This is a genomic window from Desulfovibrio mangrovi (assembly GCF_026230175.1).
Taxonomy (GTDB): Bacteria; Desulfobacterota; Desulfovibrionia; order Desulfovibrionales; family Desulfovibrionaceae; genus Halodesulfovibrio; species Halodesulfovibrio mangrovi.
On the sequence record NZ_CP104208.1, the window covers coordinates 2,354,812 to 2,816,184 of the forward strand.

At 58.0% G+C, this 461,373-nt stretch carries 374 protein-coding genes, 5 tRNA genes and 10 rRNA genes (2 of these 389 cut by a window edge); 197 read left to right on the forward strand and 192 right to left on the reverse strand.

Features of this window, described 5'->3' with window-relative positions; genetic code table 11:
* The 3 genes from N1030_RS10770 to N1030_RS10780 all read left to right on the forward strand — a co-directional run.
* On the forward strand, positions 1-922 hold the 3' portion of the coding sequence (locus tag N1030_RS10770) for a protein-tyrosine phosphatase family protein (RefSeq protein WP_265825487.1). It extends 320 nt beyond the left edge of the window; the window shows 922 of its 1,242 coding nt (coding positions 321-1,242); its start codon lies beyond the left edge, outside the window; its stop codon occupies positions 920-922.
* A 78-nt stretch (positions 923-1,000) separates the two neighbouring features.
* Positions 1,001-1,765 carry a DUF4197 domain-containing protein gene (locus N1030_RS10775; RefSeq protein WP_265825488.1) on the forward strand — a complete coding sequence of 255 codons (765 nt, stop codon included), beginning with the start codon at positions 1,001-1,003 and terminating at the stop codon, positions 1,763-1,765.
* Between the two features lie 173 nt (positions 1,766-1,938).
* Positions 1,939-4,668: a methyl-accepting chemotaxis protein gene (locus N1030_RS10780; RefSeq protein WP_265825489.1), complete on the forward strand. Its 2,730-nt coding sequence runs from the start codon at positions 1,939-1,941 to the stop codon at positions 4,666-4,668.
* Positions 4,669-4,778: 110 nt separating this feature from the next.
* Here N1030_RS10780 and N1030_RS10785 read toward each other — a convergent pair whose 3' ends face one another.
* Together N1030_RS10785 and N1030_RS10790 are read right to left on the reverse strand one after the other, a co-directional pair.
* Entirely contained in the window at positions 4,779-5,564 is a 786-nt protein-coding gene (locus N1030_RS10785; RefSeq protein ID WP_265825490.1) for a hypothetical protein, read from the reverse strand.
* Between the two features lie 225 nt (positions 5,565-5,789).
* The gene (locus N1030_RS10790; protein WP_265825491.1) at positions 5,790-6,806 is read right to left on the reverse strand and encodes an elongator complex protein 3; all 1,017 of its coding nucleotides are present in this window, start codon (positions 6,804-6,806) and stop codon (positions 5,790-5,792) included.
* A gap of 330 nt (positions 6,807-7,136) precedes the next feature.
* Between N1030_RS10790 and N1030_RS10795 the strand changes: the two genes are divergently transcribed.
* The 3 genes from N1030_RS10795 (at position 7,137) to ald (ending at position 9,653) form a co-directional block, all read left to right on the forward strand.
* Positions 7,137-7,565: an HIT family protein gene (locus tag N1030_RS10795; protein ID WP_265825492.1), complete on the forward strand. Its 429-nt coding sequence runs from the start codon at positions 7,137-7,139 to the stop codon at positions 7,563-7,565.
* 33 nt (positions 7,566-7,598) lie between these two features.
* Entirely contained in the window at positions 7,599-7,892 is a 294-nt protein-coding gene (locus tag N1030_RS10800) for an integration host factor subunit alpha (protein WP_265825493.1), read from the forward strand.
* A 654-nt stretch (positions 7,893-8,546) separates the two neighbouring features.
* On the forward strand, positions 8,547-9,653 hold the full coding sequence (gene ald, locus N1030_RS10805) for an alanine dehydrogenase (protein WP_265825494.1): 1,107 nt from the start codon (positions 8,547-8,549) through the stop codon (positions 9,651-9,653).
* 172 nt (positions 9,654-9,825) lie between these two features.
* On the opposite strand, the gene N1030_RS10810 is transcribed toward ald, so the two are convergent.
* Positions 9,826-10,278, reverse strand: a complete 453-nt coding sequence (locus tag N1030_RS10810; protein ID WP_265825495.1) for a PACE efflux transporter — start codon at positions 10,276-10,278, stop codon at positions 9,826-9,828.
* A 103-nt stretch (positions 10,279-10,381) separates the two neighbouring features.
* Here N1030_RS10810 and N1030_RS10815 point away from each other — a divergent pair, with 103 nt between their 5' ends.
* The 8 genes from N1030_RS10815 (at position 10,382) to N1030_RS10850 (ending at position 17,403) form a co-directional block, all read left to right on the forward strand.
* Entirely contained in the window at positions 10,382-11,266 is an 885-nt protein-coding gene (locus N1030_RS10815) for a LysR family transcriptional regulator (protein ID WP_265825496.1), read from the forward strand.
* A gap of 378 nt (positions 11,267-11,644) precedes the next feature.
* On the forward strand, positions 11,645-12,379 hold the full coding sequence (locus tag N1030_RS10820) for a transporter substrate-binding domain-containing protein (RefSeq protein ID WP_265825497.1): 735 nt from the start codon (positions 11,645-11,647) through the stop codon (positions 12,377-12,379).
* A gap of 115 nt (positions 12,380-12,494) precedes the next feature.
* On the forward strand, positions 12,495-13,166 hold the full coding sequence (locus N1030_RS10825) for an amino acid ABC transporter permease (protein WP_265825498.1): 672 nt from the start codon (positions 12,495-12,497) through the stop codon (positions 13,164-13,166).
* Positions 13,167-13,204: 38 nt separating this feature from the next.
* A complete protein-coding gene (locus tag N1030_RS10830; protein WP_265829051.1) occupies positions 13,205-13,933 on the forward strand; it encodes an amino acid ABC transporter ATP-binding protein in 729 nt (242 codons plus the stop codon).
* A gap of 104 nt (positions 13,934-14,037) precedes the next feature.
* Entirely contained in the window at positions 14,038-14,619 is a 582-nt protein-coding gene (locus N1030_RS10835) for a TetR/AcrR family transcriptional regulator (RefSeq protein ID WP_265825499.1), read from the forward strand.
* 84 nt (positions 14,620-14,703) lie between these two features.
* A complete protein-coding gene (locus N1030_RS10840; RefSeq protein WP_265825500.1) occupies positions 14,704-15,249 on the forward strand; it encodes a carboxymuconolactone decarboxylase family protein in 546 nt (181 codons plus the stop codon).
* Between the two features lie 306 nt (positions 15,250-15,555).
* Positions 15,556-16,266 (forward strand): FadR/GntR family transcriptional regulator, encoded by a 711-nt coding sequence (locus N1030_RS10845; RefSeq protein ID WP_265825501.1) that lies wholly within the window; start codon positions 15,556-15,558, stop codon positions 16,264-16,266.
* Between the two features lie 114 nt (positions 16,267-16,380).
* Positions 16,381-17,403 (forward strand): alpha-hydroxy-acid oxidizing protein, encoded by a 1,023-nt coding sequence (locus tag N1030_RS10850; protein WP_265825502.1) that lies wholly within the window; start codon positions 16,381-16,383, stop codon positions 17,401-17,403.
* 367 nt (positions 17,404-17,770) lie between these two features.
* Here N1030_RS10850 and N1030_RS10855 read toward each other — a convergent pair whose 3' ends face one another.
* From N1030_RS10855 to N1030_RS10865, 3 genes are all read right to left on the reverse strand, one after another.
* Positions 17,771-18,076 carry a hypothetical protein gene (locus N1030_RS10855; protein ID WP_265825503.1) on the reverse strand — a complete coding sequence of 102 codons (306 nt, stop codon included), beginning with the start codon at positions 18,074-18,076 and terminating at the stop codon, positions 17,771-17,773.
* 67 nt (positions 18,077-18,143) lie between these two features.
* Entirely contained in the window at positions 18,144-18,929 is a 786-nt protein-coding gene (locus N1030_RS10860; RefSeq protein ID WP_265825504.1) for an ABC transporter permease, read from the reverse strand.
* The gene (locus N1030_RS10865) at positions 18,926-19,606 is read right to left on the reverse strand and encodes an ABC transporter ATP-binding protein (protein ID WP_265825505.1); all 681 of its coding nucleotides are present in this window, start codon (positions 19,604-19,606) and stop codon (positions 18,926-18,928) included. The genes N1030_RS10860 and N1030_RS10865 overlap by 4 nt, the downstream gene beginning before the upstream one ends.
* A 67-nt stretch (positions 19,607-19,673) precedes the next feature.
* On the opposite strand from N1030_RS10865, the gene mutL reads away from it, so the two are divergent.
* Both mutL and N1030_RS10875 read left to right on the forward strand, forming a co-directional pair.
* Positions 19,674-21,863 (forward strand): DNA mismatch repair endonuclease MutL, encoded by a 2,190-nt coding sequence (mutL, locus tag N1030_RS10870; protein WP_265825506.1) that lies wholly within the window; start codon positions 19,674-19,676, stop codon positions 21,861-21,863.
* A 131-nt stretch (positions 21,864-21,994) separates the two neighbouring features.
* Entirely contained in the window at positions 21,995-23,467 is a 1,473-nt protein-coding gene (locus tag N1030_RS10875) for a response regulator (RefSeq protein ID WP_265825507.1), read from the forward strand.
* Between the two features lie 77 nt (positions 23,468-23,544).
* Here N1030_RS10875 and rfaD read toward each other — a convergent pair whose 3' ends face one another.
* From rfaD to N1030_RS10895, 4 genes are all read right to left on the reverse strand, one after another.
* Positions 23,545-24,516, reverse strand: coding sequence for an ADP-glyceromanno-heptose 6-epimerase (gene rfaD, locus N1030_RS10880; protein WP_265825508.1), 972 nt, complete (start codon positions 24,514-24,516; stop codon positions 23,545-23,547).
* 68 nt (positions 24,517-24,584) lie between these two features.
* A complete protein-coding gene (locus tag N1030_RS10885; protein WP_265825509.1) occupies positions 24,585-25,262 on the reverse strand; it encodes a YkgJ family cysteine cluster protein in 678 nt (225 codons plus the stop codon).
* A gap of 115 nt (positions 25,263-25,377) precedes the next feature.
* A complete protein-coding gene (locus tag N1030_RS10890; RefSeq protein WP_265825510.1) occupies positions 25,378-26,838 on the reverse strand; it encodes a protein kinase domain-containing protein in 1,461 nt (486 codons plus the stop codon).
* Between the two features lie 21 nt (positions 26,839-26,859).
* Positions 26,860-27,591 (reverse strand): metallophosphoesterase family protein, encoded by a 732-nt coding sequence (locus tag N1030_RS10895; protein ID WP_265825511.1) that lies wholly within the window; start codon positions 27,589-27,591, stop codon positions 26,860-26,862.
* Positions 27,592-27,867: 276 nt separating this feature from the next.
* Here N1030_RS10895 and gnd point away from each other — a divergent pair, with 276 nt between their 5' ends.
* From gnd to N1030_RS10945, 10 genes are all read left to right on the forward strand, one after another.
* On the forward strand, positions 27,868-28,767 hold the full coding sequence (gene gnd / locus N1030_RS10900; protein ID WP_265825512.1) for a phosphogluconate dehydrogenase (NAD(+)-dependent, decarboxylating): 900 nt from the start codon (positions 27,868-27,870) through the stop codon (positions 28,765-28,767).
* A 5-nt stretch (positions 28,768-28,772) separates the two neighbouring features.
* Positions 28,773-30,338, forward strand: a complete 1,566-nt coding sequence (gene zwf / locus N1030_RS10905; protein ID WP_265825513.1) for a glucose-6-phosphate dehydrogenase — start codon at positions 28,773-28,775, stop codon at positions 30,336-30,338.
* Between the two features lie 150 nt (positions 30,339-30,488).
* A complete protein-coding gene (locus tag N1030_RS10910; RefSeq protein ID WP_265825514.1) occupies positions 30,489-31,145 on the forward strand; it encodes a phosphatidylserine decarboxylase family protein in 657 nt (218 codons plus the stop codon).
* Between the two features lie 36 nt (positions 31,146-31,181).
* The gene (gene pssA / locus N1030_RS10915; protein ID WP_265825515.1) at positions 31,182-31,946 is read left to right on the forward strand and encodes a CDP-diacylglycerol--serine O-phosphatidyltransferase; all 765 of its coding nucleotides are present in this window, start codon (positions 31,182-31,184) and stop codon (positions 31,944-31,946) included.
* Positions 31,947-32,240: 294 nt separating this feature from the next.
* Positions 32,241-33,764, forward strand: a complete 1,524-nt coding sequence (locus tag N1030_RS10920; protein ID WP_265825516.1) for a 2-isopropylmalate synthase — start codon at positions 32,241-32,243, stop codon at positions 33,762-33,764.
* 1 nt (position 33,765) lies between these two features.
* Positions 33,766-35,022, forward strand: coding sequence for a 3-isopropylmalate dehydratase large subunit (gene leuC / locus N1030_RS10925; protein WP_265825517.1), 1,257 nt, complete (start codon positions 33,766-33,768; stop codon positions 35,020-35,022).
* Positions 35,023-35,126: 104 nt separating this feature from the next.
* On the forward strand, positions 35,127-35,621 hold the full coding sequence (locus N1030_RS10930; RefSeq protein WP_265825518.1) for a 3-isopropylmalate dehydratase small subunit: 495 nt from the start codon (positions 35,127-35,129) through the stop codon (positions 35,619-35,621).
* 246 nt (positions 35,622-35,867) lie between these two features.
* The gene (gene leuB, locus N1030_RS10935) at positions 35,868-36,941 is read left to right on the forward strand and encodes a 3-isopropylmalate dehydrogenase (protein ID WP_265825519.1); all 1,074 of its coding nucleotides are present in this window, start codon (positions 35,868-35,870) and stop codon (positions 36,939-36,941) included.
* 160 nt (positions 36,942-37,101) lie between these two features.
* The gene (locus tag N1030_RS10940) at positions 37,102-37,725 is read left to right on the forward strand and encodes a hypothetical protein (RefSeq protein WP_265825520.1); all 624 of its coding nucleotides are present in this window, start codon (positions 37,102-37,104) and stop codon (positions 37,723-37,725) included.
* Between the two features lie 116 nt (positions 37,726-37,841).
* Positions 37,842-38,669 carry a substrate-binding periplasmic protein gene (locus N1030_RS10945; protein ID WP_265825521.1) on the forward strand — a complete coding sequence of 276 codons (828 nt, stop codon included), beginning with the start codon at positions 37,842-37,844 and terminating at the stop codon, positions 38,667-38,669.
* Between the two features lie 139 nt (positions 38,670-38,808).
* Here N1030_RS10945 and pspC read toward each other — a convergent pair whose 3' ends face one another.
* From pspC to pspA, 3 genes are all read right to left on the reverse strand, one after another.
* Positions 38,809-39,339 carry an envelope stress response membrane protein PspC gene (gene pspC, locus N1030_RS10950; RefSeq protein ID WP_265825522.1) on the reverse strand — a complete coding sequence of 177 codons (531 nt, stop codon included), beginning with the start codon at positions 39,337-39,339 and terminating at the stop codon, positions 38,809-38,811.
* The gene (locus N1030_RS10955) at positions 39,332-39,553 is read right to left on the reverse strand and encodes a hypothetical protein (RefSeq protein WP_265825523.1); all 222 of its coding nucleotides are present in this window, start codon (positions 39,551-39,553) and stop codon (positions 39,332-39,334) included. Before N1030_RS10955 ends, pspC begins: the two co-directional genes overlap by 8 nt.
* Before the next feature lie 84 nt (positions 39,554-39,637).
* A complete protein-coding gene (gene pspA, locus N1030_RS10960) occupies positions 39,638-40,318 on the reverse strand; it encodes a phage shock protein PspA (RefSeq protein WP_265825524.1) in 681 nt (226 codons plus the stop codon).
* Between the two features lie 176 nt (positions 40,319-40,494).
* Here pspA and pspF point away from each other — a divergent pair, with 176 nt between their 5' ends.
* The 7 genes from pspF (at position 40,495) to N1030_RS10995 (ending at position 48,138) form a co-directional block, all read left to right on the forward strand.
* Complete coding sequence (pspF, locus tag N1030_RS10965; protein WP_265825525.1) at positions 40,495-41,547, forward strand: phage shock protein operon transcriptional activator; 1,053 nt, start codon at positions 40,495-40,497, stop codon at positions 41,545-41,547.
* Positions 41,548-41,657: 110 nt separating this feature from the next.
* Positions 41,658-43,604 carry a molybdopterin biosynthesis protein gene (locus N1030_RS10970; RefSeq protein ID WP_265825526.1) on the forward strand — a complete coding sequence of 649 codons (1,947 nt, stop codon included), beginning with the start codon at positions 41,658-41,660 and terminating at the stop codon, positions 43,602-43,604.
* 2 nt (positions 43,605-43,606) lie between these two features.
* Positions 43,607-44,062 (forward strand): YbhB/YbcL family Raf kinase inhibitor-like protein, encoded by a 456-nt coding sequence (locus N1030_RS10975; RefSeq protein WP_265825527.1) that lies wholly within the window; start codon positions 43,607-43,609, stop codon positions 44,060-44,062.
* A 241-nt stretch (positions 44,063-44,303) separates the two neighbouring features.
* Positions 44,304-44,918 (forward strand): winged helix-turn-helix transcriptional regulator, encoded by a 615-nt coding sequence (locus N1030_RS10980; RefSeq protein ID WP_265825528.1) that lies wholly within the window; start codon positions 44,304-44,306, stop codon positions 44,916-44,918.
* Positions 44,915-45,991, forward strand: a complete 1,077-nt coding sequence (locus N1030_RS10985; RefSeq protein ID WP_265825529.1) for an N-acetylneuraminate synthase family protein — start codon at positions 44,915-44,917, stop codon at positions 45,989-45,991. The genes N1030_RS10980 and N1030_RS10985 overlap by 4 nt, the downstream gene beginning before the upstream one ends.
* 12 nt (positions 45,992-46,003) lie before the next feature.
* Positions 46,004-47,179, forward strand: coding sequence for a glycosyltransferase (locus N1030_RS10990; RefSeq protein ID WP_265825530.1), 1,176 nt, complete (start codon positions 46,004-46,006; stop codon positions 47,177-47,179).
* A 2-nt stretch (positions 47,180-47,181) separates the two neighbouring features.
* Entirely contained in the window at positions 47,182-48,138 is a 957-nt protein-coding gene (locus N1030_RS10995) for a UDP-glucuronic acid decarboxylase family protein (protein WP_265825531.1), read from the forward strand.
* A 45-nt stretch (positions 48,139-48,183) separates the two neighbouring features.
* On the opposite strand, the gene N1030_RS11000 is transcribed toward N1030_RS10995, so the two are convergent.
* From N1030_RS11000 to N1030_RS11060, 13 genes are all read right to left on the reverse strand, one after another.
* Complete coding sequence (locus tag N1030_RS11000; protein WP_265825532.1) at positions 48,184-49,182, reverse strand: GDP-mannose 4,6-dehydratase; 999 nt, start codon at positions 49,180-49,182, stop codon at positions 48,184-48,186.
* Positions 49,179-50,366: a glycosyltransferase family 4 protein gene (locus N1030_RS11005; protein WP_265825533.1), complete on the reverse strand. Its 1,188-nt coding sequence runs from the start codon at positions 50,364-50,366 to the stop codon at positions 49,179-49,181. Before N1030_RS11005 ends, N1030_RS11000 begins: the two co-directional genes overlap by 4 nt.
* A gap of 2 nt (positions 50,367-50,368) precedes the next feature.
* Positions 50,369-51,355, reverse strand: a complete 987-nt coding sequence (locus N1030_RS11010) for a glycosyltransferase (protein ID WP_265825534.1) — start codon at positions 51,353-51,355, stop codon at positions 50,369-50,371.
* Positions 51,352-52,311, reverse strand: a complete 960-nt coding sequence (locus N1030_RS11015) for a radical SAM protein (protein ID WP_265825535.1) — start codon at positions 52,309-52,311, stop codon at positions 51,352-51,354. The genes N1030_RS11010 and N1030_RS11015 overlap by 4 nt, the downstream gene beginning before the upstream one ends.
* Positions 52,308-54,215, reverse strand: a complete 1,908-nt coding sequence (locus N1030_RS11020) for a glycosyltransferase (RefSeq protein ID WP_265825536.1) — start codon at positions 54,213-54,215, stop codon at positions 52,308-52,310. Before N1030_RS11020 ends, N1030_RS11015 begins: the two co-directional genes overlap by 4 nt.
* A gap of 11 nt (positions 54,216-54,226) precedes the next feature.
* A complete protein-coding gene (locus N1030_RS11025) occupies positions 54,227-55,267 on the reverse strand; it encodes a polysaccharide pyruvyl transferase family protein (protein WP_265825537.1) in 1,041 nt (346 codons plus the stop codon).
* Between the two features lie 13 nt (positions 55,268-55,280).
* The gene (locus N1030_RS11030; protein WP_265825538.1) at positions 55,281-56,633 is read right to left on the reverse strand and encodes a Coenzyme F420 hydrogenase/dehydrogenase, beta subunit C-terminal domain; all 1,353 of its coding nucleotides are present in this window, start codon (positions 56,631-56,633) and stop codon (positions 55,281-55,283) included.
* 11 nt (positions 56,634-56,644) lie between these two features.
* On the reverse strand, positions 56,645-57,508 hold the full coding sequence (locus N1030_RS11035; protein WP_265825539.1) for a methyltransferase domain-containing protein: 864 nt from the start codon (positions 57,506-57,508) through the stop codon (positions 56,645-56,647).
* Complete coding sequence (locus N1030_RS11040; protein WP_265825540.1) at positions 57,501-58,550, reverse strand: radical SAM/SPASM domain-containing protein; 1,050 nt, start codon at positions 58,548-58,550, stop codon at positions 57,501-57,503. Before N1030_RS11040 ends, N1030_RS11035 begins: the two co-directional genes overlap by 8 nt.
* A complete protein-coding gene (locus tag N1030_RS11045; RefSeq protein ID WP_265825541.1) occupies positions 58,537-59,217 on the reverse strand; it encodes an acyltransferase in 681 nt (226 codons plus the stop codon). Before N1030_RS11045 ends, N1030_RS11040 begins: the two co-directional genes overlap by 14 nt.
* Positions 59,208-60,962 (reverse strand): hypothetical protein, encoded by a 1,755-nt coding sequence (locus N1030_RS11050; protein WP_265825542.1) that lies wholly within the window; start codon positions 60,960-60,962, stop codon positions 59,208-59,210. The genes N1030_RS11045 and N1030_RS11050 overlap by 10 nt, the downstream gene beginning before the upstream one ends.
* Before the next feature lie 112 nt (positions 60,963-61,074).
* The gene (locus N1030_RS11055) at positions 61,075-61,884 is read right to left on the reverse strand and encodes a glycosyltransferase family 2 protein (RefSeq protein WP_265825543.1); all 810 of its coding nucleotides are present in this window, start codon (positions 61,882-61,884) and stop codon (positions 61,075-61,077) included.
* A 118-nt stretch (positions 61,885-62,002) separates the two neighbouring features.
* Positions 62,003-63,013 (reverse strand): NHL repeat-containing protein, encoded by a 1,011-nt coding sequence (locus N1030_RS11060; protein ID WP_265825544.1) that lies wholly within the window; start codon positions 63,011-63,013, stop codon positions 62,003-62,005.
* Here N1030_RS11060 and N1030_RS11065 point away from each other — a divergent pair, their 5' ends adjacent.
* Positions 63,014-63,268 carry a hypothetical protein gene (locus N1030_RS11065; protein WP_265825545.1) on the forward strand — a complete coding sequence of 85 codons (255 nt, stop codon included), beginning with the start codon at positions 63,014-63,016 and terminating at the stop codon, positions 63,266-63,268. It begins immediately after the preceding gene.
* Between the two features lie 270 nt (positions 63,269-63,538).
* Here the strand turns inward: N1030_RS11065 and N1030_RS11070 are convergent, their stop codons facing one another.
* The gene (locus tag N1030_RS11070) at positions 63,539-64,957 is read right to left on the reverse strand and encodes a glycosyltransferase family protein (RefSeq protein ID WP_265825546.1); all 1,419 of its coding nucleotides are present in this window, start codon (positions 64,955-64,957) and stop codon (positions 63,539-63,541) included.
* Entirely contained in the window at positions 64,954-65,661 is a 708-nt protein-coding gene (locus tag N1030_RS11075; protein ID WP_265825547.1) for an acylneuraminate cytidylyltransferase family protein, read from the reverse strand. The genes N1030_RS11070 and N1030_RS11075 overlap by 4 nt, the downstream gene beginning before the upstream one ends.
* Before the next feature lie 306 nt (positions 65,662-65,967).
* Here N1030_RS11075 and N1030_RS11080 point away from each other — a divergent pair, with 306 nt between their 5' ends.
* On the forward strand, positions 65,968-67,137 hold the full coding sequence (locus tag N1030_RS11080; RefSeq protein ID WP_265825548.1) for a class I SAM-dependent methyltransferase: 1,170 nt from the start codon (positions 65,968-65,970) through the stop codon (positions 67,135-67,137).
* A gap of 108 nt (positions 67,138-67,245) precedes the next feature.
* On the opposite strand, the gene icd is transcribed toward N1030_RS11080, so the two are convergent.
* Complete coding sequence (icd, locus tag N1030_RS11085) at positions 67,246-68,394, reverse strand: NADP-dependent isocitrate dehydrogenase (RefSeq protein WP_265825549.1); 1,149 nt, start codon at positions 68,392-68,394, stop codon at positions 67,246-67,248.
* A 438-nt stretch (positions 68,395-68,832) separates the two neighbouring features.
* Between icd and N1030_RS17650 the strand changes: the two genes are divergently transcribed.
* The 5 genes from N1030_RS17650 to N1030_RS11115 all read left to right on the forward strand — a co-directional run bounded on the left by N1030_RS17650 (position 68,833) and on the right by N1030_RS11115 (position 76,219).
* Positions 68,833-70,707 (forward strand): sugar transferase, encoded by a 1,875-nt coding sequence (locus tag N1030_RS17650; protein ID WP_276037987.1) that lies wholly within the window; start codon positions 68,833-68,835, stop codon positions 70,705-70,707.
* Positions 70,708-70,806: 99 nt separating this feature from the next.
* Complete coding sequence (locus tag N1030_RS11100) at positions 70,807-71,949, forward strand: DegT/DnrJ/EryC1/StrS family aminotransferase (RefSeq protein ID WP_276037988.1); 1,143 nt, start codon at positions 70,807-70,809, stop codon at positions 71,947-71,949.
* Complete coding sequence (locus N1030_RS11105) at positions 71,949-73,847, forward strand: polysaccharide biosynthesis protein (protein WP_265825550.1); 1,899 nt, start codon at positions 71,949-71,951, stop codon at positions 73,845-73,847. The genes N1030_RS11100 and N1030_RS11105 overlap by 1 nt, the downstream gene beginning before the upstream one ends.
* Positions 73,848-73,990: 143 nt before the next feature.
* Positions 73,991-74,557 (forward strand): cupin domain-containing protein, encoded by a 567-nt coding sequence (locus N1030_RS11110; protein ID WP_265825551.1) that lies wholly within the window; start codon positions 73,991-73,993, stop codon positions 74,555-74,557.
* A gap of 9 nt (positions 74,558-74,566) precedes the next feature.
* Complete coding sequence (locus tag N1030_RS11115) at positions 74,567-76,219, forward strand: AMP-binding protein (protein ID WP_265825552.1); 1,653 nt, start codon at positions 74,567-74,569, stop codon at positions 76,217-76,219.
* 87 nt (positions 76,220-76,306) lie between these two features.
* Here the strand turns inward: N1030_RS11115 and N1030_RS11120 are convergent, their stop codons facing one another.
* Entirely contained in the window at positions 76,307-78,574 is a 2,268-nt protein-coding gene (locus N1030_RS11120; protein WP_265825553.1) for a PAS domain-containing protein, read from the reverse strand.
* 357 nt (positions 78,575-78,931) lie between these two features.
* Here N1030_RS11120 and ftsY point away from each other — a divergent pair, with 357 nt between their 5' ends.
* On the forward strand, positions 78,932-80,410 hold the full coding sequence (gene ftsY / locus N1030_RS11125; protein WP_265825554.1) for a signal recognition particle-docking protein FtsY: 1,479 nt from the start codon (positions 78,932-78,934) through the stop codon (positions 80,408-80,410).
* 79 nt (positions 80,411-80,489) lie between these two features.
* On the opposite strand, the gene N1030_RS11130 is transcribed toward ftsY, so the two are convergent.
* The 3 genes from N1030_RS11130 to N1030_RS11140 form a co-directional block, all read right to left on the reverse strand.
* Positions 80,490-80,951 (reverse strand): DUF6790 family protein, encoded by a 462-nt coding sequence (locus tag N1030_RS11130; protein ID WP_265825555.1) that lies wholly within the window; start codon positions 80,949-80,951, stop codon positions 80,490-80,492.
* A 65-nt stretch (positions 80,952-81,016) separates the two neighbouring features.
* Positions 81,017-81,655 carry a hypothetical protein gene (locus tag N1030_RS11135; protein ID WP_265825556.1) on the reverse strand — a complete coding sequence of 213 codons (639 nt, stop codon included), beginning with the start codon at positions 81,653-81,655 and terminating at the stop codon, positions 81,017-81,019.
* A gap of 75 nt (positions 81,656-81,730) precedes the next feature.
* Entirely contained in the window at positions 81,731-82,618 is an 888-nt protein-coding gene (locus tag N1030_RS11140; protein WP_265825557.1) for a pirin family protein, read from the reverse strand.
* 272 nt (positions 82,619-82,890) lie between these two features.
* On the opposite strand from N1030_RS11140, the gene N1030_RS11145 reads away from it, so the two are divergent.
* Together N1030_RS11145 and N1030_RS11150 are read left to right on the forward strand one after the other, a co-directional pair.
* On the forward strand, positions 82,891-83,223 hold the full coding sequence (locus N1030_RS11145) for a TraR/DksA family transcriptional regulator (RefSeq protein WP_265825559.1): 333 nt from the start codon (positions 82,891-82,893) through the stop codon (positions 83,221-83,223).
* Positions 83,224-83,288: 65 nt separating this feature from the next.
* Positions 83,289-83,609: a DsrE family protein gene (locus N1030_RS11150; RefSeq protein ID WP_265825560.1), complete on the forward strand. Its 321-nt coding sequence runs from the start codon at positions 83,289-83,291 to the stop codon at positions 83,607-83,609.
* Positions 83,610-83,702: 93 nt separating this feature from the next.
* Here the strand turns inward: N1030_RS11150 and satP are convergent, their stop codons facing one another.
* Positions 83,703-84,257, reverse strand: coding sequence for an acetate uptake transporter (satP, locus tag N1030_RS11155; RefSeq protein WP_265825561.1), 555 nt, complete (start codon positions 84,255-84,257; stop codon positions 83,703-83,705).
* A gap of 860 nt (positions 84,258-85,117) precedes the next feature.
* On the reverse strand, positions 85,118-86,881 hold the full coding sequence (locus N1030_RS11160) for an AMP-binding protein (RefSeq protein WP_265825562.1): 1,764 nt from the start codon (positions 86,879-86,881) through the stop codon (positions 85,118-85,120).
* 382 nt (positions 86,882-87,263) lie between these two features.
* Between N1030_RS11160 and N1030_RS11165 the strand changes: the two genes are divergently transcribed.
* The 3 genes from N1030_RS11165 to N1030_RS11175 all read left to right on the forward strand — a co-directional run bounded on the left by N1030_RS11165 (position 87,264) and on the right by N1030_RS11175 (position 88,372).
* Positions 87,264-87,572, forward strand: coding sequence for a Dabb family protein (locus tag N1030_RS11165; protein WP_265825563.1), 309 nt, complete (start codon positions 87,264-87,266; stop codon positions 87,570-87,572).
* Positions 87,573-87,700: 128 nt separating this feature from the next.
* Positions 87,701-87,895 (forward strand): hypothetical protein, encoded by a 195-nt coding sequence (locus tag N1030_RS11170; protein WP_265825564.1) that lies wholly within the window; start codon positions 87,701-87,703, stop codon positions 87,893-87,895.
* Positions 87,896-87,922: 27 nt separating this feature from the next.
* Entirely contained in the window at positions 87,923-88,372 is a 450-nt protein-coding gene (locus N1030_RS11175; RefSeq protein ID WP_265825565.1) for a hypothetical protein, read from the forward strand.
* 96 nt (positions 88,373-88,468) lie between these two features.
* Here the strand turns inward: N1030_RS11175 and ahcY are convergent, their stop codons facing one another.
* Both ahcY and N1030_RS11185 read right to left on the reverse strand, forming a co-directional pair.
* Positions 88,469-89,908, reverse strand: a complete 1,440-nt coding sequence (gene ahcY, locus N1030_RS11180; RefSeq protein WP_265825566.1) for an adenosylhomocysteinase — start codon at positions 89,906-89,908, stop codon at positions 88,469-88,471.
* 18 nt (positions 89,909-89,926) lie between these two features.
* Positions 89,927-90,850, reverse strand: a complete 924-nt coding sequence (locus N1030_RS11185; RefSeq protein ID WP_265825567.1) for an ArsR/SmtB family transcription factor — start codon at positions 90,848-90,850, stop codon at positions 89,927-89,929.
* 220 nt (positions 90,851-91,070) lie between these two features.
* Here N1030_RS11185 and N1030_RS11190 point away from each other — a divergent pair, with 220 nt between their 5' ends.
* The 4 genes from N1030_RS11190 (at position 91,071) to N1030_RS11205 (ending at position 96,437) form a co-directional block, all read left to right on the forward strand.
* Entirely contained in the window at positions 91,071-92,660 is a 1,590-nt protein-coding gene (locus N1030_RS11190) for a response regulator (RefSeq protein WP_265825568.1), read from the forward strand.
* Positions 92,657-94,603, forward strand: coding sequence for a sensor histidine kinase (locus N1030_RS11195; RefSeq protein ID WP_265825569.1), 1,947 nt, complete (start codon positions 92,657-92,659; stop codon positions 94,601-94,603). The genes N1030_RS11190 and N1030_RS11195 overlap by 4 nt, the downstream gene beginning before the upstream one ends.
* Before the next feature lie 104 nt (positions 94,604-94,707).
* A complete protein-coding gene (locus N1030_RS11200) occupies positions 94,708-95,253 on the forward strand; it encodes an HDIG domain-containing metalloprotein (protein ID WP_265825570.1) in 546 nt (181 codons plus the stop codon).
* 2 nt (positions 95,254-95,255) lie between these two features.
* On the forward strand, positions 95,256-96,437 hold the full coding sequence (locus N1030_RS11205; protein ID WP_265825571.1) for an MFS transporter: 1,182 nt from the start codon (positions 95,256-95,258) through the stop codon (positions 96,435-96,437).
* 176 nt (positions 96,438-96,613) lie between these two features.
* On the opposite strand, the gene N1030_RS11210 is transcribed toward N1030_RS11205, so the two are convergent.
* Positions 96,614-97,906 carry a phenylacetate--CoA ligase gene (locus N1030_RS11210; RefSeq protein ID WP_265825572.1) on the reverse strand — a complete coding sequence of 431 codons (1,293 nt, stop codon included), beginning with the start codon at positions 97,904-97,906 and terminating at the stop codon, positions 96,614-96,616.
* A gap of 164 nt (positions 97,907-98,070) precedes the next feature.
* Between N1030_RS11210 and purD the strand changes: the two genes are divergently transcribed.
* Positions 98,071-99,339, forward strand: coding sequence for a phosphoribosylamine--glycine ligase (gene purD / locus N1030_RS11215; protein WP_265825573.1), 1,269 nt, complete (start codon positions 98,071-98,073; stop codon positions 99,337-99,339).
* A gap of 318 nt (positions 99,340-99,657) precedes the next feature.
* Positions 99,658-100,158 carry a 5-(carboxyamino)imidazole ribonucleotide mutase gene (gene purE, locus N1030_RS11220; protein ID WP_265825574.1) on the forward strand — a complete coding sequence of 167 codons (501 nt, stop codon included), beginning with the start codon at positions 99,658-99,660 and terminating at the stop codon, positions 100,156-100,158.
* 95 nt (positions 100,159-100,253) lie between these two features.
* Here purE and N1030_RS11225 read toward each other — a convergent pair whose 3' ends face one another.
* A complete protein-coding gene (locus tag N1030_RS11225; RefSeq protein WP_265825575.1) occupies positions 100,254-102,197 on the reverse strand; it encodes a CsgG/HfaB family protein in 1,944 nt (647 codons plus the stop codon).
* 271 nt (positions 102,198-102,468) lie between these two features.
* Here N1030_RS11225 and N1030_RS11230 point away from each other — a divergent pair, with 271 nt between their 5' ends.
* The 8 genes from N1030_RS11230 to N1030_RS11265 all read left to right on the forward strand — a co-directional run bounded on the left by N1030_RS11230 (position 102,469) and on the right by N1030_RS11265 (position 118,559).
* Complete coding sequence (locus N1030_RS11230; protein WP_265825576.1) at positions 102,469-104,478, forward strand: pyridoxal-dependent decarboxylase; 2,010 nt, start codon at positions 102,469-102,471, stop codon at positions 104,476-104,478.
* An 87-nt stretch (positions 104,479-104,565) separates the two neighbouring features.
* Positions 104,566-107,343 (forward strand): ATP-dependent DNA helicase, encoded by a 2,778-nt coding sequence (locus tag N1030_RS11235; protein ID WP_265825577.1) that lies wholly within the window; start codon positions 104,566-104,568, stop codon positions 107,341-107,343.
* A gap of 294 nt (positions 107,344-107,637) precedes the next feature.
* A complete protein-coding gene (locus tag N1030_RS11240; protein WP_265825578.1) occupies positions 107,638-109,092 on the forward strand; it encodes a TolC family protein in 1,455 nt (484 codons plus the stop codon).
* A 44-nt stretch (positions 109,093-109,136) separates the two neighbouring features.
* Complete coding sequence (locus tag N1030_RS11245; RefSeq protein WP_265825579.1) at positions 109,137-109,559, forward strand: hypothetical protein; 423 nt, start codon at positions 109,137-109,139, stop codon at positions 109,557-109,559.
* Between the two features lie 33 nt (positions 109,560-109,592).
* Positions 109,593-109,862, forward strand: a complete 270-nt coding sequence (locus N1030_RS11250) for a TRASH domain-containing protein (protein ID WP_265825580.1) — start codon at positions 109,593-109,595, stop codon at positions 109,860-109,862.
* A 105-nt stretch (positions 109,863-109,967) separates the two neighbouring features.
* The gene (locus tag N1030_RS11255; protein WP_265825581.1) at positions 109,968-112,184 is read left to right on the forward strand and encodes an efflux RND transporter periplasmic adaptor subunit; all 2,217 of its coding nucleotides are present in this window, start codon (positions 109,968-109,970) and stop codon (positions 112,182-112,184) included.
* Between the two features lie 72 nt (positions 112,185-112,256).
* On the forward strand, positions 112,257-116,189 hold the full coding sequence (locus N1030_RS11260) for an efflux RND transporter permease subunit (RefSeq protein WP_265829053.1): 3,933 nt from the start codon (positions 112,257-112,259) through the stop codon (positions 116,187-116,189).
* A 225-nt stretch (positions 116,190-116,414) separates the two neighbouring features.
* Entirely contained in the window at positions 116,415-118,559 is a 2,145-nt protein-coding gene (locus tag N1030_RS11265; RefSeq protein WP_265825582.1) for a diguanylate cyclase, read from the forward strand.
* A 9-nt stretch (positions 118,560-118,568) separates the two neighbouring features.
* Here N1030_RS11265 and N1030_RS11270 read toward each other — a convergent pair whose 3' ends face one another.
* Together N1030_RS11270 and N1030_RS11275 are read right to left on the reverse strand one after the other, a co-directional pair.
* The gene (locus tag N1030_RS11270; protein WP_265825583.1) at positions 118,569-119,846 is read right to left on the reverse strand and encodes a DUF401 family protein; all 1,278 of its coding nucleotides are present in this window, start codon (positions 119,844-119,846) and stop codon (positions 118,569-118,571) included.
* Between the two features lie 107 nt (positions 119,847-119,953).
* A complete protein-coding gene (locus N1030_RS11275) occupies positions 119,954-120,142 on the reverse strand; it encodes a hypothetical protein (RefSeq protein ID WP_265825584.1) in 189 nt (62 codons plus the stop codon).
* Positions 120,143-120,308: 166 nt separating this feature from the next.
* Here N1030_RS11275 and N1030_RS11280 point away from each other — a divergent pair, with 166 nt between their 5' ends.
* Positions 120,309-121,211 carry a LysR family transcriptional regulator gene (locus N1030_RS11280; protein ID WP_265825585.1) on the forward strand — a complete coding sequence of 301 codons (903 nt, stop codon included), beginning with the start codon at positions 120,309-120,311 and terminating at the stop codon, positions 121,209-121,211.
* A gap of 54 nt (positions 121,212-121,265) precedes the next feature.
* Here N1030_RS11280 and N1030_RS11285 read toward each other — a convergent pair whose 3' ends face one another.
* Positions 121,266-122,384 (reverse strand): glycosyltransferase family 2 protein, encoded by a 1,119-nt coding sequence (locus N1030_RS11285; protein WP_265825586.1) that lies wholly within the window; start codon positions 122,382-122,384, stop codon positions 121,266-121,268.
* 123 nt (positions 122,385-122,507) lie between these two features.
* Between N1030_RS11285 and fumC the strand changes: the two genes are divergently transcribed.
* Positions 122,508-123,929, forward strand: coding sequence for a class II fumarate hydratase (gene fumC / locus N1030_RS11290; RefSeq protein WP_265825587.1), 1,422 nt, complete (start codon positions 122,508-122,510; stop codon positions 123,927-123,929).
* Positions 123,930-123,998: 69 nt separating this feature from the next.
* Here fumC and N1030_RS11295 read toward each other — a convergent pair whose 3' ends face one another.
* The 6 genes from N1030_RS11295 to N1030_RS11320 form a co-directional block, all read right to left on the reverse strand.
* A complete protein-coding gene (locus N1030_RS11295) occupies positions 123,999-124,874 on the reverse strand; it encodes a septal ring lytic transglycosylase RlpA family protein (protein ID WP_265825588.1) in 876 nt (291 codons plus the stop codon).
* A 173-nt stretch (positions 124,875-125,047) separates the two neighbouring features.
* Positions 125,048-125,881, reverse strand: a complete 834-nt coding sequence (locus N1030_RS11300) for a Tim44 domain-containing protein (protein ID WP_265825589.1) — start codon at positions 125,879-125,881, stop codon at positions 125,048-125,050.
* A 247-nt stretch (positions 125,882-126,128) separates the two neighbouring features.
* Entirely contained in the window at positions 126,129-127,952 is a 1,824-nt protein-coding gene (locus tag N1030_RS11305) for a triose-phosphate isomerase (RefSeq protein ID WP_265825590.1), read from the reverse strand.
* Positions 127,949-128,737, reverse strand: coding sequence for a hypothetical protein (locus tag N1030_RS11310; protein ID WP_265825591.1), 789 nt, complete (start codon positions 128,735-128,737; stop codon positions 127,949-127,951). The genes N1030_RS11305 and N1030_RS11310 overlap by 4 nt, the downstream gene beginning before the upstream one ends.
* 229 nt (positions 128,738-128,966) lie before the next feature.
* Complete coding sequence (locus N1030_RS11315) at positions 128,967-129,554, reverse strand: type I restriction enzyme HsdR N-terminal domain-containing protein (protein WP_265825592.1); 588 nt, start codon at positions 129,552-129,554, stop codon at positions 128,967-128,969.
* Between the two features lie 209 nt (positions 129,555-129,763).
* Positions 129,764-130,021 carry a hypothetical protein gene (locus N1030_RS11320; protein ID WP_265825593.1) on the reverse strand — a complete coding sequence of 86 codons (258 nt, stop codon included), beginning with the start codon at positions 130,019-130,021 and terminating at the stop codon, positions 129,764-129,766.
* Between the two features lie 428 nt (positions 130,022-130,449).
* On the opposite strand from N1030_RS11320, the gene dsrA reads away from it, so the two are divergent.
* The 4 genes from dsrA (at position 130,450) to N1030_RS11340 (ending at position 134,882) form a co-directional block, all read left to right on the forward strand.
* Positions 130,450-131,763, forward strand: a complete 1,314-nt coding sequence (dsrA, locus tag N1030_RS11325) for a dissimilatory-type sulfite reductase subunit alpha (protein WP_265825594.1) — start codon at positions 130,450-130,452, stop codon at positions 131,761-131,763.
* Between the two features lie 21 nt (positions 131,764-131,784).
* Entirely contained in the window at positions 131,785-132,930 is a 1,146-nt protein-coding gene (gene dsrB, locus N1030_RS11330) for a dissimilatory-type sulfite reductase subunit beta (protein ID WP_265825595.1), read from the forward strand.
* A gap of 68 nt (positions 132,931-132,998) precedes the next feature.
* The gene (locus N1030_RS11335; protein WP_265825596.1) at positions 132,999-133,235 is read left to right on the forward strand and encodes a dissimilatory sulfite reductase D family protein; all 237 of its coding nucleotides are present in this window, start codon (positions 132,999-133,001) and stop codon (positions 133,233-133,235) included.
* A gap of 252 nt (positions 133,236-133,487) precedes the next feature.
* Entirely contained in the window at positions 133,488-134,882 is a 1,395-nt protein-coding gene (locus tag N1030_RS11340; protein WP_265825597.1) for a cobyrinic acid a,c-diamide synthase CobB, read from the forward strand.
* Positions 134,883-135,052: 170 nt separating this feature from the next.
* On the opposite strand, the gene N1030_RS11345 is transcribed toward N1030_RS11340, so the two are convergent.
* Both N1030_RS11345 and N1030_RS11350 read right to left on the reverse strand, forming a co-directional pair.
* Positions 135,053-135,922, reverse strand: coding sequence for a DMT family transporter (locus N1030_RS11345; protein WP_265825598.1), 870 nt, complete (start codon positions 135,920-135,922; stop codon positions 135,053-135,055).
* Complete coding sequence (locus N1030_RS11350) at positions 135,919-136,662, reverse strand: C-GCAxxG-C-C family protein (RefSeq protein ID WP_338033303.1); 744 nt, start codon at positions 136,660-136,662, stop codon at positions 135,919-135,921. The genes N1030_RS11345 and N1030_RS11350 overlap by 4 nt, the downstream gene beginning before the upstream one ends.
* A 176-nt stretch (positions 136,663-136,838) precedes the next feature.
* Here N1030_RS11350 and N1030_RS11355 point away from each other — a divergent pair, with 176 nt between their 5' ends.
* On the forward strand, positions 136,839-137,090 hold the full coding sequence (locus N1030_RS11355; RefSeq protein ID WP_265825600.1) for an SPOR domain-containing protein: 252 nt from the start codon (positions 136,839-136,841) through the stop codon (positions 137,088-137,090).
* 96 nt (positions 137,091-137,186) lie between these two features.
* On the opposite strand, the gene N1030_RS11360 is transcribed toward N1030_RS11355, so the two are convergent.
* Positions 137,187-138,179, reverse strand: coding sequence for an NAD(P)H-dependent glycerol-3-phosphate dehydrogenase (locus N1030_RS11360; protein ID WP_265825601.1), 993 nt, complete (start codon positions 138,177-138,179; stop codon positions 137,187-137,189).
* Between the two features lie 449 nt (positions 138,180-138,628).
* Between N1030_RS11360 and ahbB the strand changes: the two genes are divergently transcribed.
* The 7 genes from ahbB to N1030_RS11395 all read left to right on the forward strand — a co-directional run bounded on the left by ahbB (position 138,629) and on the right by N1030_RS11395 (position 145,614).
* Entirely contained in the window at positions 138,629-139,108 is a 480-nt protein-coding gene (gene ahbB / locus N1030_RS11365) for a siroheme decarboxylase subunit beta (RefSeq protein ID WP_265825602.1), read from the forward strand.
* Between the two features lie 49 nt (positions 139,109-139,157).
* The gene (gene hemL / locus N1030_RS11370) at positions 139,158-140,426 is read left to right on the forward strand and encodes a glutamate-1-semialdehyde 2,1-aminomutase (RefSeq protein ID WP_420842811.1); all 1,269 of its coding nucleotides are present in this window, start codon (positions 139,158-139,160) and stop codon (positions 140,424-140,426) included.
* Between the two features lie 230 nt (positions 140,427-140,656).
* Positions 140,657-141,712, forward strand: coding sequence for a cobalt-precorrin 5A hydrolase (locus N1030_RS11375; protein WP_265825603.1), 1,056 nt, complete (start codon positions 140,657-140,659; stop codon positions 141,710-141,712).
* Positions 141,709-142,464 (forward strand): precorrin-3B C(17)-methyltransferase, encoded by a 756-nt coding sequence (gene cobJ / locus N1030_RS11380; RefSeq protein WP_265825604.1) that lies wholly within the window; start codon positions 141,709-141,711, stop codon positions 142,462-142,464. The genes N1030_RS11375 and cobJ overlap by 4 nt, the downstream gene beginning before the upstream one ends.
* A 27-nt stretch (positions 142,465-142,491) precedes the next feature.
* Positions 142,492-142,899, forward strand: a complete 408-nt coding sequence (locus N1030_RS11385) for a cytochrome c3 family protein (RefSeq protein ID WP_265825605.1) — start codon at positions 142,492-142,494, stop codon at positions 142,897-142,899.
* A 166-nt stretch (positions 142,900-143,065) separates the two neighbouring features.
* Positions 143,066-143,455, forward strand: a complete 390-nt coding sequence (locus N1030_RS11390; protein ID WP_265825606.1) for a cytochrome c3 family protein — start codon at positions 143,066-143,068, stop codon at positions 143,453-143,455.
* A 203-nt stretch (positions 143,456-143,658) separates the two neighbouring features.
* The gene (locus N1030_RS11395) at positions 143,659-145,614 is read left to right on the forward strand and encodes a hypothetical protein (RefSeq protein WP_265825607.1); all 1,956 of its coding nucleotides are present in this window, start codon (positions 143,659-143,661) and stop codon (positions 145,612-145,614) included.
* Positions 145,615-145,763: 149 nt separating this feature from the next.
* Here N1030_RS11395 and fliQ read toward each other — a convergent pair whose 3' ends face one another.
* The 15 genes from fliQ to N1030_RS11470 form a co-directional block, all read right to left on the reverse strand.
* Positions 145,764-146,033 (reverse strand): flagellar biosynthesis protein FliQ, encoded by a 270-nt coding sequence (fliQ, locus tag N1030_RS11400; protein WP_265825608.1) that lies wholly within the window; start codon positions 146,031-146,033, stop codon positions 145,764-145,766.
* Positions 146,034-146,047: 14 nt separating this feature from the next.
* Positions 146,048-146,860 (reverse strand): flagellar type III secretion system pore protein FliP, encoded by an 813-nt coding sequence (gene fliP, locus N1030_RS11405; protein ID WP_265825609.1) that lies wholly within the window; start codon positions 146,858-146,860, stop codon positions 146,048-146,050.
* The gene (gene fliO, locus N1030_RS11410) at positions 146,781-147,443 is read right to left on the reverse strand and encodes a flagellar biosynthetic protein FliO (RefSeq protein ID WP_265825610.1); all 663 of its coding nucleotides are present in this window, start codon (positions 147,441-147,443) and stop codon (positions 146,781-146,783) included. The genes fliP and fliO overlap by 80 nt, the downstream gene beginning before the upstream one ends.
* Positions 147,436-148,008 (reverse strand): flagellar motor switch protein FliN, encoded by a 573-nt coding sequence (gene fliN, locus N1030_RS11415; protein ID WP_265825611.1) that lies wholly within the window; start codon positions 148,006-148,008, stop codon positions 147,436-147,438. Before fliN ends, fliO begins: the two co-directional genes overlap by 8 nt.
* A 41-nt stretch (positions 148,009-148,049) precedes the next feature.
* The gene (locus N1030_RS11420; protein WP_265825612.1) at positions 148,050-148,544 is read right to left on the reverse strand and encodes a flagellar basal body-associated FliL family protein; all 495 of its coding nucleotides are present in this window, start codon (positions 148,542-148,544) and stop codon (positions 148,050-148,052) included.
* Between the two features lie 51 nt (positions 148,545-148,595).
* Positions 148,596-149,327: an OmpA/MotB family protein gene (locus N1030_RS11425; RefSeq protein ID WP_265825613.1), complete on the reverse strand. Its 732-nt coding sequence runs from the start codon at positions 149,325-149,327 to the stop codon at positions 148,596-148,598.
* 2 nt (positions 149,328-149,329) lie between these two features.
* Entirely contained in the window at positions 149,330-150,175 is an 846-nt protein-coding gene (locus tag N1030_RS11430; protein ID WP_265825614.1) for an OmpA/MotB family protein, read from the reverse strand.
* Positions 150,176-150,248: 73 nt separating this feature from the next.
* Positions 150,249-151,010 carry a motility protein A gene (locus tag N1030_RS11435; RefSeq protein WP_265825615.1) on the reverse strand — a complete coding sequence of 254 codons (762 nt, stop codon included), beginning with the start codon at positions 151,008-151,010 and terminating at the stop codon, positions 150,249-150,251.
* Between the two features lie 30 nt (positions 151,011-151,040).
* A complete protein-coding gene (locus N1030_RS11440; protein ID WP_338033304.1) occupies positions 151,041-151,772 on the reverse strand; it encodes a YggS family pyridoxal phosphate-dependent enzyme in 732 nt (243 codons plus the stop codon).
* A 144-nt stretch (positions 151,773-151,916) separates the two neighbouring features.
* Complete coding sequence (gene era / locus N1030_RS11445) at positions 151,917-152,831, reverse strand: GTPase Era (RefSeq protein ID WP_265825616.1); 915 nt, start codon at positions 152,829-152,831, stop codon at positions 151,917-151,919.
* 385 nt (positions 152,832-153,216) lie between these two features.
* A complete protein-coding gene (locus N1030_RS11450; RefSeq protein ID WP_265825617.1) occupies positions 153,217-153,567 on the reverse strand; it encodes a hypothetical protein in 351 nt (116 codons plus the stop codon).
* A gap of 3 nt (positions 153,568-153,570) precedes the next feature.
* Positions 153,571-154,176: a DUF8043 domain-containing protein gene (locus N1030_RS11455; protein WP_265825618.1), complete on the reverse strand. Its 606-nt coding sequence runs from the start codon at positions 154,174-154,176 to the stop codon at positions 153,571-153,573.
* A 294-nt stretch (positions 154,177-154,470) separates the two neighbouring features.
* A complete protein-coding gene (locus tag N1030_RS11460; protein WP_265825619.1) occupies positions 154,471-156,156 on the reverse strand; it encodes a glycosyltransferase family 9 protein in 1,686 nt (561 codons plus the stop codon).
* A gap of 164 nt (positions 156,157-156,320) precedes the next feature.
* Positions 156,321-156,974 (reverse strand): potassium channel family protein, encoded by a 654-nt coding sequence (locus N1030_RS11465; RefSeq protein WP_265825620.1) that lies wholly within the window; start codon positions 156,972-156,974, stop codon positions 156,321-156,323.
* 120 nt (positions 156,975-157,094) lie between these two features.
* Complete coding sequence (locus N1030_RS11470; protein ID WP_265825621.1) at positions 157,095-158,435, reverse strand: TrkH family potassium uptake protein; 1,341 nt, start codon at positions 158,433-158,435, stop codon at positions 157,095-157,097.
* Positions 158,436-158,680: 245 nt separating this feature from the next.
* On the opposite strand from N1030_RS11470, the gene N1030_RS11475 reads away from it, so the two are divergent.
* Positions 158,681-160,198, forward strand: a complete 1,518-nt coding sequence (locus N1030_RS11475; RefSeq protein ID WP_265825622.1) for a leucyl aminopeptidase — start codon at positions 158,681-158,683, stop codon at positions 160,196-160,198.
* 96 nt (positions 160,199-160,294) lie between these two features.
* On the opposite strand, the gene N1030_RS11480 is transcribed toward N1030_RS11475, so the two are convergent.
* A complete protein-coding gene (locus tag N1030_RS11480) occupies positions 160,295-160,849 on the reverse strand; it encodes an acetate uptake transporter (protein WP_265825623.1) in 555 nt (184 codons plus the stop codon).
* A gap of 580 nt (positions 160,850-161,429) precedes the next feature.
* Between N1030_RS11480 and speA the strand changes: the two genes are divergently transcribed.
* The 3 genes from speA to nspC all read left to right on the forward strand — a co-directional run bounded on the left by speA (position 161,430) and on the right by nspC (position 166,232).
* Positions 161,430-163,349: a biosynthetic arginine decarboxylase gene (gene speA, locus N1030_RS11485; protein WP_265825624.1), complete on the forward strand. Its 1,920-nt coding sequence runs from the start codon at positions 161,430-161,432 to the stop codon at positions 163,347-163,349.
* A 165-nt stretch (positions 163,350-163,514) separates the two neighbouring features.
* The gene (locus tag N1030_RS11490) at positions 163,515-164,714 is read left to right on the forward strand and encodes a saccharopine dehydrogenase family protein (protein ID WP_265825625.1); all 1,200 of its coding nucleotides are present in this window, start codon (positions 163,515-163,517) and stop codon (positions 164,712-164,714) included.
* A 375-nt stretch (positions 164,715-165,089) separates the two neighbouring features.
* Positions 165,090-166,232 (forward strand): carboxynorspermidine decarboxylase, encoded by a 1,143-nt coding sequence (gene nspC, locus N1030_RS11495; protein ID WP_265825626.1) that lies wholly within the window; start codon positions 165,090-165,092, stop codon positions 166,230-166,232.
* Here nspC and cysC read toward each other — a convergent pair.
* Positions 166,229-166,897: an adenylyl-sulfate kinase gene (gene cysC / locus N1030_RS11500; RefSeq protein WP_265825627.1), complete on the reverse strand. Its 669-nt coding sequence runs from the start codon at positions 166,895-166,897 to the stop codon at positions 166,229-166,231. The genes nspC and cysC overlap by 4 nt on opposite strands.
* Positions 166,898-167,055: 158 nt before the next feature.
* Here cysC and speB point away from each other — a divergent pair, with 158 nt between their 5' ends.
* Complete coding sequence (gene speB, locus N1030_RS11505; protein WP_265825628.1) at positions 167,056-167,910, forward strand: agmatinase; 855 nt, start codon at positions 167,056-167,058, stop codon at positions 167,908-167,910.
* 94 nt (positions 167,911-168,004) lie between these two features.
* On the opposite strand, the gene N1030_RS11510 is transcribed toward speB, so the two are convergent.
* The gene (locus N1030_RS11510) at positions 168,005-168,265 is read right to left on the reverse strand and encodes a hypothetical protein (RefSeq protein ID WP_265825629.1); all 261 of its coding nucleotides are present in this window, start codon (positions 168,263-168,265) and stop codon (positions 168,005-168,007) included.
* A 1,001-nt stretch (positions 168,266-169,266) separates the two neighbouring features.
* The gene (locus tag N1030_RS11515) at positions 169,267-169,533 is read right to left on the reverse strand and encodes a SemiSWEET family sugar transporter (RefSeq protein WP_265825630.1); all 267 of its coding nucleotides are present in this window, start codon (positions 169,531-169,533) and stop codon (positions 169,267-169,269) included.
* Positions 169,534-169,685: 152 nt separating this feature from the next.
* Between N1030_RS11515 and N1030_RS11520 the strand changes: the two genes are divergently transcribed.
* From N1030_RS11520 to N1030_RS11530, 3 genes are all read left to right on the forward strand, one after another.
* Positions 169,686-171,254 carry an SDR family oxidoreductase gene (locus tag N1030_RS11520; protein ID WP_265825631.1) on the forward strand — a complete coding sequence of 523 codons (1,569 nt, stop codon included), beginning with the start codon at positions 169,686-169,688 and terminating at the stop codon, positions 171,252-171,254.
* A 174-nt stretch (positions 171,255-171,428) separates the two neighbouring features.
* Entirely contained in the window at positions 171,429-172,670 is a 1,242-nt protein-coding gene (locus tag N1030_RS11525; protein WP_265825632.1) for a hypothetical protein, read from the forward strand.
* A 124-nt stretch (positions 172,671-172,794) separates the two neighbouring features.
* Positions 172,795-173,070 (forward strand): rhodanese-like domain-containing protein, encoded by a 276-nt coding sequence (locus N1030_RS11530; protein WP_265825633.1) that lies wholly within the window; start codon positions 172,795-172,797, stop codon positions 173,068-173,070.
* A gap of 553 nt (positions 173,071-173,623) precedes the next feature.
* Here the strand turns inward: N1030_RS11530 and rrf (N1030_RS11535) are convergent.
* The 7 genes from rrf (N1030_RS11535) to trpB form a co-directional block, all read right to left on the reverse strand.
* Positions 173,624-173,738, reverse strand: a 5S ribosomal RNA gene (rrf, locus tag N1030_RS11535).
* 171 nt (positions 173,739-173,909) lie between these two features.
* Positions 173,910-174,024, reverse strand: a 5S ribosomal RNA gene (gene rrf / locus N1030_RS11540).
* Positions 174,025-174,139: 115 nt separating this feature from the next.
* Positions 174,140-177,066 (reverse strand): 23S ribosomal RNA (locus N1030_RS11545).
* A gap of 158 nt (positions 177,067-177,224) precedes the next feature.
* Positions 177,225-177,300 (reverse strand) — tRNA-Ala (locus N1030_RS11550).
* Between the two features lie 116 nt (positions 177,301-177,416).
* Positions 177,417-177,493: transfer RNA gene (locus N1030_RS11555), tRNA-Ile, on the reverse strand.
* A 67-nt stretch (positions 177,494-177,560) separates the two neighbouring features.
* A 16S ribosomal RNA gene (locus tag N1030_RS11560) occupies positions 177,561-179,102 on the reverse strand.
* The 16S, 23S and 5S rRNA genes sit together here with 2 tRNA genes alongside, the layout of an rRNA operon.
* Positions 179,103-179,533: 431 nt before the next feature.
* Positions 179,534-180,754, reverse strand: a complete 1,221-nt coding sequence (trpB, locus tag N1030_RS11565) for a tryptophan synthase subunit beta (protein ID WP_265825634.1) — start codon at positions 180,752-180,754, stop codon at positions 179,534-179,536.
* 496 nt (positions 180,755-181,250) lie between these two features.
* Between trpB and N1030_RS11570 the strand changes: the two genes are divergently transcribed.
* The 3 genes from N1030_RS11570 (at position 181,251) to N1030_RS11580 (ending at position 184,234) form a co-directional block, all read left to right on the forward strand.
* Positions 181,251-182,324 carry a DctP family TRAP transporter solute-binding subunit gene (locus N1030_RS11570; RefSeq protein WP_265825635.1) on the forward strand — a complete coding sequence of 358 codons (1,074 nt, stop codon included), beginning with the start codon at positions 181,251-181,253 and terminating at the stop codon, positions 182,322-182,324.
* A 120-nt stretch (positions 182,325-182,444) separates the two neighbouring features.
* The gene (locus tag N1030_RS11575; RefSeq protein ID WP_265825636.1) at positions 182,445-182,915 is read left to right on the forward strand and encodes a TRAP transporter small permease; all 471 of its coding nucleotides are present in this window, start codon (positions 182,445-182,447) and stop codon (positions 182,913-182,915) included.
* Between the two features lie 14 nt (positions 182,916-182,929).
* Positions 182,930-184,234, forward strand: a complete 1,305-nt coding sequence (locus tag N1030_RS11580; RefSeq protein ID WP_265825637.1) for a TRAP transporter large permease — start codon at positions 182,930-182,932, stop codon at positions 184,232-184,234.
* A gap of 314 nt (positions 184,235-184,548) precedes the next feature.
* Here N1030_RS11580 and N1030_RS11585 read toward each other — a convergent pair whose 3' ends face one another.
* From N1030_RS11585 to N1030_RS11600, 4 genes are all read right to left on the reverse strand, one after another.
* The gene (locus N1030_RS11585) at positions 184,549-185,460 is read right to left on the reverse strand and encodes a hypothetical protein (protein WP_265825638.1); all 912 of its coding nucleotides are present in this window, start codon (positions 185,458-185,460) and stop codon (positions 184,549-184,551) included.
* A gap of 153 nt (positions 185,461-185,613) precedes the next feature.
* Positions 185,614-186,897, reverse strand: a complete 1,284-nt coding sequence (locus N1030_RS11590) for a 3-deoxy-D-manno-octulosonic acid transferase (protein ID WP_265825639.1) — start codon at positions 186,895-186,897, stop codon at positions 185,614-185,616.
* Between the two features lie 10 nt (positions 186,898-186,907).
* Positions 186,908-187,828 (reverse strand): D-alanine--D-alanine ligase family protein, encoded by a 921-nt coding sequence (locus N1030_RS11595; RefSeq protein WP_265825640.1) that lies wholly within the window; start codon positions 187,826-187,828, stop codon positions 186,908-186,910.
* The gene (locus N1030_RS11600; RefSeq protein ID WP_265825641.1) at positions 187,785-188,429 is read right to left on the reverse strand and encodes an HD domain-containing protein; all 645 of its coding nucleotides are present in this window, start codon (positions 188,427-188,429) and stop codon (positions 187,785-187,787) included. Before N1030_RS11600 ends, N1030_RS11595 begins: the two co-directional genes overlap by 44 nt.
* 219 nt (positions 188,430-188,648) lie before the next feature.
* Between N1030_RS11600 and hypD the strand changes: the two genes are divergently transcribed.
* The 3 genes from hypD (at position 188,649) to N1030_RS11615 (ending at position 191,703) form a co-directional block, all read left to right on the forward strand.
* The gene (gene hypD, locus N1030_RS11605; protein WP_265825642.1) at positions 188,649-189,734 is read left to right on the forward strand and encodes a hydrogenase formation protein HypD; all 1,086 of its coding nucleotides are present in this window, start codon (positions 188,649-188,651) and stop codon (positions 189,732-189,734) included.
* Positions 189,735-189,752: 18 nt separating this feature from the next.
* Positions 189,753-190,790: a hydrogenase expression/formation protein HypE gene (gene hypE, locus N1030_RS11610; RefSeq protein ID WP_265825643.1), complete on the forward strand. Its 1,038-nt coding sequence runs from the start codon at positions 189,753-189,755 to the stop codon at positions 190,788-190,790.
* Between the two features lie 235 nt (positions 190,791-191,025).
* On the forward strand, positions 191,026-191,703 hold the full coding sequence (locus N1030_RS11615) for an HAD-IB family phosphatase (protein ID WP_265825644.1): 678 nt from the start codon (positions 191,026-191,028) through the stop codon (positions 191,701-191,703).
* A gap of 135 nt (positions 191,704-191,838) precedes the next feature.
* Here the strand turns inward: N1030_RS11615 and N1030_RS11620 are convergent, their stop codons facing one another.
* Genes N1030_RS11620 through N1030_RS11630 form a run of 3 tightly spaced genes read right to left on the reverse strand, consistent with a single transcriptional unit; the run spans position 191,839 to position 194,899 of the window.
* Complete coding sequence (locus N1030_RS11620; RefSeq protein WP_265825645.1) at positions 191,839-192,396, reverse strand: epoxyqueuosine reductase QueH; 558 nt, start codon at positions 192,394-192,396, stop codon at positions 191,839-191,841.
* A gap of 2 nt (positions 192,397-192,398) precedes the next feature.
* On the reverse strand, positions 192,399-193,868 hold the full coding sequence (locus tag N1030_RS11625; RefSeq protein WP_265825646.1) for an Rne/Rng family ribonuclease: 1,470 nt from the start codon (positions 193,866-193,868) through the stop codon (positions 192,399-192,401).
* Between the two features lie 47 nt (positions 193,869-193,915).
* Entirely contained in the window at positions 193,916-194,899 is a 984-nt protein-coding gene (locus tag N1030_RS11630; RefSeq protein ID WP_265825647.1) for a radical SAM protein, read from the reverse strand.
* 264 nt (positions 194,900-195,163) lie between these two features.
* Between N1030_RS11630 and N1030_RS11635 the strand changes: the two genes are divergently transcribed.
* A complete protein-coding gene (locus tag N1030_RS11635; RefSeq protein ID WP_265825648.1) occupies positions 195,164-196,096 on the forward strand; it encodes a tRNA (adenine-N1)-methyltransferase in 933 nt (310 codons plus the stop codon).
* Between the two features lie 184 nt (positions 196,097-196,280).
* Here N1030_RS11635 and N1030_RS11640 read toward each other — a convergent pair whose 3' ends face one another.
* Both N1030_RS11640 and N1030_RS11645 read right to left on the reverse strand, forming a co-directional pair.
* The gene (locus N1030_RS11640) at positions 196,281-196,781 is read right to left on the reverse strand and encodes a hypothetical protein (protein WP_265825649.1); all 501 of its coding nucleotides are present in this window, start codon (positions 196,779-196,781) and stop codon (positions 196,281-196,283) included.
* A gap of 122 nt (positions 196,782-196,903) precedes the next feature.
* On the reverse strand, positions 196,904-197,905 hold the full coding sequence (locus N1030_RS11645) for an ABC transporter ATP-binding protein (RefSeq protein WP_265825650.1): 1,002 nt from the start codon (positions 197,903-197,905) through the stop codon (positions 196,904-196,906).
* Between the two features lie 271 nt (positions 197,906-198,176).
* Between N1030_RS11645 and N1030_RS11650 the strand changes: the two genes are divergently transcribed.
* On the forward strand, positions 198,177-198,482 hold the full coding sequence (locus N1030_RS11650) for a DUF4911 domain-containing protein (RefSeq protein WP_265825651.1): 306 nt from the start codon (positions 198,177-198,179) through the stop codon (positions 198,480-198,482).
* Here N1030_RS11650 and N1030_RS11655 read toward each other — a convergent pair.
* The 4 genes from N1030_RS11655 to N1030_RS11670 all read right to left on the reverse strand — a co-directional run bounded on the left by N1030_RS11655 (position 198,479) and on the right by N1030_RS11670 (position 203,220).
* On the reverse strand, positions 198,479-199,825 hold the full coding sequence (locus N1030_RS11655; RefSeq protein ID WP_265825652.1) for a deoxyribodipyrimidine photo-lyase: 1,347 nt from the start codon (positions 199,823-199,825) through the stop codon (positions 198,479-198,481). The genes N1030_RS11650 and N1030_RS11655 overlap by 4 nt on opposite strands.
* A gap of 62 nt (positions 199,826-199,887) precedes the next feature.
* A complete protein-coding gene (locus tag N1030_RS11660; RefSeq protein WP_265825653.1) occupies positions 199,888-200,700 on the reverse strand; it encodes a response regulator in 813 nt (270 codons plus the stop codon).
* 284 nt (positions 200,701-200,984) lie between these two features.
* Entirely contained in the window at positions 200,985-201,923 is a 939-nt protein-coding gene (locus tag N1030_RS11665; protein WP_265825654.1) for a DNA polymerase III subunit delta', read from the reverse strand.
* Between the two features lie 16 nt (positions 201,924-201,939).
* Positions 201,940-203,220, reverse strand: coding sequence for an adenylosuccinate synthase (locus N1030_RS11670; protein WP_265825655.1), 1,281 nt, complete (start codon positions 203,218-203,220; stop codon positions 201,940-201,942).
* 355 nt (positions 203,221-203,575) lie between these two features.
* Here N1030_RS11670 and N1030_RS11675 point away from each other — a divergent pair, with 355 nt between their 5' ends.
* Positions 203,576-205,015 (forward strand): MltF family protein, encoded by a 1,440-nt coding sequence (locus N1030_RS11675; protein WP_265825656.1) that lies wholly within the window; start codon positions 203,576-203,578, stop codon positions 205,013-205,015.
* Here the strand turns inward: N1030_RS11675 and N1030_RS11680 are convergent.
* Positions 204,935-205,327, reverse strand: coding sequence for a hypothetical protein (locus tag N1030_RS11680; protein WP_265825657.1), 393 nt, complete (start codon positions 205,325-205,327; stop codon positions 204,935-204,937). The genes N1030_RS11675 and N1030_RS11680 overlap by 81 nt on opposite strands.
* A 416-nt stretch (positions 205,328-205,743) precedes the next feature.
* On the opposite strand from N1030_RS11680, the gene N1030_RS11685 reads away from it, so the two are divergent.
* The 6 genes from N1030_RS11685 (at position 205,744) to N1030_RS11710 (ending at position 213,115) form a co-directional block, all read left to right on the forward strand.
* Positions 205,744-207,018: an IMP cyclohydrolase gene (locus N1030_RS11685; protein ID WP_265825658.1), complete on the forward strand. Its 1,275-nt coding sequence runs from the start codon at positions 205,744-205,746 to the stop codon at positions 207,016-207,018.
* A gap of 349 nt (positions 207,019-207,367) precedes the next feature.
* Positions 207,368-209,443, forward strand: coding sequence for a ribonuclease catalytic domain-containing protein (locus tag N1030_RS11690; RefSeq protein ID WP_265825659.1), 2,076 nt, complete (start codon positions 207,368-207,370; stop codon positions 209,441-209,443).
* Positions 209,444-209,781: 338 nt separating this feature from the next.
* Positions 209,782-210,387, forward strand: a complete 606-nt coding sequence (gene plsY / locus N1030_RS11695; RefSeq protein WP_265825660.1) for a glycerol-3-phosphate 1-O-acyltransferase PlsY — start codon at positions 209,782-209,784, stop codon at positions 210,385-210,387.
* Positions 210,387-211,838 carry a threonine synthase gene (gene thrC, locus N1030_RS11700; protein WP_265825661.1) on the forward strand — a complete coding sequence of 484 codons (1,452 nt, stop codon included), beginning with the start codon at positions 210,387-210,389 and terminating at the stop codon, positions 211,836-211,838. The genes plsY and thrC overlap by 1 nt, the downstream gene beginning before the upstream one ends.
* 243 nt (positions 211,839-212,081) lie before the next feature.
* Complete coding sequence (locus N1030_RS11705) at positions 212,082-212,537, forward strand: mobile mystery protein A (protein WP_265825662.1); 456 nt, start codon at positions 212,082-212,084, stop codon at positions 212,535-212,537.
* Positions 212,534-213,115, forward strand: coding sequence for a mobile mystery protein B (locus N1030_RS11710; protein WP_265825663.1), 582 nt, complete (start codon positions 212,534-212,536; stop codon positions 213,113-213,115). The genes N1030_RS11705 and N1030_RS11710 overlap by 4 nt, the downstream gene beginning before the upstream one ends.
* Before the next feature lie 132 nt (positions 213,116-213,247).
* Here N1030_RS11710 and N1030_RS11715 read toward each other — a convergent pair whose 3' ends face one another.
* The 4 genes from N1030_RS11715 to N1030_RS11730 form a co-directional block, all read right to left on the reverse strand.
* The gene (locus N1030_RS11715) at positions 213,248-213,904 is read right to left on the reverse strand and encodes a flavodoxin family protein (protein WP_265825664.1); all 657 of its coding nucleotides are present in this window, start codon (positions 213,902-213,904) and stop codon (positions 213,248-213,250) included.
* 172 nt (positions 213,905-214,076) lie between these two features.
* Positions 214,077-215,663 carry a peptide chain release factor 3 gene (locus N1030_RS11720; RefSeq protein ID WP_265825665.1) on the reverse strand — a complete coding sequence of 529 codons (1,587 nt, stop codon included), beginning with the start codon at positions 215,661-215,663 and terminating at the stop codon, positions 214,077-214,079.
* Positions 215,664-215,796: 133 nt separating this feature from the next.
* On the reverse strand, positions 215,797-216,129 hold the full coding sequence (locus N1030_RS11725) for an AzlD domain-containing protein (protein ID WP_265825666.1): 333 nt from the start codon (positions 216,127-216,129) through the stop codon (positions 215,797-215,799).
* Positions 216,126-216,878 carry an AzlC family ABC transporter permease gene (locus N1030_RS11730; RefSeq protein WP_265825667.1) on the reverse strand — a complete coding sequence of 251 codons (753 nt, stop codon included), beginning with the start codon at positions 216,876-216,878 and terminating at the stop codon, positions 216,126-216,128. Before N1030_RS11730 ends, N1030_RS11725 begins: the two co-directional genes overlap by 4 nt.
* A gap of 214 nt (positions 216,879-217,092) precedes the next feature.
* On the opposite strand from N1030_RS11730, the gene N1030_RS11735 reads away from it, so the two are divergent.
* Entirely contained in the window at positions 217,093-218,562 is a 1,470-nt protein-coding gene (locus N1030_RS11735; RefSeq protein ID WP_265825668.1) for an aminotransferase-like domain-containing protein, read from the forward strand.
* A 164-nt stretch (positions 218,563-218,726) separates the two neighbouring features.
* On the opposite strand, the gene N1030_RS11740 is transcribed toward N1030_RS11735, so the two are convergent.
* The 4 genes from N1030_RS11740 to hemW form a co-directional block, all read right to left on the reverse strand.
* Complete coding sequence (locus N1030_RS11740) at positions 218,727-219,971, reverse strand: L-serine ammonia-lyase, iron-sulfur-dependent, subunit alpha (protein ID WP_265825669.1); 1,245 nt, start codon at positions 219,969-219,971, stop codon at positions 218,727-218,729.
* 113 nt (positions 219,972-220,084) lie between these two features.
* The gene (locus N1030_RS11745) at positions 220,085-221,206 is read right to left on the reverse strand and encodes an ATP-binding protein (RefSeq protein ID WP_265825670.1); all 1,122 of its coding nucleotides are present in this window, start codon (positions 221,204-221,206) and stop codon (positions 220,085-220,087) included.
* Positions 221,207-221,287: 81 nt separating this feature from the next.
* Positions 221,288-223,774: an ATP-binding protein gene (locus tag N1030_RS11750; RefSeq protein ID WP_265825671.1), complete on the reverse strand. Its 2,487-nt coding sequence runs from the start codon at positions 223,772-223,774 to the stop codon at positions 221,288-221,290.
* Positions 223,775-223,776: 2 nt separating this feature from the next.
* Positions 223,777-225,021, reverse strand: a complete 1,245-nt coding sequence (hemW, locus tag N1030_RS11755; protein WP_265825672.1) for a radical SAM family heme chaperone HemW — start codon at positions 225,019-225,021, stop codon at positions 223,777-223,779.
* A gap of 298 nt (positions 225,022-225,319) precedes the next feature.
* Here hemW and N1030_RS11760 point away from each other — a divergent pair, with 298 nt between their 5' ends.
* The gene (locus N1030_RS11760; RefSeq protein ID WP_265825673.1) at positions 225,320-226,987 is read left to right on the forward strand and encodes a glycosyltransferase family 2 protein; all 1,668 of its coding nucleotides are present in this window, start codon (positions 225,320-225,322) and stop codon (positions 226,985-226,987) included.
* A gap of 73 nt (positions 226,988-227,060) precedes the next feature.
* Here N1030_RS11760 and N1030_RS11765 read toward each other — a convergent pair whose 3' ends face one another.
* Positions 227,061-228,707, reverse strand: coding sequence for a methyl-accepting chemotaxis protein (locus N1030_RS11765; RefSeq protein WP_265825674.1), 1,647 nt, complete (start codon positions 228,705-228,707; stop codon positions 227,061-227,063).
* 193 nt (positions 228,708-228,900) lie between these two features.
* Complete coding sequence (locus N1030_RS11770; protein ID WP_265825675.1) at positions 228,901-231,045, reverse strand: EAL domain-containing response regulator; 2,145 nt, start codon at positions 231,043-231,045, stop codon at positions 228,901-228,903.
* 219 nt (positions 231,046-231,264) lie between these two features.
* Here N1030_RS11770 and N1030_RS11775 point away from each other — a divergent pair, with 219 nt between their 5' ends.
* The 3 genes from N1030_RS11775 (at position 231,265) to N1030_RS11785 (ending at position 235,370) form a co-directional block, all read left to right on the forward strand.
* A complete protein-coding gene (locus N1030_RS11775; RefSeq protein WP_265825676.1) occupies positions 231,265-231,915 on the forward strand; it encodes a DUF47 domain-containing protein in 651 nt (216 codons plus the stop codon).
* 12 nt (positions 231,916-231,927) lie between these two features.
* Entirely contained in the window at positions 231,928-233,409 is a 1,482-nt protein-coding gene (locus tag N1030_RS11780; protein WP_265825677.1) for an inorganic phosphate transporter, read from the forward strand.
* 296 nt (positions 233,410-233,705) lie between these two features.
* Complete coding sequence (locus N1030_RS11785; RefSeq protein ID WP_265825678.1) at positions 233,706-235,370, forward strand: FAD-dependent oxidoreductase; 1,665 nt, start codon at positions 233,706-233,708, stop codon at positions 235,368-235,370.
* 249 nt (positions 235,371-235,619) lie between these two features.
* On the opposite strand, the gene corA is transcribed toward N1030_RS11785, so the two are convergent.
* From corA to N1030_RS11800, 3 genes are all read right to left on the reverse strand, one after another.
* Positions 235,620-236,684 carry a magnesium/cobalt transporter CorA gene (gene corA / locus N1030_RS11790; RefSeq protein WP_265825679.1) on the reverse strand — a complete coding sequence of 355 codons (1,065 nt, stop codon included), beginning with the start codon at positions 236,682-236,684 and terminating at the stop codon, positions 235,620-235,622.
* On the reverse strand, positions 236,677-239,817 hold the full coding sequence (locus N1030_RS11795; RefSeq protein ID WP_265825680.1) for a PEP/pyruvate-binding domain-containing protein: 3,141 nt from the start codon (positions 239,815-239,817) through the stop codon (positions 236,677-236,679). The genes corA and N1030_RS11795 overlap by 8 nt, the downstream gene beginning before the upstream one ends.
* Positions 239,818-239,930: 113 nt before the next feature.
* Positions 239,931-241,382, reverse strand: coding sequence for a sensor domain-containing diguanylate cyclase (locus N1030_RS11800; protein WP_265825681.1), 1,452 nt, complete (start codon positions 241,380-241,382; stop codon positions 239,931-239,933).
* 222 nt (positions 241,383-241,604) lie between these two features.
* Here N1030_RS11800 and N1030_RS11805 point away from each other — a divergent pair, with 222 nt between their 5' ends.
* Complete coding sequence (locus N1030_RS11805) at positions 241,605-245,186, forward strand: FAD-binding and (Fe-S)-binding domain-containing protein (RefSeq protein WP_265825682.1); 3,582 nt, start codon at positions 241,605-241,607, stop codon at positions 245,184-245,186.
* 731 nt (positions 245,187-245,917) lie between these two features.
* Here the strand turns inward: N1030_RS11805 and rd are convergent.
* The 9 genes from rd to N1030_RS11850 all read right to left on the reverse strand — a co-directional run bounded on the left by rd (position 245,918) and on the right by N1030_RS11850 (position 254,986).
* Positions 245,918-246,076, reverse strand: a complete 159-nt coding sequence (gene rd / locus N1030_RS11810) for a rubredoxin (RefSeq protein ID WP_265825683.1) — start codon at positions 246,074-246,076, stop codon at positions 245,918-245,920.
* A 26-nt stretch (positions 246,077-246,102) separates the two neighbouring features.
* Positions 246,103-246,483 carry a desulfoferrodoxin gene (locus N1030_RS11815; RefSeq protein ID WP_265825684.1) on the reverse strand — a complete coding sequence of 127 codons (381 nt, stop codon included), beginning with the start codon at positions 246,481-246,483 and terminating at the stop codon, positions 246,103-246,105.
* 147 nt (positions 246,484-246,630) lie between these two features.
* Entirely contained in the window at positions 246,631-246,972 is a 342-nt protein-coding gene (locus N1030_RS11820) for a PilZ domain-containing protein (protein WP_265825685.1), read from the reverse strand.
* 145 nt (positions 246,973-247,117) lie between these two features.
* Positions 247,118-249,130 carry a methyl-accepting chemotaxis protein gene (locus tag N1030_RS11825; RefSeq protein WP_265825686.1) on the reverse strand — a complete coding sequence of 671 codons (2,013 nt, stop codon included), beginning with the start codon at positions 249,128-249,130 and terminating at the stop codon, positions 247,118-247,120.
* Positions 249,131-249,405: 275 nt separating this feature from the next.
* On the reverse strand, positions 249,406-250,437 hold the full coding sequence (mltG, locus tag N1030_RS11830) for an endolytic transglycosylase MltG (RefSeq protein WP_265825687.1): 1,032 nt from the start codon (positions 250,435-250,437) through the stop codon (positions 249,406-249,408).
* Positions 250,434-250,874, reverse strand: coding sequence for a Holliday junction resolvase RuvX (gene ruvX, locus N1030_RS11835; protein ID WP_265829058.1), 441 nt, complete (start codon positions 250,872-250,874; stop codon positions 250,434-250,436). Before ruvX ends, mltG begins: the two co-directional genes overlap by 4 nt.
* A 162-nt stretch (positions 250,875-251,036) precedes the next feature.
* Entirely contained in the window at positions 251,037-252,737 is a 1,701-nt protein-coding gene (locus tag N1030_RS11840) for a methyl-accepting chemotaxis protein (RefSeq protein ID WP_265825688.1), read from the reverse strand.
* A gap of 177 nt (positions 252,738-252,914) precedes the next feature.
* On the reverse strand, positions 252,915-253,706 hold the full coding sequence (locus N1030_RS11845; protein WP_265825689.1) for an acyl-CoA dehydratase activase: 792 nt from the start codon (positions 253,704-253,706) through the stop codon (positions 252,915-252,917).
* Between the two features lie 2 nt (positions 253,707-253,708).
* Positions 253,709-254,986 (reverse strand): double-cubane-cluster-containing anaerobic reductase, encoded by a 1,278-nt coding sequence (locus N1030_RS11850; protein WP_265825690.1) that lies wholly within the window; start codon positions 254,984-254,986, stop codon positions 253,709-253,711.
* Between the two features lie 420 nt (positions 254,987-255,406).
* Between N1030_RS11850 and N1030_RS11855 the strand changes: the two genes are divergently transcribed.
* Together N1030_RS11855 and N1030_RS11860 are read left to right on the forward strand one after the other, a co-directional pair.
* On the forward strand, positions 255,407-257,101 hold the full coding sequence (locus N1030_RS11855) for a hydantoinase/oxoprolinase N-terminal domain-containing protein (protein ID WP_265825691.1): 1,695 nt from the start codon (positions 255,407-255,409) through the stop codon (positions 257,099-257,101).
* A 94-nt stretch (positions 257,102-257,195) separates the two neighbouring features.
* Complete coding sequence (locus tag N1030_RS11860) at positions 257,196-257,537, forward strand: hypothetical protein (protein ID WP_265825692.1); 342 nt, start codon at positions 257,196-257,198, stop codon at positions 257,535-257,537.
* A 95-nt stretch (positions 257,538-257,632) separates the two neighbouring features.
* On the opposite strand, the gene N1030_RS11865 is transcribed toward N1030_RS11860, so the two are convergent.
* Together N1030_RS11865 and N1030_RS11870 are read right to left on the reverse strand one after the other, a co-directional pair.
* Complete coding sequence (locus N1030_RS11865; RefSeq protein ID WP_265825693.1) at positions 257,633-257,764, reverse strand: hypothetical protein; 132 nt, start codon at positions 257,762-257,764, stop codon at positions 257,633-257,635.
* A 41-nt stretch (positions 257,765-257,805) separates the two neighbouring features.
* A complete protein-coding gene (locus N1030_RS11870; RefSeq protein WP_265825694.1) occupies positions 257,806-258,468 on the reverse strand; it encodes a GntR family transcriptional regulator in 663 nt (220 codons plus the stop codon).
* 263 nt (positions 258,469-258,731) lie between these two features.
* Here N1030_RS11870 and N1030_RS11875 point away from each other — a divergent pair, with 263 nt between their 5' ends.
* The 8 genes from N1030_RS11875 (at position 258,732) to N1030_RS11910 (ending at position 268,394) form a co-directional block, all read left to right on the forward strand.
* Positions 258,732-260,399, forward strand: a complete 1,668-nt coding sequence (locus N1030_RS11875) for an FG-GAP repeat domain-containing protein (protein WP_265825695.1) — start codon at positions 258,732-258,734, stop codon at positions 260,397-260,399.
* Between the two features lie 179 nt (positions 260,400-260,578).
* Complete coding sequence (locus N1030_RS11880) at positions 260,579-261,772, forward strand: SO_0444 family Cu/Zn efflux transporter (RefSeq protein WP_265825696.1); 1,194 nt, start codon at positions 260,579-260,581, stop codon at positions 261,770-261,772.
* 282 nt (positions 261,773-262,054) lie between these two features.
* Positions 262,055-262,453 (forward strand): hypothetical protein, encoded by a 399-nt coding sequence (locus tag N1030_RS11885; RefSeq protein ID WP_265825697.1) that lies wholly within the window; start codon positions 262,055-262,057, stop codon positions 262,451-262,453.
* Positions 262,454-262,640: 187 nt separating this feature from the next.
* Positions 262,641-263,933 carry a serine--tRNA ligase gene (serS, locus tag N1030_RS11890; RefSeq protein WP_265825698.1) on the forward strand — a complete coding sequence of 431 codons (1,293 nt, stop codon included), beginning with the start codon at positions 262,641-262,643 and terminating at the stop codon, positions 263,931-263,933.
* Between the two features lie 71 nt (positions 263,934-264,004).
* Positions 264,005-264,080: transfer RNA gene (locus N1030_RS11895), tRNA-Lys, on the forward strand.
* A gap of 569 nt (positions 264,081-264,649) precedes the next feature.
* Positions 264,650-265,651 carry an extracellular solute-binding protein gene (locus N1030_RS11900; RefSeq protein ID WP_265825699.1) on the forward strand — a complete coding sequence of 334 codons (1,002 nt, stop codon included), beginning with the start codon at positions 264,650-264,652 and terminating at the stop codon, positions 265,649-265,651.
* A gap of 1 nt (position 265,652) precedes the next feature.
* Entirely contained in the window at positions 265,653-267,323 is a 1,671-nt protein-coding gene (locus tag N1030_RS11905; RefSeq protein WP_265825700.1) for an ABC transporter permease, read from the forward strand.
* Positions 267,324-267,326: 3 nt separating this feature from the next.
* Positions 267,327-268,394 carry an ABC transporter ATP-binding protein gene (locus tag N1030_RS11910; protein ID WP_265825701.1) on the forward strand — a complete coding sequence of 356 codons (1,068 nt, stop codon included), beginning with the start codon at positions 267,327-267,329 and terminating at the stop codon, positions 268,392-268,394.
* A gap of 126 nt (positions 268,395-268,520) precedes the next feature.
* Here the strand turns inward: N1030_RS11910 and N1030_RS11915 are convergent, their stop codons facing one another.
* The 6 genes from N1030_RS11915 to N1030_RS11940 all read right to left on the reverse strand — a co-directional run bounded on the left by N1030_RS11915 (position 268,521) and on the right by N1030_RS11940 (position 274,435).
* Positions 268,521-269,855 (reverse strand): RsmB/NOP family class I SAM-dependent RNA methyltransferase, encoded by a 1,335-nt coding sequence (locus tag N1030_RS11915; RefSeq protein WP_265825702.1) that lies wholly within the window; start codon positions 269,853-269,855, stop codon positions 268,521-268,523.
* 362 nt (positions 269,856-270,217) lie between these two features.
* Positions 270,218-270,553 carry a hypothetical protein gene (locus N1030_RS11920; protein ID WP_265825703.1) on the reverse strand — a complete coding sequence of 112 codons (336 nt, stop codon included), beginning with the start codon at positions 270,551-270,553 and terminating at the stop codon, positions 270,218-270,220.
* A gap of 52 nt (positions 270,554-270,605) precedes the next feature.
* A complete protein-coding gene (locus N1030_RS11925) occupies positions 270,606-271,058 on the reverse strand; it encodes an RHS repeat-associated core domain-containing protein (protein WP_338033337.1) in 453 nt (150 codons plus the stop codon).
* A 16-nt stretch (positions 271,059-271,074) separates the two neighbouring features.
* Positions 271,075-271,425 (reverse strand): hypothetical protein, encoded by a 351-nt coding sequence (locus N1030_RS11930; RefSeq protein WP_265825704.1) that lies wholly within the window; start codon positions 271,423-271,425, stop codon positions 271,075-271,077.
* Positions 271,426-271,482: 57 nt separating this feature from the next.
* Positions 271,483-273,585, reverse strand: a complete 2,103-nt coding sequence (locus N1030_RS11935) for an RHS repeat domain-containing protein (RefSeq protein WP_265825705.1) — start codon at positions 273,583-273,585, stop codon at positions 271,483-271,485.
* A 472-nt stretch (positions 273,586-274,057) separates the two neighbouring features.
* A complete protein-coding gene (locus tag N1030_RS11940; protein WP_265825706.1) occupies positions 274,058-274,435 on the reverse strand; it encodes a TraR/DksA family transcriptional regulator in 378 nt (125 codons plus the stop codon).
* 258 nt (positions 274,436-274,693) lie between these two features.
* On the opposite strand from N1030_RS11940, the gene N1030_RS11945 reads away from it, so the two are divergent.
* The 4 genes from N1030_RS11945 (at position 274,694) to N1030_RS11960 (ending at position 280,200) form a co-directional block, all read left to right on the forward strand.
* Positions 274,694-276,511: a lysophospholipid acyltransferase family protein gene (locus N1030_RS11945; protein WP_265825707.1), complete on the forward strand. Its 1,818-nt coding sequence runs from the start codon at positions 274,694-274,696 to the stop codon at positions 276,509-276,511.
* A gap of 179 nt (positions 276,512-276,690) precedes the next feature.
* Positions 276,691-277,179 carry an adenosine-specific kinase gene (locus tag N1030_RS11950; protein WP_265825708.1) on the forward strand — a complete coding sequence of 163 codons (489 nt, stop codon included), beginning with the start codon at positions 276,691-276,693 and terminating at the stop codon, positions 277,177-277,179.
* 27 nt (positions 277,180-277,206) lie between these two features.
* Positions 277,207-277,806, forward strand: coding sequence for a hypothetical protein (locus N1030_RS11955; RefSeq protein WP_265825709.1), 600 nt, complete (start codon positions 277,207-277,209; stop codon positions 277,804-277,806).
* A gap of 237 nt (positions 277,807-278,043) precedes the next feature.
* Positions 278,044-280,200: a methyl-accepting chemotaxis protein gene (locus tag N1030_RS11960; RefSeq protein WP_265825710.1), complete on the forward strand. Its 2,157-nt coding sequence runs from the start codon at positions 278,044-278,046 to the stop codon at positions 280,198-280,200.
* Positions 280,201-280,412: 212 nt separating this feature from the next.
* Here the strand turns inward: N1030_RS11960 and N1030_RS11965 are convergent, their stop codons facing one another.
* Positions 280,413-281,759 (reverse strand): glutamine synthetase family protein, encoded by a 1,347-nt coding sequence (locus N1030_RS11965; RefSeq protein WP_265825711.1) that lies wholly within the window; start codon positions 281,757-281,759, stop codon positions 280,413-280,415.
* Positions 281,760-282,276: 517 nt separating this feature from the next.
* Here N1030_RS11965 and N1030_RS11970 point away from each other — a divergent pair.
* Positions 282,277-283,074: a split-Soret cytochrome c gene (locus N1030_RS11970; RefSeq protein ID WP_265825712.1), complete on the forward strand. Its 798-nt coding sequence runs from the start codon at positions 282,277-282,279 to the stop codon at positions 283,072-283,074.
* 89 nt (positions 283,075-283,163) lie between these two features.
* On the opposite strand, the gene N1030_RS11975 is transcribed toward N1030_RS11970, so the two are convergent.
* Positions 283,164-284,084: a helix-turn-helix transcriptional regulator gene (locus N1030_RS11975; protein WP_265825713.1), complete on the reverse strand. Its 921-nt coding sequence runs from the start codon at positions 284,082-284,084 to the stop codon at positions 283,164-283,166.
* A 259-nt stretch (positions 284,085-284,343) separates the two neighbouring features.
* Between N1030_RS11975 and der the strand changes: the two genes are divergently transcribed.
* A complete protein-coding gene (gene der, locus N1030_RS11980) occupies positions 284,344-285,702 on the forward strand; it encodes a ribosome biogenesis GTPase Der (RefSeq protein ID WP_265825714.1) in 1,359 nt (452 codons plus the stop codon).
* A gap of 158 nt (positions 285,703-285,860) precedes the next feature.
* Here the strand turns inward: der and N1030_RS11985 are convergent, their stop codons facing one another.
* Positions 285,861-286,766 (reverse strand): SAM-dependent methyltransferase, encoded by a 906-nt coding sequence (locus N1030_RS11985; protein ID WP_265825715.1) that lies wholly within the window; start codon positions 286,764-286,766, stop codon positions 285,861-285,863.
* Positions 286,767-287,096: 330 nt separating this feature from the next.
* Here N1030_RS11985 and N1030_RS11990 point away from each other — a divergent pair, with 330 nt between their 5' ends.
* The 3 genes from N1030_RS11990 (at position 287,097) to N1030_RS12000 (ending at position 290,041) form a co-directional block, all read left to right on the forward strand.
* Positions 287,097-287,972, forward strand: coding sequence for a DMT family transporter (locus N1030_RS11990; protein ID WP_265825716.1), 876 nt, complete (start codon positions 287,097-287,099; stop codon positions 287,970-287,972).
* Positions 287,973-288,120: 148 nt separating this feature from the next.
* The gene (locus tag N1030_RS11995; protein WP_265825717.1) at positions 288,121-289,026 is read left to right on the forward strand and encodes an ADP-ribosylglycohydrolase family protein; all 906 of its coding nucleotides are present in this window, start codon (positions 288,121-288,123) and stop codon (positions 289,024-289,026) included.
* Between the two features lie 262 nt (positions 289,027-289,288).
* Positions 289,289-290,041: a class I SAM-dependent methyltransferase gene (locus N1030_RS12000; RefSeq protein WP_265825718.1), complete on the forward strand. Its 753-nt coding sequence runs from the start codon at positions 289,289-289,291 to the stop codon at positions 290,039-290,041.
* Positions 290,042-290,097: 56 nt separating this feature from the next.
* On the opposite strand, the gene N1030_RS12005 is transcribed toward N1030_RS12000, so the two are convergent.
* Complete coding sequence (locus tag N1030_RS12005) at positions 290,098-291,291, reverse strand: VgrG-related protein (RefSeq protein ID WP_265825719.1); 1,194 nt, start codon at positions 291,289-291,291, stop codon at positions 290,098-290,100.
* A 302-nt stretch (positions 291,292-291,593) separates the two neighbouring features.
* Between N1030_RS12005 and N1030_RS12010 the strand changes: the two genes are divergently transcribed.
* Positions 291,594-293,591: a HAMP domain-containing methyl-accepting chemotaxis protein gene (locus tag N1030_RS12010; RefSeq protein WP_265825720.1), complete on the forward strand. Its 1,998-nt coding sequence runs from the start codon at positions 291,594-291,596 to the stop codon at positions 293,589-293,591.
* 171 nt (positions 293,592-293,762) lie between these two features.
* Here N1030_RS12010 and dsdA read toward each other — a convergent pair whose 3' ends face one another.
* From dsdA to N1030_RS12050, 8 genes are all read right to left on the reverse strand, one after another.
* Positions 293,763-295,127 (reverse strand): D-serine ammonia-lyase, encoded by a 1,365-nt coding sequence (gene dsdA, locus N1030_RS12015; protein WP_276037989.1) that lies wholly within the window; start codon positions 295,125-295,127, stop codon positions 293,763-293,765.
* 550 nt (positions 295,128-295,677) lie between these two features.
* A 5S ribosomal RNA gene (gene rrf, locus N1030_RS12020) occupies positions 295,678-295,792 on the reverse strand.
* A gap of 115 nt (positions 295,793-295,907) precedes the next feature.
* Positions 295,908-298,834: ribosomal RNA gene (locus tag N1030_RS12025) — 23S ribosomal RNA — on the reverse strand.
* Positions 298,835-299,009: 175 nt separating this feature from the next.
* Positions 299,010-300,551 (reverse strand): 16S ribosomal RNA (locus tag N1030_RS12030).
* A gap of 1,876 nt (positions 300,552-302,427) precedes the next feature.
* Positions 302,428-302,542 (reverse strand): 5S ribosomal RNA (gene rrf / locus N1030_RS12035).
* Between the two features lie 115 nt (positions 302,543-302,657).
* Positions 302,658-305,584: ribosomal RNA gene (locus tag N1030_RS12040) — 23S ribosomal RNA — on the reverse strand.
* 175 nt (positions 305,585-305,759) lie between these two features.
* Positions 305,760-307,301, reverse strand: a 16S ribosomal RNA gene (locus tag N1030_RS12045).
* 702 nt (positions 307,302-308,003) lie between these two features.
* The gene (locus N1030_RS12050; protein ID WP_265825721.1) at positions 308,004-309,653 is read right to left on the reverse strand and encodes a LysM peptidoglycan-binding domain-containing protein; all 1,650 of its coding nucleotides are present in this window, start codon (positions 309,651-309,653) and stop codon (positions 308,004-308,006) included.
* A 166-nt stretch (positions 309,654-309,819) separates the two neighbouring features.
* Here N1030_RS12050 and rlmB point away from each other — a divergent pair, with 166 nt between their 5' ends.
* Positions 309,820-310,578, forward strand: a complete 759-nt coding sequence (gene rlmB / locus N1030_RS12055; protein WP_265825722.1) for a 23S rRNA (guanosine(2251)-2'-O)-methyltransferase RlmB — start codon at positions 309,820-309,822, stop codon at positions 310,576-310,578.
* Positions 310,579-310,671: 93 nt separating this feature from the next.
* Here rlmB and N1030_RS12060 read toward each other — a convergent pair whose 3' ends face one another.
* On the reverse strand, positions 310,672-312,123 hold the full coding sequence (locus N1030_RS12060) for a sigma-54-dependent transcriptional regulator (RefSeq protein ID WP_265825723.1): 1,452 nt from the start codon (positions 312,121-312,123) through the stop codon (positions 310,672-310,674).
* Positions 312,101-314,035, reverse strand: coding sequence for a cache domain-containing protein (locus tag N1030_RS12065; protein WP_265825724.1), 1,935 nt, complete (start codon positions 314,033-314,035; stop codon positions 312,101-312,103). The genes N1030_RS12060 and N1030_RS12065 overlap by 23 nt, the downstream gene beginning before the upstream one ends.
* 284 nt (positions 314,036-314,319) lie before the next feature.
* Here N1030_RS12065 and N1030_RS12070 point away from each other — a divergent pair, with 284 nt between their 5' ends.
* Positions 314,320-315,372: a class I fructose-bisphosphate aldolase gene (locus tag N1030_RS12070; protein WP_265825725.1), complete on the forward strand. Its 1,053-nt coding sequence runs from the start codon at positions 314,320-314,322 to the stop codon at positions 315,370-315,372.
* A gap of 88 nt (positions 315,373-315,460) precedes the next feature.
* Here the strand turns inward: N1030_RS12070 and N1030_RS12075 are convergent, their stop codons facing one another.
* Together N1030_RS12075 and cobT are read right to left on the reverse strand one after the other, a co-directional pair.
* Positions 315,461-316,144, reverse strand: coding sequence for a DUF3313 domain-containing protein (locus N1030_RS12075; protein ID WP_265825726.1), 684 nt, complete (start codon positions 316,142-316,144; stop codon positions 315,461-315,463).
* Between the two features lie 162 nt (positions 316,145-316,306).
* A complete protein-coding gene (gene cobT / locus N1030_RS12080; protein WP_265825727.1) occupies positions 316,307-317,386 on the reverse strand; it encodes a nicotinate-nucleotide--dimethylbenzimidazole phosphoribosyltransferase in 1,080 nt (359 codons plus the stop codon).
* 205 nt (positions 317,387-317,591) lie between these two features.
* Here cobT and N1030_RS12085 point away from each other — a divergent pair, with 205 nt between their 5' ends.
* The 5 genes from N1030_RS12085 to N1030_RS12105 all read left to right on the forward strand — a co-directional run bounded on the left by N1030_RS12085 (position 317,592) and on the right by N1030_RS12105 (position 321,411).
* Complete coding sequence (locus N1030_RS12085) at positions 317,592-318,971, forward strand: trypsin-like peptidase domain-containing protein (protein WP_265825728.1); 1,380 nt, start codon at positions 317,592-317,594, stop codon at positions 318,969-318,971.
* Positions 318,972-319,182: 211 nt separating this feature from the next.
* A complete protein-coding gene (locus tag N1030_RS12090; RefSeq protein WP_265825729.1) occupies positions 319,183-319,371 on the forward strand; it encodes a ferredoxin in 189 nt (62 codons plus the stop codon).
* A 363-nt stretch (positions 319,372-319,734) separates the two neighbouring features.
* On the forward strand, positions 319,735-320,409 hold the full coding sequence (locus tag N1030_RS12095) for a YkgJ family cysteine cluster protein (protein WP_265825730.1): 675 nt from the start codon (positions 319,735-319,737) through the stop codon (positions 320,407-320,409).
* Entirely contained in the window at positions 320,406-320,795 is a 390-nt protein-coding gene (locus N1030_RS12100) for a hypothetical protein (protein ID WP_265825731.1), read from the forward strand. Before N1030_RS12095 ends, N1030_RS12100 begins: the two co-directional genes overlap by 4 nt.
* The gene (locus N1030_RS12105) at positions 320,785-321,411 is read left to right on the forward strand and encodes a tetratricopeptide repeat protein (RefSeq protein ID WP_265825732.1); all 627 of its coding nucleotides are present in this window, start codon (positions 320,785-320,787) and stop codon (positions 321,409-321,411) included. Before N1030_RS12100 ends, N1030_RS12105 begins: the two co-directional genes overlap by 11 nt.
* 1,031 nt (positions 321,412-322,442) lie before the next feature.
* Here N1030_RS12105 and N1030_RS12110 read toward each other — a convergent pair.
* A complete protein-coding gene (locus tag N1030_RS12110) occupies positions 322,443-324,626 on the reverse strand; it encodes a glutamine synthetase III family protein (RefSeq protein ID WP_265825733.1) in 2,184 nt (727 codons plus the stop codon).
* A gap of 460 nt (positions 324,627-325,086) precedes the next feature.
* Between N1030_RS12110 and N1030_RS12115 the strand changes: the two genes are divergently transcribed.
* Entirely contained in the window at positions 325,087-325,884 is a 798-nt protein-coding gene (locus N1030_RS12115; RefSeq protein WP_265825734.1) for a hypothetical protein, read from the forward strand.
* A 118-nt stretch (positions 325,885-326,002) separates the two neighbouring features.
* On the opposite strand, the gene N1030_RS12120 is transcribed toward N1030_RS12115, so the two are convergent.
* Together N1030_RS12120 and N1030_RS12125 are read right to left on the reverse strand one after the other, a co-directional pair.
* Positions 326,003-327,361, reverse strand: a complete 1,359-nt coding sequence (locus tag N1030_RS12120; protein ID WP_265825735.1) for a sigma-54-dependent transcriptional regulator — start codon at positions 327,359-327,361, stop codon at positions 326,003-326,005.
* Between the two features lie 8 nt (positions 327,362-327,369).
* Complete coding sequence (locus N1030_RS12125) at positions 327,370-329,301, reverse strand: ATP-binding protein (protein ID WP_265825736.1); 1,932 nt, start codon at positions 329,299-329,301, stop codon at positions 327,370-327,372.
* A gap of 385 nt (positions 329,302-329,686) precedes the next feature.
* Here N1030_RS12125 and N1030_RS12130 point away from each other — a divergent pair, with 385 nt between their 5' ends.
* The 7 genes from N1030_RS12130 to N1030_RS12160 all read left to right on the forward strand — a co-directional run bounded on the left by N1030_RS12130 (position 329,687) and on the right by N1030_RS12160 (position 335,832).
* Positions 329,687-330,205, forward strand: coding sequence for a Spy/CpxP family protein refolding chaperone (locus N1030_RS12130; protein WP_265825737.1), 519 nt, complete (start codon positions 329,687-329,689; stop codon positions 330,203-330,205).
* A gap of 222 nt (positions 330,206-330,427) precedes the next feature.
* Positions 330,428-330,634 carry a hypothetical protein gene (locus N1030_RS12135; protein WP_265825738.1) on the forward strand — a complete coding sequence of 69 codons (207 nt, stop codon included), beginning with the start codon at positions 330,428-330,430 and terminating at the stop codon, positions 330,632-330,634.
* Between the two features lie 185 nt (positions 330,635-330,819).
* Positions 330,820-332,370, forward strand: a complete 1,551-nt coding sequence (locus N1030_RS12140) for a flagellar hook protein FlgE (protein ID WP_265825739.1) — start codon at positions 330,820-330,822, stop codon at positions 332,368-332,370.
* A gap of 164 nt (positions 332,371-332,534) precedes the next feature.
* On the forward strand, positions 332,535-332,762 hold the full coding sequence (locus tag N1030_RS12145; protein ID WP_265825740.1) for a hypothetical protein: 228 nt from the start codon (positions 332,535-332,537) through the stop codon (positions 332,760-332,762).
* A 269-nt stretch (positions 332,763-333,031) separates the two neighbouring features.
* Positions 333,032-333,838: a 3-deoxy-manno-octulosonate cytidylyltransferase gene (gene kdsB, locus N1030_RS12150; protein WP_265825741.1), complete on the forward strand. Its 807-nt coding sequence runs from the start codon at positions 333,032-333,034 to the stop codon at positions 333,836-333,838.
* Positions 333,835-334,959, forward strand: coding sequence for a glutamine-hydrolyzing carbamoyl-phosphate synthase small subunit (carA, locus tag N1030_RS12155; protein WP_265825742.1), 1,125 nt, complete (start codon positions 333,835-333,837; stop codon positions 334,957-334,959). The genes kdsB and carA overlap by 4 nt, the downstream gene beginning before the upstream one ends.
* A gap of 66 nt (positions 334,960-335,025) precedes the next feature.
* On the forward strand, positions 335,026-335,832 hold the full coding sequence (locus N1030_RS12160) for a tetratricopeptide repeat protein (protein WP_265825743.1): 807 nt from the start codon (positions 335,026-335,028) through the stop codon (positions 335,830-335,832).
* A 173-nt stretch (positions 335,833-336,005) separates the two neighbouring features.
* On the opposite strand, the gene N1030_RS12165 is transcribed toward N1030_RS12160, so the two are convergent.
* Positions 336,006-336,683: a DUF47 domain-containing protein gene (locus N1030_RS12165; protein ID WP_265825744.1), complete on the reverse strand. Its 678-nt coding sequence runs from the start codon at positions 336,681-336,683 to the stop codon at positions 336,006-336,008.
* Between the two features lie 55 nt (positions 336,684-336,738).
* Positions 336,739-337,974: an inorganic phosphate transporter gene (locus N1030_RS12170; protein WP_265825745.1), complete on the reverse strand. Its 1,236-nt coding sequence runs from the start codon at positions 337,972-337,974 to the stop codon at positions 336,739-336,741.
* A gap of 174 nt (positions 337,975-338,148) precedes the next feature.
* Here N1030_RS12170 and N1030_RS12175 point away from each other — a divergent pair, with 174 nt between their 5' ends.
* A complete protein-coding gene (locus N1030_RS12175) occupies positions 338,149-339,969 on the forward strand; it encodes a HAMP domain-containing sensor histidine kinase (protein WP_265825746.1) in 1,821 nt (606 codons plus the stop codon).
* Between the two features lie 273 nt (positions 339,970-340,242).
* A complete protein-coding gene (locus tag N1030_RS12180) occupies positions 340,243-342,276 on the forward strand; it encodes a methyl-accepting chemotaxis protein (RefSeq protein WP_265825747.1) in 2,034 nt (677 codons plus the stop codon).
* Between the two features lie 340 nt (positions 342,277-342,616).
* On the opposite strand, the gene N1030_RS12185 is transcribed toward N1030_RS12180, so the two are convergent.
* Together N1030_RS12185 and N1030_RS12190 are read right to left on the reverse strand one after the other, a co-directional pair.
* Entirely contained in the window at positions 342,617-344,662 is a 2,046-nt protein-coding gene (locus tag N1030_RS12185; RefSeq protein WP_265825748.1) for a ribonucleoside triphosphate reductase, read from the reverse strand.
* Positions 344,562-345,281: an anaerobic ribonucleoside-triphosphate reductase activating protein gene (locus N1030_RS12190; protein ID WP_265825749.1), complete on the reverse strand. Its 720-nt coding sequence runs from the start codon at positions 345,279-345,281 to the stop codon at positions 344,562-344,564. The genes N1030_RS12185 and N1030_RS12190 overlap by 101 nt, the downstream gene beginning before the upstream one ends.
* Before the next feature lie 724 nt (positions 345,282-346,005).
* Between N1030_RS12190 and N1030_RS12195 the strand changes: the two genes are divergently transcribed.
* The 4 genes from N1030_RS12195 (at position 346,006) to N1030_RS12210 (ending at position 349,567) form a co-directional block, all read left to right on the forward strand.
* The gene (locus tag N1030_RS12195; protein WP_265825750.1) at positions 346,006-347,019 is read left to right on the forward strand and encodes a glycosyltransferase family protein; all 1,014 of its coding nucleotides are present in this window, start codon (positions 346,006-346,008) and stop codon (positions 347,017-347,019) included.
* A 742-nt stretch (positions 347,020-347,761) separates the two neighbouring features.
* Positions 347,762-348,592 (forward strand): TatD family hydrolase, encoded by an 831-nt coding sequence (locus N1030_RS12200; protein ID WP_265825751.1) that lies wholly within the window; start codon positions 347,762-347,764, stop codon positions 348,590-348,592.
* Positions 348,593-348,621: 29 nt separating this feature from the next.
* On the forward strand, positions 348,622-349,056 hold the full coding sequence (locus tag N1030_RS12205) for a DUF309 domain-containing protein (RefSeq protein ID WP_265825752.1): 435 nt from the start codon (positions 348,622-348,624) through the stop codon (positions 349,054-349,056).
* Positions 349,057-349,183: 127 nt separating this feature from the next.
* Positions 349,184-349,567 carry a response regulator gene (locus tag N1030_RS12210; protein WP_265825753.1) on the forward strand — a complete coding sequence of 128 codons (384 nt, stop codon included), beginning with the start codon at positions 349,184-349,186 and terminating at the stop codon, positions 349,565-349,567.
* A gap of 11 nt (positions 349,568-349,578) precedes the next feature.
* Here N1030_RS12210 and N1030_RS12215 read toward each other — a convergent pair whose 3' ends face one another.
* Positions 349,579-350,838, reverse strand: coding sequence for a M48 family metallopeptidase (locus N1030_RS12215; protein WP_265825754.1), 1,260 nt, complete (start codon positions 350,836-350,838; stop codon positions 349,579-349,581).
* A 321-nt stretch (positions 350,839-351,159) separates the two neighbouring features.
* On the opposite strand from N1030_RS12215, the gene N1030_RS12220 reads away from it, so the two are divergent.
* Positions 351,160-352,365 carry an FprA family A-type flavoprotein gene (locus N1030_RS12220; RefSeq protein WP_265825755.1) on the forward strand — a complete coding sequence of 402 codons (1,206 nt, stop codon included), beginning with the start codon at positions 351,160-351,162 and terminating at the stop codon, positions 352,363-352,365.
* 218 nt (positions 352,366-352,583) lie between these two features.
* Here N1030_RS12220 and N1030_RS12225 read toward each other — a convergent pair whose 3' ends face one another.
* The 3 genes from N1030_RS12225 to N1030_RS12235 all read right to left on the reverse strand — a co-directional run bounded on the left by N1030_RS12225 (position 352,584) and on the right by N1030_RS12235 (position 354,755).
* Positions 352,584-353,183: a SagB/ThcOx family dehydrogenase gene (locus N1030_RS12225; protein ID WP_265825756.1), complete on the reverse strand. Its 600-nt coding sequence runs from the start codon at positions 353,181-353,183 to the stop codon at positions 352,584-352,586.
* 150 nt (positions 353,184-353,333) lie between these two features.
* Positions 353,334-353,834 carry an adenylyltransferase/cytidyltransferase family protein gene (locus tag N1030_RS12230; protein ID WP_265829062.1) on the reverse strand — a complete coding sequence of 167 codons (501 nt, stop codon included), beginning with the start codon at positions 353,832-353,834 and terminating at the stop codon, positions 353,334-353,336.
* Between the two features lie 36 nt (positions 353,835-353,870).
* Positions 353,871-354,755 (reverse strand): YkgJ family cysteine cluster protein, encoded by an 885-nt coding sequence (locus N1030_RS12235; RefSeq protein WP_338033305.1) that lies wholly within the window; start codon positions 354,753-354,755, stop codon positions 353,871-353,873.
* 342 nt (positions 354,756-355,097) lie between these two features.
* Here N1030_RS12235 and N1030_RS12240 point away from each other — a divergent pair, with 342 nt between their 5' ends.
* The gene (locus N1030_RS12240) at positions 355,098-356,615 is read left to right on the forward strand and encodes a nitrilase-related carbon-nitrogen hydrolase (protein WP_265825757.1); all 1,518 of its coding nucleotides are present in this window, start codon (positions 355,098-355,100) and stop codon (positions 356,613-356,615) included.
* 254 nt (positions 356,616-356,869) lie between these two features.
* The gene (locus tag N1030_RS12245; protein ID WP_265825758.1) at positions 356,870-357,211 is read left to right on the forward strand and encodes a DHCW motif cupin fold protein; all 342 of its coding nucleotides are present in this window, start codon (positions 356,870-356,872) and stop codon (positions 357,209-357,211) included.
* A 54-nt stretch (positions 357,212-357,265) separates the two neighbouring features.
* On the opposite strand, the gene N1030_RS12250 is transcribed toward N1030_RS12245, so the two are convergent.
* From N1030_RS12250 to N1030_RS12265, 4 genes are read right to left on the reverse strand one after another with little or no spacing between them, the layout of a single operon-like run.
* Positions 357,266-357,748, reverse strand: coding sequence for a YbaK/EbsC family protein (locus N1030_RS12250; protein ID WP_265825759.1), 483 nt, complete (start codon positions 357,746-357,748; stop codon positions 357,266-357,268).
* Between the two features lie 45 nt (positions 357,749-357,793).
* Positions 357,794-358,684 carry a hypothetical protein gene (locus N1030_RS12255; protein ID WP_265825760.1) on the reverse strand — a complete coding sequence of 297 codons (891 nt, stop codon included), beginning with the start codon at positions 358,682-358,684 and terminating at the stop codon, positions 357,794-357,796.
* On the reverse strand, positions 358,666-359,874 hold the full coding sequence (gene coaBC, locus N1030_RS12260) for a bifunctional phosphopantothenoylcysteine decarboxylase/phosphopantothenate--cysteine ligase CoaBC (protein ID WP_265825761.1): 1,209 nt from the start codon (positions 359,872-359,874) through the stop codon (positions 358,666-358,668). The genes N1030_RS12255 and coaBC overlap by 19 nt, the downstream gene beginning before the upstream one ends.
* Positions 359,874-360,440: a hypothetical protein gene (locus N1030_RS12265; protein WP_265825762.1), complete on the reverse strand. Its 567-nt coding sequence runs from the start codon at positions 360,438-360,440 to the stop codon at positions 359,874-359,876. The genes coaBC and N1030_RS12265 overlap by 1 nt, the downstream gene beginning before the upstream one ends.
* 152 nt (positions 360,441-360,592) lie before the next feature.
* Here N1030_RS12265 and queA point away from each other — a divergent pair, with 152 nt between their 5' ends.
* The 9 genes from queA to N1030_RS12310 all read left to right on the forward strand — a co-directional run bounded on the left by queA (position 360,593) and on the right by N1030_RS12310 (position 371,638).
* Positions 360,593-361,738 carry a tRNA preQ1(34) S-adenosylmethionine ribosyltransferase-isomerase QueA gene (gene queA / locus N1030_RS12270; RefSeq protein WP_265825763.1) on the forward strand — a complete coding sequence of 382 codons (1,146 nt, stop codon included), beginning with the start codon at positions 360,593-360,595 and terminating at the stop codon, positions 361,736-361,738.
* A 321-nt stretch (positions 361,739-362,059) separates the two neighbouring features.
* Positions 362,060-362,287, forward strand: coding sequence for a 4Fe-4S dicluster domain-containing protein (locus tag N1030_RS12275; RefSeq protein ID WP_265825764.1), 228 nt, complete (start codon positions 362,060-362,062; stop codon positions 362,285-362,287).
* Between the two features lie 2 nt (positions 362,288-362,289).
* On the forward strand, positions 362,290-363,351 hold the full coding sequence (locus N1030_RS12280) for a 3-methyl-2-oxobutanoate dehydrogenase subunit VorB (protein WP_265825765.1): 1,062 nt from the start codon (positions 362,290-362,292) through the stop codon (positions 363,349-363,351).
* 3 nt (positions 363,352-363,354) lie between these two features.
* The gene (locus tag N1030_RS12285) at positions 363,355-364,143 is read left to right on the forward strand and encodes a thiamine pyrophosphate-dependent enzyme (RefSeq protein WP_265825766.1); all 789 of its coding nucleotides are present in this window, start codon (positions 363,355-363,357) and stop codon (positions 364,141-364,143) included.
* Complete coding sequence (locus N1030_RS12290) at positions 364,143-364,697, forward strand: 2-oxoacid:acceptor oxidoreductase family protein (protein ID WP_265825767.1); 555 nt, start codon at positions 364,143-364,145, stop codon at positions 364,695-364,697. Before N1030_RS12285 ends, N1030_RS12290 begins: the two co-directional genes overlap by 1 nt.
* Positions 364,698-365,012: 315 nt before the next feature.
* Positions 365,013-369,161, forward strand: coding sequence for a response regulator (locus tag N1030_RS12295; RefSeq protein ID WP_265825768.1), 4,149 nt, complete (start codon positions 365,013-365,015; stop codon positions 369,159-369,161).
* 1 nt (position 369,162) lies between these two features.
* Entirely contained in the window at positions 369,163-369,999 is an 837-nt protein-coding gene (locus tag N1030_RS12300; RefSeq protein WP_265825769.1) for a CheR family methyltransferase, read from the forward strand.
* A gap of 14 nt (positions 370,000-370,013) precedes the next feature.
* Positions 370,014-370,598 carry a chemotaxis protein CheB gene (locus N1030_RS12305; protein ID WP_265825770.1) on the forward strand — a complete coding sequence of 195 codons (585 nt, stop codon included), beginning with the start codon at positions 370,014-370,016 and terminating at the stop codon, positions 370,596-370,598.
* Entirely contained in the window at positions 370,595-371,638 is a 1,044-nt protein-coding gene (locus N1030_RS12310) for a GGDEF domain-containing response regulator (protein ID WP_265825771.1), read from the forward strand. The genes N1030_RS12305 and N1030_RS12310 overlap by 4 nt, the downstream gene beginning before the upstream one ends.
* A 201-nt stretch (positions 371,639-371,839) precedes the next feature.
* Here the strand turns inward: N1030_RS12310 and N1030_RS12315 are convergent, their stop codons facing one another.
* A complete protein-coding gene (locus N1030_RS12315; RefSeq protein WP_265825772.1) occupies positions 371,840-372,475 on the reverse strand; it encodes a LysE family translocator in 636 nt (211 codons plus the stop codon).
* Positions 372,476-372,766: 291 nt separating this feature from the next.
* Between N1030_RS12315 and N1030_RS12320 the strand changes: the two genes are divergently transcribed.
* Positions 372,767-373,540 (forward strand): nucleoside deaminase, encoded by a 774-nt coding sequence (locus N1030_RS12320; protein WP_265825773.1) that lies wholly within the window; start codon positions 372,767-372,769, stop codon positions 373,538-373,540.
* A 1,159-nt stretch (positions 373,541-374,699) separates the two neighbouring features.
* On the opposite strand, the gene hisF is transcribed toward N1030_RS12320, so the two are convergent.
* The 3 genes from hisF to N1030_RS12335 form a co-directional block, all read right to left on the reverse strand.
* A complete protein-coding gene (gene hisF / locus N1030_RS12325; RefSeq protein ID WP_265825774.1) occupies positions 374,700-375,479 on the reverse strand; it encodes an imidazole glycerol phosphate synthase subunit HisF in 780 nt (259 codons plus the stop codon).
* Positions 375,469-376,110, reverse strand: a complete 642-nt coding sequence (gene hisH, locus N1030_RS12330; protein ID WP_265825775.1) for an imidazole glycerol phosphate synthase subunit HisH — start codon at positions 376,108-376,110, stop codon at positions 375,469-375,471. Before hisH ends, hisF begins: the two co-directional genes overlap by 11 nt.
* Positions 376,111-376,274: 164 nt before the next feature.
* A complete protein-coding gene (locus N1030_RS12335; protein ID WP_265825776.1) occupies positions 376,275-377,048 on the reverse strand; it encodes a prepilin peptidase in 774 nt (257 codons plus the stop codon).
* 340 nt (positions 377,049-377,388) lie between these two features.
* Between N1030_RS12335 and carB the strand changes: the two genes are divergently transcribed.
* From carB to N1030_RS12355, 4 genes are all read left to right on the forward strand, one after another.
* Positions 377,389-380,652, forward strand: coding sequence for a carbamoyl-phosphate synthase large subunit (carB, locus tag N1030_RS12340; RefSeq protein WP_265825777.1), 3,264 nt, complete (start codon positions 377,389-377,391; stop codon positions 380,650-380,652).
* A 2-nt stretch (positions 380,653-380,654) separates the two neighbouring features.
* On the forward strand, positions 380,655-382,046 hold the full coding sequence (gene purF, locus N1030_RS12345; protein WP_265825778.1) for an amidophosphoribosyltransferase: 1,392 nt from the start codon (positions 380,655-380,657) through the stop codon (positions 382,044-382,046).
* 328 nt (positions 382,047-382,374) lie between these two features.
* Complete coding sequence (locus N1030_RS12350; protein WP_265825779.1) at positions 382,375-384,486, forward strand: ATP-binding protein; 2,112 nt, start codon at positions 382,375-382,377, stop codon at positions 384,484-384,486.
* 226 nt (positions 384,487-384,712) lie between these two features.
* Complete coding sequence (locus N1030_RS12355) at positions 384,713-385,711, forward strand: KpsF/GutQ family sugar-phosphate isomerase (protein WP_265825780.1); 999 nt, start codon at positions 384,713-384,715, stop codon at positions 385,709-385,711.
* Between the two features lie 67 nt (positions 385,712-385,778).
* On the opposite strand, the gene N1030_RS12360 is transcribed toward N1030_RS12355, so the two are convergent.
* Positions 385,779-386,750 (reverse strand): proline dehydrogenase family protein, encoded by a 972-nt coding sequence (locus tag N1030_RS12360; RefSeq protein ID WP_265825781.1) that lies wholly within the window; start codon positions 386,748-386,750, stop codon positions 385,779-385,781.
* A gap of 83 nt (positions 386,751-386,833) precedes the next feature.
* Positions 386,834-387,904 carry a M24 family metallopeptidase gene (locus N1030_RS12365; protein ID WP_265825782.1) on the reverse strand — a complete coding sequence of 357 codons (1,071 nt, stop codon included), beginning with the start codon at positions 387,902-387,904 and terminating at the stop codon, positions 386,834-386,836.
* A 175-nt stretch (positions 387,905-388,079) separates the two neighbouring features.
* Here N1030_RS12365 and cls point away from each other — a divergent pair, with 175 nt between their 5' ends.
* Positions 388,080-389,525 carry a cardiolipin synthase gene (cls, locus tag N1030_RS12370; protein WP_265825783.1) on the forward strand — a complete coding sequence of 482 codons (1,446 nt, stop codon included), beginning with the start codon at positions 388,080-388,082 and terminating at the stop codon, positions 389,523-389,525.
* A gap of 222 nt (positions 389,526-389,747) precedes the next feature.
* Positions 389,748-390,701, forward strand: coding sequence for a zinc dependent phospholipase C family protein (locus N1030_RS12375; protein WP_265825784.1), 954 nt, complete (start codon positions 389,748-389,750; stop codon positions 390,699-390,701).
* A gap of 6 nt (positions 390,702-390,707) precedes the next feature.
* On the opposite strand, the gene N1030_RS12380 is transcribed toward N1030_RS12375, so the two are convergent.
* Positions 390,708-392,939: an ATP-binding protein gene (locus N1030_RS12380; protein ID WP_265825785.1), complete on the reverse strand. Its 2,232-nt coding sequence runs from the start codon at positions 392,937-392,939 to the stop codon at positions 390,708-390,710.
* A gap of 385 nt (positions 392,940-393,324) precedes the next feature.
* On the opposite strand from N1030_RS12380, the gene N1030_RS12385 reads away from it, so the two are divergent.
* The 4 genes from N1030_RS12385 (at position 393,325) to N1030_RS12400 (ending at position 397,347) form a co-directional block, all read left to right on the forward strand.
* Positions 393,325-394,341 carry a TRAP transporter substrate-binding protein gene (locus tag N1030_RS12385; RefSeq protein ID WP_265825786.1) on the forward strand — a complete coding sequence of 339 codons (1,017 nt, stop codon included), beginning with the start codon at positions 393,325-393,327 and terminating at the stop codon, positions 394,339-394,341.
* A gap of 129 nt (positions 394,342-394,470) precedes the next feature.
* Positions 394,471-394,971, forward strand: a complete 501-nt coding sequence (locus tag N1030_RS12390; RefSeq protein ID WP_265825787.1) for a TRAP transporter small permease — start codon at positions 394,471-394,473, stop codon at positions 394,969-394,971.
* 1 nt (position 394,972) lies between these two features.
* The gene (locus N1030_RS12395) at positions 394,973-396,274 is read left to right on the forward strand and encodes a TRAP transporter large permease (protein WP_265825788.1); all 1,302 of its coding nucleotides are present in this window, start codon (positions 394,973-394,975) and stop codon (positions 396,272-396,274) included.
* A gap of 623 nt (positions 396,275-396,897) precedes the next feature.
* Positions 396,898-397,347: a universal stress protein gene (locus N1030_RS12400; RefSeq protein ID WP_265825789.1), complete on the forward strand. Its 450-nt coding sequence runs from the start codon at positions 396,898-396,900 to the stop codon at positions 397,345-397,347.
* 114 nt (positions 397,348-397,461) lie between these two features.
* On the opposite strand, the gene N1030_RS12405 is transcribed toward N1030_RS12400, so the two are convergent.
* Entirely contained in the window at positions 397,462-398,157 is a 696-nt protein-coding gene (locus N1030_RS12405; RefSeq protein ID WP_265825790.1) for a hypothetical protein, read from the reverse strand.
* 176 nt (positions 398,158-398,333) lie between these two features.
* Positions 398,334-400,343, reverse strand: coding sequence for a peptidase U32 family protein (locus tag N1030_RS12410; RefSeq protein ID WP_265825791.1), 2,010 nt, complete (start codon positions 400,341-400,343; stop codon positions 398,334-398,336).
* A 388-nt stretch (positions 400,344-400,731) separates the two neighbouring features.
* Between N1030_RS12410 and N1030_RS12415 the strand changes: the two genes are divergently transcribed.
* The 4 genes from N1030_RS12415 to N1030_RS12430 all read left to right on the forward strand — a co-directional run bounded on the left by N1030_RS12415 (position 400,732) and on the right by N1030_RS12430 (position 404,488).
* Positions 400,732-401,550 (forward strand): dihydroorotate dehydrogenase electron transfer subunit, encoded by an 819-nt coding sequence (locus tag N1030_RS12415; RefSeq protein ID WP_265825792.1) that lies wholly within the window; start codon positions 400,732-400,734, stop codon positions 401,548-401,550.
* A 14-nt stretch (positions 401,551-401,564) separates the two neighbouring features.
* Positions 401,565-402,485, forward strand: a complete 921-nt coding sequence (locus N1030_RS12420; protein WP_265825793.1) for a dihydroorotate dehydrogenase — start codon at positions 401,565-401,567, stop codon at positions 402,483-402,485.
* A gap of 340 nt (positions 402,486-402,825) precedes the next feature.
* On the forward strand, positions 402,826-403,743 hold the full coding sequence (locus tag N1030_RS12425) for a LysR substrate-binding domain-containing protein (protein ID WP_265825794.1): 918 nt from the start codon (positions 402,826-402,828) through the stop codon (positions 403,741-403,743).
* 19 nt (positions 403,744-403,762) lie between these two features.
* Entirely contained in the window at positions 403,763-404,488 is a 726-nt protein-coding gene (locus N1030_RS12430) for a DNA alkylation repair protein (protein ID WP_265825795.1), read from the forward strand.
* A 7-nt stretch (positions 404,489-404,495) separates the two neighbouring features.
* On the opposite strand, the gene N1030_RS12435 is transcribed toward N1030_RS12430, so the two are convergent.
* The 9 genes from N1030_RS12435 to N1030_RS12475 form a co-directional block, all read right to left on the reverse strand.
* Positions 404,496-404,858 carry a substrate-binding periplasmic protein gene (locus N1030_RS12435; RefSeq protein WP_265825796.1) on the reverse strand — a complete coding sequence of 121 codons (363 nt, stop codon included), beginning with the start codon at positions 404,856-404,858 and terminating at the stop codon, positions 404,496-404,498.
* Positions 404,804-405,259, reverse strand: a complete 456-nt coding sequence (locus tag N1030_RS12440) for a substrate-binding periplasmic protein (RefSeq protein WP_265825797.1) — start codon at positions 405,257-405,259, stop codon at positions 404,804-404,806. Before N1030_RS12440 ends, N1030_RS12435 begins: the two co-directional genes overlap by 55 nt.
* Before the next feature lie 118 nt (positions 405,260-405,377).
* Positions 405,378-406,571, reverse strand: coding sequence for a M48 family metallopeptidase (locus N1030_RS12445; RefSeq protein WP_265825798.1), 1,194 nt, complete (start codon positions 406,569-406,571; stop codon positions 405,378-405,380).
* 8 nt (positions 406,572-406,579) lie between these two features.
* Positions 406,580-407,740 (reverse strand): YjgN family protein, encoded by a 1,161-nt coding sequence (locus N1030_RS12450; RefSeq protein ID WP_265825799.1) that lies wholly within the window; start codon positions 407,738-407,740, stop codon positions 406,580-406,582.
* Between the two features lie 114 nt (positions 407,741-407,854).
* Positions 407,855-408,679, reverse strand: coding sequence for a shikimate dehydrogenase (aroE, locus tag N1030_RS12455; RefSeq protein ID WP_265825800.1), 825 nt, complete (start codon positions 408,677-408,679; stop codon positions 407,855-407,857).
* A 139-nt stretch (positions 408,680-408,818) separates the two neighbouring features.
* Complete coding sequence (locus N1030_RS12460) at positions 408,819-409,214, reverse strand: DUF1987 domain-containing protein (protein ID WP_265825801.1); 396 nt, start codon at positions 409,212-409,214, stop codon at positions 408,819-408,821.
* Between the two features lie 10 nt (positions 409,215-409,224).
* Positions 409,225-409,761 (reverse strand): SiaB family protein kinase, encoded by a 537-nt coding sequence (locus N1030_RS12465; RefSeq protein ID WP_265825802.1) that lies wholly within the window; start codon positions 409,759-409,761, stop codon positions 409,225-409,227.
* 4 nt (positions 409,762-409,765) lie between these two features.
* Positions 409,766-410,998: a SpoIIE family protein phosphatase gene (locus N1030_RS12470; RefSeq protein WP_265825803.1), complete on the reverse strand. Its 1,233-nt coding sequence runs from the start codon at positions 410,996-410,998 to the stop codon at positions 409,766-409,768.
* Positions 410,999-411,005: 7 nt separating this feature from the next.
* The gene (locus N1030_RS12475; RefSeq protein ID WP_265825804.1) at positions 411,006-411,758 is read right to left on the reverse strand and encodes a GGDEF domain-containing protein; all 753 of its coding nucleotides are present in this window, start codon (positions 411,756-411,758) and stop codon (positions 411,006-411,008) included.
* A 419-nt stretch (positions 411,759-412,177) separates the two neighbouring features.
* Between N1030_RS12475 and N1030_RS12480 the strand changes: the two genes are divergently transcribed.
* A complete protein-coding gene (locus tag N1030_RS12480; RefSeq protein WP_265825805.1) occupies positions 412,178-412,306 on the forward strand; it encodes a hypothetical protein in 129 nt (42 codons plus the stop codon).
* 282 nt (positions 412,307-412,588) lie between these two features.
* Positions 412,589-413,485, forward strand: a complete 897-nt coding sequence (locus N1030_RS12485) for a hypothetical protein (RefSeq protein WP_265825806.1) — start codon at positions 412,589-412,591, stop codon at positions 413,483-413,485.
* A 62-nt stretch (positions 413,486-413,547) separates the two neighbouring features.
* On the opposite strand, the gene hisG is transcribed toward N1030_RS12485, so the two are convergent.
* The 4 genes from hisG to thiL all read right to left on the reverse strand — a co-directional run bounded on the left by hisG (position 413,548) and on the right by thiL (position 417,162).
* On the reverse strand, positions 413,548-414,441 hold the full coding sequence (gene hisG, locus N1030_RS12490; RefSeq protein WP_265825807.1) for an ATP phosphoribosyltransferase: 894 nt from the start codon (positions 414,439-414,441) through the stop codon (positions 413,548-413,550).
* Positions 414,441-414,857, reverse strand: coding sequence for a phosphoribosyl-AMP cyclohydrolase (gene hisI, locus N1030_RS12495; RefSeq protein ID WP_265825808.1), 417 nt, complete (start codon positions 414,855-414,857; stop codon positions 414,441-414,443). The genes hisG and hisI overlap by 1 nt, the downstream gene beginning before the upstream one ends.
* A 146-nt stretch (positions 414,858-415,003) precedes the next feature.
* Positions 415,004-416,011 carry a tRNA (N6-threonylcarbamoyladenosine(37)-N6)-methyltransferase TrmO gene (tsaA, locus tag N1030_RS12500; RefSeq protein WP_265825809.1) on the reverse strand — a complete coding sequence of 336 codons (1,008 nt, stop codon included), beginning with the start codon at positions 416,009-416,011 and terminating at the stop codon, positions 415,004-415,006.
* Positions 416,012-416,100: 89 nt separating this feature from the next.
* On the reverse strand, positions 416,101-417,162 hold the full coding sequence (gene thiL, locus N1030_RS12505) for a thiamine-phosphate kinase (RefSeq protein WP_265825810.1): 1,062 nt from the start codon (positions 417,160-417,162) through the stop codon (positions 416,101-416,103).
* A 212-nt stretch (positions 417,163-417,374) separates the two neighbouring features.
* On the opposite strand from thiL, the gene N1030_RS12510 reads away from it, so the two are divergent.
* The 3 genes from N1030_RS12510 to N1030_RS12520 all read left to right on the forward strand — a co-directional run bounded on the left by N1030_RS12510 (position 417,375) and on the right by N1030_RS12520 (position 419,921).
* A complete protein-coding gene (locus N1030_RS12510) occupies positions 417,375-417,827 on the forward strand; it encodes a MarR family winged helix-turn-helix transcriptional regulator (protein WP_265825811.1) in 453 nt (150 codons plus the stop codon).
* A 38-nt stretch (positions 417,828-417,865) separates the two neighbouring features.
* Positions 417,866-418,720 carry a DUF169 domain-containing protein gene (locus N1030_RS12515; protein WP_265825812.1) on the forward strand — a complete coding sequence of 285 codons (855 nt, stop codon included), beginning with the start codon at positions 417,866-417,868 and terminating at the stop codon, positions 418,718-418,720.
* 262 nt (positions 418,721-418,982) lie between these two features.
* Positions 418,983-419,921 (forward strand): universal stress protein, encoded by a 939-nt coding sequence (locus N1030_RS12520; protein ID WP_265825813.1) that lies wholly within the window; start codon positions 418,983-418,985, stop codon positions 419,919-419,921.
* 248 nt (positions 419,922-420,169) lie between these two features.
* Here the strand turns inward: N1030_RS12520 and cydB are convergent, their stop codons facing one another.
* Both cydB and N1030_RS12530 read right to left on the reverse strand, forming a co-directional pair.
* On the reverse strand, positions 420,170-421,198 hold the full coding sequence (cydB, locus tag N1030_RS12525; protein WP_265825814.1) for a cytochrome d ubiquinol oxidase subunit II: 1,029 nt from the start codon (positions 421,196-421,198) through the stop codon (positions 420,170-420,172).
* A gap of 39 nt (positions 421,199-421,237) precedes the next feature.
* On the reverse strand, positions 421,238-422,542 hold the full coding sequence (locus tag N1030_RS12530; RefSeq protein WP_265825815.1) for a cytochrome ubiquinol oxidase subunit I: 1,305 nt from the start codon (positions 422,540-422,542) through the stop codon (positions 421,238-421,240).
* A 545-nt stretch (positions 422,543-423,087) separates the two neighbouring features.
* On the opposite strand from N1030_RS12530, the gene N1030_RS12535 reads away from it, so the two are divergent.
* Together N1030_RS12535 and N1030_RS12540 are read left to right on the forward strand one after the other, a co-directional pair.
* The gene (locus N1030_RS12535; RefSeq protein ID WP_265825816.1) at positions 423,088-423,654 is read left to right on the forward strand and encodes a glycine cleavage system transcriptional repressor; all 567 of its coding nucleotides are present in this window, start codon (positions 423,088-423,090) and stop codon (positions 423,652-423,654) included.
* Between the two features lie 47 nt (positions 423,655-423,701).
* The gene (locus N1030_RS12540; RefSeq protein WP_265825817.1) at positions 423,702-425,072 is read left to right on the forward strand and encodes a PFL family protein; all 1,371 of its coding nucleotides are present in this window, start codon (positions 423,702-423,704) and stop codon (positions 425,070-425,072) included.
* Positions 425,073-425,270: 198 nt separating this feature from the next.
* Here the strand turns inward: N1030_RS12540 and infA are convergent, their stop codons facing one another.
* The 3 genes from infA to N1030_RS12555 all read right to left on the reverse strand — a co-directional run bounded on the left by infA (position 425,271) and on the right by N1030_RS12555 (position 426,465).
* Complete coding sequence (gene infA / locus N1030_RS12545) at positions 425,271-425,489, reverse strand: translation initiation factor IF-1 (RefSeq protein WP_265825818.1); 219 nt, start codon at positions 425,487-425,489, stop codon at positions 425,271-425,273.
* Between the two features lie 117 nt (positions 425,490-425,606).
* A tRNA-Met gene (locus tag N1030_RS12550) sits at positions 425,607-425,683 on the reverse strand.
* A 113-nt stretch (positions 425,684-425,796) separates the two neighbouring features.
* Positions 425,797-426,465, reverse strand: coding sequence for a metallophosphoesterase (locus N1030_RS12555; RefSeq protein WP_265825819.1), 669 nt, complete (start codon positions 426,463-426,465; stop codon positions 425,797-425,799).
* Positions 426,466-426,712: 247 nt separating this feature from the next.
* On the opposite strand from N1030_RS12555, the gene N1030_RS12560 reads away from it, so the two are divergent.
* Genes N1030_RS12560 through N1030_RS12585 form a run of 6 tightly spaced genes read left to right on the forward strand, consistent with a single transcriptional unit; the run spans position 426,713 to position 431,557 of the window.
* Positions 426,713-427,297 (forward strand): 5-formyltetrahydrofolate cyclo-ligase, encoded by a 585-nt coding sequence (locus N1030_RS12560; RefSeq protein WP_265825820.1) that lies wholly within the window; start codon positions 426,713-426,715, stop codon positions 427,295-427,297.
* Positions 427,288-428,037 (forward strand): purine nucleoside phosphorylase YfiH/LACC1 family protein, encoded by a 750-nt coding sequence (locus N1030_RS12565; RefSeq protein ID WP_265825821.1) that lies wholly within the window; start codon positions 427,288-427,290, stop codon positions 428,035-428,037. The genes N1030_RS12560 and N1030_RS12565 overlap by 10 nt, the downstream gene beginning before the upstream one ends.
* A gap of 3 nt (positions 428,038-428,040) precedes the next feature.
* On the forward strand, positions 428,041-428,607 hold the full coding sequence (locus tag N1030_RS12570; RefSeq protein WP_265825822.1) for an aminodeoxychorismate/anthranilate synthase component II: 567 nt from the start codon (positions 428,041-428,043) through the stop codon (positions 428,605-428,607).
* Complete coding sequence (locus tag N1030_RS12575; RefSeq protein WP_265825823.1) at positions 428,576-429,982, forward strand: chorismate-binding protein; 1,407 nt, start codon at positions 428,576-428,578, stop codon at positions 429,980-429,982. Before N1030_RS12570 ends, N1030_RS12575 begins: the two co-directional genes overlap by 32 nt.
* Complete coding sequence (locus N1030_RS12580; RefSeq protein ID WP_265825824.1) at positions 429,979-430,746, forward strand: aminotransferase class IV; 768 nt, start codon at positions 429,979-429,981, stop codon at positions 430,744-430,746. The genes N1030_RS12575 and N1030_RS12580 overlap by 4 nt, the downstream gene beginning before the upstream one ends.
* Positions 430,747-430,804: 58 nt before the next feature.
* Complete coding sequence (locus N1030_RS12585; protein WP_265825825.1) at positions 430,805-431,557, forward strand: substrate-binding periplasmic protein; 753 nt, start codon at positions 430,805-430,807, stop codon at positions 431,555-431,557.
* A gap of 5 nt (positions 431,558-431,562) precedes the next feature.
* On the opposite strand, the gene dinB is transcribed toward N1030_RS12585, so the two are convergent.
* Positions 431,563-432,747 carry a DNA polymerase IV gene (dinB, locus tag N1030_RS12590; protein WP_265829064.1) on the reverse strand — a complete coding sequence of 395 codons (1,185 nt, stop codon included), beginning with the start codon at positions 432,745-432,747 and terminating at the stop codon, positions 431,563-431,565.
* 114 nt (positions 432,748-432,861) lie between these two features.
* Positions 432,862-433,686: a substrate-binding periplasmic protein gene (locus N1030_RS12595; RefSeq protein ID WP_265825826.1), complete on the reverse strand. Its 825-nt coding sequence runs from the start codon at positions 433,684-433,686 to the stop codon at positions 432,862-432,864.
* 258 nt (positions 433,687-433,944) lie between these two features.
* On the opposite strand from N1030_RS12595, the gene N1030_RS12600 reads away from it, so the two are divergent.
* Positions 433,945-434,373: a 2-thiouracil desulfurase family protein gene (locus N1030_RS12600; RefSeq protein ID WP_265825827.1), complete on the forward strand. Its 429-nt coding sequence runs from the start codon at positions 433,945-433,947 to the stop codon at positions 434,371-434,373.
* A 946-nt stretch (positions 434,374-435,319) separates the two neighbouring features.
* Here the strand turns inward: N1030_RS12600 and N1030_RS12605 are convergent.
* A complete protein-coding gene (locus N1030_RS12605) occupies positions 435,320-435,808 on the reverse strand; it encodes a FlxA-like family protein (protein WP_265825828.1) in 489 nt (162 codons plus the stop codon).
* 156 nt (positions 435,809-435,964) lie between these two features.
* Between N1030_RS12605 and N1030_RS12610 the strand changes: the two genes are divergently transcribed.
* Positions 435,965-436,138, forward strand: coding sequence for a hypothetical protein (locus N1030_RS12610; protein ID WP_265829123.1), 174 nt, complete (start codon positions 435,965-435,967; stop codon positions 436,136-436,138).
* Between the two features lie 103 nt (positions 436,139-436,241).
* Here the strand turns inward: N1030_RS12610 and N1030_RS12615 are convergent, their stop codons facing one another.
* A complete protein-coding gene (locus N1030_RS12615; RefSeq protein ID WP_265825829.1) occupies positions 436,242-436,829 on the reverse strand; it encodes a flavodoxin family protein in 588 nt (195 codons plus the stop codon).
* Between the two features lie 204 nt (positions 436,830-437,033).
* Here N1030_RS12615 and N1030_RS12620 point away from each other — a divergent pair, with 204 nt between their 5' ends.
* Both N1030_RS12620 and N1030_RS12625 read left to right on the forward strand, forming a co-directional pair.
* Positions 437,034-438,743, forward strand: coding sequence for a Na+/H+ antiporter NhaC family protein (locus N1030_RS12620; RefSeq protein WP_265825830.1), 1,710 nt, complete (start codon positions 437,034-437,036; stop codon positions 438,741-438,743).
* A 182-nt stretch (positions 438,744-438,925) separates the two neighbouring features.
* On the forward strand, positions 438,926-440,860 hold the full coding sequence (locus N1030_RS12625) for a sensor domain-containing protein (protein WP_265825831.1): 1,935 nt from the start codon (positions 438,926-438,928) through the stop codon (positions 440,858-440,860).
* Between the two features lie 86 nt (positions 440,861-440,946).
* On the opposite strand, the gene trpS is transcribed toward N1030_RS12625, so the two are convergent.
* Entirely contained in the window at positions 440,947-441,939 is a 993-nt protein-coding gene (gene trpS, locus N1030_RS12630; RefSeq protein WP_265825832.1) for a tryptophan--tRNA ligase, read from the reverse strand.
* A gap of 28 nt (positions 441,940-441,967) precedes the next feature.
* Positions 441,968-442,630, reverse strand: a complete 663-nt coding sequence (locus tag N1030_RS12635) for a site-2 protease family protein (protein WP_265825833.1) — start codon at positions 442,628-442,630, stop codon at positions 441,968-441,970.
* A gap of 197 nt (positions 442,631-442,827) precedes the next feature.
* On the opposite strand from N1030_RS12635, the gene N1030_RS12640 reads away from it, so the two are divergent.
* Entirely contained in the window at positions 442,828-443,340 is a 513-nt protein-coding gene (locus N1030_RS12640) for an Lrp/AsnC family transcriptional regulator (protein ID WP_265825834.1), read from the forward strand.
* 83 nt (positions 443,341-443,423) lie between these two features.
* Here N1030_RS12640 and N1030_RS12645 read toward each other — a convergent pair whose 3' ends face one another.
* Together N1030_RS12645 and N1030_RS12650 are read right to left on the reverse strand one after the other, a co-directional pair.
* A complete protein-coding gene (locus N1030_RS12645) occupies positions 443,424-444,329 on the reverse strand; it encodes a M23 family metallopeptidase (RefSeq protein ID WP_265825835.1) in 906 nt (301 codons plus the stop codon).
* Positions 444,330-444,414: 85 nt separating this feature from the next.
* The gene (locus N1030_RS12650) at positions 444,415-445,167 is read right to left on the reverse strand and encodes a tRNA lysidine(34) synthetase (RefSeq protein ID WP_265825836.1); all 753 of its coding nucleotides are present in this window, start codon (positions 445,165-445,167) and stop codon (positions 444,415-444,417) included.
* Between the two features lie 503 nt (positions 445,168-445,670).
* Here N1030_RS12650 and N1030_RS12655 point away from each other — a divergent pair.
* The 6 genes from N1030_RS12655 (at position 445,671) to aspS (ending at position 452,279) form a co-directional block, all read left to right on the forward strand.
* A complete protein-coding gene (locus N1030_RS12655; RefSeq protein ID WP_265825837.1) occupies positions 445,671-447,008 on the forward strand; it encodes a DUF4340 domain-containing protein in 1,338 nt (445 codons plus the stop codon).
* Positions 447,009-447,066: 58 nt separating this feature from the next.
* The gene (rpoZ, locus tag N1030_RS12660; protein ID WP_265825838.1) at positions 447,067-447,291 is read left to right on the forward strand and encodes a DNA-directed RNA polymerase subunit omega; all 225 of its coding nucleotides are present in this window, start codon (positions 447,067-447,069) and stop codon (positions 447,289-447,291) included.
* A gap of 9 nt (positions 447,292-447,300) precedes the next feature.
* Positions 447,301-448,425: a molecular chaperone DnaJ gene (gene dnaJ, locus N1030_RS12665; RefSeq protein ID WP_265825839.1), complete on the forward strand. Its 1,125-nt coding sequence runs from the start codon at positions 447,301-447,303 to the stop codon at positions 448,423-448,425.
* 1 nt (position 448,426) lies between these two features.
* The gene (moaC, locus tag N1030_RS12670; RefSeq protein ID WP_265825840.1) at positions 448,427-448,909 is read left to right on the forward strand and encodes a cyclic pyranopterin monophosphate synthase MoaC; all 483 of its coding nucleotides are present in this window, start codon (positions 448,427-448,429) and stop codon (positions 448,907-448,909) included.
* Between the two features lie 248 nt (positions 448,910-449,157).
* Positions 449,158-450,396 (forward strand): histidine--tRNA ligase, encoded by a 1,239-nt coding sequence (hisS, locus tag N1030_RS12675; protein WP_265825841.1) that lies wholly within the window; start codon positions 449,158-449,160, stop codon positions 450,394-450,396.
* 62 nt (positions 450,397-450,458) lie between these two features.
* Positions 450,459-452,279, forward strand: coding sequence for an aspartate--tRNA ligase (aspS, locus tag N1030_RS12680; RefSeq protein WP_265825842.1), 1,821 nt, complete (start codon positions 450,459-450,461; stop codon positions 452,277-452,279).
* A gap of 198 nt (positions 452,280-452,477) precedes the next feature.
* Here aspS and N1030_RS12685 read toward each other — a convergent pair whose 3' ends face one another.
* Positions 452,478-453,383, reverse strand: a complete 906-nt coding sequence (locus N1030_RS12685; protein WP_265825843.1) for a PP-loop family protein — start codon at positions 453,381-453,383, stop codon at positions 452,478-452,480.
* A 65-nt stretch (positions 453,384-453,448) separates the two neighbouring features.
* On the reverse strand, positions 453,449-453,676 hold the full coding sequence (locus N1030_RS12690) for a ubiquitin family protein (RefSeq protein ID WP_265825844.1): 228 nt from the start codon (positions 453,674-453,676) through the stop codon (positions 453,449-453,451).
* Between the two features lie 472 nt (positions 453,677-454,148).
* Here N1030_RS12690 and N1030_RS12695 point away from each other — a divergent pair, with 472 nt between their 5' ends.
* A complete protein-coding gene (locus N1030_RS12695) occupies positions 454,149-454,520 on the forward strand; it encodes a response regulator (RefSeq protein WP_265825845.1) in 372 nt (123 codons plus the stop codon).
* A 159-nt stretch (positions 454,521-454,679) separates the two neighbouring features.
* On the opposite strand, the gene N1030_RS12700 is transcribed toward N1030_RS12695, so the two are convergent.
* Together N1030_RS12700 and murA are read right to left on the reverse strand one after the other, a co-directional pair.
* Entirely contained in the window at positions 454,680-457,496 is a 2,817-nt protein-coding gene (locus N1030_RS12700; protein WP_265825846.1) for a DNA internalization-related competence protein ComEC/Rec2, read from the reverse strand.
* Positions 457,497-457,508: 12 nt separating this feature from the next.
* Positions 457,509-458,768, reverse strand: coding sequence for a UDP-N-acetylglucosamine 1-carboxyvinyltransferase (murA, locus tag N1030_RS12705; RefSeq protein ID WP_265825847.1), 1,260 nt, complete (start codon positions 458,766-458,768; stop codon positions 457,509-457,511).
* Between the two features lie 174 nt (positions 458,769-458,942).
* On the opposite strand from murA, the gene N1030_RS12710 reads away from it, so the two are divergent.
* Positions 458,943-459,018: transfer RNA gene (locus tag N1030_RS12710), tRNA-His, on the forward strand.
* Positions 459,019-459,080: 62 nt separating this feature from the next.
* Here N1030_RS12710 and N1030_RS12715 read toward each other — a convergent pair.
* Positions 459,081-461,373: the 3' portion of a response regulator gene (locus N1030_RS12715; protein WP_265825848.1), read on the reverse strand. Its footprint extends 551 nt past the window's final position; only the last 2,293 of its 2,844 coding nucleotides appear in the window; the start codon falls outside the window, past its right edge; its stop codon occupies positions 459,081-459,083.

A 461,373-nucleotide genomic window follows, 5' to 3' on the forward strand; every position in this document is an offset into this window, starting at 1 on the left:
AGAAGCGCCGGAGCTTGAGGCGCTGGACCTTGCGCTGGAATGGATGGACGAAGCCCTGTTTCTGGGCAAAACGGTCTACGTGCACTGTCGTCACGGCATTGGCAGAACCGGCACTGTGCTGAACGCATACCTGCTCCGCAAAGGTATGGGACAGCAACTGGCAACCCGCACCCTCAAGCGGCTGCGATCCCAGCCCGCTAACTATGATCAGTGGCGCACGGTCAGACGATACGGCAAGCAGAACCCGCCGCTCATGGTGCGCGAGCCTTCTCTCGAATTCGGCAAGACCGTGGATCTGGCCCCCTTCATCGGCAATTATCTGGGGCTGGAAGCGCAGATGGAAAAGGAACTGGAAGCCCTGCCGCCCGTTCCCCGCTGCGGGCGTGACCACGGCCTCTGCTGCAGTTCTCCCGTTTCCCTCACGCTCATTGAGGCACTCGTACTCAGCAGCCGCATCAACACCCTCATTCCCGGTGCAGAACGGGCGGAAATCATCCGCCGCGCCGTGGAAGCATCGCGCAAGGAACGCGAAGCACGAAAGGGGCTGCAGGGAGACTACTGCCTCTCAGCCGCCGACACCCTCTGCCCCCTCAACAGGACAAATCCCGTCTGTGCTCCCGCTTCGGAAGCCGATCCCACCATCGTTTGCGAAGATTTGTGCATCCTCTACACCTACCGCCCGCTCAAATGCCGCCTATTCGGCCTGAGTGAGGAACAGAGCGGGGGCCTGTGGCAAGGTACCCTCATCGAGCCTCTCAAGGAACTCTCCGCACAGGTATTCCTTACCCTGTCCGGCTCCATGCCTCCGGATGACGCCCTGCGCTTTCCGCTGCCGGAGGTACTTTCCGGCAAATACGTACAGACCGTGTTCCGCCTCATGCTCGAAGCCTCTGCACCGACACCGGATTCCGCTGCCGATTGACCGTCGCCGCAATCCCCCTTCCGCCTCTGCCGAAATCTGCTATACTGTCCGCAATTCATGCATTCAGGAGGTATCCCAATGCAATTCGATCCCCGCAACTACCCGGCATTACTGGCCGCCATATTTCTTCTCGTGCTTTCCAGCGTCACCCCCATCCGGGCTGGCCTGCTGGATGCCGTAAAGGAACAGGTGCTCTCCGGCAGCACCAGCACAACCACGTCGTCCCCCCTTACGGACAGTGAGGTCATCAAGGGGCTCAAGGAGGCGTTACGTAAAACCGTGGACAATTCCGTGTCCATGCTGGGCAGGGACGGCGGCTTCCTGAACACGCCCTCCGTCCGCATTCCCATGCCGGACTCGCTCCGGACCGCAGAACAGGCGGCACGCGCTCTGGGGCAAAACCAGCTGGCCGACGAGTTCATAGCCACCATGAACCACGCTGCGGAACAGGCCACCAAGGAAACGGCCTCCATCTTCTTCAATGCCATCTCTACCATGAGCTTTGAAGATGCCCGGGCCATTCTCAACGGGCCTGACGATGCGGCAACGGCCTTCTTCCGCAAGACAAGCACCGGCGACCTCACTACGCGTATCCGCCCCATCGTGGAGAAAGCCACCGAAGCCACCAACGTAACCGCCTCATACAAAAAGTTCACGGGAACCGTTTCCCAGCTCAACCCTCTGCTCCGGACCGGCTCCGCCGACCTTGACGGCTACGTCACCGACAAGACCGTCGACGGCATCTTCACCATCATGGCACAGGAGGAAGCCGAGATCAGAGCGAATCCCGCAGCCCGGACAAGCGACATTCTGAAAAAGGTTTTCGGTAGCGTCGCAAGGTAAGCAGGCCCCGTGCCGCCCCGGTCCGACGCCCTTAAATGTAGCAATGGAAATCAACCTACATTTCTGTAGGTTATACCCCATTTTATTGACACGACACCTAACCTCATACAAAGTCTGCACTTCACATGCGGAATTTTGCAGGGGGCTGCATTGCACAGGCAGGATGGTGGCATATGACGCTGAAAAAACAGCTACTCGTCAGTTTTCTTTCGGTAATGGTCATTGGCATGACAGGCGTTGCAGCCATCATGTGGAGTATGGGGTCCGGCGGCATGTCCGACCTCGGCGAAACCAGTTCCAAGGCGCTCAGGCTGCGCGCTCAGGACCAGCTGGCCACATTACGCGGGGTCAAGTCCGTGCAGGTTCACGACCTGCTGGACAACATGGCCGACCAGCTGGCCACCTTCAGCCGAGGACGCACAGTCATTGATGCCTCGCTCGCCTTTGCCTACGACATGGAAATCGTCCGTCACGAATCCAACACCCCGCCGGAAGCCATTGAAGGCATGCGCAAGGAGCTTGCGAAGTTCCTTTCCGGCAGCGCCTTTCTGGATCAGCCGGATTTTGCCACCTATGCTGCCATCGCCTCCGGTTATGCCCAGGCAAAACCGATGCAGTACGTTCCCGCAGACCCCAATGCCGTGGTCCTGTGGAAGCATTTCCTGCAGGCGAAACCAGCCCCGTCCAGCCGGGCCGACATCGTTGAGCCGGAAGACCTCATAGTCGGCTACACAGACAACCACCTGCTGTACCACCCCGTCTTCAGGGATTACGCAACGCGCTTCGGCTATCGCGACATCTACCTCATCCGCCCCGAAACCGGACAGGTTCTGTATTCCGTCAACAAGGCTCCGGACTTCGCCACCAGCCTGCTTAACGGGCCATTCAAATCCTCTGGCCTTGCCAAGGCATACCGGCAGGCGGAAGAGGCAGGCAAAAAGGGCCAGCAGGGCGTCATCATCCAGACGGACTTTGCCCCCTATGAACCGACGGGCAACGCCCCTACGGCCTTCATGGCTACCCCCGTCTTCGACGGCGGCCAATACATTGCCACCCTTGCCTTTGCCCTGCCCGTGAAGAAACTAAACGACATGCTGCTGAACAGCGGCAAGTTCGACACCTTCGGCCTCGGGGAGAGCGGAGAGACCTATCTGGTAGGCCCGGACGGCAAACGCCGCACATCCTCCCGCTTCACGGACAACGATCTGGATGTGCTGGTTGAGCGCATCGACTCCGAGCCGGTCAAAGCCGCCCTCAACGGAGAAACCGGCGAAGGCTACACCACGGACTACCGCGGAGTGCCCACCCTTGCCGCATGGCAGCCCATTGAGATGCTCGGTGGCCGCTGGGCCCTTGTCGCCCAGATGGATACGGCCGAGGCCATGAAGGCCAGCGCGGAAGTGGAATCCATGGCGGATGCAACCCGCACGCAGATGGTCATGGCAGGCGGTCTGGCCTTTGCCGTGTTCATTCTTGTGGGCACCCTCATCGCCTACACCATCGTCGGCCGCATTGTCGGGCCGGTGACCCGTCTCGGAGCCTACGCCAAGGCAGTTGCCGACGGTGACTTCAAGGCCACCATCGACGGCACCTTCCCCATGGAACTGGACCTGCTCAAGGTTTCCATCCAGCACATGGTGCACGAACTGAAGGCCAAACTCGGCTTTGCACAGGGCATTCTTGATGCGATTTCAGACAGTTTCCCCTGCATGACCCTCAATACGGACAAGCGCATTACATTCATCGGAAACCGCCTGATGGAAGTAGCCGGCAAAAGCGGCAAGGCTGCCGATTACCACGGCCAGACCGTGGGCCGCTTCTTCTTCAACGATGACAACAGGAGAACCCGCTCCGATGAAGCGCTGGACTCCCGCAGCAAGACCGAAGGCGAAATGACCGTAACAGCTGGAGGCAGGGAATCCATTCTTCACGTGAATGCCACCCCCATATTCGATCTGGACAATCAGCAAATCGGCGCCTTTACCCTCTACTTCGACCTGACGACCATCCGTGCGCAGGAAGCGGAAATCCGCGCCAAAAACGAAAAAATTGCTTCCGTGGCCCAGCAGGCCATTGCCATTGCCGAGCACGTGGCCACGTCTGCCGGAGAGCTTTCCCGGCAGGTGGAGAATGCAGCCGACGGTGCGGACAGACAGTCAGCCCGCTCCTCCGAAACTGCAACGGCCATGGAGCAGATGAACGCCACCTCAATGGAAATGGCACACAATGCCGCCAGCGCCGCAGGGAATGCAGACCTTGCCCGCAAGCAGGCTCACGATGGTCAGACAGAGGTGGACAGCCTCATCAAGTCCATTGCCGTCATGCGCGAGCAGGCGCAGGAGCTGAAGGGCTTCATGGACCAGCTGGGAGCCCAGACCGCCGATGTGGGCAACGTCATCAATGTCATTCAGGATATCGCGGACCAGACCAACCTGCTTGCCCTGAACGCCGCCATTGAAGCCGCCCGTGCCGGAGAAGCCGGCAGAGGCTTTGCCGTTGTTGCAGACGAAGTCCGCAAACTTGCGGAAAAAACCATGCAGGCCACCGGCGAAGTGGGCAAAGCCATTTCCGCCATACAGGAAGGAGCCACCCAGTCCATTGCAGGTGTGGGCAGGGCAGCCAAGGCCGTGGAAACTTCAACGGAACAGGCCACAAACTCCGGCAGAACACTGCATGAGATTGTTTCCGCCGTGAACAACACGGCCGACCAGGTGCAGGCCATCGCAGCTGCGGCTGAAGAACAGTCCGCCACCAGCGAGGCTGTGAAGCGTGCGGTGGAGGATGTGACGGATATTGCCGCAAGCACGGCAGAAGGCATGAACGAGGCCAAGGAAGCCATTCAGGAACTGGCGGAAAAGGCAGAAGAGCTGCAGCAGCTCATCCGCATCATGCGTTCAGAATAGTACGCCCGACATCGCAGACTCTGGCTTAAAAACGAATCGCCCCGCCTTCTTTACCGAAGGCGGGGCGTTTTTTACTTCTCTGCGTTAACCGGCCAGCCGGAAAACAGCAGCTAGGTGGCAATCTTGAACTTGCTGTCCACAACCAGTCCCGGCTTCACCTGCTGCGAGGTGGCCTTCTTCTGGGCCAACATTTTCACCAGCTTGTCGCGAAACTGCTTTGCCACGGCAAGGTGCGGGTTGATCTTCAGACACAGTTCAAGATGCTGCAGGCATTCCTTGAGCTTGCGCATATCCCAGAGGGTTCTGGCAATATTGAAATGCAGGTGCTCATCTTTGCCGTAATATTTCTCCACCGAGGCATAACATTCAAGGGCGGCTTCAGGCTGACCTTCCTTGCGCAGTTCCACGGCCACACGGTTAAGAAGCTTTTTCTGCTTCTCGCACATGGGCACGTTGTGCGCCACGAGGAAATCAATGACGGTCTCAGCCTTGGCGCGCTGGTTTGTGGCGAGGTAAACCAGCACCAGAGGCAGGTAGGCCTTGATGAGCTCTTTGACGTTCTGGGGATATCCCTGCAGATCGCCCCGCGCCGCAAAGGTGGTCATGGCATCCTGAAAAAACAGCTCGGGTTCCGGCCAGTATTGCTCCAGAAATTTGGGGCGCTCAATCTTCTTGTTCATCCGCATGTTGGCAGGAGCCGGATAACCGGCGACCAGCGGAGAAATCTCTACAGCCCCGCCGTCCAGTGTACGCACTGCCCACAAAATCTGCCGCTGGTTAACGGACGATTTACTCTGGTGAGTTGTGGATTTGCCTGCACTAGAAAAAAAACCTGCCGGCCTGAAGCCTTTGAGCAGGGTGGCAAGAGTACTCTCCTGTACCTGATCCTCAGTCATCTCTCCTCCCGACGAGACCGAATGCGTGGAAGGCTCTGCACACCGCCTTCTTGCACATCATGTTCATGAAAAAGCACCGCATGTCCCCCGCGGTGCATTGTATTTCTGGCTCTTTTTGCGCCCAAGGTCAACAGGCGCAGGCGGCAGACCGGGCGCCCGGAGCGCTCCTTTGCGGCAAGCCTATTCAATGGCTTGGGATTTATTTTGTAAACGGAACCGGCACGATCAGAGAAGACAGAAGAAGGGGGCGTTCCACCACTGCACCTTGTCAGTGGTGAGGCCGGATGCAGCGTACAACGACTTGCATTCCCCCTTATACCCCCAGAATTCCCCCCTGACGGACTGAGGAGCCATGAGCAGCTTAGGTGCCCGCTTCAAGGCGTCCACCCTGCGCAGGATATACGGGACAAGCGCCCGCCCGCGCACCATGGACCCGAAAGCGGGATGCATCGGCCCTGCCAGAATCTGATCCGTCACTCCCACATCGTGGGCAATGCCCATCCGGATAACGCGGATGCCATGCTTCCATGTCTGGCGCAGGGCCTCCGCGCAGGCATCAACGGCTGCCCCCAAAGACCATGGCGTATATTCGCCACGCTCGTACAAGCGGGCCAGGCCTGTTCCCTTGAATACAACACAAGGGTACAGCCGCATGAAGGCCGGTTCCAGCGAGCAGGCCAGAGCCACATCGTCACGGAACATGGCGGTCGTGTGACCGGGCAGACCGGGCAACAGCTGGATACCCAACGTCATGCCTGCGTCCTGCACGATGCGGCAGCCCTCAATGGCAACGTCCTTGGCATAGCCCCGCAGGCTTTTCGATAATACGGCATCGTCAAAGGTCTGTATGCCCAGTTCCACGGTGTCCAGCCCCAGAGCCTTGAGCCGTTCCAGCAAAGGCAGGCTGACGGCATCCGGCCTTGTGGAGCAACGCACGCCGCAGACCATCCCCTGCTCCCTGTACCGTGCGGCCAACAGCAGAAAACGCTCAATCCACTGCTCCGGCAGCGCCGTGAACGTCCCCCCGTAAAAGCCGAGTTCTACGGGACTTCCGCCACCTGCAAAACGTTTCTCGAGGTCCCGCTCAAACTGCTCGAACACAATGCCGAGCCCCTGTTCTGCATGCCCAGTCTGGGCCTGCTGGGCGCAATAAAGACACCGGTTCGGACAACCGGCAAAGGGCGTGAATACGGGCAGGATGCGCGGAGAGACATCGTGCGGAAGCGGTGGGGAAAAAATCATTCCACTGGAGATTGCCATATCGTATTAAACCACTATCATAGATGTAAAGACATCAGCATGTTACGTCATGGAACAGCACCCTCTATGCAAAGAGGCAACTACACCCGACAGCAACCGTGCGCACTTCAAGAATATTCCTGACGCACACTCTTCATAACACAGATTGCAAAGTAGGTGAATGGATACCGTAACCCTAAAGAATGATACAAAAAAAACTTGAATAACAGCACAAAGTTGTGTATATAAACAGCATATGATCCGTAATGGCGCGCAGAAAGGTCATTTTTCCTGTAACAAGCCACAAATCTTGGAAAAGTCTAGAATTTGGGAATGAATCTCAACAGAAAAGACGACTGCATATTCTGCAGCATCGCTCAGGGTATTTCTCCCTGTGCAGAAGTGTATTCGGATGACCTGGTCATGGCCTTTCTGGACATCGCTCCAGTCCAGAAGGGACACACCCTCGTCATCCCCAAGGCCCATTACAACGACATTTTCGAAGTTCCGCCGGAACTGGGGGCAGCGCTGATACGAGCCCAGAAGGCAGTGGGCAGCGCCATACTGGAAGCAACCAAGGCCGAAGGCCTGAACATATATATGAATAACCTTGCTGCAGCAGGACAGGTCGTATTCCATGCCCACTGGCATCTTATACCTCGTTTTTCTCACGACACCCTGCGCCTGTGGCCGCAGCATGCGTATTCAAATGCCGACGAGATGCTTGAACTGGCATCCAACATCAGAAAGCGTTTCGCTTAACCGTGTTTTCACCGGATAACCGGGAGGGAAATTATGAATAGCAAGACTTTGACCAAAGCCGACATCGTGGATTCCATCTACGAACAGACCGACCGCAACCGTGCGGAAGTGAAGAACATTGTCGAATCCCTGCTCGACATCATGAAGGGCTCCATCAAAAAGGACCATGCCCTTCTCATCAGCGGTTTCGGCAAATTCGAAGCCTATGACAAGAAAGCCCGCAAGGGACGCAACCCGCAGACTGACGAAACCATCACCCTGCCCCCCCGCAAGGTTGTGGTCTTCCGCCTGTCCCGCAAGTTCCGTTCCGAACTGAACGAAGATTAATCCGGCAAGCACGGGATAACGGGGCTTCCATCAGGCCCCCAAATGCTCCCGCCTTTTTCCGGTCGGAACAGTCAAAAGGCATAGCAGTCAAAAGGCTCCGCATCTGCGGAGCCTTTTACGTTTTCAGATCTGTAACCCAGCAAACCTTCTGGCTTATTTTTCCCCTGCAAAACCCATCAGTGCGCATTTCCACACTCACCCCGCCTGCCCACCTATGCAAACACCTGCACCAGACTGAGTCACACAACACAATATTGCAACAGCACACCAATTTGTGCACGTATCATCATTAATAATCATTTTTTTGATTATATCTGCATACAATCCTGAAAACCGCCCATTCTGCACAGTTCCGCAAAATCAGCACCCACCCGAGAATCCGCACTGTGCGCCATTACAATCCTCTCTGCGGACACCTTCCCCACGGCCAAACAAGAGTGCCACCACATGCATATGCGTCAACCATCAAAATCATGGAAGCATTAGCGTCATTCAATTAAAATTCGCTCTTTTTACGGCAAAATCATTCTTTTTGCTTGTCGAATAAAGCCGGACCATGCTTATACTGGAACAAATTGGAGCGTTACACCGAGGTACGCAGGTGGTCCGCAAGGGGTGCGTCCCTCGCCAACACATACTTTGAAGGAGAGCCCTATGATTATCGGTGTCCCGAAAGAAATTAAGACTCTTGAAAACCGTGTTGCCGCCACTCCCGGCGCTGTAGCATCTCTTGTCCGCCGTGGTCACACCGTTCTGGTTGAGCAGAATGCCGGTGTCGGCAGCGGCTGCACCGATGAGGAATACACTGCCGCAGGTGCCCAGCTGGTAGACGCTGCGACCGCGTGGTCCGCAGAAATGGTCTACAAGGTCAAGGAACCCATTGCTCCCGAATACAAGTATCTGCGCTCCGACCTCATTCTCTTCACCTACCTGCACCTCGCTGCAGACAAGCCTCAGACCGACGCCCTGCTTGCAGGCGGCACCACCGGTATCGCATATGAAACCGTCCAGCTGCCCAACGGTGCCCTGCCCCTGCTGACCCCCATGTCCGAAGTGGCAGGCCGCATGGCCACGCAGGAAGGTGCAAAGTTCCTTGAAAAGCCCATGGGCGGCCGCGGCGTTCTGCTCGGCGGCGTACCCGGTGTTCCTCCGGCAGAAGTCGTTGTCCTCGGCGGCGGCGTAGTCGGCCTTAACGCTGCAAAGATGGCCATGGGCCTCGGCGCCAGTGTAACCCTGCTGGACATCAACCACGGTCGACTGCAGTACATCGACGACGTGTTCGGCGGCCGCATCAAGACCATCACCTCCACCGAACCCAACATCCGTGAATGGGTGAAGAAGGCAGACCTCGTCATCGGCGCAGTGCTGATTCCCGGTGCCAAGGCTCCCCACCTCGTCACCCGCGACATGCTCTCCACCATGAAGGAAGGCTCGGTCATCGTCGACGTTGCCGTTGACCAGGGCGGCTGCGTGGAAACCATCAAGCCCACCACCCATGACCACCCCACCTACGTGGTGGACGGCGTGGTGCATTACGCCGTTGCCAACATGCCCGGCGCAGTTCCGCGCACTTCCACCTTTGCGCTGTGCAACCAGACTCTGCCCTACGCCATCGCACTGGCCGACAAGGGCATCGATGCGCTGCGTCAGGACCGCGCCCTTGCGCTCGGCCTCAACACCTACAAGGGCAAGCTCACCTGCCCCGCAGTGGGCGAAGCCTTCGGCATGCCCTCCATCACCCCCGAGCAGGCTCTGGCCTAACCTCGACCCCACAGTATCCAACAACAAGGGAGGCCGCATATGCGGCCTCCCTTTTATATTGACACCTGCCGTCTGCCCGAAAAGACATAGTCTACAGAACAGCAGAGTGATATCCGATTGTCACTTCCTCAGGTGCAGCCCGCCCGACGTGCCGACAGCACCGCCCGCCAGCTCACCTGCCATCGCCGCTTCCAGCAAAGGCGACAGCTTCCACCGGCATGGGAAAGACCAGATCGTATGCCCAGTTATACAGGTAGGCATAGGCAAGATAGAAAGTAACCAGCCCCACTTCAGCCATGAGCGCTTCCATGAAGTTCATGTCCAGCATGACCATGGCAAAGGGAATGGCCACGAAAAACAGGCCCAATTCAAAAACTACCGCATGAAATGCCCGCAACCACATGCCACGCGGCTGCAAAGGCCTTCCCGCACGAAGAAGGGCAATATCGAAACACCAATTGTACAAGGCGTTCCACCCCATGGCGATAAGGCACATGCCCACGGCGAAGGCCGCGGTCTGATCCATGTCTTTTTCAAGCAAAGCCGAAGCTACCGGGGTAACCAGTACAAGCGCTATGATTTCGAACAATATGGCATGACGCAATCTATCCAATCCTGAACGCATATTCGTTTCCTTATCGAGAGAGTAATCTTGAAGCCGGGTATTACAGGACGACTGTAGATAGAAAAAGTTGCTTTCCATCTCATAATCAGATAGATCGCCCACCATGCGATACAGCCTTGATCAACTTGAAACACTTGTCACGGTCGTCGAATGCGGGTCTTTTTCTGCAGCCTCACGACGACTTGGACGTGCCCAATCCGCCGTCAGCACCGCCATTGCAAATCTTGAAATTGACCTTGGCGTGACCATTTTCGACCGTTCAGGACACAAACCCGCACTCACCCCGCAGGGTGAATCCATCGTGCAGGAAGCCCGCAACACCATTGAAGCCTGCGACCGCCTCGGCAAGCTGGCCGGACGTCTGGCAGAGGGAGTAGAAAGCCGCGTCACGCTGGCCGCTGACGATCTCATCCCTGAAGACGTGGCAACGGCCGTGCTGGGCCACTTCGGCAACCACTGGCCGGATGTAGAGCTGGAAGTGCTCATGGGCGCGCTGGGCGATGTGGGGGAAATGGTAAGCACAGGCCGCGCTGATCTTGGCTATGTGGTTCCGCTGCATGCGCTGCCGGTCACAGCACCGGCCCGCTTTGTGGGCAACGTACGCTTTCTTCCCGTGGCGGCCCCGTCGCATCCGCTTGCGGGAAGGGGCAGCCTGACCAAGGAGGAAGTCTCCCGCCACAGGCAGATCATTGTTTCAAGCCGCAGTGGAGAACGCGTGCTGGATGAACGTGTGGCGTTGCGCCCATGGTGGTGCGACGGCAACTCCGCCATTCAGACGCTGGTCCGCAACGGAACGGGCTGGGCCTTTCTGCCCGAACACGCGATGCGGGAGGATCTGGAGGACAGGCGGCTCGTACCGCTCGATTTTGCATTCCACCCCAAGCCGCACTCCGTGCCCGCCTATATCATGTGGACCACAGCCCGCCATCTGGGCCCCGCAGCCCGCTGGTTGTGCGACTCGTTTGCGCAGGCCCTCTCCTCACGATGACCGCAGGAGCAAATGCCGGGCTACAGGGATCAGGTTCAGATAGTCATACCCTGACAGCATCTCTGAAGAGAAGCTCAGGAACTTTCGAGCGAGAGAATTCCCTGCACATAACCTCATTCCACGACGCCCCATGCGCATGCATTTTTGAACAAGGATTGCTGTAAAAATGCGCTGTTCGCGATACCAAAAGCATCATTTTCCGACCGCTCCAGCGCTGCGGAATCACGTTGCCGACAGGGGATTTGATTTGCGTTTACACCACTTTTCTGGCAATAATCGATCGATTTGATCAAGTGTGGGTTTTCTCATTAACAACGGTTCTCACATAATCCGAACACAATATGGAACCTGTGCAGACCGTTCAGAGGAGGTATTACCGTGAAACGTTTTCTTGCTGTTCTGACCGTTCTTATCTCTCTGGCCATGGTTTCCACCGCTTTTGCGGGCAAGCTGGTCGTTGCTCACGACACCAACTTCAAGCCTTTCGAATACAAGGAAGGCAACGAGTATGTCGGCTTTGACATCGACCTGTGGAAGGAAATCGCCAAGCGCCTCAATCTGGACTATGAATTCCAGCCCATGGATTTCAACGGCATCATCCCCGGCCTGCAGGCCGGCACCATTGACGCCGCCGTTGCCGGTATCACCATCAAGCCCGAACGTCAGGAAGTTGTGGATTTCTCCGACGGCTACTATGACTCCGGTCTTTCCCTGCTCGTAAAGTCCGACAGCACTGCAAAGGACATCAACGACCTGAAGAGCGCCATCATTTCCACCAAGCTGGCCACCTCCAGCGTGGACTTCGCCTACACCTTCGCCAAGAAGGAAAACGTGAAGCTCTACCCCAACAACGACGGCATGTTCATGGAACTGATGACCGGCGGTGCTGACGCCGTTATCTTCGACATGCCCGTTGTCATGGACTTCGCCAAGAAGTACGAAGGCCAGGTAAAGGTTGTTGGCCCCATCTATCAGGGTCAGGCCTACGGCATCGGCTTCCCCAAGGGTTCCAAGCTGGTTCCCCAGGTCAACAAGGCGCTGGCCGACATGAAGGCCGACGGCACCTACGAAACCCTGTACGTTAAGTGGTTCGGCTACAAGCCCGCCAAGTAGCGTATCCTTAGATATTCGTTCCGACTATTCCGTGCGCGGGGGCAGGCTTGCTCCCGCGCTCGTTCTCCGCAGCGCGCTTTTCCTGCTCCATTTTCTGTAATAAAGGCATACTTTCATGGCGTTTCAATTCAAAAGCGAAGTCATGTGGGAGACGCTGCCCCTGCTCACAGAGGGCATTGAGCTCACCATATATCTGACCGTCGTGGGCCTGATCTTCGGGTTCATCATCGGTGTTACCAGCGGACTTGCGCGCATATCGCGCAATCCTTTTCTCCGTAGCGTTTCCCTCGTCTATATCGAAATCATTCGAGGAACACCCATGGTTGTCCAGGCGCTGTTCCTCTATTTCGGCGTCCCGCTCGCAGCGGGCATCCGCATCGCCCCCGTCACGGCGGGCATCATCACCATCGCGGTCAACTCCGGCGCGTATATCGCGGAAATCGTCCGTGGCGCCATTCAGTCCATCGACGTGGGACAGAGCGAAGCCGGCCGTTCCATCGGCCTGACCCGCATGCAGACCATGCTCTACATCATCTGGCCGCAGGCGTTCAAACGCATGATTCCGCCGCTCGGCAACCAGTTCATCATCAGCCTGAAGGACACCTCCCTGCTCACCGTCATCGGCGTGGCCGAACTGACCCGTCAGGGACAGGAAATCGTGGCCGTGAACTTTCGCTCCTTCGAGGTCTATCTCACCATCGCCGTGGTCTACCTGTGCATGACCCTGTCCATTGCCAAGGTCCTGCGCATGTATGAGCGCAAACTGTCCAACCGCAGCCGCAGATAGGGAGAAAGACCATGACAGCTACCAAGAATGGCACGCCCATGATCGAAATCCGCGGCCTGCACAAGAAATTCGGCGATGTTGAAGTCATCAAGGGCATCGACCTTTCCATCCGACAGGGCGAAGTGGTCGTTATCCTCGGCCCCTCAGGGTCCGGAAAATCCACGGTGCTGCGCTGCATCAACAGGCTGGAGGAACTGTCCTCCGGCACCGTCATCGTAGACGGCTACGATCTTTACGACGCCAAGACCGACATCAACTACGTGCGCTCCGAGGCGGGCATGGTGTTCCAGCAGTTCAACCTGTTCCCCCACCTTTCCGTGCTGCAGAACGTGACCATCGGCCTGACCAAGGTGCGCAAGAAATCCAAGGCGGAGGCAGAGTCCATCGCCCTGAAGCTGCTGGAAAAGGTAGGCCTGCCCGACAAGGCAAACAGCTACCCCGACCAGCTTTCCGGCGGCCAGAAGCAGCGTGTGGCCATTGCCCGCTCTCTGGCCATGTCGCCCAAGGTGATTCTCTTCGACGAACCCACTTCCGCCCTCGACCCCGAACTGGTCGGCGAAGTGCTCGACGTCATGAAGAAGCTGGCCAACGAAGGTATGACCATGGTGGTGGTGACCCACGAAATGGGCTTTGCCCGCGAAGTGGCCGACCGCGTCATCTTCATTGATCAGGGCGTCATTCAGGAAGAAGGTTCCCCGGACGATTTCTTCTCCGCCCCCAAGAACCCGCGCCTGCGCGACTTCCTCGGCAAGGTTGTGGGCCATTAGCTCCCTTGTTCACCTGAGAATGCATAAGGCCGTATCCTGCACGATACGGCCTTTTCTTTTTTCACGTTGACACCAACTAGACGACTGGTCTAATAGCCATCCCCATGAGCGAAGAAACACGGCAGAGAATCATAGAAGCAGGCGCAGACCTCATCAACCGGCAAGGCTTCAACGGCACCGGACTGAAAGAGATTCTGGACGCTGCGGGCGTGCCCAAGGGCTCGTTCTACCACTATTTCAAAAGCAAGGAAGCCTTCGGCCTTGCCGTGGTGGATTACTTCGCTGCCAGATTCGGGAACATGTTCAGAGAGGTGGTTGCCGACACCAGCCTCAGCCCCCTGAGCCGCTTGAACACAATTCTCGCCATCGTGGAAGAACGTTTCGAAAAGCAGGAATGCAGACAGGGCTGCCCCATCGGCAATCTTGCGCAGGAAATGGGCGGTCTCTCCGATCAGTTTCAGGTGCATCTGCGTCAGGTCATAGACCGCATGGCTGCCGCTTTCGGCGATCTCATCCGTCAGGGACAGGAACAGGGAGAGGTGCGCCCCGATCTTGACCCGGTTGAGACGGCCTACTTCATCGTATCCAGTTGGCATGGCGCGCTCATCCGCATGAAGGTAACCCGCTCACTTGAGCCGCTCAAATTGTGCCACCGTTTTTTTGACGACCTGCTCCGCATCAGATGACCACACCGCATGGCCGTTTTAAAGCCATGCGGTTTTTTCTTGTCCACCCACTAGACGACCAGTCTACTATAAAGGAGTCAGCACATGTACAAGATCGCGTATGTCACCCCAGCCCAGGCCGAAACCGCTCCCGAATCCGTTCGCAAGGTATACGATGCATTCAAAGGCAAGGAGATTCCGGAACCTCTGCAACTGCTTTCCGCCAGCCCCGGCCTGCTCACCAACAAGTTCGAAAACATTCATTACTACATGTCCCACGAAACACTGAGCTTTCCGATGCTGGCCGCCATTCGGTACGCCGTGGCCCGAAGCTACAGCTACGAGTGCTGCACCGACTTCAACGATGACCTGCTCAAACGTTGCGGCATGACGCCTTCGGACATTGAGACCCTGTATGCCTATGCTGAAGGCAGCCGCACAGAGACCATGGACAGCGGTCTGGAGGACAGGGAACAGAAACTTGTCCGTTTCGTTATCAGTGCCGTACAGGATCCTAAATCGGTAACCGAAGATCAGATCGCCGCCCTCCGTACTGAAGGCTGGTCCGACAAGGATATCTTCGACGCCCTCTGTCACGGAGCCAACATGGTTTCCGCCTCCATCATAGACTCGGCATTCCGCACCCGATAATGCCCAGCGGGCGGCAACGCCCCCCCTTGCCTCCCAAACGTTGCCGCCCGCCACACCACTCACTATTCCGCACCAAAACACCCACCTGAAACACTACCACTTGCAAAGACAACAGTGAGCCGCTTGCCCATTCGTATAAAACTGCGTAGGTCTGCTTAAAAACCACCTTGATAAGGCTGGTCAGAAAAACAGGAGTTGTGCATAATGTGGTCGGACCACTCCATGGCCCGCGGGAAGACACCCGTGAAAACGTGACAGGCGTTCATACGGGCAGGGCGGAGGGGTCCATAACGGGGGGAAATAATCATGCATCGCATGCAGACTCAATCTGAAGAAATGCAGCAGACAAAGATTTACGAACAGGTAGTGGCCCGCATACGTGACCTCATTGATTCCGGCCAGATACGACCGGGCGACAAGCTACCCTCAGAACGCAATCTGGCAGAGATTTTCAAGGTATCCAGAAGCTCCCTGCGCGAGGCAATTCGCGCCCTGCAGGAAAGCGGGGTACTGGAAAGCCGCAGGGGAGACGGCACCTACGTCTCGCTGCCCCCCGGCAGCGACCTTCTTGCGCCGTTTGCGGAAGTAATGACCCAGCAGCGGGTTCGGCTGTGGCAGCTGTTCCAATTCCGGCTTGCCATTGAGCCGCAGATTGCCCGCCTCGCCGCGCAGGAACGGACAGAAGGACATCTTGAGGCCCTGCGTCACGTGCTGGAACTGCAGGAAAAGGAACTCGGCAACGGAGAAAAGACCGGATATGCCGATCTGCATTTCCATCAGCTCATCGCCATGGCCACCGGCAACCCGCTTTTTGTGGATGTGGTAACCCGTGCCGAATCCAAGCTGGCGGAGACCCGCAATGAGCCGTTGCAGAGCGAAGAGCGCCAGAAAGCCTCGCTCCAGTCGCACAGAGACATATTTACGACAATTATGCAGCGTGACGCTGATGCGGCCGAAGAGGCCATGCGCACCCACCTGCTGCTGGTAAGCAAACTGATATTCAGCGAAGCAAAATGACCGGAACCACGCACCCGATGCGTTCTTCCGGTGAAGCGATAACACAATCGGCCTGCGGGCCGCATAACGCTGTCCGCTGATCGGACAGTGTGCATTCATCAGGAGATGACCAACATGAAAGAAGTACGCGCCAACGCTCGGGAGCTCATGAAGGGCTACTGCCGCGTCTGTCCCGTCTGCAACGGCAAGGCCTGCGCCGGAGAAGTGCCCGGCATGGGCGGTCTTGGCACCGGCTCCTCCTTCGTAGCCAACGTGGAAGCGCTGACGGACTACAAGCTGCGCATGCGTCTCATCCATTCCGTATCCAACCCGGACCCCTCCACGGAGATTCTGGGTATGCCCCTTTCCATTCCCGTACTGGCAGCGCCCATCGGCGGCGTTTCCTTCAACATGGGCGGCAAGGTGACAGAAGAGGACTATATCACTTCCAAGCTGAAGGCCTGCGTGGCCAACGGCATTGTAGGCTGTACCGGTGACGGCGTTCCCCCCTTCATCCATGAATCCGGCTTCAATGCCATCAAGGCCGTGGACGGCAAGGGCATTCCCTTCATCAAGCCGTGGGAAGACGCCGAACTCTTCGCCAAGCTGGACAAGGCCGCAGAAACCGGCTGTTCTGTCTTCGGCATGGACATTGACGCCGCCGGCCTCATCACCCTTGCCAAGATGGGACGCCCCGTTTCGCCCAAGTCTCCGGCAAAGCTCAAGGAAATCATCAACCATGTGCCCGGCAAGTTCATCCTCAAGGGCATCATGTGCGTAGATGACGCCAAGGCCGCAGTGGATACCGGTGCAGCCGCCATCGTGGTTTCCAACCACGGCGGTCGCGTGCTCGACCAGACTCCTGGCACCGCGCATGTGCTCTTCGACATCGCCGAAGCCGTGGGCAAGGACATCACCATTCTCGTGGACGGCGGCATCCGCTCCGGTGCCGACGTGCTGAAGATGATCGCACTGGGTGCGGACGCCGTGATGATCGGCCGTCCCTTCTCCATCGCGACCGTAGGTGGCCTTGAGCAAGGCGCGGGCAAGTACATCCAGCAGATTCAGAGCGAGCTTGTTTCCGCCATGGTGCTCACCGGCTGCAAGAGCCTTGCGGACATCACCCCCGAGATTCTGACAGACGTACTAGGCCAGTAGGCCAAGTGCGACGCATATTCGATCAGGCGTACTTGGCCAGTAGGCCGAGTACGACACAAATTCGATCAGACGTGATTGGCCAATAGGACAAGTACGACGTAAATTCGACCAGACGTGGTTGGCCAGCAGGCCAACCACGGCGTAAACCCGATCTGACGTGCTTGGCCAGTAGGCCAATTACAGTGTAAGCCTGATCAGGCGTGCTTGCCCAGTAGGCCAGCACCCCAACACACTACGCAACAATGAAGAAGGCCGCCCCATTCGGGCGGCCTTCACTGTTCTCATCTCAAAGAAATCCTGCCGTTCGCCGCATACGCGCCCCACAAGGACGCCAAGCATACCCTCGTTGCCAAACGGCCAGCCCCGCTTACGCGTGGGCAATCAGCTGCATCTGCTGCTCTTCGGCATACACGTCGTCAGCGCGTATCACCTGCAAACGAAACTTGGTAACTCCGGGGGTGCAACGGGGGCACCCATGGGTCAGGATCATGCATGAGGAGTCCAGTTCCGCGCGGACGATATCCACGCCCTCCAGGATTTCCGAGGTACGCCCCTTGTTCCACAGGACAGGACGACCGCAGTGTTTGCATTCTACATACATCAGGTCCGGATCGAATCCGGAGACATCGGGGTGAAAATGGAATCTGTGCAGTTCATTGATCGGCTGATGCATGGCACACCTCCTTTCCGGACTGGCGTACACGTTACCCTTGCGGGATTTGCCATCCCCCCCTGCAACATCAACTTCGTAACAGAAGGTTCATGGCGGGGCCGAAACAACGCCTTCTCACCAGATGGAGCACTATCAGCGCCGAAAGGGCTGTTGCAGCGACTATCATGATCATAACCACTATCTGGTAGCGCACTGCGTCCGCCGGGTCTGCCCCGGCCAAAATCTGCCCTGTCATCATTCCGGGAATGGACACGATGCCCACACCCATCATTGAATTGATCGACGGGATCATGCCCGCCTTAAGGGCGTTTCGGAACATTTCCTTGCTGGCTTCACGGAAGTCCGCACCGAGACACAACATCATCTCGACCTGATCCTTCCTGCTCCGCAGTTCCGAAAAAAACCGTTCAAGACCGATTGCCAAAGCGTTCATGGAATTGCCCGCCACCATTCCCCCGATGGGAATGAAGTATTGGGGGGTCCACCACGGTTTCGCACCGATGATCACACCGGTCACAATGAAGGTTATGAGGGTATAGCTTACCATTACTGATACCATGGTAGGTGCGTAATAGTCTATGCTCTTTTCTTTCACCCGCCCTTTTATAATGCGGACGGAAAACCAGGTCATGACAAGATACACGGCCATGACAAGCAGCGCATTATGCAAATTGAATATGATCTTGAGCAGATACCCCATGGCGAACAACTGGGCAAAGGTGCGGAAGGTACCTATGGCAAGGTCCTTCTGCAACCGCAGTTCGTAAACCACCGAGGCCCCGCCCGCTATGGCGACCAGCACCAGTGCCATGCCCAGCTGCCACAGGGAAATCTGGATATAGCCCCCGTTCATGCCGTCACCTCCGCCGCAAGATCACAGAAGGCAAGCCGCCCCTCACGCACCATGACGCCGGTATGCGCCACCTGCGGACGGTAATCCGAATGCGTCACCATGATGATGGTCATGCCTTCCCTGTTGAGTGTTTCCGTCAACTCCTCCACAATCCGCCTGCTCTCGCGGTCAAGGGCACTGGTCGGCTCATCCATGAGCAGCAGCTCCGGCCTGAGAAGCAGAGAGCGGATAATGCACAGCCGCTGCTTCTGCCCTACGGAAAGCGCCGTAGCGGCATCGTCCAGCCTCACGCCGTCGAGCGCCACCCGCTGCAACCAGCTGTTCAGTTCCTCGTCGGCAGGCACCGGTTCCTCCTTGTTCACGGCAAAGGAGTATGGCAACAGCAGGTTTTCCCGCACGGAGCCTTCCATGACCACCGGCGTCTGCTGTATATAGCCGATACGCCGCCTGAGCCGGGGCGGTTCGTAGTCCGCCAACGGCTGCCCCGCAAAACGGATGGATCCGGAATCCGGCTCCTCCAGCCGCGCCGCCAGTCTGAGCAGCGTGGACTTGCCGGAACCCGAAGGACCGGCGACCAGTACAAGTGCTCCCCGGGGCACGGCAAGCCTGACATCATGCAGTCCCTTGCCCCCCGGCCAAGTATATGAGACGGTATCGAAATCGATTATTGTTTCCATAATTACATTATATGCATGTACCGCCTCGCTGTCATGACGATTCGCAGGCGATTATAACGAATATACCATGACTACAGCCCATACCACGTCCGCTGCTCCCGCTCCTTCCGAACGCCGCCAGATCAGGGCGCTGCCTCCTGAACTGAAGAACCAGATTGCCGCTGGCGAGGTGGTTGAACGCCCCGCCTCCGTCATCAAGGAGCTGGTCGAGAACAGCATGGACGCCGGCGCCACGCACATCGACGTAACCATCGAAGACGGCGGCCAGACCCTGATCATGGTCCGCGACAACGGCTCCGGCATTCCGCAGGATGAACTGGAACTGGCCGTCACCCGCCACGCCACCAGCAAGGTCTACAATCTGGATGAGTTGATGCGCATTGGCAGCTACGGCTTCCGCGGCGAGGCCCTGCCCTCCATTGCCTCGGTCTCCAGCTTCCGCATCACCTCCGCTCCGGACTCTGGCACCGCCGGTGTTCCTTCCGACGCCTACCAGATTTCGGTACTGCACGGCGTGGTGCAGGAACAGGGACCAGCAGCCCTGCACCGCGGCACGCTGGTGGAAATTCGCAACCTCTTCGGCAACGTGCCCGCGCGCCTCAAGTTCCTCAAAACCCAGAGCACGGAAGCCAAGCGATGTCAGGACCTGCTGGCCCGCCTTGCCCTTGCGCGACCGGACGTAGGGATCACCTTTTCCATCGGCAAACGCGAAGTCTGGCGTTTCCCTGCCAATCAGACGTTGCGCGACCGCCTTGCCGTGCTGTGGCCCCCCGCTATCACTGACGAAATGCTGGCCTTCGACCACATCCGGCAGGGCTACAGGGCATATGGTCTGACAGGGCACCCCCAGAAGGCCCAGCCCCGCCCCGACCGCATGCTGTTCTGGGTGAACGGCCGCGCCGTGAATGACAGGCTCATGATGCGCGCCACCCGCGACGCATACAAAGGCCGCCTGCTCAGCAAGGAATATCCGCAGGTGGCCCTGTTCCTCGAACTTGATCCCGAATGGGTGGATGCCAACGTGCACCCCGCCAAGAACGAGGTCCGTTTCCGGGACGAAAACGCCGTGTACATGGCCGTGCGCCGCGCCGTGGAACAAGCGCTGGAAAGCCTGACCACACTGGAGCAGGTGGAGGCAGGACAGGATCCCTTCACATCCGCAGCGCCGAAGGACATGGGCACGCCCCGTGCGGACTCCGGCAGGCCCGCTCCCGCGACCAAACCATTAGGCTTCTGGGGCAGCATGGATGACCGTTCCGTCATGCCGCAACGCCATCACGCGCCCGTCCCCGCGCCCACCTCTGCGGACACCGGCTTTGTCCAGACGCCCGGCGTGCGCAGGGACATGGCCCCGGCCGCCATGCCGGTTCATGAACCTGATGCCTTCTCTGCAGTTCCGCAGCCCCCCCGGGGGACGACTGCCGCGATGCCCCGCAATACGGATGAGGCCGAAGCCACTCCCACGCCGGACACCACAGGTGCCTTCAGGACGACCGAGCCTGCGCCCCCTGCCCCGTCCGCGTACGCGCCCTCAACGGTGACGCAAGAACCAGCCGCGACTTCCGTTGAAATTGAAACAGGCTTGCAGGCTACCAGCGCTTTCATGGCGCAGGCAGCACAGGACGCCATGCCTGAAGAGACCACCAGCGACAGCACAGAGACTTTCGGCACGGACAATTTCAGCGAAGGCGATACCGCCGTACGCATCGGCGACCTGACCTACATGGGCCAGATCGGCGATACATACCTCGTGGTACGTCAGGGGCGTGACAAACTGGTGCTGCTGGACCAGCACGCCGTGCACGAACGCATCCTGTACCAGCGCATCATGCGTGATGCCTCGCAGGGGCTTTCGCAACTGCTGGCCATTCCCATGAGCCTGCCTCTGCATGCGACGGAATCCACACGATTGCAGGAACTGTGGACGGAGCTTGGTGAAATGGGTTTTTCGCTGCAGACGGAAGGCAGCGGCTCGCTGCGGGTCAAGGGCATACCAGCCTCTCTCAGCCAATCCGAAGCCCGCGATTTTCTACGCGAGATTCTCTCAGGCCAAGTTCAGTCCATGGAAGACATGTGGGCTCTCATGGCCTGCAAGAGCGCCATCAAGGCACGTCAGAAGCTGACGCCGGACGAAGCAGCCGGACTCATTGCCCAGTGGCTCAAAACGCCGGACCGCACCTATTGCCCGCACGGCAGACCAGCCGTAGTGCAATTTGATATCGACGCCTTGGAAAAACTGTTCAAGCGCAAGGGATAGGCTCTTCCGCCGCCCGCGTTAGATTATCAACGTAATCAGGCCCGGACGATTGGCGAACAGACCCTCTTGTGCTAGTGTGTCAATGCAACCCGCGCATAATGCGGCACTCTTAGCGCAGCAACGAGGCATTCATGCAGTCCGATACGCAAGGCTCATCACTCCCAACCCCGCGAGCAGCCGTCTCCCACAGCATTCTGACTGTTGAAGACGATCCGGTCGTCCGCGACTCCATCGCCTATTGGCTGGAAGACGCCGGATTCAGCGTGCTGCAGACCGACAACGGGCTTACGGGCTTGCAGATTTTCCGCGATGAAAAGCCGGATGTGGTATTGCTGGACCTCGGCATTCCCGGCATTGAAGGCAACAAGCTGCTTGAGATGATCACGGGCGAATCGCCCAACACCCCAGTCATCATCGTTTCAGGCCGTGCCGAGATAGACGATGCCATTGCCGCCTTCAAGGCAGGGGCGTGGGACTACATCACCAAGCCCATCGTCAACATGGACATGTTGGAAAAGACGGTGCGCAACTGTCTGGAACTGAAGTCCCTGAAAGAACGCGTGACCATTGCGGAAAGCCGCTACTACAATCTGGTGCAGAGTCTGCCGGTTGTGGTCTTTGCCCTGAACGGCAAGCTGGAACTCGAGTTCATGAACACAACCAGCACATCGGTTCTCGGCTATCCGCCGGAGATTGCCCTTTCCGAACCGGGCTGGCTGCTGGCCAACGTGCACGATTCGGAACGTCACGCCGTGGCGAATGCCTTTGTCAACGCCTTCGCCAACCCCAACACCCCGTTCTTTCTGGAATTTCAGTTCAAGCACAAGAACGGCTATCCCGTGCAGGTACAGGCCAAGTCCATCAACATCATCCCCCCAAACGATACGACGGGATCCACCGGCCGTATGGAAGGCGTGCTTTCTGACGTGACCGAGCGTGCCTTTCTGGACAAGATGCTGGTGCAGCGCGCCAAGCTGAACACGCTTGGTGCCATGGCCGATGAAATCGCCCACGAATTCCGCAACCCCATTTTCGCCCTTGGCGGCTTTGCGCGGCGCCTGCAAACCAAACATCCCGACATTACCGAAACAGAAATCATCCTGCAGGAAGCGACACGTCTTGAGCAACTGCTCGACAGGGTGAAGGAGTACCTCAAGCCCGTCACAGTGAATGTGGCGGAATGCTCCCTGAACGGGATTCTGCAATTCTGCGCCGAGATCATGCGCCCCAAGCTGGCGCGGGATCGCATCGTGCCGCAGATGGACCTGTGCACAGATCTTTCGCCGCTGCTTTCCGACCACGATCTGCTCACCCAGATAGGCATAAACCTCATCACAAACGCGGCGCTGCAGATGGCGGCAGGTGAAACCATCACCCTGCGCAGCTTCGAAACTCCGGGCCAGCAGCATCTAACCGTCTGTGCACCGCTGCACACCAACATCTCACTGGACCGCGAACAGATGCTCATGCCCTTTGAAGAAGCAGGTCCCTCCCGCGGCATTGCCGTTGCCTACCGTCTTGCCAAGGATGTGGGCGGCCTGCTCGGCGTGGAGCAGGAAAACGGTGTGCTCACCCTGAAGCTCAGCCTGCCCCTGCAGCAATAGCCCGACTCTTTCCCGACTAAAAAAGGCCGTTCAGATGAACGGCCTTTCGTTTTTTCGACAGATGGCAGCCTGCGGACCTACAGGTAGGGGTCCGCCTGCGCCAGATAGTTCTGCACGTAGTCGCGGGCGCCGTCTTCAAGGCTGCGGAAGACGACGGGACATCCGGCATCCTTCAGACGCTGCATGGGCGCTTCGGTGAAATACTGGTACTTGCCGCGCAGTTCCTCGGGCATCTCGATATACTCGATGACCGGTTCCTTGCCCATGGCGATGAACACGGAACGTGCAAGATCGTTCCACTCGCGGGCCGAACCGGTGCCCACGTTGAACAGCCCGTTGGCCTGCGGATTCTGCAACAGCCACCACATGGCGTCCACGCAGTCCTTAACGTACACGAAGTCGCGTTTCTGGCCGCCGTCCGTGTAATCAGGATGGTAGGACTTGAAGAGCTTCATCTTGCCGGTCTCGCCGATCTGCGAGAAAGACTTGCAGACCACGCTCATCATGTTGCCCTTGTGGTATTCGTTCGGGCCGTACACGTTGAAGAACTTGAGGCTGGCAATCTGATCCAGCAGGCCTTCGCGGTGCGCCCAGAGATCGAAAAGCTGCTTGGAGTAGCCGTACATGTTCAGGGGCTTGAGACGCAGCATGGATTCCACGGAATCTTCAAAGCCCAGAGCGCCGTCGCCATAGGTGGCCGCGGAACTGGCATTGATGAAACGCGCACCGTGGTCAAGCGCGTAGGTGCACATGGCCTTGGTGTAACGCAGGTTGTTGTCCATCAGGAAATCAGCGTCGCGTTCCGTGGTGGAGGAACAAGCGCCCATGTGGATAATGGCGGTCACATCCCAAGGCAGTTCGTCGTGCAGCACCATATCAAGAAAGGCATCGCGGTGAATGTAATCCACGTACGTGCGGTTGACGAGGTTCTTCCACTTTTCCGTGCAGGCGAGATTGTCCACCACCACGATATCGGTAATGCCCATCTCGTTGAGCTTCCAGACCATGGCGCTGCCGATGAAACCCGCGCCTCCGGTTACGATATACATAGTCACTCCTTGTACGAGGCTCCCTGTTCAAACACAGCGGGGCCCCTCATGGGATAGAGGGCAGTCAGCTAAGCTGCTGCGGAAGCGTTTTCGCGTTCCACAACCGGACCTTCTTCGGTGACGGTCACCTTGAGACCGAACATGTGGGCGGTGTCCGCCAACGTGCGGCCGAAATAGAATTCCAACTCTTCGGCAGGAATGCCCGCCTTTTCGCAGACCACAGCACGGAAGGCCATGTCGAAGCGCACGGCTTCCGCAAAGGCTTCGCGGGCAGCGGGATCGGCATCAAAGGCGGCCGAATGGCGTTCAAGCTGCGCATAGCCACACTTTTCCTCGTGCACACGGATAAGCTCGGCCACGCCGGACTCATCGCCCACGACATCCATCCGGGTGATGCGATCCTTGTCGTACATGGCGGAAATCTCTTCGGGATTCCAGCAATCCAGTGCACGGCATTCCACAGGACGATCATTATAAATGAAACACAGGTGATCAACGATGTTAAGGAAGCGGCAGGTCCACGTATTGGTATCGCGGCCGCGCAGCTTCACGATCTCCTGCTCCAAGGGCATGAGTTCGCCGGATATCTGATCGCGCACCAGTTCGCCACGACGAAAGGTCATAAGATCCTTACGACCGAAGGCGCCCTTTTCCAGACGCGAAAGGTCCTCGCGGTGCAGGGCGGGACCGCCCTTGGCGCAGCAGGTGCCGCAACGTGTGCATTCTCTCTGTATGGTGTGACCCATGACGGTCTCCTTTCTTCTCTGACCCGTCTGCAGACAGCGGACGGAATACCCCGCGCCATTCCGCAGACCAAAAAACAACGGCAGGCGGAAGAAACACGGGCGGAATACGTAGGGGTTACGCCGCGGTGCGTACGGCCCGCGCGCCGAAACGGCAAGTATTGTCCTGCCACCCCACAAAACCCATAGTTGTACTTACGAACCATGCCGCCATATACGACTTCCGGTCACACGTCCAGAGCGAGTCGCGGACGGGATCGTACACAGCCCCCTCTCCGCCGCCGATAATGGAGGCGCGCTCGGGCGTCTCGCTGCGGAACACGGAAGCGACGCAATACCCGCCGAGCATGGGGGGCTCTTCCATAATGGTCGCCAGTTCGTCCACCGTGGGCAGCCGCCAGTCAGCATGACCCGCAAAGGCCGTTTCATTCAGCCATGCCACGTAATCGTTGGCCTCGGGCCACGTCAGGGGATAATCGCTGCCCAGCTTCTGCCACATGCGGCCCGTGGCGGCATCCAGCACCGTGCCGTCGCCCTTATCCAGGAGCTGACCGGGCACCTGCGAAGGACGTCCCATGCAGCGCGGACGCCACAGCTCATCCAGATCGAAGCGCTGCCGAGCATCCGGCACGCCGCATTTACAATAGGCTTCGCGCAGCCCTCCTTTGGGCACGCAGGGAGCCGAAACAATGCCTTCGTCCTCCAGCAGACTGCACACACTACGGACTCTGGCCCGCCAGCGGTCTCGCAGACGCACCAGTTCCACCGCCATGGCCCGAGCGTTGGGGAAGCGGTCGGCCGGGTCAGACGCCGTGGCGCGAACAAAAAAGGCGTCCCACGCCTCATCCAGATCTTCGCTGTAGGAGCTGGCCGGGGGAATGTGCCCTCCCGTTTCCGCAAGAAGCTCGTCGTCATTGGGCAACACGCCCGTCAGCATGCGATAGAGCATGATGCCCACGGGAAAGAGGTCCGCCCTGCCATCCACGTTGTCAGGATCACGCTCCTGTTCCGGCGGGGCGTAATATGGCGAGCCCACCTTCACGCCCCCCGGCTCCATGCCGGGAGTCTCGCCCCGCAAACGCGAAAGGCCGAAGTCGATGAGCTTCACCTCGTCATGCCCTGTAATCATAATATTGAAGGGCTTCACATCGCGGTGCACCACGCCCGCATGATGCATGCGGTCCAGCGCGTCCAAAGTCTGCAGGGCATAGGACACGGCCCGCTCAAGGGGCAGCCTGCGTGTGGGAGCCTCCACCCTGTAGCTCTCGCCGATGAGCATGCCGAGGTTGAGGCAATAATATTCCATCACGAAAAACGGGCGTTCTTCGCCCGCCACCCGCGCCACATCGTAATCCCACACCGAGGCGATGTTCGGATGGTCCATCGCGGCCATCATGCCCGCTTCCTTCTCGAATTTGGCGGCCAGCGTCTCCAGTCCCACCAGATCTTCAAGCACATCAGCCGGACGCAGCAGCTTGAGCGCCGCAATGCGCCCCGTCACCGGCTGCGCAACCTTGTATACAGCGCCCATGCCGCCCCTGCCGAGCAGCCCGCGCACTTCATAACGACCAATTTTCATGATCAATCCGATAGTTGAAAATCAGAGCAAACGCTCGGCGTACCGGAACGGCATGCCGACTTCCTTGAATTTGCGTACCGTGGTTTGCACGTCGTATTCCACAAAACGCACCTGCAGTTCCCACGTTTCCGTATCCCAGAGCACGTATTTCGCCCTGCGGTCACCGTCGCGGGGTTGCCCCACCGCGCCGATGTTGATGAGGTAGCGCTTGCTGCGGTCCAGATAATGCACCCCTTCCGCCAGCGGACCGCGTATGATGCGCCCGGCCTTCATCTCCACAAGCTCAAGCTCGTGGGTGTGCCCGATAAAGGCAAGGGGTTCCGCAAAGGCGTCGAAAAGCTCGGCAACCTGCTTCGTCCCCTGCTCATACAGGTACTTGAGCGCCGAATCCGGCGGCAGACCGTGCACGAAGAGAGCCCCGTGCCGCGACAGCGACATGGGAAAGCCGGCTATGTATTCCACGACTTCCTCGCTGACCAGCTCGCAGGTGCGCTGCAGGGCTTCCCGGGACTGGGGGTTGAACCAGTTGCGACACTTGGAACGCGTCACACCAAGCTCGTGGTTGCCCATGACGGAAAGCACCCCCAGTTCGCGTACCAGCCGCACGCAGGCTTCAGGGTCCGGGCCATAGCCCAGATTGTCGCCAAGTGAAATGATCTCCGCCGGTGGCGGCACCTGCTGTTTCATGTCGGCAAGCACGCTTTGAAAGGCTTCCAGATTGCCGTGAATATCCGAGAGTACTGCTATTTGCATGGATGCAAGGTAACAAGAAAAAGGCCGCAGGCAAATGCCGTATTTCACCCACACCAGGACGACCGCACAAGCCGAGCCCTCCCTCACCCCAAACAGCAAGCAGCTCATGCTGGGGCGGTGTAAAGATGCGGGAAAAGAAGCATTGCAATACCCCGTTTTCTGACGACGCCCTAATAATACGCAGCGCGTTGCCACGTCCATCCGGCTGTTGTACCATGCAGTGTGGCTCCAGCCCTTCACGGAGCATGGAACGCAGATAAACACAGGGAGATTCCCATGCAGATTGCCATGATCGGACTCGGAAGAATGGGCATGAACATGACCCGCCGTCTGCTTAAGGACGGACATGACGTGGTGGTGTGGAACCGTTCTGCCGACAAAGTACAGCAGATAGTGGCGGAAGGAGCTCGCGGAGCAGAGCATCTGGAAGACCTGAATCATATGCTCGCACCGCGCCGTACAGTCTGGTGCATGCTGCCTGCGGGCGATGTGACCCGCCAGACGCTGAAAACGCTGGGCGGCATACTCTCCCCTGATGACCTTGTGGTAGAAGGCGGTAATTCCTACTGGCGGGATGATGCCGCCAACGCAGCCCTGTTGGCCGAAAAAGGCATAGGCTATGTTGATGCAGGGGTTTCCGGCGGCATATGGGGACTTGAGATAGGCTACTGTACCATGGTCGGCGGGGCGCAGGAACATGTTGCCCTGCTCACGCCCGCGCTGGATTCGCTGGCTCCGGAGCAGGGCTGGAAGCATGTGGGCCCCGTAGGTTCCGGCCACTTCGTCAAGATGGTACACAACGGCATAGAATACGCCCTGATGGAAGCCTATGGTGAAGGGTTTGACCTGATGCGCAACGGCCCCTTTGAAAGTTTGGATCTGCAAGGCATTGCCGCCCTGTGGAACAGGGGCAGCGTAGTACGTTCGTGGCTGCTGGAACTGCTGGACAGCGCCCTGAGCAAGAACCCTGACCTTTCCGGTCTCAAGGGCTATGTAGAAGATTCCGGCGAAGGCCGCTGGACCGTGCTGGAAACCGTGCACCACGGCGTAGCTGCCCCCGTGCTCGCGCAAGCCCTTTACCAGCGATTTGCCTCCCGTCAGGACAACGCCTTTTCCAACCGCGTTCTGGCGGCTCTGCGCAACGAATTCGGCGGGCACGCCGTGAAGAAGGACTAGCCCTCATGGATCTGGAATACGCTCTCAGCCAGACCAATGTCTGCGCCGAACAACAGGCAGAAGACTGTGGCATCATTGTCTTTGGTGCCTCCGGCGACCTTGTGCACCGAAAACTCATTCCGGCCCTGTATGGACTGATGCGCCGCCGCCTGCTGCCCCCGCGTTTTTACATTCTGGGTTTTGCCCGTTCGGACATCTCAGAAGAGACTTTCCGCGAACGCATGCGCAAAGCCATTATCGACGCTCATGGGGAACAGCCGCCGGACATGCTTAACGGCTTTCTGGCCATGTGCCGCTACTCCGCAGGCGACTATAACGATCCCGCAGCCTATAACAGGCTTGCAGGCCGCTGCTCCGTCTGCGACAAGGATTTTGATTCTTCGGGCAACCGCCTGTTCTACCTTGCGCTGCCTCCCGAACTGCATCCGGTTGTCGTCGAACGTCTGGCTGAGACAGGAATGACAGCAGAAGGTCCGGATCGCAACCCTTGGGCCCGCGTGGTCTTTGAAAAACCCTTCGGCCACGACCTGCAATCCGCCATCGCGTTGGATAACCGCCTTGCCCGCGTGATTGCCTCGCACCAGATTTTCCGCATGGATCACTATCTGGGCAAGGAAACCGTGCAATCCGTGCTCATGTTCCGCTTTGCCAATGCCATATTCGAACCACTGTGGAACAGAAGCTATATCGACCATGTGCAGATCTCCACGCTGGAATCCATCGGCGTTGAGCATCGCGGCGGTTACTATGATCAGGCAGGCTGCCTGCGCGACATGTTCCAGAACCACATGTTGCAGATGCTGGCCATAACCGCGATGGAGCCGCCCATCTCCTTTTATGCGGACAGGGTGCGGGAAGAAAGGACCAAACTGCTGCGCTCCATACGCCCGTGGTCCATGGATGATCTCGGCAGCTGGATCGTACGCGGTCAGTATGCTGCGTCTCCGGCAAGTTCCTCTTCACTGCCGGACTACAACAGCGAGCACGGCGTGCGCCCTGATTCCACTACGGAAACCTATGTGGCTGCCAAACTACTTATCGATAACTGGCGATGGCAGGGCGTGCCCTTCTACCTGCGTTCCGGCAAGGGCCTGCAGCGCAAATCGTCGGAAATTGCAGTCACCTTCAAGCGTGTGCCCTATTCCATGTTCGGCATGACCTCCAAGGCGCAGATGCCTGCCAACGTGCTCATTCTGAAAATACAGCCCGATGAAGGCATCGACCTGACAATCCAGACCAAACAGCCCGGCCCCAAATCCTGCATGTCTTCCATGGCGCTTTCCTTCAAATATCAGGAAGTGTTCGGCATCACGCCCCCAAACGCCTATGAACGCCTGCTGCTGGACTGCATGCAGGGCGACCGCACCCTGTTCTGGTCACGAGAAGGCGTAGAGGCGGCATGGCAGCTCATTGATCCTGTGCTTGCCGCGTGGCGTGAGAAACCGCACCTATGCCCCCTGCACCGTTACCCCGTAGGCAGCTGGGGGCCGGAAGCGGCAGACGAACTTGTCCGCAAAGAAGGCAGACGCTGGCGCAGGCCGCCTGAAATGGCGGGTACGCATGAGTTATGAAAGGAGCGGAAGTCTCCAACGATTCATCACTCTAGCCAATTGCCTTTCGGTCCAAATTCGTCTATCGCTAACAACTCTGGAGTCGCGGCCCCGAAACCATAATGCTTTTCTCAGCAAACCAAGACCGGACGCATCCGGCATGAATACACAATGCGCAAGGCTTCCATAGGACTTACCCCCGAGGGCGTACCCTCGCTTGCCCTGACCGGCCTCGCCACGCTCGCCTTCGGCATGCTTGGCTGGTGGCCCCTTACCATCGTGTTTCTCGTCCTGTTCTGGTTCTGCCTCCACTTCTTCCGCGATCCCGAGCGCGTGGTTCCTACCGATTCCGGTCTGGCGATCAGCCCCGCTGACGGCAAGGTCATCAAGATCCAGCCCATGCCCGACCCCTTCACCGGCGAACCCCGCCAGTGCATCTGCATTTTCATGAACGTGTTCAGCGTGCATGTGAACCGTTCCCCCGTGAGTGCCACGGTCGCCGGTATCAAGTATCACCCCGGCAAGTACCTGAACGCCGCATGGGACAAGGCCAGCACCGACAACGAACGTTGCGCCTACAACCTGCAGGACACCGAAGGCCGCCACTGGACCATGGTGCAGATCGCCGGTCTCATCGCCCGCCGCATTGTATGCCGTGTGGATGAAGGTGATTCCCTGAACCGCGGAGAGCGCTTCGGCATGATCAAATTCGGCTCACGGGTTGACCTTTACATGCCGGACGACTATGTTCCCTCTGTAAGCATCGGCGAACAGGTCTTCGCCGGCCAGACCGTTCTGGCACATCGTCCGAACGAGAACGGCAACTAAACGTAGCAACTACACACTGATACATTGGCAAAAGGCATGAGCGAACAGCGCAAAACTCCCCGCAAGGGTGTCTACATCCTCCCCAATCTCTTCACCACGGCAAGCCTGTTTTCAGGCTTCATGGGGTTGATTTGGGCGGCTGCGGGCAATTTTGAGATGTGCGCCATGGCCATTCTGTTCTCCGCCCTCATGGACGGTCTGGACGGAAAGGTCGCCCGCCTGACCAATACTGCCAGTGAATTCGGTGTGCAGTACGACTCTCTGGCCGACTGCTGCGCATTCTGCCTGATTCCCGCCTTCATGGTCTATCAGTGGCATCTGCACGCATTCGGCCGCCTCGGCATTGCCGTGGCGTTCCTCTTTGCCGCTTGCGGTGCCTTGCGGCTTGCGCGGTTCAACGTATCCACCGCCGTAACGCCCAAAAAGTTTTTCATCGGCCTGCCTACCCCCGCCGGGGGCTGCACGCTGGCCACCATGGTGTTTTTCGCACCCTACCTGCCTGAGAGCATGATGCGCTTCTTCCCTGCGCTTGTTCTCGGCACCACGTTCGTATCGGCTTTCCTCATGGTCAGCCGTATCCGATACGCTTCCTTCAAGGAATACGGGTTCCTCAAGGCCCATCCGTTCAGCTCGATGGTTTCTGCCATCCTCCTCTTCGTGCTCATTATTAGTGAGCCGAAGCTGCTGGGATTCCTGGTGTTTGCGGGCTACATTATTTCCGGCCCCATTTACACCTTCCTATTCCTATCCCGGCGCTCTTCCAAGCTACTAGGTGACCTAAGCACCGGTCACAGCGAGTAGTCGCTCTCTACTTCCCCATTTACCAATTTTGTGTATACTCCGTCGGCCCCTAAGCTAACGGAGCACAGACAGAACGCGGAACAGGTCCGCACAAGGCCATAGGAGCAGACCTCATGGCACACGCAGTCGTAACTATCGATTTCAGACAACTGCATCATCTGTCGTTCGTCAGACAGTTCGCCAACCTGCGACTATCCTGAGCATCCGGCGCAAGCCGGACACAAGGATTGTCAATGATTCCGAACAACAACGAACAACAGACGCGGCGCGCGCCGCTTTAAAAGGAGCATAATCATGTCTGACAAGGTTTTCATTTTCGATACCACCCTGCGTGATGGCGAGCAGTCCCCCGGTGCAACCATGAACATGCGCGAGAAGATCCGTCTCGCACGCCAGTTGGAAATCCTTGGCGTAGACATCATGGAAGCCGGTTTCCCCGCAGCCAGCCAGGGCGATTTTGAAGCCGTCAAGGCCATTGCCGAGACCATCAAGGACGTACAGGTTGCCGGCCTGTGCCGCGCCATCCAGCCGGATATCGACCGCTGCTGGGAGGCCATCAAGGGCGCAGCGGATCCCCGCATTCACACCTTTATCGCCACCAGCCCCGTGCACATGCAGTACAAGCTGCGCAAATCCCCGGAGCAGGTGATCGAAATGGCCCGTGAGGCCGTGAAGTATGCAGCGCGCTACACCTCCAACGTTGAATTCTCCGCCGAAGACGCTTCGCGCTCCGACTGGGACTTCCTCGCCCGTGTGGTAGAGACCGCCATTGACGCCGGTGCAACCACCATCAACATTCCTGACACCGTGGGCTATGCCCAGCCGCAGGAATTCGGTGAAATGGTCGCCTATGTCATGGAAAAGGCCTCAAACAGCCACAAGGCCATCTTCAGCGTGCACTGCCACAACGACCTCGGTCTGGCCGTAGCCAACACGCTCTCCGCACTCAAGGCAGGTGCGCGTCAGGCGGAAGTGACCATCAGCGGCATCGGCGAACGCGCAGGCAACGCCGCGCTGGAAGAAGTGATCATGGCCATGCGCACGCGCTCCGGCTACTACCAGTTGGAAAACCGCATCAAGACCGAGCAGCTCTTCCCCACCTGCCGCCTGCTCTCCATGATCATCGGCCAGCCCATCCCGCCCTACAAGGCCATTGTGGGTCCCAACGCCTTTGCCCATGAATCCGGTATCCATCAGGACGGCATGCTCAAGAACCGCGAAACCTACGAAATCATGACCCCCGAATCCGTGGGCCGTCTCAAGACCGACATCGTGCTCGGCAAGCACTCCGGCCGCAACGCCATCAAGGGCAAGGTCGAGGAACTGGGCTACAAGCTCGATGACGAACAGATTCAGGTGGTCTTCGAAGCCATCAAGGGCCTCGCCGACAAGAAGGAAAAGGTGTATGACGAAGATGTGGAAGCCCTCATCCTCGAAGAGGTCTTCCGCATTCCGGACAAGTTCCGTCTCAAGCACCTGTCCGTACAGGCCAGCGACGTGGGCGTGCCGCCCTCTTCCGCCGTGGTCATGGAAGTGAACGGCGAAGAAAAGCAGCACACCACCTTCGGCGTGGGCCCCATTGATGCGGTGTTCAACGCCATTGCACAGATTGTGGGCCGTAACCCCCAGCTCAAGCGCTACACCGTAAACGCCATTACCGGCGGCAGCGATGCGCAGGGTGAAGTTACCGTACGCCTCGAAGAAAACGGCATGGAAACCGTGGGACGCGGTTCCGCTCCAGATATTATCGTAGCCAGCGCGCGTGCATACCTGAACGCGCTCAACCGTCTGGCCAAGAAGGAACAGGAGGACAAATAGGATGGCTCATACCCTCGCGCAGAAGATTCTGCAGAAGCACACCGACCAGCAGATCACCGAGGCGGGACAGATCGTCCAGTGCAACGTCTCGCTGGCGCTGGCCAACGACATCACAGCACCGCTGGCCATCAAGTCCTTCCGCGCCATGGGCGCAAAGAAGGTGTTTGACAAGGACCGCGTAGCACTCGTCATGGACCACTTCACCCCGCAGAAGGATATTGAATCCGCCATTCAGGTAAAGGGTGTACGCGAGTTCGCTGAAGAACAGAACATTACCCACTACTACGAAGGCGGCGACTGCGGCGTGGAACACGCCCTGCTGCCCGAACTGGGCCTTGTCGGCCCCGGCGATATCGTGGTGGGCGCGGATTCCCACACCTGCACCTACGGCGGCCTCGGCGCGTTTGCGACCGGCCTCGGCTCCACCGACGTAGCCGGTGCCATGGCGCTGGGCAGCACCTGGTTCAAGGTGCCCCCGACCATCAAGGTGGAATACAACGGCACCTTGCCCGCCCATGTGGGCGCCAAGGACCTTATCCTCAAGCTCATCGGTGAGATCGGCGTTGCCGGTGCCCTGTACAAGGCCCTCGAATTCGGCGGACCCGTTGTGGACGCCCTCGACGTGGAAGGCCGCATGTGCATCGCCAACATGGCCATTGAAGCAGGCGGCAAGTGCGGCCTGTTCCCCGTAGACGAAAAGACCATCGCCTACACTGCGGCTCGCGGACGCAAGGACAGCCCCATGACCGCCGATGCCGGTGCCGTGTATGAACGCATCGTCAGCTTTGACGTATCCGGCATGTCGCCGCAGATCGCCTGCCCGCACCTGCCCGAAAACGTGAAGCCCGTGGAAGAAGTGAAGAACGTGCGTCTCAACCAGGTTGTGGTCGGTTCCTGCACCAACGGCCGCATCAGCGACCTGCGTGAAGCCGCAGCCATACTCAAGGGTCGCAAGGTTGCCAAGCACGTACGCACCATCATCCTGCCCGCCACCCCCGGCATCTGGAAGCAGGCGCTGAAGGAAGGCCTTATCGAGATCTTCATGGATGCAGGCTGCATCGTCGGTCCCGCCACCTGCGGTCCCTGCCTTGGCGGCCACATGGGCATTCTGGCGGACGGTGAAGTGGCCATTGCCACCACCAACAGAAACTTCAAGGGCCGCATGGGCAGCCTTGAGTCGGAAGTGTACCTCTCCAGCCCCTGCGTTGCTGCGGCATCCGCCATTGCCGGCGAAATCGCCGACCCGCGCAAGCTGTAGGAGAGACAGAGGGGATCATCCCCCTGCACCCCGCATAAGCGATGTACATCCGGTGTTCTGCTCCGGCGCTTCCGGCAACAGGACCGATAAGAGGAGTTTATATCATGAGTTATCAGGGTACTGCCCATAAAGTCGGCGATCATATCGATACCGACGCCATCATCCCCGCCCGCTTCCTCGTCACCACCGACGTGAAGGAGCTGGGGGCCAACTGCATGGAAGGCCTCGAAGCTGGCTGGATCAAGCGCGTCAAAGAAGGCGACATCATGGTCGGCGGCGAAAACTTCGGCTGCGGCTCCTCCCGAGAGCACGCCCCGCTCTCCATTCTGGGCGCAGGCATCCCCGTGGTTGTGGCGCACTCCTTCGCACGCATCTTCTACCGCAACAGCTTCAACATGGGCCTGCTGCTCATTGAAGTGGGCGATGACATCAACAAGATCAACGACCGCGACGAAATCAGCATCGACGTGGAAAAAGGCGTCATCACCAACAAGACCACCGGCACGGAAATCACCTATCCTCCGCTGCCCGAGTTCATGCGCGAGTTCCTCACCAAGGGCGGCCTCATCCCCTACGTGAAGGAAAAACTGGGCGCTTAGGTTGATGCAGAATCTGTTTTGAGTGTTTTTCGTTTTTTGTCTTCGATGAGCAGGGGGATAATCCCCCTGCACCCCTGACAGCGGGATACGCCGTACCTGCGTTGGCAAACGCGGCCTGCTGTAAAGACCCGTCCGCGGGTCAAGGGGGGCGTTCCCCCCTTGCGGGTGCAGGGCAGAGCCCGCCCGCCGGAGGCAAAAAAACATTCCTCAACAAAAATACAAAATTTCCCATTACGGAAGAAAGCCATGAATATGAAGATATGCCTGATGCCGGGCGACGGCATAGGCCCAGAAATAGTGGAACAGGCGGTAGCGGTTCTGGACAAGGTAGCTGCCAAATTCGGTCACACGGTTGAATACACCGAGGCGCTGATCGGCGGCGTGGCCATTGACGCCACGGGCAATCCGCTGCCTGACGAAACCGTTGCCAAGTGCAAGGCTGCAGACGCAGTCCTGCTGGGTGCCGTGGGCGGTCCCAAGTGGGACAACCTGCCCGGCAACCAGCGTCCCGAGAAGGGCCTTCTGGGCATCCGCAAGGCACTGGGCCTGTTTGCCAACCTGCGCCCCGCCAAGCTGTTCCCCGAACTTTCCAAGGCTTGCTTCCTGCGTCCGGACATCGTGAAGGACGGCATTGACGTGATGGTCGTGCGCGAACTGACCGGCGGCATCTACTTCGGCCAGCCCGTGGGCCGTGAGATGCGCGACGGCAAGATGACCGCGTTCAACACCATGGTCTATGACGAGGAAGAAGTGCGCCGCATCGCGCGTCTGGCCTTTGACGCGGCCATGAAGCGCGAAAAGCGTCTGTGCTCCGTGGACAAGGCCAACGTGCTGGAAGTTTCCCGCCTGTGGCGCGAAGTGGTGGAAGAAGTGGCCAAGGAATACCCCGAGGTCGAACTTTCCCACATGTACGTGGACAACGCGGCCATGCAGCTGGTGCGCAACCCCAACCAGTTTGACGTGATCGTCACCGGCAACCTGTTCGGTGACATCCTGTCCGACGAGGCCGCCGTCATCACCGGCTCCATCGGCATGCTGCCTTCCGCTTCCCTGGGTGCAAGCGGCCCCGGCCTGTACGAGCCCATCCACGGCTCCGCCCCCGACATCGCAGGGCAGAACAAGGCCAACCCGCTGGCGACCATTCTCTCCGTCGCCATGATGCTGCGCTATGCGTTCAACCTCGCCAAGGAAGCGGAAACCATCGAGAACGCCGTACAACGCGTACTGCAGGAAGGTTACCGCACCGGCGACATCATGGAAGAAGGCAAGAATCTTGTAGGCTGCAACACCATGGGCAACCTCGTTACCGAGCGCATCTAGCCCGCACCAGCTTCCTTTCAAAGACTGATTCAGGAAACGCCGCCCCGTATGGGGCGGCGTTTCTTCACACCTGCTGCATCCGCTAACGGCTTGGCGTTTTTGCAATTATAGGCTAACCTTCCGCTGATTTGGCATCATGCCTACTGGCGGAGAAAATAATATGATCAAAAAAGACAGTTACCCTATGCAGTGCTACAGACATGCTGTTGCTTGCCTCACCCTCCTTGCCGCCCTGCTCACGCTTGGCGGATGCATGGGGGGCAATTCCAACGGCGTAGTGGCAGATGACGATTCAGCCACGTTCACCGTTCAGGGCACTACGGCTGTCATGCGGGGCATGATAGACAGGAGCACGGCCAGCGCCATCATAGAATTGATGACCGAGAACGATCAGGTTCGCACCATCTCAATGCAGCGGGTGACCAGTTCCGCCGGCTATCGCGAACTGCGCGATGCGGCACGCCTGCTGCGCGATTACCGCCTGACCACCCACGTGCCCGCAGACGGCTATATCAGTCAGGATGCTCTGGACTTTTACATCGGCGGCTGGAAACGCACAGCTGCTCAGGGGGCCACGATAGCTGTCGGCTCATGGTTCGACGGCGACAACTACGGAGTCGACCTGCCGCGGCACAACAGCCTGCACTACGGCTACCTGACCTGGTTCAGGGAAAACGGCTTACCGGAAGATTTCTACTGGTTCTCGCTGAATGCGGCCCCCAAAGGCAACGAGCGACCGCTGACTCGAGAAGAAATGGTACGCTATCGGGTTGTAACCGAATAAACCAGCAAGCGGTCAAACATCTGCTGCGGGAACAGAAACGCCCAGTTCCTCCGGCACATGCCAGATACGCAATAGACACACCACGATGCTTACGGTCCGGGAGGGGATGATCGGACATGGCGAAAAAGCGGATGGAACAAATCAAGACAGCATTGCCGGGCATTGCCGCAATCAGCATAGCACTCATACTGCTCATGGCATGCATGACGCTTGCTCCACGGAACGCTCCTGCTAAAGTACGGCCTTTGCACATCGTCATGACAGAGTGGGCACCCTACACGTCCAGCTACATACCGGACAAGGGAGCGCTGGCGGAAATGACCGAAATAGCCTTCAAACTGCAAGGCTACGAGGTGCGCTTCAGCATTGTTCCCTGGCAACGGGCGCTGGACATGATGGAGCGGCAGGAGGCAGACGCCCTGCTGGCCGTGTATACTTCCAAACGAAACGAATCCCGCTATTATCTGAGCGATCCTCTGCTGGCCGTGGACTCGGTGTTCGTCCGCCTCAAGGATATGGAAATCCCATACCGGAAGCTGGACGACCTCACCGCATGGCGAATAGGCGTGGCGAAGGACACTTCCTATGCCGCCACGCTGAAGAAGCAGGGACCGTTCATTGTGGAAGAAGCGCCGCACGAATTACTGAATTACCGCAAGCTGGTCACGGGTCGTATTGAACTCATGCTTGATACGCGGGAAACCATTGAACGCATGATGGACAACATGCCCGAATCAGAACGGCAACCCATTGTGTACATGGAACCGCCGTACCACACCAAGACCCTGCACCTTGCCTTTCACCCCACCGATGAGGGCAAGATGCTGAACAGACAGTTCAACGCAGGCTTGCAGAAGGTACGTGACAAAGGGGTTCATGCCGCCATTCTGGAAAAGCACCATATTGCACGGTCGACGGGAAAGGCCAGGTCCAGACTGGATTAACCTCAGACAATCAGGCTCCCCCTGCCCGGACAAACATGGGGACCGCCAGCTTCCCGGAAAACGCAGCTGACGACAGCCTGCCCTGAAGCAACTTGACTGAAACTAAAAAAGGGCTCCAGACGGAGCCCTTTCTGTATTCCTAAGCACGGTCATTAAACCGCCTTTCCCAGTTGAATTCCTTGCTGGTGACCACATCCTCCATGCGGCGGATGCGTTTTTCAATGCGGTCGAACTTGTCTCGCAGACGTGACACCGCCTCGGAACGCGAGCCGACATACGCGGAATAGAAATCCTTCTCCGCGGCATCCTGTGGCATGTAGACGGGCTCCGGCTTCACAATGAGGCCCAGCAGCACATAGATTATCGCCACGGGCCAGAATGCGGTGAAAATGGCGGCAAAGATAAAGGCCAGACGAACATAGCGAACCCGCACATCAAAGTAACGGGCCAAGCCCTTGCACACCCCCATGACCTTTCCGTCGCGGGCGCGGTACAGAGGCTTGCGTCCTTCGTACTGATACCAGCCTCCGTCGCCCCCGTCGTGATAGCCTCCGCCATGACGGAAGCCGTTACCGCCGGAACCACCGCAGAAACGGTCATTGCAGCCCCGGTCACGACCTTGAGGCCCATGTCCGAAATCCGAACGGTTACCGTACATATGTCTACCCATCCTTCCGTTCCTTTTCCATCAGCAGGGATTCCAGCACCTCGATGCGTTCCTCCATGCGGGCAAGGGAGCGATACATTTCCTGAATCATACGGGCTTCATCCATGGCCTGCGGTTCGCTCTCGGGTTTACGGCGCTCACGAAGCAGCTTGAACACGAGGAACACGCACAGCGTGGGGATGATGAGCCAAAAAAGAAAGAAAGGACCGTGAGGCATGCCAGCTCCGAATGTGTGCATTAGTTACCTTCCAGATATCGCCACTGTCTGTTGTGTACCCCACCTGTGCAGTGCGGACAAGCGCTAGCTGTTTTCACGGGTTCCTTTGCCAAGACGTTCCTTCATGGCTGCAAGCTCGCGTTCCACCTGCTCGGATCCTTCCAGTTCGCCGAAACGGGCCTCAAGCGAACCGTCGCGCAGGGGAAAACCGGCCACATCCGCTTCGGCTTCCATGCGTTCCACGCGATGCTCCAGTTCCTCAAAGCGACGTACAGCATCGTAACCGTCTGCCCGCGTGGCATCCATACGCGCCTGCTTGCGCACAACGGCGTGTGCCTGACGCTGCACCAGCAGTCCCTGCTTTTCCTTGGTGGCCTTGAGCTTGGATTCCAGCACGCCCAGATCTTCCTGCGCCTGCGCCACAAGGGCTTCGCATCCGGCAAGTTCCCGATCCAGTGCTTCAACCTTGTCCATCTCACGATGCTTCTCGATAAGCGCTTCACGGGCCAAATCTTCACGTCCCTTGGCAATGGCCAGTTCAGCACGCTGTTCCCACTTCTCCACGGCTTCCAGCACGTAGTCACGTTCGCGACGGATACGCTTGCACTCGGCCATGGTTCCGGCACAGTTGGCCTTCAATTCAACAAGCGTCTCTTCCATCTCGCGGATCATCATGCGGATCATCTTTTCGGGATTCTCCGCCTTATCCAGCATGGCGTTGACGTTGGAAGCGATAATATCCTGAAAACGGGTGAAAATGCCCATAACGGCCTCCTGTTTGGTGTGATCTGACACCTTGTGAAAGGCAGTTTCCATGCCAAAGCAGACAAAATGGACAACCAATTGAATTAACGTGACAATTCGCTTCGCTCCGCAATTCGACGCATGGCACAAAAAGATTATCATATGGCATTATTTACCAATATATGGCACAACAAACCATGACAACGCGCAACACATCGCCTGCTCTCACCGAAGCCCTGGGCAGTTCAGACGCCTTTCTTTCCTTTCAGGAGGACCTGTCGCGGGCAGCTGCCGTCGAACGCCCCATTCTCATCATCGGGGAACGCGGCACCGGCAAGGAACTGGCCGCCGCCCGGCTGCACTACCTCTCTTCCCGCTGGCAGAAGCCCATGATCACGGTCAACTGCGCATCGCTGACGGAATCGCTGCTGGAGTCGGAGCTCTTCGGCCACGAAGCGGGTGCCTTCACAGGAGCCGCCGGTCGCAGAACGGGCCGTTTCGAGCAGGCAGACGGAGGCACACTCTTCCTTGACGAAATCGGTGCCATGCCGCTGCGCATGCAGGAAGCCATTTTACGTGTCGTGGAATACGGCACCATGCAGCGGGTCGGCGGCTCCCGTCCCCTACAGGTAGATGTGCGCATCATCGCCGCCACCAATGCAGACCTGCCCGCCATGGCGGCAAAGGGCACCTTCAAACCCGACCTGCTGGACCGCCTGAGCTTTGAGGTTCTCACCCTGCCGCCGCTACGGGAACGCGGAGAGGACATCCTGCTCCTTGCCGAGCGCTTTGCCGCATCCATGATCGTGGAAATGGGACTCCCCGGCCTGCCCGAGCTTTCCGATGCATTCATCGCAGCCCTGTACCGGCACCCATGGCCGGGCAACGTGCGCGAACTCAAGAACACCGTTGAACGGGCAGTCTTCCGGCAGGGAACGCAACTGGGCGAGCTTCCCCTCTCTCCGTTCGCCTCCCCCTATACACCGCATGTGCCCCACCCCACTACAGCAGCAGAACCCTGCAGGGAAATTTCGGACGCCACCGCCACAATGCAGGCTGCTACGGACCAGCCGCCCGATCTGTCCCGCCCCCTGCAGTCTGTGCTGGAAGAAATCGAAATGCGCTATCTTGCCGAAGCGTTGCAGCGGGCAAAACATAACCAACGGCATGCCGCAGCCCTGATGGGGCTTCGGTATCATCAATTTCGCGGGTTGTACCGCAAGCACAAGCAGGCTATAGAAGGCACATGATGTCCCGTGATGTTTTCAAACATCCATACGTAAGGACGTGATCCCGACATTCCGGCCCCACTCCCCCGCAACGACTTTTCAGCCGCCCTCCGCACCATTTCGAGGACCATATGACCAGCCCGAAACGTAACGTATACCTCAAGACCATCCCCATTCCGGAAGCCGTAGAAAAAGCCCGCGCCGCTCTGGACCGGGACCAGCTGATGCGTCCCGTATCCATCCCCGTGCATGAAGCGGCAGGCAGAGTTCTCTCCGAAGCCGTTTTCGCCCGCTTTTCCTCACCCACCTTCCACAGCGCGGCCATGGACGGGTATGCGGTTAACGCAAAAGCCACGTTCGGCGCGCGCGAAGGTTCACCGCTGGTGCTGACGGAAGGCAGGGACTGCATTGCAGTGAACACGGGCAACCCGCTGCCGGAAGGGTGCGATGCGGTCATCATGATCGAGAACGTCACCCGCGCAGGCGAGGCGGCCATTTCCATCGAAGCCCCGGCCTTTCCATGGCAGCATGTGCGCCGTATCGGGGAAGACATTGTGGCAACCGAACTGCTCTTTCCGCAGAACCACCGCATTTCTCCCTATGACATAGGCGCGCTGCTCAGTGCGGGTATCTGGGACGTTTCGGTATGGGAGCCGGTCCGCATCGCCATCATCCCCACAGGTGACGAAGTACTGGACTTCACCACGCGCCCCACCCCCAAAGCCGGACAGGTTGTGGAAAGCAACTCGCAGGTGCTGGCCGCCCTGGCCAGACAGCTCGGCTGCGAGGTGCAGCGCATTCCCCCCGTGGCCGACAAGCGGGAGGCCCTGCAGAACGCCGTGAACGAATGCCTTGCATCGGCCGCGCACATCGTCATCATCTGCGCCGGTTCTTCGGCGGGTTCCAAGGACTTTACCCGTTCCACCATCGAATCCTGCGGCGAGGTGCTGGTCCATGGCATTTCCGCCATGCCCGGCAAGCCTTCTCTGCTGGGAACATGCAAGGGCAAGCTGGTGGCGGGAGCCCCGGGCTACCCGGTCAGCGCCATTGTCTGCTTTGAGGAACTGATTGCCCCCATCATCAGTTGGCTCGGCCGCGCGGAGCACACGGCACGCAGAACCGTTCCGGTGGAGTTGACGCGCAAGGCCCCCTCCAAGCTGGGTGTGGAAGAATTTTTGCGACTGTCCGTGGGCAAGGTGGGAGACAAGTATGTCGCCACCCCGCTGGCCCGTGGCGCAGGCTGCATCACCACCGTTTCCAAGGCGCAGGCCCTTACCCGCATTCCCGTCCAGTCTGAAGGGCTGGAACAGGGCGGCACAGTGCGCGCCGAACTCATGGTGCCGGAGAATGAACTGAACAGCATTCTCGTATGCGTGGGCAGCCACGACAACACGCTGGACATTCTGGCCGACGAACTCATGGGCTTTACTCCGCCCATCCGTCTCACTTCCAGCCACGTGGGTTCCATGGGCGGCATACTCGCCACCAAAAGCGGCTCATGCCATTTTGCCGGAGCCCATCTCTTCGATCCGGATTCCGGCGATTACAATTTCCCCTTCCTTGAACGCTACCTGCCCAACGCCGATGTCACCCTCGTGAACCTTGCCATCCGGCATCAGGGATTCATGGTTCCCAAGGGCAACCCCAAGGGCATCCGCTCCATTCACGACCTTGCGGACGGCTCTATCCGGTTCATGAACAGGCAACGCGGGGCAGGCACCCGCATCCTGTTTGACCACCACCTTCGTGAAGCGGAAATCAACCCCGCGCAGGTTACCGGCTACGACAAAGAAGAGTTCACGCACATGGCTGTCGCCGTAAACGTGCTCACCGGCGCAACGGACACGGGACTCGGCATCTACGCGGCGGCCAAGGCGCTTGATCTGGATTTTGTGCCGTTGGCCCGAGAGCGGTACGACCTGATCATTCCCAACCATTTCATGGAAACCGCAGGCGTGCAGGCCGTTCTGCGCCTGTTGGCATCGCCCACCTTCCACGCCCGCATCGAGGCGCTGGGAGGCTACGAAACGACCCTGACGGGCCAGATCATGAAACCCGGAACCGGACTGGGAGAATAACCATGCGCATCATCAGTACGGCATTCGAAGACGGCGGCCTCATCCCCTCACAGCACACCTGCGACGGCGAGAATATCTCGCCTCCGCTGGAATGGAAGGATGTGCCGAAGGAAGCCAAGTTCATGGCGCTCATCTGCGATGATCCCGATGCCCCCGGCGGCGTATGGGACCACTGGCTGTTGTTCAACCTGCCTGCTGCCCATGAGGGGCTGGATGCAGGCATTTCCCGCGAGTTCGACCCGTTCCCCGGCGTTGCCCACGGCCTGAACAGCTGGAAGCACACCTGCTATGACGGCCCCTGCCCCCCTTCCGGCACGCATCGCTACTACTTCAAACTCTACGCGCTGGACAGCCGCATCAATCTCAAACCCGGCGCAACCAAGGGCGATATTCTGCGCGCCATGGACGGACACATTCTCGCCCAGTGCCACATCATGGGCCGTTACGCACGCAAATAACCGGTTCGCGACAATCCGTGCAGATTATCACCACCGCCTGCCGCACTTTGGAACACGACTTGCTTGATTTCTGAAGGGCTCCAAAGGCGGAAAAATTTACTCACAGGCTCCCGTAACCGGTTCCGCCATGGTGCTTTCTCGTTGAGAACCCTTGTTATTTCAGAGGGTGTGTTGACAGGAAATTGGGGCTCCCCTAGGATCGGTTACCAACCTACTAAACGTTTTCAAAAAGAGACCGACAGTGTTCTTCATAGGGAAAGAATTCATAAAACCGACCAAGAAGCTGCGCATGCTGGCCATTCTGCAGGCGCTGTCCGAAAACAGCCGCCTGAGCCAGAGCCGCCTCGGCAAATTCAGCCACACCAGCAGCGCCATGGTGCATCAATATCTTTCCGATATGCAGAAAACCGGACAGCTGGTATTTCAACCGGTGGACAAGAAGAGCTTCATGTACAGCCTGACCGAGAAAGGTTCTTCTGACCGACGCGACATGATGGAAGAGTACTGCACTGAAATGGTGCAGGCCTATGCCTCCATCAAGAGACTCATAAAGAGAAGATTGGAACCACTTACGGAAAGAGGACTCAAGCGGGTTGCCCTTTTCGGGGCTGCGGAAACCTGCGAGCTGGTGCTCACCGCTCTTGAGGGCTCCGGTTTCGAGATTGCAGGCATTCTGGACAATGCGCCCCAGAAGCAGGGCAAGACGTTTCGCAATCACACCATCCTCGCCCCTGCCGCTCTCGCAGACCTTGATGTGGAAGCAATTGTCATCACGTCATTCGCCCAGCAGGACGACATTTTCAACCAGCTCGTGTCCATGCCGTCTGCAGCCGACAGGGAGATAATCAGACTATGAAAACCGCACACCACATCCGGCTTCGTTCCGGGCGGATCATAGGGGATGGCCACCCCTGCTTCATCGTTGCCGAAGTAGGCAACAATCATCAGGGCGACATCTCCCTTGCCCGCCAGATGGTGGAAGAGGCCGCCCGCGCAGGTGCGGACGCCATCAAATTTCAGAAGCGCGACAACGCCGCCCTGCTTACCGCAGAAGGGCTCAACGCCCCCTATACCGGCCCCAACAGCTTCGGCCCCACCTACGGCGAACACCGCGACGCGCTTGAACTTTCCATAAAAGAAATGGCGGAACTCAAGGCCTTTTCGGAATCACTCGGGCTGGTCTTCTTCGCCTCCGCATGGGACATGAACAGCCTTGAGGCCATGAACAGCCTCAATCCCGAGTTGATCAAGATCTGCTCCGCAGACCTTGTCAACACTCCCTATCTGCGCCGTTGCGGCGAAATGGGGCAGCCCATCATCATTTCCACGGGCATGAGCGATTACTGGCAGATCGACAAGGCAGTGGCTGAACTGCGCCGCTATCACAACGACATTGTCATTCTGCATTGCAATTCATCCTACCCCTGCCCCGAAGAGCAGATCTGCCTGCCTGTCATGCATGACATCCGCGCACGGTACGGCCTGCCCACGGGCTACTCCGGCCATGAGCGCGGCCTTGCCCCCACGCTGGCAGCCGTGGCGCTGGGCGCAGTGATGGTGGAACGACACTTCACGCTGGACAAGACCATGCGCGGCACGGACCATCAGGTCTCCCTGGAACCTGCGGAACTGGCCATGCTCGTCCGCATGACCCGCGAGATTGAAAGCTCCCTCAAGGGAGTGGAAAAGAAGATATACCCCGGCGAAGCCGCTGCCGCACTCAAGCTGCGCAAATCCATCGTTGCCGCCCGGGACATTGCTGCAGGCACGGTCATCACCGCCGCAGATCTCATGGTCAAGAGTCCCGGCAGCGGTCTTTCTCCCGACAACTGGGACGACGTCATCGGCAATACCCTGACCCGGGACGCCAGGTGCGACGAGCAGATCCTGCCGGAGATGCTGGCCATTCCCGTCAACGGCGCCGCCTAGCCGGAGCATGGCATGCGCATAGTCCACTTTGCCGTCACGCCGCTCGCAGGGGCTCCCCTGCGGATCGTACAGGCGATCAACGCCCATACGGAGCATTCTGCCCGGCTGGTGGACCTGTGCCGCTACGGCACCGAAGACTTCGGTCAGGACGTCGTCTTCAGCGAAACGCCCGAACTGGTCATGGAGCTTGTGGAACAGGCGGACATCATCCACTTCCACAACTATCTTGATCTGGACAACACCCAGTTCGCCCCCATTGATTTCAGGAAATTGCAGCGCAAGGGCAAGCTCTTCATCCGGCATTTCCACAGCCATCCGGAACTGGTGGCCTCCCGCATGGGCATTACCGCGCAGGAACTGCTTGCGCAGGACATTCCCGCCCTTGTCATCGCCCAGTTTCAGGAACGCTTCTACCCCAAGGCCTACATCGTTCCTAACTTCATTCCGGAAGACGATCCTCTCTACATGCCTGCGCCGACTCCGGTCCGGCATGATGTCTTCTTCAGCCCCACCAACTTCAAAGGGGCATGGGACTGCCGTTGGAACACCAAGGCCGCCCCGCAGACCCAAAACGCCATCATGGCGGCCTGCAAGCAAGCCGGAGCATCGTGGGTGCTAGTGCACAAAACCCCGCTGTACCGCACGCTTGCCCTGAAGCAGGCATCGCGCATCGTGGTGGACGACCTGACCACCGGCAGCTACCACCTGACGGGACTGGAAGCCCTGAGCCAGGGCAAGCCGGTACTCGCCTATCTGGACGAACGCACCAGCAGCATCATGCAGCATTTTTCCGGCACCGCTGAGAACCCGTTCATCAACATCAAGCTGGAAGACGCACTGCCCGTGCTGAACTACCTGCTTTCCTCCCCTGACGAGGCCGCAGAGATCGGCGCAGCTTCCCGCGAATTCATGCAGACCCGCTGGCGTTCCGGCGAGATGGTGCAGCGCATCAGCGAGGCGTACGCCATGCTGGCACATGACCCGACGTCACTCACCCGCCAGCCGGAACTTGCCCTTGGGTGCAGCACTCGCAGGTTCTTTGCGCTGACCCTGCCCGACATCATACACACCAGCCGCAAGGCACGTGACAAGGCCCAGATCCGTCCCCAGACCCAGCCCCTGCATCTCATGGATGAAACGAATGATGGCATGGGCGAATCCAACTCTCCGGACAAGCAGGTAGCCTGAACATGACCAGAAAACGTATTCTCGTAACCGGCGGAGCGGGCTTTCTGGGTTCGCACCTTTGTGAACGACTGCTCGCGGCAGGTCACGACGTGCTGTGCGTGGACAATTTCTTCACCGGCAACAAGCCCAACATCGTCCATCTGTTGCAAGACCCGTATTTCGAGGTGCTGCGCCACGACGTGACCTTTCCGCTCTATGTGGAAGTGGACGAAATCTACAATCTCGCCTGTCCCGCCTCGCCGGTGCACTACCAGTACGACCCCGTGCAGACCGTCAAGACCTCGGTGCACGGCGCCATCAACATGCTGGGACTGGCAAAACGCACGGGCGCACGCATCTTTCAGGCCTCCACCTCCGAGGTATATGGCGACCCCACGGTGCATCCCCAGCCGGAATCCTACTGGGGCAACGTGAACCCCATCGGCCCCCGCGCCTGCTATGACGAAGGCAAACGCTGCGCCGAGACGCTGCTTTTCGACTATCACCGCCAGTACGGCCTTGATATCAAGGTAGCCCGCATCTTCAATACCTACGGGCCGCGCATGCATCCCGACGACGGGCGCGTTGTCTCGAATTTCATCGTGCAGGCGCTGCAAGGCAAGGATCTGACCGTCTACGGCGACGGCAGCCAGACCCGCTCGTTCTGCTATGTGGACGACATGGTGGAAGGCTTCATCCGCCTTATGGACGACACTCCGAACGGATTCACCGGACCGATCAATCTGGGCAACCCGCGCGAATTTACCATTCTTGAGCTGGCGGAGAAGATCATAGACAGAACCGGCAGCAGCTCGAAGGTACAATTCAAGCCCCTGCCGGTGAACGACCCCATGCAGCGCAAACCCGACATTGCGCTGGCACAGGAAAAGCTGGAATGGGAACCGGCCGTGCAACTGGATGAAGGGTTGGACAAAACGATTTCCTATTTCGAGAACCTGCTGGCCAACAAGCTGCCGTAACGGCAGAGGGGCCGCAGTCCGCAGAGAGGCGGGCAGGTCGCACGCCTATGATTCAGGCATGCCGGGGGCTCCCTCTTCCCCTGCGAGCATCGCCTGCTCGTGCCGCACCATCTCCCTGACCACGTCAGGCATGAACATGGTGGCCTTCCACCCCAGTTCCTCGTGCGCCACGCGCGGGTCGCCGACACTGCTCGCAATATCGGAAGGACGGAACAACGCGGGATCGGTATGCACATGGTCCTGCCAGTCCAACCCCACACAGGCAAAGGCTTCACGCACGAAATCCCGCAGGCTGGACTGCACGCCCGTGGCGATCACATAATCGCGGGGCTCCGGCTGCTGCATCATGCGCCACATGGCCTCCACATATTCCTCCGCCCATCCCCAGTCCCGCTGCACATCAATATTGCCGAGATGTAGGGTTTCTCCGCTGCCCGCAGCGATGCGGCAGGCAGCCGCAACGATCTTTCTGGTCACAAAGCGGGGGCTGCGCAGCGGCGATTCGTGGTTGAACAACACGCCGGAACAGGCATGGAGCCCGTACGCTTCGCGGTAGTTAGCCACTTCCCAGAAGGCTGTGGCCTTGGCCACAGCATAAGGGCTGCGGGGGGCAAAAGGCGTACCGATGACCGCGGGAACACCTCCCACATCGCCAAAGCTCTCGCTGGAAGCGGCGTTGTAAAGCCGTCCCCTGCTGCCGAAGAAACGCATCGACTCAAGCAGGTTCAGCGTGCCGATGACATTGCTGGTCATGGTTTCCAGCGGCTGTTCGAAGGAGAGACTCACGGAACTTTGCCCCGCAAGATTGTAGACTTCATCCGGCTGCACCAGCTTGAGCACATGCAGCACGCTGTGCAGTTCGGTGATGGACATGGAATGGATGGTCACGTTCCCACGCACGCCCAGCCGTTCCAGCCGCCAGAAATTGGTTGTCTCGCGGTCGCGCGAAGTGCCGTGCACCTCATAGCCCTTGGCCAGAAGACTTTTTGCGAGATAGGCCCCGTCCTGTCCGCTGATGCCGGTAATAAGCGCACGCTTGGTCATGACCGCCTCCGTTCCTGCAGGTTCTTCGCCACCAGAGGCAGATAGATGTCCCGGAACACGGGATACAACGCCTCCCAGTCGTAGGTCCGCACACTGTTCCGGCCGTTGGCCGACATGGCGCTGCGTAATCCCGCATCCGTAAGCAGGGTGCAGGTCCTTGCCGCCAGCGCCTCGGGAGTATCCTCCACGAAATAATCGGTGCCGTGTTCAAGGGTCAGACCTTCCGCGCCGATGGAGGTCGTCACCACGGGCAAGCCGCAGGCTGCCGCCTCAATGATCTTGGCCTTGATGCCCGAACCGAAACGGATGGGCGCAAGCGCCACCTTTTCCCGCCGGTAGCAGGGTCGCAGATCGTCCACCCATCCGGGAACCTCTATCCCGTCACCGGCCAGCGCCTGCAATTCCGGCGGCGGGCTGCCGCCCAGCAGGGTCAGCGTGGCTTCCGGAATCCGGCCTTTCACGAGGGGCCAGACATCCTGCGCCAGATACAGGGCGGCGTCCACATTGGGGTTGTGGCGGTAGTCTCCGCAGAATACCACGCCATACGGCCGGTCTTCCAGCACATTGTCCAGCGGTGCGTTGAGCCATGCCACATCCTGCCCCGTGGGAATGACCGTGATATCCAATTCCGGCAGTTCGGTGAGAAGAGTTTCCCTGTCCGCCTCGGTCACCGCGATGACGGCATCCGCCCTGCGACAGGTCTCAAGTTCCTGACGCCGCTCGCGCTCCCAAGTTTCACGTGCTGCGGCATCCGCACCCTGCACGGAAAAGCGCCGTTCCTCGCGCTTGTACTCCACGTCCATTTCGTCGAGCACCACGGGAATGCCCAGCGTATCCCACATACCCTCAAGACAGATGTGCATCCAGAACCGTTCAAGGTGGATGATGTCGAAACGTTCCTCGCCCAGCAGCACACGAACCCTGTCGGGCAGCTTGGGGGAAAACCTGTCGGAGCCCTCGTGCGGGTAATTGAAATGAACGGCTTCCACCCGTGCCCCCAGCGCTTCAAGCGCGGCAACGTCTTCCGGCTTGTCGAAGATGGGCATGAAATAGGTGGCTACGACCACGTCAAAATCCCTGCATAGCATTTTGACAAAGAAATACAGACGGGTAACGCCACTTGAAGCGAACCGCTTGGGCAGGTTCTGTGAAATGAACAGAAGGGACGGTTTGCCTGATGCCATGGCTACTCCCCGCGCGAAGCGATGTATTGTCCGTAGACAGCGGCATAACGTGCCAGAAACGCGTCCCTGTCATCCGGGTGCAGCGCCTGACTGGCCACGGCCTGTTCCTGCACGGCGGCGTGATTCCGCGCGAGGGTTCCGGCCTTGTCCCAGTTACGCACGAAATGCAGCATGAGCTTGGCAAAACCTTTTTCCGCTTCCTCCGCATGCATGCGCTCCCTGTACCGGCTGAACAGAATCTGGTTTTCCACCAGCAGCCGGGGGAGGAACCCACGCCACGCCCGCAGGGTTTTGCAGTCGTCATGCCAGCGGAAGAAGGCCAGCGTCTCTTCCAGCTTTTCCCAACGGCACCCGGAATGAATCAGATGATGCCACAGGTCCACGTCCATGAAATAATCAAGAGCAAGGTCGAACCGGAAATCCGCCATGGCGCTGCGCCGGAAGAACACTTCCGGTGTGACCAGCAGCCATTCCACCCCGCCCGTAAACGGCGAGACCTTTTCCGCCGCATTGACGAATGAACGTTGCGGGGCACCGGCCAGCGGGGCATCGTCCGATGTCATCTGCAGGCAGTTGCCGAGCACGACATCAGGAGAAGTGCCGCCCTCTGCTACGCCCGCCATAAAACGTTCCACCGCACTGGCAAACGCGCCCGGCGCAAACCAGTCGTCCGCATTCAACCAGACCACAACATCGCCCGAAATGCGGTCCAACGTCTTGTTCAGGGCGTCTGACTGGCCCTTGTCCGGTTCGCTGACCCAGTCCAATTCAATACTGAGACAACCGCCGCCCAGAGTTCCTTCCGCCACTTCCCGCCGTAGGCGTTCCAGAATGCCCAGCGTGCCGTCCGTGGAACCCGCATCCCTGAGCACGGACTGGATACGGAAATTCCCCTGCTGCCCGAGGACGCTGCGCAGCGATTTCTCCAGATACCGTGCGCCATTGAGGCAGGGCGTGATGACGGAAACAGTCAACGGACGGTTGCTCATGCGCCTTCCCCTGCGGCCTGCGCTTCCAGCGAAAGAAGGCGCAACGAATTTTCAAAATGACAGGAGAGCATGCAGCGTCTGCACCCGGCAAGTTCCCTGCGTGCGCTGTCAAAGGCTGCCGAACGCCACAGAGTGGTCAAATCCGCTTCCCGCAGTGACCCAATTGTTCTGTCCATGCCCCAGCAGGTGACAAGATTCAACGACTCGTCCACGCAAATTTCACGCTGCGGACCGATGCACTTTTCCAGCCCCAGCCAGCCGCCGTCGCGCACAAAGGCGGCCATGCTACGCAAATATTCCGGCGAATTGGTAACGGGTGCCCCTTGCTCCTTCATCGCTATCAGCCGTTCGGCGGCCGCTTCCAGCGTCTGCCAGTCCGGCAGCAGGGAATCGTCCGCGTTGGCCAGATGCACATCGTCCGCGTAGAGCTGGAAGGATACAAGCAGACCATGTCTGTTGGCGAACGCCACAAGAGAATCCAGCGAATGCACGTTGCGGGCGGACACGGTGACGGAAATGCCCATGGGCATCAGCTTCAGGGCCGCCGCAGCCACAAGATGCTGCATGGAACGCGACAGCGGAATGCCGCGAATGACCTGATACAGGTCGGCATCCAGCGTATCCAGCGACACGCTCAGGCTCCCCAGTCCTGCGTCTGCAAGACTGCGCAGGCGGGTTTCCGTCAGCAGCACGCCGTTGGTGATCAGCGCCGGATACATGCCCAACGCCTTTACACGCCGGATGATGTCTTCAAGATCGTCGCGCAGCAGCGGTTCACCGCCGGAAAAACCGACAGCGGCGCAACCCAGCTCCGCAGCCTGCTCAACAAAGTGCAGCAATTCCGCCAACGCGGGCTCCGCTGCAGTTCTATCCTCGCGCCACGCACGACAATAGGAACAGCGCGAATTGCACCGCCCCGTCACGTTCACCATGGCCCTGTTCGGTACTGTGTTCATCGTTTTCTCAACCAGAGACTGCTGCATCCCTCAACCCACGGATTGGCCGGGTCCCGCTGTGTGAAGGCAGGCACATCGCGCGAAACCCGTTCCGTGAACATCTGTGCGAGGTAGCTGTTGAACAACATGATTTCATATCGCCCGTTGTTTTGCAGGAAGGCCCTGAGCATGTAGCATTCGTTCCAGAACCGTCCCCCCATGACCCATGAACGGGGGTACTCGAAGGGGTAGAAAATGTCGTGAAAATGCACGATCACCCCGGCGGACAACACGGGCAGGACATTGAACAGCAGGTGGTTCAGATCGCTGCCCACCTTGCTGACATGGCTGGAATCCACGAACAGCACATCACCCGCCTCCAGCGTGCGGAACACGTCCAGATCCACCTGCTGCACGGGCTGGCGCAGCACGGTCGCGTTCTGTTCGTCCCCTGCGCGAAGCAAGGAATCCAGTCGCTCGGGATACGGGTCGATGAACGTCATCTGCAGACCGCCGTCCAGAAACAGGTCGTTGATGTCCAGAATGGCGGCAGAAGAATGGCCCGAGCCCACCTCGATCAGCCGTGAGGGACGGAACTTGCGGAGCATGCCATAGAGCGACCATGCATCCCCGTAGCCGAAAAAGCCGTTGGAAAGTCCGTAGCGCAGCCTGCCCGCCTCTTCACAGAAGGGAAACTCGTCTCGGTATGCCAGCATCTCCTCCCACAGGGCGAGCTGGGTGTCCGTCCGCAGGTCCACGTCGGTGATGTCCGCCGGGCCGAATACAGTTTCCTGCCGCGCGGCAATGTCCTCAAGGTCGGGAACGGGGCTGTAGTAATGGCCGGACGGAAAGGCGTTGCAGTCGTAGCGGCCCATATCGCTGAGCAGATCTCGGTACACGGCCAGCGTGTCCGCAGCGGTCTTTTCCCATGAGAAGGTGGTAACTGCCTCAAGCCCCCTGCGCGTTCTTTCCGATGCGTGCCCCTCATCCAGCACGGCGGGAAACACCGTGGCCAGCTCTTCTGCCTGCGCGGGATCGAAGAAGAACGGCACATCCCCCGCGACCTCGCGGGAAGAAGGAATGTCCGATGCAATGACGGGGCACCCGCAGGCCATGGCTTCCAGCAGCGGGATGCCGAAACCTTCGCCGTAGGAAGGGTACACAAAACCGGCTGCGGCGTTGTAATAACGGCACAGTTCCTCGTCCGAAACCATACCCTTCGCCTTCACCCTGTCCTGCAGCCCAAGCGCGGTCACAAGCTGCGTCTCCTTGTCGGAAAGCGGCTTGCCCACCACATACAGGTCAGCCTCCCCATTATGCTTCCACTGCGCAAAGCCCCTGAGCAGGCCGTCGAAATTCTTGTAATGATTGCGGTCGCCCACATACAGGAAGAAGGGGTTTCCGCCCGCAACGTCCGTCAGTTCCTCCGCAGCAAGGCGGCGGAACAGGGGATTGTAGCTCAGGTGCACCACACAGACCTTGGCCGGATCGATATCAAGAATATCCAGCACGTCCTGCCGCGTGTTTTCCGAAATGGCTATGACCCTGTCCGCATCGAGAATGGCGTTTTTGCGACGCTCGCGCAGGGCATCGTCCCACGGGTCGCAGAACAGGTTGCTGAACCGCTCGGGCACCATGTCGTACAACGAAACCACTCTGGGGCCAGCCCACTCGCGGGGAGGCGTGAAATAGGTACTATGCCAGATGGCGCTGCGCGAGCTGCGAAGCAGCGGGTCGCATTCGCCATACTGGTAGGCAATGAACGGATGCCTGGGCAGCGGCTGCATGCTCGTACCATCCGTGAGGATGGTCACCCGCAGGTTCCTGTCCCGTTCGCACATGCGCGGCAGGGTTTCGTTAAATACCCGCGAGATGCCGCCCTTGGCCTGCACCTGATAAATGAATCCTTCTATGACAAGCTGCATACGTGATCCGATTAGAGCGGCAGCCCGAGGGCGTCCGCAAGGTATTGCCGCGAAAACGCCCGCTTGGCGTCAATGCTCTGGTAGGCTGCGGCATAGTCGAAGTTTCCGTTCAGCACGGCGGCAAGGTCGTCGTTCTCACCCGCAATGCTGTGCGCAAGACCCGCGTCATCCAGAAGCGTGCCGACTTTGTTGCGTCTGTAGTCCGTCATGTACATGCAGAACGGCTTGCGGTGCAGAATGGAGTAGATCATGCCGTGGAACATGGTGGTAACCACGCAGTCGCTCTGCATGAAATAGCCGAGCCACTCGAAAGGCGTGACGATGTCGCGGTTCACGTCACACCACTCACGGTAATACCCCAGCGCCACGGTCTTTTTGCCGGTCTTGCGGGCATGGGCTCGAATGCTCTCGATCATGGGCGGCGTGAAGAAACCGTAGACGAGGATATAGTCCTTCTCCTCCGGCAAGACCGCCTGCGCGGAAAGGTCCGTCAGAAACGTGGGATCAAGCACGATAGGAGCCGCCGTGCCGGTAATGCCCTGCACCACGCGCGAGGCATTGGCGTCGCGCACCGAGATGGACGAGAACCGCCGCAACCCATCGCTTACAGACTCAGGGATGACATCGCCCGCGTTCACGGTACCGAAACTCGGCGCATAGGAAACAAGCCTCCGCGCCTGCACGCCGTGCGAAAAATACACGGGATCAAAACCGATGAGCTCGGTGGAATAGTTCCAGACCTCATCGCTGCCCACAACCACCGCATCAAAGGTGTGGCGGGCAAGGTCTTCCTGCGAACGCAGGCGCGGCGTCATGTTCAGCAGGGCATGCGCTTCTTCGAACAACGCCATCTTGCGCATGTTGCGTGCGGTAAGCTCGGCGTTGTTGGGCAGAATGAAGCACTGGCGTTCGCGTTCCTCGAAGCCGGGATTCTTGTAGTTCACCACCTGCACGTCCAGCCCCTGCGAGCGCAAGTAAGAGTACAACGAATACACCTGACAGAATGCGCCGTAGTTTATGCCGTCGTGAAACGTCAAAATACCCGTGGTCATGCAATGCCTACCTTCAGCCGTTCTGTTTCTTCTGCGCGAGCACGCCCTGAATGGCCTCTTCCACCCGCGCGCGCACATCGTGGGCATGCCTGTGCTCGGCATATACCGCAGTGGTGGCCAGCCTGAGGCTGTCGCGCAGCTCCATCCATTCATTTTCCCCTGCATCATCCCGCCGCTGCGGTGTCTGACGCAGCACGGGCGGTTCCATTCCCGACTCACGCATGAGATGCAGCCGGTGCCGCAGATCGCGGCGCTTGATCAGCTCCACGCCTTCCATGCGCTTGCGCACGGGCTCCGCCGCAACATTCTCAAGAAAAATATCTCCACGCTCCCGCCCCATGGAAAGCAGACGCGCCGCCGCCGCCGAGCGCACCATCACGAAATTTGCCCCTGCGTTGCCGTGGCAATGGGGTTCGTCCACCGCATCCGCAAAACTCACGTCGGCCAACTCAGCTGTTATGTCGTCGCAGAAATTGCAACCGGCCACTTTGAAGCAATCATGCCCCCACAGCCAGCCCATGCCTTCCGTCTGGTAGATTCGGCCCTGCCTGAGGTTGTCTCCCGCTCCCGAACGGCATTCGAAACGGTGGTCGAGCTGATGCCGTTGCGGGTCCTTCACGCGGAAGCGCACCCTGTCCGCCGAGCCGGCATCCAGCCCGCAACGAACACAGAGGTACTCCGCAAAATAACGGCTGCGGGCCTGCCCGCAGGTGAGCCCCACAGTCATGACAAGCCGTTCCGCAAGAACGGGAATGCGTTGTGCAGCCAGCCGGAAGCCACGAATGACACAGGGAAGCCCCACCAGCGCGTATCGTCCTTCCGTGGCGGCCAGTTCCGCCAGCACATCGGCGGCATGCACGGGGTAGTATGCGGAGCGCGAGGCCGCCCGCAACGCCTGCGGCGAATCAAGCAGCGCAAAACGGAAAAATGTGTCCGGCCCCTCTGCGGGAACCACGCAGACCACACGGTCGGCAAGCCCCTGCTCCAGCACCTGTTCCAGAAACCATGTGGTCAGGCCGCCGCCCGCACCGTTTTCCCTGTGCCCGTGCACGAGCGAATACCCGGCATGAAGGGCCAGATAACGGCCCAGCACCTCGTCTGCAGATGATCGTGATGAAGGGAACAGTCTGCCACTCATATCGGTGGAATCCTCGTTCCCCTCGCACAGCGGGCAGACGGAAAGGCAGGTGCCGCACTGCACGCAGGCATCAGAATCACGCACCGGAGCGGGAATGCCGGACTCGTGCCACGCCATGCGCAACGCCCCCGTTCCGGTCACGGCCATGCAGGCTCCGGCACAGGTGCCGCAACCGACGCAGCGCCCCTGCATGACTATGCGTTCATAGACCGTTTCCATCACACTCATCGCTGTTCCGCCTACTTCACCGCTTCAATGAAGGCCACGGCCCGTGCGGCTGCGGCGTTGTCCGCACCATACTCTTCGGCGACATGAATGTTGAAATATTCCACATGGGCGCTCTGCTCAAGGCTGCTGACGTTCCAGCCGTCCTGCGTGTAACCGTAGATGGATACCTTGACCGACGAGCACCCCTTGAAGGCGCGGACAAGGTCTTGCAGCAGGGCCGCGTCGAACTGCTCGGCAAACACGGAACCGCTGCGCCATTCGATAAGCTGATGCACGCCGTACACCACGGAAACGAGGAGCTTGCCGCCGGGACGCAGAATGCGCACCAGTTCGCCCACGGCCTGTTCGGCTTCCAGCCCGACCGTTCCCGCTTCATGCCCCTTGGTGTAAAGCCGGTTGTCCATACCCACATGACCGAGGGTGGAAATGGAAATGACCTCGTCAAACCAGTCGTCGCGGAACGGCATGTTACGCAGGTCGCCGTATTGGTAGGAAATCTTCCTGTTCCAGAAGCAGTTGTCCTCGGGAGCGAGGGTGAAGATGGTGAAGTCCTTGCCCTCGATTTCAGGACGTCCGATGATCTCCGGATAATTGAAGCAGGACCCCGCATCGAGCAGGCGGCCTTCGCCACGGGAAAGGCGCGACAGCACCCACGGATATTCCACCACGCGTTCGTCATAGCCGTGCCCGAACCCCTCGGGCAAGGTGGCTTCGCACGCAAAGAGCGACATCACGTCGGCATCGCCGAGGCTCTGCTCCACAAAGGCAAAGCGGCTGGCGAGATACCCGCGCGACCACGGCCTTCTGCCGTTCTGTTCATACAGGGCAATTTCATCTGCCCGCCGTTCCGGTATCAGTATCTGCGGTTCAAGCATTCCGGCCACTCTCCGTACTAAGAAAATTTGTCATGCCGCCGTTGCTCCATGTGCCGCTGGCCTCATCGTATTCCCCCAGTTCCAGAATACGGTCATACACCTTTCGATAGCTTTCCGGCAGCGGCTGCAGCGGTTCGGTCTTCTTCCAGCATGCGGGGGCGATGTCCGTTACCACATGATCAGCCATGCATTCCCGGCAGGCGAGCAAGTCATGCCATTCCCCCGCCATGATCTTTCTGCGCAAACGCGTGGCCTTGGGGCCTTCCCAGCTGTGAGAAATGGAATTCGTGTTCAAATCTCCGGTGACAAGCGTTCCTTCCGCATCCAGACAGCAAAGCACGGTGGTTCCGTCCCACAGCACGTCCACACGCTCGAACGGCTTGTCGCAGAGGCGCTTGTCCACTTCGTCTGACGCATGGAAAAGATCCTTGGTCAGGTTTTCCGCCTCGATCATGCGGTGGATGAACCACGGCTGCACCTGAAAATTCCTGTGCCTGCCGAATTCATTGTAGAAATCCTCTTCCGTTTCGCCCTCGTTATACTTCGTGGGCATCATCTGGGGACGGATGAGCAGGTCAGGCGCTGCAGCTATGGCATCGTGAATATTCCTGCGCACGGTCTCGAAATCTCCGCCGGAACGGATGATCTTGTACACCTCCGGACGCAGGGTATCGATGGTGACCATGATCTCCTTCATGCCCGCATCCTGCAGACGGCGGGCCATGTCGCCCGTGAGCATCATGCCGTTGGTGCTCAGGCGCGGATGCATGCCGAATTTGGCAAGCAGCGCAACACCTTCCACGATATGCGGCCAGAGCAAGGGCTCACCGAAGAAATGCAGGGAAGCAATGCCGTGTCCGTTGTCCGCAGCGTCTTCGGCGATTCTGGTGAACAGCCCGAAATCCATCATCCCTTTCTTCCGCTTCAGGCGGGGATAGGAACACATGGGGCAACGCAGGTTGCAGACGCCGCACACCTCAATGGCCAAGGTGGCTTGTTCCGGCCACTTCAATTCTCTTTTCAACTGGCTACTCATGGTCATACCCGTTCTTTCCCGGCACGGCCTTCACCATTTTGGCAGGATTACCGGCCACGATGGTAAAGGGAGCAACGTCGTTCACCACAACGGAACCGGCGGCCACGATGGCGCCTTCTCCTATGGTGACTCCGCGCATGATGGTGGAATTGAATCCGATCCAGACGCGTGGCCCTATGACAATAGGGGCCGAGGAAGCCCCAGGGCGGGGACCGGATTCTGTTCCCATGACGATCCGCCAATCCCGCACCCGTTCATCGGGATCGACAGGATGGCCGATGGTGTCGAATATCTGCACTCCGTGCGAAATGAGGGTCAGGCTCCCGATGGTTACGCTGCTTTCGGAACTGATGATCGTATCATCGCCGACATACACCTCGTCGCCGATTTCGATTCGGCCTCCCCGACCGCCGCAACGCAGCAGCCCGCGCAGATACACCCGGTCGCCCAGCGTGATGTCCTCGCGGGCCCCCAGATTGGTGCACCACGCGTTGGGGCCGAGGAAGCAATCCCTGCCCATGACGCACTTACCGTCAAAAGCTCCCCAGACCTCGCCTATCCTTGCCTGCTCAAGATATCCCAGCAGCTTTCCGGCAAGACGGGCCAGTAGGGAGGGCTTGGGGCGAGCATAGATATTCCCCTTCGCATAGGCGTGACGCTTGTTTACCGGCATTCGACCTCCGCGGCCTGCAGTCCGGCGGATGCAGGATATGCATCTGCGGCATCAAGCCCGACATAGTCATAATTCAGAAGGTGCCGGCGCTTGCGGGCAACCTGAATCCGTATCATCTCGACGAGCTTTTCATCCATGGGAGAATAGCGCTCAAGCAACGCCACCGCATCGCGCAGGTACTTCTCGTCGTCATAATCCGCATAGACCCTCACGTCCGGCAGAATGCGGCATTCAACCCGCGACAGCATCATGTAAATGTACGTGTAGACCTTGGCGCGCTCCATCTGTTCCGGCGTCAGCCGCCCGAGCGTGTGGATGTTCCGCAGGGTTTCGAAATACGCTTCCTGAGTCTGCGGTTCATGAGTGAAACCAAGCCCCGAGTACATGGCTTCGCCCGCGAGCACGCAGGGAATGCCGAAACTGGAATACTCGATTCCTGCGGTACCATAGACGGTGAGCACCGCATCCACGATGCCCGGCAGTGCCCGGCTGCCCCATTCGTTGCGGTAGAACTGCACGTGCGGGCAATGCCCCGCCCACTTTTCGTAAACGTCCTTGCTGGTCACCTTGACGGGATTGACGACATCCGAGGGATGCGCCTTCACCAGCCAGTTGACGGAGTTCACGTCCGCGATGGCCTGCACGGTCTTTTCAATCCAGACGTAGTTGTCCCTGAACAAACGCCAGCCGTTGGCGAACACGCCGTCGTTGAGCATGTTGCCCATGACCACCACAATCGGCTTGGCAGGATCCCAGCCGAACCTCTCGCACAGGGATTCGCGAGTCTCTCCGGCATTCACGGCGTAAGCTATGCTGGCATCGGGAATATCGTTCCGCCGCACGTTGCCGGAGAACCTGTCGGCCATGAATTCAGCACCGAGCTGCACAGCGTGTTCCCGGTAATTTTGCCAGACATGCTCAAAAATGGTCCTGCCATACCTGTGGTTGGCGCGGTAAAAATCCTCAGGTCCGGTTATCCTGAAGATGCTGAAACTCGTCGGCCCGCCAGTGCGGCAATACACGGTGGAACTATTGGCAACAGCAGCCTGACAGACGATACCTTCCGGCGCGTACTGCCGCTCGGCCTGCACGACAACAGGAAAACGGCCCCCCGAGAACAATCTGGAGAGAAACTCAAGATAGCCGATGCCTGTGGCGAGCATGGCGAAAAACAGCACCGTATACGAATCCACCGTGGCCAAACCGTGCCCGCGCAGATACCAGTCGTACACGCACTTGCCGACATAGACGCCCTGCATGGTCTCCTCCAGCAGGTCATCCACGCCACGGTTGGCGGCAATCATACGGAATGCGCCGAAGCCCGCCCTCAGTCGCCCGCGAAGAGAAATATCGCGATCACTCAGATAAAGGAATTCATGGATGCCGTAGGCGCGGAACATCGCCTCAATTTCGTCGTTGGGTTCATGGAGCAAACCGACACCGCCGAGGCCGTGCTCACGCATGTGGTAGCTGCCGATGACCAGATTGGTCATGAGGTAGGCCTTATGGGGATTGAGCCCTTCAATCAGCACCTTCTGCTGCGAATCGCTTCCCGGCAGATCGCCTATGCCCCACGCCGAAGCGTTGACCTTGCCAAAGTCACGCAACGCCTGCGAAACGGGCCGCTGCACGGCCTGACGGCGCTGCCGCCTCTCCGCAGCCATCTTGAACGGCAGACGGCCCAACCACAGCAGGAACAGCAATCCCGCCCTGAAGAATCCGCCCATACGTTTTTGCTCTTTCATTTCCGTTCCCTCCGTCAACCTATGCGTGGCAATCGGGTCGGCTGGCGGCGTGTCGCCGCAATCAATCGTTCACTAAATTATCAATTCCGTACAAACAAAACTGCCCGCAAAGCTACTTCTCACCGCAACCGGGGCAATTCCAGGCACGCGCCTTGAGCGTCAGCCTCTTGGAATAGTCCAGCAGGGCGGCAAATCTGTCATGCGAATGCAGGCCCACTTCCCGCGCATGATGGCTGCGCACGCTGTACAGCGTCTTGGGGATGTGCAGAAAACGCGCCCCGCCCATGGCAAACCGCAGATAACATTCATGGTCGTCGGCCATGGCGCTCTCGTCATAGTAACCGAACCGTTCATGCAGCGAACGGCGGTACAGCGTGGAAACACCGCACAGATACCAGTCGCCGAAGCTTCTGGAAAACTCGTATTCCGGCAACCGGAATTCACGCATGATGCGCCCCGCATCGTCCACGATGAACATGTCCGAATAAACGAAGTCCGCACTGCCTTCATGCAGGGGAGCCGCCAGCGTGGAGAGCATCTGCGGATGACACAGGTCGTCGGAGACCACAAAGGAACAGAAGTCGCCTGTCGCCATGCGGAAACCGCGATTGTAGGTAGCCGTGGAGCCCATGTTACGCTCGTTGACCACAAAGGTTATGGCGCGGCCTTCGCGCTCGTAACGCTTGTGCCATGTCCGCTCCAGTTCACCCGTGGCCTCGTTGTAACGCGAGGCATAGGAAACCTCCTGCGCGTCCACATTGGCCAGCCAGCCGCGAATCACGTCCTGCGAGCCATCCGTCGAGCAGTCGTCCACGATGATGATCTCAAGCTTTCCGTAGTCCTGAAAGTAGATGGAATCGAGACACGCCTCTATGTACGGGGCGTGATTATAGCTTGGGACAACGATTGATATGGTTTCCATATGAAGCCCGATGAAAATGTCCTTCTGAAGAGCCGCTGGCAGAACACATGCTCAACAGCCCGTTTTGCACACGGCGGTCCTGCTACATTATGACGTCACGTTCCGCATCTGCGGCAACTCAGATCGCAAAGACGTATACGGAGCCCGTAATCCCATCCGAAATATACAGCACGTCTTCTCCGTCCCGTTTTCCCGTAGCCATGGAGAGGGCGGAAACACCCAACACTCCCAGTTCCTTTTCAAGGGAATAGGAAAAGAGCAGCTCCCCTTCAGCATCCAGCTTGATCACGGTATTGCCGGACAGAAGAAAACGGTGGGTACCGACGGCAACAAAACCCCGCACAATGGGATAGGACAGGCCGTGCCCCGAAGGCAGCCTTTTGCGGGTTGCCGCCTCAATCCTTGCCGCCTTCGCGTGCGGCCATGCGAAGAAGTACAGCTCTCCGCCAGCACGAAATACACGCGCAGGGGCCACATCTCCCGCCGGTTCATGCAGGCGCAGTGTACACGCCGCCTGCCCGATGCGCAGTTCCGCCCATACGCTTCCGCCGGTCTTTTCGGCGGCAAACACCAGATAATGACGATCTCCAGCTGCGCAGCCATAACGTATCCTGCCCTGAAGCTCTTTCAGAACATCATACGAGGAAAAATCCACGGCCCGCTCAATACGGTCATCCTTTCCCAGACAGACCAGACGGTTGTTGCCATAATCACAGATCCACACTCCGTCCTGTCCGTCGGAATAAATGCAGAGCGGCTTATTGATGCCGCAATCCAGAGGAGCAAGCTCCGCGCCGGTTGCCGTGTAACGGCGCACCACATTCTTCCCGCTGTCCGCAAGATACAGCGTCCCGCAGGAGGGGCGGCAGGCTACCGACATGGGAACTCCCCCCACGGCAGACCCGAGGGTTGCCACATGCCTGAAACGGTACCGCGACAACCGCTCCCGAACTGCCGCCAGTACAGGTTCGCCGGAGACGGAAACGCATGCAGCCTCGACAGTGCCGTCATCAGGGGCATGGCACAACAGTTCGCTTACGGCATAGTCCGCAGTGCGCACGTCTCCCGATTCCAAGGCATCCTGCAGCATGGCAAGGTGAGCAGTCCGCATGGCCCTGGGCATGTTCACATGCATATCCGACTGCACAGCGGCCATGCGCCTCTTCATTCCGGCGCTCAGAACTTCCAGATCCATCCCGGCTTGAAGGCGGCTTCCGGCAAGCACGTGCAGAAACTCGGCATCATCTTCGAGCCTGTCGGCCAATTGCCGCAACCCGTTGCGATACCGCTGCGAGAGTCCATCGGGGTGCGAGCCCGTCGCATCTTTGACAGCCTGCGGCAGAAAATGCCCATCACCGTCGCCAGGGCAAACCGGCAATGGTAGGGTTACAGACCTTACGTGGTCATCTGCTCTCTCGGATACATATTCAGGCATGACGCTTTTTCGCCTTCATAGCGGACTTCTCAAAAAATTGTTTAGCAACCAAGTGATCAAAACATATCGAAACATACGGGTCAAGGCGGTCCGGCAAAACACCATATCTAGCTACTGAATATTTCAAAGGAAAACCGCAGTTCCGGTAACGGGACAAACGGCAGGGAAGAACGACCCGACCTGCGTAACGCGGCGGAAAGCGATCTGTGCTGATCAGGATCAGCCACAGTTGTCCCCTTCGGACATGCTCCTGAAAACCAGCATGTCGAACCCGGTGGCAATGCGCAGCGCCCTCTCCGAAGGCAGCACCCAGCCGAAACATGTTCCCTGAGCCAGTTCACTGTCGTATGTCTCATAGGAACATGCAGGAAGAATACCAATGCAGCTCAACGGAGCATACACATCGGGGAAGAATTGACGGCCGGATATATGCTCCCCCGTCGTCATCGTCAGTTTGCGGCCGGACCCTTTTTCCGTCCGCCACAGCACCCCTTCGCCGGGATACTCCAGACGAAGGTCGTAGCCGCCCTGCTCCCCTGCTTCGTTCAGGAACCAGAAGGCAAAGGCATCGGCCCCGCCCGTCCTGCCCGCCCGGTCAGTCCAGTCGGCACAATCAAACTGAAAGAATCTGCCCCCTTCCATGAAGCCTTCCACAACACCGCTTCCGCCGTCCCGCACCGCGCAGTCTCCTACGGGCACCAGATGCAGGCGGGCGTTGCCCATGTGGTTGCCCGCATGCAGACAGCACCTCCCGTCCGGCAGCCGGAACAACCGGAACGGAATGCTGTCGCCGCCCTTGCGGACACATGCACCGACCAGTTCGGTTCCCGTGGGGAACCGGGAAGGAGTTTCCTGCTGCAACACAGCCTCAGAAGAGACCACCAGCCGCGCCTGCTGTTCCGACTCGTATAGCCACAGACAGACGGGATCATCGGAATCGTCCCCGTTTCCTTCATACGGCAGATAGGCGACTGTTCTGTCGGTAACGGGACTGCGCCGGTACAGAAGGGCATTTCCGCTGCCATCCCCTTCTGCGGCAACGCCCTTTGCCGCCCAGTCAAAGGGGAATGGGCGGGTCACGAACCTGCCTGCCCACATTGAAGACAAGCGCTCCAGCAAACCCGCCTCTTCCAGAACGGCCTCCCCCCTGCCGCCGGACTCGAACAGGTTCACCACGCCCGCATCGGCAATAGTGTAATACCCTTCGAGCTGGCAGGGGTTGTCGCGCACGGCGGTCACCGTAACCATGGCGGAACGGCCTGATGCTTCATACTCGCGCAGGGCGGCGGCCATATCATCACCCGAGACGAACGGACAACGGAAGTCCGCCACCATGACGGGGGCATCCGGACGACCGGTCATTTCCTGCACGGCCTCCAACGCGGTGCGGGTTCCCAAGGGCAGGAAGCGGGAAACCTCTCTGGCACTATCCACATCCCGCACAATGCGGCGTATTCTGCCGTCTTCGGTCGGCCATATGCCTTCCAGCGCTTCCGGATCATCCGTAACCGCCACCACCTGCTCCACACCCAGCACGCGCAGGGCCGCCTCCAGACGTGCGGCCAAAATGGCCCGACCGACATCACTGCACCACAAGGCCTTCTGACTGCCCATGAACAACGGGAGCACGAGGATCATGCGACCTCCTGATCAAACTGAAAATCAAACAACCCGTTGGCAATCACGTGTTCGGCAAGGCGGAAATCGTTGATGGTGTCTATGTCGATAAGGGAGACAGGATCGTTGACGACCTTGAAATAGGGATTGTCCGCAGAGGTGCGGTTGCGGCCGGAAAACAGCCCGTACTTTCTGAAATAGCTCCGCTGAGCGTCCTCCGCACCTGCCCCGGAACGGGCGGTACACACGGGATACACCGTGCCGTCCGGACGCCGCTGCATCACGGAGAACGGGTCGTGCACAATACGGCGCACGGTGTTGACCGGCGAAAACCCTTCGCACAGCTTTCCCGCCAGTTCATCCACGAGAGAGACGGTTCTGAACGGATGCGTTGGATACAGCTCCACAACAGCATCAGGGTGGTAGCCCTCTTCCCGCAGAACCTCCAGAGCGTGAAACACCGCCTCTCCGATGAGGGACGTATCACCCGCGAGGAGACGGGGACGCAGGAACGGCACATCTGCCCCAAGGCTGCGCGCCACCTCGGCAATCTCCTCGCTGTCCGTGGAAACGATGACGCGGTCGATATGTTGCGCACTCAGCGCGACACGGATGGAGTAGCCAATGAGGGGCATCCCGCACAGTTCCATGATGTTCTTGCCGGGCAAGCCCTTGGAACCGCCGCGGGCCGGTATGATGGCAAGTACCTTGGCCTTCTGCTGCATTACACGTCTCTCAGTTCTGGATTCGTCATCACTTGCCGTCCGAATGCTCCGCACAACTGCCGCATATCTCTTCAAGCCTCTGCGCATAGTGGCGGCCTATTGGCAACCCTCCGGACGTAGTAGCAAATTACGCAGCAAGAGGATAGAACCATGCGAAGCCCTATTCAGTCCCAGTTTGTTCCGGCACGCATGCCACCATCGCCATGCTGCCTGCCAGAAGGCATTTCAGCCGGATTGCAACAGCAACCGCGCAAACAGGCCGCGTTGCGGCCACAAAACACCTGCACGTATCAGGGAGCATCCGCCATGCACACAGCCTGCTCTGTCTGCGGCAGCACGGCCGTTGAAGAACTCGGCACCATACAACGCCGGTCCGTGACCAAAAGAGGCATAATGACCTTTGACATGCCCGTTGCCATATGCAGGGACTGCGGCTTCTCCTTTCTGCACCCGACACCTTCGGACGAAGAGTTCATCGAGATTCACCGGAACGTCTATTATCCGAACTGGGGCGACAACCAGAACGTCATCGCCCACGCGCGGCAGGTCTTCTCCAAGGTCACACAGGCCCTGCCCCTGCCGCAGGACTATGCCGTTCTGGACATCGGCTGCGGCGAAGGCAACCTGCTCGAGGTGTTCCACGAACACGGGGCGGACTGCACGGGCGTTGAGATCAGGGACGAAATCGACATCAGCAGGCTCAAGGCGCAGGGAATCGCCATCCTGCAGCAACCTTTTCAGGAAATCCGCTTTGATCGCACGTTCGACCTCATCATCATGGACAACGTTATGGAGCACGTCCCCTCGCCTTCTGCCTTTCTCATGAGCGCGAGAGAGATTCTTGCTCCACACGGGCATCTGGTCATTCTTGTTCCCTATGTATCCGCCACGTCGGATGAGGCGTTCATTCCTGAACACGTCAATTTCTTCACGCCCGCCACGCTGAAGAACCTGTGCAAGGCTTCCGGCTTTGAAGCCGTCGAACCCCCGCATCCGCAGAAAGCCCTGAGCATCTACCGCAAAAGCACTGATGCCGCACGAAAGGAGCTCTCCAACGAATACAGGGCAGCAGCAGCCCTGATCCGCGAGTACATGTCCCGCAAGGATGAACGGGACGCCCTCATCCGGAACGGCGTCCAGCAGGCCATTGACGCATATTTCGCACAGGGCGACTCCGTCATCTTCTATGGCGCAGGCTCGTATGCACTCTACATGATGGAGCATCTGGACCTGAGCCATGAAGGTTTTCTGGGCTTTGTGGAAAGCAACCCGCTGAAAGTGGGCAAGCCCTTTCTCGGCCATACCGTGCACGGCATTGCCGACCTGTCCCGCCTGCAACCGGATGCCGTGTTCATCTGCACGGAGAACGCCCACTTCATCAACGAGATCAAAGGGCTCATCCGGCAGACCATGCCTGCTGCACACTGCCGGGTCTTCACCATGCACGACATCCGCGCCGGAGCTGCACCGGACTAGTCAACTTGTGTCCGGCACTGCCACGACACGGCAAGCTCCCCATCCCTGAAAAACAAAAAGCCCCCCGTCTTCCGACGGGAGGCTCTCATTATCTCAAAGCAGACCGGATTACAGTGCCGCGCCCAGCAGTTCGCCGAACTCGGTGGTGCCCACGGTCCTTGCGCCTTCCATCTGGGACGCAAGGTCCACAGTCACGGTCTTGGCAGCAATGACCTTGTTCATGGCATTGTGGATAAGCTCGGCGGCCTCGTGCCAGCCGATGTGATCCAGCAGCATGGCGCCGCAGAGGATAAGGCTGCCGGGGTTGGCCTTGTCCTGTCCGGCAATGGTGGGTGCCGTGCCGTGCGTGGCTTCGTAGAAAGCCAGCGTATCGGACATGTTCACGCCCGGAGCAAGACCGAGTCCGCCCACCTGTGCGGCAAGTGCATCGGAAATGTAGTCGCCGTTCAGGTTGGTGGTGGCAATAACGCTGTACTGTTCGGGACGGATAAGCACTTCCTGGAACATGGCGTCCGCGATGCGGTCCTTCACCACGATCTTGCCGGTCACACCGGCGGCGTCCTTTTCCATCACGATCTGATCGGCAAACTCGTCACGGGCAAGCTCGTAGCCCCACTCGCGGAAGCCGCCTTCGGTGTACTTCATGATGTTGCCCTTGTGCACCAGCGTAACGTTGGGCTTGCCCTGCGCCACGGCATGCTGCAGCGCCTTGCGCACGAGACGCTTGGAACCGGCAGGAGTCATGGGCTTGAGGCCCACGCCTGCAGTCAGGTCCACATTCACGCCCAGCTGGTCACGGAAAAATTCGATGATGCGCTTGGCCTCGGGAGTGCCGGAGGCATATTCAATGCCGGCGTATACGTCTTCGGTGTTCTCGCGGAACACGATCATATCCACAAGGTCGGGGCGCTTGACGGGCGACATGATGCCGTCAAAGTAGCGGATGGGGCGGATGCAGGCATACAGGTCCAGCGTCTGACGCATGGTCACGTTCAGGCTGCGGAAGCCTTTGCCCACGGGAGTGGTCAGCGGGCCCTTCATGGCAAGCTCTGCACCGCGCAGAGCCTCGAGCGTGCTCTGGGGCAGATATTCGCCAGTTTCCTTGAACGCCTTTTCACCGGCGAGGAGTTCTTTCCATTCGAGGGAACGCTCCTTCCCGTAGGCCTTTTCCACGGCCTTGTTGATGATCGGCTGCGCAGCCTTGGTGACTTCTGCGCCGATACCGTCGCCTTCGATAAACAATACAGTCTTCTGCATGAGAGCGTCCTCCATTCAATATATCCGGAACCGTCAGGTCATACGGGTAAACACCGGCTGCCCGGCTGCCGATCAAGCCGGAGCCGGAAACAGACCGCACAGAAGGCGTCCCACACCCTCGCCCGATGAAACTGCCATGAACCGGGTCACGGAACCTAGCAAAGGTTGCCTTTTTTGTAAAATACAGAGATGCCAATTCGGCAGTTTTGCCCTGTAAAATATGGCGTAAAAGACCATCTCCCCCGCAAGGACATCATTGCCTTTTTCACGGCAAAGGAGTAATCAGCAAAACACATGTGACCGCGCCATCAGCGCGGTTTTTTTCCGACCCGGAGCGAGGTGCGACAAAGGTTGCACCAATCGGTTTCATCCGGCCGGAAAAGCACAGGTGCTTGCACTACTAAACCGCCTCTGCGACGGTTCTTACGGAATAAAACCATGCATGTGGTACTTACGGGCCAATGTGCCCTCTCCATCTTGACGGAACAGGGTCCCCTCCTCCGCGCCATCAGGGAAGCCGGACATGAGGCGACCGTTGTTGCGCCCTTCTTTGACGATGAGACCCGCTTTGCCCTTCATTCGGAAAATGTGCGCGCCGTGGAATCAGGCAATCCCGCAACGGGGATTTCCTCTCTCCGTACTATCGCCTCGTTCTTCTCGCTCTGGCGAATCCTGCGTGCCCTGCAGCCGGACATAGTGCTCAGCTTCGGGCTCAAGCAGTCCACCATCGGCTCGCTTGCAGCATGGCTGGCACGGGTAAACCGCATCTACGCCCTCCCCTGCGGCACTACCGCCCTGCAGGAGAAAGGGGCACTGCGCAGACGCCTGCGCGCCCGACTGTGCGGCACGCTGTGCAAGCTCGCCCTTTCCGCATGCCGCAGCGTCTTCTTTCAGACTCCCGAAGAGAGAGCTTTCTTCCGCGACAAGGGCATTCTGCCGTCGGGCACAGCCAACCGCCTTCTCAACGGCACCGGCGTGGACCTTACCGACTACCCGTTCTCCCCGCTGCCGGATTCGGCGAGCGAGGCAGCAGGTTCGGGAGAGATGGTCTTTACATGCATTGCGCCTCTGGACCGGGAAGGAGGCCTTGAAGAATTTGTCGAAGCCGCCCGGCTGATCAGTCATGAATATCCGGAAGCACGCTTCCGCCTTGCCGGCACTTCCGCAACCGGCAACCCCATCTCCGACAGCGACCTCAGCCTCTGGAAGACATGGATGGAGATAGAGCCGCAGGTCATGACCCCACGGGAACTGCTGGCAGAATCAACCGTGTTCGTACTCCCCGGCTGTCGCAACGGCCTCCCCCACGCCGCCCTTGCGGCGCTCGCAACCGGCAGGCCCATCATTGCCACGGACGCTGCCGCATGCCGCGAAATTGTGCTGGACGGAGCCAACGGTTTTATCGTGCCTGCGGGCAATGCCTCCGCCATGGCGGAAGCCATGCGCCGCTGCATGCGTGAACGCGATTCACTTGCCGCCATGGGCGAAGCCTCCCGCCGCTACGCAGAAGAGCGATTTGATGCCCGACAGGTTTGCCGTGCCCAACTGAAGGAAATGCATCTGGCCCATACGGGGCCGGAAACGCCGCTCCCCCAGACCGTGCTTGGTGATCGTCTCAAGAGGGCTTTCGATCTTGCGGTCACCATCCCTGCCCTTGTGGTCTTTCTTCCGGTTATCGGCCTGCTGGCCCTGCGGGTCCGCTCCGGCATCTCCAGAGATATTTTCTTCCGTCAGCCCAGACCGGGAAGAAACGCCAAGGAATTCCGCATCCTCAAGTTCAAGACCATGAGCGATGCTACGGACGCGGACGGCAACCTGCTGCCCGATGCGGATCGTCTTACCCCGCTGGGCAAACGCCTGCGCGCCGCCTCGCTGGACGAGCTGCCGGAACTCTGGAACGTCATTACCGGCGACATGAGCCTTGTGGGCCCACGCCCCCTGCTCCCACAGTACCTTGAGCGCTATTCTCCGCGTCAGGCCCGCAGACATGAAGTGCGCCCGGGCATCACCGGCTGGGCGCAGGTGAACGGGCGGAACATCACCTCGTGGGAAGAACGCTTCGAAAAAGACGTGTGGTATGTTGAGAATCACGGTATCCTTCTGGATATCAAGATCCTGTTCCTCACCGTCTGGACCGTTCTGCGCAGGGAAGGAGTTACCGCCCCGGGCCACCCCACATGTCCGGAATTCATGGGTTCACCGACGGAAGCAACAAACGCCGAGGCAAGCGAATGCCGCCCCGCCGCGACTTCCGTTGAAAAAACGGAAGCTCCCTCATCCGATACCGGGAACGCTGCCTCCGGCAACGATTGAGATATTCCCTCAAGCAATATAGAATATCATCTCGCCCCATCGGGGGCATCGCCGGAACTCCGGCACCCCACCCAAACAATTCAACGCGGATTACACACCGTGAGTACACAGAATCGCATTTACCTCTCCCCCCCCCACATGGGCGGACAGGAACTGGCCTTCGTTCATGAAGCCTTTGAAAGCAACTTCATCGCCCCGCTCGGTCCCATGGTCACGGGATTTGAAAACGACTTTGCCGCACTCTCCGGCATTCCGCACTGCGCCGCCCTTGCGAGCGGCACAGCAGCACTGCACCTTGCCATGCGCCAGCTCGGTATTACTGCCGGTGACGTGGTACTTGCCTCCAGCCTGACCTTCATCGGCAGCGTGAGCCCCATCACCTTCATGGGTGCAGAGCCCGTATTCATCGACAGCGACCACGCCACCTGGAACATGGACCCCAACCTGCTGGAAGACGCCATAAAGGATTACTGCGGAAAAGGGAAAACGCCTGCCGCCGTGGTGGTTACCGACCTGTACGGCCAGTGTGCCGACTACGACGCCCTGCGCTCCGTCCTTGACCGCAACGGCATCCCGCTGGTCATTGATGCCGCAGAATCCGTAGGCGCCTTCTACAAGGGACGTCATGCGGGCAATGGCGGAACCTGTGCCGCCTTCTCGTTCAACGGCAACAAGATCATCACCACTTCCGGCGGCGGCCTGCTCGCCTCCGAGGATGAAGCCCTGATCACCAGAGCGCGCTGGCTTTCCCAGCAGGCACGCGAGGCCGCACCGCATTACGAACACAAGGAAATCGGCTACAACTACCGCATGAGCAACGTGGTGGCAGCCATCGGACGGGGCCAGCTCATAGCCCTTCCGGACCGTGTACGACAGAAACGCGCCCTGTTCGACAAATACGTTGCCGCCCTCGGCGACCTGCCCGGCATCAGCTTCATGCCGGAAGCGGAATACGGCACATCCAACCGCTGGCTCACCGTCATGCTGGTTGATGAAAAGCAGTTCGGCGCATCGCCGGAAACCATACGCCTTGCGCTGGAACGCGAGAACATTGAATCTCGTCCGGTATGGAAGCCCATGCACTTGCAGCCGGTATTCGAGGGCTGCACCATGTACGGCGGCAGCGTCTGTGAAAGCCTCTTTGACAAGGGCCTGTGCCTGCCTTCCGGAACGGCCATGACCGACGCGGACTTCGACCGCATTGTGGCACTGATCAAAAACTGCGCGGGAGAACACGCATAGTGACCAGACACATTTCTCGTTCGAAGAACCTTTACACCATGGCGGCCATCGATCTGGCCTGCTTTGCCGCCGCCCTGCTGTTCTCGTATTGCATCCGCTTCGATTTCAAGATTCCGTCCAGCTACGGGGTGCAATATGCCGAGCTGTTGCTGCCCGTACTTGCGATCAAGTTCAGCGTCTTCATGACCATGGGCCTTTATCGCGGCATGTGGCGATACACCAGCCTGCATGACGGCTGGACGCTGCTGCAGGCCGTGGCCATCCAGTCGTGCATTGTGCTCTTTTTCATTGTCTACGCATACGGGGCGCAGGGATTCCCGCGCTCCGTATTCATTCTCGACCCGCTCGTAACCTTTGCCCTGACCGGTGGCATCCGCATGGGCATACGGGCCTATTACAGCATCTTCGCAGACGGCTCCACTCCCTTTGCCACCACCAGAAGCCTCTTCAAAGCCAGCAGCCGCAAACGTGCCATCATCATCGGCGCGGGGCGGGCAGGCGAGCGCCTTGTCCGAGAACTGCAAGCCGAAACCACGCTCGGCTATGAAATTCTCGGCTTCATAGACAAGGAGGGCACCCTGCACGGCAGAACCATCCACGGCAAACCGGTGTTCGGCTCGCTGGATGTTCTTGAAGGCATTGTGAAGAGTATGCGTGCGGATGAGGCCATCATTGCCCTTACCGAAGCAAGCGGTGAATCCATTCTGGAAATTGCCAACGCATGTAACGAGATTGGCCTTGCCCACAAGATTCTGCCGTCCATGCACGAAGTGCTGGACTGGAAACGCGGCGTCAAAGCCCTGCGTGAAGTGAACTACCTTGACCTGCTGGGCCGCTCGCAGATCAATCTGGATACCAGAGCCATTGCCGCCTATCTCGAAGGCCGCACCGTTCTTGTGACCGGATGCGGCGGTTCCATCGGCTCGGAGCTTGTGCGGCAGATCGTTCGTTTCAATCCGGCCAAGCTCATTCTGGTGGATGCCGGAGAGCATAACCTCTACCAGATTGAAATGGAGCTGCTGCACCGCATCGGCTTCAAAAATTACGTGACCGTGCTGGGCAACATCCGCGACGGAGAACTCATGAAGGCGGTATTCGAGACGAACAAGCCGCATGCCGTGTTCCATGCCGCCGCGTACAAGCACGTGCCCATGCTTGAAAGGAACCCGTGGCAGGCCATTCACAACAATATCTTCGGCACCCGCACCATCATGCAGGCAGCCGTGGACGCCGGAGTTGAACGCTTTGTCGTGGTTTCCACCGACAAGGCAGTGCGCCCCACCAACGTCATGGGAACCACCAAGCGCATTACCGAACTGCTCATGCAGACCTTCTCAGATTCCTCCACGCGCTTCATGGCGGTGCGCTTCGGCAACGTGCTGGGCTCTTCCGGCTCCGTCATTCCGCTGTTCCTGGACCAGATCAGCAAGGGCGGCCCGGTCACGGTCACCCATCCCGAAGTCACACGCTACTTCATGTCCATTCCCGAAGCAGCACAGCTCATCCTGCAGTGCGGCACCATGGCCCACGGCGGGGAGACCTTTGTTCTTGATATGGGCGTCCCCGTCCGCATTGCCGACATGGCCGCAGACCTCATCCGCCTTGCGGGATTTGAACCCGGCAAGGACATAGAGATTACCTTCACCGGCCTGCGGGAAGGCGAAAAGCTCTATGAAGAATTGATCACCGACGGAGAAGGCATTCTCCGCACGGAACATGACAAGATCATGGTGCTGGGCTGCTGCGACCTGAAGAACATGGAAACGGGCCGCGAACAGTTCAAGAAGGATCTGGTAGCGCTGGGCAAGGCCGCAGATGCCTATGATCACGAAGGAATCAGAGCGATACTGCGCCGCATGGTACCGGAATACATACCCGCTGAGCACTCCAGCAATTAAACGCAAGCAAGCCTCTCTATCGTGAGTGTGCGCCCGCTCAACTCATTGAGTTTTCTGACTTATAGTCTTTGGACTTGAACATTTGGGCATCCTTGTATACCTGTTTTCTACGTTTTCACAACTTTGTCCAATCAGGAGGCGTCATGTCTGTAGAGAAGCTTGGAGTCCGAGTACGTAAATATCGTGAAGAGCGCAAAATGAGCCGCGAAGAACTGGCTGCCACAGCCGATGTTCAGCTGGCAGTCATCACCGCGCTTGAAGAGGAAGACCTCTGCCCCTCCATAGCCCCCCTACAGAAGCTGGCCCGCGCCCTTAACGTTCGCCTCGGCACCTTCATGGACGATCAGGTTTCCACTGATCCCCTTGTTGTCCGCAAGTCCTCCCGCGAGGCCGACCTGACCATGCAGAAAGCCGGCGACAAGCGCCCTGCCTTCCGTTTCCATTCTCTCGGCAAGGGCAAGACCGACCGGAACATGGAGCCCTTCTTCGTGGAAATTTCTCCCGAGCCGGAAGAAGACCGCAAGCTTTCCTCCCATCAGGGCGAAGAGTTCATCGTGGTGGTTTCCGGTAAGCTGCAGGTCATCTACGGCAAGGAAGAATACATTCTGGAGCCTGGCGACAGCATCTACTACAACTCCATTGTCCCGCATTACGCCGGTGCCGCCGGAGATGCCCCCGCCGAGATTTACGCCGTCATCTACTATCCCTAGGAACGACCGATGGAACAGTTTGAGATTCGAGAAAAGACCCTTGGCCAGATTCTTGACGATACCATCGCGAAGTATCCCGACAACGACGCCGTTATCTATGTAGACCGCGACTACCGCCTCACCTACCGCCAGTTCGGTGCCGTAGTTGACGATCTGGCGCGCGGCCTCATGGCCCTTGGCGTACAGCAGGGGGAAAAGGTGGCTGTATGGTCCACCAACGTTCCCTATTGGGTGGCGCTGCAGTTCGCCACCGCAAAGATCGGCGCGGTATTGCTCACCATCAACACCAACTACCGCAAGAGCGAACTGCAATACCTGCTTACCCAGTCCGAGTGCGAAAACCTGTTCATCATGGACGGCTTCCGCGACCACGACTACCTGCAGACAATTTACGACATCATTCCCGAGCTCAAGACCCAGACCCGCGGCAAACTGCAGTGCGCAGAACTGCCCAATCTGAAGCGGGTCATGTTCCTTGGCGTGGAAAAGCACCGCGGCATGTATTCCGTGCCCGAGATCATGTCCATGAAGGCCATGACCTCACAGCAGGAATACCTTGACCGCCAGAAGAGCCTCTCCCCGCATGACGTGGTGAACATGCAATACACCTCCGGCACCACCGGATTCCCCAAGGGGGTCATGCTCACCCACCTCAGCATCGGCCTGAACGGATACTGGATCGGCAAAAACCAGAACTTCACCAGCAAGGACCGCCTCTGCCTGCCGGTGCCGCTCTTCCACTGCTTCGGCTGCGTGCTGGGCGTGCTGGCCGCCATCAACCACGGGGCCGCACTGGTTATTCTGGAAAGCTTCAATCCCGTTCACGTCATGGCCTCTGTGGATCAGGAAAAATGCACCGCCCTCTACGGCGTGCCCACCATGTTCCTTGCCGTGCTTGAGCACAAACTCTTCGACAAGTTTGACTACAGCTCGCTGCGCACCGGCATCATGGCCGGTTCCGTCTGTCCCGCCCCGCTCATGCGCCGCGTCATCGAAAAGATGAACATGACGGAAATCACCATCTGCTACGGCCTTACCGAAGCCTCCCCGGTTATGACGCAGACCCTGCCGGACGACAGCTTTGAACGCCGTACCCAGAGCGTGGGCAAGCACATGCCCGGCATTGAGGTGAAGATCCTCGACCCCGACACCGGCGAGGAATGCCCCAACGGTGTGCAGGGCGAAGTGGTCTGCCGCGGCTACAATGCCATGAAGGGCTACTACAACATGCCCGAAGCCACGGAAAAGACCATCGACGCAGAAGGCTGGCTCCATTCCGGTGACCTCGGCACCATGGACAAAGACGGCTACGTGGTCATCACCGGCCGCATCAAGGACATGATCATCCGCGGCGGCGAGAACATCTATCCCCGCGAAATCGAGGAATTCCTCTACGGCATGCCTGCCGTGCAGGATGTACAGGTGGTGGGCGTGCCCAGCCGCAAGTACGGCGAAGAGGTGGGGGCCTTCATCATCGCGAAACCCGGCTGCGAAGTGTCGCCCGAAGACGTGCGCGACTACTGCCGCGGACAGATTGCATGGCACAAGGTGCCGCGCTACATCGCATTCGTGAACGAATACCCCATGACCGCCAGCGGCAAGATTCAGAAGTTCAAGCTGCGCGAAATGGCGGGAGAGCAGTTCCCTGAAGCCATGAAGTAATGGCTTGTTGCCTATAATAAAAAAGGCGGCCTCGAAAGAGGCCGCCTTTTTTTTATTATCTCCGGGAAACCATCAACAGCCCGAAAGCTACTTGCTCTCCAGCGGGAGCTGGATGGTGAACGTGGTGCCTCGCCCCACTTCCGCATCCACAGTAAACTGACCGTCATGGTTGGTGGTAATGATGAAGTAGGACACGGAAAGTCCGAGCCCGGTCCCCTCTCCCACAGCCTTGGTGGTGAAGAAAGGCTCGAACACGCGCTTTCGGGTCTCTTCATCCATGCCCGGACCGTTATCGGCCACATCAATGCGGGCACGCCCACGCTCGTAGCTGGTGGAAATGACAATCTGAGGCGGGTCTTCCCGCTCTCCGCGTTCCGCCATGGCCTGCGCGGCATTCTTGAGCAGGTTGAGCAGCACCTGTTCGATTTCCTGCGGCGAACAGACCACCTGCGGCAGCGAGGGCTCATAATTCCGTACGATATCTATATGACGGAAGTCATACTTCTTCTTCAAATCATAGTCGTTGGCGGCAAGATCGATGGTTTTGTCTATAAGTTCGCCAAGATGCACTGACGTACGTCTTGCCTCGCTGCGGCGGCTGAATTCAAGCATGTTGCTCACGATGTTCGCAGCGCGCCTACCCGACTCATTGATGCCGTCAAGGAAACGGATGATGCCGCGATTCTCAAGATAGGTGCGGATGCTTTCAAGAGAGCATCCGGCCTCTTCCGCCGCCTTGTGGTTGGCGGGGAAATCCAGCGAAACTCGGCGACGGATGTTCTGGGCCCCCTGCAGAATGCCGCCCAGAGGGTTGTTGATTTCGTGTGCCATGCCCGCTGCAAGACCGCCGACAGAGAGCATTTTTTCGGTCTGCACCATCATTTCCTCAATGCGGAAGCGGTCGGTCACATCATCAAGACGGACAACCGCAGAAAATTCACCGCGGGTCACGACAGGGTAAATGATGATGTCAAAATATCTGGTCCGCTCGCCTTCGGTAACGGGCTCCTTCTCCATGGCAATGTTGGTGCCGGTGGCAATGGATTCCTTGATGTGCGTAAGCAGCATCTTGTATCCGGGCAGCACCTCGGCGAAGGAACGGGAATAGGCTTCCGCCGCCAGAATGCCGGTGGCCTCTTCGGCGGTTTTGTTCCACTGGGTGATACGGGCATCCTTGTCCACGCTCACGATGATGGAGGGCATGGAGTTGAGGATGTTGTCGAGGGTGTTCTTGGTTTCCCAGAGCTCCCGCTCAGCCAGCTTACGCTGCGTGATGTCAGTATGGGTACCGGCCATTCGGTAGGGCTCACCGGAGTCATCCCGAACGCAAATGCCGCGGCCCAGAATCCAGCGATATTCGCCGTCCTTGTGGCGCAGGCGGTATTCAACCTCAAACTGGTCCGTAACGCCGGAAAGATAGTCCTCGTGCGCTCGCAGCACCCTGTCGAGGTCGGCGGGATGCATGCGGCCTTGCCATTCATCCAGATCGTTGACGATTTCGTTGTCCTGATACCCGATGATGGATTTCCATCTTGGGGAGAAATAGACCTCGTCGGTATTCAGATCCCAGTCCCAGATGCCGTCGTTGGTCGCTGTAACAACCAGAGAATAACGCTCTTCACTCAGGCGCAGGGCAGCCTCTACCCGTTCACGCTCCCGGATCTGCCCCTGAAGCTGCCGGTTGATTTCCACCAGCTGCTTTTCGCGCGCCGCCACTTCCTTGGCCATGACGGAAAAATTCTCCGCAATCATGCCCAGTTCGGCATTCTGGATCACACTGAAATCAAAGCTGAAGTCGCCTCTGGCAACCTGATTCACACCTTCAAGCAGCACTTCCAGCGGACGCCGGAGATAGATGCGCAACAGAATGCCTGTTGCCACCAGAATAACGCAGAGCACGCCGCCAAGGGCGAGCATGTTCGTGGTGACCAGACGGCCGAGATCACGCTTGTATTCAGAAAGAGAAAGCACCACCGTGGCATGCCCGATAATCTCGCCCTCGTACATGACGTCGCGTTCACGGAATACACGCGCGTCCGGGTCATCCTTCTTCACGGAAGAAAAAAGCACCTTGCCGAGTGGGTCGAGAATACGCACTTCGTTCACCAGGTCATACTGGGCGAACACGGTGCCGATCTGATCTATGGTACGGGTATCGAAATTCCAGATGGGAACGGAAAGGATGTCGGAAAGACGTGTGATGTATTCATCAGCCTTTCCTTCAACTTCATTAAGCATTTCCTGCGAGTTGCGCATGTATTGCCACGAAAGTGTCGAGGCAACAACGAGCAGGATCATGACCATGAGGCTGACGGTCAGGTCTCGCGAAATGGATTTACCTTTGAAGATACTCACGGGAGAGTATGCACTTTTGGAAATAGCCTTTTCCTGCATCGTCCATCCGTTCTGATATAAAACCACACCAAGCGGAGACTCTTCCAATTCCGCGTTGCCTTCCCCAAGTATGCTGTTGATACCATACAATTGTATAGACTTAAATACTTCAACAGTATTTTTTCCCCGTACGCCGCTGCGTACCTGCTCCCCCCCTAATATGCTCTCCCCGACAGGAGTTTCCTTTTCCCTCAAGCCGCAACACTTGACTCCGCTGCTGTTCTGGGCAAAAAAACGGGGTTCTTACGCGCACAACGCGCGTGCCATCCTTTCTCTAACAAGCTGCGTTCCGGCAGCCAGATATACTCGGGAGCACGTATGGGCTTTTTCTCCAAGATCAAGCGGTTATGGTCCGGCGGCAAGGAAGAACCGGTTGCAACCATTCCGGCGGAAACGCCGGAACAACAGGCTGAGCAAGCCCCGTCTCAGGAGCCTGAACAACCGGCGTCTCAACCTGTCGCACCTGCCGAACCTGTGGCGCAGGCCCCCGAGCAACCAGAAACTCCCGTTGCCGCCGAGCCCAAGCCCGCCCAGGTCGAACAGCCTGCTGAGCAGGTTGCCGCCCCGGCTGCTGCAGCTTCCGCAGGCGAAGACAAGCCCCAATGGCAGAAAGATCTGACCGTTGCCCTGCGCAGCGCGGAACCCCGTCTTTCCGTGTGGCTGGAGCACGTGCTCAAGGGTGTTGAAAAAGCCGACGACTCCCTCTGGGAACGCCTGCGCTTCTTCTTCTCCGCGCTGGACGCTCCTGCAGACGAAGCAGAAAAGTTCATAAGCGCCTTCATGCGCTGGCTGGACAACATGGAGTACGAATACGTCAACGACTTCCGCTCCGAACTCCAGTACCGCCTTGCGCTTGCTCTGGAGCTGGAAGACGAGGAAGACGAACGCTCCCGCCTGTTCCTCAAGCTTTCCGAAGGCCTTTCCAAAACCAAGGAACAGATCACCAAGCAGATCGACGGCCTGCTGTCCTCGCACAGCACCATCAATGAACAGTTCTGGGAAGAGCTGGAAGAAATTCTCATCATGGCCGACGTGGGCTTCGAGCCCACCGTGAAACTGGTGAACCGCCTGCGCGAACGCGTGCGCAAATCCGGCTCCAACGATCCCGAACAGTTCAAGTCGCTCATGCGTGAAGAGCTGGAAGACATCTTCAAGATGCCGCCCCGCATCAAGGCCGTGAACCTGCCCGAAGTGGTGCTCATGGTCGGCGTGAACGGCGTGGGCAAGACCACGACCATTGCCAAGCTGGCCTACCGCGCCCAGATGCAGGGCAAGAAGGTGCTCATTGCCGCTGGCGACACCTTCCGCGCCGCCGCCATTGAGCAGTTGCAGGTGTGGGCCACCCGCGTGGGCGCCGGTTTCTATGCCAAGGCTCCCAACTCCGACCCCGCCGCCGTGGCCTATGAAGCCGTGGAACTGGCCGTGAAAGAAGGCTACGACATCCTCTTCGTGGATACTGCGGGCCGCCTGCAGACCAAGGTGGACCTGATGGCCGAACTGCAGAAGATTCGCAATGTGCTCGGCAAGAAGCACGAAGGCGCTCCGCACCGCACCATTCTGACCATCGACGCCACCACCGGCCAGAACGCCCTGTCGCAGACCAAGATCTTCAACGAAGCCTGCAAGCTGGATGAGATCATCCTCACCAAGCTGGACGGCACCGCCAAGGGCGGTATCGTGGTTGCCGTGGCCATGGAGTTCGGCATTCCCATCTCCTACATCGGACTCGGCGAAAAAATGGAAGACCTTCGCCCCTTCAACGGCACGGACTTCGCTTCCGCCCTGCTCGGCAGCTAAGGCTGCGTTACTCTGGAAACACGAAAGCCGCGTCATCCCGACGCGGCTTTTTTCTTTCATGAAGATACGGCCAACGCTGCTACCGGGCCAGATACAGCGCCCACAGCACTGCGGGCACTGCGATATCCGCAAAAAACACCGGTCCCGCATTACCGGGCTGGGTGTTGCCCCGCGACTTGATGTCCGCTGTATGCACAAGGAAGGCCCCTCCCAGAAAAACTGTGGCGAACACGATGGTCGCCAGCCAGAAGCCATCCCTCAACGGGCTGTCACGAAGCTGAAAACTCAGGAGACCGCACGCGGCTAGAGCCAGATTAGCGAAGGCAATCTCCTTCTGAAAGGGATTGCCTGCAGGCCAGCCGATATATCCGGCGACCTCATCGGACTTGAAATAGTGCCCCATGAAGGACCAAAGAGCCCCCAGCCCCACCTTGACACCCAGCAGCCACGCCAGCAGCGTGGCAACGACTGGTACGTCCGAAGACAGTATATGGACCACGGCCCCCAGAACCGCCGCGACAGCCAGATAGATGACGTACATTGACCAACCTCTTTGCCGTTTTGTTATGACTCCTGTGGACCATTATTCATTAAATGGGGGGGGAACTACCCCTTCTCCACAAAGGCAAGATTCCAAACCAGCAATTCCCACTGAGCCAAGGAAAGCCCCAGCCTATCTGCTACTCTTTTGCAACCTGAAATCACTTCCATATATTTATCTGGATGATCAACCTTGCTCCACGCAACATCTTTCACGCCTGAGTATTCAACTATCAAGCGATCAACCGGCAAGTGAATAGGCTCTTCTATCGTCTCACTCAGCCAAAGAAACTTCAAGCCGACATTGAAAATCTTCTGTGCAATCCCAAATGTTATACTACCATCGATCATACCTGAATGACTCTGCAGAGCTCTTTGCAACAATAAAATTCGATCGATATGCTCTTTATGGCAACCCTTTGGCCCCTCATAAGCGATAAAATGACTTCGAATAATCTCACAGACATCTTCTTTAGTCTGATTGTATTCTTTTGTGCTTAGATCTTTTTCATATCTTGGCCTATGGACCATGGACGCCCACCATCCATTTCGAGCAGCAATCACATAGGGATCGTTTACACTGCTATCCTCGGAAGCTTTCCATTCATTTTCCGATCCCATAAATCGCATAGCAAAATAGTCATAGTTTAGTAATATATTACTGCTCCCCAAGTACTTAACAGGCAATGCTCTTTTCTGAGTCATAGCGCCCTCCTTTCATCCCATATATTGAATGGAGGATACTTATACACAGATACAAACAAACACAATAATCATCTGTCATCCCTTAACCTTCACAAAACTCCCGTTCCGATACTCCTCAAAGGCAAGGCGGATCTCCTCGTCCGTATTCATGACAATGGGACCGCGCCACGCAACCGGTTCCTTGAGCGGCGCACCGGAGATGAGAAGAAAGCGGAGATCTTCGCTGCCGGCATCCAGACTGATGGAATCGCCATCGCCAAACAGCACCAGCATACGATCCTTCACCAGCAAGGAAGGTGCGCCAGTTTCCCCGCCCAACACCACTCCGCTGCCCCCGATGACATAGACAAATACGGTGTGCCCGCGCACAGTACGGTGTTCGTAGTTCACGCCCGCAGGCACGGTTACATCCAGATATTCCGGCGCAATGACAACATCGCGCACAGGCCCCGTCACCGTTCCCACATGAGCACGCGCATCGTGCACGCTGCCTGCGATGACCTTGACGCGGACACCGTCCGGAAGTTCTGCTACGGGAATCTCCGCCGCCTGCACGCCGCGGTAACGCGGGTCCATCATCTTGTCCCGCGCAGGCAGATTCGCCCACAACTGGAAACCGTGCATACAGCCCTGCGCATCGCCCTTGGGCATTTCCTGATGCACAATTCCGCTGCCCGCCGTCATCCACTGCACATCGCCGGAGGAGATGACGCCTGCATTACCAAGACTGTCACCATGCTCCACATCCCCCTTCAGCACGTACGTAATGGTCTCGATGCCACGGTGAGGATGCCATGGAAACCCCTGCACGAAGTCTTCCGGCGAATCAGACCGGAAATCGTCCAACAACAGGAAGGGATCGAACATGGGCACCTCGTAATACCCGAAGACCCTGCGCAGGCGCACACCTGCTCCTTCCGTTACGGGCTCTCCCTGAAACACATGTTGTATGGATCGTCGCATATTGCCTCCGCAGACGGGGATAATCGTCATAACTTTACACCATCCGCCATACCGTGCCTATTCATTTTCCTTTCAGAGGCACTATGCGCCTCCCCAAGAACCATCTGGCATATGCCATGGAGCCAGAAAAGAAGGAGAATCTGCCCTGCAACGGTTGGCGGAAGCGGTTTTTTCCTGTAGTGAGCAGAACTTCGTTCCAGATTCCTCCCGCCACAACAGAACATTTACACACCGTTGAAACAGACGCTGTGCCTGACAGACAAGGTATCCCCATGACGGAAGCTGAAAGAGACATCATCCGCCAGAAGATTCTCCATGAAATTGAAAGATTGAAGCCAGAGATAGAAAGGCTGAAAGAAATCACCAAGCCCGTTCCTCCGGACGACGCCATTGGCCGCATTTCGCGCATGGACAACATCGTGAACAACAGCGTGAACAAGGCGGCGCTCAGCAAGGCCGCATCTCGTCTTGCCGGACTTGAGTATGCACTGGGGCAGACAGGGCATCCCGACTTCGGCACCTGCGTGGAGTGCGGCACGACCATTCCCACAGCACGCCTGCTCGCCATGCCGGAATCCGCCATGTGCGTAGCCTGCGCGGAGTAGAACCTGCTTGCCTCTCTTCTGGCCCATAGATAATATCTATGGATACCACCTCGGAGGATAGACAGATGCAGGTGTTAATCACTATTTCCAGCCCCGATCCGGAAATCAAATGGAACGCTGTTCGCTTCGGCAACTTTCTGCTTGAGCAGGGCGATGACGTCACAATTTTTCTAAACGGTCCCGGCGTGGATCTTCTGCAAGGGGATTGCGAGCAGTATCCCATCGCCGAACAAGCCAAGGTCTTTACGCTGAATGAGGGCGTGCTGCATGGCTGAGGCAAATGCATTACCACCCACGGTGTGGGTGAAAATCCCTTCGTCACTTTCTCCAACATGCCCTTCCTTTACAAGGCCATGGGAGAAGCCGACAAGATAATGAACTTCTAGTCCATCGGGCTTACACAACAAGAAAGGGGCCGCACCGGTACGTATCCGGTTGCGGCCCCTCCATTGCCTACGGGGATTAGGCAATGGAAATAACTAGCCGATAGGCAGCACGGTCTTGCCGTACACGTCGTTCAGCACATCCGCCATGGCGAGATAGAATGCGGAAGCGCCGCAAACAATACCTTCCCAGCCCGCCAGCGTACCGATGAGCTCACTGCCGGTAAAATCGCGTGCAGCCAGCAGGAAGAACAGCACCGTCAGAGACAGGAAGATGAATTTGAGCACGGTGTTGCTCTTGAGCGTGCCAAGGAACATGAAGAAGGTGAAAACGCCCCACATGGCCAGGTACCAGCCCATGTAGGCCACGGGCGTAGGATCGCTCAGCCCCATCTTGGGCATGACGATCAGGGCCACCAGCGTAAGCCAGAAAAGGCCGTACGAGGTGAAGGCAGTCAGGCCGAACGTGTTGCCCTTCTTAAATTCCATGATACCCGCAATGATCTGCGCGATACCGCCGTAAAAGAATCCCATAGCCAGAATCATCGAGCTGATGGGGAAGAATCCGGCGTTGTGAATGTTCAGCAGAATCGTCGTCATACCGAACCCCATCAACCCCAGCGGTGCCGGATTGGCCAGCTTCTGTTCCATTGCCACACTCCTCCCGTTACTGTCCTGCCATCTGCCATCACAACGGGGTAGATTTCAGGAACTGTGCACCCTCCGCCTCCGGAGACTGCCGTTGAAAAAATGGGCGAGGCGTGCCCGTACGCCTCGCCGCCCCACATATGGTTCGGCCATAAGCCGTATGCGCCGTAAGACGAATGCACGACCGTATCCCAGTAAACAGCCGCGCAGGAAGAAAGCCATCTGCCAGCGCATGGAAGGCACACTATCCACGTCTGCAGTATTGCGACAGCGCTTTTCGGTGAATGGACAGCTTCCATCGGCAAACGGTGAACGGTAGCAAAGGGTAAGGTGAAGGGAAAAATATGGAAGAACGGCGCAAGGCTGGAGCATGCGACATAGCCTGACGTGCATGCCAGACGCTCAGACATTCACCCCGAATGAAACCGGGGAAACCTGAAACAGAACGCACGTACAGACGTCACATCACAATCTCAGGCCCATAAACGCAGAAAAGGCTCAGGTGCCACCCTGAGCCTTTCTGGAAATTTGGTTAAAGAAAGAAGGTAAAAAGGTTATAGCAACTGGCATGCCAAAGTTCGAAACGTCCACACAAAAGATAATACTCACATAAAATCAATAAGTTACAGAAACGGCGAAGAAAACCGTTCCACCGCGACAGGTACAATTATTTGCACATACTCCCGCCAAATACTCCGGCAGGCGCGGTGCGGTTCAAAATTCTGCACATCGACAATCAATACATATATTACTAATTTTAATCACATTATTTGCTCTTTGTGCAATTCTTGTCTGCAAATCAAAACGGGCCGGAAAGAGGTTTCCCCTTTCCGGCCCGTCTGGTCCAAGATTTTTAACCCGCGCTAATCCACGTAGAGATAGCGTTTGATCTTGTGGGTCGGCGTCTTTTCGAAAGGTTCGGTCTGCTCAATGACCTTCTGCAGCTTGGAGAAGGCGGAAACCTTGCCGTTCACTTCCTGTCGCAACGCTTCCAGCACCTCACTCACCTTGGCCTGCATCTTGGCCGCAGGCAGGCTGCCGAACTCTTCGTCAGCCTTGGCGTAATCTATGTGCACGCGGGCCACCAGCTTGCCGTCCATCTGATAGACGATGCATTCCAGCACCCATGGCGACTGCATGATTACGCCTTCGATTTCTTCAGGATAGATATTCTCACCGCTGGGGCCGACAATCACGTTCTTGAGACGCCCCTTGATGGTAAGGTGCCCGTCGGCATCCAGCTTGCCAAGGTCACCGGTGAGGAACCAGCCGTCTGCAGTGAAAGTGGCCTTGGTTATCTCCGGCGCCTTGTAGTATTCGCGCATCACGTTGGGGCCCTTTACGGCGATTTCACCCTCGCCGGTGGCAGGGTCCTTGTCCATGATGCGTATCTCAACGCCGTGCAACGGCTTGCCGATGGAATAGAGCTTGGCCTTGCCCGGAGCATCGCCCGCGCACAAGGGGCTGGTTTCGGTCAGTCCGTAGCCGAGCCCGTAGGGGAATCCTGCCTCGCGCAGGAACAATTCCACATCCGGAGCAAGGGCCGCACCGCCGATACAGAACATGCGCAGACAACCGCCGAAGGTGGTCAGCAGCTTCTTGCCTGCAATGGCGTTCAGCTTCTTGCGTACGGCGGGAATGCGATAGAGATTGCGCTTGAGCCACGTTCCCGTGAGCTTGGGCAGGATGGCGGTCTTGAAAATCTTTTCGATAACCAGCGGCACGGAGAGCATGATTGTGGGTCGCACCTGTGACAGCGCGGGCAGCAGCGCACGGGCCGTGGGCGGCTTGTCCATGTAGTAGATATGTGCGCCGTGGGCCAGCGGCAACAACATGCCCAGCGTGCACTCGTAGGTGTGGGAAAGCGGCAGAATGGAAAGCAGTCTGTCTCCGGGGCCGACCTTGATGATCGTTTCCACCACGCTCACGGCGTTGGAAACGATATTACTGTGCGTAAGCACTACCCCCTTGGAATGGCCGGTGGTGCCGGAGGTGTAGATGATGGCAGCCACATCGTCGGGTTTCGCCTCGTAGCGTCTTTCTTCCAAAGACTTCTCCGGAACGCCGGCGCCGGCCTCGTCCCCCAGCTTGCTGTTCACTCGCTCGGAGAAGCGCTCCGCCATGCGCAGGGCCTTGTCCTTCCACTTGCGGAATTCACGCAGGCCGGTCTTCTTGATTTCCTTGAGTTTGTCCTTGCCTGCGTCCAGCCCGACCAGAGAAAAGGTCTCCATGAGAATGCACTGAGGCTGCTCATCGAACTGACCGTCCTCCAGCTTCGGATACAGCTTTTCCGAAACAAAAACGATGCGAGATTCCGAATGGCGCAGAATATGGTGGATGGCGTCGGGGTGGAAATCCGGCAGAATGGGTACCGCCACAGCCCCCATGCAGGTGATGGCGAAATAGGCCATGGACCAATGCGGGCAGCTCTCGCTAAGAATGGCAACCTTGTCGCCGTGCACAACACCATATTCTCCCAGCATCCGGCTCAGGCTGGCTACGGTTTCAGCGAATTCAACGTAAGTTATGACCTCTCCGCCCACATACGAAACTGCCGGTTCGTTCGCAAACTTCGCTGCGCTTCGATCCAGCACAGCCTGAAGCGTCTGCTTCTCCAGTGACTGCATGCTTAACTCCCTGAAATTGATCAGCCGCGAGCCCCCGCCGCAGCCCCTTGGGTTTACGGCAATATGCGCAATCGCGCAATATCGCGGGAGCACCTTGCGCCAACCGGCGCAAGACTCTTTCCGGCAGTCCGAAAAGCCCCATGCGTTGCCGCCCAACCCGGTCAATTTACGAAATGTCCTCTTCATGCACGCCAGATCGGCATCGTATTTCTCGCGCACAGACGACGGCGGAAAATGAGTGCGCGCCTCTGCCGTGCGGTATGCACGGCCATGGTTTGAGCCGCCAATCATCCCCTTGACCACATCCTGCAGATGCCGCATACCTTCTGTTCAGGCACAGACCCGTACCCGTCACACAGTATAACCTTACAAGGGAAAAGCCATGATTAAGCATATTGTCTGGTGGTCGCTGAAGGAAGAAGCAGCAGGCGCAACCGCCGCCGAAAACTGCGAAAAGATGGTTGCCATGCTCCGCAATCTGGAAGGGAAGATTCCGACTCTGGACAGCATTGAGGTTTCCACCCAGTTCCTCGGCTCCACCACGGAAGAACCCATTCAGGTGATTCTGCAGTCCACCCACAACGACGAAGACGGCCTGAAAGCCTATGCCGTGCACCCCGAGCACATGAAGTGCGTGGAGTTCATCAAGCAGATCGTCGCCACCCGCAAGGCTATCGACTACGTGATCTAAGCGCACTGTTTTTTGAAAATGAAAAGCCCCCGCCGGAAATTCCGGCGGGGGCTTTTTATCTTTTCGGCCTAAGCAACCTCTACGTGTTACCCAACTGCTACAACCGCTCCAGTCCTCAGGCGGCCTTGATGAGAGAAGTCAAGTGGGGAGAAGAAAGCGAGAGAGTTTCCAACGTTGGAGGGGACTATGGAGGAACAATCGGTACAGCGCCCCCCTCACTTCCAAAGCGAGAAGAAATAAACCTTGAAAAACAGCAGATTATCGATAATAAAACAGCAGAAACGGATTATTCGCAACACATTAGAATTCCCACAGATTATTAAATTCAACACACTAAAATGGTAGACTATATGATAGAAGACTTTTTCCACATACATCAAGCTCATAATTCTGAAATATCTTCACCTCACATCTGGATAAAACACCAGAATTACAATTCAAGCAATCTCTTAAAAATAACAAACTCAGAAAATAAGAAGGAGATATTTGTCTTTGCAAGAAAATACGATGACAATTATTCAAAGCTGAGAGACAATCACCATTGTCAAGAAACAAAATGCATCTATCTTTCACAACATTATAGAGACAAGTTAGGAATAGACTGGCGTAAAGATATGTCAAAATCTCTAAAAATAGAGCTTCCAAGCCACATACTAGCAAAAACTATTATCTATCCTTTCATTGCTTCTACAGACCACCCAGAGGCTTACGCACGGCTCTCTGCACAAACAGCCTTCATATCACTATTTCTTGGCGTCATATCTTTTATTCTTGGAATAATATCACTACTGATCGCTTAAGCTCAAATTACTTTACTAAAAAGCCCCCGCCGGAATTTCCGGCGGGGGCTTTCATATTTCCCATCACCCAAACCGAGCCGTGCGGCTCAGCGGTGATTAGTAGCGGTAGTGGTCGGGCTTGAAGGGGCCGTCCACGGCAACGTCGAGGTAATCGGCCTGTTCCTTGGTCAGCTTGGTCAGCTTCACGCCCAGACGGCCGAGGTGCAGACGGGCCACTTCTTCGTCCAGCTTCTTGGGCAGGGTGTACACCTTCTTCTCCAGAGACTTGTTGGTGGCCAGTTCGATCTGGGCCAGAGCCTGGTTGGTGAAGGAGTTGGACATAACGAAGGAGGGGTGGCCGGTGGCGCAGCCAAGGTTCACAAGGCGGCCTTCTGCCAGCACGATGATGGAACGGCCGGATTCCAGCGTCCACTTGTCCACCTGCGGCTTGATGTTCAGGCAGCTGCACTTGGGGTTGCGCTCAAGGTAGGCCATGTCGATTTCGTTGTCGAAGTGGCCGATGTTGCAGACGATGGCTTCGTTCTTCATCAGCTCCATATGCGCACCGGTGATAACGTTGAAGTTACCGGTGGCGGTGACGAAGATATCGGCCTCTGCCACGCAGTCGTCCATGGTGGTTACTTCATAGCCTTCCATGGCGGCCTGCAGTGCGCAGATGGGGTCGATTTCGGTGATCAGCACGCGGGCACCCATGCCGCGCATGGACTGGGCGCAGCCCTTGCCCACGTCGCCGTAACCCAGAACAACAACCTTCTTGCCGGCAACCATCACGTCGGTGGCGCGCTTGATGCCGTCCACGAGGGATTCGCGGCAGCCGTACAGGTTGTCGAACTTGGACTTGGTCACGGAGTCGTTCACGTTGATAGCGGGGAAGAGCAGCTTGCCTTCCTTTTCCATGTGGTAGAGACGATGCACGCCGGTGGTGGTTTCTTCGGAAACGCCCTGCACCTTGGCGGCAATGCGGGTCCACTTGGTGGAATCGGTCTTGTAGGACAGCGCAAGGCGGTCCATGAAGATGCTGAATTCCTTGTTGTCGTAAGACTTTTCCAGCAGGGAGGGATCCTTTTCCACTTCCAGACCCTTGTGGATCATCATGGTGGCGTCGCCGCCGTCGTCCACGATGAGGTCGGGGCCGGAACCGTCAGGCCAGGTCAGGGCCATCTCGGTGCACCACCAGTATTCTTCGAGGGTCTCACCCTTCCATGCAAACACCTTGGCCATGCCGGAATCGGCGATGGCGGCGGCTGCGTGATCCTGCGTGGAGAAGATGTTGCAGGATGCCCAACGGATATCCGCGCCCAGTTCGTACAGGGTCTTGATGAGCATGGCGGTCTGAATGGTCATGTGCAGGGAGCCCATGACCTTGAGGCCCTTGAGGGGCTTCTGGGGACCGTACTTTTCAATGGTTGCCATCAGGCCGGGCATTTCCAGCTCGGAAAGCTGCATTTCCTTGTAGCCGAGTTCAGCGTCCTGAATATTGCGAACCTTGTTCTCAACGCTCAGGTCGAGCGGAATGGCGCGGGTTGCGTCAGTCATGGTGGTTTGCCTCCAAATCTATTGTTGTGAATTTTCTGCCACTATCAGGTGAATGGCCAGCCCGCGCTCAACAGGATGGGACTTGCTGGATTTCAGCGAAAAGCCTGCCTCCGTGAGCTTGAGCGCCAGTGTCGTCATATCGAATCCGAGCCAGCGGTCCCCGTATTCGGACCGCATCTTCTCGTTCTCGTGCTTATCAAAATCGGCCAGTGCCAGCAGGCCGCCGGGGCGCAGTACGCGGCGAATTTCCTTGAGCGCCTCGCCGGGATGCGAAAGATGGTGCAGCACCATGTTGATGGCCGCAAAATCCGCCTCGCCATCGCGCAGGGGCAAATGCTCCAGTTCTCCGATACGCAGGGACACGCGGTCCGCATCTTCCGCAAGACGACGCTTCGCAAGCTCGAGCATACGCGGGGAACCGTCCACGCCGATGACGGAAAGCGCCTTCTCCAGCATGCGTTCCAGCAGCGTGCCGGTGCCGCAGCCGAGATCCAGCGCCACCTTGCAGCGGGGCATATGGCCGATGATGGCCCCGGGCAGGTCGAAATTGCCTATGATATCGCGGTTCAGCTGATCCCAGTCTTCGGCAATGGAGTTGAAGAACTGTTTGGTCTTTCTGGCGCGTTCCTCAATGATTTTTGCCGCCATGTCCGCATCCGCCTCAAGGGTCGGATCGGTGACGATAAACGGCATGAGCGCATCTATGAACTCGCGGCCCGGCCCCTCCTCCGGTGCGGAATAGAAAACCCACAGGCCGTCGCGACGCGAATCGAGCAGGCCCGCTCCGGTCAAAATTTTTAAATGGCGTGACACACGGGACTGGCCCATCTCCAGAATGGAAACCAGTTCGTTCACGCTCAGCTCAAACCTGTTCAACACATGCATGAGCCGCAAGCGGGTCTCGTCCGCCAAGGCTTTGATAAGGGGAAGTGCCGTTGTCATACTCAGAGCTCCTGCGCTATTTCCGACTGGCTTGATATTTCTGCATCAAGAAAAGTTGATATGGGCTTATCCCCATTCTCGGATATAGTCAACACTCACCCTTGATAATTACGGCAGCAGTACAGGCTGGCATACCGCCGATTACGTTGAAATATAATACACGCGACGTGCTCCCTTGTTATCATGACACTAAGCATGAACAACAACGGAAGGGATGCACATGGGCGATGACGATCTCCTCTTCGCAGAAAGCTCTCCAGAGTCCCCGGATACCGCCGAAGCCGAAAAAATACATCGCGGCGGCCTGCGCCCATGGAAGATTCTTATCGTGGACGACGAAATAGAGGTGCACAACACCACCAAGCTCGTGCTGACCGATTTCGAATTCGAAGGCGCGGGGCTGGAATTATATTCTGCATTCACGGCAAAGGAAGCGCTGGACCTGTTGCAACAGCACGACGACATTGCCGTGATTCTGCTGGACGTGGTCATGGAGACGCCCCATGCCGGTCTTGATTGCGCGCGGACCATCCGGCAGGAGATGAAAAACAAGCTGGTGCGCATCATTCTTCGCACAGGGCAACCGGGCCAGGCACCGGAACGAAAGGTCATCGTCGAATACGACATCAACGACTACAAGCACAAAACCGAACTAACCTCGCAGCGCCTGTTCACCACGATCTATACGGCCATCCGTTCTTACCGGGACATGCGGGCCATTGAAAAGCAGCGGGTCGGCCTCAAGTACATCATAGACGCCTCGGCAAGCTTCTTTCAGGAGCGCTCTCTCCACACGCTTTCAAAGGGCGTGCTCACCCAGATAGAGGCTCTCTTCCGCCTGCAGAACTCCCTGTACATGAGCGGTACCGGCTTCACCGCACTCACGGAATCCCTGAACGACCCCAGCTGGAACATCATCTCGGCCACCGGCAAGTTCGAGGAATGCGAAATAACGAACAGCTGCCAGATACTGGACCAGAGCACGCTCGATCAGATCAACAAGGCCATCGTCGACAAGGTCAGCTCGGTTGTCGACGACACCTACATCGCCTACCTGCCCACCCAGAACAGGAAGCATCACATCCTCTACATGGAAAAGAGTTCACCGGACAACTGGGAGGAACTGAAAGAACTGCTTGAAATATTTACGACAAACGTAGGCATAGCCATGGACAACATCTACCTGAACGACGAGATCATCAAGACGCAGAGCGAAGTGCTCTTCAGGCTGGGCGAAGTGGTGGAAACCCGTTCCAAGGAAACCGCGTATCACGTGGTACGCGTGGCTGAATACACCCGCATACTGGCCCTTGCCCACGGGATATCCGAGCTGGACGCCAACCTGTTCAAACAGGCTTCGCCCATGCACGATATCGGCAAGATAGGCATTCCGGACAGCATTCTGCTGAAGCCGGGCAAGCTCACCGAAGAGGAATTCGCCGTGATGAAGCAGCACACCAGCATCGGCTACATGCTGCTCAAGGCATCCGACAGGCGCATGCTGACCACGGCGGCGGACATAGCCCACACGCACCATGAGCACTGGGACGGCAACGGCTATCCGCGCGGCCTCAAAGGAGAGGAAATCCCCATTGAAGGAAGAATAACCGCTGTTGCCGACGTTTTTGACGCCCTGAGCCATGAGCGGGTCTACAAGAATCCATGGCCTACGGATGAGGTTATCGAATTCTTCCGGCAGGAGAAGGGAAAGATGTTCGACCCCGTTCTCGTCGACCTGCTTCTGGAGAATCTGGACGCACTGCTCAGGGTTCACGAAGCCTACACCGACAGCATTCCGAGAACGCTATGAGTCCGTCCGGCAAACTGCGCGCATTGCTACAGACAACATGGGTGAAGATTGCCTTGCCCATCGTCATTTCGGTTGTCCTCATTTTCGGCATCATCTTCGCCATACAAATTCCCAACACCTACAATGCCCTGCTGGAAAGAAAGAAGGTTTCGCTCAAAGACAATGTCATGATTGCGTGGAATATCATCCAGTTCTGCTACACCCTTGAACTGCAGGGGAAAATTCCTGAAGGCAAAGGACAGGAAATGGCCATTCAAAGCCTTGCCCGCATGCGCTTCGGGCCGGAATTGAAAGACTATTTCTGGATCAACGACACCCGCCCCTACATGATCATGCACCCCTACCTGCCGGAACTGGAGGGCATGAACCTTTCAGATTACATGGACGCCACGGGCAAAAGGCTCTTTGTGGAAATGGTTCAGACCAGCAGCCAGACAGGCAGCAGTTTTGTCTCCTACCAGTGGCAGTGGCAGGACAAAGCCAACCTCATCCTCCCCAAGATCTCCTTCGTCAAACGGTTTGAACCCTGGCAGTGGATTATCGGCACCGGCGCATACCTTGAAGACATTCGGCAGGAGACCATGCGCCAGACCAGAGAAATGGTCATTGCCAGCACCGTGGCGCTTTGTATCATCATCTCCCTCTCGCTCTTCTCCATCGCACAGGCGCGCAAGGCATCACAGCGCATTACGGAAAACGAGGCCAAGATGCGCAAGGTCTTCAGTCAGGCTGAAGAAGCCCTCTTCATACTCGCCACTGACGGAACCATTCTCCAGAGCAACCAGGCGGCAACGGAGGTCATCGGCTTCGCTCCCATACAATCCGCACGCTTTGAAGACATTCCATGGGTCATCAAGGACAGCGACGGGACGGAGGAACGCCAATCCATGCTCGAAAAGGCCAGATCTGGCATTCTCCCCCACTTTGAAGCCGAGTTCACGCGGCAGGACGGTGAGAACAGGTATCTGGACGGTACAGTCGTCCCCATCACGGACGAAGAGGACACCGTTCTGTACCTTCTTGTCAGCGCCATGGACATTACCGAACGCATTGAATCCCAGAACCGGCTTGAAGAGCTGAACGCAACCCTTGAAGAGCGCGTTCGGGAACGGACGGAAGAGTTGGCAAACTCGCTGGATACGCTGAAAAAGGCACAAGACCAGCTCGTCGTCACCGAAAAGATGGCGGCGCTCGGACGGCTCGTGGCAGGCGTGGCGCACGAGATAAACACGCCGCTGGGCCTTGGCGTGACCAACGCCACCTACCTGCAAGAGCGGCTTGCCGCCATCCGTGAATCCTATGAGGCGGGCAAGTTCACCAAGGGAGAGTTCGAGGCGTTTCTCAAGACGGCGGACAGCGCTGCCGAGTCCATGCTTCTCAACCTCACACGCGGGGCCGAGATCATACGCAGCTTCAAGCAGGTGGCCGTTGATCAGGAGCTGGAGCAGACCCGCGCCTTCAACCTGCACGATTATTTCAGGGAAGTGCAGCTCAGCGTGCAGCCCAAATTCAAACATTCGCCGCACAAGCTGGAAGTCGAATGTCCCGAGGACATCATCCTCAAGACCTACCCCGGAGCGCTCACGCAGGTACTCACGAATCTGATCATGAACGCCCTGATACACGCGTTTGACGAAGACATGGCAGGACTCGCCAGACTGTCGGCACGTATTGTACCGGCAGGGGTGGAGATCACCTTCTCAGACAACGGCAAGGGCATGAATGACGAACAGAAGACAAAGATTTTCGACCCGTTCTTCACCACCAGGCAGGGACAGGGCGGCACAGGGCTTGGCATGCACATCACCTACAACCTTGTCACCCAGAAGCTGTGCGGCGTCATTCAGCTGGAATCCGCCCTCGGCAAAGGCACCACCTTCCGCATCACCATTCCTCTGGAGCATCAGGACATGGCCTGCCCGCCGGTGCTGGAGAATGTCTAACGCCCCTCTCGCTCGCATCAGCGACTGACACTGACACTCTCTGGCTTTCATTCATTTAAAACAGATCCTAATACGACCCATTACTAATAATCAGGAATATACTCATGGACCCTCGCATATCAAATGAAGATGTTGCCCTACTCAGAAACGCCGGGATGACCGAAGAGGATCTGAGCCACTCAATCGCTGTGGCTGAACGCGCTCTCGACATTGCCGACCGTAGCGGAGCAGAGCTCGACTATAGCCTGCTCATAAGAGGAGCTTTGTTTCACGACCTTGGCAAGGTGCGCACCCACGCCATAGAGCACGGAGAAGAAGGCGCACGCCTTGGTGCGGAACTGGGACTGTCCGAGGAGCTTCAGGCCATCATGAAGAAGCACATCCGCGGTGGCATGACCCGTGAAGAAGCCCGTGAACTGGGACTTCCCGACATGGACTATACCTTGCACAAACTGGAGGAGCGCATCATCATCTACGCCGACCGCCTGACTGACATCATCGGCGACGGCGTAGAACCAGACCCGCTACGCGCTGAGGAGCGTTTCGAGGAAATCCTCACCAGTATTATACGATACGGAAAGAATGATGCGACACGGACACGTTACCTCCGCTATCATGAAGAGATTCAGGGACTGATTCGCAGGGAGTAATAATGTCCCCTTTCTTGCTGCTCTGCCTGACGGGATTTCTGGCCATCTTCAGCACAACCATGGCCAAGAATCCCGTTTTGCCATTTTTTGCCGAACATCTCGGGGCGAACCCTGTAGCCATAGGCATTGTAGCCTCCCTTTCACCGCTGGCCGGAGTGCTTGTCAGTCTTCCCGCAGGGATTTTTTCAGACTATTTCGGACGAATGCGCCTGCTGAAAATATCCGCTCTCTTTTTCGCCCTGACTCCTCTGGGCTACCTTTTCATTTCGGAGATATGGCAGCTGGCACTCGTCCGCTTCCTACACGGGCTTGCCACAGGCATTTTCGTACCGGTTGCCATGGCGCTGGTCACAGACACCTTCCTTGCAGGACGGGGCGAACGGCTGGGCTTCATGTCGTCCGCCAGTCAGCTTGGCCGATTCCTCGCTCCGCTGGCAGGGGGAATCCTGCTCACACTACCTGACAACGAAGCCGAAGGAAGCGGTTTTACACTGGTGTATCTGACGTGCCTTCTGCTCGGTGTTCTTACCGCATTGCTCGTATTCAGACTTCCCCAAGCACAGCCCCCCCCGACCACGACAAACCGCTCTTTCCGACATTCCGTCAGAGCGGTGCTTCAAAACCGACTGGTACTGCAAGGCTGTATCATGGAGTCCGCAGCCCTGTTCGCTTTCGGGGCCTTTGAAGCATTCTTCCCGCAGCATGTACGCACGGCCGGACTGGGCACGGAATGGGCGGGCGGTCTTATGTCCGTACAAGTGCTCGCCGTGGCGCTCAGCAAGCCTCTTTTCGGCAAACTCTCCGACTCGCACGGAAGGGTTCGCCAAATTGTGCTCGGCGCCTTGCTTCTGGGCTGCATAATGTTGCTCATGGGGCAAACCGGCAGCATCGTCACGCTTGCTGCCGCAAGCCTGGGCCTCGGCCTTGCCCTCTCGCTGACGCTTGCCGCAAGCTCGGCGTTCATCGCAGACACAAGCGATGCCGACATGCGGGGAGCCTCAATGGGGCTGCTGGGAGCCATCATGGACATAGGCCACTCAACGGGCCCGGTGGTGGCCGGAGCGGTAACTGCCAGTCTTGGAGCCTCCGCAGGATTCGCATCTGCAGGAACCGTCGTTCTTGGAACCACCCTGTTATTTGCCTTCATGACACGCAACTACACACCGAAAACAATCTCCCCTTAAGAATAAAAAAAACGCCGCCGGAAATTTCCGGCGGCGGTTGAACTTTCTGGTTGAAATCAGCGGATGCTGAAAAATCAGTAATGCAATGATGGGGGACGCAATACGCCCATTCCCCACGATCCGGTGTCACCCGTTGCCCACAGCCTGAAACGCTGCAGGCCGATTGTTACCGCACGCTAATCCTGATCGCGCAGATCAACCACACGCTTGGACTTGCCGAAGGAACGCGGCAGCGCGCCCGGGTCCACGATCTCCATTTCCACGCGGGCCATGAGCTTCTTGTGCAGCTCGGCTCCCACGACCTTGGCGAGCGCAGCATCGTTGCCAGCCTGGGCTTCGGCATTGCGCTCCAGCCGCAGGGTCAGGTTGTCCTTGCCTTCCTTGCGGGTAAGCATGATCTGGTACTCTGCCCCCACTTCGGGGAACTTCTGCAGCACGTCCGCAATCTGACCGGGATAGATGTTCACGCCACGGAAGATGATCATGTCGTCCGAACGGCCGAGAATATGGTCGTGACGGGGAATCTCCACCCCGCAGGAACACTTGCCGGGAAGCATGCGCGAAAGGTCACGGGTGCGGTAGCGGATGAGGGGGCTGGCCTCCTTGCGCAGGCTGGTCACCACCATTTCGCCCACCTCGCCTTCCGGCACGGGCTGCAGGGTCTCCGGATCAAGAATCTCGATGATGAACAGGTCGGCCCAGTAATGCAGGCCTTCGTGGGCATCGCATTCCAGCGCGGTGCCGGGGCCGTACATCTCGGTCATGCCCGCGATGTCATAACTGCCCTCAAGACCCAGCTTTTCCTCAAAGGTCTTGCGCATCTTGGCGCTGTGTGTTTCCGCGCCGAAAATCACCTTACGCAGTTTGCACTGATCGCGCAGGCCGTTGCGCTCCACTTCCTCCGCCATGAGCAGCGCCATGGACGCCGTGGAGCACAGGCAGGTGGTGCCCATGTCCGCCATGAGCTGCAGCTGCATTTCGAGGTTGCCCGGCCCCACAGGAACCGTGAGCGCCCCGAACTTTTCGCTTCCCAGCTGGAAACCCGCGCCCGCCGTCCACAGGCCGTAGCCCACGGCAATCTGCACACGATCCAGCGTGGTCAGCCCGGCAATCTCGTAACAGCGGGCCATCTGCAGGGCAAAGGTATCGATATCCTTCTGCGAATACGCCAGAATCTTGCGCTTGCCCGTAGTGCCGGAAGAGGCATGAATGCGAACCACCTGCTCTTCGGGTACGGAGAGCAAAGGCAGGGGATAGCCTTCACGCAGGTCCGTAACGGTGGTAAAAGGAAGGAGCCTTATATCATCAAGGCTGGTAATGTCGTCAGGATGCACCCCCGCCGCCTCAAACTTGGCCCGATATGCGGGGCTGTTCTCATAGGCATGGCGTACCGTCCATCGCAGTCCGTCAAGCTGAAGTGCCGCCAACTTTTCCGCAGGCAGGTGCGGCAAAAAACGATGAGTCACCATACACGCTCCCAACACACTGAAATGGTAATATAAATATCATCCTTGAACCAAACGGCAAAAGCATGTATCAGGCGCACACCACAACACGCAAGCCACGTGACTGAACGTGCTATCACGAAACAGGACGGGGGAAAACCCTGTCCCAAGCCATACGGAGGCCAGACGTGCGGATTCTGATCGTCGGGAACGGCGGACGCGAACATGCCCTTGCATGGAAGTTGCGCCAGAGCCCAAAAGTTGACGAGATTTTCATCGCCCCCGGCAACGGCGGCACCGCCCTTGAAGGCACCAACGTGCCCATCGCGGTTGACGACCTTCCCGCACTGGTTGCCTTTGCCAAGGAACAGAAGATCGACCTCGTGGTTCCGGGTCCGGAACTGCCCCTCGTGCTCGGCATCAAGGACGCCCTTGATCTTGCCGGAATCCCCTGCTTCGGCCCCAATGCCTTTGCCGCCCAGCTGGAAGGCTCCAAGGCGTTCGCCAAGAACATCATGGAAGAAGCAGGCGTCCCCACTGCCGCCTTCGGCGTTTTCAACGAATTTGACGATGCCAAGGAATACGTTCTCAAAGTCGGCGCTCCCATCGTGGTCAAGGCAGACGGCCTTGCTGCGGGCAAGGGCGTAGTGGTCGCCCAGACCACCGACGAAGCCATTGCCGCACTGGAAGAAATCATGGTGCAGCAGGCTTTCGGCTCATCCGGCGAGCACGTGGTCATCGAAGAATGCCTCATCGGCGAAGAAGCATCCTTCATCTGCTTCTGCGACGGCAATACCGTAAAGCCCCTGCCCTCTTCGCAGGACCACAAGGCCGTATTCGACGGCGACACCGGCCCCAACACCGGCGGCATGGGTGCTTACAGCCCCGCGCCCGTTCTGCCCGCAGAACGCTACGACGAGATCATCGAACTGGTCATGAAGCCCGTGTGTGAAACGCTGGGCAAAAAGGACAAGCCTTTCATCGGCATTCTCTATGCCGGACTCATGATGACCGCCAAGGGCCCCTACGTGCTGGAGTTCAACGTACGTTTCGGCGACCCTGAATGCCAGCCCCTGCTCATGCGCATGGACAGCGACATCGTGGATGTCATGATGGCCTGCGTGGAAGGCCGCCTTGCCGAAACCCCGCTGAACATCAAGAAGGAAACCACCCTCGGCGTTGTCATCGCCGCGGAGGGCTACCCCGACAGCTACCCCAAGGGCATGGAGATCAACGGCATCGAAGAGGCGGAAGCCATCGGCGATCTGAAGGTCTTTCAGGCCGGAACCACCCTTGAAAACGGCGTCACCCGCGCCAACGGCGGCCGCGTGCTGTGCGTGACCGCGCTGGGCGAGACCCTTGCCGATGCCCAGAAGCGCGCTTACGAAGGCGTTGCCAAGCTGCGCATGGACAAGGCCTACTACCGCCGCGACATTGGCTTCAAGGGTCTGAGATAGAAAACTAAATTTCGAACTGTTTTCAGCTTTGGCGGGGAAGGTTTCGACCTTCTCCGCAACAGCAGGCGCTTGCCACAGGTCAGCTGTTTCGCGCCTCTCCCTCCCGAGCACTCAAGGGCAGGGAAGGCCGGAAATCACACCTGCGGAATATGTAGCGCACCTGCCGAACGGGTCTACGAAGCCCCCGCACAACACGGGGACTCCGGTCCGGGAGAAGCGGAGCATATGTCATCCGGGCCCGCAAAGCCAAAAACAGACGAATACCCATAACGACGGCTCTGGCAACAACCACCCGAACCCCTTTCAGGAGTAATGAACATGCCTCAAGTTGGTATATTCATGGGCAGTCTTTCCGACGAAGAAACCATGCGCCCCTGCACCGAAGTGCTGGAGCAACTGGGCATCAGCTACCTTTTCACGGTCAGCTCCGCCCACCGTACGCCGGAACGCACCGAGCATCTGGTGGACAAGCTGGAGAAAGAAGGCTGTCAGGTCTTCATTTGCGCCGCCGGCATGGCCGCGCACCTTGCTGGCGCGGTAGCCGCACGCACCCTCAAGCCCGTTCTTGGCGTGCCGATCACGGCTTCCAAGCTGGGCGGCATGGATGCGCTGCTGGCCACCGTCATGATGCCTCCCGGATACCCCGTGGGCACCGTGGCGCTGGACAAGGCAGGCGCCAAGAACGCCGCATGGCTTGCCGCGCAGATCATCGCACTGCAGGATGCCGCCGTTGCCACCAAGCTCTCCGCCGCACGCGAAGAGTTCAAGGCACAGGTCATCAAGAGCGCGGAAGATCTGGAATCCCGCATGGCAAAGTAGCACCCGCTGCTCTGCGCCCGTACACAAAGGCCGCATCCGGAAGGATGCGGCCTTTCATTCATTTATGTGTTGGAAAGAAGGGCGGACAAGGGCCGCTATTCCTCGTGATACATCTCAAGCACGGCGTCCAGATTCTTCATGGCCTCGTCCGTGCGCCTGCTGATCTTCTTCAGACGCTCCACAAACACCGCGTTGGCGAACTGCTCCGCAGCCTTGTCCGCCTGACGCCGCTTCATGTAGGTTTCACCCTTCTCCATGTAAAAATCTTCCATGTTGTTCAGCAGAGAGAGAAGATCGTCCGCCATCTTCTGCACGGCGGTGTCTGTCAGTTCCAGCAGCACGGTCAGTTCATCCGGCAGTTCCATGGGGTCTTCCGGAAGATTGGCAATGGGCACGGCCCCGTGGCTTTCATCCTCCATCACCCTGCTTTCGTTCACCGTGGCCGACTTCAGATGCCGCCCCGTTTCCACGTCCACCACGCGATAGCTGAACTGCACGTTGGTGCGCAGCTTGTTGTAGTTCACGGTGTACGGAGCTGTGTATTCCCGTGAGACCGGAATGGAATAGGAGCCGTACTGCCCAAGGCTCAACTGCTGCAGTTCAAGCCGCGAGTAGCTGACCTGCTTGGAACTCTGCACCACCGTGTTTTCCGAACGGTAGGCCAGCGTGTTCCCCATGACAGCAAGATCAACGCCGTAAAGATTGCCCATCTCCTTGGAGGTTTCGGCATTGAGCGCCCCCACCTGTCCAAGCTGCATTTCCTCCAGAATCCGGTTCAGGCTTGACCGCTCCATGATGACCACATCAGTCCCTGCGTGTTCGAACATGTATGCGCTCAGCCGGTTGGTGATGGTAGCTCCGGCATCGGTTCCGGTCACATTGAGCGGGCTGGAAAAATCGAATATGGCAATGTAGGTCTGCGCGCGCTGCAGGAGCTTGTCTTCCACCTCAAAGGACAGCATGTCGTAGTCGCCCGTGGGATCCAGACGCTTGAGCTGCTCCAGACAGTACCAGGCAATGCCGTAGTTCCTTTCGTCCATGGCCGTTTCCACACTGTCGCCCAAGGCTCTGCGCAACTGCTTCCCAAGCTTCCCGATCGTGGCGTCAGGCTGCACGGAAAGAAATTCGTCCGCCTCGGCCAGCGAGTGCGCGGCCGCGACGACAAACCCGTTGGAAAGGTAACGGTAGGTTTTCTGCGCGATCACATCATAGGTTCTGGTCAGCACGTTGTGCATGTGCTGCGTGAGACGGGCATCGGCAGGATCAAGGGCATGAGCCGCCATATAGGCACGGGCGGCAGCGGAATAATCGCCCGCCCCCAAGGCCCCGTCACCCTTTCTGACCAGATCCATCTTGTTCACCATGCGCGTGGCATTGGCGAGCATGGTGGAAACTTGCATGTTGGCGGGGTCCATCTCGTTGGCAAGGGCAATCATCCGCTTTGCCTCGCCGAACTGGCCTGAGACATAGAAGGCATCGGCGGCTTGTGCCAACGCAACGGCACCGCGCCGTCCGAAGACGGTTTTGGCCACCTGGACGACCTTGCTTTCAGGATCGCGGCGCTCCACGGCCAGCATGGCCTGCCAGCCGTCTTCCCACCGACCTGCGGCGGCAAGCTGTTCGGCTGCGCCGATATCCGCATTCACCTGCCGGGCCAGTTCAATTTCCTTCGAGCTGATGAAACGCAGCAGTTCTCCCGCTCTGGCGTTGCCCTCGTCCAGCCCCTGCGCCTCGTCATACACGGCACGGGCAGCGTCCATGCTTGCGCGGCTGGGTTCGGCAGCTTCCAGATCCGCCTGCGCCTGCAGGCATATCCGTGACGCCAACGCCCCCTTCGCCCTCCGAAGAGCATCAAGGTACTTCTGCTTGGTCGGCTCCAGCGCGACTGCCCGCGTCAACTCCTCAACCGCAGCCCGCAGGTCGCCCTGCGCATACAGGGACATGCCCGCATCATAGTTCTTCTTTCCCGCGCAGGCGGCAAGAAGCAGCATCACAAGAACACATGCAAACCGAAGCACCCTGCGAATGACGTATCTCATGCCGATTATCCCCGATAAAGGTGGGTCATGCCAACGCTACCCGCAAATGTGCAAGTCGGCAATAACATGGGTATTATTCTTTACCCTTCGCCATCAATCAAACCATGAGACACCGCATAATAATGGCAAGTTCATTGCTAGGGCGCAAGGGTTGCGATAATGTGACCCAAGCCTCCGCCAATCGCCGCACGGAGCGAGCCTGCCCACTCAAATGAAGCATGGGCATCACATTTTCAAACAGGCAACCGAGGTCACCATGCACATGAGAATCATGCATCTCAGCAGTCGCATCATATTGAGGCTTTCCGGCAATCTGGATCTGGAAGCAGGTAACAGCCTGCAGGCCACCGTTGAGCCCCTGCTGCACAATGCCTCCGGCTGCATATTTATCCCCGTTGTGCTGGATATGGCAGAAGTTACCGGCATTACGGCAGACGGCATCCGCACCCTTGACCAACTCAAGCAGCGCGCTGCGGCCTGCCTGGGAGCCGCCCCTTCACCGCGCGATCTGCTCCGCATTGCCAATCCCCCGCTGGCCGTTCGCAACGCTCTTGAAGAAGCCGGCCTGCTGAAAGCCTTTACCGGCTGGCAAGAGCACATCTGCAGGTTGCCTGCCGAACTGCCTGCGGATGACAGCTTTCACAACCTCATCGGCACAATACGCCGCGCGTTTCCTTCTCCCGTTTCCGACAGCTTTCATGATGCCTATCTCGGCCAGTCGCTTTTGCATGGTCTGCAGGCCGTAAACGCCCGCAAGGGCTGCACGCCGATGCTGCAGGGCGGGAACAGCGACATAGATTACACCAAGGCCCGCACAGGCGTGTTGCATGAAAACATGCAGACTGTTGAACAAACAGTGGAACAACTCGCTGCCTACTTTGACGGTCATCCCATATGGGGTCACGCACTGGTGCAGCCCAACGTCATACCGCCATCCAGTATCCCTGCCGTTATCGGCAGCCTGATGGCCTCGCTCTACAACCCCAACATGATCTGGGACGGATATTCCCGCAAAGTCTCTGAGGCAGAAGTAGAGGCCAGTGCCATCTGCGCCCACCTGCTGGGCTTGCCACCGGAAACCGCTGCGGGCCTGTTCACCTGGGGCGGCACGGGCACCACCTTCTACGGCGTACGGCTGGGCATCGAAAAAGCCCAACCCGGAGCCTTTGCCCACGGGGTGCAGCCCGGCATGAAAATGATCGCCTCCAGCGCAAGCCATTACTGCAAACTTAATGCATTGGGTTGGCAGGGGCTGGGCACGGACAATCTCGTAACCATCCCAGTGGATGCGGACAACGCCATGCGCATGGATAAACTGGAAGAAGCCATGCGCCGCATTCTGGACAAGGGCGAACACATAGCCTGCCTGCTGGCGACCATGGGCACTACAGACGCCTTCGGTCTTGATCCCTTGACCGCCATGGCCGACCTGCGCGACCGCCTGACGCAGGAATATCAGCTCGAGTATACCCCGCACCTGCATGCCGATGCCGTTATCGGCTGGGCATGGAGCGTATTCAACGACTACGACTTCAACACCAACTCCATGCGTTTTCCGGAACGTACCCTGCGCTCACTGTGGGATGTCCGCAACATCCTTGCCGGTCTGCCCAGAGCGGATTCCGTAGGACTGGATTTCCACAAGACCGGCTACACGCCATACCTCTCCAGCCTTTTCCTCGTGCGCGAAAAAAAGGATCTGACCCTCATTACGCGGGACAAGGCGCTCATGCCCTACCTGTTCCAGTTCGGGAACTACCACCCCGGCATGTTCACCATGGAATCGTCACGCGGCGGAGGTGGCGTGCTTTCCGCGCTGGCCAATCTGAAAATGCTAGGCAAGCAGGGATACAGGGCTCTGCTGGGATACATTGTAACCATTGCGGAATCCTTGCGCATGCGGCTGGAGCAGGCACCGCATGCCGTGGTGGTGAACAACGGCAACCATGGTCCCGTTACCCTGTTCCGCGTTTACCCCGACGGCACCGACCCGAACCTGCAGTATCAGAAGGAAGTGGCCGACCCGTCCCATGATGCGGATCTGGAAAAGCACAACCGCTACAACCGCGCCGTATTTGATGCCCTGCACCAAAAAATGCTCGCCGGAGAATGCCTGGAAATTTCGCTGACGGAACAATATTGCGTCAGCGCGGGCGGGCGTCCGGTGCTGGCGCTCAAGTCCTATGTCATGACCCCCTTTGTGGAAGAGGAATCCATGACCCGCCTCATGCTCTGCATTGAAGAGGTTCGCAAAGAGCTGGCGCGCACTCGATCTTACTAGCCGGACTGAGCAGGCGCTCCGGGCTACCGGCCTGCGCTACGCCACATTCAGACTGACAGCACGCCGCTGTTCTGATACCAGAAGGCCATGTTCCAGCCCCTGATGCATCCTGTCCGGGACATTGCCTTTCTCTTTGTCCACATGGCCGCCCCGCCCGCCGGAGCGGTCGCGCCATATGCCGTTGCCGCCATCCGCATCACGCCCGACGGCAAACGCACGGCCTATCACTCGCTCATCCGCACCAAGGCCACCCGCGCCCGCGACTTCATGCATTCGCACATCAGCCGCAAGGCGCTGGCAAACGCACCGGATCATGCCACCGTGCAGAACGCCCTGTGCGACTTTCTGGCCGGACTGGAATTCGTGCTCTGCTACGATCCCTACGAGGCTCTGCCCACCCTGCAGGAACTGCTGCGAGGCCTGCGCATCTTCGATCTGGGCTTCGCCGCCGACTACTTCATGCCGTGGGCTTCCACCGCCTCGCCGCGCCAGCTGTGGGAGACCATTCACGGTCAACCGCGCGACAAGGTCAGCTTTTCGGCAGAAGAGGGAGCGGAACTGAGCCTTGCCTTCACCAGACATCTTTTCGGCAACGTGCTCGCAGACTCCCGATTCCCCGGAGCCCGAGCCCTGCGGCACTATCTGGCACACAGCGACTCTTTGTTCGGCGACGCCTGCTGCCACCTGCTGACCCGGTTTTCCGACTATTTCGACGGCGGACTGGTCTCGCCGGTTACAGCGGAAGACACGCCGGACTGGCGGCATTTTCTGGAAAAAGCCCCTGCCATCGAGGCGAGGGACAACCAAAGCACGGGCTTCACGGAAGTACCGGAACGGGACATCCGCCAGCTTTATGAACAGCTCGCGCACCGCCGCAAGGGCTACCGCATCCGGGAACCTCAGGTCACCTATGCCGGACACGTGGCTCACGCCTTGAACACCAATGCCGTCGCCTGCATCGAGGCAGGCACGGGCACGGGCAAGACGCTGGGCTATCTGCTGCCGGTCATGGAATTTCTCAAGCGCAATCCGCAGCAGCGCGTGGCCATTGCCACCTACACAAAGAGCCTGCAAAACCAGTTGTACGGCAACGAGCTGGAAGCCTGCCGCGAACTCTTCGGCCAGTATCGGGACATCGACGCCGCGCTCATCAAGGGCAAGAGCAACTACGTGTGCGCGCACAAGCTGGACGACGTGCTCTCGCCGGACATGGAAGGCGAGGAACTGCTCGCGTGGCTCTTCTTCGTGAACATCTGCTACCGCTACCGCCTTGCGGACTGCGAAGACATTTCTCCGCGCCTGCGCCGCAGGCTGGATACCAATCGCCTGCTCTCCGGCCTCATGCTGGAAGTGAGCGCGGGCAGCGGCTGCCACGCATCCCACACGGACTGCCCCGCGCAGGTGGTGACAGCGGAGGCGGCCAACGCGCGCCTCATCATCACCAACCACAACAAGCTCATCCTCATGGAAAAGGACGGCAAGCTGAACGGCCTGTTCCGACACTGCGTCATTGACGAAGCCAACCACTTCGAGGACGCGGTACGTAGCGCCATGAGTCCGGAAATTGCCACATCCGATGTGCAGGGACATGCGCGCTACCTGCGCGAACAGTGCCGCAAGCTCGTTGCCTCCCCTTCCACGCCACCGCTGGACAAGGACAGGGCCGGACGCGCTGTGGACGCCATTGGCGTTCTGCTGCGGGCGCTGGATGCCATGCGCGACCGTTTCCTCGCCATGGACAGAGGCTCGCTGGGCGGCGCCACGGCCGTCACCCCCTCGCACAAGGCCTTTACCAACGGTCACATCGCCAACGACCTCAAGCATCTGCACGGGCTCATGGAGGCGGTGCACGAAAACACCGCCCTCTTCAACGGCAAGGAGGTGGGCAGGCTGCCCCTGCCCTACAAGACGCTCTCACGCTGCCGCACCATGCGCATGCTGGTGCACGAGACCATGTTCAATCTGGCCCAGCTGCGCACGGGCCTGGAGTCCGAAGGTACATGGCAGTCCGTGCAGGTCTTTCCCCGCAACTGGATTCTCGGTGGCGGCCATGTCTACGTGGGCCCGCTGGTGCGCAATCACATTCTCGCCCGCCGCGACACCGTGGTCTTCACCTCTGCCACGCTCACGCATCAGGCCAGCTTTGTGCCCTTCCGCCGCAGCATCGGCCTCGGCAAGGGGCAACACATTCTCTTTGACGACACGGAAGCCCCGCCAAAGCCCTGTTTCGTCACCCGCGTCGCCCCGCCGTTCGAGCCGGATTTCGCCCTTGTGGTGCCCTCCGGCACCCCCACGGCCATGTTCGAGCACAAGGCCACGTGGCTGAACTACGTTTCCAAGGTCATTCCGGAACTCATCGAGACGAACCACGGGGCCACGCTGGTGCTCTGCGCCAGCTACGAAGATCTTGAAGCCCTGCGGGAGCGGCTGGAACGCGAATACGACGGGGAATATCCCATGCTGTTCCAGAAAAAGGGCGAACCGCCCGCCGCGCTCTGCGACGAGTTCCGTGCCGCCAAGGAGAGCGTGCTCTTCGGCGTGGAGACCTTCTGGCACGGCGTGGACTTTCCCGGCGATACGCTCACGCAGGTCATCATCACCCGCCTGCCCTTCCCCTCCCCCGCCTCGCCGCTCATGGACGCCCGCAAGCGTTGCCTGCCGGATGCGGCCTACTGGGACCGCTACCGCTACGAAACCGCCATCAAGTTCCGGCAGGGTGTGGGCCGCCTCATCCGCCGCGAAACCGACAAGGGCATCGTGGTGGTACTGGATAACCGCCTGCTCAAGAACCGCAACATCGCCCCCTGCCCTGTCATCGAGGGTATGCAGAACCTGCCCGAGCACCTGCGCCGGGGCAGGCGTTAACGCACACCTCCCCCAAATAATCCACCTGACTTCCCCTGCGAAAACGTGCTAAGGTTCGTACAAACTGTACGAACCGGCATCTGTTCAAAAATCATACACTCACCCCACCCTCCCGCTGCAAAATCGTACAATTTTTATACGAACTGAAACGTTTTGAACGCACTGCGCACCCTATTCGGACTAAATTAGTCCGAAATAACTTGTTTTTCGCATGGTGGTACGTATCTTGATTCATGAAGCCGCATTGCACGGCAACGCAGTACGGCCGCATCTTCAACACGACAGGTAACCCCAATGCAGCGCACCACAAACGAAATACGACATGCCAATGCCAGCCTCCGCCGAACCGACCACACACGGACGCGCGCCATAGCCATTGCCGATGACAGACGGCAGGCCACCATGCGCCTGTGGCTATGGCTTTTGCCGCTGCTGGCGTTCCTCATGCTGGCCCTGCCCGACATGGCCCGCGCGCAGGAACCGGTTTCCCTCGACCCGCTGCCCAGTTACCTGAAGACAGCCGCCGAGAATAACGGAGAACTGCAAGCCGCCTTTGCCAGATGGCGTGCCGCTGTGCAGAAGGCTCCGCAGGCTTCCGTGATGCCCGACCCCGAACTGCGGTTCGGCTACTTCATTGAGCCCGTCGAAACACGCACCGGCCCCCAGCGTTGGCGCTACGGCATTTCCCAGAAGTTTCCGTGGCCGGGCAAGCTGGACGACAAGGAACAAATCGCCCTGCATGAGGCGGATACCCTGCGGGCACAGGCAGAAGGCATAAAGCTGGCACTCTTCAGGGACGTGAAGAGCGCCTTCCATGAATACGCCTATCTGGAACGCGCCATCGCCATTACCCGTGAAAACGAGGAGCTGCTGCGCTATCTGGAAGACGTGGCCCGAGCACGCTACGCCGCCGGCGGTACCCCGTATTCGGACGTACTGCGCACGCAGATGGAACTGGACAAACTGGGCGAACGCCTCCGCTCACTGCAGGACCTGCGCACCCCGCTTGCGGCCCGGCTGAACGCGGCCATGGGCAGGGCTACGGATGAGCCCGTGCAGGTGCCCGACGCGGTACCCGTCATGGAAATTTCCATGGATGACGGGACACTGCGCACCGCCCTCAAGGAAAACAATCCGGCCCTTCACGGATACGATGCGCAGGCGGAAAAAGCCAAGTCAGCCGCCTCGCTGGCAGAACGAAACTATTTTCCGGACGTTACGCTTGGACTGGAATCCATATACACGGACAGACCCCGTGGCGGTGGAAACACAGTAAACAAAGGGGACGACCCGCTCATCGCAACGGTCGGCATCAACCTGCCCATCTGGCGTTCCGCCCGCGACGCGGCGGTAACGGAAAGCAAGGAGATGCTCCTCGCCGCCCACCGTGGCAGACAGGGCAAACAGGATGTGTTGCTGGCCGATCTTGAACTGGCCCTGTTCCGCTACCGCGATGCCGGACGACGCATCGAACTGTACAAGGACACGCTGCTCCCCCGTGCGGAGCAGGCCATAGAAGTTTCGCTGCAGGCCTATCAGAGCGGCAAGGCATCGTTCAACGATATTACCGAGGCGCAGAAGAGTTATCTTGAACTGCACCTCGCCTACGCCCGCGCCCTGACCGATCAGGCCCAGCGCATCGCCGATATGGAAGCCCTTACCGGTGGAGAAATTCCCTGCAAGTACCACGGTTCCGTCATGACCAAGCATTCCCTGCCGGAATCGGAACTCAAAACTACAATACAGTAACTGAAGCTGCCCTGTCGGCTTCAATAAACACAGGAGTTACAATCATGACACATAACACTTTTTCCAAAGCATCGTTTTTTGCTATCGCACTCGCTCTGTTTATAGCTGCATCTCCTTTGGCAGTATCCGCAGCAGACACCTCTGCCCACGACAGCCACTCCTCCCATGAAGCGGCTACGCCCCCCTCTGCAGCTACCGATGAGACCTCCCACAATATGATGCATGGCAACCAGATGATGATGGATGGAGCCCACATGATGATGGACATGAAAAAAATGTCCGAGGGCGAATCCATGATGATGATGGGCAAAGAAAAAATGAAGGCCCACGGCAACATGACCAAAGGCGAAATGATGATGATGGAAGGTCATGACATGATGATGAATGGGAAGAACATGATGATGGAAGGCCACAATATGATGATGAAAGGCAAACAAATGCATGATGCCGAAATGCCCAAACAATAAAGATATCAAAACAATATAGTTGGAGACACAGTCATGAACACGTTCTTTAAATCCCTCGTCCTTGTGGCCATGCTCGCCATCGGCTCCGGCCTTGTCGTGGGCAATGCCTTTGCCGCCGAACCGCAGACCAAGTGCCCCGTCATGGGCTACGGCATCAACAAGAAGCTGTATGCCGACCACAACGGCAAGCGCGTCTATTTCTGCTGCCCGTCCTGCGAAGGCGAGTTCAAGAAGGATCCTGAAAAGTACATCAAGAAACTGGAAGAACAGGGCGTGGAAGTCGAAAAGACCCCCGCTCAGTAACAGAACGGAACGCGCCGGAACTGGAGTTCCGGCGCGTTTTCCCCTCTTCGCGATAGACAGCCATCCGGCTGTATCATTTTTTGACACCACCGGCAGGAGCCCGTCATGCCTTTGCTCTCCACCATCAGACGTTTCAAATGGATTGCCCCCCTTCTCGGCGGCCTGATCATCATCGTTGCCGTTGCGCTCTACTTTAAGGACCAGAAGCAACGCCACTCGGATGAAACAACGCTTTCCGAGCACAAGGACCACGGACTTGAGCGCAGCACCGACGCTGCCGGAAAGGTGGTGTGGACCTGCTCCATGCACCCGCAGATCCAGTTGCCGGAACCCGGCAAGTGCCCCATCTGCTTCATGGACCTGATCAAGCTGGAGCTGGACGCCAACAAGGCAGCCGCCCAGAGTCTGCGGCAGGTGGAAATGAACGCGGATTCGCGCAAGCTGGCGGAAATCGTGGTCACGCCCGTACGCAAACAATCCGTTGCGCTGGACGTGCGCATGGTGGGCAAGGTGGAATACGACGAAACCCGCGTGGGTTCCATCACCGCATGGATGGGCGGGCGCATCGACAGGCTGTACGTGGACTCCACGGGCAGCGTGGTGCAACGCGGACAGGCCATGGCTTCCATCTACAGCCCCGAACTGCTCACCGCGCAGGCGGAGCTGCTGCAGGCCGTCAAAGCCATAAACGACGCCAAATCCAGCAACCTTGACCTTGTGCGCAGAACCGCACAGCGCACACTGGAAGCCTCGCGCGAGAAACTGCGCCTTCTCGGTCTTTCAAAGGCACAGATTGATGCCGTCATCGCCAACGGCAAACCTTCCGACCACATCACCCTGCACGCCCCGCAGGGCGGCATCGTCATCAAGAAGGACGTGGTGGAAGGCATGTACGTGCAGACAGGCATGCCCATCTACACCATTGCCGACCTGAGCCACGTATGGGTTGTGCTGGAAGCCTACGAATCCGACCTGCCGTGGATCAAGACCGGCCTCGACGTGGCCTTTGCCGCGGAAGCCTACCCCGGCCGCAACTACAAGGGGCGCATTGTCTACATAGACCCCGTGGTCAACCCCAAGACCCGCACGGTGGACGTTCGCCTTGAAGTGCCCAACGGCGACGCCAGCCTCAAGCCCGGCATGTTCGTGCAGGCCGTTCAACGCATAGGCGGCAGACAGGCTGAATCCGCATCCGGCAAGGGCGACCCGCTGGTCATCCCCGTCTCCGCGCCGCTCATTACCGGCAAACGCGCCGTGGTCTACGTGCAGCCCAAAGACAAGCCCGGAACCTACATCGGCCGCGAAGTGGTACTCGGCCCTCGTGCCGGAGAAACCTACATCGTGCGCAGCGGACTTGATGAAGGCGAACTTGTCGTCAGCAAGGGAGCCTTCAAGATCGACAGCGCCCTGCAGATTCAGGCCAAACCCAGCATGATGAATCCCGGCAGCGCCGAAGCGCCCATATCCCATGTCCATGGTCAACCTCAGGATTCCATGACGCAAGGCACCGCAGCCAGATATGAGGCCCCGCCTCTGCTGCTTTCCAAACTTTCCTTCCTCGGCAAGCACGTCGGCGTGATCGATGACGCCCTGCGGGCATCCGACGTGGACCGCGCCAAGGCCCTGTATGCCCAAATGAACAGCGATCTGAATGCGCTGGCTGACTCCGTGGACCAGAATGCCATGCTGGAAGGCGAGGCCAAACTGGCATGGAAGGAATTTGCCATGCTGCTCATGAACGATGCCGTACTGGGCAGCGAAGCCAAGGATTTCAAACGACTGCACGAAGTGCATGCCCTGACGCACACCCACTTCGGCAACCTTGCCGCTGCATTCGGCGTACCCGCCGCTGCAGAAGGCCAGTCGCCGCAGGCCTTCCGCCAACAGGTCGGAACCGTCTTTGGCGCCTACACACCAATTTCCGAAGCCCTCGGCAACGATGATCCCGAAACGGCCCGCAAGGCCATTCCCGCACTGGTCAAGGCTCTTGCCACAGTAGACACATCCCTGCTGGATCAAGAAGGACTGGCCGTATGGAACAGCTCCCTCTCCCGGATGCAGGAAGGCATTGACGGCATGTCCAAGGCGGACAGCATCGAGGCCCTGCGAGCCGGATTCGAGCACCTGTCCATCGGTCTCACCGCGGCAGTCATGCGGCTCGGCGTCTTTACCGACGGCCCCGTGTACGAACTGCACTGCCCCATGGCCTTTGACAACAAGGGAGCCAACTGGCTGCAGACGGACGAAGACATCCGCAACCCCTACTTTGGTGCGGCCATGTACAAGTGCGGCGAAGTGACCCGCCAGCTCAAGGACAAGTAGACGCAGGCGGAACAATTCATGAATGAACAGCACAACCAGCCCGTTTCCGAAGCCGCCTGCACCGTAACCGAAATGACAGAGCAGGAAGTCCGGCCCGTAAGCCTCACTGACAAGATCATCCACTTCTGCCTCAAGCGGAAGCTGGTGGTCTTCCTGCTGGCGACCATGGTCATCGGCTGGGGCATCATGGTGGCCCCCTTCGACTGGGACGTGGCAGGGCTGCATCGCAACCCCGTTCCCGTGGACGCCATTCCCGACATCGGCGAGAACCAGCAGATCGTCTTCACCCAGTGGACAGGACGCTCGCCGCAGGACGTGGAAGACCAGATCACCTATCCGCTCACCGTCTCGCTGCTGGGCATTCCCGGCGTGAAGACCGTGCGCAGCTATTCCATGTTCGGCTTCTCGTCCATCTACGTCATCTTTGAGGAAGACGTGGAGTTCTATTGGTCGCGCTCACGCCTGCTTGAAAAACTCAACTCCCTGCCTCCGGGCACCCTGCCGGAAGGCGTGCAGGCCACGTTGGGCCCTGACGCCACGGCGCTGGGCCAGGTCTTCTGGTATACCATCGAAGGCCGTGATCCTGACGGCAACCCCACAGGTGGATGGGATCTTGACGAACTGCGCAGCGTGCAGGACTGGTACGTGCGCTACGCCCTGCTCGCCGCAGAAGGCGTCTCCGAGGTGGCCTCCGCAGGCGGCTTCATCAAGGAGTATCAGATCGACGTGAACCCCGATGCCATGCGCGCTCACGGCGTGACACTGGAACAGGTGGTGAACGCTGTGCGCATGTCCAACCTTGATGTCGGCGCACGCACCATAGAAGTGAACAGCGTGGAATATCTCATCCGCGGTGTGGGTTTCATCAAGACCCTCGGCGACATTGAAAAAGCCGTGGTACGCGTGGCGGCCAACGTGCCCATCACCGTACGCGACGTGGCCTCCGTCACCCTCGGCCCCGCCACGCGGCGAGGGCTGCTGGACAAGGACGGCGTCGAGGTGGCCGGTGGTGTGGTCGTGGTTCGCTACGGCGAAAACCCCCTGCAGGTCATTCAGAACATCAAGGACAAGATCAGCGACATCGCCCCCGGCATGCCCTCCAAGCAACTGGCGGACGGCACTCTCTCCAAGCTGACCATCGTCCCCTTCTATGACCGCGCGGGACTGATTCAGGAAACCCTCGGCACACTGGACACGGCGCTGACCGAAGAAATTCTGATCACCATCATCGTGGTACTGATTGCCGTCATGCATTTCCGCAGTTCGCTGCTCATTTCCGTACTGCTGCCCACCGCCGTGCTCATGTGCTTCATCGGCATGAAGGCCTTCAAGGTGGATGCAAACATCGTGGCCCTTTCCGGCATTGCCATCGCCATAGGCACCATGGTGGACATGGGCATCATCATCTGTGAGAACATCCTCAAAAAACTGGAAGAAGCGCCACCCGGTGCCAACGCCTTCAACCTCATATTCTCCGGCGTGTCCGAGGTGGGCAGTGCCGTGCTCACGGCCGTGGCCACCACCGTGGTCAGCTTCCTGCCTGTGTTCGTCATGGAAGGGGCGGAGGGCAAGCTCTTCAAACCGCTGGCCTACACCAAGACATTCGCTCTGGCGGCATCCATCATCGTGGCCCTGACCATTCTGCCGGCGCTGGCCCATGTGCTGTTCAAGACCAGACGCATGGACTTTGGCAAGGGATTGCGCCGATTCATGCTGCCCGCAGCCATGGCCCTGACCGGCCTTTGGGCGGGAGCCGTCTTCTCATGGTGGATCGGCCTGCTCATTGCCTATCTGGGTATGCACCGCCTGCTCGTGGCCTCTCTGCCGCCCAGATGGCAGCTTGGTATAGCACGGCTGGAAAACTGGGGGGTGATCATCGGCGTCACGATCATTCTTTCCAACCACTGGCTGCCGCTGGGGCCGGAAAAAGGAGAACTGAAAAACCTCCTCTTCGTGGTCCTGCTCATAGGCGGTCTGATGGGCTTTTTCCAGCTCTTCCAGCGCTTCTACCCGCTGACGCTCGGCTGGTGCCTGCGCCACAAGGGGCTGTTCATCCTCCTGCCAGCAACGGTCACCGCCTTCGGCATGACCATATGGCTCGGCTTCGGCAACATCATGGCCTGGGCACCGGAATATGTACGCACCTCACCGCCGGTTGCCGCACTCAGCCATGCCTTCCCCGGCCTCGGCAAGGAATTCATGCCGCCGCTGGATGAAGGTTCCTTCCTCTACATGCCCACCACCATGCCGCACGCATCCATTGGCGAAGTGGGAGACATACTCGCCAAGCAGGATCATGCCATCAACGCCATACCGGAAGTGCAGACGGCCGTGGGCAAACTGGGAAGAGCCGATACGCCGCTGGACCCAGCGCCGGTTTCCATGATCGAAACCGTCATCAACTATCGCTCCGAATACCTGCTGGATACGGGTGGCAAACGTATGCGCTTCCGCTTTGACCCCGACCAGAAGGACTACATGCGTTCGCCTTCCGGCGAATTGCTGCCCGCACCGGACGGCATCCCCTATCTGGTGCAGGGGCTCTTTGAACGCGATGCCGCAGGCGCGCTCATTCCGGACGACAACGGCCAACCATTCCGGCTCTGGCGGCTCCCGCTTGATCCCGAAATCAATCCCCGAAGGGACCCATGGCACGGCGTGCGTAATGCAAACGACATCTGGGATGCCATCGTCATGGCTGCGGATGTCCCCGGCGTGACCAGCGCCCCCAAGCTGCAGCCCATTGCCGCGCGCATCGTCATGCTGCAATCGGGCATGCGTGCCCCCATGGGCATCAAGGTAAAGGGGCCGGACCTCAAGACCATAGAGTCCTTCGGCCTGCAGCTTGAGCGTTACCTGAAGGAAGTGCCCTCCGTCATGCCCGCGGCGGTCATTGCCGACCGCATCGTCGGCAAGCCCTATCTGGAAATCGTGGTGGACCGTGACGCCATCGCCCGCTACGGCATCCAGCTCAACAAGGTGCAGCAGGTCATAGAAGTCGCCGTGGGCGGCATGATGACCACGACCACCGTGGAAGGCCGTGAACGCTATCCCGTGCGCGTGCGCTATCAACGTGAACGCCGCGACACCATGGAGGATCTCGAAAGCATACTGGTGGCGGCGCCATCCGGTGAACAGATTCCCCTGACGCAGCTTGCGGATATCCGCTACGTGCGCGGACCGCAGGTCATCAAGAGTGAAGACACCTTCCTCGTCGGTTACGTGCTGTTCGACAAACGCGCGGGCTTTGCCGAGGTGGACGTGGTAGAAGAGGCGCAGGCCTATCTGCAGGCCAAGATGGAATCCGGCGAACTTATGGTGCCTGCGGGCGTCAGCTACGAGTTTGCGGGCAGCTATGAAAACCAGATCCGTGCCCAGAAGAAGCTGGCCATCATCCTGCCTCTGGCTCTGCTGGTCATCGTGCTCATCCTGTACCTGCAGTTCAACGCCGTCTCCACCACGCTCATGGTCTTCTCGGGCATTCTGGTGGCCTGGTCGGGCGGGTTCATCATGCTCTGGCTCTACGGGCAGGACTGGTTCCTGAACTTCGACCTGTTCGGCACAAGCATGCGCACCCTGTTTCAGGTGCAGCCCATCAACCTTTCCGTGGCGGTCTGGGTGGGGTTCCTTGCCCTCTTCGGCATAGCCTCGGATGACGGGGTGCTCATGGCCACCTATCTGGATGAATCGAAACGCCAGCAGACCATAAACAGCAGGGAGGCCATTCGCGCATTCGTGGTGCAGGGGGCGCAAAGGCGCATACGTCCTGCACTCATGACGTCCGCCACCACCATTCTTGCCCTTATCCCCGTGCTCACGTCCACGGGACGCGGCTCCGACATCATGGTGCCCATGGCCATCCCCTCCTTCGGCGGCATGACCATCGCCCTGCTCACGGTATTCGTCGTACCCGTGCTGTATTGCTGGGTAGAGGAAGGCAGACTCCTGCTGAACAGGCATAAAGACGAGGCACCGCCCGCTCTGACTCAACAACACACGCCCTAAGAATCAGACAGGCGGCACACAACGTGCCGCCTGTCTTGTTTTCCCTGCCCCCCCGAACTTCCGCATCTGGTTATTCTTCCTGTTCCAGAAAAAGAGCATGACAACCCCGTAACTCCAATGCAAACTATGGAACAGGCAAAACCCGCAATCCATTTCTGCTAACATCAGGCGGCGCTACCCGCCGCCTCTGCCGACACTGCGCAATCACGGACAGGAGAGGACGCCATGATACCATTCAACAAGCTGGACAAGCGCCTCTCACTTGCAGCCGTCACCCTGCTTCTTGTCGTTGTGTTCCTTGACGTGGTCACGCAACGCTACCTCTACGACAAGCACCTTTCCGAACAGCATGAATACGTTTTTCTGAAGCTGGGCGCCCTGCGGCACCAGATAGAAAAAGAACTGACTGCCAACCTGCTGCTCATACAGGGAACCGCCAACTTCATCTCCGTAACCGACAACCTTACGGACGATCTTTTCCGGCAGTTTGCGCAGGAAACGCTCAAAGGCGAGAACCTTCTCAGAAACATAGCCGCAGCCCCTGACTTTACCATGCGCTTCGTCTACCCGCTCAAGGGAAACGAGGCCGTGCTCGGCGTCCATTACAAGGACCTGACGGCACAATGGCCACTTGTACAAAAAGCCTATGAAAGCCGAAGCCTTGTCATCGCCGGTCCGATCAAACTCCTGCAGGGAGGAACGGGGCTCATCGGCCGGGCCCCTGTGTTTATCCAAAATGGCAATGTCAGTGTCTTCTGGGGGATGATTTCAGCCGTCATCGACATGGATACCCTGTTTGCCTCCATTTCTGCCGCCACCCAACAGAACAACATGATCCTGGCCATACGGGGCAAGGACGGCATGGGACCTGAAGGAGCCGTCTTTCTGGGAGATGAGCAGCTGTTCTCCAGGAAAAGACAGGCCGTGCTCATGCCTGTCATCTTTCCTTCCGGCTCATGGGTCATGGCGGCCACCCCTAAAGAAGGATGGAACGAGACCCCCCCGTTGTCATTGACCTTCCACGGCCTTTACCTGCTCATGGGGCTGGGCCTCATGTTCAGCGCTGTAATGGCGTTACGCCGCAACCTGCTGCTGCAAAGAACAAAGGAACTGCTCAGCGAGGCACAGCGAATCGCCCAACTGGGCAACTGGAAACTGGATCCCAAAAGCGGTACGTTCTGGTGGTCTGATGAGGTTTACGCCATTCTGGGAATCCAGAAAAAGATCATTGCTCCCACCGTAAAAGACTTCATCAATCACGTTCATCCCGATGATCAGGAAGCCGTTCGCAATGCATACATCAGCTTCATCGCAAGCGGCGAATCACGCGGGTTCGACTGCAGAATAATACGGCCGGACGGAACAGTCAGGCATATTCATGGAACAGCCGGTTCGCGCATCGTCGGCGATGGTGACAAACGCACCGCTTTTGGCACCATACAGGACATCACGGATCGCAAGCGCATGGAAGAGGCGCTTCTTGCTGAACAGAACAAGCTCAAGGCCATGGCCGACGCTTCCTATGACGCCTTCATCATGATCGACAGTAAGGACACCATCCTGTTCTGGAGCACTGCGGCAGAACACCTCTTCGGCTGGACCACAGAAGAGGTACTCGGAAAGAAGATGCACCAGCTCATTGCCCCGCCCCACTACCACACGCAGGCCGTCGAGGGCCTCAGGCATTTCAGCCGCACGGGCACCGGCAAGGTAATGGGAACCCTGCTGGAGTTTCAGGCCCTGCGCAAGGATGGCAGCACCTTCCCGGTGGAACGATCAGTCAGTGCTTTCAAGATAGGTAATGAATATTTCGCCGTCGGGAACCTGCGCGATATCACCGACCGCAAGATTGCCGAAGAAAAACTTGAGCGCATGGCCACCACGGACAGCCTTACCGGACTGACCAACCGGGCTCGCTTCCTCGAACTGGCCGCAAAGGAAATAGAACGCTGCAGGCGTTACGGCCATCACCTTTCCCTCATCATGCTGGACGCGGACAAATTCAAGAGCGTCAACGATACGTTCGGCCACGATGCGGGAGATGCCGTGCTTGTGAACATTGGAGAAACTTCGCGAAATATCTTGCGCGATGCTGACATCATAGCTCGCATAGGCGGCGAGGAATTCGTCGCCCTCATGCCGGAAACGACACCGGACACGGCCATGCAGGTTGCAGAGCGCCTACGAGTAGCCATGGAAAATCAGAAGGTTATCACGTCTGAAAACAAGGTAGTACGATATACTGTCAGCCTTGGCGTGACCGGCCTTCATGCAGATGACACGTCCATAGAACCGGTACTCAAACGTGCGGACACCGCGCTTTACATAGCCAAGCATAAAGGCCGCAACCGAGTGCAACTGGAGCTATAAACGCGACGGTCATCGCAGCAGGGAAAAATACACTCCGCCACTGCCGATCAACAGCAGACAGGGCAGCACCAGCCTGCGCCACGCGCCGCCGATATCCGTCTTGAAGTACTGACAGGAAAGCACAAAGCATATGTGCATGGGGGACGACATGATCCCCGTAAAACCGGAAAAGATGGAGAGCACGACATATGCCGCCATCTGGTCCTGCAATCCCGCCTGCGCCAGCAGGCCTGTCAGCAACGGAAAGGTGGCCCCGACATAGGCAAGCGTGATGCCGGAAACCAGCCCCACCAGATAAGGCAGCAACGTTGCCGCCGCAATAATGGCCGCAGGACCGCCGGCCAATGCGGAGAGCTCGCGTATGACGCCCGCAGCCTGCATGGTATCCTTGAAAATGAAGATGGATGCCACCACCCCCAGCATCACCCAGAGATGGGGACGGGTCAGCGAACGGGCCACAATGCCCAAACTGCCCGGGTTCTGCCACACAGCCACCAGAATGGCTGAGGCCAACGCCAGCATCACGCCGAATTCAAAGGGAATACCGGGCATGAACAGACTTATGCCCACCTCCATGCCCACCGCTCCGAGAATGGCCACCAGAAGAGGCAGGCCGAAACGCAGCACCTTGCCCCCATCCCGTTCATGCGTCTCGCCCGCTGCAGCCTCATCCAGCTTCAGTACGCCGGGACGCAGGATGAAGAACCAGCCCAGCGCCACCATCACGGCCATACCGGGCAGGCCGTACAGCGCAATGTGTCCTATGGAAACGCCGGAGATGGAAGCGGCAAGAATGATGCCGGGATACAGCGGCCACCAGGTCTCCCAGATATGACGGAACCAGTAGTTGAGCAGCACGCGCTCCCGTGCGGGCACCTTGAGCTTTTCTGAAACGCTGCCAAGCATGGGCGCGGAAAAAACCGCACCGCCCGGCATGGGCAGCAGCCCGATGAGCACGGGAAAGAAGACCAGCCGCAGACGCGGATGACGCAGATAGCCTGCAAGGCTGTCCATGAGTCGTCCCGCCTGACCTGTCTTGTCCAGCACGTCGCTGAGCAGAAGGATCAGGGCGACAATCAGGGCAAGATACAGGGTCTGAGGCTGCAAGAGAGCCGTCACCACGGTCTCCGGCCACTGGGCCGCAGGGAGTTTGAACAGCAGCGCCATAACTATGCTGCCAAGACAGATGGAAAGCATAAGCCCCAGCTTGCAGCGAATGGCGGTGAGCATGATGATGAAGACGGCGGCGAGCTTGAACAACGGCATGAACGTGACAAAGGCAGACATGGAATTCCCTCAGTATAATAAAAGCAAGCAACCACTCACCCATCTACCCTTTCAGACCGTTTGTAAATAGTGTTTGTTCAGCATTCCGGTTTGACCTTGCACCTGCTTCACGCACAGCGCGTTAACCCCCCTGCGATCAGAACGGCAAACAGCAACCACACCCCCGCCTTCAACCGGCAGCCCCACGCTGTCATGGAAGGACTCACATCGGGAAGCAGGCCACAGTCTTCCGAAAGACTGTCTTCCGGCTGTACCAGAAACCGGAGCACAGCAGACTTCTTCACACCATTTTCCATGACTATCCTCCTCACACTTGGCGGTTGCATGTCATGGCTGTGTAGCACTGCGCCCTGAATCCGATCCAACGCATTATCGTGATGGGAGCATTCGCCATTTCCGATTGGCCTTGGCGGGTAATGCGCGCTACATGGAAAGCACCACGTCGCTGCAAAGGAGCCCTTCATGGAACTGCATCAACTACGCTCATTCATCGCCATTGCAGAAGAAAAGAACCTTACCCGCGCGTCCGAGCGCCTCTTTCTCAGCCAATCCGCAGTCAGCGCACATCTCAAGAGCCTTGAAGACGCGCTGGGGGTAACCCTGTTCACACGGACGGCAAAGGGAATGCAGCTGACTCCGGAGGGCATGACGCTGCTGGAGCGGGCACGCTCCCTGCTGGATTCGGCCAACGCCATGCTACAGGAGGCCAAAAACCTGAGCGGCGAACTGCGTGGCATTCTGAAAATCGGCTTCAACACCGACCCCAATTTTCTCCGCGTTACCGACCTTTCCGCGAATATGCGGCAGACATATCCGGAAGTTGAACTGCGCCTTGTGCAGGCCATGACGCCGGAAGTGATCGAAGCTGTGCAGAAAGGAGAAATGGACGGCGGGTTCATCTTCGGCAGAACGGACAATCCGGCACTGACTGTACTGGAACTGGCCAGCGTGCCGCTGCACATTGTCGGACCCGCCAAATGGAAGTCCGTGCTGGCCTCAGCCGACATGCGCACGCTGGCAGGCATGCCCTGGGTGTGGGTACCGCCAAGCTGTCCTTTTCATGACCTGCTGGACGAGAACTTTGCGGAACACGGCCTTGCCCTGAAACGGGTGGTGGAAACCGACCACGAAGACATCCTGCGCGCTCTGGTCATTGCAGGGGAAGGCTTGAGCATCCTGCGCACCACCGAGGCAGAGGAGCTGGAGCGGCTGGGAAGAATAGCCATATGGCGCGGCATGACCATCACCACTCCCCTCAGCTTCGTGCACAAAGCTGCCCGCGATGACGACCCGCTCATACGCGCCACTGTGCAGACGGTACTGGGCATCTGGAAGGCATCAGCCTTCGGTGGCGAAGACAGCTAGCGGCAGAAAACGTCGGGCCACGAGGAACACGTTCAGGCTGGCCCGAACTGGCTGTTACTCCTCCCGCAGCAGCGGGACAGCAGCCTCCAGAACGGAACAGTCCGCCGAAGCCATGACGGGCTGCAGCAAGGCAGCAAAATCCAGCATCGGCATGGTATTTCGCGTGGCCCCGCTGTCGGGACAGGTTACGGACAAACACCCGAGGTCCTCGCACAGCAGACCGCGCAGTGCCGGACAATCCTCCAACAGGACCAGAGCGGCAGCAAGAGGAGCATTCGTATATGCGCCTGCTTCCGGTCGTGTCTGCGCTGCATGGCGAAACAAATCCGTCATGCCGTAAACCAGATACAGCAGGTCGAAATACAGAAACAACCTGTCGGCAGCTACCGAGCGGGCCATCCGTTCCCGCATCGTATGCAGCAGCACATTGCAGGCCTCGTCGAGGGGATGCCCGGCATCCAGTGCCACCTTGATATGATAGCCGTGCCAACGCCACCCGCGCTTTACGATCACATGACGGGGCAGCAGGCGCACTTCACACGCTTCCGTCTCCGTGGTCAGTACAAGACGATATCCGGCTGCCCGCAACCGCTCGCAGAATCTGGCGTCTTCGCCATACTGCTCCTGATAATCACCGAACCCTCCCACATTTCGCCATATTTCGCTTCTCAGCAGCCACACCCCGCCGGAGACAAAGGAAACATCACCGGAAACGCCCAGCTGCAGGCTGTAGGCATGCGCCGTGTACCGCGCTGCCGGAGAATCGCCGGAAGCATGGCGCAGAGGCGTGGAGGCAATGCCCACCTCGGGTCTGGCCGCCATGGGCAGGCAGGTGCGCAGCCAGTCGGGCGACAGGCGCACGTCGTTATCCATGGATAGAATGAATCGGGATTCAGCCGCGCTCAGCCCGGTGCGTTTGGCCTCGGTACGCCCTCTGTTTTCAGGGTGACGCAGAATGGTCACAGGCAGCAGGTTCCAATCCGTGACAAAAGGCACGTCAGAACCGTCATCCACCACGATGACCCGACGCGGCCATACCGTCCACGTGGCAACGGATTCCAGCAGCGCACGGGTGTGCGAGGCATCGTTGCAGGTGTAGGTCACCAGCGTGACATCGGGGCGGTGTGCGGCGGCGGGGGCAGACCTGAGTGCGGAATGTTCAGATGCAGACAAGGGGGTACTCCGAATCCGGTTCATACGAATGGAAAGCTTTTTGCGGCCTCACGGCTGGACACAAGGGGCCTCAGCCTGTAGATACTGAAATATTCAGGACTACATACCCGTTAGGAGGTCTTCATGACTGCTAATGAACATACATCAGCCCGATTCGCAACCCGTAGCGAACAGGACAGCATGGGCTCCATCGAGGTGCCTGCCGACCGTTATTGGGGCGCACAGACGCAACGCTCGCTCAAGTACTTCGCCATCGGACGAGACATCATGCCCGAAGAGATAATCCACGCCTTCGGTCTGCTCAAGAAGGCAGCGGCACAAGCCAACAGGGAACTCGGCAAATTGCCTGCGGACAAGGCCGAACTGATCATCGCAGCCGCGCAGGAAGTGCAGGACGGCAAACTTTCCGATCACTTTCCGCTCCACGTCTGGCAGACAGGCAGCGGCACACAGACCAACATGAATGCCAACGAGGTCATCGCCAACCGCGCCATAGAAATGGCCGGTGGGACTATGGGCAGCAAACAGCCCATCCATCCCAACGACCACGTGAACATGTCGCAGTCTTCCAACGACACGTTCCCCGCAGCCATGCACATTGCCGCAGCACTCACCCTGACACATGACCTGATTCCCGCCGTGCGCTATCTGCGGCTCGGGCTGCAGGACAAGGCCGCGCGCTGGGATCACATCGTCAAGATAGGCCGCACCCACCTGCAGGATGCAGTTCCCATGACGCTTGGACAGGAATTTTCCGGCTACGTGGCCATGCTTGACGAGAATCTGGAGCGCCTTGAATCCATGCTGCCGCATCTGTTCAAACTCGCACTGGGCGGCACGGCCGTGGGCACGGGCCTGAACACTCCCCCGCTGTTCGCAAAAACCGCCATCGACAACATAGCGGAGGAAACCGGCCTGCCCTTTGTGCCCGCCAGCAACTTCTTCGCTTCCCTTGCCGCGCACGATGCCATCGTCATGACCAGTGGCGCGCTGAAGACACTGGCCTGCTCTCTCATGAAGATCGCCAACGACATCCGCTGGCTGGCATCAGGCCCGCGCAGCGGGATTGGCGAACTGGAACTGCCCGCCAACGAACCCGGTTCGTCCATCATGCCGGGCAAGGTCAATCCCACCCAGAGCGAGGCCATGACCATGGTGGCAACACAGGTCATGGGGCTGGACACGGCCATAGGCATCGCCGGTTCACAGGGCAACTTCGAGCTGAACGTCTTCAAGCCTGTCATGATATTCAACCTGCTCACCGCCATGCGTCTGCTCGCGGACACCTGCCACTCCTTCACCGACCACGCCGTGAAAGGACTGCTTGCCAATGAGCAGGCCATTGCCCGCCATGTGGCGGCATCGCTCATGCTGGTTACGGCTCTGACACCGGAAATCGGCTACGACAAGGCCGCGGAAGTGGCGCACAAGGCGCACGTGGAAGGCGGAACGCTCAAAGACACCTGCCTCAGGCTCGGCTACCTGACGGCGGAACGCTTTGACGAGATCGTGCAGCCGCTGAAGATGGCAAAACCGCACGGGTAGGATTGCAAACCAAAAGCCGGAGGCATGCGCCTCCGGCTTTCTTCTTTTCTTCTTTGTGAAACAAACTCGCTAGTCAGCGAACACAAAGCTCCGGTCGTTGATGGAGGCCAGTTCATCCTTGGCCTGCTCAGCGCCTTCCACCTTGGAATAAGGACCGACCTGTACGCGCCACAGGTTGCGCGAGTCGTCAAACACCACGCGGCAGGGCTTGCCCTGATGCGTCATGCGGTCCTTCAGCCCCTCGGCGTTGCTCTGTTTGCCAAAGGCACCGATCTGCACAAAGTAGCGCCCTTCGGGCAGGAAGGCCTCCGGCTTGGCAACAGGTCTGGGTTCGGCAGCCACAGCCTGAGAGACCATCGAAAAAGACTTGGGCTGCTGCGGTTCTTCCTGCAAGGTCGCTTCGGCAATGGCGGTGTCGCTGGGCGTATTCAGCGCTTCCACACGGACGCGGGCGGTACCGGTCTCTGCCATGCCGATTTCCTGCGCGGCGGTATAGGTCAGGTCAATGATGCGATCCTTGATGAAGGGCCCGCGGTCGTTAACGCGCAGCACGGTGGACTTGCCGGTCTCAAGGTTGGTGACGCGAACCGGCGTATTGAAAGGCAACAGCTTGTGCGCAGCCGTCATGCCGTACATGTCGTAGACTTCGCCGTTGGCAGTCTTGCGGCCATGAAAATCCTTGCCGTACCACGAGGCATAGCCTTCTTCCACAAAGCCTGCGGCTGAGGACATGGTCGTGTAAGAACGGCCATTGATGGTGTACGTCTTGGGCTTCTGCCACTTGGATGGCGGCTGCAGCGGCGTGGGACCGGCAGGTTCGGCCACGGCGGGCTTTTCCTTATAGGGAACCGGCGGCGATACGGTCTTCTTGGCACAGCCCGTGGACAACGCCAAGGCGGCCAGCATGATGCACATACATATGAACGGCAGATACTTCTGTCGCATGTTTCCTCCGTAAGGTGTCAGCGTAAAACAATACCGTCTCTATATATACTCTAGAATCCAACGCTGCAAGCTTCGCATGCAGGCACGGTAAGACTGCGTCTTCCGTGCCTGCCGCTATAAAGCCCGAGGCATCAGGCACCGGTCATTGAACCCGACCGGTCCGTATGAACATCTTAGCGTTCTATTTGCTGAATACCTTCCAGGAGCCAGAAGTCTTCGGGGCGGTTACGGTCGCGGCTGAAGTGCCACAGTTCGCGATCCTGTCTGGAATGCGTGTCGCCGTCCTCGCGTAACATGACATCATACATCACAGAGGCGATAATCTGATGGCCCATCTCGCGCGCTTCGATAAGCTGCGGGGCAACGAGCAACAGTTCGGTCCTGCCGGAAGCGGGATATTCCTCGGCCTGCCGCGCTATTTCTTCATACACTTCGTCCGAAGTAAACTGACGGATATCCTTGAGATCACGCTTGTCCCAAGAGGACTGTAGACGCACATACATGGTTTTCGCGCCATGCAAGAATTCATCAGGATCGAACCCGGCAGGCAGGTCCGGACCGGAAGTCTGCTCCGCAGCCCCGGCAAGGTTGCCCCATCCATTGGTGGAACGCTCATGCATCTGCACACCCCCCGCCTGCGGACCAGCACCTTCGGCAGCCATGCGTCGCGCGCGCAGAAAGCGGAACAGCAGGAACAGGCCACCGCCAATAAGCAGCATATCCAACAGGCCCGGACCTCCACCACCTGCTCCACCGCCAAACAGCATGGAACCTATCAACCCGCCCATAAGCAAACCGCCCATCATGCCGCCAAAACCGCTTCTGGCTCCCATGGGCTGCGCAGTGGCACCCTGATTTGCCTGCTGTCCCTGCTTTGCCTGCTCGCTCTGCGTACGCGAAGGATTGGTCGGGCTCTGTGCCGGAGTCTGCACGCTTCGCTGATAGCTGGGCTTACTGCCAAACGACTTGCCGCCGCCCATTTTCCGAGCATCCGCCGTATCATGCATGAGTGCAAACGCACCTAATGTCATGCAACATATTACAATTACTGATAACAACCTTCTGTTCATAGTTCGATTCTCCAGTGTTCCTTGTTGGTTAACGGTTTATTTTGAAGAGGAGACATGGGCCTCCGGCAAATGCCCTTGTGCCGGAGCCACCAAGCCCGGACTCCACATGTAAAAAACGGCCCCCCGTTCCGTATGCCGCAGGGCATACAGAGCGGAAGGCCGCAGAGTTTCGTCGAAAGTACTGCTAGTACAGTTCCCCGGGGTGCAGGTCGTCGTCCAGTTCTCCCTGACGCTTGAGCAGCTGTTCGAGCTGGATGTCCGCACCGATGACGCCGGTGATGTTGTCGTTCTCGTCGGTCACGGCCGCAGATACGGTCAGGATCAGCTTGCTGGTGAACACGGAGGAATACAGGTCCGTGATATGCAGCTGCCCCGTTGCCATGGGCTGGATGAACCAGGAACGATTGGAGAAATCGTAACCCGGTGCCAGTTCGGCATACTTGTGCTTGTTGGTTTCGTCCGTGATTTCCGCAGCAATGAGCTTGCCCTTGGCATCCGTGAGATAGAGGTACTGGATGAAGGGGTACTCTTCGGCGAATTCCTTGAGGCAGACCTGGTTGTCCTTGCCCAGATGGATTTCGCAGTCTTCGGCCAGACGCACGATGAGGTGCGCGGCAAGGTCGTTGGCCACGTTCTTCAGATGGTCGAAGTCGGAAGCGAACAGTTCAGGCAGGTAACGCTTCACCAGCTTGATCATTTCCTTGTTGGAGAATGAGGTGTTACGGCCCTGCTCGTACGCCAGCATGATGCGATCGTAGATCTTGCCCACGGCGGGATGCTTCTTGGAAACCGCCTTGTCCGCGGGCACCTTGAGGTAATGGTTGATCCAGTAGGCCACACCGGCGCGTCCCGACTTGTCGGTGATGATGATGGGCACGGCGCGGTTGAGGATCTTCTTGGTGTCGAAGATGTTGTAAATCTCTTCGTTCTTGGCCAGACCGTCCACGTGAATGCCCGCGCTGGTGGCGTTGAAGTCCTTGCCGACAAAGGGATAGTTGTCGGGAATGGAGTAGGCCAACTCGGTTTCAAAGTATTCACCGATCTGCGAGATGATCTGGGTATTGGCCATATCGTCTTCGCCGGTCAGCGAGATGTATTCGATGATGAGCGCTTCGATGGGCGTGTTGCCGGTGCGCTCGCCAAAACCGAGCAAGGTGCCGTTCACGCCGCCGCAGCCGTACAGCCATGCGGTAACGCCGTTGACCAGCGTCTTGTGGAAATCGTTATGGCCGTGCCATTCCAGCCACTTGCCGGGCACACCTGCCTCATCGGTGAAGGCACGCACAATGCGGGGCACGGAACGCGGCAGGGTGGCACCGGGGTATGGCACACCGTAGCCCATGGTGTCGCACAGACGAATCTTCACGGGCAGACCGCTTTCCTTGGAAAGCTCCATCAGCCTTTCGGCAAAGGGCAGGCAGAAGCCGTGGATGTCGGCGCGGGTGATGTCCTCGAAATGACAGCGCGGGGAAATGCCCCACTCCAGAGCCTGCTCGATCACCTCAAGGTAGTTGCGCATGGCTTTTTCGCGGTCGAGGCCGAGCTTGAGGTACAAGTGGTAGTCTGAAACAGACGTGAGCATGCCCACTTCGCGGAATTCCATATCCTTGGCGATCTTCAGATCGTCCTTGTGGGCGCGGATCCAGCCGGTGACTTCAGGAAACTTGTAGCCCTTGGCACGGCAGGCCTCGATGGCGCGACGGTCTTTATCGGAATACATGAAGAACTCGGAGGCGCGGATAAGGCCGCTCATGCCTCCCAGCTTATGCATCAGTTCAAAGATGGTTTCGATCTGCTTGACGGTATAGGGAGGTCGCGCCTGCTGACCATCGCGGAACGTGGTATCCGTAATGAACATGGGGTCCGCGGGGCGGGGCATCAGAAAAATGTCGTCAAACGCGATACGGCTGATCTTGGTATACGGGAACAGCTCGCGATACAATTCGGCCCTGTCGGGGTTGTCGAGATTGAGCTTGGTCGTGGGCCGGTTCAAATGCAAAAGACTCATGAGACCATTACCCTCCTTGGGGATGTAGACTGTAACTGTGCCTCGGCCTCGGCAAGCACCGCTTTCGCACGCTTGCACGCTGGGTTAAGCCGGACACCCTCATGGGCGGCCCTACTCGCCTCTTCCGGGCGGCCGCATTCAATTAGGCCCTCTGCCGCCTGAATGTACATACGTTCAGGCACATCCTGATATATGCTTGATATCAGGGCGTCGTATTGATCCTTGAACACGCTGCGGACAAGATCATTCTTGTCGAACAGCAACCGCGCCAGCAGACGGTTCTCGCCGTGGCGCGCGTAGTATCGGCAAATCAGTTCACGGCTCTGCTCCAGAATGAAGCTTATGCGCCGCACTTCGCGCTCTATGCTCTCGCGGGTCTGCAGCAGCACCTGAGATAGCGGGTCTCCCAGTTCCTGCAGGTCCTCATACTGGTCCTGCCGTTTCAGAGCCCGGAACATGGGCGCATAATGCTGCTGCTGGTACGCGTCTTCCTTGAGCTTGATGCATTCGTGGAAAATGTAGCCGATGGCCCAGTCAAGCATGCGCGCTGCCACATGATCGTCAGGGTTGGTGCGGAACAGGTGATGCGCGGTGTCTTTCAGACGCCACAGCAACCCCTTGTTCATCATGTTGCCCAACAAATCCCGCATGGCGGCAAAGGATACGGCTCCGTTTTCATCAAAACGGGCGAACTGGTCTTCCAGCTCCTTGGCGGCCATGCAGAAATCGCGCATCACATCGCGCGCAAACTCGTTCTTGTTGGCTTCAATCCAGCGTCGGGACATTCGGTACCACTCCACGTTGAAAGAAAGGAACTATACACAGATTTGAATGAAACGCAAAACCACCCTCAAACAAATCTCAACCAATTGAAGTTATTATTTAAAAACACATATATCAGACCAGAAAACACCTTGGGGGCAGCCCCCTGTGCCAATATTGTAAAACAGACAAAAAACAACGTTGCCACAGGCGCTTGAAGGCTTTTGACGAAATGCTCAAATCGCGTCGCGCTCACAGCATGCACAGCGATTCGTCACAACACTTTTTGATGAATTCACTATAGGTATGCAGAATGCGCTGTTCTCCGATCATACGCTCGGGACTCAGCGGCTGCACGGGGTGTTCCGCAACCAGGCGCTTCAGCCAATCCCAGACGGGAATGGCACGCATGCCCTCACCAAGAATCGCATCATCCTGCACGCTGACGAGTATCGCTTCCCTGGTGTCGGTAATGACCACAAGAGGGACGGGCCCCCCGGGAAAAAGGCGCGCCGCTGCAAGACTCTCTCTCCGGTAGGTGTTCACCTGGCCGGGGCAGAACAGCAGAATGAGCATGGGGCGGCTCTCGGCATCATACACGGCAAGGTCGATAGTCCGGCAGTACTCCTCTTCCTCAGCCTCCCCTCCGGTCGCAGCCGCATTGCCAGAGGCCACGGGAAAGCGCACGCCCACCTTGGGCTTCAGGGTCGAAGCGGGGTACCCTTTTTCCTCCACCAGAAGACGGGCCAGCGCCTGCCGCAAATCCTCGTAGGTGGTTTTATCGATATGCTCCCCCGTCAGATAATCCCGTATGGTCTGACCAAGACTCACCTCATGCATGGCACACCTCCGCATTCCGTGACGCACGGCTGGCAGGAAGGCACCTGCGAATCCGTGCCTGCTCACAAAGTACATGGCAAGCTTCCTGCCAGATAGGATAAATCCGGGCATGCGGTCTGTCCACCGTCCCCCCACGCAACGGCATATCATCAGAAACGAAAAAAGGGCGGTCACAAGACCGCCCTTCAACATCCGAATCTGCAACTGCCCTATGCTTCGCGCAAAAGCACCTTGGCAACGCTGATATCATACAGCAGCATGGGATCGGATTCACGCCCCATGTCGCGATACATTCTTGCTGCCTGCTCAATGGCAGAAAAAGGCACCCAACCGTGCCTGTCCCAGACTTCCGGATGATCGCTGCGCCAGATGCGGAAATGCACTTCCTCCGCAACCTGCATCACATACACCCTTGTCTTTCGGTCAGCGGGATCGGGGTAGTAGTATAAACCACGCTCGTCTTTCATTCTAATCCTCCCTTTGGCCTGCGAAGGATTTGGCCTCTTTTGCCCGTAAGGTCAAGCGATGAATTCCCGACGCTTTTCCCTGTAAACGAGACTTGGCGCTCCCCCTAACCGCTGAGCATGTGAACAAACCACGCAAGCTCCCATAACAAGACGAATTACACGCTGTGACAAGGCATAATAATGACTGCAAACCAAGGTTATAATGTGGTCAAACAACCCATATAAAATGGGATTTGGGCTTGACAAATAAGGGCCTTCCTTCTAGCAAGGGAGTACTTTGTCCAAAAAATCACGTGCCTCGGGGCAGGTTGTCAGACCGGACCCTGCCACCAAAAGCACGACCACGTAGACCTCACAGTATCGCCAGTGGGGTGCGTGGGTATTGTCTGGTTTTGAACCCAAACCATACCATCTGTGGAGGTAAGGCAATGGCGAAACATGCGACTCCCAAGTTGGACCAGCTCGAATCCGGGCCCTGGCCCAGCTTCGTGTCCGACATCAAGCAGGAAGCTGAGAATCGCGCCAAGAACCCCAAGGGTCTTGACTATCAGATTCCCGTAGACTGCCCCGAAGACCTTCTGGGCGTTCTTGAGCTGTCCTACAACGACGGCGAAACCCACTGGAAGCACGGCGGCATCGTGGGCGTATTCGGTTACGGCGGCGGCGTTATCGGCCGTTACTGCGACCAGCCCGAAAAGTTCCCCGGCGTGGCACATTTCCACACCGTACGTCTGAACCAGCCCTCCGGTAAGTACTACACCAGCGAATATCTCCGTGCGCTCTGCGACATCTGGGATCTGCGCGGTTCCGGTCTCACCAACATGCACGGTTCCACCGGCGACATCGTTCTGCTCGGTACCACCACTCCCCAGCTCGAAGAAATCTTCTGGGAAGTGACTCACAACCTCGACACCGACCTCGGTGGTTCCGGCTCCAACCTGCGTACCCCCGCAGACTGCCTGGGCCAGACCCGTTGTGAATACGCCTGTTACGACACGTCCGCTCTGGCTCTCGAAATGACCCGTGAGTACCAGGACGAACTGCACCGTCCGGCGTTCCCCTACAAGTTCAAGTTCAAGTTCGATGGCTGCCCCAACGGCTGCGTAGCTGCTATCGCACGTTCCGACTTCTCCGTCATCGGCACCTGGAAGGACGGCATCAAGATCGACCAGGCTGCTGTTAAGGCCTACGTTGCCGGCGAGTTCAAGCCCAACGCTGGTGCTCACTCCGGTCGCGACTGGGGCAAGTTCGACCTCGTTGAAGAAGTTGTGAAGCGTTGTCCCTCCGAAGCAATCTCTTGGGATGGTTCCACCATGTCCATCGATCGCAAGGAATGCGTACGCTGCATGCACTGTATCAACACCATGCCCCGCGCCCTGCGTATCGGCGACGAACGCGGCGCTTCCATCCTCTGCGGCGCCAAGGCACCCATCCTCGACGGTGCTCAGATGTCCTCTCTCGTGGTTCCCTTCGTGGAAGCCGAAGCTCCCTTCGATGAAATCAAGGAAGTTGTAGAGAACATTTGGGACTGGTGGATGGAAGAAGGCAAGAACCGTGAGCGTCTGGGTGAAACCATGAAGCGTCTGTCCCTGCAGAAGCTTCTTGAAGTTACCGGCCAGCAGGCCGATCCCCGCCACGTTATGGAACCCCGCCACAACCCCTACATCTTCTTCAAGGAAGAAGAAGTACCCGGTGGCTGGGACCGCGACATCACCGAATACCGCAAGCGCCACCTGCGCTAGTCAAGAGAGGAGTACTAAACAATGGCATTCATCTCTTCCGGATACAATCCCGCGAAACCCATGGAAGGCCGTATTACTGACATCGGCCCCCGTGACTACCATGACTTCCTGCCGCCCGTTATCGCCAAGAACAAGGGTCAGTGGGCATACCATGAAATCCTTGAGCCCGGCGTACTGGTGCACGTTGCCGAATCCGGCGACAAGGTGTTCACCGTTCGCGTAGGTGCTGCTCGTCTGATGTCCGTTACCCACATCCGCGAAATCTGCGAAATCGCAGACAAGCACTGTGGCGGCCATCTGCGCTTCACCACCCGTAACAACGTTGAGTTCATGGTTGACGACGAGTCCAAGCTGGCAGCTCTGAAGGAAGACCTGTCTTCCCGCAAGTTCCCCGGCGGCTCCTACAAGTTCCCCATCGGCGGTACCGGCGCTGGTATCTCCAACGTTGTTCACACCCAGGGTTGGGTACACTGCCACACCCCCGCAACCGACGCTTCCGGCCCGGTTAAGGCCATCATGGACGTTGTGTTCGAAGACTTCCAGAGCATGCGTATGCCCGCACCCGTGCGTATCGCGCTTGCCTGCTGTCTGAACATGTGTGGCGCTGTTCACTGCTCCGACATCGGCGTTGTTGGTATTCACCGCAAGCCTCCGATGATCGACCACGAGTGGACCGACCAGCTGTGTGAAATTCCGCTGGCAGTTGCTTCCTGTCCCACCGCCGCTGTTCGTCCTTCCAAGGTCGAAATCGGCGACAAGAAGGTCAACTCCATCGCCATCAAGAACGAACGCTGCATGTACTGCGGTAACTGCTACACCATGTGTCCCGCCCTGCCCATCTCTGACGGTGAAGGCGACGGCGTTGTTATCATGGTCGGCGGTAAGGTTTCCAACCGTATCAGCCAGCCCATGTTCTCCAAGGTTGTAGTTGCCTACATCCCCAACGAGACCCCCCGCTGGCCTACCCTTACCGACAAGATCAAGCACATCATCGAAGTATACGCTGCTAACGCGCGCAAGTACGAGCGTCTGGGCGAGTGGGCAAACCGCATTGGTTGGGAAAAGTTCTTCGAACTGACCGGCCTTGAGTTCACCCACCACCTGATCGACGACTTCCGCGATCCTGCTTACTACACCTGGCGTCAGTCGACCCAGTTCAAGTTCTAAGCAGAACCTGAGCATCAATTGTCGGGCGGGGATTTTCCCCGCCCGTCTAAAAGCTAAAGGGGCTTTCAATGGAAGACGCACAGAAGATTATTGTGGACTTCATTCAGTCCAAGGCTAGCTCCAAGTCCAAGTTCTACTTCAACGACTTCCTTCCGCTCTTTCCCGAAATGAAGGCGCGCGAAGTTAAGAAGATCATGTCTGAACTTGTTAAGAGCGAAGTTCTGGAATACTGGTCCTCCGGCTCTACCACCATGTACGGCCTGAAGGGCGCTGGCAAGCAGGCAGCTGCTGAACACGAAGATTAGTCTTCGTGCGCCAGTTCTGATTAAGAAAAAAGCGTATGGGCGCAAGCTCATACGCTCTTTTCATTTTACAGACAGCTGACTTCTCTTTCTGAGGTTCTATCTACCTGTTGCTGCGCGGGGCGCGCTACAATATACAACGAGGACCCAACTCGCAGGCCGCCCAACCCATCTTGGCAACTGATGCAACTGAGCAGGCAGCGACCTTGTCACCCGCAGAAACCCTTTGCCCACGATTTTTCAGACGAGCAGACCATGCACAAACCGCGCATCATCATCGCCGGACTCAACGGCGGCACAGGAAAAACCATCACCAGCCTCGGCACCACCCGTGCATGGGTACGCAAGGGCCTCTCCATCAAGCCGTTCAAGAAGGGACCGGATTACATTGACGCAAAATGGCTCGGCCTTGCCGCGCTCAAGCCCGCCACCAACCTTGATCCCTATCTGCTGTCAGACGAAATGCTGCGTGCCCTGTTCCGCACAAGCGTGGAGGCCTATGACGGAGCGCTCATAGAAGGGAACCGCGGCCTCTTTGACGGCAAGGACCTGACGGGCACCTGTTCCACCGCCGAGCTTGCCCGCATACTCGACACTCCGGTCATCCTTGCCATGGACTGCACCAAGATGACCCGCACGGCTGCAGCCATTGTCTCTGGCATCATCAATTTCGAAGAAGGCGTCCGCATTGCAGGCGTCATTCTGAACCGCACGGCCAATGACCGGCACCGCTCCATACTCCGGCAGACAATTGAGCATTACACCGGTGTGCCCGTGCTCGGCGCGTTGCCCAAAATGCGCCAGAACCCCATTCCGGAGCGGCATATGGGGCTCATATCCGACCAGGAATATGATCCCGACAATGACCCGCTGGATACCGTCGCCGATCTTATCAGCGACAACTGCGACGTAGACGCCATGTGGCAGGCCGCCTGTTCCGCATCCCCCGTTCCCGCAGCCCCCGATCTCTGGTCGCTTGTCCCTGTTGCCGAGCCTGCGGAAGCCCCCGTACGCATCGGCTACGTGCGCGACGCCGCCCTGTGGTTCTATTACGAAGAAAATTTGCAGGCCCTGCGCCATGCAGGGGCTGAACTTGTGGAGCTTTCCCTGCTCTCATCCGACCCGTGGCCCGAACTGGACGCCCTGTACCTTGGGGGCGGCTTTCCCGAGACTCTTGCCCAGCGCATTGCAGACAACACCGGCATCCGCGAGCACATCAAAGCGCTGGCGGAATCCGGCCTGCCCATCTACGCCGAATGCGGCGGGTTCATGGTACTCTCACGCAGCCTCGTCTACCAAGGCACGGAATACCCCATGACCGGCGTCTTTCCAGTCAGCACCCATCTGTGCGAGAGACCGCAGGGCCTCGGTTATATTGACGCCACCGTCACCCTCGAGAATCCCTATCACCCGACCGGCAGCATCATCAAAGGTCACGAGTTCCACTACTCGAAGTGCGTGGTGGATGAAGGTGCCGAGCCCGCCTTCGGGCTGCAGATGGATCGCGGTTTCGGCATGGGATCGGACAAGGACGGTCTCGTCTACAAGAACGTGTTCGCCTCCTACACCCATCTCTTCGCGCTGGGCGAACCGCACTGGGCCGTCAACTTGGTGCTGGCCGCCCGAAAGCGTCGGGCATCACGGGCGTAGCCGAACGAGTCAACCGTGAAGACTTCCGGCAAATCAAAGAACTAACTACTTCCCCCTGCAAGAAAATACGAAAGGGTCAACGCGATACACATCGCGTTGACCCTTTTTTATCTGAGCAAAGCCTTCCGGCTTGAAATACCGAGTCGGTACTTACCGCAAGGACTCTTCTGCTAGCCCCTGTTCGTCAGATACACGCCGGAAACGACCATGAGCCCGCCCGCAAGCAGCGAGAGGGACACGGGCTCGCCCAGCAACAACCAGCCGCAGAGAATGGCGGTAACGGGCACAAAGTTGATGAACACCCCCGCCTTGGATGCGCCGATGGCCTTCACACCCTCATAGAACCACGTGAAGCCGACAACGGTTCCCAGCACACCGAGATAGGCGAAGGAAAGCCAGTTGGTCAGCGGATAGTCCGGTGTGGCCGCAATCATACCCTCCGCCACGGCAAAGGGCAGAAGCATCAACGTGCCAGTCAGACAGGAGTAGGTTACGGCTGCCAAGGGGCTGAGCGAATGCATCATGCGCTTGCCGAGCAGGGAATAGGAAACCCAGCTTGCAACGCAACCGAAGATGGCCATATCGCCCCAACTGACGGCGGAATGGAACAGGGCCGGAATATCTCCGCGTGAAATGGCCATGGCCGCACCGGCAAAGGAAAGCGTGATGCCCGCCAACTTCAGCGGCGACATGCCTTCCTTGAAGAACAGGGCAGCGAACAGGGCGATGAACGCAGGGTTCATGGCCACAATAACGGCCGCACGTCCTGCGGGCACGGTCTGCAGTCCCGTGAAAAAGAAGGCGTTATAGGCGAATATGCCGGTCGCCCCGAGAAGCCCTACGCCGAACCAGCCACGGGCATCCAGCTTGGGCAGGCCGCCCTGCTTTCTGCGTACAAGCCACAAAAGACAGACAGACGCCATGGCAAACCGCCAGAAGCTGGCGGCAAACGGTCCGGCATGACCAGCCAGCATGCGCCCCGCCACAAACGTGCCGCCCCATATGAAAGCCGTGAGCAGCAGCCGAAAATAGATCATCATGAAAGAAGCTCACATTGCGTGTCCGCCAAGGCGGAAATCGTGTCCAGATTGTTACGAATCAACCACAAGGCCAGAGAAGCGCAGTCTCGCGTCAGTTCAAGGCATATGCTGTCGCGTACCCCTTCGTTTCTGAACCTGTGCTGGCCTTCCGGCGTATTGAAATCACAAAGAGACAGGGGATGGCAGTTGATGTTGCCCCACTTGGCAGCAATGGCCTTGCGCAGGGCGGTTACCCGCGCATAAGCAGGCAGAACGGGATCATCAGCACCATCGCGCCCATGCACCAGGGAAATGGCCATGACGCCGCCTGCGACCGCACCGCACAGACCGCCACTGCGGGAAAACCCGCTGCAGAAACCGGAGGCGATGCGCGGGATGAAGTCCGTGGCAAGCCCTTCAGCCTCCGCAACCGCCAATAACACGCTCTCCGCGCAATACAGGCCGGAAAAGTGCGCTGCGGCTGCGTCTCCACAGGCCGCTATCCTGCTATCATTTCTGATGCTTTTTATAAGGCTTGACATACGCGCCGGTATACGGAATTTTCCCGCTCCAGTCGAGGGGCACTCCTGATTTGCCAACCTCGAAACGGCACCCGTGCAGCCTGTGTGGAGGCGGTACGGAACAAGTGCCAAAGGCCGCCGCTCCATGCTTCCGGAGCAAGGCCGTGACGGTTCGCACCGCACGAAACCGTCTGGTCCCCCCGGGACCCGCAAACCAACTGGCAGGCGGAACCGCTGCATTCACATGCATGGGGACGCCGTATGTACAACCGACAGATTTGCCGGTGTCTCGACACCGCGCCTTTCTGCCGTATTCCGCACCGGCAGTGCAGACATGCCCATGCCGCCATGCTCCATAAGCGGAAGGAGCCATGGCGTACCATGCCATGCCGCCTGACTCACGGTGAAGACGCGACATGATCAATATCGCCGGAACATTCCATGTGCAGATCGGGGCATTTTCCTGCCCCAAAGAAGCCCAGAAGCTCGCCAGCAAACTGGTGCAACAGGGCTTCGACGCCAGCAACCCCGCCCCCATCCAGCGCAACGGGCACCCGCTCTGGACGGTACGGGTAGGCAGCTATCCCAACATCAGACAGGCGCGCACTGTTCGCACCTCACTGATGGACCAGCACCCTGACGTAAAGATCAAGGCTGTGCTCAAGTAGTCGAAACGCCCGCGCATCATGATGATGCGCGGGCGTTTTGGTTGTATTCCGGAAGCATTGTCCAAGGCCCAGCGGCTGGCCGCACGGACGGTAAGGTTACTCTTCCTTCAACTCTCGGGTCATCAGTTCCTGCCACGCGGCCTGTGGAGCCTTGCCGCCGAACATGACGGCATGCATGGCGTTGGTGATGGGCAGTTCCACCCCGAGGCGACACCCCAGCGCATACACGGCCTGCGTGGTTTTCACGCCTTCCGCCACCTGATGCATCTCATCAAGAATCTGTGAAAGCGGCACGCCCTGCCCCAGACGCAACCCCACGCGGCGGTTTCGGGAGAGGTCGCCGGTACAGGTCAGCACAAGGTCACCCATACCGGAAAGTCCCATGAAGGTCGCGGGGCGCGCTCCAAGCGCTTCGCCAAGACGTGACATCTCGGCCAGTCCGCGTGTGATGAGCGCAGCGCGAGCGTTATCGCCAAACCCCATGCCGTCGGACATACCCGCCGCAATGGCAATGACGTTCTTGAGCGCGCCGCCCAGCTCCACGCCCCGCACGTCGGTGCAGGAGTATACGCGGAAGCTCGGCGTGGAAAATATCTCACGCAGTTCGCGGCCAAGTTCGGCATCCGCACAGCCCATGACAATGGCCGTAGGCCGGCCGCGCACAACGTCGGCGGCAAATGAAGGGCCGGAGAGCATGGCATAACGCGGTGCAATCTCGCCAAGCTCTTCCTGCACCATCTCCGATACGGTCTTGCCGGAATCTACTTCTATGCCCTTGTTGGAACAGACAATGACGGCCCCGTGCGGCAGAAACGGTTTCAGATCGCGCAACGTGGCACGAAAAAACTGGCAAGGGACGGAAAAAAGGAAATAGGACGCGCCGGAAAGCGCCTCCTCACGGTCCGTGGTGGGCCGGATATTGGCATGCAGCCGCACACCGGGCAGGTATGCGGAGTTCATGCGGGTAGAGGCAATGGCGTCCGCCACGTGCTGCTGGCGCACCAGCAGAGAAATGTCATATCCCTTTCCGGCAAGCATCTGGGCAAGGGCCGTGCCCCAGCTGCCGCCGCCGATAACGGCTATCTTCATTGCGCATCCTTTTCTGGCTGTAATGAACCGGCAGATGGTTCACGCCCGCACCATCCGCGCAAGCCGAACAAACATCGGCTCTCTGCATACATATCCGCACGGAGAAAACCAGCATCTGCCGCACATGGGATACCCCGTCACGCGCGGGCTTGCAACCGTACCATGACAACACAGCCCAAGGCATGACGAAATACAACCGCCCCACGCTCTCCCCAGTCGTCTTTCAGGCCAACAGGCAGTTGCATCCCTTGCCGCGAACAGGTATCACCACCCATTGCATGATGCATAGCGGAACCGGGTCTGCGGCCTGCCAGATTTTGTACAGCGCCTGCCTGCCGAAAACATACCGGCAAAAGCGCCTCTCCGCTGCATCGGGCGAGCGCCCTGCATGGACGCACCTCATGTACGATTCAAACCAAGCGTTCCGGAAAACGCGCAGAGGACACGCAATGGTCAAAACTGAATTCACCGACATCGAAAAGCAGATCCTGCACATCGTGCAGGCGGACCTGCCGGACAGCCTTACCCCCTATGCAGACATTGCAAAGCAGGTAGGCACCGACGAGGAAACCGTGCTCAACCTCATCCGTCAGATGAAGGACGAAGGCACCATCCGCCGTTTCGGGGTGAGTCTGAAGCACCAGAAGGCAGGCTACAACCACAATGCCATGGTCGCCTGGATCATCTCGGAAGACCGCATTGACGTCGCCGGCGAGCACGCCGCCAAGCATCCGCTCATCTCGCACTGCTACTACCGTCCCACGTCCCACCCGGAATGGCCCTACACGCTGTTCACCATGATTCACGGACGCCACAAGGACGAATATCTGGAAGTTATCGAACAGTTGCGCAAGGAGACCGAGCTGGACGAATACGCCGTGCTCACCTCCCTGAAGGAACTGAAGAAAATATCCATGACCTATTTCTAAACACCCCGCTCCGGACGGTCTTCATCCGGCCCAGAAAAGGAACAACATCATGGCAGATTCCAGCAAGCTTTATGCGCGCGCCAAGGAAGTGATTCCCGGCGGCGTCAACAGCCCCATCCGCGCCTGTCTGAGCGTGGAAAGCGAACCCCTGTTCATTGCCCGCGGCTACGGCTCCAAGCTCGAAAGCGTGGAAGGCGACACCTACATCGACTTCGTGCAGTCCTGGGGTCCCATGCTGCTCGGACACGCGCACCCCGCCGTGACCGAAGCCGCCCAGAAGGCCTGCGCAGCTGGTGCAAGCTATGGCGCGCCCTGTCCCGCCGAGCTTGAACTGGCTGAGATGGTTATCGACGCCGTTCCCAGCGTGGAAATGGTGCGCATGGTCAACTCCGGCACCGAAGCCACCATGACCGCCCTGCGCCTCGCACGCGGCTACACCAAGCGCGACAAGGTCATCAAGTTCGAGGGCTGCTACCACGGACATGCAGACTCCTTCCTCGCAGCCGCCGGTTCCGGCTACGCGGACCTGTGCATTCCCGGTACCCCCGGCGTCCCCGCCGATACCGTGAAGGACACCCTGCTCGCCCCCTACAATAATCTTGAGCGCGTGAAGGAACTCTTCAAGCTGCATCCCGACAGCATCGCCGCCATCATCGTGGAGCCCACCGCAGGCAACATGGGCCTCGTGCCCCCTGCAGAAGGCTTCCTTGAAGGACTGCGTGCCCTGTGCGACGAATACGGCGCACTGCTCATCTTCGACGAGGTCATCACCGGGTTCCGCCTGTCCTACGGCGGTGCGCAGGCCCGTTTCGGCATCACGCCCGACCTGACCACCCTCGGCAAGATCATCGGTGGCGGCTTCCCCGTGGGCGCTTACGGCGGCAAGAAGGAAATCATGCAGCACATCGCCCCCTGCGGAAACATCTTCCAAGCTGGCACCCTCTCCGGCAACCCCGTGGCCATGGCTACCGGTATTGCCACCCTCAAGCTGCTGAAGGTAGCCGACTACGCAGGACTGGAACAGCGCACCAGCAAGTTCGCGCACGAACTGCTCGGCGTGCTCAAGGAAAAGGGCGTGCCCGTAACCATGAACACACTGGCTTCCATGTTCACCGTGTTCTTCACCGATACGCCCGTGACGGACTTTGCCACCGCCAAGACCGCCGCGCCCAAGCTCTACACCACCTTCTACAAGCAGATGCGCGCGCAGGGCATCTACCTTGCTTCCCTCAGCTATGAGGCAGCCATGGTCTCCTTCGCGCACACTGACGAAGACTTCGAAAAGACGCTGGAAGCCGCACGCAACGTGCAGTTCTAGTATTCGAACAGTCACCGTTGGCAAGGTGATGCAAAACGATTGAAAAACGGGTGGGGGTCATATGCCTCCACCCGTTCTGCTTGCCAATGCCCGCAGCCTGCCGTTAAGACGAAAGTGTCCTCAGAAGGAACACATTTCATCACCTGCGGGGTGCAGGGGCGCTTGCTCCCTGCCGGGAGAAGGGCAGAGCCCTTCTCGCCGAAGGCAACAACTCACCAAAAACAAGCCCAATGCTGACAACCACCGCCGTATATGCACTAACCCCCCAAGGAGCCGAAATTGCCCGCAGACTCGCCGCCGAGTATGGCGGGCTGGTCTGCGTTCCCGAACGCATGGCAAAGGCGGGCGAACACGGATTCGGCACGTTGCGCGAATGCGTGGGGGAAGGCTATTCGCGCTTTGCCCGCCACATCTTCGTGGCCGCTGCGGGAATTGTGGTGCGCTGCATAGCTCCCCACCTGCAACACAAAAGCACGGACCCCGCCGTTGTGGTGCTGGACCAGCAGGGGCGGTTCGCCATCAGCCTTGTCTCCGGCCATCTGGGCGGTGCCAACGCGCTGGCGCAGGACGTTGCCCGCATCACGGGCGGCACGGCGGTCATCACCACGGCCACGGATACGGAATCGCTCCCCTCGCTGGACATGGTCGCCATGGAGGCGGGCTGCGCCATCCACAACACCCCTGCGATAAAGCATGTGAACGGCGCCCTGCTCGCGGGACAGCCGGTAACGGTCTTCGATCCTGAAGACCGGCTGAGCCTTCAGACCGGACCGCACGCGCATCTCTTCACATTTACGGACACCATGGCAGAAGCCGCCTGCGGCGGTGCGGCCGTGCTGGTCACGTGGCGCGACCCCATGTGCATGGCGCTTGGCGAGCAGACGCTGACGCTGCACCCCAAGGTGCTGCATCTGGGCATAGGCTGCCGCAAGGGACGTTCTGCCGACGCCATCGAGTCCTTTGTGCGCAAGGAGCTGGCAACCCGCATGATTGCGCTGGAAAGCGTGGCGGACATTGCCAGCGTGGACGCCAAAGCGGACGAGGCCGGTCTGCTGGAAGCGGCCCAGCGGCTTGGCGTTCCGATACAATTTTACGCTGCCGATGCCCTGAAGGGCATCAAGGTGCCCAACCCTTCCGCAGCGCCCGAAAAGGCCGTGGGGACACGCAGCGTTGCCGAAGCGGCCGCCATTGTGGCGGCAGGCACGGAACGCGGGGCAGGCATACTTATTCAGGAAAAACTCAAGGACAGCGGCACCACGCTGGCTGTCGCCATGGAGATTGCATGACCGGTACCTTGAAGGTCGTGGGGCTCGGCCCCGGCGATGCGGCCCTGCTCACCCCGCAGGCGTATGAAGCTCTGCGTCAGGCCGATGTGATCGTCGGTTATACGCTGTATGTTTCGCTGGTTCCCGAAGAACTGAAAGCGGGCAAGGACATCATCGCCACAGGCATGATGGGTGAAATGGCACGCTGCAGCGGAGCACTGGACAGCGCGCTTGAAGGCCGGAACACGGCCATTGTCTGCTCCGGAGACCCCGGCATCTACGCCATGGCCGGTCTGGTGTTCGAACTGATCGAGGAACGCGGTGACGCGGCAAAGGATGTGGATGTTGAGATCATTGCAGGCATTCCCGCCCTGTCCGCCGCAGCAGCCCTTCTGGGCGCACCGCTCATGCATGACTTTGCCAGTGTGAGCCTTTCCGACCTGCTTACTCCATGGGAAGTTATCGAAAAGCGCCTTGGCTGCGCGGCAGAAGGCGACTTCGTGGTCGTGCTCTACAACCCAAAATCGAAGAAGCGCGACTGGCAGCTGCCACGCGCGCTGGAGATTATCGCCGCCAGCAGAGCCATGGATACACCGGTAGGCATCGTGCGGCAGGCAAACCGCGCCGAACAGGCAGTCATCTCCACCACGCTGGGGACATTCAACCCCGCCGACGTGGACATGCTCTCCATCATTATAATCGGCAACAGCTCGACACGCATGATAGGCGGGCATATGGTCACCCCAAGAGGCTACATGGCAAAGTACCGCTAGCCCCTGCAACACCTGAAGAGAGGTATCATGCGATTTCATGTAACGCTTGCGTCCATCGTGATTCTGACTGTGTCCGTTGCCGCCTTTGCGGCAGCTCCTGCAGCCAAGGCGCCGGCAGACCCGATCTCGATCACGGTGCCGGAAGGGACCGCGCTTAAAAAAAGCATCGTATCCTTCCCGCACGCGAAGCACGCAGGCGAGACTTGCGTCACATGCCACCACACCATGGAAAAGAATCCGGAACAGCTCACCTGTTCTTCCAAGGGCTGTCACGATCTTGGCAATCCCACGACCAAGGAAGAAAAAAAATCCATGGTCTACTTCAGAAACGCATATCACGCCGATGTGCCCGCAAGCTGTAACGGCTGCCACAAGGCCCGCAAGAAAGAAGGAAAACCCGCCGGTCCCACCGACTGCAAGGGATGCCACAGGTAGGAAAGGGGGGTCCCACTGCCCCCATGGAATAGATTCGCTTGGCCGGATAATTGCAATAATATCAGGCGTAGAGGCTGCCTCAAATTCGCCGCAGCCTTGACATGACTTGATCACTGCTATATCCAAGTGTGAAATTCTTAACATGCCTTGTGAAGGAGGTTTACTCATGAGGAAGCCGTTGTTCATTGCACTGGTTGCTGCTCTGGCGCTGGCCTTCGCGCTGCCCCTGATCGCTGCCGATGCTCCCGCTGATGGTCTGAAGATGGAAGCCACCAAGAGCCCCGTTATCTTCAACCACTCCACCCACACTTCTGCCAAGTGTGTGGACTGTCACCACCTTGTAGACGGTAAGGAAAACTTCCAGAAGTGTTCCACCGCCGGCTGTCACTCCGCTGCTGAAGCCGACAAGAAGGCCGCTGGTTCCTACTACAAGATCGTTCATGACAAGAAGGCTAAGATGCCCACCTGTATTTCCTGCCACGCTGCTGCAGCTGGCGCCGACAAGGAAAAGAAGAAGGCTCTGACTGGCTGTAAGAAGTCCAGCTGCCATCCTTAACAGGTAAGGATAATTGAGTTGAATGAGGCCGCCCGCAAGGGCGGCCTCTTGCGTTATCAAGCAATGTATGGTTATTCTAAATGTGATAGAGTCATAGCTCCATTGCTTAGCCTGTGCGTCGCCCCGCGGCACACACTGCCTGAGTCAGGCATGCATTGCACAGCATGTTGCCCGGCTCGTAACTGCAAAGCCCAAGGTACGCCATGTCACCCAAAGATACTCTCGATTTCGATGCTGAAGACGATATCATTGAACTGACAGACATCGTCGAGAAAGGCACGCCCCCCGCGGCAGACGAAACAGCCGACGACCTCTTCGATGCCGGAGGCGGTGAAGTCGACTTTGAAAAGGAACTGGAAGACCTTTTCTCCGACGACGCCGATACCGTTGCTCCACAGCAGGCTGGAAAGGGCGCAGGCGACGGGCTGGACTTCGAATCCGACCTTGACGACCTGCTCGGTTCCCTTGATTCGGATGGGGAAAGTCAGGCCGCTTCTCCCGCCAAGAGTGACAGTGGCGATGACGACTTTTCCGCAGAGCTGGACGACCTGCTGAATGCACAGGACGCCCCTGCAGCTCCCTCCCCCGACGAAGACGACTTTGATGCCGATCTGGACGCTCTTCTGGGCGATCTGGACACCCCGGCCGCCAAAGCACCCAAAGCTGCTCCGGCGGCTGCCGCCTCAGACGAGGATGACCTGCTCAGCGAGCTTGGCCTTGCGCCTGCAAAGCCCGCTGCTCCGACCGCTGACTCTGATGCCGACATAGACTTTTCCGAACTGGACGCCCTGATCGAAGACATGGAAGTGCCCAAGAGCGGCAAGCCTCAAGCCCCCCAGGAAGACGACGGTCTGCCGGATCTTTCCGACCTTGACTCCCTGCTCGAAGAAGCAGCGGCAGGTGAAGCTGTGCTCAGCGCGCCGGAAGGAACTGCCCCGGCCGACGATATGGAGGATATGGATGCCCTCTTCGACTCGCTGACCGGCCCCGGTGCTGAAATCGCCGTACCGGCTGCCGGCGTGACCGACGAGGGATTGGGCGACGACATTGATCTGGACAGCCTGCTTGATGAGGCTTCAGCGTCCGCCGAAGCTCCGGCATCAGGTGATGGAGGCGATGCAGACGACATTGAGTCCCTGCTGGCCGATCTTGACAGCGTGCCCGCGCCGAAACCCGCCGCACCGCTCGCCTTTGATCCCAACGAATCCCTTGAGTCTCCCGACATGGGTGAACTTGACGCTCTGCTGGATTCACTGGGGGCAGCCACAGACGAAGAGCTGCCCGCTGCCGCAGAAGCGGAGATTCCCGACCTTGATGACATCCTTGGCGAAGCAGCCGCTACGCCTTCCATGGAAGAGCCTGCTGAAATCCCCGCTGGCGACGATGCTGAGGCCGAGATCAGTCTGGACGACCTTGATGCCCTGCTTGACGGGACGGATGATGCTCAGGAAGCGGACATTGATGCCGCCGGTTTCATGGAACCCGAAGAAACGGCAGAAGAACCCTCCGCGACGGTAACGGACGAAGAAAATCTTGATGAACTGATCAGCGGCGACGTGCCCTTTGAAGCAGACATCGACGCCATGCTGCAAGACGTGGAAGAACTCCCCGCCGAAGAAGCTGCCATCTCCGCTGCTGCTGCCGGACTGACGGACGACATCATGGGGGACATCGGCGATTCCGCAGATGAAACCGAACTGGACATGACCGTTCTTGACGAAGCGCTAGAGGGAACCGCCGAAGGCGTTGAGCACGAAGCCCCGGACCTTGCGACCCTCTCTGAACGCATTGCCGCTCTTGAACGCATGCTCTCACCTGCGGAAGAGCACGTGGAAGACATCGTGGCCCGCAAGATTGCCGAAGCTGCAGCAGAAGATGAGGCCCGCATCATCCATGATACGCCCTCGACCATCACGACCGCAGTGGAAGAAGCCCTTGCAGAAGACGGCCCGATCATGACGCGCATTGCCACCATGATTGAAGACAAGCTCAACGAACGCCTCGCGGAACTGGAACGTTCCGTGTTCACGCACAAGGACTGGACCGTAAACAGCCGCGAACTGAAAGAGGACATGAAGGGCAGCATTGAGCGCGCTGCAGCCAAGGCCGCTGCCGACATCATCCGCGAAGAACTTGCGAATCTGCTCGGCGAAGAATAAGCTGACGCGATTGTTGAACCGACAAGGCCGCTTCCGGAAGGAGGCGGCCTTTTTCTTTGCTGAAATATGGATGCGTTGCCTGTTCCCTTCAAACAAAAAAGCCCCTGCCATTACGGCAGAGGCTCCGAATTATCTGCTATGCGCCAAGGTCATCGAACGTAGTTCGGAATATTGATGAACACGTCCCGTGTGAACGACACCATCTGGTCCATGAGCCACGGAAAGGAAAAGAGCAGCGCAAGGAAGATGGATACAATCTTGGGAATAAAGGAAAGGGTCATTTCCTGAATCTGGGTGGCGGCCTGAATGACAGAGACGAACACCCCCACAGCAAGCCCCACGCCCAGCATGGGCAGGGCAAGCATAAGCGCAAGCTCAATGGACTGTCTGGCAAAACCGATGACGAATTCCGGGGACATGGTGACCTCCTGGCCTACAAGAGAAAACTGTTTACAAGTGATCCTGTCAGCAGGCTCCAGCCGTCAACCATGACGAAGAGCAGAAGCTTGAACGGGGCGGAAACCATCATTGGCGGCAGCATCATCATACCCATGGCAAGCAGGATACTCGAGATAACCATATCAAGCACGAGGAAGGGGATGTAGATGAGAAAACCGATGGTGAACGCCGTCTTGAGTTCGCTGATGATATAGCCCGCCGCGAGCATGAAGGTGGGCACTTCGTCCTTGTTCTGGGGACGTTCCATCTTGGTGATGGTGTAAAAAATGGAAAGGTCTTTCTCGCGGGTATGCTTGAACATGAAGGCCCGCAACGGAACCTGCGCCGTTTCGATCATCTTGTTGAAACCGATCTCTTCGTTAAGATACGGCTGCACGGCATTCTGGTTGATCTCCGTTGCCACAGGCATCATGATCGCCACAGTCATGAAAATGGCAAGGCTGGCAAGCACCTGGTTCGGGGGCAGCTGCTGTACGCCAAGAGCCTGACGCACGAAATGGAATACGATGATGATACGGGTGAACGATGTCACCGTCAGCATGATCGCCGGAGCAAGCGACAGGATGGTGAGCATGAAAAGGATCTCGAACAGTACGGAGACCTTTTCCGGCTCGGTTTCACCGGCTGCCAGCTGCAGCGACAGGGTGGGAAGCGCCAGATCCTGCGCGGCCTGAGCCAGCACGGGCAAGGCACAGAGAAGAAGGAAACTAAGAGGAAGTATCCTGCCTGTCAGCGTCTTCCAGAATGGCCTTGAAGTCTGCTGCGCGTGATTCGTTCGTGGGGTCATGCTCCGCTTCCATCTCGGTTAAAAGGTTGATCTGGTGATCGGTGACCCCCAGTAACAGCCTTTTATTCAAGAAGCGTACCACCACAAGAGACTTCTTGGGCCCCAGATGGAACTGCCCTTCCACGGCAACGCCATGCCGGGAGAGCCTGCCCCCAAGGGCATGCAGCTTGCCGAAACGCTTGAGCGCCCATATCCCCAGATAAAGCCCCCCAAGAATAAGCAGCAAAACGCCAACGGCCTGAAAGTAATTACCCCACCCTGAAGACGGCAGCGGCAGTTCCTTTTCGGCCTGAGGTGTCGAGCTCTTGACGGGCTCCGCAAGGGAAGACGCATTGCCGGAGCCGTCCGCGCCTATGGCAGCTCCGTTCGCTGACTCCTTCGCGACAGGTGAAGCGCCGGACTCCGGACGCACCGCCACCCCTTCCGCGGAGCCGTTCTGTCCCACGGCAGCGCGGAAGGTGGCGTTGCCATCAGCAGCCCATGCAGCGTGCCAGCCGGCAGCCAGCATGACGAACAGCAGGGCGCACAGCAGCGCACGGCAGACTGCCGTGGCCGCACCTGTCTGGCGGCTGACGTTACGCAAGTTGCTTAACCCGCTCAATGGGGCTGATGATGTCGGTAAGACGCACCCCGAACTTTTCGTTGATGACAACCGCCTCGCCACGGGCAACAAGCTTGCCGTTCACGAAGATTTCCAGGGGCTCACCTGCCAGCTTGTTGAGTTCCACAACGGAACCCTGACCAAGCTGCAGAAGTTCGTTGATCAGCAGACGGGTACGTCCCAGTTCTGCGGAAACGTCCAGCGGAATATCCAGAATGAAATCCAGTTCGCGCTTGCCGCTATCGGGTCTGGGGCTTTTGGCTTCCTCAGTCAGATCCTTGAAGGTGGCCTCGCGGGCCGCAGAAGCGAAGAACGCCTGTTCCTTCTCCTTCTTCACCTGATCCTGCTCGTCGGATGCCAGTGCCGCTGCCCATTCCGCCGCCAGTCTTTCGTCGTCGGACCCTCCGCCGCCTCCGCCACCGCCACCACCGCCAGCAGCTGCCGCTGCCGCCGCTGCTTCAAACGGATCGGGATCGCCATCTTCCTGCGCCTCAAGTGCCGCAGCCCACTGTGCTGCCAACTGATCCTGATCAATTTCGTCTGACATATCTCACCTTCCTTGGGGAAAGGTTCAGGTTGCCTGGCTGGTTACTGGATTACCAGTTCGGTAAAATACACACGCACGACTTTGGAGCCGCCAAGAATCTGATTCAGGCGCGTCACCAGTTCATTCTTGAGCAGAATCTTGTTCTCAAGGGGAGCAAGGTCCGCATATGACTTGCTGGAAAGCAGCAGAATGACTGCGTCGCGCACCTTTGCCTGCGCGCCTTCCAATTCTGCGGCAACATCGGGGTTGACTACCTCGACATCCAGCGTCAGCTTAATGTACCTGCGGCCCAGCGGGTCCGCAAGGTTCACGAGAAAAGTGGGCAGCGTGACGACCTGGGCGTCCTTGGGGCTCACTTCGCCCTGCGCGCCCTGATCCATCTGCACCTGCTGGGGCTCAGCGTCTGCAGCAGGCTTGCTGAGGAAGTACTTCCACGCAATGAATCCGCCGCCGCCAAGCAGGATAAGCAACAGCAACAGCAGAATTATCCACTTGAATGCTCCGCCTTTCTTTTTTTCCTTGTCCTCATCAGCCACGGCTTTTCTCCTTTACATTATCCCACGGCAGTGCCGGAAAAACGGTCGGGGCTACATGTAGCGCCCCATCCACTGGGTGGTCTTGAGCAATATCTCAACACGCCTGTTCTGGGCGCGTCCGCCTTCGGTAATATTGTCCGCCACAGGCTTGTCCGGTCCGTACCCGCTGATGGAAAAGCGGGTGGGGTCAAGTCCCATGGAGATGAAAAAATCCAGCACGGACAGGGCTCTCTTGCCGGAAAGGGTATAATTGTCCATTCCGGAGGAGGGATACAAGTCCGTATGCCCCGTGATATTGCAGTCCGCCGTCGAGTATTGCAGCATCAGCACCACCTGCTCAAGCAGCTTTCGGGCCGAAGCGCTCAGATCATAGCTGCCGGGGGCAAAGAGCAGGTCATTGGTCAACACAATGGCCAGCCCTTCAGGTTTTTCCAATATTCTCAGGTTCCTGTCCAGTGTGCTGACGTCAATTTCCGGCGGCAGCTCCTCGTCCGGGAACAACAAATCCTTGATTCTCTCAGGCTTCTCAAGCGCCGAACTCGGATCTTCAAGCAACTTCATCAACACATTTATCCGGACAGGAATCTTACCCGCCCCCTGATGGCTGATGGAGTCCGTGCGGCTCTGAAAAGGGCTCATACGCGCCAACATGACACGATCCATGGATGCCATACTGAGCAACAGTACGAAAAACGTCAGCAGCAGCGTCACCAGATCGGAAAACGTGATCAGCCATGCGGGCGTTCCGCCTCCGCCGCCGCCTTTATCCTTCTTGCGGGCCATGACTACTCACCCGCTCCGGACTTCTCTTCTCCGGGCAGCCCCAGACGGAAACGGAAGTCCTTGTAGTTGAATTCACCCTGCTTCTTACGCGCCTTTTCACGCAACACTTCGATCTTGTCTATCCATTCCTTGTTGCGCTTATCCAGCACGATATCCACACGACGGTTGCGCTTTCTGCCTTCTGGCGTGTTCTCGGACCACCGCGGTCTGTAGCTGCCGAATCCTTCCACCGAAAGCCGCGCCGGAGGCAGGCCCCGAGAGGTGAGATAACGATACAGGCTCATCACCCGCAGAAAGGACATCTCCCACGCAGGAGAAAGCTGTCGCTCATTGTCCGTGGGGGCCTTGTAGTCCTCACCCATTTCCTCACGCATGCCTGCGGTGTGCCCCGCGAGCAGAAGCGGATGCTGAATGCGCAGGAACCACGGGAGCATGCGATCTATGAGCCGCATGCCTTCCGCACTCAACTGCGCCGAGCCGGGCTGAAAAAGCACTTCGTCACTGATGGAAATGATCTGGACGAACTGATTCTCCTGAAAATTCAAATCGCCGCGCTGGTCGTCCCAGAGCATATCCTTGAGCGGCTCCAGTGAATCCGTTTCAAAATCCATAACGCCGGGCTCAATGATGCGGGCCTGATTCTTGACGCTGGCAGGGTTGAAACTCCCCAGCCCCTCGCCGAACTGACCGGAAATGGACTGCAGAACGGTAAGCTTGCGACGCTCGTCAATAACCGCCATACTCACCAGCAGAACGAAGAACGTGAGCATGAGCGTCATCATATCCGAAAAGGTGATGAGCCACGCGGCACCGCCGCCCTCGCCCTTTTTTTTCTTCCGTCTGGCCATTACCGTATCCGCCTTTCATCCGACCCGCGGCGAAATCTCTACACGCCTGTCAGCCTCTGCCGCAAAACACAGGCTAATCGCCGCCCTTCCGTTCCTTGGGGGGCTGGAAGCTCGACAGCTTCTCCTGAATAATGCGCGGGTTCTCACCCTTGGAAATGGCAAGAATGCCCTCCATCTGCATTTCCTTGATCAGGATTTCGTCCTTGCTGCGAGATTTGAGCTTCCCCGCCATGGGGTTGAAAATCAGGTTGGCAAGCACCGCGCCATAAAACGTGGTGATCAACGCCACAGCCATGGCAGGGCCGATTGAACTGGGATCGTTCATTGTCTGCAACATCTGCACAAGACCGATAACCGTACCGATCATGCCCAGTGCAGGCGCATATTCGCCAAGCGCCCTGACGATTTCATAGCCGTTCTCATGACGCCCTTCTATGTTGGAGATCTCGGTTTCCATGATCTCCTGAATGGCCTGCGGCTCAAGACCGTCAACCGTGAGCTGCAACCCCTTGCGCAGGTATGCGTCGTCAATTTCCTTGATGATGGGTTCCAGCGAGAGAATGCCTTCACGGCGGGCCCGGTTGGCGTAGTCCATGAACTGCTCAATAATGGTGGTGGGACTTTCCGCCTTGGCGAACAGCGTCTTCTTGATGACCCCGACAACGGCAAGCACTTTGCCTATAGGATAGTTCACCAGCAACGCGCCGATGGTACCGCCGAACACGATGAGGAATGACGGGATGTCGATGAAAATGAGCAGGCTGCTGCCCGCCATGATGGCGGACACCACAAGCCCGAAAGATATGACTATGCCCAGTATGGTTGCCAAATCCATGACAGTCTCTCTTCTCCCCGCTCATGCGGATCAGGCAGGACGTTCTCCGAAAATATCCGTACCCACTCGAACCAGCGTGGCACCTTCCGCAATGGCCTGCTCAAAGTCCTGAGACATGCCCATGGAAAGATGCGGCAACGTCATGCCGACATGCCGTTCGACCTGTTCCTTCAATTCCCGCAGGTGTGCGAAAAACGGGGATGCCAGATCACCCACACAATGGAAGGGCGGCATGCACATCAGCCCGCGCAGACGCAGCTGCGGCAGCTTGACCACATCCTCGGCAAAGGGGAGCAGGTCCTCGATGGCGATGCCACCTTTCTGCGGCTCCCTGCCGATATTCACCTGAATAAGGATGTCTTGAACACTTACGTCAGCACCGGTCGTCGTAACCGGCAGCATTGCCATACGATTTTGCAGATTCTGTGCCAACTTAAGATTGTCAACGCCGTGAATGAGGGCAAAACGCCCCACCACATCCCTGGCCTTCTTGCTCTGCAAATGGCCGATGAAATGCCATTCCAAGGGAAGACGGGATAGCTCTTCCTGCTTGGCCAAGGCTTCCTGCACATAGCTCTCGCCAAAGACGACCTGCCCTTCTCCGGCAACAACTTCAACAGATTCGGCAGGATGCGTCTTGGAAACAGCCACCAGCGAAACGGAACCAGCGTCCCTTCCGGCCTTACGCACAGCACCCTCTATCCGTTCCCGCACTTCATGATAGCGCGCAACCAGCGCGCCCGATTCTTGCTCGTTCATCATCTGTAAACCCGACCAGATTCTCACTGCCTTGTTACAGGCCGATGCTGCCACCGACCCGAAGCCCGTCACAGCAGTCTGCTGCATACGGTGTTTTGACGGCCATAATGAAAATGGCGGCCGGAGCCGCCATCTGTGTGTTCTGTGCTACGAAGACATCCCCAGCATGCGCAGGAAGCCGATATCCTCGGTCCAGCCTTCGCGGATTTTCACCCACAGTTCGAGATGTACCTTCTTGCCGGTCATTTCCTGAAGCTCTTTGCGGGCGGCGGTGCCCACACTCTTCAGGGTCTGGCCCCCCTTGCCGATGACCATGGCCTTGTGGGTCTTGCGGGCAACATAGATGATGGCGTTCACGTAAATGCGATCACCGGTGTCGTCCCATTTTTCAATCTCCACGGCGGTATAGTACGGCAATTCCTGACGCAGGTCGAGGAAGAGCTTTTCGCGTACCACTTCAGCCGCCATGAAGCGCATGGGCATGGTGGAGAGCTGATCGGCCGGATACAGGGGCGGGCTGACGGGCAGCTTGCTCTTGATGTAATCAAGAATCTTGGTCAGACCGTCCGCATTCTTGGCGGATACGGGAACTACCTCGGCATTGGGCCACAGCTTGCTGAGGCGCTCGAGGAAAGGCAGCATCTTCGACTTGTCGCGGAAGAGGTCCACCTTGTTCACGGCCACGACCACGGGGCGGCTCTCGTTCAGAATCGCCTCGCTCAGCGGCTCGATATCGTTTTCGAAAAACTCCGGCTTGCGGATGTACAGGTCGGAATCAAGCACAACCATGACCACGTCTGCACCGCTCATGGCCTGCCATGCGGTCTGCAGCAGCATCTTGTTCATCTTGCCGCGAAGCTGGTGAATGCCGGGGGTGTCCATGAAAATGATCTGGGCATCCGGACGGGAAAGTATGCCGCTGATCTGGTTGCGCGTGGTCTGCGGCTTGGGGGTGACAATGGCCACCTTCTGCCCAAGAAATGCGTTAAGCATGGTGGACTTGCCCGCGTTAGGCGGTCCCATCATGGCCACCCACCCGCAACGGTGTTCTGTTTCACTCATCGTATATGGTCTCCTGATCAGGTATACGCTATGGTATGTATTGTTCACATCGCCCTGCGGCATGCGCCCGCCGGCTCCAGAGGGCAGGATCATGTACAAGGTTGCCCCTGTTCCGGCGGAATGATCGCGTGAGGAACAATGGCGCGTCGCTGCAACGGGTCGATTTCGGAACAGGCATGTTTCACATGACATACCGGAAAGTCAAGTCTGCCGCTATCATTATATACGGAAACCGAAAGCTGAAAAGAGGGAGAAGCTGCAAAATAGTACGGCAATACACTCTGATACAGGCGCCCCAACGCATTTTTGACACTTGCAGCGCGAACAATGCAAAAGGCCGGAAGTGCGGCATGCACTCCCGGCCTGATCGTATCCGGAGGAGAAACTATCCCTGTTTGCTCACGAACCGGCTGTGAGAGGGCGCAATGCGAGCCCCCTGTCGGTACCCCTGAAGGCGGACGGAATGCTTCTTGGTCTTCTGAAGTTCATTCTTCAGCGAGGCATGGAGCTTTCGTGCTTCTTCCGTGAGCAGTCCCTGCAAGGCCTGCAGCTTGAGCAGTTTGCATTGCAGGGCATCGAGCGCCACGCCTTCACGCTTGTCCCATGCCATGGCGATGAGACTGCCCCGACGAGTCGCATTCTCGTCTGCGGTATCCACATCTCCTACGGCAAGAGCCTGAAGCTCCTGTTCCCCGAGAAACAGTGCCTGATCAAGCAATGTAAGGCTATCGGCCATATGCTACCCCTTGTTCACCTTGCGGATGTCTTCCCGCAGCAGCTGGATGACGGTCTTCCAACGCTCGGTGGCGGGAAGGAATTCGTATTCCAGAAGGTCTGCGAGCAGAATCCAGTCTTCGTTTTCCATGACCTCGGTCATTTCACCAAACAGATCGGAAATTTCTTCCACACCGTCGCTGAAAGCTGGGTGATCCTTCAGGGTGAATTCGCTGCGCAGCACGCCGATCATGCCCAGGAAATCACGCACGACCTGCAGCAGGTCCTGATACATTTCCAGAGCTTCAGTGTCGTCAGCCTGACGGAACAGTTCCGCCACGTGCTTGGCGCCGTCGCCCATGATCTGCACAACCTTGTACAGTTCGCGGGTGATGCTCATGGCCATTTCACCCACAGGCACACTCTTGATTTCCACCGAAGAGATTTCGCTGGCTTCAATGTCTTCGGCCTGATGGGGATAGATTTCGGAGAACGGCTCGTTGTTCACCAGAACATCGGTGACGATACGGTTGTCCAGAGTGCCGTTCTCCATCACTTTCACCAAAATTTCTTCCAGGTTGGCAAAGCTGGCCACCTGCATTTCACAGTGTTGTCCGTCGATAACAATCATGGTTTCCCTCCTGTATACGTGCCCGCATGGGCCAGAATTTTCCGGTACGCACAAAGCAATTCAAGAAATATGCCAATGCCGAGAGTGGCATTGGCAATAAAAAAAGTGCGCAACACATGCCGCGCACACGTCCTGTCGTCGTGGACCGGAACCGAAATGCCGCCCGAAACACGACACAGCATCAATAATCAAAATACTATCAGTGAGTTACCTGAAAGAGCAACACAATCTTCGCTTCTTTGCCGGACGGCCAGACGCGTGGCCCAACACAAGCCTACCGGCCGGATAGCTTCCTTATGCCGAACGCTCTTCCTGCAGGCTGTCGCGCCATGCGGTCACCAACGCCTTGTACTGTTCGGCCAGTACCAACACCGTGCCAAGATCGTTGCCCGCCTCCTGCGACTCGCACATCCACAGATAACCGAGAACGTTGAGTAACCCACTGTTATCCCACAACGTCTGCAACCGCTGCCATGTTCCCAGAAAACGCTGCTTGGTTGTTTCCGTGGCCCGCACGGCGAGCACCCTGCCCTGCTCAGTCAGCAGATGCAGCAGCTGCGCGGAGGCAGCAAGTTCGGCCACTGCCGTGGCCTGCACCGACGGAGAGAGCCGTTCACTCCAGACATTGAGGCCAATAGGCCGGACACCCGCCGCAGCCAGCTGCGCAGCCGGAGCTCGGTCAAGAAATTGACGATAAAAATGCCGCTGCTGGCGTATCCAGCGGGTACGGTCCGTCTCTTCGTGTCCGGAGAGCGAAGCAAGATCCATGAACCCGTCCGCATCCCGGCGGCTTTGCCAGACGCGCGCGCCGCAACCTGCCGCCTGAGGCCACTCGCCATGCCTGAGCCAGTGGCGCGTGATGGAGCACACGGTTTCCGCAGAAATGCGCCCGCGGCACGCGAGATCATTGGGGCAGGGCTTGCCGAAGGGACAGGGATGGCACTCCATATCCGGTTCCAGCGTACAACTGCCTTCGAGATACGGCCCCGTGTCCCACGGCTGGGCCGTGGCAAGGAACACCGCCAGCACGGGCACGCCGAGTCCTGCGGCCAGATGCATTGTTCCCGTATCGTTGGTCACCAGAAGCCGCATGGAGGTAAGCAGTGCCGCCAGCACAGGCAGGGAGGTTTTCCCCACAAGGCTGACGTGGGGCCCGGTTGCCATGGACGCATAGCGCCCGGCCAGATGCGCTTCGCTTCCGGTTCCGAGCAGCACGGGCAGCAGCCCCTCTTCACGCCACAGCCTGTCTCCGAGTTCGGCAAAGTGCTGCAGCGGCCAACGGCGTCTATCCTCGCTCGCACCGAGCTGGAAGGCCACATACCCCTTGATGCCGTCCGCCTGAGCCCCAAGCCCTTCCTCCGCATGGCGCAGCAGGCCTGTTGCTTCTTCCTGATGGGCCGGTTCCGGAGTACGCAGTTCATAGCGGCGCTCGCCGTCGCCCAGCCCTGCCGCCATGAGGTAAAGATCCACCAGATTGAAGGGACTGCAGCCGCGCAGCCGCGTGGATGCCTGCAGGAAGGTGCTCCACGGATCGCTGTTTACGCTGAATCCGAAGCTGTCCAGGCCGAAACCGAGCAGTTGTGCTCCCTGCCGACCGTCCTGAGAGCCTTGAGCGTCACCCCCCTCAGACACCGAGGCGTCTGCCTGCTTTCTTGAGGCCAGATGCGAGGCCAGCAGCCGCACACTGGTCGTAGCCGTAAGATTCAGCACAGCATCCGGCGCAAAGGCTACGGCCGGAGCGTCACCCCACTGCCAGAGCCTGCCGATCGCCTCCCGCCAGTCCTTGTCCAGTGAGGCCAGCAAGCCGCCGCCGGAAAAAGGAAAGACGTCATCCACGTCCCGTAGCAGCGCCGTGGCTCCGGCAAAATTATCCAGACAGACCAGGCCCACACGGTGTCCTGCCCGTGCAAAGCCGGAAATGACGGGCTGCGTCTGCAGCAGGTCGCCGAAACGGGTAAGATTGCAAATGAGGGTATTCATGGGCTCCCTGTCATGACATTGCGGAAGGCGGCCGCGGCTCCGGGACGAAACCTCCACAGCGCACAAATCTGCGGATCATTCCTATCTTCACGGGAAGAATGACAAATTAATGCCGCACGTGCAATGCGTCACGCGCAAAGAACAGGGAAACATACATGGATGCATCAGGGCTGGAGGGAAAGAACATCCTTCTCGCGCCCGATAACGGCCAGCGTCTCGCCGCGCCGGAGGGGTTGGTCTGCAGGGGGAACAAAGGAATACTCCTCCTCACCGGGCTTGCGGATAGCCACAACCATAATCCCCATGCCGGTCAGGTGCAGATCCATGAGGGTCTTGCCTTCCCATTTGTCCACTTCCAGCTCCTGCAGCACCACGCCGCCCCCGAGTTGCAGCAGATCCAGCAAACCGGGGTTGGAGATGCGGTGCGCCAGCGTCAGGGCCGCATCCTGCTCAGGCTGCACGATGGTTTCAACACCAAGACGGGCAAGGATCTTCTTGTGCTCGGGTGTGATGGCCTTCACTGCCAGACGCTTCACGCCCATTTCCAGCAGGTTGAACACGATGAGGATGGAAGCCTCCATGCTTGAGCCAACGCTGACCACCACCATATCCAGATCCTGAAAGCGCAGCTGATGCAGCACCATGCTGTCCTTGGCGTCGGCAACATAGACCTGGTCCAGCACTCCCTGCGCCTGCCGGATGCGGCTTTCGCCCACATCCACGCCAACAACGGAATGCCCTTTTTCCACCAGCGCCTTGGCCAGCGGAAGACCGAATTTACCAAGGCCGATAATGCCGATTTCCTGTTTCTTCTTCATATCTCTCATCCTGAATGAAATACGCGCTTTCTTTTTTAGCACACTCCGCCTGCCGGGAACAGGAGAAGAGCCTCCTGCCGCACGGATCATGTGTTCAAACTTCCGATCTGCAGGCTTTTCCTAACCGATCGGCATATCGCTTTCCGGCCAGCGGTAGCGCACATCAGACTGCATCTGCTGCAGCGTGGTCAGCAGCCAGATGGGCCCGATACGCCCCACGAACATCAGCACGGTCAGGCACAGCTTGCCCGTCACCGACAGGCTCGGTGTCACGCCGGTGCTCAGCCCCACGGTGGCAAAGGCGGAAACCGCCTCGAAAAGATAATCCATGAGCTGGCCACGCACCATGGGATGCGGCATATCCCCCCCCTCTGTCATGGTAAGGAGAAGCGTGGCAAACAGCACGCTGCCAGTGGCCGTGATCAGCAAAGCAAAAGTCTTGTTCATGTTCTGGGGATTCACGGCACGCCCTGCCACCACAACTTGTGAACGCCCGCGGAACTGTGCTCCCATGAAGGACCATATGATGCGCAGGGCTGTCGTCTTGATGCCACCCGCACAAGACCCCGGCGAGCCGCCTATGAACATGAGAAAGACCATGATCATGAGCGACACGTTGGTCATATGCCCGGTATCCAGCGTATTGAACCCTGCGGTTCTGCAGGTGACGGATTGAAACAGGGAAGTCAGGGCTGTCTGAGCAAGGGTGCCGTTCTGAGTGCCGCCGCCCATTTCGGAAAGAAAAATAAACAATGCCCCGCCAAAGGTCAGAATGGCGGAGGTGGAAAGCACCAGCTTTGCCGGATAGCTGAGCCCGCGCGCGCCAAGGTCTGTGCCGCGCAGCAGCATGAGGCATTCGTCAATGACGGCAAACCCGACACCACCCAACGTGATGAGCAGCATGATGACGGCATTCATGCCCCACGAATGCTGCCAACGTACAAGGCTGTCGGGAAACAGGGAAAAGCCCGCGTTGCAGAAGGCGGAAACCGCATGAAACAACGCACCGAACACGCCCATCACATCCGGCTCCAGCGCATAAATCCACAGCGCGCCGAACAGCTCAAGAAAGAGCACCATGCGCACCATGCGCACGAGAAAATTGCCCAGATGAAACGATGGATCGTGCAGCAGAGCCTGCCCCACGGCAAGACGGTCGGTCAGGGAAACCCTGCGCCGCCACAGATAGAACACGAGGCTGGAATAGGTCATGATGCCCAGTCCGCCCAACTGGATAAGCCCCAGCAGAACCCAGTGCCCCTCGCGGCTGAAGGCGGAGGCGGTATCCACAGTGGCAAGGCCGGTCACGCACACCGCAGACGTGGCCGTAAACAGGGCGTCCACCCATGGCAGCCCCCCGGGCAGCACAGAGGTTTCGCGCAGCAGTACGGCCCCGGCAAGAATGGCGACGGCAAAGGCGGCAACCGGCAGGACGAACGGGGACAAATATCTCCTTCTCATCTCACCCACATACGCCTGTGGCGGGTTGGTGGCAAGAGGAGGGCCGCATTCCCCCGCCCCTGTGCGCCATGCCAACGCTAACCGGCTGTCAGACAAACACACTGGACGCAGCACCATGCAATGCCTATAGTGACTCGCGACGCGGAACGGCATAACCATCTGCGCCACGGGAGCCGCGCGGGTCTGTTCCCGCCCTTTCAGACATCTGTCCGGCAGCGGCCGGAAACCATATTTTGGAGGCAATCATGGATATCCGCTTTCAGCAGGCGCCGGCAGCCGACTGGCGCGCCAACACGGCCATCGTGTTCGGCTTCAAGGACGAAAACCTCATGGAGCAGATTCCCGCTCTGGCCGACGCCGCTCCGTGGATAACCATCACCCCGGCCCGCCACGACTTCCGCGGCGAAAAGAACCAGACCGTAGTCATGTACGGGCATCCGGAAATTCCCCTGCCCCGCTGCATTGCCGTGGGCCTCGGCGAACGCACCAAGTTCAACCTCGACACCCTTCGCGGCGCCATGGCAACCGCCATGCAGAAGTGCCGCGAACTGAAGGTGGACACCTGCGCGCTGGACCTTGAAGTCTTAAAGATGATTGATGAATCCGACGCCGTGCTGGTGGAAGAGTCCGTAGCCGCTGCGCTGCTCTCGCTCTACACCTACGACGAGCTCAAGACCACCCAGGACGAACCGGCCCACAATCCCCGCTGGATGGCCCTGCTCTCCAATGAAGAGAATTTCCCCGACGACCTGCACGCGGCAGCCCGCCGCGGCGAAGCCGCCGCCATAGGCGTGATGGCCACCCGCAATCTGGTGAACGGCCCCGCCAACATCGTCACGCCCGCGTATCTGGTGGAAAAGGCGGAAGCCATGGGCCGCAAGTACGGCTTCAAGGTCCGCTCCATCAACGGCCCTGAACTGGCCGAAATGGGCATGGGTGCATTCGAATCCGTATTCAAGGGAGCCGAGGAGCAGGCCAAACTGCTCATCATGGAATACACGCCCAAAGGCACGGAGAACGATGATCCCATCGTCTTCGTGGGCAAAGGCGTCACCTTCGATACCGGCGGCATTTCCCTCAAGCCCAGCGCCAGCATGCACGAGATGAAAAGCGACATGGCCGGTGCGGCAGCCGTGATCGGCCTGTTCGAAGCGCTCGGCAATTCCGACATCCAGCGCCGCGTGGTAGGCGTTGCCCCCTGCACCGAAAACATGCCTGACGGCCGCGCCACCCGCCCCGGCGACGTGGTCAAGACCCTCTCCGGCAAGACCGTGGAAATCATCAACACCGACGCGGAAGGCCGCCTCATCCTCTGCGACGCCCTGACCTGGGTACAGAAGGAATACACCCCCGCCGCCATCTTCGATCTCGCCACCCTCACCGGAGCCTGCGTGGTCGCGCTGGGCACGGAAGTGGCCGCCGTGTTCGCCACGGACGAAGCTCTTTCCAAGCAGGTGCAGGACCTCGGCGGACGTGTGGGCGACCGTTTCTGGCCCATGCCGCTGTGGGATCTCTATTTCGAGCCCCTGAAGTCCGAAGTGGCCGACATGATGAACGTGGGCGGACGCGAAGGCGGCGCCGTCAACGCGGCCCTGTTCCTGAAGCAGTTCATCAATGAAGACGTACGCTGGGCCCATCTGGATATTGCCGGCCCTGCCTACAAGGCCAAGAAGTCTCCCCTCAGCGTTCCCGGCAGCACCGGCTTTGCCGTACGCACCCTGCTGGAAATCGTGCGTAACGGCGTGGCCGAAAAGCCCGAATAACCGCGCGCCCATATCCTGAAAATCGAAAAGGCCGGAGTCTTGCGACTCCGGCCTTTCCTTATTCTTAACATGCCGGCTGTGAAGCCGGCAACTTGGCTAGCCGATGGGCAGGATGGTGCGGCCGTGCACTTCGTTCAGCACTTCGGCCATGGCAAGGTAGATGGCGGAAGCGCCACATACGATGCCTTCGTAACCGGCGATGGTGCCGATGAACTCGCTGCCGGTGAAGTCACGGGCAGCAAGCAGGAAGAAGAGAACGGTCAGAGAGAGGAAAATGAACTTGATGGTGGTGTTGCTCTTCAGAGTTCCCAGGAACATGAAGAAAGTGAACACGCCCCACATGGCAAGGTACCAGCCCATGTAGGCATGGGGAGTAGCTTCAGTCCAACCCAGCTTGGGCATGACGATAAGAGCCACAAGGGTCATCCAGAACAGACCGTAGGAAGTGAATGCGGTCAGGCCGAAGGTGTTACCCTTCTTGAATTCCATGATGCCGGCGATGATCTGTGCGATGCCGCCGTAGAAAAAGCCCATAGCGAGAATCATGGCGCTGATGGGGAAAAAGCCGGCGTTGTGGATGTTCAGCAACACCGTGGTCATACCGAAACCCATCAGGCCCAGCGGGGCGGGGTTAGCAAGCTTGTTGTCCATGTTTCCTTTCTCCTTGGAAATGCGTCGTAATATATGAGCCGCCAGTGAGACGGCCCCCTCTTGCACTGTTCGCTCAACCAGCTATAGTATCCCGACACAATTTGCAACATGCAGGCAAGCACTCGCTCTCAAATCTGCAACCGTAACTTCTGCCCAGACACTATCCCCTTCAAGGCCCCAGTCTTACAAGTATATTTCTCACCGCTCTGCGCAGCGCGCCTTATTCCCTCATATTATCATGCCCCGCAGCGGCCCCCTTGCCCTGTTGCAGCAAGGAAAAATATGGTATGCTCTTCCAAACAGCGGTGGAGGGGCGACACCTTGCGACACGGCCGCTCTTTTTTCACACCGCTAACACCCTGACAAAAAAGAATCTCTTTCGCCGCAGACAAAATGTCGCAGGCAAAGGGGACACAGGGTATTGACAGCAGCCCCCCCCTGCTTCTAAATGGGGCCCCCATGACATGCTGGAGTGGCACTTTCCTCCACAACGGCAGCCATGGCACGGCAAAGGCGGAACGCCTGAAACGAGGCGTTCTTCGGCAGTCACTTTAATTGGGGTTTGTATGAGGTCCGACAGTTGGCAAAGCAAAAAGCCCTCACGCAGTGGAGTATTGAAGACTCCGCTGAACTGTACGGCATCCGTAACTGGGGTGCCGGATACTTCGACGTTACCTCGGACGGGGATGTCGCCGTACATCCTTTCGGGAGCGGCAGCAATGTAGCCGTCAGCATCCCGGAACTCATCCGGGGTCTGAAAGAACGCGGTCTTGATTTGCCCGTTCTTCTCCGCATTGAGAACATTCTCGACTCGCAGATTTCCACCCTGCACGAGTCCTTCCGCAAAGCCATAGCCACCCTCGGCTTCAAAGGCGAATACCGCGGAATCTTCCCCATCAAAGTAAACCAGCAGCAACAGGTTCTCGAAGAAATCGCGAACTTCGGCTCCCGCTATCACCACGGTCTCGAGGTGGGCAGCAAGGCCGAGCTTATCGCGGCTATCTCGCAGATGCGCGACTACGAAGCCTGCCTTGTCTGCAACGGCTACAAGGATGAGGAATTCATAGACCTTGGCCTGCATGCCATGCGCATGGGCTTCAACTGCATCTTCGTACTCGAAATGCCGTGGGAGCTTTCCAGCATCCTCAGCCGTGCCGAGCAGCTCGGCGTAGACCCGCAGATCGGCGTCCGCGTGAAGCTGGCTGCCAAGGGCAGCGGACACTGGGCGGAATCCGGCGGCGAACGTTCGTCGTTCGGCCTTTCCCTGTCCCAGATCATGGATGTGGTGGATACCCTGCGCGGCATGGACAAGCTGCATTGCCTGAAGCTTCTGCACTACCACCTCGGGTCCCAGATTCCGAACATCCGCGACATCCGCACAGCCGTGCAGGAAGCCTCGCGCGTGTACGCCGAACTGGTGGCCGAAGGTGCCGCCATGGGATACATCGACCTCGGCGGCGGTCTCGCCGTTGACTACGATGGTTCCCACACCAACTACGTCTCCAGCCGCAACTATACGCTGGACGAATACTGCACCGACATCGTGGAAGCGGTCATGACCACGCTTGATGCGCGCGGCATGCCCCACCCCCACATCATCACGGAATCCGGCCGCGCCACCGTGGCCTACTACTCCGCACTGCTCTTCAACATCCTTGACGTGTCCACCGTGGAAGACGGCCGCATCCCCGAAACGATGCCCGCCGACCTGCCGGAACCCATCAAGAACCTGTTTGAAGCACACAAGAGCCTTTCGCTGCGCAACGTACAGGAATGTTACAACGACGCCCTGTACTACCGCGACGAAACACGACGCATGTTCCTTGACGGACGCGTCACCCTGCGCGAGCGCACCCTCGGTGACAACCTCTTCTGGGGCATCATCAAGGGCGTTGCCGCTCTCAAGGACCAGCTCAAGCATATCCCCAAGGATATGGAAGAAATTGATGTCGCCCTTGCGGACATCTACTACGCCAACTTCAGCGTCTTCCAGTCCCTGCCGGATGCCTGGGCCATCGATCAGCTGTTCCCCATCATGCCCGTGCACAGGCTGAATGAACTGCCCTCGCGGCAGGCCATCATCAGTGACATTACCTGTGACTCCGACGGCAAGATAGATCAGTTCATCGACCCGCAGGGCAAAAAGCGAGTGCTCGACCTGCATCCCATGAACAACGGCGACGACTACTATCTCGGCGCGTTCCTCGTGGGTGCATATCAGGAAACGCTGGGCGACCTGCACAACCTGTTCGGCGATACCAACGTCGTCAGCGTGCGCGTCTACCCCGACGGTTCCTACGAGTTCGTCCGCGAAATTCAGGGCGATACGGTAGCGGAACTGCTGGAATACGTTGAATACGAACCCCGCCGCATCATGGAAGACCTGCGTTCCCTCGCGGAGCAGGCCGTGCGCAGCGGACGTATTACTCCGGCAGAGCGGTTCAGTATTCTCCAGGCCTTCGAATTGGGCCTGCGCGGATACACCTATTTCGAAAGCTAACAGGCCGCGACACAAAAGCACCGGCCGGCAACACCCAAGACTGCGCCCTGACATGTGACGTCAGGCCGTACTCTATGTGCTTGCCCGTGCGTTTTCCGTCACGACCTGCTACAATATCTTATAGTTTAAGCGTCAGGGACGAACAGGTCCCGAAGGAGACAGCCAATGGCAAAAGTACTGATCATCGGCGCCGGTGGCGTGGGCGGCGTTTGCGTCCACAAATGTGCACAGGTATCCGAAGTCTTCACTGACATCGTGCTCGCATCCCGCACCCTGTCCAAGTGCGACGCCATCGCCGCTTCCGTGAAGCGCAAGACCGGGCGCACCATCACCACCGCCCAGGTGGACGCGGACAACGTGCCCGAACTGGTGCAGCTCATCAACGCTCACAAGCCCGACATCGTGGTCAACCTGGCCCTGCCCTATCAGGACCTGACCATCATGGACGCCTGCCTCGAAACCGGCGTGCCCTACCTCGACACCGCCAACTACGAACCGCTCGATGAAGCCAAGTTCGAATACAAGTGGCAGTGGGCCTATCAGGACCGTTTCAAGGACGCAGGCCTCATGGCCCTGCTCGGCTCCGGCTTCGACCCCGGCGTAACCAACGTGTACTGCGCCTATGCCATGAAGCACCTCTTTGACGAGATGCACGAACTGGACATCATCGACTGCAACGCAGGCGACCACGGCCACCCCTTCGCCACCAACTTCAACCCGGAAATCAACATCCGTGAAGTGACCGCGCGCGGCCGCTACTGGGAACGCGGCGAGTGGGTGGAAACCGACCCCCTCAGCTGGTCCATGATGTACAACTTCCCCGAAGGCATCGGCCCCAAGAAGTGCTTCCTCATGTACCATGAAGAGCTCGAATCCCTCGTCATGAACATCAAGGGACTCAAGCGCGCCCGCTTCTGGATGACCTTCTCCGACAACTACCTCAACCACCTGCGTGTGCTTGAAAATATCGGCATGACCGGCATCGAGCCTGTGGAGCACAACGGTCAGCAGATCGTGCCCCTGCAGTTCCTCAAGAGCGTACTGCCCGAACCCGCCTCCCTCGGCGGTCGCACCAAGGGCCGCACCTGCATCGGCTGCAAGATGAAGGGCGTGAAGAACGGTGAAGTGAAGAACTACTTCATCTACAACATCTGCGACCACGAAGCCTGCTACGACGAAGTGGAATCGCAGGCCATCTCCTACACCACCGGTGTGCCTGCCATGATCGGTGCCATGATGATGGTCACCGGCGCATGGAAGGGCGCAGGCGTGTTCAACATGGAACAGCTCGACCCCGACCCGTTCATGGAGAAGCTCAATATCCATGGCCTGCCGTGGCTGGTTGTCGATCTCGACAAGAAGTAATCCCGCACGGGGGCCGGTCTCCGGCCCCCGTTTTTGGTAAGGCAATTTTTCGGGGAATTTTGGGTGGGTGTTTTTCGCCTGCGGCGTTGTTGAAGAGCGCCTCCTGCGGCCAAAGGGGGTAACCCCCTTTGGAAACCCTGACACGTACAAACCAGACCTCCGCGTCAGGAAGGTATGGCCTGGGGCACCCCAAAAAGTATATCATCTCCCCTTTTATAACCCCATTAAGACGGAAAGCTCGCCTCGCGTAAGCAGCTACATCGCTTACACGGGTGCAGGGGGATTATCCCCCTGCCGGGTACAGGGCAGCGCCCTGTCCGCCGGAGGCAGGCGAAGCCTATCCATCCACAAACAACTCTTACTCACATAAAAAACATGAAACTCCCCAACCTTGCTCAATTGCCCTCGCCCTGCTTTATTGTGGACGAGGCTCTGCTGGAACGGAACGTGCGCATTCTGGACACGGTGCAGCGTCGCACGGGTGCGAAGATTCTGCTGGCCCTGAAGGGCTTTGCAACCTTCAGCACGTTTCGTGTGTTGAACAATGTGCTGCACGGCACCTGCGCCAGTTCCCCGCACGAGGCACGCCTTGGCCGCGAGGAATTCGGCGGCGAGGTGCACGGCTTTGCCGCCGCGTATTCCGAGGATGACATGCGCGAAATGGTGGAGTTGTGCGACCACATCGTATTCAACTCCTTTGCGCAACTGGAACGCTTCCGCCCCATGGTGCAGGCGAACCCGCGGCATATTGAAATCGGCCTGCGCGTGAACCCGCAGCACAGCGAGGGCGCGGTGCCGATCTACGACCCGTGTTCCCCCGGATCGCGTCTGGGCATTCGCCGCCAGCATTTCAAGCCGGACCAGCTTGAAGGCGTTTCCGGCCTGCATTTTCACACCCTGTGTGAGCAGAATTCCGATGCGCTGGACAGAACGTTGGCAGCCGTGGAGGAACAGTTCGGCGAATTCCTGCATGGCATGAAGTGGCTGAACTTCGGCGGCGGGCATCACATAACCCGTGAAGATTATGACATCGACCGCCTCTGCCGCTGTATCGAACGCGCCCAGCAGCGCTATGACGTGCAGGTGTATCTGGAACCCGGTGAAGCCGTGGCCCTGCAGGCGGGCTATCTCGTCGGCACGGTGCTGGACATCATCGAGGCTGATATGCCCATCGCCATTCTGGACGCCTCAGCCGCCTGCCACATGCCAGACGTGCTGGAAATGCCCTACCGTCCCTTCATCATCGGTTCCGGCAAGCGCGACGAAAAGGCCCACAGCTACCGTTTTGCGGGCAAGTCCTGTCTGGCGGGCGACGTAATCGGTGAGTATTCGTTTGATGCGCCGCTGAAGACCGGCGACAAAGTGGTATTCACGGACATGGCCATTTATTCCATGGTGAAGACCAACACCTTCAACGGCCTGCAACTGCCTGCCATTGCCCGCTACCATTCCGAAAGGGACGAAGTGGAGGTGGTGCGCCAGTTCGGCTATCAGGATTTCAAGGTACGACTTTCCTAGAACGAAGAGGCAGGAAGGGTGGTCTGCAGAGATTGCCCTTCCGCCATGTCAGGCATAGGCTCGTCGGAGCGACCGATATTTCGCATGACAAAGTCGAAAACCTTGGCCACGGATTCGTCCCGGGTTTCCGCATCGGTATCCACAACGAGATGAGGGGTGACCGGCACATCATACGGAGCGTTGATACCGGTATAATTCTTGATGAGTCCGGCGCGGGCGCGGGCATAGTAGCCCTTCACGTCACGAGCCTCGCATACGGACAACGGGCAGGAGACATAGATTTCACGCAGATCCTCCCCCAGAATGGAACGGATGATCTCGCGGTCGGCTTCTCTCGGCGCAATGAAGGCGCACAGGCAAATTATGCCGCTCTCCGCAAAAAGTTTGCACACTTCGCTGATGCGGCGAATGTTCTCCTGCCGGTCTTCGGGCGAAAAACCGATATTGCAGCACAGCCCGTGACGTACGTTGTCACCGTCGAACACCACGGCCTGCATGCCCGCATCAAACAAGGCTTTTTCCACGGCATGTGCAATGGTGGACTTGCCGGAACCGGAGAGCCCCGTCAGCCAGAACACGCGGGCTGAGTGCCCGTTCCGCCGTTCTCGGTCGTTACGGGATACACTGCCGCGCTGCCTGATTATGTTGTGTCCGTTTGCTGCCATAGGGAATCTCCTGCCTGGAAATGACTGAGCCATGACGCTCATGCCACATCCTGCAGCATATATGCCACAAGCGGTGATGCATCCGGGACCAGCAAGATGCCACTATGTCAGAATGCAATCTGCGCCGAATCATACGAATGAACTCAACGGAGATTATCATGAACCGTTTTCTTGCTTCCGAACTTGAAGAGTCCACGCCTGAACAGTGTCTGTTTCAGGTTGTACCGGCCCCCTTTGAGGCCACCGTTTCCTATGGAGGGGGTACGGTGAACGGCCCTGCCGCCATCCTGGAAGCCTCCGACCAGCTGGAGGTGTGGGACGGTCTTTCAGACGCTTCCGAGCTGGGCATTCATACGCATCCGGCCATGGATTGTTCCGGCAATGCGGAAACGGTGCTGGAGCGCATTGAAGATGCCGTGACCAAGGCGGCCGAACACGGCATTCCCGTCATGCTGGGCGGCGAGCATACCGTCACGCTGGGTGCCCTGCGCGCCCTGCAAAAAAAATACGGAACATTCGGCGTGGTGCAGTTTGACGCTCATGCCGACCTGCGCGACAGCTACGATGGCAGCCCCTACAGCCACGCCTGTGTCATGCACCGTGCGCTGGATCTCGGCCTGCCCGTGTTCGGCATCGGTGTGCGAGCCCTCTGCAAGGAAGAGGTGGCCCTGCGCAAGGAAAAGAACCTTTCCTATCTGGACGCCCGCGACCTTGCCATGAACGGCATGCCTGAAAACCTGCTGCCTGCCGACTTTCCGCAAACAATTTACGTCACCTTCGACGTGGATGGCCTTGATCCGTCGGTCATCAGCGCCACCGGCACCCCTGTGCCCGGCGGCGTGCTCTGGTGGCAGGCCATAAAATTGCTGGAAAAGGCCATGGCAGGCCGAATGGTCATCGGCATGGACGTAGTGGAACTCGCCCCCAAGGAAGGCGATCACGCCTCCGACTTTGCCGCTGCTCAACTGACCTACAATCTTATGGGAATCGTGCAGCGTCTGGCGAAACGATAGCGACGGAAAAGCTCTGTATACTGCTCAAAAACAAAGGCCGGAAGCAAACGCTCCCGGCCTTTGTCTTGCCCAAAAAATCCTGTGAACCCAACCTCTACTCTTCCTCTTCCAGTCTGGAAAGCTTGGCCGCGCCAAACGCCTTGCGTGCTTCCCACACCTTCATGCCGATCTTGCGGCCCAAATCCTGCTGTCGGGCACGGATAAGCGCTTCGGCAGCTTCCTTGTCACCATGCTGCTTGAGCAAAGTGGCGGATTCCAGATCACGCAGATACTTTTCGCACTCCGCAATGACCCCGGAAAGATCGAGCGAGCTCAGTTCTTCCGGCACACGAACAGATTTTACCCTACGCGGCATGGCTCCTCTCCTTCCTTGATTTCCTTATGAAATACAGATTGTATACAAAAGGTCAACAGTCTGTATGTGAAAAGGAGATGCAGGAACTCATTTTTCTGACGCCACACCCAAGCACTGCTCAGGCGACACTGCCATATCAATAGCAAAGCGCCCGTTTGGGCGCTTTGCTTTCCCGATCCGACAACAGGGCACGCTGCCGGTATACCGGCAGGATCAATCTCGTTGCCTCACTGCATTCCGCCAGCGATTGGAGGGGGCACAGCACCCTTCTCCCATACGCTGCACTTTACGGATATACGCCCCATCATCCTTGTCCATAGCCATGGCACAAAGATAACGGGCCCGTTCCGCAGACCAGAACAACTCAGGACAACGATCGGTGTAGCCATGATGATGGATGGACTGGTCGCATGGATAATCCAGACAACACCAGCCGCATCCTACGCAGGGCTCACTGTTTGTTTCTAACGTATCGGAGGCTTTCTCAACTGAAGGGCTGAATCCGGTTTGATACGATTCAACCATGGAGCGTCCTGTAGCCGCACGGGCTTTGGGAACGCATTAGAAAATCAGATTGGGGGATAGAAGGTAAACAACTCTCCGCGCCAGCGAAGAAAACGATAAACTCCGTTTCGGAATGGTGCGCCAATGTCATTCTGCTCCCTTTTCGGGGCCGAAGGTTGTGCACCCTCTGTCAGACAGGGTAGCTGACAGCCTACCAGCAGCAGCCGGGGAAGACCAGAGAATTCCCGCTGCACCATTCCAACACAGAGGGCAGGGAAAACCCTGCCCAAAATGAGTTCCAGCCCGGAGTGCTGGAGCATCTTATGTCGCCTCAGACGGGTTTGCCAAACCGCCATAAGGAGAACGGCAGCAACGTGCAGTACAACTGCATGCGGAAGGTGTCGCTACCGCCTTTCCCCGTACCGTGTCACGCAGGAAAAGCAAAGCGAAAAAACCCGATGCAGAAAGAGAGGTGCCCCCGCTGCCAGATACAATAATTACCTTGAGTAGCGCACCTTCATGACCAGAATGGATGCGGCCAGCACAAAGGTTATACCGTTAGCAACGATAACGGGAATAGATTTGATGCCTACCCCATAGAGGAGCCACAAGAATACACCAAGCGTAAGCGATGCATAGGTGACAAGGGAGATGTCGCGTACGGACTTGGTACGCCACACCTTCACCACCTGCGGCAGAAAGGCAAAGGTGGTAAGACAGGCAGCCACGGAGCCGATAAGCTCGATCATTTGCGGCGAAACCATGAACGGACCTCCACTCCGGGATAATGCCTGTATTTAGCGCTAAGTCGGAACAGCTGCAAGACGGTAAGGCATTCCGTTTCGACACACTTCCGGCTATACTGAAAAATGCAGACGGTCTTCACGCTGAAACAACTCAACAGGCGGGACAGAATATGCAGCCAGATTCACCCCCATCCATTCTTGTTACCGGTGCCACCGGCTATGTCGGCGGCAGGCTTGTCCCACTACTGCTTGAACGCGGCTATCATATACGTGCCCTGGTGCGCTCTGCCCGCAAGCTTGCCTCCCGTCCGTGGGCGGCCCACCCCCATCTGGAAATCGTCGAAGGCGACCTGCACGACGAAAACAGCCTGCGCAAGGCCCTGCATGGCTGTGATGTCGTGTATTACCTTGTGCACTCCATGACCTCAAGACATCACGATTTCAAGGATGCCGACCGCAAGGCCGCCTACAATATGGTCCGCGCCATTAAGCACAGCTCTGCCAGACGCATCGTATATCTGTCCGGCCTGGTACCCGATGACCGCAACTTGAGCCCGCATCTCAAGTCCCGGGCTGAGGTGGCCGAAATCCTGGCCCTCTCCGATGTCCCGGTAACTGTTCTGCGGGCGGCACAGATCATTGGCTCCGGCAGTGCCTCATTCGAATTGGTGCGCTATCTTGTAGACAGGCTGCCAGTCATGATTACTCCCAAGTGGGTTCACATGCAGTGCCAGCCCATCGCCATTTCCAACGTGCTCGAATATCTGGCCGGGGTATTGGAAGTGTCCGAAACAACCGGGCGCACCTACGACATCGGCGGGCCAGACATTCTGACCTACAAAGAGCTTTTTGACTTGTATGCAGACGAAGCAGGGCTGCCCAAACGTGCCATCATCCCTGTCCCCGCCCTCACGCCCGCACTCAGTTCCCTTTGGCTGAATCTGGTCACCCCTGTACCCACGTCGCTGGCCCGCCCGCTGGTCGAGGGGCTGCGCAACAGGGCGGTCTGTTCGGAAAACACCATACAGGTACTTGTTCCACAAAAGCTGCTTAGCATGCGCGAGGCCGTTCGACTGGCCTTGGATCGTATACGCCAGCACACGGTGCCAACCTGTTGGAATGATTCCGGCACGCCCCCGATACCCGAATGGATTACCTGCGGAGACGCGCCATTTGCTGGCGGCACCATTCTCTACAGCGCCCATGAGATCAGCCTGCACGCCACAAGGGATGAGGTATGGCTCCCCATTCAACGCATCGGAGGAGAAACCGGCTGGTATCAGAGCGATTTGCTGTGGCGCTTACGCGGATTCTTGGACAAGCTGATCGGAGGGCCGGGACTGCGGCGAGGCAGAAGAAATCCCGAAGAATTGCTGGTGGGCGATGCGCTTGATTTCTGGCGGGTGCTGGACATCCGTCCCGGCAAACGCCTTCTTCTGCAGGCGGAGATGCGCCTGCCCGGCGAGGCATTACTGGAGTTCAGACTTGAAGATATTCACGGCAACCCCCTTCAGCAAACGCCGGACAATATGACAATGCCCACAGGGACGAGACTGATCATGATCGCCCGCTTCCTGCCGCGAGGTCTCGCCGGGATACTCTATTGGTATGCGATGTATCCCATCCACCTGATCATCTTTAACGGCATGCTGAGAGCCATTGCCCGTAAAACCGGCAAGGATATCATTCTCGGACCACAAAACTATAAAGACAATGATGCCGGAGAGTGCAGACTGTAACCTGATGCGCAGACTCAGAACGAAAGGAGCACACCAAAAGCTGACAGGCCGGTAGCGGGCAATAGCAAACTCATGCGTGATTATAATCTATTTGCGGTTAAGCCATAGCCAAACCTTGTTTTCATTTCCCCAGTCCCCTGTTATGATTACGAAGGATTTACTGGAGGTTCCCTGATGCTTGACCTGTTTCTGCCGCTTGCTTTCATGCTGTCCCCGGGGGCGCTAGTTGCGGTTGGCAACGGCTCCGGATTGACCGGCATGCTGTTCAGTCTTTTTCTCCTTGTGGCTATGCTCTGTGCACTTACCACCGTCAACGGCATGGGAGCGGTGCAGGACGGCAACAAGGCCCACAAGTTATTCAGAGCGTACGGGCTTGGAGTAATCAATGCAGCACGTATCCTCGCCCTAGTTACATTGGGAACCCTCTGGCTTTCCGAAGCCGGTTACAGCTTCAATGAGCTCTTTGCGAGCTGGTATCCCAACCTTGCCTTCTCCTTCACCCTGCTTGCGCTCATAGCTGCGGGCTCACTTATGGCCCTTACCCCTCGCGGTGTGATTCTATACATTGCCACGCTCATCGCGCTGGCAGCCGTAGGTTACATCGGTGCCATGGCTACCCAACCGCACGGCATGGAAGGCCTGTTCCCGACCATGTTCCCCCAGAGGACACCTCCCTTCTTTCCGACAGGCGGCGACCCGCTTAAGGGAGCTTATCTGGCCCTGCTGGCCCTGCTCGGCTTTGACCTTGCCTCCCGACCGGATGCTGGTAAGGGAGCACAACGGGCCCTTATGGCACTCATGATTGCTGTCTGCGTATTTGTCGTCTACCAGTGGGGCAGCCTTAGCTCTGCCGATCCGCTGGATCTGTCCAGTTCAACGGTTCCGCACATTCTCATGGCTGGCATTGCCCTTGGCGACAAGGGGCGGCAGATAATGGGAATTGCGGTCGTGTTCGGTACCTTTTCAGCAATCCTGTCGCTGCTTATAGCCACTACAAGGCAGTTGCAATTCGTCTTGAGAAAACCGGACAATGATGTCCTTCGCAGACAGTTGCATGTTTTGCTCTGCCTCTCCATTGCGGCCCTGCTTGCCTTTGGCTGGGCGGGAGAACCCCGCCTTGAGAACCTCATCAACGCCGCGTTGCTCTGCTGGTTTGCCGGTTACCTGCTGATCAACCTTTCCTTGTTGCTGAAGGGGCAAACACCTCCTCTGGCCATCCTCGGCATGCTTGTCTATCTCTTTGCATCATGGATGACCTTCTCCCGCAGCGACGATCTGGAACTACTTGCCTACACTACTGGCGCCATAGCCTTTGCAGGATTTGTTTTCGCTTTCGGTTATGCCAAGTCCCCCACTCAGACTGAACCGCCGAAGGGTGCTGCTCCTCAGGCTGAAAACAAGCAAGCTGATGCATGATCGCAACGCCTGAGGCTTCTTATTATCACGTAGCGAAATAGCAAAGGCTGTTTGCCACATACGGATTCTATGCTACATTTGCAGGCATCTCCGTTTTTAACGGCCCCTTATTGGGAGGTGCACCATGCAAGGCAAAATTCCAGGCATTCTTTGGGCAACCCTGATCTTCATTCTCTCATTTACTGTGCTGAGTGTTCAGGCTGCAGATGTTCCCAGAATATCTACCGACGAGGCTCTCACCAAGCTTGAAACAGCCGTGATTGTTGACGCCCGCAGCGGGGCAGATTGGAGCGGCTCAACGTTGAAGATCAAGGGAGCCATTCGGGGCAGTTTGAGAGATGTTGCCATGTGGTCCGTGGCCATTCCCAAGGATAAGGAAGTTATTGTCTACTGCGCCTGACCCAATGAATACACGAGCACCCGTGTGGTGCTTGCGCTTCAGGAACTGGGCTTCACCAATGCAAAAGCTCTGCTTGGCGGATGGCACAAATGGCACCGGGATGGGCTACCGACAGAGAATAAGTAAAATGTGTGCGGGAGATGTGTTCATTACACGAGAAACGTATAGCCCCGGATTTAGATGATCCGGGGCTTTGTATTTGAGTTTAAAATACAGAAAGCGGCAGGCTAAGCATCTCAATCTTTCAATCATGGGCAGATTATAATCCATTGCAGGATTGAGGCCTCACCAGACAGAAAAACTCCGGCCCTCATCGGTTACCGGAGTTTTCGTTCTGGAAATAAGTCTTGGCGGTGGCCTACTTTCCTGACCGAATGGAGTAGCCTGCCCCTTACTGTGCGCGGGATCAGGCCTCGGCTGCGCAGGAACGCGGTCCCTGCTTGCCTCCCTGTCTTTGCGCATACCGATCGCTGGCGGAAAAATAGGCCGGGAGCCATAAATAGAAAAACTCCGGCCCTCATCGGTTACCGGAGTTTTTCGTCTTGGAAATAAGTCTTGGCGGCGGCCTACTTTCCCACCAGCTCCCTGGCAGTATCATCGGCGATGGCGGGCTTAACTTCCGAGTTCGGAATGGGATCGGGTGTACCCCCGCCTCCATGACCACCAAGACAAAATTCTCGGGTCAGCTGCATGTACCGGAAAGGCGAGCGGTATATGCCCCACTGCCACATCAGCTTACAGCCGAGACCCAAAATTTGTGTCGCACATGCAGTGCGCTCTCATAATTAGAAAAACTCCGGCCCTCATCGGTTACCGGAGTTTTTCGTTCTGGAAATAAGTCTTGGCGGCGGCCTACTTTCCCACCAGCTCCCTGGCAGTATCATCGGCGATGGCGGGCTTAACTTCCGAGTTCGGAATGGGATCGGGTGTACCCCCGCCTCCATGGCCACCAAGACAAAGTTCTCGGGTCTGCGTCTGTCGGGAAGGCGAACGGTATTTACCCCGTTGCCACATCGGCGACTTGACCCAAAATTTGAATCAAATAGGGAGGAAAGGAAGATTTTAGTAGAAAAATAAGGCGCACGGACTATTAGTACCGGTAAGCTGAATGCATCGCTGCACTTACACCTCCGGCCTATCAACCAGGTGGTCTACCTGGGTCCTTTAGCTCTTGCGAGAGGGAGACCTTATCTCAAGGCAGGCTTCACGCTTAGATGCTTTCAGCGTTTATCCCTTCCGAACGTAGCTACCCTGCTATGCCGTTGGCACGACAACAGGTCCACTAGAGGTTCGTCCACCCCGGTCCTCTCGTACTAGGGGCAGGCCCTTTCAAGTCTCCTACGCCCACAGCAGATAGGGACCAAACTGTCTCACGACGTTTTAAACCCAGCTCGCGTACCACTTTAAACGGCGAACAGCCGTACCCTTGGGACCTGCTTCAGCCCCAGGATGTGATGAGCCGACATCGAGGTGCCAAACCGCGCCGTCGATGTGAACTCTTGGGCGCGATCAGCCTGTTATCCCCGGCGTACCTTTTATCCAATGAGCGATGGCCCTTCCACTCGGAACCACCGGATCACTAACACCGACTTTCGTCCCTGCTCGACATGTCTGTCTTGCAGTCAAGCTCCCTTATGCGTTTGCACTCAACGGCTGGTTTCCAATCAGCCTGAGGGAACCTTTGCATGCCTCCGTTACTCTTTAGGAGGCGACCGCCCCAGTCAAACTACCCACCAGACACTGTCTCCGAGCCGGATAACGGCATCGGATTAGAGCCTTAGATTGGCAAGGGTGGTATTTCAAGGATGGCTCCACACACACTGGCGTGCACGCTTCAAAGCCTCCCACCTATCCTACACATGCCAACCCAAAACCCAATGTCAAGCTATAGTAAAGGTGCACAGGGTCTTTCCGTCTTGCTGCGGGTACACGGCATTTTCACCGCGACTTCAATTTCACCGAGTCTCTGGTTGAGACAGTGCGGAGATCGTTACACCATTCGTGCAGGTCGGAACTTACCCGACAAGGAATTTCGCTACCTTAGGACCGTTATAGTTACGGCCGCCGTTTACCGGGGCTTCGATTCAAAGCTTCGCTTGCGCTGACCTCTCCTCTTAACCTTCCGGCACCGGGCAGGTGTCAGTCCCTATACATCGTCTTACGACTTAGCAGAGACCTATGTTTTTAGTAAACAGTCGCCACCGCCATTTCTCTGCGGCTCTTCAGTGCTGTACGAGTAAATCAGACACACTAAAGAGCACCCCTTATCCCGAAGTTACGGGGTCATTTTGCCGAGTTCCTTAACCAGAGTTCTCTCGAGCGCCTTGGATTACTCATCCCGCCCACCTGAGTTGGTTTGCGGTACGGTCTGCGTGAACTAAACTTAGAAGCTTTTCTTGGAAGCATGGACTCGGCAGCTTACGGCCATACGGCCACCGCATCGTGTCTCAGCCATAAGGAAGACGGATTTGCCTATCTTCCAAGCCTACACACTTGCACCAGCTAATCCAACAGCTGGCCTGCGTATCCTTCTCCGTCCCTCCATCGCACATTCACACAGGTACGGGAATATTAACCCGTTTCCCATCGGTTACGCATTTCTGCCTCACCTTAGGGGCCGACTAACCCCGGGAAGATTACCTTTACCCGGGAAACCTTGGGCTTACGGCGAACAGGTTTTTCACCTGTTTTATCGTTACTCATGTCAGCATAATCACTTCTCTACCGTCCAGTTAGCCTTACGACACACCTTCAACCAGTAGAGAACGCTCTCCTACCACTTGATAAATCAAGTCCGAAGCTTCGGTACCATGCTTAGCCCCGTTACATTTTCGGCGCAGAATCTCTAGACCAGTGAGCTATTACGCTTTCTTTAAAGGATGGCTGCTTCTAAGCCAACCTCCTGGCTGTCTGTGAAATTCCACCACCTTTTCCACTGAGCATGGATTTGGAGACCTTAGCTGTCGGTCTGGGCTCTTTCCCTCTCGACTACGGCCCTTCTCAGTCGCAGTCTGACTCCCGAGGAGCATTTATGCGGTATTCGGAGTTTGATAGGGTTTGGTAAGCTGGTGAGCCCCCTAGCCCTGTCAGTGCTCTACCCCCGCTAAACTCCCTCGAGGCTATACCTCAATATATTTCGGAGAGAACCAGCTATCACCGGGTTTGATTGGCCTTTCACCCCTATCCACAAGTCATCCAAATCGTTTTCAACCGATACTGGTTCGGTCCTCCACTCAGTTTTACCTGAGCTTCAACCTGCTCATAGATAGATCACCCGGTTTCGGGTCTACTCCACAGTACTTGTCGCCCTTATCAGACTCGCTTTCGCTACGGCTCCACTTTCGCTTAACCTTGCACTGTAGAGTAACTCGCTGACTCATTATGCAAAAGGCACGCGGTCACATCTCAAGGATGCTCCCACAGCTTGTAGGCAAATGGTTTCAGGTTCTATTTCACTCCCCTAACAGGGGTTCTTTTCACCTTTCCCTCACGGTACTGGTACACTATCGGTCGCCAGAGAGTACTTAGCCTTGGAAGATGGTCCTCCCAGATTCCCACGGGGTTTCACGTGTCCCGCAGTACTCAGGTACGGCCTACGCTGTGTTCAACTTCAGGTACGGGGCTTTCACCCTCTATGGCCGAGCTTCCCAGCTCGTTCCCCTATTTACTAACAGATCGATGATGGCCGCCCTACAACCCCGACTGGTCGAAACCAGCCGGTTTGGGCTAATCCCCGTTCGCTCGCCGCTACTGAGGGAGTCTCGTTTGATTTCTTCTCCTCCGGGTACTGAGATGTTTCACTTCCCCGGGTTCGCCTCCAAGAGCCTATGTATTCAGCTCAAGGATAACCGGACATGACTCCGGTTGGGTTTCCCCATTCAGAGATCAGCGGATCAAAGGATGTTTGGCTCCTCCCCGCTGCTTATCGCAGCCTACCACGTCTTTCATCGCCTTCTGGCACCAAGGCATCCACCAAATGCCCTTAATAACTTATTTTTCTTAGACTTCCTTTCCGTCCCTATCGATTGTCAATGAGCAGAGGCACAAAAGCCTCAGCCAAGTTGATACTTGGATTGCAGGCACCATGATTCACGGTGCGAACTATCAAACATCTACTTGTAAAAGAGCGAATCCGATCCATCAGAGGTTTTAAGTGGTGGAGATGAACGGGATTGAACCGATGACCCCCTGCTTGCAAGGCAGGTGCTCTCCCAGCTGAGCTACATCCCCACTTGGTAAACCTCTTCCCCGTTACCAGTTGCGCCCTCATTTCGTATGAGGCAGGTAACGCACCGACACTCTCGTATCGGTGTTAATACACTATTCAGTGTTATTATGGGAGTTGATGGTGGGCCTAGGAAGACTTGAACTTCCGACCTCACGCTTATCAGGCGTGCGCTCTAACCAGCTGAGCTATAGGCCCATCGAATTTCAAAGAACTTCAGAGCGAAGCTCCTTGCAATTAAATAGCGAGTTGGACAAATTTCCTTAAAGGAGGTGATCCAGCCGCAGGTTCCCCTACGGCTACCTTGTTACGACTTCACCCCAATCATTAGCCCTACCGTAGGCGGCTGCCTCCCTTGCGGGTTAGCTCACCGATGTCGGGTAGAACCAACTTTCGTGGTGTGACGGGCGGTGTGTACAAGGCCCGGGAACGCATTCACCCCAGCATGCTGATCTGGGATTACTAGCGATTCCGACTTCAAGGAGTCGAGTTGCAGACTCCTATCCGGACTGAGACGCGCTTTTTGGGATTGGCTCCACCTCACGGTATCGCTGCCCTTTGTACGCGCCATTGTAGTACGTGTGTAGCCCTAGGCGTAAGGGCCATGATGACTTGACGTCGTCCCCACCTTCCTCCCGGTTAACCCGGGCAGTCTCCCTAGAGTGCCCAGCATCACCTGATGGCAACTAAGAATAGGGGTTGCGCTCGTTGCGGGACTTAACCCAACACCTCACGGCACGAGCTGACGACAGCCATGCAGCACCTGTCTCCTGGTTCTCCGAAGAGCACCCTTCCTTTTCGGGAAGGTTCCAGGGATGTCAAGCCTAGGTAAGGTTCTTCGCGTTGCATCGAATTAAACCACATACTCCACCGCTTGTGCGGGCCCCCGTCAATTTCTTTGAGTTTCAGCCTTGCGACCGTACTCCCCAGGCGGGATACTTAACGCGTTAGCTACGGCACCGAAGGTCAAGCCCCCGACACCTAGTATCCATCGTTTACAGCGTGGACTACCAGGGTATCTAATCCTGTTTGCTCCCCACGCTTTCGCTCCTCAGTGTCAGTATCGGTCCAGGTAGTCGCCTTCGCCACTGGTGTTCCTCCAGATCTCTACGGATTTCACTCCTACACCTGGAATTCCACTACCCTCTCCCGAACTCTAGCAATGCAGTATCAAGTGCAATTCCACGGTTGAGCCGTGGGCTTTCACACCTGACTTACAAAGCAACCTACGAGCGCTTTACGCCCAGTGATTCCGATTAACGCTTGCACCTTCCGTATTACCGCGGCTGCTGGCACGGAATTAGCCGGTGCTTCCTCTGAAGGTACCGTCAGCTGCGAAGCGTATTATTCTTCGCAGGGTTCTTCCCTTCTGACAGGAGTTTACGATCCGAAAACCTTCATCCTCCACGCGGCGTCGCTGCGTCAGGGTTTCCCCCATTGCGCAATATTCCCCACTGCTGCCTCCCGTAGGAGTCTGGGCCGTGTTCCAGTCCCAGTGTGGCAGGCCACCCTCTCAGGCCTGCTACTCATCGTTGCCACGGTAGGCCGTTACCCTACCGTCTAGCTAATGAGACGCGGACTCATCTATGGGCAGTAGCATGCAAGCAGAGGCCACCTTTAACGTTGCCATATTATCCAGTATTATCAGTCGTTTCCAACTGTTATTCCAGACCCATAGGTAGATAATCCACGCGTTACTCACCCGTGCGCCACTGTACTCATTCCCGAAGGAACTTTCTCGTTCGACTTGCATGTGTTAGGCACGCCGCCAGCGTTCAATCTGAGCCAGAATCAAACTCTCCAGTTTAAATCTGTGTCTTCATGATTAAGGGGGCTAATTCCCTCAATCACGCTAGCTGATATCTTTCTGTCCAACTCGCTATTTAATTGTCAAAGAACCTCAAGTTCCGCCGATCTTCCGACCGAGAGAGGCGCTCGCTTTCAGCAAGCGCGAGATGGCGTTCTGCACCATTCTCTTTCCCGTGTCAACCACTTTTTGTTTTTTCTTTCAAGTGGCGTCGATCTCGTTTCGGCTGTAAAAAGAACAACTCCGCCAGACAGCTGCAAGGCTTTGCGGCCTTGTTTTCAGCGCCGTCCGTCGAAGCGAGAGCGGTTCTATGCAAAACCCCCTCACTCGTCAACCCATTTTTTATCTTTTTTCATTATTCTTCTGCAACACACTGAAATCACAAAAAAAAGGGGCTTCCGCCCCTTTCCCATTCAAGACGTCTCTTACTATTATAATACAGGCGGCACCACTGTGCCGTCAGCCACCATGGCTTCCACCTGCGCCACGTCCTTGTCGCCGCGACCGGACAGGTTCACCAGAATGATGGTATCCTTGCTGAGAGTAGGCGCAATACGTATGGCATGCGCCAACGCATGCGAAGATTCCAGCGCCGGAATGATACCTTCCATACGGGAAAGCATGAAGAAGGCGTCCAGCGCTTCCTTATCGCTGGCATGCACATATTCGGCCCTGCCCGCGTCCTTCAGGTAGGCATGCTCAGGACCAACGCTGGGGTAGTCCAGACCGGCCGAGATGGAATACACCTCTGCGGGCTCACCCTGTCCGTCCTTGAGCATATAAGAATTGAATCCGTGCATGACACCGGGCTCACCAAGACACAGGGTTGCTGCATGCTGGCCGTACTCAAGCCCGCGACCGGAAGGCTCAACACCCACCAGCTTGACGGACGGATCGCCGATGAACTCCGCGAACAGGCCGATGGCATTCGAACCGCCACCTACGCAGGCCACGCAGTAGTCGGGCAGGCGGCCTTCCGCTTCCTGCATCTGACGCTTGGCTTCACGACCGACAATAGACTGGAATTCACGCACGATGGCAGGATACGGATGCGGTCCCACGGCGGACCCGAGCAGATAAAAGGTGGTGTCTGCCTCCTGAACCCATGCGGCAAGGGCTTCGTCAACGGCTTCCTTCAGGGTCTTCTGCCCGCTCTGTGCGGCAACGACCTTGGCGCCCATCATCTGCATGCGGAACACGTTCAGCTTCTGACGCTCCACGTCCACTGCGCCCATATAGATGGTGCACTCCATGCCCATAAGCGCTGCCGTAGCCGCAGTGGCCACACCATGCTGACCGGCGCCGGTCTCGGCGATGATCTTCCGCTTGCCCATGCGCTTGGCCAGAAGAATCTGACCGATGGTATTGTTCACCTTGTGTGCACCAAGGTGGTTCAGGTCTTCACGCTTGAGATAGATCTTCGCGCCGCCAAGCTTCTCCGTCAGGTTGGAGCACAGATAGACCGGGGTCTCACGACCGGAAAACTGCTTCAGGTAGTAGTTGAATTCACGGAGGAATTCTGGATCGTTGCGATACTGTTCGAACGCGGCCGCAAGTTCATTCAAAATGGGCTTGAGCGGCTCGGGTACGAACTGGCCGCCGAACTCGCCAAAGAAACCATCAGCATTGGGAAGGGTAGCAGAAGTAGACATTGCATAATCTCCTTTCATGTTGGCAGAGTACCGGCCAAAAAAAAACGCGGCCAGTTTTTGACTGCCGCGGTTAGCATTTTACGTTGTCCGTTTCACTCTTCGCAAAACAATAACGTCCCCACGGCGCTGATTACCAGCGCCACCACCAGTTGCGAAGAGAGAGGAAACAGGCAGGTACGTTATTCATGAGCAAGCTTGTAATGTCGTTTTAACATCCTTGTCAAGCGAGTCTCGCGCACAAGCCTGCCTGAAGGTTCCACACCGCGCCAGCTCTAGCTTGAGCCCCCAGCATGACTACCTGACAGTATCATCCCGGCACACCCGTTCTTATTGCAATTTTGTAAAAACACACATACACCTTAACCCGCTGGTGTGAATGCTTGCTTCACCAAACGTTATCCGGGGAAGCACGGCAAACACCGGACGGACACGATCCGTGCGCACAACAGATTTGCGCACATGCAGTCAGGAACCATTATAAGGGAGTGTGTCATCCATGAAAAAGGCGTTTCATCTCGCCATTGCGTTACTCGTCCTGGTCAGCTCCGCACTTCCGGCCTTTGCCGGATACAAGCAGGAGTACAAGCTCAGTGTGGTTCCGGGTGCAACTTCCGGCTGGGGGCTTTCTGCCACCTACTTTGCCGACCTTGTCGCCAAGAAGACCGACGGCCGCATCGTCATCAAACCCTATTTCGCCAGCCAGCTGCTGGCGGGCAAGCAGACTTCGGAATTCCTCATGGTCCGCAACGGCGCCATCGACTTCGCCCTTGCCTCCACCATCAACTGGTCGCCCCAGATCAAGGAACTGAACCTGCCCGCCCTGCCCTTCATGCTCGCCATGGAGCCCGACCGCTACAAGGCGCTGGACGCCATTGAAGCAGGCAAAGCCGGCAAAATGATGATCGACGCCATTGAAAAGAAGGGCGTGAAGATCATTGGCTGGGGTGAAAACGGCTTCCGCGAGCTGACCAACAGCAAGCGCCCCGTTGCCACCCCCGCAGACCTGAAGGACCTGAAGATCCGCGTTGTGGGCAGCCCCATCTTCATCGACGCCTTCAAGGAACTTGGTGCCAACCCCGTGAACATGAACTGGGCGGAAGCCACCACCGGCTTCCAGCAGGGCGTTGTTGACGGACAGGAAAACCCCGTGAACGGCATCTGCATTCCCGTAAAGATCTGGAACTATCACAAGTTCCTGACCAACTGGCATTACCTGATCGACCCCCTGCTCATGGGCGTGAACCCCAAGGTCTGGGCCTCTTTCACCCCCGAAGACCAGAAGATTCTTCTGGAATGTGCAGCAGAAGCCGAACGTTACAGCAAGGCCATCGCCCGCATCGGCATGGATAACGGCGAATCCCTCGCCTACCTGAAGAGCATCAACATGGTGCCCGAGATCGCTGATCCCTTTGCCTTCCTCGAAAGCAACGGAATGACGGTCATCCAGCTCACCCCGGAACAGACCAAGGCGTTCCATGACGCCACGGCCGCTGTTCGCGAACGCTGGATTCCGCAGATCGGCGAAGACCTCGTCAAGGCTGCCGAAGCCGACATGGCTTCCGCACGCTAACACCACGCCCAGCGGGACGGAATGACGATGTCTTCCGTCCCGCTGATTTTCCGTTTGCCGACACTGCACCGCAGAAAACGGCAACACCAGATATCCGCCCGCGCACTGAGGATTCGAAACATGATCAAATTTGTATGCGAGCGGTTCGAGGAACTGCTCGGATCGGCTCTGCTGTTCGTCATGGTGAGCATTGCCTTCATCAATGTAATCACCCGCTATTGCATCAAAATGTCTCTCGCCTGGACCGAAGAAATCACCGTGAACCTGTTTGTGTGGGTAGTGCTGCTGGGGACGGCGTTCGCCTTCCGCAAGGATAGCCACCTGGGCGTGACCATGTTCTACGACGCCCTCCCCAAATGGGGACAGCGCATCTGCTACGTGGTGTTTCTCGCGGCATCGCTGGGCTTTTTCGCAGTCCTCTTCTATCTGGGACTTACGGAAGTGCGGGACGAAATAGACCTTGAAGTCACCACCGAATCCCTCGCCATTCCCGTGTGGTGGTACACCATTGCCACTCCTGCCTTCTCCCTGCTCATCATCATCCGCATACTCCAGCGCGTGTGGCACGACTGGCGTAACGGCAACATATAGGGAGAAACACCACCATGGAATCACTGCTGCACGATCCGGCCTTCTGGGCCCTGCTGCTCTTCATCGTTCCCCTGCTGCTGCGCGTGCCCATTGCCGTGGCCCTTGGCGGCGCAGCGCTCGCAGTGGCGTGGCACTGGGATCTCGGCTACGAGATGCTTTCCTACAATTTCTATGCTGGCGTGGCCAAGTTTCCCCTGCTGGCCATTCCCTTCTTCATTCTCGCGGGCATCATCATGGAGAAGGCGGGCATTGCCTCCCGCATCGTGGACCTGATGAAGGCCCTTGTGGGCTCCATGACAGGCGGCCTGGCCATTGCCACCGTTGCAGTCGCCACCTTCTGGGGCGCGGTTAGCGGCTCCGGCCCCGCCACCGTGGCCGCACTGGGACTCATCCTCATTCCCGGCATGGCCTGCGCGGGCTATGACAAACCCTTTGCCACGGCAGTGGTTTCTGTCACCTCCGGCCTTGCCATCGTCATCCCCCCCAGCATCGCCTTCATCGTGTACGGCGGCGTGGCCAACGTCTCCGTTCCCGCCCTGTTTGCCGCAGGCTTCATTCCCGGCATCGTGGTGGCGCTCTGTATCGTCATCGCCGTGTGGATCATCAGCCACAAGAAGGGGTACCGAGGCAGCTGCGAACCGAATGCCCCTTCCGTGGGACAGGCCTTCAAGCGCGCCTTCTGGGGCGTCATGACGCCGGTCATCATCCTTGGCGGCATTTACGGAGGCGTATTCACCCCAACGGAAGCCGCAGCCGTTGCCGTATTTTACGGCCTGTTCGTGGGCATATTCATCTACAAGACCATCCGGTCCGTGAGTGAACTCTTCGAAATCTTCGCCGCCACGGTACACGGCACAGCCGTGGTCATGATCGTGGTTACCTGCGCCGGTCTGTTTTCATGGGTGGGTTCCACCGTGGGACTCATCGAAAAGGCCTCCTCCGTGATGCTGGGCATTTCACAAAACCAATGGATCATCCTGTTCATGATCAACATCATCCTGCTGCTGGCGGGAATGGTGCTGGACGCCATATCCATCTATTATGTGTTCCTGCCCATCATGCTGCCGCTCATCGCGCACTTCGGCTGGGACCCCATATGGTTCGGCGTAATGATGACCATCAACCTCGCCATCGGACAGGTAACACCGCCGGTGGCCGTCAACCTCTACGTGGGGGCCAACATCTCCGGCCTGACCATGGAAGAGATAAGCAAACCGGCCCTGCCGCTGATTCTGGCCGCGCTCATCGCACTGACCATTGTGGTGGCCTTCCCCTCCCTGTCCACCTTCATGCCCACCATGCTGGGCCTGAGCGGATAACAGCACAAACAAAGGCCGGAGGATTTCTCCTCCGGCCACAGACTGCTTACAAAGTCATTTCTGGTAGTTATTGGCTCCGCCGGGCAGGAACCTAACGTTCCTGCACCTCGTATAAGCGATGAAAATCCGTTTGTTACCCACAACTCCGGCTTAACGGGAATAGTTTTTTGCTGACAAAGCCATTTCTATTCCTGTCTCCGACGTGCGTGCCCCCCGCCCCCGGTAGCAAACACTGATACTTCGCTTTCCTGCTTCAATCCCAGGCGCAATACCTTCGGACATTCCGGAAGCCGAGAGTCTTGTCCGGTTGCAGCCTAGCCTTCCTGAGGAATATCCCGCCGCAGCATTTTCTCGTAGCATCTAGGATTCGTGCGGCAACGCTCTGCCAGCTCGGAAATGTAACTGATATTACCGTCTATGGCCTTCTGATATAGGTCGTCGTCCAGTCCCCAGCGTTCCCTGAAATGCCTGCGCATGTGCACGTTCAGCCCCAGCAGAGAACCTTCCAACCGCCGCTTGGCCACATTGGTATAAAAGGCTTCCGTCTTCATGATAAGCTCCAGTTCCGAAGTGAACCCGGGCAGCTTGGCTTCCTCGAATTCAAGAAACAGCAGCCGCAACTTCTCAAGATAGGTCCTGTCGGCAATCTGGGCCACAAGATCGGCGGTACCGATGATGCGCCCCAGCACACTGATCTCTTCGCTGGAAAATACCACGTCATCGGGAGATGCGGCCAGAATGGTGCAGCGGATCATGTCCGCACAATCCAGCAGGTCCGCTTCTGCATAGCCCCGCGCGCCAAGATAAGTCCGCATGAAGGCAATGCTGCGCTCTTCGTGCCCAACTGTATATTTGGCACCCGTGCCGTCAGTGTCTCCTTCTTCCTGAATGAGACCGACATCATGAAAATAGGCGGCCAGCACACACAGCATAAAACCACGCGGCGAGACCTGCGTCACCCCGGCGAGTACACAGCCGTGCAACAACCGGGCTGTCGCCAGCACCACGGAAGACGTATGCTCCAGATTATGATATTTTGCCGTGCTTCTGCGGAATCCCGGATACGCCCCCCCAAAGAGCCGCACCACGTCCGCATGAACTGCGGCCAACTCGCTCTCTACCTCGCCCACCCCAAGCAAGACTGCAATGTGCACCGTTTCCCCCAGCACATCGTCACTGACAGTGGGATCGACAAAATCATAGAGATGCCTGTTTTCTCTCTCCATGAAACATCCTCGCAGGCGTTTGTTCTGCCTGTAAGGTTACACTCTTTGCAGACATTCCGCCATGCATTAGTTTTTCCCGGCCATTCTCAGCAATAAAAAAGCCCCCGTCCGCGAAAAGCACGGAGGGGGCAATATGCATCATGGTCAGACCGTTTACTGCATCACTGTCAGCAAGGCATTCACGGCGGCATCCGAACCGCCCTGACGCAGGGCAAGCCACTCGGAAAACTGCTTCTGCACCTTGTCCCGCACGGCAGGACGCTTGAGGTTGCGAAGCAACTGCTCAAACACTTCGTTCACATCTCCGGCAACCTGCACCAGCTTATCGTCAATCAACCCTTCCGCCCACGCGAAATTGCTGTAGGAAGGCCCGATCACAGGCGTCACGCCAAAGGCAAGCGGCTCAAGGAAGTTCTGTCCGCCGAGCGGAGCAAGGCTGCCCCCCACAAACACAGCGCGGGAAAGCGCATAGGCATGGTTCAATTCCCCGAACTCATCCCACAGGATGACCGTCCCCGGAGCGGGCGGCGCGTCAACGGCACTGCGACGCACCATGTCGACACCTTCACGGCGCAGCCAGGCCTCCCATGAAACCACCCGTTCCATGTGGCGGGGGATGAGGGCGATGCTGGTCTTGGGCCGAGCCTCCCGCAGCTTGCGGATAAGCATCTGCACCTCAGGCTCTTCTTCCATACGCACGGAACCGAGGGTAACAAGCGGGGTATTCTCCTTGAGCACCGTATTCAGCAGCGGATTGGGCGCTTCGGTGTCCACAGGCTGAACCCTGTCGAACTTCATGTTGTGCATCACGTGCATGCTCCGCTCGCCGAACAAGGCGGCATAACGGCGCACATCGCACTCGGAAATGGCCAGCACGGTTTCGGGCCGCAGCTCCTTCCACAGAGACGGCGTTGCCAGATATCCTGCCAGACTGCGCGTGTTCATGCGGCCATTCAGCACGGCCACGGGCACATCCCGTTCCTTGCAGGCGGCCAGCAGTCCCGGCCATAGCTCCGTTTCGAGCAAAGCCACCGCTCTGGGCGCGGCAAGCCGCAGAGCCTTGCGCATGAGCGAAGGCTTGTCGAAGGGGAAGTAGCGCAGCTGAATAGTCAAGTCGGGACGGTGCTCCGCGCACCACGCCTTGGCCTTTTCCAGCACCTCCATCCCCTGCAGCGTGCAGGTGGTGAGAAGCAGGTTGAAAGCCCTGCCTTCCGACACATTCACGGGCAGATGCTTGAGCAGCTCCCAGCTCAGATAGGCTTCTCCGCCCGATGCCGCCTGCACCCACACATCCGTGGTGGTAGCCCAGTCATCCGGAACCAGACGTTGGTTCAGACCGTGCCGCAGACGCTTGTTACGCGCCAGCACGGGTCGGAGGATGGTCCAGAGAGAACTGTAGGCCTTGAGCAACAGGGAATTGGAGAAGCTGAGCGTCATGAAACTGCCTTTAGGATGGACGCTGCGCGGAAGCGAGGCCCAGTTTGATGAGTTCGGCGATAAGATCCTCGAAGCTGAAACCGACGGCTGCGGCCTCTTGCGGCAACAGGCTGGTGGGGGTCATCCCGGGCAGGGTGTTCACTTCCAGCAAGTGCAGGCCGCCATCCGGATCAAGTATGAAGTCTGCGCGGCTGTAGCCGTTGAGCCCCAGCGCCTTATGCGCCGTCAGCGCCATGCGCTGCACCTCTGCTGTCACCTCATCCGGGATGGGGGCAGGACATACCTCGCGCGCCGCGCCAGGGGTGTATTTGGCCTTGTAATCAAAGAAGCCCGCACCGCTCTCCGGCATGATGAGCACCGGAGGCAATGCCCTGTCGCCGAGCACGCCGCAGGTCACTTCCACGCCGGGGACCGAGGGTTCGATGATCACCTCGTCGCCGGTCTCAAAGATGGCCTTGAGGGCAGCATGCAGCGTTTCCTGCGAATCCACGCGAGAAAGACCGAGGCTGGAGCCCCCCGTATTGGACTTGGCGAAAAGCGGATAGGGAAGCGATGGCTGCCAGTCTTCCGCAGGCAGCTCGGCCAGAAATACCCATGGGGGAGTGGGCAGCCCGTGACGCACGAAGACCTGCTTGGCTACCGCCTTGTTCAAGGCAAGGAAGGAACCGGCCGGACCTGACCCCTGATAGGGACAACCGGCGTTTTCCAGCATGGCCTGAACCAGGCCATCCTCACCGGGGGAGCCGTGCAGGTTGATGAAGGCGAAATCGTGGGAGGATGCAGCTTCGAGCAACCCGTCCATGGAGGTTGCGGGGTCGAACCGCGTAACATCATGACCAAGCGCCAGAAGCGCTTTTTCTATACCGCGGGCACCGGAAAGCGAAACCTCACGTTCGCTGGACCATCCGCCCGCTATCAAGAGAATACGCATTGAGAGGAATTCCCATCCTTCTGCTGAAAGCTGTTTCTATGGCCACCGCCTGCAGATAGGATTCATGTATCCGCTGGCGGATCCGTTCTGTCTTGCCGTAACGCACGTACAGGTCGTCGAAGCGCTCATCCAGCGTTACCACGCTGTCATGCATGACGCGTTTGTCCGCATAGATGATGGACAGCGGCAGAAACCACGCATCCACGTCAATGTGCCACGGCCAGTGCACGTGGTGCAGCACACCCTGCGCAATGTGCGGGTTGCCGCACACTTCCATGACGATGCTGGCACCGAGCTGGGAATGATTGCCCCCGTGCACAATGGTGTAGGACTTGGCAATATCGTGCAGCAAAGCGCTGGCTGTCACGCAGGGTACATCCACGGTCATGCCGGTCTGCGCTGCGGTTTCGGCTATGAAACCGGCAACAAGCGCCACATGCTCGCTATGTTCGCGGATATGCTCAGGCATGCCGTATTTATCCCATTGCCTGCGGCACATGGCCGCATCCGGCACCTGCCACTGCGGGTTGTTGGCAAACTGCAAGGGCGGCGTAGACTCTTGATGCAACGAGGATTTCTGCTGTACGGGCTGGCCTGTCATGAATGATCCTGTACGGTTCACGGTTCTGTGGGGGAAGAGTAGCCCCGCCCTTTGCCTTTAGCAAGTACGTATGCAAAATGCAAAGTTGTTTGACAATTCAAAGAATCGTTGCCCCGTTGACAGGGTGACGGCTGGCGCGTAGCACAATGAAACGGTCAAATGGGAGCGGTACCCGTCTGACTGCCTGCCGCAACCCCAATCTCGCAAGGAAGGGCCATAGTGAACGTAGCTGAATCCTTCAGAGACCCCGCGCTTTGCAAGGGGCTTCTCGAACGCCTCCACTCCGAACTGGACCAGCCCCTCAGATTCATGGAGGTATGCGGAACGCATACCGTAGCAATTTTCCAGAGCGGCCTTCGCCCGCTTCTGCCCGAAGGTATCACCCATCTTTCCGGCCCCGGATGTCCCGTATGCGTCACGCACGAAAGCGAAGTGGCCGCGTTCCTCGATCTCGCAGGCCGCGACGACGTCATCCTCGCAACCTTCGGCGACCTGATGCGCGTCCCCGGCCCCAAGGGACGCAACCTCAAGTTGGCCAAGGCGGAAGGCGCCCGCATTGAGATAGTGTATTCTCCGATCGACGCGCTGCAACTGGCGATCAAGAATCCCGGCGACACCGTCGTGTTTCTCGGCGTGGGCTTCGAAACCACCGCCCCCACCATCGCTGGCACCGTGCTCATGGCCAAGCAGCAGGGACTGAACAATTTCAAGGTGCTTTCCTTCCATAAACTGGTGCCGCCGGCGCTCAAGGTACTGTTGGACGACCCCGAATGCGCCATCGACAGCTTCCTGCTGCCCGGACACGTCTCCACCATTCTCGGGTTGGAGCCTTACCAATTTGTGGCGCAGAATTACAAAACCCCCGGCGTCATCACCGGTTTCGATCCCGTGGATATTCTGGAATCGCTGCTCATCATGGTGGAACAGCGCAAGAAGGAAGACTACAGCATCGTCAACCAGTACAAGCGCGCCGTATCCGACTCCGGCAACGCACGCGCCCGCGAGGTCATGTTCTCCGTCTTCGAGACTGCGGATGCCCTGTGGCGAGGCGTGGGCTGCATTCCCGAGAGTGGCCTTGTCTTCAGGGACGAGTTCTCCAACTTCGATGCTCTCAAGGCCCTCGACATCACCGTGACTGAAGCGCCCCCCACCCCCGGCTGCAAATGCGGCGAGGTGCTCAAGGGCAAGATGCAACCCGGCGACTGTCCCCTTTTCGGCAAGGGATGCACCCCTGCCAAGCCCGTCGGCCCCTGCATGGTTTCCACGGAAGGCAGCTGCGCTGCCTACTACAAATACTCGGTTTAACGCCAGCAACGGACGATCATGAGCAAAGCAACTCTCGCAGAACAGACGCTACTTCTGGACCACGGCAGCGGCGGGCAGGCATCCAACCGGCTCATCGGCAGCCTGTTCTTCAAATATTTCGACAACCCGATCCTGAACGCCATGAACGATGCGGCACGGCTTGAGATTGTCGGCCCCCTCTCCATGAGCACGGACAGCTACACCGTTGACCCCATATTCTTCCCGGGCGGCGACATCGGCACCCTTGCCGTGCACGGCACCGTGAACGACGTGGCCATGATGGGCGCACGCCCCAAGTACCTCTCCTGCGGCTTCATCCTTGAAGAAGGCCTGCCCATGGAGACGCTGGAGCGCATTGTGGCCTCCATGGCCAACGCTGCCAACGAAGCGGGCGTGACCATCGTCACCGGCGACACCAAGGTCGTACCCCGTGGCGCCGTGGACAAGGTGTTCATCAACACCACCGGCATCGGCGAGATATTCGCCAGCCCCGCGCCCACCGGCAGCAGTGCGCAGCCCGGCGACGCAGTGCTCGTTTCCGGCACCATGGGCGATCACGGACTTACCGTACTTTCCGGTCGCGAAGGCCTGAACTTCGCCACGGACATCAAGAGCGACTCCGCGCCGCTCAACCACATGGTGGAAGCCCTGATCTCGCAGATCGGCGATATCCACGTACTGCGCGACCCTACCCGCGGAGGACTCGCCACCACCCTGAACGAAATCGCGGGACAGTCCGGCGTATGCATCAACCTGCGCGAAGGCGATGTGCCCGTACGCGAATCCGTACGCAACGGCTGCTCCTTCCTCGGCCTTGACCCGCTCTACCTTGCCAACGAAGGCAAGCTCATCTGCATTCTGCCGCAGGAAAAAGCACAAGCAGCGCTGGAACTGATGCGCTCCATGCCCTACGGTGCAGACGCCGCTCAGGTCGGCACCGTACGCAATGGTGACGACGGCCCCGGCAAGGCCGGACAGGTCGTGCTGGAAACGCCCCTCGGCGGCCACCGCCTGCTTGCCATGCTGGAAGGCGAACAGCTGCCGCGCATCTGCTAGCCTGACGCATTCCTAAAAACGAAGCTCCGCCGGACCATCCGGCGGAGCTTTTTTGTATGTCGAGGGAAGGAGATGCAGGCAAATCAAACTTCACACGTCCCGCTTTCGTTTTGTACCGAAAGGCTGAAGGGTTGCACTCACCCCATCATCTGATATGCTCCGCCCGATACTGAAAATCGACTGTGCGATCACTACGACAACACGCTTATCTCCACGACAACTGCACGGAGCACACATGCCTGAATTCATACTGGTGAGCGATTTCGACGGCACCATCACCGCCCATGACTTTGACGCCCTTGCACTGGAAAGCGGGTTCATCACCGATGCTGTCACCCCTTGGGAAGAACACCGCGCCGGCAGGCTCTCCCACTTTGATGCCCTGCAGACAACATTTTTCCAGATCAGGGTGCCGGAACATGAGCTACGAGCTCTGATCGACAAGGCAGAGCCGGACCCGCAGCTGGCGACGTGCATAAGAAAGCTGCGCGACGCCGGATGGCGTGTGGTGGTGGCATCCGCAGGCTGTGATTGGTACATACGACCCATTCTGGGCAAGGCTGGTGTCACGATCGGTCCGGACGGCGATCTGGAGCTGCACACCAACGGCGGAGAATACAGTCCGGCCACCGGCCTCAGAATGATCCCCCCGAAGGATTCACCGTTCTATGCCCCCGACAACGGCGTGGACAAGGCGGCCATCGTCCGCTTCCATCAGCAGCGCGGAGCCACAGTAGCCTACGCCGGTGACGGGAACACCGACCTGCCCGCCGCCCTCTGCGTGCCATCGCACCTGCGTTTCGCACGCGGCCAGCTCATGCAAGCGCTGAAGGAACGCGGCGAAATCGCCCGCCCCTTCTCCCGCTGGGCCGACATTGCCGAAGCTCTGCTTAAGGAGCAGGCAGGCTCATAACCACCTTTTGAGACCAATAAAAAAAGCCGGAAGCTGCTGCTTCCGGCTTTTACCGTCTGAAAACGTTGCGGCGTTACAGCCCCCTTCCCAACCACCATCGTATTTGATGGCAAGCGGGGCCAGACGTCACAACACCTACTTCTTATTCAAATCCCGCAGATCGCGGGCATACCGCTCATTCTCGCTGTAGAGGCATCCGCAGTACTGCTGGCGGTAGATACCCCATTCCTGCGAGGTCTCTATGCCTTCCTCCCATCCGGTGCGGAAATCGCGATAGAGAAACGAGACAGGGCCGTCCTTGGTCATGTCCTCTCCAAGCTGGCGCAGCATGTCATGCTTCTGCTTTCTGGAATACAGGACAGTGGTGGAGACGAAATCGAACTTTCCACGCGTGGCGATGGCAAGAGCGCGTTCCAGCCGCAACGCATAACAATGGAAGCAACGGTTTTCCTCCCGGTAGCTCACGGCACGAAACCAGACCTTGGGGTCGTATTCGTTGTCCTTGAATATGACGGGAATGCCCAGCCGCTCGGCCACCTCGGCAGCCGCCTGCCGCCGCCGCATGTATTCCTGCAGCGGATGGATATTGGGGTTCCAGAAGAACCCCGTCACTTCAAAACCTTCTTCCTGCAGGCGGCGCACCGGCACGATGGCGCAGGGGCCGCAGCAGATATGGAGCAACACGCGAGCCATGGCTAATCCTTCTTGGGAGTAACCTCGATGCGCAGATCAAACTTCTGCTCCATCTCGAAAAGGCGTTCGCGCTTGTGGTTCAGCAGGTACAGGGCCAGTTCGCCGTTGCATTCATAGCGCATGGAACCGTTGTGCTTGCCGTGGGTAATCTTCTGCAAAATATCCTTGAGGGCCTGAAGGGCCTGCCATTCCATGTTGCGACGCGTGCCGGAGCCGCCGCAGCAGGGACACAGTTCGGAACTGATGGACAGAGCCGAGGAACCAAGGCGCTGGCGCACCACCTGCAGCAGGCCGAAGCGGCTCATCTTGCCCACATCATGACGGGCTCGGTCGTTCTTCATGGCCTGACGCAGGGTCTTTTCCACCTCGCGCCAGTGGTTGCGATCGCGCATTTCGATGAAGTCGATGACCACCTGCCCGCCGATATCGCGCAGCTTGAGTTGCTGGGCGATGGTCATGGCGGCTTCGGTGTTGGTCTTCAGGGCCATGGATTCGAAATTGGTCTTGCCCGCGATCTTGCCGGAGTTGATGTCGATGGCCATGAGCGCTTCAGTCTGGTCGAAGACCAGTCTGCCGCCCGAAGGCATGGTCACTTCGCGGGAATAGATCTGCTCTATCTGCTTCTGCAGGTTGAAGCGTTCCCACAGCGAGGTTTCCGGTGCGGTGTGCAGGCGCACCTGCAGGCCGCGACGCGGGAACACGAGGCTGGCGAATTCTTCAACGGACTTGGCGGTGTTCTCGTCATCCACCCACACTTCCGTCACGTCGTCGGTAAGATAGTCGCGGATGGAACGGGTGGCGAGGTCGCGTTCCTGATAGATCAGGCTGGGAGAAGGCTCGGTGGTGGCCTTCTTGCGCACGTCTTTCCACAAACGCTTCAGGAAGCTCAAGTCGCGCTGCATGGCGGTCTTGGGCTGATCCACGCTCACGGTGCGTACGATAACGCCGAGGTTCTCGCCGGGGTCAAGGCCTTCCAGAAGCTTTTTCAGGCGCTGACGTTCCTTGTCGTCCTCCACCTTGCGGGAGACGCCTATCTGGTCGCGGCCGGGAGTAAGGACGAGAAAACGTCCGGGAAGAGAAAGATAGGAGGTCAGGAACGCGCCCTTGGTGCCGGTGGGTTCCTTCACCACCTGCACGAGCACTTCCATGCCTGCCTTGAGCACTTTCTGGATAAGGGGGTACTTGCGTCCCTTGTTCGGATCGTGCGGTGCGGAATAGTATTCCGGATGCACTTCATCTATCTGCAGAAAGCCGTTCTTTTCCGCGCCGTAGCTGACAAAGGCGGCCTGCAGGTTCGTATCGATGTTGTTGATGGTACCTTTATAGATATTACCCTTGGTCTTCGCCTGGTGGACCATTTCCACATAGTATTCCTGTACGGAACCCTCTTCGGCGAGAGACACCTCTACCTGCTCACCAGGCAGCACACTGATAAACAGTTTGCGTCTGCCCTTTTTCTGGGAGCTGCTCATATGTTTCCTCGTAAAAAGTTCCCCGCACCGTTGCGGTCGGCACGGCGCTACCGGCAGGCGTAAAACGGTCCTTTTGCTCCGGCAAGTCCTGCCGCATCGGCATCCACCGCATGGATGACGCCCTGATGCTGCAGTATGGCAAGAGCCGATTCCACCTTCTCAAGCGGCAGAGACAGGGACAGCGCAAGCTGATCCGGTGTCTGCGGCCGCCGTTGCAGGGAACGCGCGATCATTTCCGTCACAGCCTTCTGGTCTCGTTCCACAAGGTCTGCACGCTGCCCCGTGCGCAGAAAGACGGTTCCTGGTGTTTCGGGCGCCAGGGCGCAGGCTTCGGAAAGCTCGCTGCACCAACGCCTGCGCACATCAGGCGGAACCGCCTTGGCAACCGGATAGGCTCCGGGGCGGGAAAGAGTCGTCACGTCCACCCTGTCGGGTGAAAGCCGTTTCACATAGTCCTTGAGCAGGGCAAAATTCTCTTCGGAATCGTTGATGCCCTGCGCCAGCAGTATTTCAAGAAAGATTCTGCCTTTGAACATGGCCCTGAACCGCAGCAGCGATTCCGCAATGTCAGAGGCGCTAAGCCCCCCGCAGGGGCGATTCAGCTTGATAAATTCTTCCTCCACCAACGAGTCCAGCGAGGGCAGAACAACATCTGCCTGCGCCATTTCCTCACAGACAGATGCATCCGTCAGCAGCGAGGTGTTGGTGAGGACGGCCACGGGAACATCCGGCATGATGCGACGGCAGCCAGCAATGATGGCTCCCATTTCGCTATTCAGGCTTGGCTCGCCTGCTCCGCCGAGTGTCACGTAGTCCGGTAAAATTTCATTTTGCGCCCGCCACTGCTCCAGTTCCGCCAGAATCACGTCTGCCGGAACGTAGGGGGCACGGCGCAGGGTCAACTCATCGGTTCTGCCCACTTCGCAGTACAGGCAGTCCATGGAGCACACACGCCGTCCAAGCAGATCCAGTCCGAGTGAACGGCCGAGCCTGCTGGAAGTAACGGGACCAAATATATAGGTAAACGTCATTGCGTTTATCTGTCCTTGTCTCGGTGATTTTTCTGAGTATAGCGCGCCGCCGTAAAAAACAACACGATTATTTCACCGAAGAAGCATGAAAGCGGGTTTTCCGCGAAAAAGCAAGTAATCATCCCGGCCGGGTACGCAAGAGCCTGCCGCACGGGAGCTCCGTAGGTGCTTCAGGAACGCTGGCGCACAACGCATCCGCACGACTATCCTTGACAGTCGCGGCAGAGCACAGTACGGCGTTGCACCAACCACGGAGGAATTACAATGCCAAAGCAAGGTGAACTGGTACTGCTCATCAGCCCCCGAGGCAAGAGATATATGAAGCGCGTGGAGCCGGAAAACGACATCCACGGCACCGACGGTCTGCTCAAGATGACCGACATCATGGAAGCGGGCTACGGCAGCATCGTGTACACGCACAAGGGCAAGCCCTACCGTGTGCAGCGCCCCGCCCTGCACGACCTTGTCACCGGCGTGAAGCGCCAGACGCAGGTCATCTATCCCAAGGACATCGGCTACATCTGCATGAAGCTGGGCGTAGGCAACGGCACCAAGGTGATCGAAGCCGGTTCCGGCTCCGGCAGCCTGACCATGGCCCTGAGCTGGTTCGCCGGTGAACGCGGTGAAATTCACACCCATGAAGCCCGTCTGGAATTCATGAACCTGTGCCGCCGCAACCTCGACTGGGCAGGCGTGGGCCAAAACGTCACCCTGTACAACCACGATATCGCCAACGGTTTCCTCATCAACGATGCGGACGCCCTGTTCCTCGACGTGCGCGACCCGTGGGAATACGTTCGCCACATTCCCTCCGCCGTCAAGCCCGGCGCCATGTGCGGTTTCCTCGTCCCCACCATCGATCAGGTTTCCAGCCTGCTGGTGGAACTAGAAAAGGGTCCCTTCGACGAAGTGGAAGTTTCCGAACTGCTGCTGCGCAAGTGGAAGCCCGTACCCGACCGCATGCGTCCTGCCGACCGCATGGTCGCCCACACCGGTTTCCTCATCTTCTGCCGTCATCAGGAAGGTCTTGAGGAAATCAATGCCCAGAAGTCTCTCGGCACCCGCGAACGCAAGCAGGAGGCCGCCCGTCTGGAACGTCTCGGCCTGAGCTCCATCCCCGAAGACGCACTGTGTGGCGGAGTCGGCCCCGTTGACGGCGACGAAGCCGACGACGAAGGCGGTCTGTGCGAGGATTAGTTTCCCGCTTCCGCCTATTACGATAATGAAGGCCGCCCCTTGGGGCGGCCTTTTTTTTATTGCCCGCAACCGCAGTTATCCCAAGAGGTTCTCCCACCCTCCAGGCCCATTCTTTCGGTAGCCCAAAAAGAAAAAGCCGGAAGCTTAACGCTTCCGGCTTCTATTCTCTGAATCAGACTCTGAACTACTGCTCGAGGCCGCTGTCAGGCTGGGAAGAACGGGTCATGGCATCACGAAGCTGCTCGATATGCTCACGCACCTTGTCGGACTTCTTCCACTCGGCATAGAGATTCTTCCAGGTGTTGAAATCAAGAAAGCCCTTGTCGAGCTGCTCTTCGTGGGACTGTACCCAGGTGCCGAAGAGATGCATTTCGAACTGGAAGGTCTGGCTGTCGAACACACGACCGCCCATACCGGCCTTCACCACACTGCCTTCGATTTCGCTGGAAACGAAATTACACACGGCCATGCGGGAGGTTTCAGGAGTGATCTCCTTGTCGTTCATATCTTCAACCAGCGCGAACAGCGCGGGGTGATTTTCGCGAATACGCATCTGCCCCTGCTCGGGCACGCGGATGAAGAGCTTCTCGCCTTCTTCAGCAATGAAATAGAAACGCAGCCAATTTTCAAACATCAGCACTTCGCTGATAGCTTCAACGGCTTTTCCGAATTCAGTAGCGGCCATGCGGGGCCTCCTTGTATTCCTGTATTGCCGGAACCACGCCCGACGGGGGTAAATATGGACACAGGAAAGGAGTGCGTCAAGTACCAAATTTCACAATCTGGCCGGAACACCCGCAATAAGGGCTATTTCTTGTACAGATGGCAGCTCACCCGATGGCCTGCTTCCTGTTCTCTCCATTCGGGAGAAACACTGCGGCATATGTCCATGGCCTCGGGGCAACGGGGGTGGAAGGGACAGCCGGAAGGCGGCGCAAGGGGACTGGGCAAATCGCCATGCAGGGCATGCCGCTGCCTGTGCGCATCCGGCCCCGGCACGGGAACAGCCTGCAGAAGCGCACGTGTATAGGGATGCAGGGGGTTGGCGAACAGAGCGTGGGCATCCGCCTCTTCCACAATGCGGCCAAGATACATGACAGCAATACGGTCACTGATATGGCCGATAACGGAAAGATCGTGTGAAATGAAGAGGTAGGCGAGATTGAATCGCTGCTGTAGTTCCCCCAGCAGATTCAGCACCTGCGCCTGCACAGACACGTCGAGCGACGAGACAGGTTCATCACACACCACCAGTTCGGGATGCATGATCAGCGCACGGGCCACGGCCACACGCTGCCGCTGTCCGCCGGAGAACTCGTGGGGATAGCGGGAATAATGTTCGGCGCGCAACCCCACCAGCGAGAGCATTTCCTCCACAGCGGCACGGCGCTCTGCACGGCTGCCGACATTGTGGATATCCAACGCCTCCTGAATGGATTTGCCCACGCTGCGACGCGGATTCAGCGAGGAAACGGGATCCTGAAACACCATCTGCATACGCCCCGGCAGGGTCTTCAGAAAGGCATCGTCTCCGTGAAATACGGACTGCCCTTCAAGCAGAATGTCTCCAGCCGTCGGCTCCAGCAGGCGCACCACCATGCGGGCCAGGGTCGACTTGCCGCAACCGCTCTCGCCCACCAGCCCGAGGGTCTGCCCCCGTTCAAGGGTGAGGCTCACATTGTCCACGGCGCGCAATGTCTGCGCCTCGGCGGCAAACAACTGCCTGCGCAGCCTGAATACGCGGGAAACCTGACGGATTTCGAGAAATGGCGTGGTAATAACGAATCCCCTTTTCACTGTCGCTTGCATGGGCGCAATCATCGCAGTTCATGACGTCCGATGCGCCGGAATGGCGGCAGACTAGCAGATGCCTCAGCGTTGCGCCAGTGCCGCATAGTGCCACAGTTTCAGCGGGGCAACAGAAGCAGCTTCCAACGACCCGTCATCTTAACCGCCTCCCGCTACACCTGACAGGCAGCATGGGCAGCGTAACAGTCCCCGACAGCCCCTCATTATCAGGCAAACATTGACAGGCGCGGCCATACGGGGCAAAGCAGGGCAAACACGAATCAGGAAAACCATGGCAAAACCACGTCCCAGAAAGCCCCGTCCTCCGCTGCCCGCTCCGCGCTGGTCCTTGATGCTTTACGCGAAGATTGAGCCCAAATACATCGGCATGTTCCGTTTCCTGCTGGAAGCGGAAGACAACCTCGGTTACGCCAGTGTGGTGGATAAGTATGCAGCCGTGCTGAAGATCATCTTCTCGCCGCATCAGGAACGGGAAATGCGCGCTTTCCTCGCCGGCATGCAGCAGACCATCCCCTTCGAACTGATGGAACGCCCCACGACCACCGCGCCCATATCCGCCGGAAAACCGGTCCGCTAAACCGCCCCCGCATCCCGCATGCGGCTCTCCAGCGCTTCCATGCGGGCCGCATACAGATTCACGTCGAACTTCCGGCGCGCCCCTGCATAGTTCATGTAGCGTATGGTCCCGAAAACGGGCCGTTCCTGCCACGGCCTGTCGTGCACGCCGCCCATGGACCATGCCACGCCCGTGTATCCGTTCGAATCCCGCCCGTCGATGAAATACCGATCGTTCAGATAGACGGCATGCCGCATGGCCTCTTCCGGTGAGGCGCTCCACTCCAGAATCTTCTTGGCCCAGTACATGCGCAGATACCCGTGCATGTAGCCTGTCAGACGCATCTCCTTCTGTGCGGCGTTCCACAGCGGATCATGCGTATCGCCCGACTCCAGCGTCTCAAGGGAATACAGATAGTCGCGGTTGTCCGCACGATGCTTGTCCAGCGTACGTTGCGCCCAATCGGGAAAAGCGTTCCAGCCGTCATATTCCGGCGTATGCAGGCAGAAGTTATCGGAAAGTTCCCGACGGACAACCAGCTCCTCAAGGAAGGATTCACGGGCTTCGGCAGGCACGGCAAGTCCCTTGCCTCCTCTGCGGGCCAAGGTTTCCAGCACCACGCGCTGCGCGGAAATCATGCCGAAATGCAGATAGGGCGACAGGCCGGATACCGCAGGCGCGTTGGGATCATTGCGCTGTTCATACAGAGGCATGCGTTCCGAAAGATGGCTCACAAGCATGGCCCGGGCAGCATCTTCCCCAGCTTCCGGCCCGAAAGGAACCGACACTTCCGGCACGGTACGGTCCACGCCCAGCCCTGCCCGCAGCATCTCCCAGTCAACAGGGGGCACCTGCCATCGCCATGGGGCAACAAGCGGCGGAACAGCGGGAAAATCATCCAGATATTCATCCAGCAAACGGTGAATCTTCGGTCGGATTGTACGAGCGGCATACTCTCTCTTGTCCGAGGCGACGCGACAGGGCACCACATTGCGCGAATCCACCTCAACCACGGCGCAAGGGGCCGCATCACATACAGCCTGAATCCATTGGCGCTTCAATCGGAGCGGGTCAAAGTCGGTCACGATGAGCGAAGCGCCAACGGAACGTGCCAGTTCCGGAATGGCTTCGTCAGGGGATTGGCGAACAAGGATAAAGGGAACACCCACTGTGGCAAGCTCGGCAGCAGTTCGCTCCAGCCCGCCCAGCAAAAAGCCGAACTGCCGGATGCAGGCACCGAGAAAGGCAGGTGCCAGCCCGTAAGCCACAGCACAGGACACGCCACAGCGTGCGGCCTCTTCCAGAGCATGAATGAGTGCCCAGTTGTCGCGGCAGCGATGCTCCCTGTGCATCCAGTAAAGCACAGGACCATCGCCCCCTTCTGAATGATTAGCAGAAAAAAGGGAGTGTATGCGTCCGGGATGGACTAGCCCGCTGCTTCCTGACATGCGCTCAGGCTGGCCATGATATCCAGCATTTCCATGGTCTGGTTCACGCGCCAGTAGAACTCTTCCGCCTCAAAAGGCTTGGTGATGAAATCGTTGGCGCCGTTCTTGAGGAATTGCGCAGAGAGTGCGCCGGAACCGGCAGCGGAAACGCCGATAACGGCCATGCGATGGGCCTTGTGACGGGAGCGGACATTCCGGACAAGTTCGAATCCGTCCATCTCAGGCATGTTGTAGTCGGTGATAATGAGGCTGACTTCCGGGTGCTGCTCCAAGACTGACAACGCCTGCACGCCGTCTTCAGCCTCCAGCACCTGAAAACGCTGCACCTCGAGCAAATGACGCATATGCGCCAGCGCCATACGGGAATCATCCACAATGAGCACTGTGGCAAACTGGTTCTTGAACACCCGCTCCAGACTGTACATGAGCGGGTCCATGTCCTGAATGGTCCCTTTGAAAAAGTAGTCCGACACATTCCGTTCCAGAAAACGCTTACGGATATTCTCGTTGAACGTGGCAGTCAGCACGACTGAGGGCACGCCGTGTTCAAGACACAGATCAACGGCCTCGCCGTCCGGAGCATCGGGAAGATTCAGGTCAATGACCGCGATGAAAAGGTGTTCACGCGCAGTCTCAAGAAGGTGGCGAGCCTCTTCCATGGTGTTGGCGATAACAGTTTCAAACTGGGTAAGCGCCGTGATCTGCTTGGAGATGATCTTGGACTGCACATGAGAGTCCTCAATGATCAACACGGTTCTGGGTGCATCGGCCATGGTATACGTTTCGCTCATGCGGGACCTATAGGGAGTCTTGCTCGTTCAGCACAGTGAATACTCAGCCACCTTATCTACTATACACTTGGCAGATTTTAGAGGCAATACAATTCAGGAACCCACCACGTCGAGACAGTGGTGCTCTTCATGATTGGAGCAACCATGACTCATGTATGATCACGGAGGCAATCCATACACGCCTCACTGCCCGCCGAAGGACACAGTAAGTCATCGGCGGTACGAGACATGTACAATACCGGGGCCGTTCAATCAGGTGACTGAGGGGAACGAGATCAGGAGTATCAGGAACGTCTGGCGCTGCACAGCAAGGCCACGCGGGTGGCCAGCCAGTCCATGACGATGGCGGGATTCACGTTGTAGACAAGGCTTTCCTGACACTCGGCCAGCACCTCGTCGATCCTGCGGTGCACAAGGCTGTCCACACCGGCATACAGGCGGGCCAAGTCGGATTGCGATCTGCCGGTAATGGCTGCGGCAAGCTCGCGCTGGCAATACACCACCACACGCTGCGCCACGCCGTTATCCAGCGAGCCCTTTGATGCGGTGCGCTGGAACCAGCCGGAACCCGTGCGGGCAAACTCGGCCAGTGCGTCACCCCACTCTCCGGCTTCAACTTCCTGCGGACCTGCGGCAGCGCCCTCGGTCGCACCGGATTCAGGCCACGCCAACGTCAGCACCCAGCTGCGGGAAACAAGCGTGGGCAGCAGGCGTTCCCGCTGCGGAGCCAGAAGCACAAAGCTGGTGCCGGGACGAGGCTCTTCCAGAGACTTGAGCAGCGCGTTAGCGGCCTCCACCCCCAGAGACTGGGCCTCGCACAGAATGACCATACGCTGGCCGTTGTCGCGAGGCGGCTCACCCAGCACGCCGCGCACGGCACGCACATCGTCTATCTTGATGGATTCTTCGCGACCGTCCAGAAAGAACATGTCACGGTGGTGACGGGCAATCATCTGCGCGCAGGCGGAGCACGCAAGACAGGGACGCTCCCCTTGCGAAGCATCCAGCGTGCAGTTGAGCAGGGCTGCCCAATAAAGGCTCATGGCGGCGCGCTCTTCAACTGTGCCGCCCTCCATGAGAATAACCTGCGGCGGATTGGCCGCAAGACGATGCAAAAAGCCCCTAACCCTGGCGTGACGAGACGCCAGGGCAGGGGCCATGATCTGTTCGAGTTCCAATGCGGAACGTGCCGCTGTGTCGTCCACGGATGCGTGCGAAGACATGCGCGCAGTCTCTCCGCTAGCGGAAGATGGTCTGGTCGCGCTCGGGACCTACGGAAACGATGGACACACGAACACCGGTCAGCTCTTCGATGCGCTCAACGTACTTGCGGCAGTTCTCAGGCAGCTGGCTCCACTCGGTGATGCCGGTGATGTCTTCATCCCAGCCGGGCACGGTTTCGTACACAGGGGTCACGTGCGCCATGGCGTTCTGCTCCTGCGGAACAACGGAAACGCGCTCACCTCTGTAGTCGTAGGCCACGCAAAGCTTCAGTTCCTTCATACCGCTCAGAACGTCCAGCTTGGTCAGGGCGAACTCGGTGGGGCCGTTCAGACGGGTGGTCTCTGCCAGCACCACAAGGTCCAGCCAGCCGCAGCGGCGCTTACGGCCGGTGGTGGCACCGAACTCGTGGCCCTTCTGCTGCATGTAGTCGCCATCTTCGTTCATCTGCTCGGTGGGGAAGGGACCGGCACCCACGCGGGTGGTGTATGCCTTCACGATACCGATGACGCGATCCAGCTTGCTGGCGGGAATACCGGTACCGGCGGAAGCGTTGCCCGCAACGGTGTTGGAGGAGGTGACGTAGGGATAGGTGCCGTGGTCGATATCCAGATGGATACCCTGTGCGCCTTCAAACATCACGCTCTTACCGGCGTTGAACGCATCCCACACTTCGGTGGAAACGTCAGCAAGGTAGGGAACCAGCTTGCGGCCGGCGTCCATCACTTCATCAAAGACCTTGTCCGCATCCATGGCCTCACGGCCATACAGAGCGGTGAACAGCGCGTTCTTTTCCACCAGCGCGTTGTTGATCTTGGCCTTGAGCAGCTCAGGATCGGCAAGGTCGCCTGCGCGGATGCCCACGCGGGAAGCCTTGTCTTCATAACAGGGACCGATACCGCGACCGGTGGTGCCGATCTTGTCGGTAGCAGACTTGTATTCTTCACGCGCACCATCAAGGCTCTTGTGGTAAGGCATGATGACGTGCGTCTTTTTGCTGATCTTCAGTCGGGCAGGGCTAACGTCCACACCCTTGGCGTCCAGCTTCTCGATTTCTTGCCAGAATACGCCGGGATCGAGAACCACACCGTTGCCGATGAGGCATTTTTTGCCTTCGTGCAGGATACCGGAGGGGATCAGATGCAGGATGTACTGCTTGTCACCCACGATGACGGTATGACCGGCATTATTGCCGCCCTGAAAGCGAACGATGACGTCTATCTCGCGGGTAAGCAGGTCAACGATCTTGCCTTTTCCTTCGTCTCCCCACTGGGTACCCATTATGATTACGTTTGACATTAGCCTCTCCTTATGACATGGAAGTGCCCTTTCCCGACGACTCCGCGTTTACGGAACGCAGAAAAGGCATCATCTCTTAATACACAGACCGCGACAACGTCAATCTATTCCCGCTCGAAAATCACATACTTTCAATGCCTTTTCACAAGCCCCTCAGTTTCAGACAAAGGGGTTGCTTAACGCGGCGGAGCACGCCGGAGGCACGGTCTCCCGCGCTACGGAATCTCCTGACAATCCCTGAGGATTGAGACTGGAGCCCGTTCGTCAAATCCCCCCGGGGCGCATGAGCACTCCGCCACCGCACACCAATCCGTGCGGCCGGAATTGCCCAGCCCCCCAAAGGAAGACGAAGACTATGACAATTCGAATCAAGGTCCGCTGGAGTGAACGGCTTACCATAGCCATGCTCATCTGCCTGCAGGCCGCCATTCTCGTATGGGGCACGCGCATGCCTACGCATGTGGGTGGCAAGCCCATACTGCGGGTCGCCGCCCCCAAGACGGAGCGCGTATCCGCATCCATCTCGCCCTACGGGCCGGGATTCGAGCAGGAACTGCTCACCATGTTCGCCAGCGAACAAGGCTATCATATTGAAATTACAGAAGTAGACACTCCGAGACAGGCATGGCAGGCCCTCAATGAAGGCCGTGTGCAACTGGTCGTGGGCGTAGGCGGCACCGCTCCGGCGTCGCTTGAAAGCCCCTTCGTAGCCGGACCGGCATACGCCACCTCGCGCCCCGTCCTCATCCACAGCTCCAAGCGCTACGCCCTGCGGGACGAAGACGAACTCTGCCAGAACCCCATTCTGACCACCCAGCAACGCTATCTTTCGGAAACTCTCACAGAGGAAGCCGAAAACGCCAACTGCGTGGCATGGACCAGCAAAGTGAACGGCGTTCGCGTCACCCCCATTCTGGACACCCTGAATGAAGACCGCGCACGCTTCGCCCTTGTGGACGACTGGACCTACAGCCTTTGGCAACCCTTCTTTCTCGGCGTGAAACCCACCAAGACCATGGACCGCGAGATCACCTACCGCTGGTTCTGGAGTTCGGAAAGCGAAGCCCTGCACACGGCTCTCAGCTCGTTCTGGAAGGGACGCGAAGAGGACGGACAGATCGCGGCCCTGCACGAGCGCTACTTCGGCTTTCTTCCCGAAGAGGCGGACTATTACGACATCGTTGGCCTGTCAGACTCCGTGAAGAAGCACCTGCCGCGCTACAGCGACACCATCCTGAAATACAGCAAGCTCAACGGGATAGACCCACTGCTGCTCACTGCCGTAATCTATCAGGAATCCCGCTTCGACGCGGACGCCACCAGCAAGACCGGCGTGCGCGGGCTCATGCAGATCACCCAGAACACGGCCCGCGTTCTGGGCGTGGACAGAACCAATCCTCAACAGTCCATCAAGGGCGGTGCAAAGTATCTGAAGATGCTGTGGGATGCATTCGAGTCCATGGAGCTGGACCCGTGGGATCGCTGGTTCTTTACGCTGGCAAGCTACAACCAGGGGCTCGGACACGTACAGGACGCCATAGCCCTGTCCCGCACCATGGGTGGCACCGGCCGTACGTGGCACGACCTGAAAAAGGTGCTGCCGCTACTGGCCTGGGAAAAGTATTATTCCCAGACCAAATACGGCTACACCCGAGGGTATGAAGCAGTCCACTATGTGGAAAACATCCGTTATTACTACTACATCCTGCACGGACTAGTCGGTCTCGCGCGGCCGGAAGCTGAGCACCTTGGCACGCTTCTTAGCGCCATCCCCGACACCTGGCCCGTCCTCTGATGCCTGACCTGCCGGAGATTCTGAAGCGGCTTGCGCTCCGCCCGGAGACGGCACATCTTCCAGCAGCATGAAGGAAGACTGCGGCGGCAGGCCCATGCCCTCAGGCCGTGAGGTCTGCGCCCAGTGATGGTTGAAAAGCTGGTTCTTCCAGCGCACCGCCTGAATGAAGGAAAAGATGAGAGCGGATTCCTCCCACCGCTTGGTGGGCTCGAACTGCTCCACCTCTCTGGCGAAGCGCTCCCACAGGTTCATCAGGGACGCCTCGTCATAGGCGTTCAGCTGGGCTGCCAGCTTGCGTAATGCACGTTCCATTCTACGACCTCATATATCAGCCCCCGCAAGGGGGCTTTTTTACGACTAAGCGTTACGAGATTCCGCCTCCGCCGGACAGGGAGATTTCTCCCCCAACAGCCCGCGCAAGCGATCTATCCTTTCTCATTACTCCGGGCTCCGGCTCTGCCAGAGCACATTCTCACAAAAAAACAATGTACGAGGGCTACAGACGCCCATGCGATGCCGTCGCAAACAGCTAAATCTCGCGGCATTTCGCTGCACTAAAGAGCAGTTCCGCACAGCGCCGCCCATCATTCCTGCAAGGCTACGTCAATCCGCGAAGGGCTTCAAATGAAAATTGCCCGTCGGCGAGGTGTGTGCTATTTTCTTGCGCCTCGCGCAAGAGTGACGTGGATTTTTTACAATATCGGGACAATTACGGGAGTCGAGACCAGATGAGCGACCTTAAGAACATGTACAAGACGATCCTCGGGGATCCGTTTCCGGCAGAGATGACCGTTCGCCTCGGCGACAAGGAGCTTGTGTACCGCAAGCGCACCTGGACGCTGGAAGGTGAAGAGAAGGGGCTGCGCTACGGCGAAAACCCCGACCAGCCTGCCGCCCTGTACGAACTGGCAGAGGGCTCCCTTACCCTTGGTGGTGTAACCTTCCGCGGCCCGGGCAAGGGCCTCGTTTCCGCCCTCACTGAAGAACACATGATTCAGGCAGGCAAGCACCCCGGCAAGACCAACCTCACGGACGTGGACAACGGCATCAACATGCTGCAGTACCTTACTGCCAAGCCCGCTGCCCTCATCCTCAAGCATAACAACCCCTGCGGCGCCGCATGGTCCGACAAGGGCATTGCCGACGCGCTGGATAAGGCCTTCTGGAGCGACCGCATCGCTGCATTCGGCGGCGCGGTGGTGGTGAACCGCCCCATGGACAAGGCCGCAGCCGAACTGGTGAACAGCGCCTATTTCGAAGTGGTGGCAGCACCCGACTTTGAAGAAGGTGTTGTGGATATCCTGAAGAAGCGCAAGAACCTGCGCATTCTGCACATCCCCGGCATGGCCCGCCTTGAGGAACTGGTCAACGAACCCTTCCTCGACTTCAAGTGCCTTGCCGACGGCGGCATCATCATCCAGCAGTCCTTCCGCAACCGCATTCTCTCCGTGGACGACTTCATCCCCGCCACCGCCGAAAAGAACGGCGTGCAGGTGGCGGCACGTAAGCCCACTGCGCAGGAAGCCGAAGACCTGCTCTTCGCATGGGCCATCGAATCCGGCGTGACCTCCAACTCCATCATCTTCGCCCGCAGCGGTGCCACCGTGTCCATCGGCACCGGCGAACAGGACCGCGTGGGCTGCGTGGAACTGACCGTGCACAAGGCCTACACCAAGTTCGCAGACATGCTCGCCTTCAAGGAACAGAACATGTCCCTGTACGAACTCAAGCTCAAGGCACAGAAGGACCCCGCACTGGCCGAAGTTCTCAGCGACATCGAAGCACGCACCCGCGCCGAGAAGGGCGGCCTGATGGGAACCGCCATGGTTTCCGACGGTTTCTTCCCCTTCCGCGACGGCGTGGATGCGGCACTGGCACACGGCGTGGCAGCCATTGCGCAGCCCGGCGGCTCCGTACGCGACCACGAAGTGATTCAGGCCGTCAACGAAGCCAGCCCGCAGGTAGCCATGGTGTTCACGGGCCAACGTTCGTTCAAGCACTAAGAAGCAAAGACGGCTTCTTGTCTTCGATGAGCAGGGGAATTACTCCCTTGCACACCGCGACTGCGCATCTGCCCTGTGCATGATGTGCTTCGCGGTCTGATCGCAGATTGATGTGTTTTCACGATGGGGAGGAACCGGACGGTTCCTCCCCACGATACAAAAAAACATTTTCCATTGGTCTCAAAGGCAGGGAATTCCCACCGGCCAAGTTCCGCTATCGGGGCTTCCCAAGGGGATCATCCCCCTTGGCCGGGTTCGGGGCAACGCCCCGACTCCCCCAACAATAACGTCGTTCACCAACAGGCCGCCCGCACTTGCAACAACAGCGGCAGCACATAAAGCAGGCAGTATGACATCTTCTCTGGTCCGGTTTCCGGGCCCCGGCTGCGTCGTGGAATTCATGCACGGCAACAAGGCGCAGGTGGCGTGGGTTCTTGAAGAACAATCCGGCAAGCTCCGGCTGCTCACCATGAGCAAACGCGAGATGAAACTCGCATCTGCGCGCATTCTTCCGTGGGCCGGGCCCACGTATTCCGGCGAACGTTCGCGCCAGCAGATTGCAGACATCCTTGAAGAGCATCATGCGCGCCGCGACTCCCGCGAAGCGGAAATCAACCCGCTGGAACTCTGGGACCTCGCACAGGGCGAAGTGGAAAAAGCTTCCATCGAATGGTTTGCCGAACTCCTCTTCTCCAACCCCGACGTGGACGACATCGCCGCGCTCGGTCATGCCATGATCGCCTGCAAGACACACTTCCGCTTCTCTCCACCGGACTTCGAAATCTACCCGGCCGAACGGGTGGAAGCACGCAAGATCGAAGAGCAGAAACGCGAAGAACGTGAACTGCTGGTCACACAGGGGCAGGACTTCTTCCTCGCCCTGTGGGACAACGTGACCAAAGGCAAAGCCCTCGGCAAGGAACCGGAAGGCGAACTGCGCGAGCGCCTCAAGCACGTTATTCTGGGCCGCATGGCCGATCCGGACAATCACGAGATCGAGCAGGTCTGGAAGCTGCTCGCCAAGGGGCTGCCCGAAGACCAGCACATGGCGCTGAAGCTGGCACAGGCCTGGAAACTGGTGCCCCCGCATCACAACTTCTGGCTCGACCGCGCCGGCTACGACACCTCGGACAACTGGGCTGCCCCCTTTGCAACGGACATTGCCACTCTGCAGGAACGCGTGACCGCCCTTGGCAGAGAGCCGGAAGCGAACAACTATATTTCCATAGACTCCGCCACTACGCGGGACATTGACGACGCTTTCCATGTCAGCCGCGCCGATGACGGCAATTATGACCTGCGCATCGCCATAGCCTGCCCCGCGCTGGAATGGCCCTTCGGCAGCGCCTTCGACAAGGAAGTGATGCGCCGCGCCACCAGCGTGTATCTGCCGGAAGGCAACGGCAACATGATGCCGGAAGAACTCGGCACGGACTTCTACAGCCTCAAGGCTGAAGAACTCCGACCCTCCATGGTGCTGCGCGTATCTGTTGCCCCGGACGGCGAGCTCCTCGCCTGCGAGCCGGAAATCACGTGGGTGCGCCTTGCCGCCAATCTCACTTACATCGACTGCGAAGCCGTGATCGAAGGCGGTGGCGACAACACGCCCGCAGCCGCCTACAAAGATCAGATCCTGCTGGGACTGGAACTGGCGGACATCCTCATCGCCCGCCGCGTCAAGCGCGGTGCCGTGATCATCGACCGAGACGACCCCAAGGTCGTTCTTTCCGGTGAAGGTGCGGACGTGAAGGTGGACATCAAGGACCCCGATCCCGTTCCGCGCTCCATGCTGCTGGTAAGCGAGATGATGATTCTGGCCAACTCCGCCGTTTCGCTCTGGGCGCGCCAGCGCGAGGTGGCGCTGCTGCACCGCACGCAGGACGTGGCCGTGCCCAAGGAATACGCGGGCATCTGGAGCGAGCCGCACGACATTGCCCGCGTGGTGAAGTCGCTGTCTTCCGCCCTGCTTGAGCCCCTGCCCAAGCCGCACCGCGGCATCGGCGTGGACGGCTACAGCCCCATCACTTCGCCGCTTCGCCGCTATCCCGACCTCGTGAACGTGGCACAGGTGCTGCACATGCTGCACAACGGCACTCCGCGGTGGACAAAGGACGAATTGATTGCCATGTTGCCGTTGCTGAGTTCACGTCTGGATGCCGTAGGCCAGATTCAACGCTTCCGGCCGCGATACTGGAAACTGCTGCACTTCAAACAGCAAGGCGACAAGGTCTGGTGGGATGCCGTGGTCACCGAAGACAACGACCTGTTCGTCACCGTGTCCCTGCCGCGGGAACAGATCTTCGTACGCGGACGACGCAAGTCTTTCGGCGACAAGGTGTACCCCGGTCAGCACCTGCAGGTGCGCATCGGCAAAGTACATCCGCTGGAGAACGAAATCCAGATTCTGGATGTGATGGAAGAGTAAACGTTTTCTTTCCGGATTTTTTTCACCTCCGGCGGTGCGTTAAGCGAGCCTCCGGCGGCCAAGGGCGCAACCGCGCCTTTGGAAACCAGTTTACGTACAAACGCGCCATCCGCGTTACGATGAAACGCTGTACGCCCCCCCGCCCCTATACATTATAATGGGTGAAGACGTGCAGTTCATCAAACAATAGCTGTACCTCGCTGAGCGAGGTGCAGGGGACCAGTGAAACGTATCTGTTGATCACCTCCTGCCGGATGTCGGGCAAAGCCTGACCCGCCGGAGGCGAGCCACTCGACAAGTAAAAAAACAATTTCTTCATTCGCTGAATAGGAGAGAACATGCTGGGTATAATTCTGTGGTTGCTCATTGCGTACATGGTTGGTTCCATTCCCTTCGGCCTGCTCATCGCCAAGTCCGCCTGCGGCATTGACCCGCGTTCCGGCGGCAGCCGCAACGTAGGCGCAACCAACGTGGCCCGTCTGTGCGGCACCCGCTGGGGCATTGCAACGCTGACCTGCGACCTGCTGAAAGGCGCCCTGCCCGTATGGATCGGCATGGTGGTGAGCGATCATCCCCTGTTCCTTTCCTGCGTCGCGCTGGCGGCTCTGGGCGGCCATGTGTATTCCATGTTCCTCGACTTCAAGGGCGGCAAGGCCGTTGCCACCACCATCGGCATCTTCATTCCGCTGGCGTTCAAGAGCATTCTCCTTGCGGCCATCGCCTGTGCGCTGGTCATCTGGCGTTCCGGCTACGTTTCCCTTGGTTCCCTTACGCTGGTAACCGTCATGCCGCTGCTGCTCTTCCTTGGCGGCAGCTGGTCCTATATTCCGCTGTCACTGGTGGTGATGGCCTTTGTGTACTGGACGCACCGTGAAAACATCGGGCGTCTGGCACGTGGTGAAGAAAAGGCTTGGCAGAAAAAGAAACACGAGGAGCAGGCATAATGCGAAACGCAGACGTGTTCCCCCGATACAGGGGAAATATGGAGTATTTCTGCCTTGGCTGCGGAGAACGCCACGGCGTGGATGAATTGCTGTACACCTGCCCGAGCTGCGGCGGCGTGTTCATGCTGGACAACCTTGCCTTCGACAAGCTGGCGGAGACCTCCGGCGACGAATGGCGCGAAGTTTTCGATGAGCGCGCAAGCTCGCGCAACACCGCCCTGCGCGGCATCTTCCGTTTTTATGAGCTGATGGCACCCGTGATGGAAGAGGAAGACATCGTCTACCTCGGCGAGGGCAATACCCCCATTGTGGAAGCCAGCAAGCATCTGGTCGCCAAGACCGGGGTGCAGTTCGCCTACAAGAACGACGGCCAGAATCCCAGCGCCTCCTTCAAGGACCGCGGCATGGCCTGCGCGTTTTCGTACCTCAAGGCGCTGGTACGCAAGCACGGCTGGGACGAAGTGCTTACCGTATGCGCATCCACCGGAGACACCTCGGCCGCTGCGGCGCTATACGCCTCCTACGTCGGCAAGCCGCTCAAGTCCGTTGTGCTGCTGCCCCACGGCAAGGTGACCCCCCAGCAGCTTTCCCAGCCGCTCGGCTCCGGCGCCACCGTGCTGGAAGTACCCGGCGTGTTCGACGACTGCATGAAGGTGGTTGAGCATCTGGCGGAAAACTACCGTGTGGCCCTGCTCAACTCCAAGAACAGCTGGCGCATTCTGGGTCAGGAATCCTACGCCTTTGAAATCGCCCAGTGGTACAACTGGGACGTGGCCGACAAGTGCGTGTTCGTACCCATCGGCAACGCCGGCAACATCACCGCCGTCATGGGTGGCTTCCTCAAGATGTTCCGCCTCGGCATCATCACTGCCCTGCCGCGCGTGTTCGGCGTGCAGTCGCACCATGCCGACCCCGTCTACCGCTACTACAGCGTGGAAGATCCCAAGGAACGCGAGTACAAGCCGGTGAAGGTAACCCCTTCCGTGGCGCAGGCCGCCATGATCGGCAACCCCGTTTCCTTCCCCCGCGTGAAGCATTTTGCGGAACAGTTCGAAGCCATCGGCGGCCGCGACGCGTTTCAGGTGCTTCAGGTGACCGAGCAGCAGATCATGGATTCCATGATCGAAGCAAACATGCACGGCCACATTGCCTGCACGCAGGGCGGCGAATGCTTCGCGGGCCTCAAGCGCGCCATCGAACTCGGCCTGATCAAGGAAGGCCAGAGCGCCGTGCTGGACGCCACCGCCCATGCGCTGAAGTTCTCCGGCTTTCAGGACATGTACTTCAGCAACACGTTCCCGCCGGAATACGGCGTAACGCCGGACATGTCGCTGTCCAACGCGCCCGAGCTGCTGGTGGATACGGAAGCGAAGGAAAAGCTCTCGCCTGAAGAGTTCACCCTCACCGCCGCCAAGGCCATCGCAGACAGACTGGGACTGGCAAGCAAGTAGCCGCCCCCCCGCAAACGACAAAGAATGAATCCCCCGATGCTCACGGCAGCGGGGGATTTTTCATTTTATTTCACGCAATAAAATCATTAAAACAAGTTATAGCTTTCTTATTAAGCATAAAAAAGAAAGTTAAAACTTTCTTTTAAATTTTAATATTACAAGTTATAGCTTGTTTACAAACGACACAATTACAAGCTATAACTTGTAAAATATTATGAACAGGTTTTCTCTGTGGATCAGGATATGAGCTATAACACACTGAAAATACGCCAAATTGATACAACTCTCGCGCTCTGGCGCAAGGCTGCACTCCCTCCGCGTCCCGGCAAAGGATGGATTCATGCCATACGAACTGCGCTCAGCATGAGTTCCGCCGCCCTCGGTGCACGTCTCGGCATGACTGGTGCCGGTGTTCTGAGCCTTGAGGCGGCGGAAGCTACAGACTCAATCACCCTTGGCACCCTCCGCAAAATTGCCACAGCTCTGGATTGCGAGCTGCAATACGCACTGGTGCCCAAACATGGCATTGCAGAAACACTGCAGAAGCGAGCCAAGGAAGTGGCGCGCGAACGAGTACTGCGGGTGAGCCACACCATGGCACTGGAAGAACAGGCTGTTGATAGCGAACTTACCCGTAGCCAGATTGAAGAACTGGCAGAGACCCTGCTGCGCAAACGGACAAAGGAACTGTGGCGATGAAGTATACATATCCTCCCGGCGCGACTCCGCTGAACGCGGATGAAGCATCCGGCCTGATTCCCGACCACATCACCACACAGGATGCCCTCAACGAATGGGAACAGCAGAACATTCTTGATGGGTTGAACTGGGCACTGAAGCAACACAAGCGCGAATTGCTCGACGACCTCTTTGTGCGGGATCTTCATAAAAAGATGTTCGACAAAACTTGGAAGTGGGCTGGCACCTACCGCAGGAGCAACAAGAACATCGGGATAGAATGGCAGACGATTCCCGTTGAACTCAGGAATCTCTTTGCCGATGTGTCCTTCCAGATAGAACACAAGTCCTTTCCTCCTGACGAACTCGCAACCCGTTTTCACCACCGGCTTGTGGCAATACATCCTTTCCCTAACGGTAATGGACGGCATGCCCGTATGATGGCGGACTTGCTGATACAACGCCTCGGCGGCGAACCGTTCAGCTGGGGCGGACGCTCTCTTGTGCAGCACGGGGACGAGCGGGAGAGATATATTGCCGCGCTGCAGGCAGCAGACAAGGAGGACTACACCTCCCTCATGGAGTTTGTCCGGAGCTAAGCCGGTACACCGCGAGACAAAATACACATGTCTTGTGCCGAGAATATTGCAAGGACAGGCAAGCTTGCCCCTGCACTGACAAAGCAAGACAAAACCCCCGCTGTTCATTGGGCAGCGGGGGTTTTTTATATGTTAACCGGCAAGCGGACGAGCCATGCGAGAACCAAGCTCATAGGCGCGCTGACAGTCCTGCGGAAAGACCTCTTCGCGGCGCTTCCCCTTTGCGTTGCCATCAAACTTTGCCGACTCGTACTTGCCGTAATCGGAATACTGCAGGGTATCCGTACAGAGCATCACCTCACAGGGGCCGAAATGGGCCGACAACATTCGCTGCATAAAGGCAAAGTGAGGGCGGTAGCCGTAGCTGTCGATCATCTCTTCCGGAACATTCATGGTATAGAGCAAAGCCGTGGGAATAACCCTGCCAAACTCGCAATGCCCGTCGACCGCATAGGGATTGTACGGGAAACACAGGCGTTCAAAACAGGCGCGCATAGCTGCCGTTTCGGTTCCGTAATAAATGGGAGAGCCAAGAATCAGCGCGTCTGCCTTCGCAATGCGCTCAAGTACCGGGGTAAGGTCATCCTTTACCGCACAGACACCGCGCACCTTCCGGTCCACGCGCTTGCAGGCGAAACAACTGATGCAGCCGGAGAATTGCAGGTCATACAGGTTAACCAGTTCCGTTTCCGCACCTTGAGAGGCCGCACCGGCCAGTGCATGCTCCAGCAGTGATACGGTATTCCAGTTCTTCTTACGCGGGCTGCCGTTCAGGGCTATAACGTTCATTTGCATTCTCCGTCGGGTTGGATTGAATAAGGTGGCCCATAGTAGCCCATGGAAACTTTTTTACAAGTACCCACTATATTGTGCCGTAGGTACCGATTATATACTATTGGTAAAAACAAAGGCCGGAGCGTTACCGCTCCGGCCTTTGTCATTCTTCTATTTTACTCAGCGTCTAGCTGATTTCTCGCGTAGTGCTGAACACGATCTTGGGGAATCGCTCAATGGCGGATTCCAGCTTCCACGGGTTCGGCGCGAGGTAGGCGAGACAACCTTCAGCGTCGATGGCGAGGTCGCTGCGATAGTAATCGGTGAAGTCGTCCAGCGCACGCTTGTCATCGCTGTGAATCCAGCGGGCGGTGGTGACAGAGACCGGCTCGTACAGGGCGTTCACGGCATATTCGTTCAGCAGGCGATGCACGATCACGTCGAACTGCAGCATACCGACCGCACCCAGGATGTAATCGCTGTTGGCAATGGGACGGAACAGCTGCACTGCGCCTTCTTCAGCCAACTGCTCAAGGCCCTTCTGCAGCTGCTTGCGCTTCATGGGGTCCCTGAGCTGCACGCGGCGGAAGTGTTCCGGCGAGAAGCTGGGAATGCCCACGAACTTGAGCGGTTCCTTGTCGGTGAAGGTGTCACCGATCTTGATGGTGCCGTGGTTGTGAATACCGATGATGTCGCCGGGGTAGGCTTCTTCAACACCGGTACGGTCCTGCGCCATGAAGATAGTGGCGTTGGCGATGGTAAAGTCCTTGCCCACGCGGTGGTGCTTAACTTTCATGCCGCGCGTGAACTTGCCGGAGCATATACGCATGAACGCGATACGGTCGCGGTGGTTCTTGTCCATGTTCGCCTGAATCTTGAACACCACGCCGGAAAATTCCTCTTCGTAGGGAGAAACTTCGCGGGTCGTGGTCGGACGCGGCTGGGGCGGAGGCGCAAGCTCCACGAAGGAATCCAGCATTTCCTGCACACCGAAGTTGTTCACGGCGGAACCGAAGAACACGGGGGTCTGCTCGCCCTTACGGTAGCGCTCCAGATCAAAGGGGTTACCCGCACCCTGCAGCAGCTCAAGCTCCTCACGCAGCTGGTGCACCTGATCGCCCAGAATCTCGTCCAGACGCGGATCGTTCAGATCCTTGAACACCTCGCCCTGCTGGCGCTTGCCGCCGTGCACGGCGGAGAACAGATGCAGTTCGTTCTTGTAGAGGTTCCACGTCCCCTTGAAGGTGCTGCCCATGCCAATGGGCCACGTAAGCGGCGCGCATTCGATCTTCAGACGCTCTTCAATGTCCGCCATGACGGCGAAAGGATCAAGACCGTCGCGGTCCAGCTTGTTGATGAAGGTCAGAATGGGCGTATTGCGCAGGCGGCACACGTCCATCAGCTTCAACGTCTGGGTTTCTACGCCCTTGGCCACGTCGATGACCAGCAGGCCGGAGTCCACGGCGGTGAGCACGCGGTAGGTGTCTTCGGAGAAGTCCTGGTGACCGGGAGTGTCCAGCAGGTTGATTTCATACCCGTTGTACTCGAACTTCATCACCGAGGAGGTGACGGAAATGCCGCGCTCCTGCTCCATGGCCATCCAGTCGGACGTGGCATGGCGCGCCGCCTTGCGCGACTTGACCGAACCCGCCATCTGGATTGCGCCACCGTACAGCAGCAGCTTTTCCGTCAGGGTGGTCTTACCCGCGTCAGGGTGGCTGATAATGCCGAACGTGCGGCGTTTGTCTACTTCGCGCTTCAATTCCTTGCTCATGATCCCGATCCTCGAAAAATTTCTCCCGCACGTGAATGCTGTTCCACGCGCAAAGGCCCCCGTTTATGCCTCAAGCTTAAAGCGGGGTCAACTCCAACGCCATGCGGCGCGGGACGGGAGTTGCGAGAGGAGCCTAGAACCCGAAGTACCGTCCGGCAGCCACGCAGGCCATGCCAACGGCCACGGTGCCGAAGAAACTCTCGGTGCGCCACGCCACAAGGAAGGTGGGCACGGCGGCGAGCAGCGGCAGGTTGTTCATGTTCAGGGCGATGTTGCCGTCCTGCACGAGCAACGCAGGCGCCAGCAGGGCACTGAGAATGGCGGCGGGCACATAGCTGAGCCAGCGGATGACCACGGGCGGCAGTTCGCGGGACGAGAGCGCCCATACGGGCAGAAGGCGCGGCAGATACGTGACGGCGGCCATGCCGAGGATGATGGTGAAAACGAGGGTATCGGAAGTTATCATGACCGGCTCCTGTCAGCGCTCGGGGTGCTTTGATCCGAGGCATTCCGAAAGGACAGCACGGTGCCCGCGGTTGCCCCGCATATGGTTGCGAGAATCACGTTCCACTGCCCCGCTCCGGCCAGCATGAACGTGACGGACATGACGGCGGAAAGCACGGCCACCACCACATGCATGTTGGTGCGCACCTGCCCCACGAGAAGGGCGATGAACATGGCGGACAGCGCGTAATCAAGCCCCAGCGGTTTCACGTCTCCTATGAGATTGCTTCCGAATATGCCGAGCGCACTCCCCGCCACCCACGAGAGCTGGGCGGTGGCGTTCAGGGCGTAGGTCTCAGCCGCGCCGGTGCGTCCTTCAGGAAAACGACGGGCGTGCAGCGCGAACGATTCGTCGGTCAGTTCGAACGTGAACAGGGCCTGCTGCAGGCGCGTCCAGTTGCGCAGATATGGGGCCAGCGCAGCAGACATGAGCAGATGCCGCAGGTTGACCACAAAGGTGGTCAGCACGATGGAAACCGGCGATGCCGCTGCAGCCAGCAGGCTCACCGCAATGAACTGTGCCGAACCGGCATACACCAGCACGGACATGAGCACGGTGTTCCATTCCGAAATCCCCACCTTGCGCGCCAGAACGCCGTAGGCGAACCCCACGGGCAGATAGCCCATCACGATGGGCAGCGCCTGCCGCACCCCTTCCCATATGCCGGAAGCGGATGTCCGGCGTTGCGTCTCTGTAATCACCTGTTCCACGTTGCTCTCCGTGATCGCCACAGCGTTTCCGTACCGATATGTCATGCGGAATGCCCTTGCATACTTCGCCAGAATGGATCGGAGAAACATCTGTCCCTGCGGGCAGCATCGTCCGTCCGCTTGCAGAGAACCATAAAAGCTGTCACCATAACAGACACAGTTTTTACAAAAATCGACCATAACAGATTTCCCTGACCAGCATTACGAGACCGCCATGCACCGCCAAGCCCCCCCCGTTTCTTCCGACGACACGCCCCAGACAGCCTCTCACGAAACGTTCCGCTATCACCATGTGGAGCAGCAGATTCTGGGCATGATCGAGTCAGGCCGCTTCAAATCCGGAGACAGACTGCCTTCGCTGCGCTCGCTGTGCACCAGCATGGGCGTGAGCCTTGCGACCGTGAATCACGCCTATATGGAACTGGAGCGCAAGGGCATCATCGAGGCCCGCCCGCGCTCGGGCTACTTTGTACGCAAGCCAAGCGCACCGCTGCCGCTGCCGGTCACGGAGAAAAGTACGCCTGAGATCGGGGAGGAAAACCGCACCAACCTCATCCAGACCGTACTTGAGGCAGTGGGCAACAAGAACCTCATCTCCTTCGGCTGCGTCACACCGGACCCCGCCCTGCTTCCGGGCAAGGCGCTTGCGCGCATCATGCAGGACGTGACGCGCCTTTCCACCTACGACTCGCTCTCTTATGAAGTCATTCAGGGCAATCCGGAACTGCGCAAGCAGATCGCATGGCGGGCGCAGGAACTGGGGCTCGGCATACAGTCCGATGACGTGCTCATCACGGCTGGCACCATGGAAGCGCTGCACATTGCCCTGCGCGCCATCACCCGCCCCGGCGACAGCGTGGTCATCCAATCCCCCACCTATTTCTGTCTCGTGCAGTTGCTGGAGAATCTGGGCCTGCGCGCCATCGAGGTGCCTTCCAGCCCCGAACACGGCATATCCCCCGACGCACTGCATGAGGCCATCACCAAGTTCGACGTGGCAGCCTGCATCCTTTCGCCCAACTTCAACAATCCTGACGGTTCGCTGATGCCGGACGAGGCCAAGCGGGAAATTGTGGAAATGCTGGCCAGCCGTGGAATCCCTCTGGTGGAGGACGACGTGGCCGGCGACGAGCATTTCGGCCCGAACCGCCCCGCTCCGCTCAAGGCCTTCGACAGAAAAGGCGGGGTGACGTTGTGCTCCTCGTTCTCAAAGACCATTGCGCCGGGCTATCGCTGCGGCTGGATGCTGCCGGGCAAGATCATGCGCAAAGCGCTGGAGATAAAGGCGACCACGAATGTGTGCTGCGCCAGCCCGACCCAGATGGTGGTGGCGGAATTTCTGCGGCAGGGGTTGTATGAGCGCCACCTGAAACGGCTGCGCGTGGCTACGGAACGGCAGATGCAGACCATTCAGCATCATCTGGCCATGCATTTTCCGGAAGGAACGGGCGTAACGCGCCCCAAGGGAGGCGGGTTTCTGTGGGTCTCGCTGCCGGAGAAGGTGGACAGCGTGCAGTTGTTCAAGGAGGCCAAGGCGCAGGGCATTCTCATCTCCCCCGGCCCCATCTTCACTACCCGCGACCAGTTCCGCAACTACATCCGCCTCTCCTGCTGCGGCGTGTGGCACGAACGCATGGAACAGGGACTCAAAACCCTCGGAGAGCTTGCCGGAAAACTGGCGTAGCTTGCACTAACTCTTTTCTTTTTCCCCAAAGCCTTCATGCCAATCGCATACGCTTGTCATGCTGGCGGGACGGACCAGAGCACACCCGCGCCCTCTCTCCCGACATGCCGCGCCGATTGGAAGCGCTTCGCTTCCACGGCAGAACGGCACCATCGGCCAGCTAACTACCCACTACACCCCGCACACCGCCCTCTCCCCACGCTGCCCTTGCGGCCTGCGTAGGCCCGCGCAAGCCCTCCGGTAGACGTTTCGCGGTACAGACTGGGCAGATCATGCCCCGTGGTCGCCATGACGGAAACCACCTCGTCAAAGGGGATGCGATGGGTGCCATCGGAAAGAATGGCCATCTGTGCGCCTGAAACCGCACGGGTGGCGGCGCAGGCGTTACGCTCAATGCAGGGAATCTGTACGAGTCCGTCCACCGGATCGCAGGTCAGCCCGAGATGGTGCTCCAACCCCATCTCGGCAGCATATTCTATCTGCCGGAGCGATCCGCCCATAAGCTGAGTGGCGGCGGCACAAGCCATGGAACAGGCGGCCCCCACTTCACCCTGACAGCCCACTTCCGCACCGGAGATGGACCCGTTATGCTTGATCACGTTGCCGAACAGAGCGGCTGTGGCAAGGGCGCGCAGCATGTCGCGTTCGCCCAGATGCTGGGTCTCCATGAGATAACGCAATACGGCGGGCATCACGCCGCTGGCCCCGCAGGTGGGGGCGGTGACGACCACGCCACCGGCGGCGTTCTCTTCGGAAACGGCCATGGCGTAGGCAGTAATCAGTCCGGTCTGCTGCATATCCTGCGAAGCAAGGCGGGTTCGGCGGTAGTAGCTCCACGCATGGCGGCGCAGGCCGATGGAACCGGGCAATACCCCCTGCGTGTCCAGCCCGCGTGCTACGGCATCCTGCATGGTCTGCCAGACTTCACGCAGAAAGTCCCAGATTTCCGGCCCTTCACAGGTCTGCACGTACTCCCAGTAGGCGATGCCCTTTTCCTCGCAATGGGCCATAATGCTGGCCATGTCCGGCAGGGCATAGACACGGCGGCGCTCCGAGGCAGACTCTCCGGCCACGCGGATGGCACCGCCGCCCACGCTGTACACCGTGGAGCTTTCCGTAACAGTGCCTTGCGCGTCGAGCGCTTCGAAAACCATTCCGTTGGGATGCTCGGGCAGTTTGTCCGAAGGCCGCCAGACAACCTCCGTCCTCTCCGCGCCCAGCACATCAAGCACTGCGGCATCGGTAAGGTGCCCCTTGCCGGTTGCGCCAAGGCTCTCAAACAGATGCACCCGATACCGTATGGCATCGGGCGTGCGGGAAAGGAATTGCAGCGCCGCATTGCGCGGCCCCATGGTATGGCTGGAAGAAGGGCCTACCCCGATCCGGTACAGTTCTCTGATGCTTTCCATATGCGCTCCTTGACTCGGAATACGCATAACCACCGGGAATTGCAATATCAATCAGATTGAATGAAAACAAATGCGGCTCAGCAATATTTCCATCACTGAAACACGCCGAACAATCAGCCCATCGGCACCTGCACGTAGAAGACCGTACCATCTACGGGAGAGGACTCAAACGAGACGCTGCCTCCAAGATAGTTGGTCACGAACATGCGGGCACTATAGGTACCCAGTCCGCGCCCCCTGCCCTTGGTAGAAAAGGTCCGCTGGAACATCTGAGCCTGCACATGCTTGGGAATGAACGGCCTGCTGCGGATGTAGAAATGAATGTACTTTCCGCTCCGCAGAAAACCCATTTTCACCTCATCGTCCTGCGCAGAGGCTTCCAACGCATTCTTCAACAGATTCTCCAGAGACCTTTGCAGCAGGGTTCTGTCGGTAACGAAGACGATATCTCCCCCGGAATCGTCAACAACAATATGCTTACCGTGTGCACACCCCATCAGCTCACCTAGCAGTTTCATATCCTGCATAAGCTGGCTGGCCTGCACCGGCTCCTGCATCACCGTCAGTTCACCCTGTTCGGCAGAAAATACACTCTGTAAAAACCCTACCTCATGAATAAGCTGCTCGGCACGCTCCGCCGCCGCGTGAGCTAGCTCCATATGCGCGCTGTCCACCTGCTCACCCATGATACGCACGGCCCCCAGAATACCGCCCAGGGCGTTCAGGGAATCATGCAGGAACAGGCTCTCCAACACTTCCTTATACTTTTCCCTCGAAATGTCAGTAAGATACATAAGCGCAAAACAATCTGATCCAATCTCGATCCTGAACGCCTGCACGCGAAGGTTAAGTGCATTGATACGCCCCTGACGTTCCGTCAGCACTCTGCTTTCCTCGGACCGGGCGCCGGTTTCACGAGCGCCGATAACAGCCTTCACGTTGCCGCAGAACTCACAGGCCCCGGAATTACCGCACCCCGCCGTGTTCACGGAATGAACACACGAAACCAACTCACCCGGACGTTTACCCAACAGTTCCTCAAAAGAATCCACCGCAAACAGGGAGATGGCGGCCGTATTGGCAAACACGACCTCGCGGTCCGTATTCAAGACAATAAAGGGCATGGGCACTGTCTCGGCCAGTGCTCCCTGCAAGCGCGTTGCAACCAGCGCATACTGCCGCCGCACCTCGGGTGTAGCCCTCGTGTTACCTGTTTCCGTCGTATCGGTTTTCATGCCCACCCCCTTTCTTCCCACAAACCTTACAAAAACCATCGCCTGAAACGAGAGTGCAGGCAAGAATATTTGTACGCATACTTACTCTTTCAACCTGTTCCACCCACGCTGAATCGCCAGATGCCATGCAGTACCGAGAGCCGCAAAAAGCTCACCCTTGTTCACGGGCTTGCCCACAAAAGCATCCATGCCCCCCCGTAAAAAGCGTTCCCTGTCACCGGACATGGCGTGAGCGGTAAGAGCCACTATGGGAATGTTTCTGCAAGGCAAATGCGAAGCCCGCACCCGCTGGGTGGCTTCAAGGCCACTGACCACAGGCATCTGCACGTCCATGAGCACAATGTCCGGAGTGCCTTGCATAATATGGTTCAGGGCCTCTTCCCCGTTGGCAGCCTGCAACACCACGTGCCCGTGGTCTTCAAGAAAATACGCAAGAAATTCCCTGTTCAGTTCATTGTCTTCAGCGAGCAGTATATGCAGCGGAGGAAGAGCATCGGACGATTCTTCAGAACAGTCCTCACTAACGACCTCCGGTTCCGGCGCAACAAGGCGCATGCCAAGGGTGAAATAAAAACGGCTGCCCTTGCCGAACACGCTTTCCACGCGAAGCTGCCCCCCCATGATCTCAACCAGTTGCTTGCAAATTGCCAGCCCCAGACCGCTGCCTCCATGCTGGCGGGAAAGCGAACCGTCCAACTGCGAAAAACTGTCGAACAAATCCTGAATCCGGTCTTCCGGAATGCCTATGCCCGTATCCGAAACGGAAAAAGCCACTTCCTGCCGATCGCCATCCCGCATCCGCAAGAGGACACTGAGGAGCACGCGCCCGCCCGAGTCGGTGAACTTGATGGCATTATCGAGCAGATTGACCAGTACCTGGCGCAGACGGCCCGCATCCCCCTCCACTCCTTTCTCGACATCATGCGAGACTTCCAGAGAAAGATGCACACCTTTGGCCCCGGCCTTGAGACGCATGGGCTCCACAATGTCTTCAAGCACCTCGACCAGATCATACGGACGCGAGACCAGCGTCATCTTGCCCGCCTCAATACGGGAGAAGTCCAGAACATCGTTGATGACGGCCAGCAGCCCGTCGGAAACATTCTTGATGATGGCGAAATAACGCTGCCACTTCTGCGGAGGTTCCTCGTTCAGCGCCACTTCCGTAATACCCATGATCCCGCTGATGGGGGTTCGGAGTTCGTGGCTGATGTTGGCCACAAACTGCCCTTTCAGCTCGTTGGCATACTCGGCCGCATCCTTGGCGGAACGAAGGGCCGTTTCGTATTCCTCGCGAATGGTGATATCCGACAAAACGGCCATAACGGATTCCACCCGCCCTCTGTCATCCGCAAGGGGCTGCGCATGCGCCTGATACACCCGCCCCCCCACCGTCAACGTAAACGAAGTGCACGTGCCTCCAAACACGACGTTCCGATGCGCAACGATAAGCGACGCCACATCATGCGGAAGAACATCTTCCGGCAGTCTGCCTTCCAGCTCGGCCCTGTTCCATCCGGCTGCCTCAAGCGCTTGCCCGGCAGCAATCAGTATCCGACCGGAACGATCAAAGAGCACAATGATGCCTGAGGGATAGTTTTCGGCAAGTGTCCGGTAATCCTTTTCCCGTCTTGCCACGGCCTCGCGGGCATTCATCAGCAGACGGTTCTGCCTGTAGGCTGCGTAGGTTCCCCACCCTCCCAGAATACCGAAAATAACGAACAGGGCCGCCTGCCAGTTTCTGCGGGCAAGCCATTCTGACAACACGCCTTCCATGGAAACCGAGAGAACAAACTTGAGCGGATACCGGACAGCGGCATAGACCAGCGTGTAGCTATCCCCATCCGTCAACGATGCCTTTCTCCCGGGAACCACCACTTTTTCCATGGCAGGCACCCTGAAGTCCGTATTCCTATGCTGCAACGATGCTGGCCATGTGGCGAGCGTTTCGCCTTCTCCCGTCAGCAGCAGGACATAGTCCACCCCTTCACGGCTGCGGGTTCTCTGGTCGTAGTATGAAGAAGGGGCCACCGTGGCAAAGAGCATGCCGCTGCATTTGTCCCCCACGCCACCCAAGCGGCGGCTGAAAATGAGCATCCCCGGGGCATAGCCGTCCGGCAGTTGCGTGCTGAAGGACACGCGCTCAAGCTTGTTGCGATTCGCCTCAAACAGGGAAGCAACATCTGCCCCGCTGAACTGCGAATCACCATGCAGCGTAAAACGCACCTCCCCGGAGGCATCAAGAACCATGAAATTACTCAGAGCCGGCAGATAAACCAGCGCCCGCGATGCAGCCAAACGCACCTGTTCTTCCGTCATGGATTCAAGGCGGCCCTTTTCCAGCTCAAGGCCAAGCTGCAGAAAGGTACTGTCTATGGCGTCGAAGAGGCGTTCGGTCTGCTCCTGCAACAGCCAGACGTGGTCTTCAAGGCGAAGCGAGGCGGTTCTGACTATCTGCCGTCTGTCTTCAATCAGGGAACGATAGCCCAGATACCCCGATATCAGCAGCAGGCTGAACAGCATGACCAGAACCAGCAGAGGATTCCCCTTCAAAAGCTCCCGATGCACGCCTACAGCTCCCCGACATCGTCGTTCCCGTTGCCTGTGGCCGGGGATTCCGTAGGCAATGCACTGCTCCTGCCGGACGAGAGTTCGTCAGCCTGCCCCCCCGCAAGAACAGCCTCCATCTCACCGAAAAAGCGCTCCAAGATGGAATTGGATACCAGAAGCCCGTTGCGCGTAAGGCTGAGATACCCGTTGCGGATGCGCACAAGCTGGTTGCGGTGCAGGGCATGTATGAGCGACTTGTTGTCCTTGATGAAGTCCCGCCCCGTCAGTTCGCGGTAGGCCTTCACCCGCAGGCCGCGCGTGGTCCGCAGGCGCAGCATCACCAGCTCCTGCACCCGTTCGACAAGGGTGAGGATGTCCGCATCGTGCCCTATCGTGCCGCCGTCCACGGTTGCCGCATACTCCTCCAGCGAAGAGGGATTGGTCCAGCGCCTGCCCTGCAGGGTGGATACGGCCGCAGGCCCGAGTCCCAGATAGTCCGCCCCCTCCCAGTAACCGAGGTTATGACGGCACTGAAACCCCATACGCGCGAAGTTGGAAATCTCGTATTGCAGGTATCCCTGCGACTCAAGGTACTCAGCCCCGTAGATGAACATCTTCCCCTGCTCGCTGTCGTCCGGGAGATTGAGCCTGCCCTTGTACAGCGCCAGCTCAAGCGGGGTTCCCTCTTCAATGGTCAGCCCGTAGCAGGAAAGGTGGTCCGGCCCCAGCCTGACTATGGAACGCAGGTCGTCCAGCCAGAGCTTGAGCCGTTGATCCGGCAGGCCCCATATGAAGTCGAGGTTGATATTGGCAAACCCCATGGTACGGGCCAGCTCAAAAGTGCGTATGGCATCACGGACAGAGTGCGGACGCTCCAGCAGACGAAGCGAGGCGGGATTCATGCTCTGAAATCCCATGCTCAGGCGGTTGATGCCCGCATCCAGCAGGGTCTGCATATAATCCATGTTCGCCACGGATTCGGGATTAGCCTCAAAGCTCACTTCCGCTGTGCGGGCCACGGAAAATGCCTTGCGCACACGATCCATGATAGCGGCCACCGCCCGTGCAGGCAGCATGGAGGGCGTTCCCCCGCCGAAGAACACCGTTTCCACGGGCACCCTGCCCAAACGGTCCCCCCACAGCGCCACCTCGCGCAGCAAGGCATCCACGTAGCGCTGCATGGCATCGCCCCGCGGCACTTCAGAGTAGAACGCGCAATAACCGCACTTGCTGCGGCAAAAGGGAACATGGATATAGAGAAGCATGGCGTCGACATTAGAAGGCCGCGGGCGGGGCGTCAAGCAAGGGCAGCTCACCATCCCGGCACTATGTACCGAGCTGTCCTCATTTCACCTCTTGCCCCTGCCGGTCATGACGGCCCTGCAGACACAGCAATTCATCACGCCTCTGGCTTACAGACCGCTCTTGCAGTAGTATATCCTCTTTCAGGAAGCACCGGCAGATGCAGACCTAAGCCTCTGGCCGGTATCAACCGATACAACATATACAACCCCGCAGGGGCCGAAACACTTTCTCCGGCAATCCCCTTACAGGAACACAACCATGCACGATTCCGCCTTTTCATTCTATCTCCGCAACCACCGCGTCAACGGGTACACGGAACCGGGTCTGGCCACGTTCTACGCCGAGCAACTGCTGAAAGGACTTGAAGGCCTGCCGCCGGAAACCGGACAAAAACGCATTGCACTGGCCGTGGGGCTGCTACGGCAGGCCTTGTTGCTCAATCCCTTTGACAAGCAATTGCGCGGGTTGGTGAACCAGCTTGCCAATCCGGCACCGGCCTCGGAGATATTCACGGCATGGCTTGGGGCCTGCAACAAGGTGCTGGACGACACGGACGAAATCTCCATAAGCAATGCGATGGAACAGGCCGAAGCGTGGAAGCATGATGAACTGCGCCTGCGCGATACGGCCCTTAATCACCATTCGCTCTGCCTGCGCCACGTCTGTCTCATCAAACTGTGGGAGCTGGGCAACCTGCCCTATTTCACGGATGCCGCCTGCGCAGTCGCCTCTTCCGAGGCTGGCCCGCTCATCTGCGGCCTCTACGCCTTTGCCGCCCACTCCGCCGGCGATGCCGCCCTGTGCGAAGGCTTGCTCTCCCGTGCGCTCATCAACCCCCTCACCCTGAACCTGAAGGCCGAGCGTGCCGCAGCGGCAGGGGATACGGAAACAGCCCGCGGCCTGCTTCTGCGCTCACTGGACGCCCTGCCCGTACAGATTCATCTGCTGCTGCGCCTGCACGAACTGCTGAGCCCGCCGCAGCCTCCCACGCTTTCTTCCTTGAATAACGACGCGCGCGTCAGCGTACTGCTCTATACATGGAACAAGCTGGACGTGACCATGGACACCCTGCGCAGCCTGCTGGATTCGGATATCGGCGATGCCCACGTGACCCTGCTCAACAACGGCTCCACGGCTTTCACGCCGGAGGACTTTGCCGCCGCAGTGGGCAATGTAGCCCAGGGACGGCAAGTGGAAGTGATTCAACTACCCGTGAACATCGGTGCTCCCGCGGCCCGCAACTGGCTGTGGCAACTGGAATCAAGCCTCAAGGCCGATTACGTGGCGTTTCTTGATGACGACGTATTTCTGCCCAGCAACTGGTTGCGCTGCTTCCTGCAGGATGCCGCAGAATACCCCGAGGCCACGGTCATCGGCTCCCGCGTGATGAGCCCCGGCGATATACCCACCATCCAGTACGCTGCGCGTTTCTTCTCGCAGACTGCGACCAACCACATCCGCTTCACCAGTACCGCCCCGCTGTTCATGGACATGCAGCAATACACCTACCGCCGCCCCAGCCTTTCCGTCATGGGTTGCTGCCACCTGTTCAACCGCAAGGCCTGCGAACGCCTGAACGTGCCGGGGTTCGACGTGCGATTCACCCCCTCGCAGATTGACGACATTGAACACGATATTCAGGTTTGGCTTTCGGGCGGCACAGTACTCTATGACGGCAGGGTATGCGTGGTGCACAGGCAGAATGCGGGTGGTGCTCCCCTCAGGACAGAGGCAAACAGCGGCCATGAGTGGGGTAATCACATGAAGATGGAGATGAAGTTGTCCGGCGATCAACTCGACAGCGTGGACCGTCAGGTACAGGCCCGTGATGAGGCCCATCTCAAATGCTGCGTACGCAAAGCATTGCCTGAACTCTCGCAGCGAACGAAAACTTTTTTCGCACAGTGCGGCCTGCTGGACGGGTAATCCACAGCCTGTCAAAAAAACAAAAGGCCGACGCCCCTGCGCGTCGGCCTTTCTCAGGTACGGAACCCCCTCATCAGTTCCGCAACTGGTGCATTAATTTCTTCAGATCATCTGCCATATCCGCCAGACGGCGCACCGTACCGCTCGATACCTGCATCCCGCCGGCGGTGGTCTCAGCTACACTGCTGACCTCTTCCACCGCACGCGCTATCTGGCTTGCCGCCACAGACTGCTGTTCCGTTGCCGCGGCAATGGCCCGCACCCGTTCGGCAGATTCTTCGGCAAGGTTGAGAATGGCTGCCAGCGCGTCGCCGCTGTGCGCTGAAAGCCCGTTGGCAGATTCCACCGCCTTCATGGCCTCATCCATACCCAGCATGTTCCGGTTGGAAGACGCCTGAATGGCCGCAATGCGCTCTTCCACTTCGCGGGTCGCCTGCATGGTCTTCTCCGCCAGCTTACGCACTTCGTCGGCCACTACGGCAAATCCGCGTCCGGCATCGCCCGCTCTTGCGGCCTCAATAGCTGCGTTCAGCGCCAGCAGGTTGGTCTGGTCGGCAATCTCGTTGATGACCGTAATCACATCGCCCACAGCCCGGGCATCCGTACCTAGCGCCTGCATGTCCAGACGCAGGCGGGAGGTGATCTCGTGCACGGCGTTCATTGAGGCACTGGCTTTTTTCACCACCTCGGCGCCATTTCGAGCCCGATCGGACGTCCCCTGCGTTGCTTCGGAAGCATTTCCCGCACTACGGGTTATTTCACAGACTGAGGCATTCAACTGCGATACGGCTGCGGCTGTTTCCGCAAGCCTGTCACGCTGCACTCCGGCTCCCTTTGCGGTCTGTCCGACCTGCGAGGAAAGATCGGACGAAGCCCTGGCGAGATCGTCAGCCACACCACGCGCATCGGTAGCCACGGCCAGAATCCGGTCCAGAAGCACACGTACGCGCTCAGCACTGACATCCGCCTCGGCCTTTGCAGCCTGTGCCTCTTCGGCCATGCGCCGCGCATCCTGCTCACTCCGGCTAGCCGCCTCCATTCGCTCCACAATGCAACCGACCATCGCGCTGACATCTCTGCCCAACAGCGCAAATTCACCCTGCAAACCAGACGGGGGACGCGTATCCAGCCTGCCTGCCGCTATGCCGGACGAGTATTCCTGCAATACCCGCATAGAGCGGGTAAGGTCGCGTATGATGAACACCGTGACCAACGCCGTCAGCAGCGCCAAACCGATTTCTGTCCCGGCGATGAGCCAGTTTATCCTGACGCCGAGCTCATGGTACTTTGCGATCGCAATGGCGCGAAACTCGGTTACCTGCGGTTCAAGAGCACGTCCGGCCTCGATAAGAGCTTCGGTTTCATGACGCGTGACCGCGTCAATCTCCCTGAATGCCACATAATATCTATCTATTTTGCGAAGCAGAGCCTCGCCGGAGGTCTTCTTCTCGGGAAACAGGTCTGTCAGGCTGACAACACTCACCCGCGCGGCCTCCAGATGCCTAGCCACCTGCCGGCTATATGTCTCGCCACCCCGCATGACGTAGTTCTTTTCCTGCCTGCGGGCCTGAAGCACCTCGGCATGGGCCTGCGAGGCCAGCTCCTCCATCTGCACAAGGCGGATTTTGGCCCTTTCTCCGAACCATCCGGCAGCGAAAATGCCTACATATCCCGCAAGACACACACCTAGAAGCAAATACAGTTTACGCTTCATCGTCATGACAGCGGCCCTCCCTTGTTACAGACCTGCTTCCCCCAAAGCATACATCATGCCGAGAAAGCGCACTTATTCAATATTCTACAACAGGCTGAAATCACGGTTCTTTTAAATAAAAACAAAAAAGGCCGTTCCGCCAGAGGCGAAACGGCCATGTTCAGTTCTTTTACGATCCGTTAATTCTGCGAACGGTTGCCTACCACCCGTTGATCTTACGAACGTAGATTTCAAAGTCCGATGCTGGCACAGGACGGGAGAAATAGAAGCCCTGCACCTCGGGACAGCCGTATTCACGGATAAGATCAAGCTGTTCCTTCGTTTCCACACCTTCCGCAACCACCTGCAGCGAAAGGTTCTTGGCCATGCTGATGACGGTGGAAACAATGTTTGCGTCGTTCTCGTCATTCAGAATATCGCGAACGAACGAACGGTCGATCTTCAGCGTATTGATATGGAACGTCTTGAGGTAGTACAGGGATGAATGGCCCGTTCCGAAGTCGTCAATGGCTGTCAAAATGCCCTTGCCGGCGAGTTGCTCAAGCAGGGAAACGGTCTGCCCGAGATCGCTCATCATGGTGGACTCGGTAATTTCCAGTTCCAGCAACGATGGCTCAATACCGGATTCATCCAGCGCACTGAACACCATGTCCACGAGATTCGCCCTGAACTGATGTGCAGAGATGTTCACGGAAACTCGCAGGTCGGCCATGCCCGACTCATGCCACAGGCGGGTCTGGCGGCAGGCCTCACGCAGGATGCGTTCGCCCAGCTGCACGATAAGGCCCGTTTCTTCGGCAACCGGAATGAACTCGCCGGGATTGCCCACGGTGCCGTCGGCCCTGTGCCAACGCACCAGCGCTTCCATACCCACAACCTTGCCCGTGCGGATATCCACGCGCGGCTGATAGTAGGGCAGGAATTCATTGTTCTCCAAGCCCTTGCGAATATCCTTTTCAATGGCCAGACGCTTGGTGACCTGTTCCACCATGGCCAGATCGAAACGCTGCCAGCTGGAACGTTCACGCGCCTTGGCGCGGTACATGGCAATATCCGCATTCTTGATAAGCGTATCAGGGTCTGCTCCATCATTGGGATAGCAGGTCACCCCGATACTGGTACTCATATAGAGTTCATGCTCGTCGATGATGAAAGGATGACGGAAGGCGTTCAGCACGGTTTCCGCCCACTTGGCGGCCTCTTCCTCATCAAGGATTCTGGGCAGCAGCACCACGTATTCGTCACCGCCAAGCCGTGCAACCATGCCGCGTTCGCCCACGAGGGCCAGCAGACGTTCTGCCGTATCCGTAAGCAGCCTGTCCCCTATTCTATGGCCAAGGCTGTCGTTGACGGTCTTGAAGTTGTCGAGGTCAAGGAAAAGCACGGCAAACCGCCAGTTCGTCTCTGCATACCGGCTGATAAGCGCCGCGATTTCCTGTTTGATCTTGAGACGGTTAGGCAGCCCTGTCAGTTCGTCATGATGGGCCTGATACGTTATCTGTGCTTCCTTGCGCTTCAGTTCGGTAATATCGTGGAAAGTGCCCACCTCACCGGAACGGTTGCCGTCACGGTCGTAGAAAAAGCTCTTGTACAGCACAAAATGATGCAGACCGCCGTTGGGGGAGACAAGCTCCATGAAGCAGTTGGTCATCATGCCGTTCGCCCCTGCGGTATCGGGGATACGGCAGGCAACCTCATCCGGCAGCAGCCGGTGGGAAGACTGGCCCATGATATCTTCCTGCCGCAGGCCGAGCATGTCGCTGAAAACCTTGTTGCATCCGAGATACATTCCGCCGAGATCCTTGTAGAAAATCGGGTTCGGAATGGATTCGATGAGGGTTTCGAGAAATTGATTCTTTTCCTGCAGCAGAGCCTGCACTTCCAGCAGGCGGGCGTTGGCGTTGCGCAATTCACTGGTGCGCATGGAAACTTCCTGCTCCAGACGTTCCTGATACCGGTTGCGTTCTTCCAGCAGACGGGCTCGTTCCAGAGCCTTGCCTACGGCATGCTCCAGCACCATCATATCCGTGATCGGCTTGGTGACAAAGTCCCAGGCGCCAATACGCAGAGCTTCCACGGCCTCTTCAAGCACACCCACGCCGGAAACAACAATCACCGGTACTGCGGGGGCTTCCGCCTTCATGCAGCGGACAACCTCCATACCGTCCATCACAGGCATACGCAGGTCCACGAGCACAAGGTCAGGGTGCTCCGCACGGAACACTTCCAGACCAAGTGCGCCGTTCTCAGCCTGATAGACCTCAAAGCCGCTGTCTTCCAGATAGGCGACAATATTCTCACGCACCGTCAGGTCGTCATCAATCGTCAAGATTCGTGCGGGCATATCCTGCATCTAAGTCCTGTCCTCTTGTTTGGCCTGTCTTACCACCCGGTCCACCACTCTCCGAGCATGCCAAGAGATCAACCTTTTTTCCAGTAAAATATTGAAATACCCACGCAAGACTTCTGGACGTGATCCCTCAAGGCAATATATGCTACAATTTCCATGCATCGTATAATCTCAACACTACCATAATCTTTAACAGCACATCAGGATAGCTTCATGGCATTCGGGATTCTCAAAAAGCAGTTGGGACTGCAGAAGCAATTGGACGAATTTCTCAATCAGGTCAGCGAAGCCTCGCTGCTCCTTCGTCAGGGTGTGGACCTGTTTCTCTCGGAGCGCGAAAGCGCCTTTGACGAGAAGCTTGAACAGATCACCCAGATAGAACACCGCGGCGACGACATGCGCCGTGCGATTGAAAAGAAACTCTACATCAAAACGCTTATTCCCGAATCCCGGGGCGACGTGCTGCAACTGCTGGAACGTTTGGACTCGCTGCTGGACAGCTGCAAGGCCATGCTCTGGCAATTCAAGATTGAACTCCCGGACTTCCCTGAAGAGGTCCACGGGGAACTGCGCGACCTGACCTCGCACTCCGTGGAGTCCGTGGAAGCAATCGTCCGCTCCACCCGGGCCTTCCTCAGGACAAGCCCCGAGTTTGCAGATCACATCCACAAAGTTTCATATTGGGAAACCGAATCCGACAAGGTTTCCACCCGCATGATGATGGCCCTGTTCCGCCGCGAAGACCTCAGCCTGTGCCACAAGGCCCAGCTCAAGGACTTCATCCGCCGCATCTCAAGGATCGCCGACAAAGCCGAAGACGTTGCCGACCGCCTGAGCATATACGCCATCAAGCGCATGCTGTAACCGGAGCCTGACATGCTGCCTGTATTTCTTTCCAGCGGCCTGTTTCTGGGCTGGTCTCTCGGAGCCAACGACGCTTCCAACGTGTTCGGTACGGCCGTTGCCTCGCGCATGGTCAAATTCAGAACCGCCGCAATCATCTGTTCGGTGTTCGTCATCATCGGCGCGGTGGCAGGCGGTTCGGGCGCATCGCACACCCTTGGCAAACTGGGCGCGGTAAACGCGCTGGCCGGGGCCTTCATGGTCGCCCTGTCCGCCGCTCTCACGGTCTACCTCATGACAGTGGCCCGCTATCCCGTTTCCACGTCGCAGGCAATCGTCGGGGCCATTGTCGGGTGGAACCTGTTCACAGGCTCCATCACCGACCCCGCCTCACTCTCGAAAATCATGATGACATGGGTGGCCTGCCCAGCTCTCTCGGCCATCTTTGCCGTGTCCATGTACATCCCCATCGCCTACGCCATTAAACGGCTGTCCCTGCACATTCTCACGCTGGACACCATGACCCGCTGGGGACTCATCCTGGCCGGGGCTTTCGGTTCCTACGCGCTGGGGGCCAACAACATCGCCAACGTCATGGGCGTTTTCGTCCCCGTGGCACCGTTTCATGACATAACATTCTTCGATACCATTACCCTTTCCCCCGAACAGCAATTATTCTTTCTCGGCGGCCTTGCCATCGCCACCGGAGTATTCACCTATTCCAGACAGGTCATGATGACCGTAGGGGCGGGTATCGTCCGCCTCAGCCCCATTGCGGCCTTCATCGTGGTCACCGCACATTCGCTGGTACTGTTCGTATTCTCCTCGCAGGAGCTTTCCAACTTCCTGCACAGCGTCGGCCTGCCCCGCATTCCTCTCGTACCTGTTTCCAGCTCGCAGGCCATTGTGGGCGCGGTCATCGGCGTAGGGTTGCTCAAGGGGGGCGGCGGCATACGTTGGCGCACGCTGGGTGGCATCGCCTCCAGTTGGGTTACCACGCCCATCATGGCTTCGGTGGTTTGTTTTGTCTCCCTGTTCTTCCTGCAGAACGTGTTCAACCAGCAGACATACAGACCCGTGGAGTACGAATTGACCCCCATGGTCTGGGAGCGCATCGCCACACTACCGGGAGCCAGCGAAGCCACGCATGAGGCGCTGGACGACATGTGGATAGAACGCTACCCCAACGCGCAGGAATTCAAGACCGCTCTGGAAAACCGCCTTGGCGAAACGTCCCCGCTTGTCCCGCTGATCATGGAATATGCCGAGCTGGACGCCTTCCGCATCACGACAAAGGCCGTCAACAAGATTGACCGCAACTACCTTACGGATGAGGAAATGGACATCGTGGAGACTCTGGTGGGCCAGGCGTTCACCCACCGCTGGCGCTTTGTGGAAGTGCTGGAGGAATCCTCCGAGGCCTGGCGTCCCAAAAAAGGCGACGACGAGTTCAACAAGGAACGCAAGCGCAAGCTCAAATACCTGTTTGACACCTTGCGCGCCGCCTCAGAGTAATCTCCCGCCTGAAAGGCATGCCCCAAGAGGCACGCATGGCAGAACAAGATGGCCGGACAGGCATGCAACCTGTCCGGCCTTTTTTCATGCATGCGGAACCGCCCCCCCACAGCCTATGCCGCTCCACGTAACCGGCTCCCGCACAGAGAAAGCGACTGCGAAAACGTCTGCGGAAGAAGACATTCTTTCTTCTCACCCCGTTGAGGTAGGCACTCAACATGTGCTATGCTTTAGCCAATCAGCAGAAACATGAAAAAATAATCTGCAACTACTGCATATTACATACGGAGACTGCCATGACCGCAGAACAGAAGAACGAATCGGCCTCCCGCGAGTGGCTTATCCCTGAGGAAGGCCAGAAGCATCTCAAGGACATTTTCAAAGGCCTGAAGGGCGATGTCCGGCTTGTGGTATTCACATCCGGGGACCCCAAAAACGAATTCGACGCGTACCTGCGCAGATTTGCCGAAGAACTCTCGTTGCTCTCGGACAAGATCAGCGCCGAATTCCATACAGTGAAGGACAAAGCGGCCACCGAGCACAAGGTAACGCTCACACCCACCCTGCTGGTGAATCCTGACAAGTACCGCATACGGTTCACCGGCGCGCCGATGGGCGAAGAGGCCCGGGCGCTCATTGAAACGATATTCCTTGTATCCATGGGAGCCAGCGGCCTTTCTCCCGCCTCCAAACAATTGCTGGAGGAACTGAAGGAGGAACGCAATCCGCGTGTCTTCACCTCGCCGGGCTGCCCCTATTGCCCGGGGCAGTTCATGAACGCCGTGAAATGCGTCATTGCAAAACCCGACCTCGTGGCGGCGGAATGCATCGACTCCGACGAGTTTCCCGACCTGTCGTCGAAATACCGTGTCGGCTCCGTGCCGCACACTCAGTACAGCGAAACATTCTCCGGCGTCGGCATGATGCCTGAAGAACGGTTCGTACTGGAAATGGTGGCCCTGAAGGATGCCGAAGCCGCCCTGCGGGAGCGCGGCATGCAGCCGCAGGCAGCACACGGACACGAGGTTGAAGCCGAAAAATACGACGTGATCATTCTCGGCGCAGGCCCTGCCGGCCTTACGGCGGGCATCTATGCCGAGCGTTCCGGCTTGAAGAGCATCGTGATCGACAAGTCCATCATCGGCGGCCAGGTTGCCACCACCCCCAACGTGGAGAACTACCCCGGCTTCAAGAACGTGGGGGGCATGAACCTTGTGGAGATTCTCACGGCACACACCCGTGAATACTCCAACGTGCGCGAAAACGAACCGGTGGAAGAGATCAAGATCGGCAAACGCATTGAGGTGTACACCGCCAAAGGAGTATACCTTTCCAAGGCCCTCATCCTTGCCACAGGCTCCCAGTGGCGCAGCCTGGGCATTCCGGGCGAAAAGCAGTTCTTCGGCAACGGCGTTTCCCATTGCGCTTCGTGCGATGGCTATACATTCAAAGGCAAGAAGGTGCTCATGGTAGGCGGCGGCAACAGCGCCCTCACCGATGCCCTGCACCTCAAGAACCTTGGCGTGCATGTGACCATCGTGCACCGCCGCGACGCCTTCCGCGCGGAAAAAGCCCTGCAGGACGCGCTGAAACGCGAAGGCATCAAGGTGATCTGGGACAGCGCCGTGGAAGAAATCTACGGCGATGCCGAGCGGGTAAAGGGCGTCAAACTACGCAACCTGAATACCGGTGAAGATTCCCTGCAGGAATGCGACGGTGTGTTCATATCCATCGGCCATATCGCCAACACCGAACTGGCATCCGACATCGGCGTGCACCTCAACGATGACGGCACCATCAAGGTGGACCGAGGCATGCGCACCAATATCCCGCGTGTCTACGCGGCGGGCGACGTCACCGGCGGGGTACGGCAGATCGTCACCGCCGTGGGCGAAGGAGCCACCGCAGCCCTTTCGGCTTTTGAGGATATTCAGAATCCATACTGGAAGAAGAAAGCCTAGCCGAAACGTCGTGCACAAATTACAGAGGGGGCCTGCAGGCCCCCTCTGATTGCTGACAAGGTCTTTTTGAGTATTTCTTGTCTCGGACTGGCAGGGGGATGATCCCCCGACACCCCGCATAAGCGATGAAAAAATACGGTTTGGCTTCCGTTCCGGCTTGGCAAGAACGCGATGTTTGCGGACACCCGAGGATGTCATTAACCTGAGGCCGCCCGCGCCCCGCCTGTTTGGACAGGCACCAGACAGCCGCTACAGCCACTTGTTCTTCTTGAAATAATACACCATCATCCCGCCCATAAATACCATGAGGCACATGACGCCGAGGTACCCGTACCGCCAGCCCAGCTCCGGCATGTACTCGAAGTTCATGCCGTATATGCCCACAACGAACGTCAGCGGAATGAAGACAGTGGCGATAACCGTAAGAAACTTCATCACCTTGTTCATGCGCATGCCCGCAAGAGATATCTGCAAATCAAGCATGCCGGAGAGCAGATCGTGCAGAGCCTGCACGGATTCCACCACCTGATCGGCGTGCCCCTTCACATCGGCAAAAAATGGTTCCACGGCCTCGTCTATTTCCACCTCGCCGTTCCTGTGCAGCCCCCCCAGCGCCTGCTGGGCAGGAATCAGGGCATTACGCAGGGCAACCACGATGCGTTTCAACGCATAGATGCGCATGAGCGCATTTTCGTCCGCGCCGTCTTCGCCAAGTTCCTCCTCCAGCGCCTCCACATCGGCGCTGATGGCGCTGATGGCGCTGAAATAGCCATCCACCAAGGCATCCAACAGGGCAATGGTCAGGTACATGGAGCCAAGCTTTCTGATACGCCCCTTGCCCTTGCGAAGGCGGTTCAGCACACCGTCCCATATGCCGTCCTGCTCTTCATGAAAGCCGATGACCACACCCTCGCGGCAGAGCAGCGCCACATGATGTTCCCTGAGCCGCAGGGCTTCGCGGTCATACTCGATATGCCGCAGGGCAATGACCACGTGGTCGTCATATTCATCCATGCTGGGCCTGTGTCCCGTGTTCAGAACATCTTCCACAGCCAGAGGATGCATGCCGTATTGCTCAGCCAAGGCCAGCACCTGCTCGGCCTCATGCAGGCCGGTCAGAAGCAGCAAACGGCTCATCCCCACTTCCTGCGTGGGCAGAGAAAAAGGAAACGGAACAACCTGCTCGGTCATGGCGTCCAGGGAATAATCCACACAGAGCAGCCAGGGGTCAAAGCCCTTGGCTGTTCCGGAATACACGGCCGTACCGGGAGACTCGTCCCGCTTTCTGGAGTGATGGCGCAAGGCGTCAAACATTCTTGATCTCCCTCTTGCAAGTCTTGGCTGCATGCTCAGGCCCGTCCGGAGCGACGTTATCCGTCTCACTCCCGACCATGATGACACACTGTGACGTACGCCCGTCCACCTTGAGATGCAACGGCGTATCCAGCTGTACACGGGAAATGTATTTCTCCCTGTGGACCTCGGGCAGACCTGCCAGCCAGTCCCAGTCAATACGCTCTTCTCCCTTTTCGCCCACCATGATGTAGTTGATGCCCAACGTCGTGATGTTGTGGAAGAAATGCGATCCCTGCGAGGGCTCCACCTTGAGAGTTCCCGTGGAAGTCTCGATCATGGCGGCCACGCCGCAGATATCCTGCCAGCCCACGGGAATACCCAGCCAGCGATCCGCAGAGCCCCAGCGCCCGAAGCCGATAAGCAGATAAGGTCGTCCCTCGTCCATCAACGTCCGGTTCATCTGCCCGATCTCTCTGGCAATCTCCTGCGTATAGGCCACGTCAAAAGAATCGGGGCGGACGAAAACAACATCGCGTATATCATGCCGCTCCGCATTGCCCAGAGCGTTGCAGGAATAACAGAAGGCCCGTTTGCGGTCAGCTTCGGTCACGGTCACCTTGCGCACCTCCGCCTTGGCACTCATGGGGCGTAGCTGCAGCAATGCAAAGCGCCCCTTGGGGTGCCCCGCCTCTTTCAGGGCCGCACGCTGGGCCTCGGTCACCGGCATATCCACCGCAAATTCAACCTCCACAGGCCCGCCCATGGCTTGCGAGGCGATATCAAGCACATCCTTCACTATCTCGGGCAGAGGAAAGGAGTTGTGCCGCAGCACCTGCGAAAAGAGCAGCACCTTCGCCCCCGGACCGGAAACCGTATCCCGCAGCACGCCTTCACGCGGGTCATAGGTGCTGGCCACCAGCGTAACAGGCCCGTCAGGTTCGGCATCATACACCTCGCGCAGCACCACGCGGTCCGGTGAGGCAAAGGACGTAACGCCCGATGCGCGACCTTCTCCCGCACTGTCTGCGTCCGTACCGGACACGGGTTGCGGCGGCACATCTACCGGTTCCCACGAAGCGGACACGCCCCCCATGTAGAGACTGTAAAAACTGGTCTGCGAGTTGCGCATCATGTCAGATTCCGTTGCGAACTGAGGCAGCAGTTGCGGATGCGCAGGCGAGAATCGCAGGGTCTGCCCGCCATCCATGACCATCTTGCCCAGCCCCATGGCAATGGAAGCCACCCCTTCCTCGGTATCCATGCGCCCGAAGGGATAATAGTTATGCGACTGCGCCACCCCGGAAATGACAGGATAAAAATATTCGCCGTATTGCTGTCCCACCACCTCCTGAATGACCACCCCCATCTTTTCCTCGTCCGTCCGCAGCTTCACGCGGCGGGAGAAGGCCTTGGGGGCCTGATAATACGTAGAGGCAAACACCAGCTTGATGGCCTGCAGAGCCTGACGCAGCCGTTCCTGCGGGTCCGGATGGTTGTTGGGAAGCATGAACGTGGCGTAAAGCCCGGCATATGCCTGATACTGCGCGTCTTCCAGCAAGCTTGAGGAGCGAATGGTGATGGGATAGTCCACCTCGCGCAGATAGATGCGCACATGATGCTCCAGCCAGCCCGGCATCTTGCCCGCAAGAAAGAGACGGGCGATCTCCGCATCCGGCACGTCAGCCTTGGCGAGGTACTTGAGGTTGTTATTGCGCACAAAGGCGTCAAACCCGTCCACGCTGACGGCCAGCGTTCGCGGCGGCGCTATATGCACATCCGGAAACTTCTCCTGCAGCCAGCGGTTCTGCGAAAGAAGACGGAAGAGGAATGCCAACCCGCGGGATTTGCCGCCGAGCGAGCCCTTGCCCGTCTTGAGAAAGTCCGTTGTGGGGTCGAAATCCCCTGCATGAAAGGTGACCACCACTCCCCGTTGCCGGTCACGGATACGGTCACGGATCAGCGTAAGCAGAAAATCCCGTTGTGTCAGCGGACCACTGAAATCTGCATTGGTCAGGGGCCGCATGACGCAGGCCAACTCGAACTCGTTGCGCGCAAAAAACCAGCGCGAGAAATCGTTGCGGCTGCAGTGGGCCAGAAAAACATCGTCGGGAATGGTCCTGAGCATCTTTTCCACGCCGTGCATGCTGGAGGCGCGCCCAATCTCCCCCCCCTCGGCATCACGGAAGACAAAGTCGCCGAATCCCAGCTGCTCGGAAACAAAGCGGCGCACCTCCGCCAGCAGAAAGGGCGAATTCTTGTCCACGAAGAACGCGGGCACCTCTTCCGCCCGCGCCGCGTTGACGGATTCCGAGCTTGTCAGCAGCAGGGGAATATCCGCCCGCTCGTGCCGTATTTCCTTGAGCAACGTCACGCCCGCATCGGCAATAAGCTTGCCGCCCATGGGGTAGCGCACGTCGGAAATGACTCCCAGCACGTAATGCTCATACTGCCTGAAATATTCCACAGCCCGCTCGTAGGTTTCCGCCACCAGAATCTTGGGACGCGCACGCATGGCCAGCAGGCGGTGTTCCTGATTCAGCCCCTCGTGAATGACCTGCTGCGCCTGCAGCACCAGTTCCCTGTAAAGAATGGGGAGCAGCGAAGAGATGTAGACCGGGGAATCTTCCACCATGATGATGACGCGCACGCCCGCGAACTGGGTATCGTGCTCCACGTTGCGACGGTCTTCCGAAAGCTTGACGATGGCAAGCAGCAGATCGGCATTGCCCGTCCAGACAAAAAAGCGGTCCACGCCGAGAGCGCGGTACTCTTCAGGATGCTCGATGCGCTGGTGGGTGAGCATGACCACGGGCAGGTCAGGGTACCGCTCCTTGACCGAAGACTTCAGGGAAAGCAGATCCTCTTCCGTGTAGTTGGACATGAGAATGAGCAGGTCGCAGGCATGTGCTTCCAACTGCTCCGGCACTTCCGCAAAGGAAGATACCCACGTCAGGCTCGGCGGCTGGCTCAGGTTGAGCCCGCGATACTCGCTAACAAGACGCTCGGAAAGCTTGCAGTCCTCCTCCATGACCCACGCATCATACGGGGTGGAGACGAGCAGAATATTCCGCACCTTGCTCGCCATGAGTTCCTTGTACTGGGCGAACCTGCTTTCGGTACCAGTCCGGTGGACATAACAGAACTGCTGCATGGTATCCCTTCCTTCCTCCCTGTGGAGGTTCAGCTTTCCCGACAGTCTGCCGGTACCGTGAAATCAGGAACCACAAGAATCCATGAACCGAAACGACAGACGCTTTCGCTGGGCTAGTCCCCTATTCTGCACTCAAGCGTCTGCTCCCGCTTGGCGTCATACATGGCCTTGTCAGCCCGCAGATAGGCCGTATCCAACGAGTCTGAGGGCAGAACCGTTGTCAGGCCGCAGCTCATCCGAATGCAGAGGGACTCGCCGTTCACTTCCACCAACGGCGTTTGCGCGAGCCGCTCATTAAACCTGTGCACCACATTATTGGCGCTGGCCGCACCGCCCATGACGAGCAGCATGAACTCATCGCCGCCCCAACGGGCGAGCATGTCCGTCTTCCTGAGGATTTCTCCTGACAGCCTGCCCAGTTCCTGCAAAATGCGGTCGCCCACAATATGCCCGTATGTATCATTAATGACTTTGAAATCATTCAGGTCCAGCACAGCCAGAGAGAACACCTCCCCGCCCCTGCTCAACAGAGAATACTGCATGTTGAATCGCTGCTCTAAGGCACGCCGGTTGGGCAGCCCGGTCAGGGAATCCACAAGCGTTACGGATTCCAAACGTCTCTGATACCGGTTCACGGTCATGACACTCACCAGCAGAACCGCCAGCGTCACCACAGCACCCGCCGCAACTGTGCGGATGAAATTGTCCCGCGCCGAGGCCATGACGTCAAACTCCGCCTGCTGCACAACAATGTACCAGTCGATCTCCGGAATATAGCGCGAGGTAAGGTAAACGCCGCCATCCTTTCCCTTGAACTCGAAATCGGCCGGTGTATCCTTGGCTGCCAGCACTCCCGCCGATACTTCCGGCGAGGCCATGCTCGCAAGTGAGGTGCCTCTGACAAGCGACACATCGGGATGCACCTGTACGGTACCCTTGCCATCCACCATGAAAACGGTCTTGCCATGCAGCCGCTTGTAGTCACTGAACAGTCTGGCAAGGGTGGCCATGCGCAGCCCCACGCCTGTCACCCCGATAGTGCGGGATGCAGTATCGCGCACCCTGTAATTGATAAACACCGTCAGCTCGTTGCCGGCAGCTTCGTTGGTGTCCACATCCAGCCGCATCGTCAGACCGGAGGCCAGAAAGTCGTAGAACCAGACGTCATGGGCATCATCTGGATGTACATCCTTGAGCACGTTCTCGAAGTGATAGTACCGGCTGGAAGCCGTTGACACAAAAAACGAGGAAAAAAAACCATACTCCTCGTGAATGCGCTGCAGGTATCGGATGACTCTGGTCGAATCCTTTTCCCCTTCCAGCACCCAATCACGCAGGAAGGTATCGTTTGCCATGACCGATGCGACATGAATGGGCTGCATGAGGTCAGCATGAATTTCGGAGTAAATGGTGTCGCGCAGCAGAGGCAGGGAAGAATTAACCAACTCATCGCGTATATAACGCTGAGAGACATTATAATTCACCACACCAAGGAGAATGAAACCCGTAAGCATGATGCCGCAAAGAGCTGCGACAAGCTTTATTCTGTCGGAAGCAAGGGACATTATGACCACCTGAAAAAAATGCAATATCACTTTCGGCATAGTACACAAAGCCGATGCATAAACCAAGCCCCGCTGAGCCCTCTTTTTCGAAGACATGCGCAAGATTTCCTTGAAAAAATGCGGCTTTCATCATGCTGAGTGAGCAGTCAGTCCGGTTGCCAACCCGAACAAAAGTCACTATACATCAGGGTTCTCTTTTCTGTAACACTGGGAGTATGGAAAATGCCGCACAAAGGTCCACACATATCAATTAGTTCCGAATCGTTGGTGAACCGGGTGCTGCGTATCGATCTGGACGAGTTTGAGGACTGGCCGGAAGCCGTCCGGGAAACGGCCATCGCGCTGGCCGAAGAACTGTTCCTCGTCCGCTACAACCCATTCATTGACGCCGAAACCGTCCGCCAGAGCGTTCAGGCCCGATTCGATCAGGCCGTACCCGGTCTGGCTCATCACTATGCCACCACGCTCCGCGAAGGCCTGACCATGTTCTGGAGTTCCTTCGACTCCGACATGGCCTTCCGTGACGATCTCATCAAGCGCATCGGGCAGGTGGTTCCCAAAGACCGCATAGATACCCGTCCCGGTTCGCTGGTGGAATGTTCCACGGACGCCACGGACCTGCGCATGGAACTTCCCCTGCTGGTGGTCGCGCCCGCCAGCGCCGAGGAAGTGAGCGCCGTGGTGCGCCTTGCCAACGAGATGAAGTTCGCGCTCATCCCGCGCGGCGGAGCCTCCGGCTGTACCGGCGGTGCCATTCCCGCACGCAAACGCACCGTGGTCATGACCCTGCAGAAACTCAGCAGGATCAAGGACGTGGACACCAAGGCCATGACGCTGACCGTTGAGGCGGGCGTCATCACCGCCACCGCCATCAAGGCGGCTGCGGACAAGGACCTGCTGTTCACCGTGGACCCCGCTTCCAAAACGGCGTCCACCATCGGCGGCAACATTGCAGAAAACTCCGGCGGCCCGTTTGCCTTTGAATACGGCACCACGCTGGACAACATTCTTTCCTACCGCATGGTTACGCCCACCGGAGAAATAGTGGACGTGGAGCGTGTGAACCACCCGCGCCACAAGATCATGGAAGGCGAAACCGCAGTCTTCGAGGTGAAGGACGTCTCCGGCGGCGTGCGCACGGTCATAACCCTGAAAGGTGATGAAATCCGCAAGCCCGGCCTCGGCAAGGACGTGACCAACAAATTCCTCGGCGGCTTGCCCGGCGTGCAGAAGGAAGGCACGGACGGCATCATTGTGGAAGCCTGCTTTGTGTGCCATCCGCCGCAAAAGCACTTCCGCGTGGTGGTGCTGGAATTCTTCGGCCGTTCCATGCACAACGCCATGCTGGTCATCAAGCAAGTCGTGGCCCTTCGCGACACCATCCGCACGCAGGGCGACCTGGTGAAGATTTCCGCGCTTGAGGAATTCGGCATCAAGTACGTTGAGGCCATCGAGTATCAGAAGAAATCCACCCAGTATGAGGGCAAGCCCATCTCGGTGCTTATTTTGCAGCTCGACTCCAACGATGAAGACGCGTTGGAACAGAGTGTGCGGGACATCGTGGATATCTGCGCCCCCTACGATCAGGTGGATGCCTTTGTGGCCAAGGATGCCGCGCAGGCCGAGCACTACTGGGAAGACCGGCACAAGCTCTCGGCCATTGCCCGCCGCACCTCCGGCTTCAAGATCAACGAAGACATCGTTATTCCCATCGACGTCATTCCCGACTTCTCGGACTTCATCGAAGCACTGAACCAGAAGTGCATGGGCAAGGCCTACCGCGCCGCGTTGCAGGACGTGGGCCGCGTGCACGGCATGCCGCTGGAAGACAAGTCCATGAACAGGGAGTTCACCTACGCCTCCAAGGTGGCGCAGGGCAAAATTCCCACATCCGAACTCTCCGATCAGGAAATGCTGGACCGCGCCACGGCCTACTTCAACGAGCTGGCCGAAGCGCACCCCGGCCTCAAGCGGCATTTCCAGAAAATCCATGAACACATGCTGGCCACCCGCATCATCATCGCCAACCACATGCATGCGGGCGACGGCAACTGCCATGTGAACATTCCCGTGAACTCCAACGATCCCGTCATGCTGCACAACGCCGAAGAAGTGGCCGAAGAGGTCATGGCCAAGGCGCAGGAGATGCATGGCGAGGTCACAGGCGAACACGGCATCGGCATCACCAAGATCAAGTTCCTGTCCGAAGAGAAGATGCAGGCGCTCAAGACCTTCAAGAGCCGGGTGGACCCTCATTCCATCATGAACCCTGCAAAGCTGACCCAGCGCGAAACGCCGGTGAAGCCGTTCACCTTCTCCTTCAACAGGCTCATCAAGGATATTCAGGCATCCGGTCTGGCGGACAAGGACCGTCTCATCGGCCTGCTCACGAACATCCAGGTCTGCACCCGCTGCGGCAAATGCAAGCAGGTGTGCCCCATGTTCTTCCCTGAAAAATCGCTGCAGTTCCACCCGCGAAACAAGAACCTGAGCCTCGGCGCCCTGCTTGAGGCCGTGTATTACTCGCAGGTGAACAAGGGCAAGCCTGACGAAAGCCTGCTCGCCCAGTTGCGAAAGATGATGGAACATTGCACCGGCTGCGGCAAGTGCACCGCCGTGTGCCCCGTGAAGATCAACTCCTCCAGCGTGGCGCTGGAGCTGCGCGCCTTTGTGGATGAAGAAGGCGCAGGCGGCCATCCCATCAAGTCCAAGGTACTGGATTTCCTTTCTAAAGACATCCAGTCCCGTGTGCCCCGTGCAGCCAAGATGGCGGCCATGGGCCAGAGGATGCAGAACAAGGCGCTCAGGCTCGTTCCTGCCTCGTGGCGCTCCGGCCTTGAGAACCCGCTGTTCGCAGGCCCCGGCCCCGAGATCGGCTACCGCAGCCTTGCGGAAGCCATCAAGCTGGAAAAGGGCTCCCTCTTCGTGCCCAAGTCCCATGCCGGCTCCAAGCCCATTGAGGCAGTGTTCTACTTCCCCGGCTGCGGCGGATCGCTCTTCTACAGAAACATCGGCCTTGCCGGTCTGATGCTCCTGCTCAAGGCCGGTTACGCCGTGGTCATGCCCGATGAACACCAGTGCTGCGGCTATCCGCTGCTGGCAGCGGGCAAGGACACGCTCTACAAGCAGAACCGCGAACGCAACGTCGCCTCCATGAAGGCGATGTTCGACAAAGCCGCCGCACAAGGCCTGCACATCAGCCACGTGGTGACCGCCTGCGGTTCCTGCCGTGAAGGGCTTGAGAAGTACGAACTGCCCGCCAACCTCAAAGCCGGTCTGGTGCACAAGGATATCGTACAGCTCATTATCGAGCAGTCCGGCACCGAAGGCGGCATGCAGCTTCCCAGATTCGCAGAAGGCAAGCCTCTGGTCTACCATGCGGCCTGTCATGCGGAATGGAGCGGCGTGCACAAGGTGAAGGCGGCTGGCATTTACCAGAAGGCACTTGCCGAGATGACCGGCGCCAAGGTGACGATCAATCCCGGCTGCTGCGGCGAATCCGGCATGGGTGCCATGACCAGCCCTGAGATCTACAACAAGCTGCGGGCCCGCAAACAGCTCCAGCTGGAATCCGGCCTCTCCGGCTATCCGGAAGGCGCTCCGGTCATCGTGGGTTGCCCCTCCTGCAAGGTGGGCATTGCCCGAACCTTCATCAACATGCATGAAAAACGCCCTGTACTCCACACGCTGGAATACATTGCGGAGAACCTGCATGGCGAAGACTGGAAAAAGACCTTCAAGAAGCTCGCCACGGACGCCCAGAACGGTGGTGCCCTACGGGTAGTAGACGACAGCGCGCTGTAGTCTGCCTTGACCGACAAAACAATCAGCCGGAAGGAGAGCCCTCTCCTTCCGGCTTTTTTCATGCGTCACGGCCCACTCTGCCTCTGTGACCTTTCAGGTGTGTTCCAAGCAGTTATGCACAGAAAAAACAGGCCGTCACCGGGCTAGTGGCGGCCTGTCTGCCGGGTGGGCTTCCGGCAAGGTAAAGCGCGTATCAGGCAAAGGCTATGGCAAAATAACAGACATGCTTTCCGCCGCTACGTAAGCAGACTGGCGGCAAGCACCTCTAGGGCAATTATAGTGACGGCAACGCCAAGCGTGTATAATGAATCCATGATGGTACCTATATCAGACAATTATTCGGAGGCGGAGCTTACTTGCCGCTCCTTCGTGCAACGCTCTTCTTCAACCCGATCGGAATGAGGACCAGCAAATTTCAGCGAACCTTTGAAAAAACGGCGGACGGAGCCTGCTCCTGCCTGCGGCGACGTGATGCTCAATTTCCGGATCATATTCACTCCTTTCGGGTACTGTGTCTCGTTGCCCCTCTTGTATTGAAAATGAAAATCAAAATCAATATGTTTTTTTGGAAAAATATTCCGCCAGCTCTTCAGGACCTCGAAAATATATTTTCCATGCTTCCTTTCTGTCGGATACAGCTACCGCCCAAACACGATTATCTCCTCCAACCCTCTGAAGGCACAAAAAAAGCCCCCGCTTGGCGGGGGCTTTTCATGTCATCCAATCTCTGCCTAGGCAGGTTCGAATTCGCTCTTGGGAGCGCCGCACACGGGGCACACCCAGTCAGAGGGAATGTCTTCGAACTTGGTACCGGCAGCTACGCCGTTATCGGGATCGCCTTCGGCGGGATCGTACTCATAACCACAGATGGAACAAACGTACTTCTGCATGGGATTATCCTCGTATTCTCTTGATCTTACAGCTCAGCCTTCCAGTGGCCGTGCAGGTTGCAGTATTCGCGGGCGGTAACCTTGGTAGCGGAGATGCAGAATTCAGCTTCCGGAGCATCGCCGGGATTGAGGAACTTGGTGTAGCTCACGCCGTCTGCCACCAGTTCGATCCACTGAATCCAATGCTTCTCTTCCATGGGATGGGCCACGGCACCAACCTTCACCTTGAAGCCATTGGGGGTCTTCTCGATGACAGGTACGTGCTTTTCCTTGGCCGCGTCAACAGTGCCTTCTGCCTGAAGCTGCATTTCTTCGCCGCAACAGACGATCTCGGCACCGCCGCCGACCAGAACTTCAACCATGTTGCCACAATGCGTGCACTTATAAACTTCGAGGAACTTGGGCATGAATGACTCCTAGCTATCGTTTTATTTTGTATGTTGTTCTTGCAAGGTTTGTCAGTAACAATTCCTAACACGACCACCATACATCCGATGCGCGGTCAGTTCAATCCCAAAGTGAAATTTTTTTGGGTCTGATACCGCAAACAGTCGTCAGGGATTGAGCAGCAACTGCAAATCAGAGGCCGCCAACTCAAGCTCACGATCGAACTTAAGCCCGCACTCATCCCCATTCACCCAGCGCACCGAACTGCCCAGCCCGTTCAACTGCACCCCGTTCATGTTCAGCTTTGTATCGAAATGGACGGAAGATAGTGATTCCGGCCGCGAACCGGCCGCATTAAGATATCGAATTCTCGCCCCACCCGGACTGATGTCGATAAGGTGCACCTCAAGGCTCTTTCCACCATAATGAACGCAACACAAATGGCTGAAGCCGTAAGCCTTGAGCTCAAGACGCGAATGCTTGCGACGTTCAAGGTGTGATGTCGTCATACTCCCCCCGCTGTTGTTTCACTGTCTGTGAATGCGTCGCTCCGCAAACGGCGACGCATCGGCAATCCCCCTGCCAGATCACCAGGCCAGCAGGCAGGGACAACAATTCTCCGGCAATACGCCGTCCCTGCCTGTCATGCCATGATTATTCCTTGAAGCGCTCCACCATGGCGCTCAACTTGTGCGCCATGCCTGCCACTTCCTGAATGGCTTCGTTGGCCTCCTGTATGCGTCCCGCAATGGTCTGCGACAGGTGGTTGATGGAGTTGATGCTCCGGTTGATCTCTTCGCTGGTGGCGGATTGCTGCTCGGATGCCGTGGCGATGGAGCGCACCATATCCGCCATCTGCTCCGACCGCTGAACGATCATGGAGAAAATCGCGCCGGTATCACCGGCCTTTTCGGCCGTACGCACGCTACGTTGCTGGGTTTCCTGCATGCCCTGCACCGCTTTGCGGGTGCTTTCCTGAATATGCACAATGGCCTGTTCCACCTCACGGGTGGCGGTCATGGTCTTTTCCGCAAGCTTGCGTACTTCGTCCGCAACTACGGCAAAACCGCGCCCGGCCTCTCCTGCCCGCGCCGCCTCAATAGCCGCGTTCAGCGCCAGCAGGTTCGTCTGGTCCGCAATATCGTTGATCACGCCGATCACGTTGCCGATATTCTGGGCGCTGGAGGCCAATGCATCCAGACTGCCCGCCAGCTCGGCTGCGCGGCTGGACATATCCTTGGTTTCCTGCACGGTGGAGCCCATCTCCTTGCCGCCCTGCGTGGCTTCACCGCTGGCCTGCTCCGCAAGCTGCGCCGTGGACGTGGCGCTCTGGCTCACCTCCAGCACGGACACATTCATTTCTTCCATGGCAGTGGCCACCTGACTGGTCTGGCCGGCGGTTTCCTCGAAGTTGCTCGTCACTTCGTTCATCTGGCTGGAAAGCTGCTGCGCCGCCGAGGCCAGATTCATGGAAATGGCCGTCACTTCCTCTGCCACCGCAAGCAGGTTCTTACGGTTAGCCTCAATCCGGGCTTTGTCCTGCTCTTCCTGCGTCAGATCGATCATCACGCCAATGGCGCCGGTTACCGCACCGTTGGCATCCTTGAGGGGAGAAAACTCATACTGCAACGGGAACTGCACACCATCCGCACGACGGAAATTCATGCGTCCGCTGGTGCTGCGTCCGGTGGCCAGCACCTTGTCGGCGATGTCCTCATCATGCCCTCCACCCAGCAGCACGCTGTTCAGACGAGTCTCTCTTCCGGCAGAACCGTTGGTCCCCAGAATGGCCCGGATGGGGGAGTTGGCATATTCGATTCCCTGTGTCTTGTTCACCACCACAAGCGGCACGATAATGCCGTTCAACACGGACTGGTTGTACTGCAGCTGGTCGCGAATGGTTTCCACCATCTTGGCAAGGTTGCCGCTGAGCACACCCAGTTCGTCCGTACCGGAATCGGAGAAATTGATGGAGTAGTTGCCCTTTTCAATTTCGTGGCTGATGCCGGTGATGGAGCGGATACGGTTCACGATGCCGAACTTCATGAACAGCAGAAGCACGGCAATGAGTCCCGCCATGCCTGCAAAAGACAGCCCCGCCCCAACATACTGGGCCTGATGCAGCATGCCCATTTCGCTGGAAATATCCTTGAGCATGACCATGGAACCGAGAATCTTGCGGCTCGCACCGTGGCAGTGGTGGCAGCTCTCGGCATTCTCAATAGTATAGGTAGCCGCAAAGTAAGGCTTATCGCCGATGGTGAGGGTTTCAAAGCGCTTGACTGGAGTCTCCAGCGATTCCGTCACAATAGCAGCCAGAGTGGGATTCCCGATCTCGCCGGCCAGCTCCTTGCGCTCTACCGTCTCGCGGGTGCCGTAGCTGACCACGCCCTTGAAATCGGTCAGATAGACGTCGATATTGTCGTATTGCTCGCGGATATGCGCAAACTTGGCGCGGGTGCCGGCGTCATCCCCCACGGACATGGGATCTTCGATGGCGCTGAGCAGCATGTCAGAAACGGATGCTGCGGCATCATGAATGAGGTAGAAGGCGGTTTCCTTCTGATTGTAGGAATTGGCAAGGAATAGACCGGAAAAGGAGAGAACCGAAGCCACTGTGACAAGGAAGAGAACCTTGATCCCCAGGGAACGAAGCAAGAACTGCATAGAGCCTCCCGTAGCGCAGCAGACGCGCAGCGATGTGGTCCCATCATCTGTAACCGGAAGTCCGGCCACCCCCAGAATGGAAAGAACGGCAACATGAAATGCCTATAGCGCATTGCGGCAACAGAGTATCCACCCTACCGCAGTACAGTATAGCTACTTTAGCAAACCTGTAGAATACTCCACAAGTTACGTCAAGTAAGGCGTCAATTTTTAACCATTAGTTACAAATCCGACAGGTAGAGTGCGCAACGGGGCCCACTGCGCACAGCGGACCGCTAGCGCCTGCGCCGCAACTGATATTTGGCTACAGCTGCATTGTGCTCTTGGAGTGTCTTGCTGAAATGATGGCTGCCGTCACCCTTGGCGACGAAGTACAGATAGGAGTGCTTTTGCGGAAACACCGCTGCGCGTATGGCTTCAAGCCCCGGTGAACAGATGGGGCCGGGAGGTAACCCGGGCTGCATGTAGGTATTGTAGGGATTGGTGGCGTTACGGAGATCTCGCTTCGTGATGTTGCCGTTAAAAGCTGGGCCGATCCCGTAAATAATGGTCGGATCCGCCTGCATGAGCATATTCCGACGCATGCGGTTGGCGTAAACACCGGCAACCACGGCCCGCTCGTCCGCTACTGAAGTTTCCTTTTCCACAAGGCTGGCAAGAATGAGAATGCGCCGCAACTCGTCCGCAGGGGGAGGACCCGCGGGCCACAGGGGTGCCGTTTTGCTCCAGAAGGTCTGCACCAGACGCGAGGCGGTTTCCCACGCAGTGCGCGGCGTCATAACCTCTGGTTTATCCATGAGGTAGGTTTCCGGAAAAAGAAAGCCTTCCGCGTTTTCAAAGGGAATGCGGTGCTCCGCCAGAAAAACAGGATCATGCGTAACCTGACGAAAGTCCTCGGCCCGGCCGAATTCCTGCGCTTCGACCGCCTTTGCCACATCCCACCAGGCCAGACCTTCCGGGAATTGCAGGCGATACTGCACGGGCATGCCCTTCACCAGCATCTCCAGCACCTCATCCGGCGTCCAACCCGTATTGACGATGAATTCACCGGCCTGAATGGAGCCGGTAAGCTTGCGATACCGCGCCAGCATCCGGAACTTGCGAACGCTGGTGATGACATTCTTCTCGTGCAGATCTGCGGCCACCTTGTCAAAGGTAGCCCCGGGCCGGATGCGGATATGCACTTCCTGTCCGGTCGCTTCCGGAGCCGTTTTCAAAAAGGAACGGGCTTGATGCCACGTAACCAGACTTGCGACCAGGATAAGCGCCGCTACGGAGCCTAGGCTGATGGACAGAGCCTTTTTCATGCGTTTCCGTCCGTCGCACAGCGCTGGTGCTCAGGCTGATTGAGAAAGGATTCCAGAATGCGTACGGCGGCCTGCTGGTCCACCACTTTCTTGATCTCGCGTCCGCTCAGCCCCGCTTCGCGCAGGTCGTCTTCCGCCTCATGAGAGCTCAGCACCTCGGTCATGTAATAGACCGGCAGGGTGCATCGACGCTTCAGGCGTGCCACGAAGTTGCGCACCTGACGGGTCATCAGGGTTTCGGTACCGTCCAGCAAGGTAGGCAGCCCCACAACAATGGCCGCGGGATTCTCCTCCTCAATGAAGGCAAGCAATTCCGCAAAAAAACGATCCTTGGTCGTCATCACAAGGGTGCGGCGCGGAAAAGCCATCCTGCCGCCCGCATCCGTGGCGGCAAGGCCGGTCCGCTTGGTTCCGTAGTCGATGGCGATGCACTTCATCTCAGCTGAACAATCCTTATACGGGAATTCATGAAAAAAGCGCACGGGCAGCCCCGTGCGCTCCCTGTGCGCGCTGTTGTAGCCTGAGACAAGACCCCGATCAAGCACCTTGTCATACCGCACAAGGTCTCAGGGGCTGCCGTTCAGTCCAGCCCTGTCTTCCTAAATGGACACATCCGCCGCCACAATGCCGAGAATGGTGCCTTGCGCATTCCTGAAGGGACTGGAGACCGTGATGCACGGAGCACCGGTGGCGTCCGATACATAGACGCTGGAAACGTAGAGGCTGCCTGTTTCCATGGGGCCGCTGAACCATGGACGTGACGACCAGTCCCTGCCGCGGGCCTTGGCGTCTTCACGGCTTTCACTGCCAGGGCGGGGAACATTCGAGGTCGGTTGCACCCCGGTGGAGTCCGTCATGTACAGCAGCTCCACGAACGAGTGCCTGCCGATGATGCTCCGCATGGCCTGTTCCTGCCGATCCGGCATGCCGGAAAGAATATCCGGCGACGTTGCCAGCGAGTTGATCAACTCGTGCGCCTTGCCGCTGCCGATGAGCCGGAACACGCTGTTCAGATTGGCCAGATTGTCCACCTCCCCGGACAGAGTGGACAGCGAACTGAGCGAATCCCGCATGTGGCTGCTGGTGGTACCGGAAATCTCGTCCACGGTACTAATGATGGTATTGATGTGCTCCGCGCTGACGGCCTGCTGACTGGCCGCAGCGGCAATGGACTGGATCTGCCCTGCGCTCTCTTCCGCAAGCGATACGATGTTCTGCAACAGTTCGCCGGAACGGGAAGCCAGTTCCGTTGCCGCATCAACCATGCGCGCCGTCTGGTGCATTCCGTCCCGCGTCTGGGCCACCCCCTGCTTGATGGCCGTTATCTGGCTGCCCACTTCTCCGGTGGCCTGCATGGTCTTTTCCGCCAGCTTGCGCACCTCGTCGGCAACCACAGCGAAGCCTCGTCCCGCATCTCCCGCGCGGGCGGCCTCAATTGCGGCGTTCAACGCCAGCAGGTTGGTCTGGTCCGCGATGTTGGAGATAATCTCCATAACCTCGTCCACGGCATCCGCCTTGGCTCCAAGCCCGTTCACCACGCTTTCCAATGCCTGCGTCTGCGCATGCACATCCGTAATGGCCTGTACGGTCCGGTCAACGGAAACGGCCCCTTCCTGCGCCCGGTCACGGGTGGTGTCGCTATGCACCGCTGCGGCCTCCGAGGCTTCTGCCACCTGCTGCACTGCGGCATTCATCTGTTCCATGGCAACAGTGGCCTCGCCGGCCAGTTCCTGCTGCCGAAGCGACCCTTCGCTCGCGCTGCGCGCATCCTTCTGCAATGCCGCGCGCGACTCACGAATGCCGACGATGGACCCGTCCAGCGTATCAGATGAATTGAGCAACCCCTTGCAGCGGGCCTTTTCCGCAAGCTCCCGCGTTTCGACAATCTCCTTGCGGCGCTTTTCCGCATGGGCGCGGCTGTCATCCGCGTTCCGTTCAGCCGCCACCAGCGCTGCGCGCAACTGGCCGAATGCGTCTGCCAGTTCTCGCATGCTGCCGGCGGATTCTCCCCGTAACGAGGCAATCCCGCCTGCAACGGCAGCCGGAACCGCATCCCCTACGGTCAAGGCCCTTACATACTGCACCATCCGTTCTTCACGACGGGCTGCCCCGCGTACGCGAACCCATCCGGTCACGGCGATCAGCGTCAGCACGGCACAAGCCGCACCCAGCGCCAGCGTTCCCGTTTCTCCTGCTCCCGCAGCGGCCTGCGCAGGATGGGGAACTCCCACCCCGATGAACAGAACCGCCGCAACTCCCGCGATCACGCCAATGGCGCTTCGCTCCTTCATTCCTCTCATGGCGTCTCACCTCATTCTGCTCAAGTGCCGGATAAACATTGGACAAGGGACTAGTCTTGTCCCAAAACCTTTTTGAACACAACAGGATACAATATTGTAGGATAGCGCATAAAAATAGGCGGCAGGCTACAAAAACGCAGCCTGCCGCCCGAGCATTCTTCAGACATTTTACGGTTTCTACGCCGCGTTCGCCGCCCCCCACAGGGCAGCGCCCAGCGCGCCGCACATATCCGGCTCTTCCGGAATCAGCAGGGCTTCCTGTTCCGTGCCAAGCTCCCGTCGCAGCAGTTCGCGGATGCAGGGATTGTTGGCCACACCACCGGCAAAGACCAGAGGGAACTCAAGCCCTATCCGCCGCAACATGTTCATGGTGCGCCGGACAATGGATTGGTGCAGACCGAGGGCAATGCTTTCCGGCTTCACACCCTGCGCCATGAGCGAAGTGGCCTCCGTTTCCGCAAAAACGGTGCACATGGAGTTGATCACCGGGGCATCTTTGCCGAGCATGGCGTAGGAGCCAAAGGAAGCCACGTCCATCTGGAACACGGTGGCCGTATATTCCAGAAACTTGCCCGTACCGGCAGCACAGCGGTCGTTCATCTCGAAACGCCCCACCTTGCCGCCGGCCAGCACGGAAATGGCCTTTGTGTCCTGCCCGCCGATATCAAGCACGGTACGGGCCTGCGGGAAAAGATGGCATGCCGCCAGCGCATGGGCCCGAATCTCGGTAACGGTCTCCACCGGAGCGGCAAAGCCCAGATCCTGCACCAACGCACGGCCGTAGCCCGTAGATACGATTCTGTCGGGCTCGCAGCCTTCCAGCAGGGCGCGGCACTGACGCACCGGATCAAAGGTCGTGGGCAGACGACGCTGCAGAGTGGTGCTCCAGCCAGACCCGGCTGCGGCATCCGGCTCGCGCAGAACCAGTTCCATGGAACGGGAACCGATATCTATGCCCGCGATGCGCACGGCTACTTCACCATTTCCACAAAGGCTTCAATGCGGGTCTTGAGCTGCTCCACGTCCTCCATGCTGTAGTCGGTCTCGATGGAAAGCATGGGAATACCTTCCTCACGCAACACCTTGTCCACCTTGATGGCCTCGTGAGCGTAGGGCTGGCAGAACATGAGGGAATAATGCACCACGCCGTCCGCCTTGAGGTCCTTGGTCAGATTCACCACATTTTCAAGACGCTCGGTATTGGGGGTGAAGCAAGCGCAGTCTATGCGCATGTAGCGATCCACGATGGCGTCGATCATGGCATCCATGGAGGTTGCGGATTCATCCACCAGATCACGGATGTTGCGCGTGCCGATGCACGACTCTTCTCCCACGATCACCGCACCGGAGCTTTCCATCACATAGGGCAGCTTCCAGTTCGGCACAGCCATGGGGCAGCCGGAAAGCAGCAGGCGGGCAGTCTTTTCGGGAGCGATGCCTTCGCCCCGGGCAATGCGGGCTTCCATCTCATCGCACAGGGTGTTCACGGATTGCGTAAAACGCACCGGATCATCATAGAAGGAAACCTGATTGATGAGCAGAGCGTCACGGCCGGAGATGGGAGCCGGATTGGCGGCGCGCAGCGCGGAAAGACGCTGCAAGGCGCGACGTTTGTCGTTGGCGGTCCGTATGCCCTGCGCGAGCTTTTCCGGAGTGATGGTCACGCCGGTCAGACGTTCCAGTTCGTTCTTGAAACGCACCACCTCTGCGCGGAACAGTTCACGCGCATCACCGCTCTTGGTCTGGGGCAGTTCCATCACGTGCATGTTCACGTAATCGCCGAAGGCTTCATAGGCCTTCTTCTTGCCGTCGCAGGTGGTCTCGCCCACGATCATGTCGCAGGATTCGGTATAGGGACACAGGCGCGCCAGTTTGAAACCGATGAAGGATTTGATCAGCGCACAGGTATTGCGGGGCACCAGTTTTTCCGCCTGCTCAGTGCCCGCATCCGCCCCCGCACACAGGCCCACATGCACAGCGTCTGCGGCAAGGGTCAGCTCTTCGGGCACGAACACGCAGAACGTGCCGATGACCTTGCGGCCTGCCGCCTTGGCATCCTGCAGTTCCTTCACGCGCAGGCCGTGCACCTCGCTGAGAACGAAGTCGAGGTACTCCATCCCCTTGAGGCGTCCCTGCTGGGACATGTAAATATCGCCATAGAATTTACCCAGCACGGCCAGCAAGCCGTCATGAGCATCAATATCCAGATCCAGTTGCTCCCACATTTCCTTGTACGCAGCGTTGCTCATTGCTCTCCTCCATCGGTGGTGCGGCATGGTGAACAGGGACCGGCGCAGCTTGAGTCCGGCAATCCCCTCGACAACAGGACGGTCAACAGGCCCGACCCGCCATACCGATACAGGGGAAGGGCATTGCACCTTGTAGCAACGGTACAGACATGCATCCAATCGAAAATGGAAATAACTGCGGGCCATTACGATTGAATTATCCGATAGCTTACCGGAAAATGCAGCGACACAGAGCCATACCCGCTGAACTACCCGAGTTCACCACCCCGGACCTGCCCGATGCCGCAACGGTACGAATAATCATGTTCATAATCATTTGGATAGCAGGGCATGCGGTTGCCAAACCCCCTGCGGGCAGGTACATCTCAGCCCGTAAGCCGACCTGTGCAGCACAGGACGAACCCCAACAGAATGAATGCCATGAACGAACAGCATCAATATATTATCGGCGTGGACGCCGGAGGCACATACACGGACGCCGTGATCATGGATGCCGCGTCCGGCCGCGTCATCGCCTCGGCCAAACGCCCCACCACGCACTACAATCTCAGTGAAGGCATTACAGCCGTGCTTGGCGCTGTCATGCAGGATTCGCAGATACCGCCGCAGGCCGTGGCGCTTACCAGTATTTCCACCACCCTTGCCACCAATGCCCTTGTGGAAGGCAAAGGGGCGGACGTGGGCCTGTTCGTCATCGGCTTCAACCAGCGGCTGGAAGTACCCGCCGTGGCAGCCCGCTACATTCCGGGCGGTCACAGCATCAAGGGCGAAGAGTGCGAACCGCTGGGCGTCAATTTCGTTCTGGATGGCCTGCAGGAACTGCACGGGCAGGTGGATGCGTGGGCCGTATGCGGCTCCATGGCCTTCAAGAATCCCGCGCACGAGCTGGTCACGGCCAAGGCCATCCAGCTGGCCGCCAAGCTGCCCGTGTTCTGTTCGCATGAAGCGAGCATGCGTGCGGGCATGAAGGAGCGCGCCACCACGGCCTGCCTGAACGCCCAGTTGCTCCCCGTCATGCGCGATTTTCTGGACGGTATGAGCAGGGCCCTGTGCAGCCTGAACATAGGCGGCTCCGTCTATGTGGTGCGCGGCGACGCCCGCGCCATGCCCATGGAGGAAGCTCTGCGGCAGGCAGCCTCCACCGTTGCCAGCGGCCCCGCCGCAACGGCACTGTTCGGCTCGCATCAGTCCCGGCTGCAGGACGCAAGCATTCAGGATGCCCTTATTCTTGATGTGGGCGGCACCACCACGGACATCACCCTCATCCGCTCCGGCAAACCCGTGATCGATGAGGGGGGTATGACCATCGGCAAATGGGAAACGCATGTGGAAGCCGTAGAAATGTTTACCGTGGGCGTGGGTGGCGACAGCTTCGTGTGTCCCGTCAAGGATGGAGGCTTCAGTCTCGGCCCCTCGCGCGTATTACCCCTGTGCATGGCCGGTGACCTGCCTGCCCCAGAAGGCTGGCTCAGCCACGGGCTGAACGCCCGCTGCATTCTGGCCGCACCGGCCCTGACGGAGGAAGACAAGGCCGGGGACGACATACTGCGCCTTCTTGCCGAGCACGGCCCCGCAACGCCCGAACAGATCATGCGCAGCCTCAAGCTGGCGGAAATCACTGTGGAGCAGCGTCTGGCAAAGCTTGCACGTCGGCAAAAGGTCATCGAGACCGGTTTCACTCCCACCGACGCCCTGCACGTGCTGGACATGCTGCATCTCGGCAATGCCGATGCCTCATCCGCAGCAGCAGCCCTGCTCGGCGCGCCGCGTCAGCAAGATGCCCGCGCCTTCGCCCGGAGTGTGCTGCACGAGGCGGAACGCATCATCGAAGAAACCGTGCTGCGCCATGTCACTCGCCGCGAAGTAGGCGGCGGGCTGGCAGCCTTTCTTGCCGACAGGGATAAACACTCGCTCATTACGGTGGATGTGGCCCTGAACGTTCCCATGATTGGCATAGGCGCTGCGGCCCGGATGCTTCTGCCCGAGGTGGCCAAACGCCTGCGCACCACCATCACGTTCCCGGAACGGCACGAGGTAGGCAATGCGCTGGGGGCCGCACTCATGGCGCGCCCTCTGCTGCAGGGCAACGGCACAACAGACTCGCAGCAGGTGTGACGGCTTGAACTGTGCGCGCGTTTGCTATAACACCATTTTTTGACGCATTTCGATGAGTTAACGCTGGAACGAGCAGATCATACAGGAGAAGCACATGGAATTCCGCCCCAAGTCGTTTGAGGCCTGCATAGAAGTAGGCAGCGAATGCGAAGATTGCAGCATCGTGCACGCATGGGTACACGTGGACGGTGTGTGGACCGTGCACGCATGGGGAGAAACCGACATTGCGGTCTACGACCTGACCGTCACCCGCGACCCCATGCACAAGAGCGAATATTACAAAGAGATGGGCGTTACCGAGGAACGTCTCAAGCGCTATTCCCGCATTGAGTTCTTCACCCTGCTTGGCGACCACAAACACTTCGGTCCTTATGACAAGGAGTTCTTCTTCGCCGAAACCTCGGACACCGACCCGCTGCTGAAAATCAAGAAGTAGCCTTCAGACAAACAAACATGAAAGCCCCCCGACACCGCAATGTCGGGGGGCTTTTTTCATCAGATGCCGTCCGGCAGGCCTTGCTCCGCGAAAGCCTACCCTTTCTTTTCGCCGCCCACGGAATACTGCCCCTTTGCCTTTTGCTTGCAACCGCCCAGAGGGGAGGCGATAACCACGGCCGTCAGGAGCACCAGCAATAGGCATATGCCCTTCTTGAATACACGCATGGCTATTCTCCTTGCAGCAAGGGGCAGCGCACAGAAAGCGGCTAGCCCGAAAAAACGTCCGAACCGTACTGGGCCATAAGCTCGCCGGTTTCGCGGTAGTGATGGCGCATGTGCTGCTCAATGGCCATGCCGTCTCCGGTCTTGAGCACTTCCAACAGGGCCTTGTGGCGCCTGTATATGGTTTCCGGGGCATACAGCGCCTTCAGATGGTGGCTGAGCAGGAAGTGGGTCACACGCCTGCTGGAACGCTGGGAAAACTCCACCAGCAGTTCGTTGTCCACCTTGTCGAACAGGGTATTGTGAAATTCGTGGTCCAGACGGGTCAACTCGTTCAGATCGCGGGAACCGGCCGCAATTTCGCCCATCTTCTCCACGATCTCCGTCAGGCGGGCAAAATCGCCTTCGCTGAACTGGTTTATGGTCTGGGCAATGCCAAAGCCTTCCAGCACGCCGCCCAGCACGTAGCTGTCCAGAATCTGTTTGGCGGTGAGCGACACCACGGATTTGCCGACCTGCGGACGGGAAACAACAATACCCTCGCGCATCAGTTCCAGCAGGGCTTCGCGCACGGGGGCGCGACTGATCTGCAGCTCTGCCGCCACAACGCTTTCTTTGATGCGCTGACCGGACTGAATCTCGCCGTTCAGGATCTTGTCCTTGAGGTATTCTACAACCTGCTCAGAATATGTACTTCTTTGAATCATGCATGTTCCTGTTCCGGCAGAAGGCACCACCCTTCCCCCGCCGTCGATGAGGGACTATACAGGTATATTGTACGGAATATCAACCTGCACGGGAAATTAGCCCGCATGCGGCGGGTCGCCCCCGCCGCAACGGGGCACGCTGCCACCATTTCACGAGTCCGGATTGCCACATTTCATAGATTAGCCTATCCATATTGCAATGATTCTTCCGGCAGATCCCCTCACCTTTTCCCTTCCGGCGCACTGATGCCACTGGAGGCTCCATGAGACACTGGTTGCTTACGACGTCCTTTCTCACCTGTGCTATGCTCGGCCTATTCGGCATGGCAGGCTGTACCCCGAAAAACGCGCAGCAGAACAGCATGGCTGTGCCCTATTCGCTCAATCCCGACTTCGCCACCAACCCCTTTGCCCTTGGCGACGGCGGCCAGTGGGGGACGGGACTCGCCCTCGCGGATATCGACCGCAACGGTTATCCCGACCTCGTGGTCTCCGCAGGCAACGACAAGGACAACCAGAACGTGGTTGTCTACTTCAACTCCGGCGGCAACAACATCTCTGCCACCCCAGGATGGAGCTCGGCAGACAAGGACCATCACGGCACCCTCGCCGTGGGTGATATCGACGGCAACGGCTGGCCGGATGTGGCCGTTTCCGTCTTCCTCGGCAAGGATCTCTCCTACGAGGGTGGTGGCGTTAAAGTCTATTACAACTATGGCCCGCCCAACTACCTGACGGCCGCCCCCACCATCATCGACACGGGCTATCCTTCATACGGCTGCGCACTGGGAGACATGGACGGCGACGGCGACCTTGACCTTGCCGTAGCAGGCGGCGAGCCCATTCCCGAGGTGGAAAGCTTTGCCACGCAGACCTGCGGCGACGCCAAAGCGCCAAAGCGTCACGAGGGCACCTTCGCCGCCCGCGCCAAGGCCACGGAACTGGCCGGAGCTGGCGGCACGCAGGAGCCCCCCTTTGTCACCCAGGGCCGCATCTACATCAACAACGGCGGTACATTCAGCAAGGACGCCGTGTGGACCACCAGCGACAGCTTTGTGGCCATGGCCGTGGAGTTTGCCGACGCCAACTATGACGGCCTGATGGACGTCATCTTCCAATCCGCCCCTGTACGCATCTATCTGGGCATGCAGGTGAACGGCAAAGGCGGCATTCAGACCACCCCTGGCTGGATGAGTACCGATGCCAACTATTACGGCAACGGCTTTGACTACGCCTCGTCCATGACCCTGCCAGGCTCACTGGAAAAACCGGTGTTTTCCATCGCCGCCTCCTCCAACAGCTACATGGGTCAGGGGCGCGGGGGCTTCTCGCTCTACCGCTTCCTCTCGCCCTTCGTCATTCAATACACGCCGCATAACAGCACCCCCAACTGGCAATCCAGATACGGCGACTGGGGAAGCGGCGTGCGCCTTTCCGACGTGGACAGTGACGGCGATCTCGACATGCTCACCCACCGCTGGAACACGCCCGGATTCAATGATCTGAACGGCAGATTGCTCATCTATCAGGGCAACGGCGGCCTGTTCACGGAAACACCGGTATGGGAATCCGCCGCCACCTCCATCATCGAAGTCATTCAGGTGGCCGACCTCGACCGCAAGGACGAGCAGTCCGCCACCGTGGATATCACCATCAGCGACGAAAACTGGAGCCCCGCCCAAGTGGGCCAGTCTGTGGTCTACCTGCCGCAGCAGGTTATCGCCTCCGTCAACACCGTGTCCGTCAACGGCATACTGCTGAACGCAGGCAAGGACTATGTTTTCGTTACCGGACGCAACTGGCTGTCCTTCACCAAGCCCATTCCCGCCCAAAGCGTGGTTACCGTGAACTACTCATGGTCCGAAAAGCTTGATGTGGTGTATACCAACTGGAACTGCGACCTCGGCAACTACATCTACTTTCACCAGTAGGCATCCCTGATAAACTCAAAGACTCCGGAGCGTTGGCGCTCCGGAGTCTCCCGCCGTCTTTTTTCCGCCTCCTCCCCTCTTGACCGCCCGCCAGTTTCATCATAGCTAATACATGAACAGTTGTTCATATATTAAATATATCTTCTGCCTGCTCGCTGCGCAGGGGAGGGAGTTTTTCGATGGATCTGATCACCACCTACTTCGCTGCCGTATGGGACATTCTGCTTGAGGCATCCCCCTACGTGCTGTTCGGCTTCTTTGTCGCGGGCCTGCTCAAGGGCTTTCTGCCCGCAGACTTCGTGGCCCGCCATCTTGGCAAGGGCAAACGCGCCCCTGTGCTCAAGGCCGCCCTGTTCGGTATTCCGCTGCCGCTGTGTTCCTGCGGCGTCATTCCTGCAGCCGCAGGACTGCGCACACAAGGAGCCAGCAAGGGCGCGACCACCTCGTTTCTCATCTCCACGCCGGAAACCGGTGTGGATTCCATGGCAGTCACGTACGCCCTGCTCGATCCACTGATGACGGTGCTGCGACCGCTGGCGGCCTTCATATCCGCCATTACGGCGGGGCTGCTTGTAGATATCCTGCCCGCGGAAAGAGACACCTTCCGCCCGCAGTCAGCCACTGCCCCTGCCGCCCCCGAACGCCCGCAGACGACCCTGCATGCCTTCGACCGGGTACAGTCTATTACGCCGGAAGCCCATAGCGGGTGCGGATGCGGCAGCAATGGGTGCACAGACACGCCGGCCGGTGCGCCGACCGCCGCAACGGAACACTCCCCTTCCGTCATGGAGCGTTTCCGCAAGGGCATGCGTTTCGCCTTTGGCGAGCTCATCGCAGACATCGGCAAATGGCTGATCATCGGCATCTTCATAGCCGCCCTCATCACCACCTTCCTGCCCATTTCCTTCATTGAAAACTATGTGGGCGACGGCCTCTTCGGCATGATGCTCATGGTAATCGTAGGCGTGCCCATGTACGTTTGCGCCACGGCCTCCACCCCCATCGCCGCAGCACTTGCACTGAAGGGGCTTTCCCCCGGCGCGGCACTGGTCTTTCTGCTTGCCGGTCCCGCCACCAACGCGGCCACCATCACCGTTGTCTCCCGAATGCTGGGCAAGCGCGTGGCCGCCGTCTATGTGGCCAGCATCGCCGTGGTATCTGTGCTGCTGGGACTGGCTGTGAATCAGGTTTACGGAGTGCTTGGGTTCTCCGTCAGCAACTGGGTGCATGCCACGGAAGAACACGGCCACAGTTTCATTGCCGTGATTTCCGCTCTGGTTCTAATTGGCCTCGTGGCAAAGCAGATGCTGCAAAGCTACATGAGCCGCGGACACGGGCATGGCTGCAGTTCGCACGGCTGCTCCTGCAGCTGATCAGGTTTTTCATGAAGTTTTCCCGTGGGGTGCGGCAATCCGGAAGGGAGCCGCACCCCTTCTTGATTCCGGCCCGCCAGATGGCGCAACTGCCGCAATAATTTGAAGCTCTACTGCCAATACATAACTTAAACAAGATTGACACACATCACTTCCTCGCCCATATTCAATATATGGGTAAAGAAGTATCGACTGCCGTCCAAACGGGATTTTCACCCGGGCGGCTCCCCTCAGCACCCTGCAAGCCTGCGGGACGCATCCGGCTCCCGTACGGAGGCTGACATGGCACTCACACAACAGACCGAAGCACAATTCAACGCCCTGACAGACGCCTTTCGCACCAGACTGCGCAAGGTATCGGACAGCGGCCAGACGCAGGACCGTGTGCAGCGCATCATGCTGGCATTGGGCTATGCCATGGCCCTGACCCCCACGGGCAACCCCGGATTCACCCGGGCCGCCATGTATAAAGGCATGGCCGTGAACGTCTGGGTGGCGGACGAATCCATCTCATCGTGGCCCCGCTCGCTCCTCGCGCCCGTCTGGGTGGGCTATTACACGCCTGACGAACCCGTGGAACTGATCCAGTATCACGAGTACGACAAGCTCGTGGACTACCTGCGCGAATTCCATCCGGAAGCATTCCAGACGCCCTCCGAGCTGGCCGCAGGCAAGAGCTAGTTGGGGATTCTCACCCCGCAGGCGGCCCTGTTGCCGCACTGCGCCCCCTTTTCGTCGCTGACGGAGGACATTCGTTTTTCCGCCTTCCCCAGCCCGTATATAATGTGCCGACTTATCGGCATGTTGACGCTTTACGCTGCGACGGCTATTCTCTTTAGTTGCACATCAATGTAAGGAGATGCGTTTCATGCTCGACCTCAAGCTTATCCAAAGAGATCCCGAGATCATCATCAATGCCCTGAATAAGCGGCATTCCAAGATAGACGTGAATGAATTCCTCGAACTGGACGGACGCCGCCGCGCCCTGCTCAACGAAGTGGAAACGCTGAAGAGCCAGCGCAACAAGGCTTCCGAAGAGGTCGCCAAGATCAAGCGCTCCGGAGGCGACGCCTCTGAACGCATCGCCGAACTGGGCACCCTCTCCGACCGCATCAAGACGCTGGACGCAGAGACCGAAGAGGTTGTGGCCAAAGTGAACGAATGGCTCATTTCCGTGCCCAACATGCCTCACGAATCCGTGCCCGAAGGCGCAGACGAAAACGACAACGTGGAGCTGCACAAGTGGGGCACCAAGCCTGAGTTTTCCTTCACTCCCAAGGAACACTGGGAAATTGCCGAACAGTTGGGCGGACTCGACTTCGAGCGCGGCTCCAAGCTGGCCGGCTCCCGCTTCACCGTGCTGTGGGGCTGGGCCGCACGCCTTGAGCGCGCATTGGTAAACTTCTTCCTCGATATCCAGACCCGCGAACACGGCTACACCGAAATGTTCCCGCCCGCCATCGTGAACAGCACCACCATGACCGGCACCGGACAGCTGCCCAAATTTGAGGAAGACCTGTTCAAACTGAACTACAAGGACTTCTACCTCATCCCCACTGCAGAAGTGCCGCTGACCAACCTGCTGAGCGGCGAACAGCTGAGTGAAGCCGCCCTGCCCTATGCCTTTACCGCGCAGACCCAGTGCTTCCGTTCCGAAGCGGGCAGTTACGGCAAGGACACCAAGGGCCTTATCCGCCAGCACCAGTTCACCAAGGTGGAAATGGTTCGTCTGGCGCACCCCGACAGCTCCTACGAACAGCTTGAACTCATGCGCCAGCATGCGGAAAACATGCTGCAGCGCCTTGGCCTGCACTACCGCGTGGTAACCCTGTGTTCCGGCGACATGGGCTTCTCGTCCTCCAAGACCTACGACATTGAAGTGTGGCTGCCCGGTCAGGACAAGTACCGCGAGATTTCCTCCTGCTCCAACTGCACCGACTTCCAGGCCCGCCGCGCCAACCTGCGCTTCAAGCGCGAAGGCGCCAAGAAGCCCGAATACGTGCACACCCTGAACGGCTCCGGCCTGCCCACGGGCCGCACTATCGTGGCCATTCTGGAAAACTACCAGCAGGCGGACGGCTCCATCGTCATCCCTGAGGCACTGCGCCCCTACATGGGCGGAATTGAAGTAATTACTCCCGAGATGGCGGCCGGCAAATAGAAATTTGGCCACACCGGCCATTTCCGGGTTGACAAGGTCCGTCTTATCTCTATATACAGTGCCCCTCGCATGGGTCGTTAACTCAGTCGGTAGAGTATCTGCCTTTTAAGCAGAGAGTCGCAGGTTCGAGCCCCGCACGACCCACCACGAACACAAAGGCCGGAATCGCAAGATTCCGGCCTTTTCGTTTTCTCTCCTACCCGCACGTAAACACGCGCCCCTTGCCCACAAAAAGCCGCCCCACAGCCGAGGCTATGGGGCGGTCTGACGGTCCTTCATCGTTCATGCTGGATGGACTTAGTTGTCCTCCAAATCCTCTACAGTAATCAAGTCATTCAAAAGATCATGCTCGATTACACATTCTTCATCGCCCTGACAGCTTGTACACGGGCCGGGATAATCCATATTCGGCATGGGAGAACCTCCCTGATTGTTCGTTAATACAAACACTATGTACAGGGAGTATAAACACGATTGCCGGGCAGACAAGATGATAATGAAAACTATTTTCAAATAAATTGTTCTCCACCGCTACTCCGTATCCGACCACAAGCCAATTTCTGACTATTTTTATCAGATTAAATCCTCATAATATTCAGATAGATATACAAGACGCACTTCCAACCCCTTATTTTACTTGAAAGTCAAACAAGTTGACAACCAAGCGAACCATCCATATTGATGCTGAAATTCAATTTCAATTACGGAGTGATTCCATGCTCAAACGTTTCACGCCCCTTCTGGGTGCTGCCCTTATCCTGCTTTCCGCCATCCCCTCATTTGCCGCCGAATTGGTGGTATATTCCGCACGCGGCGAACATCTTATCAAGCCGCTCTTTGACGCCTACACCGCGAAGACGGGGGTTGAAATCAAGTATGTCACCGACAAGGAAGCTGTTCTGCTTGAGCGCCTGAAGTCCGAAGGCGAGCGTACCCCCGCAGACATGCTCATCACCGTTGATGCGGGCAATCTCTGGCTGGCAGGTGAAGCCGGGGTCATTCAGCCTGTCCAGTCTCCCATTCTGGAAGCCAACATTCCCGTGCATCTGCGCGATCCGCAGAACCGCTGGTATGGCCTTTCCCTGCGTGCCCGCACCATTGTTTACAATACCGACAAGGTAAAACCCGCAGATCTGAGCACCTATGCAGCTCTTTCCGGCCCTGAATGGAAGAACCGCCTTGTGCTGCGCACCTCCAAGAAAGTCTACAACCAGTCTCTGGTCGCCTCCCTGATTGCTGAGCACGGCGAATCCGAAGCCGAAAAGATTGTGAGCGGATGGGTTGCCAACACCCCTGTAGCCCCCTTCTCCAACGACACCAAGGCGATGGAAGCCGTTGCAGCCGGGATTGGCGACGTGACCATCGTGAACACCTATTACTTCGGCCGGCTGAAAAATGAAAAGCCGGAAACGCCCCTTGCCATTTTCTGGCCCGATCAGCAGGGCGCAGGCGTACACGTCAATGTTTCCGGTGCGGGCATCACAACGCACGCCAAGCACAAGGAAGAGGCCGTGAAGCTGCTCGAATGGCTCTCTTCCGAAGACGCTCAGAAGGTCTTTGCCTCCCTGAACATGGAGTTTCCCGCTAACCCTGCAGTACCGGCCGACCCGCTGGTAGCCTCCTGGGGCTCCTTCAAGGCCAGCACCCTGAACGTAGCCAAGTATGGCGAATATCAGGCGCAGGCCATCAAGCTCATGGACCGCGTCGGCTACAAGTAACATGCCTGTTACCAGTTCCGCACAAAGTGCAACGGGGGGGCTTTGCCCCCCCGCTTACACACCTGCAGTCCACCGCATTTCCGGATGGCAAAGCGCAGCCTTATGCCTTGCGGCCCTTGCCTCCGTCCCTCTGCTTGTATTACTGGCTTCTTTCCTCACGCCGGAAAGGGAAATCTGGCACCACCTGAGCGAGCATGTTCTTACTGGTCTCGCAACCAACACACTGACGCTGCTACTGTGCGTACTCCCCCTTACCGCCCTGCTCGGTGTCGGGTTGGCATGGCTGACAGGGGCTTGCGAATATCCCGGTCGCAATTTTTTCACATGGGCACTGACGCTTCCCTTCGCCATACCGCCCTACGTATTTGCCTTTGTCTATCTGGGCTTCTTTGATTTTTCCGGTCCGGTCCAGACGCTGTTGCGCACATGGTTCCCCTCCATGGAGTTTATTGAAGTGCGCAACGTCTTCGGAGTCTCCGCCATTCTCTCGCTGGCCTTCTACCCTTACGTCTATCTTCTCTGCCGCAGCGCCTTTCTCACGCAAGGCAGAACCGCCATGGAAGCGGCCCGAACTCTGGGCTTATCGCCGTGGAAGGCCTTCTTCAAAGTATCGCTGCCCATGGCTCGCCCATGGATAGCCGCAGGGCTGATGCTGGTCTGCATGGAAAGCCTTGCCGACTTCGGCGCAGTGGCCATCTTCAACTATGACACGTTCACCACGGCCATCTACAAGGCATGGTTCGGCCTGTTCTCGCTCAAGGCCGCATCACAGCTGTCATCTCTGCTGGTATTGTTTGTACTGATTATACTGACGATTGAACAACACCTGCGCAACCGGCTGCGCTTCACCCAGGCAGGACGCAACTCCGGCAAAGGGCACCGCATGCAGCTTACCGGTTTCGCGGCATGGGGCGCATTCTGTCTTTCCGCTCTGGTGTTCACTCTGGCATTTGCCCTTCCCTGCCTGCAACTTGCGGCATGGGCATGGAAAGCATTCAGTCCCGAAATTCTGCGCTATGCCGAGCTGGCTCAGAATACGCTCACGCTAGGTCTGATAACGGCACTTGCCACCACCGCAGCCTCTGTCATGCTTGCCTATGCACGTCGCACTGCTCCCGGAAGAACCATGAACTGGGCCACCCGTGCTGCCACACTCGGCTATGCCATGCCGGGAACCGTGCTTGCCGTGGGCGTATTCATCCCCGCAGCATGGCTGGACAACACCATGCTTGATATGGTGGCCCACCTCACAGGATGGGAGTTGGGCCCATTCATACAAGGTTCGCTTGGCCTGCTCATTACAGCCTATGCCATCCGCTTTCTCGCTGCCGGATTCGGCTCTGCCGACAGCGCCATGCAGCGCATCACCCCCTCGGTTATCGAAGCGGCCCGCACGCTGGGTTGCCACGGAACCGCCCTGCTCAGACGGATATACCTGCCCATGACCCGCACAGGACTTTTCACCGCAGCCATTCTCGTGCTTGTTGACGTTATGAAGGAAATGCCCGTCACCCTCATGATGCGCCCCTTCGGCTGGGATACTCTGGCGGTCAAGATTTATGAATTCACTTCTGAGGGAGAATGGGAGCAGGCAGCTATTCCAGCCCTGTTCCTGATTCTGGCGGGCCTTGTTCCCGTCATCCTCCTCACGCGTAAAACGGAGTCTCGGTAACCTATGAACACGCTTCTGCATGTAGACGGCCTCGTCAAACACTATGGCGCCTGTCTGGTGGTGGACAACGTATCCTTCCGGCTGGACAAGGGAGAGATCGGCTGTCTGCTCGGCCCCAGCGGCTGCGGCAAGACCACCCTGCTCCGTTGCATAGCAGGGTTTGAATCCATTTCCTCCGGCAGCATTACGCTGGACGGAAAAACTGTTTCCGGTCCGCAATTCGTTGCGCCAGAGCATCGCCGGATCGGCATGGTATTTCAGGATTACGCACTGTTTCCGCATCTGACAGCGGCAGAGAATGTGGCTTTCGGGCTTACCGGCATGAGCAAGGCGGCACAGCAGCCCATTGTCCGGACCATGCTGGAAACAGTGGGGCTGGCAGATGCCGGAAGCCGTTATCCCCATGAACTTTCCGGGGGACAGCAGCAGCGGGTGGCCCTTGCCCGTGCCCTTGCGCCGGAGCCGAGCCTGCTGCTCATGGACGAGCCGTTCTCCAATCTGGATGTGGCGTTGCGGGAATCCCTGTCAGCCGAGATTCGCGCCATTCTCAAGCAACGCGGCATTACCGCCCTGATGGTCACCCACAACCAGAACGAAGCCTATGCAATGGCCGACAAGATAGGGGTCATCGCCTGCGGACGCATGCACCAGTGGGACTGTCCGCATGGCGTATACCACAGACCCGCCACGGAAACCGTGGCTGGATTCGTGGGAGAGGGAACTCTCATACAGGGGATAGGGTCAGGCGAAACGCTTACATGCGCACTCGGCACCTTCCGTCTGCCGCTGGCAACCAAGGCCGGAGCCGTCTCCATACTCATACGCCCCGAGGACATCATCCATGATGATGCCGCCCCCATGCAGGCCATGATTCTCAACCAGACCTTCAGAGGCGCGAGCATACTCTACACTCTGCAACTTCATAGCGGAGAAACAGTGCTGGCGCAGGTTCCGAGTCACCACAACCATGCGGTGGGGCAGCACATAGGCATACGGGCGGAACTTGAGGACATTGTGGTCTTTCCGGCCAGTGCCAGCCTGAATACAGACATGGAGTGCACAGCCGACTGATCTGCTGGCTCAGGGCGCAAGAACGCAACCGGCGAAACAGCTACACCAGAGCTGACGCCGATGCGCCGGGCAGGGACATTGTACAGAGCCCTGCCCGCAAGAGCTGTTCGGCTGAACGACGTGAGATTACGCTCTACGCAACATCGCCGCGTAGAAGAATTCCATGTAGGGAGAATCCTGCGGAGTATGCCACTCGCGCTCCAGCGTGACGCCTTCGGTACGATCAAGGAAGGCCGCAATCTGGCGTTCGTTCTCATCGGGGTTCACCGTGCAGGTTATGTAAATCAGCCTGCCCCCTGTCATGAGATGCGCAAAGGCGTTGTCCAGAATGGCGGCCTGTGTGGCGATGAGGTCGCGCACCCCTTCAGGGGTACGGTGATAGCGGGCATCCGGCCTGCGGGAAAGGGTGCCCAGACCGGAACAGGGAACATCGGCAAGAATGGTACGGAACGCCACCTCGCCAATCTCTTCCCACACTTCGGGAGCGACCGGTTCCGTAGCGGAACGCAGCAAGGAGAAAGGCGGTTCCATGCCAAGGCGCTCCATCTCTTCACGCATGCCGCGCAAACGCTCACGAGAGGTGTCACTGGCATAACGCACAGGCACGCTGGCTTCCAGCAAGGCGATGGTTTTGCCGCCACGTCCGCAGCAACAATCCCAGACGGGACCCTGCCACTTCTGCGGCTCGGTCACGGCCAGCACTTCCTGCGAGGCAAAGGACTGACGTGATATCTGCCCTTCCGCGAGCATGGACTTCATGCCCACGGGCGCGGCTCCGGCAGGAAAGAGCAGCGAATAGCCTTCGCGCTTCAGACAATCCGAATGCCCGGCCAGTTCCTCGACCAGTGCATCGGCGTCCGGCTTGGCGCGGTTCACGCGCAACCCGACCGGAGCGGAAGAAATGCCTGCGGTCAGATAGGCAAGCGTCTGCTCCTCGCCATAGGCATCCAGCCACATTTCCACAATCCACTCGGGGCATGAATACCACACCGCCAGCTGCCGCGCGCGTGGCATACCCTTGGTCACAACGGCCATATCATGCGCTTCGTCACCCATACGGTCGAGATTACGCAATACCGCGTTCACCAGCTTGCCCAGCCCCTGCGAGAACTGACGCTTCACATAATTCACACACCAGTCCACGGAGGCGTAGACGGGAATGCGGTCAAGAAAGAGCATCTCGTATGCGGCAAGCCCCATTGCGATGCGGCACTTGTTCGGCAGCTTGGAATCATCCTTGAGGAAACGTCCCAGCAACGCGCCAATGCGATCCTTCAGGCGCATGTAGCCATACACCAGCTCCGTGCACAGGGCGGCATCCGGCATGGAGATACGTACGCCCCGCAGTCTGGCATCAAGCACGCCCTGCAGATCCTGACCGTGTTCCAGAATCTCGTTTACACATTCAAGGGCAACGGCGCGGGCCGGAGGGAGAAGAGCGTCTTTTTTATTGGGCTTCACAGATGCGTTTCCTGCTGCCGGATCTTTCCGGCTGTTCTTGCGGTGAGACATGAGGCGCTGCCGCCGATTCTGATGACCTGTCTCGGGAGGCAACGTTCCGATGCCATGCATACAGGGTGTTCATCGTTAGCTCAATGCTAAAAATGAAGGGGATGCTGAGAGGGTAGACCTTTAAATAAAGGCCGATAGAGAACCACCGGCCTACTGCCATTCTACCTGCGCTTGCGGGCGGCCCAAAGCTCCATGCAGAGCATTATGCAGCCGCAACATTACTCGCTTGTTTGTGCATCCCCGCGCGGACCTCTCCAGTGACGTCCCTCAAACCACGCAACACTCGGAACCCAGCCACAGCAAAGCCACAATCAATTAACAACTACGCCATTCTCTACCTTACACATCACGCTTGAGTCTTTTGCAACCAAATACTGCCCTTTATATTTAAACTCCTTTAAAAACGCATAAGCAATAATAAGCATAAACAACACGGCATATTCATCTTCTAAAACAAAACGAATTACACACAACACAAAAAGCAAAACTGCAAAACAATACCTTCTCTTTGTAAAATCTCTAAACGCAAAATGATCATATCCCCCATATTTTGCCTTATGAGTCTTTTCAAATATAAAGTTGACAATCCAAAACAAAAACAAACACCACATTGAAGCAGACGATAACAAACCAGTTACAATATCCATATAGATTTTCCTCAATGCGGAGAAGGGTATCTCCCCTTCTCCGCATTGCTAATTATTGTTCCCTTACTCCGTTGACAAACTCTTCTATTCCTTGTTTGACAATGCCTCCCAAACAGCCAGCAGGAGCAGCTCCAGGGCCAAGCCCTATCGCAGCCCCAGATGCCCCTCCAACACATGCCCCAATAATCCTTTTGGTAGCGCCCGGCCTCGGCTCTACCCCCGGCACCCCCTCAGGATACTGAGACTGACGAATAGCCGGGCAATCAAGTGAAGGCATTCCAGGCACCACAGTAGGGGTGTGGTCGGTGGATCTACGCATCTCGTTTACAGCCGCCCCCTCCAACCCCAGCGGGTCAACCAAGTTCACCGGATCATCGAGGCAGTAGCCGTAGACATCAACATCGCCGCCAGCGTAGCCGAGGGGGTCTGGCTGGATGAAACGGCCGATGCGCGGGTCGTATTCGCGGTAGCCCAGATGAACTAGGCCGGTGTCAGAGTCGATCAGGCCGCCACCACTTCGACTACCACCGCTCGCTAACTTTCAAAACTCCATTTGAATCTCTCACGTAAGACTTACGATCATCCCGACACTCAAACCGAATCTGCTTCATGAACACAAAAATGCAGCCTCCAACAACAACAAACAGCACAGAATATACCAAATCAACAACTGATTCCGATCTAATATAAAAATAAATAAAACTCACAACTCCAATTACAACAGAACCAAAGCCTCGAATCTTCGGATCTACAACCTTCATCATCTTACCACACTTAGGACAGGAAACGCTTTTCCGACTTTCCAAATAAGAAAACAGCGAAACTACAACTGCAAATATTATAACAGCACCAGTCCTAACTCCAATTTCCATAATCACCTCTAAATGAAGGCGCACCCAGCATTCGTAATACCGGATGCGCCACCCTTTCTATTCAAAATCCTTTACAGCCTGCTCTCGAGATACACCCTTATTACGTCGCCAAGCATACTGCATCATACCTGCCCCACACATTGGAACTCCTAAAGCGCCTCCAACTGCCCCTCCAACTGGTCCCGGGAGCACGTTTGCCACCCAATCCACAGGCTGCCACCAAGTTGGACCGCTCAGGCAAGCTTTACCAAGGGCTTTTAGGTTCTCAACACTCTCATTACCACTACTCTTTCCAACCTCATCTATGCCTTTCTTTATCCCCTTTTTTATAACCTCCTCGGCTGCAATTCCAAGCCCCTTCTTAACACCAGCTTTAATAGCTGATTTTGATTGGGGCTTTGGAGTTACGCCTTCGCTTCCCGGCTCCAACCCCAGCGGGTCCACCAGATTCACCGGATCATCGAGGCAGTAGCCGTAGACATCAACATCGCCGCCAACGTAGCCGAGGGGGTCTGGCTGGATGAAGCGGCCGATGCGCGGGTCGTATTCGCGGCAGCCCAGATGAACAAGGCCGGTGTCAGCATCAAACAAACCGCCGCCGAAGCCGAAGGGGATGCGGACATCCTGCGTCAGCATACTGACAACATTACCGAATGCATCATGTTTGCAAGCCTGTATCAAATCGCCGTTTGCGTTGGCAACCGCAAAGGGGGTGCCCGACTTGTCAAAGGCGAGGGAGAGGCGCAGGCCGCCGCTTTCCATGCAGACGGGCATGCGTGAGTCCTGTGAATAGATAAACCGGCAGAGGCCGGAACCGTCGGGGCGGGAGGTACTTTCCAGCGTTACGGCGTCGCGCCACGCGAACTTTTCCAGCATGACGCCGTTCACGGACTTGGCGATGCGCCTGCCTGCGGCATCAAGCAGATATTCGACCACGCGGCCATCGGGCAGGGCCACGGCGACGAGGTTGCCGGCGGCGTCATAGGCGTAGCGGGTTTCTCCGGCGGGGGTCAGGCGGCGGGCCAGCCTGCCGGACTGATCATACACGAAGCGCACGGCACCGGCCTGCACCATCCGGCCAGCCTCGTCATAGACATAACGAGTCTCGCCAACGTCAGCGCGGGTCGAAGCCAGACGCTCGCCTGCGGGACCATAGGCATACACCTCGGTCACGATTTCGGTTGCGCCCGCAGCCTGACCATACGACACATCCAAGCCCTGCCCGAACGGCTGACACCCTGCCGCCGCAACTCCGGCAGCACGAGGCACCTTCCGGTCACCTACCGAAGTGGCAACAGCTTCCCCCTTGGCGACAATGACACCGCTCGCGACCAGTCGCCCTGCTGCATCATAGGCATAGGTGCGCACGTCCTTGCCCAAGGAAGTGCTCATAACCTTGCGGGTGATGCGACCTTCCTCATCGCGCTGCACGAAGAGTTCGGCAAAGACCGGGCGCATGGCGGGCAGGGCCACGCTGGGGGTGCCCCCCTGTGCGACACCATATGCGGCCCCCTGCGGACTGACCGCAAAGCGTCGCAGCTCTTCGCGGGGCAACGAGTCCGGCGTCAGATCGCGCATCTGGTCCGGTCCGGCCTGAGGCATGCCGACGCTGCCCGAATTTACGCTTCCTGCGCCCTCCGCTACGGCACTGCCTCCCTCTGCCGCTCCTACATCATCCCCCTGCGGAACAAGTTCCCTGAACCAGTCTGCCTGACCGTTGGAACCTTTCGCCCCCGCAACGCGATACCCCGTTTGATCCGCAAACACGGGCAGGCCATTGTCGTCGAACTGCGTCTCCCACTCGTCCGCGAACATGCCGCTCACGTCAAACGCCCCCCGCTCCTCGGAAGGCCGCACGTCTGCTGCCGCGACGGCACGCCCCGCCGCAGCGGTGCCCCTGCCGCCCCCTTGCTTCCCCGCCATAGTGCGACCGGCTCCGCCGCGCGGCCCTACCGTGTTGGCCGCCTTCCAGCCTGCCTCCTGTTCACCGAACATGGCCCGCAGGTACTCCTCCGTGCTCATGGGCACATCGGGATTCATGGCCGCCGCCATGGCGGCGTTACGGGGCTTGGACGCAAATGCCTCTGTCCGCAGCCACTCCTCGGTAGTCATCATGCGGGTACGGGCTCCGCCGGAATGTGGATGAGAATGTCTCGCCACGAACTGTTCTCCTGTTACTTGCAATGAAGCGGAGCCCTGTGCCCCGCACGAGGCGAAACCCGTATCACAGGCTTTTTCAGGAATTCGGCGAAAGCATGGTCTGAAGGCGACGGGAAGGCGTTACCAAAGGGGCGTAACAGGAGGTGGACAGGATTCTGCGAATGCACCGGATCACCCTCGACGAAGGCAGAGCAATGGCCGTTCGCATAAGAAAGGCTGGCGGGAAGGGAAGAAAACAAAGGGGTGAAGCCAAAAGGGAGAAATCAGACGACCGACCAGAATCAAAAGGCCTGCAAGGGAAGATGGTACCGGCAGGCCGTGCAGGAATACACCAGCCCGCAGGACCAGCCATAGAACCTGAATAACGCATGCAGTCTCTGCAACCAAAGACAGCAGCTCAGGAACACGTGTCCCAAAGGATAGACAAAGCTAAAGGGCGGCAGCATCCCGCCCAAAACAAGCAGACCTGAAGCTATGCGCTCAGGCCCAACGTCCCGTTCCGCACGCCCGCACAACAGGGCACTCGGTCCTGTTCTTGCTGGCAATGCACGCACAAGGTCGTGGTGGGGTTGGCCTTGAGGCGCTGCACGGGAATATCATCGCCGCACTCAAGGCAGATACCGAAGTCGGCAACGTCCAAACGGCGCAAAGCCTCTTCCACCTCCCTGATCTGTTTGCGGATTCGAGCCTGCAGGGCCACATTCATACGCAGTTCGCTCAGGCGGGAAGCAAACTCGTTTTCATCGGCACAAGACATATCCAGACCGGCACAGGAACTATCCTGCAAACGCAAGGCAACAAGCGTATCTTCCAGATGGCATTCTATCTCACGGCGCTGACTGTCGGTCATGCTATTCTCCTCACAGGGTGCAATACGTTTCCGATAATCAGTGGATATGCCACAAAACCATCCTTCGGGCATGGCGCTCCGGTGACACAATGCAGCGGCCCGACAACGGTTTGGTAACGCTTGCGTTACAATTGCCAACGCCGCCGAACCGTCGCCAATCCTTCACGTAACGCCCACACAACCCGCCTACAGGAAAAGCATCAGGCCGCCAGCAATCTCTGACGGCCTGCAACCGCAACCCTGTCGCGAGGTACCCATATGCTGGATCAGGTTCTCCAACAGAACGAACTGAGCCTTGATTTCATTCCCCCCGCCGCCAAGCGCCTGCTTGCTCCCGCAACAAAGCCGCTGCTGCGCCTTTCCAAACTGCACCGGCTGTTCACCCTGTACGGAAACATGACGCAGCGCGCCTGCCCGCTGGGCTTTGCCCTTGAAGCGCTGGACATTCTTAATGTCAGCATCAGGATCAAGGGCGAAGGGTTTGACAGCATCCCCGGAACAGGACCGCTGGTCGTCGTTTCCAACCATCCCTTCGGCGCGCTGGAAGGGCTGGTGCTCATGGCCAGCCTGCTCCCCGTACGGCCCGACATGCAATTTCTTGCCAATTCCCTGCTCGGCATCATTCCCGAACTCAAAAGCGTGATCATAGATGTGAACCCCTTCAGCACCCGGGAAGCCCGCACCAGAAACATCAAGGGACTACGCAGCGCCATAGGCCACGTTGAAGCGGGCAACAGCCTCGCCGTGTTCCCCGCAGGCGAGGTTTCTCACCTGCAGCCTGCCCACCGGGGCATCATGGATCCCCTGTGGAACCGCAATGTGGCACGTATCATCCGCAAAACCGGGGCTGACGTGCTGCCGCTTTACTTTCATGGCCGCAACAGTCTCATGTTCAACATCATGGGCCTGATGCACCCGTTGGCCCGCACCGCCATGCTGCCGCGCGAGCTGCTGAAAAAACAGGGAAGCTCCGTCAAGGTCAGTGTAGGCAAGATCATCCCCTCTTCCCTGCTGAACGGACAGAACGGGCTTGCCTCGGAAGAGGATGTCACCAACTACCTGCGCGTACGCAGTTACTCCCTGCGCCAGCAGGAGAAGCGCCGTTTCTTCCCCCTCACTTTCGGACGCACGGCACCTCCGCCCATGCCTTTAGCGCTACCCCGCCCCAAGGCAAGCCTGCTTGTGGAACTGGATGAATTGCCGAAGGAGCAAATCCTGTTGCGTGAAAACGGCTACACCGTATTCGAGACACGCGCCTTCCAGATGCCCAACATGCTGCATGAACTGGGCAGACTGCGCGAAGCCACCTTCCGCCCCATAGGTGAAGGGTCCGGCCGCGACCTCGACCTTGACCCTTTTGATTACGAGTACAACCACATTATCCTGTGGAATGAGGCGGACCAGCAGATCGCCGGCGCATACAGACTGGGACAGGTGCGCAAGCTCATCACCACGGCGGGCTCCAAAGGCCTGTATTGCTCCACCCTCTTCAAGTTCAAGAAGCACTTCTTCGCTCAATACGGTGATTCCGTGGAGCTGGGGCGCGCCATCGTGCATCCCGACTACCAGCGAGACTACAACCCGCTCATGCTGCTCTGGAAAGGCATTGGCCAGTTCGTGCTGCGTCGGCCGGGCCTGCGCTATCTCTTCGGCCCGTGCAGCCTGCCACTGAACTTCAATCAGTACACCCTCGCCACCACGGTTCGGTATCTGGAAACCCACCACGCAAATATGAAGCTGGAAACCATGGTCACGGGACGCAAGCCCCCAAGACTGAAACCTCCCAAGGGCGTGCCCCACGACATCGATATCAAGAACATCAGCTTCTCCAGCCTGAACGGGCTGGTGAAGGACATGGAAAACGGCCGCCCCCTGCCCATTCTCTTCAAGCACTATCTCAAGCTGGGGGGCAGGATAGGCGCCTTCCATGAAGACAACAGCTTCGGAACACTGGACGCCTTTCTGCTCATAGATCTTGCGCAGGCCCCCAGAAACATGCTCTGCCGATACATGGGCAAGGAAGCGGCAAATGCCTTCCTCCTGCACCACACCGCCGAGGAAAAGCCTGCCCCATAATCGCCCCGCCCCTTCGGGCATGGCAGGGGTACGTGCACTGAAGAACGGAAGTCCGGCAAACCGACAAGGAGGCTTTTCCTTGCGATTTTGGCTCATCGCGGGCAAAACTGGCGGAGCGGCCAAGCCCGCCACATCATAATGATACACCCGCGAACCCGCTTCGCGAAACGGAGGTCTCCATGGAACTGAAGCTTGTTTCCGTAGAAAATCCCGATGCGTTGAACCTCATGTTCGGCCAGTCCCACTTCATCAAGACCGTGGAAGACATCCACGAGGCCATTACCTGCTCCGTGCCCGGAGCCAAGTTCGGCGTGGCCTTCTGCGAAGCTTCCGGCGACTGCCTCATCCGCTGGAGCGGCACGGACGAAGCCCTCATCGAGCTGGCGAAGAAAAACGCGCAGGCAGTTGGCGCGGGCCACACCTTCTTCATCTTCATGCGCGACATGTTCCCCATCAATATCAAGAATACCATTCTGGCGGTTCCGGAAGTGGTGCGCCTGTTCTGCTGCACCGCCAACCCCCTGCAGGTTGTTGTTGCACAAAGCGAGCAGGGACGCGGCGTCATGGGCGTGATCGACGGCTTCAGCCCTGCGGGCGTGGAAACGGAAGCCGACATTGAAAAGCGCAAAGGCTTCCTGCGCATGATCGGCTACAAGGCCAAGGGCTAGCCGGAACCGGCTGGAAAGGGATTGACCATGCAGATCGCGACCATGGCGAAAAGCCCTCTGCGGCAGATGCAGTATCCCACAGATCTGGATGCCTTCCGCGAATCCCGCGGCGGCCATCTGGGTGGCACCATGCACTGCGCACGTTATCTGGGACCACGGGTGCTCTGGGACAGCAGCACCGGCGAGTTCATCTCTGAAGAAGGCGTTGCCATGACCGGCCTTGAACACCTTGAGCCGGAATTCCGGCTGGTGTTGCAGCATGCAGGCGAGGCGCTGGGCACCCCCGTGCATATCGACGGCGTCCTCATCCCTGTGCAGCAAGGTAACCCGCACTTCCGCATCTACGACATCTTCACGCCGGAAGGATCCGCCCCCGTCACCTTGTGGCAAGAGATAAACCTGCTGGCCGACATGTTTGCACGGATAGACAGCAGCACCATATACACCCGTCCCGTCCAGTACTTCCACACCGCCAGCATGAACAGCGACACCCGCATCACCCGCTGGCTGAAGACCTGGACCACCCGTCCCGGCTGTGGCGGCGTGTTCTTCAAGGACATGGAGTTTGTCTATACGCCCAATGCAATGGCTAACGGAGCCTGCGTAGCACTCTCTAAAAGGAAGTAGATATACAGCAGGACTCCTGCAACCGACTGCAGCACTCACACAAACCTTCTATAAAAGCGGTCAGACCAAGGTCTGACCGCTTTATTTCTTCCTTTTTCCGACTGTGCGCCGTTACAACTTTCCACGTGACAAACGGTATAAGGCATGTAATTGTGCGATCAATCATACCGCAGCGCCATATTAGACGGAATATGCAAGCAGCAGCGGTAATTATTACTACTCTTGCGAGGTTGAACTATGAATTTGTCGGTACGGTACAAGATACTCACACTCATTGCCTTGACCATAGTGGTATCGCTTGCCGGATACATGCTGCTTCTCGGCAACATCCGCAAGATGGAAGCCCAACACACAGAAGAGGCCAAAGAGGCCATCGAAAACCGCATCGCCACCGAAGCTGAGAAAATCAACACCTACATGGCTGTGATGGAGAACGTGGCAGATAACATCGCCTCCGCCGGTGAAGGCCTGCTTCTTGTCCGACGTGAATCCGGCACCGATATTACCGCGCAGGTTCAGGCTTACCTGACCTCGGTTATCTCCAAGTATCCCAACGCGATCGGCTGCGGACTCTGGTATGAGCCCGACCGTTTCACTGAAGGCGAGAAATATTTCGGCCCCTATGTGTACTGGGATGGCGGCAATATCGTCTTCACCATGGAATACAATACCGCCGAATACGATTACCACAATCAGGACTGGTACACTCAGGCCATTCCCAGAAACTGGAACCGCAACAAGCGACGCGACTCCCGCGTATACTGGTCCGCTCCCTATGTGGATACAGCCGGAACCAAGGCACTGATGATCACCGTGAGCGGCATCATGTACGGCGAAAACGGTCGCATCGAGGGCATGTCCACCTTTGACCTGAACATGAACAACCTCAAGGAAGTGGTGGGCAACATCCGCATCACCGATTCCTCCAGAGCCTTTGCCATTGATACCCGCAGCGGGCTCATCACCGCCTATCCTGCAGATGACAGCCTCATCACCCAGCCCGCGGACAGCCTGCCCTTCTACTCTCAGGTGGCAGACTCCCTGCAGCTGAAGGCCGGTGAGCGGACACACTTTACTGCTGAAATCGACGGCAGAAGCCATTCCGTCTACTACAGCGTCACACCTACGGGCATGGGCCTTGGCGTAGTGGTGCCGGATGACGAACTCTTTGCCGAGGTGTACGACCTGGCCAAAGCCAACACGCTGACCACCGGCGGCGCCATTGCCGCCCTGCTGCTGCTTTCCGGTGTCATTCTCGTAGTCCTGAACGCCATGGTCATCCGACCCATCCTCAACCTTGCCGGATACTCGGCAAGCGTTGCACAGGGCAATCTTGATGCAACCATTGCCGGCTCCTACTACAGCGAATTCGGCAAGCTCAAGGAATCCATGTCGTCCATGGTGAGCGCCCTGAAAGACAAAATGCGCGAGGCCGAACGCCACACCGAGCAGGCACAGGCCAGCGCCCAGGCCGCCGAACAGGCAAAGCTGGTGGCGGAAGAGGCAACCCGCAGAGCGGAAAGCGCCAAGCGCGAAGGTATGCATCAGGCCGCCCAGCGCCTGCGCGGCGTGGTGGAAGTTGTTTCTTCCGCAAGCGACAAGCTGGCTGCACAGATTGACGAATCCAGCCGCGGCGCGGAAGAACAGTCCGCCCGCGTAAGCGAAACCGCCACCTCCATCGAGGAACTGAGCGCTTCGGTCATGGAAATTGCCCGCAACGCTGAAAACACCTCCACCCTTTCGGAAGAATCGCGCCGGGCTGCCGAAGCAGGTTCCGATCAGTTCAAGATCGTGCTCAAGGACGTTTCCGAAGTGGAGAAGGGCTTCCAGTCCATTCACGGCTCGGTGGACGAACTGAGCCGTCAGGCCGATGGCATCGGTGCCATTGCCCAGACCATTGAGGACATCGCGGACCAGACCAACCTGCTTGCCCTGAACGCCGCCATTGAGGCTGCACGCGCTGGCGAAGCCGGTCGCGGATTCGCCGTAGTTGCCGATGAAGTGCGCAAGCTGGCGGAAAAGACCATGACCGCCACCAAGGAAGTGGGCCAGTCCATCAACGCCATTCAGCAGGCCGTGCGCGCAACGCTGGGCAGCATGGAGCAGAACAAGGGCGTTCTCGCCAAGTCTGTAGACGGCGTAAGCAAGGCAGAAGCCCTGCTCAGCAGCATCGTTGCCCTTGCCCTTGATGCCTCCGATCAGGTGCGCACCATTGCAACGGCTGCGGAACAGCAGTCCGCCGCAACGGAAGAGATCAACCATTCCGTGGGCGATGTAAGCCGTATCTCCGATGACACGGCACAGGCCATGCGTCTGGCTGAAGCCGCCATGAACGAAATGAGCGAACAGGCCGCAGAGCTGAGAAAACTCATTGTCGAACTGGAAGCCCAGTAACAGGCGATCTGGCAGATAAGAAAACGATTCAGGCCGGAACTGCGCAAGCGGTTCCGGCCTCTTCTTTGGCGGAGCAGCAGGCTAATGCTCCCCCTCATCCCGTGCATTGAAAATACAGAACCGCCGCCAGCTCAACCAATCCCGACGACAAAAAACAAAAGGCCGGAGCGGTTCTCGCCGCTCCGGCCTTTGCGTGCATTCCTGCCTGCCCGCTACAGAATGGGCAGGTAGTTCTTGATTTCGTACTCGGAAACGTGGGTGCGGTACTCGTCCCACTCGATAAGCTTGTTGCCCACAAGGTTGCGGTGCATGTGGTCGCCCAGCACGCTCTTCACCAGCTTGGACTCCTTCATCAACACAGCGGCCTCGTACAGGGAGCCGGGCAGAGAATCGATGCCCTTGGCGGTGAGGTCTTCGCTCTCCATGGCAAAGATATTCTCTTCCACGGCGGCGGGCAGCTCATAGCCCTTTTCAATACCCTCAAGACCGGCACCCAGCATGACTGCAAAGGCAAGATACGGGTTGGCCGCCGGATCGGGACTGCGCAGTTCCACACGGGTGGCAGCTTCCTTGCCGGGCTTGTACATGGGCACGCGGATCAGGGCGGAACGGTTACGCTGCGCCCATGCGATATACACGGGAGCCTCGTACCCGGGAACCAGACGCTTGTAGGAGTTCACCCACTGGTTGGTAACGCAGGTGAATTCCTTGGCATGCTTGAGCAGGCCCGCGATATAGGCGCGGGCTTCCGAAGAAAGATGATGAGGATCGTTGGGATCGAAAAACGCGTTCTTGCCGTTCTTGAACAGCGACTGGTGCACGTGCATGCCGGAACCGTTTTCCCCGAAAATGGGCTTGGGCATGAAGGTGGCGTAGCAGCCGTGCTTTCTGGCTATTTCCTTGACCACGACCTTGTAGGTCATGGCGATGTCGGCCATCTTCATGGCCTCATTGTAGCGCAGGTCGATTTCATGCTGCGAGGGGGCAACCTCGTGGTGGGAATACTCCACCGGAATACCCATGCGCTCAAGCGCAAAGATCACTTCGCGACGCACGTCGTTGCCGAGGTCCAGCGGCGGCGCGTCAAAATACCCGCCAAAATCCAGCGGCTGAGGCGAAGTGGAGTTGGCAAACAGGAAGAATTCCAGCTCAGGCCCCACATAGTAGGTGTAGCCCTTCTGTGCGGCGCGCTCCACCAGCTTGCGCAGGATATAGCGCGGATCACCTTCATACGGAGTGCCGTCGGGGCTCTTGATGTCGCAGAACATGCGCGCCACAGGGCGCTCAAGGGGACGCCATGAGCATATCTGGAAGGTGGTGGCATCAGGGTAGGCAACCATGTCGGATTCTTCAATGCGGGTGAATCCGAGAATGGAAGAACCGTCAAACCCCATCCCTTCCTCAAAGGCGGCTTCAAGCTCGCTCGGAGTCACCTGAAAGCTCTTCAGATTGCCGAGGATATCAACAAACCAGAACTGCACAAAGCTGACATGATATTCCTTCACGGCCTTGATCACGTCATCACCGTTCTTGCAGTTGAATACCGGATAGTTACTCATGAAACCGAACCTCCATTAAATAAATATTGCCCGTTTCGACATCCTCTGGCCGGAAGACAGCTTCCATCCAATGCATGCGATATCGGGATCAAATTATCACTTTTTTGTGAAAGCAGGCAAGGATAGCCTGAGCTTATTCGCTCACAAATCGACATTCCCTGATACGGAAACGCGAACACCCTGCTCTGGACGTGGACTACTGTAGCCCATCCCTTCGGGATTCTTGTATCACCTGCCGGAATGTTTGCAAGGCGGAAGAGCCTGATCCCACCAGATTCCTTCACTGTATCCCACGGCACATCACCTTCGCCGGTGCCACCTTCAGTTATACGAGCATGACAACAATGGTTTACGCATGCAAACCGGGGAATACACTCGAAAACCCTACAGTCGCTGACTGAATTCAAATATTTCATACAGTTACACGACAGCGCCTTGCGGCACGATGTTTGTAAAAACAGAGTATTGCCCGCGTGTGGTTCGGGCACGATTTTTTTTTGAAGGAGAAGGAAGGACAATGAGTAAAGGTGTTTCCCGTCGTCAGATGCTGACCGCCCTCGGTGGCGCCATGGTTGGTGGTGCCCTTGTTTCTACCCTGCCCGCAGTGGCAGCCCCCGCCCTGCCCCAGGGCCAGGTGTGGACTCCCCACAAGCTTGACCCCGTTGCCTGCGCCCCGTACGCGCACGAAGGGTACTGGCACAACGGCTACGGCTGCTGCTACGGCGTGTTCTACAGCATTGTAGGCATCATGGGCGAAAAGTACGGCGCCCCCTACAACCAGTTCCCCTACCATATGATGGAAGTTGGCAAGAGCGGCATCTCCGAATGGGGCACCATCTGCGGTGCACTGCTTGGCGCGGCTTCCGCGTTCGCCCTCTTCTGGGGCCGCAAGGAACGCGATGCCATGGTGGACGAACTGTTCCGCTGGTATGAAAAGACCCCTCTGCCCATCTACAACCCCGGCGCAGACAGCCGTGTGCCCGATGCCATTCCCACCAATGTGGCCGGTTCCGTGCTCTGCCATATTTCCGTATCCAAGTGGTCTTACGAAACCGGCATCGACGCAAACTCCAAGGTCCGCTCCGAGCGCTGCGGCCGCCTGACCGCCGACGTCGCCATGAAGGCCATTGAAATCATGAATGCCAAGATCGACGGCACCTTCAAGGGCGCCTTCGCCAAGCAGGATTCCGTATCCTACTGCGGCGACTGCCACGGCAAGGGCAAGGAATCCCCGCTGCTCAAGGGCAAGCAGGACTGCACCCCCTGCCACTCCGGCAATCCCCACACTCAGGACAAGTTCAAGAACCACCCCTAGCAATGCCCACTTGGCTTGGGAAGGTTTCCTCAATGATGAAGGCCGCCCTTTCGGGCGGCCTTCTCATTTTCTTTCATTGTCTCGGCAGGCTACGGCTTGACCGCTTCGCCGGGATACACAACCCGTCCGGAACGGGAAGTGTCGTACCCCTGCAGTTCTTCCGCCGCCTTGTGAAACTCCGGCTCGTTGAGCAGGCCGAGAAACAACTGCACAGGCTTGTCGAAGAAATGTTCCTTGGGAATGATAAGGTCAAAGCGCTCCCACTGCACAGGCACGAAGCCGAGATCAAGCCGCGCTGCAACCGTGCGGATGGCCATGCCCGTGTCAGCCCTGCCGGAAAGCACCTCAAGGCCCACGTCAATATGACGGCCAACCTCGTTCCCGTAGCCCTTCACGGCCTGCTGGTCGGCATCCGCCTGCGCAAGCAACGTATCGAAAAGCAGACGGGTGCCCGTGCCCAACGGCCTGTTCACCACGGTCAGCCCCTTGCTGACAATGTCCGCGGCGCTGCCAAGCCCGTGGGGGTTGCCCTTGGCAACCACGAATCCCTGCTCGCGATAGCAGAAATTCACCACGGCGGGCTGCTCTTCCAACTCCTGTGCGGCTGCGGCAAAGTTGTAGTCCCCGTCGGCGTCTTCCATGAGATGGCTGGTTGCGATGTGGCACTGCCCACGCCGCACGGCCTTGAGCCCGCCCAGACTGCCGAGGTTGCAGAAGGCTGCAAGATAATCGGAATGCTTTTCCATGAACAGCTTGAGCATCCTGTCGAAGAGGATATCGTTGCTGCCCGCTACCACGAGCACCTCGCCTTCCACAGCTGCGGACTCCATCCGGCGCGGATAGTTCATAGTGCGCGACTCTATCCACTGTTCCACAAGATGTGACGGAAACAGCCACTTGCCCGTGGCCTTGGTTGCGGGCAAGCCTTTTTCGGAAATAAGCGCGTACACCATTTTCTCGTTCACGCCGAGATACTTGGCGACCTCTTTGGTGGAAAGCAGATGCTTCATGACAGTCTCCTGCTGCGGTTTCGAAAGACCCTTGTAACGCGTCAGGGCATGGCAAATCAATATATTGCGCCAAGCAGCATGAAAAGGCTGCATGCGACACTCACGCATTCCAGCTTGCATCCTCGCGCAGTTTAGGGTAAGGCCATCTCCCCACTTGCATGAAGCGGCAGGACAACGTACCCTGTTTCAGGTGCAAGATCCCAACGGGCGCGCTCTTCTTCCTACTTTCCTGCGCCCTTCCCCTTATCCGGAAAATACCATGTATCCCAAAATAGCACTCATCGGACGCCCCAACGTAGGCAAATCCACCCTGTTCAACAGGCTCATCCGCAGCAACCGCGCCATCACCCACGACCGTCCCGGCGTAACCCGCGACCGTATGGAAGGCACGGTAAAGCGCAACGGACGCACGTGGACCGTCATCGACACCGGCGGCATCCATCTGGATGAAAGCCACAACGCTACCGAGGGCCCCAACGAACTGCGCGGGTTCGAAGCAGAAATCCTGCGCCAGACGCAGGAAGCCATGACCGAATGCGTTGCCCTGTGCCTGGTGGTGGACGGCCGCGACGGACTGCTGCCCTTTGACCGCCGCCTTGCCGACTACGTTCGCCGCAGCGGATTGCCCGTTCTGTTGGCAGTCAACAAGGTGGACGGCGGCGAACTGGAAGACATGCTCACGGCAGAATTCCACGAACTCGGCCTGCCCATGGTCGCCATGTCCGGCGAGCACGGATACAACATGCGTGGGTTTGAAGAGGAGCTGCAGAGCCTGCTGCCCCCCGAAGACGAATGGGAAACCCGGGAAGAGGAAATCGGCCTCAAGCTGGCCATGCTGGGCCGCCCCAATGCGGGCAAATCCTCGCTGGTCAATGCCATTACCGGCGGCAACCGCATGATCGTTTCCGACATGGCAGGCACCACCCGCGATTCCGTGGACGTGACCTACTCCATCGACGACAAACGCTACACCTTCGTGGACACCGCCGGGGTGCGACGCCGCTCCAAGATCACCGACACCGTTGAACGCTACAGCGTCAACTCGTCCATCAAATCCAGCACCAAGGCGCACGTAACCCTTCTGGTGCTCGACGGGCAGGAAGGCCTTACCCAGCAGGACAAGCGCCTCATCGACCTGCTGGACGAACGCAAGACGCCTTTCATGGTCGTGGTCAACAAAATGGACCTCGTCAAACAGAACGAACAGGCCGCGGTGAAAAAGGTCTACAAGGATGCCCTGAGCTACTGCTCCCACGTGCCGATTCTCTATGTATCCGCACTGACCAGAGCCAACCTCAAGCGCATCATCCCGCTTGCTGAACAGATATGGTCCGAGTGCCACGTGCGCGTGAACACCGGCCTGCTCAACCGCACGCTGGAAGCCATCGTCACCAAGCAGCAGCCGCCCGTGGTGAACCGCGTGCGCCCCAAGTTCTTCTACATGACGCAGGCGGAAACCAATCCGCCCACATTCGTCTTCTTCGTCAACGATGCAGATCGCCTGAAGGACGCGTACATCCGCTACATGGAACGCTCCCTGCGAAAGATGTTCAAGATCGAACACGCGCCGGTGCGGGTACGCTTCCGCTCCAGCCACACCAAGCGCCCGAAGAAGTAACGCAGTTTCCAACGACGCAAAAAGCCCCCGCCCGTGAGACCACGGACGGGGGCTTTATCATTCTATGCTGTGCAACGGGGGGCGTTGACCTCCCCATGGTATTCAATTTTTCCTGCAGACGGCAGCCTCGCCCCTGCAAATACGGAGCAGCATTCCGCCTACCCCAGCTTCACCCATGTGAGCTCATGCTTGTTGGCGGAAAGGTGCATCAGGCGCGAACCGGGAATGGCGGCAAAATCCTCCACGGCCTTCATATAGTCCTCGCCCTGCAGCTTCACGGTGCAGACGAAGTTGCGGCATTCGCCGAACTCCATCCATCGGCGGACCATCTCCAGCAACCTGTCGGGATAGCAGATGACGTCGGAGAACAGCCAGTCCACCTTGCCCGCATGGCGCGGGTCCAGCGCAAAGGCGCTGCCGCTGCACCAGTTGATGTTGGGATGCCGTGCAATGTGCTCAGCAAGCGGAGACTTGTCGATGCTGAACACCTTCGCGCCAAGTTCGGCAAGCACCCACGACCAGCCGCCGGGGCAACTTCCCAGATCAAGGCACAGTTCGCCGGGCTGCGGCCGCACTTCCAGCAGGGTGAAAAGCTCCCAGAGCTTGAGGTAGGCGCGGGTGGGGGGAACTTCCTTGTCCTCGACAAAGATCACTTCCCCGTCAGGAAAAGGACTCGTGCAACGTGCGGACGCCACAACGAGGTTCTCTTCCCACAAGGTCCATGAGCCGAGCTGGCCTTCCGGAGGACGGGAGCCGAACTCCAGAGGCTTGGCGGAAACATGCGGCAGTTTGTCCTGAATGAGCTTGGCGCGACGATGATGATCCACGCTGTGCAGCCACCAGTTACGCTGCACGGCCTTGAGCTTGCGCGCGGCATCGCCGATGGATTCGATGGCTACGGCCTGCGGCTCCAGCCAGACATTCTGCGCCCAGACCACCTGTTGCGGAGCACCTTCTGCCACGAACAAGCGCCCGCGCTGCGCAATCACGTTGCGCAATTCCTTGGCCAGATCCTCTTCGTAGCCTCGGGGGGCAAGATAGATGGTCGTATTCTCAAACTGCATGATTCCTTCCTTCGCACGAGCCGTGCTGAGGCGCTCTACCGCAATAGGGGGCATTACGCAAGGACGCGCCATGCCGCTGTAGCGCCCACCAAGCTTCGCACATCTGTCCGACATGCCGCAAGTTTGATTCTAAAGCGGGCATTTCGTAATGGACGGGTCAACCGACAAAAGTGTATGCTCACCTCACGCGATCAGGATTGCCTTTCTGCCCATCCCCTTCGCCCGCGAGCACGCACGCCCCTGCAACCGGCACGGTCCGGTCGGGGGTGTTTTCCGTGCAACCATTTCGATATACCAATTCCACTGCCACACTGACGGACGAGAATACCCATGCGCAGACCAGATGCAGCCATGCTTCCTTCCATTGCCCTTTTCACAGCCATGATCCTGTGGGCAAGTTCCTATATCGGCATGAAGGTCGCCGTAAGCGCCTACGACCCCATGGTCGTCATGGCCGGCCGCCTTTTTCTGGGCAGTTGCACCTTTGCTCTGGGCTGGCGCTACCTGCGCAGCATCCGCATCCGCAAGCAGGACTGGAAGCCCCTGCTGCTCATGGCCGCATGCGAACCCTGCATCTATTTCGTGCTGGAAGGCTACGCCATGCGCTACACGTCCGCCTCGCAGGCGGGCATGATCGTATCCTCCCTGCCCATCTTCGTGGCACTGGGCGCCTTCTTCTTTCTTGGCGAGCGCCTTTCCGCACGCGTGTGGACCGGCTTCTTCATCGCCATGGGCGGCGTGATATGGCTCTCCCTTGCTGGTGTAGCCACCGAGTCGGCCCCTAATCCCATTCTCGGTAACATACTCGAAACGCTGGCCATGGCATCGGCATCTGTATACGTCGTCATTGCCAAACGTCTGTCATCCCACTATCCGCCCATGTTCATAACCGCAGCACAATGCTTTGTGGGCACCATATTCTTCATCCCGCTGCTGTTCATGCCCTTCACCCAGCTGCCGACGCATGTGGATATTCCCGCCATAACAAGCATCGCCTATCTCGGCACCATCATCACCATCGGCGCATACGGCCTGTACAATTACGGCGTCAGCAAGATTCCTGCGGGACAGGCCAGCGCGTGGGGCAACCTGATTCCCGTTGCGGCGCTGATCATGGGACAGGTATTTCTGGGCGAAACGCTCACCCCCTCGCAGTATGTTGCCTCTGTTTTTGTGCTCCTGGGCGTGTATCTGAGCCAAAAGTGAATAATTTGTATCACTTTGTGTCAAATACGTTTTTTTATGCCTTTCCTCTGCTGTTTTTCGTGACAATAACCAGTCTAATACGCTATGGTCAGACCGATATGCGCGAAGTTTATTGAGCCACTTCGCGCCATAAAACGGAGTTGCCATAATGCCCCATTTACATGCCGCCCTTCTCACTTCACTCGCCGCAGACTCGCTGGCGCTTGGCGCGCACTGGGAATATGACCAGAAACGCATTGAAGATACACTGGGAAGGGTTTCCACTCTTCTGCCCCCGAAACTGAGCAGCCAATATCACCCCACCCGCTCCGCGGGCGACCTTTCGCATTACGGCGATCAGGTGCTGGTGCTGCTCGATTCCGTCACCGCCCAAGGCCGTTTTGATCTACACGCCTTCCGGGATGCATGGCTTACCCGCATGCAGCATTATGACGGTTACCTTGACCGCGCCATCCGCGAAACTCTGCGCAACCTTGAAGAAGGCGCATTGCCGGAACAATCAGGGGCGCATTCTTCCGATTTTTCCGCAGCTGCGCGCATTGCTCCCCTGTTCGCCGTCCATATGGACGACCTAAATGCGCTTGTGGCCGCCGCCCGAGCCCAGACACTGATGACGCACAACTCCGCACTGGTGGCGGACGGAGCCGAGTTCTTCGCACGGGCAGTATTTGCCATTTTGCAGGGCGCGACGGTTCGTGAAGGACTCGATGCTGCCGCAGAAGCCGGTTATAAACACCTGCCTGCTGAAGACTGGCTTGCCTTCACCTACATGTCTTCCGATGAAGACGCCCGCATGGCCATCGCACGCTTCGGGCAGTCCTGCGGCATGAAGGGAGCCTTCCATGGCGTGGTGCACCTTGTAACCCACTATGAAAACGAGCCTCAGACGGCCCTGATTGAAAACGTCATGGCCGGAGGCGATTCCTGCGCCCGCGGCCTTATGGCCGGTCTCATTCTCGGCGCGCGACATGGAGAAGTCGCCTGCGCGCCTGAATGGTGCAACGAGCTCAATTGCCTGCCCAAGCTCAAAGACTACCTCAGCAGGATTCTCTGACCCATAGCAAACCATCAAAAACCGGAAGCTCCCGCTTCCGGTTTTTTCGTATGCACAGCCCGAAGCTGCGAGTATCACTCCCGTCCTTTTTTCTGCAAAACCCCGTGACAGAATCGCCTGATTGGGTAAAAATCGGGATCATCCGAGCAGGCACGAGCAGGCAAGGCAAGCCCCGTCGGTGCGGTGCCACAAACGCATTCTCCGTGCTAGGACTACCCTTCATTTACGCGGAACGTCATATCAGATCCGGACAGGTTGCATCATGTGGGACAAGGATACAGTACTTCGATACGAAGAATGGTTCGATACGCAGGAAGGCGCATTCGCCCTCAATGCGGAAAAGCGGCTGCTGGAATATCTCATATCCGGCTGGCCCAGACGCGGCCATTCCTTTCTTGAAGTGGGCTGCGGCCCCGGCCTGATTCTGGAGATGCTGTACGAAACAGGGTTTGACGTCACAGGTCTGGACATCTCACCAGCCATGCTGGCAGCCGCGCGCAAACGCATGGGCACACGGGCAGACCTGCATGTGGGTGATGCCGAACACCTGCCCTTTTCCGACAACCAGTTCGATTACGTGGCTCTGCCGACCGTGCTTGAATTCGTGGAAAACCCCATGCGGGCGCTGGAAGAAGCCTTCCGTGTGGCGGCCCGCGGCGTTGTCGTGACCATGCTCAACAAATGGTCCTTCTACTATCTGTCCCACGGTATGCGCTACAGCGGACACCATGGCGGCATCCTGCGCGAGGCCACCTGGTATACGCCCGTCTGCATGCGCTCCATGGTCCGCAAGGCAGCAGGAAACAAGCCCTTCATCATGCGCTCGGTTCTGCCCGGCCCCTTTGCCACATGGAAAAATACCATGCCGTGGCGTTTTCTGAACTCGGTGCTTCTGCCATACGGCCTTGGCTCCTATACCGGCATACGCGTCGACCTGTACGACATTGAAAGCGTCACCCCGCTCATGGCCCACACCAAGACTGTGGTGCCCGCCAAGCCCATCGCCAGCCCGTAAAAAAGGCAGCCTGCCTGCGCACGCTGCCCTGTCTCTTCATAATGCCGTAGCCCTGATCAGGCAATGTCGCCCCGCTCCAGCATGCTCAATGCCATGCGCAGCTCATCACCCAGTCTGCCCTGCACGGCAGTCTGTACAGAGTTCGTTGATGATGTGAACTGTCTCTGGCGGATAGAATAGACATTGCGGATAAAGGCAGCCTCCTTCCCCTCTTCATACCCCCCGGTTCGCCCGAAGGCCTTGGCAAAGATGCGAACCGCCCCAGTGGGCCCATGCTGCACGGCCGTGGAAAAAAGCACTTCCTGCAAAGCCTGCGGCATGGAGTCAAGCTGCATGGCCTTGCTTATGGCCCTGAAGGCCGGTGAAAAATGATTGCTGTGCACGAACTTATCCTGCAGAGCCTCAAATCGCTCGGGCTGCGTCTGGGCAACCTGTTTCCAGGCGGTGGGCATGGCACCGAAACGCGACCCCGTATTGGCCCTGCCCGCCTTCTTCAACTGCGAGGCTATATCCGGCGCCTGACCGTCCAGATACCGGATAAAGGCGTCCATGGTACCGGCGCGTGATGAAAGCTGATACTTTCCGTAGGAAGTACCTCCTCGCCTGTCGTAGCCGATAGCGGAAATCCCGCCGTCCGCACCGGATTCAAATAATGCCGCCAGTGCACCGGGCCTGAAGGATTCGGTCTGCCGATGCGTTGCCCCCACAGACTGGGCCGCTGTTCCGACCGTATTTCCGCCACCTCCGGTTGCAGTTGCATCAGCATTTCCCTTCTCTACCGCTGCAACTTCCGCCTGCATCCTGCCTAATGCAGCTTCAACCTGCCCAAGCGGGCCAGCTTTGTCCGCAAGCGATATCTGCGGAGATGTTACGGCCATACGAATGGCATCGCCCTCAGGAGCTCTCATCGTTCTGAACATGGAGGCAAAGGGGTTGCTCTCGTCACCAAGCACCTTTGTCAGTGTTGCCAACGCCTTGACATTCGTCAGGTTCATGCTGCCGAACATGGCGCTTTCCAGCGCCGACATGTCGCCCGCATTCTTTCCTGCGCCAATGCCCAAGAAGCTCTGAACGGCGTCGCCATTGCCCATCTGCACCATGGGATCGTTCAACAGTTCGTCAAAACGCGACCCCACAGTCTTGTTGAGCTTGTTCAGGCCGAAAGGATTTCCGCCCGACTGCCCTCCTCCTTGCTTGAGGCGGTCGATATAGCTGGTAATCTGGCCCATGGCGAGCGGATTGACGTTCATTGGCAACTCCTTGTCTCGCATTCAGCAAAGGAAGTGCCGACAATCGCTTCAGCTGTAATATCGGTGTGTTAACAAAAACAACACCCTGCCCACGTCCGCAAGAAGTCAGCGAAATGACGCCTGAAGCATCAGACACCCTATAACCATTAGAGCAGAACTTATCATTTCCAGAGCAACGCCCCTGGTCTAGCAGTAGAATAGAATAAACCCTGTTCAGCATAGGGTGCGACAAGGCGCGTCAACTGGGGAAGGATCCTTACGAACCCAAACTGCCTGAACCGGCAAAACCATGGAGCGTGACCATGCTCGACAACATGAAACTTTCCGTAAAACTTTACTCAGGCTTTCTGGTTGTCCTAGCGTTACTCACCATACTTGGCGGAACGGGCTTTTTCGCCATTGACTCCGCCTCGGATGGTTTTTCTTCATACCGGGAAATGGCTCGCGACACCAACCTTGCCGGCCGCATACAGGCCAACATGCTCACGGTTCGCATGGCCGTGAAAGACTTCATCATCACAGGCAGTGAAGACAGTGCCAAGGTCTTCGATGAACGGTTCAATGGGGTGCGCAAATTTATCGAACAGGCTCGTCAGGACATCCAGAATCCTGAACGGATCAAACTCGTTGAAGAGACCGACTCAAGCGCCCAAAGCTATCAGAAAGCATTCGAACAGGTTCAGGCCTTCAGAACAAAGCGCAATGAACATGTGGACCGCCTTAACGCCAACGGCCCCGTCATGGAGCAGAAGCTCACCCAGATTCTCAAAACAGCCGAACGCGACGGCGACATGAGTGCGGCCTTCCACGCCAGTCTTGCCATGCGCAATCTGCTGCTCGCCCGCCTGTACGTGGTAAAATTTCTGAATAGCAACGCACAGGAAGATGCAGACAGGGTGTACTCCGAGTACTCAACTCTGCAGAGTGAGCTTGAGTATCTGGACAAGAACCTGCAGAACCCCGAGCGCAGGGCACAGCTGGCAGACATCAGACGCCTTGAGCAGGGGTATATTGCAGACTTCAAGGCCGTGGTTTCCATCATCTTCGCGCGGAACGACGTCATCACGAACACTCTGGACAAGCTGGGCCCCGCCATCGCCAAGAGCACGGAAGATCTCAAGCTTTCCATCATGGCCGAACAGGACAAGATCGGTCCGGCAGTGCAAGCATCCAACGACAACGCCCTTTTCGTTATCGCCTCCACAGGCTCCACAGCCATACTCCTCGGCATGTTCATAGCCTTTATTCTCACACGTAGCGTACTGCGCCAGATTGGTTGTGATCCTGCCGAAATCGCAGAAATCACCGACCAACTCGCGCGCGGCAACATGGCTATTTCCTTCCGCGACAATGCCATCGGTGTCTATGCGAGCATGAAGACCATGGTGAACAAGCTCAGCGGCATCGTCAGCGAAGTCACTGCAGCCGCAGAAAACGTGGCTTCCGGCAGCGAAGAACTGTCCGCCTCTTCGCAGAGCCTGTCGCAGGGCGCCACTGAACAGGCAGCCAGCATTGAAGAAGTCTCATCTTCCATGGAGGAGATGAGCGCCAATATCAGTCTGAACGCTGAAAACGCCCGCCAGACGGAAAGCCTCGCAACGCAGGCAGCCCTGGATGCGCAGGAAGGCGGCAACGCAGTATCCCAAACCGTTGAGGCCATGAAGCATATTGCAGAGAAGATCTCCATTGTGGAAGAAATTGCACGCCAGACCAACCTGCTGGCTCTTAACGCCGCCATTGAAGCCGCCCGAGCCGGGGAACATGGAAAGGGCTTTGCCGTGGTAGCGGCTGAAGTGCGCAAGCTTGCTGAGCGAAGCGGTACAGCAGCTGCGGAAATCAGCGAACTTTCCTCTTCGAGTGTGGAAGTAGCGGAACGTGCAGGAACCATGCTTATGAAGCTGGTGCCGGACATCAAGAAAACAGCTGACCTTGTTCAGGAAATCGCCTCTGCTTCCAGCGAGCAGAACGCCGGTGCGGAGCAAATCAACAAGGCCATCCAGCAGCTTGATCAGGTAGTGCAGCAGAATGCCTCTGCCTCTGAAGAAATGTCGTCAACATCTGAAGAGCTTGCCTCGCAGGCTTCACAGCTTCAAGAATCCATGGGCTTCTTCCGCATTTCCGACACAGCGCTTGGCGTTCGACGCAAAGTGAAAGCGGTTGCGGCCCCGGCAGCCATTCCCAAAGCAACGCCCGCCAAACAACTCGCTTCAGCCCGCAAGCCGGAACCCGTAGTTGACGATAGTGCAGACGAAGGATTCTCCCTTGCCATGGAAGAAGACATGGCGTTTGAACGGTTCTAAATCTCTTCGTAACCTGCGACATGCATAATTCGGGGGCACTCTGCAGAGTGCCCCCGTTTTGTTTGCCCATACAAGTTAGTAGCTCAATCCTCGTTGAGCCCGTGACGGATAACGAATCAGAGACACCTCTCCAAGAAACGCCCCTTCTAATTTCGCCCCCCTGCTCCCAAACTATGCGATGCCAAGCTCCAGCAACGCGCTGCCTTTTCGGTAATACGCCAGCATTTCATCTTCTGGGACCATACTGCCGCCCGTACACCACATAAGATGTGTTGCCGTATCTGTTTGCACTCCAGACGAGAGCTTGTTCAAATACCCATTTGCTCCCACTCCCCTGACAATTCCGGGCGCACCAGCCAAAGCAGAAGGTTCAAGCCATATTCCCTCCGTGTCCGCCATCATGGCCAGATAGCGGTAGAGATTTTCATCGCTGACAGTATACACGCCATCCAGCAGGGGGAGCATCATCCTGCCTACAAAACCGGAGGGGCGCCCAACGGCCAGACCGTCGGCCGCTGTAACATTGTCTATGCCGAAATTCTGCACACTCACCGCATCATGAAGACCTGTATACATACCAAGCAGCATGGCTGGCGAATGCGTCGGCTCCGCGAAGATGCAGTGAACATGATCCTGAAAAATAAGCTTGAGGCCAAAAGCCACGCCGCCAGGGCCGCCTCCCACTCCGCACGGCAGGTAGACAAAAAGGGGGTATTCTTCATTTACTGCAACGCCAAGCGCATCCAGTTGCCCCTTCAAGCGTTGAGCGGCTACGGCGTAACCCAGGAACAGGCTTACAGAGTTTTCATCGTCCATAAAGAAACATGAGGGATCCTTCTCTGCTTGCCTGCGCCCTTCCGCCACGGCCAAACTGTAATCGGACGCATATTCCACCACATTCACGCCCTTGGAACGCAACAGCTCTTTCTTCCACTGTCGCGCATCCGCAGACATGTGCACACTGACTCGAAAACCAAGCTGTGCGCCCATGATACCAATGGAAAGTCCGAGATTGCCTGTGGACCCCACCGAAATGGCTTGCGTGTTGAAAAATCGACGGCAAGCGTCGTTAGCCAGCGTACCATAATCGTCATCAACTGACAGGAGACCTGCCTGCAAAGCAAGTCCCTCAGCATGCTTCAGAACCTCATAGATGCCACCACGCGCCTTTATCGAGCCGGATATGGGCAGATGGCTATCCAGCTTGGCAAACAACCTGCCGGAAAGCTTTGTGCCGTGAAACTTGCCCAAGACCTTCTGGAATGCTGGAACTGGCTGCAAAGGCGATTCTATCAACCCGCCCACCTTTGCTGTTTCTGGGAACACCTTCGCAATATAGGGGCGGAAACGTTCAAGCCGCGCTGAAGCATCAGCCACGTCTGTTTCGCTCAAGGAAATGGTCTGTATAGCCTCCTCAAATGGAACAGTATCGGAGTTGAACCAGCTAACCTCCTTGAGATCGACCACGTCTTTCAGCAACGCATCTCCAGCTAGCCATTCCTGAACCGTTTTTCCACCGAAGCGCATATCAGCCATACAGTTCCCCACTGAATCTAGTGTAATTTATGTGCCATTGGGATGATATCGAAAGGCTGTGCCATTTGGAAGCGATCGGTAGACGTAGAAGCGAAACGGATGCAATCGGTAAGGTATCCTTCGCAATACGCAAAACCATTCACATTCAAGGGGAAAGAGAAGAAAAGAAAATGCACCTTGCTTTCCCCCTCAAACACAACGTGAGGCCGATTGGAAGCGCTCCGCTTCCACGGCGGGATGGGTGCCCTTTCAACGGACAGCTGGGGCGAGGCAGGGGAGTCCAGAGGGGCCTTGCTGAGGGCGGGCACCGCCCGGCTGAGGCCCTTCTGGTCCCGCTGAAGGCGGCAACGGGCAATACTAGCTAAGACTCCATGTAGTCGATGAAAGCCTACTCTAGATAATACTTACCAAGGCTTAGTTCACAATACATGACAAAGGTAAAAGTAATAGGAAGGGATAAGAAGAAAAAATGGAAGGATGAGGCATTACCCCCAAAACAAAAAAACTCCGGCCCTCATCGGTTACCGGAGTTTTTCGTCTTGGAAATAAGTCTTGGCGGCGGCCTACTTTCCCACCAGCTCCCTGGCAGTATCATCGGCGATGGCGGGCTTAACTTCCGAGTTCGGAATGGGATCGGGTGTACCCCCGCCTCCATGGCCACCAAGACAAAGTTCTCGGGTCTGCGTCTGTCGGGAAGGCGAACGGTATTTACCCCGTTGCCACATCGGCGACTTGACCCAAAATTTGAATCAAATAGGGAGGAAAGGAAGATTTTAGTAGAAAAATAAGGCGCACGGACTATTAGTACCGGTAAGCTGAATGCATCGCTGCACTTACACCTCCGGCCTATCAACCAGGTGGTCTACCTGGGTCCTTTAGCTCTTGCGAGAGGGAGACCTTATCTCAAGGCAGGCTTCACGCTTAGATGCTTTCAGCGTTTATCCCTTCCGAACGTAGCTACCCTGCTATGCCGTTGGCACGACAACAGGTCCACTAGAGGTTCGTCCACCCCGGTCCTCTCGTACTAGGGGCAGGCCCTTTCAAGTCTCCTACGCCCACAGCAGATAGGGACCAAACTGTCTCACGACGTTTTAAACCCAGCTCGCGTACCACTTTAAACGGCGAACAGCCGTACCCTTGGGACCTGCTTCAGCCCCAGGATGTGATGAGCCGACATCGAGGTGCCAAACCGCGCCGTCGATGTGAACTCTTGGGCGCGATCAGCCTGTTATCCCCGGCGTACCTTTTATCCAATGAGCGATGGCCCTTCCACTCGGAACCACCGGATCACTAACACCGACTTTCGTCCCTGCTCGACATGTCTGTCTTGCAGTCAAGCTCCCTTATGCGTTTGCACTCAACGGCTGGTTTCCAATCAGCCTGAGGGAACCTTTGCATGCCTCCGTTACTCTTTAGGAGGCGACCGCCCCAGTCAAACTACCCACCAGACACTGTCTCCGAGCCGGATAACGGCATCGGATTAGAGCCTTAGATTGGCAAGGGTGGTATTTCAAGGATGGCTCCACACACACTGGCGTGCACGCTTCAAAGCCTCCCACCTATCCTACACATGCCAACCCAAAACCCAATGTCAAGCTATAGTAAAGGTGCACAGGGTCTTTCCGTCTTGCTGCGGGTACACGGCATTTTCACCGCGACTTCAATTTCACCGAGTCTCTGGTTGAGACAGTGCGGAGATCGTTACACCATTCGTGCAGGTCGGAACTTACCCGACAAGGAATTTCGCTACCTTAGGACCGTTATAGTTACGGCCGCCGTTTACCGGGGCTTCGATTCAAAGCTTCGCTTGCGCTGACCTCTCCTCTTAACCTTCCGGCACCGGGCAGGTGTCAGTCCCTATACATCGTCTTACGACTTAGCAGAGACCTATGTTTTTAGTAAACAGTCGCCACCGCCATTTCTCTGCGGCTCTTCAGTGCTGTACGAGTAAATCAGACACACTAAAGAGCACCCCTTATCCCGAAGTTACGGGGTCATTTTGCCGAGTTCCTTAACCAGAGTTCTCTCGAGCGCCTTGGATTACTCATCCCGCCCACCTGAGTTGGTTTGCGGTACGGTCTGCGTGAACTAAACTTAGAAGCTTTTCTTGGAAGCATGGACTCGGCAGCTTACGGCCATACGGCCACCGCATCGTGTCTCAGCCATAAGGAAGACGGATTTGCCTATCTTCCAAGCCTACACACTTGCACCAGCTAATCCAACAGCTGGCCTGCGTATCCTTCTCCGTCCCTCCATCGCACATTCACACAGGTACGGGAATATTAACCCGTTTCCCATCGGTTACGCATTTCTGCCTCACCTTAGGGGCCGACTAACCCCGGGAAGATTACCTTTACCCGGGAAACCTTGGGCTTACGGCGAACAGGTTTTTCACCTGTTTTATCGTTACTCATGTCAGCATAATCACTTCTCTACCGTCCAGTTAGCCTTACGACACACCTTCAACCAGTAGAGAACGCTCTCCTACCACTTGATAAATCAAGTCCGAAGCTTCGGTACCATGCTTAGCCCCGTTACATTTTCGGCGCAGAATCTCTAGACCAGTGAGCTATTACGCTTTCTTTAAAGGATGGCTGCTTCTAAGCCAACCTCCTGGCTGTCTGTGAAATTCCACCACCTTTTCCACTGAGCATGGATTTGGAGACCTTAGCTGTCGGTCTGGGCTCTTTCCCTCTCGACTACGGCCCTTCTCAGTCGCAGTCTGACTCCCGAGGAGCATTTATGCGGTATTCGGAGTTTGATAGGGTTTGGTAAGCTGGTGAGCCCCCTAGCCCTGTCAGTGCTCTACCCCCGCTAAACTCCCTCGAGGCTATACCTCAATATATTTCGGAGAGAACCAGCTATCACCGGGTTTGATTGGCCTTTCACCCCTATCCACAAGTCATCCAAATCGTTTTCAACCGATACTGGTTCGGTCCTCCACTCAGTTTTACCTGAGCTTCAACCTGCTCATAGATAGATCACCCGGTTTCGGGTCTACTCCACAGTACTTGTCGCCCTTATCAGACTCGCTTTCGCTACGGCTCCACTTTCGCTTAACCTTGCACTGTAGAGTAACTCGCTGACTCATTATGCAAAAGGCACGCGGTCACATCTCAAGGATGCTCCCACAGCTTGTAGGCAAATGGTTTCAGGTTCTATTTCACTCCCCTAACAGGGGTTCTTTTCACCTTTCCCTCACGGTACTGGTACACTATCGGTCGCCAGAGAGTACTTAGCCTTGGAAGATGGTCCTCCCAGATTCCCACGGGGTTTCACGTGTCCCGCAGTACTCAGGTACGGCCTACGCTGTGTTCAACTTCAGGTACGGGGCTTTCACCCTCTATGGCCGAGCTTCCCAGCTCGTTCCCCTATTTACTAACAGATCGATGATGGCCGCCCTACAACCCCGACTGGTCGAAACCAGCCGGTTTGGGCTAATCCCCGTTCGCTCGCCGCTACTGAGGGAGTCTCGTTTGATTTCTTCTCCTCCGGGTACTGAGATGTTTCACTTCCCCGGGTTCGCCTCCAAGAGCCTATGTATTCAGCTCAAGGATAACCGGACATGACTCCGGTTGGGTTTCCCCATTCAGAGATCAGCGGATCAAAGGATGTTTGGCTCCTCCCCGCTGCTTATCGCAGCCTACCACGTCTTTCATCGCCTTCTGGCACCAAGGCATCCACCAAATGCCCTTAATAACTTATTTTTCTTAGACTTCCTTTCCGTCCCTATCGATTGTCAATGAGCAGAGGCACAAAAGCCTCAGCCAAGTGTATACTTGGAGTACATGCATCACTTGCGTGGTGCGTGCTACCAACCATTCACTTGTCAAAGAGCGTGAAGCTCCTTGCAATTAAATAGCGAGTTGGACAAATTTCCTTAAAGGAGGTGATCCAGCCGCAGGTTCCCCTACGGCTACCTTGTTACGACTTCACCCCAATCATTAGCCCTACCGTAGGCGGCTGCCTCCCTTGCGGGTTAGCTCACCGATGTCGGGTAGAACCAACTTTCGTGGTGTGACGGGCGGTGTGTACAAGGCCCGGGAACGCATTCACCCCAGCATGCTGATCTGGGATTACTAGCGATTCCGACTTCAAGGAGTCGAGTTGCAGACTCCTATCCGGACTGAGACGCGCTTTTTGGGATTGGCTCCACCTCACGGTATCGCTGCCCTTTGTACGCGCCATTGTAGTACGTGTGTAGCCCTAGGCGTAAGGGCCATGATGACTTGACGTCGTCCCCACCTTCCTCCCGGTTAACCCGGGCAGTCTCCCTAGAGTGCCCAGCATCACCTGATGGCAACTAAGAATAGGGGTTGCGCTCGTTGCGGGACTTAACCCAACACCTCACGGCACGAGCTGACGACAGCCATGCAGCACCTGTCTCCTGGTTCTCCGAAGAGCACCCTTCCTTTTCGGGAAGGTTCCAGGGATGTCAAGCCTAGGTAAGGTTCTTCGCGTTGCATCGAATTAAACCACATACTCCACCGCTTGTGCGGGCCCCCGTCAATTTCTTTGAGTTTCAGCCTTGCGACCGTACTCCCCAGGCGGGATACTTAACGCGTTAGCTACGGCACCGAAGGTCAAGCCCCCGACACCTAGTATCCATCGTTTACAGCGTGGACTACCAGGGTATCTAATCCTGTTTGCTCCCCACGCTTTCGCTCCTCAGTGTCAGTATCGGTCCAGGTAGTCGCCTTCGCCACTGGTGTTCCTCCAGATCTCTACGGATTTCACTCCTACACCTGGAATTCCACTACCCTCTCCCGAACTCTAGCAATGCAGTATCAAGTGCAATTCCACGGTTGAGCCGTGGGCTTTCACACCTGACTTACAAAGCAACCTACGAGCGCTTTACGCCCAGTGATTCCGATTAACGCTTGCACCTTCCGTATTACCGCGGCTGCTGGCACGGAATTAGCCGGTGCTTCCTCTGAAGGTACCGTCAGCTGCGAAGCGTATTATTCTTCGCAGGGTTCTTCCCTTCTGACAGGAGTTTACGATCCGAAAACCTTCATCCTCCACGCGGCGTCGCTGCGTCAGGGTTTCCCCCATTGCGCAATATTCCCCACTGCTGCCTCCCGTAGGAGTCTGGGCCGTGTTCCAGTCCCAGTGTGGCAGGCCACCCTCTCAGGCCTGCTACTCATCGTTGCCACGGTAGGCCGTTACCCTACCGTCTAGCTAATGAGACGCGGACTCATCTATGGGCAGTAGCATGCAAGCAGAGGCCACCTTTAACGTTGCCATATTATCCAGTATTATCAGTCGTTTCCAACTGTTATTCCAGACCCATAGGTAGATAATCCACGCGTTACTCACCCGTGCGCCACTGTACTCATTCCCGAAGGAACTTTCTCGTTCGACTTGCATGTGTTAGGCACGCCGCCAGCGTTCAATCTGAGCCAGAATCAAACTCTCCAGTTTAAATCTGTGTCTTCATGATCAAGGGGGCTAATTCCCTCAATCACGCTAGCTGATATCTTTCTGTCCAACTCGCTATTTAATTGTCAAAGAACCTCAAGTTCCGCACGGCGTTTTCCGTAGCGGCGAGGGGTGCTTATGTCACTTCCTCGTCGCCCCGTCAACATCTTTTTTCAACTTTTTTTGAAGCCGTTTCAGCCACTCGACCTGAACCTTGCGACTTCATGAAGCATTCTCAAGAATGACTCATGCGGTCGGGGTGAAACCCGGATGTGACGCCCTTGCGTTTGTGAAAGAACTTCTCGCCGAAGCGAGAGGCAGCTTCTACAGAGCTTCGCGTTCACCGTCAAGCTGTTTTTCAAACTTTTTCAGGTGTCCCGCTCTGCTCTGCCGGAACCGATCATTCGACCGATTACCTTATATGCAAGGGAGATAGAAGATTTCGTGCTGTTAAAGAACTGTCCCTGCCACAGCAGGGAAGGAGTGTTTAAGCAAAACGAGGACAGTCGTCAACAAGGTTTTTAACTATTTCTACAATTACAAGATAACATACCGATAAGACGACATATACACTTCCGGTGTATTTTGACCCTACGGTAGAGCATCTTACGGGAACTCTCGCTAGCGCCCTTTTGCATAGCAACCTTCATAGTGGCGTTTGGTTCCATACTCGAGGCGTCAACGCCAATACGATTTCACAGCATAAGTCCAGTCTCGGCGAGGGAGCCCATCCCTTAAGCGAAACGCTCTGATTCAGTTTCAAGGAAAGATGGGAAGGGATACGAATCATGCTGGAGTAGTCGGGAGCGGTTGCTCGGTAGACAGCTTCCAAAATCCCGTAGGGGTAACGATCCGAACGTCACGAAATGAAGCGCTCTGAGTCCCCCCCCAAAGCGGCCAACTATAAGCATCCTGCTAACCTGATCCGAGAGTCTGTGGATGCCCTTTACAGGGCGCATGAGAGAGACCCCACAGTTCCTCGGCATATCGATCGAAGCTGGCCTTCGCCAGCTCGAAAAGCAGTCGGACATAGAAGGCATGGCCCAGTTATCAGGGGGGCCCCATGAGACGAACATCCTTACCTGCCGCTTTGCTGCCTACCTAATGCTGTCCTGTTCACCTATCCTATTATGAAATCACCTAAATTAGGTGGTGTTAAACCGTCTGCCAAAAGGGTTACGGCTGGAATTAAATGTACTGCCAAACTTTGCCCAGTGATGTGTCCATAACAGCAACGGCGCAAAGGTCGCTGCATGCGATTTGGGCAAGTTCAGCCCGCAACCGTCCGTCCCCCTGCCTCTTATTGAAGGCGTCCATTACTACAATGGAGTCATTGAGGGGGCGCGATTGAGGAGAGCTGCCGTCTTGCGTACGAGGGTGGTAGCCTATGTAGATTATTTTGACCTGTTCCTGTTCTCTGTTCATTTCTTACGCTCCTGTGCTTGAGGGGATTGTCATAAATTTACGGGCGTTTTTCAACAAGCAGTTATGATAGGCCGTGCCTTTCATATTCTATATCCAAGATTTGAGGCCGATTGGAAGCGCTTCGCTTCCACGGCGGGATGAGTTACCTTTCAACGACCAGCAGGGGCGAGGCAGGGGGAGTCCAGAGGGGGCCTTGCTGAGGGGCGGTACGCCCCGGCTGAGGCCCCGCTCTGGTCCCGCGGAAGGCGGCAACGGGCAAAGCTAGCTAAGGCGTAATGTAGTCGGTGAAAGCCAAATCAAGCCAGCACAGACCAAGGCCCAATTCACAATACATGACAAAGGTAAAAGTAATAGGAAGGGATAAGAAGAAAGGATGGAAGGATGAGGCATTACCCCCAAAACAAAAAAACTCCGGCCCTCATCGGTTACCGGAGTTTTTCGTCTTGGAAATAAGTCTTGGCGGCGGCCTACTTTCCCACCAGCTCCCTGGCAGTATCATCGGCGATGGCGGGCTTAACTTCCGAGTTCGGAATGGGATCGGGTGTACCCCCGCCTCCATGGCCACCAAGACAAAGTTCTCGGGTCTGCGTCTGTCGGGAAGGCGAACGGTATTTACCCCGTTGCCACATCGGCGACTTGACCCAAAATTTGAATCAAATAGGGAGGAAAGGAAGATTTTAGTAGAAAAATAAGGCGCACGGACTATTAGTACCGGTAAGCTGAATGCATCGCTGCACTTACACCTCCGGCCTATCAACCAGGTGGTCTACCTGGGTCCTTTAGCTCTTGCGAGAGGGAGACCTTATCTCAAGGCAGGCTTCACGCTTAGATGCTTTCAGCGTTTATCCCTTCCGAACGTAGCTACCCTGCTATGCCGTTGGCACGACAACAGGTCCACTAGAGGTTCGTCCACCCCGGTCCTCTCGTACTAGGGGCAGGCCCTTTCAAGTCTCCTACGCCCACAGCAGATAGGGACCAAACTGTCTCACGACGTTTTAAACCCAGCTCGCGTACCACTTTAAACGGCGAACAGCCGTACCCTTGGGACCTGCTTCAGCCCCAGGATGTGATGAGCCGACATCGAGGTGCCAAACCGCGCCGTCGATGTGAACTCTTGGGCGCGATCAGCCTGTTATCCCCGGCGTACCTTTTATCCAATGAGCGATGGCCCTTCCACTCGGAACCACCGGATCACTAACACCGACTTTCGTCCCTGCTCGACATGTCTGTCTTGCAGTCAAGCTCCCTTATGCGTTTGCACTCAACGGCTGGTTTCCAATCAGCCTGAGGGAACCTTTGCATGCCTCCGTTACTCTTTAGGAGGCGACCGCCCCAGTCAAACTACCCACCAGACACTGTCTCCGAGCCGGATAACGGCGTCGGATTAGAGCCTTAGATTGGCAAGGGTGGTATTTCAAGGATGGCTCCACACACACTGGCGTGCACGCTTCAAAGCCTCCCACCTATCCTACACATGCCAACCCAAAACCCAATGTCAAGCTATAGTAAAGGTGCACAGGGTCTTTCCGTCTTGCTGCGGGTACACGGCATTTTCACCGCGACTTCAATTTCACCGAGTCTCTGGTTGAGACAGTGCGGAGATCGTTACACCATTCGTGCAGGTCGGAACTTACCCGACAAGGAATTTCGCTACCTTAGGACCGTTATAGTTACGGCCGCCGTTTACCGGGGCTTCGATTCAAAGCTTCGCTTGCGCTGACCTCTCCTCTTAACCTTCCGGCACCGGGCAGGTGTCAGTCCCTATACATCGTCTTACGACTTAGCAGAGACCTATGTTTTTAGTAAACAGTCGCCACCGCCATTTCTCTGCGGCTCTTCAGTGCTGTACGAGTAAATCAGACACACTAAAGAGCACCCCTTATCCCGAAGTTACGGGGTCATTTTGCCGAGTTCCTTAACCAGAGTTCTCTCGAGCGCCTTGGATTACTCATCCCGCCCACCTGAGTTGGTTTGCGGTACGGTCTGCGTGAACTAAACTTAGAAGCTTTTCTTGGAAGCATGGACTCGGCAGCTTACGGCCATACGGCCACCGCATCGTGTCTCAGCCATAAGGAAGACGGATTTGCCTATCTTCCAAGCCTACACACTTGCACCAGCTAATCCAACAGCTGGCCTGCGTATCCTTCTCCGTCCCTCCATCGCACATTCACACAGGTACGGGAATATTAACCCGTTTCCCATCGGTTACGCATTTCTGCCTCACCTTAGGGGCCGACTAACCCCGGGAAGATTACCTTTACCCGGGAAACCTTGGGCTTACGGCGAACAGGTTTTTCACCTGTTTTATCGTTACTCATGTCAGCATAATCACTTCTCTACCGTCCAGTTAGCCTTACGACACACCTTCAACCAGTAGAGAACGCTCTCCTACCACTTGATAAATCAAGTCCGAAGCTTCGGTACCATGCTTAGCCCCGTTACATTTTCGGCGCAGAATCTCTAGACCAGTGAGCTATTACGCTTTCTTTAAAGGATGGCTGCTTCTAAGCCAACCTCCTGGCTGTCTGTGAAATTCCACCACCTTTTCCACTGAGCATGGATTTGGAGACCTTAGCTGTCGGTCTGGGCTCTTTCCCTCTCGACTACGGCCCTTCTCAGTCGCAGTCTGACTCCCGAGGAGCATTTATGCGGTATTCGGAGTTTGATAGGGTTTGGTAAGCTGGTGAGCCCCCTAGCCCTGTCAGTGCTCTACCCCCGCTAAACTCCCTCGAGGCTATACCTCAATATATTTCGGAGAGAACCAGCTATCACCGGGTTTGATTGGCCTTTCACCCCTATCCACAAGTCATCCAAATCGTTTTCAACCGATACTGGTTCGGTCCTCCACTCAGTTTTACCTGAGCTTCAACCTGCTCATAGATAGATCACCCGGTTTCGGGTCTACTCCACAGTACTTGTCGCCCTTATCAGACTCGCTTTCGCTACGGCTCCACTTTCGCTTAACCTTGCACTGTAGAGTAACTCGCTGACTCATTATGCAAAAGGCACGCGGTCACATCTCAAGGATGCTCCCACAGCTTGTAGGCAAATGGTTTCAGGTTCTATTTCACTCCCCTAACAGGGGTTCTTTTCACCTTTCCCTCACGGTACTGGTACACTATCGGTCGCCAGAGAGTACTTAGCCTTGGAAGATGGTCCTCCCAGATTCCCACGGGGTTTCACGTGTCCCGCAGTACTCAGGTACGGCCTACGCTGTGTTCAACTTCAGGTACGGGGCTTTCACCCTCTATGGCCGAGCTTCCCAGCTCGTTCCCCTATTTACTAACAGATCGATGATGGCCGCCCTACAACCCCGACTGGTCGAAACCAGCCGGTTTGGGCTAATCCCCGTTCGCTCGCCGCTACTGAGGGAGTCTCGTTTGATTTCTTCTCCTCCGGGTACTGAGATGTTTCACTTCCCCGGGTTCGCCTCCAAGAGCCTATGTATTCAGCTCAAGGATAACCGGACATGACTCCGGTTGGGTTTCCCCATTCAGAGATCAGCGGATCAAAGGATGTTTGGCTCCTCCCCGCTGCTTATCGCAGCCTACCACGTCTTTCATCGCCTTCTGGCACCAAGGCATCCACCAAATGCCCTTAATAACTTATTTTTCTTAGACTTCCTTTCCGTCCCTATCGATTGTCAATGAGCAGAGGCACAAAAGCCTCAGCCAAGTGTATACTTGGAGTACATGCATCACTTGCGTGGTGCGTGCTACCAACCATTCACTTGTCAAAGAGCGTGAAGCTCCTTGCAATTAAATAGCGAGTTGGACAAATTTCCTTAAAGGAGGTGATCCAGCCGCAGGTTCCCCTACGGCTACCTTGTTACGACTTCACCCCAATCATTAGCCCTACCGTAGGCGGCTGCCTCCCTTGCGGGTTAGCTCACCGATGTCGGGTAGAACCAACTTTCGTGGTGTGACGGGCGGTGTGTACAAGGCCCGGGAACGCATTCACCCCAGCATGCTGATCTGGGATTACTAGCGATTCCGACTTCAAGGAGTCGAGTTGCAGACTCCTATCCGGACTGAGACGCGCTTTTTGGGATTGGCTCCACCTCACGGTATCGCTGCCCTTTGTACGCGCCATTGTAGTACGTGTGTAGCCCTAGGCGTAAGGGCCATGATGACTTGACGTCGTCCCCACCTTCCTCCCGGTTAACCCGGGCAGTCTCCCTAGAGTGCCCAGCATCACCTGATGGCAACTAAGAATAGGGGTTGCGCTCGTTGCGGGACTTAACCCAACACCTCACGGCACGAGCTGACGACAGCCATGCAGCACCTGTCTCCTGGTTCTCCGAAGAGCACCCTTCCTTTTCGGGAAGGTTCCAGGGATGTCAAGCCTAGGTAAGGTTCTTCGCGTTGCATCGAATTAAACCACATACTCCACCGCTTGTGCGGGCCCCCGTCAATTTCTTTGAGTTTCAGCCTTGCGACCGTACTCCCCAGGCGGGATACTTAACGCGTTAGCTACGGCACCGAAGGTCAAGCCCCCGACACCTAGTATCCATCGTTTACAGCGTGGACTACCAGGGTATCTAATCCTGTTTGCTCCCCACGCTTTCGCTCCTCAGTGTCAGTATCGGTCCAGGTAGTCGCCTTCGCCACTGGTGTTCCTCCAGATCTCTACGGATTTCACTCCTACACCTGGAATTCCACTACCCTCTCCCGAACTCTAGCAATGCAGTATCAAGTGCAATTCCACGGTTGAGCCGTGGGCTTTCACACCTGACTTACAAAGCAACCTACGAGCGCTTTACGCCCAGTGATTCCGATTAACGCTTGCACCTTCCGTATTACCGCGGCTGCTGGCACGGAATTAGCCGGTGCTTCCTCTGAAGGTACCGTCAGCTGCGAAGCGTATTATTCTTCGCAGGGTTCTTCCCTTCTGACAGGAGTTTACGATCCGAAAACCTTCATCCTCCACGCGGCGTCGCTGCGTCAGGGTTTCCCCCATTGCGCAATATTCCCCACTGCTGCCTCCCGTAGGAGTCTGGGCCGTGTTCCAGTCCCAGTGTGGCAGGCCACCCTCTCAGGCCTGCTACTCATCGTTGCCACGGTAGGCCGTTACCCTACCGTCTAGCTAATGAGACGCGGACTCATCTATGGGCAGTAGCATGCAAGCAGAGGCCACCTTTAACGTTGCCATATTATCCAGTATTATCAGTCGTTTCCAACTGTTATTCCAGACCCATAGGTAGATAATCCACGCGTTACTCACCCGTGCGCCACTGTACTCATTCCCGAAGGAACTTTCTCGTTCGACTTGCATGTGTTAGGCACGCCGCCAGCGTTCAATCTGAGCCAGAATCAAACTCTCCAGTTTAAATCTGTGTCTTCATGATCAAGGGGGCTAATTCCCTTAATCACGCTAGCTGATATCTTTCTGTCCAACTCGCTATTTAATTGTCAAAGAACCTCAAGTTCCGCACGGCGTTTTCCGTAGCGGCGAGGGGTGCTTATGCCACTTCCTCGTCGCCCCGTCAACATCTTTTTTCAACTTTTTTTGAAGCCGTTTCAGCCACTCGACCTGAACCTTGCGGCTTCATGAAGCATTCTCAAGAATGACTCATGCGGTCGGGGTGAAACCCGGATGTGACGCCCTTGCGTTTGTGAAAGAACTTCTCGCCGAAGCGAGAGGCAGCTTCTACAGAGCTTCGCGTTCACCGTCAAGCTGTTTTTCAAACTTTTTCAGGTGTCCCGCTCTGCTCTGCCGGAACCGATCATTCGACCGATTACCTTATATGCAAGGGAGATAGAAGAATCCGTGCTGTGAAAGAACTGTCCCTGCCGCAGCAGGGAGGCTGTATCTATGCAAATCCCGCCCTGTCGTCAACAAAGTTTTCCGATTTTTTTTGAAGACGAGATCAACACACTGATTTTACATGATAACAATTTCGCACCACCCTTCACCCCACCCCCACTGTCTCCCTGAGGAGACAACGCACTCGCCCGCAGCCGCCCGTGGCATACAATGAAAAAGCCCCGACAAGTCGGGGCGTTCAATACATACTATGTATATAACCAGTTAGTTCACAAACAGCTTGAGCTGGTCGCCGGGGTGCAGCTGACTCTGCTTGTCTAACTGGTTCCAGCGCATCACATCCTGATGGGATACGCCGAACTTGCGGGCAATGGACCACAGAGACTCTCCGCGGCGCACCTTGTAGACAATGGACTTCTTAACCTCTTCGGCCTGCTTGCGCGAGGCAACGGTCTTCTTGAAGGAGTTATCGGGAACATACAGCTTCTGGCCGACCTTGAGCATGGACTTTGCGGTAAGCCCGTTGGCTTCCATCAGAGTCTGGATGCTCACGCCGGTCTCCCGCGAGATGGCCGACAGGGTATCTCCGGTCTGCACCTTATAGTTGCCGCGCTTCTGCGCAATGGAGCGAGTCTTGGCACGAGACATGTCCCAAGCCACAGCCGTGCTGGAACCGCCACCGGGGATCATCACACGCTGCCCGATGCGCAACACATTGCTGGAACTCTTGTTCACACTTTTCAGCACAGTAACCGGCACATTGAATTTACGGCTGATGCCATACCAAGAATCACCGGACTTGATGGAATAAGCCTTCCAACCTGCATAAGGTCTGGACTTGGCGGAGGCGATAAAATCGCCTGCCGTGGCCAGATGCTTGGCTGGCAGATAGACTGTGGCATCATGATCCGGCGGGCTGACCTGACGGCTGAATGCAGGATTGTAGGAGGAGAAGGTCTTCCACTCCATGCTGCAGGCATTGGCGAGGGACAGCAAGTCCGTACCGCCCTTGACGCGAACCTCGGCGAGTTCGATCCCGCAATCCTCGGCAATGGGTTTGAAGCCAAGCTTCTTGAGGTTGCGCATGATCTTCACAATGGCGAGAAACTTGGGCACGTAATGGCGGGTCTCCTGCCGCAGCTGGGCCTTATGGCTCAGCTTGTAGTTCTGCTGGGTCAATTCAAAGAAGCTTTCAGCGCCGGTATCTTTCATGGCGCGACCAATCTTGCCCTCGCCCGCATTGTATGCGGCAATGGCCAGATACCAGTCGCCAAAATCGGCATACAGTTTGTTCAGATAGTCCGCAGCCGCATGGGTTGCCTTGAAGGGGTCACGACGTTCGTCAATCCACCAATCATACTTCAGGCCGTACTTACGACCGGTGTAGGGCATGAACTGCCACATACCGGCGGCACCGGCGCGCGAATAGGCATTGGGGTTGAAGCCGCTCTCCACAAAGGCAAGGTAGACCACCTCATCCGGCAGGCCTTTTTCCTTGAACACCTTGCGGGCATAGGGAAGATACATTTCCGCCCGTTCGAGATACCGCTCGAACACTTCACGACGGGAATGGGTAAAGTACTTGAAATACTGCTCAACAACCTGGCGGTCACTATCGTCCATATCAATATTGATATTAAGACGGGTATTCAGGGCTTCCTGCTCTTCAGCGGTAAGCGGAGAGGAGTCCTGTCCGGGAGTTTCATCAAGAGAGGCGACATCCTCGCTCGGAACGTCCGGTTCTCCGGCAGCGTTCAGCCTGCCGGGCTCGCACACAGCTTCATCGACAGGAGCCTGAACAACCGGCTCCTCTCCGATAAGGGACTGTTTGGGAGTACACGCACCAAGAGCAATAACGAGCATAAGCCCGATGAGAAGCATCGCGGAGTATTTGATAGGTAGTATTTTTTGCATGCATATTCCGTTTTAGAAGTTGAGCCTACTTGCGCTGGCAACTCCGGCAGAGTATCTGCATCTTAACGTTGAACATTGCCACTACCGTAAACCCGAGGACAAAGCAATACGCCCTAGAATCTCTCATTTTATAGAGATTTTCAAGAATCAATAACAGGAAAGCGCCATGTCTACCGACAATCTCAATAATACCGATAGCATTTTGCCCGGAACCAAACCGGTGACCGAGCGGCTCAAATCCTCCCCCGAGCAGATCGACTCCGTACTCATTCGCAAAGGAAAATCAGGACATGATATTAATATCATTACTGATCTCTGCAAGAAGAACAAGATTCGCTTCACGTTCGTCCAAGAACCTGTGCTGGAAAAACTTTTTAACGGCAACCACCAAGGCGTGATCGCAAAAATCTTCGATGCAGGCTTTCTGGACGAAGACACCGTGCTGGAAATGGGTCTGTCTGCGCATCTGCCGCTGGTGCTGGTGCTTGATCAGGTGCAGGACCCGGGCAATGCCGGCACCCTTGCCCGTACGCTCTACGGCATAGGTGGCGGCGGCCTCATTGTGCCCAAGCATAACGCATCCTTCCTCGGTGCTGCAGCAGCCAAGGCTTCTGCCGGTGCGCTGGGCAAACTGCCCGTGGCCAAGGCCACCAATCTTTCGCGCACGCTCGAACTGGCCAAGGACATGGGCTACTTTGTATACGGCGCATACATGGGTGACAACGCCGAAAGCCTGTACACCGCCAAGCTGCATACGCCTGCCGTGTTGGTGCTGGGCAACGAGGAAAAGGGCATCCGGCCCAATGTTGGCAAGCGCATCGACATTTCCCTGACCATTCCCATGCGCAACGATTTCGACTCGCTGAACGTAGCACAGGCCGGGGCCATGATCATGTCGCAGTTCCTGGCCAAGCACGGCAGCTAGCCGAACGCCTCACCCTATTCCAAGACAAAACGCCCGCCCATGGTCGGAACCATGCGGCGGGCGCTTTGTTTCACCTGATATGTCGACGATACGTCAGAGATCCTGCGAAGAGATATTGTGCTTCTTGAGCAACGCATACAGACGTGACTGCGACACGCCGGAGCGCCTGATGATCTCCTTGATATTCCCTTCCGCGCTGACCATAAGCGCCTGCAGATAGTTTCGCTCGGCTTCATTGATGGCAGCCTCGCGGAACTCCGCCAGCGGCGGCAGGTCACGCCCTGCCAACTGCATGGCCTGCGGCTGGGAAGAAGCCTGCGCTTTAACCGGAGCAACGGCCAGAGGCTCCTGCGGTGGCGTCATACGGCTTCTTGCCACGGCGGCACGGAGGCTCGGCGGCAGATGCTTGGAGAACAAGGTGGGCTCAGAGGCGGCCGCAGCCACGGCATGTTCTATGGTATGGACAAGCTCGCGCACATTGCCGGGCCAGTCGTTGGCCTCCAGCGTATCTAGAAAATCCGAGTACAGCCCCTTGCGGTCCATGCCTGCACGGTCGCAGTAGATAGCCGCATAGTGTGTGGCCAGCGCGCGGATGTCGCCCTTGCGTTCCCTGAGCGGGGGAATGTCGATACGTACCGTCTGCAGGCGGAAGAGCAGATCGCTGCGGAAGGAGCCATCAGATACCATCTGCTCCAGATTCCTGTTGGTCGCCGCCACCAGCCGGAAGTTGCTGTGCACCTCCGCCTTGCTGCCGATGGGACGCACGGTGCGCTCCTGCAGCACGCGCAGAAAGGCTTTCTGCATGTTAAGTGGCAGTTCCCCTATTTCATCGAGGAACAGGGTGCCCCCGTCCGCCTGAATAACCAGACCTACCTGATCCTGATCGGCACCGGTAAAGGCGCCCTTGCGATGGCCGAAGAGAATGGATTCCACCAGATTTTCGGGCAGGGCCGCACAGTCCACCACCACAAAAGGCCCGCCTGCCCGCGAGCTGTTCTCATGAATGGCACGGGCGAAAAGCTCCTTGCCGGTTCCGGTCTCGCCGATGATAAGCACATTGGAATCGCCCCACGCCGCCTGCGCCACAAGGTCGAGCGAACGCGCCAGCCCCGGGCTGTCGCCCACTATGCGGTCACGCCGCAGCGCACGCACAGGCTGGCATACAGCCGTGCCCGTCCGCTCGCGCCGGTAGTCCAGCGCTCGCTTCAAGGTCAGGGAAATCTTCTGGATGGAGTCGGTCTTTTCGATATAGTCCCATGCGCCGTTGTTTATCGCGAGCTCCGCGCCGTCGGGATCCCCTTCGCCGGTGATGATGATCACCTCGGGTGCCGACGGGCACTTAGCCAGATCCGCCAGAATGGACAAGCCATTGCCGTCCGGCAGATGCACGTCGAGAAACACGGCGTCGATATTCTCGCGTCTGGCCATGGCAAGGCCCGACCCCAGATCTTCCGCCGTGGTGGCGTCATGGCCCATGCGCCGCACCGCCCTTGTCAGGGCGTAGCGCATGGATTCGTCATCATCAATAATGAGCACTCGGGTCATCGTCTATCGCCTTGTCGTTCACAGCAACGGATACGGTCTTTTGCTCATCCAGCAGACGCCGCACGGCGCTGCACAGCTCCACAGTCTCGAAGGGCTTGGTAAAGAATGCTGAAACGCCTACCGTCTTCCAGTCCTTGGGAATACGCGGCAACAGCCCGCTTCCTTCGAAACCGCTGTACAGAATCACCGGCAGGTCAGCCCGTACCTTATGGATTTCACGCGTCAATTCAACCCCTGTCAGCGTGGGCATCATATGGTCGGTCAACATAAGGTCCACACCGCCGGGGTCCGAGGCAAAATAATCCAGCGCTTCGGGACTGCTGGTCTTGCTGACCACATCGTATCCCAGCCGCGTGAACAGCTTGCTTACGGAGTAGGCAAGATCCTCGTCATCATCCACAAGCAGGATGGTCTCGGTACCACGAGGCAGCACAGCCACCTCCTCATGGGTTTCCCGCTCCTCGGAAATGCCTGTACAGGGAAGGTACACGGTGAAGTTACTGCCCTTGCCGGGCACCGACTGCACGGTGATGGTGCCGCCATGCATCTTGATGATGGAGTGGGACATGGACAATCCGAGCCCCGTACCCCCGCTCTTCTTGCGGGTGGTGTAGAACGGCTCGAAGATGCGCTTGGCCACCACCGGCTTCATGCCCACGCCGGTATCGGACACCACGAGACGGACATAGACTCCCGGAGGCAGGGCAAGCGCACGGGCGCGATCCACGGACAGGTCTTCCACGTCCAGCGTCACGGAAAGAGCCCCTTTCATGCCGCGCATGGCCTGCTCCGCGTTGGTGCACAGGTTCATGACCACCTGCAGCAACTGATCGGGGTCCGCCAGCACCTGAGCGCCGTGGGCGTTTATCTTCACCCGCACGTCGATGGTGGCGGGAATGAAGGTCTGCAACAGGTGCATGCACTCCTTGATGACGCTCTGCATATTCACAGCGTGACGGGGCGCATCTGTCCTGCGGCTGAACGCCTTGATGCGCTTCACCAGATTCTTTCCGCGCTTGGCGGCCTTGAGCACGTGCCGCAGATCCTCATGCACAGGGCTGTTCGTGGGCGTATCAGACAGAGCCAGCTCACTGCACGAAGTTATCGCTCCGAGAATATTGTTGAAGTCGTGCGCAATGCCCCCAGCGAATATGCCGATGGCCTCCATCTTCTGGGCATGACGCAGCTCCTTCTCCATCTGCTTCCACGGCTTGAGGATGCTGTTCACCATGACAAGACTGGTGGGCAGCACGATGATGATGAGCACAAGAATGGTACCGGTGCTGACCGTGAGAATGGCGTTGCGCAGGTGCGCGTCCAGACGGGTGCTCAGGCGCAGCTGCTCCGCCTCTATGGCGTCGATATAGATACCGGTGGCCAGCCAGAACGAGGTGCCGGGAATCATTTCGGCATAGGCCAGCTTGGGCGCTATGATGGCCTCGTTGGGCTTGTTGAAAAGATAGGTGACGAACCCGCCGCCGTTCTTGGCCTTCTCACCCAATGCGGCAATATAGGCGTTGCCCTGCGGGTCTTCGTGCTCGTAGCGGTTGCTCCCCTGAAACTCGGGGTGCAACGGGTGCGCCACGTTCACTCCCTGCTCGTCGTAAATGAAATAGTAGCCGGAATCTTCATAGCGAATGCCGCGGATGGCCTCCTGCAAGGTAAGCCGCGGGTCCTGCCCCGCCTGCTTTGCCTCGCGGACCGCATCCCCGAGCACATGGGCGAGGGACTGGACGGATTGCCGCAGCGTACGCTCGTAGCCGTCCATCATGGCGGACTTGGCCTCGGTGATGGCGTCCGACTCCACCTTGCCCATGAAATAGGTGTAGGTAACCCCGATGGCCGAGGCAAACACGATCATGAAAAGCAGCAGCAGGCCGATGCGGCTGGCTATGGTCACGTTGTTCTGCATGCGTATGTCCTGCGGTCGGCTGACGCAATGCGCCGACCGTTTCGTTCACAGGAAGGAGCCGGGCTGCCGGTCCCAGAAGGCATCCGGATCAACCGGAATGCGCCATTCCTGACGTGCGGTACACACTGACGTAAGACAATACCCTGCAAAAGTACAGACTGCCCGGACAAAGAGGCAGCCTCTCCTGCCGAACCGATTCCTTTCCATCATTATAATGTCGGAGAACCATTATTCCTGTATGCTTGGCGCAATATGCTCAAAACCGCGAATGGAGGAGTCACTTCATGTCCGACGTTGCAACTAAGCTCGGCAAGGACGCCGAATATCTTCTGACCCACGAATGCAAGACCTTCAGGAAGGAAACCCTTATTCTGCCCGGCCCCGACTTTGTCGACCGCGTCTTCGCACATTCAGACCGCCCCATTCCGGCCCTGCGCAGCCTGCAGCAACTTTTCGATCACGGACGCCTGGGGGGAACCGGCTACGTTTCCATACTCCCGGTGGATCAGGGAATCGAGCATTCCGCCGCCGCCTCCTTTGCGCCCAACCCCATCTATTTTGATCCCGAAAACATCGTGAAGCTGGCGCTGGAAGGCGGCTGCAACGCCGTGGCGTCCACACTGGGCGTACTGGCCATGGTTGCCAGAAAATACGCGCACAAGATTCCCTTCGTACTCAAGTTCAACCACAACGAACTGCTCACCTACCCCACCTTTGAAGACCAGATCCTCTTCGCCTCCATGAAGCAGGCAAGAGACATGGGCTGCGTTGCCGTGGGCGCGACCATCTACTTCGGCCACGCCACCAGCAACCGCCAGATCATCGAAGTGGCCCGCGCCTTTGAAATGGCGCAGGACATGGGCATGGCCACCATTCTGTGGTGCTACACCCGCAACAACGCCTTCAAGAAGGACGGAGTGGACTACCACGTTTCCGCCGACCTGACGGGTCAGGCAAACCACCTTGGCGTGACCATCAAGGCGGATATCGTGAAGCAGAAGCAACCCGAAAACAACGGCGGCTACACAGCCATCAATTTCGGCAAGACCCACCCTGCCGTCTACCAGTGTCTGACTACGAACCACCCCATCGACCTGACCCGCTATCAGGTTGCCAACTGTTACATGGGCCGCGCGGGCCTCATCAATTCAGGCGGCGCATCCAGCGGCGCCGACGATCTGAACGAAGCCGTGCGCACGGCTGTCATCAACAAACGCGCTGGCGGCATGGGCCTCATCTCCGGCCGCAAGGCGTTCCAGCGCCCCATGCAGGAAGGCGTAGACCTGCTGAACGCCATTCAGGACGTGTATCTCGACGACACCGTCACCATTGCCTAACGAAACCCCACAAGCCCACATAGAACGCCAGGACCCACGAAAAAGGCCGCCCCAAGGCGGCCTTTTTCCATCTCATGCCCCCCGCTGATTACTGCGGGGGCGGAACAACACGGGCTTCATCCATACGCTTGCGTACCAACTCTGCCCATTCCTGTATGGCAGTCTTTGCCTGCCCCAGCTTTTTATAATTATCGGTGGAGTATTTATCGCCTGACTTACGGTCCCTGAACATGGCCAGCCGTTTGCCAGTCATGGAATCACGGACTTTCATCTCGACGGCAATCGCCCCCACATTGGCATGATCACCGGTCACGGCCTTCTTGGCAAAGGAGAGGACTATGCCCACGGGAAGAATGGACGTAATGGTGTTCATCACCGGTTTTGACTCCTGAACTTCCGTGATGGCTATTTCCAGTCGGGCCACCCGGGGACCGGGATCATCCACAACGGGATAGTCCGTCCCCAGCGTTATCACCAGCGCCTCGCGCATAGCCACAGTCAGCTCCTGTAGTTCTTCGAGAGCAATACCGCTTTCGTCCGCCATCTGCTCCGGCAACCACAACTCTACATCGTTGATTATGAACTGGTCGTAGTGGGCAGCCACCATATCCATTCCAGGAGTACGCCAGGCATAAGCGCCATCAAGCGAAGGATCTTCCCGCAAGAGCGAATAGGTAAAGCCGTCGCCCAGAAATCCCTCCTCGGGCACCTGTTTTGCTGAACACCCTGCCATGAATACCAACAGGCATAGTAACCATATGGATTGTTTCATGCGACACTCCTTGTTCCGAGTTCGTATCCGATTCTCAGCCCACCAACCACTCTCCATATAACCACGTCAGGATATGCCATGAATTATTATAACCGCACCCAATAAAAAAGACCGCCGACACTGCTGCCGGCGGTCTTCATCATCATTCCGGACAGGGAGACGCTACAGCGACTCTGCGCCCTTGGTCACGCCAGCACCGCTGAACGTGGCCATGTCGTTGAATATGTTGCAGGAAGAGCGCAGCAGGAACAGGGTGAGCGCAGCCCCCGTGCCTTCGCCCAGACGCAGGTTGAGGTCATGCAGCGGCTTGATGCCGAGCGCGGCCAGAATCTTCCGGTGCCCCTGCTCGGCAGAAGCGTGAGAGAAGAAGGCATAGTCGCGCACATGCGGGCAGATGGCCGCAGCCGCCGTGTAGGCTGCCGTGGAAATGAAGCCGTCCACCAGCACGATTTGCTCGTTCTTGGCTGCGCCAAGGATAAGACCGGCCAGTGCGGCTATCTCGTAGCCGCCGAGAGCGGCAAGCACGTTCACGGCATCGCCGGTCTGAATGGCGGCCTTGTTGGCCTGCAGGGCACGCACGATGACCTTGGTCTTGTGCAGAATACCCTTGGCGTCCAGCCCCGTGCCCGCACCGGTGATTTCCGCAGGGTCGATGCCCAGATACGCACTGTACAGGGCCGTTGCCGGAGTGGTGTTGGAAATACCCATTTCGCCCGTAGCCACAGTGCGGCAACCGTCGGCAGCAGCCATATCCGCCAGCTCTATACCGAGCAGCAGCGCCTTCAGACAGTTTTCACGGCTCATGGCGGGGCCGTTCACGAAGTTTTCCGTCCCCTTCGCGATCTTCCGCTGAATCAGCTTGGGATGCTCAGGATACTCGCCGCCGCAGCTACCCGCGTCCACAACCATGAGATCTGCTCCCACGGTCTGGGCCAGCACGTTGATGCCTGCGCCGCCGTTCAGGAAGTTGAGCACCATCTGGCGGGTCACTTCCTGCGGGAAGAGAGAGACGCCTTCGGCAGTCACACCGTGGTCGCCCGCAATGGTATATATTCTGGCAGAGTCGGCAGTCAGGGGGCGCACGCCACGCTGAATGCAGTATATACGAAGCGCCGTTTCTTCCAGACGTCCAAGGCTGCCCTTGGGTTTGGTCAAATCATCCAGGTGCGCCTGACCTGCAACCTCCAGAGAGGTATTCACAGGGGCAATGGCCTCTACGGCACTGGCAAAAAGCTGTTCCATGACAAATAATCTCCATTGATTCACTTGGGACAATCCAGTGGGCGACACGCTACGCATTATGCCCTTCTGTGGCAAGCGCCCGGGTGCAGTCCAAAGCGAAGTCCATCTTGCCCGCTTATCTCCTTGAACGACCTCTCGACGCATGCTACCCTTTTCCCGCAATATGTCCCATGGCCACCGGCCAGACACACAAGGAACGCATCCCATGAAACGCCTCACTCCGTTTACCCTGCCATATATCATCGCAGCTTTGCTCGCGCTGGCCGCCGTGCCGGCCATGGCCATTTCAGACAAGGAATATGAAGCGCTGGAGGCCAGCCAGAGCCTGCGCATAACGCCGGTTGTCCGCGCCGTACAGAAGGTGGCTCCCGCCGTTGTCAACATAACCACCCAGCGCATGGTGGAGCGCAGCAACTCGCCTTTCGGCGAACTGTTTCAGGATGAATTCTTCCGGGAGTTCATGGACAGAAGAGGCGTTCCCCAAAAGCAGATACAGCAAAGCCTTGGTTCGGGCGTCATCATCGACGGCAAGCAGCAGCTCGTGCTCACCAACGCCCATGTAATAGAAGGGGCCACCGCCATTCAGGTACTGCTGCAGGACGGACGCAGCTTTGACGCGGACATGGTCGGCTCCGACCCCGACTTCGACCTCGCCGTACTGCGGCTCAAGAATGCCGCCGACCTGCCGGAAACCCCCATGGCCAGTTCCGGGGACATCATGCCCGGCGAAACCGTCATCGCCATTGGCAACCCGTTCGGCTTCGGCCACACCGTCACCACAGGCGTGGTTTCCGCACTCAACCGCTCCATCAAGACGGAACAGGGCGTATTCACCGACTTCATCCAGACCGACGCGGCCATCAATCCCGGCAACAGCGGCGGACCGTTACTCAATATCGAAGGCCAGCTCATCGGCATAAACACGGCCATCTTCGCCAAGGCGGAAGGCATAGGCTTCGCCATTCCCATCGACAAGGCCAAGCGTGCCGTTACCGAGCTGCTTGATACGGGCAGCGTCTCCCCTGTCTGGCTCGGCGTAGCCGGTCAGAACATCGACCAGCGCATGGCCTCTTGGCTGCGCCTCAAATCCCCCCGCGGCATGCTCATTACCGAAGTATATGCAGACACCCCTGCTGCCACGGGCGGCCTCAAGCCGGGCGATGTCATGCTGGGCCTGAACGGCATTGCCGTAGAAGACAACGATCACTACCTGCAACTCCTGCGCAACCATACGCAGGGCGAACTCATCCGGCTACAGATGCTGCGCGACGGCAAGCCGATGAACCTGAATCTGCGCACGGTGGCCCTCAGCCCCGCCATAGCCCGGCAGCTTGCCGAACAGCGCTGGGGCTTCGTTGCCGTTGCGGCCAAGAACGGACTCACGGTGCAGTCGGTACGCGCAGGCAGCCCCGCCGCCCAGCTTGGCCTGCAACAGGGGGACATCATAGTCAAAATCGGTGGCGTGGCCATGCAGAACTACGGAAACTATCTTTATGCCTTTACCAAACACCGTCTGGATGCCACAGTTCTCATGCTTGTAGCCCGCGAAGGACGCGGTTATTATGTCCGCATGAAAGTCCAGTAATACGAACAAGATATAATGCTTTTTCAGCTTTTTCCCCGGCCCTGCCAGCAAATGTAGCGTGATAATGTGCTTCAAGTCTTGACACCTGCTAAGCTGACAGCTATCTGCAAAATCGATGAGTCCAATGTCCCCGATTTCCGAAGCTCTCGGAGCACGGGACCTAAATTTAGAAGATTCCCGTAAGGAATCAAAATAAACCTGGAGGAATACCATGGGTTGGAACGTAACTGTTGATGTTGACAAGTGCACCGGCGACGGCGAATGCGTAGACGTATGTCCCGTTGAAGTTTACGAACTGCAGGACGGCAAGGCTGTTCCGGTTAACGAAGAAGAGTGCCTGGGCTGCGAATCTTGCATCGAAGTGTGCGAGTCCGACGCCATCACCATTGAAGAAGTTTAAGCATCAGTCGTAATTACCTGTTACGCACTTGATCTGAGCCGGACGGTGGAAATAATTTTTTTCCACCGTCCGTTTTCAGTATCTGGCGGCCTGCAGTAAGTAGGGCCTTACCCGCGAGAAAGGCTGCATCCCGTCTCTCTCAGACCATCCGGTCCACGGCCCGCCCGCAAGCTTCTGCCCAAGCCGCCGATTCAGGAAAAGCACGCGTTGCAACCATTGCCCTTGCCAGAGGCAAAAATCGTCCCTATTCATGTGGCGGTGTTCGGCATCGGACTGTATCGCCCGCATATGGTACCGCCTTTTCCTGTCCACTTTCAGTTGCCGATCGTAATCCCAGCGGGACTACTGGTAAGGAGCGTGTGAATGTTACCTGATTTTTCCGATATTTTTGCCAGATACGAAGCACTGGTTGCCGAAGTGGATGCCGTGTTCGCCAAGGTTGCCGAACAGCATCCCCAGTGCGTGACCTGTGAAAAGGGCTGCAGCGACTGCTGCCACGCCCTCTTTGACCTGAGCCTCGTGGAAGCCATGTACCTGAACAAGCAGTTCAAGTCGCAGTTCGGCGACGGCGAGGCACGTTCAAACATCATCACCCGCGCCAACGAGGCCGACCGCAAGTCATACAAAATGAAGCGGCAGGCTTACCGCGATTCGCAGGCCGGCGTTGATACGCAGACCATTCTCGAAAACATGGCCCGCGAACGCCTGCGCTGCCCCCTGCTGGGCACCGAAGATTCCTGCGAACTCTACCAGAACCGCCCCATCACCTGCCGTCTTTACGGCATTCCCACCGCCATCGGCGGCAAGGCGCACACCTGCGGCAAGGCAGCCTTCGAAAAGGGCACCCCTTACCCTACCGTGCACATGGACAGGATTCAGGACCGCCTGATCGCCATGAGTCAGGAAATCGCCGAACGCGTTCAGTCCAAATTCAGCGAACTTTCCGGCGTGTTCGTGCCCGTTTCCATGGCCCTGCTCACTGTCTATGACGAACAGTATCTGGGTGTCCGCGCAGCCAAGAAGGACGCAGCGAAATGAGCATTTCCGCCACCATGTACCGCGACGGTTCCGACCGCGTGCTCACGCCCGAGGAAGAGGAACAGAAGCGCATAATCTACGAGCAGATGAATCCGCGTCGGCGCAAGTACGTCGACCGCATCGGATACGACAAGTGGGATCCCTTCCAGAAACCCAACGATCCCATGGAACTGCGCATGGACATCACCAAGCGCACCACGCAGCAGCTGGTTCGCGAGTTCCTGCAGAACTACAAAGGCCAATACAGCAATGACTATGGCCGCGGCGTGCTGGAGACAGCCGTGGGCATAATCAACAGAGACGAGAAGGTTCGAGGCGTTTTCGACTTCTGCGTCTGGTACTACAATCTTCTGATAGACGAGGGGTACACCGACTATGAAAGCTAGCTACGACAACATCGACGACTATATTGCCGACCTGCGCGCTTCCATTGAGCAGAACGCCGAGTGCGCCAACCACCACTACAACCTTGGCGTTGCCCTGCTTTCCAAGCGTGACTGGGAAGGCGCGGAAGCAGCTTTCCTCGAAACTCTGCGCAACTCCCCCCGCTTTGCGGAAGCCTTTATCCAGCTCGGCGGCATCTGCCTGCAGCGTGGCGACCTCGACGGCTGCCTGCGCTACAATCAGGAAGCAGCCCAATGCCGCGCCAAGTTCCCCGTACCGTGGGCGAACATGGCGTTTGTGCACCTGCAGCGCGGTGAAGCCGACGAAGCGCTCAAATGCGCCAAGAAGGCCCTCAAATGGGATGAGAACTTCGTGCAGGCTCAGGCCACCATGGCAAGCGCCCTGTATATGCTGGGCCAGCTTGACGATAGCGAGAAGGTCAGCCTGAAGTCCATTGCCATGTACCCCGCCTTTGCGCCCGCATACAACAACCTCGCCCTTGTGGCGCTGGAACGCGGCGATCACGATGCAGCCATCCGCAACGTGGACAAGGCAACCGAACTGGGCTTTGAAGTGGATCCCCGCTTCCTTGAAGAGCTCGCGCCTCACCGCAAGTAAGCGCCAAAGCGATACGACAGAACATGAAGGCCGACCGGAGTTATCCGGTCGGCCTTACTTTTTTACGATTGTGTATTATTCTAATATATTGACACGATACAGCCCACCAAATATAGACACTTTTTCCACCTATCACATCTCCGAATCAAAACTTAAGAGGAACATGATGCATCGATACGCGGTCCGAGCCTACATACTCCTACTATTTATGCTTGTCGGGTGTGGTCCAAAGATCAATATGATTGAACCTAAATCAGAAATTATAAGTTCTCCAATGGAAGGAGTTATTTCGAAAGCTGAATTTGGTGACAGCATTGTTTCAAAATCATTCGTAGATATATACGATGGAATTATTTAGAAAAACGATATTCAAGGTGGGGGGGACGGTTCATTTATTATTCGGATCAATATACCTAAAGGCAAACTTCGCCTTGATCGACAAGACCGTTATTGGCTCTACTTCACAAGCGATCACGCTACATACTATGACACTTATTCTGGCAACACCAATACACCTGGCGGCCTTAAAATAATGCGTCGAAGTTTAGATTTAGTTAATTCTAAACTTGATTCAAATAGTTTAATGATTTGGGGGCGAATACCACAAATCACATTCACACCCAACGATATCCCCGTTGTTGAAACTGTAAAAATTGAAACGTACAACGCGAATAGTTTTAAGCAGGAATTAATTTACAACGGCATAAGTAAAGATAAAATCAAATTTTTATACCGAGAAATTCGGGGAGATCTACTACACCCTCCAATTTCACACGATGTTGAGTACGACCTTACTGAAGGAACAACTATTGGGTTTAAAGGTTCGCGCATAGAGATAATTGAGGCGACCAACACTAATATCAGCTATCGCCTAATCCAAAACTTTCCGTAACATCTCAGACAGCCATGTGGTTCGACCTGTCCTCATATACACCCTCCCCACGCACACCACAAACAATAGGCCCGCCTTACGGCGGGCCTTGTCATTTTGCGGAGCGAAGGTGCGGGGCAGGGATGGTGCCTGCGCAACCTTACTTGATGAAGAGCATTTCCTGGTAGCTGGGCAGGGTCCACAGATCGTCTGCCACAACGCCTTCCAGTGCGTCGGCGAAGGAGCGGACTTCCAGCATCTTGGGGAGTACCTTTTCGCACAGGAACTTGGCTTCGGCCTGCAGGTCTTCGGAATGGTGGCCGAGCAGAGCTTCCAGTTCGTTGGCAGCAGCCTGCAGGCCGCGCAGCTTGGCGGTAAGGTCGTCAAGAGAGGTCATGACGCAGTCCTTGCCGATGGCGCGCAGGTTGGCGCAGGTTTCAGCCAGCTGGTTCTGGTAGCGCACGGCACCGGGGAAGATCTGGGTGCGGGCCATCTTGATGACCAGCTGAGCCTCGGTCATGATGGTCTTCACATACTGCTCAAAGTAGATGTTCTGGCGGCTTTCCAGTTCGCGCACGCTGAACACGGAGTACTTGGTGAACAGGTCCAGCACTTCCTTGCGGGTCAGCACGGGCAGGGCTTCGGGAGTGGTGCGCAGGTTTTCGAGGCCGCGCTTTTCCACTGCTTCCTTGTGCCATGCTTCGGAGTAACCGTCGCCGTTGAAGATAACGGCTTCGTGCTTCTTCACGATATCCTGCAGCAGCTTGGTCACGCACTCGTTCAGGTTGGAGAGGTCGGGCTTCACGCAGTTCTCAAGGGAAGTGGCGATGTAGTCCAACGACTCGGACAGCATGGCGTTCAGAGCAACCTGAGGACCGGCGATGGACATGTTAGAGCCCACGGCGCGGAATTCGAAACGATTGCCGGTGAAGGCGAAGGGGCTGGTGCGGTTACGGTCGCCGGCATCCATGGGCAGGGGCGGCAGGGTATCTACGCCCACGCGGAGGTCGCCCTTGGTCTTGGAAGACTTTACGCCGCCCTTCTTGAGCTGTTCGAAGATGTCTGCCAGCTGCTCGCCAAGGTAGACGGACATGATGGCGGGCGGAGCTTCGTTGGCACCCAGACGATGGTCGTTGCTTGCGGAAGCAACGGTAGCGCGAAGCAGCGCACCAAACTTGTGCACAGCGCGGATGGCGGCAGCACAGAACACGAGGAACTGCATGTTCTCGTGCGGGGTGTCGCCGGGATCAAAAAGGCTGCCGAGGGTGCCGTTACCCACGGAGTAGTTCACGTGCTTGCCGGAACCGTTGATACCGGCAAAGGGCTTTTCGTGCAGCAGGCACACCATGCCATAACGCAGAGCCACTTCCTTCAGGGTGGTCATGATCATCTGGTTGTGGTCGGTGGCAAGGTTGGACGTTTCGAAAAGCGGAGCGATTTCGAACTGTCCGGGGGCTACTTCGTTGTGGCGGGTCTTCACGGGAACGCCGAGCTTGTACAGTTCACGCTCAACTTCCATCATGAAGGACAGCACACGGGGCGGAATGGCGCCGAAATAATGATCTTCCATCTCCTGACCCTTGGCAGAAGGGGCACCGAAAAGGGTGCGGCCGCACATCTGCAGGTCGGGACGGTTCAGAACGAAGTTGCGGTCAACGAGGAAGTATTCCTGCTCGGGGCCGCAGTAGGAAACGATACGCTCATCAGAATCCTTGCCGAAGAACTTGAGCACACGCTGAGCCTGCTTGTTCAGGGCCTGCTGGGAGCGCAGCAGAGGAGTCTTCTTGTCCAGAGCCTCACCGGTCCAGGAAACGAAGGCGGTGGGAATGCACAGGGTGGTACCGTTGGGGTTTTCCAGAATGTAGGCAGGGTTGGTTACATCCCAACAGGTGTAACCGCGGGCTTCAAAGGTGGTGCGCAGGCCGCCGCTGGGGAAGCTGGATGCATCGGGCTCACCCTGAATCAGCAGCTTGCCGGAGAATTCGGCAAGTGCGCCACCCTTGCCGTCCGGAACGAGGAAGCCATCATGCTTCTCTGCGGTCAGGCCGGTCAGGGGGTAAAATACGTGGGTGTAGTGGGTGGCACCCTTGGAAACCGCCCAATCCTTCATGGCGCTGGCCACGGTATCGGCAATGGAGGGATCCATCTTTTCGCCCATGTCGATGGTACGTCTCAAGGACTTGTACACGCTCTTGGGCAGACGTTCCTTCATGACCTTGTCACTGAAGACGTTGCAGCCAAAGAGTTCGGTGGGCTTTTCATCCATGAAGTTCAGAGGCTTGTTGGTTGCTCTGAAGTTGTTTACGGCAGTGATGGCGTTCAGCCGAGCCTGGGATCCGCTCATGTCTACAGCTCCTTACAAGAAGTTTGGTACAACTCCCGACCACGGGGTTTTTGTTCGTATGACCAGCCCAAGCGGGCTTTATCCCGCATAGCACGTTCAGTGCCATCGCATATAAAACAGCACGTTATCAGCTTCCCCTTCCACGCACCATCGATTTTTCGCACTTGTTTTGACAAAAAAGTTAAAAATAGAAAGACTATCGAGCCTTCTTTGATAACAAAATTGTAAATACACCTACAAGTGCGCGATGGCCCTTGATGGATTATATTACATTTATGTAAATACCATCATCGCGTTATATTCTGTCTCCCCCAAACCGACCCATCTCTAAAGGTTACGCCACGGGTGCCGATATATATTTGTGCGATAATCAGGGCAGGTTCTCCATGATACTTCTTTGCATGGCGACTCAGTTCCATGATTATCCTCACAGCAGGAACAGACCACTGGAGCACGGCACATGAACAGCATCCAATCTAACGGATACGGATTCGGGAATCTCTTCGACCACGAAGGGGGGCTCGGACGCATCATGGGCAACGGACACCTGTCCGCCTCCATTCAGGGCGCCAAGGACACTTCCGCCACCTTTGCCGCAGACGTTGTCTCCCGCATCACGCCTCCCAAGCCGGAAGATTTGCAGGACCCCGCAGCCCTCGAGGAACTTCAGCAACAATTCGGCGACGATTCCGCCGACCTTGCCGATTCCCTGAAGCGCACCGTGGAATTCGTACAGGAACGATACGGCAAGCACGCCGCCACGGCCGTGATGGGGATGGTATATAATAGGATAGGAAACGGCGAGGTGACGGAGGAAGCTCTCGGCTCGGGCCTCCTGGACAGCGTGAAGTTCATTGACCGCAACTTCGGAATGGCCGAAGGCGACAACTTCATGAACTTCCTGAACAACGACCTGAACGCCGAGATGAACGACTTCTTTGACAACGGCCTCGAAGAACGCTTCTTTGCTGCCACGCCGGGCATGACCTCGCTGTCGCAGTCTTTCTCCACCGCCCTCGGCAAAGTGACGGAAAGCGCCGGACAGGACGCAGCGGACAGCATCCTCTCCATCCTTGAAAAGGCCATGGAAGATACCAACAATCCGGAAGAAGCTCTGAAGCTGGCGCTGGAAGAGGCCGACAAGCTGCTGGCCGAACAGGGTGACACCCCGTTCACCGCCATTCTCGCCCAGAACGTAGGACTGGGAGCATCGACGGTTGAGCCCCAGGTGGGCACCCTGCTCAACATCTCCGTCTGACTTTCGCACGCCTCCGCATACAACAACAAAGGCCGGACAGATATTCTGTCCGGCCTTTATGCATGCGCATTTAGAAAAGCAGCTGCCCAGGGCAGAAGGACGCCGCCCCGCCAGCCCCCTACTCCATCCCGTAGCGTTTGAGCTTGTTGTGCAGGGTGGCGCGGGTAATACCAAGACGGCGCGCAGCTTCGCTCTTGTTGTCACCGCATTCCTTGAGCGTGGCCATGATGGCCCTTCGCTCCAGCTCATCGAGCGAAAGCCCGGCAAGTGCCGGTTCGCCATCCGCAGAGATGGGCACGTCCGTCAGGGGGGCGTCGGAAAGATTCCGCGGCAGTTCGCGCAACGTGATGTATTCGCCGGTCGCCATGATCACGGCACGCTCCATGGCGTTTTCCAACTCACGCACATTCCCCGGCCAATCATGACGCACAAGGGCATCCATGGCCTGCGGGGTGGCGCCCTTCACGGCCTTGCGGTTCTTCTCCGCAAAGCGGCGCAGAAAGAAGTCTGCCAGCAGGGGGATATCGTCACGCCGCTCACGCAACGCAGGAACCCGCAGCCCGATGACGTTCAGACGGTAGTACAAGTCTTCACGGAAGTTCCCCGCCTGCACTTCTTCATAGAGATCACGATTGGTGGCCGCGATAACCCGCACATTCACGCGAATCACCGTATCGCTGCCCACCCGCTGCACCTCGCCCTGCTGCACGGCGCGCAACAGCTTGGACTGCAGGGCCAGAGGAATCTCCCCGATCTCGTCGAGAAACAGGGTACCGCCGTCCGCATGCATGAAGCGGCCCTCGCGCCGCTTGTCCGCTCCGGTAAACGCGCCCTTTTCATGGCCGAAGAGTTCGGACTCCAGCAACGTTTCGGTAAGGGCCGCACAGTTCACGGCCACAAAAGGCTTGGCGGCGCGTTCGCTACCGGCATGAATGGCATTGGCAACCAGTTCCTTGCCGGTGCCGGATTCCCCGCTGATGAGCACAGTGGCATCCGTGGGCGCAACCGTGAGAATCATCTCGGTCAGTTCCAGCATGGCGGCGCTCTTGCCGATCATGCTCTGAGGCCCTCGCCCTTCCAGCCGTTCCCGCAGGGTACGGTTTTCCACCGCCAGACGGGTATGGTCCAGCATCCGGTCCAGCGTGTGCTTGAGCACATCAAAATCCAGCGGCTTGGTCAGATAGTCGTAGGCCCCGATTTTCAGAGCCTCCACCGCGGTTTCCACGGATGAATACGCGGTCATGATCAGCACGGGAATGGCCGGATTGAAGCCCTTGATCTCGCGCAGCGCTTCTATCCCCCCCATTTTCACCATGCGGATATCCATGAGCACGGCATCATAGGGAGTCTGGCGCACCTTCTCCACGGCAACAGTGCCGTCGTCAGCCTCTTCCACGGTATAGCTCCAGCCCTTGAGCAAAGTACGCAGCATAGCGCGGTGCGCGGTATCATCATCTACAATCAGAATGGTACTCATGAATATCCTCAGGCATCCTGCCCTGCCTCAACCGGCAGCAGTATGGTGAAGGTGGTTCCGGCTCCGCCGCCATTGGCGGACGCATGCGCATCATCGGCTTCGCCACGCGAAGCCACGTGAATGACGCCGCCGTGCGCCTCGATAATCTTGTGCACTATGGCAAGGCCCAGTCCGGTGCCCTGACTCTTGGTCGTGTAGTAGGGGTCGAAGATGCGCACCAGAGCCTCCGGCGGAATGCCGTGCCCCGTATCCGAGATGCGGATGCGCAGAAAATCCTCTTCCTCCATATCAATAACCATACCCAGCACGCCGCCGCCTGCCATGGCCTCCATACCGTTCAGGCAGATATTCAGCAGTGCCTGCGACAGGCGGTCCGGGTCCACATGAAGATGCGGCAGCCCGTCCGCACAACGGAAGGAAAGCGACACGCCCTGCGCCGCAGCATCCGCACCCAGCAGACGCATACAGTGCTCGGCAAGGTCGTGCACATCCGTCTCCCTGCGCTTGAGGTCCGAAGGACGCGAAAAACCGATAAGGTCGGTGATGACGCGATTCAGCCTGTCCACCTCCTGCACCATGATGCCCGCGGCCGCCCTGTCTTCACTGCCTTCAGGGAAACGGGTGCCGAAGTAGGTGGCGTAGCCCTTGATGGAGCTGAGCGGGTTGCGGATTTCGTGCGCCACCCCCGCGGCCAGAGAGCCCACGGCTGCGAGCTTTTCCTTGCGGCGCACTTCCTGCTGCAGACGCCGCACTTCACGCAGGTCGCGGAGAATAAGAATATCGGCCACGTGCCCCTGCCCGCCTTCCGCACCATCCTGCGCAGCACCCTGCGCGTACACGCGGGCACCGCTGATGCTCATGGGAATGCAGGCACCGCCCTGAATGAAACATTCCGTCTCAGTCTCGAGCATACGCCCTTCGCGGGAGAGCACCGCCAGCGCATCTGTCACGGCGCGAGGCAACACGCCCTCGGGCCGCTTGCCGCGTACGGACTCGAAGGAAACGCCAAGCTGCTCCTCGGCCTTGCCATTCACGAGAGCAACCAGCCCCTCATCATCAATCAGCACCAGTCCTTCAGGCAGACTTGCCACGATCTCAGCGGAAAAGGCCTGCGAATCCTGCAGCATACGCCTAGAACGACGGACATTCTGCGCCCAGATGAGAGAGATGAGTCCGGCCAGCCCCAACAGCAGCAGCATCCCCGCCATGACCAGCGAGTGCCGCGTGTCCTGCTTCCGCGCCTGCTCAAACGGAGCCACGTCCATGCCGACATATATAATGGGTGGCGGCATGTTGGGTGCCGAGAAAAAACTCATCAGCCCTTTTTCGTGTTCCTCATGGCGCATGCGCCCCATGCCCATGCCTCGCCCCCGTCCGCCGTTACCCGCACGGTTGCTTCCTGCATCACGCGGATCCCCGCCAAGCTCCGTTTCGTCACCCGAATCGCCATGTACGCGCCCCCACCAGCCCTCACGCCCCTGCAGGGGCATGAACTGACGGTATACCACAAAGGCGCGGGTATCTCCCTTGGTCATGATGCGCCAACTCACGTCCTTGGCAGGCTCAAGCTGGGACATGTCTTCGGGCGAAAACACCACTTCGCCCTGCTGCTCAGGCTCACTATGAGCAAGCACGCGGCCGGAATGATCCGTCACCATGATGAAGAAAATATCGGGCTGATCGGCCATTTCCTCAACAAGCACCTGCATGCGCATTTCCGTGCCGAGCGGATTGCGCATGCCGGTTCGGGCGCCGGCCTCAAGCGCCTTGATGAGCGAGGCTCCCTTTTCCTGTAGAATAGTGGCCATCTGCTTGCCGTCGCGGTCCAGATTCCGCAGGGTCATGGCAAGAATGATCACACCAAGGATCACGGCACCGCCTATGACCAGCCACGGCGAGGCAAAGGGACCGGGAAGCCGTTGTTCTCTATGCAGTTTCATTGTCGTCAGTTCCATGGTGCGCCCGTCTTCTGCTAGAAAATGTCCACATGCTCATTTTTTATACACCCCGTTCTTTAGAAGTGTACAGCAATTATACACATGCCACTTTCCCACAGAGAACCCGCTAAAGGCGCCGTTCAATTTTTACCAACACTTTCAGTTGCTTGCCATAATTTTACAATTGTTGGCACACCCGTTGCTTTATACAGGACAAGCAAAACGTGAACCAAATTCACCTTGCAAAATAATAGAGGAAAAACACATCCGGCATTCCGGGCATGGCCAACGGGCCATGAAGATGCATAAAAACAACGTATGCTCCGACAAGGTCCCCTTTCTGACCGAAAGCGCGGATCGCTAACCAGCAACAATAGGAGATAATATCATGAAGACCCGTAACATCCTGATTACCACCATCGCCCTCGGCCTGCTCGCCATTGCGGCAGTATCCTTCGCTGGCATGCATGGCGGCGGTATGGGCTACGGCAACTGCGGCAACGGAGGCGGCATGGGCTACGGCCACGGCCATGGTCAGGGCATGATGACCAACTGCCCCGGTGGCGGCATGGGCTACAACCTGACACCTGAACAGCAGGAGAAGTTCACCGCCCTTCAGGATGCCTATTACAAGAAGACCGAAACCCTGCGCACCGACATGTGGGCCAAGCACACCGAGCTGGAAGCTCTTTCCGGCAACGACAAGGTTGATCCCAAGTACATCACCCAGCTTGTTCAGGACATGAAGGACATCGGCACCAAGCTGCGCGCAGAACGCGAAGCCTTTGAAGCTCAGGTTGAAAAGGAAATCGGCATCAAGAATTTCCGCCGCGGACAGGGCCGCAACCCCAATTGCCCTTACGCTGACGGCACCGCCCCCGCAGCGCCTGCAGCCCCCGCAAACTAAGGTCAACGGCAGACGACCACAGACGATTGGCCAACAACAAGGTACCTTCACACCTTCCTCATGGCTGCCCCGCCAAACCGCACGGTTTGGCGGGGCGTTTGTTTTCAGACCATTCCAAGTGCAAGTCAGGCTTGCACCCAGTGCAGTATTCAGGCACAACAACCAAAAGCCCCCTTTACCGCAGGGGTTCACGTCTCACCTGCACCCGGGAACGGAGCCGGAATGACTCAACCTCCATCCCCCATGCTGCGCAAGCTGGAAGCCATGTTCGCCGCACTCAGAGCGCGGGGAATAGACCGTGCGACCGTCATTACGGCCACGCGCGACCTGCTTCATGCCCGCAGGGCAGAACGCCCGGGCGAAAAGGCTGAAATTCTTGCCTGCCAGGAGCCGGAAGAAGCAGAAAGCCGAACGGCGCTCTCTGCCTGACCCCACTCCCCAACGCCTCGTATTTCCGTTCTTTTTTGCAAAACACATCCCCTCACCCTGTCGTCTGGAATCCATTGGCACGCCCTGTGCTTTATTAAGAAGCGTAAGGAAATCTTTTCCATACGTTTTCGGGATCGTCTGTCCTTTTCGGGTACAGGGCAGGCAGATACTGTGAGGAGTCGATCATGGGCCTTACGGCATTATACACAGGCGCCGGCGGCATGAAGACCCTGTCCAGGGGCATGCAGGTTGTGGGAAACAACCTTGCCAATGTGAACACGTTGGGCTTCAAGCAGCAGATGGCGATCTATCAGGACCTCAAGTCCGTGGGCGTGGATTCCGCTTCGGTCAACGGAGGGGGACGCGCAGACGGCGCTGCAGTCGGGTACGCACAGCTCGGCATGGGTGTTACCCTTGCCGAAGTTCGCACCATCCATCAGCAGGGCGCCTTTGACCTTGCCAATGAAGTCACAGATCTGGGCATCAGCGGCAAAGGGTTCTTCGGCGTCTCCAAGGACGGCGTGGACCATTACACGCGCGCGGGCAATTTCCGCTTCGACAAGTCCGGCTATCTTGTGGACCCTCACGGCTTCCGCCTGCAGGGGCGCGCCTTCACCGATGGCGTTGAAGGCACCACCCCCGGCGACATCCAGCTCGCCACCAACAGCGACGGGCTCATCGTCATGCCTGCCGCGGCCACTGAATCCGTACGCCTGATCACCAACCTCGGCTCCACCACCGACAGCTCTGCCGATTCCGACAACCCCTTCTTTGCCCTTGCACAAAAATGGGACGGCTCGCAGACCTCGCCCCTTGGCGATGGAGCATACTCCTACGGCACAACCATGCGCGTCTACGACGCCAATGGCGGCGCGCATGATCTCAACGTCTATTTCGACGCCGTGCAGGGCGTGAGCAACGCCGGTTCCAAAAGATTTTTCGAGTTCATCGTCACGGTTCCCCCATCCGAAGACGGCCGCTCCCTTTCCGGTGCAGGCAAAGGCCTGCTCATGTCCGGCACCCTGACCTTTGATGCCAACAACAAGCTGGAAAACATGACCGCCTTCGTGCCCGGCACCGATCCGTCCACGCTCAGCAACTGGACCCCGGCAGCCATGGGAGCAGATGGCCTGCCACAGTTCAGCGTTTCCTTCCGTGGCAGCACGGGGGCAGCGACGGCATCACAAACCGTTTCACTTGATCTCGGCATTCACGATGCAGGCTCCGCATGGAGCGGCGTGGCCTCTAACGCCGCCGCCGTGGGCACCAATGCCGCCAACATCGGCGGCATGAGCTCCGTCATCAACTCGGCGTCCACCACCACAGCCTACTCGGGTTCCTCCTCCACGCTGATGATGACGCAGGACGGATACACCGAGGGCTATCTCATGAATCTGGACATCGGCCGCGAAGGCATCATCTCTGGCAAGTACAGCAACGGAGAAAGCCAGGACCTGTTCCGCATCTCCCTGTACCGCTTCAACAACGAATTCGGACTGAAGCGCGAAGGCAACAACCACTTCTCCGCCACCCGGGAATCCAACACGGCACAGGAAGGCGTGCCGGACACCGAGAACTTCGGCTCCATCGCTTCCAATGCGCTTGAACAATCCAACGTGGACATGGCCCGCGAATTCGTAACCATGATCGCCACTCAGCGCGGCTTCCAGTCCAACAGTAAAATCGTCTCCACGCAGGACCAACTGATACAGAATGCCCTGCAGATGAAGCGGTAAAAACAACCAACATATTTTTCATGCACTGCGGCGCCGGAGAGTTCATCTCCGGCGCCGATTTGTTTTATGGCACCTTCTCAAGGCATGCCTTTTCCGCACCAACCTTTTGTGGCACAATCAGCATACCCCGAACCATCGGGAAAAGAACATTCCATGGAGGCTTCATGCACGCTGCGCCAACTCAACAGCTCTCGCTCCACGAGCGTCCCGCAAACCATGGTTGTCGGCAAGAAGGCAACAGCGCCGACCTCGGCAGAAGGATGCGCGGCATATCCGTAGCGCCTTCCTCCGCAGATCCTTCCTCCGGCGCTCCCTCTGAAAACGCGTCACCCCAATCTACCGACAGAGGCGAGTTTTATGAGGCCAGCTGGACCATTACGACCAGCCCGTAACAAGCCAGCGCCAAAACACAAGCAATATTGATTAGTTAACCAGCATCTGCAAAAGGCCGGATTTTCATATTTCCAATTCTGACATTTCCGGCTATAGTCCATCGATTTTGGGTTAGGTGGCAGTTCCGTTGTGCCTCAGCCAACGCAATTGCCTACAGAGTTGCCCTTACGGTCGCGGACTATTCAGGCCGCATCCCGCACGAACCGGTCGCGGGACCGGAACGCCCCGTTCCGGCGCGGCGCACATTTTCGGAGGGCGAACACACGCAATGGCATCAGCCGCATCCAACGGTTCTCAGCCGCTCGCGCAGAACGCGCAGGGAACCACACAGCATATTCCCTGTTACGGCATCATTCCCGCTCGGTATGCCTCTTCACGCTTTCCCGGCAAACCCCTTGCGGAAATCCTCGGCAAACCCATGTTCTGGCACGTCTACACCCGCGCCAGCCAATGCCCGCACATGACGCGGGTGGTGCTTGCCACGGATGACGAACGGATCGCACGTGCAGCAGAAGCACACGGGGTGGACTACGTCATGACCCGCCCAGACCATGCCAGCGGCACGGACAGGGTTTACGAGGCAGCCTGCGCCCTTGGCGTGGAAGAGCATGCCGTGGTGGTGAACATTCAGGGTGACGAGCCTGCGCTAAATCCCATGATGCTCACTGAACTTGTCTCGCCTTTCATGCACGACGCTTCAGTACAGGTTTCCACACTGGCGCAGTCCATCTCCTCAGCAGATGCGGCCAGCCCGGACATCGTGAAGGTCGTCCCTTCCGCAAACGGCGACGCCCTGTATTTTTCCCGTGCCGCCATTCCCTTCTGTCGCGAGGGGGAACCCGCACGCGGGTACAGCGGTCACATTGGACTGTATGCATTTCGCCTTGGTGCCCTGCGCCGTTTCACCGAGCTGCCCCCATCTTCGCTGGAGCAGACGGAAAAGCTGGAGCAGTTGCGCCTTCTGGAAAACAACATCCCCATCCGGGTAGTCGCTACCGCGCACAAAACGCACGGCGTAGACAGACCGGAAGATATTTCCATAATCCTCAACATGCTACGGGAGACAGCCCGATGAAAGCCATTTTAGCCCTTGAAGACGGCTTCGTTCTTGAAGGACGTTCGTTCACCGGTGCCGGTGAGGCGGGCGGCGAGGTTATCTTCAATACCGGCATGACCGGCTACCAGGAAATCCTGACCGACCCCTCCTATGCCGGCCAGATGGTCTGTATGACCTATCCGCTCATCGGCAACTACGGCATTACCAAGGAAGACCTTGAGTCCGGCAAAGTGCACTGCGCAGCGCTGATCGTGAAAGAGTGCTGCAAGGAACCCTCCAACTGGCGCTCCGTGGAAAGCCTTCCCGATTACCTCAAGCGCTACGGCGTTCTGGGCATTGAAGGCATAGACACCCGCGCCCTGACCCGCCACATCCGCATCAACGGCGCCATGCGCGGCCTGATTTCCACCGAGGAACTGGATCCGGCCAAGCTCGTGGAGCGCGCCCGCCAACTGCCTTCCATGGAAGGCCAGAATCTTGTGGAAGTTGTGGCCCCGGAAGGCCCCTACGTATGGGACGGCGAAAAGCCGCAGCCCGTCACGCTGGCAAACGGCGAACACGCATGGAAGGGCACCGGTCCCAAGGTTGTCGTCTATGACTTCGGCATCAAGTGGAACATTCTGCGCCTGCTGGCCGCTCAAGGATTCGACATGCTCGTGGTGCCGCCCAGCTTCACGGCTGAAGAGGTAGCCAAAGTCAAAGCCGACGGCGTATTCCTTTCCAACGGCCCCGGCGACCCCGCTACCCTGAAGGCGGAGATTGCCCAGATCACCAAGCTTGTGGACATGCTGCCCGTGGCAGGCATCTGCCTCGGCCACCAGCTGCTCGGCCATGCCCTTGGCGGAACCACCAGCAAACTCAAGTTCGGGCACCATGGCTGCAACCACCCCGTAAAGGACCTGCAGACCGGGCGCATCGAAATCTCCTCCCAGAACCATGGCTTCTGCGTGGAACTGAGCGGTGATGATGTGGAAATCACCCACCTGAACCTGAACGACAACACCGTGGAAGGCATTGCACACAAGACCAAGAAGGTCATTTCCGTGCAGCACCATCCCGAAGCGTGTCCCGGTCCTAACGATAGCCACTATTTCTTTAAGCGTTTTCGCGATATGATGCAGGAACATACGGGCGCATAGCATTGCGCAACGGAGCCGCCGCAAGGCTGCGGCTCTTCCGGACAACCAGTAGACACCGGAGCCGACATGTCCGCCGAACTGACAAAGGCCAGACAACAGCTTAACCAGATCCGCTCGCTGCTCAAGCAGGGCAAATACCAGCCCGCTGCGCAGGCATATCATGACGCGTTGCTGACTTTTCTGAAGACCCCGCTGATGAAGGCGGAAAAGGAAGAGTTTCAGCGCCTGCTGGAAGACAATGCGCACCACCTGAACAACGACAAGGAACTGCGCAAGGTATTCCCGCTGACGATACAGTACGCGCCCGGTAAGGAACGCGAGGTGCTGGACGTCATCAAGGAGCTGTTGCAGGAACTCATGAATGCCGCCGCCAACGAGGCGCAGCTTATCATGAGCATGATGGAGCAGCGCAAGCAGAACGAGCTGGAACGCGGCCAGAAGCTGCTGGACAACCGCCAGAACGATGAAGCCAGCGCCGTTTTCAAAGCCCTTGTCAACGAGTTCTCTGACGACCCCGAGCTGAAGGCAAACATCGGCGACCGCTTCATTAAGGCCGGCCGCTACGAAGAAGCGTACGAATACCTGGCTGCGGCCATTGACGAGAGCCCGGAATCCATACACTTCTACAACCGCATCGGCATTGCCCTGCGCAAGCTCGGCAAATTTGATGTGGCAGAAAAATACTTTGCCCGCGCGGTCAAATTCGCCGGAAGAGACCCCCATCTCTTCTTCAACCTCGGCCGTCTGTACGTGGACTGGAAACGCTGGGACAAGTGTGCCAAGGCTGCTGCCATGGCCCTCAAACTCAGCCCGGACTTTGAAGAAGCTCAGAAAATGCTGGCCTTTGCCAACAAGAAGATGAGCAAGGCGTAACTGGCGCTTATACCCATAACGAAAGGCGGCTCAGCAATGAGCCGCCTTTTTTCATGACGGATGAATTAGCGGAGCGGCCTACCCGACCTGAACAAGAAAAGCCGGAGATGAGACCATCTCCGGCTTTTGCATTCTGCATCTTCGCCCCGCGAAAGGGCTACAGCACGTACCCGCTAGCGGGCGATCATGGCACGCAGCATATCTGCGCAGTTTTCCGCATTGTGGGACATTTCGTTCAGGCACTCCACGAAATGGAGCAGCTGATAGATGTCCTTGAACTCCATGTCGGAGTTGTAGATGGCGGAGATAAGCTGCTGCTTGTTGCGGAACACGTCCTTGTGGTTATAGCGGATGGCGCGATAGGTGTTCTTCACGCCCTCGCGGTCCAGCTTGCCCACGCCCTGTACCAGGCCGATAGTCGCTTCAAGCGCGGGGCCGAGCAGTTCAAGGGTCTTGTCCACGGCGTCCATGTAATCAACGAACTGCTTGTGGAATTCCTCCGGCACGGCAACGCGGCGCATGGCAAGCCAGTTCAGGGCATCCTGACCTGCATCGAGGATGTTGTCCTGGCTGCGGGTGTAATTGAGGAACAAGGTCTTATCCACAGCCATGAACAGGCCGCGGGGCAGATGGTTGCGGATGTTGCGCTTGATCTTGTCCGCCTTGTCCTCAACCTCGTTCACCTCTTCCTGCAGAGTGTCGAACTCGCGACAGGTGCCGCCGGTAATATAGCATTCCATGGACTCACGGATGAGCCCCATGCCCTTGCCTATCTGTGCATAGTGCTCCAGCAGGCCGTCCATGGGATTGCGCTCCGAAAGGATGCCGAAAAAAGGTACACGAAACGTCATAAGATTATCCTCCGGTACGAAAAAAATATGGTTGCGTCAGGGCCGTCCGGCAAGGCTACAGCGTGGCCCAGCGCAGAAGCTGAAAGATCACTATGCTGCTGAAGGCCGCAATCGGCACGGTCAGCACCCAATAAATTACTATCTTGAACAATACACGGAAGTCCACAGCACCGAAACCTCTTGCAAGGCCCACGCCCACAATGGAACCGACGGCTGCGTGAGTCGTGGAAACCGGCATGCCAAGATTCGAGGCCATAAGCACCGTGGTGGCTGCGCCGAAGTCCACGGCAAAACCGCGGGTGTTGGTCAGCTGGGTAATCTTCTCACCCACGGTATCCATAACCTTATGCCCCAGCATGGCTATACCCACGGCAATGCCGATACCACCCATGATGAGCAGCCACAGGGGCACTTCCGCACTGGCGAGCATCTGGTGGTCACGTGCAATCATATAAATGGCTGCCACGGGACCGATGGCGTTTGCCACGTCGTTGGCCCCTTGCGATATCGCCACGTAACAGCTGGTGCCGATCTGCATGGAACGGAAAAGTCCCTCAACGGCTTCCGGTTGCTCGTCAACATCAGGAATGATCCTGTTGATGAACATACGGGCACACCCCCATACAACCGCACAAACGCCGGCCGAAAGCGCAATCGCGCCCAGACCGGACAGATGCAAACCCTTGCCGAACGGCGTCTTGAACAGAAACGACAGCATGACGAGCACCACGGTAACGGCAATCCAGAATGGCGCCCATTTTCGTGCCGCCCGTATCATATCCGTTTTGAACAGGATGAATCTGCGAATCTGCCAGAAGACCAGATAGGCAATGCCCGCACCAAACAGGGGCGAGATAATCCACGAAAGGACCACAAAACCGAGATTGGCCCAGTTGACCACCTCAGGCCCGCCCGCCACAAAGCCGAATCCAAGAATGGAGCCTACAATGGAATGGGTTGAAGAAACCGGCAGAGCCGTCAGCGTTGCCACCAGCACCCAGAGAGCGGCAGAAAGCAAAGCAGCAAACATGCCTACCATGAGCAGCCGGTGGTCGGTGATCATCTCGGGGTTGATAATCCCCTTGGATATAGTCTTGGTAACATGAGATCCCAGAAATACGGCACCCACAAAATTGAGTACGCCAGCAATAAGCACGGCCTGTTTGCACGTGATCGCTTTAGCGCCTACGGCCGATGCCATGGAGTTGGCAACATCATTGGCTCCCAGGTTGAAGGCCATCATGAAGCCTGCAACAACTGATAGAACCAGAAAAACGGTGTACATATCCATGTGTTGTCCGATAGTTCCCAATATGGTTATGGTGAACAGCCGTGTTGCACGGCCAAGGCATGGGGAGTACTAAAAGGAAACGTCCCCGATGTCAAAAAACCGAAACACAGCTAACATGTAATTGTAACAGTTCTGTGACAAAAGCGCCATAATGTTACGGTGTACTATAAACATATGAAAAACTTCTCTATCCGGAACAGACTTCTTCTCGGCACGGTGCTGCTGCTCGTGGTGGCTCTGCTGCCACCTTTCTACTATTTCGATAACGCCCTGCGCGGCGACATCATGCATGACGCCTCCGAGAGGGCTATCAAGGGCCTTGATACTGTTGAACATATTATCAAGGAGTATGCCCTTCCATCCGACAGTGCCGAGCTTGATGCCCGTCTCACCCGCCTGGGCGAACGCATGGGCATACGCATCACCTACATTGTCGAGGGTGCCGTCATTGCCGACTCCAATGTCCCCGTTGAAGACATCCCCTCGCTCGACCCCCACGGCAACAGGCCGGAAGTGCGTAAGGCCCTTGAAGGGCAGACCGGCCTGGAGATCCGCTACTCCACCACTCTGAATAAAGATCTGATCTATGTCGCCCGAGCAATCAGCGGTTCTCCCGGAGTGCCTGACGGCGTACTACGCATCGCCATTCCCGTTTCCGTGGCGAACGAACGGCTGGACAGGCTTGAATCCGGCATGACGTGGGTGCTGCTCATTGTCATTCTCGCCAGTTCCCTCATTGCCTACCTGTCCACGCGTCCGCTGCTCCGTTCCATCGTGGAACTCGCCAGCACCGCGCAAAGCATCGGGCAGGGACATTACAACCGACGCATCCGCGAATATCCCGGCAAGGAATTCAAGCCGCTGGCAGACGCCATCAACGGCATGGCGCACAACATTGAACAGCACCTGACCATGCTTGTGGACCAGAAGGGACGGCTTGAGGCCGTGTTCAACGGCATGAACGAAGGCGTAATGGTGCTTGATTCAACCGGCCGCATTCATTCCTTCAACAAGGCGCTCTCCGCCATTTTCCCCGGCATTGAACAGAAGATTGGCGCATCCCCCATTGAGGCCACCATGAAGCCCGAGCTGCAGAACATGGTCATGGACCTCATTGAAAAGGCGCAGGACGATTCCGGTGTACGTACGCAGATGGAGCTTACCGACAACCGCTTCTACGAGGTCAACCTTGTCCCCTTCAAGGATCCTGCAGGTGCTCGGCGCGTTGTGGCAGTATTTTACGACATCAGTGAACGCGAGCGGCTGGAAAAAGTGCGCCGCGACTTCGTGGCCAACGTATCGCACGAACTCAAGACCCCGCTGACCAGCATCAAGGGATACACGGAAACCCTCATTGAGTCGCCGCCCTCCAAGCCGGAACAGACGGCCATGTTCCTCAAGACCATTCTCAAAAACGCCAACCACATGACCAAAATGGTCAACTCACTGTTGGTGCTTGCAAGAACGCAACACAAGGGTGAAATGACTGACCTTGTCCCCGTGGATGCACACGAGGTCATCAGGCTTTCCCTGCGCGATCTTTCCCATGCCGCACAGGCCAAGAACATCACCCTTGAAAATGCCCTGCCCGATGAGCCCATAAACGTTCTCGGCGACAAGGACGGCCTGCTGGAAGTCTTCCGCAACCTGCTGGACAACGCCATCAAGTACAGTCCGGCCGGTTCCACGGTCAGCGTTTCCGCCCGCCATGCACAGGACCGCATGGCCCTGTGCGTCCGCGATCAGGGCCCCGGCATTCCTGACAACGCCAAGGACCGCATCTTCGAACGGTTCTACCGCGTGGAGCACCCCTCTGAACCTGCCGCCAAAAACGGCAGCGCCGGCTTGGGACTTGCCATCTGCCGCCGCATCATCAAATCGCACGGCGGAGACATTTGGGTGGAATCGCCCCTCTACCCTGCCACAGGCACCGGCGCCGCCTTCTTCGTGACCCTGCAGGCAACCCCAACGCCAAATACCGACAATACAGAGTAGCACCGGCTCGAACACCGAAGCCATTACACCACCGTCTACAACTATCCGGACAAGAAAGGGCGGGCTGATCTTCAGCCCGCCTTTTCTTGCTGCCAAAAACACGGGAGCCACACTACAAGACAAATACGACGCGACAGATCTTCATATCAACGCTCTCGACAATTGCAATAATACATATATTTGAACATATTGCCATAATCTTACAAAAGGCGTAGCGAGGCAGTAAGGGGGAAAAGGGGGGCAGGCGAACACGTTCATTACAAAGAGGGACACATGAAACTTCGCATCATGCACAAACTGCTAGGGTTGTCGTTAGGCATCACACTCGCCGTCACCGTCTCCATTTTCTTCACAATCGAATTCTACATGCATCGCGGCTTCTCAGAAGAATCCGAAAAAAACATCCGCAGCATGAAGAAAGTGGTGGCCCAGCACATCAGTTCATCCATTCTGCATACGGAAGAATCCGCACAACTCCTTGCCGAGGACGATACTCTCATTACCGCCCTCGCCAGCCATGATGCAGCAAGCCTCAGAGCCTATCTCACACGTCACATGGCCGAAGCAGGCTTAGATTTCGCGACCATTACGGATGACAAGGGGATCGTCATCACGCGAGGACATTCTGACAAGTCCGGCGATTCGATCCGCAATCAAGATACTGTCATGCGCGCCCTTGAAGGCGAAAGCACCGGGGGCGTCGTAGCCGGCTCCGTCATCCCCTTCTCCATACGCGCCAGCACGCCCGTCCGCCATGAAGGCCGCATCATCGGCACGATCTCTATAGGCAAGTCCCTCTCGACGGAACGCTTCGTGGACAACATCAAGGCCTTCACGGACCTTGAAGTCACTGTCTTCAAGGGTGACTCCCGCCTCATGACCACCATTATGAAGAACGGCAAACGCGCAGTGGGCACCAGAATGGACAACCCGCAGGTGCTGCAGACCGTTCTTGAAGAGGGGCAAGAGTTCCTCGCCAGAAACACCATTCTCGGCAACGAGTACCGCACGGCCTACTGGCCCATCCTCAACCAGATGGGGGAACCTGTGGGCATGTGGTTCATCGGGGCCCGCATGGACTCTCTCATCGCCACGGAAAACAACGTTACCCATTCCTCTCTCATCGTCATTGGCGGGCTTGTGCCGGTCATTCTCCTTCTGTCCTGGCTTATGGCGCGCAGTATCGCCAAACCCATTGCCGGAACCACGGCCTTTGCTTCCGCCGTTGCCGAAGGGCACCTTGACCGCACACTGGACGTGCATACCCACGACGAAATAGGGACTCTGGCAGACGCCTTGCGCACCATGGTGGTCACCCTCAAGGAAAAGATTCAGGAGGCGCAGGAAGAATCGCGTCATGCGGAAGAGGAAACCCGCAAGGCCCACATCGCCATGCAACAGGCTGAAGAAGCGCAGCGTCAGGCTGACAAGGCCAAACGTGAAGGCATGCTGCATGCGGCAGGCGATCTGGAAGAGATTGCCCACTCCCTCTCTTCCGCATCCGAGGAACTGTCCGCTCAGATCGAGCAATCCTCCAACGGCAGCAAAATGCAGAGCCAGCGCACCGGCGAAACCGCCGCCGCCATGGAACAGATGAACGCCTCCGTGCTGGAGGTGGCCCGCAATGCCGGGATGGCGGCAAGCATTGCCAGGCAGGCCAAGGAAAACGCCCTTTCCGGCACCCAGGTCATGGAGGCGGTGCTGAAGGCCATTGATGGCGTCCGCGCCCATTCGCAGGAGCTGGAACAGGGCATGAACAACCTCGGCAGCAGCGCGGAGAAAATCGGCGCCATCATGGACGTTATCTCAGACATCGCCGACCAGACCAACCTGCTTGCCCTGAACGCCGCCATTGAAGCAGCCCGCGCAGGCGATGCCGGTCGCGGCTTTGCCGTGGTGGCGGATGAAGTGCGCAAGCTGGCGGAAAAGACCATGCTGGCCACCAAGGAAGTGGGACAGACCATCACCGGCATCCAGCAGGGCACCAAACAGAACATCAATCAGGTAGCCAGCACTGTCACCCAGATTACCAGCGTTACCGAACGCGCCATGCAGGCGGAGCAGTCTCTCTCCGTCATCGCTTCGCTGGTTGATGACGTTTCCGATCAGGTAAACGGCATCGCCACAGCCTGTGAGCAGCAGTCCGCCGCATCGGAGCAGATCAACCACGCAGTGGAAGAGGTGAACACCATTTCGGGTGAAACCAGCACAGCCATGCATCAGTCCGCTCAGGCCGTTGTGGAGCTTGCCTCGCAGGCACAGCACCTGAAGGGAATTATCAGTAAGATACAGCAGGAAAACAGCTAAGGGGTTCATCATCCCATATGCAATAAAGAGGGCCGGAAGCGTGAAGCTTCCGGCCTTTGTTTTGTTGAAGAATGCCTCCGGCGGGCAGGGGGATAATCCCCCTGCACCCTGTAACTACCGATAGTAGTCCGGTTTTGTCGCCTCACCCGAGACCTGGAGGTGCCTCATTTTAGGGGTATAAGAATACAAAAAGGCCGGAAACTCACGCTTCCGGCCTTATACTTTCGATATCTCCCCGCAGTGTTATAACTCCCCCCTTTCAGGGTTTCCAAAGGGGGTTACCCCCTTTGGCCTGCGGAGCATTCTTACTCTTCTCTTGCTTCCCTCTCCACAACCCCGCCTACATGCCGTTGTAGCAAACGCGGTCGTCGTATTCCATCTGCTTGCCCTTATTCCACTGGGAAACAGGGCGGTAGTAGCCCACGATGCGGGTGTACACTTCCGCTTCGCTGCCGCAGGTGGGGCACTTTTCCTGTTCGCCCTGCAGGTACCCGTGGTCCTTGCAGATGGAGAAGGTGGGCGTGATGGAGATGTAGGGCATCTTGGTCTTGGAGAAGGCCTTTACGATGAACTTCTTCAGCGCCTTGTGGTCCGCCACGGCTTCGCCGAGGTAGGTATGGAACACGGTGCCGCCGGTGTAGAGCGGCTGCAGCTTGTCCTGATGCTCCAGCGCGGCGAACACGTCGTTGGTGTTGCCCACGGGCAGCGAGGTGGAGTTGGTGTAGTACGGCGTGCCGTTACCGGAAGCCTTGATGTCCTCGTAGAGCTTCTTGTCAATGCGGGCAAGGCGGTAGCTGGTGCCTTCCGCAGGCGTGGCTTCAAGGTTGTAAAGGTTGCCGGTCTCTTCCTGATAACGGGAGGTCAGGTCGCGCAGATGATTCAGCATGCGCTGCATGAGGCGGATGCCCGACTCGGTCTCAATACCCTTGCCCAGCAGGTTCAGACAGGCTTCATGCCCACCCACGAGCCCGATGGTGGAGAAGTGAGCGCGGAAGCCGTTCTTCAGGTACCGTGCGGACCACGGGAACATACCGCGGTCGAGGTTCTCCTGAATCAGCTTGCGCTTGAACTCCAGCGATTCCTTGGCCAGCTCCGCATACTCGGTAATCAGATCAAGGAAGTCCTCTTCCCCTTCGGAAAGATAGGCCAGCTTGGGCAGGTTCAGAGTAACCACGCCGATGGAACCGGTCAGGTCGCCCGCGCCGAACAGACCGCCGGTCTTCTTGCGCAGTTCGCGAAGGTCCATCTGCAGACGGCAGCACATGGAGCGCACGTCTTCGGGATTGAGATCGGAATTGATGAAATTCTGGAAGTAGGGAACCCCGTACTTTGCCGTAAGCTGCATGAGCAGGTCGCCAATCTCCGATTCCCACGGAAAATCCTTGGTTACGTTGTACGTGGGGATGGGGAAGGAGAAGATACGGCCGTCATGGTCGCCCGCCAGCATGACTTCAAGGAAGGCCTTGTTGATCATGGCCATTTCCTCGCCGTACTCGCCGTACGTGGAATCCTGATACTTGCCGGCGATGATGACGGGCTCGTTGGCAATGTGCTTGGGGGCCACGAGGTCCAGCGTCAGGTTGGTGAACGGGCTCTGCCCGCCCCAGCGCGACGTGGTGTTCAGATTGAAGATGAACTTCTGGATGGCCTGACGCACCTGCTTGTAGTTGAGGCCGTCGTTGCGCACGAAGGGAGCAAGATAGGTGTCCACGTTGTTGAACGCCTGCGCGCCCGCCCATTCGTTCTGCAGCGTGCCGAGGAAGTTGATCATCTGCCCCAGCGCGGTATCCATATGCTTGGCGGGACCGGCACTGGCGCGGCCTTCGAGATTGAAGCCTTCCAGCAACAGGTCGCGCAGACTCCAGCCCGCGCAGTAGCCTGCCAGACCGAAGGAAAGATCGTGAATATGGAAGTAGCCGTGCTCATGCGCCTGCCTGATTTCCACAGGATACTTTTCCAGCGCGTACTTGGCCTGCAGGGTGCCGGAAAGGTGAAGCATCAAGCCCTGGAAGGAATGCGTCATGTTCGCGTTCTCGTTAACGCGCCAGTCCGCCTTGTCCAGGTAGTTGTTGATGGTTTCCTTGATGTCCAGATAGGCCGCGGTCTGTTCACGCAACTGACGGCGCTGTTCGCGGTAGATGATATAGCGCTTGGCCACATGGTAGAGGCGGGACTCCATGAGCACCTGCTCTACCATATCCTGCACCTGTTCCTGCGGTGCTATTTCCGTGTCGGCAAGCTTCTGTTCCACTTTGCGCGCCATACGGCGGGCAAGAAGCGGATCCTTAATGCCGCTGGCCTTCAGGGCTTTCAGAATGGCTTGCGAAATCCGGTCGATGGACCAGGTTTCCAGACACCCGTCCCGTTTCAAAATCTGTTTCGGCATGGGATCTCCTCGGTGGTACGTAGCTCTGCAACTTCAAAGTAAACCCTTCGGGAACGTAGCTCCTCGCCTCCTCCACATCCTCGTCCGTCAGAATGGGAACACGGGTGAGACGGAACAGAAACGCCTGCGGATGCTTCTTCGCCATGGCAAAGATCGCTTCCAGATTGCGCTTGGCCTCATCCGGCTGCGTGGTGCCGCCGGTGAGCTGGGGATATTTGCGATACGGCCCCTTCACGTCCACAGCAAAGAGGTCCACAAGATTCTGTGCGAGCAGCGACTCTACCACCTCGGGGTGCATGCCGTTGGTATCGAGCTTAACGGGCATGTTCAGGGCGTGCATGTCGCGGATAAGATCATCCAGTCCGGCAACGGTGGTTGCCTCCCCGCCGGTGATGACCACGCCGTCAATCCAGCGCTGACGGGCTTTGAGATACCCCTCTATCTCATTGCGGGGATACAGGGGCATGGATTCGGAATGCCAGGCAAGCATGTAGTTGTGGCAGGTGGGGCAGCGCATGTTGCAGCCGCCGAGGAAAATCACACTGGAATTCATGCCGGGCCAGTCACACAGACTCACTCGTTCAAAGCCGAAGATGTTATCCCACGCAGATACCGACACAGTGTTTTTCCTTGTAGCCTGATGGGGTTGAGGCCATGTGTCAAAAACAGGGCCGACCTGTGACAGCCGGCTATTCGCACGCTCAACCCATTTAAATTGCAGATTATATTTGGCTAGATATTGTCTAGCAAAAATATAAAATTCCTTCTCTCACTAAAAATGGACTCTAGCCAATGGGGGATTTTTTGTACAGTCCCAGTCAGAGTGATTTGGGTTCTTGACAGGCGCAGAGGGCCGGAAGACCGGAGGAAATAAGGGGAAAAAAAATTCCCTTACGGGAAGTCGGAAAGGGGCCTAGACCTCTTTTCACAGGGAAAAAACTGTGGAAAACCCGCCCACATCGCATATGCTGCCGCAAAGGTGCAGGTTGGACTTTTTTTATCCCACACACACATTACATTTCAGCAAGTTACGCTGTGTAAAACAATGCATTGAAAATATACCGCAGCAAGACCTGCTGTGGAATAGTATGTGTATTTTTGCACAAGCTCCGCAACCTCCCAGCCTCCTGCAGCGTTTGTCAAAAGCCTTTGCACAGGATACATGAATACGCGGTGGCGAAGCGACGTCCCCACAGTCCGTGCTAGCTTCCGCCGAGCATATGCCAGCCAGCCGGACCACACAGACAGAGGGGCCCCGCCCCCCGTACAACAGCCAACTCACCGCCCCGGTGCAGGCAGGCACGCCCCTGCCCGCCAAGGCATAACCGGACAAGAGAGACGCCATGCGCACATTCATCTTTCTGCCCCCGCTCAAAGGCATGACAGGCGGTGTGGCCGTGCTGCATCAGGTTGCGCAGCACCTGCATTCCGGCGGCTTCACCGTGAGCGTTGTCCCCAGAGAAGCAGGCACCCCGCTGCCGGAAGGTGTTCCGGTCTGCCCATGGCAGGACCTTGCGCTCACTCCCGACGACCTCTGGCTGGTGCCGGAAGGCTGGGTCAACGCGCTCATGCCGGGCCTGCAGGCAAAGGCCCGCAACGTGGTGTATGTGCAAAACTGGTCGTACCTGCTCTCCGCACTGCCGGAAGGCGTGCACTGGCCGCAGCTGGACGTCTCCTTCCTGAATGTTTCCGAACCGGTTGCGTGGTTCACGCAGCAGGTCACGGGCCGTCAGGGCCCCATTCTGCGACCGGGAATTAATACCGCACTGTTCCATCCGGCCAGTGATGCCCCTGCCTCCGCCTCAGTTCCGGTCATTGCGTGGATGCCCCGCAAGAACAAGGCGCTGGCCGTGCGCATCCGCGAGACTTTCGAGGCCCGCCGCGCTCTGCTCGGCAAGCAGCCCGCCCGCTGGGTGGAAATTCATGGCATGTCGCCGCAACAGGTTGCCGAAGCCCTGCGCAGTGCCCATATTTTTCTTGCGACCGGCTTTCCGGAAGGCTGCCCCCTGCCCCCGCTGGAAGCGCTTGCCTCAGGCTGTATCGTGACGGGCTTCTCCGGCATGGGCGGCTGGGACTACATGCGGCAGGCCATGCCCCCCGAACTGGGCGGCCATGCCCCATGGTGGCCCCAGCGTGAGGTTCCGTGGCAGGGCAATTCGCTGATCGTGGCCGATGCCGATGTGGCCGCCGCAGCCAACGGACTGGAGCTTACCGCCGGATGGCTGGAAAGCGGAGCGCCGGAGCTGATGGCGTTACGGCAGAACAGCGCCGCCACGGTGGCGGCGTATACTGTGGAAAAGCAGCGCGAGGCTGTACTGGGATTGTGGCGGGAGGCGGAGAATAAAAAGATCTTTTAGGGGCGGGAGGAGAGCAAGAGGCCCGTTCTGGCCTGAACAGGCTTGCACCGACTTGGAGAAGCCCTGTTTTGATATGCCCGTTGTGCCTCCGGCGGGGAGAGCGGGGCCGCCAACGCGCGGCCCCCTCTCCACTCCCCCCGCGCTTTTTTGCTTATGGCAGACCGTGCCTTTGGCACCATCTTCCGCTGACTGCCACTCCCGCCACCTTCGACCTTTGCAATCGTCTCGGATGGGAGTATCCGGTCATCTGACATCCGCACCCTCAACGGCAAAGGTCTGCGGTTTGCCCAGTGAATGCTCTCGCTTTCTCCTGCCAGAAAGCAAAGCGCTTCCAACCGACAGTAAGGTCTGTTGTAAACAGCCCAGAACGACACCTGAAAATTGCCTAAGAATACATGGAAGAACATCACCTGCCGAAAGTCATTCCTGACGTGGATGAATGTGCTTGAAATACCTACAGGCCGATTGCATGCGCTTCGCATGCTGGCGGGACTCAATGCCCAGTCAACGCAACAGCAGGGGCGAGGCAGGGAGAGTCCAGAGAGGGCCTTGCTGAGGGGCGGCACGCCCCGGCTGAGGCCCTCTCTGGTCCCGCGGAAGTTTTAGCCGTTGGCGAATCTTCGAGCCCTACGGATAAAGACAGCAGAGCAGCGGCAACGGGCTGACCTTTTCAAGACTCCATGTAGTCAGTGATAATCTACCCAAGTTACAACCAACCATCTTATCAATTCACAATACAACCATGTCCAAAAAGAAAAACACACTCCCCGCTCCAGAACCCGAATCCCTGAACCTGCCGCGCACTGGCGTGGAATCCCACGCCCATCTCGACCTTTCCGCCTTTGCCGAAGACCTGCCGCAGGTGCTGGAGCGCGCCCGCAGATCCGGCGTGCGCCACATGGGCAACGTGTTCCTCGGACCGGAACCATATCTCGCCAACCGCGACCTCTTTGCAGACAGTGACGATGTCTTCTTCCTGCTCGGCCTGCACCCCTGCGATGCGGACAAGTGCACACCCGACGCCGTTGCCGCCATGAAGGAAGCCTTTCTGAACGATCCGCGCCTCAAGGCCGTGGGCGAAATCGGCCTCGACTACTACTGGGACGACCATCCGCGCGAACTCCAGCAGCATGCCTTCTGCATGCAGCTGGCCATGGCCCGCGAGCTGGACCGCCCCATCGTCATCCACTCCAGAGACTCCAATGACGATGTCCTGCGCATTCTGGAAGAGCGCGGCTTCAAGGATTATCCCGTGCTCTGGCATTGCTTCGGCGCAGACATGGCCCTTGCCGAACGCATTGTCGCCAACGGTTGGCACATCTCCATTCCCGGTCCCGTGAGCTATCCCAAGAATGTGGAACTGCGCGAGGCGCTTTCCGTCATCCCCGAAGACCGCATCATGCTGGAAACGGACTGTCCCTACCTTTCGCCCCAGCAGTACCGCGGCAAGCGCAACGAACCAGCCTATCTGGTCTTCACCGCAGAAGCCGTGGCCAGGGAACTGGAAATGCCTGTTGAAGAACTCTGGACCCGCTGCGGCGATAACGCCATCCGCTTCTTCGGTCTGGAATAGTCTCCGACCAGACCTGTCAGGCCATACCCATGACCGACCACCCCGCAAACAAAACCTTTCGCCTCCCCGCACTATCCGACGGGGAGCGGGAGGCATTGCTCGAAACGGGCATCTGCCTGTGCAATCAGGGCAGATGGCTGGAAAGTCACGAAGCCTTCGAGATGCTCTGGCGAACGGAAGCAGCGCCCCACCGCGATGTGTACAAGGCCATGGTACAGATCGTAGCCGCCCTGCACCATGCGAAGCTGGGAAACTTCCGAGGCGCCAACCGTCTTTTTGGCAGGGCGTGGGAGTTACTGGCCCCCCATGTCGCAGTGGACTGCTCCCCTGCGGGAATTGATCTCTCAGCCGTGGCACAATGGCTGCGCCCCGTAGTGCAAAACCGCAAGGAACACCCTTCAGGGATGGATTTCACAACTTTTTATGATACAGTGCCCTTAACGCTTGCCCGCTGTCCGTTGTAGCGGAACCAGAGGACACGCCGCCCCCGTTCAACGCCACCTTCGTCAACTTATAATTAGCTGTGTTTTTCAGACGTGGTACATCTGTGGAACATAGGCCTGACAGGCTATTCTTACGCGGGAGAAGTACATGAAAAGAATATTCATCGCAGAAGACGATATCGTCACGCGCACACTCATATCTGAACAGGTAAAATCCTTCGGATACACGGTCACGGCATTCGAGGACGGCATCTCGGTTTTCGAGGCGCTCAGCAACAACCCGGACAGCGCAGACCTGCTCATCACGGACGTACGCATGCCCGGCATGGACGGCATCGAACTCATCGCCAAACTGCGCAAGCTGGACAAGTTTGCCAAATTCCCCATCATCATCATGTCCGGCGTGGTCGGTGTGAAGGATATCTCGGACCTGCTCAAGAACGGCGCAAGCCGGTTCCTTGCCAAGCCCATTGATCCTCTGGACCTGAACGAGAACATCAGCAAGGCACTTTCCGTGCCCCACTACTGCTGAAAAACCGCCGATCAGTCCCTGCGGCCCGATTCCATTCGGGCAAGATGGCGGATGCGCTCCACAACAGGCGGGTGTGAGTAGTGCAGAAACACCGCAAAGGGGTGCGGCGTAAGGTTGGAAAGATTCGATAGGGAAAGACGTTTCAGGGCGGAGGCCAATGCCTCCGCCTTTTTCGTGCTCTCTGCGGCAAAGGCGTCTGCCTCGAATTCATAGGCACGCGAACGCATGTTCGCCCACAACCCCATGATCAGGGAAACCGGCGCGTACAGAAACCCGAAAAAGACAATACCCGCGTGCGTGCTCATGCGCTCCATGCCGAACGCATCAAACATGGGCCCGTATCCGAGCACAAAGGACAAGAGAAGAAACGTCACGCCCGTCTGGATAATGCCGGAAAACATCATGCGGTGCACATGGCGCAACTTGCAGTGCCCCACCTCATGCGCCACCACGCCCACGACCTCCTCTTCCGTCATGGAGTCGATAAGCGTGTCAAAAAGCGCAATGCGCTTCTTCCTGCCAAAGCCTGTAAAAAAGGCGTTGCCCTTGCCGGAACGCTTGGAGCCGTCCATGACGAACAGGCCGGAAAGCGCAAAGCCCGCAGAACGCACATACGCCTCAATGGCGCTACGCAACGAACCTTCAGGCAACGGCGTAAACTTGTTGAACATGGGCAGAATGAGCACCGGCGCCACATACTGCACCAGCAGCATCACAGCCACGGTGAACAGCCATGCGGTGAGCCACGCCCAATCACCCAGCACCGCAAAGAACCACAGCACGCCTGCCAGCAGCGGACCGCCGATACACACGGCAAGAAAGGCACCCTTGATTCTGTCGCGGATGAACAGGGCAGGCGTTGTACGGTTAAAGCCGAAGCGCTCCTCCAGCACAAAGGTGCGGTATACCGCCGCCGGCATGGAGACTGCGGAATTAACCAGCGCGAGCAGGCCGAAGAATACCAGGCCCTGCAGAATGGGGTGTTCCGTCACCTTCATGGCCGCCACATCAAGCCAGTTAAAGGCTCCGATGAAGATGGCAATCACGAGCAAAACGGTGCCCAACGTTTCCGTCACCATGTCGAAGCGCACGTTGGCGCGGGTATAGGCCTGCGAACGGGCATAGGAAGCCTCGTCTGCAACGTCCCGGAACTCGGCGGGCAGCGCGGCTTCGTCAGAATCCAGCCTGCGGATTGTCAGCAGGGAGGAAACCACCTCCAGCCCCCAAGCGAGCAACAAAAATACGAGCACCAGCACCAGACATATATTCATCGGTTGAACCACCTGCCATATTCCAACACATTGTTTCAGCGGCACACAGGATTCTCAAAACACAATCCGGCCAGCCACGCAAAACCGCCGCAACGGGCCGCCCTGCAAGCTTTTTCCACCCAACAGGAGCATTACGCGAACTCTTCATCCCCAGCCTTACCCTGATGCCGGAACAAATCCAAGGCGTCGCGGCTTGCTCACTACGCTTTTTTTTCTTATGTTTTTTAACTTAGTCCAACGATGAAATTTCACCGCTCAGCAGAATCCGGGAATCCCACACGTCCCTCTCTGCCGAAAACTCCAGCGATACGAGGATAATTCATGAAGCCTGTAGAAATCAAAAAAGATATTTTCTGGGTAGGGGCCGTAGACTACGTAAGCCGCGACTTCCATGGCTACTCCCTCTCCCCGCAGGGCACCACCTACAACGCCTATGTGGTGAAGGACGAAAAGACCGTCCTGTTTGACAACGTGAAGGAAGGCTTCCTCTCCACCATGCTGTGCCGCCTGTCTCAGGTGGTTGAGCCCGAGAAGATCGACTACATCGTCTGCAACCATCTTGAGCCCGACCACGCAGGCTGCCTGCCGGAACTGGTCAAGCTGTGCAAGCCCGAAAAGATATACTGCTCTCCCATGGGCAAGCGTTCCATGGAAGCTCACTTCGATATCGAAGGCTGGCCCGTGGAAGTGGTAAAGACCGGCGACTCCATCAACATCGGCTCCCGCGACATCAACTTCGTGGAAACCCGCATGCTGCACTGGCCGGATTCCATGGTTTCCTACATCCCGCAGGACAAGCTGCTCATCTGCAACGACGCCTTCGGCCAGAACATCGCCTCCACCGAGCGCTATGCCGATGAAGTGGACCGCGCCGTGCTTGAGCACGCCATGACCGAATACTACCACAACATCGTGCTGCCCTTCTCGCCCATCGTCATCAAGACGCTGGACATGATTGCAGAAATGAAGCTCGACATCGACATGCTCGCCCCCGACCACGGCCTCATCTTCCGTGGCGAAGACGTGCAGTGGTGCCTGAACAAGTACCGCGAATTCGCCGAACAGCGCTGCCAGAAGCGCGCCGTCATCGTATACGACACCATGTGGCATTCCACCGAGAAGATGGCCTACGCCGTGGCCAGCGGTCTGGAATCCGAGGGCGTGCCCACCCGCATCATGTGGCTGAAGGCCGACCACCACAGCGCCGTGATGACCGAACTCTCCCGCTGCGGCGCGGTGATCCTCGGCTCGCCCACCCATAACAACGGCATCCTGCCCAACATGGCCAAGATGCTCACCTACATGAAGGGCCTGCGTCCCCAGAACAAGATCGGCGGCGCATTCGGTTCCTTCGGCTGGTCCGGCGAATGCGTGAAGCAGCTCACCGAATGGATCGGCGACATGGGCTTTGAAATGCCCGTGGAAGGCGTGAAGGTGAAGCATGTGCCCAAGCATGACAACTATCAGGAATGCTTCAATATGGGCGCAGAAATCGCCAAGGCTCTGAAGGAAAAGTGCGGCGAATAAGCCACGCATCCTGAACGGAATATGAAACGCCCCCGTCTGCATTGGCAGGCGGGGGCGTCTTTCATTTCCTGCTTGCTCACGACCAAAGGTTTTACACCGCTGATTGACAATGAGGCTACCCTGTTCCCAAAACCGTTGCACCCTGCCCATTGTTCCAAAACAAAGGGCCGGAAGCACACACGTGCTTCCGGCCCTGCAATTACTTTGCTGATGGCTCCCTATGCCTTCCAGCCTACGGGCAGAACCAGCATGGGGTGATGGTCGGGCGGAAGGTCGAGCATATCCATCAGCTCTTCCTCCTTGAAGCCGCCCACGCAGGTGGTGCCAAGGCCGAGCGCCTCGCACTGCAGATAGCAGTTCTGCGACATGTGCCCAGCCTCGAAGAAGGCGTAGGCCACGCCACGGTCACCAAACTTCTGCTGAATGCGCTCAAAGCTGGCGGTTATCACCAAAATCGCGGGAGCCGCTTCCATCCAGTCCTGCTCAAGGCAGATTTCCGCCACCTCGGCGCGGACGTCGCCATCCTCCTGCACTGCTTCCAGCGAATGGCTGAGGGGCAGATAGTGGTACACACCCGGCTCCAGCCCTTCCACATCGCCTGCCACCACATAGACTTCCATGGGATAGATGGCGGCATGCGAGGGCACGGTGCGGCGGTTCCACGGGCCTTCCTCGCTCACGCCATAGATGGCCCAGAGCAGTTGGCCGAGCGAATCGGGGGTAAGGGGCTCCTCGGCATATTCGCGTACGGAACGCCGGTTGGCCAACGCGGTTTCAACGGAAAGCGGACCTTCCATCATCGGTTCTGGGAACTGCATGCTATCCTTCCTTGAAGGGGATAAAATATAACGAAGCCGCCGTTGTCGCAAACAACGGATTGCCGTCGCTTACAAGGGTGCAGGGAGACTATCTCCCTGCCGGGTGGAGGGCTGCGCCCTCCCCGCCGGAGGCATCTTCAAATACTACTATTACTTTTCGCCGCGAATCTTCGCCAGCAACGCGGTGGTGGAGAATCCGCCCAACAGGGGCAGGCTCAGCACGATACCGCCGTCGGCTTCCACAATATCACGGCCCACGATCTTGTCCACCGACCAGTCGCCACCCTTCACCAGCACCTGCGGCCGCACGGCTTTGATCAGCTCATAGGGCGTGGACTCGTCGAACTCCGCCACAAAATCCACACTGGCAAGATGCGCCAGCACGTAGGCGCGCACGGGGAAGGGATTCACCGGCCTGTCGTCGCCCTTGCCGAGACTGCGCACGGAGGCATCGCTGTTCAGGCCGAGCACGAGAATATCTCCCTGCGCACGGGCACGGGCCAGCAGGTCCACGTGACCGGGGTGCAGAATGTCGTAGCACCCGTTGGTGAAGACGATGCGCTTGCCGCGGTGCGGGGCCAGCGCGTCCAGCAGGCCGCTCCAGCTATCGGCACGGAACACGGCGGGATGCGCGGGCACGGCGTTGTTCATTTCAGAGACAGGGGGCATGCCGTTGCCGGACATGGCTTACTCCTTGATGGTCAGGCGGTCGTTCTTGCCGTAGAGCACCAGTTCGATCCAGTCGAACCCGAATTCAAGCCGCGCGGTTTCATCATCCATAACGCGCTGCTTTTCCTCTTCCGTCATGACGAGACGATCCATCACCCGCATACTCTGCAGGAAACCGGCAAAACGGTCCAGCTGATAGAAAGCCAGCGTACACAGGGTGGCGTGCTTCTGGGCAAGGGGATACCCCGTGCGCTGCTGCAAGGCCATGAGGTGCATGTAGCGGTCGTTCAGGCGGTTGTATTCAACCAGTTCCTGATCCTGCAACCAGGTGTCGGTGGTCCAGTCACTGGTTTCATTGAAGCCCTGACAGTGAGGTTCCTGCACGAGAAAATATTGTTCGATCAGCTTGCCGTTGTCGTCCTCGCGAGTGGCGCGGCCAAGCGGATAGGTACGGCAGGCGGCGGAACGACCGGGATACACGGAGCAGCCTGCGGGGGTCAGGAACGGACAGGTACGCTCGGGGCCGTTGTCCATCTTCAGATACAGCACGGGGTAGCCGTTGGGATACTGGCCCACCTTGGTGTGAAAGCCGATGAACTCTTCGCTGTTCATATCCAGCTCATAGCGCAGGCGCAGCACGTCGTAGGGGGCCAGCGGCATATTCAGATCACGGCAGCAGGCATTGAAGCAGGCCACCTTGGGATGACACGCAAAGCGAAAGCTTTCGCCGGGCTTGATCTCCGGCAGGCTGTCCAGAAAGGCCTGCGTTTCTTCTGCGGCGGGATCCACGGGAGTGTCTGTTTCAATGCGCTTGATCATATGCTCTCCGGCATCGCGGGCTGTGACGGCAGGCGGAATGGGAGCCGCAACATCCACGATGAATTGATGGTTTGCGTAGGGCATCGGCAATCACTTGCAAGCGGCGGTCGCCCGCCGCAGTTGCTTCGTTCAAGGGCTTGCGATGCGCTGCGGGAAGGCTACGCATTACCCGATGCCCCCTGAAATATCAATCACGCTCCGGAGACGGACTCGCCCCGGCGAAAGCGCACACTCCACACGGAGAAGAGAGCCGGAAAGACAGTACCGCCACCCTGTTCCGTTCATCAGCACAAGACCGGCACGAGCATAATGCAGGCGCATGGACAAACGCACAGGGAAGACGTATCCCTAACCCTTCGGGAATATAGGCGAGACTTGCTGTTTCGCCTGCCCCTCATCCGCATGCACCGCAGTCAGGAGGGCACCATGGGAGTCTTTCGCATCGCCGCCGCGCAGACCGGTTCCGTCAAGGGCGACATCACAGCCAATGTGGCCACGCATACCGTCGTTGCTGAACAGGCGGGCAGGCTGGGCGTTACCTACCTGCTCTTTCCCGAACTCAGCCTGACCGGCTACGAACCCACTCTTGCCGCAGAGCTGGCCATAACGCCGCCCCACGTTCAGACAGACGCCCGCCTCGCCCCGCTCACGGAGGCTGCGCAGAAACACGGCATGATCATCGTGGCGGGTGCGCCGCTACGGGTTGAAGACGCTTCCGGCAAGCCCCACCTCGCCTCCTTAATCTTCCGGCCAGATGGCAGCGTGGGCGTGTATGCCAAGATTCATCTGCACTCCACGGAGGAAAACTACTTCTCCGCAGGCACCGAACATATGCTGGAGCCCTGCCATGGCGAACAGGTTGGGGTGACCATCTGTGCGGATATGTCCGCTCCTGAGCATGCCGCCACATATAAGAATATGGGCGCGACCATATACGCAGCCAGCGTGCTTGTTTCCGAAAACGGCTACGCGGCCGATGCCGCCATCATGGAAGCCCGCGCCAGAGAGCATGACCTGCTTGTGGCGATGTCCAACCACAACAAGCCCAGCGGCGGCTGGATTTCCGGCGGTCGCACCGCCATCTGGACGCCCGACGGGCAGTATTGTGCCGCAGGTGCCACGGAAGATGCACTGGTGGTGGCGGAGAGGGATGGGGATGGGTGGAAAGTGGAGCTTAAGAACCTACTGTCTGAGCAGCTACAAACACTAATCCATTCTGGTCCTATCAATGACATTTTTTCTTATGAAGAAGCCAAGGCCTGCTTAGAAGTCATCGCTGAACATGCATCAGCTATCAACATCAGAAGGCATGGACAATTCTTTGGATACAACCAAAGAGTACTTTACGAAAAAATGATAATGCATGTTTGTAAAATATACAACAAGGAAAAATCACGATACAACGGATCATCAATATACGACATATTAGAGTTTTTAGAATACAACAAAGATAATTTACCAATATTTGAAAGAGGAGCCGATGACATCACGTGGGAATATGAATGTAAAAAAATTGAGAATCATGTGCTCAATGCAGGGCGAGGAGAGGTACAAACAATCAACATTCCACACCTTACAATAACTTCAAAACCAAAACTAACAGAGAATTTTATTTCAAAAACAAAAGAAAGAATCCCTCGCAACTATTATAACGAAAAATGTGATTCACGAATTTCTCAACTAGAATATGTTAGAAACAAAAAAATAGCTCATCCTTCTCATGAATATGTCAGCAAGGATCAATATCCTGACATTGAAACACTAGACGACCTCATCGCAATAGCGAAAGAAAGCATTACGGAAATTTACAACAACTATTTTCCTGACAGGTGTATACGTTACTCCGATGGAACATTCACAACAGCAACTACATCAAGCCGTTCCGCGACATCACTTAAAAAAATATTAAAAGATCTCAACATAACACCTGATCCTCCAAAGTAAAAAATACAGACGTAACCAACTGGTCTTTCTTATTTTTTTACCGCGTCGCCCTACTTATTCAGGCCCAACACGGCAGTATTGTGCCGCAGGTGCCACGGAAGATGCGTTGGTGGTGGCGGAAAGGGATGGGGATGGGTGGATCGCAAGGGTTGTGGAATTGGCGTTGTAACTCGCACGCCTGCACATATGGAGAGAATTACCGGCCTCATTTTCGGACACGACAACCGGATCAAAAAAAACACAAGAGCAGCACCATGAAAATGCAGAACATTCCCTTCGGCGTAACGGACTGGGACACTGTTGAACGCACCGAGCACAAAGGCGATACCGGCGTTGCCTACTGGCGAACCCGCCACTTCGGGGAGACGGGGAACGAAATTCGCGTCCGCATGGTGGAATATTCTGCGGACTACCGGGCGGACCACTGGTGCAGCAAGGGGCACATTCTGCTCTGTCTGGAAGGAGAGCTCGAAACCACGCTGGAAGACGGCCGCGTTTTCATCCTGAAATCCGGCATGAGCTATCAGGTGGCAGATCAGGCTGAAGCGCACCAGTCATATACGGAAAAAGGCGCGAAGCTGTTTATCGTGGATTAGCACATAAACAAAGGGCAGCCGCTTGCGACTGCCCTTTCATTCATGGAAATACGTCTATTTCTTTACTTCCAGCACGGCACCCCTGGTCATCTCCACCAGTATCTGCGGCGTCAGACGGAACACGGAATTGGGCGTGCCCGCCGCAGCCCAGATCTCTTCATACTGCAGCAGATCTTCATCCACTATGGTGGTAATGGCCGTTGCATGCCCCACAGGCGGAATGCCGCCGATGGCGTAGCCGGTGTGTTTCAGCACGAAGGCGGCGTCGGCTTTTTCCAGCTTCTCGCCCAGATGCGCCTTCACGGCCTTTTCATTCACCCTGTTCGCGCCGCTGGCAATGACCAGAATGGGCGACTGGGATTCCTTGCCCTTGAAGATCAGCGACTTGGCAATCTGCCCCACGGTGCAGCCAATGGCGTCCGCAGCCTCCTGCGAGGTGCGGGTAGACTCGGCAAATTCCTTGACGCTCAGCGCATAGCCGAAGGCATCCAGCGCCTGCTGCACCTTCTGGGCGCTCTTTTTCAGATCGGAAGGCATGACGGAACTCTCCTGTGCAACACGAAGATGCGCGATTCGCTCTCCCTACCCCCGCAGCGTGACGGCGGTCTTCAGGAAGGCGATGACGGCGGGAACGGTGCCCTGATTCTTGAGCAGGATGTCGATATCCGGCAGAGCGATGAGCCGGTGCCCAAGGAACTGGGTGAAGGTGTAGGGGGCAAGGCCGAGGTTCGGCGCAAAGGTGCGCAGCGCCTTGGACCCGAAGGTGATGCAGTAGCGGGGCCGCGCACGGCGAAGACCCGCAAGAAAGATTTCCGGAGCGGCAATGAGCTCGCTGCCTGCGTCCGTTCCGGATTCAGGGGCAACCTCGGGCAGGGCCACGGGCCAGAACGCGCTGGAGCCGGCGGGCAGTTGCAGCGAACCGATGATCTTGCGCAGCAACGCGCCGCGCTCGGCATTGGCTCGACCGCTCAGGTCGTCGCCAAGGCTCCAGTAGGTCCAGACCACGGCGCTGGGGGCCTTCACCTTGCCCCATACGGCCTGCCACGGGGCGGGCCACTGTTCCGGCGGCTGCGAGGTGGGATGCACGGCAAGCCCGCTGGTCCCCATGGCCCGAACATTTCCGGCGGGCTGAGCACCATGAGCCTGACTCGGCGCCTGAGTCGGAGCCTGACCTTGCATGGGCTGATTCTGCGCAGCCTTCTGGCGTGCGGCATAAGCCTGCGCATGCGAAGGCTGGGCCTGCTGCGGTCGGGCAGCCTGCGGAGGATACGACTGACGAGACTGGGGCGACACGCCCTGTCCTGAACCGGCCTGAGAAAAGACCTGATTCGCGACAGGCCCCTGCGCCTGCTGTTCCGCAGCGTCACTTACGGAGCCAGCAGCAAAAAGTCCGTGTTCATCCAACACGAACTCAAGCCCTGCGTTCCGCCATGGACGCAATGATTCAGCAATCGTTATAACTGCAGGAGCCAATCGAGCACTCTCCACGCCACTTCGGTCTTGGGCTGCACAGGCCATTCTTCCTGCCGCCCGTTACGGTCGGTGACAAATACCTCGTTCGTGGGCGATTGAAAACCGGAATCCGGCCTTCCCACAATGTTGCCCACGACCATGTCCGCATTCTTGGCGCGCAGCTTCTTCAGCGCGTTTTCCTGCATGGAACTGGTTTCCGCGGCAAAGCCGACAACGCGCTGCCCCTGCTTCTTGGCAGTGCCCAGCGTCTTGAGAATGTCCGTGGTGGGGGTAAAGCGCACCACAAGCTCGTCGGAGCCTTTCTTGAACTTCTCGTCACCAAAGGGAACGGGGCTGAAGTCGGCAACGGCGGCAGTGAACACGCCGATATCCATGGCAGGCCACAGCCCTTCCGCCGCCTCGAACATCTCCTTGGCAGAGGTCACGGCGTGTCGGGTGATCATGGAAGGCAGCCACGGCGTTCCGGGACCGGTCACGGCATGCACGGTGGCCCCGCGCAGCCATGCGGCCACGGCAAAACACGCGCCCATGGTGCCGGATGAGGGATTGGACCAGAAGCGCACCCCGTCCCACTTCTCGCGGGTGGGTCCAAGGGTGATCATGACGGTTTGCCCCGCCATGTCCTGCGGCGCAAGCGCCCGCAGGCCGTAGAGGTAAATCTCGTTCAAATCCGCAAGCCTGCCCTGCCCTTCCTCCATGCAGGCAGTGCGACCGCATCCGGGCTCTATGCACACGTGCCCGCGGGCCTTCAGGGTTTCCCAGTTGGCCTGCGTGGCGGCATTGTGCCACATGCGCGGATTCATGGCCGGTGCAATGACCAGCGGCTTGGGAAACGCCAGCGCCTGACAGCTGAGCATGTCGTCGGCAAGGCCGTTGGCAAGACGCGCCAGCGTGGCGGCCGTGGCAGGCGCAATGAGCATGGCATGCGCCGCCTCACCGGGGGTGAGATGCCCGAAGACATCATCACCGACCGGATACATGGCGGAAAATACGGGAGAGGCCCCCAGAGCCTCAAAGCTCAGGGGCATCACGAATTGACGGGCAGAATCGGTCAGGGTCGCGCCCACGTCCGCGCCAGTGTCGCGGAACATGCGGACGAGATCCAGCGCCTTGTAGGCGGCAATGGAGCCGCACACACCCAGATGCAGACGCTTGCCGAGAAAGCCTTTGAACGAGAGATGGGAAAGCACTACTGGCTTAGTCCTTCTTCTTTGAGGGGAGCGGAACCGCCTGCGGGGGCGGAGGGAGCCACATTGATTCCGTTGCCGTTCCCCATGGAGGGCGAAATAACCGGACGGATGGTCCGTTCCTGCCCGTTAATGGGATAGACATCAACAGACAATTCGGTTCTGGTGGTGCCGTCTACAATCTTCATGACACAAAACCGCGTGGACTTGCTGAAGATGAGCACGCTGCGCGGGGACGAAACAAAATTGAAATTGAGGGTCCAGCCGTCATTGGTCATGTTGGCGATCAGGGTTGTCGCCAGCGAACGAAATTCCACACGACCGGTAAAGAACATCAGCCCCAGCTTGTCGGAGCCGGTACCGATGAAAAACGACTCGTTCCCTTTGTAGGTCATTTCGTTGGGAATGAAGATATCGTCATAGTCAATGTAGCGGAATTTCTGAGCGGCGGAGCCGGAAACAGTGCCTTCGACGGGATCGGAACCTGCACCGGAAGAGAGCGTTGATCCGGTACAACCGGAGACGGCGATACCCAGCAGCATGAGCAGGGCGAGAAGTCTGGTTCGCATTCGTTACTCCTTTATGATTGAGTCTTGAGCGAATCAGGTGTACGCACGGCCTTGCCGAGGGCACAGCATCATCGCTAGCCCTTACTAACGGATTGCGGAACAAACTGCAAATTTCCGCACCGTATTTTACACTACACAGACTGCAATCACACATGAAAACCAAAGCAATAGACACCAGTAACGCCGTTCTCACAGAGAGTGGAGCCCCTGTTCCGCCGGACTTTGCTCTCGCATCCTACACCTACGACCTGCCGGAAGAACAGATCGCACAGCACCCTGCAGACAAGCGCGGGGCCTCGCGCCTGTTTGTGGTGAACCGCGCCACTGGCACCAACACCCACGCCATGTTCTCCGATCTGGCCGACTTTCTGCCCAAGAATGCCCTGCTGGTGGTCAACAATTCCAAGGTGCTTCCCGCCCGTATCTTCGGCACCCGCCCCTCAGGTGGACGGGTGGAATTTCTCATGCTCACCCCCCTGCCGCTCATTGTGGCAAGCGCCGCCCCCGAGAAGGGCGAAGGTTGGCAGACCGCAGAGGTTGAAGGCCTGCTGCGCATGTCCAAGCGCGTGAAGCCCGGGGGAGAAGTGACCTTTTCCGACGATTTCCACCTTGTGGTGGCGGAGACCGGCGAGTTCGGCAAATGCTTCGTGCGCCTCTTCTGGCGCGGTGAGCTCAAGCAGCACTTCCTCTCGCAGGGTCATCTGCCCCTGCCCCCTTATATCAAGCGCGAGGACGACTCAGCCGACAAGGACCGCTACCAGACCGTATACGCCAAGGACGAACAGCTCGGTTCCGTTGCCGCCCCCACCGCGGGCCTCCATTTCACGGACGAGTTGCGCACCCGACTTGCCGAACGCGGCTTCACCTGGGCGGAAGTCACGCTCTACGTGGGCTACGGCACGTTCAGTCCCGTACGCTGCGCGGACATCCGCGACCACGGCATGCACAAGGAATTTATCGAGATCACACCCGAAGCGGCCGAGGCCATTGCCAAGGCCAAGGCGGAAGGCCGCCCCATCGTCACCGTGGGCACCACCTCCACCCGGGTTCTGGAAGGTGCCTTTGCGCAAACCGGCAAAATAGCCCCTTTCAGAGGCTGGACTGACATCTTTATTTATCCCGGATTTGCGTTTAAGGTGGCGGACCACGTGATCACGAACTTTCATCTGCCGGAGTCTTCCCTCCTTATGATGATAGGCGCGTTCGCCGGCCGCGAGCGGGTACTGGAGGCCTATGCCGAAGCTCTGAGCAAGGGGTTCAGGGTGTTCAGCTACGGCGATTCCATGCTGCTTCTGTAGGCTGCCGTCGGGGGCAACCGACGGGCTGCGTCGTTCGCACAGGCTCCGGCCGTCCACGGCTGTCGGCCTGATGCCGCGCGCAGAACGCGAAGACTGAACTCTGTGCCGGACCTCGTTGTCCCGGCCGAAGACGAAGAACGCATTCACGGGGACTGGCCCATCGGGATTCCAGTAACAGAAACGCCGTACGCAGGGTGGGCTGTGGCGATTTGAATCGGGCGCGAATCCGGTGTATGAAACCGGTCGGCCTGAGTATACCGCAACCTGCGGTATCGCCCGCCTGCAGGGCAAGGCAACATCCTTAACCCAGAGGTGTTACGAATGGCACGGGTAGAATTTAGGGACGAGAGGTGCAAAGGATGCCTTCTCTGTACGACCGTATGCCCCAAGGAGATCATCTGCCAGTCAGCCCGCTTCAACAAGCAGGGCTACAAGGTGGCAGAGGTCAAGGAAGAGGACATGGAAAAATGCACGGGCTGTGCGTCTTGTGCATTGATATGCCCTGATCTTGCGATCAAAGTGTACCGCGAGAAGAAGGAGAAGAAGTAGCCATGGCCGACAACAAGCGAATTTTCATCAAGGGGAACGAGGCAATCTCCCGCGGCGCAATGGCCGCAGGACTGAAGTGCTACTTCGGTTACCCCATTACCCCCCAGAACGACATTCCCGAATTCCTGTCCACCGAGCTTCCCGCTGCAGGCGGTGAATTCGTGCAGGCCGAATCCGAAGTGGCTTCCGCCAACATGCTGCTCGGCGCTGCCGCCGGCGGCGCGCGCGCCATGACCACGTCTTCCTCTCCGGGCGTTTCGCTGATGCAGGAAGCCATTTCCTACCTCGCAGGCTCTGAACTGCCCGCGGTTATCGTGAACATCAACCGCGGCGGCCCCGGCCTCGGCGACATCGGCTCCTCGCAGGGCGACTACTTCCAGTCCACCCGCGGCGGCGGCCACGGCGACTACCGCACCATCGTGCTGGCTCCCGGCACCTGCCAGGAAGGCTACGACATGATGATCGAAGCCTTTGACCTCGCCTTCAAGTACCGCAACCCCGTTCTGGTGCTCGGCGATGCCATCGTGGGCCAGATGAAGGAACCGGTTACCCCCTGGGTTCCCGAAAAGATCAACAACTACGGAGCTGAAGACTGGTGCCTCTCCGGTGCCAAGGGCCGCGACAAGCGCCTTCTGAAGTCCCTGTTCCTTGAAGACGGCGCTCTGGCCAGCCAGAACATCCACCTGCAGGAAAAGTATGCCGCGCTGCAGGCCGAAGCCCGCGCCGACGTATTCGCCTGTGACGATGCCGAACTGGTTGTCGTTGCCTTCGGCTCCATCGGCCGCATAGTGAAGTCCTCCATCCGCAGACTGCGCGCGGAAGGCCACAAGGTGGGTCTGGTTCGCCCCCTCACCCTGTACCCCTTCCCCGCCAACGTGCTGGAAGACCTTGCCAAGCAGGGCAAGAAGTTCCTGACCATCGAGCACAACTGCGGCCAGATGGTGGAAGACGTTCGCCTCTCCGTCCGCAAGTACGGCGATTCCGACTTCCACGGCCACATGCCGGGTAACCTGCCCGGTTCCGACGACTTCGTAGAGCCCATTCTGGCGCGTCTGGGGAGGTAAGCCATGTCAGCAGAACAAATCGTATTCGAAGCTCCCGAAATCATGATCGACAGGCCGACGCACTACTGCCCCGGCTGTCACCACGGCATAGCGCACCGCCTTGTGGGCGAAGTGCTCACCGAAATGGGCCTTGTGGACGACACCCTGTGCGTGGGCTCCATCGGCTGCTCCGTGTTCATCTACAACTACCTGAACGTGGACGCCGTGGAAGCGCCCCACGGTCGTGCGCCCGCAGTGGCCACCGGCCTCAAGCGTGCCCGCAAGGACAAGTTCGTGTTCACCTATCAGGGTGACGGCGACCTTGCCTCCATCGGCATGGCCGAGATCATCCACGCCGCCAACCGCGGCGAACGCATCTCCGTGGTCTTCGTGAACAACACCGTATACGGCATGACCGGCGGCCAGATGGCCCCCACCACGCTCATCGGCCAGAAGACCACCACCTGCCCCGGTGGCCGTTGCGCCGACCGCGAAGGCTCCCCCATCCGCATGAGCGAGATCATCGGCGGCCTTGGCGGCACCGCATACTGCGAACGCGCCTCTCTGGACAGCGTGAAGAACATCCGCCGCGCCAAGAAGGCCATCCGCAAGGCATTTGAAGTGCAGCAGCAGGGTATCGGCTTCGGCTTCGTGGAACTGCTCTCCGGCTGTCCCACCAACTGGCGCATGGATGCCGTTGCCGCAAACAAGCGCATTACCGAAGAAATGATCCCCTACTTCCCGCTGGGCGTGTACAAGGATGTAACCGCCGAAGGCGGCTGCGAATGCTCCGAGAGCAAGGAGGACAAATAATGAGCCTCTATCAGGACGTCATCATCGCCGGTTTCGGCGGACAGGGTGTCATGCTGATCGGCAACCTGCTGGCCTATGCAGGCATGGAAGCCGGTCTCGAAGTGACCTACATCCCCGTTTACGGCCCGGAAATGCGCGGCGGCACTGCCAACTGCACCGTGGTTATCTCCTCCGAGGACATCGGTTCCCCCATCATCCAGCGCCCCAAGTCGCTGATCGTGATGAACCAGCCCTCCATGGACAAGTTCCAGCCCCGCATGCAGGACGGCGGCGTGCAGATCATCAACTCTTCGCTGGTTGATGCAGCGCAGGCAGACCCCCGCGTGAAGACCTTTGCCGTGCCCGCCAATGAAATCGCGGACAAGCTCGGCAACACCCGCATGGCCAACATGGTCGCCCTTGGCGGCTACGTACAGGCTACGGGCGTGGTGCCGCTGGACGTGGTGAAGAAGTCTCTCACCTCCGTCATCAGCGTCCACTACAGCCACCTCATCCCCAAGAACGCGGACGCACTGCAGGCCGGTGCCGACCACGTTGCCGCACTGATGAAGTAGAGCTGAAGCAGGACCGACCGCCTAATAGAAATGAAAGTCCCCGCAGGATTACCTGCGGGGACTTTTTGTGCTTTCAACAGTCCTCATTCCGTGCCTCCCTCAAGCCGCAAAGGAGGTACGTCTCTCTCAGCCCTTCAAGCCAAATGGTTTACCGAGCATACCCCCGTGGGTAAATGATGTTGCTACGGCTCTGCAAGTATAGTATGAGCGGTCAACGCCGCGAACCGGAAGGGGGGGCCTTGTCCGGCACGCGCACGCAGACATGTTCTGCCGCATTACGGGCATGTTAACGCCGCCCTTATCGCTGGAGCCACCATGTTTCACTTTCTTGCCGATATCCGCATAAGGCCCAAGCTGGTCTTTCTTTTTGTCGCGACCGGTCTTGTCCCGCTTATCATCGTTGGTGCATTCGGCACCAAGCTGACTAAAGACTCCCTTTTACAGAAGTCCTTTGACCAGCTCGAAACGGTTCAGTCCGTCCGCAAAGCCCAGATAGAAGACTTTTTCCACGAACGCTTTGCCGATACGCAGGTGATGGCCGACTCCATCCGTATCCGCGACCTGCAGAGCCTGCTCAATGCCTTTGACACCGACAAGCGGACAGAGGAAATGGAAACGGCTGCACGCGAAAAGGCCCACAGGGCGCTGGTTGCCCCCTACCTCAAGGGGCTCGAAAGCCACATTGCCGCTTACGGCTACCAGAACCTGTACCTCATAGACGCCAATCACGGCCACGTACTACTCTCACTGACCGGTGAACTGGAATCGGGCGACAGTCTCAGTGTCGGATCCCACAAGAAAACAGGGCTCGCCGACGCATGGCGCGCAGCACTGGCCTCCAATGACACGGTCATCACGGACTTCGCTCCTTACGGCCCGCGCCGGGGAGCCGAGGCAGCCTTCATCGCCCAGCCCGTCAGGAATGATGCGGGCGAGATCATCGGGGTTCTGGCACTGCAGCTTTCTCCCGAACTCATCACCCGTATCGTCGACTCCCGAAAGGGCATGGGCAGCACCGGAGAATCCTACCTGCTGGGCATCAATGCCCAGACCAGCGAATACGAACTGCGCAGCAACCTGAAAACCATGGGCGACGGACGCTACGTGGTCGGGTATTCACTCTCCACGCCGCTCCAGTACTGGCACTCGGCGCGCAAGGCCGGAGAGACAGGCGGTCAGGGAACGTACACCGACAGCGCCGGCAACCCCGTACAGGTGGCCTACAACAAACTCTCGGTGGCTGGTCTTGACTGGTATCTCATCTCCAAGATCGATGAATATGAAGTCACCGCTCCCGTACGGGCCATCTACTGGGCCATCGGCAGCATCGCGGCCGGATTGGCCCTGTTCATCAGCATCGGCTCCATCATTTTTTCCCGCACCCTCACCCGCCCCATCATTGAAGGCGTGCATTTCGCTAAGGCCATTTCAGAAGGGGATCTGCACTCCTCCCTCGCGCTGGACCAGAAGGACGAGCTGGGCGAACTGGCCAATGCGCTCAACACCATGGCCCAAGACCTGCGCAACATGGACTGGCTGCAATCCGGCAAGGAAGGGCTGGACGATGAAATGCGCGGAGAGCACGAAACGGACGATCTTGCCCGCCGTGCCATCAGCTACCTGACCAAGCATCTGGGGGCACAGCTTGGGGCCATCTACCTGCTGGAAGACAATGAGCTCAAGCTTCGCTCCAGCTACGCCTTCACTGACCGAGGCGGCAACTTCAACAGCTTCGCACTCGGCGAAGGCATGGTCGGACAGGCCGCGCTGGAACAGAAGACCATCGTCTTCTCCAATGTGCGGCCCGAAGCGAATACACCTGTCCCGGCAATCAATTTCGGCGCAGGCGAGACCGTACCCACCAACTTCATGGCGGTTCCGGTCATATTTGAAGAAATGCTTCTGGGCGTGATACTTATCGGCTCCCTGCAAACGCTCTCCCCCCTGCAACGGCAGTTCGTGAACCAGAACATCCCCAACGTGGCCATCATGCTCAATGCCGCCCGCTCCAGACAGGTCATCCGTGAACTGTTCGAACAGGCCCAGCGGCAGCAGGAAGAGCTGCGCGTAGCCAACATTGAACTGGAAGACCAGACCAGAGCCCTGCAGGAATCCGAAGCCGAACTGCAGGCGCAGCAGGAAGAACTGCGCGTTACCAACGAGGAGCTGGAAGAACAGACCAAGGCACTCAGGGAATCCGAGGCGGAACTGCAGGCACAGCAGGAAGAGCTGCGCGTTACCAACGAAGAGCTTGAGGAACGCACCAAGGCCCTGCAGGACCAGAAGGACGCCATCCGCACCAAGAACGCAGAGCTGGTCAAGGCGCAGGAAGTGGTACGCCAGAAGGCACGCGATCTGGAGATCGCCAGCAAGTACAAGTCGGAATTTCTTGCCAACATGTCGCACGAGTTGCGCACGCCGCTGAACAGTATTCTCATCCTGTCCCAGCTCATGGCCAACAACAAGGACGGCAACCTCAACGTTCGCCAGATCGATTCCGCCAAGGCCATCAATTCCGCCGGTTCCGACCTGCTCACGCTCATCAACGAAATTCTGGACCTTTCCAAGATCGAAGCGGGCAAAGTGGAGCTGCTTGTGGAAACCTTCCCCGTGGACGCCCTTGTGACAGACCTCAAACGGCTCTTCAACAACGTGGCGGAAGACAAGGGGCTGGATTTCCGCATCAGCGTATCCGGCAATGTGCCGCAAGACATCACGACGGACTCGCAGCGCCTGCAGCAAGTTCTGCGCAACCTGCTGACCAACGCCTTCAAGTTCACGCACAAGGGGGCCGTAACCCTCGACATCATGCGCCCGGCCCCGACGAATGGAGATTCGGGCTCGAGAGGCATCGCCTTCATCGTCAAGGATGAGGGCATTGGCATCGCAAAGGAAAAGCAGGAAGCCATCTTCCAGGCTTTCCAGCAGGCAGACGGCAGCACCAGCCGCAAATACGGCGGTACGGGCCTTGGCCTGTCCATTTCCCGCGAGCTGGTGAGACTTCTCGGCGGCACCATCAGCCTGCACAGTGAGGAAGGCAAAGGCAGCACCTTCACGGTCATCCTGCCGGAGAGCTACACAAAAGCCGCCTCAGAGGACCTGCCCGAAGCAGCAGTTCTGCCCGAAACGAATGACGTGCTGCCCGACGCTGCAAAGACCCCTTCCGAGCCCCTTGCCTGCAATCCCTCTCCGGAAACAGTCAGCGGCCCCGGCCTGCCCGTACCGGACAAGAAGACCGTGCCTCCCTGCGAGAGCGGCTATCTGGAAGACGACCGCAAGGACATAACGCCGGCCTCCCGCAGTCTGCTCATCATCGAGGACAACCTTGAATTTGCCCGCATCATGCGCGATTTCGCCCGTGAACGCGGCTTCAAATGTCTTGTGGCAGGCGATGGCGAAACCGGCCTGCACTACGCGGACTACTACAAGCCAAGCGCCATCATTCTTGATATCGGCCTGCCCGGTATTGACGGTTGGACCGTCATGGAGCGGCTCAAGGACAATCCCGAACTGCGCCACATTCCCGTCCATTTCATGTCCGCGGCAGACAGCTCGCTGGACGCCATGCGCATGGGGGCCATAGGCTACCTGACCAAACCCGTAAGCATGGAAAAGATCGAGGAAGCGTTTGCCAAACTGGAACATGTCATCTCCAAGCCGGTGAGCAAACTGCTGCTGGTGGAAGACGACCCCATTCAGCGCCGCAGCATTCAGGAGCTCATCGGCAACGGCGACGTGCAGACCATTGCCGTTTCCACCGGGGCAGAAGCCTTCCGCGAACTGGAAAAGGGCGGCTACGACTGCATGATTCTGGACCTCGGCCTTGAGGACATGTCCGGCTTCGATCTTCTGGAGCAGGTACGGCAGAGCGAAACCTCCGTACGCGTGCCCATCATCATCTATACCGGCCGCGACCTGACCCGCGAAGAGGAAAAGCAGCTCAACCGCTATGCGGAAACCATCATCATCAAGGGCGTGAAGTCGCCGGAACGCCTGCTCGACGAATCGGCTCTGTTCCTGCATCGCGTGGAAGCCAACCTGCCGGAGGAAAAGCGCCGCATGCTCAAGCAGGCGCACGACAAGGAAGCCGTGCTGGCCGAAAAGACGGTACTTCTTGTGGATGACGACATGCGCAACGTCTTTGCCCTTTCCAGCCTGCTGGAAGAAAAGCAGATGAACGTTGTCATCGCCCGCAACGGCATTGAATGTCTGGACAAGCTCAAGGAAGGCCTGCGCCCCAACGCAGTGCTCATGGACATCATGATGCCAGTAATGGACGGCTACGAGGCCATGCGCGAAATCCGCAAACAGCGCAACTTTGCCAAGATGCCCATCATCGCCCTCACGGCCAAGGCCATGAAGGGGGACCGCAGCAAGTGCATTGAAGCCGGTGCCAGCGACTATCTCGCCAAGCCCGTGGATACGGAAAAGTTGCTCTCCATGCTGAGAGTCTGGTTATATTGATATGAGCATGCCGGAACACATAGACAACGAACGGCTTGAAATACAGCTGCTGCTGGAAGCCGTGTACCGTAAATACGGGTACGACTTCAGGAATTACGCCTGCGCCCACACCAAGCGGCGGCTGGAACACAGGCGTGCGATGGAAGGGCTGGGCGACTATTCCCAGATGATGCACCGCCTCATCCACGACGAGGAATTCTTCGATACGGTGCTGCTCGACCTTTCCATCAACGTGACGGAAATGTTCCGCGACCCGTGGTTCTATAAGAAAGTGCGCGAAGCCGTGGTGCCGCACCTGTGCACCTACCCCTTCATCAAGGTATGGCATGCCGGATGCTCCGCAGGGCAGGAAGTCTATTCCATGGCCATTCTGCTGGAAGAGGAAGGCATGCGCGAACGCGTGCAGATCTATGCGACGGACTTCAACGAAATCGTTCTGCAAAAAGCCAAGGACGGCATTTACCCTGTAGATCTCATCCGCGAATACACGACGAACTACCAGAAAGCGGGCGGCACCCAGTCCTTTTCCGATTACTACACTGCGGACTATGCCAGCGTGGTCATGAAGCGCTCCCTGCGCGAACAGGTGCTTTTTTCTTCCCACAATCTGGTTACAGACGGCGTGTTCGGCGAGATGAACGTCATATTCTGTCGCAACGTCCTCATTTATTTCAACAGAGAACTCCAGAACAAGGTACTCAAACTCTTCTACGACAGTCTCTGCCCCGGCGGTTTCCTGTGCCTTGGCTCCAAGGAGACACTCATGTTCTCTGAGATTGCGGACAAGTTCGAGGTCATCGCGGACAGGGAAAAGATATACCGTAAAAAACGGATGTAGCCGGACGGAGAACCATGTCCCCACACCCGAAGAAATACGAAGCCGTTGTCATCGGCGTATCTGCCGGAGGCCTTACCGCCCTGGAGACCATCCTTTCGGCGCTCCATGCCTCGTTCTCCCTGCCCGTACTCATCGTGCAGCACATCAGCCCGGATGCCGAAAGCTATCTGCCGCAGCATTTTGCCACCCGCTGCCCACTGCCTGTGAAAGAGGCGGACGATAAAGAAGACATCATGGCCCGCACCATATATTTTGCCCCGCCCGACTATCACATGATGGTTGAGCTTGACCGCAGCATCTCTCTTTCCGTAGAACGCCGCGTCAACTTTTCCCGCCCCTCCGTGGACGTGCTGTTTGAAACTGCGGCAGAAGCTTACGGAGACGGCCTCATCGGGATCATCCTGACCGGTGCGAACCACGATGGTGCAGCGGGACTGGCCCGCATCAAGCAACTCGGCGGCCTCACCATCGTGCAGGCACCTGAAACCGCTCAGGCTAATGCCATGCCCCGCGCTGCGCTGGAAGCCACACAGGCAGACCATATTTTGACCCTGAAAGACATTGCAAGGCAGCTCAACGCCCTGGAGGGTGCATTATGAGAAAGCCCAAAATACTCATCGTGGACGACAAACCCGCCAACCTGCTGGCGCTGGGTGGCCTGCTGGCCGACCTTGACGTGGAACTCGTCGAAGCCAATTCCGGTGCGGACGCCCTTGCGCAGACGCTGGACCACGATTTCGCCCTTGTGCTGCTGGACGTGCAGATGCCGGACATGGACGGCTACGAAGTTGCCGAACTCATGCGCGGCAACAGAAAGACGCGACATGTGCCCATCATCTTCGTTACCGCCGCCTACAAGCGCGAAACCCACATCTTCAAGGGCTACGAATCCGGTGCCGTGGACTATCTTTTCAAGCCCCTTGAGCCGCTCGTGTTCAAAAGCAAGGTAGGGGTGTTTCTCGAGCTGTTCCGCCACAAGGAAGAGCTGGAAGCGAAGAGACGGGAACTGGACAGGAAACTTGTGGAACTGGAAGAGTTGCAGCAGCAGCTTGAAGAAACCAACGAACAGCTCCTCTATCTTTCCGTCACGGACGGCCTGACCGGTCTCAGCAACAGGCGACACTTTGAAGAGGTCTATAATGAGGAATGGGCGCGCAGCCTGCGCAACCGCACCCCCCTTTCCCTGCTGCTGCTCGATATCGACCACTTCAAGGCATACAACGATACCTACGGACACGGCGCTGGTGACGACTGCCTGCGACGCATATCGCTCACCCTTTCCGAGATCGTCCAGCGGGATGTGGACAAGCTGGCCCGCATAGGCGGAGAGGAATTTGCCATTCTGCTGCCCGGAACAGACACCCCCGGTGCCGAGTTCGTGGCCAGAAAACTGCTGCTTGCCGTCTCCACCAAGGACCTGCCCCATGGCGCTTCCGGCACAGCCGACTATGTGACGATTTCCATAGGCGTCGCCTCTACGGTGCCGGACAGAATGCTCTCGCCCCGCACCGTGTATGATGCTGCGGACAAGGCGCTCTATTCTGCCAAAAAACAAGGCCGTAATCGGGTGTGCAGTTCCCCCCAGTTCTTCGTGGAACTGGGTGATGACTCCCTTCACAATGCGGCCTCCATGTTCTGATCCTCATAGCGCCAGTCGCAACAGAACAACAAAGCCCCCTCCCCTGTGAACAGCTTCCAGAGGAGGGGGGGGTCTTTAGGCGAAGTGCACGGGCAACATGGCCCATGCCCGTCAGAGACAAACGCAGAAAAGGCTGACTGCAATACAAACCGTACAGCAGAGCCGTTACATATCGCAGCCAATCTTCGGCAAAGTCATCGGCTACCGCTCGGAGACCGCCAGTTTCACCCCCAGCCCCACAAGCACACCGCCAAGGGTACGATCCAACCAGACGCGCAAGCGGCGGCTTTCACGCAGGCGTCCGGTAAGACGATCGCCGACAAAAACAAGCGGCGGTTCCACAAATGCGGCCACCACAATGACGAGCACGCCATGCAGCATCAACTGCACCCACGCCGGCCCCGCCTCCGGCTCCACGAACTGGGGCAGAAAGGCAAGAAAGAAGGTCGCCACCTTGGGATTGAGCAGGTCTACCAAAGCTCCCTGACGGAAGACGGAAAACAATCCGACCTGTTCCTGAATGTCGCCGATATCCAACGCATCGCCCTGTGAACGCAAGGCTTGCCAGCCCAACCATAACAGATAGCCCACGCCTACCCACTTCACCACGGCAAACACGGCTGCCGAGGCGGCAATAATGGCGGAAAGGCCCAGCGCAGCCAGCAACACATGCCCGAAGGCACCGGTCCAGATGCCCAGCATGGCAGCGGTTCCGGCCCGCCTGCCTCCCTTGACCGTATGGCTCAAAATAAACGCGAAATCCGGCCCCGGAGCGATGTTCAGCAGAAAGGCCGCCGTGAAGAAAGACAGCCAGTGCGTAAGGTCATATTCAAGCATATTCGCCCCTTGCGTTACGAATGATGAAGGGCAGTGTCCTATCACCCGACAGAGGGCTCGGCAAGGGGATGGAAAAGCTGCACCAAACCCCACCTAGGCGGTTCCGTGCCTGCACAGAATATAATTCCATAGAGCTATATAGAATGCACTAATCATCCTGCAATACACCGCAGCGGCATGGCTGGTTTCCGATGGCCGGATAGCTCAACACCATGGCGGAGGCGGAAAAACAGACAAAGGAGATACAAGATGAAGTGCATGCAAGTACGGTTTGTCACACGAGTAATTACGATGGTTATAGCTTGTTTGCTGCTGGGCGCCATGTTCATTCCACAGGTGTTCGCCCAGTCGGCTGCGGATGAAAAAGACGAGATATACATGCTCACCGCCTATTCCGTTGTGCTGAACGACTGGCAGGCAGACGGCACCCCCGACAAACGGGGACATAATATCGGCTCCATCCTTGTTGACGATCAAGGCAACATCGTTCGCTGGGCACGCAACTGCAACGCCCGACTAAAAAACGGCACTCAGCACGGCGAGGTGCGGCTGATGGTTGGCTATCTCAGCACAACGCAAAAAAACTATCTTTCCGGCTACACCATTTACACCTCGCTGGAACCCTGCGCCCAGTGCAGCGGCATGATGGACCTGACCCAGGTGTCCCGCACCGTATACGGCCAGACAGACCCGGCCTACGGCAAGGCCATTGAACGGCTGGCTCTGAACAGCAAAGCATGGAACGAGCACGGCTACACCCCCTATCCCCGTTCCGAAAACCTGCATTCCGACAGAAGCAAAACGCCCTACTGCCAGCAGCTTGAAGATGCCTACGCACAGGCCGGCGGCTCCATCACCAAGTTCCTGCTGAGCCCGACGGCAAAGGGAATATACGAAGCCGCCGCGCAGAAACTGCAAGCCTATCAGATCGAACATCAGGAAAATGCCGCTGTTCTGCAGCAGGCCAAGCAATTCCTGCAGACCGTTCAGCCCGGCATTCCCCATATCCAGATGAGTGATGCAGCACGGTATCTTAACACCCGCGCCATAGCGCTCATGCCCTAGCGCCGGTTCGCTGCTGCCCAAATAAAAAAGCCGCCCTTTCGGGCGGCTTTCATTATTCTTGCGATTGCGACGACACTACCAGACCATGCGCATTTTCGCGCCCATGGCGTTGATCTGCCGCTTCAGGTCCGGAATGGTGTATTCCCCATAATGCACGATGGAGGCGAAGGAACTAACAAAGACGTCGTCATGATCGAACCTCTAACCAAGAGACAATACACTTAAGCCGGCACAAGCGGTGTTCTCTACATGCAAGACAACCGCAAAGTCATGCCCCCCTCGACAAAGATTGACACATATAAACTCCGCGAATATTCAGACAATTAACAAGCTACAGCACAACCTACACCCTATACTCAATGGTGCCCAATAACATGACGAAAGCTCCAACCTCTTGCGTTCTCAACCACGACGGAACATTGAAACGTTGGTTCATTATCTCAACGTTATCAATATGCCTATTAGCAACAATAGCAACATCTGACGATACATACATACACCCATCTCTCAGCAATCATTTATTAAGTCATATTTTGAACCATACAAACTCTACGCTACACTCTATATCAACCTCGATACTCACAAGCATAATCTTTTATTACTTTGTTGTTTATCTATATGAATCAAGCAAAGTCAATCGTTTAAAAAGAATTCTAATAAAACCAGTTAATTTTATATTGGATACTAAAGACTCTGGGATATATTATTGGAGTAAAAATATATATTTTTGTGACAATACAATTTCTCACGAGAAAGTTTCAGAATTCAAGAAATATTTATCAAACACAAAATTAAATGGCTTAGATATGAAATATACTCTAACGGCATGTTCAGAGTCATACCACACCTTCACCGCCCTAACCACAATTGCCGCCCAAATATCACCAGAGTGCCTAGCTCAATGGACTGGACTCACAAGAAGCATTCAGCTTCTTGCAGACTTAAGCTATCGTTTTGAGAAAGAAACGCAACTAATCGATACCAATAACAAAAACTCATCGGAATTATTTCAAGAATATATAAGTTTATCCGACAAGAATAGGGAGGAATACAAACTATACTTTGACGAATTCATTAAAATACTCGAGGACTTTCTACGATAGCCCAAACAAGAAGCCGCCCTTTCGGGCGGCTTCTTTATGTATCTATTGTCGGCTTTTTACCAGACCATGCGCATTTTCGCGCCCATGGCGTTGATCTGCCGCTTGAGATCCGGAATGGTGTATTCCCCGTAATGCACGATGGAGGCGATGAGCGCGGCGGTGGCCTTGCCCTTGGTCAGCGCATCATGCATATGCTTGGGGTTGCCCGCACCGCCTGAGGCGATGACGGGAATGGACACGGCTTCGGCAATCATGCGGGTCAGGGTCAGTTCATAACCGTCCTTGGTGCCGTCGGCGTCAATGGAGTTCACGCAGATTTCACCGGCACCGAGGGCTTCAGCGGTCTTGGCCCACTCGATGGCGTCCATGCCCATGTGCTTGCGGCCGCCGTGGATGACGATCTCATAGCCGGAGGGAATGTCTTCGGTCTTCTCCACCTGCTTCACGTCCATGCCCAGCACGATGGCCTGCGAGCCGAAACGGACAGCACCTTCACTGATGATGTCGGGATTCTTCACCGCGCCGGAGTTCACGGAAATCTTTTCGGCACCGGCGTTCAGGGCATCGCGCATGTCATCCACGCAATTGATGCCGCCGCCCACGGAGAAGGGAATGAAGATGGTGGAGGCCACCTTTTCCACAACATCAAGGAAGATGCCGCGGCCTTCGTGCGAGGCGGTGATGTCGTAGAAGACGATCTCGTCCGCGCCTTCCTCGTAATACTTCTTGGCGGTGAGCACGGGATCGCCGATATCCACGTTCCCCTGAAACTTCACGCCTTTGGTGAGAATGCCGTTACGCACGTCGAGACAGGGAATGATGCGTTTACTGAGCATTTTCGGCCTCCCGACAGTATGCGTAGAAGTTCTGCAGGAATTTCAATCCGGGTCTGCCGCTCTTTTCAGGGTGGAACTGCACGGCCCACAGGCCGGGGCCGCCGTGAATGGCGCAGATTTCACAGCCGTACTGGGTTGTGGCGAGCACGTAGTCCGGCTTGGGTTCGGGATAATAGCTGTGCACGAAATAGAATTCCGCGTCGGTGTCTATGCCCCGCATCAGTTCGCAGCTCTTGCGCGGGGTCACCTTGTTCCAGCCCATGTGCGGAACGCGGATGGGGGTGCCGTCCTCTTCCTCCCACGCAGGGTTGAAGAGATTGCACTGGCCGGGAATGATGCCCAGTGCCTTGGTGTCGTTTTCCTGGCTATAGTCCAGCATGATCTGGCAGCCCACGCAGATGCCGAGCAGCGGCTTGCCCGCTTCCACGGCGCGCTTGAGCACCTGATCGAGTCCGGTAGCCACAAGTTCGTCCATGGCCTGACCGGCAGCGCCTACTCCGGGGAAGATGATTCCCTGTGCGGCCATTATTTCGTCAGGGTCCGCAGTGATCGTATTCGGAATGCCGAGGTGATCAAGGGCGCGACGAACGCTGGTCTGATTGCCCGCCTTGTACTTCAGGATCGCGAGCATACACATCCTCCTCTTGATAGGCTTATGACTAATCCTGTGACGCAGGGGTCACGAGACTCTTTCAATGTACGGGCACTACCAAGCACAGCGCGTAAGGGCAAGCATTTCATGCGGATTATCATGCAGAAGCACACACACGAACTCCATGCCCCACCCGCTGCGCACTACGAGAGCATACGCGTTATCTGTCCTCCCCACAGCACCTGCACCATTCCGCCGAAGGAAAGAAAAGGCCCGAAGGGAATCATGGCATGCACGGCATACCTGCGCCCAAGCAGGGAAACAAGTGCATGCACCAGCAGCGCAGCCACACCTGCCACGGTGATGAGCACAGGCAGGCCCTCAAGCCCGCACATGGCGCCCAGCATGAGCATGAGCTTCACATCGCCCGTGCCTATGCCCTGCATGCCGCTCACCATGCGGTACGCCCGCTGCAGCAACCAGAACAGACCGGCACCCGCCATGCTGCCGCCCAGCACCTGCAGGGGAGACATGCCCATGACCAGCATGGAAACGGCAATGGCTATGCCCGCCCCGGGCAGGGTGAGAATGTCGGGTAAAAGATAGCGCTCCACGTCAATGGACGAGGCCACGATCAGGATGCCGCCTTCCGCCATGAGCACCACCCACTGGGGGGATGGGCCGTATTCCATGGCCGCAAAGGCCGCCCACAGGCAGGATGCCAGCTCCAGCAGGGGATAACGGATGCCGATGGGTCTGCGGCAGGTGCGGCAGCGGCCGCGCAGAAGCGCGTATCCGAGAAGGGGTATGGTGTCATACCAGCGTAGCGGAACCGTGCACTGGGGGCAGACAGGGCGCAACGGCAGAAGGGGTGCCCCGGAGAGATAACGATGCACGCAGATCGTATACAGGCTACCCAGCAGCAACCCGAAAACGCCCGCCACCCACGGAAAAAGCAATGTCAGCGTTGGATTCATACTTTCATCCGCTCCACCGATTGTGCTATGTATCCATAAAAATTTTCCACGAGGCTCCAGAGACTTACAGAAAAGAACCTATCGCACGCTGATTCCGTGCTGGCAAGGCCGCTTTACACCCTTGCTAAAGTGCCACCTCATAGTGTAGGGAGTGGGGGTTTTAGGCGGGGGCGCTATCCAGCCAGCGCCATCCCCCCATAGTGAAGGGCGTGCCCCATCTTCCCTAAGAGGAAACACGGCCGTTCGCACCGTTTCCCCGTTGCGGCGGCACTGGCAGACAGACCCACCAACAGATCCTAACCAGGGACCAGACAAAGGTCACACAGGGAATCATTGAGACATGCCAAAGAGGACTGACTTAAAGCGCATCATGGTCATCGGTTCCGGCCCCATCGTCATCGGACAGGCCTGTGAATTCGACTACTCCGGCACGCAGGCCATCAAGGCCCTGAAGGAAGAAGGATACGAAGTGGTGTTGGTGAACTCCAACCCCGCAAGTATCATGACCGACCCCGAGCTTGCAGACCGCACCTACATCGAGCCCATCGAACCGGAAACCGTAGCCGCCATCATCCGCAAGGAACGCCCCTGCGCCGTACTGCCCACACTGGGCGGCCAGACCGGCCTGAACACCGCGCTTGCAGTGGCCAAGATGGGTGTACTGGAAGAGTGCGGCGTTGAGCTCATCGGCGCCACGGAATCGGTCATCGAAAAGGCGGAAAGCCGCGAACTGTTCCGTCAGGCCATGGAAAACATCGGCCTCAAGGTGCCCCAGTCCGCCATTGCCCGCTCCATGGACGATGTTCGCCGCATCGGCGAAGAGATGGCCTTCCCCATCATCATCCGTCCCGCATTCACTCTCGGCGGCAAGGGTGGCGGTATTGCCTACAACATGGAAGACCTTGAGCACATCGCCTCGCAGGGTCTTGCCGCTTCCATCTCTTCCGAAGTCCTTCTGGAACAATCCGTTCTGGGCTGGAAGGAATACGAAATGGAAGTCATGCGCGACAAGGCAGACAACTGCGTCATCATCTGCTCCATTGAAAACTTTGATCCCATGGGCGTGCACACCGGCGACTCCATCACCGTTGCCCCCTCGCAGACCCTGACCGATCTAGAATATCAGAAGATGCGCGATGCCTCCATCGCCATCATGCGCGAAATCGGCGTGGAAACCGGCGGCTCCAACGTGCAGTTCGGTGTGAACCCCGAAAACGGCGACCTCGTGGTCATTGAAATGAACCCCCGCGTCAGCCGTTCTTCCGCTCTCGCCTCCAAGGCAACGGGCTTCCCTATCGCCAAGATCGCCGCCAAGCTCGCCGTGGGTTACACGCTGGACGAAATTCCCAACGACATCACCCGCGAGACCATGGCCTCCTTCGAGCCGACCATCGACTACGTGGTCACCAAGCTGCCCCGCTTCACCTTTGAGAAGTTCCCCGGCTCCAAGGACGAACTGAACACCGCCATGAAGAGTGTGGGCGAGGCCATGTCCATCGGCCGCACCTTCAAGGAATCGCTGCAGAAGGGCCTGCGTTCGCTGGAAATCGGCGCATTCGGCCTTGGCCGCGACTTCCGCGGCAAGCAGCCCGACCGCGAAGAGGTGCTCAGCAAGCTGCGCACGCCCAACTCCCGCCGCATGTTCTACGTGCGCCACGCCATGCTGCAGGGCATGAGCAACGAAGAGATCTTCGACATCACCAAGATCGACCCGTGGTTCCTGCACCAGATCAGGGACATCGTGACGGTTGAAGACGAGCTGCGCGACTTCGGCCTTGCCAACTCCCTCATTCCGGACAACCCGGATCTCGTGGACCTGATGCGCCGCGCCAAGGAATACGGCTTCTCCGACCGCCAGCTCGCGGAAATGTGGAAGCAGCCGGAACTGGCCATCCGCCAGCTGCGCAAGGACATGGGCATTCAGCCCACCTACTACCTCGTTGATACCTGCGCATCCGAGTTCGAGGCATACACCCCCTATTACTACTCCACCTACGAAACGGGCAACGAAATCGTCGTGGAAGACCGCAAGAAGGTCATCATCCTCGGCGGCGGCCCCAACCGTATCGGTCAGGGCATCGAGTTCGACTACTGCTGCTGTCACGCCTCCTTCGCACTGAAGGACATGGGCGTGCAGTCCATCATGGTCAACTCCAACCCCGAAACCGTCTCCACGGACTATGACACTTCCGACCGCCTCTACTTTGAGCCGCTGACCTACGAAGACGTCATGAACATCGTGGAAATCGAAAAGCCCGACGGCGTGATCGTGCAGTTCGGCGGCCAGACCCCGCTGAACCTTGCCGTACCGCTGCTGCGCTCCGGCGTGCCGATTCTGGGTACCCACCCCGACTCCATCGACCGCGCAGAAGACCGCGAGCGCTTCCAGGCCCTCATTCAGAAGCTGAAGCTCACCCAGCCCGCCAACGCCACCGTCATGACGCTGGAAGAGGCCCGCAAGGTGGCAGAAACCATCACCTATCCGCTGGTTGTGCGCCCCTCCTACGTGCTGGGCGGACGAGCCATGGAAATAGTATATGACGACGAGCAGCTGGCCACCTACTTCCGCGACGTTGTAGGCACCTCCGCACCGGAGCACCCCATCCTGCTCGACAAGTTCCTCGAGAACGCCACCGAAGTGGACGTAGACGCCCTTGCCGACGGCACCGACGTATACGTGGCCGGCATCATGGAGCACATTGAAGAAGCCGGCATCCATTCCGGCGACTCCGCCTGCTCCCTGCCGCCCTACTCGCTGCCCCAGAGCATCGTGGACGAGATCACCCGCCAGACCATCGCCCTTGCCAAGGAGCTGAAAGTTATCGGTCTGATGAACATCCAGTTCGCGGTGAAAGACGGCACCATCTTCATTCTTGAAGTGAACCCCCGCGCATCGCGTACCGCCCCGTTCGTCTCCAAGGCCACGGGCGTGCCGCTGCCGCGCCTTGCCACGCAGGTAATGATGGGCAAGACCATCAAGGAACTGAACCCTGCATCCATGCGCAAGTCCGGCTACATCTCGGTGAAGGAATCCGTGTTCCCGTTCAGCCGCTTCCCCGGCGTGGACATCCTGCTCGGACCCGAAATGCGCTCCACCGGCGAAGTCATGGGCATTGCCGATACCTTCGAGGAAGCCTTCATGAAGGGCCAGCTGGCCTGCGGTCAGCGTCTGCCCCAGTTCGGCAAGGTCTTCATCTCGGTCAACGACCGCGACAAGGCCCACATCCTCGACGTGGCCCGCAAGTTCCACGAACTGGGCTTTGAAATCCTCGCCACCACCGGCACCTCGCAGCTTTTCATCGAGAACGGTGTGCCCGCCACCCGCGTGGCCAAGGTGTACGAGGGTCGTCCCAACATCGTGGACTTCATCAAGAACGGCGAAGTAGCCCTGCTGCTGAACACCGCATCCGGCAAGCGCACGGTGGAGGACTCCAAGTCCATCCGCCAGGCCACGCTGCTCTACGGCGTTCCCTATTCCACCACCGTTTCCGGTGCACGCGCGATTGCCATGGCAATTGCGGAACAGCGCCGCTGCGGCCTGAACGTGAAAAGCATTCAGGAATACTACGCAGGCGACAAGACCGAACGCGCCTGCAAGGGATAACCATGAAACGCGAATATTGCGGCGTCTTCGGCATCTACAACCATCCCGAAGCAGCCCGCCTCACATACTTCGGCCTCTATGCCCAGCAGCACCGCGGGCAGGAAAGCGCCGGCATCGTCACCTGGGACGGCAAGACCATCCGCGAAGAACGCGGCATGGGCCTTGTGCCCGAAGTGTTCAACGAACGGCATCTGGGCAAGGAACTCAAGGGCAACATCGCCATGGGCCACGTGCGCTATTCCACCACCGGCGCATCGCTCATCCGTAATGCCCAGCCCTTCCTTGCGCGGCACAAGAACCTGCATCTGGCCATTGCGCACAACGGCAACCTCGTGAACACGATGGAGCTGCGCAACCAGCTGGAAGAAGCGGGCTCCATCTTCCAGACCACCATCGACAGCGAGGTGTTCGTTCACCTCATCGTGAAATACCTGAACGGCGGCACGGTTGAAGAAGCCGTGCTCAAGGCCTGCAAGGAAGTGAAGGGCGCGTACTCCGTGCTCATCATGGCCAACGACAAGCTCATCGCCATCCGCGACCCGCACGGCATCCGTCCGCTGCAGATGGGCCGCGTGGGCGGCTCGCACGTGTTCGCCTCCGAAACCTGCGCCTTCGACCTGCTGGAAGCGGAACTCATCCGCTCCGTGGAACCAGGCGAAATGGTCGTGGTGGAAGGCACCAGCGTGAAGAGCTACAAGATGGACATTCCGCCGCAGCCCACCAAGCACTGCATCTTCGAACTCATCTACTTTGCGCGCCCGGACTCCACCGTGTTCGGTGAAAACGTGTACCTGTGCCGCAAGGAAATGGGCCGCCAGATGGCGCTTGAATCGCACGTGGATGCGGACTACGTCATGCCCTTCCCCGACTCCGGCATCTACAGCGCCGTGGGCTACGCACAGCAGTCCGGCCTGCCCTACGAACATGCGATGATCCGTAACCACTATGTGGGCCGTACCTTCATCCAGCCCTCGCAGGACATGCGCGACTTCTCCACCCGCGTGAAGATCAACCCCGTGAAGGAGATGATCAAGGGCAAGCGCATCGTGATCGTGGACGACTCCATCGTGCGCGGCACCACCATCCGCTCCCGCGTGAAGAAGCTGCGCGAGCTTGGCGCAAGCGAGATTCACTTCCGCGTGAGCTGCCCGCCCATCAAGTTCCCCTGCTTCTACGGCATCGACTTCTCGTCCAAGGGTGAACTTATTGCGGCCAACCACACCGTTGAAGAAATCGAACGCTTCATCGGTCTGGACAGCCTGCACTACATCTCCATCGAAGGTCTGCTGAAGGCCGTGAAGCATCCCGAGAATTACTGCCTCGCCTGCTTCACCGGCGACTATCCCATCCCCTGCGAAGGCGGCGGGAAGATGTGTACCGAGTGCGGCTGCTAGGCAGCTGCGAATACGAAAGAACAAGAAAGGCCGGAGTCGCGAGACTCCGGCCTTTTTTCTGCCTTAAGGCATTAAGCCCTTTCCCCCTGATTATAACAGGAAAATTGCCCTGAGCGTGGTAATGGTCTATGGTGATTGAATTCCCTTATCTGAACCATACCCATGCTTTTACCGCAGATAAGGGCTTCCGCGCTCACCCACGACCCTGCCGGGAGGATGCCATGCGTTGGATTCCTGCTTTCACCCCACTACCCTGCAGCAGCCTTCACCGGCACGTTACGGACAGAGCGACCGAGCAACATAAAGCCAAGTGAAAAGCACCACGCCTATGCACAGCAAGCTCCCCTTCTTCAAACGGCTAGCGGTAAAACAAGGCCTAGTCATTCTGGCCTTGGCGCTTGCCCTCGGGTTTACCTCATCCTCCTACATCGTCATCAGGGAAGCGGATTGCGCAAACCAACGGCTCCTGAACGAGGTGCATTCATTACAGAAAGCACTGACAGCCTCAGCCGCCCTGACTTCCTACAATTACGACTACGATGAGGCCCGTGCCATAGTTGAATCGCTGCTGGAGCTCCCCATTGTTTTCTCGGCCAGCATCGCCAACGAAACAGGTGAACAACTCGCGGATGCGCAAAAGCCTTCACCCACAGAACCGATTTCGCCCCTTACGCATTTTCTGTTGAATCACTTTTTTACCGCCGGTTCAGAACTCAGCATCCCGCTCTATTTCAAGAAAACAAATGAGTATGTGGGCGAACTGAGCGTACGCACAAACCTTTCCCCCCTCGCGAAAGACCTCATCACGCAGCATCTCCAACTCTTTCTCTACGAACTTTCCCGCGCTGTGATCCTTGCCCTGTTGCTCGGCCTTGTCTTTTACCAGCGAATGACCAAACCCATTCTGGGTATTGCCACCCACATTACGCGAATAGCTCCGCAAGGCCCGACAGTTTCTCCCATTCCCATACCCGCGACGCATGCGCAGGACGAATTGGGCAACATGGTGCGCAGCATCAATGAACTCTTCGCCCTCTTTACCGACAGCCTCGCCAGCAAGGGAAAGCTTGAACAACGCCTGCTGCTGCTCAATACCGAACTTGAATTGCGCGTTTCCGAACGCACGCGGGAACTGCAAAGCCAGTCAGAGGCGCTCCGCAACGAAATCGTGAGCCGGGCCCTTGCGGAATCCAACCTCCATGCTCATCACAACCTGCTGAACAACCTGTTCGAGAAAATGAAGGCGGCCATCGTCATCTTCAGCCCGATAGAACATGATGTCGTGGAGATTAACTCTGTGGCGGAATGCATGCTGTGTCTTCCCGCAGACATGCCGCACGAATGCTCAAAACTCATCAGCCAGATCGCCTTTGCCTCCGCAACGGGCACACGCCATGCACTGTGCGCCTACGACTTCGACACCCCGCAGTATGAAGAGGGAGCCGTGCAGCTTGCCAACGGCAAATCCGTTCCTGCAGCCAAATACACCTTCCACATGACCGTCAACGGCCAGCCTCACGTGGCCCTCATACTCATGGACATCACGGAGAAGAAGACACTGGAACACCAGTTGGGCATTGCCCAGCGGCTTGAATCCATCGGCCTTCTGGCTTCGGGCATAGCGCATGAGATCAATACGCCCATACAGTACATCCATGACAACATGGTCTTCCTGCGCGAAGTCCATGAAGGGCAGGCGCGCTTGAACCAGCTGTATGTCCAGCTGTGCGAAAAAGCCGGGAAACTCGAGGAATTGAAGGTGGTTTGCGAAGAGATCAGTACTGCAACGGAAGAACTGGACCTCGAGTTTGTTCAACAGGAGCTTCCGCGTGTATTCGGCATGGTTTTCGACGGCATAGACCGTGTCGCAGGCATTGTTTCCGCCATGAAGCGCTTCGCCCACTCCAGCCCTCAGGGAATGATGGAGACGGATATCAACGCCGCACTGCTCGCAACCGTTCAGGTAGCCAAAAACGAATGGAAATACGTGGCCGACGTAGAGACCGACCTTGCCGAGGACCTGCCGTTTGTCCAATGCATCCCCGGCGAGATCAATCAGGTATTCCTGAACATCCTCATCAATGCGGCCCACGCCGTGAAGGATGTGTCAGACACAACTAACACCAGAGGCACCATCACCCTGACCTCCCGTCACGAAGGGGACAAGGTAATCGTCACCTTCAGCGACACGGGCTGCGGCATTCCCTATGATATCCGCGACAAGATATTCGACCAGTTTTTCACCACAAAGGAGCCGGGCAAGGGCACAGGGCAGGGGCTTGCCATCGTGCACAACATTGTGGTCAAGAAACACAACGGCGAAATCAAGGTGGATTCCTCCGTGGGAAGCGGCACGACCTTCACCATCGTCCTCCCCGTCAGCCAGCCCAAGGCAGCCGAACCCAAGAAGGAAGAAGAGGCGTTGGCAGCCTCCGCGTAACCTCCGCAACAGACGAGGGCTCGCGCCGCATGCCATCCTTTTCCGAGGAATTCCCGCACCACGTCCCTGCTCAACCATACCTGCGCATTCCCCGTTGCCCTGCATCGGTTACGGTACTATACTCGCCGCGTTCCATTGATCCCGACAACGCAAAACAATGCACGACGGAGAGCGGACGGCCGACGCAGGCCCGAACAGCCCCTCTGAACCGGCACAAATACATCTGATGCAACATACCGAATGCTCCCCGCGCACGGACTGGCTCGAACTGGGTCAGGAAGTGCTGAATATCGAAATTGAAGGCCTGCAGGCTGTCAGGGACCGGCTGAACGGCCCCTTTGTGGACGCCGTGACCCTGCTTGCCGAATGCAAGGGCCGCGTCGTGGTGACCGGTCTTGGCAAATCCGGCCTTGTGGGCCGCAAGCTCGCGGCCACATTCTCGTCCACCGGCACCCCCTCATTTTTCCTGCACCCCGTGGAAGGAGCCCATGGCGATCTGGGCATGATCCGCAACGAAGACGTGGTGCTGGCCATTTCCAACAGCGGCGAAACCGACGAACTGAACGCGGTGCTGCCCACCATGCGTTCGCTTGGCGTATCCATCGTGTGCATGACGGGTAAGCCGGAATCCACCATGGCCAAGCTGTCCGACGTGGTTCTGAACACGGCCGTGCCGCGCGAAGCCTGCCCGCTGGATCTTGCACCCACGGCATCCACCACGGCAGTTCTGGCCGTTGGCGATGCGCTGGCCGTATGCCTCATCCACTGGAAGTCCTTTACCGCGGACGATTTCCGTAAATACCACCCCGGCGGCGCACTGGGACAGCGTCTTTCCCTGCGCGTGAACGGCCTCATGCATACCGATGTACCGCACGAGATGGAGACCGTTTCCATCCGTCAGGCGCTGGACACGCTGGACAAGGGCACGCTCGGCGCCGTGGTGCTCACGGATGCGCAGGGCAGACTCACCGGCATCATCACCGACGGCGACGTACGGCGCATGATCTGCCGCGGCTCCATGGACATGGATGCCCCCGCGCAGTCCATGATGGTACGCAATCCCCTGCATGCCACGCCAGCCCAGTCCGTTGCCGAACTGCTGGACGTGATGGAAGCCAAGGCCATCACCGTGCTGCCCGTGGTGAACGATGACATGGCCCTCGTGGGCGTCATTCACCTGCACGACCTGCTCGGCAAGGGCGGCGTGAAGTTCAGCGGCCGCTGACACCATTTCGCTTTGAAAACGAGACAGCCCGCCGATTCCGGCGGGCTGTCTTTCCTTTGAAGGCCATTTATACTCCAGCCATGCTCCGCAGCACAAACAGGGCGTTGCGAGGATTCTCGCCTATGCGACGCACACTGTAGGGCCACCAGTTCTGACCGAAGGGGCAATACAGCCGCAGCCCCGTTCCCTGCTCCACCAGTTGCCGTTGCAGAGCAGAACGCACGCCAAGCAGCATCTCCACCTCCCACTCGCCGGAGTTCCAGCCGCCCCTTTCTGCAAGAGCAGCCCCAAAGCGCACCATGCGCTCGTCGTGCGTTCCAAGTACAGGATACACCCCCGTTTCACGCGCCTGATGTCCGAAGAGCATGGACAGGTGCAGCCGGTAGGCATCATCCACATCCTGCCTGCGCACATGGGCTCGTGAAGCGGGCTCTGCAAAGGCCCCTTTCACCAGGCGGACCATTGCACCCTTGTCCACCAGCGCGGCAAGGTCATCCGTGCTCCGGTGCAGGTAGCTCTGCACGGTCACGGCAACGGGCAGGCCAACGTCGAACAGCGTGTGGAACAACTCCAGCGTGGGTTCGGTAACGGAGCTGTCTTCCATATCCAGCATGAGGACGGAACGCCTGACATCATATTCCGTATCCGCTCCAGCCTGCCCTGCATGCTGTTTGATAGCTTCCGCCAGACGCAGGGCATTCTCGCGGCACAACTCCCAAGACAGCATGGAACCGATCTGGGTCGGATCCACGGAGACATGCATGTCCAGCCCCTGTGCAGCCAGCAAGGGGATGCCTTGCAGCAAAGCACGGACCGTAGCTTCCACCTCTTCAGCGCTCTCTACATATTCGCCAAGATAAAAAAAGGAACTGTCCTTGCCTTCCGCACAGAGCCGCGCCATACGCTCCACGGCCTGCTGGCCATCACCCGCAGCTACAAACTGCCGTGAAAAACGCGTCATGAAGCGGCTGCCGTGCACCGCATCAGTCAATCCCTTGTGTCGCGCACAATAAATCATGGCCCGCTGCCAGTATCGCATTGTCGCCTCCCTTTGATCGTAATGGGGAAAGCGCATTGCATACCGGAACAACGGGCCACGGTCTGGTAGAATATTGTGACAGGCTAGAAAATCTCTGCACCGCCCTCCGTCACAAGCACCATGTATTCCCAGCGAATGCCGCCCCATTCGGGGTAGTACAGCCCCGGCTCCACGGTGATGATCATATTGGGCTTGAGTTCGGCGTCCACTCTGGGACTCACGCCGGGGGCCTCATGCGTTTCCAGCCCCACGCCGTGCCCCAGCGAATGCGTGAAATGGGCCTCCACACCGGCATCCTCGAATACCTTGCGGGCGCAGGCATGCACGTCCGCCACTTTCATACCGGGACGGATTTCACGGATGGCGGCATCCTGCGCGGCCCTGACCAGCTCCATGGTCCGCTGAAACGCGGGCGAGGGCCTGTCTCCGACCCACAGGGTGCGCGTCTGGTCAGAACAGTAGTCGTCCACACGGCAGCCCACATCGATGAGCACGGGACAATTCTCCACAATCCTGTCCGCACCGGGAATGGCGTGCGGGAGCGCCGCGTTGGGGCCCACCGCCACAATGGAATCAAAGGCCAGACCGCTGGCGCCGTTCTCACGGAAGAACTTCTCGATATCCCACGCCACGTCCGCCTCAGTGCGTCCGGGACGGCAGAATGCGGGAACGGCCTCCATGAGCCGGTGGTTGAGAGCGCAGGAACGGCGCATGCGTTCCACTTCTTCCGGCTCCTTGATGACGCGCAGTTCCTCCACCAGTCCGTCGGCGCGCTCCATGCATACTTCTTCCGAAAGCTGCTCGAAAAATGACACGCTCAGCGACTTGGCCTCAAAGCCTATCCTGCCGAGCTTCAGTTGGCGCATCAGGGTATTCAACTCGGTTGCCGAACGCCCCGTATAGATGAACACCCGCTCCGTATCCCACAGACGCGCGGCGGCGTCCTTGTATCGCGAATCCGTGCACAACCAGTCCCTGCCGTCCGAACAGATGAGCAGATAGCCGCTGCTCTCGTTCTTCTGCGGATCATGCAGCTCAAACCCTGAAAGATAGTAACGGTTGGCCTCATGGCTGATGAACAGGGCATCCAGCTGCTTTTCGTGCATGAGGGCGCGCAGGCGTTCTCTGCGCTCGGCATAACGTTGGGGGGTCATGAACACTCCTATGGGGTCGGAGCCAACGCTCCGGTATGCTGTCCGACTGAAAGGGCGAAGCGCCCGCCGATACCTTCAAACATATCAGGGGATATGGCAAGAGGGATGGACCTGCACTTCATTTCACGGTATGATTTCAGACAGTAACGTGCACATTCAGACGACAGGATGCTCCATGGGCGATCTGAGCTGGTATCTCATTCCCATCACCTTTGTCATGGCCACTGTGGTCGCGGGGCACGCCCTGCTGCACAAGCGCGACCCCCGTGCGGCATTGGGCTGGGTGGCGGTGTGCCTCACATTTCCCGTTGCAGGCCCCATTCTCTACTACATCTTCGGCATCAACCGTGTCCGCCGCAGCGCATTGCGCCTTCGCGAAGAGGCCCTTGCCCAGCAGCCCCATGGCCGCGGCTGGTTGCATGGCGGCACGGAACGCTACCTGCCCGTGGGCGCGCTGGATGTGGAACTCATTCCCCCCCGCTACCGCGAGTTTGAACGCATCGGCAGAGCCGCCACAGGCATGCCCCTGTGCGGAGGCAACTGCATAGAGGCCCTGCATAACGGTGAACAAGCCTATCCCCGCATGCTGGAAGCCATTGAGCATGCCACCTCCACAATCTACCTTTCCACCTATATCATGGAAACAGGGCCGCTCGGCCGCTCCTTTGTGGACGCCCTTGCACGGGCCGTGCAGCGCGGTGTGGACGTTCGTGTTCTCATAGACGGCGTGGGCGAAAAGTACAGCTGGCCCCGCGCATCCTCGCTGCTGAAAAAGGCCGGCGTCCCTGTAGCCATATTCCTGCCACCCAAGCTCTTCCCGCCGCAGCTGAGCATAAACCTGCGCAACCACCGCAAGGTGCTGGTGACGGACGGCATAACCGGCTTCACCGGCGGCATGAACATCGGACGCAGGCACTTTGCCGACTCCGACAACCAACGCCGCGTAACCGACGTACATTTTCGTTTCATGGGGCCCGTGGTTGCCCAGCTGCAAGGGGCCTTTCTGGAAGACTGGGGCTTTGCCACAGGCAAGTACGACGCCCCCCTCACCGTTCACGAGCAGTGCGAAGGCGATTGCCTGTGCCGCGTGATTACGGACGGCCCGGACAACGAATTCGACCCCCTTGCCTCCGTCCTTATCGCAGCCGTTTCCACGGCGCGAAGGTCGCTTCGCATCATGACCCCGTACTTCCTGCCCTCGCGCGATTTCATCAGTGCGCTGCAGTCCGCCGTGCTGCGCGGCGTGGATGTCCGCATCATTCTGCCCGTCAAAAACAACCTGCCCTTTGTACACTGGGCCACGCGCAACCTGCTGTGGGAACTGCTGCAGGCCGGAGTCCGTGTCTTCTACCAGCCCGCCCCCTTCTGCCACACCAAGCTGCTGCTGGCAGACGGCATGTATGTGCAGGTGGGCTCGGCCAATATCGATCCGCGCAGCCTGCGTCTGAACTTCGAACTGAACGCCGAAATTCTGGACATGAACCTTGCCCGCCAGATGAGCCGCCACTTTGAGCGAATTCAACGGGCATCCCGGGAGGTTACCTTGGAAGAGGTTGATGGCCGTCGCCTGCCTGCCCGTTTGCGGGATGCTTTTTTCTGGCTTTTTTCACCCTACATGTAGCCTCTCTAACCTGCCGCCCGGACAATAAAAAACTGTCGACACCTTTTGTAATAAATTGAAATACAAAGCATTCGTCGCAACTTGACAGATACGGAAAGGCGATTACTATCTCACCTCGCGCGCGGTTCCAGCCTCTTCACCTTTCTGCCGCCTTCCCCTGCCTTCCGGAACATCATCCGGCACGCGCGCAAAACCTTCAGCCTTCAGAGATCAGTCACACGCATGACGTACTGCTTTCGCACAGCCGGACGAATCGCCTCTTTGGCCTTTGTCGCGTTCGTCCTTCTGGCGCTGCTGCCCGACCATGCCCACGCATGGGGACCGGGCGTACACATAGCCACCGCCAACTGGGTTTTCGCCAATGCGGCCCTGCTGCCGGCCCTTGCCGCGCGCCATATTCTCGCGCACAAGGACGCGTTCATGTACGGCTGTCTTTCCGCAGATATCTTCATAGGCAAAGGCTGCTCCGTCAAACCGGGGCACAGCCACAACTGGGAGACCGGTCTCAAGCTGCTGGACAGCGTCCGCGGGCCGCGTCTCAAGTCCTATGCCCTCGGCTACCTCTCTCACCTTGCCGCCGACATCGTGGCACACAACAACTATGTGCCCGCCATGATGAGCACCACGCCGGGCTCCGGCAAACTCAGCCATGTGTACATTGAAGCACAGGCAGACCGCCTTGTGCGCTGGGACGCCCGCAATGCCCTGCGGCTCTTCGGTTCGAAACATGCGGTGGATGCGGACAGTTCTCTCTGCAGTGCCACCAGTGCGGGCAAGATGCCTTTCAAATTCAAGAAGCACGTCTTTAAAGGCAGCATGGCCCTGTGCGGCGCAGCCCCGTGGCGCTCTTCCCTTTCCGTATGCAGCCTTGTCACCCCGGAAACGCAGAATCCCGCAGAGCTCGACCGCATGCTCAACGCCAGCCTGCGCGCCGTAGTCAACGTGCTGAATGATCCGTTCAACTCGCCCCTTACCACGCTGGACCCAATTGGCGAGCAGCCTCTCAAGGACGCCAAGGCCCTGTGCCGGGGCCGCACCCCCCTTGCCTTCCGCAACCCGTTCCCCCTGCAGTTTCCGCTGCACGGGCTGGTGACGGCCCTGCCGGATCTGCCCCAGAAGTCGAACCGGACATACTGTTCCGTCCGACTGTCTCCCCTGCTGGCAGACGCAGTCTGATAGCCGTCAGAGGCGAGCCTGCGCCACCTCGGCCGAGGGAAGGGTGAAGCTGACCTTGGTGCCGGCTTTCGGCTTGCTCTCTATCCACACCTCGCCGCCATGCGCTTCCACAAGGTGCCGCACAATGGACAGGCCCAGACCGGTCCCCTGTATGACGCCGTCCTTATGCGCACGGAAGAACTTTTCGAAAGCCCTGTCCAGCTGCTCCGCCGTCATGCCCATGCCATGGTCCGTCACGGACACGAGAATCGTGGCGGCATCCGTTTCCAGCCTGACCGCCACCTCGCCGCCCTCCGGCGAATACTTCACCGCATTTCCGACAAGATTTTCCAATATTTGGAAATACTTGTTACGATCCACATAGGCGTCAACACCAGAGGCAGGACCAACATAAAAAATGGCATGCTCGCCCGAACCATCCTGCGGACGGGTACCCTGCCGCAGCTGCCCCGCACCCCACATGTCCACCTGTTTTCGGGTCAGTTCCGCCAGATCCAGCGTCTCATAATTCATGGAGAAGCCACGCCCCGATTCGATGCGGGAAATATCCAGCAGGTCCGACACAATCCCTGACAGGGTCTGCGCATTCTGGTTCACCAGATCAAGGAAGCGGTTGCGTTCCTCTTCGGTAATATCAGCCCTGTTTTTCAAAATATCCGAGAAGCCCTGAATGGTGGTCAGCGGGGTACGCAACTCATGCGCCGCCATGGACAGGAATTCGGACTTCATGGTGTCCAGTTCCCGCTCCCGCGATGCATCGTGCATGATAGTCACCACACCTGCGGGGAGCATGTACTTGTCCCGCACCTGCGACGAGGCCGCACGAATGTATCGCTCCGGCTTGCCGTCCGCAGACGTGGTCACAAAGTCGAAATGCCGTTCCGCACCGGAACGAGTCTGGGCCACCTGCTCCTCCACAATGTTCCTGAAGGACATCCGTCCCAGCGCCTGCCCAATCTGTACGCCCACGGCATCCTGCAGCCCCACGCCAAGGAACAGTTCCGCATTGCTGTTCATGAGAATAATGCGGTTGTGCATGTCGGTAACCAGCAGGCCGTCGGCGATGGAACGCAGAATCATGTCGATCCTGTCTCTGGTGGTTTCCGCAAAGACAAGGGCGTTCTGCAACTCGACGGTCCGGTCAAGCACCATCTTTTCCAGCTTGTCACGATGCAGTTCCAGCTGGCGCTGAGCCTCCCGTTGGTCGCTGACATCGTTGACCATCATGAGCAGACGAAACTCACCGCCCAAGGCAAGACGGGCAAGGTACACGTTGGCGATGAAACTTTTTTCGCCCCGCAGATGCTCCATTTCCATTTCAAGAGGCGGACCGCCCACATGCAGCACCCGCGTTATGGCGTCTTCCAGCACATGTCGTTTATCCGCCCGTATGAGATTGAAGACGGAGTGTACCTGTGAAAGCTCATGCAACCCGTAGATTGCCTTGAAGGCCGGTGTGAACGAGAGCAGTTCGCCATGATAGTTCAGGATGGCCAGACCAATAGGTGCCGTCTCCAGAATGCTCTGCTGCAATTCGGATTCCCGCTCCTTCACAACAAGATTATTCCGCAGCAACACATACTCCCACGCCGTAACCAGCACGGTTTTCAGCCGCGCGGCATCCTGCTCGGAAAAACGGTACGGCGCATTGCCCACCCCCAGAACCACCACCGGCGCCCTGCCACTCATCATGGCTACCGCAAGGTGCCGCTCCATTTCCGGCCGCTCCAACGGATAGCCGCAGTTGGGCCACTCAGGAGTGCTCCCTTCCATCATGGTATACGGCTCGTCAACCATCAGTCCGCTCCAGAACTCACGAGCTTCCAGCGGCACATCTAACCCGTTTCCGCTTTCTGCAGTCCGGCGGGCATCTCTGGCACTGACAACTATGCCGCTTTCATCGGCATGGCAGACAATAACCGGCCCCGGTGTAAACTGCACCAGATAGGCAAGTGGAGCCCCAGTCACTTCCATGGCGAAACGAACCAGTGAAGCTCGCAATACGGATTCATCCTCCCGTGACAATCCGGGAAGCACACGACACCCCTCGGCCGTCAGCGCATTCCGGCGATAGTCATCGAGCCTCGGGCGGACCCACAATCGCCAGAAATATACACATAGTCCGGGAATCAGAAACAACGGGCCTGCGACAAGCAATATCCCCAGCACGTCGCCAAAATACCCGTCGTGCTCGGCACGTGCAGGCAGGGCATAGCCGAACACCAACCAGAACAGCATGACCAAGCATATGCCCCGCCACCCGACACAGGTCTTCTGCCACCTCCACCCCGTAGGCAAGCGCCTGCCGCATTGGCTCTCTGATTGAATTCCTGTTTTCCGCATGCCGGAAATCCTGCGCAAAAAGTGTCCACCCTAGTAACACAGTACAACCCCTGCCAAGGCCGACCATGATAATTTCCCGCATGGTATCGCCGGGTCTTGGCGCTTCCGGGGCGGTACGGCCAGCGCAAAGGCGGAAACACGCAGAAATTCCTTTTTTGTGAAAATTGCCTTGATCTTCAACTCGCTCATTGGGTATGCAGACCCAACGACAGGCATGTGTGCGGCTCCTTTCCATGCGACCCGCACTCTCCAACCATTATCCAGCACGCGGGAGTTTGTAATGAAAGCACTGCGGACGGGCTTTGCCGCCCTTTCACTGATCCTTGCGGTTATGGTCTTCGCGATATCCGGAGCCAATGCCTCCGGCATCAACCTGAAGTACGCGAACTTCCCCCCTGCCCCCACCTTCCCCTGCGTGCAGATGGAGCGATGGGCCAAGGAAGTGAACACCCGCACCAACGGCGCCGTTCAGGTGACCACCTATCCCGGCTCCACGCTGCTGGACGCCAAGAACATGATGCGCGGCGTCATGACCGGCCAGGCGGATATCGGTTGCATCAGCCTTGCCTACCACCCCGGCGTATTTCCCATGATGAGCGTGATGGAGCTGCCGCAGGGCTTCACCTCTTCCGAAGGTGCCTCCCGCGCCCTGTGGGACATCTACGCCAAATACCAGCCTGCGGAATTTTCCAAGTTCAAGGTGCTGACCATGTTCACCTCGGCCCCTTCGCACTTCATGGCCAAAAAGCCCATCCACACGCTGGAAGACCTCAAAGGCGTCGAACTGCGCGGTGCGGGCTCCCTGTCCGCCGTTCTGGAAAAGCTGGGTGCGGTTCCGGTTTCCATGCCCATGCCCGAAGTTCCGGAAGCCGTGCAGAAGGGTATCATTCAGGGCCTGCTGACCTCATTTGACGTGCTCAAGGACATGAAGTTCGCCGAAATGTGCAAGTACGAAACCGTGGCCAACCTTTCCGTCTACCCCTTCGCCGTCATCATGAACAAGAAGAAGTGGGACAGCCTGCCCGAAGACGTGAAAAAGGTGCTGGACGACCTTTCCGCCGAACAAGCGCAATGGACCGGCCAGTACATGGACAACCACGTGAAGGAATCGCTTGAATGGTCCAAGGCCACCTATCAGGTGGAAGTATACTCCTTTGACGCTGCCGTGCAGGCTGAAATCGCCAAGCTGACCGCCCCCCTGTTCGACAGCTGGAAGGAAGCCGCGACCAAGGCAGGCATTGACGCACAGGCCGTGCTGAACGACGTGGCCGCCATGAAGGCCAAGTACGAACAGTAGTCTGAAGCCACTGATCATTCCGTCCGCCCTGTCAGGAACCTTGTTCCCCGGGGCGGACATCTTTTTACCGCGGGGAACGCTGACAGGGAGCCAAGGCTCCCCTCTCCCCGAATACGACGGGTAAACGTAATGAGGCATTCCTCGCTGCTTTTTCTGGATAAGGTAGGGGCACGCATATCCTTTGTGCTGGCCGTATTTGCCGGTCTGACGCTCACAGCCATGATGCTGCTGGCCTGCTGGAACATGGTGGGCAGAGCCTTCGGCTATCCGCTCAAGGGCACCTTTGAGCTCATGGGCTTCATGGGAGCCGTGGTTGCGGCCTTTTCGCTGGCCTATGCGCAGCAGTCGCGCAGCCACATCTTCGTGGCCTTCTTCATCGCCCGTTTCAAGCGACCGGTACGTCTGGCCCTTGATGCCGCCGTGCACCTCGCGTCCGCCGCCTTCTTCATCCATGCGGGGCTGGAGCTGGAAAAGCTCGCCGCCTTCATCGTGGAACTGGGTGAGCTTTCCGAAACCCTGCAGATCATCTACCACCCCTTTGTCTGGGCCGTCTGCATAGGCTGCTTCGCCATGGGTTTCGTGCTGTTCGTCTCCTTCCTGAAAACCGTACTGCTGGCTGAGGAGGTGTAGCATGGAACCGGTATATGCAGGCCTTCTCTCTGTTCTCGTACTGCTTGGCGCCATTCTGATCTCGCGCATTCCCGTTGGCTTTGCCATGGCCGTGATCGGCCTTGCCGGTTACGGCATCGTGGTCGGGCCGGAACCGGCTCTCAGCATGCTCGGCGGCGAGGTGTGGAGCGTTTTTTCAAGCTACGGCCTCACGGTTATTCCCTTCTTCATCCTCATGGGGCAGATCTGCTTCTATTCCGGCGTGAACGAACGGCTCTACAAGGCCGTCTACGCATGGTTCGGGCATATCGAAGGCGGCATAGCCATTGCCACGGTGCTGGCCTGTGCGGGCTTTTCCGCCATCTGCGGATCCAACACCGCCACCGCCGCCACCATGTCCACCGTGGCCCTGCCGGAAATGCGCAAATACGGCTATAACTCCATTCTCTCCACAGGCACCGTGGCTGCGGGCGCAACCCTTGGCGTGCTCATCCCGCCGAGCGTCGTACTCATCGTCATCGGCCTGCAGACCGGCGAATCCATAGGCAAACTCTTCATGGGCGGACTCGTCCCCGGCCTGCTGCTCATGAGCCTTTTCGTGCTCACCATCGTCTGGCAGTGCAAACGCCATCCCTCATGGGGTCCCACCGGCCCCAAGGCCACCTGGAAGGAACGCTTTGCCTCCCTGCCGGGTTCCATTGAAATCGTCATCCTGTTCGCCCTTGTCATGGGCGGGCTGTTCTTCGGCTTCTTCACCCCCACCGAGGCTGGTGCCGCCGGTGCGGCCATCGCCCTGATGATCAGCATCGTCACCGGACACATGAGCGTGCGCAAATTCATCGATTCAGTAAGCGACACCCTGCGCATCTCGTCCATGATCATGGTCATTCTGCTGGGCGCGGTGATATACGGCAAGTTCCTCGCCATCACCCAGCTGCCCTTCGTGGCTGCGGAATGGATTACGGGTCTCGCCCTGCCGCCGCTTATGATCATTCTGCTCATCTGCGGCATCTACGCCATAGGGGGCATGATCATGGATGCCCTTGCCCTGTTGCTGGTGACCATTCCCATTTTCTTCCCCGTGGTGCAGGCCATGAACTACGACCCCATCTGGTTCAGCGTACTCATCACCGTGGTGACCACCATGGGGGCCATCACGCCACCTGTGGGGGTTACGGCCTTTGTGGTGGCTTCTGCCGCCACGGACGTGCCCATCGAAAAGGTGTTCAAGGGCGTGGGGTATTTCATCGGAGCCTACCTTGTCTGCTGCGCACTGCTGCTGGCCTTTCCCGCACTGGCTACGTATCTGCCGTCGCTGATGTAAAGGGCAGGCTGGAGTAGCCCGCAACAACCACCTTAGATAATCTTTTCCACTTTCCCCGCCGGACTAAGCCTCCGGCGGGGAGAGCGGGGCCGCCTGCGCGCTGCCCCCTCTCCACTCCCCCCGCGCTTATTTGCCTATGGCAGGCCCTGCCTTTTGCATCATCTTCCGCTGGCTCCCCCCCCCGTTACCTCCGGCCTTTGCGACTGTCTCGGATGAAACAATTCAGAGCATTCTCTTTCCGTACCCTCGCCGGCAAAGGCCTGCGGTCTCCGAGTCGACCACACCGTTCCTGCAAAGACCTCTCTGTAGCCGTCATCAACTCTCTGCAAGAAAACCCCCGAGGCAAGCATCAGACCACGCAGTCTCGCCCTCTCTAGCCAACACTCAGCACAGCGCTCTCCGCAAATGTTTAAGAGACGATGATATGTTTTCTGCCCCCATTGTATCATCCTTCCATCGTTGTTATTATTTGGGTAGCTCGAACAAACAGTCTGCCACCTGATGCCGTGCCCAGTGCCCTGCCTAATGTCCCGCCAGGCGCAGTGAGGCCATTGTCTTAAGCAGAACACGGTTCCCAGTAAGGTTCGGGCGCAAACCTTAGCAATGCAAAACGGAGGTGCACCATGAGCGAAGAGGCCCCCAAATTTCCAAAGGGATTCAACAGGATTCTCGTACCGGTGGACGGCTCCAAGTACTCCCTGCTTGCCAAGGTGAAAGCCATGTCCATGGGAGCCGCCATGGGATCGGAGATCGTTCTGCTTCATGTCACGGGCAGTATTCCGAACCTGATCGGCGGGCACGCCCGAGAAGAACTCATCGAAGAACTGCTCCGTGAAGGCAAAGACCTGCTGAAACCGTACGTCGGCGCCCTGCTGGATAAAGGGGTGAAACACAGGGAACTCGTCGTGGTTGGCGATCCCGGCAACGTGATCTGCGATGTCGCTGAACGTGAAGAGTGCGACCTCATTATCATGGGCTCGCGCGGTCTCAGTGATCTGGAAGGCATGGTGCTCGGCAGCGTGACGCACCGCGTGCTTAACCTTTCCAAGCTGCCTGTGCTCGTTGCGCGCTAACGGCAACGCAGGCTCTCCGTTGACAACAATAAGGCCGGACAGCACATGCTGTCCGGCCTTTCTGCATTATTATCGCCGCAGGACGCCCATCCATCGGAAGTTGCAATTCCGGGATCAGCTGTCCGCCGGGCCGCACCTGCTCTTTCCGGCAGTCAGCCCGATGTACCATGTGCGGCCGACATACGGCGCAATCATCCAAAGAAACAGGGTTAAGATATATGTCAGCGGAAATCCGTTCACGACCTTTTCAAGGGAGAACTCAGCCAGAAAAGAAAACCAGAGACTCCCGAAACAGAGGACGGTTCCCAGTATCAACACACAGAACGCATCCAGGGCAGATATCTCCCTGTTCCTTTTCTTATTCCTGATCACGGTCGTGAGCATTATGGCCCCGATCTTTTTCGATCGCAGCACATAGGCGAACGACACGCCCACAGATATGCACAAATATCCCTGCATGATAAAACGATACACATGATCATCAATACCGAAGTAATGACGACAGATCGTCAGCAGGAAGGGGAACAGCAAATTCGCCAGAATGAATGTGGAGAAGACCTCGCCCTGAGAAACAATGCCTCCATCAGGACACTGCGCCTGCGTCCTCTTGAAATCCCTGAGCAGGAACCATCCAAATCCGATCACGAAACAGATCGTCGCTCCAAGTTCGTCAACCCATATCAACTCGAGAATCTTATCCTTGCCATGCCACTCCTTGCTCGGACCGTCCATCAGCAACGCTATCCGCATATACAGAAAGACTAGAACAAACGTCATGGTACGACAGAATCGTTTATACACATTCTTCATATCAGCACCTTTACCATGCATACACATTCAAACGATGTTCGTACGCGAACTGTCGTATCGCTGCAACTCGACGAACGGCAGTCAGTGTGCCTCTCGTGACCGGTGCATCCCGCACTTCAACAAAAAACCCCGACCACACTCGTGGTCGGGGTTTCTGTTTTCATGAACCGCAGGTCTTACAGCAACGGCAGATCCCAGTTGAAGGGGGAGGTGCGCTTTGCTTCCGGCACTTCCTGCGGAGGCGTTTCCAGCATCTTCACGAACATGGTGTAACCCGCCGCGATGAGCTGGTCGCGCTTGGATTCGATATCCAGAGGCCAGCCGGGATAGATCCACGTGTTCTGCCCGTATCTGCGCATCCAGAACACTTCACCCTTGGGCGAAGTGAAGGGCTCGTTGAGCCTGATGCCGTCATGCGGCAGACGGGAAATCCCCATGGGCCAGAAACCGGACAGCACGATGCCGAGCGGCAGGCAGCTTTCCTTGGGCAGAGCCAGCACATCCTCAGAGGACAGTTCCGGCGAAATGATCGCGCCGCGGAAGCCCAGCCCCTTCAGCGCGGCAATGGCCGCAGGGTTGGCGGGGTTGCAGAACGGACCGGCCACAAGGTCGGCCTTGGAGCCCTCGAACAGAGCCACCTGCCACGGGGAACCGAGCACGAAGTGGCGTGCGCCGTTACGCAACGCCTGATTCACCATGCGCTGCCAACCCTGCTCTTCGCTGGGCCAGATAACCGGCGGCAGCCACCACGACATGCGCGGGAACAGAGTGCGTCCGACAGACTGCAGGGTCTTGGGACCGAGCCACAGGCCGTTCACGTTGCCCGTGAACTTGCCTGCCTTGCCTTCCTTGCCGTGGGGCAGGCCGGGACGCAGGATCACGTTCACCACGGGCAGACGCTTGCCTGCCTTGGGGTATTCCGGCGTGAACTCCACAGGGGAGCCCTTGCGGCCCTTGCACTTTTTCAGACGGGCTTCCCACTCGTCCAGCAGGCGCACCAGTTCCGGTTCACGGCGGTCAATGAGGAAGATCGGTGTACCGGACTTGGGGTCCTTGCGGGCAGGGGCACGCAGCATATAGGTGCCGCCCTTGGGAACGCGCTTCACCACACGGTCGGTAAAGTGCCACGGCTCGTCTTCGTAGCCAATGCGCAGATAATCGTGCTGCAGCAGTTCGAAACGGGGCTTGAAGAAATATTTGGGATAGGTGCGTTCGCCCTTCTTTGCCTTGGGAGCGGGTTCCATGACCACCTTTCCCGCCAGCAGACCGGAACTGGTCTGCTCACCGGGCTGGGTGGGCGAATAGGGACGCTGCGGCAGGAAGATGGAATGCGTGGAGGGACGGCCAAGCGCCTGCTCCAGCAGCTGTTCCGCCTGCTTGCGTGCGGAAGGATCATCCGGATGGTCGCGCAGCAGCTTATAGGCCGCCGTGGTGTAGAACACGTAGTGGGGGCCTTTCTTGCGGCCTTCGATCTTCCACGACTTGAGATTCTCGATGGGCAGCAGGGTCTTGGCCAGTACGTCCAGCGAGAGGTCCATACAGGAGAAGAAGCGGCCCTTGCGCTTGTTCTGCTGGTAGACGCGGCGGCAGGGCTGCACGCAGCGACCGCGCAGGCCGGACTTACCGCCCATGTAGCTGGACCAGTAGCAGCGGCCGGAAACGCAGTAACACAGCGCGCCGTGCACGAAGAGTTCAAGGCTCATGCCCTCGGGGCAGGCGTCGCTGCACTGGCGCACTTCATCCAGATTCAGTTCGCGGGGCAGAATGACGCGGGAAACACCCATGCTCTGCGCCACCTTGAAGGCGGCGGGATGCGTGACGTTGGCGAGGGTGGAGAGATGCATCTCGCCCTCAAAGCCCACCTGACGGGCCATTTCCACAGCACCGAGGTCCTGCATGATCAGGGCGTCAGGCTGCACGTCGCGCTTCAGACGCGCGATAAGGCGACCCGCAGCATCGGGGTCCCCCGGCTTGAGCAGGCTGTTCAGCGCCACATAGATGCGGCGATCCTCCTTGTGCGCAAGCTCGACGATGCGGGAAAGTTCGCTGGTGGAAAAGTTGCCCGCCTGAGCGCGGGCGGAAAAGTGCTTAAGCCCGAGATATACCGCATCGGCGCCCGCGGCGAGCGCGGCGAGACATGCCTTGGCATCCCCTGCGGGAGCCAGTATTTCAGGAGTATTCTGCATATGACCTTCTTTGACGCGGGGCGGAGCCGCCCTGCCGTCGTGTAAAATTTGCCGCCTGGCGCAATAACCGGAAACGGTGCTGGAGATGCGAGAGAGAAAAATAAAGGAAGCCGGTCTCCGGAGCATATACCTTTCATATGGCGGGCCTTGCACATAACCATAGATTGGCTCGCTGGCAACTGCAATATGGTAGCAGTAAAATGAAGTCTTGCCACCGGAAGAATGTCGGTCTATGTCATGGCAGGCGACAATGCCCCCTGTCGCGCCTCACTTTCCCCGTCAGGAAAGTTGGCAGAGGGCAAACGCCAGAACCAGTCTGCAACTGCGGCCCGCCAGATTATATTCTGCACCATACACGGCCGCATCCCGATATCTTAAGGTAATACTCATGACCAACGAACAATGCACCACCCTGAAGGTTCTGGACAACGTCCCCTTCGGGCAGGTTTCCGGCGAACACCTCTTTTTCGCCCTCCGGCTTGAACGTCCGGAATGGAAGAACTGGCAGCCCGGCCAATTCGTCATGGTCCGCCCCAGCGGCTGGGCCATGGACATGCTCTGGGCCCGTCCCTTCTCCATCTGCCGCGTCAGCAACCGCGACCTCGTTCTCTTCTTTCAGGTAGTCGGCCGCGGCACCCGCAGAATGGCCACCCTGAAAAGCGGGGACGAAGTGATGGTATGGGGCCCCCTCGGCAACGGCTTTGCCGTGGAGCCTGACACCCCCACCCTGCTGCTTGCAGGCGGCATCGGCATCGCCCCCTTCGTAGGTTACGTGCATAGCCACCCCAAACCGTGGAACCTGCACATGGAGTTCGGCCACAGAATGCCGCTGAACTGCTATCCCTACGAATCCATCAACGAAAAGATCATGGGCGACGCCCATCTTGAAGAAAAGCCCGAAGACCTTACCCTGTTCATCGAGCGCATGGATAAGCGCATTCAGGAATACGGCGAGCAGAACGGCCTTGTGCTGGCCTGCGGCCCCACCCCCTTCCTGCGCACCGTGCAGCATCTGGCACTGAAGCATAAGGTGCGCTGCCAGCTTTCGCTGGAAACGCGCATGGCATGCGGCGTAGGTGCATGCCTCGGCTGCGTCACCAAGGTTTCAGACGACATGCACGCCAACGGCGTTGCGGCAGGCAGGGCACAGGTGTGCAACCACGGCCCCGTGTTCTGGGCTGATCAGGTCAACCTTTCCGAAGGCTAGGGAGCGATACACTCATGGATATGCGTCTGAATCTTCCCGGTCTGCCGGATTTCAGCTTCAAGAACCCCATTCTCACGGCTTCCGGCACCTTCGGTTACGGCATTGAGTTCGCCCCCTATGGCGACCTGACCACCCTTGGCGGCATTGTGGTGAAGGGTCTTTCCCTTGCTCCGCGCGCAGGCAACCCCATGCCCCGCATCGCGGAAACGCCCTGCGGCATGCTCAATGCCGTGGGTCTGCAGAACTCAGGTGTGGAATCCTTCATCAAGGACAAGCTGCCCAAGCTGCCGTGGCGCGACCTGCCGGTCATTGCCAACATCTACGCCTGCGATCCGGGCGAGTTTGCGGAACTGACCAGCGTGCTTGCCCGCGAACAGGGCATTGCCGCCATTGAAGTGAACATTTCGTGCCCCAACGTGAAGGAAGGCGGCATCCTCTTCGGTCAGGACGCCGCACAGGCCGCCCGTGTAACCGAAGCAGTGAAGCGCGTTGCCGGCGACAAGCCGGTCATCATAAAGCTGAGCCCCAACGTCACGGACATCACCACCATTGCCAAGGCCGTTGAAGACGCAGGGGCCGACATGCTCTCCTGCATCAACACCCTGTCCGGCATGGGCGTGGATATCCGCACCCGCAAGCCGCTTCTGGCCAACGTCATCGGCGGTCTTTCCGGCCCCGCCATTAAGCCCGTGGCCCTGCGCTGCGTGTGGCAGGTGTGCCGCGCCGTGAACATTCCGGTCATCGGCATCGGCGGCATTGCCTCTGCCGAAGACGTACTGGAATTCATGCTTGTCGGTGCGCACGCCGTGCAGGTGGGTACCGCCAACTTCGTGCGCCCGGACTTCAGCTTCCGCCTCGTGCGGGAATTCGAACAGCTGGTGCAGAAGATGGGCATCACCGACCTCGAAGAATTCCGCGGTTCCCTGAAGGCGTAGCCTCTTCAGCCAACCCGGTACCCTGAATGACAAAACCGCCCGTAAGCAGAGCTTGCGGGCGGTTTTCTTTGTGCGTACGGCACGCACAAGTGCAGAGGAGTTTTCAGCGTTAGTCACTCGCCAAAAAGTGAGGCCCTGCGGGTGTGGGCATGCAGGGCCTCGTAGGGGAAAAAGGAGGAAGAAGCGCAAAACCAACTAGTCGGAAGCTGTATACCTAAAATTGGCAGTATTGGGCATACTTGTTTCCCGTTGTGATGGTGAAGCCATGGTATCCGGACTAGCCCAAAAAGCAAATTTATTATATTTAAAAAGTCGATCAAAAATTTTGAAGAGGTCGGCAGTGAACATAACAGTACGCCAACTTGAGCTTTTTGTCTCGCTCATGCGCAATCCGCACATCGGAAAAGTGGCCGAGGAGCATTTCATCACCCAGTCCGCCGTGTCCATGGCCATCAAATCCCTTGAAGACAGCGTGGGCGAGCAGCTCTTCGACCGCATCAGCAACCGGCTTGTGCCCAACGAGAGCGGACGCCTGCTGCTGAACCGCATCCGCCCGGCCCTGGAGCAGCTGCAGGAAGTGGAAACCATGTTCCGCCAAAACCGCATGGCAGGCGTGCTGACCGTTGCCGCAAGCTCCACCATTGCGGACTACATCATGCCGCAGGTGCTCTTCGACTTCCGCAATCTCTATCCCGAGGTGCAGGTGGAAATGCTCAGCCGCAACTCCGCCGATGTCATTGCAGGCATTGAAAGCGGCACCGTGGCACTCGGGTTCATCGAAGGCGACTACGAATGCCGCGTGGCGGACTTCCGCGAACTGTGCACGGAAGAACTGGTGGTGGTTTCTTCCGACAAGGACTTCGCCTCGGCGCGGGAATACACCCTTGAAGAACTGCTGGACATGAAGTGGGTTCTGCGTGAGTCCGGCTCCGGCACCCGTCAGACCATGTGGGAATACCTTGGCCCCGCCAAGAAGCGTCTGAACGTCTTTCTGGAACTGGAACACATCGAATCCATCAAGATGGTGCTGAAGAATCCTGACACGTTAAGTTGCATGTCTCCCTTCTGTGTCCAGCGCGAGCTCGCCAACGCGGAACTCTTTCCCGTGCAGGTGGAGGGCGTTGAGTTCAAACGCCGCTTCTACTCCGTGACCCACCGGCAGAAATACAAATCCACTCTGCTGCAGGCCTTTGCCGACCATGTGCGCCAGCATCTGGAGACCATGTGGCCGTGGATCATGCGCAACCCCCAGCACTAGGCAGATCCCGGAAGACATCATGAATGACACCCCCCTTGCGGATATGACTCTCATCAGCAGCCTGCGCCGGAACCTGCGTGACCTTGCAGTGCCTGAAGACGCCGCCCCCATGCAGGCGTACATGAAGTCCGCCATGCCTTTTCTGGGCTGCAAGAAGCCGGTTCGCGCGCAGGCGTGCAAGGCGCTTTTCGCAGCCCGCCTGCCGCTGTCCCCTGCTGTCCTGCTGGATACCGTTGCCGTGCTGTGGCACGAGGCTACGCACAGGGAAGAACGCTACTGCGCATTGAGCCTGCTGCACCACAAGAAGCACGCGAAACATTTGCATACCCCTGACGCCCGCCTGCTGACCCTGCTGGAGGAAATGGTCGTAACCGGTGCGTGGTGGGACTTTGTGGATGAGCTGACGCACAGCTTCGGCTCGCTGTTGCGCCATGCCGGAGAGTCCATGCGCCCCCTGCTGCTGGACTGGGCCGCCTGCGACAACATGTGGAAGCGACGCATAGCCATTCTCTGCCAACTGCGCTTCAAGGAGCTTACGGATTTCGCCTTCATGCAGGCCTGCATAGAACCCAGCCTGCCGCCCTCGCCTATGGCGGACGAATTCTTTCTCCGCAAAGGCATCGGCTGGGCGCTGCGCGATTACGCCTGGAGCAACCCTGCTGCTGTCGCCGCCTATGTACAGGCCAACGAAAAGCGCCTCAGCCCGCTGACAAGGCGTGAGGCGCTGAAGCGTATCAGCAAATGACCGCCCTCTAGTGCTGCATGTTGCTGCGATAGTCCTGCACGGCCTTGTCTATAAGCCGTTGCACCGTCCCATTCTGCAGCAACTGCATCAGGCGTTGCTGGATGAATTCCATCTCGCCCGCATAACGGGAATCTCTGGACACCGCCAGATAGAGCCCTTCTGAGGTCAAGGGCACCGGCAGCATGCGTATCCGGTCTCCAAGCCCGAGTCGCTCAATCTCAAACAGGCCGGAATACCGGCCATAGGGCACATAGTCCACCCGCCCCGCAGCAAGCTTCTCCAGATTGCCACGCAGGTTGGAAGTCCTTTCAACCGTCAGGTGTTTTTTGATGACCTCGTCCAGCTCCATACCGTAGCTATCGCCGACCACACCCCCCCCATTCTTCCTACAAGGTCTTCCCATGTTTTAAAGGAAAACTCATTTCCCTTACGGACAAAAATGACATTTTCATCGGACATATATGGCATGGAGGTATACAGAAGGTAGGATTCCCGCTCGGCCGTGCGATAAATAGTCGTCACGATATCAAGCTTGCCTGTCTGGGCCAAATACTGCACCCGTGCCCACGGACCGACGTCCCTGGAGACAACGGAGACCGAGCGGTCAGCAAAAATAGCGCGTACAACCTCCGCACCGACACCGAGCATTTCTCCCTTATGTGCCCATGATGAAGGCGGATAATTGACATTACCCGACGTACGCAGCTCTTCCTGCCCCCAAGCGGGACAGACGAAACAGAACATCAACAGCAGAACGACAGTCAGTCTCATGGTACCTCCGCACACTGCGACAGAATCGTACTTCCGCGCTCATACTACTATTGACTGACAGACGTTGTATTGATTTTCTGCCGAAAACCGTCAGCAGGAAAAAACATCACAAAACCGACTAGTCGCAGATATTCCGGATATACTGCCAGCGGGCCCATGACATGAGCTCGCCACGTTGCCCCGCATTGAGGTCCGTGTTCTGCCCCGCCTCCCGCTGCATTGCCTGCAGCATGGCGATGCGCTCCTCCGTTGCCGGATGCGAGCTGAGCAGCTCCAACGAAGGAAGAAAACTGTCATCTTCCTTGGCTTCCTTGTCCAGCCGCTGAAAGAACGCGATGAGTCCATCGGCACTCATGCCCGCCTTGCGGAGCAGCGCAAAGGCATGGGCATCCGCATCCCTTTCGAACTCACGGCTCCAGGACGATGTGGTCATATACATGGCAAGGCCGCGCGCGGTATCGCCCGTCATGTTGCTGCTGTTGCCTGAAAATAGCACCGCTAGCAGTTGCAGCCCGTAGGCTCCGGCCATGCTACGCAGGCCGTGCCGTTCCTTCACGTGGCCCATTTCGTGGGCCAGCACGCCTGCCAGCTCTTCCGGCGACTCCGCCTTCTCGATAAGGCCGGAGGTGACAAGGATGGCCCCGCCCGGTGCCGCAAAGGCATTCACGATGCCGGAATCCACCACGCGCACGGAAAAGGCATAGGGGGAATCCTCCGCAGCCGCGAGGCGGCCGACAAGCGCGTCCAGCATGCCCACGCCCTCTGCCTTGTCGCATTCCGACACGTTGCCGTCCTGCTTTCTGGCCAGCAGCACGCCGACCTGATCCCGCACGTCCTCTCCCAACCGGCGCTCAACCTCCAGCGGCACCATGTTCACCACGGCCTCCGTGGCGTAGGGGAAAACCCACCACAACAGAAGCCCCAGCACCCAGATGGCCGCCCCTGCCCGCAACAACCTGCGCAGGGAAGACCTGCGGGCCGTTTTGCGGATATCCCGCAGAAACGGTTCCAGACGGGCATGTGCGGCCTTGTTCGCCACGGTGAGGCGCTCGCCGGAATCCCCGCCGCCCTGCAGATGCGTCAGGCAGTAAGGCGGATTCATGAAGTCCGGCAGAACAATGCTTTCGCGGGCCCATATGGCCATGGTCGCCCCTGAAGGCGAAAGGATGCGCAGATGCCTGGCCTCGGACTGGATATCCACCGGGTATGGCTGCGCAGAATTTCCGTCATAATACCGGAATCCGGCAGACTCCCCCTGTGCAGGGGAAGCCGCCGGAACATGGGAACGGGAAGAAGATACGAAATCCGTCATGCTGCGTCCTATACGGCAAGGTCCACGTCAAATGCTTCAAAAAACCCTTCGCCATATATGGGTGCCTCCTGCGCATCCTGCTCGAGGTGCACGTAGTCGAGGCTGCCCTCCACTTCCATCGTGTTCAGATAGTAGCGCATGGCCCGGGTCACGAGCCAGGGCGTGGCAAGACCGAGCGTGCAAATCAGCAGCAGGAGGTTGCTCAGCTGCAGCCACAGCAGGCCCCTTCCGGTCACCACGCTGCGGAGCCGGATATCCGGGAAACGGGTGTTGGCCACCTGCCAGCGGATATATACGCCGAAGAACCAGTAGGAAAACATCGATCCGAGGAAAACCATGCCGTAGAACACGAGCATGGCCTTGCCAAAAGCCTTGGCCGCATCCTCACCGGGGTTGCCGTTCAAGAGGGAAAGTGCGGCTGGCAGGTCAGATAATATGAATCCGGCCGCGCCAAAGGCCGCGACTCCCAGCACCGCCACCAAAAAGGATATGTACAGCGGTTTGGCCTTGCCAGTGAACCAGAAGCGCCGCTTGCCGTACCACATGTTGTTGACAATTCGGTTGCTGATAACCGCGCGTGACTTGGGGTACCAGAGCATGAGCGTAATCAGGTTGAGCAGAGCCTGCCCCATAGCCACGAACATGTACTTCCATGCGCTGCCGGAAAGATTGAAGCGTATGCCGCGCCAGCGGGTGCGCGTCAGGCGGTAGCGGATGGCGCGGTAGGTCGCGAAAAACCAGAAGGGCATGAGCACCAGCACCGCAAGCGCGGAAAGTCCCGGATGGATGCGCTCAAGAAGCACCTGCGCCACCATGTAGAGAATGAAAACCCCGACCACGATAAGGAAACCGAAAAACAGTTCCTTGCCCGTTCCGGTGTACTCCAGCGGTTCACCTTCCACCACGGTGTGCGCCCACAGGTATTTTCTGACCCGTACCTTGGCCCAGAAATGGTAGATGCCCAGCGTCAGAATGGTGAGCAGAAAGTTGACGATCCAGATCTTGAACAGCTCCCAACCGCTGCCCGTGAACTGCACCATTTGCCGGTAGCCTTCCTGCGTACCGCCGTTAAAGATGAATCCCCCACTTTGCACGGGCGCAGCCTGCGGCATGCCCTGACCATTTGATGCGCCCCCCGCATACAATACGTCGTCGTTCTGCAATTCCATAATTGCCCCTTGCAATGTGTTTTGCCGCTGCCTGTACTACACGGAATTACAAAATAAAAGCCCCATCCGAATACAATATCCGGACGGGGATACTTAACAACCGTTTCTCCCGTTCTACAGAGACAGGATGCTCCTGATACGTTCGCGTACGTCTTCAAGGGGCAAGTCCACCCCTGTCCAGATGCGGAACTGCTCCATGCCCTGTGCGGCAAACATGTGCAGACCGTCCAGCGTCTGCCATCCCGCAGCCTCAGCCTCGGCAAGGAAGCGGGTGCGCAGGGGATTGTACACAAGGTCATAGGCAATGCCGCTGCGTCCGGCAAAGGCGGCCTGCGGACAGGGCGTCTCTTCCACCTTGTCGCCACTCATGCCCAGCGGCGTGGAATTGATGATGAGATCAGCTTTCACAGCCGTACGCTCTTCCCACGGCACCACGGTCGCACCAAACGGCTCCGCCACGGCAACGGCACGCTCCTGCGACCGGTTGGCAATGCCGACATCCGCCACACCCAGTTCGCGCAGGCCTGCCAGAACGGCCTTGGCCGCCCCGCCCGCACCAAGCACAAGGGCGCTGCCTATCCGGTCCGCATGCTGCCGCAGGGGGGAAAGAAAACCGGTGATGTCCGTATTATCACCCATCAGTCTGCCCTTGTCCCAGAACAGCGTGTTCACGGCCCCCACGGTCTGTGCCAGCGGGGTAATGCCGTCCAGCAGGGGCATGACCGTTTCCTTGTGCGGAATGGTCACGCTGGCGCCGGACAGGGGCAAGGTGCGGAAGGCGGCGATGAAGTCCGCCAGTTTTTCCGGCGGCGTGGGAAAAGCCATATATGCGGCAGCAATGCCGCAACGTTCAAACCCCCAGTTATGCAGGGCGGGGCTCATGGTGTGGCCGAGCGGGTGCCCGATGATGCCATAGAGCTTCTCAGGAATTCGAGTCATGGTCTCTCGCCTTGTCAGGGGTTAGGTTCCTCGCGGTGCCACCATGCACCGCACCAGTGCACAGTGCCGCGAGCGGCAAGGCAGGTCAACCCCATCTGGCAGAACTGGAACTGCCATGAATCAAGACGCCTTCCGTGCCTCACGCGGCAACGGACACCAGCTCGAAGTTGATATGCTGCACGTCTTCCTGAAACTCCTCGCCGCATTCAAGCGCCGTTTCGTTTTCCTCATCATAGCGCCAACGTACGCAGACGGATTTGCCCGCCTGTGCCGCGGCATCCAGCATGTCAAAAAGGTCCATGAAGGTCTTTGAGCTGGAACTGTTAAAGTAGACGATTTCCATTTCCAGCGTCATGGGCTGGTTCTGCGATACGCTCAGGTATTCCCGCAGCCAGTCAAACACTGGGGCATAGAACCGCGAGCAGTTCTCCGGATACGACTCTCCCCGCAGGCTCAGGTTGTGTGTCTCGGGGTTGAAATCTATGGCGGGGGACGACTTGGTCGCCTCCACTTGCAAGTGCTTCAGGGAACTCATACTGCCTCTTTTAAACATGCACCTTCACGGCAAAGAAGGATGTGTCATCATCTATGGGGTCAAAACGGTATTGCAGCGGGCGGCTGGCCTTTCTTGCCATCTCGATAAAGCCGAGGCCCGCCCCGCAGGAATCCTCATCCGGCCCTTTGCGGCGCTGCTCCTTGTAATAAGCCTTCAGTTCCTCACGCGTCATACCGTTCACCGTATCAATACGCTCACGTATGCGGTCTTCGCGCTTGCGGCTGACGGGGTTTCCACAGGCCACATAAAATTGCTCACCGCTACGCCCCACCATGATCTGGCCCGTCCCCATGCAGGCTGTGGGCGTGCATATGTCCCGTGCGTAACAGATGACGTTCTGCATCTGCTCCACAAGAACGGAAAACACTTTCTGCGCTAGCAGCATGCCGTTCTCCTCAAGCACCATCTTGCGGCGCATCATGTCGCCGACTCCTTCCACCACGCCCTGCGAAATGGGGCCGTTGTAATACAACACAACCCCCTCACGGCTCATGGTTTCGTGATAGGAAAGCATATTCACATCCATGATATTACCTTGCGTTCACCATGAAGCCGAGCACGGTCACGTCGTCCCGACGGGCTTCACGGCCCATGTATTCCTTGAATTGCGCCTCCAGCAGGGCCTTTTGCCGTACAAAAGGCAACGCCCCGCAAGCACTGATGAAATGCTTGAAACGCGATTTCCCGAAGGGCAGGTGCTTCACACCGCCCACCTGATCCGTCAAACCATCCGTAAGGCAATAAAACCGACTATCCGGTTCCATCCGAAGAGAATGATTCATAAATTCATAGTCCTCCGGCGTTCTGACATAACCTGCGCCGCACCGGCAGCCCTTTATCTCCAGCACATCTCCCTGAGCAGAGCGTACAAAGAGTGAACTACGGGCTCCGGCAAAGTGCAGCATGCCTCCGGCCGTATCCACATACACCACGGCGCAGTCCATGCCGTCGTCAGAAAGCGGATTGTCGCGGTCCTGTGCCAGGGACTGCCGGATAGACCGGTTCATGGCGCTGACGACACCGGCGGGATTCCCCTCCAGAGCGTTGACTTCCAGCCGCTCGAACAGGGAGTGCACGATCAACGTCATGAACGCCCCGGGAACGCCGTGCCCGGTGCAGTCCACAACGGCAAGGAAGAAACCGTTCTGCGTGCGCTTCACCCAATAGGCATCGCCGCCCACGGCATCCCGTTGATCCCATATGAGAAAATGATCTGCGAAAAGCTCATGCAGGGTCTGCTCAGAAGGCAAAAAGGCATTCTGAATAAGTCCTGCATATTCGATTGACTCCACAAGCTGCTCCTGAGCGGTATGCAGATTTCGCATGGCGCCATTCAAAGCCCGCTGGCGGCTGTCGATGATATGACCTATCCAGAACATGTTGCAGCGCAGCGACTGCAACGGATCGCCGCCCTCCGGCTCGGCAGGCAGCTCGGCAAACGGAGTGAGATTGCCTGATTTCATCTGCTCGCACAGCCCGTTCAACTCACGGACCTGCCGAAGCACCAGCAATTCCGAGAGCCAGTGCGAAAGCGGCATAAGCAGGATGAAGCCAAGTGCGATCCACCCTGCAAGAATATTGATCATGCCGGTATGCGCCTGACCTTCCATGGCGATAAGCAAAGCCAACGGGCAGGCAATGAGGCTCAGCACCAGAATGCCCCGCATCTTGCTCACGGTACGAATACCGGCAAGCCCGCAACCCTTGTTGCATCTGCGGGGCGAACGCACGCGTTGCGCCGCTTCCTTGTTTCTGTTCATCATACTATTCCTAGTGACAGGGACGTACGGCAACCGGAGAGGAACAAACGGAACCGCATTCCGGTCCGGGATACCGTTCCACCCGGTTACGCCCGTTCTTCTTGGCGGCATACAGCGCCACATCCGCCCGTTTGAGAATCACTTCTATATCCATCTCGCTGTCCCAAGACGAGGCGGTAGTGCTGCCCACGGAAAGCGTCACCTGCACATTACGCCCGTCAACCGTAAGCAAGCGCCGCTCCACGGAGGCACGAATACGCTCGGATATAATCGCAGCCTCCCTACAACCGGTTTCCGGCAACAGCACCACGAACTCTTCCCCGCCAAAGCGGGCAGCCGTATCGTGGGCACGAATTGAGGATTTCAGCACTTCGGCTATCTCCCGAAGCACCTTGTCACCCACATCATGCCCCCAGGTATCGTTAATGGATTTAAAATGGTCCGCATCCAGCAACAGGAGCGACAGGGGCGTATCCGTCCTTCTCGCACGGGAGAATTCCTTGCGGGCCACGTCCATGAAATGGCGACGGTTATCCAGCCCTGTTAAGGCATCCGTTCTGGCCATGTGGGTCAATTCATCGTTCAGCGAACTGAGCTGCCCCTGCATACGGTCGCCCATGGTCACCAGCCTGCGCGACTGACGCAACAGCTTGCGGGCGACGTCCAGCAACGCTGCAAAGGGCGCTTCAGCTTCCGTTCCGGCAAGCTCCGAGGTCAGATATTCCTCTGCCCGTTCTATGCTTTCTTCTTCTTTCTGATACATGCGAATCCTCGAGTTCACGATTCATCACGAACCGTCGTGGACGCCATTGGTAATGAAAATGAAAATCAAAATCAATAAAAAGTTTTCATCTTCCTCCATGCTCCGTTCCGTGACTGCGAAACGAGGTTTGCAATTCTTGCGGATGACAACGCCCCTCCGGGCTTCCCTGCCCCCCCCAAGTGGTGCGCATGCCTACTATGTTGAACAAAAAAGGAGGCCCTGTGGCCTCCCTTTATGTTCGTCACCTAGGGCGTCGCATATAACCGCCCCGAGGTGACAAGTTATAATTCAGAGCCCCCCCTGCACACGATAGAAATCAGAATAGCATACCTGCCCTGCATTGTTCTCGGAGAGCCAGCCTGCATAACAACCGCGCGCAGCCTGAAACACTCTCTGCAGCAAACGAGAAGGAGGTACCCATGAATCTTAAACACATGCTTAACCCCTTGCCCATCAACCTCAAGGACGAAGCGCTCCGGCTTGCACCGGCATTTTTCGTTTTCATTCTTGCCATCCTCATGGTCTCCCTTTCTGCTTGCATGGGCTGATCCGCAACCGCCGGAAAACAGATATAGCGCTTCTATCGGTAGATTATAATCAGCATAGAATTCAGCACCACTTATCTCACTGAAAACATAAATAGGGAGGCCGTTTGGCCTCCCTTTCTTCATTATCCACCACAGGAGTATGGTACAGGGGTCGAATAGAATAACTTACAATTGATAGAATGCCAATTATCAGGCATGGCAAACATAGCACCGCAGATTTATCCCTTCGGGAAGTCCGCGTACGCCCGCTTAACCCCTGTAGCCAGTAAGAAGGAGGTACTCATGAATCAAAAACAAATGCCCCGCCCCTTACACATACAATACAGGAATGACTCTCGACGGCTCATTCCAGCATCCCTTGTTGTGGCTCTTGCCATCCTGATGATCTCCCTTGCAGGATGCGCAGTCAGGTCACCCACCACGGCCGGGGACGCACTCAAGGCTCCGTCACAGGGGTATACACCGTTGGACCCGCTGCCCCTCAATGCGTCAGGAGGCTATCTCGAGGCCTCAAATGAAAAGAAACTGAAATTGTTTCCCGATGAAACAATGCGCCTCGCCGTCGGAGAGATTCAAAGTGACGGGAGCATATCATTTGGCATGGCGCATATTGGAAACGCTAATTCATCATATAAAGTCATCCTCGACTACGCTAAATCCGACACCAAGCCTTTACACTTCATTGTGACTCCTGCCAGTAACCAGAGCCCCATGAAACTTGAATACTATTCCATTGATAACAAAGAATTACCAACACTGACTCATGGTCAGTACATGACAACTCTACCGGCTTACGTAGGAGTTGCTCTACGCATTACTGCCGACATCAAGGTACTCAAGGGCAAGGTTGATTTGGCCAACATGCTATCGCTTGGAATAGCCGCTCAAGCAGGGAACATCACGGGAACACTGACAATTCAAACACTTGGTATATCAGGAGAGCCAGTCACATCCGCGCTCCCTCTACCTAATGAGGTAAGTAAGGCCAGCATCCAAAGTGCCATTCAAGCCATGGGTACAATCAAAGCAAAGCTTTATGACAAGAATACTCATATTCAGCCAAGATTTATAGGGTATTACAACTACCTTGGCGGAGGCAAAGACACTGCGACACAGGTAATCACCGCCATACAGCAAAACTGCACCAGCGGCCCGCTTACCGTTACCCTACCTGATTAATAACAAAAAAGGGAGGCCAAACGGCCTCCCTTCTCTTTGCTTCGTCTTGGTGCAGCGAGCCGCTACACGATCTTATTCAGCGAGTATTCGATGATGCCTTCCGCGCCCGCGTCCACGAGCTGGGGAATCAGGTCACGCACGATGCGGCGGTCCACAACGATTTCCACGGCAAGCCAGTGGGAATCCTTGAGCTGTGACACCGTGGGCGAATTCAGCGAAGGCAGGAGGGAGAGAATGTCTTCCTGCTTGTCGCCGGGTACGTTCATCTTCAGGCCCACAAGGTCGTCTGCACGCAGCGCGCCCTGCAGCAGCAGGTCGATCTGCTGAATCTTCTTGCGCTTCCACGGGTCTTCCCACGTCTTCTTGTTGGCGATGAGCTGGGTGTTGGTCACCAGCACGTCGTCAATGATGCGCAGGCCGTGGGCACGGATGGTGGTGCCGGTTTCCGTCACTTCCACGATGGCGTCGGCAAGGCCTTCCACCACCTTGGCCTCGGTTGCGCCCCAGGAGTAGAATACGTCCACAGGAATGCCCAGATCGGCGAAGTATTTCTTGGTCACACCGAGCAGTTCGGTGGCAATGCGCTTACCGGCAAGGTCTTCCGGCTTCTGGTAGGGGGAGTCGCCCGCCACGGCCAGCACCCAGCGTGCGGGACGGTTGGAAACCTTGGAGTACACGAGGTCGGAGACCACATGCACGTCCGCACCGGTTTCCAGCAGCCAGTCCTTGCCGGTGAGGCCAACGTCCAGAATGCCGTCCTGAATATAGTGGGGAATCTCCTGCACGCGGCACAGGCGGCAGGTGATGTCGGGATCATTGATTTCGGGGAAATAGTTGCGGTGGTGCTGGCGCACCTTCCAGCCGCAGCGCTCGAAGAGATTGAGGGTGGAGTCCTGCAGGGAGCCCTTGGGAATGCCGAGCTTGATCTGACGCTGGTTGTTTTCGTTCTGGGACATTATTTATAGACCTCCTTGGGGTCGAATACGAGGGGTGAGCAGATGGACACGTTGCCATCCTTGCGTTCACGATAAAAACAGCTTCTATACCCTTTGTGACAGGCCGCACCGCCAATCTGGTCCACGAGCAGCAGAATGGTATCGCTGTCGCAGTCAAGGCGGACGGCCTTGATATGTTGGGTATGGCCTGACGTCCCGCCCTTATGCCACAGGGTGCCACGGCTGCGGCTCCAGTAATGGGCTTCGCCGGTTTCCAGAGTCTTGTTCCAGGATTCTTCGTTCATGTAAGCCATCATCAGCACCTCGCCGGTGGCGTGGTCCTGTGCGATGGCGGGAAGAAGTCCTCCGCCCTTAGCGAAGTCGGGGGCGAAGTCCGGGGCAATAACAGGGGAACCATCAGGATTTGTTGCTGCCATAACCTCTAATGTCCTTTGCGTTGTCTCACCGCAGCATGGTGTCAGGCACATGAATGCGCGCCCGCACAATCATGAGGGTGGAAGGGCGAAGTAGCGCGTTTATGACGTTTTTGCAAGTTACGAACCCGCATGAAACGGGAACGACGCTATTCCTTGACAAGAACGTCAAGGTGAATGCCTGCAAGATGCTCGATCTCTTCGCTGAGAGCCAGTGCCCATGCGGGGTCCGGCCCCCAGCAGGCAAGGCCGTGGCGCTCAAGATAGATGCCTTCATGATGTTTGGCCGCAAGCCCCGCGTCATTTGCCAGTTCCTGCGTTCCGGGCGCGTTGTCCGGAATGCTGGTGAACTTGGCGCGGATAAGGTCGGATTCGAAGATGGGAAGACGCAGCATATCCTGCACGGGCACACGTACGCCCAGCGCCAGCAGCTTGGGCGGATGCGTGTGCACCACGGCCTGCGCTTCCGGCTGATGGCGGTAGATTTCCAGATGCATGCCCGCCTCAGAAGAGGGCTTGCCGCCAGCCAGCACCTCGCCGGTGCTGATGCTCATGAGCGCAAGGTCGCCCGGCTTGAGATTGCCCTTGGCGGAGCCTGTGCAGGTGATAAGGCAGTTCTCGCCAATACGCATGGACACATTGCCGTTGAAGCCGGAAAGCAAACGGCGCTTCCACGCACGCAGGCAGATATCGCGCAGGATGTCCGCCTCGCGGGAAGGGATACCGCCGCCCCATGCCGTGCGTATGTCCTGCTCCCCTTTACGCTGGGCGAACTCCGATTTGATGTCGATGACGGGGGTGCCGTCTACGACTTCCAGCGGAAACACACGCAGCAGGTTGCGCTTGATCTCGAGGATACGCACTTCGTGCATGCCGACAGGATTGGGGCGGGCAGGCGAACGGGTATTGAACACGCCCCGCTTGGCACGGGTTCCGTCACCGCGCGGGTACACGGACAGCACATCGCGGTCTGCAAGGTGCATCCATGTCAGCAGGGTAACATTCTGCCCTTCCACAAGGGACTCCAGTCCGGCCACAAAGGCTTCATCAATCTCAACCCACGCTTCGGGCGCGCCCTCGTCCCCCTGCTTGGGGCATTCCTCAAGACGCTTCAGCGACGAACTGACCGTACCGATAATCTGAAATTCCCTGTCCATTCCTCTCTCCCTCATGCGGTGCAATGATTCAGGCCCCATCATTCATGCTGTATATGCCGTGCGGATAAAAGGGGCAACTGCGGGCCCATCTACCCAAAATGATCAAATCCTTTCGGCTCCCACGGCAGGCCGTTCAGCATATGCACCTCGCCCTCCGCCACCTTGCCCAACACCCGCACCCCGGGCACGGCATCGCACAGCTCATCCAGCCACGCAGCAGGGCAGCTACCGATAAGCGCATAATCTTCGCCCCCCAGCGTAGCCTGCTCCAACACATGCAGATCATTGGCAAGACAGTAGGAAGCTACCTCTTCATGCACGGCTTCTTCAGGAATCTCCAGCTCCACACTCAGACCGCTTTCCTTGTCCGCTCCGATCAGGCGCGGCAGGTCGCGGGCAAGGCCATCAGAGATATCCATGAGGCCAATACGTCCGGATTCACCCTTGGCTGCGGCAAAACGGGCAATGGCCTGCCCTTCCGCCACCCGGGGAACAGGGCGCAGATGCGCCTGCACAGCGGCCGGATACAGATTTTCCGCATCCCGCCCCATGCTTTCCAAGGCCATGAATCCCGTGCGGGCAAGGCCGAACTCGCCCACGATAAAAATGCAATCCCCCGCCTGTGCCACAGAGCGATGCAGGAAGGGAGCGGCAACACCCTCCGCCTCCGCTGGGCCGCCCCACACCGAGACGGAAACCCCGAGCATGGGCGACTTGCTCAGATCGCCACCGGTCAGGGCCACATTGTGCTCCCGCGCCAGTTCGGCCATACCCTCGAAAAAGGCATCCCAATAGGCCTCCGCCCCCATGGACGCGCTGCCTTCACCGCTTTGCGCCGAAGCAGCTGCCTGCTCCTCTCCGCCACCGGTAGGCACCATGAGACCAAGGCTGAAGCCCAGCGGCACGGCACCGGCCGCCGCGAGATCACTCAGGTTCACGGCAAGGGACTTGTAGCCGACATCCGCCGGAGAAAAGTAACTGCAACGGAAGTGCACCCCTTCAATAAACAGGTCGCTGGAAAGGCTCATGCGTTCAGGGCAGGCCAGCACGGCGCAGTCATCGCCGCGCCCGCGTATCATGTGGGGGTGCTTGTTGGGAAAATGGCGGTCGATGCAGACGAGAAAGGCGGCTTCGGAAGTGAAACGGCTCATGAGTCGAGGCTCCTTGCGGATGAATAGCGGCATCATGACGCGTTCCGGAATACAGGGCGGATACAGTGCCGCTGAACCAACCGGAGCGCATCGCAAGCGCAGACGCATGGTACACGCATGCATGAGGAATGGGAAGAATGCCTTGCGACTTCTCCAGTAGGCAGACCTAAGCGACCATTGACAAAAGACTGTCATATTGACAGATTGTTGTCATGATACCCAGACACACACCCGAAGCCGATGAATTCACCCGCCTGCTGCTTGCCACCTTCAGACTCAACGGAAGGCTGATCGCGGCAGGCGATTCGTTGACCAAGCCATTCGGCCTTACCAGCGCCCTGTGGCAGGCCATGGGGCCGCTGGCCACCAGACCGCTGCCCGTTCCACGCATAGCGGACGCCATGGGACTCACCCGCCAAAGTGTCCAGCGTTCGGTGAACGTTCTCTTTGAACGCGGGCTGGTCTCCTTTGCCGCCAATCCGGCGCACAAGCGGGCCAAGCTGGTCATGCTTACCACCAAGGGCGAAGAAACACTGGCCGCAATACACGCAAAGCAGGTAGAATGGGCCAACAGTATTGCCCACGGCCTTGATCCCGTGGGGCTGCACAACAACGCCAACCTTCTTGAATCACTGGTGGAACGGCTGGAACGCTCCACCCCCTGACACCTGCGGCATACCCATCTGCACCAAAGGAGACAGCCATGCAGCAGAACGACATCGACACAACGGTGACCGAACGCCTTCCGCAGTTTCTTGCCCGGCTGGGCATAGCCGAGATGCCCATGGGACTCGTCTATACCGATACGGAGCCGCAGGAAGGCTTTTCTCCCGAACCGCTGGAACGCCCCACGCCTGAGCGCGAACAGCGCGGAGAAGTTAACTGGCAGGCCGTATTCGGGGGATTCTCCTGCGTCATGGGCAACATCTGGCGAGCCCGCAAGAAACGCACTACCGCATGGTTCTCCGCCGACCGCTACGGCTGCCCGGGAGGTTCATTCTTTCTCGGGTTCCACTCCCCGCAGACGGAGACCATCATCCATTATGTCTCCACGGGAATTCCCAACTTCTCGGAGGGCGAACGCTATTGCGAATCCCCGGAAGCGCTTCGCCGCATTTTTGCCATTACCGATCCGCGCCCCGCACCCAAACCTTTCTGTGTCATCAAGCCGCTGGATCAGTTCGGCCCCGATGAACAACCGGAACTGGTGCTCTGCTTCTCGCGTCCGGAGCCGCTATGCGGTCTGCATCAGCTTGCAACCTTCGTCACTAATGATCCCGAGGTGGTTGCCTCGCCATGGAGCGCCGCATGCGGCGGCGCCATTACGTGGCCCCTGCGCTACATGGAACGGGGAGAACCACGGGCCGTGCTCGGCGGCTGGGACCCTTCCGCCCGCAAGTTCCTGAAGACGGACGAGCTGTTCATGTCCCTGCCCTACCCGTTGTTTCGCGGCATGGTGCTGCGTGCGCCGGAATCCTTCCTCATGACCCACACGTGGGACACCGTGCTGAAGAAGGCCGAACGAAGCACCCGCACATGGGGCGAATCTCCGGCATAACGCGAACTGTCCGATATCCTGAAGAGTGTCAGAATGCTTAACGCCCTTGCGGAGCCCCGCCCCGCAAGGGCTTTCGCCGTTTACCTGCTCAACCCGCTGCAGCAGGTGTCAACACCTATTACAGTAAGCGCTCACATACAAATTTACATCTAGAAAATAACCCGCTGTTATATTTGTAAAAACTATCGCCTGACATCTGGCACGCTCCTTGCCCTTTCCTGATCAAACGCCGCGGAACAGGAACCGCACAGGAGGAACAGCCATGCTACAGGAAGTGCAGTCAAATCAGACGGCCCCCCGCGCCGAACTGCAGGACATACCCAGTCTTCTCATCGCAGTGGGCGAACAGCCCGAACACCTGTTCGGGGTCCAGTTCATTTCCCAGTTCTTCAAGGATTTTGACAGGATGCATTTCAAGCTCATGCATCTGCTGCCGCCAAGCCACGGCGTTGTACCCGGACCCTACGGCCTGCCCGTGGAAGCAGGAAGAATGGATGAGAGCATATACAACCGCCACCGCGATCTGGGCAGGCACAGCCTGCAACTGGCTTCAGGCATGTTGCGGCAGGTCGGCATTCCCGATTCCAACATCAGCATGGTCAGCCGCCCCCAGAACCAGACCAAGGCACTGGATCTGATTCAGGAATCCGCCGCAAACAACCACCACGCGCTCGTGCTTGGCAATCGTGGCCGCTCGTGGTTCGAGTCCATGCTGGACGGCATTCCGGACATCACCCGCGAAGTCATCGACGCCTCCTGCGGCATACCGCTGTGGATTGCTCCGTCCATAGTGGAAAAGCGCCGCGACATACTGCTCTGCGTAGACGGTTCCCGTCACGCCCTGAATATGGTGCACCACGTGGGCGAAACCCTCGGCTCGCAGGGCACTCACGGCGTCACGCTGCTGCGTGTGCTGCGTGATCGCAACAACAACCCCACCCCGCCGGAAGTCATATTTGAAGAAGCCCGCAAGGTGTTGGAAGAGCAAAACGTTCCGTCTGACTCCATCCGTGTGCGGGTCGTCACGGACAATGATCCGGCAAGCGGCATTCTGACAGTTTGCGAACGCGGCAAGTTCGCCGTGGTTGCCATGGGCCGCGCAGGCTACGGTAACAGCTTCATGCGTCGCCTGCTTTTGGGTTCCGTTTCCAGAGATGTCATGCAGCAGTTGAATAACGCCTGCCTTTGGCTGACCTGTTAATCATAGCTACCCCCCTACCACGTACCCCGTGGTTGCGGCTGTGCCCCGAAAACCCCCTCCGGCGAAACGCACGCACGCCTCCTCCGCCGGAGACCACCACCCCTGAAGGGGCACAGCCGCAGTTCGTCTCCGCACAAGCCCACCCACAGAGAGAGGCCGTCTCCCAATAGACGGCCTTTCTCGTTTTCAACAAGGCAAAAGGCCGCCCTTTCGGGCGGCCTTCATATTCGACAGATCGCAATCGCGGACTAGTATGCTTCGTCGGAAGCGAGATCCTTGTCCGTAATCTTGAAGGAGAACACCTTGTACACCCATGCCTGATAGAAGATGACGACGGGTACGAAGGTGAGTGCCACGCCCAGCATGATCTTGAGGGTCAGCGGGCTGGAGGCGGCGTTGTAGATGGTGACATGGTAGAGGTCGTCCATGTTCGAGGGAATCAGCGCAGGGTACATGCCGATCACACCGAACAGGGTGCAGCTGAGAATGGTCACGGCGCTGGAAGCCCATGCAAGGATGGTGGAACCGCTGGAAATGAACAGACGGGTGGTGAACAGGGCCACCACGGCCAGAATGATCACGCCCATGAGCGGGGGAATGGCCAGATAGTTGTGGTACAGGTTGGTGTACACGGCAGTGGCGGCAAGAAACGCCACGGCAGAGGCCATGAAGTAGGGCCAGATTCTGGCTGCCATCTGCATGGCGCGCTCATGCAGCTCGCCGGAAGACTTGATGGCCAGCCACAGTGCGCCGTGCAGACAGAACATGAGCACGAACATCACGCCGCCGAGCAGCCCGTAGGGGTTGAGCAGCTTGATGAGGTTGCCGTGATAGACACCGTCGCCGTCAATGGGAATGCCCTGGAACAGGTTGGCGAAGGCCACGCCCAGCAGCAGCGCAGGAACAAAGCTGCCGAGGAACAGGAAAGTATCCCACAGCTTGCGCCATGCGTCTGATTCTATCTTGTTGCGGAACTCGAAGCTCACGGCACGGAAGATCAGGGCAAAGAGCAGCATGAGCAGCGGGGCATAGAGCGCGCTGAACATGACGGCGTATGCCTTGGGGAACGCGGCAAAGGTTACGCCGCCCGCGGTGATGAGCCACACTTCGTTGCCGTCCCAGAAGGGAGCGGCTGCGTTGTAGATGGTACGTTTTTCCTTTTCGTTCTTGGCAAGGAACGGCATCAGCGTACCCATGCCGAGATCAAACCCGTCAAGGATGAAGTAGATGGCCCAGAGAAGGCCCCACAGCATGAACCATACGGTTTCCAAAAACATATTGTAACCCTCTGGATAAAGGTTGCCTACGAGTATTCCCTAAGCCTTCTTGGGACCCTTCTGCGCGTACTTGCGCAGCAGGTAGATGTCCAGCACGCCAAGCAGCGAGTAGACCACGACAAAGGCGATGATGGAGGTCAACACCGAAGAGGCGGGCACAGGAGACACCGCGTCGTTGGTGCGCATCATGCCATAGACGATCCACGGCTGACGCCCCACTTCCGCCACGGCCCAGCCGAACATGATGGCAAGGTATGGCAGCGGAATGGTATAGATGAGCGACTTGAGCAGCCAGGGCTTTTCCTGAATCTTTTCACGCCACAGCCATGCAAGGCCGGCCAGCAGCGGGAACAGGGTGCCAAGGCCCACCATCACGCGGAAGCTGAGGAAGGTGATGAGCACGGGCGGACGGTCTTCCTTGGGGAAGTCCTTCAGGCCCTTCACTTCCGCGTTGGGGTCGTTGAAGGCGAGAATGGAGAGCACGTTGGGAATGCCCAAGGCTTCCACAGCGTTCTTTTCGTTGGCTTCATCGGGCATGACCAGCAGGTTCATGGGCGCGCCCTTCATGGTTTCCCAATGCGATTCCATGGCGGCGAGCTTGGCGGGCTGCAGCTTGGCAACCAGGTTGCCCTGATGGTGACCGGAAATGGCCACGGTCACGGCAAAGACGAGCGCAAAGGCCGCACCGTACTTGAAGGACTTCTTGAAAAAGGCCTCTTCATTCTTGCGCAGCAGATGCCATGCGGAAACGCCCATAACAAAGAAACCTGCGAGCATCCACGATGCGATGACGGTATGCGGATACTGGCCCATGGAATAGGGGTTGGTGATAACGGCGAAGAAGTCGTCCAGCTCCGCACGGCCGTTACGGATGACATAGCCCACGGGATTCTGCATGAACCCGTTGGCGATGATGATCCACAGTGCGGAAAGGTTGGAGGCAAAAGCCACCATCCAGATGGCGAAACAGTGCATTTTCTTGGAAACTTTCTCCCAGCCGAACCACCACACAGCAAGGAAGGTGGATTCGAGGAAGAACGCCGCCGTGGCCTCAATGGCCAGCAGCGAGCCGAAGATGTCGCCCACGTATTCCGAATAACGGGACCAGTTGGTGCCGAACTGGAATTCGAGGGTAATGCCGGTCACAACGCCAAGGGTGAAGTTGATGATGAACAACTTGCCCCAGAACTTGACCATGCGTTTGTACATTTCGTCGCCGGTGCGGACATACATGGTTTCCATCACGGCCAGCATGATGGAAAGGCCCAGCGTAAGCGGAACAAAGATGAAGTGGAAAAATACGGTTACAGCAAACTGCAACCTCGACAACAGAACAACATCCATACCTTTTTCCCCCTTTCAGAGAAGGATTTCACCAGCTACGCGCTGCCGGCGAGTCTCGTTAAGGATTAGCCGTGGAATATTACGGACTGACCATAGGCCAGAGCACACCATGTGCAAGATAATGGTTACTAATAGCGAATAATAAACTTTTGGCAAGCAAAAAAAGCTGTTAGCGTAATACTGCTTTTACTCGGCGAGATGACGGTTTTTCGGCTGTCTTCACCTACGCGACGCCAGAATGGAAAACTTCGTCAATTATCCGAGACGTACCACATAACTCTCTTCAGTGTCAGCATAAATTCTAAGATATTGAGTGCCATATCAAAGTAGTTACTCAACTGCACTGCATTGTCAGCACCCTAACCATTCTCCTGCGCCTTCCGTTATGGCATACTGCCCCATAATCAGTTTCCTGCACCGGCAAACTTGTGTCCGGGCACGCACCTTACAGCCTGAAACATCTGTGCAAAGACGAATTGCTTGACAACAAAGCCGTTGCCTTACAAGGTCTCGCGGAACACTCTAGCCGGTTAGGAGTTCTTCACATGAATAAAGTAGTAGTATCCTTTCTGGGACGCGACTGTCCGGGCATCGTGCATGCGGTAGCCAGCCTCATGAACGAGCTGGATTGCAATATCGACGAAGTCAGCCAGACCATCCTGCACAGCGAGTTCGCAGCCATCGTCATTGCCGATGTGCCGGACTCCCTTACGGTGGAAACCCTGCACGCCAAACTCGAAGCCGGTCTTGCGGAACGCAAGGTTGATCTCAACGTCACCACCCGCCTGCTCGACGGCTCGGGCTGGGGCGACGCCATCACCACCGAGCCCTTCGTGGTCACCGTGGACGGCCCCGACCGTCCGGGCCTCATTGCCGGCATCACCGGCGTCTTTGCCCGCCACAACGTGAATATCGAGAACCTCAAGGCACTCATGCCCGGCGGCGACAAGGACGGACACGCCCTCATCGTTTACGAAGTGGCCCTGCCCGCCTCCGTTGACCCCGCCCTTCTGCGCGCCGAACTACGCGAAGAAGCCGACCGACTCGCCGTGCGCGTAAGCATGCAGCATCGCGATATCTTTGAGGCAGTGCACCGCGTGCAGCCCGTCTAAGGCCGCCCGCCAACGGTAACTCAACATTTTCATACAAGGAACCGAACATGCTGACGGATCGTGAAGTACTCAGCACACTGGCTATGCTCCGCAACGAGCACCTTGACGTGCGCACTGTCACGCTGGGCGTGAGCCTCTTCGACTGCGCCAGCGACAACTTCGACACCTTTGCGGACAAGGTTCGCACCAAGATCGGCAAATACGCCGAAAAGCTGGTGGCCACCTGCGACGAGGTGGGCGACAAGTACGGTATTCCCGTTGTGAACAAACGCATCAGCGTCAGCCCCATGGGGGTTGTCTGCGCTTCCTTCAGCCCCGAGCAGATGGTCAAGGCCTGTCAGGTGCTGGACGAGTCAGCCAAGGCCGCAGGGGTGAACTTCCTCGGCGGTTTCGGCGCGCTGGTGGAAAAGGGCATGACGAGAGGCGACCGGGCACTTATCGATGCACTACCGGAAGCTTTGGCCGTAACTGACTGTGTTTGTTCATCCATTAACGTAGCTTCCTCGCGCAGCGGCATCAACATGGACGCCGTGGCCCTGATGGGCGAAACCATCAAGGCCATTGCCAACCGCACTGCCGACCGCGACGGTCTGGGCTGCGCCAAGCTCGTGGTTTTTGCCAACATTCCGCAGGACGTACCCTTCATGGCCGGTGCCTACCTCGGCGTCGGCGAGCCCGAAGTGGTCATCAACGTGGGCGTTTCCGGCCCCGGCGTAGTCAAGAAGGCCATCGACCGTGCCATGGAGCGCAACCCCAACCGCACCCTCAGCGACATTGCGGAAGTCATCAAGCGCACCGCCTTCAAGGTAACCCGCGTGGGTGAGATCATCGGCACGGAAGTGGCTGCCCGTCTCGGCCTGCCCTTCGGTGTGGCCGACCTCTCGCTTGCCCCGACCCCTGAAGTGGGCGATTCCGTTGGTGAGATCTTCCAGAGCATGGGGCTTTCCTCCATCGGCGCCCCCGGTTCCACCGCGGTGCTTGCCATGCTGAACGATGCGGTCAAGAAGGGCGGCGCGTTCGCCTCCTCCCATGTGGGCGGCCTTTCCGGTGCGTTCATTCCCGTATCCGAAGACTCCAGCATCGCCGCTGCCGCCGCATCCGGCGCACTGACGCTTGAAAAGCTGGAAGCCATGACCAGCGTCTGTTCCGTGGGTCTGGACATGGTCGCCATCCCCGGCGACACCTCCGCAGCTACCATCTCCGGCATCATTGCCGACGAAATGGCCATCGGCATGATCAACAGCAAGACCACCGCCGTGCGCATCATCCCCGTTCCCGGCAAGGGCGTGGGCGATCTGGTCAGCTTCGGCGGCCTGCTGGGCGAAGCACGCATCATGCCTGTTCCCGGCGGCAACGCAGAGAACTTCATCCGCCTTGGCGGACGCATCCCTGCGCCCATACATAGCCTGAAAAACTAGCGTTTATATTCTGCATACGCTTAGTAAGCAGTTCGTAAACACCCCGAAGACAAGAAAAGACGCCGGAGCAATCCGGCGTCTTTTTTCATGCTGAAACGATAATGCCCTTTGGCTGTAAAGCGCGGAAGGGTGCCAAAAGCAGGCAGCCCCCGTTCCTGATACAGGAGCGGGGGCTGCATTGCCTGACGGCTGAAACCGTTAGCGCGGGCGGAAGGTAATGCGACCGCGAGAAAGGTCGTAGGGCGAAAGCTCTACAGTCACCTTGTCGCCGGGAAGCACGCGAATGCGGAACTTGCGCATCTTGCCGGAGATGTGTGCCAGCATTTCGTGGCCGTTTTCAAGACGGACAAGGAACATCGCGTTCGGCAATGCTTCCATGACTTCGCCGGTAACCTGAATGGCTTCTTCTTTGGCCATGGGCGTCCTCCTCTGGGGAAAGGGCAGGTTCCGTGACCAGACATCATGCGGAAAGAAACTTGCCGTTACAAAAAAATGAGCCCCCTGCCCGAGTTTTGCCCGAACAGGGGGTTAAATTGGTAGCGGGGGCCGGATTTGAACCGACGGCCTTCGGGTTATGAGCCCGACGAGCTACCGAGCTGCTCCACCCCGCGTCATGTGCTTGTTCCTTACGGTCCCGGCTAAGAGCCGTTCCCGCTCAGGGACGACATATGTATACACACGGCCTTCGGCTGTCAATCAATTTTTTGAAAAAAAAGACATTTTGTCAGAGAACCTGTAATTCGGCCCGCAATCCTCTGCCGGAATTACGAATAATAGCATAGCCGCCATTGGAGAATGCCCCCGTGTTGATCACGGCTGTACGTCCTACCATATCCGTATTGCGCGACTCGTGAATATGCCCGCACAGACAGATATCCGGCTGATACTCCTCAATGAACTCGCGTACGGCGCGGCTGCCCACGTGCGTGCCGCTGGAGATGCGGTCGCAGTCGGTGTTGAAGGGCGGCGTGTGCGACACGAGAATGAGTCGTCTGAAAGGTCTGGCTGCGCGATACGCTTCGTCCAGCCACTCGGCGATGCGGGAATCCGGAAATTCGGAGGGCGTGCCGAAAGGCGTGAATGTGGAGGTGCCGACTCCCATGATGCCGATGCCGGGAGCAAGTTCCCGCGCTTTGACATGGATATTCCACCCGTTCGATTCCAGATAATCGGTCACGTCCATGCGGTCCATATTGCCTATCTGGGCAAATATGTTCGGATTGTACTGCTCAACGGCATGCAGCACCCGCTCCGCCTGCTTCACACTCCCCCCCACGGTCAGGTCGCCGGAAAGTATAACACCGGCAGCCTCCCGCAACCCGGGAATATGCTTGATACGGGCGGTATCGTCGTGAATGTCGCCAAGTCCGATCCAATATTCACCACTTTGCATGGTCCATGTTCCTTGTTAAAGTCTCGCCGTCCGGAGGCGGATGGTGCAGGCCGAGTATGTGGAGGTGGCGCATGAGCGCCCAAACCGCTCGCACTGCTCCTTCCCTGGCCGCCGGAAGGATTTGCGCTTCCGCAGTATCGGCCATCCTACAGGTTTCCCTGCTGGTCGGCAATGGGAGCGGCAGGTCTCCAACTCCTCCTTTTACTGCACATGCATCGGCTCCCGCACGGAGCTCCAGAGCGTATGAATGAATAAACCGGACCTCAGAAAACAACTGATCGCCTCGCGGACCGCATTGAGCGAAGCCGACGCGCGCGAACACTCCATAGCGGCCCAAAAACACATACTCCATCAAAATGTATGGAAACAGGCCCGCCAGATCGTACTCTACGTACCCATCCGCAACGAGGTGGACACGGCCCTTCTTCTGGAGCAGGCATGGCGGGAGCATAAATGCATCCTGCTCCCGAGGGTGAATCCTGAATGCAAGGGTGACATGTGCCTTGCCGTGTGCAAGGGGAAGCACGAACTCCTCAGAGGCACTTTCGGCGTTCGTGAGCCTGATCCGCTATGCTGTCCGCCCATGCTGCCCGACCATCCCGACTTCAAACCGGACCTTGCCATCATTCCCGGCGTGGGGTTCGACGTAAAGGGCAACCGCCTCGGGTTCGGGGCAGGTTACTATGACCGCTATCTGGCGCACCCATCCATGAAGCACACTCCGCGCATAGGACTGGCCTACTCCTTTCAGGTTCTTCCCGAGCTGCCCGCAGACCCGTGGGACATCCGCATGAACGCCTTGTGCACCGAAAAGGAACTGACATGGCTGTAGATTTCATCCCCTTCCGTTTTCCCGGCATTGCCTCTGTCCGCTGCTCGTTCCAGACCCGAAGGGGTGGCGTGAGCGAGGCAACCTTTGGCGGCTCCAACATCTCCCACGACGTGGGCGACAACGCGGAGCACGTTACGGAAAACCGCCGCCAGTTCATGCAGGGCCTCGGCATTGAAACATGGTGCGAACTACGTCAGGTGCACGGCGATGCGCTGATCTTCGACCCGCCCCATGTCGCGCCGGACACGGCAGGCAGCATAGAGGCGGACGGTTCCGCCACCGACATTGCCGGACGCGCGCTGGTCATCAAGACCGCAGACTGCCAGCCCATTCTGCTTGCCCACAGCAGCGGCAAGTACGTAGCCGCCCTGCACGCGGGCTGGCGCGGCAACCGCATAGGCTACCCCCAGACCGCCGTCAAAGCCTTCTGCGAACGCTACGACCTGAAGCCGCAGGACATCATGGCCGTTCGCGGACCAAGCCTCGGCCCGGCCATGGCCGAATTCGTCAACTTTGACATGGAATGGGGCTCCGACTGGACCCGCTGGTATGATGCCGCCACCAAGACCATGAACCTGTGGCAGCTCACCCGCGATCAGTTGCAGGAAGCGGGCATTCCCGCAGGCAGTATCTTCGGGCTGGATCTGTGCACCCACACCCACGAGGATCTGTTCTTCTCCTACCGCCGCAGCAAGGTCGAAGGCCGTCAGGCCTCCCTCATATGGATTCAGCCGGAGTAAGCCGTGCGCCTGCTGCTTGCAGACAACAACGACAGTTTCACCCGCAATCTGGAACACCTGCTTGTGGCGGCAACCGCAAGCAGACCGCAGCTTGTGCCTTATGGACGACTGGGTGAGCTTGAGCCTGCGGACTACGACTGCATCGTCATCTCTCCCGGCCCCGGACATCCGCGAGAGTACCCCTGCTATGCACGCTTTCTGGACAGCGGCGTACCGGTGCTGGGCATCTGCATGGGCATGCAGATCATCAACAGCCACTTCGGCGGCACAACCGGCAGGCTGCCCGCATCCATGGGCGGCGCACACGGCAAACAGGGAACCATCATGATGGAAGGTGAAGAACGCACAGTGGCCCGCTACCACTCGCTGCACTGCAACTCCGTGGGAAGCGGATTGCGAATAACCGCAACCCTGACAGAACCGAACCCGGAAGGTCCGGCCATCGTCATGGCCCTGCAGCACGAAAATCGGCCGCTCATGGGCTACCAGTTCCATCCGGAATCCTTTCTGACCCCAAACGGCACATGGTATATTGATCATGCCCTGCGTTTTTTCCGCAACCATCAGTAACAGCGCCCTGCCCGCGCTCCTGCACCGGCTTGCCTGCGATTACGGAGCCGACCTGCTCCTGTGCGGCAACCTTGGCGCATCGGCTGCACCTCAGGCAGACCGATGCATCATCGGCATCGGCCCCGCGCGCGAACTAGAGGTTACGGAATCCACCTCCCGTGCAGAGCTGCAGGCGTTCTGCTTTAAACGGCAGGCAGATGCCCTGCCCGGCACATTCGGCTACCTTTCCTACACCTACGGGCTGTCCCTGTACGGCATAGCCAGCGAAAAGCCTGCCGAACTGCCCCTCGGGCTGTTCCGGCGATACGCCGTGCAGCTCATCCTCACGCCGCAACGCCCCTTAAAGGGTTTCTCGGCTGACACCGAAGAAGCACCGCAAGAAGACACGATTACCGCCTATACCCTCCTATGCCATGCGGCGGACACCCCGCCGGAGAGCGTTAACGGCATGCCTTGCGCAACCCTGCTGCGATCGCTGGAAGCCCTGTGCACCGATGAGGCTTCCCCCATCCCTGCCTATGCGCCTCCGCTCTCGCCAGCGGAGCTGAACCGCAGGCTGCGCCAATCCCTGTCGGAAAAAGCGTATATAGAAGGCGTGGAGCGCGTGCTGGAACATATTCGCGACGGCGACACCTACCAGCTCAACCTGTCCACACGTTTTGACGTGGACCTTTCCGCCACGGACTTTGATCCGCTGACCTTTTTTCTGCACATGTGGCAACAGCACCCCGCCCCATTCTATGCATGGCTCAGGCACGGGAACAAGCGCATCATCTCCACATCGCCTGAACGCTTCCTGTGCGTTCGGGACGGCGAGGTGCTTTCCCAGCCCATCAAAGGCACACTGGCGTTCGAAACCTATGCTGCGGGAATGGAAAAGGCGCTGGTGCACTCTGCCAAGGAGAGCGCCGAGCTTTCCATGATCGTGGACCTCATCCGCAACGACATCGCAACCCGATGCGAATACGGCAGCGTGCAGGTGCCGGCGCACAAAGCCACGTTCATCGTGGACCGGCTTATCCAGATGTATTCGGACGTGCGTGGCCGACTGCGAAAGGATTCCACCTGTCTGGACCTGTTGCTGGACGCCTTTCCCGGCGGCTCCATCACCGGCTGCCCCAAACGGCGCACCATGCGCATCATCGAAAAGGAAGAACCCCACTGCCGGGATCTGTACTGCGGAAGCATCGTCTTCATCGAAGACGAACGCAACATGGACTCCAGCATCGCCATCCGAACCGGCTGGTATGACACTGAAAGTAAAGCCCTTTGCTTCTTTGCCGGAAGCGGTATAGTACTGGATTCAAATCCTGCGAACGAATATCACGAAACGCTTGCCAAGGCAGGCAAATTCCTACGGGCGCTGGCATCATGATCTACTACAGACAAGGCGAACTGCATGACGGTGGAGTACGGCAGAGCATAACATCACCTGCCTTCCGATTCGGCGTGGGGCTATTTGAAACCCTGCTCTACAACGGCACGGCAATCTGCCATCTTCAGGCGCACCTTACCCGCGCACGGCAAAGTCTGGACTACTTCGGCTTTCAGGCCGATGAACTCGATTACGAGAACGCCATACGCGAAGTACTGGCCGCCAACGACCTGCTTGGCGGGCATGCGCGGGTGAACATATTCTTCCCCGTCGAGGATGATGACGGAACGGTCGCGCCCGTGGTAACGGCAGCCCTCCACACCCCGCAACCGACCAAGACCTACCGGCTCACCATCGCCTCCTCTCCCGTACAGCATCCCTATTTCGTTCACAAATCAATGAACTACATGTTCCACTGGATGGAACGGCGCACCGCCACCCTGCAAGGCTACGACGATGCCGTCCTTACCCAGCCGGGAGGCATTCTGCTGGAAACGACCTCTGCGGCACTGATCTTCAGCGACGGAACCAACTTCTGCGCGCCCAACAGCCATGACAGGTTGGAATCAACGGCCCTGGCCGCAGCCAAGGAACTGCTTTCCGTGCATGGCTGCACGGTACGCATGCACACGGCCACGACCTTCCGGCATGCCTATGTTCTCAACTCTCTCATAGGCATGCGGCCCGTAAGTAACATAAACGGCACCCGCTACGAACCTGATGAAGACACCTGCAGGCGCATGACCGCGGTCATCTGCGGCTGATACAGGCATTTTGACTACAGAACATGTGACGAATCGTATTACGAAACAAATACAATAGATGAGACATCTTTTTCTTTTCGCAGGGCTGCTTTGCCTGCTGGTTGCAACCTGCGCAACAGCCCATGCTACGGGCAAACGCATGTTGCGCGTTGCCTCGCACGACTTTGTGGCCCCGCTGGTCATGCCGGACAAGCGCACCGGCCTTGAAGTGGATATCGTCCGAGAGGCCCTGCAACTGGAGGGCTACGACATGACTCTGGTGTTCCTTCCAGCACCGCGCATGCTCGATGCCCTGACAAACGGCAAGGTGGATGCGGCGTTTCCCTTGCGCGCCCATGCCGTAACCGACGCACTCTACCTCTCGGACAGCCACATCACCTTCAACAACGTGGCCGTTTCGCTTGAAGAAGCCAACGCAGTCATTAACTGTCCTTCCGACCTCGCCAAGTACAACGTGGAAGCATTTCTCGGTGCCAGCCGATGGCTGCCGGAAGAATTCCGCACCATGGCCAGAAACAACCCCTCATATGCCGAGCAGAACGACCAGCAGGCCCAGGTATGCAGCTTCTTTGCCCGAAGAGACAGGGTGATCGTGCTTGAACAGCACATCTTTGATTATTATGCGGGTAAGGGAAGCTGCAATCCGCTCAAGCAGCGCTATGTCCTTCATGACATACTGGACCCGGCATACGTTGCCGTTGCCTTTACGGAACGAGACTTACGGGACGCCTTCAACAGAGGGCTCGCCAAGCTGAAACAGAGCGGAAGGTATGAGCAAATAGTCTGGCGGTATCTTTATTCAGACAACTAACCTGCCTATTCGTCAAAATCGAACAGGCGTCCCCGCGTCACGGCCTTGCTGCCGAACTTCTCCCGCAGGCTGTCCAGAGTCCGGTCAAGGCTGCGCTGTTTTGCCGTGGCAACCATGCCGCCGGTCTGTCCCCCCGCACTGCCATCCAGAAGATTCAACTGCTCCGGCCCCTTGCCGTAGTTGGAAAGCCCCACGCCGATAAGCCGCACCTTCTGCTGCAGCTTCACACCGTCCAGCAACTCGCAGGCGATACGGAAAATGACTTCCGTGGCGTCGGTCGGTTCGGGCAGACTCCGGCTCCGCGTGATGGATGTAAAGTCCGCATACTTGAGCTTGAGCGTCACGGTACGCCCCTTCACCCCCATGCGGCGCTGGTTTCTCCCCACCCTCTCTGACTGCTTCATGAGCCACTTCTTCAGCAGGGCCATGTCGTCGGTATCTTCGGCAAAGGTATTTTCGGCACTTTCAGACTTGGCCTCATAGCCCGTTTCCACCTCGCGGGAGTCCAGCCCCTGCGCCCTGCGCCAGAGCGCCTCGCCCGATTTGCCGAAAAGCCGCGCCCAGAAACCCTGCGGATATTTAAGCACATCCCCGCAGGTCTTCACGCCGAGCGATTCCAGTTCAACGATGAACTTGTTGCCCACACCGGGAATCTTCGCCACGGGAAGTGCCTCAAGAAAGGCGGGTACATCTTCCGGTCTCAGCATGAACAGGCCGTCCGGCTTATTGTAGTCGGAGGCTATCTTGGCCAGAAATTTCACGGGAGCAATACCGATGGAACAATTGAGTCCCACCGAGGCCTTGATATCGCGTTTGATACTCTGCGCCATGGCCTCCACGGGACCGAAGAGGCGCTCAAGCCCAGTGGCGTCAAGATAGGCCTCATCGATAGAGGCAGGTTCGACAAGAGGGGAGTAGTTGCCGAGCAGCGCCATGATCTGCCGGGATATCTCTGCATAGCGTGCCATATTGCCCCGCGTGAAGATGCCGTGGGGGCACAGCTTTCTGGCCCGGGCCACGGGAATGGCCGAGCGCACGCCGTATTTGCGGGCCTCATAGGATGCGGCAGAGACCACCCCGCGCTCCTGCCCGCCCACGATAACAGGCTTGCCGCGCCACTCGGGATGATCAAGCTGTTCCACTGAGGCAAAAAAGGCATCCATATCCAGATGCATTATCCATCGCTGCATGCAGCGTGTATAGCAGAGAGAACAGCGCAGCAGAAGAGGACGCACCTCAGGTTCCGCAACAGGAAGGGCAGACGAGCACGCACAGGGTGCTGGATGGTACCATCCGACCCCCTATCACTTCGAAATCACGACCTCATGAGTATTCAGAAAACCGAAACGGAGTTTGATCTCCTCCAGTGTGCCGTCCTGTTCAATGGCTTCAAGCCCCTTGTTGAACAGGGCAAGGTTTTCTTCCCAATCAGGGTGTTTCTTCGAAAACATGGCATGAACCCCTTTGGTGTCCAGAAGCGGAGAGAGGAAGCGGACATGCTGGATACCGCCTTCAAGTGTGGGGTTGGTCTTCAGCAGGTAGATGGCGAGGTACTTGTCTATGGCTATCATATCCACACGCCCGCCGAGAACCTTGCGCAGATTAAGCAGGTCGGAGTTGGCTTCTTCCTTGGACAGCACCTCGGCCGCATCAAACTCCGGCGTATTCACATACCCCCGCACGACGCCAATGCGGTAGTGCACCAGTGACCGAATGGTTCCATCCCACGACGCCGGAGAATCGCGTTTGACACAGAAGGCAAGCGGGCTCTGCACATATGGCCGGGAAACACCGAACTCCTCTGCCCGCTCCTTGCTGTAGTAGGCGCTGTAGAGCACGTCATACTGCCCGTTGCGCACTGCCTCCACGGCCCGGTTCCACGGCATAAAGTGAAAGCTTGCCTTCAGCCCCACCCGGCTGCACGCTTCCCGGATAATAGCCGAGGTAAAGCCAAATTCCGGCAGGAATTCACTGGCATACGGTTCCCAATTGACCGTAGCGAATGAGATGGTCTTGCCCTCGTCAGCATCTGCCCGTGCACTTTTTCCAGTGGGTATGCATACTCCCCACACGGAAAGCGCCAACACTGCAAACGCAATACCGAGCCACACCTTGAGGTTACGCTTCATGTCTACCCCCTGACGGTTCCGTTTTCCCGACCACCTCGCCCGTTGCTGGATAATGCCCAGCGGGGACGGTCTATCATGCCTTCATGAACACACAGCACATGGATCAGGCAATGATATCCCGACGGGGAACCGGACTCATGTCCTTTCCGGCTTTATTTCTTGCAGATGCTCAGGTTGAACGCTACCAAGAAGTCGGCCGGAAGCCGTGACCCAGTTGAACCACCCTTCGGACGCAAATCATCGCGAAAGGTTTCGATCATGCCTGAATACGTTGTCAGCGCCTGCCTTGCGGGCTGCCATTGCCGCTACGACGGAGAAGCCACTCCTGACGAACGTGTGTTGCAACTGATCCGGGAGGGCAAGGCGCTGCCCCTCTGCCCTGAGCAACTGGGCGGCCTGCCCACGCCGCGTCCTCCCTTCGAGCTTCTTGATGGCCGTGCCGTGGATTGCAACGGCAACGATATAACCCCCGCCATGCTCAGAGGCGTGGAGGAAGCCATGCATCTTGTGCAACTTGCCGGTTGCACCAAGGCGGTGCTCAAGTCCCGTTCCCCCTCCTGCGGTTTCGGAACCATCTATGACGGCACCTTCAGCGGCACCCGCATTACCGGCAACGGCCTGTTTGCCGACCGTTTGCACAAGGCCGGTCTTATCGTACACACCGAGGATCACTGGCAAGGCGAGTAGCCTGCCACCTGCCGCCCACAGCCCTGCAAGCGCGCAGCCTGAGGCCACAACTCTCCCCCTAAAGGGTTCCCTGCCCCCTCCTGCTTCCATGGGCACCTGCCGTTACCATATAGCCTTTGCGCCCTTCCGGTATGTGCAATTGCACAAGTGCAGGTTGTCACCCGGCCTTCTTGTGCAATTTATTGCGCAACATTTTGCACATCGCAATTGCACGCATTTGCCGCCACCACACAACAATCTGATTTTATTGCTTTTCGAACTTTGGCACACCTTGTGCTTAATAGAGAACCAGCAACGGCAAGTACCCAACAGGACCTGCGAGCAACACATAAAACGGTATGCAGGTCCAGAGAATAATCGGTTGCCGGAGTGGGCTGCCTTTTGTGGCAGAAGGGCAGCACAGACTGACAATCGAATAACGCTAGGTTTGAACGTATTCCTCACACGTTGGCTCGGACCGGGGAGAGGCAAGCTCCCCAGCCAACAGCAGCAACCCTTTCCCCCTTTGAGGGTTGCTGGCTGAACCACCAGTTACGCCAGCATCTGTATCCCTACTACAGATGAAGCGGACAAGACAGGTTGACCTCTGGGTTGGACGGACCTCCTCCTCGCCGACCAACCCGCCCGATCGACAGGATCACACAGAGCGGGGCTTCAACGCGCGAAGCCCCGCCCAAGCGAAGAAGCCGCCAAGACGGCATGACATATAGACGATAACGCGAAGCAACATAACAGACACCCCATGGCTCCTTTTTCTCATGCCTGTTCACACGTTGCCGCATCGCCCACTGCGGTAACTCCCCTTTGAAAAAGAAGACCTCCTAAGCGTGCAGCCCGGTTCGAAAGAACCGGGCTGCTGCGTTTGGAAGAACCGAAATGTACAAAGAAAAGCGTCCCGCCCTGTTCAGGGCGGGACGCAGTATAGACTGTGTATCGCAGCAGAGTGCTAGGTAAGCGAATTGCCGAAGCCCTGCGCACGGGTACCGCCGCCAAGGGAAAGGCCCTGTGACTTGAGCAGCTCTTCCTGCGCCTTCTGCAACTGGGTCTGCAGCTGCATCAGCTCACTCTGTTTCATCTGAAGCTGCTTGGCCTTTTCTTCGTCTGACAGGGTCATATCATTCTGAAGCTCCTTGATTTCTTCCTGAAGCTTCTGAATCTGCTTCTTGATGCGCTCGATCATCTGTTCCTGAGATGTCTTGCCGGATTCCTCGGAACCGCCTGCCCCCGTAGCCCCTCCGGGCTTCATGGAAGCCGCAAGACTGCGCCCTTCTTCGGATATCTTCACATTGTCGCCCGCAGCACCCTGCTGCACACCGTCTTCACGTGCAGGTACACGATCTGCTGCGGCAGTGCGCGCGGCCTGCTCCGGATCATCAACGCGCATGGCGCTGCCCATCTGGCTATACTGTTTGAACATGGAACCGCTGATTTGCATATGCCCCCCTTTGATGAAGGTATACCGCTTTATCGGTAATGCTTAAGTCAGCTTTAGGTGAGCATACACTTCTTAACAATTTACACGGTGACGTTGACAGGTAGACAACCTGCCCGTACCTTCTGCCCACTACCAAGCCCAATCAAGGAGACGCGCATGGCCAAGGAAATGCCTAACTTTCTTGTTCGAGGAATACTCATAGGCGGTGCCATGGGCGCCTTTGCCAATCTGGCGGGACTGATGGACAATCTGCCGCGGGCCGTTGCCCTCGGCATGGTTGCAGGCTTCTTTGCGGGCATCACGCTGGCCCGCAGACACAAGAACAAGTAGCTCCCGCACCGGTTACACAAAACAAAACCGCAGCCTGCGCATATGCAGACTGCGGTTTTTCTGTTTTCAGGCAGGCTCATGGCGGGCCCGCACCTGAAAGGTACTATTCCGTAGGGGCTCCAGCAATGGCCTTCATCAGCCACGCCATGGTTTCGCCAAGGTTCTGCATGTTGCGCATGCCTTCCTCGTCGTCGGTGACCTGTCCGGGGGTCAGGCCGTAGCCCATGTTCCAATAGGTGGAACCGGGAATGATCATCTGACTGATCTGAAAGAAATGGTTGATGGTATCAAACACGTGGGTCGCTCCGCCTCGGCGCACGGCCACGACACCTGCGCCCACCTTTCTGCGAAGCTCGGCCCCGTTGCTCAGTGTCACGTAGCCCGCACGGTCGATCAGGGCCTTCATCTCAGCGGTCACGTCTGTGAAGTAGGTCGGTGAGCCGAGAATGATGCCATCTGCCTCACGCATTTTTTCCACATACTCGTTCAGCGCATCATTCTTGATGGCACACTTGCCGTCCTTGCGCTCCCGGCACTTCATGCAGGCAGTGCACCCACGCAGCGGCTTGCCGCCGATCCGGATCAATTCCGTCTCAATGCCCGCCGCTTCCAGCGGCACAAATACTCTGCGGATAAGGTGTTCTGTATTGCCGCCCTTGCGGGGGCTCCCGTTGAATGCAACAACTTTCATCTGATTCCTCCGAATGTGTTATTCATACGACCATGGTATTCCATGCCACGCACAAACGCACAAGTACCCACTTTTTTGTCGCGTAGGCACGGAATGCATACCAGGTTACCGGGAGCATTCTGACAGGTTGCAAAAAAAACGTATTTCCAATAGGAACCACTGCGGCACCAATCAAAAAAACGCAGTGCCAAGGGAGTTTTCATCATGAAATCGCGTTGTTGGGCAATTATCTTCGCCGTTATGGCGGTCCTGTGCACAACCATTCCCGCATTTGCGGCGGATTCCAGCCTGGGTCCCGCCAATGCGGCACGTTTCGGATTCTGGACCCTGATTCCGCCGCTGGTGGCCATTACGCTGGCCTTCATGACACGTAACGTCGTTCTTTCCCTGTTCCTCGGCGTCTTCTCCGGTGCCCTGCTGCTGGAAACCAAGGGATTCAACCTCTATGACGGTGTGATCGACTCGTTCCTGCGCGTCTCCAGAGAAGTGCTCGGTTCGCTGGCCGACCCGTGGAACGCCGGTATCGTCCTGCAGTGTCTTGCCATTGGCGGGCTCATCGCCATCGTTTCCAAGATGGGCGGTGCACGTGCCATTGCCGAGGCCCTTGCACGCAAGGCCAAGACCCCGCGCAGCTCGCAGTTCGTGACCTGGCTTATGGGCATTTTCATCTTCTTCGACGACTATGCGAACTCGCTGACCATCGGCCCCATCATGCGCCCTGTTACCGACCGCATGCGCGTTTCCCGTGAAAAGCTGGCCTTCATCATCGACGCCACTGCCGCCCCCATTGCAGGCATTGCGCTCATCTCCACCTGGGTTGCCTATGAAGTGGGCCTGATCAAGGACGGCTTCTCCGCCATCGGCCTTGAAGCCAACGCCTATACCTCCTTTGTGGAAACCATTCCGTACCGATTCTACAACATCTTCATCCTGCTCTTCGTGCTCGCCTGCATCATGTTCATGCGCGAGTTCGGCCCCATGCTCAAAGCTGAACGCCGTGCCCGCAAGGAAGGCAAGGTGCTGGATGACAACGCCAAGCCCATGGTCGCGGATGAAGCAACCGACCTTGAACCCGAGGCGCATGTTGTTCCCAGCGTGTGGAACGCAATCATCCCCATCGGCACGCTGATTGCCGCCGCGTTCCTCGGTTTCTACTTCAACGGCTACCGCGCCATCTTCGGTGGTGACGACACCGTGCTGCAGGCGCTGGTGACCGACAGCCCCCTGAGCTTTACCGCCATCCGTGAATGCTTCGGCGCATCCGACGCTTCCGTGGTTCTCTTCCAGGCTGCCCTCATCGCCGGCATCGTCGGCATGGCCATGGGCGTGCTCAAGCGCATCTTCACCGTGGAGCAGGCCATCGGCACGTGGGTACAGGGCGTAAAGTCCCTGAACATCACTGCCGTCATTCTGCTGCTGGCGTGGTCCCTCTCCGGCATGATCAAGGAACTGGGCACCGCCGCATGGCTGGTAAGCGTGCTCTCCGACTCCATGCCCGCATACCTGCTGCCTTCCATCATCTTCATCATGGGCTCCATCATCTCCTTTGCAACGGGCACGTCCTACGGCACCATGGGCATTCTCATGCCGCTGGCCATTCCGTTGGCATGGGCCATTGCTCCGGAGCATGACTACCTCATCCTGAACATCGGTGCGGTGCTGACCGGAGCCATCTTCGGCGACCACTGTTCTCCCATATCGGATACGACCATTCTCTCGTCCATGGGTGCGGCGAGCGACCATATCGACCACACCCGCACGCAGCTTCCGTATGCCGTTGTGATCGCCGCAGTTGCAGTGCTGTGCGGCTACCTTCCCGCCGGTCTCGGCCTGCCCGTTGCGCTCACCCTGCCTCTGGGTTGCGCAGCCGTCATCGGCCTGACTCTGGTCGTGGGCAAACGGGTGGAAGACTAACAGTCCCCCCTTTTCTGCAGAAAACATTCACGGGCCGCAGTCTTCCGACTGCGGCCTTTTTTCTTTATCCATCCGGCATTATAATCATTTCATGCCCGTTTCAGTATGATCAATAATGCATTGGGTCTTTTGACGATGCGTGGCATACTTGCGCGCACGCCATCATCACTCTCGGGGATTCTATGCACTCTCGTACCTGCGCCATATTAACCGGCCTTCCGGCCCTGCTGCCGTCTTCGGCATTCTCCGCCGTTGCCGACAGCACCGCCGTTTCAAGCCCGCCTGCAATCTCTTCAACGCTCCTGACCGGCATCATCATCCTGTGGGTTGTCTCCGTCCTGTTCGCATGGCGCCATGGCAGAAAACACGCCACGCCACAAAACGAACCTGAAGCTGCCCCCTCTGCTGAAGCCCTCATCACCCTGCGTGATGAGCTTGAAGCGAAGGACAAGGCGTGCCTCAAGGCATCGCTGGAAGCACAGGAACTCAGGTCTCTGATCGACCTTGCACAGGTGGCCATTTTCCGCTCCTCGCTGGATGGATCCCGTTTCCTGTTCATCAACAAATCCTGTGCGCAGCTGCTCGGATATGACTCCGCCGAAAATCTGACCAGCACCACAACGCCCATCACCCTGCATGCCGACCCGGCCATACGTGACGCCATGATGGACGTGCTGGACAAGCATGGGCGCGTGGACAATCTTGAACTGGAGTTCGTGGATAAAAGAGGAAACATCCATCAGGCCCTTGTCACTGCCACCTTGCACAAAGAGGAGGGCTACATCCAGGGCGCGGTCATGGATATAAGCGAAAGCAAGGAAGCAGAACGACTGCTGCGCAACAGCCATACCTTTTTACAGACCCTGCTCAACGCCTTGCCCACCGCGGTGTTTTTCAAGGATGCAGAAGCCCGCTACCAGCTGTTGAACAAAGCCTTTGAAGAACTGCTCGGACAGAAAGCCGAAGACCTGCTCGGCAAGAGCGTCTTTGACATAGCGCCCCGTCATCTGGCGGAGAAGTATCACGAAATGGACAAGACCCTGCTTGAGTCAAGGGGCCCCGCCATTCAGCAGTACGAATACCAGGTGCAGGGTGACGGAGGCTTACGGGATGTCATCTTCAACAAGGAATCCATGTTCGACGAGAACGGCAATCTGCTCGGTCTGGTAGGTGTCATTTTCGACATCACCGACCGGAAACGCATCGAGAACTCGCTGCGCCGCGCCGAAGAACGGTACCGCGCCCTGTACATGAACGCGGCGGAAGGAATTTTCACCGCCACCGCCGATGGACGTTTTGTGGGAGTGAACCCTGCCATGTCGCAGATGTTCGGCTACGATTCCCCTGCCAATATGACCTATAAGGTCACCGACATGGGAACGCAGGTTTTTGCCGACCCGCAACAGCTTGAAATCCTCAAGAAGCGGCTTGTCGGTGAAAAGGTGGTCAACAGGTTTGAGGCGCAGGTTATCCGGCGTGACGGCCAACAATTCTGGGTTGCCATCAGCTCCCGAGGCATTTTCGGATTAGGAGACCGTCTGGAACGCTTTGAAGGGTTGGTCATGGACATCACGGCGCAGAAACGCTCCGAGGAAGAACTGGCCATGATGGTGGTAACAGACCCGCTTACCTCCATAGCAAACCGCATAGGCATGGGCCAGCAGCTGGAAACCATGCTGCGGCAGGCGGAGCGATCGGACTGCCAGATAGGCCTGCTGTTTATCGATCTGGACGGATTCAAGCCCATTAATGACAGCTTCGGGCACCAGACAGGCGACTTTCTGCTGCAACAGGTTGCGAAACGGTTGTCACAACGCCTTCGCGGCTCAGACGTTGCCGCCCGCGTTGGCGGCGACGAATTTGCCGTGCTGCTCTGGGACGTGGCGGGCCCCGCTGCGGTGGAGCGTTTGAGCCGCGAACTGCTTGCCACCCTGCTCGATCCGTATGACTGCAAGGTAACGGTCTGTACCATCGGGGCAAGTATCGGCGGAAGCATCTATCCTCACCACGGCAGAACGGCCAACGAACTGCTCAGTGCGGCAGACAGCGCCATGTATGAGGCCAAACGCGAGGGCAGCCAGTTCAGCTTTGCCCCCCTGCCAGCCACGAAAGAATAACAGGCTCAGGCTATTATCCATAAACAAGGGCCGACGGGTAAACCCCGTCGGCCCTTTGCATTCTCAAACAACAGAAAGAACTGCGGCTAAAAATCAAAATGGAAATGCTTGCGAACACCTTCCATGGTTGCAGCAGCCTCTGCGCGTGCACGTTCGGTGCCGTGCTTGATGATATCCCACACCATGTCGGGGCGGGCTTCCAGTTCGCGACGGCGTTCCTGAATAGGGGCAAGGAAACGCTCCATGGATGCCAGCAGGATCTTCTTGCAGTCCACGCAGCCGAGGGTGGCGGTGGTACAGCCCTGACAGATTTCCGCCTGCGTGGCCTCATCGGTCATGAGAACATGGTAGGGGAAAAGGTTGCACACCTTGGGATCGCCGGCATCAGTCTTGCGCAGGCGGTTCTGGTCGGTGAGCATACCGCGAACCTTCGGAATGATGTCTTCCATGGATTCGCGCAGATAGATGGAGTTGTTGTAACTCTTGGACATCTTGCGACCGTCCAGACCGGGCAGCTTGGCTTCCGGCGTCAGACGGGCCTGCGGCTCGGGGAAGAACTCGGTGCTGTACAGGTAGTTGAAACGGCGCGCGATTTCGCGGGTCATTTCAACGTGCGGCAGCTGGTCCTGACCAACCGGCACCCACTGGGGACGGTACATGAGAATATCGGTCGCCATGAGCACGGGGTAGCCGAGGAACCCGTAGTTGCCGAGATCCTTGTTGGTGATCTGGTCACGCTGCTCCTTGTAGGTGGGGCAACGTTCCAGCCAACCGAGAGGCGTAATCATGCCGAAGAGCAAGTTCAGTTCGGCGTGTTCCTTGACGAGAGACTGCTGGAAAATGACGCACTCTTCAGGATTGAGGCCGGATGCCACCCAGTCCTTCACCAGTTCGGGAACAAATTCCTTGATGCGGGCGGGATCGGCGTAATCGCTGGTCAGGGCATGCCAGTCGGCCACGAAGAAGAAGCAATCCATCTCCTTCTGCATTTCCACCCAGTTCTTGATAACGCCGAAATAGTGGCCGAGGTGCAGGGGGCCCGTGGGCCTCATGCCGGAAACCGTGCGATGTCTAGTCATCAAAGTCCTCCAGAAAGAAATGTCGGCGTCAGCGGATGCCGATGAGAGCGGATATGAGATCTGCGGAACCGTCCACAAGGGGCCAGACAACCTTGCCCAGCAAGCCGGAAGCCAGCAGAATCATGACGACGATAAGTCCGTAGCGTTCGATTTGCAGATACTTGTACGCCACGCGGGGCGGCATGAAACCGGCTGCAATCTTGCTGCCGTCCAGCGGCGGGATGGGCATGAGATTGAACCAGCAGAGCGTCAGGTTGATCCACACGCCCGTAGCGCACATGGCCATCAGGAACTCTTCCACACCGCCGGGGAGCGCCATGCCGGAACCGGCAAGGCGGTAGCCCATGCCAAAAAGGATGGCCAGCAGGAAGTTGGCTGCGGGTCCGGCTACGGACACAAGCATCATGCCCTTGCGCGGATTCCTGAAATAGCGGGCGTTCACCGGCACGGGTCTGGCCCAGCCGATGACAAAGGGGCTGGTCAGCGCCGTAAGAATGAACACCATGGTCCCCATGGGATCAATATGCGGCAGCGGGTTCAAGGTAAGACGGCCCTGACTCTTTGCCGTGGGATCGCCATGTTTCCAGGCGACCCAGCCGTGGGCCACTTCATGGCAGACCATGCCCAAGAGCATGGGAACCAGTGCGACGGATATCTTCCTGACGCTGAGTGCGAGATCGAAATCGAACATGCTTGCGGCTACCACGAAGACACGGGCAGGGCAAGAAAAAGCCTTCGACGTCAACAGATCGCAAGCCCCCTCAGGGACTGCCGCTGTTTCAACCGGTCATTGCTCAGGGGACACGCCGAACTACGCAACGACGAGGCAGCAGCCCCCCGGCCAGGGCATCTTGACCTTTATGGAGCCTACGACTATCTGACTGTATCATGAAGCACAAAACCCTACCCCCCATACAGATCGACGAGAAAAACCGGAGAATCCTGACAATTCTTCAGGAGAATGCCCGCACTTCCAACGCTGAAATCGCCCGCCGTCTCGGCATGACCACCTCCGCGGTCTTTGAGCGCATCCGCAAGATGGAAGAACGCGGCATCATCCGCGGTTATTCCGTGCAGGTGGAACCCGCAGCACTGGGCCTGCCCCTTTCGGCCTTTGTGAGCGTGAAGATCACCCCGCACAGGCTGGCCCCGGAGGTCGGTCAGGCCATCGCTGCCATCGAAGGGGTTGAGGAAGCCTACCACATGACCGGCGAGGAATGCTTTATTGCCCGCATCCGATGCAGCGATACGGACTCGCTGGAACGCATTCTGATGCAAATCAATGACATTGAACCGGTGTTTGCCACACGCACGCTGATCATTCTGCGCAGTGCCAAGGAAATTTCCGGCGCCCTGCTCTCCTCAGTAGTGGGTGAACTGGCACCGGACGAAGGCATTTAATTACATTCCGGATAATAAATGAGCCGAAGCCCCCGCCAGAAAATTCTGACGGGGGCTTCAACATGCCTAGGAAGAAAAATATCTTAGTTGAGGATGTAGCGCATGGGGTTCACACACACCCCGCTCACCCGTACTTCATAATGCAGGTGGGGACCGGTTGAACGGCCGGAGTTCCCCATGTAACCGATCAACTCGCCCCGGGTAACGGTCTGTCCGGCCTTGACCACAAAGCGCTGCATATGGGCAAATCTGGTATCAATGCCGTCGCCATGGCTGATGACCACGGAATTGCCGTAGCCGCCGTCCACACCGGCAAAGGAAACCGTGCCCTTGGCTGCGGAGTAGATCGGGGTGCCCTTGCGGTTGGTAATGTCGATACCTTTGTGGAATTCACGACGACCGGTAAAGGGAGACCGGCGCATCCCGAAGGGAGAGGATACCCATCCCTCGGTAGGCCAGATGGAGGGCGTGGAAGCAAGCAGTTCGCGGTTCTCGCGGAAGCGCTGCATCAGTTCCTGCTGCTGCACTTCCTCCAGCCGCACTTCCGTATTCAGCTGATTGAGGAAACTGTGCATCTTGCGGGCCAGCAGCTCCTGACGATGGATGGGAAGATAGCTTTCCGAAAAATCCTTGGAACGGGAGCCGCCCATGGCGGAAGCCGTGTCGCCCTGATCCTTGTCCAGATTGATCATGACGCGCAGCTTGGAGTCGAACTGCTGAATGCGTTGCAGGTCGCTCTGCACGTTCTTCAGCTTGTTGGCCATGCTGAGAATCTGGTTGTTCTGTTCCTCGACAGTCTTCTCGGCGGCGACGAATTCCTGCTTGAGCTTCTGATAGCTGGAATAATATTGCCAGAAAACAACATTTCCTGCGGCAAAGGTAAGGAAGATGCCCAGCATCGCCACACATAGCCAGCCACGCAAGAACAGCTTCTTGCAATGGCCTTCTTTTTCTTTAAATATTACTATGTGATACTTGCTGAACAGCATTTTTCCGCGTCGCTTTTCACCAGAATTCTATCAGGAAATACAACACACTATATCAAGGGCAATCCTCAAGCAATTCTCCGCCTCTTTACTTTGATTTGCTATCCAGTGTCAAGTCCAGCTGCCAGCGAGTTAACGCATTGAATACATTCTGCCTTAGTCCCTTGTTGCGGGAAGCGAGTTCCCAGAAGTCATCCATGACCTCCTTGCGGCGGGAATCGAATGCAGAGGGACAGGGATTGCTCCACAACGGAAGCTCCCACTGCCTGACGCAGCGGTTGATGACGGACTTCTCGACCAGCATGAGCGGACGGATGACCATGAGACGACCGCCGAAGAAGGCTTCCTTCATGGACATGCCCCGCACGCTGCCGCCTTCATACAGATTCATGAAGAACGTCCCCACAAGGTCGTCCGCATTATGCCCGAAAGCAAGGTGGGTCAGATTGTAGTCGCGGCACAGCTCGAACAGACGGGTGCGGCGCAACATGGCGCAGTAAAAGCAGGGGGAGTTGTTCCTGTTCTCGGGAGAATGCCCGCGCGCACCGTGATCGGTCACTTCCACATGATAGGGAATACCGCGCTCCTGCAGCCATGGCACCATCGGGGCATGACTTTCTGGGTCGAAACCGGGATTCAGATGCAGGGCCATTATTTCAAAAGAGAACGGCACAATCCTGCGTCTGTGCAACAGCGTCTGCATGAGCACCCAGCTATCCATACCGCCGGACATGGCCACGCCCACGCGTGCGCCGGGGTAGATCATCTGCGTGGATTGCATGAGCTTGCCCGCACTGCCAATGCACTGCTTCTGGGCGTATGAAAGTTTCTCTCGTGCCATTTCCGTCCCTCTTCAAGACAACAGGATCTGCAAACGACGCCCTGCCCGGAGCATCATCAAGGATATGCCGAATCGGACGGAGCGGTCTGCCGTTGCGGTCGCATACCCTTCTTCCACATGGTACGCAACCGCTCACGCAGGAAGTAACGGCACATTTCTTGACAGCAGACCGTCACAAGAGTATGCTGCGCAGCTTGGCATATTGCGTCCTTTTATCTGTTGTTTTTTCAACCCGTTGCCTCCGGCAGTCAAGAGACACCGGAAGCGGAACCTTCTTCCCGCAGGCGTGAGGCTTTGCCGGAAGCAAAGCGAATTTCGCCCGCACAACGGTTCAGACGCATTATGATTATTGCTGCCTTGCCTATCAGGAGACGTTCCCTTCGGACCAAGGCTCTTTTTGTTTTTTTACGGCAGATGCGACACACGACCATCAGCGTACCGGCAACGGCCCCTCGCCACGTTCCGTGCCATGGCACCGGAAACGGCAGCGGTGGAAGGCCTGCATGACATATATGAAGCGACGCATTGTTATCTTTCTGGCCCTGCTGATTCTGGCAACCGGATTGGGGCTGGGAATCCATCAATGGACGCAGCGCGGAGTCATCCTGCTGGGCGACCCATCATGGCCCAATCTGGCCTTGAAATCGCTGACGCGCATTGAACTGAAATCACCCGAGAGTAACTCGCATTTCTATCGCAGCGCTGACGGCTGGTTCATCAAGCCCCCCACGGGCGGCACCGCAGTCCGTGCCAGCGAGGCAAGACTGCAGAGCCTGCTCGACACCATAGGGCACACGCCGCCCACAGCCCATGTAGGCCGCTTTACGCGACGCGAAAAGAGCATTTTCGGTCTGGACAATGACGCCACCGGCATTACCCTAGAGGGCAATGGAATATGGGGCATTGCACTTGGTGCGGACGGCCCGGCGGAAGGCACCGTGTATGCCCGCAGTTCGTTGCAAGGCGATCAGGTTGTGTTGGTGAGCAACCAGTATCGGAATCTTTTTTCCAAACCCGAATCCTTCTTTCACGATCTGCGCCTCGTAAGCACCACCGAGCCCGAGGCGATTACACGCATCAGCGCAGAAGGACCGGGCGTAGGCGTATGGGAGATAAGCCGCAAGGGTGACATGTTTGCCTTCACGGCACCGGAGCAGCTCACGCGGCACTCCGTGGCACAGGCCAAGGCGGCCCTCTACCTGCATATGCTGGTGAACGCACGGGCACGGAAAATTACTGCCGACCCGCAGACCGCGCTGCCGCCCCTGTCGCTCAAGCTTTCCGTATGGACCAAAAAGTCATCGACGCCGGAAACCATTGAGCTGTATCATGACGGATCGGACGGAAAGACATTTTTCTGCCGTCTCTCGCGGCAGACCGTTCCCGTTGAGGTGGAAGCCGAGCTTGTGGACAAGCTCACCGCTTCCGCCTTTGCACTGCGTGAAAAGCCCGTGCTGGAAGTGGACCTGAGCCAGACCGAGGAACAACGCTTCACCGTGCGCCGGAACGGCAACGTCCGCACATATGCGGCGCTGCGCACACCGGACGGCTGGCATGAAAGCGCTTCGGGCAAGGAACTGACCGGACTCGATGTGATCATGTGGCGACTTGGCTCGCTGCAGTTCATAGAGGCACCACGCAAGGAACTGCCGGACGGAGCGCGCAGTCTGCTGACCTGGGCCCTGCGGGGACAGAACAAGCAGTTACTGGCGACCGTGCATTTTTATTCGGATCCGGCTTCGGCCGGACGATGCTGGGTACAGGTAGAAGGTGAAGACATCTGGTTCCCGGCGGAAAGACTGCTGCTCGACGACCTCATGAGCAGACTGCCCACCCTGTAACGGGAAAAACGAGAACAACGGAACCTCGTTCCGTGCATTTCAATACAAGGAGTCAAACATGGCCCGTATTACCGTAGAAGATTGCCAGAAGCGTATCGGCAACCGCTTCCTGCTGGTTCAGATGGCTATCAAGCGCGTTCAGCAGTTCCGCGAAGGCTACAAGCCCCTCGTGGACAGCAAGAACAAGGAAGTTGTGACCGCTCTGCGCGAAATCGCCGCAGGCAAGGTCATGCCCGACAACATGGACTGGTACACTCACGAAGAAACCAAGACTGCCGAGTAACAGGGAACCATGAGCCAGCGTGACTACTACGAAGTGCTTGGCGTAAGCCGAAGCGCCTCGCAAGACGAGATCAAGAAAGCCTACCGCAAGAAAGCCATGGAGTTCCATCCGGACCGCAATCCGGACAACCCCGAGGCAGAAGCTTTGTTCAAGGAAGCGGCGGAAGCGTATGATGTCCTGCGCGACGCCGACAAGCGCCAACGCTACGACAAGTTCGGACACGCGGGAGTCAGCAGCAACGGCTTCGGCGGTGGCGGCTTCCATAGTGCGGAAGATATCTTCAGCCAGTTCGGCGATATCTTCGGCGACCTGTTCGGCTTTTCCATGGGTGGCGCATCCCGCGGGCCTCGCGCCCAGACGGGTGCGGACCTGCGTTACAACCTGACCATCAACTTCCGGCAGGCTGCCAAGGGCGACGAAGTCACCCTGAAGATCCCCAAGCGGGTCTCCTGCCCGGAATGTGAAGGTTCCGGCGCAGCCCCCGGCACCACTGCGGAAACCTGCTCGCGTTGTAACGGACGCGGCCAGGTGCGCCAGAGTCAGGGCCCCTTCTCCATCTCCATGCCCTGCCACGCCTGCAGCGGCACCGGCCAGATAATCTCCACCCCTTGCCCCCGCTGTCGCGGCGCGGGCATCGTGCAGGAGGTCAAGGAGCTTTCGGTGCGCATTCCTGCCGGAGTGGACTCCGGCAACAGGCTGCGCCTGCGTGGTGAAGGAGAACCCGGCATCCACGGCGGCCCTCCCGGCGACCTTTACGTGGTCATCTCCGTGGAGCAGGACAAGACCTTCCGCCGCCATGGACAGGACCTCATCGTGACCCGCGAAATCTCCTTCGTGCAGGCAGCCCTTGGCGACCGCATCGAAGTGCCCACCCTTGACGATCCCATCACCGTGGAGATCCCCAAGGGCACCCAGAACGGCGAGATATTCCGCATGCACGACTACGGCCTGCCCTCTCTGGGCTACGGCTCAAACGGCGACCTGCTCGTGGAGATCGTGGTCAAGACGCCCACCAAGCTGAGCAAGCGTCAGGAAGAACTCCTGCGCGAGTTCGCGCAGCTTGAGGAAGAAAAGCCCATGACCAAGGCAAAGAACCTGTTCAAGAAAGTCGGCAAGGCCATGGGAGTGGACTAGCATGAGCGATCAGGATTTTTCCCACATGAGTGCGGACGGCTCCATCACCATGGTGGATGTGGGCCACAAGAACGACACCCGCCGCGTGGCCATTGTGCGCACGGTAGTTGAAGTTTCTCCCAACACGCTGGACCTGCTCAAACGGCAGGCCCTGCCCAAGGGAGACGTGCTCACCACCGCAAAGGTCGCAGGCATACTTGCGGCCAAGCGCACGTGGGAACTCATCCCCCTCTGCCATCCCCTGTTCCTCAGCTATGTGGATGTGCGGTTTTCCATCGAAGATGAAACCTGCCAGATTCACATAGAGGCCGAAGCACGCACCACCGGCCAGACCGGTGTGGAAATGGAAGCGCTTGTCGCTGCCCAGACAGCCGCCATGACCATTTACGACATGTGCAAAGCCGTACAGAAAGATATTGTCATCCGCGACTGCCGCCTCGTCTACAAGGCGGGCGGCAAGAGCGGAGAATTCCGCGCGGAATAGCCATTCCGTTTCGGAACCGGACAAGGGCAAAGTGCTGAGGGCTCGCTCCGCAAGGGGCGGGCCCTTGGTATTTTTTGTCTTATTCACACTTTTGACAATTCCCGCCGGTTGGACTATGCAGTGCTGTTTCTGCGCGATGCTGCGGCGACATGCCTGACAGCACGCAACAACCGCCCGCCGGACCGCCTTCATCCCCAGCATTTCGCCGGATGAACGCGGCGGCAGACCAAGCTTCGAGATTAAGCGACATGAGCAGCGTACAAAAGATCAAAGGCTTTGCCGACATGTTCTCGCCCGACAGCGACGCCTTCACCTTCATGGAAGGCATCGGCCGCGAGGTTTTCGGCAGCTTCGGCTATACCGAACTGCGCACTCCCATTCTGGAGCGCACCGAACTCTTCAAGCGCTCCATCGGTGACGAAACCGACGTAGTGCAGAAGGAAATGTACACCTTTGACGACCGCAAGGGCCGCTCCCTGACCATGCGTCCGGAAGCCACCGCCGGCGTCATGCGCGCCTACATCGAAGCCAACGTGCATGCGCAGGAACAGGTTGCCAAGCTGTTCACCTTCGGCCCCATGTTCCGTTACGAGCGTCCCCAGAAGGGACGCATGCGCCAGTTCCACCAGATCAACTGCGAATGTCTGGGCCCCAACGAGCCCTATGCGGACGCGGAAGTCATCCTCATGCTGATGACCTTCCTCACCCGCATCGGCCTCACCGATCTTTCCCTTGAGATCAACTCCCTTGGCTGCCGCGAGTGCCGTCCCAAGTACAACGAAGCGCTCAAGCAGTTCTTCGCCAAGCTGGACACCTCCGCCCTGTGCGAAGACTGCCGCCGCCGCATGGAGACCAATCCCCTGCGCGTGCTGGACTGCAAGGTTCCGGCCTGCAAGGAGCTGACCAAGGACGCGCCCACCATTCTGGAACACAACTGCCCCGAATGCGCCGACCACCACGCCAAGGTGCTCGCCGTGCTCGACCGCGCAGGCATCAAGTATATTGAGAACGTGCGCCTCGTGCGCGGTCTGGACTATTACAACCGCACCACCTTCGAAGTGGTTTCCGGTTCCATCGGCGCTCAGGCTTCCGTTGCCGGTGGCGGCCGTTACGACGGTCTCATCAAGCAGCTCGGCGGCCCCGATGTGCCCGGTGTGGGCTTTGCCTGCGGCATGGAACGCCTCGCCCTCATGCTGGGCGAACGCTCCGCTGCACAGCCCGACTTCTTCATCGCCGTGCTGGATGAAAACGGCCTTGAAGTCGCGCTTATGCTGGCACAGGCACTGCGCGAAGCCGGCAAGGTCGGCGAACTCGCCTTTGCCGCCAAGTCCATGAAGGCCCAGATGCGTCAGGCCAGCCGCAAGAACGCCCGCAAGGTACTCATCCTCGGCGGCGACGAACTGGCGAACAACACCGTTGTCGTCAAGGACATGGCCTCCGGCGAACAGATCTCCGTGCCCATGGCCGAGATTGTTGAACATATTTAAATAATCACACCACCATAAACATCTTACAGGACAGACTGTCCGCACGTCATGAGGATATGACAATGAGCGACCAGATTTTGGATATTCAGCAGGAACACCAGCAGTACGTAGAGCCCCTTGGTAACTGGGTTCGCACCCATAATTGCTGCGAGCTGAATGCCAATAATATCGGCGCGGAAGTCTGCCTTATGGGCTGGGTGCAGTTCCGTCGCGACCACGGCGGTCTCATCTTCATCGACCTCCGCGACCGCGCCGGGCTGACGCAGGTGGTTTTCAGCCCCGATTTCAAAGCTGAAGCGCACGAAACCGCGCACATTCTGCGCACGGAATACGTGCTGGCCATCAAGGGTGTTGTGCGTCACCGCCCCGAGGGCATGACCAACCCCAACATGGTGACCGGCGAGGTTGAAGTGTATGTTTCCGAATGGAAGCTGCTGAACACCGCCAAGACCACTCCCTTCCAGATTGAAGACCGCGTGGACGCTTCCGAGAACCTGCGTCTGGAATACCGTTATCTCGACCTGCGCCGTCCCAAGCTGGCCAGAAACTTCATTCTGCGCAACCGCGCGGCCCAATCCGTTCGCCGCTACCTGGACGAACTGAACTTCCTTGAAGTGGAAACTCCCTGTCTCACCAAGTCCACCCCTGAAGGCGCGCGCGACTTCCTCGTGCCCAGCCGCGTGAATCAGGGCATGTTCTACGCGCTGCCGCAGTCTCCCCAGATCTTCAAGCAGCTGCTCATGGTGGCGGGCATGGACCGTTACTACCAGATCGTGCGCTGCTTCCGCGACGAAGACCTGCGTGCCGACCGCCAGCCGGAGTTCACCCAGATCGATATCGAAATGAGCTTCGTGGACGAACTTCAGGTGCAGACCATGGCCGAAGGCCTTGTGAGCCGCGTGTTCAAGGACTGTCTCGGCGTTGAGCTGCAGGCTCCCTTCGTACGCATGACCTACGATCAGGCCATGGATGAGTACGGCGTGGACAAGCCTGACACCCGTTTCGACCTGAAGCTGAAGGAAGTGACCTCCATCTTCCGCGACTCCGAGTTCAAGGTGTTCGCCAAGGCAGAGATGGTCAAGGCCATGCGCGTACCCGCAGGCGGCGAGCTTTCCCGCAAGGAAATCGACGTCTTCACCGACTTCGTGAAGATTTACGGCGCACAGGGTCTGGCTTGGATCAAGATCAAGGCCGACGAATGGCAGTCTCCCTTCGCCAAGTTCCTGTCCGATGCCGAAAAGCAGAACCTCACCGAGGCCCTTGGCCTTGAAGTGGGCGACATCATCTTCTTCCAGGCCGGTGCCCCCGACATGTGCAACAGCGCACTGGGCAACCTGCGTCTGGAAGTGGCCAAGCGCTTCAACCTCATCCCCGAGAACACCTTCAACTTCCTGTGGGTGACCGACTTCCCGCTGTTCGAATACGATCCGGAAGAAAAGCGCTACGTGGCCTGCCACCACCCCTTCACCGCCGTACAGGTTGGTCAGGAAGCATTGATGAAGGACGATCCCGCCAAGGTGAAAGCCCGTGCCTACGACCTCGTGCTCAACGGCAGCGAAATCGGCGGCGGCTCCATCCGCATCCACAACCGCGCCCAGCAGGAATTCATGTTCGACGCCCTCGGTTTCTCCAAGGAAGAGGCCGAAAAGCAGTTCGGATTCCTCATGGAAGCCTTTGAATTCGGCGCACCGCCCCACGGCGGCATCGCCTTCGGTATGGACCGTCTGGTCATGCTGCTCACCAACTCCCAGTCCATCCGTGACGTCATCGCCTTCCCCAAGACCCAGAAGGCGACCTGTATGCTCACCGATGCACCTTCCGAAGTCTCCGCACGCCAGCTGCGCGAACTCAGCCTGCGTCTGCGCGAAGTAAAGCAGGATTAACGCAACGCGTTATTACGAGAGAATACGAAGCCCCCGTCCGCAAGGACGGGGGCTTTTTGCATGTGGCCTCAATAGAAACAGATAGCCAGCCTATTTACCCTTGAAAGAGCGCCTCTCTTTACTCTCTCTTGCCAACAAAAAAAGCAGGACTGCTTGCGCAGCCCTGCCCTTCTATTTGTCGTGTAACAGTCCGTCCGGCTACTTCCGCTCCGCCACGGCATCCTTGATGCGGCAAACACCGCATACTTCGGCGGAGGTGGGATAGCCACAGGAGGTGCAAGGGGCGAGGGTGTCGCCGGTAAGGGCCTCCTGACGCTGGAAGGGGGCCTTACCCTTCTCGAGGAAGCCGAGGTAGAAGGCGAGCTTGCGGCCGGGCATTTCTTCTTCCAGATCGGCCCACAGCTTCTTGTAGGAGGTGAAGCTTGCGCCCTTGGAATAGGGGCACGGCGCGTAGTGGTAGGGAATGCCCTGCAGGAAGGACCAGTTGGCGGTCTCAAACTCGGAAAGACGGAACAGGGGCTTCACCTTGCGGGCAAAACCGTTTTCCGCTTCCAGCATGGGGCCCTGATCGCTCAGGTAGCCCACGTCCCAACGCAGCACGTTGGAGAACAGGCGGGCGATTTCGTCATCAAGGTTGTGGCCGGTAGCCAGCACGGTGTACTTTTCGTCCAGCGCCACCTTGTTGAAGAAATACCGCTTGATCTTGCCGCAGGCGGAACAGATGGGACGGTTCAGGCGCGCCTTCACATCGGGGATGGCAAGACCTTCCTTGGCCATTTCCTTCACGATGAGCGGAATGTCGTGCTCCTCGCAGAAGCGTTCCACGGTGCCCCGCGCAAATTCGGAGCTGTTGGGAATGCTGAGGTCGATATGCAGGCCGGTCACGTCGTAACCGAGGCGCTTGAGCACGAGAATGCAGGCCAGCGAATCCTTGCCGCCGGAAAGGGCGACGAGAATGCGGTCTTCCTTGGTGAACAGCTTTTCGGAATGAATGCCGCGTTCAACCTGACGGATGAAGAACAGATCGAAGCATTCGGCGCAGAAGCCCGTGTTATGGCTGGGCAGTGCGACGACTGCGGGCACTTTGCAGCGTTTGCATTTCATGAAAATATCCTTGGGTGTTTGATCATGCGGCTCCCGTGGTGATGGGAAGCCGATCCGGTGCGCTTCTAGCCGCTGGAAACCACAGTGCGTACGATGACCTTGTCACCGTGCTGCAGCTTCAGGTCCGGAGTGAGCAGGCCGCCGTCACGGATAACGAGTACCGTGGTGGGCCGAATCTGCAGCTGATTCAGCATCTGCAGCACGGTCTTCACCTGCATCACGCGGGTCTCGTTGGCCGGTTCGAGGGTTACGGTCACCCCGTACGGGGCTGGTTCATAGGTCTGTTCAGACATGATGCGTCCATTATCGCTAAAAGGTGATGGAACGAGCCAAACCGCATTCTGAAACGGGTTGGTGTGCCATTGCCGCGTTCGTGAGGGCAACTTACGCGAATCCCCGCAATTGGCAACCCGAAGGGCCGCAGGGCACCCCGCAGGCTGACCCGGGAGCGTTTCAGATACGCAAGAAGCGTGTTGCTGTTAAAATTATTCCCTGCTTCACACAGCTAGCGACAGCCAAAACAGCACGCCTCACCTGAAGAATGAACACGCCTCTGCTGTACCTCTGCAGGGCTGCGCAGCATATGAAAAGCGGATACAACAGACAGGCCCAATTTTTTCAAGGATTTGTTCACACCTGCTTGTCACGGACCTTATCCTGTAATACTATAAGGGTATCCAGCAAAATAATTGCCCGGATCACTCTGTGCTGTTGTTATACTCACTGCAGACGCTCATGCTGAAACGGGTTCCCATGGAGGTGTCCATGTCCAGCAAGAAGATCCTCGTTGTCGATGACGAAAAGCATATCCGCATGCTCTATCAGGAAGAGCTTGAGGCGGAAGGATATATTGTCGCCACCTCCGACGGTCAGGAAGCCATTCTTGCTGTCATCGCCCGCGAAACGCCCCGCGTTGTGATCCTCGACATCAAACTCGGACCGGACGTTTCCGGCCTTGACCTGCTGCAGCAGATTCGCAGCAAGGATCAGGACCTGCCCGTCATTCTCAGCACGGCGTACGACAGCTTCCAGCATGACCTGAAATCCATTGCGGCTGACTTTTATGTGGTGAAATCCGTGGACCTGACCGAGCTCAAGCTCCGCGTCTCGCAGGCCATGCTTAAGAATCCCCACTAAAACATATTGCTATCTCTCTACGGGGTGTCTGATGGTTGGGATCCGGGCGGCGTCGAAAAGACGCCGCTCCTGTTTTCGGCGTCCGGAACAGTGCGAGCAGAACAGAATCTTCCAAGCCGCGGTCAGGCTAAGCCGTTCAAAGCCCAGCTCCCACCACGCTTACTCTCCGGCCACCCCGGGACCGGCCCGATACGTCTCCACTGCCGCCGCAGCCCCTTTGCACCACAGCACCCGCACCTGCCCGTCAGCCGCCGTGTGATACAAAGAAATCCCTTCTTCCTTCAGGGCATCCTGCACAGCCTGAGAGGGGAATTTCCACTGATTCAAATAGCCCGTGCCGGCAAGGGCGAAACGGGGACGCACGGCATCATACAGGGCCGGAGCAAGGCTTGAACGGGCACCGTGGTGCGGCAGCACAAGAACCTCTGCGCTCAGCTCCTGCCCGGATGCCAGCAAGGTCCGAATGCCCTCCTTCTCAAGGTCTCCCATGAGCAACGCAAGCCCGTGCCCGTCACGCACAAGGCGCAGCACCAACGCAGCGTTGTTGGAAGACGCCCTCCCCTTCTCGCGCGGGGGATGCAGCACCTCAAGGCGCAGCCCGTTCTTCTCATACAGCACGTCGCCTGCTGCCAGCGTCGCCGGTTCAATCCCGGTCTCATCCCGCAGCCTGCGCAGTTGCGCGGCGTTGGAACGCGTGGCTTTATCGCCATTTCCCGCAAACGAAGCCACGGAGAAATGCCGCAACGGATACAGCAGCCCCTGCAGGTGGTCCGTATCAGGATGCGTATTGGCAACGACATCCAGACGGGGCGGCATACCGCGTGTGACCACCGGCGTGACGATGGACTTGCCGGTATCGAATCCGGAAAGGCCGAATCCGCCGCCGTCCACGAGGATGCGCTCCTCATGTGGCAAAGCCAGCAGAATGGACTGCCCCTGCCCCACATCAAGCAGGGTCAGGCTCACGTTGTCCTGCATGGCTGCAACCATGCGCCCCGCCGGAGCAAGGCACAGCAGCAGCGCCCCCACCGCCATACCGGTTCTGATACGTCGCGCTGCCTCAGCTCCCGCAGTTTGCATATGCAGCGCGCAGCCAACCAGCAACAGCCAGTACCCCGCCATACTCAACCAGTGCGGCCGCATGGCCACATGGGGCACCAGCCATCCGGCCTGCTGCAGCCAATCCAGCCCGTCAAACAACCACGTTACAGGCCACAGCGCAGCGTGAAAGCCCACCGCAGCCGCAGCACCCCAGAGGAAACTTAACAGCAAACCTGACAGGCAGAGAGGCAGCACCCACAGCCCCAGAACGGGCAACCAGATGAGATTGAGCAGGAACCATGGACTGGTCGTGTTGAAATTCCAGATAACCACGGGCAGCATGCCCAGCTGAATGCTCACGTTGGCTGCCAGCAGTCCCGCCGCTCCCATACGGAAACGGGCCATCATGCGGGTCATGCGCGGAGCCTGCGCCCCAGCATCTAATAAGTCCGCATCCACAGAACTCCGGCGGGTAAGGAGCCGGTCTGCCCACGCAGAAAAGATGGGCAACAGCAGGGGCAGAAACAACGCCAGAGAGAGCACGGCCAGCGCAGAAAGCTGCAGGCGCAGATCAAACAGGGCCAGCGGATCCCAGAGCGAGATCAGCCCCACCGCCATGAACACGCCGTCCAGCAGCACACGGGGCCGGTTGCGCCACAGAAGCACACCCCAGCAGGCAAACATCAGCGCGGCGCGCAACAAGGAAGGAGATGAGCCCCCAAGCCATACATAGCCAGCCACCAGCGGCGTTGCGCAGAGCACTGCCAGCTTGGGCCTCGGTATGCGCAGGTACAGGGCCGGGTACACAAGGCCGGCCAGCCACGCCAGACACCAGCCAATACCGCCCATGACACCGAGATGCATGCCGGAAAGGGCAAGGGAATGCGACACCGCCGCCAGCGAAAGCTGGTCCATGCGCGCATAGGTAAGATGGAACCTGTCGCCGAACAGCAGGGCCGGAATTACCGAGGCAGGGTTGCCGTTCTCGGGCACCAGCGACTGCCAGCCGTCAGCCCCGTCCGCATTGCCACGCCCCGCCTTGCCGTTAAGACTGTCTGCGCCACCTGTTTCATCGCCGTCCTGATCAGTTCCGCCAGCAGCATCCGCGTTACCGCTCCGGCCATGAACGGATTTCGACGGAGCGACCAGCTCAGCACCGGAGACGGGCATGAGCACGGACATGACCCGCGTGCGCACAGCCTCGCGCCACTGCCAGAAACGATCCGGCTCGCCGGATACCACAAGGCCCTTACCGTCGCCACGGGACCACATGCGCCAGAGAACGCCCCTGTCACGCCAGTATTGCCCGCTATCCCACGTGCCCTCATTCAGGAAACCGCGCACGGTCTTTACGCGCTGCTGCAGCGTCACCTGCTGCCCGGGTCCGATGCGTACACCCTCCGGCGCACCACCAACGGAAGCGGGCGAGTCCCATGTCCAGACCATACGGCCGGACAACGGAATGCGTTCGTTGCCGTCCTCGCACCACAGGTCATCCAGAATGACCTGCAAACGGTTCTGCAGGGCCGGTTGCACAGCCACGACTGTTCCCGTCACGATTACGGGCTTGCGCTCCTCCACAAAGACGGGCAGCACCTGCACCGCATCAGGCGTGCGGAGCGTGGCTGCACCATATCCCGCCGCTACGGCAAGCAAGGCCAGCACAGGCAGGGTAAAGCGCACGAAACGCCCCAAGACTCCGAGCCGTTGCAGCCTTTCCCGCACACCGGCGTCCGGAGCCTGAGGCGGTGTCTTCATGCCCTCCAGCACCAGAATGAGCAGCACAGCCAGAATGCCCGGCACAGCCGGTTCAGGATGCCGCGTGGCCCATATTCCGGCAAACCAGCACAGAGCCAGCCACTGCCAGGGCAATAAAAAAGCCCCCGCAACAACGGTGGTTGCGGAGGCTTTGGCGTAATCGGAAAAACGGCGCACTGCGGCTCCGTATTATTCTTCGATTTCCTGCATGCGGACGATGCTGGCACCCACGGGATTGAGCTTCTCTTCGATACGCTCATAACCGCGGTCCAGATGGTAAATGCGCTGTACATGGGTGGTGCCTTCCGCGGCAAGGCCGGCGAGCACCAGCGAGGCGCTGGCACGCAGGTCGGATGCCATGACAGGGGCTCCATTGAGATCGCGGCCGCCCTTGATACGGGCAGTGCGGCCCACGAGGCGTACGTCCGCACCCATGCGCACCAGTTCCAGCACGTGCATGAAGCGGTTTTCGAAAATGGTTTCTTCCACCATGCCGGAACCTTCCGCAACACACATCAGCGCCATGAACTGCGCCTGCATGTCGGTGGGGAAACCGGGATAAGGCTGGGTGGTGATGTCCACGGACTCAAGCTTGCCGGTGTGGCGCACACGTACGCCGCCTTCTTCCTTGGTAACTTCCACGCCCATTTCGCGCAGCTTGGAAATAACGGCGTCCAGTGCCTCGTAGGGGCAGTGTTCCAGCAGCAGATCGCCCTTGGTAATGGCCGCAGCCACCATGAACGTGCCCGCCTCGATGCGGTCCGCCATGATGGGATATTCGCAACCGTGCAGACGCGGCACGCCCTGAATACGAATCACGCTGGTACCGTGGCCTTCAATCTTGGCACCGCAGGCGATAAGGAAATTGGCAAGGTCCACCACTTCCGGTTCGCGTGCAGCGTTTTCCAGAATGGTTTCACCCTCGGCAAGTGCGGCTGCCATGAGCAGGTTTTCCGTCCCGCCAACAGTGATCTTTTCGAACACGATATGAGCACCGCGCAGCGTATCCACCTTGCCGACGATGTAACCGGAATCAAGGTCGAACTCCACGCCCATCTGCTCCAATGCGGAAAGGTGCAGGTTCACCGGACGTGCGCCGATGGCACAGCCGCCGGGATAGGCGACCTTGGCATAGCCAAGACGGGCCAGCAGCGGGCCGAGACACAGCACGGAGGCGCGCATGGTCTTCACCAGTTCATACGGCGCTTCAGGCTTCAGCTCGCAGGGACGGGTGCGTACCACACCGTTTTCGAACGATGCGGGGCAGCCGAGAATCTCCAGCAGCTTGATGGTGGTGCGAATGTCCTTGAGGTTGGGGACATTGGTAAACGTAATGGGCTCATCCAGAAGGATGGATCCCATGAGAATGGGCAGTGCGGCATTCTTGGCGCCGCTTATCCTGATCGTTCCCTTGAGCGGTTTCCCGCCTTCGATGACGAGTTTTTCCATGTTACTCCCTTTTTGGGTGTTATATGCCCGGCAGCTCGGATCCCAAGGGGGATCCTCCGTTACCGGCACACTCTTGTACGCTGCACGGAAAAAGGGGGCAAATCTTTTTTGAAGAGACAGAAAATATGCTTGACCACCACCACAGGTCCATGTATAGAGCCGTTCTTGCCTGTGGCGGATGTAGCTCAGTTGGCAGAGCACACGGTTGTGGCCCGTGTTGTCGTGGGTTCAATCCCCATCATTCGCCCCATCCAAAAAGATAGCCCCGTGTTAGCGGGGCTTTTCTTTTTTCCAAGAGTGGCAACTAGTAATTTACGCCTGGGGACCCACAACGCTGCGCATGGATGCGCAGGCCACCACCAGCGCCTCATCCATATCGTCCAGCAGTTCCGGCAGGTTTTCGCCTTCCCTGCCTGCAGCCTGTTCCACGGCCAACGCCTTCAGGCGCAGTTCATTGGCAGAGACATTCCCTGCCGCTCCTGCAATGGTGTGAGCCTTGCGAGAAAGCCCGTCCCTGTCGTTCACCGAATGCAGGGCGCGCAAATCTTCCATGACGTTGCCATACGCACCAAGAAAACCTTCCAGAATCTTCAGGTAGAGCCATGTCTTGCCGCTCACCCGCTGCACGCCCTCGGCGATATCCAGTCCGGGCAGCTCTTCAGGCAGCTTGCCTTCTTCAATATCCGGCATTTCGCTTGCGGGCATAGCCATCACCTCAGCCAACGGCTGGGAAGCTACGGGCACACCGGAACGCGGCTCTGCTGCCGCGGCAGAAACCACCTCAGCGGGCGCGACAACTTCCGACACGGCATCCGGTGCCTCCGGTGCCTGCTTGCGGCTTGGCCCCACCCACTTGCGCAACGCGCCGAAGAGCAATATGCGGTCTATTGGCTTGGTAATATAGTCGTTCATGCCTGCGCTCTGGGCCAGTGCCTTGTCTTCGGTCATGACATGGGCAGTCATGGCAAGAATGGGTACGGCATCAAACCGGGGCATGGAGCGGATGATGCGTGTCGCTTCAAACCCGTCCATGACCGGCATCTGCAGGTCCATGAAGATCACGTCATAGGACTGGGTCTCCAACATGGAAAGCGCATGCTTGCCCGTCTCGGCCACATCCACCCGCACCCCTTCGCTCTCGAGAACCTCGCGGGCCACATGCTGGTTGATGATGTTGTCCTCAACCAGAAGCGCCTTGATCCCTTTGAATTCCTTCATATCCATGCCCTCGGCAGCCGGTTCGGGCTTCTGCTCTGTGAAGCCGAAAGTTTCCAGTATGATACGATGAAGAGAAGCAATCTTCACCGGCTTGAGCAAGAAGGCGCGAATACCAAGCGTTTCTGCGCGCTCCACCTCTGACTCACGCCCGAAAGCAGTCATGAGCATGACAGGCGGCAGCTTCACTCCCTTGGCCAGCAGAGATTCCACCACCTGCAATCCGTCCATGCCGGGAAGACGCCAATCCAGCAACAACAGGCCGTAGCGGGAGGCGTCCTTTTCCAGCAGGGCCAGTGCTGATGAACCATCTTCCAGCGAATCACACTGCATGCCCATGGATGCGAACATCCGTTCAATGACGGAGCGGTTACTGAGATTGTCTTCTACCAGCAGCACCCTGTGCTTCCAGACTTCCGACGGCAGCTCGTACTGGCGCGACTCCTGACGCTCGGCAAGCTGCAGGCGCACGGAGAAGTGGAAGACGCTGCCCTTGCCCACTTCACTTTCCACGTTGATGCTCCCGCCCATGAGAGTAACCAGTTCACGGGCGATGGCCAGCCCAAGCCCCGTTCCGCCATACTTGCGTGTTGTGGAGCCATCTGCCTGCGTGAACATTTCGAACAGGTTACGCTGGCGGTCCTTGGGAATGCCGATGCCGGTGTCGCGGACAAAGAAATCCAGCACGGCGTTTCCGCGATCAAGTGAAGCAAGGGAGATGGAGACGTACACCTCACCCCTGTCCGTGAACTTGAAGGCGTTGGTCACCAGATTGATGAGCACCTGCTTGAGCCGGAGCGGGTCGCCGAGGAAGGAATTGGGCACATCGGAATCGATGTCCGCCACAAGCTCCACCCCCTTCTCGGAAACACGGTCACCGAAAAGGTCTGTCACTTCATCCAGCAGTTTGCGCAGATCAAAGGGAATCACTTCCAGTTCAAGCCGCTGGGCCTCTATTTTGGATATGTCGAGAATATCGTTGACAATACCCAGCAACGAACGGGCAGAAGCCTTGATAATCTTCAGATATTCCTGCTGCTTGGCCGTCAGCTTGGTTTTTTCGGTAATATCTATCATCCCGATGATGGCATTCATGGGCGTACGCAACTCGTGGCTCATGTTGGCCACGAATTCGCTCTTGGCCTTGCTGGCGTCTTCCGACTTGCGCCGTGCTTCCTCAAGCTCGGCAGTGCGCTCGGTGACCAGTGCCTCCAGATGCTTTCTGCGATTATTCAGCATCTGGTCGCGCGCCTCTATGCGCTCAAGCATTTCGTTGAAGCTGTCCACCAGCGAGCCTATCTCGTCGTCATGGGTCTTCTCGGCCCGCACCATGTAAATCTTGTCTTCGGCAATGCTGCGGGTGGTGTCGGAAAGACGCTGAATGGGCCGG

Bases quoted from the DNA above. Each gene is read 5' to 3' on its own strand.
- N1030_RS11870 (WP_265825694.1), bottom strand. From the start codon at position 258,468: ATGATTCAAAGAAGTACATATTCTGAGCAGGTTGTAGAATACCTCAAG.
- N1030_RS11995 (WP_265825717.1), top strand. From the start codon at position 288,121: ATGCCCCATTTACATGCCGCCCTTCTCACTTCACTCGCCGCAGACTCG.
- N1030_RS10810 (WP_265825495.1), bottom strand. From the start codon at position 10,278: ATGCGTTCAGGATTGGATAGATTGCGTCATGCCATATTGTTCGAAATC.
- N1030_RS11040 (WP_265825540.1), bottom strand. From the start codon at position 58,550: ATGACCATGAGTAGCCAGTTGAAAAGAGAATTGAAGTGGCCGGAACAA.
- N1030_RS11710 (WP_265825663.1), top strand. From the start codon at position 212,534: ATGAAGTATACATATCCTCCCGGCGCGACTCCGCTGAACGCGGATGAA.
- N1030_RS12640 (WP_265825834.1), top strand. From the start codon at position 442,828: ATGAAGCACAAAACCCTACCCCCCATACAGATCGACGAGAAAAACCGG.
- N1030_RS11310 (WP_265825591.1), bottom strand. From the start codon at position 128,737: ATGTCCCGACGCTGGATTGAAGCCAACAAGAACGAGTTTGCGCGCGAT.
- N1030_RS11255 (WP_265825581.1), top strand. From the start codon at position 109,968: ATGCCTTTGCTCTCCACCATCAGACGTTTCAAATGGATTGCCCCCCTT.
- N1030_RS11685 (WP_265825658.1), top strand. From the start codon at position 205,744: ATGAGCGACCTTAAGAACATGTACAAGACGATCCTCGGGGATCCGTTT.
- N1030_RS12090 (WP_265825729.1), top strand. From the start codon at position 319,183: ATGGGTTGGAACGTAACTGTTGATGTTGACAAGTGCACCGGCGACGGC.
- N1030_RS11450 (WP_265825617.1), bottom strand. From the start codon at position 153,567: ATGGCCGATAGCCTTACATTGCTTGATCAGGCACTGTTTCTCGGGGAA.
- N1030_RS11345 (WP_265825598.1), bottom strand. From the start codon at position 135,922: ATGATGATCTATTTTCGGCTGCTGCTCACGGCTTTCATATGGGGCGGC.
- N1030_RS11115 (WP_265825552.1), top strand. From the start codon at position 74,567: ATGGAACAGTTTGAGATTCGAGAAAAGACCCTTGGCCAGATTCTTGAC.
- fliQ (WP_265825608.1), bottom strand. From the start codon at position 146,033: ATGTCCCCGGAATTCGTCATCGGTTTTGCCAGACAGTCCATTGAGCTT.
- N1030_RS12175 (WP_265825746.1), top strand. From the start codon at position 338,149: ATGAAAAACTTCTCTATCCGGAACAGACTTCTTCTCGGCACGGTGCTG.
- N1030_RS12480 (WP_265825805.1), top strand. From the start codon at position 412,178: ATGAATCTTAAACACATGCTTAACCCCTTGCCCATCAACCTCAAGGAC.
- N1030_RS12360 (WP_265825781.1), bottom strand. From the start codon at position 386,750: ATGCGATACTGGCAGCGGGCCATGATTTATTGTGCGCGACACAAGGGA.
- N1030_RS11470 (WP_265825621.1), bottom strand. From the start codon at position 158,435: ATGAGAAGGAGATATTTGTCCCCGTTCGTCCTGCCGGTTGCCGCCTTT.
- fumC (WP_265825587.1), top strand. From the start codon at position 122,508: ATGACTGCTAATGAACATACATCAGCCCGATTCGCAACCCGTAGCGAA.
- N1030_RS12695 (WP_265825845.1), top strand. From the start codon at position 454,149: ATGTCCAGCAAGAAGATCCTCGTTGTCGATGACGAAAAGCATATCCGC.
- N1030_RS12475 (WP_265825804.1), bottom strand. From the start codon at position 411,758: ATGTATCAGAAAGAAGAAGAAAGCATAGAACGGGCAGAGGAATATCTG.
- N1030_RS11985 (WP_265825715.1), bottom strand. From the start codon at position 286,766: ATGCAGTTTGAGAATACGACCATCTATCTTGCCCCCCGAGGCTACGAA.
- cysC (WP_265825627.1), bottom strand. From the start codon at position 166,897: ATGGCAGCAAACGGACACAACATAATCAGGCAGCGCGGCAGTGTATCC.
- dnaJ (WP_265825839.1), top strand. From the start codon at position 447,301: ATGAGCCAGCGTGACTACTACGAAGTGCTTGGCGTAAGCCGAAGCGCC.
- N1030_RS11300 (WP_265825589.1), bottom strand. From the start codon at position 125,881: ATGCATGATACGGCGGATGCTCGGAAAATGGGCGGCGGCAAGTCGTTT.
- N1030_RS12120 (WP_265825735.1), bottom strand. From the start codon at position 327,361: ATGAGTACCATTCTGATTGTAGATGATGATACCGCGCACCGCGCTATG.
- N1030_RS12320 (WP_265825773.1), top strand. From the start codon at position 372,767: ATGGTTATAGCTTGTTTGCTGCTGGGCGCCATGTTCATTCCACAGGTG.
- N1030_RS11355 (WP_265825600.1), top strand. From the start codon at position 136,839: ATGATCAATATCGCCGGAACATTCCATGTGCAGATCGGGGCATTTTCC.
- N1030_RS11875 (WP_265825695.1), top strand. From the start codon at position 258,732: ATGAGACACTGGTTGCTTACGACGTCCTTTCTCACCTGTGCTATGCTC.
- N1030_RS10775 (WP_265825488.1), top strand. From the start codon at position 1,001: ATGCAATTCGATCCCCGCAACTACCCGGCATTACTGGCCGCCATATTT.
- N1030_RS11030 (WP_265825538.1), bottom strand. From the start codon at position 56,633: ATGAGTGTGATGGAAACGGTCTATGAACGCATAGTCATGCAGGGGCGC.
- N1030_RS11880 (WP_265825696.1), top strand. From the start codon at position 260,579: ATGGATCTGATCACCACCTACTTCGCTGCCGTATGGGACATTCTGCTT.
- hemW (WP_265825672.1), bottom strand. From the start codon at position 225,021: ATGCTTCTCTATATCCATGTTCCCTTTTGCCGCAGCAAGTGCGGTTAT.
- N1030_RS11460 (WP_265825619.1), bottom strand. From the start codon at position 156,156: ATGAATACCCTCATTTGCAATCTTACCCGTTTCGGCGACCTGCTGCAG.
- N1030_RS12465 (WP_265825802.1), bottom strand. From the start codon at position 409,761: ATGGATGTGAATATGCTTTCCTATCACGAAACCATGAGCCGTGAGGGG.
- N1030_RS11250 (WP_265825580.1), top strand. From the start codon at position 109,593: ATGAACACGTTCTTTAAATCCCTCGTCCTTGTGGCCATGCTCGCCATC.
- N1030_RS11000 (WP_265825532.1), bottom strand. From the start codon at position 49,182: ATGACCAAGCGTGCGCTTATTACCGGCATCAGCGGACAGGACGGGGCC.
- ftsY (WP_265825554.1), top strand. From the start codon at position 78,932: ATGGGCTTTTTCTCCAAGATCAAGCGGTTATGGTCCGGCGGCAAGGAA.
- carB (WP_265825777.1), top strand. From the start codon at position 377,389: ATGCCAAAGAGGACTGACTTAAAGCGCATCATGGTCATCGGTTCCGGC.
- icd (WP_265825549.1), bottom strand. From the start codon at position 68,394: ATGCAGAAGACTGTATTGTTTATCGAAGGCGACGGTATCGGCGCAGAA.
- N1030_RS12180 (WP_265825747.1), top strand. From the start codon at position 340,243: ATGAAACTTCGCATCATGCACAAACTGCTAGGGTTGTCGTTAGGCATC.
- N1030_RS11945 (WP_265825707.1), top strand. From the start codon at position 274,694: ATGCTGGATCAGGTTCTCCAACAGAACGAACTGAGCCTTGATTTCATT.
- N1030_RS10930 (WP_265825518.1), top strand. From the start codon at position 35,127: ATGAGTTATCAGGGTACTGCCCATAAAGTCGGCGATCATATCGATACC.
- N1030_RS11315 (WP_265825592.1), bottom strand. From the start codon at position 129,554: ATGCATGAGGTGAGTCTTGGTCAGACCATACGGGATTATCTGACGGGG.
- infA (WP_265825818.1), bottom strand. From the start codon at position 425,489: ATGGCCAAAGAAGAAGCCATTCAGGTTACCGGCGAAGTCATGGAAGCA.
- N1030_RS11475 (WP_265825622.1), top strand. From the start codon at position 158,681: ATGGATATCCGCTTTCAGCAGGCGCCGGCAGCCGACTGGCGCGCCAAC.
- N1030_RS11430 (WP_265825614.1), bottom strand. From the start codon at position 150,175: ATGGCCAGACGGAAGAAAAAAAAGGGCGAGGGCGGCGGTGCCGCGTGG.
- N1030_RS12285 (WP_265825766.1), top strand. From the start codon at position 363,355: ATGTCAGCAGAACAAATCGTATTCGAAGCTCCCGAAATCATGATCGAC.
- N1030_RS11320 (WP_265825593.1), bottom strand. From the start codon at position 130,021: ATGAAAGACGAGCGTGGTTTATACTACTACCCCGATCCCGCTGACCGA.
- cls (WP_265825783.1), top strand. From the start codon at position 388,080: ATGGGCGATCTGAGCTGGTATCTCATTCCCATCACCTTTGTCATGGCC.
- N1030_RS11145 (WP_265825559.1), top strand. From the start codon at position 82,891: ATGACGGAAGCTGAAAGAGACATCATCCGCCAGAAGATTCTCCATGAA.
- N1030_RS12095 (WP_265825730.1), top strand. From the start codon at position 319,735: ATGTTACCTGATTTTTCCGATATTTTTGCCAGATACGAAGCACTGGTT.
- N1030_RS12295 (WP_265825768.1), top strand. From the start codon at position 365,013: ATGTTTCACTTTCTTGCCGATATCCGCATAAGGCCCAAGCTGGTCTTT.
- N1030_RS11770 (WP_265825675.1), bottom strand. From the start codon at position 231,045: ATGCCCGCACGAATCTTGACGATTGATGACGACCTGACGGTGCGTGAG.
- N1030_RS11640 (WP_265825649.1), bottom strand. From the start codon at position 196,781: ATGGCCGCTACTGAATTCGGAAAAGCCGTTGAAGCTATCAGCGAAGTG.
- N1030_RS12650 (WP_265825836.1), bottom strand. From the start codon at position 445,167: ATGGCACGAGAGAAACTTTCATACGCCCAGAAGCAGTGCATTGGCAGT.
- N1030_RS11775 (WP_265825676.1), top strand. From the start codon at position 231,265: ATGGCATTCGGGATTCTCAAAAAGCAGTTGGGACTGCAGAAGCAATTG.
- N1030_RS11570 (WP_265825635.1), top strand. From the start codon at position 181,251: ATGAAAAAGGCGTTTCATCTCGCCATTGCGTTACTCGTCCTGGTCAGC.
- N1030_RS11780 (WP_265825677.1), top strand. From the start codon at position 231,928: ATGCTGCCTGTATTTCTTTCCAGCGGCCTGTTTCTGGGCTGGTCTCTC.
- N1030_RS12565 (WP_265825821.1), top strand. From the start codon at position 427,288: ATGGCTGTAGATTTCATCCCCTTCCGTTTTCCCGGCATTGCCTCTGTC.
- N1030_RS10970 (WP_265825526.1), top strand. From the start codon at position 41,658: ATGACCAGCCCGAAACGTAACGTATACCTCAAGACCATCCCCATTCCG.
- N1030_RS11200 (WP_265825570.1), top strand. From the start codon at position 94,708: ATGGACCCTCGCATATCAAATGAAGATGTTGCCCTACTCAGAAACGCC.
- N1030_RS12520 (WP_265825813.1), top strand. From the start codon at position 418,983: ATGCTACAGGAAGTGCAGTCAAATCAGACGGCCCCCCGCGCCGAACTG.
- N1030_RS10850 (WP_265825502.1), top strand. From the start codon at position 16,381: ATGAAAGAAGTACGCGCCAACGCTCGGGAGCTCATGAAGGGCTACTGC.
- mltG (WP_265825687.1), bottom strand. From the start codon at position 250,437: ATGAAAAAGGCTCTGTCCATCAGCCTAGGCTCCGTAGCGGCGCTTATC.
- satP (WP_265825561.1), bottom strand. From the start codon at position 84,257: ATGGAACAGAAGCTGGCCAATCCGGCACCGCTGGGGTTGATGGGGTTC.
- N1030_RS12460 (WP_265825801.1), bottom strand. From the start codon at position 409,214: ATGAGTTCCCTGAAGCACTTGCAAGTGGAGGCGACCAAGTCGTCCCCC.
- thiL (WP_265825810.1), bottom strand. From the start codon at position 417,162: ATGAGCCGTTTCACTTCCGAAGCCGCCTTTCTCGTCTGCATCGACCGC.
- rd (WP_265825683.1), bottom strand. From the start codon at position 246,076: ATGCAGAAGTACGTTTGTTCCATCTGTGGTTATGAGTACGATCCCGCC.
- N1030_RS12060 (WP_265825723.1), bottom strand. From the start codon at position 312,123: ATGACCCGAGTGCTCATTATTGATGATGACGAATCCATGCGCTACGCC.
- N1030_RS11960 (WP_265825710.1), top strand. From the start codon at position 278,044: ATGAATTTGTCGGTACGGTACAAGATACTCACACTCATTGCCTTGACC.
- N1030_RS12005 (WP_265825719.1), bottom strand. From the start codon at position 291,291: ATGAACGTCAATCCGCTCGCCATGGGCCAGATTACCAGCTATATCGAC.
- N1030_RS12230 (WP_265829062.1), bottom strand. From the start codon at position 353,834: ATGAACAACGCCGTGCCCGCGCATCCCGCCGTGTTCCGTGCCGATAGC.
- N1030_RS12145 (WP_265825740.1), top strand. From the start codon at position 332,535: ATGCACGCTGCGCCAACTCAACAGCTCTCGCTCCACGAGCGTCCCGCA.
- aroE (WP_265825800.1), bottom strand. From the start codon at position 408,679: ATGACTCGAATTCCTGAGAAGCTCTATGGCATCATCGGGCACCCGCTC.
- N1030_RS12690 (WP_265825844.1), bottom strand. From the start codon at position 453,676: ATGTCTGAACAGACCTATGAACCAGCCCCGTACGGGGTGACCGTAACC.
- N1030_RS11110 (WP_265825551.1), top strand. From the start codon at position 73,991: ATGTCTGTAGAGAAGCTTGGAGTCCGAGTACGTAAATATCGTGAAGAG.
- N1030_RS11585 (WP_265825638.1), bottom strand. From the start codon at position 185,460: ATGGAGAGAGAAAACAGGCATCTCTATGATTTTGTCGATCCCACTGTC.
- N1030_RS11135 (WP_265825556.1), bottom strand. From the start codon at position 81,655: ATGACTCAGAAAAGAGCATTGCCTGTTAAGTACTTGGGGAGCAGTAAT.
- N1030_RS10975 (WP_265825527.1), top strand. From the start codon at position 43,607: ATGCGCATCATCAGTACGGCATTCGAAGACGGCGGCCTCATCCCCTCA.
- pssA (WP_265825515.1), top strand. From the start codon at position 31,182: ATGAGCGAACAGCGCAAAACTCCCCGCAAGGGTGTCTACATCCTCCCC.
- N1030_RS11850 (WP_265825690.1), bottom strand. From the start codon at position 254,986: ATGAGCAACGCTGCGTACAAGGAAATGTGGGAGCAACTGGATCTGGAT.
- N1030_RS11335 (WP_265825596.1), top strand. From the start codon at position 132,999: ATGGAAGACGCACAGAAGATTATTGTGGACTTCATTCAGTCCAAGGCT.
- N1030_RS11005 (WP_265825533.1), bottom strand. From the start codon at position 50,366: ATGGCATCAGGCAAACCGTCCCTTCTGTTCATTTCACAGAACCTGCCC.
- N1030_RS10990 (WP_265825530.1), top strand. From the start codon at position 46,004: ATGCGCATAGTCCACTTTGCCGTCACGCCGCTCGCAGGGGCTCCCCTG.
- purF (WP_265825778.1), top strand. From the start codon at position 380,655: ATGAAACGCGAATATTGCGGCGTCTTCGGCATCTACAACCATCCCGAA.
- N1030_RS11930 (WP_265825704.1), bottom strand. From the start codon at position 271,425: ATGGAAATTGGAGTTAGGACTGGTGCTGTTATAATATTTGCAGTTGTA.
- N1030_RS11990 (WP_265825716.1), top strand. From the start codon at position 287,097: ATGCGCAGACCAGATGCAGCCATGCTTCCTTCCATTGCCCTTTTCACA.
- cydB (WP_265825814.1), bottom strand. From the start codon at position 421,198: ATGTTTTTGGAAACCGTATGGTTCATGCTGTGGGGCCTTCTCTGGGCC.
- N1030_RS12600 (WP_265825827.1), top strand. From the start codon at position 433,945: ATGCCTGAATACGTTGTCAGCGCCTGCCTTGCGGGCTGCCATTGCCGC.
- N1030_RS12140 (WP_265825739.1), top strand. From the start codon at position 330,820: ATGGGCCTTACGGCATTATACACAGGCGCCGGCGGCATGAAGACCCTG.
- N1030_RS12350 (WP_265825779.1), top strand. From the start codon at position 382,375: ATGCACAGCAAGCTCCCCTTCTTCAAACGGCTAGCGGTAAAACAAGGC.
- hisS (WP_265825841.1), top strand. From the start codon at position 449,158: ATGAGCAGCGTACAAAAGATCAAAGGCTTTGCCGACATGTTCTCGCCC.
- N1030_RS12585 (WP_265825825.1), top strand. From the start codon at position 430,805: ATGAGACATCTTTTTCTTTTCGCAGGGCTGCTTTGCCTGCTGGTTGCA.
- trpB (WP_265825634.1), bottom strand. From the start codon at position 180,754: ATGTCTACTTCTGCTACCCTTCCCAATGCTGATGGTTTCTTTGGCGAG.
- N1030_RS12200 (WP_265825751.1), top strand. From the start codon at position 347,762: ATGTCCAAAAAGAAAAACACACTCCCCGCTCCAGAACCCGAATCCCTG.
- N1030_RS11520 (WP_265825631.1), top strand. From the start codon at position 169,686: ATGCAGCCAGATTCACCCCCATCCATTCTTGTTACCGGTGCCACCGGC.
- N1030_RS11970 (WP_265825712.1), top strand. From the start codon at position 282,277: ATGAGTAAAGGTGTTTCCCGTCGTCAGATGCTGACCGCCCTCGGTGGC.
- N1030_RS12305 (WP_265825770.1), top strand. From the start codon at position 370,014: ATGTCCCCACACCCGAAGAAATACGAAGCCGTTGTCATCGGCGTATCT.
- N1030_RS12275 (WP_265825764.1), top strand. From the start codon at position 362,060: ATGGCACGGGTAGAATTTAGGGACGAGAGGTGCAAAGGATGCCTTCTC.
- gnd (WP_265825512.1), top strand. From the start codon at position 27,868: ATGCAGATTGCCATGATCGGACTCGGAAGAATGGGCATGAACATGACC.
- N1030_RS11190 (WP_265825568.1), top strand. From the start codon at position 91,071: ATGGGCGATGACGATCTCCTCTTCGCAGAAAGCTCTCCAGAGTCCCCG.
- rfaD (WP_265825508.1), bottom strand. From the start codon at position 24,516: ATGTATATCGTAACCGGAGGCGCGGGTTTCATCGGCAGCGCCATGGTC.
- N1030_RS12195 (WP_265825750.1), top strand. From the start codon at position 346,006: ATGCGCACATTCATCTTTCTGCCCCCGCTCAAAGGCATGACAGGCGGT.
- ruvX (WP_265829058.1), bottom strand. From the start codon at position 250,874: ATGAAGTGCATCGCCATCGACTACGGAACCAAGCGGACCGGCCTTGCC.
- N1030_RS12440 (WP_265825797.1), bottom strand. From the start codon at position 405,259: ATGAGACTGACTGTCGTTCTGCTGTTGATGTTCTGTTTCGTCTGTCCC.
- N1030_RS11205 (WP_265825571.1), top strand. From the start codon at position 95,256: ATGTCCCCTTTCTTGCTGCTCTGCCTGACGGGATTTCTGGCCATCTTC.
- mutL (WP_265825506.1), top strand. From the start codon at position 19,674: ATGACTACAGCCCATACCACGTCCGCTGCTCCCGCTCCTTCCGAACGC.
- N1030_RS12130 (WP_265825737.1), top strand. From the start codon at position 329,687: ATGAAGACCCGTAACATCCTGATTACCACCATCGCCCTCGGCCTGCTC.
- N1030_RS12470 (WP_265825803.1), bottom strand. From the start codon at position 410,998: ATGATGAACAGAAACAAGGAAGCGGCGCAACGCGTGCGTTCGCCCCGC.
- der (WP_265825714.1), top strand. From the start codon at position 284,344: ATGTATCCCAAAATAGCACTCATCGGACGCCCCAACGTAGGCAAATCC.
- nspC (WP_265825626.1), top strand. From the start codon at position 165,090: ATGAAACTCCCCAACCTTGCTCAATTGCCCTCGCCCTGCTTTATTGTG.
- N1030_RS12075 (WP_265825726.1), bottom strand. From the start codon at position 316,144: ATGAAACAATCCATATGGTTACTATGCCTGTTGGTATTCATGGCAGGG.
- N1030_RS10845 (WP_265825501.1), top strand. From the start codon at position 15,556: ATGCATCGCATGCAGACTCAATCTGAAGAAATGCAGCAGACAAAGATT.
- hypE (WP_265825643.1), top strand. From the start codon at position 189,753: ATGAGCAAAGCAACTCTCGCAGAACAGACGCTACTTCTGGACCACGGC.
- N1030_RS11615 (WP_265825644.1), top strand. From the start codon at position 191,026: ATGCCTGAATTCATACTGGTGAGCGATTTCGACGGCACCATCACCGCC.
- hisF (WP_265825774.1), bottom strand. From the start codon at position 375,479: ATGCTCAGTAAACGCATCATTCCCTGTCTCGACGTGCGTAACGGCATT.
- N1030_RS11245 (WP_265825579.1), top strand. From the start codon at position 109,137: ATGACACATAACACTTTTTCCAAAGCATCGTTTTTTGCTATCGCACTC.
- N1030_RS11195 (WP_265825569.1), top strand. From the start codon at position 92,657: ATGAGTCCGTCCGGCAAACTGCGCGCATTGCTACAGACAACATGGGTG.
- N1030_RS12390 (WP_265825787.1), top strand. From the start codon at position 394,471: ATGAGGCATTCCTCGCTGCTTTTTCTGGATAAGGTAGGGGCACGCATA.
- N1030_RS11650 (WP_265825651.1), top strand. From the start codon at position 198,177: ATGGCAAAACCACGTCCCAGAAAGCCCCGTCCTCCGCTGCCCGCTCCG.
- N1030_RS10875 (WP_265825507.1), top strand. From the start codon at position 21,995: ATGCAGTCCGATACGCAAGGCTCATCACTCCCAACCCCGCGAGCAGCC.
- murA (WP_265825847.1), bottom strand. From the start codon at position 458,768: ATGGAAAAACTCGTCATCGAAGGCGGGAAACCGCTCAAGGGAACGATC.
- N1030_RS12485 (WP_265825806.1), top strand. From the start codon at position 412,589: ATGAATCAAAAACAAATGCCCCGCCCCTTACACATACAATACAGGAAT.
- N1030_RS12170 (WP_265825745.1), bottom strand. From the start codon at position 337,974: ATGGATATGTACACCGTTTTTCTGGTTCTATCAGTTGTTGCAGGCTTC.
- N1030_RS11735 (WP_265825668.1), top strand. From the start codon at position 217,093: ATGCACCGCCAAGCCCCCCCCGTTTCTTCCGACGACACGCCCCAGACA.
- N1030_RS12645 (WP_265825835.1), bottom strand. From the start codon at position 444,329: ATGCTGTTCAGCAAGTATCACATAGTAATATTTAAAGAAAAAGAAGGC.
- N1030_RS11675 (WP_265825656.1), top strand. From the start codon at position 203,576: ATGACAATTCGAATCAAGGTCCGCTGGAGTGAACGGCTTACCATAGCC.
- N1030_RS10795 (WP_265825492.1), top strand. From the start codon at position 7,137: ATGAATCTCAACAGAAAAGACGACTGCATATTCTGCAGCATCGCTCAG.
- N1030_RS12575 (WP_265825823.1), top strand. From the start codon at position 428,576: ATGCCCTGCGTTTTTTCCGCAACCATCAGTAACAGCGCCCTGCCCGCG.
- N1030_RS11760 (WP_265825673.1), top strand. From the start codon at position 225,320: ATGCACGATTCCGCCTTTTCATTCTATCTCCGCAACCACCGCGTCAAC.
- N1030_RS11765 (WP_265825674.1), bottom strand. From the start codon at position 228,707: ATGACGATGAAGCGTAAACTGTATTTGCTTCTAGGTGTGTGTCTTGCG.
- N1030_RS11165 (WP_265825563.1), top strand. From the start codon at position 87,264: ATGATTAAGCATATTGTCTGGTGGTCGCTGAAGGAAGAAGCAGCAGGC.
- N1030_RS11575 (WP_265825636.1), top strand. From the start codon at position 182,445: ATGATCAAATTTGTATGCGAGCGGTTCGAGGAACTGCTCGGATCGGCT.
- N1030_RS11660 (WP_265825653.1), bottom strand. From the start codon at position 200,700: ATGAGCGAAACGTATACCATGGCCGATGCACCCAGAACCGTGTTGATC.
- N1030_RS11015 (WP_265825535.1), bottom strand. From the start codon at position 52,311: ATGAACACAGTACCGAACAGGGCCATGGTGAACGTGACGGGGCGGTGC.
- N1030_RS11625 (WP_265825646.1), bottom strand. From the start codon at position 193,868: ATGAGCAGCTCCCAGAAAAAGGGCAGACGCAAACTGTTTATCAGTGTG.
- N1030_RS12535 (WP_265825816.1), top strand. From the start codon at position 423,088: ATGAATAAAGTAGTAGTATCCTTTCTGGGACGCGACTGTCCGGGCATC.
- N1030_RS11525 (WP_265825632.1), top strand. From the start codon at position 171,429: ATGCTTGACCTGTTTCTGCCGCTTGCTTTCATGCTGTCCCCGGGGGCG.
- fliN (WP_265825611.1), bottom strand. From the start codon at position 148,008: ATGTCAGACGAAATTGATCAGGATCAGTTGGCAGCACAGTGGGCTGCG.
- N1030_RS10985 (WP_265825529.1), top strand. From the start codon at position 44,915: ATGAAAACCGCACACCACATCCGGCTTCGTTCCGGGCGGATCATAGGG.
- N1030_RS11965 (WP_265825711.1), bottom strand. From the start codon at position 281,759: ATGAGTAACTATCCGGTATTCAACTGCAAGAACGGTGATGACGTGATC.
- N1030_RS11815 (WP_265825684.1), bottom strand. From the start codon at position 246,483: ATGCCCAAGTTCCTCGAAGTTTATAAGTGCACGCATTGTGGCAACATG.
- N1030_RS11620 (WP_265825645.1), bottom strand. From the start codon at position 192,396: ATGGCTCGCGTGTTGCTCCATATCTGCTGCGGCCCCTGCGCCATCGTG.
- N1030_RS11510 (WP_265825629.1), bottom strand. From the start codon at position 168,265: ATGCCGCGTAGGGTAAAATCTGTTCGTGTGCCGGAAGAACTGAGCTCG.
- N1030_RS12355 (WP_265825780.1), top strand. From the start codon at position 384,713: ATGCAACATACCGAATGCTCCCCGCGCACGGACTGGCTCGAACTGGGT.
- N1030_RS11395 (WP_265825607.1), top strand. From the start codon at position 143,659: ATGTCACCCAAAGATACTCTCGATTTCGATGCTGAAGACGATATCATT.
- cobT (WP_265825727.1), bottom strand. From the start codon at position 317,386: ATGGAACAGCTTTTTGCCAGTGCCGTAGAGGCCATTGCCCCTGTGAAT.
- N1030_RS12185 (WP_265825748.1), bottom strand. From the start codon at position 344,662: ATGCCGAAACAGATTTTGAAACGGGACGGGTGTCTGGAAACCTGGTCC.
- N1030_RS12050 (WP_265825721.1), bottom strand. From the start codon at position 309,653: ATGCAAAAAATACTACCTATCAAATACTCCGCGATGCTTCTCATCGGG.
- N1030_RS10895 (WP_265825511.1), bottom strand. From the start codon at position 27,591: ATGCAAATAGCAGTACTCTCGGATATTCACGGCAATCTGGAAGCCTTT.
- N1030_RS11690 (WP_265825659.1), top strand. From the start codon at position 207,368: ATGACATCTTCTCTGGTCCGGTTTCCGGGCCCCGGCTGCGTCGTGGAA.
- N1030_RS10825 (WP_265825498.1), top strand. From the start codon at position 12,495: ATGGCGTTTCAATTCAAAAGCGAAGTCATGTGGGAGACGCTGCCCCTG.
- N1030_RS12385 (WP_265825786.1), top strand. From the start codon at position 393,325: ATGAAAGCACTGCGGACGGGCTTTGCCGCCCTTTCACTGATCCTTGCG.
- kdsB (WP_265825741.1), top strand. From the start codon at position 333,032: ATGGCATCAGCCGCATCCAACGGTTCTCAGCCGCTCGCGCAGAACGCG.
- fliP (WP_265825609.1), bottom strand. From the start codon at position 146,860: ATGACCCCACGAACGAATCACGCGCAGCAGACTTCAAGGCCATTCTGG.
- N1030_RS12560 (WP_265825820.1), top strand. From the start codon at position 426,713: ATGAATAAACCGGACCTCAGAAAACAACTGATCGCCTCGCGGACCGCA.
- trpS (WP_265825832.1), bottom strand. From the start codon at position 441,939: ATGACTAGACATCGCACGGTTTCCGGCATGAGGCCCACGGGCCCCCTG.
- N1030_RS12160 (WP_265825743.1), top strand. From the start codon at position 335,026: ATGTCCGCCGAACTGACAAAGGCCAGACAACAGCTTAACCAGATCCGC.
- N1030_RS11635 (WP_265825648.1), top strand. From the start codon at position 195,164: ATGCCAAAGCAAGGTGAACTGGTACTGCTCATCAGCCCCCGAGGCAAG.
- N1030_RS12220 (WP_265825755.1), top strand. From the start codon at position 351,160: ATGAAGCCTGTAGAAATCAAAAAAGATATTTTCTGGGTAGGGGCCGTA.
- N1030_RS10865 (WP_265825505.1), bottom strand. From the start codon at position 19,606: ATGGAAACAATAATCGATTTCGATACCGTCTCATATACTTGGCCGGGG.
- N1030_RS11390 (WP_265825606.1), top strand. From the start codon at position 143,066: ATGAGGAAGCCGTTGTTCATTGCACTGGTTGCTGCTCTGGCGCTGGCC.
- N1030_RS12555 (WP_265825819.1), bottom strand. From the start codon at position 426,465: ATGCAAAGTGGTGAATATTGGATCGGACTTGGCGACATTCACGACGAT.
- queA (WP_265825763.1), top strand. From the start codon at position 360,593: ATGAAAACCAAAGCAATAGACACCAGTAACGCCGTTCTCACAGAGAGT.
- N1030_RS12615 (WP_265825829.1), bottom strand. From the start codon at position 436,829: ATGAAAGTTGTTGCATTCAACGGGAGCCCCCGCAAGGGCGGCAATACA.
- N1030_RS12100 (WP_265825731.1), top strand. From the start codon at position 320,406: ATGAGCATTTCCGCCACCATGTACCGCGACGGTTCCGACCGCGTGCTC.
- N1030_RS10940 (WP_265825520.1), top strand. From the start codon at position 37,102: ATGATCAAAAAAGACAGTTACCCTATGCAGTGCTACAGACATGCTGTT.
- N1030_RS12420 (WP_265825793.1), top strand. From the start codon at position 401,565: ATGGATATGCGTCTGAATCTTCCCGGTCTGCCGGATTTCAGCTTCAAG.
- N1030_RS11130 (WP_265825555.1), bottom strand. From the start codon at position 80,951: ATGTACGTCATCTATCTGGCTGTCGCGGCGGTTCTGGGGGCCGTGGTC.
- N1030_RS11595 (WP_265825640.1), bottom strand. From the start codon at position 187,828: ATGCGTATTCTCTTGATAGCGGGCGGATGGTCCAGCGAACGTGAGGTT.
- pspA (WP_265825524.1), bottom strand. From the start codon at position 40,318: ATGGGCATTTTCACCCGTTTTCAGGATATTATCGCTTCCAACGTCAAC.
- N1030_RS11840 (WP_265825688.1), bottom strand. From the start codon at position 252,737: ATGAGAGGAATGAAGGAGCGAAGCGCCATTGGCGTGATCGCGGGAGTT.
- N1030_RS10800 (WP_265825493.1), top strand. From the start codon at position 7,599: ATGAATAGCAAGACTTTGACCAAAGCCGACATCGTGGATTCCATCTAC.
- N1030_RS11455 (WP_265825618.1), bottom strand. From the start codon at position 154,176: ATGATTGTTATCGACGGACAACACTGTGAAATGCAGGTGGCCAGCTTT.
- speB (WP_265825628.1), top strand. From the start codon at position 167,056: ATGAACCGTTTTCTTGCTTCCGAACTTGAAGAGTCCACGCCTGAACAG.
- N1030_RS12105 (WP_265825732.1), top strand. From the start codon at position 320,785: ATGAAAGCTAGCTACGACAACATCGACGACTATATTGCCGACCTGCGC.
- N1030_RS12280 (WP_265825765.1), top strand. From the start codon at position 362,290: ATGGCCGACAACAAGCGAATTTTCATCAAGGGGAACGAGGCAATCTCC.
- N1030_RS17650 (WP_276037987.1), top strand. From the start codon at position 68,833: ATGCATGTGGTACTTACGGGCCAATGTGCCCTCTCCATCTTGACGGAA.
- N1030_RS12250 (WP_265825759.1), bottom strand. From the start codon at position 357,748: ATGCCTTCCGATCTGAAAAAGAGCGCCCAGAAGGTGCAGCAGGCGCTG.
- N1030_RS12310 (WP_265825771.1), top strand. From the start codon at position 370,595: ATGAGAAAGCCCAAAATACTCATCGTGGACGACAAACCCGCCAACCTG.
- N1030_RS11940 (WP_265825706.1), bottom strand. From the start codon at position 274,435: ATGACCGACAGTCAGCGCCGTGAGATAGAATGCCATCTGGAAGATACG.
- N1030_RS11665 (WP_265825654.1), bottom strand. From the start codon at position 201,923: ATGTCTTCGCACGCATCCGTGGACGACACAGCGGCACGTTCCGCATTG.
- N1030_RS11680 (WP_265825657.1), bottom strand. From the start codon at position 205,327: ATGGAACGTGCATTACGCAAGCTGGCAGCCCAGCTGAACGCCTATGAC.
- N1030_RS11065 (WP_265825545.1), top strand. From the start codon at position 63,014: ATGCATATCCGACTGCACAGCGGCCATGCGCCTCTTCATTCCGGCGCT.
- N1030_RS11860 (WP_265825692.1), top strand. From the start codon at position 257,196: ATGGAATTCCGCCCCAAGTCGTTTGAGGCCTGCATAGAAGTAGGCAGC.
- N1030_RS12515 (WP_265825812.1), top strand. From the start codon at position 417,866: ATGCAGCAGAACGACATCGACACAACGGTGACCGAACGCCTTCCGCAG.
- moaC (WP_265825840.1), top strand. From the start codon at position 448,427: ATGAGCGATCAGGATTTTTCCCACATGAGTGCGGACGGCTCCATCACC.
- thrC (WP_265825661.1), top strand. From the start codon at position 210,387: ATGCGAAACGCAGACGTGTTCCCCCGATACAGGGGAAATATGGAGTAT.
- dsrA (WP_265825594.1), top strand. From the start codon at position 130,450: ATGGCGAAACATGCGACTCCCAAGTTGGACCAGCTCGAATCCGGGCCC.
- N1030_RS11530 (WP_265825633.1), top strand. From the start codon at position 172,795: ATGCAAGGCAAAATTCCAGGCATTCTTTGGGCAACCCTGATCTTCATT.
- N1030_RS11740 (WP_265825669.1), bottom strand. From the start codon at position 219,971: ATGGAAAGCATCAGAGAACTGTACCGGATCGGGGTAGGCCCTTCTTCC.
- N1030_RS11045 (WP_265825541.1), bottom strand. From the start codon at position 59,217: ATGCCGGTAAACAAGCGTCACGCCTATGCGAAGGGGAATATCTATGCT.
- N1030_RS11820 (WP_265825685.1), bottom strand. From the start codon at position 246,972: ATGACGACATCACACCTTGAACGTCGCAAGCATTCGCGTCTTGAGCTC.
- cobJ (WP_265825604.1), top strand. From the start codon at position 141,709: ATGACCGGTACCTTGAAGGTCGTGGGGCTCGGCCCCGGCGATGCGGCC.
- purE (WP_265825574.1), top strand. From the start codon at position 99,658: ATGCCTCAAGTTGGTATATTCATGGGCAGTCTTTCCGACGAAGAAACC.
- N1030_RS11035 (WP_265825539.1), bottom strand. From the start codon at position 57,508: ATGCTTGAACCGCAGATACTGATACCGGAACGGCGGGCAGATGAAATT.
- N1030_RS10995 (WP_265825531.1), top strand. From the start codon at position 47,182: ATGACCAGAAAACGTATTCTCGTAACCGGCGGAGCGGGCTTTCTGGGT.
- N1030_RS12655 (WP_265825837.1), top strand. From the start codon at position 445,671: ATGACATATATGAAGCGACGCATTGTTATCTTTCTGGCCCTGCTGATT.
- N1030_RS11235 (WP_265825577.1), top strand. From the start codon at position 104,566: ATGTTCCAGCCCCTGATGCATCCTGTCCGGGACATTGCCTTTCTCTTT.
- N1030_RS12125 (WP_265825736.1), bottom strand. From the start codon at position 329,301: ATGAAACTGCATAGAGAACAACGGCTTCCCGGTCCCTTTGCCTCGCCG.
- N1030_RS11955 (WP_265825709.1), top strand. From the start codon at position 277,207: ATGCAGATCGCGACCATGGCGAAAAGCCCTCTGCGGCAGATGCAGTAT.
- N1030_RS10815 (WP_265825496.1), top strand. From the start codon at position 10,382: ATGCGATACAGCCTTGATCAACTTGAAACACTTGTCACGGTCGTCGAA.
- N1030_RS11210 (WP_265825572.1), bottom strand. From the start codon at position 97,906: ATGGTGACTCATCGTTTTTTGCCGCACCTGCCTGCGGAAAAGTTGGCG.
- N1030_RS11795 (WP_265825680.1), bottom strand. From the start codon at position 239,817: ATGCAGCAGTTCTGTTATGTCCACCGGACTGGTACCGAAAGCAGGTTC.
- hemL (WP_420842811.1), top strand. From the start codon at position 139,158: ATGGCAGATTCCAGCAAGCTTTATGCGCGCGCCAAGGAAGTGATTCCC.
- N1030_RS12380 (WP_265825785.1), bottom strand. From the start codon at position 392,939: ATGCTGTTCTGGTTGGTGTTCGGCTATGCCCTGCCTGCACGTGCCGAG.
- N1030_RS10790 (WP_265825491.1), bottom strand. From the start codon at position 6,806: ATGATTTTTTCCCCACCGCTTCCGCACGATGTCTCTCCGCGCATCCTG.
- N1030_RS12085 (WP_265825728.1), top strand. From the start codon at position 317,592: ATGAAACGCCTCACTCCGTTTACCCTGCCATATATCATCGCAGCTTTG.
- N1030_RS11160 (WP_265825562.1), bottom strand. From the start codon at position 86,881: ATGCAGTCACTGGAGAAGCAGACGCTTCAGGCTGTGCTGGATCGAAGC.
- N1030_RS12215 (WP_265825754.1), bottom strand. From the start codon at position 350,838: ATGAATATATGTCTGGTGCTGGTGCTCGTATTTTTGTTGCTCGCTTGG.
- N1030_RS11185 (WP_265825567.1), bottom strand. From the start codon at position 90,850: ATGACAACGGCACTTCCCCTTATCAAAGCCTTGGCGGACGAGACCCGC.
- N1030_RS12445 (WP_265825798.1), bottom strand. From the start codon at position 406,571: ATGACGGATTTCGTATCTTCTTCCCGTTCCCATGTTCCGGCGGCTTCC.
- N1030_RS11705 (WP_265825662.1), top strand. From the start codon at position 212,082: ATGAGCTATAACACACTGAAAATACGCCAAATTGATACAACTCTCGCG.
- N1030_RS11075 (WP_265825547.1), bottom strand. From the start codon at position 65,661: ATGCAGCAGAAGGCCAAGGTACTTGCCATCATACCGGCCCGCGGCGGT.
- corA (WP_265825679.1), bottom strand. From the start codon at position 236,684: ATGTTTGACGCCTTGCGCCATCACTCCAGAAAGCGGGACGAGTCTCCC.
- N1030_RS10830 (WP_265829051.1), top strand. From the start codon at position 13,205: ATGATCGAAATCCGCGGCCTGCACAAGAAATTCGGCGATGTTGAAGTC.
- N1030_RS11225 (WP_265825575.1), bottom strand. From the start codon at position 102,197: ATGAGATACGTCATTCGCAGGGTGCTTCGGTTTGCATGTGTTCTTGTG.
- serS (WP_265825698.1), top strand. From the start codon at position 262,641: ATGCTCGACCTCAAGCTTATCCAAAGAGATCCCGAGATCATCATCAAT.
- N1030_RS12400 (WP_265825789.1), top strand. From the start codon at position 396,898: ATGAGCGAAGAGGCCCCCAAATTTCCAAAGGGATTCAACAGGATTCTC.
- N1030_RS10885 (WP_265825509.1), bottom strand. From the start codon at position 25,262: ATGGGTCACACCATACAGAGAGAATGCACACGTTGCGGCACCTGCTGC.
- N1030_RS11240 (WP_265825578.1), top strand. From the start codon at position 107,638: ATGCAGCGCACCACAAACGAAATACGACATGCCAATGCCAGCCTCCGC.
- N1030_RS11720 (WP_265825665.1), bottom strand. From the start codon at position 215,663: ATGAGCAAGGAATTGAAGCGCGAAGTAGACAAACGCCGCACGTTCGGC.
- N1030_RS11340 (WP_265825597.1), top strand. From the start codon at position 133,488: ATGCACAAACCGCGCATCATCATCGCCGGACTCAACGGCGGCACAGGA.
- N1030_RS10840 (WP_265825500.1), top strand. From the start codon at position 14,704: ATGTACAAGATCGCGTATGTCACCCCAGCCCAGGCCGAAACCGCTCCC.
- N1030_RS11910 (WP_265825701.1), top strand. From the start codon at position 267,327: ATGAACACGCTTCTGCATGTAGACGGCCTCGTCAAACACTATGGCGCC.
- N1030_RS11800 (WP_265825681.1), bottom strand. From the start codon at position 241,382: ATGTCCCTTGCTTCCGACAGAATAAAGCTTGTCGCAGCTCTTTGCGGC.
- N1030_RS12315 (WP_265825772.1), bottom strand. From the start codon at position 372,475: ATGCTTGAATATGACCTTACGCACTGGCTGTCTTTCTTCACGGCGGCC.
- N1030_RS12530 (WP_265825815.1), bottom strand. From the start codon at position 422,542: ATGGATGTTGTTCTGTTGTCGAGGTTGCAGTTTGCTGTAACCGTATTT.
- N1030_RS11425 (WP_265825613.1), bottom strand. From the start codon at position 149,327: ATGGCCCGCAAGAAGGATAAAGGCGGCGGCGGAGGCGGAACGCCCGCA.
- N1030_RS12110 (WP_265825733.1), bottom strand. From the start codon at position 324,626: ATGAGCGGATCCCAGGCTCGGCTGAACGCCATCACTGCCGTAAACAAC.
- N1030_RS12010 (WP_265825720.1), top strand. From the start codon at position 291,594: ATGCTCGACAACATGAAACTTTCCGTAAAACTTTACTCAGGCTTTCTG.
- N1030_RS11020 (WP_265825536.1), bottom strand. From the start codon at position 54,215: ATGCAGCTTGTCATAGAAGGATTCATTTATCAGGTGCAGGCCAAGGGC.
- N1030_RS11725 (WP_265825666.1), bottom strand. From the start codon at position 216,129: ATGATAACTTCCGATACCCTCGTTTTCACCATCATCCTCGGCATGGCC.
- N1030_RS12245 (WP_265825758.1), top strand. From the start codon at position 356,870: ATGAAAATGCAGAACATTCCCTTCGGCGTAACGGACTGGGACACTGTT.
- N1030_RS10860 (WP_265825504.1), bottom strand. From the start codon at position 18,929: ATGAACGGGGGCTATATCCAGATTTCCCTGTGGCAGCTGGGCATGGCA.
- zwf (WP_265825513.1), top strand. From the start codon at position 28,773: ATGGATCTGGAATACGCTCTCAGCCAGACCAATGTCTGCGCCGAACAA.
- N1030_RS10785 (WP_265825490.1), bottom strand. From the start codon at position 5,564: ATGACTGAGGATCAGGTACAGGAGAGTACTCTTGCCACCCTGCTCAAA.
- N1030_RS11920 (WP_265825703.1), bottom strand. From the start codon at position 270,553: ATGGATATTGTAACTGGTTTGTTATCGTCTGCTTCAATGTGGTGTTTG.
- N1030_RS11295 (WP_265825588.1), bottom strand. From the start codon at position 124,874: ATGCGACAGAAGTATCTGCCGTTCATATGTATGTGCATCATGCTGGCC.
- N1030_RS10920 (WP_265825516.1), top strand. From the start codon at position 32,241: ATGTCTGACAAGGTTTTCATTTTCGATACCACCCTGCGTGATGGCGAG.
- N1030_RS10890 (WP_265825510.1), bottom strand. From the start codon at position 26,838: ATGAAAATTGGTCGTTATGAAGTGCGCGGGCTGCTCGGCAGGGGCGGC.
- N1030_RS12365 (WP_265825782.1), bottom strand. From the start codon at position 387,904: ATGACCCCCCAACGTTATGCCGAGCGCAGAGAACGCCTGCGCGCCCTC.
- carA (WP_265825742.1), top strand. From the start codon at position 333,835: ATGAAAGCCATTTTAGCCCTTGAAGACGGCTTCGTTCTTGAAGGACGT.
- N1030_RS12540 (WP_265825817.1), top strand. From the start codon at position 423,702: ATGCTGACGGATCGTGAAGTACTCAGCACACTGGCTATGCTCCGCAAC.
- N1030_RS12410 (WP_265825791.1), bottom strand. From the start codon at position 400,343: ATGCAGAATACTCCTGAAATACTGGCTCCCGCAGGGGATGCCAAGGCA.
- N1030_RS11480 (WP_265825623.1), bottom strand. From the start codon at position 160,849: ATGGACAACAAGCTTGCTAACCCCGCCCCGCTGGGCCTGATGGGTTTC.
- N1030_RS11590 (WP_265825639.1), bottom strand. From the start codon at position 186,897: ATGACGCTCAGCTTCTCCAATTCCCTGTTGCTCAAGGCCTACAGTTCT.
- N1030_RS12135 (WP_265825738.1), top strand. From the start codon at position 330,428: ATGACTCAACCTCCATCCCCCATGCTGCGCAAGCTGGAAGCCATGTTC.
- N1030_RS12635 (WP_265825833.1), bottom strand. From the start codon at position 442,630: ATGTTCGATTTCGATCTCGCACTCAGCGTCAGGAAGATATCCGTCGCA.
- N1030_RS11080 (WP_265825548.1), top strand. From the start codon at position 65,968: ATGCACACAGCCTGCTCTGTCTGCGGCAGCACGGCCGTTGAAGAACTC.
- N1030_RS12205 (WP_265825752.1), top strand. From the start codon at position 348,622: ATGACCGACCACCCCGCAAACAAAACCTTTCGCCTCCCCGCACTATCC.
- N1030_RS12240 (WP_265825757.1), top strand. From the start codon at position 355,098: ATGGGAGTCTTTCGCATCGCCGCCGCGCAGACCGGTTCCGTCAAGGGC.
- N1030_RS10855 (WP_265825503.1), bottom strand. From the start codon at position 18,076: ATGCATCAGCCGATCAATGAACTGCACAGATTCCATTTTCACCCCGAT.
- N1030_RS11950 (WP_265825708.1), top strand. From the start codon at position 276,691: ATGGAACTGAAGCTTGTTTCCGTAGAAAATCCCGATGCGTTGAACCTC.
- N1030_RS11305 (WP_265825590.1), bottom strand. From the start codon at position 127,952: ATGAGTCTTTTGCATTTGAACCGGCCCACGACCAAGCTCAATCTCGAC.
- N1030_RS12620 (WP_265825830.1), top strand. From the start codon at position 437,034: ATGAAATCGCGTTGTTGGGCAATTATCTTCGCCGTTATGGCGGTCCTG.
- N1030_RS12375 (WP_265825784.1), top strand. From the start codon at position 389,748: ATGACGTACTGCTTTCGCACAGCCGGACGAATCGCCTCTTTGGCCTTT.
- leuB (WP_265825519.1), top strand. From the start codon at position 35,868: ATGAATATGAAGATATGCCTGATGCCGGGCGACGGCATAGGCCCAGAA.
- N1030_RS10945 (WP_265825521.1), top strand. From the start codon at position 37,842: ATGGCGAAAAAGCGGATGGAACAAATCAAGACAGCATTGCCGGGCATT.
- N1030_RS11010 (WP_265825534.1), bottom strand. From the start codon at position 51,355: ATGAGCAACCGTCCGTTGACTGTTTCCGTCATCACGCCCTGCCTCAAT.
- N1030_RS11865 (WP_265825693.1), bottom strand. From the start codon at position 257,764: ATGCGTGTATTCAAGAAGGGCATATGCCTATTGCTGGTGCTCCTGACG.
- N1030_RS11265 (WP_265825582.1), top strand. From the start codon at position 116,415: ATGATACCATTCAACAAGCTGGACAAGCGCCTCTCACTTGCAGCCGTC.
- dsrB (WP_265825595.1), top strand. From the start codon at position 131,785: ATGGCATTCATCTCTTCCGGATACAATCCCGCGAAACCCATGGAAGGC.
- N1030_RS12610 (WP_265829123.1), top strand. From the start codon at position 435,965: ATGGCCAAGGAAATGCCTAACTTTCTTGTTCGAGGAATACTCATAGGC.
- aspS (WP_265825842.1), top strand. From the start codon at position 450,459: ATGAGCGACCAGATTTTGGATATTCAGCAGGAACACCAGCAGTACGTA.
- N1030_RS12595 (WP_265825826.1), bottom strand. From the start codon at position 433,686: ATGAAGCGTAACCTCAAGGTGTGGCTCGGTATTGCGTTTGCAGTGTTG.
- plsY (WP_265825660.1), top strand. From the start codon at position 209,782: ATGCTGGGTATAATTCTGTGGTTGCTCATTGCGTACATGGTTGGTTCC.
- N1030_RS11715 (WP_265825664.1), bottom strand. From the start codon at position 213,904: ATGAACGTTATAGCCCTGAACGGCAGCCCGCGTAAGAAGAACTGGAAT.
- ald (WP_265825494.1), top strand. From the start codon at position 8,547: ATGATTATCGGTGTCCCGAAAGAAATTAAGACTCTTGAAAACCGTGTT.
- N1030_RS12210 (WP_265825753.1), top strand. From the start codon at position 349,184: ATGAAAAGAATATTCATCGCAGAAGACGATATCGTCACGCGCACACTC.
- hisG (WP_265825807.1), bottom strand. From the start codon at position 414,441: ATGTCCCAGAACGAAAACAACCAGCGTCAGATCAAGCTCGGCATTCCC.
- N1030_RS10955 (WP_265825523.1), bottom strand. From the start codon at position 39,553: ATGCCTCACGGTCCTTTCTTTCTTTTTTGGCTCATCATCCCCACGCTG.
- N1030_RS11375 (WP_265825603.1), top strand. From the start codon at position 140,657: ATGCTGACAACCACCGCCGTATATGCACTAACCCCCCAAGGAGCCGAA.
- N1030_RS12225 (WP_265825756.1), bottom strand. From the start codon at position 353,183: ATGCAGTTCCCAGAACCGATGATGGAAGGTCCGCTTTCCGTTGAAACC.
- N1030_RS11515 (WP_265825630.1), bottom strand. From the start codon at position 169,533: ATGGTTTCGCCGCAAATGATCGAGCTTATCGGCTCCGTGGCTGCCTGT.
- N1030_RS11230 (WP_265825576.1), top strand. From the start codon at position 102,469: ATGCATCTCAGCAGTCGCATCATATTGAGGCTTTCCGGCAATCTGGAT.
- N1030_RS11260 (WP_265829053.1), top strand. From the start codon at position 112,257: ATGACAGAGCAGGAAGTCCGGCCCGTAAGCCTCACTGACAAGATCATC.
- N1030_RS11900 (WP_265825699.1), top strand. From the start codon at position 264,650: ATGCTCAAACGTTTCACGCCCCTTCTGGGTGCTGCCCTTATCCTGCTT.
- N1030_RS11670 (WP_265825655.1), bottom strand. From the start codon at position 203,220: ATGTCAAACGTAATCATAATGGGTACCCAGTGGGGAGACGAAGGAAAA.
- N1030_RS11350 (WP_338033303.1), bottom strand. From the start codon at position 136,662: ATGCAGCGGTTCCGCCTGCCAGTTGGTTTGCGGGTCCCGGGGGGACCA.
- N1030_RS11385 (WP_265825605.1), top strand. From the start codon at position 142,492: ATGCGATTTCATGTAACGCTTGCGTCCATCGTGATTCTGACTGTGTCC.
- ahbB (WP_265825602.1), top strand. From the start codon at position 138,629: ATGGTCAAAACTGAATTCACCGACATCGAAAAGCAGATCCTGCACATC.
- N1030_RS11170 (WP_265825564.1), top strand. From the start codon at position 87,701: ATGAGAGAAGTCAAGTGGGGAGAAGAAAGCGAGAGAGTTTCCAACGTT.
- N1030_RS12115 (WP_265825734.1), top strand. From the start codon at position 325,087: ATGAACAGCATCCAATCTAACGGATACGGATTCGGGAATCTCTTCGAC.
- N1030_RS12510 (WP_265825811.1), top strand. From the start codon at position 417,375: ATGATACCCAGACACACACCCGAAGCCGATGAATTCACCCGCCTGCTG.
- N1030_RS11580 (WP_265825637.1), top strand. From the start codon at position 182,930: ATGGAATCACTGCTGCACGATCCGGCCTTCTGGGCCCTGCTGCTCTTC.
- N1030_RS11050 (WP_265825542.1), bottom strand. From the start codon at position 60,962: ATGAAAGAGCAAAAACGTATGGGCGGATTCTTCAGGGCGGGATTGCTG.
- hisI (WP_265825808.1), bottom strand. From the start codon at position 414,857: ATGGCAGCAACAAATCCTGATGGTTCCCCTGTTATTGCCCCGGACTTC.
- rlmB (WP_265825722.1), top strand. From the start codon at position 309,820: ATGTCTACCGACAATCTCAATAATACCGATAGCATTTTGCCCGGAACC.
- N1030_RS12335 (WP_265825776.1), bottom strand. From the start codon at position 377,048: ATGAATCCAACGCTGACATTGCTTTTTCCGTGGGTGGCGGGCGTTTTC.
- N1030_RS11465 (WP_265825620.1), bottom strand. From the start codon at position 156,974: ATGAAGAAGAAACAGGAAATCGGCATTATCGGCCTTGGTAAATTCGGT.
- tsaA (WP_265825809.1), bottom strand. From the start codon at position 416,011: ATGGACAGGGAATTTCAGATTATCGGTACGGTCAGTTCGTCGCTGAAG.
- N1030_RS11490 (WP_265825625.1), top strand. From the start codon at position 163,515: ATGGCAAAAGTACTGATCATCGGCGCCGGTGGCGTGGGCGGCGTTTGC.
- N1030_RS12450 (WP_265825799.1), bottom strand. From the start codon at position 407,740: ATGGAATTGCAGAACGACGACGTATTGTATGCGGGGGGCGCATCAAAT.
- N1030_RS10780 (WP_265825489.1), top strand. From the start codon at position 1,939: ATGACGCTGAAAAAACAGCTACTCGTCAGTTTTCTTTCGGTAATGGTC.
- N1030_RS11280 (WP_265825585.1), top strand. From the start codon at position 120,309: ATGGAACTGCATCAACTACGCTCATTCATCGCCATTGCAGAAGAAAAG.
- N1030_RS12000 (WP_265825718.1), top strand. From the start codon at position 289,289: ATGTGGGACAAGGATACAGTACTTCGATACGAAGAATGGTTCGATACG.
- N1030_RS12625 (WP_265825831.1), top strand. From the start codon at position 438,926: ATGCACTCTCGTACCTGCGCCATATTAACCGGCCTTCCGGCCCTGCTG.
- N1030_RS12415 (WP_265825792.1), top strand. From the start codon at position 400,732: ATGACCAACGAACAATGCACCACCCTGAAGGTTCTGGACAACGTCCCC.
- N1030_RS11275 (WP_265825584.1), bottom strand. From the start codon at position 120,142: ATGGAAAATGGTGTGAAGAAGTCTGCTGTGCTCCGGTTTCTGGTACAG.
- leuC (WP_265825517.1), top strand. From the start codon at position 33,766: ATGGCTCATACCCTCGCGCAGAAGATTCTGCAGAAGCACACCGACCAG.
- N1030_RS11905 (WP_265825700.1), top strand. From the start codon at position 265,653: ATGCCTGTTACCAGTTCCGCACAAAGTGCAACGGGGGGGCTTTGCCCC.
- N1030_RS12265 (WP_265825762.1), bottom strand. From the start codon at position 360,440: ATGCGAACCAGACTTCTCGCCCTGCTCATGCTGCTGGGTATCGCCGTC.
- N1030_RS12580 (WP_265825824.1), top strand. From the start codon at position 429,979: ATGATCTACTACAGACAAGGCGAACTGCATGACGGTGGAGTACGGCAG.
- dinB (WP_265829064.1), bottom strand. From the start codon at position 432,747: ATGCAGCGATGGATAATGCATCTGGATATGGATGCCTTTTTTGCCTCA.
- N1030_RS12395 (WP_265825788.1), top strand. From the start codon at position 394,973: ATGGAACCGGTATATGCAGGCCTTCTCTCTGTTCTCGTACTGCTTGGC.
- N1030_RS12235 (WP_338033305.1), bottom strand. From the start codon at position 354,755: ATGCCCTACGCAAACCATCAATTCATCGTGGATGTTGCGGCTCCCATT.
- N1030_RS11140 (WP_265825557.1), bottom strand. From the start codon at position 82,618: ATGCGACGATCCATACAACATGTGTTTCAGGGAGAGCCCGTAACGGAA.
- N1030_RS11805 (WP_265825682.1), top strand. From the start codon at position 241,605: ATGCCGCACAAAGGTCCACACATATCAATTAGTTCCGAATCGTTGGTG.
- N1030_RS11785 (WP_265825678.1), top strand. From the start codon at position 233,706: ATGACCGCAGAACAGAAGAACGAATCGGCCTCCCGCGAGTGGCTTATC.
- N1030_RS12300 (WP_265825769.1), top strand. From the start codon at position 369,163: ATGAGCATGCCGGAACACATAGACAACGAACGGCTTGAAATACAGCTG.
- hisH (WP_265825775.1), bottom strand. From the start codon at position 376,110: ATGCTCGCGATCCTGAAGTACAAGGCGGGCAATCAGACCAGCGTTCGT.
- era (WP_265825616.1), bottom strand. From the start codon at position 152,831: ATGAGTGAAACAGAACACCGTTGCGGGTGGGTGGCCATGATGGGACCG.
- N1030_RS12430 (WP_265825795.1), top strand. From the start codon at position 403,763: ATGAATGACACCCCCCTTGCGGATATGACTCTCATCAGCAGCCTGCGC.
- N1030_RS11175 (WP_265825565.1), top strand. From the start codon at position 87,923: ATGATAGAAGACTTTTTCCACATACATCAAGCTCATAATTCTGAAATA.
- dsdA (WP_276037989.1), bottom strand. From the start codon at position 295,127: ATGGCTGATATGCGCTTCGGTGGAAAAACGGTTCAGGAATGGCTAGCT.
- N1030_RS11070 (WP_265825546.1), bottom strand. From the start codon at position 64,957: ATGATCCTCGTGCTCCCGTTGTTCATGGGCAGTCAGAAGGCCTTGTGG.
- N1030_RS11270 (WP_265825583.1), bottom strand. From the start codon at position 119,846: ATGTCTGCCTTTGTCACGTTCATGCCGTTGTTCAAGCTCGCCGCCGTC.
- N1030_RS11885 (WP_265825697.1), top strand. From the start codon at position 262,055: ATGGCACTCACACAACAGACCGAAGCACAATTCAACGCCCTGACAGAC.
- rpoZ (WP_265825838.1), top strand. From the start codon at position 447,067: ATGGCCCGTATTACCGTAGAAGATTGCCAGAAGCGTATCGGCAACCGC.
- N1030_RS11440 (WP_338033304.1), bottom strand. From the start codon at position 151,772: ATGATGAACGAGCAAGAATCGGGCGCGCTGGTTGCGCGCTATCATGAA.
- pspF (WP_265825525.1), top strand. From the start codon at position 40,495: ATGACAACGCGCAACACATCGCCTGCTCTCACCGAAGCCCTGGGCAGT.
- N1030_RS11855 (WP_265825691.1), top strand. From the start codon at position 255,407: ATGAACGAACAGCATCAATATATTATCGGCGTGGACGCCGGAGGCACA.
- N1030_RS11025 (WP_265825537.1), bottom strand. From the start codon at position 55,267: ATGACCACGGGTATTTTGACGTTTCACGACGGCATAAACTACGGCGCA.
- N1030_RS11745 (WP_265825670.1), bottom strand. From the start codon at position 221,206: ATGAAAACCGATACGACGGAAACAGGTAACACGAGGGCTACACCCGAG.
- N1030_RS12685 (WP_265825843.1), bottom strand. From the start codon at position 453,383: ATGAAATGCAAACGCTGCAAAGTGCCCGCAGTCGTCGCACTGCCCAGC.
- N1030_RS12065 (WP_265825724.1), bottom strand. From the start codon at position 314,035: ATGCAGAACAACGTGACCATAGCCAGCCGCATCGGCCTGCTGCTGCTT.
- N1030_RS11600 (WP_265825641.1), bottom strand. From the start codon at position 188,429: ATGACAGGCCAGCCCGTACAGCAGAAATCCTCGTTGCATCAAGAGTCT.
- N1030_RS11630 (WP_265825647.1), bottom strand. From the start codon at position 194,899: ATGACGTTTACCTATATATTTGGTCCCGTTACTTCCAGCAGGCTCGGC.
- N1030_RS12405 (WP_265825790.1), bottom strand. From the start codon at position 398,157: ATGAAGAATGTGTATAAACGATTCTGTCGTACCATGACGTTTGTTCTA.
- N1030_RS12605 (WP_265825828.1), bottom strand. From the start codon at position 435,808: ATGCAAATCAGCGGTTCCATGTTCAAACAGTATAGCCAGATGGGCAGC.
- N1030_RS11360 (WP_265825601.1), bottom strand. From the start codon at position 138,179: ATGAAGATAGCCGTTATCGGCGGCGGCAGCTGGGGCACGGCCCTTGCC.
- ahcY (WP_265825566.1), bottom strand. From the start codon at position 89,908: ATGACTGACGCAACCCGCGCCATTCCGCTCGACCTGAGCGTTGAGAAC.
- N1030_RS11055 (WP_265825543.1), bottom strand. From the start codon at position 61,884: ATGGAAACCATATCAATCGTTGTCCCAAGCTATAATCACGCCCCGTAC.
- N1030_RS11825 (WP_265825686.1), bottom strand. From the start codon at position 249,130: ATGCAGTTCTTGCTTCGTTCCCTGGGGATCAAGGTTCTCTTCCTTGTC.
- N1030_RS11435 (WP_265825615.1), bottom strand. From the start codon at position 151,010: ATGGATTTGGCAACCATACTGGGCATAGTCATATCTTTCGGGCTTGTG.
- N1030_RS10910 (WP_265825514.1), top strand. From the start codon at position 30,489: ATGCGCAAGGCTTCCATAGGACTTACCCCCGAGGGCGTACCCTCGCTT.
- N1030_RS11645 (WP_265825650.1), bottom strand. From the start codon at position 197,905: ATGCAAGCGACAGTGAAAAGGGGATTCGTTATTACCACGCCATTTCTC.
- N1030_RS12070 (WP_265825725.1), top strand. From the start codon at position 314,320: ATGTCCGACGTTGCAACTAAGCTCGGCAAGGACGCCGAATATCTTCTG.
- N1030_RS11975 (WP_265825713.1), bottom strand. From the start codon at position 284,084: ATGAAGCATCTGCTTTCCACCAAAGAGGTCGCCAAGTATCTCGGCGTG.
- N1030_RS12290 (WP_265825767.1), top strand. From the start codon at position 364,143: ATGAGCCTCTATCAGGACGTCATCATCGCCGGTTTCGGCGGACAGGGT.
- pspC (WP_265825522.1), bottom strand. From the start codon at position 39,339: ATGGGTAGACATATGTACGGTAACCGTTCGGATTTCGGACATGGGCCT.
- N1030_RS10835 (WP_265825499.1), top strand. From the start codon at position 14,038: ATGAGCGAAGAAACACGGCAGAGAATCATAGAAGCAGGCGCAGACCTC.
- N1030_RS12165 (WP_265825744.1), bottom strand. From the start codon at position 336,683: ATGACGTTTCGTGTACCTTTTTTCGGCATCCTTTCGGAGCGCAATCCC.